A 452,161-nucleotide genomic window follows, 5' to 3' on the forward strand; every position below is an offset into this window, starting at 1 on the left:
AAGCGGCCGGAGGACCGACGGACCGTGTCCCACGTGGCATCCGCTCGGATCCAGGCGTCGCGGGCGCCGCGCACGAGCGGACGGGCGACGAGCTGCAGGTCGTCCTGCCGTCGAGCCAGCAGGCGTGGTGTCACCGGGACGACGGCACGGGCTTCCCACCGGGCCGGGTCGTATGCCTCGCGCTGGCGCAGCTCGATGCCCAGGGCGAGGGCGTCGAACGACGCGCGCTCCGCCCCGGGGATGAGGTCACGCCACGAGCTCATACACCCACTCTGCCTCGAACCCACCCGCCCCGCGAACGCCGCGACGCGACCGCCGACGAGATGTCGGGGCCGCGTCGGCGTTCGTGGGGCGGGATCAGGACGAGCGGGCGATCCGCGCCAGCACGCCGTGCACGAACGAACCGGAGTCGTCGGTGGAGAACTCCTTCGCCAGCTCGACGGCCTCGTCGATCGCGACGGCGGTGGGCACCTCGTCGTTGTAGAGGATCTCCCACGTGCCGATCCGCAGCAGCGCCCGGTCGACGGCCGGCATGCGCTGAAGCGACCAGTCCTTGGCGAACGTGGTGATCTGCTCGTCGATCGCATCGCGGTTGTCGATCACGCCGTCGACGATGTCGCGGGCGTACAGCCACGAGGCCTGACGGTCGGGCTCGGAGGCCGCGCGCTTGGCCTCGGTGGCCAGCATCACGGGCAGCTCCTCGCCGCGCACGTCGGCCTGGAACAGGATGTCGAGGGCGCGCTTGCGCGCCTTGGTACGAGCACTCATTCTGTCGGGATCGAGACGTCAGCTGATGCGGCCGAGGTACTCGCCCGTGCGAGTGTCGACCTTGATCTTGGTGCCGGTCTCGAGGAACAGCGGCACCTGCATCTCGTAACCGGTCTCGACGGTGGCGGGCTTGGTGCCGGCCGACGAGCGGTCGCCCTGCAGACCGGGCTCGGTGTACGTCACCTCGAGGATGACCGACGGCGGCAGCTCGATGTAGAGCGGGTTGCCGTTGTTGAGCGCGATCTGCACCTGCTGGTTCTCGAGCAGGAAGTTGGCCGCGTCGCCGACGGTCGCCGCTCCCACGGTGATCTGGTCGTAGTCGGCGACGTCCATGAAGACGAAGCCTTCGCCGTCGTTGTAGAGGTAGGTGAAGTCGCGACGGTCGACGTTCTCGAGGTCGATCTTGGCGCCGGCGTTGAACGTGCGGTCGACGACCTTGCCGCTCATGACGTTCTTGAGCTTGGTGCGCACAAAGGCGCCGCCCTTGCCGGGCTTGACGTGCTGGAACTCCACGACGCTCCAGAGCTGACCGTCGATGTTCAGGACGACGCCGTTCTTGATGTCTGCGGTGGATGCCATGAGTGCCGATATTCCGTTTCGTGAGTCGAAGTGGGCGAGAGCCCGACGTCAGAGTCTACGTGATGAGCGGGCTCAGCCGTCGGCGCGGCCCGAGATGACCTCCACGAGCAGGTCGACGGCTCGCGCGTACCCGGGCACGCCCTCGCCGATCACGTGCACCGCGGCGACGTCCTCGATGTACGAGAAGTGCCGGAACGCCTCGCGCTCCCTGATGTTCGAGATGTGCACCTCGGCGACGGGGAGATCGACGGATGCCAGGGCGTCGCGCAGCGCGACGGAGGTGTGTGTGTACCCCCCGGCATTGATGACGATGCCCGCGCAGTCGAGCCGGGCGACGTGGATCGCGTCGATGAGGACGCCCTCGTGGTTGCTCTGGATCGCGCGGACCTCGAGGCCGTGCCGGCCGGCGGCCTCGGCCGTCACGCGTTCGACGTCGGCGAGGGTGTCGCGGCCGTAGATCTCGGGCTGACGGGTGCCGAGGAGGTTCAGGTTGGGGCCGTTGACGAGGAGCAGTCGGCGGGGCGTGGTCATGTCCCGCACGCTATCAGCGGCCTCCCGCTGCGCTCGTCCGACGGGAGCGTCGGCCGGCCGGCCCGGGCCGTGTCACAGTGTGCGAAGCGACCGGCTCATCGCGAGCTCGTCGCCGATGGGGCTCGTGAAGGTCTCGCCCGTCGGCACGAAGCCGGCGCGGCGGTAGACGGCCTGGGCCCGTGCGTTGTCCACGTGCACGTCGAGCGCGAGCGTCTCGAATCCCTGGTCGGCGCTCCAGCGCGCCGCGGCGTCGAGCAGGGCGTCGATCGCGCCGGATCCGCGATGTGCGGGATCGACGTAGACCCCCACGACGTCGGCGCGTCCCGTGGTGAGTCGTCGCCCGGTGTGGTCGACGTCGCCCGCGCGCCGGACGAGCACCGTGCACGTGCCGATCCACGTGTCGGCGCTCTCGGCCACGAACATCGCGGCGGAGTCGCCGTCGGCGCCGCCCGCCGCTCGCTCGTCCCAGAACGCCTGATCCCGCTCGAGCTCCTGCTCGTAGGTCGTGAGGAACGCGATGGATGCCGCCGGGTCGCCGACCGCGCGCAGCCGCAGCTCGCGGACGCGTCCGCCCTCCCCCGCGCGCACGCGGCGCACGGCGGTGGTCACGCACCGACCTCCTGGTAGGCCGCGAACAGCAGCGACTCGTCGGGCGCCTGCAGCACGGTGGGCCGCGCCAGGTCGTCGAGCACGATGAAGCGCAGCATGCTCCCGCGGCTCTTCTTGTCGCGCTGCATCGTCGCCTTCAGCGTCTGGAACGCCCCGGCGCGGTAGGTCGTCGGCAGCCCCAGCGACTCGAGCACGGTGCGGTGCCGCTGCGCGACGTCGTCCGACAGGCGCCCGGCGAGGCGCGACAGCTCGGCGGCGAACACCATGCCCACCGAGATCGCCGCCCCGTGACGCCAGCGGTAGCGCTCGGCATGCTCGATGGCGTGGCCGAGGGTGTGCCCGTAGTTCAACACCTCGCGAAGGCCCGCCTCGCGCAGGTCTTCCCCGACGACGCGCGCCTTCATGTCGATCGCGAGCTCGACGCAGCGGCGGAACGCGTCGCCCTTCGGATCGACGATGCCCGTCGGGTCGGCCTCGATGAGGTCGAGGATCTCGGGGTGCCAGATAAAGCCCGCCTTGACCACTTCGGCGAAGCCGGCGGTCGCCTCGTTCTTCGAGAGGGTGTCGAGCAGATCGAGGTCGCAGACCACGGCCACGGGCGGCCAGAACGCACCGACCAGGTTCTTGCCTTCGGCGGTGTTGATGCCGGTCTTCCCGCCCACGGCGGCGTCGACCATGCCCAGAACGGTGGTCGGGACCTGCACGAGGGCGACCCCGCGCAACCAGGTCGCGGCGACGAAGCCCGCGAGGTCGGTCACGGCTCCCCCGCCGAAACCGACCACGACGTCGGTGCGCGTGAAGTCGGCTTGGCCCATGACCTGCCAGCAGAACGCGGCGACCTCGACGCGCTTGCCCTGCTCGGCATCAGGGATCTCGGCCAGCAGCACCTGGCGATCGCCCACCAGCTGCGCGCGCAGAGCCTCGGCCTGCGCGGCGAGGGTGGGCGGGTGCACCACGAGCACCTTCCGGGCGGCGGCGGGCAGCTTCTCGCCCAGTGCGGCCAGCAGGCCCCGGCCGATCGTGATGTCGTAGCCGGGGTCGCCGGCGACGCTGATCGTTGTGGTGTCGCTCATGATGTCTCCTGGGCCGGGACGCTCTGCGCCCAGGCCACGATGTCGTCGACGACGCGGGACAGGGGCCCCGACGACGTGTCGATGGTGATGTCGGCCGTGGCCTCGTAGACGGGACGCCGCTCGTCGTAGATGCGCCGCCAGCGTTCGACGGGGTCTTCGCCCCCGAGGAGGGGCCGATCGTCGCCGTGGATACGGGATGCCACCACGTGCGGCGCCACGGTGAGCAGGACGACGCGATGCGCGGTGAGGCGTTCTCGCGTCGCGGGGTCGAGCACCGCTCCCCCGCCGAGCGCGACGACGCCCCCGCGGCCCAGCGCCTCGACGACCGCGTCGCGTTCGAGCGCGCGGAAGTGCGCCTCGCCGTGGACGAGGAACAGGTCTCGGATCGGTCCGTGCTCGCGCACGACGAGCTTGTCGGTGTCGGTGAAGGGGGTGCCCAGGGCGCGGGCGACGCGGCGCCCCACGCTGGTCTTCCCGGCGCCCATCGGACCGATGAGCACAACGGCCGAACCGGTCCCGGTCACCGGCGTACGGTCGTCGGCTCCGGCGGGAGCCTGCTCAGGCGAGGTCATGCGCGAGAAGCGCGGCGTCCGACGCGTCGGTCGTGCGCAGGGTCTCGGGCAGGTTCGCGAGGTACGACTCGAGGTTGCGGCGGGTCTCGGCGACGTTGTCGCCCCCGAACTTCTCGAGCACGGCATCCGCGAGGGTCACCGCGACCATGGCTTCCGCGACGACGCCCGACGCGGGCACCGCGCAGACGTCCGAGCGCTGGTGGTGCGCGGCGGCGGTGTCGCCGGTGGCGACGTCGACCGTGCGCAGGGCCTTGGGGATCGTCGCGATCGGCTTCATGCCGGCGCGTACGCGCAGCACGGTGCCGGTCGACATGCCGCCCTCGGTGCCGCCGGCACGGTCGGACGATCGGGTGATGCCGTCTTCGGTGGCGAACAGCTCGTCGTGCGCCTGAGAACCGCGGCGCGTCGTGGTGAGGAACCCGTCGCCGACCTCGACGCCCTTGATGGCCTGGATGCTCATGAGCGCCTGGGCGAGGCGGGCGTCCAGACGGCGGTCCCACTGCACGTGCGAGCCGAGCCCCGGGGGCAGGCCGTACGCGAGCACCTCGACGATGCCGCCGAGCGTGTCGCCCGCCTTCTTGGCATCGTCGACCTCGGCGACCATCGCCGCACTGGTGTCGGCGTGGAAGCAGCGCAACGGATCGGCGTCGAGCCGGTCGACGTCGTCGGGAGTGGGCAGCGCGGCGTCGTCGGGCACGCGCACGGGACCGATCGAGAGCGTGTGGCTGACCAGGCGGATGCCGAGCTCGCTGAGGAACGAACGGGCCACGGCGCCCAGGGCGACGCGTGCTGCGGTCTCGCGTGCGGAAGCGCGCTCGAGGATGGGGCGGGCCTCGTCGAAGCCGTACTTCTGCATGCCGACGAGGTCGGCGTGGCCGGGGCGGGGGCGCGTGAGCGCGGCTCCGCGTCCGCGGGAGCGGTCGGACAGCTCGACGGGCTCGGGGCTCATGACCTCGGTCCACTTCGGCCACTCGGTGTTGCCGATGCGCAGGGCGATCGGGCTGCCGATCGTGAAGCCGTGCACGATGCCCGTCGACAGCGTCAGCTCGTCTTCCTCGAACTTCATGCGCGAGCCGCGACCGTACCCGAGTCGACGGCGCGCCAGTTCGGCGCGGATCTGGGCCGAGGAGACCGGGACACCGGCCGGCATCCCCTCCATGAGGGCGATCAGTTCGGGGCCGTGGGACTCGCCGGCGGTGAAGACGCGAAGCATTCGTCTAGTCTCCCACGAGCGCGATGCGCATTGCGGCCAGCACCTCGTCCTCGTGGACGAGGGGCTGCGCGGGGTCACCGGCGATGAAGACGCGCACCTGCAGCAGCGCCTGGTGCAGCAGCATCGCGAGCCCGTCGTGCGCGGCCACCCCGGCGCTCTTCCAGGCCCGCGCCAGAGGTGTGGGCCAGCCGCCGTAGACGACGTCGACGAGGGGCCCGGACGTGGATGCCAACGCCCCCGCGAGCGCGCCGAGGTCGGTGCCGCCGGGCAGGGCGGCGATCGTGGCGTCGACCTGGACGGGATCGGGCGCGTCGAGAGGCGCGGTCCGCACCGCGATGCCCAGGAGCGCCCCCAGTTCGGCGAGGGGGGCCGCCGCTTCGGGGCGCCGAGCCCGCACCTCCACCTCGACCGCTCCGGCGCGGGCCGCCGAGACGAGGGCCGAGGTCGCCGTCGCTCCCGCGCCCAGCACGCGCACGCGCTCGGGTCGGCGCACGCCGACCTCGTCGAGGGCGCGGGCGAGTCCGCCCACGTCGGTGTTGAAGCCGTGGGCTCCCCTGCCGGTCAGCAGGTAGGTGTTGACGGCGCCGGTCAGTCGCGCGTCGTCGTCGAGGGTGGTGGCCCGGGCGGCCGCGACGTGCTTCAACGGCATCGTCAACGACAGGCCGCGCCAGGTGGCATCCAACCCGTCGACCTCCGTGGCGAAGGTCGCCTCGTCGACGCGTCGCCGTCCGTACTCCCAGTCGAGTCCGAGCACGCCGTACGCGGCGGCATGCAGCCGGGGCGACCGCGAATGCGCGATCGGGTCGCCCCAGACGGCGAACCGGGTGGCGTCGGTCAGCATCCGCCGTCGGGGTTCTCGCGACACCACGCACGGAACTGGTCCACGGCCTTCAACTGGTCGGCGTAGGTCGTCGAGAACACCGTCTCGCCGGTGGCGAGGTTGACGGTGGTGAAGTAGTACCACGAGCCGTCCACCGGCTTCATCGCCGCGTCGATCGCGAGATCGCCGGGGTTGGCGATGGGCCCGATCGGCAGACCCGGGCGCACGTAGGTGTTCCATGGGTTGTCGCTGGTGAGCGCGTTCTCGGACGACGACGACGACCCGGCATCCAGTTCTCCCGCTCCGTACTGGGCGGTCGAGTCCATCTGGAGCAGGCCGTGGGTCTCGGTGTTGTCGGGCTGGAGGCGGTTCTCGATCACTCGCGAGACCTTGTAGAAGTCCTCGCTGCTGCGCGCCTCGCGTTCGATGATCGACGCGACGATGAGGATGCGCTCCCGGTCGGACTCCGGGACCCCCGCGGCGTCGAGCGACTGGATCGTGCGCTGCACCATGCGTTCGATGACCTGCTGGGCGGTGACGCCCTCGTCGAAGTCGTAGGTCGCCGGGAAGATCCACCCCTCGAGCGTCGAGGCGGGCACACCGTACACCGACGGGTCGGCGGCGGCGGCGTCGAGATCCGCGCGTGGGATGCTCAGCTGCTCGGAGATGACGTCGAGCGACTGCGTCAGGGTGAGCCCCTCGCGCAGCTGCACGGAGTAGTCCAGACGGCTCGCGGGGTCGCGGAGAGCGGCGAGGACCGCCTCCGACGTCATCTGCTGCTGCAGCTTGTAGACGCCCGGCTGGAAGGTGAAGGCGACGGAGTTGTCGACCATGTACTTGTAGAGCGAATTCGAGGCCTTCGTGATGCCGGCCTCGAACAGCTTCGGCGAGACGGACTCCCCCGTGTCGCCCGAGACGATGGTGACGCGGGCCTCGCCCGTGGCCTGCCCCGCTTCGTAGTCGAGGGGCTCGCCGTTGCCCAGGAACGCCTGGATGCGATCGCCGTAGGTGTTCCAGACGACCATGCCGCCCGCGGCGATGCCGCCGAGCAGCACCAGGACCACGGCGAGGGCGATCCAGCCGCCGACGCGACGGCGCTTCTTGGGGGCGCGGGGCGCGGCGTGGCCGATCTCGTGGGTCGTGGTCTGTCCGGTGAAGAGGTCTTCGAGCGACCCGGAGGCCATGCCGGCGGTACCCGGAGCGGGGCGTCCGGCCGTCGCGGAACCGACCAGCGCCGGCTGCGCCTCGCGGGAGACGTCGTCGATCGTCGCCGGCGCGCTCGTCCGGCGGGGTCCGGGCGCGGATGCTCCGCCGTCGCGTGCGACGTCCGAGGATGAGGCGGATGCCGTGGCTGCGGCCGCGTCGGTGGCTCGCGGCGCGGACGCGGGCTCGGTGGCGCGGGGCGCCGGGGTGGGTGCGGCGGTGCGCGGCGCGGGCTCGGCGGCACGCGGCGCGGGCGTGCGCTCCGCGGCGCGGGTGGGCTCCGGCGCAGAGGTCTCCTCCGGCGCGCGCCGCGCCGCGTCGAACCGGGGTGCCGGCGCGCTGGCGCCGTTCGGGACGGGGGCCGCGGCGACGGCGGGGTTCGTGTCGGTCGGGCCGGTCTGCGCGCGGCGCGCCTCACGAGCAGCGCGGCGCGAGGGCGGAGCGGCGTCGGCCGAATCGTCGGCCGCGCGCGCGCCGCTGCGCGGGTCGGGCAGGCGACCGTACAGGTCGGCGAACGGATCGCTCTGGGGGGGCTGATTCTCGGGCATGTCAGGCGGGCTCCTGTCCCGGTGATACGGCGGGTCCGGCCGGCTCGCCGGACTGTCGCTCCACGTCGAGCGCCTGCTGCAGCAGCACCACAGCGGCGACTTGATCCACAATGCTACGAGAGTCGCGCTGGGAACGACCTGCCTCCCGCAGCACGCCGTGCGCCGACACGGTGCTCAGTCGCTCGTCGACCAGCCGCACCGGCATGGGGAGAGTGGATGCCAGCTGCTCGGCGAACCGACGTGCATCGGTGGTCGACGGGGTGTCCTCGCCGCGGAGGTTGAGCGGCAGACCCACCAGCACCTCGAACGCCTCGTACTCGGTCGCCAGCGCGGCGATCCGGCGCACCGGTTCGCCTTTGCGCGGCACCGTCTCGACGGGGACGGCCAGCACCCCGTCCGGGTCCGAGCGGGCGACCCCCACGCGGGCGCGCCCGACGTCGATCCCCAGACGGATGCCGCGTCGGAACTCCGTCACGCGGTCGTCGCCCGCACGTCGGCGACGATGCCGTCGAGCGCCTGCGGCAGGGCCGCGGCATCCGTTCCGCCTCCCTGCGCGACGTCGGGACGACCGCCGCCGCCGCCGCCGAGCACGGCGGCTGCGGCCTTCGCGAGGGCACCGGCGGCGAGACCGCGCTCGCGTGCCGCGTCGTTCGTGACGACGACGACCGTCGCGCGGCCGCCGGCGACCGAAGCGAGGGCGACGACCGCGGGGTCGCTGCCGAGGCGGTCGCGCACCTGCAGGGCCAGGGAGCGCACGTCGTCGGCCGAGGCGCCCTCGCCGAGGCTCTGCGCCACGACCTTGACGGTTCCGACGGCCACAGCCGACTCCACCAGCTGCGGCAGGCGGCCGGTGAGGGCCTGCGCCTCGAAGGCCGCGATCTTCTTCTCCGCGGCCTTGAGGCTCGCGGCGAGCTCGGCGATGCGGTTGGTCAACTGCTCGCGCGGTGTTTTGAGCGACGTCGACAGCTGCGAGACGATCGCGCGCTCCGCGGCGAGGTCACGGAAGGCGTCGAGGCCGACAAGTGCCTCCACGCGCCGGTTCGAGGCGCCGACCGACTGCTCGCCCACGAGGTTCACGAGGCCGATCTCTGCGCTGCGCGCGACGTGCGTGCCGCCGCAGAGCTCGCGCGACCACGGGCCGCCGATGTCGACCATGCGCACGGTGTCGCCGTACTTCTCGCCGAACAGGGCCATGGCGCCCGCGGCCTTCGCCTCGTCGAGCGACATCACGCGGGTGGTGACCTCGAGGTTGTCGCGGACGGCGTTGTTGGCGATGTCCTCGATCTCGGTGCGGGTCTCGGGCGAGAGCGCCGAGCCCCAGCTGAAGTCGAAGCGCATGTAGCCGGCACGGTTGAGCGACCCGGTCTGCGTCGCGGTCTTGCCGAGAGTGTCGCGGATCGCCGCGTGCACGAGGTGCGTGGCGGTGTGCGCCTGCTGCGCCGCGTGGCGGTTGAGTCCGTCGACGACGGTGGTGGCGGGTGCGCCCACGGCGACCTCACCGGTGGTCACCTCGACCGTGTGGCTGACCAGACCCGGCACGGGACGTTGCACGTCGAGCACCTCGAGCTCGTAACCCGGGCCCACGATGACGCCCTTGTCGGCGACCTGGCCGCCGGATTCTGCGTAGAGGGCGGTCTCGGCCAGGATGACCTCGGCGATCTGACCCTCCGAGGCGCGGTCGGTCCCCTGCCCCTGGACCAGGATGCCGAGGACTTTCGACTCGGTCTGCAGCTCGGTGTATCCGGTGAACACGGTCTCGCCGAGCGCGCGGAACTCGCGGTACGCGCTCTGGTCGGCGATGGCGCCCTTGCGGGCGCGCGCATCGGCCTTGGCGCGTGTGCGCTGCTCCTGCATGAGCTGGTCGAACGCGCCGCGGTCGACCGACAGCCCGGCCTCTTCGGCGATCTCGAGCGTGAGGTCGATCGGGAAGCCGTAGGTGTCGTGCAGCAGGAACGCCTCGGAGCCCGACAGCGTCGTGCCGCCTCCGGTCTTGGCCTCGGCGACCGACTGGTCGAGGATCTCGGAGCCGGCCGCGAGGGTGCGGAGGAACGTCTGCTCCTCGGCGATCGCGTAGGCCGAGAGACGGGCGTAGTCGGCCTCGACCTCGGGGTAGGACTCCTTCATCGCGTCGCGCGAGGCGGCGAACAGCTCGGGGAAGGTGGCTCCCTCGACGCCGAGCAGGCGCATCGAGCGGATCGCGCGACGCATGATGCGGCGCAGGATGTAGCCGCGGCCCTCGTTCGAGGGGGTCACGCCGTCGGCGAGCAGCATGAGCGACGAACGCACGTGGTCGGCGACGATGCGCAGGCGCACGTCGTCCTCGTGCGACTCGGCGCCGTAGGCCTTGCCCGCCAGCTTCGCCGCCAGGTCGAGCACGGGGCGCACCTGGTCGGTCTCGTACATGTTGTCGACGCCCTGCTTGATGAACGCGATGCGCTCGAGGCCCATGCCGGTGTCGATGTTCTTCGCGGGGAGCTCTCCGACGATGTCGAAGTCGTACTTCGAGCGCACGTTCGTGATCTCGTACTGCATGAACACGAGGTTCCAGATCTCCACGTACCGGTCGTCGTCGGTCGCGGGACCGCCGTCGATGCCGTAATCCGGACCGCGGTCGAAGAAGATCTCCGAGCAGGGACCCGCGGGGCCGGGAAGGCCCGTCGACCAGTAGTTCGTGTCCTTCCCGAGGCGCTGGATGCGCTCGTCGGGCAGGCTGCTGAGCTTCAGCCAGAGGTCGCGAGCCTCGTCGTCCTCCTCATAGACGGTGACCCAGAGGTCCTTCGGGTCGAAGGCCAGGCCGCCCTCGGACTCGGGCGCGGTCAGCAGTTCCCAGGCGAAGCGGATCGCGTCTTCCTTGAAGTAGTCGCCGAACGACCAGTTGCCGAGCATCTGGAAGAACGTGCCGTGCCGCGGCGTCTTGCCGACCTCTTCGATGTCGTTGGTGCGGATGCACTTCTGCACGTCCGCCGCACGCGGGTAGGGCGGCGGCACGACGCCGCTGAGATACGGGATGAAGGGCACCATGCCCGCCACGGTGAACAGCAGGGCCGGGTCGTCGGTGACGAGCGAGGCCGAGGGGACGATCGTGTGGTTCTTCTTCTCGAAGAAGTCGAGGAAGCGCTGGGCGATCTCGGCGGTTTTCATGGCGGGTCTTTCCGTGCGCGTGCGATGGCCGACCCCGGGTCATCGGGGGCCGGATGCCGGGGAGGTCAGTCGGTCGAGGTTGCCGCGGTCTTCGCGGAGGCGGCGGCGTCGCCGATCGCCTCGGAGGCCCGGTCGACCGCGGAGGCGGCGACGCCCTTGGCATCGTCGATGATCTCCGACAGGCGGGTCTCCTGCTGGTGGTAGGCGTCGCTCATGTGGTCGGTGAACTCCCCGATCCGCGAATCGAGCTGGGCGAGCAGCTCCTGACCGCGGGGGTCCTTGTTGACGAGATGCGCGGCGACGAATCCGCCGGCGATCCCCAGCGCGAACCAGAAGAGGCTTTTCACGATCACGACTTCTTCCTCGAGGCGACGCCGCGGTCGCGGCATCCTTCATCGTAGGCGACGGCCCCCGTGCCTCGTGCAAGAGACCTGTGGATGCCGACTCCCCGGAGTCCACCGCGTACCGGACGCGACCGCACACCCGCGTGGGCGCCGATCGGGGCAGCAGGACCGGCACCTCTACGTTCGACTGCCGCAGGTGGTCGGTGGCTCGGTGAGGGGCGGCGTTCTGGGGCGAGCGAGCGCGTGGCGTCTTCGTTCGGTTGCCGCGGATGGTCGGTGGGGCCGGGCATGATCAGCCCTCTCGGGCAATCGAACGGTGGCGATCAATGTTCGCCGCACACTGCACCGTCGGCTCTGCAGACCGTCAACGGCCCCAGAAGTGACAAGGGGCCGCGCGAGAGCGCGTCCTGAAAGGACGAAGGGCGCCGGGAGAACCCGACGCCCTTCTCTGCTCGCTGGGATCAGCGGGCGGCGTAGTACTCGACGACGAGCTGCACGTCACACGTGACGGGCACCTCGGCGCGCTTGGGGCGACGCACGAGCTTCGCCTGCAGCGTCGAGAGGTCGACCTCGAGGTAGCCCGGGACGGGGGGCAGCACTTCGGCGTGCCCGCCGGCGGCGGCGACCTGGAAGGGCTCGAGACCCTCGCTCTTGGGCTTGACGTGGATCTGCTGACCCGGCTTCACGCGGAACGACGGGCGGTCCACGAGCTGGCCGTCGACCATGATGTGGCGGTGCACGACGAGCTGACGGGCCTGCGCGGTGGTGCGGGCGAAGCCCGAACGCACGACGAGGGCGTCCAGACGCATCTCGAGCAGCTCGACCAGGTTCTCACCGGTCAGGCCGTCGGTGCGGCGGGCCTCGTTGAACGCGATGCGCAGCTGCTTCTCGCGGATGCCGTACTGCTCGCGCAGACGCTGCTTCTCACGCAGACGGACGGCGTAGTCGCTGTCGGCCTTGCGCTTGGTGCGACCGTGCTCGCCCGGAGCGTAGGGACGCTTCTCGAGGTAGCGGGCGGCCTTGGGGGTGAGTGCGACGCCGAGGGCGCGCGACAGACGCACCTTGCGGCGGTCCTGAGACTTCGTGGTCACGAAGCTCTCCTTCCGATGACGTGGCCGCGCCTTTCACGGCTCACGGGCGTATCGCCCCCTTCCGCCCGATCCGAAGCGCACGCCGGGGCGCGTCGGAAGGTGATCACAGAAAGGAGGGGATGCCCGAAAACCCTGTCTCGAGCCGATTCACCTTATCAGAGCGCCCCGGGAAACCCCTGCGCGCGTCACTTTCCCTCGAGGATGCGTCTGATCTTCTCCAACCGCGCCGATACGTCGCGTTCGGTGCCGTGGGTGGTCGGCTCGTAATACCGGCGCCCGCGGAGTTCGTCGGGCAGGTACTGCTGGGCGACGATGCCGATCTCGCTGTCATGGGCGTACTTGTAGCCCTTGCCGTGTCCGAGCCGCTTGGCGCCCGGGTAGTGGGCGTCGCGCAGGTGCATCGGCACGCGCCCGAACCCGCCGGCTCGCACATCGGCGATCGCGGCGTTGATGGCGTTGTACGCGGCGTTCGACTTGGCCGTGGTCGCGAGGTAGATCGTCGCCTCGGCGAGCGGGATGCGCCCTTCGGGCATTCCGATGAAGGCGACGGCGTCTGCGGCGGCCACGGCGATCTGCAACGCCTGCGGGTCGGCCATGCCGATGTCCTCCGCGGCGGAGATGACCAGTCGGCGCGCGATGAACCGGGGGTCTTCGCCGGCCTCGATCATTCGCGCGAGGTAGTGGATCGCGGCATCCGGGTCGGAGCCGCGCACCGACTTGATGAAGGCGCTGATGACGTCGTAGTGCTCGTCGCCCTGGCGGTCGTAACGCAGCAGAGCGCGATCGACGGCCTGCGCGATGTGGTCGGCCGTGATGACGGGTGGCTCCGTCTCCGCCAGCTCGAACGGGGCCCCGTCGTCGTCATCGTCGTCCTCTGAGCGGATGACGTCGCTCGGGGCTCCCCCGTCGTCGCCCGCGACCGACGCCGCCGCCTCGAGCGCGGTGAGCGCGCGGCGCGCGTCGCCGGACGCCAATCGCACGAGTGCGGCTCGGGCGTCGTCGTCAAGGACGACGCGTCCGGCGAGACCGCGCGGGTCGATGACCGCGCGATCGACGAGCGCGCCCAGGTCGTCGTCGCCGAGCGGGCGCAGGGTCAGCAGCAGCGACCGCGACAGCAGGGGCGAGATGACCGAGAACGACGGGTTCTCGGTGGTCGCCGCGATCAGCACCACCCACCCGTTCTCGACGCCGGGGAGGAGGGCGTCCTGCTGCGCCTTGGTGAAGCGGTGGATCTCGTCGAGGAACAGGATCGTGGACTGTCCGTACAGATCGCGCTGCGTCAGCGCCTCCTGCATGACCTCCCGCACGTCTTTCACCCCTGCGGTGATAGCCGAGAGCTCCACGAACCGTCGCCCCGACGAGCGCGCGATGGCCTGAGCCAGGGTCGTCTTGCCGGTGCCGGGCGGACCCCAGAGGATGACGGAGACCGCAGCCCCGGATGCCGAGGAATCGGTGGTGGCGAGGGTCACGAGCGGCGACCCGGGGCGCAGCAGATGCCCCTGACCCGCCACCTCGTCGAGGCTCACCGGGCGCATCCGTACCGCGAGCGGCGTCTGGCCCTGGAACAGCGCGGAGGAGGGGGTCACCCCTCCAGGCTAACCGCGGCCCCCGACACCGGTTCCGAGCGCGGCGGCCCCGCGGGCGCCTGCTCGCGGGCTTTGTAGGATCGAGGGGCCCAGTGGTGGGCGGAGGAGGTCGATGTGGCGACGCGCGGGAAAGACCGGCAGACGCGGGAGCGACGCGAGCGAGCCCGCGCCTACCAGGTCCGCGTCGCCCTCCACGAGCGTCAGCGCCGCCGTCGCACCCGCGACAACGTGCTCGGCGTCGTGATCGGTCTCGTCGTCATCGCCGGGGCGGTCGGTGCGCAGACAGCGTATTTCGTCGCCGGCCCGGGCGCGCCCGCACCGACGCAGAGCCCGTCTGCACCCGCGACCGAGTCGCCCGCGTCGCCGACCACGGCTCCGACGACGGCTCCCTGACCTGCCGCCTCGTCGGCGGTGAGAAGATCCACGCCTCTCCCCCGCCGTCCACGCACCTGTGGCGGCGCGGCCGCTCGTACTAGGCTCGGAGGGTCCTTCTCCCCCAGGCGGTTCTGCCGCGATGAGGTGCTACCCGTGACTTCCGTTCCCTCCCCCGAGACCTCCGACCCGCGCGACGACGCGAGCATCCCCGAGGTCGATCCCGCCGCGACCGAGATCGCGGCCGACATCACGGATGCCGAGGCGCCCGCGCCTTCGGCCTCCTCCGCGACCGACGAGTCGGCGGATGCCGCGGCCCCCGCCGACGAGTCGACGGACGCCGTCGACGCGACCGAGGCTGCGCCCGAGCCGACGGATGACGCGGTGGGCCCCTCCTCCGATGAGCCCGGCACCGCCGAGGTGGAGACCGCCGACGCCGAGTCCGCCGAACCGGCAGCCGATGCGCCCGAGGCGGCGGACGCCCCCGCCACGCCGCAGCCCGCCGCGCGCCCCGTGCCGGGCGCACGCATCCCCGGTCCCCCGCCCGGCGCCACGGCGTCGAAGACGGCGAGCCAGCCCTGGGGTCGCGTCGACGACGAGGGCACGGTCTCGGTCCGCGAGGCCGACGGCTGGCGCGTCGTGGGTCAGTACCCCGACGGCACCCCCGCGGAGGCCCTCGCCTACTTCCAGCGCAAGTTCGCCGACCTGGCCGGCGAGGTGACGCTGCTCGAGACCCGTCATCGTCGCGGCGGAGCCTCGGCATCCGATCTCCGATCGACCGCGAAGACGCTGCGTGCGAAGCTCGACGGAGCCGCCGCGGTCGGCGACCTCGCCGCCCTCATCGGCCGCGTCGACGCCCTCACGGCCGAGCTCGCCGAGGCGAGCGAGACCGAGGCCGTCGCCAACAAGCAGGCATCCGAGGAGGCGGTGCGCGAGCGCACCGCGATCGTCGAAGAGGCCGAGGCCCTGGCCGCCCGCGATCCGCAGTCGGTGCAGTGGAAGCAGATGACCGCCGACATGGCGGCCCTGTTCGACCGGTGGCAGGCCCATCAGCAGAACGGCCCGCGTCTGTCGAAGTCCACGGCGCAGCAGCTGTGGCGTCGTTTCCGCGACGCCCGTGCGACGGTCGACCGCCACCGGCGCGAGTTCTTCTCGTCGCTCGATGAGACGCACAAGGCCGCCCGCGAGGCGAAGACCCGCCTCGTCGAGCGCGCTGAGGCGCTCGCTCCCCGCGGGGAGGACGGCATCGGGGCGTACCGCGATCTGCTCGATGCGTGGAAGGCCTCGGGCCGCGCGGGCCGCAAGGTCGACGACGCCCTGTGGGCGCGGTTCAAGGCGGCCGGTGACGCGCTGTACGGTGCTCGCATCGAGCGCGAGACGGCTGACGCCGAAGCGTCCAAGGAGAAGATCGAGCAGAAGCGCGCCCTGCTCGAGCAGGCGGCGCCCATCGTCGACGAGAAGAACCTCGCAACGGCCCGTCAGAAGCTCACGGCGATCCAGCGGCAGTGGGACGAGATCGGTCGTATCTTCCCGCGCGACAAGGAGCGCACCCTCGACGACGAGCTCCGCAAGATCGAGCAGTCCGTGCGCACGCGCGAAGACGCTGACTGGAAGCGCAACGATCCGGAGCAGAAGGCGCGTGCGAACGACATGACGCGTCAGCTCACCGACGCGATCGACAAGCTCGAGGCCGAGCTCGCCGAGGCCGAGGCACGCGGCGACAAGCGTGCCGCCGCGCAGGCCTCGGAGGCGCTCGAGGCGCGTCGTACCTGGCTGCGCGCCCTGGGCGGCTGACCAGCTCTCCACAGATCCGACGGTTCGCCGTCAGGGGCGACACCGCTCCGCCACACTGGCGGGATGGTGTCGCCCTTCCTCTTCTTCGCCGACGAAAGACTCTCGCTCGCCGAGCTCACGGCGGCGTGCCTCGACGGGGCGCTTGTTCCTCTGGGCGAGGGCTACATGCCCGCTGACGCGGCGGAGACGAGGTGGATGCGCGCGCGCAGTGTGGCGCCCCTGCTCGGCGATCGGTGGGCAGCCATCCGTCTGACCGCGGCATGGGTGCACGGTGGTATCGCCCGGGAGCCGGCGATCCATCATCTGCAACGCGTCCGCGCCGCCCGTGTCCGCGCGGGATGCGACCTTCGCGCCGTGTTCCACGACGTGCGCCTCCCGGCCGACGACATCATGTCGGTCGCCGGGGTTCCCGTCAGCACCCCCGCGCGGACGCTCGTCGATCTGGCCCGATCCGACGCCCGCGAAGAGATCGCCGCGGCGCGGGCATGGGCGTACCGCGACCCGCTGCTTCGAAGGGATGCCGAGGTCTGGTTCGAGCGGCATCCGCGGTTTCCGCATGTCCACCGCGCCACACGTCTGCTTCGTGCCGTCGCTGACGCGGGTGCCGTCCCTGCGGAAGGGGTCGGGGCGGATGCCGACGACTGACGCGAGGTCGTCGGGTGGCGGATCCCCGGCCTACGACGAAGTGACGCGGTACACGTCGTACACGGCGTCGATGCGCCGCACGGCGTTGAGCACGCGGTCGAGGTGGACGGTGTCGCCCATCTCGAAGACGAACTTGCTCAGCGCGAGTCGGTCGTTCGTCGTGGACACCGTCGCGGACAGGATGTTGACGTGGTGCTCGCTGAGCACGCGCGTCACATCGCTCAGCAGGCCGGAGCGGTCGAGAGCCTCGACCTGGATCTGCACCAGGAACACGCTCTTCGTCGTGGGGGCCCACTCGACGTCGATGAGCCGGTCGGGCTCCTCCTTCAGCGACCGCACGTTGGTGCAGTCGCCCCGGTGCACCGAGACGCCGCTGCCCCGGGTCACGAAGCCGACGATCTCGTCGCCCGGAACCGGCGTGCAGCACTTGGCGAGCTTGACAAGGATGTCGGGCGCCCCACGGACGAGCACACCCGAATCGCCACCGCGCGGTGCGCGGCTGCGGCCCACCGGGATGTCGATTGGTCCGGTGTTGGTCTCCTCGGCGCTGACCAGCGCGGTGACCTTCTCGATCACCGACTGGGTGGAGACGTGCCCCTCGCCCACGGCCGCGTACAGCGCCGAGACGTCCTCGTAGTGGAAACCGCGGGCGACCTCGGTGAAGGAGTCCTGGTTCATCAGGCGCTGAAGCGGCAGGTTCTGTCGCCGCATCGCGCGGGCGATGGAGTCCTTACCCTGCTCGATCGCCTCTTCGCGGCGTTCCTTCGTGAACCAGCCGCGGATCTTGTTACGCGCGCGGGTGCTCTTGACGAATCCGAGCCAGTCCTGGCTGGGGCCGGCGTCGGGGTTCTTCGAGGTGAACACCTCGACGACGTCGCCGCTCTGCAGGGTCGACTCGAGCGGAACGAGGCGGCCGTTGACCTTGGCGCCCATCGTGCGGTGACCGATCTCGGTGTGCACGGCGTAGGCGAAGTCGACCGGAGTCGCCCCGGTCGGAAGGCCGACCACCCGGCCCTTCGGCGTGAAGACGTAGACCTCTTTCGCGCCGATCTCGAAGCGCAGCGAGTCGAGGAACTCCCCCGGGTCGGCGGTTTCGGCCTGCCAGTCGGAGATGTGCGCGATCCACGCCATGTCGGCGTCGACGGCCTTGGCATCCGCCTTGCCGCCCGCCATGCGCTCTTTGTACTTCCAGTGCGCGGCGACACCGAACTCGGCCTGCTGGTGCATCTCGTTCGTGCGGATCTGGATTTCGACGGTACGACCGCCGGGACCGATCACCGTCGTGTGCAGCGACTGATAGAGATTGAATTTGGGCGTGGCGATGTAGTCCTTGAACCGCCCGGGAAGGGGCGTCCATCGCGCGTGGATGGCGCCGAGCACGGCGTAGCAGTCGCGAACCGTGCCGACCAGGATGCGGATGCCGATGAGGTCATAGATGTCGTCGAACTCGCGGCCGCGTACGACCATCTTCTGGTACACGGAGTACAACTGCTTCGGGCGGCCCATGACCCGACCGCGCACACGGAGTTCGCGCAGATCGGCGTCAACCGCCTCGATCACGTTCTGCACGTACTGCTCGCGCTGCGGGGTGCGCTGCTTCACCAGGCTGTCGATCTCGGCGTACAGCTTGGGATGCATGACCGCGAACGAGAGGTCCTCGAGCTCGCTCTTGATGGCCTGGATGCCGAGACGGTGCGCCAGGGGCGCGTAGATCTCCAGCGTCTCGGTGGCCTTCTTCGCGGCTTTGTGCGGGGGCACGAAGCCCCACGTACGCGCGTTGTGCAGACGGTCGGCGAGTTTGATGAGCAGGACGCGGATGTCTTTCGACATCGCCACGATCATCTTGCGCACCGTCTCGGCCTGAGCGCTGTCGCCGTACTTGACCTTGTCGAGCTTGGTGACCCCGTCGACGAGCATGGCGACCTCGTCGCCGAAGTCGGCCGCGAGCTCGTCGAGCGGGTAACCCGTGTCCTCGACCGTGTCGTGCAGGAGGGCGGCGGCGATCGCCTTCGGTCCGAGCCCCAGCTCGGCGAGGATCTGCGCGACCGCGAGCGGGTGCGTGATGTAGGGCTCGCCGCTCTGGCGCTTCTGACCGTCGTGCGCCTTGTCCGCAACGGCGTACGCGCGCTCGATGATCGCGAGGTCGCCCTTGGGGTGATGCGTACGAACAGTTCGCAGCAGTTTGTCGACGTCGTCGCGGCGGGCGGCGCGCGAGAAGATGCGCGGAACCAGGCGTCGCAGCGATGACGGCGGCGGCGCAGAAGAGGCGGTCTCTGTCATCGTCACCCCTTCCTCACGGCCAGTCGATCAAGTCTACGCTCCCCCGACGTGCCGAAGAGGGCACGTCGGGGGAGCTCACGCGCGCACGATGGGCGTACGCGGGGGTGCTGCGGTGATCAGGCCGGAACGCCGGCTTTCTCCCGGGCGGCGCGCACGCGCTGATCGCGCTGGGCGATCGGCTTCTCGCCTTCACGCAGCAGGGCGTACATCGGGACGGCGACGAATAGGGTCGAGTAGGCCGCGACGATGGTGCCGACGAAGATCGACAGCGAGATGTCGCTGAGCGTCCGCGCTCCCAGCGGTACACCGATGAACAGGATCGCGCCGACGGGCAGGATCGCGACCACGGTCGTGTTGATCGAGCGGATCAGCGTCTGGTTCGCCGCGAGGTTGACCGACTCGGCGAACGTGCGGCCGGAGATTTCCCCGTCTTCTCTCGTGTTCTCCCGCACCTTGTCGAAGACGACGGTGGTGTCGTAAAGCGCGTAGGAGAGGATCGTGAGGAAGCCGATCACGGCAGCGGGCGAGATCTCGAAACCGAAGACCGCGTACACGCCGATCGTGATGACGAGAACATCGACGAGGCCGATGATCGCGGCGACCGACATCTTCCACGTGCGGAAGTACAGGGCGAGGATGAGGAACGTCAGCGCGAGGAAGATCGACAGACCCCACAACGACTGACGCGTGACGTCGGCACCCCAGGTGGGGCCGATGAAGGAGTCGGTGACCTCCGACGCGGGAACGTCGTACGCGCTGGCCAGGGCGGCCGAGACGGCCTGCGTCTCGTCGCTGCCGAGCTGGTCGGTCTGCACGCGAACGGCCTGGTCGCTGATCGTCGTGACGCGGGTCGTCGCTCCCGGAACGACCGAGGTGACCGCGTCGGTGGCGAGGGCCTGGTCGAAGGAGGTCGGGTTCGACACGGTGAACTGCGACCCGCCCGTGAACTCGATCGAGAACTGCACGGGCCGGAACAGCGGCACGAGAGCGGCGCCGATCACGAGGACCGCCGCGATGATGAACCACAGGCGACGACGCTGCACGAACGGGAAGGAGGTCTTCCCGGAGTAGAGGTCGTTACCGAGCTGCGACATGGAGCGCATCAGTCGCTTCCCTCCTTCGTGGAGCCGCTATCGCCGCGCGCGGCGGCCGCGAGTTCCGCCTGCTTGCGCTCAGCGATCGTCTGGCGGCGCTGGGCTTCGCCGCGCGACCGCTTGGCGCGACCGGCATCGGCCACCGGGGCGCGGAACTGCGCACGGCCCCGGTACACCGCGCCGAGCGCGTTCGGGTCCATACCCGAGAGCGGGTGGCCGGAGCCGAAGAAACGCGTGCGCGCGAGCAGCTGCATGACCGGGTGCGTGAAGAGGATGAAGATGAGGACGTCGATCGCGGTCGTGAGTCCGAGCGTGAACGCGAAGCCCTTCACCGTGGCATCCGCCAGGATGTACAGCACGACGGCGGCGAGGACGTTGATCGACTTCGAGATGTAGATCGTGCGCTTGGCGCGCGACCAGCCGTCTTCGACGGCCGCGGTGATCGACTTGCCGTCGCGCAGCTCGTCGCGGATGCGTTCGAAGTAGACGATGAACGAGTCTGCCGTGAAGCCGATCGTCACGATCAGGCCCGCGACGCCGGCGAGAGACAGTCGGAAGCCCGCGCGCCAGGCCAGGATGCACAGGGCGAGATACGTCAACACCGCCATCACGGCGAGCGACGCGATGATCACGGTGCCCAGGGCGCGGTACACGATGAGCGAGTAGATCGCCACGAGACCGAGGCCGATGAGACCGGCGATGAAGCCGACCTGGAGCTGCTGGGAGCCGAGGGTGGCCGAGACGGTGTCGGAGCTGACGACGGTGAAGCTCAAGGGCAGGGCACCGTACTTCAGCTGGTCGGCGAGGGCCTTCGACGACTCCTGCGTGAAGCTTCCGGTGATGCTCGGTCGACCGTCGACGATGATGCCGTTCATCGACGGGGCCGACAGCACGCTGCCGTCGAGGACGAACGCGAACTGGTTGAACGGGGCCTGCGCTCCGTACAGACGCTGGCTCACGTCGGCGAACTTCTGGGTGCCCTGGTCGTTGAAGACGAGGTTGACCGCCCACTGGCCCGTGTTCTGCTCCTGGCCGTTGGTGGCGTCGGAGATGTCGTTTCCGTCGAGCTCGACCGGGCCGAGGATGTACTTCGCCTGCCCGTTGACGTCGCAGGTGATCATCGGCTGATCGGCCGGGGCCTGCGCGGGGTTGGACGGCGGGTTGGCGCAGTCGTAGGAGAGGAACTCGGCCTGGAGGGCGGGAGTGATGTACGCGGGGTCGCTCGCGTTGGTCGGCGACGCGGTGGGCGTCGCCGGCAGGGTCGGGTCGGGCGTCGGGTACGGGGTGTTGTTGCCGTCCTCGCCCACGAACGACGTCGCCGGCGAACCCGTGAACAGCACGGGCCGCAGCTGGAGCTGTGCGGAGCTCTGGATGCGCTGGCGCGTGGCGTCGTCGGCCTGACCGGGGATCTGCACGACGATGTTGCGCCCGCCCTCGGTGGCGACGTCCGCCTCACCGACGCCCGAGGCGTCGACGCGCTGACGGATGATCGTGACGGCCTGGGCCAGCTGTTCGCTGTCGGGGGCCGCCCCGTCGGTCGTCTGGGCCTGCAGGATGATCTGCGTCCCGCCCTGGAGGTCGAGTGCGAGCTCGGGCGTCCAGGAACTTGCGTTGAAGACGTACACGCCCAGCGCGTTGATGCCGAAGAGCACGCCGACGATGGCGAGCAATCCGGTCAGTACGCGCCAGGCATGACGGACAGGGGTCGAGGGCGCCACGGAGTCGGCTTTCTGTGCGGCGGGCGGGAACGGCGGAGCGGGCGTCAGGCCTGCGGGCGGTCCTTGTCGGTCTGGTCGGGGTCGGCCGCGTGCTGGCGGGCGGCGCGCTGGTCGTCGCTGATCGAGGTGATGTCGCCGTCGGCGACCCCGGCGACGTACTCGGCCTCGGTCTCCTCCGCCTCGATGAACTCGTCTTCGGTGACGGCGCCCTGAGCGGGGTCGACGATGCGCAGCACGGCCTGGCTGTGCACCTTGATGACCACACCGGGGGCGATCTCGACCAGGGCGGGCTTGTCGAGGTCGACGCCGTCGTACTCGACGACGGTGCCGTAGAGGCCGCCCTGCAGGAGCACCTCAGCGCCGGGAACGGTCTCGCGCGACTTCTTCTCGAGCTCCGCCTTCTGCTTCTGCATGCGGCGCCGCGAGCTGTAGAACATGAAGATCAGCAGGGCGATCAGCAGGATGACGATGCCGTAATCAGCGAAGAACCGGGCGATATCCATCGAGGCGGTGCACCTTTCGAGTCAGGCGCGCCGTGCGGCACTGCCTAGCGTGAGTCAAGCGGGGGTCGGGGAATCCCTCGCCGAGTATAGGTCATGACCCCTGGCTGAACCGGAGCAGGCCGTCGGGGTGAGGGGCGCCGAGGTGGTCGTACGCCTCGGGGGTGGCGACGCGTCCGCGCGGCGTGCGTCCCATGAAACCGATACGGACGAGGTAGGGCTCCACGACCGACTCGATGGTCTCGGGTTCTTCGCCGACGGCCACCGCGAGCGTGCTGAGACCCACCGGTCCGCCGCGGAATCGACGCACGACGGCGTCGAGGACCGCTCGGTCGAGGCGATCGAGCCCGATGGCATCCACGTCGTAGAGATCGAGGGCGGCGCCGACCGTGCGCACGTCCGCATCGCCGTCCTCGGCGCCCGCCGAGGGGCCGTGGACCACCAGGTAGTCGCGCACGCGCCGGAGTAGGCGGTTGGCGATGCGCGGCGTGCCCCGCGAACGTCGGGCGATCTCGGAGCGCGCGGTACCCGGCAGGCCGACGTCGAGCATGGCCGCGGACCGCGAGACCACCTGCTCGAGTTCTTCGGGTTCGTAGTACTCCAGGTGCGCGGTGAAGCCGAAACGGTCCCGCAGGGGGTTGGGAAGCAGGCCCGCGCGCGTGGTCGCTCCGACCAGGGTGAACGGAGACAGGTCGAGGGGAATGCTCGTGGCCCCCGCCCCCTTGCCGACCATGATGTCGATGCGGAAATCCTCCATCGCCAGGTACAGCATTTCTTCGGCGGAGCGCGCCATCCGGTGGATCTCGTCGATGAACAGCACTTCTCCCGGCGTGAGCGACGACAGCAGCGCCGCGAGGTCACCCGCGTGCTGGATCGCCGGCCCGCTGGAGAGGCGCAGAGGACGTCCGCTCTCATGCGCCACGATCATGGCCAGGGTGGTCTTGCCGAGTCCGGGAGGGCCGGACAGCAGGATGTGGTCGGGCGAGCGCTGCTGGATGCGCGCGGCATCGAGCAGGAGTTGCAGCTGCCCGCGCACCTTCTGCTGACCGACGAACTCTGCGAGCGAGGTGGGGCGGAGGGCTCCTTCGATCGCGAGCTCGGTCTCGTCGTCGGGGGTGCCGGCGTCGCGGACGTCAGCCACCCACGTTCTCCTTCCGTGCCGGACCGAGCAGCGCCAGCGTCAGGCGCAGCAGGGCCTGGACGGAGGCGCGGTCGGCCTCGGAGGCGTTCTCGGCGACGGATGCCACGGCCTCGGCCGCGGTGCGCTCGGTCCACCCGAGGCCGATGAGCGCCTGGGTGACCTGGACGGGGATCTGGCCGTGCGGCGCGACGGCGGCGGGCGCGGACGCGGGCGTGACGGCGAGCTTCCCGGCGAGCTGCACGACGATGAGCTTGGCGGTCTTGGGGCCGATCCCCGACACGCGACGGAAGGGAGCATCGTCGTCGTCGGCGACGGCCTGCGCGATCTGCGGCACGGTCAGGGAGGACAACACCCCGAGGGCCGACTTCGGTCCGACGCCGGTCACGCTGATGAGCTGGGTGAAGACCGTGAGCTCTTCCCGCGTCTCGAAGCCGTAGAGCGACAGGGCATCTTCTCGCACGATGAGGTTGGTGTGCAGGTGCACATCGTCGCCGAGGTGAACCGTCCGCGCGAACTGCGCGGTCACGGCGACCGAGAAGCCCACGCCTCCGACGACGACCACGAGCGAATCGTCGGCGACGTGCGCCGCCGACCCATGCAGCGAAGAGATCATGCGATCAGCCTACGCCGGGCGTTCGTACATGTGTTCGAGCGACACGGGGCTGTGGAGAACGTCGCTTCTCGGCATCCCGCCAGGCCCGCTGAGCAGGCGTGAGGGCGGCCTCCGCCGAGGGGGTCGCCGGGCCGCCGCGCCAGGCGTGGCAGAGGGCGATCGCGAGCGCGTCGGCGGCGTCGGCCGGCTGGGGCAGCGTGTCGAGGCGCAGCACGCGCGCGACCATGGTCTGCACCTGCACCTTATCGGCGGCGCCGTACCCCGTGATGGCCGCCTTCACCTCGCTGGGGGTGTGCGTCGCCGCGGTCAGTCCGTGCTCCGCGGCCAGGAGCAGGGCGATGCCGCTGGCCTGTGCGGTTCCCATCACCGAGTGCCGGTTGTTCTGCGCGAAGACGCGTTCGACGGCGACCACGTGCGGCTGGTGGGCGACGAGCACCTCACGGATGCCGGCGGCGATGGCCGCGAGACGTTTCTCGATCGGGTCGCCGGGCGCCGACCGCGCGACGCCGACATGCACGAGCGACGCGGTGCGGTTCGGCGAGACGTCGACGATCCCGATGCCGCAGCGTGTGAGGCCGGGATCGATGCCGAGGACGCGCAGAGAACGGGACACGGCCCCCACGCTAAGCGCAGGGGCCGTGTCGTGGAGAAGGGCGCGCCCTTACTCGTCGTTCTCGAGCTCGGCCTGCACCTCGGGCGTCATGTCGAAGTTCGTGTAGACGTTCTGCACGTCGTCGCTGTCTTCGAGCGCGTCGATGAGGCGGAACACCTTGCGGGCGGTGTCGGCGTCGACCTCCACCTTGAGCGAGGGGACGAACTCGACGTCGGCGGAGTCGTACTCGATCCCGGCGTCCTGCAGGGCGCTGCGCACGGACACGAGGTCGCTCGCCTCGGTGATCACGCCGAAGCCCTCGCCGTGGGGCTCGACCTCCTCGGCGCCGGCCTCGAGGACCGCGAGCATGACGTCGTCCTCGCTGGTGCCCTCGGCGGGGACCACGATGACGCCCTTACGGCTGAAGTTGTACGCGACGCTGCCCGGATCGGCGAGGGTGCCGCCGTTGCGGCTGAGAGCCGTGCGCACCTCGGCGGCCGCACGGTTCTTGTTGTCGGTCAGACACTCGATGAGGAACGCGACGCCGTTGGGACCGTAGCCCTCGTACATGATGGAGGCGTACTCGACGGCCTCGCCGCCGATGCCCGCGCCGCGCTTGATCGCGCGATCGATGTTGTCTTTGGGGACCGAGGTCTTCTTGGCCTTCAGAACGGCGTCGAAGAGGGTCGGGTTGCCCTGCAGGTCGGCGCCGCCGAGCTTGGCCGCGACCTCGATGTTCTTGATGAGCTTGGCCCACGACTTCGCGCGGCGGGCGTCGACGACCGCCTTCTTGTGCTTGGTCGTGGCCCATTTGGAGTGTCCGGACATTGCTCCAGTTTACGGTGCGACACGGCCTGTGCCGCGTCGGTTGCGCACGCGGTGGAGGAACCGTTCGTGGAAGCGGGTCTCCCCCGTCGACTCCGGATGGAACGCCGTTCCGAGCAGCGCCCCCTGCTCGATCGCCACGACGCGCCCATCGGGGAGGGATGCCAGGGGCTCGGCATCCGGGCCCCACTCCACGACCGCGGGCGCGCGGATGAACACCGCGTGCACCGGCGGACTGCCGAGCGCGGGCACCTCGAGGTCGGTCTCGAAGGATTGCGTCTGGGAGCCGAAGGCGTTGCGGGCGACCCGCGCGTCGATTCCGCCGAAGGTGCGCTGGCCGGCGATGGCGCCGTCGATGCGGTCGGCGAGGAGGATGAGCCCGGCGCAGGTGCCGTACATCGGCATCCCGTCGGTGATCGCTTGGCGGATCGGGTCGAACAGGCCGAAGGCGCGCGCGAGCTTGTCGATGACGCTCGACTCGCCACCGGGGAGCACGAGACCCTCCACGGCGGCGAGCTCCCCGGGCCGACGCACGGGCTGCGCGTCGGCTCCGAGGGCGGTCAGCACGGCGAGGTGCTCGCGCACATCGCCTTGCAGGGCGAGGACGCCGACGCGGGGACTGTTACCAGCCACGCTCGGCCAGGCGGTGGGGGGCGGGGAGGTCGGCGACGTTGATGCCGACCATCGCCTCGCCGAGTCCCCGCGACGCCTCCGCCACGATCTTCGGGTCGTCGTGGAACGTGGTCGCCTTGACGATCGCCGCGGCACGCTGGGCGGGGTTGCCCGACTTGAAGATGCCCGAGCCCACGAACACACCGTCGGCGCCGAGCTGCATCATCATGGCGGCGTCGGCGGGAGTCGCGACTCCCCCGGCGGTGAAGAGCACGACGGGCAGCTCGCCGGTCTCCGCGATCTCGGCGACGAGGTCGTACGGGGCCTGCAGCTCCTTTGCCGCGACGTAGAGCTCGTCCTTGGTCTTTGCGCGCAGGGCGTTGATCTCCGCGCGGATCGTGCGGATGTGCTTCGTCGCCTCCGAGACGTCTCCCGTGCCGGCCTCGCCCTTAGAGCGGATCATCGCCGCGCCCTCGGTGATGCGCCGGAGCGCCTCGCCGAGGTTGGTCGCGCCGCACACGAACGGAACGGTGAAGTTCCACTTGTCGATGTGGTTGACGTAGTCGGCGGGCGAGAGCACCTCGGACTCGTCGATGTAGTCGACGCCGAGTTCCTGCAGGATCTGCGCCTCGACGAAGTGGCCGATGCGCGCCTTGGCCATGACGGGGATCGACACGGAGGCGATGATGTCGTCGATCAGGTCGGGGTCGCTCATGCGCGCTACGCCGCCCTGGGCGCGGATGTCGGCGGGCACGCGCTCGAGCGCCATCACGGCGACTGCGCCGGCGTCTTCGGCGATGCGGGCCTGCTCGGCGGTGACGACGTCCATGATGACGCCGCCCTTGAGCATCTCGGCGAGTCCCCGCTTGACGCGGGAGGTTCCGGTGTCGGTCATGACTGCTCCGTTCCGCGCTTCGGGGCGCGATCTATTGGCTTAGGCCAAACCGTAGCATGGCTCAGGACATAGGCTGGACGTCGACTCCGGGGGGCACATGACCATCGACATCACCGGGCGCTCGGCATCCGAGATCGCCGCCGGGCTCCGCACGCGCATCGAACGCGGCGAGCTGCCCCCGGGCACCCTTCTCCCTCCCGTCCGCACGCTCGCGGCCGAGCTGGGCGTGAACCGCAACACCGTCGTGGCGGCGTATCGCCAGCTCGCGCAGGCGGGGCTCGTCGAGGCGCGCGGTCGAGGCGGCACCCGGGTGGCAGACCGCGCCGCCGTGGCCCAGGAGGGCTACGCTCCCGACACCGTGCTGCGCGACGTCGGCACGGGCAATCCCGATCCCGCCCTCATCCCCGACCCGACCGCGGCCCTCGCGCGCTCCGCGCGTCCCGTGCTCTACGGCGAGCCGGTCATCGACCCCGGACTCGAGGCGTGGGCGCGTCAGTGGATGACCGATCAGCTCCCCCACGACGACACGCGCATCACCGTCACCAGCGGCGCGAGTGATGCGATCGAGCGGCTGCTCGCGCAGGCGCTGCAGCGCGACGACGCGGTGGCGCTCGAGGACCCGTGCTTCCTCTCGGCGCTGCACACCGTGCGCACCGGCGGTTATCGCGCGGTACCCGTCCCGGTGGATGCCAAGGGCATGACCGTCGAGGGACTCCGCGCGGCGCTGGCCGCCGGCATCCGCGCGGTCGTCGTCACCCCGCGCGCGCACAACCCCACCGGGGCGAGCCTGACCGCCGACCGGGCGGCGGCGCTGCGCGCCGTGCTCGCCGAGCATCCGTACGTGCTCGTCATCGAGGACGACCACTTCTCCCTGCTGTCGCGCGCGCCGCTGCACACGGTGATCGGCCCCGCCCAGCGGCGGTGGGCGCGCATCCGCTCGATGTCGAAGTTCCTCGGACCCGACACGTGCCTGGCCGTCACGGCGTCCGACGCCGACACCGCCGACGGTCTCGCGGTGCGTCTCACCCCCGGCACGACGTGGGTGAGCCACATCCTCCAGCGGCTGACCCTGGCGCTCGTCACCGATAAGGGGGTGCGCGCCGGGATCGAACGTGCCGCCGTGCATTATGCCGAGCGCAACGCCGCTTTCGCCCGCGCGCTCACCGAGAGAGGGGTCCCCGTCTCCCCCGGCGACGGTCTCAACCTGTGGGTGCCGCTCCCGGTCGCCGCCGCCCGCGTCCGCGAGGACCTCATGCGCCGCGGGTGGCTGGTGCGCGAGGGCGACCCGTTCTTCCTCGGCGACGGCGACCACGGTGCCTTCCTGCGGTTGACCGTGCACGACCTCGACGAGGCCTCGGCGAGCACCCTGGCCGACGATCTCGCGCGTGCGTGCCGGGTGCTCCGCGCGGACGCGGGAAGTGGAAGGATCGAGGCATGAAGGTTCTCTCGATCCAGTCCGCCGTCGCGTACGGGCACGTCGGCAACTCCGCCGCCGTCTTCCCCCTCCAGCGCATCGGCGTCGAGGTGCTGCCCGTGTACACGGTGAACTTCTCGAACCACACCGGTTACGGCGCGTGGCGCGGACCGCTCATCTCGCCCGACGACGTCGCCGCCGTGATCGCCGGCATCGAGGACCGCGGTGTCTTCCCCGAGATCGACGTGGTGCTCTCGGGCTACCAGGGCGGGGAGGGCATCGGAGACGTCATCATCGACGCCGTCTCGCGTGTGAAGAAGGCCAACCCGGATGCCGTCTACGCCTGCGACCCGGTCATGGGCAACGCCAAGTCGGGCTGCTTCGTCGCTCCGGCCATCCCCGAGCTGCTGCGCGAGCGCGTGGTGCCCGTGGCCGACATCATCACGCCCAATCAGTTCGAGCTCGGCTTCCTCACCGGCACCGAGCCCGGGAGCATCGATTCGACCCTGGCATCCGCCGATCTCGTGCGCGAGCGCGGTCCGCGCACGGTCCTGGTCACGAGCGTCGAGCGCCCCGACCGGGAGGCCGACACCATCGAGATGATGGTCATCGACGATTCCGGCGCCTGGATTGTGCAGACCCCCCTCATCCCGATGAAGGCGAACGGCTCGGGCGACGTGACCGCGGCGCTCTTCACCGCGCACTACCGCCGCTCCGGCGACGCGGCCGACGCGTTGGCCCGCACCGCGTCGAGTGTCTTCGACCTGCTGTCGAACACGTACGAGTCGGGCTCGCGCGAGCTGCGTCTCGTCGAGTCGCAAGAGGCCTACGCCCACCCGCGCCTGCAGTTCGCCGTGCGCCAGGTGCGCTAACCGGTAACCGCTCCGAAGACCTCGTTCCACGCCGCGCTCCATGACGCGCCGTCATCCGGGCAGAGATGAACGGTGCCCGATACGAGGGTCGCGGAGAAGTCGGCCTCGGCGGCCCCCCTCTCATCCTCGGTCGCATCGGCATCGATGAGGTAGGCGAACAACTCGGAGAACGCGACGTGGTGACGCAGCAGCTCCGCGTCCACCGCATGCCCGTTCAGGATCGCGACCCCGCACCCCTCGAAGGCCAGACTCAGCGCGATCGTCTGCTCGTCCGCGTTCCACTCCCAGCCCCGCTCGGTGAACATCGCGCGTTGTTCGGCGACGAAAGCCTCCTGGGCCGGAGTGGCCGGCGTCAGGGGGCTCGTCGCATCCTCGGGATAGTTCTGCGCCGCGAAGAACGATTCGTACTCGGCCAGCACGTGCGGGTCCATGGCGTCGATAGCGGCTTGGCCGTCCACGCGCGCCGTCACCGTGGGTTCGGGGGCTTGGGCGTCGGGACCGCTCGATGCGCATCCGGCGAGACCGAGCAGCCCTGCCGAGACGATGCCGAGGGCCGACAGGAACGAGCGCGTCATGGTCACACGTTAGCGTCCGTGCGACGGAGCATCGGAACAGGCCGTCAGCCCCCGTACACCTCGCGGTACGCGGCCACCCACTGCGTACCGTCGTCGGGACAGAGGAACGTCGTCCCGAAGACCATCACGCTCGCGATCGGGGCCTCCGCCTGCGTGCGGGCGTCGCCGTCGAGCTCGGCGGGGATGAGCTGAGCGAACAGCGGCGACGTGGTCACGTGGGCGATGAGCGTCGACGAGTCCACCTGATGACGGCTCAGGATCGCGGTCTCGCACGCGTCGCCCGCGAGGGCGAGGGCGAGATTCTCATCGGATGCCGTCCACTCGAGCCCCTGCTGTTCGACGTACGCGCGCTGCTGCGCGATGAAGTCCTGCTGAGCCGGTGTCACCGCGACCAGCGGTGTGCCGTCCATCGGCAGCTGCTGAGCGCGGAAGAACTCGTCCCGCTCGGCGAAGACGTCGGCGAAGTCGTCGGGATCGGCGGTCGCTTCGTCACCGGGCGTGGACGGCTGCGCCGCGGTGGGGGTCGCTGCGGACACCTCACCGGCTTCTCCGCGGTCGAGCGGGCTCGGAAGCGGAAGACACGCGGTTGTCGCCACGAGGACGGCGGTCAGTGTCAGCGTGAGCACGAAGGGGCGAGTCCGAGCGTTCATCGGAACACCTTAACCAGGCGGCCACCCGCGCCGGGCGGGGTTGTGGATGACGCCGGTTCAGGCGTTCCAGGCCTCCGACACCGCGCGGCGCACGTCGCCGAGCAACTGCGGCAGCGCCTTCGTCTTGGCGATGATGGGGAAGAAATTGGCATCCGACGCCCACCGCGGAACGATGTGCTGGTGCAGGTGAGCGTCCACCCCGGCCCCCGCGATCGCTCCCTGGTTCATCCCCAGGTTGAAACCGTCGCAGTTCGACACCGCCCGCAGGACCCGCATCCCCCGCTGGGTGAGGGCACCGATCTCGGCCACCTCTTCGTCGGTCGCCTGATCGTACGTGGCGATGTGCCGGTACGGGCACACGAGCAGATGGCCCGAGTTGTACGGGAAGAGGTTGAGCAGGACGTACGCGGTTCTCCCACGCGCCACGATCAGCCCGTCTTCGTCGCTCTTGTCGGGTGCGGCGCAGAACGGGCAGTTCTTCTCCATCGGCTCGCGACCGGCGGAGATGTACGCCATGCGGTGCGGAGTCCACAGGCGCTGGAACTCGTCGGGAACGCCGGGCAGGGTCATCGCGTCGATGAGCTCGGCGTCGGTCGTCGGTGATCCGGACCCGCCGACGGGGGCCGTCGCGCCGGTCTCCGACGACGGGCCCGCCGCCACGGCATCCGGATCGTCTGTCACGCCAGGTCCTCAGCGGTGTTGACGAGCGTCCGGCCGGAGATCGCGCCGGTGATCCGCGCCACGGCCTCGTCGACCGGGATGCCGTTGAGCTGCGTGCCGTCGCGGAACCGGAACGACACCGTGCCGTTCGAGCGGTCCTGCTCGCCGGCGATCAGCATGAGCGGCACCTTCTGCGTGGTGTGCGTGCGGATCTTCTTCTGCATGCGGTCGTCGCTGTGGTCGGCCTCGGCGCGCACGCCCTTCGTCTTGAGGTCGGCGACGATGCCCTGCAGGTAGTCGCCGTATTCGGCGGCGACGGGCACGGCCACGACCTGCACGGGCGCGAGCCACACGGGGAAGGCGCCGGCGTAGTGCTCCAGCAGGATGGCGAAGAAGCGCTCGACCGACCCGAACAGCGCGCGGTGGATCATGACCGGACGGTGCTTCTCGCCGTCGGGGCCCGTGTACTCGAGCTCGAAGCGCTCCGGCTGGTTGAAGTCGAGCTGGATCGTCGACATCTGCCACGTGCGGCCGATCGCGTCGCGCGCCTGCACCGAGATCTTCGGTCCGTAGAACGCCGCCCCGCCCGGGTCGGGAACGAGCTCGAGGCCCGAGGCCTCGGCGACCTCGCGGAGGGTCTCGGTCGCCTCGGTCCAGAGGGCGTCGGCGCCGATGAACTTCGGGTTGCCGTCCTCCTTGGTCGACAGCTCGAGGTAGAAGTCGTTGAGACCGTAGTCGCGGAGCGTCTGCAGCACGAAGTCGAGGCTGTGGGTGAGCTCGCCCTTCACCTGGTCGGCCGTGACGTAGATGTGCGTGTCGTCCTGGGTCATGCCGCGCACGCGCGTGAGGCCCGACAGGGTGCCGCTCTTCTCGTAGCGGTAGACCGATCCGAACTCGCTGAGGCGCAGGGGGAGCTCGCGGTAGCTGCGTCCGCGCGAGCGGAAGATCAGATTGTGGAACGGACAGTTCATGGGCTTCAGGTAGTACTCCTGGCCCTCCCGCGAGACGTGCCCGTCGGCATCCACGACCTCGTCGAGGACCATTGGGGGGTACATGCCGTCGGCGTACCACTGCAGGTGCCCGCTGGTCATGAACAGGTCGCCCTTGGTGATGTGCGGGGTGTTGACGACCTCGTACCCGCTCGCGAGCAGGCGCTCGCGCATGTAGCGCTCGATCTCGTAGCGGATGATGCCGCCCTTGGGGTGGAACACCGAGAGCCCCGGGCCGATCTCGTCGGGGAACGAGAAGAGGTCCAGCTCTTTGCCGAGCTTGCGGTGGTCGCGCTTCGCGGCTTCCTCGAGGCGGTGCTGGTAGGCGCGCAGCTCGTCTTTCGTCGGCCACGCGGTGCCGTAGATGCGCTGCAGCTGCGGGTTCTTCTCGCTGCCGCGCCAGTAGGCGCCGGCGATACGCGTGAGGTCCCAGCCGTTGCCGATCAGACGGGTGCCGGGCACGTGGGGTCCGCGGCACAGGTCTTTCCACGCGGTCTCGCCGTCGCGGGTGACGTTGTCATAGATCGTCAGCTCGCCGGCGCCCACCTCGACGGACGCGCCCTCGGCGGCCTCGGCGGACCCGCCCTTCAGCCCGATCAGCTCGAGCTTGAACGGTTCGTCGGCGAGCTCGGTGCGAGCCTCGTCGTCGGAGACGACGCGGCGCACGAACCGCTGGTTCTCGCGGACAATGCGCTCCATCTCCTTCTTGATGACCTTCAGGTCCTCGGGGGTGAAGGGCTCGTCGACCTGGAAGTCGTAGTAGAAGCCGTCGGTGACCGGCGGCCCGATACCGAGGTTGGCCTGGGGCTTGACACGCTGGACGGCCTGCGCGAGCACGTGCGCCGTCGAGTGGCGCAGGATCGAGAGACCGTCGGCGCTGTCGATGGTGACCGGCTCGACCTGGTCGTCGGCCGTCACGGTCGTGGCCAGGTCTTTCAGCTCCCCGTTCACACGCAGGGCGACGACCGAACGGTCGGGGAAGAGGGCGAAGCCATCGGCGGGGAAATCAGTCACAGAACATCTCCTGAAGGGGTCTGTTCCAGGCTACCGGGCGGGCGTGGCCTCGATCGCACCGGACGTGCCCCATAGTGGAGCGGTGACTCTGGCCATCATCGGCGGCGTGCTCTGGATCCTCGGGATCATCGCGCTGCTCACCGGCGCCTTCCCCGCCGCCGACGCCCTCGCCGTCGCCGATCGCGTGTGGCCGATCCTGCTCTTCGTCGTCGCCGTCACGATCGTGGCGGAACTGGCATCCAACGCGGGGCTCTTCGACGTGGTCGCGGCGCGTCTGGCGAAGATCGCGCGAGGACGTACCGCCCTGTTGTGGGCTCTCGTCGTGCTGCTCGCGACCGTGGCGACCGCCTTCCTCTCCCTCGACACGACCGCGGTGCTGCTGACACCCGTCGTGGTGGCGATGGCGGTCGCACGCAGGATGGATCCTCTGCCGTTCGCCTTCGTGACCGTGGTGCTCGCGAACACCGCCTCGCTCGTGCTGCCCGTGTCGAACCTCACCAACCTGTTGGCATCCGAGGCCCTCGGCGGGGGACACGATCCGGTGGCGTTCCTGGCCCTGCTCGGTCCCTCCGCGGTCATCGCGATCGCGGTGTCGGTGGTGGTGCTGACGGTCGTCTTCCTCCGCCGTCTCCCCCGGACCTACCCGGATGCCGCCGCCCCCACCGTCTCCGACCCCGTTCTCCTGCGCGTGGCGGGTATCGTCACGCTCGCGCTGCTGCCGTTGCTGGTCGTCGGTCTCGAGCCGTGGATGCCGGCGGTCGCCGCCGCCGTCGTGCTCGTCGTCGCGTTCGCCCTGCGCGCGCCGAAAAGCCTCGGCATCCGGCTGGTGCCCTGGTCGTTGCTCGTGTTCGCCGGCGGGCTGTTCCTCGCGGTCGGAGCCCTCGAGGCCCTCGGCATCGGACGGGTCACCTCGGTGCTCGCGGGCACGGGCGACGACCTGGGGTCGCTCTGGCAGCTCGCCGGGGTCGGGGCGCTCGTGGCCAACGGCATCAACAACCTGCCCGCGTACCTCGCGCTGGAATCCGTCGCGGGCTCCCCCGTGCGTCTGGCGGCGCTGCTGATCGGCGTCAACGCCGGGCCGATCGTCACGCCATGGGCGTCGCTCGCGACGCTGCTCTGGCACGACCGGCTCGTGGCGGCGGGTGTCGAGGTGCGCTGGACTCGCTTCATCGTGCTGGGCGCCGTCATCGCCCCCCTGATCCTGCTGCTCGGGGTCCTGCCGCTCGCGCTCTGAGGGTCAGTCCTCGTAGGTGCGCGACCACGCCTTGCGCGGCTCGATGAACCACACGGCGAGGCCGTCGCGAAGGCCGTACGGTTCACCCGTATAAAGGGTCGAGATGCGGTCGACGTACGGCAGCGCGTCCTCGCCGTCGATGCGTTCGACCGCTTCGCCGCGCACGAACGCCATGGCGTAGGGGTTGTCCGCGCCGGTCACCGAGACGGCGACGCGGGGATCACGCCGGATGTTGCGGTCTTTGAGCGTGTTCACCTCGGTGAAGATCATGAGACGCTCCCCGTCGACTCCCACCCACAACGGAATGCTGTGGGGCGAGCCGTCCGCCATCAGGGTGGACAGGTGGGCGACGGCGTTCGTCTCGAAGAAGGGCTTCGCATCGGTCCAGGAGGTCATGCGAGTCGTAACCGCCGCGCGACCGCCCAGCATTCCCGTTCTCAGGACCGCGCGGGGGCGGGGGCCTGCTCGTTCGGCACCTCGCGGAAGACCATCTCCTCCCGCTGCAGGCTCTCGCGCGGCGAGAACTCATCGGGTTCCGGGATGACGTAGAGGCCCCGCCCGGAGTTGGCGTTGTAGGTGAGCGCGTGCAGCCACGCCGGGCTCAGCTGGGGCGTCCGGCTTCCGTGGTACTTGAACACCAGGGAGACGTTGGGGTGGATGTACACCGTCGTCCGTCCTCCGCCCGTGCTGATGTCGTCCTTCCAGGTGAACGGGAAGGACTCCCCGCGACGCACCTTGGCCATGATCACGGCTTGGAGGTGCGCGAGGAGGCGATCCTCGAAGTCGACCTTGACGTCGCCGTCGTAGATGAATTTGCCCATCATGATCCCCGGGCGATCGTCGCCCCGGTGTGCGCATCTCCAGGCGAGAAGTCGAACGCTGATGGCCGGGGTTCCATCGCCGTTTCTTCGTTGCACTGTCTCCCACGCGGCCGGCTGCCGCAAACCCCCTTGTCCCTCCGTCGCTACGCGGGTAGTGCGTGGCGCGACGCGTCCACTCGGACGGGGACCGGGACGTCAGCCGGCGCGCGAGATCCGCAGGATCACCCGATCACCGGGCTTGCGCTGGATGCGCCGGACCAGCGCCTCGACGCCGAGGATGATGCGGAACTGCAGGCCGTACTTTCGGCGCAGGGCGCGGTCGGCCCGATCGTCGTCGGTCGCAGGCCCCGCGATGCGCGCATGCGCCTCGACGGTGATGGCATCCGGGTCGATGGACCCCATGCGGCTGCAGGGGCGCAGGACGACCCGCGAATCGTTGCGCAGGCGTTTGACCTTCCCCGTGGAACGCTCGCTGGTGACGACGAGTTCGTCGCCGTCGCGGGCGATCCATACCGGCACCGCCACGAGCGTGCCGTTCTTGCGATAGGTGCCGAGCGAGACGAAGGGCGACGAGGCGAGTTCACGCCAATGGGTGTCGGGGATCGTCATGGTGCCACGCTAGCGGGATCCGACCCGCCCGCTCGAGGGTTGCGCGAGACGTTCAACGGAGGCCGGATTGCGAAGAGTGTGCGTGGGAGCGCTTCCACAAGGATTCCCCACACCCCTACGCTCGCGGTCATGGGGAGCTATGACGTCCCGCAGGTGGGGCCTGTGGTCGTGTCGCTGGAGACATACCGGTTCGGATTGACGAACGAGTCGATGACGACCTTGGCATCCGTCCGCCGGGTGAACGGCCAGCCGCTGGACGTCGTCGACGAGGAGCGCGTGGCGCAGTATCTCGAGAGCCTCGACGTGATCTGATCGACCCGCTGTGCGGCGACTATGCCGAACCTCAACGTCAGCGCAAGGGATGCGCAACGGTGCCGCAAGACCGGTGGGTTTGTGTCCCCCTTTCGGTGGACATGGGTTAGCGTCGTCTCGTTCCCGCCGCCAGGCACTCCGCAGCCCCCCTTACTGGCGGCGGGAACGACCACTCCCCCGGTTCGCCCGGGATGCCATCGCCGGTGGACGAGCTCGTCGGCGATGAGGAACTCGAGGATCGCTTCGGCGCGATAACACCGGTCCGCCCGCCTGTCAGGAGCTCGCGCGGGAGGCGGCGAGCACCTTTCTCGCGCGAAGATCGCGACGACGGCGTCGGCCACGCTCGACCTGATCCGATACGGCGGTCTCTTCGCGCGAACAGGCACCCGGGATGCCGGCCCCTCATCCCCGTGACGCGAACGAAAAAACCCCCGGCGAACCGGGGGTTTCATTCGGTGCGCGATACTGGGATCGAACCAGTGACCTCTTCCGTGTCAGGGAAGCGCGCTACCGCTGCGCCAATCGCGCCTATACAGGCTGTTCTCTTGTGAGTTGAGGTGGCGACGGGATTCGAACCCGTGTAAACGGCTTTGCAGGCCGGTGCCTAGCCGCTCGGCCACGCCACCGTGATGTGGTTCGACCCACGTGTCGTGATCTGTTCATCAGCCGTGCTGACGACAGTTCCCTCCACTCGAGCGGATGACGAGACTCGAACTCGCGACCCCAACCTTGGCAAGGTTGTGCGCTACCAACTGCGCTACATCCGCATTTCGTTCCCGGGGCTTGCCCCGAGCACTCGTAAGACATTACCCGATCTGAGCGCGCGCGCAAAACGAGGTGCGCCCCGCGCGTGTCTCCCGGAATGGTCGGGAGTACCTCTCGGCATCCGGTACGATCGATGAGTCCCGTTCGGGATGCGGGCGATTGGCGCAGTTGGTAGCGCGCTTCCTTCACACGGAAGAGGTCATCAGTTCGAGTCTGGTATCGCCCACCGAAAAGGCCCCCGGTCATCCCGGGGGTCTTCGTCGTTCCCGGGGTGTCGACTCACGCGACCCGCGTCCACGCGGCATCCGGATGATCGCGTCTCCACTCCTGTCGGTCACCGCTCTCGACCACCGCATCAGCGAGCCAGATCGTCGAATCCGGTTCCCATCCCGCGATGACGCTCGCGTACTCGTCGTCGACGGTGATGGCTCGTGTGGCACCGGCGAGGTAGCCGCGGGTGGTCAGGTGCACGGCCTCCCACTCGTTGGCGACGCGGCCCCAGTCGGGCACGAGCCAGCGCCCGTCGCGCCCCGTCGTGCGGAACCAGTCGTGCCGGCGCGAGGCCGTCACCTCGACGGGGTACCGCCGGCAGAGCGCCGCCCAGTCCGCGGCGCCGCGGATCTCGAGCGTGCGGCCGGATCCCACGACCGGGACCACCGTCGCGACCTCCTCGCCGAGGGAGTCCTCGACGAGGTCGAGCGCCGCGTCGACGCTCCCTCGCGTCGACAGCAGCCGCACGGGCACCGACCACCATTCGCCCGATATCCGGGCCGTCGGATGGCGCGGCAACTCCTCACGGGCGCTCTCCTCCTGGGCGCGCACGTCGGCGTCCCATGCCGCGAGCGTGACGGCGGCGTCGCGGGCGAGAGGCCCGGCTGCCTCGCGCAGCCGCCACTGCACGGCCCATTGCTCCTCGCTCCGCTCGCGGCTCCACCGGCCCCCCGCGTGGCGGAGGAGGTCGCGGGCGAGCGGGTTCAGCGCTCCGATGACGCGTGGATCGGAGCAGAGCACGTCGACGGTGTCGGGCTCCTGCCAGTACCGCGCGACATCGACCGTCACGCGCAGCGCGGCCGCCAGGGCGACGTCGTCCACGGGAGCTCCGGATGCCGCGGCCAGCACGTCGGCGATGTCGCCCACGCCGGGGTCGAGGATCGGCGCCGGCTCCCCATCGTCGAACGCGATGACCGTGGACCGCTCGTCCCGATGGTGGAAGGTGTAGAAGCTCACGAGTTCTGCGAGCCGCGGATCACGACACGCGTACTCGAGACACAGCCGTCGTCCCCTCGGTCCATCGAGGAGCATCTCGCTCACGCCCGCGACCACCCGTACCGCTTTTGCAGGGCTGCCGCGACGGCGTCGAAGCGCTTCCGGTCGAGGGCGGCCGCCTCGCGGCGCATGCCCGCGTCGTGCACGAGGTACACCTGCTCCACGTCGACCCACGACGGTCGGCGCTGCGGGTCCCACTCCCCCGTGCCGAGCGACAGATACTGGCGGTCGCCGTCGTGCGGCTTGCTCGTCAGGCGCACGGCGTACGACCGGGTGGCATCCGCTCGACCGAGGACGAGCACAGGGCGGTCCTTGCCGCGGCCGTCGCGCTCCTCGTAGGGCACCCACGTCCAGATGATCTCTCCCCCGTCGGGTGCGTCGTCGCGCTCGGGGGCGTACGACAGCGTCAGGCGCCGCGGAGGATCGATCTCGACGGTATCGGTGCCTGCGGGCGCGGTCGAGGCGGTGGCGGGACGTGGGGGGCTCGCTGGGCGCCGCGTGGGGGCCGTGGCCGGGCGCGGGGGGCGGGCGGGGGTGGCGGGCGCGGATCCGGACCGGAAGAGGCCGAGCAGCGCCGACAGCACGCGAGAAGTCGTTCCCATGGGCCCACCCTAGACACGCGGAACGGGGCGCCGCCGACGAATCGGTGGCGCCCCGCTCGGGGTGAAGCGGACTCAGCCGCGCACGTCGGAGAGCACGTAGCCCTCTTCTCCGTGGACGACGGTGTCGATACCGGCGATCTCGTCCTCGTTCTTCACGCGGAAGCCGATCGTCTTCTCGATCGCGAAGCCGATGACGAAGGCGAGCACGAACGAGTACACGAGCACCGCGAGGGCCGCGATCGCCTGGACGATCAGCTGGTTGAACGAACCGCTGTTGATGAGGCCCGTGCCCGTGGCGAAGATGCCCAGGTACAGGGTTCCGATCAGACCGCCGACGAGGTGGATGCCGACCACGTCGAGCGAGTCGTCGAAGCCGAGCTTGAACTTCAGCTCGATGGCCAGGGCGCAGACGGCACCGGCGAGCAGACCCAGGACGATGGCCCAGAACGGCGTGAGGGCGGCGCAGGCGGGCGTGATGGCGACCAGACCCGCGACGGCACCGGAGGCGGCGCCGACCGAGGTGGGCTTGCCGTCCTTGATCTTCTCGACGATCAGCCAGGCCAGGAGAGCTGCGGCCGGGGCGGCGATGGTGTTGACGAAGGCCAGCGCGGCGGTGCCGTCGGCGGCGAGCTCGGAGCCGGCGTTGAAGCCGAACCAACCGAACCACAGCAGACCGGCGCCCAGCAGCACGAACGGCGGGTTGTGGGGGACGTGGGCGCCCTTCTGGAAGCCGACGCGCTTGCCGAGCACCAGAGCGAGGGCCAGGGCGGCGGCACCGGCGTTGATGTGCACAGCGGTTCCACCGGCGAAGTCGATCGCGCCGACGCCGAAGACGTCCTGCAGACCGTGCGTGATCCAGCCGCCGTACGAGAACGACGCGTCGTCGGCGAGGCCGAAGTTGAACACCCAGCTGGCGACCGGGAAGTACACCACGGTGGCCCAGATGCCGGCGAAGATCATCCACGCGCCGAACTTGGCGCGGTCGGCGATGGCACCCGAGACCAGGGCGACGGTGATGATGGCGAAGGTGGCCTGGAACGCGACGAAGGCGAGCGGCGGGTAGGCCGCGCCCTCGGGCGTCTCGAGGACGCCGGCGAGGCTGAAGTTGCTGGGGTCGATCGCCCACGGGAACTGGGTGGTGCCCTCAGCCGTGGTCGGGAACGCGATCGAGTAGCCGTAGAGCACCCAGAGGACCCCCATGAGGCCCATGGCGCCGAAGCTCATCATCATCATGCTGATGACGCTCTTGGCCTTGACCAAGCCGCCGTAGAAGAACGCGAGTCCTGGCGTCATGAGCAGCACGAGTGCCGCTGCTATCAGGATGAATGCGGTGTTGCCTTGATCCATCTCGGAGGAAACCTCTCTGCAGGGACGCAGGTGTAGCGTCGGGTCCCCTCAGTGTTCCCAGTCGCGGTTACCACCGCCGTCCGCCCCGTGTTTCGCGAAGGTTACAGGCGCGGCCCTCCGGTAAACATCGCGTTTCGCGCCGATGGGAGGCGCCGATGAACCGGGTTCAGGAGTGCGTCAGCGCGACCAGGCGCGACACCGCGCGGAGGTACTTCTTCCGGTAACCCCCGGCGAGCATCTCGTCGCCGAACACCGAGTTGAGCGCGATTCCCGTGGCGCGGATCGGGATCTGGGCGTCGTAGGCGCGGTCGACGAAGGCCACCAGGCGGAGGGCGGCCGACTGGTCGTGCAGCACCTCGACATCGCGCAGACCGATGACGTCGACACCGCCGATCAGGCGGATGAAGCGCGACGGGTGCACCCGAGCCAGGTGCCCGACGAGGTCGGTGAACGCGTCGTCCGAGGCCACCGAGCCGGAGGCCGCGGCATCCAGCGCTGTCCGGTAGTCGTCGTCGGAGAGCACCTTCGCCTCACCGTCGATGGCGCGCTGGCGGAAGTCGGTGCCGTCGATGCGGATCGTGCGGAAGCTGTCGGACATCGACTGGATCTCGCGCAGGAAGTCCTGCGCCGCGAAGCGACCTTCGCCCAACGCGTTCGGCGGGGTGTTGGAGGTCGCGGCGAGTCGGGTTCCGGATGCGACCAGCTCGCCGAGGAGCCGCGTCATGACCATCGTGTCGCCCGGGTCGTCGAGCTCGAACTCGTCGATGCACAGCAGGTCGGAGCCCCGGAACAGCTCCACGGCCTTCGCGTAGCCGAGCACGCCCACGAGGGCGGTGTACTCGATGAAGGAGCCGAAGTACTTCCGGCGGGCGGGCATCGCGTGGTAGATCGACGCGAGGAGGTGCGTCTTGCCGACGCCGAACCCGCCGTCGAGGTAGACGCCGGGCTTGATGGGCGGCGTCTTCTCGGCGCGGCGGAAGAACCCGCCCTTCTTGGCCGGGGCCGACTGCTTGCCCGCGAAGGCCTGAAGCAGCTCCTTGGCCTCCTGCTGCGAGGGGTACGCGTCGTCCGCTCGGTACGACTCGAACGTCGCCCCGTCGAACTGCGGCGGCGGCACCAGTGCGCTCACCATCTCGGCGCCCGTGACCGCGGGCTCGCGATCGATGAGGTGGATGAGGCCGGTCGTCGCGGGCGTAGAGGTCATGGCCGTCCTGTGTCGCAGTCTTACGGGAGGGGTGCGTGCCCCCTGCCGCGGATCTAGGGTCGATGGTGCGGTGTCCACCCTATGCCGCCGTTCCCGCCGCCCTGACAAGAGGAGTTCTCCGTGACCGTCGAGATCGACACCACCTCCCCCAAATTCGCCGAGTACTCCGAGCCCGGCCGACTCGTCACCGGCGAATGGCTGCAGGAGCGTCTCGGGGCGCCGGGGCTCGTCGTGGTGGAGTCCGACGAGGACGTGCTGCTCTACGAGACCGGTCACATCCCCGGGGCGGTGAAGGTCGACTGGCACACCGAGCTCAACGACCCCGTCGTGCGCGACTACGTCGACGGCGAGGGCTTCGCCGAGCTGCTGAGCGCCAAGGGCATCTCCCGCGACGACACCGTCGTGATCTACGGCGACAAGAACAACTGGTGGGCCGCCTACGCCCTCTGGGTGTTCTCGCTGTTCGGCCACGAGGACGTGCGGCTGCTCGACGGCGGCCGCGACAAGTGGATCGCCGAGGGGCGCCCCCTCACCACCGACAAGACCGTCGTCGAGCCCACCGACTACCCGGTCGTCGAGCGCGACGACTCCCTGCTTCGCGCCTACAAGGACGACGTGCTCGCCCACCTCGGCAACCCCCTCATCGATGTGCGCTCCCCCGAGGAGTACTCCGGCGAGCGCACCACGGCCCCCGCCTACCCCGAGGAGGGCGCGCTGCGCGCCGGTCACATCCCGAGCGCGCAGAGCGTGCCGTGGGGCAAGGCCGTCGCCGAGGACGGCGGCTTCAAGTCGCGTGCCGAACTGGATGCCATCTACCGCGACGGTGCGGGCCTGGCCGACGGCGACAAGATCGTGGCGTACTGCCGCATCGGAGAGCGCTCGAGCCACACCTGGTTCGTGCTCAAGCACCTACTCGGCTTCGACGACGTGCGCAACTACGACGGCTCGTGGACCGAGTGGGGCAGCGCGGTGCGCGTGCCGATCGTCGCCGGCGCCGAACCGGGCGAGATCCCGGGTCGCTGACCCCGGCCGCGGTGGGCGTGGGAGGATGACGGTGATGTCCGAAATCGCCCTCCCCGCCCGCCTCGCCGAGATCCGCGAGGAGTTCCTCGAGCTCGACGAGCCCGACCGCCTGCAGCTGCTGCTGGAGTTCTCCCAGGAGCTGCCCGAGGTGCCCGCGGAGTACGCGGGTCACCCGGAGCTCGCGGAACGGGTGGCGGAATGCCAGTCGCCGGTGTTCATCATCGTCACCGTCGATGATGACGACCGTGTCGCGATGCATGCGACGGCGCCCGCCGAGGCGCCGACCACGCGCGGGTTCGCCAGCATCCTCGCGCAGGGGCTGACCGGGTTGAGCGCCGACGAGATGCTCGCCGTGCCCGATGACTTCCCGCAGAGCATCGGTCTCACCCGCGCCGTGAGCCCGCTCCGCATCGCCGGCATGACCGGCATGCTCATGCGTGCCAAGCGCCAGGTGCGCGCCAAGCGCGCCGCCTGAAGCGCTACCCCCTCGGGGTCGAGCCGATCTCGGTGATCCCGCCGGGTTCCGGCATCCGGGATCAGCCCTCTTGGGACAGACCCCGTTCGCGCAGCCATCGCGCGATGGCGTCGGACCAGCGCGTCTCATCGAAGTTCCACAGTTTGGTGTGGCGGGCGGTCGTGAACGTCTCCATCGTGACGAGGTCGGGTCGGGCCGCGGCGAGCGCGTGCGAGGCGTCGGAGGGGACGAAGCCGTCGTCGTCGCTGTGGAGGATGAGCAGGGGATGCCGAAGGCTTCGCGCGCGGGCGACCACGTCGAGCCGATCGAGGGGAATGGGTTCGTCCGCGCCCAGCATTGCCGCGCCCCAGCCGGAGCGGATCGTGGTCTGGGCCAGCGCGATGACCGGCGCGGGCAGACGCATCATGCGTCCCTGGAACGCGAGGACCGTGCGCCAGTCCACGACGGGCGAGTCGAGCACGAGACCGGCGATCACGTCGCCGTGCGGCGACTCGAGGGCGGCCTGCAGGGCGAGGGCACCGCCCATCGACCATCCCATGAGGATGACGCGGCGCGCCCCCTGCCGTCGGGCGTACCCGATCGCGGCATCCAGGTCGCGCCACTCGGTCGCGCCGAGGCCGTAGGTGCCCGAGGGGCTCGTCGGGGCGTCGCCGTCGTTGCGATACGACACGACGAGGCTCGTGATGCCGAGCGCATGGAAGACCGGGACGGCGCGGAGGGTCTCGGCGCGGGTGGTGCCGCGACCGTGCACCTGGATCACCCAGACGTCGGTGGGGGCGGATGCGGGGAACTCCCACGCGGGGCATGGGCCCACTGCGGTCTCGATGTCGACATCGTGGAACGGCAGATGCAGCTGCCCGGGCTGGTCGTAGTACCAGCCGCTGAATGCGGCCTCGGCGGCGAGATCGCCGTCGGCGGCGACGTGGGTGAGCAGCTTGCGGGTGACGCTCGTCTCCTCGCTGCCGACGATGGCGCCGAGGCGCAGGTACTCGGCCGAACCGACGGTGAAGAGTCCGTATCGGCCGGGCAGCGCGGTGTCGGGCGTTCGCGCGAGGGTGATGGTCTGCGCGGCGGCGTCCAGGCGCAGGATGCGGGTGTCGGGGCGACGGCCGGCCGGGCGCACGACGGTGCGGGCGACGCGCAGCGAGACGGCGCTGAGTGCGCCCGCCGAGGCGGCCAGGGCGAGACCCAGGGAGGAGAGGGCGATGCGGAAACCGGTGATGCGGCGCCGCGATGCGCGGGGACCCGCGGCGCGCCTGGGAGCGTTCATCGAGGCCTCACTCTAGTCTGCTGCCGTGAGTGACCATCGCCCGGCGGAGGCCGCCGGACCGTTCGCGCGTGCCGCCGAGGAGGTGCGTGCCACGACGTTCCGTGACGACCTCGTCGTGCGGGAGATCCCCTCCCCGGCGGGTCTGGCGCCCTTCTCGCTCGCCCTCGCCGGTGATGTGCGCCCCGAGGAGCACGCCACCGACTCGCCCTTCGGCACCGGTCGCTTCATCCTCTTGCACGACCCCGAGGAGCCCGAGCCCTGGGGAGGGGCGTGGCGCATCGTCTGCTTCGCCCAGGCGCCGCTCGAGCCGGAGATCGGGGTCGACCCTCTGTTGGCCGACGTCGCCTGGTCGTGGCTCATCGACGCGCTGGACTCGCGCGGAGCCGACCGTCATTCCGAGTCGGGCACCGCCACCAAGACCCTCTCGACCGGGTTCGGCGCTCTCGCCGCCCAGGGTGAGGGGTCGCAGATCGAACTTCGCGCGTCATGGTCGCCGCGCGGTCCCTTCCGCCCGCACCTCGAGGCGTGGGCGGAGCTCGTGTGCATGCTCGCCGGCCTCCCCCCGGGGTCGGAGGGCGTTGCCGTGTTCGGAGCCCGGAGGCCCACGCGTGGTTGAGTACATCGTCATCGAGGATGCTGCGGGCTTCCATGCCGCGTGCGAGGCGCTGGCCGCCGGAACGGGGCCGGTCGCGGTCGACGTCGAGCGGGCCTCGGGCTTCCGCTATTCGCAGCGCGCTTATCTCATCCAGGTGTTCCGCCGGGATGCCGGCGTGTTCCTCTTCGATCCCACGACGATCAACGACTTCTCCCCCCTGCAGGACGCGATCGGCGAGGCGGAGTGGGTCTTCCACGCGGCCAGCCAGGATCTGCCGTCGCTGCGCGAGCGCGGTCTCGAGCCGCCGGTGATCTTCGACACCGAACTCGGTTCGCGCCTGCTCGGCCGCGAGCGGGTGGGTCTCGGCGCCGTCGTCGAGCAGACCCTCGGCATCACGCTCGCCAAGGCGCACTCAGCCGCGGACTGGTCGACGCGCCCCTTGCCGGCATCCTGGCTCGAGTACGCCGGTCTCGACGTCGAGCACCTCATCGACGTGCGGGACGTGCTCGTCGCCGAGCTGGCGGAGCAGGGGAAGACGGAATTCGCGCGGCAGGAGTTCCAGGCCGTGCTCGATCGCGAGCCCAAGCCTCCGCGCGATGATCCGTGGCGCCGGTTGAGCGGCCTGCACACCGTGCGGGGGCGCCGCTCCCTCGCGATCGCCCGGGCATTGTGGCAAGCGCGCGAGGATTACGCCCGCGAGCAGGACGTCGCTCCCGGTCGGCTCGTGCCCGATCGCGCCCTGGTGGCAGCCGTCCTGGCGGATCCTTCGAGCAAGCAGGCGCTCTCGGCGGTCAAGGAGTTCAACGGTCGGGCGAGCCGCACGCAGCTGGACCGCTGGTGGAACGCCATCGTCGCGGGACGCGAGACCACGGACCTCCCCGCCGACCGGATACCCAGCGACACCCTTCCGCCGCCGCGCGCGTGGGCCGACCGCAACCCCGAGGCCGACCGTCGCCTCAAGGCCGCGCGTCCCGCGGTCGAGGCGCGGGCGGAGGAGCTGCGGATGCCGACCGAGAACCTGCTCACCCCCGAGTCGCTGCGCCGTCTGGCATGGGCGCCCCCGGCCGACCTCACGGTCGAGAACGTCGGGGCCGCTCTCGCGGATCTCGGCGCACGCCCGTGGCAGATTGACCAGACTGCACAGGTGATCGTCGATAGCTTTGTAGCTTCCCTCAAACCGGCCGACGAGGCCCCTGGCACGGATTCGTAGGTTCGGACAACCGATTCTGCGCGGTCGAGTGCTCTTCCTAGGCTGGGGTCATCCCAAACTATGGAGGCAGAGTGGCCGAGATGACGGACGTCTTCTTCGTCGACGGAATGCGCACCCCCTTCGGGCGCGCCGGCGAGAAGGGCATGTACTGGAACACCCGCGCCGACGACCTGGTCGTCAAGGCGATCATCGGGTTGATGGAGCGCAACGGCGACGTGCCGAAGGACCGGATCGACGACGTGGCGATCGCCGCGACGTCGCAGACCGGTGACCAGGGGCTGACGCTCGGGCGCACGGCGGCGATCCTCGCGGGTCTGCCCATGACCGTGCCGGGGCTGGCGATCGAGCGTATGTGCGCCGGCGCCATGACGAGCGTGACGACCATGGGCGCCTCGATCGGTGTCGGCATGTACGACCTCGCCCTCGCGGGCGGTGTCGAGCACATGGGACGCCACCCCATCGGCGGCAACGTCGACCCCAACCCCCGCTTCGTGGCCGAGAAGCTCGTCGACCCGGGCGCCCTCAACATGGGCGTCACGGCCGAGCGCATCCACGACCGCTTCCCGCACTTGACCAAGGAGCGCGCCGATCGCTTCGGAGCCGCGAGCCAGCACAAGGTCCAGGCGGCATACGAGGCCGGCAAGATCCAGCCCGATCTCGTGCCGGTGGCGGTGAAGGGTGCCGACGGCGCGTGGGGCCTCGCGACCGAGGACGAGGGGCGTCGCCCCGAGACCACCGTCGAGGGTCTCGCGACGCTGAAGACGCCGTTCCGCCCCCACGGTCGCGTCACGGCGGGAACCTCGTCGCCCCTCACCGACGGGGCGACCATCAGCCTGCTCGCCGGAGCCGACGCGGTGAAGGAGTTCGGCCTCGCGCCCAAGATGCGCATGGTGTCGTTCGCGTTCGCTGGCGTCGAGCCCGAGATCATGGGCATCGGTCCGATCCCCTCGACCGAGAAGGCGCTGAAGAAGGCCGGACTGACGATCGACGACATCGGCCTGTTCGAGCTGAACGAGGCGTTCGCCATCCAGGTGATCTCGCTGCTGGATCACTTCGGCATCGCCGACGACGACCCGCGCGTGAACCCCTGGGGCGGTGCCATCGCCCTGGGCCACCCGCTCGCGGCATCCGGAGTCCGTCTCATGATCCAGCTGGCCGCGCAGTTCGCCGAGCGACCCGACGTGCGCTACGGCCTCACCGCCATGTGCGTGGGGCTGGGCCAGGGCGGCTCGGTCATCTGGGAGAACCCGTTCTTCGACGGAAAGAAGAAGCGCAAGTGACCGACAACATCTCCCGTTCCAACGCAGACATCGACTTCTCGCCCCTCGACGCCCTCGCCGGCGACGAGGTCGTGACCCACTCCCCCGTCCGCGACGTGCGGTTGCCCTCGGGGAACGTGCTCGCGCTGATCACGCTCGACAACGGGCGCGACCACACCCGGCCGAACACGCTGGGTCCGGCGACCCTGGCTGAGCTCGGGCAGACGCTCGAGACGCTGAAGAAGCGCGCCGCCGCCGGCGAGATCCACGCCGTCGCGATCACCGGCAAGCAGTACATCCTCGCCGCCGGTGCCGACCTGTCCGACGTCGCGAAGCTGCCGTCGAAGGAGGTCGCTCGCCTCATCGCGCAGCGCGGACACCAGGTGATCGGCTCGCTGTCGGAGCTGGGCGTGCCCTCGTTCGCGTTCGTGAACGGCCTCGCCCTCGGCGGCGGCCTCGAGATCGCGCTGAACTCGACCTACCGCACGGTCGACGCATCGGCCGCGGCGATCGCGCTGCCCGAGGTGTTCCTCGGGATCATCCCCGGCTGGGGAGGCGCCTACCTGCTGCCGAACCTCATCGGCATCGAGAACGCGCTCGAGGTCGTCATCTCGAACCCGCTCAAGCAGAACCGCATGCTGAAGCCCCAGCAGGCGTTCGACCTCGGGATCATGGATGCCATCTTCCCGGCGGCCAGCTACCTCGAGGACTCGCTGCGATGGGCCGACGGCGTGCTGACCGGCCGCGTGAAAGTCGAGCGCAAGAACGAGCCCGGCAAGCTCGAGCGCCTGACCAAGTGGCCCATCGCGATCAAGATGGCCCGCGGAATGCTCGAGTCGAAGATCGGCACCGTGCCCCGCTCCCCCTACGTCGCGCTCGACCTGCTCGACAAGGCGAAGAGCGGTACGAAGGCCGAGGGCTTCGCCCGCGAGGACGAGGCGCTGGCCGACCTCATCACGGGCGACCAGTTCGCGGCATCCATGTACGCCTTCGACCTCGTCCAGAAGCGCGCGAAGCGTCCGGTCGGGGCCCCCGACAAGGCGCTCGCGAAGAAGGTCACGAAGGTCGGCGTCATCGGCGCGGGTCTCATGGCGTCGCAGTTCGCGCTGCTGTTCGTGCGCAAGCTCCGGGTGCCGGTGATCATCACCGACCTCGATCAGGGACGCGTCGACAAGGGCGTGGCATCCATCCGTGAGGAGATCGGCAAGCTCGAGGCCAAGGGGCGCCTCGACGGCGACACCGCCAACCAGCTGCGCGCGCTCGTGCACGGCACGACCGACCGCAGCGAGTTCGCGGACTGCGACTTCGTGATCGAGGCCGTCTTCGAAGAGGTGGGTGTGAAGCAGGAGGTGTTCTCCGCGATCGAGAAGATCGTCGCAGACGATGCGATCCTCGCCACCAACACCTCGTCGCTCTCGGTCGCCGAGATCGGGTCGGTGCTGCAGAACCCGGAGCGTCTCGTGGGCTTTCACTTCTTCAACCCCGTCGCGGTCATGCCGCTCATCGAGGTCGTGAAGACGGATGCCACCTCCGACGCTGCGCTGTCGACGGCGTTCGTCGTCGCGAAGGGCCTGGGCAAGAACGCGGTGCTGACCGCGGACGCGCCCGGCTTCGTCGTGAACCGACTGCTGGCTAAGGTCATGGGCGAGGCGGCCCGGGCGGTCTACGAGGGAACGCCGATCACGGTCGTCGAGAAGGCGTTCGCGCCGCTCGGCCTGCCGATGGGGCCGTTCCAGCTGATCGACCTCGTCGGCTGGAAGGTCGCCGCGCACGTGCAGGACACCATGGCGCACGCCTTCCCCGACCGGTTCTTCTCGTCGGAGAACTTCCACGAGCTCGCCGCTCTCCCCGAGGTCGTCGAGAAGGACAAGGGCGGTCGCGTGACCGGCTGGACCAAGGCCGCGCAGAAGGTGCTCGTCACCGGGAAGACGCCCGTCGCGCCCGAGACGATCCTCGCCCGCGTGCAGGACGGCCTCGCGCAGGAGATCAAGATCATGCTCGACGAGGGCGTGGTCCCCGAGGTGCAGGACATCGACCTGTGCCTCATCCTCGGCGCCGGCTGGCCGTTCATCGACGGCGGAGCCTCGCCCTACCTCGACCGCGAGGGGGCGTCGGAGCGCGCCTTCGGCGACACGTTCCACCACCCGCCGATCCGCGGCATCGGGGGCTGAGGCTCCCCCTCACGACGGCGTCGTCCCTCGGGGGCGGCGCCGTCGTCGTTCGTGCGGCCGTCACGAAGACAGGCTGAGCGACGAGGACAGTCTGCTGTGGTTTTAGCCTGTCTCCGTCGCCTTCCCTATTCTTGAGGCTGCGCGGGTGTGCGCGGCGCGCCCGCGGTACGACCACGGGAACAGGCTGAGCGGCGAGGACAGCACGTTGGTCGCCGTCTTGGCCTGTTCTTGGTGCATTGCCCTGTTCTCGTGACGGCGAAGATCCCGCCGGCAGACGCGGAACAGGCCGGGATATCGGCATCCCGGCCCATTCGCGGTCGCTCACGCGCCTACGGGCGCGACTTCTCCCACTCCTCGATCGTCGGGATCGAGCCGGTGGGAGTCTGGCGGGCCATGGGAATGCGAGTGCCGAGCACCTGTGCCACGACGTCGTGGGCGATCTTCGACGCCGTGAGACCGGCATCCTCGAGGATCTGCTCGCGCGTGGCGTGATCGATGAATTCATCGGGGATGCCGAGCTCGTCGACCGCCGTGTCGACTCCGGCCTCGCGCAGCACCTGACGGACCCGCGTGCCGACACCGCCCACGCGGATGCCGTCCTCGATGGTGATGACCAGACGGTGCTCCCGCGCCAGGTCGACGATCGACGGCTGCACGGGGATGGCCCAGCGCGGGTCGATCACGGTGGCGCCGATGCCCTGCGCCTTGAGCCGTTCCGCGACCTCGAGGGCCAGGTGCACCATCGGGCCGATGCCGACCAGGAGGACATCTTCACCCGAACCGCGACTGAGCACGTCGACTCCGTCATGCAGGCGCTCGATCGCCTCCACGTCGTCGTTGACCTTGCCCTTGGGGTAACGCACGACAGTGGGGGCGTCCTCGACCGCGGTGGCCTCGCGGAACACCTCGCGCAGACGGGCGGCGTCGCGCGGGGCCGCGATTCGGATACCGGGAACCAGCTGCAGCATCGCGAGATCCCAGATGCCGTGATGGCTGGGGCCGTCGGGGCCGGTCACGCCGGCGCGGTCCAGGACGAAGGTGACGCCGGCCTTGTGCAGCGCGACATCCATCATCACCTGGTCGAACGCGCGGTTCATGAAGGTGGCGTAGATGGCGACGACGGGGTGCAGCCCGCCGAAGGCGAGGCCGGCGGCGGATGCCACGGCGTGCTGTTCGGCGATGCCGACGTCGTACACCCGCTCGGGGAAGCGCTCGGCGAACTTCTGCAGGCCGGTGGGGCGCAGCATCGCCGCCGTCATGGCGATCACGTCATCGCGTTCGGCACCGACCGTGACGAGCTCCTCGGCGAAGACATCGGTCCACTGCACCCCGCCACCGGAACCGAGTGCTTCGCCCGTGATCGGATCGATCTTGCCCACCGCGTGGAACTGGTCGGCCTCGTCGCTCATGGCGGGCGCGTAGCCGCTGCCCTTGTCGGTGATGGCGTGGACGATGACGGGGGCACCGTACGACTTCGCCAGTTCGAGCGTCTCGATGAGCGACTCGAAGTCGTGCCCGTCGATCGGGCCGAGGTATTTGATGTCGAGGTTGCTGTAGAGCGCTTCGTTGTTGGTGAAGCGCGAAAGGAAGCCGTGAGTGCCCCCACGGACGCCGCGATAGACGGCGCGGGCAGCCGGACCCAGTCGGCGGAAGAGCGTATCGGAACCGCGGTGCAGGGTGCGGTACGCCTCGTTCGTGCGGACACGGTTGAGGTAGCGCGCCATCCCGCCGATGGTCGGGGCGTACGAGCGTCCGTTGTCATTGACGACGATGACGAGGTTGCGGTCGTTGTCGTCGCTGATGTTGTTCAGCGCCTCCCACGTCATGCCGCCGGTGAGGGCACCGTCGCCCACGACGGCGATGACGTGGCGATCGCGGCGGCCGGTGCGGCTGAACGCCCGAGAGACGCCGTCGGCCCAGCTCAGCGAACTGGAAGCGTGCGACGACTCCACCACGTCGTGCTCGCTCTCGGAGCGCTGGGGGTAGCCGGCGAGTCCCCCGCGCGAGCGGAGGTTCTCGAAGTCCTGGCGCCCGGTGAGGATCTTGTGCACATAGGACTGGTGTCCGGTGTCGAAGATGATGGGGTCCGCGGGCGAGTCGAACACCTTGTGCAGGGCGATCGTGAGCTCGACGACGCCGAGGTTCGGACCGAGGTGCCCGCCGGTGCGGGCGACGTTCTCGACGAGGAAGGATCGGACCTCGGCGGCGAGCTGACGCAGCTCGTCGGGGTTCAGGCTGTCGAGGTCACGGGGGCCGTGGATGCCGGGTAGGAGAGCCATGTGACTCCTCTCGTGCGGGGCGCGCAGGGGTCTGCGCGTCTGTCGATTCTAGTCTCGGGGGGTGCGGAGGGCCCGGCAACGGCTTGCCGATCGCGCTCCGGTAGTGTCCGCCTACGCGGGCGCAGGGACGACACCGCGAGAGCCGCGGTGTCGCCCCGACGGTCAGTCCATCCACCCCCGCAGCGTGGACTGAAGGCGCCAGATCACGTTGTACAGATTCAGCGGGGCTTCATCGATGGGCCGCCAGGGCTGACCGACGTGGGCGGTCCACTCCGGGATGCGGCCGCAGCAGAGACGGTGGCCCGTCAGGCGGAAGACGGCGTTGGCGAATGATCTGCGCACAGAGGTGTCCCCTCGTTCGTCGCCGGCCCCGGACGGGGCTGGCGTAGGCAGATCGTCATCCGTCGAATCTACCCGAGAGGAAAACGAAGGTGCCCCGGGAGCGCGAGGCTCCCGGGGCACCTGACGGGTGTCGCTCAGACGAGCGAGCGCAGCACGTACTGCAGGATGCCGCCGTTGCGGTAGTAGTCGGCCTCACCGGGGGTGTCGATGCGGACCACGGCGTCGAACGTGACGGTCTGCTTGCCCTCGGGCGAGAACTCGCTCGGTTCGGCGGTGACCTTCACCGTCTTGGGCGTGACGCCCTCGTTGAGCTGCTCGATGCCCTCGATCGAGACGATCTCGGTGCCGTCGAGGCCCAGCGACTTCCAGCTCTCCCCCGCGGGGAACTGCAGCGGCACGACGCCCATGCCGATGAGGTTCGATCGGTGGATCCGCTCGAAGCTCTCGGTGATGACGGCCTTGACGCCGAGCAGGTTCGTGCCCTTGGCCGCCCAGTCGCGCGACGAGCCCGAGCCGTACTCCTTGCCGCCGAAGATCACCAGCGGGGTGCCCTGCGCCTGGTAGTTCTGGCTCGCGTCGTAGATGAACGACTGCGGGCCGCCGGGCTGCGTGAAGTCGCGGGTGTAGCCGCCCTCGATGACCGCGCCGTCGTTGACCGCCGCCGTGAGCTCGTTCTTCAAGCGGATGTTCGCGAACGTGCCGCGGATCATGACCTCGTGGTTTCCGCGGCGCGAGCCGTAGGAGTTGAAGTCCTTCTGTGCGACGCCGTGCTCGGTCAGGTACTGCGCGGCGGGCGTGCCCGCCTTAATGTTGCCGGCCGGGCTGATGTGGTCGGTCGTCACCGAGTCGCCGAGGGTCGCCATGACCCGCGCGCCGGTGATGTCGGCGACCGGCGAGGGCTCCATCGACATGCCGTCGAAGTAGGGGGCCTTGCGCACGTAGGTGGAGTCGGCATCCCATTCGAAGACGGGGCCGGTGGGCGTGGGCAGGTTCTTCCAGCGCTCGTCGCCCTCGAAGACGGTGGCGTACTGCTGGATGAACTGTTCGCGCGAGATCGACGCGTCGATGATGGTCTGCACCTGGTCGGGTGCGGGCCAGATGTCCTTCAGGAAGACGTCGTCGCCGTTCTGGTCCTTGCCGAGGGCGTCGGTCTCGAAGTCGAAGTTCATCGAGCCGGCGAGGGCGTAGGCCACGACCAGCGGCGGAGAGGCCAGGTAGTTCATCTTCACGTCGGGGCTGATGCGACCCTCGAAGTTGCGGTTGCCCGAGAGGACGGCGGTGACGGCGAGGTCGTTCTCGTTGATCGCCTCGGAGACCTCCTCGATGAGGGGGCCCGAGTTGCCGATGCAGATCGTGCATCCGTAGCCGACGGTGTAGAAGTCGAGACCCTCGAGCGCCTTGTCGAGACCGGACTTCTCGTAGTAGTCGGTGACGACCTTCGAGCCGGGGCCGAGCGTCGTCTTGACCCACGGCTTGCGCTTCAGACCCTTGTCGACGGCGTTCTTGGCGAGCAGACCCGCCGCGATCATGACCGAGGGGTTCGAGGTGTTCGTGCACGAGGTGATGGCCGCGAGCGTGACGGCACCGTTGTCGAGCAGGTACGACTGCCCGTCGGGCGTGGTGACCTTGACGGGGTTCGACGCGTTCGCGGGGTGGCCCGACGAGATGAGCACCTCGCTCTCGGTGACCTCCTCGTGCTCCTCACCGGGGACCGAGCCCGGGTCGGATGCCGGGAACGTGCCGTCGACCTCGAGGTCGACGATCGAGTCGGAGACCGACGTGCCGGCGTAGTTGAGGATGTCCTTCTCGAACTGGTTCTTGGCCTCGGAGAGCAGGATGCGGTCCTGGGGACGCTTGGGTCCGGCGATCGAGGGGACGACGGTTCCGAGGTCGAGCTCCATGTACTCGCTGAAGACGAGCTCGCGGGCCGGGTCGTGCCAGAGCTTCTGCTCCTTGGCGTACGCCTCGACGAGGGCGACGGTCTGCTCGTCGCGACCGGTGAGGCGCAGGTAGTCGAGCGTGACGTCGTCGATGGGGAACATCGCCGCGGTCGAGCCGAACTCGGGGCTCATGTTGCCGATGGTGGCACGGTTGGCGAGCGGCACCGAAGCGACGCCCTCGCCGTAGAACTCGACGAACTTGCCGACCACGCCGTGCTGGCGCAGCATGTCGGTGATCGTCAGCACGACGTCGGTCGCGGTGACGCCCGCGGGAATCTCGCCGCTGAGCTTGAAGCCGACGACGCGCGGGATGAGCATGGAGACGGGCTGGCCGAGCATGGCCGCCTCGGCCTCGATGCCGCCGACGCCCCAGCCGAGCACGCCCAGGCCGTTGACCATCGTGGTGTGCGAGTCGGTGCCGACGCAGGTGTCGGGGTAGGCGCGCAGCACGCCGTCGACCGAGCGGTCGTAGATGACCTTGGCCAGGTGCTCGATGTTGACCTGGTGGACGATGCCCGTTCCCGGGGGGACGACCTTGAAGTCGTCGAAGGCCGTCTGGCCCCAGCGGAGGAACTGGTACCGCTCGCCGTTGCGCTCGTACTCGATCTCGACGTTGCGCTCGAGGGCGTTCTCGCTGCCGAAGAGGTCGGCGATGACCGAGTGGTCGATGACCATCTCGGCGGGCGAGAGCGGGTTGATCTTGTTCGGGTCGCCGCCGAGAGCGGTGACGGCCTCGCGCATGGTGGCGAGGTCGACGATGCACGGGACGCCGGTGAAGTCCTGCATCACGACGCGGGCGGGCGTGAACTGGATCTCGGTGTCGGGGTCGGCCGTGGGCACCCACGAGCCGAGCGCCTCGATCTGCTCCTTGGTGACGTTGGCACCGTCCTCCGTGCGGAGCAGGTTCTCCAGCAGCACCTTCAAGCTGAAGGGGAGCTTCTCGTGACCGGCGACCGTGTCGATCCGGAAGATCTCGTAGTCGGTGCTGCCGACCGTCAGGGTGCTCTTTGCACCGAAGCTGTCAACCGTGGACACGATCGTCTCCTTCGTCGGCGAATGCGCAGGCGTCGGCCCGCATTTCTCCATCTTCCCCGCGCTGCGCAGCCGATTCCAGGAAGGTCGGCCTAACCGATCGGGGGGACGGATTTATCTTGATGTCAAGATAATATCAGGACTCGCGGCGTGGCGAGAGAGATCGGACCACGAGCCACGTCACGGCCAGCATCGGCGCGAAGAGCGGTAGGCCCATGACGATCTTCAGCGTCCCGAGCGCGGTCACGTCGCCCGCGAAGTAGAGCGGGAGCTGAACCGCGAGGCGCGCGGCGAAGAGGGCCGCCCACGCCAGCGAGAGCCACGTGTAGGCGCGCTTCTTGCGCCGGTCGGAGCGCCAGCGCGTCCCCTCGCCCAGCAGGTATCCCGCGGCGAGGCCGATGAGCGGCCATCCGACGAGCGCCGAGACGAGGAACGCCGTGCCGTAGGCGCCGTTGGTGAAGAAGCCCAGCACGAAGTTGTCCTGCCCGCGACCGGTGACGAGGGCCAGGACGGCGGCTCCGACGGTGGCGAGCAGTCCGCCGATCGCGGCGCTCGGGGGCGACTTCGCGATCAGCCGGGCGAGGGTGAAGACCACGGCGAGCCCGACGGAGACGCCGAGGCTCAGCCACAGGTTGCCCTGTCGCGTCTCGGGGTCGATCGTGACGGTGAAGAGCACGACGAACGCCAGCGACGGCAGCACCGACTCCAGGATGCCGCGCCACCCGCCCATCGCGGACCACACCGCCGCTCCCGTACTGGCGTGCGCCGCGGGATCGAGGCCGGCGCGCCGCGCGGCGTTGCCGAGGGCTGCTCCCATGCTGTCGGCGGCGGACGGTGGCTGCAGCGGCACGCGGTCGGAGTCCGACGTCGAGCGCGAGGACTCCTCGCTCATGCGGTCGCGGGGCTCGACGGCATCCGCAGGGGGATCAGGTCGCGCGGCGGCATCGGCGACGTTCCCCGGACGACGACGATCGAGCGGAAGAGGTCTTCGACCGCGGCGGCGGCCTCGACGTCGCTCGTCGCTGCTCCCCCGACCACTCCGCGCAGGAACCAGCGCGGGCCGTCGACGCCGACGAAGCGCGCGAGACGCTTCCCCGCGCCGTCCGCTCCCGCCATGACCGGGACCTCGGCGAGCAGTTCGGGACCCAGGGGGCCTTCGCGCTCCTCGACGCGTCCGCCCTGCTGCTTGACCTGCTGGCGGATCTGCTCGCGCGTCTCCTCCCACAGCCCGCTCGAGCGCGGAGCGGCGAAGGGCTGCACCTGCAGGGTCGAGTCGGCGTAGTCGAGCCCCACGGCGACGATGCGCTTGGTCTGCTCCTCCACCTCGAGACGCAGGTTCAGGCCCTCGCGCGGAAGGATCTTGATGCCACCCAGGTCGATGTAGGGGCGGACGGGGTTCGCTTCGGCTTCGTCGAAGGGTCCCGCGCTGTCGCGGTCGACCGGGGCGCTCTTCGCGGGCGGAGCCAGCTCGGTGCCGGGCCCCGTGGTCTCGGACCCTTCGGGCATGGGGGTGGTCTGCGACTCGTCGGTCATCGGGTGCTCCCTTGCAGGCTCTGGTATCCGCTCGATCCGAAACCGCCTTCGCCGCGCACGCTCTCGGGGAGTTCGTCGACGGGGACGAAGCGCACGGGCGGGACGGGCATCACGATGAGCTGGGCGATGCGGTCTCCGACCGCGATGTCGTAGGCCTCGTCGAGGTCGGTGTTCAGCAGCGCGACCTTGATCTCGCCGCGGTATCCGGCGTCGATCGTTCCGGGCGCGTTGACGATGGTGATGCCGTGCTTGGCGGCCAGACCGCTGCGCGGAACCACGAAGGCGGCGTAGCCCTCGGGAAGGGCTATGCGAACACCGGTGCCCACGAGGGCGCGGCGTCCGGGCTCGAGACGAACCGCCTCGGCGGCGGTCAGGTCGGCGCCGGCGTCGCCGGGGTGGGCGAAGACCGGGGGCTCGGATGCGACAATTGGGACGTCCACCGTTTCGGTCACCCCACGAGGGTAATGCAGAAGAGGGGGTGCGGCATCCGCACCGCAGCCGAGTATCGAGAGCGTCTGAGCCCGTCGCTGTGGGCGCTCGTCGCCGCCGCCGTGTGCGGTCCCATGGCCGCCGTCGTCTTCTCGCCGCTCGACACGACTCTGGCGCTGTTCATCGGCCTCATCGTGTCGGTGGCGATCGTGGTCGGTCTCCTCGCGATCTCACCCGTCGTCGAGGTGCGCGACGGCGAGTTGCGCGCCGGCCGCGCGCACATCCCGGTGGAGTTCCTGGGCGTTCCCGCCGGCGTCGTCGCCGAGGAGGCCCGCACGGCCCGTGGGAGTGGTCTCGACCATCGGGCCTGGCATGTCATCCGGGGCGGGATCGACGGCATCGTCACGGTTCCCGTGACCGATCCCGACGACCCGACCCCGTCGTGGGTGGTGTCCACCCGCACGCCGGATCGCCTCGTCGCGGCGATCCAGCGTGCTCAGCTCAGGCTGCGCACTCCAGGCAGATGAAGCCGGGGCCGCTCTCCTCTGCGATCTGAGAGCGGTGCTTCACGAGGAAGCAGTTCATGCAGGTGAACTCGTCCTCCTGCGGGGGCAGGACGACGACATCGAGCTCGATGTCGGAGAGGTCGGCGCCGGGCAGTTCGAAGCCCGAGGGGTTGTCGGCATCCTCGTTGTCGATCGACCCCGACGCCTTGTCGGGCACGCGCTCCTTGAGGGCCTCGATCGACTCGCTGTCGTCCTCGGTCTTGCGCGGTGCGTCGTAATCGGTTGCCATGCGTGCGGGTCTCTACTTCCGGTTTTCGTGGTGCTGTGCCCCATCGGGTGCCCGATCGGGCGGCCATAGTTTGCATGACACGTCTGCGATAAGCAAATGCTCGCGGGCGCGCCTGCGTGTCGGGCGAGACGGGAAACTCGCGGCGCGCCCCGGATATTCCCGGAACCGGGCGACGCGCATGTCAGCATGGGCGCTGACCGCAGATCGGAGGGGTGTTTCGCATGGAACAGCTCAAAGTCATCGGAACCGAAGATGACGTCCTCGTCGTGGCGACGCAATCGGGTGAACGCTTCGCTTTGGCGCTCGACGAGGTGCTGCGCGCCGAGGCTCGCCGCGCGCGCCGGGACCGTGAAGACGACGACCGCGCCCCGCGTCCCAGCCCCCGCGAGATCCAGGCGCACATCCGGGCGGGTCTGTCGGCGCGCGAGGTGGCGACGCTTCTGAACGCCCGCGTCGAGGACGTGGAGCGCTTCGAGGGGCCGGTGCTCGCCGAGCGCGAGCATGTCGTGGCGCAGGCCCTCGCGGTCCCCGTCCTGCTGGGCGGCACCCTCGAGCACGACGCCCCCATCACCTTCGGAGCAGCGGTGCGGGCCAAGCTCGCCGAGGCCGGGGCTTCGGCCGAGCGATGGACCAGCTGGAAGGAGGGCTCCGGCTGGATGGTCAAGCTGGAGTTCACCGCCAACGGGATCGAGCACGACGCGCGGTGGGGCTTCGAGCCGCGCCGCAGTAGCCTTTCCCCGCAGAATGCCGATGCGATCCAGCTGTCCCGCCAGGGGTCCCTGCCGGAAGGCCTCATCCCGCGTCTGCGCGCCCTCGACAACGTGGCGAAGGACGACTCCCGCTTCGACAGCGGCGCATTCGGTCCCCGGCGCCTCGACATCGACGACGAACCCGGCGTCGAAGCGACCGGACCGGTGGCCCCGGCGGTTCAGGCGGCCGCCATCAAACGCGCCCCCGACGCCCCGGTGGCCTCGTCCGAGACCGCCGATCTGCTCGAGGCCCTCCGTCGACGCCGCGGACAGCGCGAGCCTCTGCCCGGGACGTCGGATGTCGAGCCCGAGCCGCGGCCCGCGTCGCCGCCGGTCGCCCTCTTCGATGCCGTCGAGCCGGGCTACGTCGAGGACTCCGTCGACGACACCGTCGAACCGGAACGCCCTCAGCCCGACACGGTACGACGCGCCAAGGGTCGCCCGTCCATGCCGTCGTGGGACGAGATCGTCTTCGGCGCACGCACCGACGAGAGCTGAGGGCGCCGGGCCTCAGGCGAAAGCGCCCAGGCGGAGCAGCGGCACCGTGCGCTCCTCGTCGGTGAGGGAGCCGTGCTGGCCGATCATGCGCTGCGGTCGCTTGTCGACCTCGCGGTCGTCGTAATACGCGAAGCGCCCGCGCGCCGCCACGACGACGTCACCGATGCGCTCGCGCACCTCGTCGTCGACGGGACCGAAGAGACCGGCCGCGATCGCCTCGTCGCGCGTCAGCACCCACGCCCGCGCGGCCTCGTCGCTCTTCCAGCGCGAGGCCATGGCATCCGCCCGTCCATCGTGGGCGTAGAGATGGAGCATTCGCGGCTCGCCGCCGAGCAGGGCGACGTCGTCGAGGAGGGGATCCCCGTCGCGCAGCAGGACGTGCTTGTGAGCGGGCACGTCGACCATCCCGTGATCCGCCGTGACGATGACACCGGTGCGGGGGCCGATCGACTCCGCGAGGTGGCGGGCCGCCGCGTCGACGCGTTCGAGCGCGTCGGTCCACCGCTCGGACTCCCAGCCGTCGCGGTGACCGGCGGTGTCGAGCTCGGGCGCGTACAGGTACGTGATGGACCCCGGATGCCGCGAGGCCAGATCGGCCGCCAGCCGCACGCGCTCGTCGAGGTCGTCGGAGGGGAAGAAGGACGCGCCGCGGAGGGTGGCTTCGGTGAAGCCGGTACCCGTGTAGCTCGTGCGCGACACGACGAAGGCCTCCCGGCCGGCCGCCGCGTGCGTCTCGAACAACGGCGTCCGACGCTGCCACAGATGCGGGTCGAGGCCGTCGGTCTCCCAGCCGTGCAATTGATTCGGCGCCAGGTCGGTCCCGGGGATGCGCACGCGATACCCCACGATCCCGTGGGCGCCGGGGGCGGTTCCGGTCAGCAGGCTCGTCAGCGCGGCGGCGGTGGTCGACGGGAAGACGGTGCGGGCGACGTCGCGGCGCCCGCCCACCGAACCGAGGAACCGCGCGTGACCGCGTCGCGCCGCGAGGTTGTGGGCGCCGAGGCCGTCGATCACGAAGACGATCGCGCTCTGGGCGGGCGCGAACCACTCCGACGAGCCGGACAGTGCGGCGATCGACTGCTCCACCACACCGGTGAGGCTCCGGGAGCGCGGCGGGTCCGCCGGTAGGCTGAGTGACATCGGAGCAAGTCTTCCACACGGCTCCCGACCCCGTCCCGACCGGACGCCCGCCCGACCCGAGGCCGTTGATATGCCCGTTTCCCGTTCTTCCTCGCCCGCGACGGGCTCCCCCGTGACCGAGCGCATCGAAGACGTCGATGTCTCGACCGAGATGCAGGGCTCGTTCCTCGAGTACGCCTACTCGGTCATCTACTCGCGTGCCCTGCCCGACGCCCGCGACGGGCTGAAGCCCGTGCAGCGTCGCATCCTCTACCAGATGGCCGAGATGGGGCTGCGCCCCGACCGCGGCCACGTCAAGAGCGCGCGCGTCGTCGGCGAGGTGATGGGAAAGCTCCACCCGCACGGTGACGCGCCCATCTACGACGCCCTCGTGCGCCTGGCGCAGTACTTCTCGCTGCGCGTCCCCCTGGTCGACGGGCACGGCAACTTCGGCTCGCTCGACGACGGCCCGGCGGCACCCCGCTACACCGAGGCGCGCCTCGCTCCCCCGGCCCTCGCCCTCACCGAGAATCTCGACGAAGACGTCGTCGATTTCATCCCCAACTACGACGGACAGTTCCAGCAGCCCGAGGTGCTCCCGGCGGCCTTCCCCAATCTGCTCGTGAACGGTGCGACGGGCATCGCGGTCGGCATGGCGACCAACATGGCGCCGCACAACCTCATCGAGGTGGTCGCCGCGGCGACCCACCTGCTGCAGAATCCGGATGCCACGGTCGAGGAGCTCATGGAGTTCGTCCCGGGACCCGACCTCCCCTCGGGCGGCATCATCGTCGGTCTCGACGGCATCAAGGACGCCTACACGAACGGCCGCGGCACGTTCCGCACGCGGGCGAAAGCGTCGATCGAGTCGCTGGGGCCGCGCCGCACGGGAATCGTGATCACGGAGCTGCCGTACCTCGTCGGCCCCGAGCGCGTGATCGAGAAGATCAAAGACGCCGTGCAGGCGAAGAAGCTCGCCGGCATCGCCGATGTCACCGACCTGACCGACCGCAACAACGGACTCCGGCTCGTCATCGGCATCAAGACCGGCTTCGACCCCAAGGCCGTCCTCGAGCAGCTCTACCGGCTCACCCCCCTCGAGGACTCGTTCGGCATCAACAACGTCGCGCTCGTCGACGGGCAACCGCAGACGCTCGGCCTTCGCGACATGCTGCGCGTCTACATCGACCACCGCATCCGCGTCGTCACGCGTCGCAGCGAGTATCGCCTCGCGCGCAAGCGCGAACGTCTGCACCTCGTCGAGGGACTGCTCATCGCGATCCTCGACATCGACGAGGTCATCCAGGTCATCCGCTCCTCCGACGACGGCGAGCAGGCCCGTACCAAGCTGCAGGAGGTCTTCGACCTCTCGCATCCGCAGGCCGAGTACATCCTCGAGCTGCGCCTGCGGCGCCTCACGAAGTTCTCGCGCATCGAACTCGAGGCGGAGCGCGACCAGTTGCACGCCGAGATCGCCCAGCTCGTCGAACTGCTCGGAAGCGAGACGCTCCTGCGCCAGCAGGTCGCGAAGGAACTGGATGCCGCGGCCGAGGCGTACGGAACCCCTCGCCGCACCATGCTGCTCAACGGTGGACCGGTGCAGCCCCGATCCGCGCGGGCCGCGGCCGCCGCCGACCTGCAGATCGCCGACGCCCCCTGCCGGGTGTACCTGTCGGCCACCGGGCGCATGGTGCGCGCCGAGCTCGTCGCCGACGCGCCGGGAGGAGGGGTGATCGCTCCGACGCGACGGTCGAAGCACGACGCCGTCCGCTCGGCCGTCGACACCACGACACGCGGTGACATCGGCGCCGTCACCTCGGCCGGCCGCCTCGTGCGGTTCTCCCCCGTCGATCTGCCCTCCGTTCCGGCCAACTCGGTGCACCTCAGCGCCGGCACGAAGGTCGAGCAGTACCTGGCCCTCGCCAAGGGCGAGACCCTCGTCGCCCTCGTGCCCCTCGTCGACGCACCGACGATCGCGCTCGGCACCGCGCAGGGCGTGGTCAAGCGCGTCGCCGCGACCGAGCTCGGCACGAAGGACGAGATCGAGATCATCTCGCTGCGCGACGGCGACCAGGTGGTGGGGGCCGCACCGGCGGGTGACAACGCCGAGCTGGTGTTCGTCGCGAGCGATGCGCAGCTCCTGCGCTTCGATGCCTCCTCCGTACGACCGCAGGGGCGATCCGCGGGCGGGATGGCCGGCATCCGTCTCTCCGATGGCGCGCGCGTGATCGCTTTCGCGGTCGTCGGCGCCTCGGCCTTCGACGCGGTCGTCGTGACGGTCGCAGGGTCGTCGGCGGCCCTGCCCGGGACGGACGCCGGTACGGCCAAGGTGTCGGCGTTCACGGAGTTCCCCGCGAAGGGTCGGGCCACGGGCGGCGTGCGCGCGCAACGCCTGCTGCGCGGAGAAGACGCCCTCACCCTGGCCTGGGTCGGGACGGACCCCCGGGCCGTGGGCTCGGACGGCTCCGTCCGGGCGTTGCCGGAGTGCGGAGCCAAGCGCGACGCGTCGGGTCAGCCTCTCGAGGCCGCCGTCGGCGCGATCGGCACCGTGGTCCGCTGAGTCGGGCCGGGCGCGGGTCGCCCGTGCCGGCACCGCGTGCACGAACGCGAGGGTCTCCGGGGAAACGCCGGGTCCGCTGTCGGATCCCCGGCGCGGCGTCCTGGGTGCCCGCCGTTGTGCACGCCTCGCGGGCCGGCGCCCGCTGGTGTGCGCACCTCGCGCGTCCGCGCCGCGCGGCCTCGAGAGCCGCGGCCGGCCTCTCACCGGAGGTACCGGGACCGCGGGCTCAGCTCCGCGAGTCGGTCTCGACGCGGGCCGGTACAGCTGGTCGACCCGCCACGGACTCAGACGTCGATGCGTTCCCGCGCCAACCGGTCGCTGGAGTCGATGATGAACTCGCGACGCGGCGCGACGTCGCTGCCCATGAGCAGGTCGAACACGGAGGCCGCGGCCTCCATGTCCTGCACGCGCACGCGACGGAGGGTGCGCCCGCCGCGGTCCATGGTGGTCGTGGCGAGCTGGTCGGCATCCATCTCGCCGAGACCCTTGTAGCGCTGCACGGGCTCCTGCCAGCGCTTGTTGGAGCGCTTGAGCCTCGTGAGCAGGGCATGCAGCTCTTGCTCGCTGTAGGTGTAGATGGTCTCGTTCGGCTTGGTCCCGGGATTCATCACCACGACACGGTGCAGCGGCGGGACGGCGGCGAAGACGCGCCCCTCTTCGACGAGCGGTCGCATGTAGCGGAAGAACAGCGTCAGCAGCAGGGTGCGGATGTGGGCCCCGTCGACGTCGGCGTCGCTCATCAGGATGATCTTGCCGTAGCGGGCGGCGTCGAGGTCGAAGGAACGGCCGGAGCCCGCACCGATCACCTGGATGATCGAGGCGCACTCGGCGTTGGACAGCATGTCGCTGATCGACGCCTTCTGCGTGTTGAGGATCTTGCCGCGGATCGGCAGCAGCGCCTGGTATTCGCTGTTGCGGGCGAGCTTGGCGGTCCCGAGCGCGGAATCGCCCTCGACGATGAACAGCTCCGAATCGGTGACGTCGTTGGAACGGCAGTCCACCAGTTTGGCCGGCAGCGACGAGGACTCGAGGGCGTTCTTGCGCCGCTGGGTCTCTTTGTGGGTGCGCGCCGAGATGCGCGCCTTCATCTCGGAGACGATCTTCTCGAGCAGCTGCGCGGTCTGCGCCTTGTCGTCGCGCTTGGTCGAGGCGAACAACGCCGCCAGCTCCTTCTGCACGACGGACGCCACGATCTGGCGCACGGCAGGAGTGCCGAGGACCTCTTTGGTCTGGCCTTCGAATTGCGGCTCCGGCAGCCGAACGGTCAGGACCGCGGAGAGTCCGGCGAGGATGTCGTCCTTCTCGATCTTGTCGTTTCCGACCTTGAGCTTGCGGGCGTTCTGTTCGACCTGCGAGCGCAGGACCTTCATCAGACCCTGCTCGAAGCCCTGCTGATGCGTGCCGCCCTTGGGCGTGGCGATGATGTTGACGAACGACCGGACCGTCGTGTCGTACCCGGTCCCCCACCGCACGGCGATGTCGACCTCGCACTCGCGCTGCACCTCGGTGGGGATCATCGACCCGCCCGGCTGCAGGACGGGCACGGTCTCGGTGAACGTCCCCGTTCCCGTGAGGCGCCAGGTGTCGGTCACGGCCGCGTCGGGGGCGAGGAAGTCGGCGAACTCGGAAATGCCGCCGTCGAAGCGGTAGCTCGTCTCGACGCGCTCCTCGCCACGGTCGTCGAGGACGACGATCTCGAGCCCCGGCACCAGGAACGCCGTCTGACGCACGCGCTGGACGAGCTCGTCGTGGCCGAAGGCGGCATCCTTCGTGAAGATCTGCCGATCCGCCCAGTAGCGGATGCGCGTGCCGGTGACGCCCCGGGCGGCCTTGCCGACCACGCGCAGCTCGCTGCTGCGCTCGAAGGGCGTGAAGGGCGCGTCGGGTCCGTCGCCCGCGAACAGGCCGGGCTCGCCGCGATGGAACGACATGGCGTAGGTCTTGCCCGAGCGGTCGACCTCGACGTCGAGGCGCTCGGAGAGGGCGTTGACGACCGACGCGCCCACGCCGTGCAGACCACCGGATGCCGCGTACGAACCGCCGCCGAACTTGCCACCCGCGTGCAGCTTCGTGAAGACGACCTCGACACCGGTGAGTCCCGTGCGCGGTTCGACGTCGACGGGGATGCCGCGCGCGCGGTCGCGCACCTCGACACTGCCGTCCGCGTGCAGCACGATGTCGATGCGCGTCCCGTGGCCGGCGAGGGCCTCGTCGACGGAGTTGTCGATGATCTCCCACAGGCAGTGCATGAGGCCGCGGGAGTCGGTCGAGCCGATGTACATTCCGGGGCGCTTGCGCACGGCTTCGAGGCCCTCGAGGACCTGCAGGTGGTGGGCGGAGTACTCGGACGTCACGGTTTTCAGCGTAATCGGGGCCACCGACATCGCCTGCCAGACACACAGCGGGGTCGGGCCACCGTACGCGCACAGCGAAATGTGATCAAGCCGCGGCATAGGGGAAACATCCGCGTGGTTATATGTGTGGACTCGCCCACGATCACCTGAGGAGGGCACCCGAGATGACCACCACGACCGCACCCGACGCGTCTGTTCTCGACCACCGCCTGACGGCGGCGGATCGCTGCGACTCCTGCGGCGCTCAGGCCTACATCGCCGCCGAGGTGAACGGCAGCGAACTGTTGTTCTGCGCGCACCACGGCCGCAAGTACGAAGAGAAGCTCCGCAGCGTCGCCACCTCCTGGCACGACGAGACGGCGCGCCTCAACGCCGCCGACTGACACACCGTCCGAACGGGCCTCGTGCCGTCTCCCTCGGGAGCCGGTCCGGGGCCCGTCCCGCGTTCCGGCACGGCGATCTCACGCGCACCGGCGGCCGGCCGTCCGAGCCCCGCGCGACGGCATGCCTACCCGACTCGCGTCCGCTCGCCCGTCCGGTCAGCTCGAGACGTAGCGGCGCGGTACGGCGGGAGACACGCGGAGGGCGATCTCCTCGCCGATCGTGTCGATGAGTTCGGCGAGATCGGTGGCGCTGTTGCGTGATCCCCGTCCGAAGACGATGACCTCGTCTCCCGGGGCCGCCCCGGGCCAGGGCGCGACGGACACGGAGACGGGGGTGATCGCCTCGACACGCCGGGGCCCCGCCGGGGTGTCGACGTCGAACCGCCCCGCGAGGGTACTCGGGAGCCCGTGCAGATAGCCGACATCGAGGTGCACCCCCGCGGCATCCACCTCCGTCACCGTCGCCACGAGAGCCGCGATCGGTTCGATCCCCAGCGAGGCCTCGTCGGGGCCGCCGGCGGGGCGGATGCCGTACGAGAACGCCCCCACGCGCACGAGGTCTTCTCGGAACTCCCCGCGGGCGAACCCGGCCGCGCTGGCGGCGAGGTGCGAGAAGCGAGGATCGAGACCGGCGGCGCGGGCGGACTCGCGCGCGGCGAGGAACACCGCTCGGGCCTCATCGTCGTCGGCGTCGGATGCCTCGGAGATGTGCGACCAGATGCCCTCGAGCTCAGCGCGCCCCCGCGCGACGAGCGCGGCGGTGCGATCGAGCGCCTCGCCCCACCGTTCGGGACGGATGCCGTTGCGGTGCAGGCCCGTGTCGATCTTGAGGTGGATGCGCGCCACGCCGTCCACGGTCAGTCCGGCGAGGTCGTCGAGCAGGGCCTCGTCGCCGACGCCGAGGTCGAGATCGGCCGCGATGCCGGCGGCGAGGTCATCGGCCCCGCCGATGAGCCAGACGAAGATGCGGGCCTCGGGACCGACCACCGCTCGGACGGCCGCGCCGGTGACGACGTCGAACGCGCCGAACCAGCGCACGCCCTGCGCGAACGCGTGGGCGACGAGGCGTTCGAGTCCATGCGCGTAGGCGTCGTCCTTGACCACCAGCATGTGGGCGGCGGGGGCGACGGCCTCGCGCACGCGGTGGAGGTTGCGCGAGAAGGCGTCGAGGTCGACGCGATACGAGGCGGTCACGCGATCACTTCCCGTTCGGCCCGCGCGCCGATCATGGCGACGATCTCGGCTGCCGTGAGGCCCGTGGCATCCGCCCACTCCTCGAGGGAGGGGTGTCCGTCGGCGGGATCGCCGAAGAACACGACCTCTGCTCCGCGAGTGATCGCCGCGTCGCCGACATCGACGACGCAGACGTCCATCGCCACGCGCCCGACGATCCGATGACGCCGCCCGTCGATCGACACCGTCGCGGCATTGCCGAGGGCGCGCACGACGCCCTGTGCGTACCCTCCGGTGACCAGGGCGACGGTCGTGTCGTGGGGGGCACGGTGCGTGTAGCCGTACGACACCCCCTCCCCGCGCAGCAGCGGCTTGGTGCCGAGAGCGCGCCCGCGCAGCGACATCACCGGGCGGGTGTGCGCCCCCGGGAGGCCGTAGAGCGCCATCGGGTCGAGGGTCGCGGCATCCATTCCGAGGTCGGCGAGGACGGATGCCACCCATGCGGCACCGTGGCCCCAGGCGTCGGCGGCGAGGGCGTCCGCGGCGAGGGCGTCGGCGCCGCTCGGCGCCAGGGAGAGCGGGGCGTTGGCGCGCAGAGCAGCGGTGGACAGAGCCGCGACGGGAGCGACTCCCCCGGCCCCGGGCGTGCGGGCAGGGAGCGTGGAGGTCACCCCTTTAGACTAACGGGGTCCTTCGTCCCCGACCCCGGAGCGTGCATGCCTAGCCAGGGCTTCTCCCCCGTCACCCGTCTGCGCTACCTCGCCGGACGCGCCCGTCGCATCGACGTCGGATCCGTCGTGGAGCGCGCCAAGGAGGCCTCCGCCCAGCACGGCAAGTCCCTGCCGCTGGTCGTCGCCGACATGCTCTTTCAGGCCGGCGTGAAGAACGTCGGCTTCCAGGACTACATCGACTACGACTTCGCGATCCTCACGCCCGCCGAGCGCGCGACGTACATGACGCACCCGGTCTCGAACCAGATCTCGCAGAAGTACGACCACCCCGACTACCGCGGTCTGTTCCAGGACAAGGTGGAGTTCGACCGGAAATTCAGCGACTTTCTCCGCCGCGACTGGATGGTGGTGGATGCCGGCAACGCCGACGAGCTGCGCGCCTTCACCGAGCGGCTGGGCACCATCGTCACGAAGGAGCCGGTGGGCCAGGCCGGAACCGGTGTGCACCGTTACCACGCGGCCGAGGTCGAGGACTGGACGCAGTTCCACCGCGGACTCCTCGAGCGCGGAGAGATCCTCGTCGAAGAGGTCATCCGCCAGCACGACGACCTTGCGGCCGTCTGCCCCGGCACCGTGAACACCACGCGCGTGACGGCGTTCTTCGACGGGGAGAAGACCCACATCCTGGCGATGGCGCAGAAGTTCGGCCGCGGTGCGGTGAGCGATCAGATGACGTTCGGCGGCTTCTACACGATGCTCGACGAGAACGGCCACGCGCTCGGCGCTGGCTACGACTCCCATGGTCACGTCCACGAGCTGCACCCCGACTCGGGCGTGCGCATCGCCGACTTCCAGCTGCCGATGATCGACGAGGTCAAGGCGTTCGTCGACCAGGTCGCCCGTGTCGTGCCGCAGGTGCAGTACGTCGGCTGGGACATCGTCGTCGGTCCCGAGGGTCCCGTGCTCGTCGAGGGCAACTGGGGCGCGGGGGTCTATGAGAACAAGCCGAGCGTGACGGGGATCCGTACCGGGCACAAGCCGCGCTACCAGGCAGCCATCGGGTTCTGATCCCGGATGCCGAGTGGCCCGTTCCCCGCGCGGGGGCGGGCCTCACGCGTGCCCGGACGGCGCTGAGGTCGTCAGGGGTTCCGGTGGCTTCGATGGGCTCAGTCACCTGGGTGGGGAGGACCCCGAGCTCGACGAAGGGTCACGGCACGGCACGACGCCCCTCGGCATCCGGACGCAGAAAAGGCCCGCCCCGCGAACGGGACGGGCCTTCCGTGCAACAGGTGTCAGCTGTGGCGGACGATACCCAGCGGAGTCGACTCGTGACCCTGGCCGAGCGGGTTGTCCTTCAGGATCGCGACGAGTCGCTTCTCACCGGCCTTGTCCATGGTGGAGCCGAGGATGTTACCGCCCAGGTCGTTGATGTCGACGACGGCGACGTCGAGGTCGATGCCGAGCAGCGACTTCAGACGGGCCGCAACCTCTCGGGGGCGCTCCGGGCCGAGGACGACGGCCTGGTTGTACGGCGGGATCGTGCCCTTGGTCGGACCGTCGATCGCCCGGGCCTTGTCGCCGGCGATGCGATAGAAGTCGCCCTTGCGGCCGAACGCCTTGGTCACGGCGGAGACCGCCGCGGCGAACAGGATGCGGGGCGTGCCGCACTCGCGCAGCGCCATCTCCATGGTCTCGGGCATGCCGAGACCGATGCCGTAGGGCGTGCGCGTCACGTACTTCGACAGGAACAACGCGAGCTTGCGCGGCTTGATCGAGTCGAGCTTGAACGAGCGGCCCTGCGTGATCGCGACGATCTTCTCGGTGACGAACAGCAGGTCGCCCGGCTGCACGGCATCCTTCGCGTACTCGAGGATGAAGGCGTCGAGGTCGTCGCCCGGCATGACGACCCGCGTGCGGATCGGGATGCGGGCGTACGACGTGCCGTCGACGGTACGGGTGAGCGCCTTGCCGGCGTTGGCCTCCGCGCTCATTCGAGGTAGTCCCGGAGCGACTGCGAGCGGCTGGGGTGACGCAGCTTCGCCATGGTCTTCGACTCGATCTGGCGGATGCGCTCGCGCGTGACGCCGAACGTGTCGCCGATCTGGTCGAGGGTCTTGGGCTGACCGTCGCCGAGGCCGAAGCGCATACGGATCACGCCCGCCTCGCGCTCGCTGAGCGAGTCGAGGAGCGATTCCAGCTGACGCTGCAGCATCGTGAAGCCGACTGCGTCGGCGGGGACCACGGCCTCGGTGTCCTCGATGAGGTCACCGAACTCGCTGTCACCGTCTTCGCCGAGGGGCGTGTGCAGCGAGATGGGCTCGCGGCCGTACTTCTGCACCTCGATGACCTTCTCGGGGGTCATGTCGAGCTCGCGGCTCAGCTCCTCGGGCGTGGGTTCCCGACCCAGGTCCTGCAGCATCTGGCGCTGGACGCGCGCGAGCTTGTTGATGACCTCGACCATGTGCACCGGGATGCGGATGGTGCGGGCCTGGTCGGCCATGGCGCGGGTGATCGCCTGACGGATCCACCAGGTGGCGTAGGTCGAGAACTTGAAGCCCTTGGTGTAGTCGAACTTCTCGACCGCACGGATCAGACCCAGGTTGCCCTCCTGGATGAGATCCAGGAACTGCATGCCGCGACCGGTGTAGCGCTTGGCGAGCGAGACGACGAGGCGGAGGTTGGCGCCGAGCAGGTGGCTCTTCGCGCGCTGGCCGTCGCGGGCGACCCACTGGAGGTCAAGACCGAGCTGGCTGGTCTTCTCGGCGGCCGACATGTTCGACAGCTTCTCTTCGGCGAACAGGCCCGCCTCGATGCGCATCGCGAGCTCGACCTCTTCGGCCGCGTTCAGCAGCGGGACTTTACCGATCTGCTTGAGGTAGTCCTTGACCGGGTCGGCGGTCGCGCCGGTGATCTGCGCGGAGTAGACGGGGACGTCGTCCTCGTCGCTCGACGAGATGACGATCGCGCCGGACGGCAGGGCCTCGGCGGGCGCGGCCGGGGTCTCGTCGTCCTCATCGTCGTCGGACTTCTTGGCGCCGGGCTTGGCCGCGTCGTCGGACTCCTCCGCGTCGTCGCCGTCTTCGACGTCGATCTCGACGTCGCCCTCGTCGTCGACGTCCTCTTCGTCTTCGAGGTCGTCGTCCTTCTTCGCCTTGGTCTTGGCCTTGGCGGGCGTCGCCTTGGCCTTGGCGGGGGCTTTCTTGGCGGGAGCCTTCTTCGCGGTCGTCGTCGTCGACGCCGTCACGGTCTCCTCGGAGTTCTCGAGCTCGGTGTCCTTCGCACCCCGGGAGCGGGTCTTGGTTGTCGTGCCTGCCACGTTTCGCCTTTCACCGGGAACGTACGTTGCACGGCCACCGGTCGTTCTCGGACACTAGTAAGACCCTTGTCAAGTACCGAGCCGAGGAGCGTGGCTCCTTGACCGGATGACAACGGGTCAGGTTCTTCATTGTCTCACATCCCCCGACCGGGACTTGACGCGGACCGGGGATCTATGCGTATACAACGCCCTCCCGGCCCTCCGCATTCCCTCCGGACGCCGTACCTTGCGGCATCCGGTGACGGGGTCGCCGCGCGGTCGCCGCGTCTTGGGCGCGTCGCCGTACTCCGCCAGCTCAGCCGAGCTTGCCGCGCCGGTCGTCGTCGCCGGGGCGGGTGGCGAGGAACCGCTCGAGTTCCGCCGCGAGCTCGTCGGCGCTGGGCAGGTCGCCCGTGTGGATGATGGGGGTCGCGTGCGTGGAGCCGGCCATATAGGAGTCGTAGCGCTCCTCCAGCCCCTCGAGCATGCGAGTGAGCTCTTCGCTTCCCTCGACCTGCTCGGCGACCTTGCCGATGAACTCGCGGTTCTCCTCGCGCAGCACCTCTCCGGAGAACACGAGTCCCGTCGCGACGGTGAGGCTGTCCAGAGCGGCCAGGGCGGCGGCCGGGTATTCCGTGTCGCCGAGGTAGTGCGGAACGAGTAGCGCGAAGCCGGCCACTTTGGCGCCGGCCTCCGCGAAGCGGTATTCGAGCAGATGACCCGCCGTTGAGGGGACCTGCGTGTGCGGGCGCCAGACCGAGTGCGCCTCGGCGAGGTCGGGTCGCGTGCCGCTGACCGTGGTGCCGATGGGCCGCGTGTGCGGCACCGGCATGGGGATCGCGTGCACCCACGTGACCGACGACACCTGCATGCCGGCGGAGAGCTCGAGAACGGTCTCGGCGAAGGCCTCCCACAGGAAGTCGGGCTCGTAGCCGGCCAGCAGCAGGAACGGGTGCCCGAGCGAGTCGTGCGCGAGCGAGAGTTCGAGCCGGGCCGGTCGGTAGTCGGTGAGGTGGTCCTCGACGAAGGTGATGACCGGACGCCGCGCGCGGTAGTCGAGCAGCACGTCGTTGTCGAACACGACGACGGGGTTCGGCTCCAGGTCGTCGCGGAAGTACTCGACCAGTCGGGTGACGGCCCCGCCGGCGTCGGTGAACCCCGTGAGGGCGATCACGAGCGGCAGGCCCGACGGCACGGGCGGCGCCGCGGGGGCGCGGTCGTACAGCGGGGCGGAGGAGGGCATGCATCCACTCTACGAGCGCTCCCGGATGCCCGGTCGCGGTGCGTCCCGCTGCTAGCGAACACGCACGAACCTAGGATGGATGTCATGCCGTTCCCCTCCGTGGCGTACACCGACGCCCCCGTCCTCGAATCCGATGCCGACGCGATCCTGCTGATCGTCCCCACCACTGCGGAGGGAGCGTCCGACCCCGATGGCTGGGACGGACTGGGGGCGGCGCTGTCCGCGATCGGATTCACGGGGGCCGTCGGGTCCTACCAGCGCGTGCACGTGCCCGGTGTCGACAAGCCCGTCGCCGTGGTCGGTGCGGGCTCCGACGCGACCGACGCGTCCGTCCGGGATGCCGCCGGCGTCGGCCTGCGGCAACTCACCGGTTTCGCGCACGTCGCGATCCAGTCGCTGGTGGCGGCGCCGTGGCGTGCGATCGCCGAGGGTGCCGCACTCGGCGGATACCGCTTCGCCGACTACAAGAAGAAGTCCGCGAAGGCGCGAGCCGAGCGCGTGAGCGTGTCGACGAGCGAAGCGCCGGCCGAGACCGACGTCACCGCGGTCGCCGCGATCTCGGGAGCCGTCGCGCTCGTCAAGGACCTCGTGACCACGCCCGCCGAGTGGCTCGGACCCGCGGACTTCGCCGAGGCCGCCGTCGCGGCCGTGAAGGATCTGCCCGTCGAGGTCGAGGTGCTCGACGAGGCTGCGCTGCGCGAGGGCGGCTACGGCGGAATCCTCGGCGTCGGCCAGGGTTCGGACCGCCCGCCCCGCATGGTCCGCCTCGAGTACTCGCCCGCCGGGGCCGAGCGCCACGTGGCCCTCGTCGGTAAGGGCATCACCTTCGACACCGGTGGTCTGTCGCTGAAGCCGCCGGCATCCATGGTCGGGATGAAGTACGACATGTGCGGCGCCGCCACGGTCCTCGCCGTGCTGAAGGCCGCCGCCGAGATGGCTCTGCCCGTCAAGGTCAGCGCGTGGCTCTGCATCGCGGACAACATGCCGTCGGGTCGGGCCACCCGCCCCGGAGACGTGCTGCGCACCCTCGACGGCACGACCGTCGAGGTGCTGAACACCGACGCCGAGGGTCGCCTCGTGCTCGCCGACGGTCTGGCCGCGGCGAGCCGCGAGAACCCCGACCTGATCGTCGACGTCGCCACTCTCACCGGAGCGATCACCGTCGCCCTCGGCAACCGCCACACCGGGGTCATGGGAGACGACGCCGCGGTCGCGTCGTACCTCGAAGCGGCGGGTCGCGTCGCGGAGCTGGCGTGGCAGCTGCCGCTGCCCGACCACATGATCGACGACCTCGACTCCCCCATCGCCGACCTGCAGAACGCGAAGATCGGCGACCCCGCAGGCGGTTCGCTCTTCGCCGGCCTGTTCCTGCGCCACTTCGTCGGCAGGGTGTCCGACGAGGCCGACGCGCCTCGCATCCCCTGGGTGCACCTCGATATCGCGGGGGTCGGTATGAACAAGTCCGCCCCGTTCGGGTACACCGACAAGGGCGTGACCGGCGCGACCGTCCGTTCGCTGGTGGAACTGCTCGTCTCGGACGGCGCACGGTGACCGAGTACACCGCGGACGTCGTCGTCCTCGGTGGCGGCAGCGGCGGATACGCCGCCGCGCTGCGCCTCGCCGAGCTCGGCAAGGACGTCGTCCTGGTCGAGAAGGACAAGCTCGGCGGCACCTGCCTGCACCGAGGTTGCATTCCGACGAAGGCCCTGCTGCACGCCGGTGAGGTCGCCGATGCCGCGCGGGGAGCGTCGGACATCGGTGTGGACGTGACGTTCACCGGAATCGACCCGGCCCGAGTGCGCGCCTATCGCGAGGGGATCGTCGCCAAGAAGTACAAGGGTCTCGAGGGTCTCATCTCGGCCCGCGGCATCCGCGTCGTCTCGGGCGAGGGGATGCTCGAGGCAGGGCCCGCTGTGCGTGTCGGAGACGACCTCTACCGCGGAACGGACGTCATCCTCGCGACGGGTTCGTACAGTCGCAGCCTCCCGGGCCTGGAAATCGGCGGGCGTGTCCTGACCAGCGAGCAGGCTCTCGATCTCGACGTCATCCCCGAGCGCGTCGTCGTGCTCGGCGGCGGGGTCATCGGCGTCGAGTTCGCCAGCGTGTGGCGCTCGTTCGGCGTCGAGGTCACGATCGTCGAAGCCCTCCCCCACCTCCTCCCCGCCGAGGACGTCTCGTCGAGCAAGGCTCTCGAGCGCGCCTTCCGCAAACGCGGCATCGCCTTCCAGCTGGGTCGGCGGTTCACGTCGCTCACCTCGGACGACCGCGGCGTCACAGTGTCCCTCGACGACGGCAGCGAGCTGGTCGCCGACTACGTGCTGGTGGCCGTGGGCCGCGGTCCCGCGACCGCCGGTCTCGGCTTCGAGGAGGCCGGGGTGGTGCTCGAGCGCGGCTTCGTGCAGACCGACTCCCGCCTGCGCACCGCTGCGGCGCACGTGTGGGCCGTGGGCGACATCGTGCCGGGTCTGCAGCTCGCGCATCGCGGCTTCCAGCAGGGCATCTTCGTCGCCGAGGAGATCGCGGGGCTCTCGCCCGTGCTCGTCCCCGACGTCGACGTGCCGCGGGTCGCTTACTCGCACCCCGAGGTGGCGTCGGTCGGGCTCACCGAGGCCCAGGCTCAGGATCGTTACGGATCCGAGGCCGTCCGCGCGTACGAGTACAACCTGGCCGGTAACGGCCGCAGCGAGATCATCGGGACCTCGGGGATCGTCAAGATCGTGCGTCGTGTCGATGGACCCGTCGTCGGGGCCCACCTCGTGGGCGATCGCGTGGGAGAGCTGATCTCCGAAGCCCAGCTCGCCGTCGGCTGGGAAGCGCATCCCGAAGACATCGCGCCGTTCGTCCACGCGCACCCCACCCAGAGCGAGGCGCTCGGCGAGGCCTTCCTGGCGCTCGCGGGCAAGCCGCTGCACGCACTCTGACCGACAACCGGTCACTAAGCTAGATACCGCATCCGGTACGAAGGAGACATATCCATGAGCACATCCGTCGTCCTCCCCGCTCTCGGCGAGAGCGTCACCGAGGGAACGGTCACCCGCTGGCTGAAGCAGGTCGGTGACACCGTCCAGGAGGATGAGGGGCTGTTGGAGATCTCGACCGACAAGGTCGACACCGAGATCCCCTCCCCCGTCTCGGGCGTGATCGAAGAGATCCTCGTCCAGGAGGACGAGACCGTCGAGGTCGGTGCCGTCCTCGCCAAGATCGGTGACGGCTCCGGCGCCTCGTCCAGCGACGACGCCCCCGCCGAGCAGGAGTCCGCTCCCGCCGAGCAGGAGTCCGCTCCCGCCGCTCCGGCCGAGTCGGCCCCCGCCGAGCAGCCCGCTCCGGCTGCGTCGGCTCCCGCTGCCTCCGGCGACGCCACCGAGGTCGTCCTTCCCGAGCTCGGCGAGAGCGTGACCGAGGGAACCGTCACGCGCTGGCTGAAGGCCGTCGGCGACGACGTCGCGGTCGACGAGCCGCTGCTCGAGATCTCCACCGACAAGGTCGACACCGAGATTCCCTCGCCGGTCGCCGGCACGCTGCAGGAGATCCTCGTCCAGGAGGACGAGACGGTCAACGTCGGAGCCGCCCTCGCCCGCATCGGCAGCGGTGCGGCCGCCCCCGCGCAGGAGGAGGCCCCCGCCGCCCCCGCCGCCGCCGAGGAGAAGCCGGCCGAGCAGCCCGCGTCCGCCGCTGCGGAGAAGTCCGCAGAGCAGCCCGCCGCGGAGAAGCCCGCCGCTCCGGCACCCGCCGCTTCGTCGAACGACGACGTCACCTACGTCACCCCCCTGGTGCGTCGCCTGGCGCAGCAGCAGGGCGTCGACCTGACGACGGTGAAGGGCAGCGGCGTCGGCGGTCGCATCCGCAAGGAAGACGTGCTCAAGGCGGCCGAGGCCGCGAAGTCCGCCTCTGCAGCCCCCGCCGCGCAGGCAGCCCCGGCCGCAGCGCCCTCCGCTCCGGTCGAGGTCTCGCCGCTGCGCGGAACGACGCAGAAGATGTCGCGTCTGCGCAAGGTCATCGCCGAGCGTGCCGTCGCGTCGATGCAGGCGACCGCTCAGCTGACCACCGTTGTCGAGGTCGACGTGACCAAGGTCGCGGCGCTGCGCGACCGCTTCAAGGGCGAGTTCCAGCAGAAGACGGGCGACAAGCTGTCGTTCCTCCCCTTCTTCGCGATCGCCGCCATCGAGGCCCTCAAGACGTACCCGATCATCAACTCCACGGTCGAGGGCGACGAGATCGTCTACCCGGCCCAGGAGAACGTCGCGATCGCGGTCGACACCGAGCGTGGCCTCCTCACCCCCGTCGTCAAGGACGCGGGCGAGAAGAACATCGCCCAGCTGGCGCGCGAGATCGCCGACCTGGCCGCTCGCACGCGTGACAACAAGCTGAAGCCCGACGAGCTCGCGGGGGGCACGTTCACGCTGACCAACACCGGTTCGCGCGGCGCGCTCTTCGACACGCCGATCGTGTTCCTGCCCCAGTCCGCGATCCTCGGACTCGGTGCCGTGGTGAAGAAGCCGGGCGTCGTGTCGGTCGACGGCAAGGATGCCATCTCGGTGCGCTCCTACGTCTACCTGGCCCTGTCGTACGATCACCGCATCATCGACGGTGCCGACGCGGCCCGCTTCCTCGGTGCCGTCAAGGCGCGCCTCGAGGCGGCGCAGTTCGAGGGCGACCTCGGCATCTGACACCGCCGACCGCCGGCTCATGATGGCTGGTCCGCGACCGTTTCGACGGCGCGGACCAGCCATCTGTCGTCGTGCCGGACGAGCGTGACGTATTGCGCCCTGTCGGAATCCGCGACGCGGACGACGGCGACACCCCCGAAGTCCTCGAGGAGCGCGATATCGGCGTGCTCGGCATGGGGAAGCAGCGGCTCCCGTGTGAACGTCGACCCCTCGTCGAATGCGCTGCGGCACTCGGGATCGTCTCCGCACCCGGAAATCTCGCCGAAGACGCGTCGTGCGACCTCGACGATGTCGTCGGAGAGCGGAACGCGATCGTCGGCCGGCCAGGGCGACGTGGCCGAGGGTCGGGGAGTGATCGACATGGTCGGCGGCGCGATACGGGACACGTGGGGCGTCGAGGATGCCACCGGCGCGGGTTCCCGCACCTCGGGGAGGAAGACGGATGACACGACGGCGGCGACCGCGAGGACGCCCACCCCGATGACGGCCGCGCGGAAACGAGGCGACGATGCCCATCGCTCGCGGAGGCCCGCCGTGCCGTTCCGTATCGTGCGGAACAGGTCGTCGTCGAGGAGTCCGAGCGGACCGCCCGTCAGCGCGTCGTCGCGATCCTCCGCCCGTTCCTCGACGATCACCGGTGCCAGGGGGCCCAGCACGAGCGGCGCCGGGTCGGCGTGCGCGAAGAGGCGCCTCTCGATGGCATCCCACTCCCGCGGCGGGCGGGTCGCCACCACCTCTCCCGCCCGGTCGACCAGGCCGCGCGTCGTCGGATCGGGGACGAGCGCGGCGAGCCGTCGAAGGCCGTCTGCGGTCGACGCCACGACGTCCGGAGCGCCGTGATCTTCGACGACGACGGGTCGCCCCTCCGCCGTCAACCACCACGCGGCTCCCCCGCCTCGGACGGCCGCGCTCCGGCATCCGCGCAGGAGACCGACGGCGGCGGTGACGACCTCGCCGGGGGTCAACACGGTCGCGCTGGCGCCCCGGCGACGCAGGTACGCGATGAACGGCTCGACGGGGGTCGAAGAGACGGAGGTGCTCATGCCCCGATCGTGCGCCGGCGCGGGAGGTGCGCGCGGGACGGCCGGGGCCGGATGGGGATGGCCGCTGCGACAGCGCCCCTGGGGAGGAACCGCTCGCGGCGAAGATAGAATCGTCCTCATGGCCGCTCGCACCACCACGCCCGAGAAGCGTCCGGGCTTCTTCTCGCAGCTCAAAACGCTCTACACCTTCACGCAGAAGGAGTACCGCTGGCTGCCCTTCCTGCTCGCGGGCATCGTCCTGGTGGGCATCGCCCTCGGTGTGCTCGTCGGCTTCCTCATCCCGCCGCTGGCGGTGTGGAGCATCATCCTGTGGGGTGTCACGGGTCTTCTCGCCGGCATCCTGGCCGCAATGATCACGATGACGCGGCTGTCGACGACGGCGATGTACAAGAAGATCGACGGCATGCCCGGCGCCACCGGCCACGTGCTCTCGTCGTCGCTCGGCCGCAACTGGCAGGCCTCGGAGACGCCCGTCGGCGTCAACCCGCGCACCCAGGAGGCGCTGTACCGCGCGATCGGTCGCGGAGGCGTCGTACTGATCGGCGAGGGCAACCGCAGTCGCCTCACCCGTCTGGTCGGCGAGGAGCGCTCCCGCGTTCTCCGCGTCGCGGCGGGCGTGCCGGTCACCGTCCTCTACGTCGGTCACGGCGACGACGAGGTGCCGATCGCCAAGCTCGCCTCGACCATCAAGGCGCTGCCAAAGAAGGTCGACCGCGCCACGATGGCCGCCGTCATCAAGCGCGTCTCGTCGGTCTCGCAGGGCCTGTCGTCGCTGCCCATCCCGAAGGGCGTCGACCCGACGAAGATGCGAGCTCCGCGCCCGCGCTGATGCCGACGAGGAAGGCCCCCGCTCAGCGGGGGCCTTCCTCGTCGACGCGGGGTTGCGTCAGCTGCGGACCAGGACCGTCCCGACCGCCTTGTCGTGCAGACCGCGCTGATCGGCGTCCCACACGACCGCGGGGATGATGACGGCGAGCAGGAGCGTCCGCACGATGGGGCGCCAGAGCCCCACCCAGCCCCCGGATGCCAATTCGAGGCGCATGCCCATCAGCCGGTGCCCGGGACTTCCGCCGATGAGCGGGATGAAGAGGATCTGCACCGCGAAGAAGATGAGGTTCGTCGCGATGGGGTTGGCGAACGGCACCCCCGTCACCGGGTCGGGGGTGGAGAAGAAGGCGAAGCCGATCAATCCGGCGCTCGCGACGTCGATCAGGAGGGCCGCGATGCGGCGTCCCGGACGGGCGATGGAGCCGCGACCCTCGCGGGGAAGGCCGAGCCGCTGGCCCGGGTATTCGTTCTCGGCGGGGACGCTCACGCCATCCAGCGTAATCGGGCCGTCGTAACATCCCGGAAACATGCGAGATATGACCGGGACACCGGTTCTGGGTAGGGTCGAGGAGGCTGGCCGAGGCCGGCATGATCCCGAATGTTCTACCTCTGGAGTCTTCATGTTCAAAGATTCGTCCGAGGTGCTGAAGTTCATCCAGGACGAGGACGTCAAGTTCCTCGACATCCGTTTCACGGATCTTCCTGGTGTGCAGCAGCACTTCAACATCCCCGCCTCGACCGTCGACGAGGAGTTCTTCACCGTCGGACAGCTGTTCGATGGCTCGTCGATCCGCGGGTTCGCGAACATCCACGAGTCGGACATGCAGCTGATCCCCGACGTGACCACCGCGTACGTCGACCAGTTCCGCGAGGCGAAGACCCTCGTCATGGTCTTCGACATCTACAACCCGCGCAACGGTGAGATCTACGGCAAGGACCCGCGCCAGGTCGCCAAGAAGGCCGAGAAGTACCTCGCCTCCACCGGCATCGCCGACACCGCGTTCTTCGCCCCCGAGGCCGAGTTCTACATCTTCGACGACGTGCGTTACGAAGTGAAGCAGAACTCGAGCTTCTACTCGGTCGACTCCGAGGAAGGCGCCTGGAACACCGGCCGCGAGGAAGAGGGCGGGAACCTCGCCAACAAGACCCCCTACAAGGGCGGCTACTTCCCCGTCTCCCCCGTCGACAAGACGGCGGACCTCCGCGACGACATCACCCTCAAGCTGATCGAGGCGGGCTTCGCGCTCGAGCGCTCGCACCACGAGGTCGGCACCGGTGGTCAGCAGGAGATCAACTACCGCTTCGACACGATGCTGCACGCGGCCGACGACATCCTGAAGTTCAAGTACATCGTCAAGAACACCTGCGAGCAGTGGGGCAAGGTCGCGACCTTCATGCCCAAGCCGCTCTTCGGTGACAACGGCTCGGGTATGCACACCCACCAGTCGCTCTGGAACGACGGCAAGCCGCTCTTCTACGACGAGACCGGCTACGGCGGACTCTCCGACATCGCCCGCTGGTACATCGGCGGTCTGTTGGCGCACGCGCCCGCCGTGCTCGCCTTCACCAACCCGACCCTCAACAGCTACCACCGCCTGGTGAAGGGCTTCGAGGCGCCGGTCAACCTGGTGTACTCGGCCGGTAACCGCTCCGCCGCCATCCGCATCCCGATCACGGGCACCAACCCCAAGGCCAAGCGCATCGAGTTCCGTGCGCCCGACGCCTCGGGCAACCCGTACCTCGCGTTCGCGGCCCAGCTGATGGCCGGTATCGACGGCATCAAGAACCGCATCGAGCCGCACGAGCCCGTCGACAAGGACCTCTACGAGCTCCCCGCAGAAGAGGCCAAGAACATCCCGCAGGTTCCCAACTCGCTGCTCGACTCGCTCGAGGCCCTGCGCGCCGACCACGAGTTCCTGCTCGCCGGTGGCGTGTTCACGCAGGAGCTCATCGACACCTGGATCGAGTACAAGATCGAGAACGAGATCCAGCCGATCGCCCAGCGTCCGCACCCCTTCGAGTACGAGCTGTACTTCGGGGTCTGATCGCCCGATCCTCACGACGACGCCCGTCCCCGCCGTTTCGCGGGGGCGGGCGTCGTCGCGTGCGGGCGGCGACATGCGCGGTTCAGACAACGTAGCGCCGCAGAGTGTCGCGGCTGATGCCCGTCAGCTCGCTGACCGCCCGTTGGCTCAGCAGTCCGTCGCGAAGGAGTGCCTGAGCAGCCGTGCGCCGTCTTCCTGGTGGTGAGCCCGCGAACCTCCCCTGGGTGACCGTGCGGAGGGCGCGGGCCTCGGTGACCTCGGTGGAAGCGGCGAAGCGGCGGGCACGTTCGATCCCGTGCGCGAGCGTGCGGGGCGTTTGACCGAGACTCAGCGCCGCGAGGATCCGCGCCTCGCGCGGGTCGAGCTCCGCGAACTCGGTACGCAGCAACTCCTCGATCGCGTCGACCGAGGGGCATTCCATGGTGATGAGATGGTCGGTCCGAGGAACGGCTTCTGCGACGGTGGTCTCGATGAGGGTCAGGCACTCGCGCGGAACCGCGGCCAGAAGAGCGGCCACGACAGAGGGCCCGCGCGTATGGGCGTTGTGCAGCGCCATGGTCATGCCCGGGGCGACATCTCGTCGCACCCCCTCGGCGAGGCGGTCGACCGCGTCGTCGCAAGCGAGATCGACCGTGGCGAGCGGGCGCGATCGCTCCTGCGCCATCCAGCGGATCAGCGTCGACTTGCCGGAGCCGGCAGCGCCGACGACGGCGATCGTCCCCCTCTCCCGGATCCGCGCATCGGTCGGGGTACCGGTCAGCGGTCGGTTACCCGCGAGCACGGTGCGCTCGATCCGGATGCCGCGGCGCACGGCGTGACCCGAGACCTCGGTCCGCGGGGAGGGGCGCGCGCGGCCGAGGACCCGCGCGATCACCTCGCTCGCGCCGTCGCCATCATGATCGGCGATCTTTTCGAGCACCGCGAGGGTCGAGGGCGCGGGGCTCGCCAGGGCGAGCTCGACGATCTCGGCGAGGTCGTCGGCAGCCAGGCGTACCTGGCGACGACCGCGCGGTGCAGAACGGACGGTGCGGGGCGCCGCGGAAACGGAGGACATGGATCTCTCCCGAAGCTGAGTCGACAGGAAACCGGTCGTCGCAAGACGACCGCCGAGCCGCCGGAAAGGCGGCCGCACGTCGGATCAGGTGCGGGAGACGGAGGAGACGAGAAGCGGATGCCGCGGCGGCGGCGCTCCGGGGACGTCGACGGAACGCGGACCACGCCGCGTGACGAACAGGACCGTGTCCACGGAGGCGATCACCGCGAGGACGAGGACCGCCGTGCCGTCGAAGGCGGCCGCGTACACGGCATCCACCTCGACGGGAGGGACGAGATCGACCGTCGGCTCGCCCTCCGGATCGGTGTGGCCCAGCGACGCGACCGTCACGGCCGCGTGAGTGATGCCCTCGTGATCACCGGCATCGGCGTCGACATGCGTCGTCGCCCACGCGCTGCACACCAGGAACAGTGCGAGCACGAGACGCACCGCGCGCCACACGGCGCGCCGGCCGGGGGGAGGCGGGACGGCGGAGGTCATCACGTCGAGCCTACGGATGGTCCCCCTCGGACCGCGCCGGAGTGGACGAGCGGCAACCGAGCGGACACCTGATCTTCATCTGCGCGAGGGGCTGGGGTGCGCCCGTCCGGATGGGCTGAAGGAGCGGTCGACGACCGCCTCGACAAAACGAAGGACTCCCCCATGGATTCACGCACTTCCACGCGTCTGCGAACAGCCGCCGCCGCGGTCGCGGTGGCGCTGACCGCCTCCACCTCGGTGGCCATGCTCACCGCGCCAGCCTTCGCGGCGACTCCGGGCAGCGTGGCCGAACACGGTGGCGCGGCCCGCAACGACGGCGACATGACCGACGCTCTGCGCGAGTCGATCGTCGACGGTCCCGCCAAGAACGTCATCCTGCTCATCGGTGACGGAATGGGCGATTCCGAGATCACGGTCGCCCGCAACTACGCCGAGGGTGCGGGCGGACGTTTCCCCGGCATCGATGCGCTGCCGCTGACGGGCCAGTACACGACCTACTCGGTGAACGAGCAGGGCCGGCCGAACTACGCCTCCGAGTCGGCTTCGACGGCCAGCGCCTGGTCGACCGGCACCAAGACCGTCAACGGTCGCCTGAGCGTCGACTACCTGAACACGCCGCAGCCCACGCTGCTCGAGATGGCGAAGGCGAACGGCCTCAAGACCGGCAACGTCTCGACCGCCGAGATCCAGGACGCCACCCCGGGCGCCGAGATCGCACATATCTCCGCGCGCGGCTGCTACGGACCCGAGCAGACCACCGAGAAGTGCTCGTCGGAGGCTCTCGAGAACGGCGGACTCGGCTCGATCAGCGAGCAGCTGCTGAACGTGCGACCCGACGTGACCCTGGGTGGCGGGTCGGCGAGCTTCACGCAGACCGCGGCAGCCGGTGCCTGGAAGGGCGAGACGCTCTTCGCGCAGGCCGAGGACCGCGGCTTCACGCTCGTCGACGACGCCGCCGGCCTCGACGCCGTCACCACCGCCGACGCCGACCAGCCGTTGCTCGGGCTCTTCAGCGAGGGCAACTTCCCCGTGCGCTGGAACGGGCCCGAGGCCACCGACCTCACCGCGGGCGGCGACCTGCCCGAGGCGGTGTCGTGCACCGAGAACCCCGAGCGTCTCGCGAGCGGCCTGTCGCTGGCATCCCTCACCTCGAAGGCGATCGACCTGCTCGACGGTGACGAGGGATTCTTCCTGCAGGTCGAGGGCGCGAGCATCGACAAGCAGGATCACGCCGCCAACGCGTGCGGCCAGATCGGTGAGACCGTCGACCTCGACGAGGCCGTGCAGGTGGCGATGGACTTCGCACGCACCCAGGGCGACACCCTCGTCGTCGTGACCGCCGACCACGCCCACACGAGCCAGATCGTCGGTTCGCCCATTCCCGGGCTGAACACGCACCTCCTCACTGCCGACGGTGAGCCCATGATCGTCGCGTACGGCACCTCGCCCGAGGGGGGCTCGCAGCAGCACACCGGCGCGCAGGTACGCATCGCGGGCTACGGTCCGGGCGCGGCGAACGTGGTGGGACTGACCGATCAGACCGACCTGTTCTTCACGGCGTCCAACGGTCTCGCGCTCGATCGGGATCTCACCGCGTTGAGCGCCCAGGCGACCGTGTCCGCCCCTGCTGAGGTGCGCCCCGGCGACACTTTCATCGTGGCCGCCGACGGCTTCGCGGCCGACTGGCAGCTGACGGGCGCGGTGACGGATGCCGCTGACTTCGGACAGCGCGACGCGCTGCGCGGCTCGGCCCGATTCGAGGCGATCGCGCCCGATTCCGAGGGCACGTACGAGGTCACCGTCCGTGGTGCGCAGACCGGCACGATCAAGACCGCTTCGGTGACCGTGACGGCCGCCGCGGTCCCCGCTCCGACCACGGCACCCACGCCCGAGCCCTCGCAGTCAGCGGGTGCCGGCGCCGGTGCCGGGGCGGGCGCCGGTCAGGGCGGCAGCGGATCGCCGCTCGCCACGACGGGCGCGGCTCTGCCGATCGGCGCGGCGGTCCTCGCGGCAGCTCTGCTCGCTCTCGGCGCCTACTTGCGTTCGCGTCGCCGTCGCCACACCGAGTTCGTCTGAGCCCGCCCGACCCGATGCCCGTCCCCGCCGTTGTGCGGGGGCGGGCATCGTCGCTCCGGTCACCCCGCGGTGCGCGCCGCGCGTTTCTGCTCCTGGAACACCCGGATCGCCTCGTATCGCTCGGCGGAGCGGGCCTGCCGCTTGGCAGCCTCGACCTCGCGCACCTTCGGTGGTGCGCTCGTGACGAGGTCGTCGAGGAGATGCCGGACGGATGCCGTGATCTCGGCGACCGCGCGATCGAAGACGTCCTGATTGGCCCGCGACGGCGTCGTCGTGCCCACGATCTTGCGGACGAACTGCAGCGCGGCGTCGTGGCACTCGGCATCCGTCGCCGGGGGCGTGAAGTTGTGCAGGGGAACGATGTTGCGGCACATGCCCGACAGGCTAGGCCCCTCGCGCGCGACGCGCGAGGTCACCGCGTGCGGCGAGCGGGGATGTCGGGCCACCGGCGAACGAGACGCCCCGCCAGGCCGACGCCATAGACGACGAACAGCACGGCCACGGGGCCGCCGATGCCGACCACGAGCATCGCGGGCATGCGGCGTCGGCCGGATCCTACGACGTCGGTCCACTGCAGGTCACCGGCGGCGATCTGCGCGAGAGTGGAGAGGGCGAACGCGGCGATGATCGCACCCATCACGAGAGCCGTGGCGACCAGGAGCAGCGCCCGTCCGCGCCCGAGGCGCAGCAGGCTCGCGTCGAGGCTGTCGGTCCAGCGCTTCCGAAACGGTGTCACGACGACTCCCCCACGGCCCGTCGCATCCGCTCGTCGGGGACGTACAGGGTCCGGTCGGGGCGGGTGAGGCACGGAGGCTGCGGCATCGCTCCATCGAAGCACGCCTGCGGCGGTCTCCGGCACAGGCCCGTCCCCGAGGCGTCGGCTTGCCCGCATCCGCTTCCCGGCATCCGTACAGGTGCCCTTCCACCGCGATGTCAGGGGGGCACGCCAGGATGGAGGGATGCCGGACTCCCCTTACGCCTCGCGTCCGTGGTCGACCTCGTATGCCGAGGGCGTTCCCCTGGAGATAGACGAGCCCTGGCAGACGCTTCCCGACATGCTGTCCGCCTCGGTGGCCCGCTACGGGAAGAAGACGGCGCTCGAGTTCTTCGGCGCATCGACCTCGTACGCGGAGCTCGGCCAGCAGGTCGCCCGTGCGGCTGAGGGACTGCGCCGGCTCGGCGTGCGGGCGGGCGACCGAGTGGCCCTCGTGCTGCCGAACTCGCCGCAGCACGTCGTCGCCTTCTACGCCGCGCTGCGGCTCGGGGCCATCGTGATCGAGCACAACCCGCTCTACACGCCCCGCGAGCTGCGGCACCAATTCGAAGACCACGGCGCGCGCTTCGCGATCGTCTGGGACAAGCTGGCTGACACCGTCGCGGAGTTCCCCTCCGACCTGGCGCTCGAGCACGTGGTGAGCGTCGACATCACCGAGGCGCTCCCTCTCGGAAAGAGGCTCGCGCTGCGTCTGCCGGTGACGAAGGCGCGGGCGGCTCGCGCCCAGCTCACGTCCGCGCCCACGTCGAAGCGGCCGGTCGCGTGGAAGAAGCTCCTGACCCACGGCTCGCTCTCGCGCCGGCACGGCGGTCCCGCGCTCGACGACATCGCGCTCCTGCAGTACACCAGCGGCACCACCGGGAGTCCGAAGGGTGCGGTGCTCACGCACGCGAACCTGCGCGCCAACGCGATGCAAGGACGCGCCTGGGTGCCGGGGCTGAACGACGGCGAGGAGACGTTCTACGGGGTGCTGCCCCTGTTCCACGCCTACGGCCTCACCTTGTGTCTCACCTTCGCGATGAGCATCGGCGCGAAGCTCGTGCTCTTCCCGAAGTACGACCTCGACCTGGTCGTCGCCGCCTCGAAGAAGAGTCCGCCGACCTTCCTCCCGGCCGTGCCGCCCATCTACGACCAGCTCGCCCGCGCGGCGGCACGCGGCACGATCGACCTGAAGAGCGTGCGCTTCGCGATCTCGGGCGCCATGAGTCTGCCCGTGGCCACGGTCGATCGCTGGGAGGCTGCCACCGGCGGCCTTCTCGTCGAGGGCTACGGCATGACCGAGTCGTCGCCGGTGGCGCTCGGCAACCCGATCGGCCCGTCGCGTCGTCCCGGGACGGTGGGCGTGCCGTTCCCCAGCACCGAGATCCGCGTGGTCGACCCCGACGACCCCACCGTCGACCGCCCGCTGGGCGAGCCCGGCGAGCTGCTCCTGCGCGGTCCGCAGGTGTTCCAGGGGTACTGGAACCGGCCCGCCGACACCGCGGCGACCCTGCTCGACGGCGGGTGGCTGCGCACCGGCGACATCGCCTCGGTCTCCCCCGACGGCTTCGTGACCATCGTCGACCGGTTGAAGGAGATCATCATCACCGGCGGCTTCAACGTCTCGCCGAGCGAGGTCGAAGACGTGCTCACCTCGCACCCCGACATCGCGGGCGCGGCCGTCGTCGCCCTGCCGAAGTCGAGCGGGGGCGAAGACGTCGCCGCGGCGATCGTGCTGCGCGAGGGCGTCCAGGTCGAACCCGACGCGATCCGCGACTTCTGCAAGCAGAGGCTCGCGGCGTACAAGGTGCCGCGGCGCGTCGTCGTCGTCGACGACCTCCCGCGTTCGCTCATCGGCAAGGTCCAGCGGCGCGAGGTGCGCGAGCGTCTCGTGTCCTGAGCACGACGGCAGCAACGGATGCCGACCGCCGGCCGGAACGGCATCCCTCGCTGCTGCGCCGGTGGCGGGGCGCTCGATGTCTCGAGCGTTCGAGTAAAGGGATGCCCGGGCGGGCCGGCCGCCCCGCCGCTGCCGCCGACGGGTGATCAGCCGTAGAAGAGCTTGTCGAAGACCCGCCGGGCCCGTCGCGTCGCGCCGAGGTAATCCTCCTCGACCTGCGTCGCGGAGCGGGGCGCGTACTCGAGGATGCGTCCGATGCCGTCGAGGCGGCCACGGTCCACCGGGAGGATGTCACTGGTCTGACCCGACAGCAGGGTGTTGGCGGATCGCAGGCGGGAGGCCAGGTGCCAGGCGGCGGCGAGCTTGTCGCTCGCGTCGCGCTCGACCAGCCCGGCGACGGTCGCCGCCTCGAGGGCTCCGAGCGTCGAGGTCGTGCGCATGTCGGGCACGGCACGCGCATGCTGCAGCTGCAACAACTGCACGAGCCACTCGACGTCGCTCAGCGAGCCCGGACCGAGCTTGAGGTGCCGCGCGGGGTCGGCGCCCTGCGGGAGGCGTTCGTTCTCGACGCGCGCCTTGATGCGGCGGATCTCGCGCAGACCGCTCTGATCGGCCGAGACCGGGTACCGCACCTCGTCGGCGAGCTCCATGAACGCCGCGATCAGCTTGACGCTGCCGGCGACGCCGCGCGCCCGCAGCAGCGCTTGCGCCTCCCACGACAGCGACCACCGGCGGTAATACTCCGTGTAGGCCTCGATCGAGCGGGCCAGCGGGCCGCTGCGTCCCTCCGGGCGCAGCTCCGCGTCGAGGTCGAGCGGGAGACGGTGGTCCTCCGACTGCTCGCGCAGCCCCGCGACGATCTTCAGCGCCAGCTGACTCGCTCGTTGCGGGTCGACACCGTTCGCGCGGTAGACGTACATCACGTCGGCATCCGACCCGAAACCGAGCTCGCGTCCGCCGAAGCGCCCCATGGCGATGACGGCGAAGTCGAGGTCGTCGTCCTCGGGCGGCACCACGACGCGACGCACCGCACGCAGGGTCGCCTGGATCGTCACCTCGGTGATCGTGGTGAGGGCGTCGGAGAGCTCCTCGAGCGAAACGGTGCCCAGGACCGCGGCCATCGCCACACGCAGCATCTCCCGACGGCGCAGCGCGCGCACCGAGCGCATCGCATCGTCGATGTTCTGCCAGCGGGTCTGGATGGCGCGCGCCTCGTCTTCGAGGGCTTTGCCCGAGCGCGGGCGTAGGAGAGCATCGTCGTCGAGCCACGCCACCGACTCCGGGATCCACTCCATCAATTCGCCGATGTATCGCGAACCCGAGAGCACGCGCGTGAGGCTCTCGGCAGCGCCGGCGGAATCGCGGAGCATCCGCAGGAACCACGGGGTGTTGCCCAGCCGCTCGCTGATGCGACGGAAGACCAGCAGGCCGTAGTCGGGGTCGACGCCGTCGGCGAACCACCGGATCATGATCGGCATGAGGTGCCGCTGGATGGTCGCCTTCCGGCTCAGGCCGCTCGTGAGCGCGGCGATGTGCCGGAGTGCTCCGGCGGGGTCGCGGAATCCGATGGCCGCCAAGCGATCGCGCGCCTGTTCGGTCGACAGCGTGCGCTCGCCCTCGGGCAGCGCCGCGACGGCGGAGAGCAGCGGGCGGTAGAACAGGCGCACGTGGATGTCGCGCACCTCGCGCTTGATGCCCTCCCACACCGCCTGCACTCCGGATGCCGACTCGGCCAGCCGCGACGCGCGCGCGAGCACCCGCAGATCGTCGTCCTTCTCGGGCAGCAGTGCCGTGCGACGGAGCCCGCGCAGCTGCAGACGATGCTCGAGCAGACGGAGGAGCCGGTAGTCGCGACCGAAGGCCTCGGCTTCGCTTCGGCCGATGTAGCCCTCGGCCACCAGGGCGTCCAGCGCCTCGAGCGTCCCGCGCTGCCGGATGCGCTCGTCGGTGAGGCCGTGCACGAGCTGCAGCAGCTGCACGGTGAACTCCACATCGCGGATGCCACCGGGGCCGAGCTTCAGCTGCCGATTCACCTCCGCGGCGGGGATGTGGTCGGTCACGCGCTCGCGCATGCGCTGCACGCCCTCGACGAAGTTCTCGCGCGCCGCGCTGTGCCACACCAGAGGCTGCACCGCGGCCACGTACTCCGCGCCGAGCGAGGCGTCACCCGCGATCGCGCGCGCCTTGAGCAGCGCCTGGAACTCCCAACTCTTCGCCCAGCGCGCGTAGTACTGCTGGTGCGAGGCGAGACTGCGCACCAACGCGCCCTGCTTGCCCTCCGGGCGCAGGTTGGGGTCGACCTCCCAGAGCGGCGGTTCGATCTCGGGCCCGGCGATGCCTCGCATCGTCTGCACCGCGAGTCGCGTGCCGATGTCGATCGCACGCGCCTCGCTCACGACCTCCTCGTCGGCCGAGCCGCCCACGAAGATGACGTCGACGTCGCTGACGTAGTTGAGCTCGCGCGCGCCGGTCTTGCCCATGGCGATGATGGCGAACCGGGTCGCCTCGACCTGCGCGCGGGGGAAAGCGCCGGGTCCGGCTCCCGAGACCCGCGAGCGTGCGACGCTCAGCGAGGCTTCGAGCGCTGCACCCGCGAGGTCGGCGAGGGACGACGAGACGACGTCGATCGCCCCCGCCGGGTCGTCCTGACCCAGGTCGTAGGCGGCGATGCGGGCGAGCAGCCGCCGGTACCTGACGCGCAGGGCGACCCAGGCGGCATCCGTCGCGTCCGCCGCGAAACCCTCGTCGTCCCGCACGGATGCCAACAGTTCACTGCGCATCGTGGGCTCGTCGGGCAGGGTGAGGCCGGCGCCCGAGAGGTGCACGAGCTCATCGGGATGCCGGAGGTAGAACTCGGCGAAGCCGTCGGACGCCCCGACGATGTCCCACAGGGCACGCCAGGCGCCGGCGTCGGCGGCCGCGGCGCGGACCGCGGCGACGTCGCGCCGCGCCACTTGGAGGATCGCCCGCAGCGCGCGGTCGGGGTCGGCCACGCGCTGCGCGAGCCGCATGGCATCCGCCCGGTCGACGCCCACCGACTCCTCGAGCTCGCCGAGCAGGGTGTCTGCTTCGGTGAGCTGCGAGAAGCCGGTGCGGGCGAGGGCGGTGAGCGCGGTGGTGCGATCGCCCGAGGTCATCGGCGGTCCGTCAGAGCGCTTCGAGGTTGCTCGCGAGCTCGAACGGCGTCACCTGCGCGCGGTACTGGTTCCACTCGCGACGCTTGTTGAGCAGGACGTACTTGAAAACGGTCTCGCCCAGCGTCTCGGCGACGAGCTCGGACTCCTCGAGGTATTCGAGGGCATGGTCGAGACTCGACGGAAGCGGTGCGTAGCCGAGGGCACGGCGCTCGGTGTCGCTGAGCGACCAGACGTTGTCCTCGGCTTCGGCGGGGAGTTCGTACTCCTCCTCGATGCCCTTGAGGCCGGCCGCGAGCATGAGCGCGTACGACAGGTAGGGGTTCGCCGCGGAGTCGAGGGCGCGGTACTCGACGCGCGTCGACTGGCCCTTGTTCGGCTTGTACAGCGGCACGCGCACGAGCGCCGAGCGGTTGTTGTGGCCCCAGCAGATGAAGCTGGGGGCCTCGTCGCCGCCCCACAGTCGCTTGTAGGAGTTGACGAACTGGTTGGTGACCGCCGAGATCTCGTTCGCGTGGCGCAGCAGACCCGCGATGAAGTGACGGCCGACCTTGGACAGCTGGTACTGCGCACCCTCTTCGTAGAACGCATTCATGTCGCCCTCGAAGAGCGACAGGTGGGTGTGCATGCCGCTGCCGGGCTGCCCGCTGATGGGCTTCGGCATGAAGGTGGCGTAGACGCCCTGTTCGATCGCGACCTCCTTCACCACCGTACGGAACGTCATGATGTTGTCGGCGGTGGTGAGCGCGTCGGCGTAGCGCAGGTCGATCTCGTTCTGACCCGGGCCGCCCTCGTGGTGGCTGAACTCGACCGAGATGCCGAGGTCTTCCAGCATGCGCACCGAGCGTCGACGGAAGTCGTGGGCCGTGCCGCCCGGGACGTTGTCGAAGTAGCCCGCCGAATCGACCGGCTGCGGCTTACCGTCGGCGCCGAGCTGCGACGACTTCAGCAGGTAGAACTCGATCTCGGGGTGCGTGTAGAACGTGAAGCCCGCGTCGGCCGCCTTGGCGAGGGTGCGCTTGAGCACGTGGCGGGGGTCGGCGACCGCCGGCTGACCGTCGGGCGTGGTGATGTCGCAGAACATGCGCGCCGTCGGGTCGATCTCGCCGCGCCACGGCAGGATCTGGAACGTCGTGGGGTCGGGGTGGGCGAGCAGGTCGGACTCGTAGGAGCGGGTGAGGCCCTCGATCGCCGATCCGTCGAAGCCCAGGCCCTCGGTGAAGGCGCCCTCGACCTCGGCGGGCGCGATCGCCACCGACTTGAGCGTGCCGACCACGTCGGTGAACCACAGGCGCACGAACTTGACGCCGCGCTCCTCGATCGTGCGCAGGACGAAATCACGCTGCTTGTCCATCGTCATCCTTCGTTTCGGGGGCGGTCGGTCCGTCGGATCCGAGCCTCAGTCGTTCTCGGCCTCTTCGTCGGCCCACTGCTTGGCGCGCTGCTTCAGCAGCTGCGGCGCGTTCGCCGCTTCTTCGGCGGTGTCGAAGGGACCGGCGCGGTCGATCGCGGGCGACTCGTACCCCTTCTCGACCTGGCCGGTCTCGAGGTTGTACCAGTACTTCTCGTTGTCGTCGCTCACGATGGCTCCTCACGTGGGTCTCGCGGATCGGCGCGGTCCCGCCGGTGCTCTCCCGATCCTACTGATGCCGACCCCGCGGCTGGATAGGCTGAGGGGCATGGCAACGAATGCGTCTCGTGCGGTCGGAGTGGACATCGGCGGAACCGGCATCAAGGCGGGGATCGTCGACCTGGATGCCGGCGAGCTCGTCAGCGACCGGGTGAAGGTCGCCACCCCCGCGGGTGCGGAGCCCGCCGACGTGCTGGAGGCCGTGAAGAAGGTCCTCAAGATGCTGGAGGCTCCCGCGGACCTTCCGCTCGGCGTGGCCTTCCCCGCGATCGTCAAGGGTGGACGCACGCTGTCGGCGGCGAACGTGTCGAAGTCGTGGATCGGATTCGAAGCCGAGAAGTTCTTCGAGCACGGACTCTCGCGCGACATCCACTTCGCCAACGACGCCGACGTGGCGGGCATCGCCGAGGTGCGGTACGGCGCGGCGAAGGGTGTCGACGGTCTCGTCATCCTCACCACGCTCGGCACCGGCATCGGGTCGGCCATGATCTACGACGGCGTCCTCGTCCCCAACAGCGAGCTCGGTCACCTCCAGCGCGCCGGGCACAAGAAGGATGCCGAGCACTTCGCCGCCTACTCCGCGATGGAGCGCGAGGAACTGTCGTGGGACAAGTGGGCCAAGCGCCTGCAGTGGTACTACGACTACGTCGAGTTCCTCTTCAGCCCCGACCTCATCGTCGTCGGCGGCGGCGTGTCGAAGCACTCCGAGAACTTCCTGCCGCTGCTGAAGCTGCGCGCGCCGATCGTCCCGGCCAAGCACCGCAACAACGCCGGCATCATCGGTGCCGCCTCCCTCGCCGTGCCGGTTCCCGAGGCGCTGCCCGCCGTCAAGTGACGTCCTCGCCGCGGCCTGGGGATACTGCGTGGATCACACGGACCTGAGCCCGGGCGAGCCGATCGTCATCACCGTCGGAGGTCGGCTGCTCACGGACGGTGACGAGATCGGTGCCGTCGTGCGGGCCGCCCGCACATCGCTCTGTTGAGCACGCTCACGGAGCCGCGTCACGCACGCTGACGGCGTTGCGCCACACCACGGGTGCCCAGTGGCCGCCCTCGCAGGGCACCTCGAGCATGACGACGCGGTCGTTGCCCCCGGTCGCCCAGGCCGCCTCGCGCGTCGATGCCCGGTTGGGCCAGGTGACCCACGCCCACACCGGGCGCTTCTGCGCGTACCACTCGATGGGACGGACGCCCCAGGTCTCGGGCTGCAGCGTGCAGGGGGCGATGGACGCCAGCACCCGCGCGACCATCTCGTCGCTGACTCTCGTCGACCCCATGCACCGGACCCCTTCCCCGGCCGTGGTCGAGTCTAGAACATATGTCCGACACTCGACCGGGCCAGGATGCGAGGTGCCTCATCCGAGGAGGAGATGCACGCGGTTCCGGAGAACGTCCACCGCCTCCTCCCGCGTGCGCCCGGCGCTCGGACCCTGCAGCAGCTCGGCCGCGATCTCGACGAGGATCGCGGTGCCGAGGAAGAGGTCGGCAGCGCCGATCGTCCGCGTGTCGCCGTCGGCGGTCGCCGTGGTCTGCAGCGCTGCGGTCGGTGTTCCGAAACGCGCGCGGACGAGCGCGCGTTCGTCGGGCGATGCGTCCCAGAACGGTCGGCCGGTCGCATCCGCACGGTCGATGAGGTTGATCAGGAAGTCGCGGGCATCACGCTGGGTCACGACTCCTCTTCGGAGCGTGGAGGCGAACAGATCCCCCGTGCGACTACTGGTTTCGTCCGTCGCGGGTGGTGGCATCCGGAGTCCGAGAGCGCGGCTTCGACTCGATCGGGACCGGGGCGCGAATGGGCCGGCCTGTGCGCCAGGTTCTGTCCGGGGGTCCCGGGGGACCCCGTGGACGGTCATCTCTCTCGGCGACACAGCGCCGTCGGGATCATCTTCGTTCCACAGACCGTCGGCAATCCTCTGCGGGAGCAAGCCTCGTCCGATCGCTCAGGGCATCTGGAGACTGACGACGCCGTCGTCGCCCCTCCGTCCTGAGAGCGCTTGAGTCTCGTGCGCTTCTCGGATGGGGACGGCTACTCCCCACCGAACCCACTCGTCTGTGGTCATGGCGAGATCGTCGTACAGATCCCAGAGCCGGTCGTGCAGACGCCGTGGCAGCGGAATATGAAGGCGAAATCTTCCAGGAAAGAGCTCACGTGCCGTGAATTCGATCGTGACGCCGATACTACCAAATGTCATCTGATCGAGAGAGAGTGCCCTTAGCATTCCGCTCTCAAATTCCCGCGCGATGGGTCCAGCAAAATCGAGCGTGGTCACCCTGCGACCTGCCTCACCCAGGTCGGACAGACTTGAGGCCCCACGCAGTATGCCGTGATGATCCCGCGAGGTGCGCCATCAGCCAGGCGAGTGGGGTTCGCGACGACCTTCGCATCCATAGTCCGATCGATTCTGCAGGACGCGAGCCACCAGGTGTACTGGTTAGCGGGCGTGACATAGATGAGGCTTCCGTTTTCCAGGTAGCGGTTGCGCGGGAACTTCGTCGTCTTCTGGAGCATCGTCAGGCTGACGTTGTGCTTCTGCAGATGCTGCCATCCCCACGTGCTGTTTCCGTTTCGGACTGCGACTTTGATGTGTTTGTTGTCCCAACACTGCGAGTAAATCGAGTAGGCAGGATCCGCCGCCGCCCTGATCCCGAAGGGGGCGCCGTGGAAACTCACCGCGGAAGCCACACAAGGACCATTCAGCGAGGCGGCATCCTGCGCGTCATCCCCCGCGAGGAGCTCGTCCTCGATGTCCTGTCCCACCTCTTCCGAACGCTCGATGAGTTCCGTGACGGGGATGGTTTCACCCACCTGATCCTCGTCGAGGCCCAAGACGGTTACCGACGTCGGCTGCTCGACGACGACGTCGTCGGGGGCCGGATCAGCTGCATCGCTGGATGCGACGTCGAGCGGGTTGATGAACATGAGGAGAGCGAGAAGAGAAGAACCAGCAAGAGCGTGCAGAGTCACGGCGACCGTTCCTGTCCGCGAACCACGGACGGGCTCGAATCGGTCAGACGTTATCGACCACTCGATCTCCTTCGAGCCACGGTGAACGCGGGTGAAATCCGTCCCCAGAGCTGAGTGGGTCCACGCTCGACCGGCGCCGACTGCGCAGACGCAGCGAAGCATCGGATGGTGCGAATGGGCCGGCCTGTACGCCGGGTTCTGTCCGGGGGTCCCGGGGGACCCCGTGGACGGTCATCTCTCTCGGCGACACGTTGCCGTGCCGCTCCAGCGGCCTACCCGGGGACTCGGCGAGCCGCGTCGTCATCCCCTGTCTGGCCTTGCTCCGGACGAGGTTTACCTCGCGGGTCGTGTCACCACGACCCCGGTGGTCTCTTACACCACCCTTTCACCCTTACCCCGGTCCTGACGGACCGCGGCGGTCTGCTCTCTGTGGCACTGTCTCGCGGATTGCTCCGGGTGGGCGTTACCCACCGTCCTGCCCTGTGGAGCCCGGACGTTCCTCGGCACGGGCGAACCCGTGACGCGACCGTCCAGCCGACCCATTCGCAGGGTCGAGTCTACGCGGGCCGCTCAGCCCTTCTCGGCCGTCTCGCCGATCCGCAGGTCGAGGGGGAAGTCGATGGGGAACGTCCCGAACAGCAGACGGCCCGCGGATGCCGCGGACTCCCGCACCGCATCCGCGACGGCGTCGGCGTGTTCGAGCGGGGTGTGCACGACGATCTCGTCGTGCAGGAAGAACGCCAGGTGGGGCACCCGCGCGAACACCGGACCCGAGGCGGGCGCCGCGTGGGCGGCATCCACCGCGGGGAGGACGGCGAGACGCGCGCGCAGGTCGGCGAGCCACGCGAGGGCCCACTCGGCGGCCGTGCCCTGCACGATGAAGTTGCGGGTGAAGCGGCCCCGGTCGCGAGCGGATCGACGCGCGCGGCTCTCGTCGACTCCGGATGCCGCGGCGTCGCTCGCGCGCGACTGCAGGTGCTGCCACGCCTCTCCCGCGGCGGGTGAGGTGCGCCCGAGCCACGTGCGGACCACTCCCCCGTTCTCACCCGTGCGCGCGGCATCGTCGACGAGCTGCATCGCCCGCGGGAAGGTGCGGCGCAGACGTGGGAGCAGGCGCCCGCTCTCCCCGGTGGTGGCGCCGTACATCGCACCCAGCATGGCGAGCTTCGCCTCGGCGCGGCTGGCGACGGCCCCGCGTTCGACGATGCCGGCGTAGAGGTCGCGACCGGATGCCGCCTCCGCCAGCGCCGTGTCACGCGCCATCGCCGCGAGCACCCGCGGTTCGAGCTGGGCCACATCGGCGGTGACGAGGGTCCAGCCCGGATCGGCGCGGACGGCGGTGCGGAGCGAGCGCGGGATCTGCAGCGCTCCGCCGCCCGACGACGCCCATCGGCCCGTCACAACTCCGGCGGGAACGTACACGGGGCGGAAGCGGTCGTCGTGCACCCACTCCTGCATCCAGGCCCACCCGTTGGCCGTGTACAGGCGCATGAGCTTCTTGTAGGCGATCAGCGGGGCGACGACGGGGTGGTCGTGCTCGGCGAGCTCCCACCGGCTTGTGGAGGTCACCTGGAGCCCCGCTCGGTGCAGCGAGCGCAGCAAGCGAGGCTGCGAGTCCAGGGAGGCCGTCGGATCCTCGAGAGCGGCCCGGACGATCGCCGCGGTGCGCTCGATGCGCTCCGGCAGACCTCCGCCCCGACGCGAGCCGAGTTCGCGTTCGAGCATCTCCTCGTGCGCGCGCCGGCTCCACGGCACCCCGGCCGCGTGGAGTTCGGCGGCGATCAACCCGCCGGCCGATTCGGCGGCGCACAGCAGGCGCAGGGTGCCGGGGGACGTCGCCGAGTCGATGGCGGCGAGCTGCCGTCGAAACTCGGCGACAGCGTCGTCGAGCGAGTCGGGCAGGACGGTCGAGGGATCGCCGAGGTCGAAGAGCGTGTCGCCCGCCGCGGGCGCGGCGCTGCCGGCATCCCACTCCCGATGGGAACGGAGTCCGTGATCGTCGACCACGCCCTCGGCGTCGCGCAGGATGCCGTGCACCAGTCGCAGATCCCAGGCGCGGGCCACACGCACCCCCGCCGAGAGCAGAGCGGGATACGTGCTCGCCGTATCGGCCCACACCCACCGGACGTCGCCGCGCTCTTCACGATCGAAGACGGCTTCGGCGAGCCGGTCGGCGGGGACGTCGGTGGGGGCTGCGTCGACGTCGGGCGACTGGAGGGCGAAGCGGCCGGGGCCGGTGCGCCCGACGACGACCGTGTCAGACGGCACGGGCGCCCGGAGGGGTCATCGCGATTCTTCGGTGCGGACGAGAATCGCGCCGCACTCGGGGCAGAACACGACCTCGTCGGTCTGCGCCCGGCGGACCGTGGCCAGGTCGCTCGGCGGCAGCACCATGCGGCAGGCCTCGCAGGCACCGGCGCGCAGCAGACCCGCCCCGTTGCCGCGGGAGGCGAGACGCTCGTAGAGCCCCAGCAGGTCGGCGGGGACGGACGCGGCCACGGCGTCACGATCGCGGCGCGCACCGTCGAGGCGCGTCGTCGCGTCGGACACGGTGGTCTTGGCCTCGGCGCTGAGCTGCGCGCCCTGAGCGTTGGTGTCGGCGATCAGTGCCTCTTGCTCGGCGACCGCGGCGTCGGCGGCCTCGAGGCGCTCCATGAGCGCGATCTCCATGTCTTCGAGGTCGCCCTTGCGGCGCTTCAACGACACGAGCTCGTTCTCGAAGCCCTGCGCCTGCTTGGGATTGGACGAGGCGGCGAGACGCTCGGTGTCGCGTGCGATGCGGGCGTCGACGACGGCGACGTCGGATTCGAGGCGCTTCAGTTCGGCGGTGATGTCGTCGCGCGCGTTGGCCCGGGTACCGAGCTCTTGCGCGAGCGTCGCCCGCTGGGCGATGAGCTCGCGCACGCGCTCGGCCTGCGGCGGGTTCGCCGCGACGCGCTCATCACGACGGATGCGGGCGTCGAGGTCGGCGAGATCGAGCAGTTTGCGCTGGTCGGCGGGATCGGCATTCACGCATGCAACGCTACCCCGGGGGTCGGACATCGGCGGTACGCGCCGGCGTCCCCGCCCGCCCAGCCCCCAGTCGGCCGCGAGGTCATACGGTCCCGTCGAGATGACCGGTGATTCGCTGCGACGGCGGGTCACCTCGGCGAAGACACGTGATCTCGCCGTCGCGGCGCCCGCATCCGCGCCACCGGCGCCACGGGCGCGGCGGGCGCCGCGTTAGACTCGTGGCATCCCGGGCCTTTAGCTCAGCTGGTAGAGCGCCACGTTTACACCGTGGATGTCGTCGGTTCGATCCCGGCAGGGCCCACCATTCCAGTTTCCAGCCACTGAACGGGCGCGCCCGTGCGCGCCGCCCACTCGCGGATCTGCAGGCGCGACGGTCGTGTGCGCCCGGAGGTGTAGTTCCCGATGGTGTTGCGAGACACGTCGAGGGTGTCCGCCATTTCGGCGGTGCTGACTCCGGCGACGCGGAGTGCTTTGTCGAGGCGGTCTCCGAGGTCGAAAGCCCAGGGGAAGGTCTCGTTGTCGGATCGTTGTGCGTTCGGCATGCACTGATCATTGCACAAGATAGTGCGTCTTCACAACGAGTTTTCCTAGACAAATACTGGCCTCGTGACCTGTTCATGGTCGCTGCGACGCATTTTGGTGTTGCCAAACGTTGTTCAATCACCAACACTGGCCCCATGCCCAACGACAAACTCCTCAGCACGGCGAAGGCGGCGGCAGCGCTCAATGTAGACCGCTCGACCCTGACGCGCATGGTGCAGTCCGGCAAGGTCAAGCCCGCGGTCCGTGGGGATGGGCTGCGCGGCGCGCTGTTCTTCTACCCCTCAGAGATTCGGCGCGCTTTCGAGCGCATGCGGGCCGAGAAGACCACCGCCGACGAGGTGACCCCGTGAGCGCCTCGCGTTTCCTTGCCGCCGTCGCCGTCGTGATCGTCGCGCTGCTGGTCGCCCCGTCCGCGATCGCCCCCGGGTTCAACGGTGCCGACCTGGTCGTCGTGCTCGCGCCCTTCGCGCTGCTGCGCATCTGTCTGCCGCGTGCGCGTCCCGAGACTCCCGCCGGGGGCGCGAATGCCCCCATCGACGTCCCCCACGTCTCCGAGCCCCCGGCGGGCAACCACACCTGAGCACTGCTCCCCCGCCCGCCCCGGGCGCACCGTTCCCTGTTCTCGAAGTCCCTCTGGCAGGAGTCCCTGATGTCTCGCGTCCTGATTCGCCCCCCGAAGCCCCTCACGCGTCGTCCGTATCGTGCGCGCCGTGCACCTCAGCACGAGAACGCGGTCACCGCGGTGCTCGAGGTGACGCCCGTCCCCCGCGGCATCGTCACCCTCGTCGGCGTCATGGGCGCCGCCGTCGTCGTCGAGCTGATCGTCGGCCTGGCGGTGATCTGGTGATCGCCGTCGGCCTGGACCCGTCGCTGACCTGCACGGGCCTCGCGATCTTCGACACCGAGGGCGGCGTCATCACCCGCCGTGTGCGGACGCCGAACATCGGCACGAGTTTGCTCGCACGTCGGCAGCGGATGCGCCGCGCGCTCGACGGTGTCCTGACGAACGTCCCCGCCCGCGTCGACGTGACGCTCATCGAGGTGCCGAACGCGGCGAAGCAGCACGGCGCGCACGGCGAGCGCATGGCCCTGTACTGGTGGCTCGTCGACCAGATGTTCGCCCGCGGGCGCGTGGTCGAGGTCGCGCCGAAGTCCCGCGCGAAGCTCGCCACCGGCAACGGCAACGCGGGCAAGGACGACGTCGTCGCGTTCACCCGTGCCGCGTTCCCCGACGTGCGGATCCCGGACGACAACGTCGCTGACGCCGTCGGCCTCGCCTGGGCCGGCGCCCGGTGGGCGGGCATCCCGACGCCGGAGTACTCCCCCATGCAACAGCAGGCGTTCGACCGCCTCGCCTGGCCCGCCCGCACCGCCCCGATCGTCTGAGAGGACACCCCACCATGGTCAAGCTCGCATCGTCGCTCCCGAAGGAGTACGACGACAACGGCATCGAGCCGAACGGCCGGCACCTGCTAGCCGCGTACCCGACGCAGGACTACCTGCCCGTCGTCGCGCTTGTGCGCACGAAGGAGATCACGCAGAACGACGCGTTCGAGAAGATCCCGAAGATCGAGATCGTCGCGATCGAGCTCGCCGTCGACGCAGACGATCAGGAAGCGGCCCGCGCGCTGCTGCAGCGTCTGCACGACGGCCGTGTGCGGCACGTGAAGCAGCCCCTCGACCTGCCCGACGCGGATGCCGAGCCGGAGCCGGTCGCGCCGCTCGAGCTCGAAGCGTCGACCGGTCAGTACACGCTGACCGTCGTCGACCAGCCCGCCGGGAAGTTCGGCGTCGAGCTGCGCGCCCCGTCCGGCGCCGTCGCCCTCACCCGCAGTGCGCTCCCCGCCGATGACTACGAAGCCCCGTTCCCGGGCACGTATCAGATGGGGCAGCTCGGCGGCCCGCTGGGCGAGCTCGCGGGCCTGCTGGTGCAGGAGTTCGAGCAGGGCTTCACCACCGACTCCGAAGACGTCGTCGACGCCGAGCTCGTCGACGAGACCACCCCCACCACCGACGCCGAGGAGGCATAAGAGCATGAGCACGCCCGCTCCCATCACCCCCATCCGCCAGGCCGAGCAGAAGCACCAGTCGACCGAGGATCTTGTCGGCGAGCGCGCCTCGCTCAAGGCCGACGCCGAGCACATCGCCGACCGCATCGCGCAGATCGACGCGCAACTGGTCGAACGGCTGCCCGTCGGGACGCACGACATCGATGGCACGAAGGTGCAGGTGCGGGAGTACTCGCGCCTCGACACCGACTGGGTCGCCGCGCAGTACCCGCAGGCGGACTACCCCCAGCTGTACAAGACCACGACCGGTGTCGACCTGGCCGCGGTGAAGAAGCAGTTCGCGCCGGCCGTGCTCGAGGAGCACCAGGTGCGCGGCGCGAAGTCCGTCGTCGTCAAGTAAGCGCGACCGCCGCGATGGCATACACGCCGGGTTCGAGTCCCGGGGCGGCACCACCCACCAACGTCCAACGATCAAGGAGAACCCCATGGGCAGCACTCGCATCTACCTGGCGTCCAGCTGGCGAAACGCCCAGCAGCCCGTCATAGTCAACGCGCTTCGCCGCGCCGGTCACGAGGTCTACGACTTCCGCAATCCGCGCGATGACCGCCGCATTGCGGTGCGGGGAAACGACGAAGACGGTTTCCGGTGGTCCGACATCGACCCCGCATGGGAGGACTGGTCACCCTGGGCATTCACTCAGGCGCTGCAGACGGACACCGCGGCTCTCGGCTTCGGTAACGACTGGCGGGGCATGGAGTGGGCCGAAACGGGCGTTCTGCTGCTGCCCTCCGGACGCAGCGCTCACATCGAAGCTGGATACTTCGCGGGCCACCCGGACAAGTCGCTTCACATCCTCGTACCCGAGCTTCCCGAGCCCGAGCTCATGTACAAGATGGCCGACGGCGTGCACCTCAGCGTCGAAGCCCTGATCCAGGCACTGCGCGGATGACCACCGTCGAGGACCTGTACCTCGGGGTCATCCGGGACAGCATCACGCGGCACCCGCGGTCACTGCAGAAGCGCATCGGCCCGTCGGAAATCGGCAAGCCCTGCGACCGCTGGATCCTGCACAAGCTCAACGGTGACGGCGAGCCCGACCGCGGACCCGCGTGGAAGCCCGCGATCGGCACCGCGGTGCACGATCAGCTCGAGCGCTGGTTCGATGCCGCGAACCGTCACGGCGGCGAGGTCGAACACGCCGAGTGGATTACCGAGTGGCAGGTCACCGTCGGCACCATCGGCGGGACGAGCATCACCGGTCACTCCGACCTGTTCCACGTCCCCACGGGCACCGTCATCGACCACAAGATCGTCGGGCCGAAGCAGCTCACGAAGTACCGCATCCACGGCCCCAGCCAGCAGTACCGGGTGCAGGCGCACCTCTACGGCAAGGGCTTCACCGACGACGGCGGGTGGGGCACGTGCCGCACCGTCGCGATCGCGTTCCTCCCCCGCGACGGTGAGCTGCAGAACGCCGTTTTTTGGTCCGAGCCGTACAACCCGCATCTCGCGGGCGAGGCGATGCTTCGCGCGAACCGCCTCAACCTGCTGCTGCAGGTCGCGGGGCTCGACGGGGCGCTCGCGGCGTCGCCGCTGTGTGACGACGAGTGGTGTACCTGGTGTCGCACGGAGAAGCGTGCGCAGCACCGCGCTGCTGGCGGGTCACTGTTCGACGTGCCGCCCGCCGAGCCGACCCCGGCCGCGGGGAACGCGATACCGCCGCTCGCCGTGCTCCCCATCCCGGAGCGGACCTGCGAGCACTGCGGATGGCAGAGCCACGAGAGGCGCGAGAACACGGCCGAGTGGGAACGGTCGTGGCAGGTGCACGAGCAGCTGCTGTGCCCGGCGCGCCCCGCCGCTCCCGTCACTCCGCTGCGCCCGGCCGCGCCGCCCGCCACGATCGCGCAGCTCTGCGACGACTGCGGCCTGCCGCTGCACCCCGCGGCCGCGGCGGACGGCAGCACCGTCCACCCGACGTGCATTGCGCCGTTCCCGCCCGCCCCGAGACCCATCCCGTCGACGCCGCAGCCAGCGGCGGCGGCACCCGCCCCCATCCGCAACCTGTTCGACCGCTGACAAGACCAACCACCAAGGAGAACCCCATGTCCCTCTTCGAATCCTCGAGCAAGGGCGTCAAGTTCGACGCCGTCGGCGCCACCGTCACCGGCGTCGTGCAGTCCGCCCCGCGGGAGCGGCAGCAGACGAAGTTCGGCACCCAGGAGCCCGACTTCTGGCCCAACGGCGACCCGAAGATGCAGATCCTCGTCGATCTCAAGACTGACCAGCGCGTCGACGCGAGCGACGACGGCGAGCGCACCCTGTACGTCGCGTCGAAGAATATGAAGCGCGCGATCGGGGAGGCGATCCGCGCGGCTGGCGCGTCGGACATCGCGCCGGGCGGGACGCTGACGGTGCAGTATCTCGGGAACGACCCGGCGTCGAAGAACCCGGCGAACCCGGCGAAGATGTACGCCGCGACGTACACGGCGCCGACGTCGGCGTTCGCGCAGCAGCCGGCCGCCGCGGCAGCCGCCCCCGTCGCCGCGCCTCAGCAGCCCGTCGCCGCGCAGCCCGCCCCCGCGCAGCAGCAGTACGTGCAGCCCGTCGCGCCCGCCGCCGTGGCGCAGCCGCAGGCGCCCGTGCAGCAGTCGGTGGCTGTGCCCGCGCCGCACCCGAGTGGGCTCACCGATCAGCAGGTTTCGCAGGTGCAGCAGCTCCGCGGCGCCGGCATCCCGGACGCCCAGATCGCTGCTGCGATCAACGCGACGCAGCAGCAGCTGGATCTCGTCGCGTCCTGAGCACGGCCGCCCGGATGGTCGCAGGCGCGGTTCGACTCCGCGCTCGGGCACATGAGCACTGACACGACCACTCCCCTGACGATCTACGTTGCGGGCCCGATGACCGGGATCCCCGACTTCAACTACCCCGCGTTCCGCTCCGCCGCCGAACGCCTGCGCGAGCTCGGCCACCTCGTCGAAGACCCCTCGACTAACGTCAACCCGACGCCCGACGACTACCACGGGTGGCTGCGCGCCGGGCTGGCTCAGCTCATCCGCTGCGACGGCGTCGCGCTCCTCGACGGGTGGGAGGCATCCGGCGGCGCCCGCCTCGAGGTGAACGTCGCCGCCACCCTCGGCCTTCGCGTCGCGCCCCTCACCGCATGGCTCGCCGAGACGGTCGCCGTTCGATGAGCGCGGGCAAGACGCTCAATGTCGGGTCGACGTCAGCCCGCGGCGACGCGTTCGCGGACGACCTGTACGCGTTCCGCAACGACCGGTGGCTGACACCCCTGCCGTTGGTGCAGTCGCTCGGAGGCTTCGACCTCGATCCCTGCGGCGCTCCCGGCCACGCAACGGCGGCAGAGGTGTGGACGCCTGAGACCATGGGCGACGGCCTTTCGATGCCCTGGTCTGGCCGCGTCTGGTTGAACCCTCCGTACGGGCGCACGATGGGCGCCTGGATGCGCGCTCTCGCCGTCCACGGATCCGGCACGGCGCTCATCTTTGCTCGGACGGAAACTGCCCTCTTCCACGAATGGGTCTGGCCGACGGCCACGGCGCTGCTCTTCCTCAAGGGACGCATCACTTTCCTCACCCCCGACGGCTCGCCTTCGAAGGCGAACAGTGGTGCCCCAAGCGTCCTCATCGCTTACGGCGAGCGCGACGCGGACGCTCTCCGCGTATCCGGCATCCCGGGTGCGTTCGTTCGGAACGCCGAGGTCCTGCGATGAGCACGGCGACGGTCGCGCAGCATCCCGCGCGGTGCCCCGACTGCGGCGCTCCGATCCGCGTCGGCGACCGCGTCGCGCGGGCGAACGCGTTCGCCGAGTGGCAGCACGCCGCCTGCCCGCCCACGAAGTTCGACGTCGACCCCGCCACCGTCTGCCCGGACTGCTTCACCGTCCGCGCCACCACCGGAGCCTGTGCCTGCCCATGACCCTCCTCGCCACCGCCCTCGACCTGCACGCCGCAGGCCTCTCGGTCGTGCCCGTCGCCACCGACGGGACCAAGCGCCCCCGCATCGCGTGGAAGCAGTACACCGACGTCGCCGCCGATGACGCGCAGCTGCGCGCCTGGTTCGACAACGACCTCGAGCAGGGCATCGGCATCGTCACCGGCCACGGCGACGTCGAGCTTCTCGAAGTCGAAGGCGCCGCGATGGGCCAGATGGGCGATGTGCTCGAGCTACTCGACGGCACCGGCCTCCGCCCCGTCTACGACCGTCTCATCGCCGGATGGTCAGAGCAGTCCCCCTCCGGCGGCCTGCACCTCCTGTACCGCGTCGAGGGTGGCGCGGTGCCCGGTAACACGAAGGTCGCGCAGCGACCCACCGACGGCGCGACCGGGCGCGAGACCCTCGCGGAGACCCGCGGCACCGGCGGGTTCGTCGTGCTCGCCCCCTCCGCGGGGGCCGTGCACCCGACCGGCCGCGCGTGGGTGCGGCTCGTCGGCGGGCCCGCCACCATCCCGACCGTCACCCGCGAGGAGCGCGACCAGCTCCACACGATCGTGCACGCCGCGCTGGACACCATGCCGGACGAGACCCCGGTCAGCGCGGGCGGCCCGGTCGACGCGAAATGGTCGACCACGTTCCACGCCGCCGAGGGCGACATCACCCCCGGCGACGACTACGAAGCCCGCACCGACTGGGCCGACATCCTCGTCGGCTGGGTGCACGTGTTCACCCGCGGCGCGACGAAGTACTGGCGCCGCCCCGGCAAGAACGACGGCATCAGCGCCACCACCGGCCACGCCGGCGACCGCGACCGCCTCTACGTCTTCACCTCGTCGACCGACTTCGAACCCGAGGTGCCGTACACGAAGTTCGGCGCGTACGCCCTCCTCCACCACCGCGGCGACCACGCCGCCGCCGCGAAGGCCCTCGCCGACGCCGACTACGGGCACCGCGCGCCCCGTGCGCTCGCCCCCGCCGCCGCGGCGTCGCGCACGACGTCGACGGGCACGCAGATCAGCGCCGTCGGCGCGTCCGCCACGGCCACGGCGCCCGCCGCGACCATCGGCGGCGACAGTGCGGACCTCACCGACGACGGGAACGCGCGTCTCCTCGTCGCGGAGTACTCCGGCACCATGCGGTACGTGCCTGACGCGGGCCGGTGGGTCACGTGGGACGGCACCCGGTGGGCGTGGCACCCTGACGACGGGCCCGCCATCGAAGCCGCGCGCGACGTCATCCGCCGTATCCCTACCGACAACACCGCCCTCAAGGCGTGGCGGCTCAAGTCGATGCGGGCCCGCGCGATCGCCGACGCCGTCCGCCTCGCCCGCGCAGCTCCCGCCATGCGTGTCGCCGCGGCGGAGTTCGACCGGCACCCGTGGCAGCTCAACACCCCCGGCGGCGTCGTCGACCTCCGCAGCGGCGCGATCGCCGCGGCCACCGCCGCCCTGTTCCACTCGAAGCAGACGACCGTCACCCCCGACGCGACCATGCCGACCCCGCTGTGGGACAGGTTCCTCGCGACGACGTTCCAGTCGAACGCCGACGTCGAACGGTACATGCAGCGTCTCGCCGGGCTCATGTTCATCGGCGAGGTGCGCGAGCACATCCTCCCCTTCGCGCACGGCGCCGGCGGCAACGGCAAGGGCGTCTTCGCCGAGGTGCTGTCCGCGATCGCCGGTGACTACGCCACCTCCGCACCGCAGGGATTCCTCGTCGTCGGCCGGGAGAAGCACCCCACCGAGCTCGCCATGCTGCAGGGCCGCCGCCTCGTCATCACGTCCGAGATCAACGAGGACACGAAGTTCGACGAGGCCAAGATGAAGGCCCTCACCGGTGGCGACACGATCACCGCCCGCTTCATGGGCAAGGACTTCTTCGACTTCGCCCCGTCGCACACGTTCCTCCTGCTCGGCAACAGCCAACCGAAGGTCGAGACCGGCGGTGACAGCGTGTGGCGCCGCATGCGCCTCATCCCCTTCACCCACTCGGTGCCCGAGGACGAGCGGATCGAGAACCTGCAGCAGCGGCTCGTCGAGGAGGAAGGCCCCGGCATCCTCGCCTGGATCGTTAAGGGCGCCGTCGAGTACGCCCGCGACGGCCTCGCCACCCCCGACGAGGTGCTCGCCGCGACCGACGCGTACCGCGCCGAGGAAGACCACCTCGGCCGTTTCGTCGAGGACCGGTGCGAGCTCGGCGGCGGGTCTGTCGTCGTCGTCGACACGAGCGAGCTGCGCAAGGCGTATGACGCGTGGTGTCGCGAGCAGCATCAGGAGGCGCTGTCGGCGACCGCCTTCGGCCGTCAGCTCAAGCAGCGGTTCGACGTCGGCGACAAGCGTTCCAACGGGCGACGGTTCTACACGAACATCCGCCTCGCGGTCGAGGAGACTCCCGACTCCGAAGACCCGCGCGACACGCCCTGGCACGAACGATGAGCGCCACAGCCCCGCTCGCCGCCCGCTGCGCACGCTGCCGACGCGGCGTGCTCGAGGTACGCCGCGACTTTCAGCTCGGCGTGCTCGTCGGCGCGCCGCGCCTCGACCCCGTCCGCCTCGACCGTGACCAGGTCCTCGCGTGCGTGCTCGTCGGGATCCGTCTCTGGCAGATCCGAGAGCACGCCGGCTCGACGACGACGAGCAGCCGGTCGCGGTGGTGGCCGCGGCAGCCCGTCGACGGGCACACAGCCCCCGAGCACGCCTGCACCCGCGTCTGGGACGCCCCCGCTCTCGACCTCGCGCCCGACGAGGTCACCTACCCCGAACAGCCCCCCTTCTGAGAGGAACCGCCATGACCGAGATCACCCGCACCGTCGAGCAGCTCGTCGCTGACATCGACGTCGACGACGATGGCCTCGTCCGCATCCACGTCGCCCACCCGCTCACCCCCGACGAGGCGCGCGACGCCGCCGCCGCGATCATCGTCGCCGCGAAGGCTGGCGAGGAGTACGCCGCCGAGCAAGAGCGCATCCGCGACGAAGGCGCCCGCCTCGCCTCCCTCACTCCGCCAGCTCGCTGCCTGCGCTGCAACACCGAGATCGAACGCGATGCGCACAGCAGCACGGGATGGCGACACACTGTCGCGGCATTCCACACCGCGGTCGTCGAGGAGGCCCGAGCATGATGCGCACCGCAGACATCATCAGCGACACCATCCCGCATGGCACCCCCGACGGGCATCGCGCCGGATGCCGCACCAGCGCCTGCCCCGCCGCGCTCCCCTGCCGCGATGTGTACCGCCGGTACGCCGGCGACTACTCGTTCCGTCGACTCTTCGACGCGGGCGTGCCCCTCGCCGACATCGTCGCCGCCGACGACGCCGCACGCGAGGACGTCGCGAAGCGAGACCGCGCGGCGAACCGGTCCGCCCGGAAGCGTGCGGCGCAGGGCCCTGCTCCTGCGCCGGCGCGACCGCCCCGCTCCGCTCCGGCACCGACGCCCGCCGCGCCCGCGCCTGCACCCGCCGCACCTCAGCCCGCAGCACCAGCGCCCACGGTCACGCCGGCCGACATCGAGCGCGCTGCCGCCTCCTGGCGGGTGCAGAAGCTCGCGCTCGACCTCGCGCTGCGCAACGCCGAGCGCGCCGTCGACGAGGCGATCGCCGCTCGCGACCGCGCGTCCGCCGCGTTCGACGCACACGTCGCCACCGGCGAACCCACCGCGCCCGCCGAGGGTCCGCGCAATGGTCGCCGCCGACGCCGCGACGAGATCGAAGCCGGAGTGCGGGCACTGCACGCCGCCGGCAAGTCGGACGCCGCGATGGGTGTCGCGCTGAAGATCACTCGCGCGTACGTCGGCATGGTGCGCCGCGACCTCGGGCTCGCGTCTAACGTGCCTGCCGGTGGTCAGAAGGTGGTGGCCTGATGCGCATTCTGACCGTTCGTCAGCCGTGGGCGTGGGCGATCATCCACGGCGGGAAGGACGTAGAGAACCGCGTCCGCAACATCGCCGGAGACTACCGCGGGCCCGTCGCCATACACGCCGGACTCGCGCGTGCGGCCGCGGGCGATGCCCAGGTGGTCGCGCATCGCGTGCTAACTAGGTGTCGCGCGTCGTTGGTGGACTGGTCCACGGGTCAGGCGCACGGCGTGATCCTCGGCGTCGTCGACCTCGTAGGAGCGCACCGTGCGTTCGGCGACAACCCGGGCGGCCACAACCTCTGTGGCTACGGCGAGCAGTGCTCGGAGTGGGGCGAGCCCCGAGGGTGGCACCTCGAGCTGGCCCGACCACACGCTCTGGCCGATCCGATTCCGTACCGCGGTGCGCTCGGTCTCCGCCGCCTCGACGACGACACGACGGCGCGCATCCTCGCGCAGATCGACCGCCCCCTCTGCCCCGAGTGCCGCGACGGGAAGCACCGCAACTGCACCGGCTGGGCGCTCGATGCCGCCGACGAGATGATCCCCTGCCACTGCGACCACGGAGACCTGCCATGAGCGCGCTAATCCCGGCCGACGCGATCGACCCGACCGTCGCACGCGAGCAGTGGGTCGCCGAGTACCTCTGGCACGTCGACCAGCTGCCCTACGTCGTCGAAACCACCGGGACCATCGTCGTCGCCGCGCGCGGCGTCCGTGCCGCTCCGCTCAGTGAGCGTGTGTCCGGCGGCGGGTACGTCGACAATGTGCCCCTCGTCGATGGTCCCGAGGCGCGGAACGCGCGCGCCGTGTGGGACGCGATGCGCGGCTACCTCGTCGTCGCGGCGTCCCGCCTGGGCGTCGAAGCACCGCAACTCCCCGCTGGGCTGCCGGACGACGTCGAGCTCGCCCGCGAGTGGGCGTACGCGGCGAACGCTTGGCTGTCCGACGCCGTCGAGCACATCGAGTCGTGGGAGGACCTCGACGCGCTGCAGGACCAGCTGTTCCGCCTCGTGCGCCGCGCCATGCACCGCCTCGAGCTGACCGCCACCCGCCGCGCCCGCCCCGAGCTGTGCCTGCGGTGCGGCCAGCACGGCGTCCTCGTCGACTGGATCGACGGGCCCGACGGCGAGTCAGTGCTCTCGAAGGTGTGCATCGTCTGCCGCACCGACTACTCACCCACCCCCGTCAAGGAGTCCTGATGGCCCCCGCCACCCTCGCGTACTCCGGCGAGTTGTTCGCTGGCACCGGGATGCTGGGCCGCGCGGTCAGCGTCGTCTTCGGCACCCGCCCCCGGTGGTTCTGCGAGTTCGACGCAGCGCCGTCGAAGGTGCTCGCCCACCACTACCCTGACGTCCCGAATTACGGCGACGTCACCAAGGTCGACTTCACCACCGTCCCGCACACGCACGTCCGCGCCGGCGGTTTCCCGTGCCAGGACGTGTCCGTCTCTGGCGCCCGCGCAGGACTCCGCAGCGGAACACGCTCCGGCCTCTGGTCCGAGTTCGCCCGATCCATCGCAGAGGACAGGCCCGACTGGGTCGTCATCGAGAACGTAGGAGGTCTCCTCAGTGCCGAAGCAGCAAGCGGAGATGGAACTGCATTGGAACCCTGCCCGTGGTGTGTGGGAGACGACGACGACGAACCTCGCTTGCGGGCACTCGGAGCGGTTCTCGCTGACCTGGCCGCGCTCGGGTTCGATGCGGAGTGGACGAGCATTCGAGCTTCGGACGTCGGCGCGCCCCATGGCCGGCTCCGGGTCTTCATCCTCGCGTGGCCGAAAGAGCGAACCCGCACAGGAGACCCTGTTCGACCTCGGGTGAGCGCGCCAGGTCAGGGTGTCGTGACGCTACTGCCAACGCCGACTGTCGTGATGAACGATGGTGAGTCAGTCGAGTCATGGTCCGCGCGACGTGAACGGGTGAAGGCGACCGGCGCGAATGGCAACGGAATGGGGATGCCACTCCCCATCGCAGTGCAGCTGCTGCCGACGCCGACGGTCGGGTCTTCCTCGCCGGCCGCCCACGGGCAAATATCGGGCGACTTCCGCGCTCGGATGGACGCGGTGATCGGCGAGGTGACGATGATGCCGGCGCCGCGCACGTCCCGCGGCGGCTCGTCCACCGAGACCATGTACGGCCTCGGCGCCGAGCGTGACGACGAAGGAGACCGTCAGGGAAACGTCACAGGCGAGGTTTCGTCGTGGGGCCCTTACGCCGCCGCGATTGCGCGCTGGGAGTTCGTGATGGGCCGCCCTGCGCCGGCGCCGATGCGGATGGACGGCAAGGGCGGAAAGGGCCGGCTGAACCCGGAGCTCACCGAGTGGATGATGGGCTGGCCCGCCGGATGGGTCACAGACGCAGCGGTCGGTCTGTCCCGCGCGGAGCAGCTGAAGGCGTGTGGAAACGGCGTGGTCCTCCAGCAAGCCATCGCCGCACTGCGGATGCTCCTGGAGCGCCCCGGCGTGCCGCGCATCGAATGGGAGGTGGCGGCGTGACGGCGCTCATCAGCACCGCAGCCATGACCGGCACCGAGTTCTGGCGAGCGTCGCGGGACGGTAACCCTGTGGGCCTCGCCCTCTACCGCCGGCACTACTCGCGACACGTGTATCGCGACGGTCGCGACCCCGCGCTGTTTGTCGGGCCTGGCGAGAAAACCGTACTGCTCTCCCATGACGACGACGCGCTCTTCGTGTGGCGTCGCTTCATCGACGCGTCGGGGCAGGACGGCATCAACTGCGCGGTGTTCCGCAACGAGTCACCGCACCTGGCCTCGGCCATGATCCTCGACGCCGAGACGTGGGCGCACGCTCGCTGGCCTGGCGAGCGTCTCTACACCTACGTCAACGCGCGGCGCGTGCAGTCCCCGAACCCCGGCTACTGCTTCAAGCGCGCCGGGTGGCGGCACGCCGGTCACACGCGCGGAGGTCTCGTCATACTCGCCAAGGTCGGCGGTTGACTGGTGGCCACCCTGACGTACCGCGAGGCGGCGCGCACGGTGCGCCGCTCCGTGCGCACGATCAAGCGGTGGCGACGCGCGGGCATGACCATGACCTGGGAGCAGCGCGACGGGCAACGCGTCCGCGTCGTCGACGAGGACCTGCTGTTCGCGACCCTCCGCGACCGCCTCGACGCATGGCCCTCACACCAGTACCGACTGCGCCGCCTGCAAGCCACCGCCGCGACAGACCCGCCCGCGAGGTGAGCGCCCCCCCCCACACACACGAGAACGCCCCTCCCGCACTCACGGTGCGGGAGGGGCGTTCTCGTTGTCGGTGGGGTGACGTAGCCTGATCCCTGGCCGGGGAAGGGGACCGGTCTGTGGGTTCGACGAAGGTCAGCGACGAGATGCTGTCGCGCACGCTGGCATCCGTGCATCCGATCACACTCCCGCTGCAGGCGTACGGGCCGCAGCCGGTCGAGTGGTTCGACCCGAAACGCCCCGTGTGGGCGTGGGTGCAATGGCCCAACCGCGCCGCCGAACGCGTCGAGGCGTGGGCGATGGGAGCGAACGACCGCATCGTCGTGCTCGAGGTCCCCTGCGACGGCGGCCACTGGCAGCCCGTCGTCTGGCGCAACGCGGTGACCGTCCGCCGCCTAGGCTGACCTCGTGCACATCGAACACGCCGGCGGCGCGACCACGCGCGGATACATGCCCGACTGGGTCGCATTGATCCTCATCAACGCCGGCAGCTTCGCGATCGTCGCGACGCTCGTGCTGCTCAGCATGGCCTTCGACGCCTTCGTCTTCGACCTACGCTGACATCGTGCTCATCGGAACCATCCGCCCCATCGAAACCCGCACCATCGAGGTCGAGGCGCACTCGCTCGCCGAAGCGCACGAGCTCCTCAAGGCGCAGTGCCCGCCCGGGTTCGAGCTCGCGAACACCCCCGTCACGATGGGCAAGGGCACCACACTGCTGACCGCAGTGGGTACGTTCGTGCGTCGCGACGGCGCCCGCGACATCGAAGCCGCCGACCGGGCCGCGCTCGACGCGCAGATCCCCGACGGGTGGGCACTCATCACCGTGCGCGGCTCGTGAGTAGGCTCGGCGGCATGCTGAAACGAACGCGGGAGCGCATCGAAGTAGAGGGTCTCGAGACGGTCGTCTCCAGCAAGCCAAAGCACGTGGGCAAGCACATCATCCCCGCGATCGAGCTGACGTTCGTGACCGAGGACCGAGAGGTCATCGTCATCACCCTCCCCGCCGCCGTAGCCGCGAAGATGACCGACGAGATGATCACGTCCCTCCGCACCGCCCTGCCGAAGATCCCACGGCGTGGGCCGCACTACACCTGAGCCTTCGCACTGTCACGGAACGGTAACGGACGAGGCTCGAAACGCGGCCGGCTGTAACCATCTGGCCACGGAAGACCCGGCGTGATCTCGCCGTCGCTACTGTTCAGCGCATGACTCTCACTTTCCGCCTCGAAGCCAACGCTTCCGGTAAGGGCTCGCTTGCCGGTCAGCTCCACAGCATCGGCACCGACCACGTGCCCGCTCACGTTGGACACCACCTCAACGCCTCCGACGTCGAGAAGTACCACCACGAAGTCCCCGAAACCGGCGACACCGAGACCGACGACGAGGGTCACGCCGTGCTCCGCTATGTCAGCACCGATGTCGTGGACCCCAAGCTCGAGCCCAGCAAGGAATTCGGCTACCCCCTCGTCGGTCCCGACACTCGTGTTCGCTAAAGCAGGCGCGGAGATCGCCGCGCTATCCATCACCCTCCTCGGCACTTTGGCGGGCATCATCGCCTTGAACGCCCTCCCGCAGGAATTCCGCTGGACAGCCCCTGTTCTCTTCGTGGCGGCCGGTGTCGCTTTCGTCATCGGAGTGATCTTGATCATCGTGCGCGTTCGCCGTGATCACCGACAGGATCAACTCGAGAAGGAAGAGCCATCTGCGTTCGCCGTCGGCGACATTGGCACAGCCGTTTTCCGCAACAACAGTTCGACCGCAGACAACTTCTTCCGGGGGCGGGCCAAAGACGCGACATTCGAGAACAACACCCACGAACCGGACAAGAAGTGACGCCGGGCTACGTGTGCGGGCACTGCTACGAACGTGTGTACGTCCCGGTAACGACGCCGATCGCGCGGTGCCCCGTTTGCAAGATCGGCACGATGTCCGCTGTGGACGACCTGGACATACCACTCTGGCCGTGGGAGAAGATCGACGGCCCGCCACCCTCGATATTGGCGGTCAGCTCGATCGGTACCCAGATCATCGGCGGCAACATCGGCTCAGTGGCTGTCTACGGCGGCAGCGCGACCATCACGAACAACAGGTTCCGCGACCCCACTGCCCTTCATCTTGGGTGGGGAGTCAACGTCAACGCCTCCTCCAACGATCACACTCCACCTCGCCCGCAGCAGGATGAGCCCCCGCCCGAGCGGAACCGGGCTCAACGTCGCGCCGCCGAGAAGAAAGCAAGGCGGAAGCGCGATGACTGATTGCTCTCAGGAGAGACCTTTCTCAGTCGCTTCGCTCTTTGTCCGCTGAGTCATCCCCCGCGCTGGCCGCCGGTGCCCCATCGCCCCCGAATACTGGTAAACGGAGAAACGCCCCCGGCGTCACCTCGGAGGAGGGGCGCCGGGGGCGTAGTCGCTTGAAGCCGGGTTGTGTAGGGTGTCCGCCATGGCGACGAAAACCCGGGGCGGTAGTGACGGCCAAGTCACGTACTGGAACGCGCCCACCGTCGAGCGCGACGGGCGCACCTTCGTCGACCATGAGGCGGGTCTTGAGTTGGCGCGCCAGATCATTCGTGAGGACGCAGACTTGATGCGTCGTCTAGCTGACGGCTGATTCCGAATGAGGGAGATCGACTACGACTTGGTGGTCGCGATTAACGAGGAAGTTGCCGGCGATAGCGCTGGTGTAACGAATGAAGCGGGCATCCGGGGTGCACTTGGTCGGGTCCGCTCTGGGTTTGAGGGTGTCGAGACGTTTCCGACCATTCTCGAAAAGGCCGCAGCGCTGCTGCACGGACTCTCGAGCACGCAGTACTTCCTGGATGGGAACAAGCGCACAGCGTGGGCCGTTGCGAAGCTATTTCTCGGTCTGAACGGGGTCTATTTGAGGCCGGTGGACGGCATCCAGGCGGAGTCCATGGTCACTGCCGTAGCCGTGAAGGCGTTCGAACGAGAGCACGAGCAACTCCGCGGCATAGAGAAGGCAGCCGAATGGTTTGAGCACGCGCGTTTCCGCATGGTCGACCGCGTCGAGTTCGTGTTCCTCGCGAACGAAGCGGACAGTCGTGGCGATGGCGAGGTCTTCGACGCAAAGACCGGTGGCCTGGACAAGCTCCACATCCCATCGGTGCCCGCTATCCACTGCGTACCGGTAGTCCTCAGCCTCATTCCTCACCCCAGCGACGCCGGCCGCGAGCACCGCTTGCAAGCTCGAGTGATGGGTGGCGCGTCCGCGTTCTCATCTCCGCTCCGCATCATCAGAGACGAAGAATGCGTCATCCCGCCTGAGTACGTGAACCCTCGTGTGGATGGCCGAGCCGGTTTCTACCCCATCCGAGTCGTTTGGCAGCTCTGGCTCGAGGTTCGCGACTTCGTCGAAGGCTCTATCGAGCTGAGCCTCGACGGCGAAACGGTCGGGCGACTTCCTCTATGGTTTGTTCCCCGGACTGAGGCACCCGACGACCTATCGTCATTGTGACCGCGGGGTACGCCACACCATAGGCTTGCGCGGATCCGCGCCGGCCAAATAGACCTTTCTGTAGGCACCGGGGGAAGCTCCCCGACCGGGCCGAGCGCGTCACGACGTCGCGCCGTCCCGGTAGATGGCTGGGTCTTCGGTGCTGGGCGGTTCGATGTCGGGGAAGTCCTGCTCGAACGGCTCGGGTGCATCCGTGCCGTCGACACCCTCTTCCGTCTCCTCGGCCTCCGCCGGGATCTCTGTGTCGTCGTCCATGCTCATTCCTTTCGCGGTCAGGACGGGTCGAAGGACAGCTTCGACAGCGACTCGGTCCGGGTTGTCGCCGAGTTGACCAGGAGCACACCGTGCCGGGTGGCGGTGGTGTGCTCGGTGATCGTCTGCGGGCCGCCCAGGAGCTGGTACCCGTTGACCCAGACCTCCACCGACGTGCCGTTGAGGAACACGTCAAGGATGTCGCCCGTGTTCAGCGCGAGCGAGGGCTGGAAGGCGACCTCGGTGATGGTCCCGGCGACGCGCTTGGACAGGCGCACGGTGTGCGTGTCCGCGTTGCGTCCGAAGTCGATGCCGATGAAGTTGCCGGCGTCGGTCACGCGGGCGGCGAGACTCATCCAGAACTGCCCGACATCACCGACGACAGCACGGAGGCGTCCGTTGGCGCCGCCACCCTCCCATGACCATACGGTGCGGGGTGCATTGCCGCCGGTGCCATAGGTGAGCAATCCGCTCTTGACGACGAGCGGGATGGCGGTGCCCGAGCTCACCGCGGATGCCGCGCCGGTGGGGGCGGGGCCGTCCTGATATGCGGCGAAGTCGAACGAGAAGCCCCGGACGATCTGCGACTGCGGGACGGTGTACGTCGACGTGGAGGAGCCGGCGGTGCCGTCCCATGCGCACCCGCTCTGGGTGCCGTCGATGTACTGCCAGTAGGTGCCGCCGCGGGTGGCGTTCGCGCGGGTCACGCGGGCGACCTTGGTCGGTCCCCACGTGTAGTCCGCGTTCGCGCCGGGCGCGCCGATCATGCCGACGGCGAGGACCGTCTGCCCGATCGGGACGTCGAAGCACAGGTGGATGCGCTGCTTCGATCCGGTGCCGCGGACGATCGGTCCGGGCTCCCACATCGCGGTGCCGCCGGTGCCGAACCGGCCGGCCGCCTGCATCGACATGCCCTTGGGGATGATGACCTCGACCGATCCGGTCCACACCTGTCCCTCGGTCACCGGGATACCTGTGGCCACCGCTCGAGGACTCCCGCTCGTGCCGGTGGGGGTGATGACCAGGTGCGGTCCGAGGTCGACACCGTTCAGGCCGACGAACGACGCGGCGTACGCCATCGTCGCGGACTGGGTCGTCCACCCCGCCAGCGACGCATCCGGCACCGGCCGGGTCACGTACTGCTTCACCGACGTCGGCAGGCCAAACGCGTTGATCTTCGACGTGTCGTCGACCTTGTGCTCAATGCGGTATCCGCGGCGAGCACCGCTGATGTCAAGGTTGATGATCGGCGCTTCGCTCTCCTTCTTGCCGATGAGCGACAGCGGGCGACCCACCGAGCCGGACGCGCGTCCGCGGATGTTGGCGCGGAACAGCGCGCCCATGAAGCGGAAGTCGTCGCCCCCGTTCCCGCCGACGTTGCCGGCGAAGTCGAGGCCGATGATGGGCTTCGTGGTCTCACCGAAGACACCGTGGCCGCCGTTGCCCTGCACGTTCGTCTGGGTGAAGCTCGTGTAGGGCGCGGGCCACGCGGCGGCGGTGTCGGGCCAGTAGATGCCGTGTCCGACGTTGTCGAGGATGTCCGCCTGGGCGAAGGAGCTGCTGCCTTCGGCGGCGCCTTCGATGACGACGCCGTGCCCATTGAGCGCGCTGGTGAGGTTGGTGAACTTCGCGTTCACCGCGCCCTGCTCGGAGGCATTCGACTTGCCGATGCGCACGCCGGCGTACCCGTTCCGCTTCGCGTGGACGTTGGTGTACTGCGACCCGCGGGTGCCGGTGTCGTTGAGGCCGATGGCGTTGTCCTCGAGGATCGCCCCGGTGACGATCAGCGCGAACGCCTTGAACATCGCCTCGGGCTGGCCGAGCTGCTCAGCGAACAGGCCGGCGGAGCCATTGAAGCGGCTGACGATGTTCTGCAGCATGACCAGCTCGTCGGACTTTTGCCCGAAACCGAGGCCGATACCGGCACCCGATCCGAGGTTGGTCGTCGGGTCGGGGTTGTGCGTCTTGCGCGCGCGGCCGCAGTACTCCGCGATGAGGTTCCATCCGCGCCACGACGCGTAGTCGATGCCGCATCCGGTGGCGTGGGTGTTGAAGAACCGCACGTCGTGGATGATGAGCTCGCGGATGTTGTGCAGGATGAGCGCCTTCAGCCCCGCGACGTAGCTCGAGCCGACGGGCTGGAGCGTGCCGTCGATGGTGAAGTCCGACAGCTCGACCTTCTCCGCAATCCAGTCCGGGTCACCGACCTGATGCTGGTCGAGGCCGAGCCAGGAGAAGTTCGGGGGCGTCAGGAATACCGTGCGGTACATTCCCTCGCCCTTGATGCCGTACCCGCCGCGCATGCCGCCGGCGCCGGGGATGACGGGCGGGGTGAGGCGCTGCTCGAACCCGTACCGGCCGGCGGTGGTGAGCAGCTTCGAGATCTGCCCCGACGCCGCGTACGCATTGGCGAGATCCTGCTGCGCCTGCGTGAACAGCGGTGATGCGTTGCCGTTCTCCCGGTTGGGCAGGTTGTTGTTCTCGACCCATTCCCGGATCGACACGTCGCCGAGCGCGCGCGGGACAGCTATGTACGCACCCGCGCGGGTGGCGGACAGCGGATCACGCAGTAGCGCGCCGCCTGCTTCGTCGTTGGTGACAGCGTTCACGCCGGGCAGGCCGCGGGGGCCTTGCGGGCCGGTACCGGCGGGTCCTTCCGGGCCGCGAGCACCCTCGGAACCGACTGGCCCCTCGGGTCCGCGGGGGCCGTCAGGTCCCTGTAGACCCTTTTCGCCGCGCTCACCGGGGACGCCCTTGAGGAACCCCATCGGTGTGCCGCCGAAGGGGAGGGTCGCAATGTCAGCCATGTGCGTGTCCTTTCAGGGCTCGTATCGAAACCAGGGCATCTGCCCTTCACGGTTCAGGTAGAAGGCGCCAATGACGGGCGTGGCTGGCCACGGCGGGCCGATGAACCAGGTCGACACCGGCGCGGTGACCATGTCGCGGATGGGTCCGCCGCCGGCGACGGCGGTGAAGGTCCACTCCGCCCATCCGGCGGGGACCTTCTGCTCGTTCACGTCGAATGCGAACCAGGTGCAGCGCAGTGTGTAGGGCCGCGACGGTGAGAAGTCCGTCGACGCGGTGAGCTGGACGCTGAAGCTGCCGTCCGGCTGGATGGGGACGGGCACCTCACGGAGTGCGCCTGCGACGAGCCCTTTCGGGCCGAATCCGTCTTGAGCGATGGCAACGAGTTCGGGTGCAGCACCGGCGGGGAACGGGTTCTCGCCGAGGTCGGTGAGAAACCCGGTGTAGGTGTATGTCGCCACGAGGCGCTCCTCTCAGCCCTCACCCGATGGGGTGACGGCGGCAGGGTGATGAGGGGGTGATAACCGGGTGACGCCGGGGTGAGAAGGGGATGATGAGCGCCGTGTAGGCGGCGGCCAACACGAGGCAGACCGCCGCCAGGGCGCGCATCAGTCGTCGCGCCGGTCGCGCCGCGTCGTGGGCTGAGACGCGTTCGCGGGCTGCACGATGTTCTCGATGCGGTACTCGCCGACCTGCATGGTGACCGTCTGTCGCGACGGATCAGCGGGGAGCGTGGCCAGGATGAGTCGAACCAGCGAGCCGAGAGCGGCGATGAGTGCGGCCTGCAGCACGAACGCCCAGTCGACATCGGTGATCAGCGTCGCGCCGACGAAACCGGCGGCCAGGGACTGCGCGACCGTCTTCACGACGCGCTCGACGGCGGCGAGCCACCAGGGCAGGTTCACGCCCTCGACCTCGGGGAGGCCGGCGAGGCTGGTGACGATCGACGCGAGGAACGCGAGTGCCGCGGTGAGCAGCACGGTGATCCAAGGGACGTCGGCGAGCAGCGACGCGCCGAGGTAGGGCACGGCGACGGCGAGGGCGGTGTACGCGGCGCGCTTGCCCGCGTCCTTCCACCATGCGGCGTTGAACAGGAGAGAGAGCTTCATGGGGTGTCCTTTCGGGGACGTCAGCGGGTGAGGCCCTCGGGCCAGGGCGGCGGCGGGGGCGGCTTGCGCATGTCGATGTGGTCGCGCAGCTCGTGGATGTAGTTGTCACGGATCCGCTCACGACGCAGGGACTGATCGACCCGCTCGTTCACGGTGCCGAGCTGCTCCTGAGCCGACTTCACCTGCTCCTGCAGTTGGTCGATGAGCGCGTTCTCGCGGTTGCCGCGGCGGTTGAGGATCGCGACGACGATGCCGGCGACAGCGGCAATCAGCGCGACGAGGACGGTGGGTACTGCGGAGGCGAACTCAGGGGGCATCGGCGGGCACCTTCCGTGCCCGCGGGATCGAGAGGATCGCGATGATGATCGCCGGGCCGAGATACGTGGACATGTTCAGCCACTCGCGCGACGGCTGCCCGCTCGCGAGCGCCATCCCCCACCCGAGCGCGTACGCAGCACCCCAGGCGGTCATGATGCCCGTGAGGAGCCCCCACGCGACGGCGTCAGCGGTCGAAAACGCCCGGAGGCAGCACCCGATCCCGACGATCATCCAGATCCCCGCCCACACCTCGATTGAGATGACCGCGGAGATCAGCTCAAGACCGGCCGGAAGGGAGGTAGGGACATCGCCCACGATGGGGAGGTAGGCGATGCCCCGCGCGAAGCAGTAGGCTCCCGCGACGAGTAACGCTGCGCCGCGGGAGCCGTTCAGGCGTGGGACGCGCATCCTGCGGCGCTTACTTCAGCCCGCGGATGATGTCCTGCAGTCGACCGATCTGCCCTTCGTCGCTGAGCTCGACGAGGTTGTTCGGCCCGGCGTTGCCGACGAACTCGGCGACGTAGGTTCCGTCGCTCGCGGCGAACACGGCGTACGTGCCTCCCCGTCGTGCGCCTTCCTTGCCGGTGATGCGGATGTAATTCATGGGTGCTCTCCGTTTCGGGATGGGTGTTGCGTTCTGGGATGCGGTCGCCCCGTCGGGGTCGAAGTACGGCTCGGGGTCGAGGGTCCCGTTCGCGCCGAAGACGTACCAGTGGAGGGGCCACAGGGTCATGTGGACGTGGGCGCCGCCCGTTTCGGCGACGTTCCACGACCAGTCCTCTTCGCCGTAGCCGGTCGCGCCGGAGTAGCCGACGATTTGACCGCGGCGGACCCGGTCTCCGATGCCGACCGCACGGCGGGACAGGTGCAGGTAACGGACACGACGGCCGTCGTCGAGATCGATGGTGACGAACCGACCGGTCGCGGGACCGATCGAGTCGCCGACGTCCACCACCCGCCCCGACTCGGCCGCCAGCACGGGCGTCCCAATCGGACAGAACATGTCGATCCCCGGCTCACTCGACGGCGGGTTGCGACGCCGATGCGCCGCCCACGACGTGGAACGCGAGTAGGGAACGGGTCGCTGATACCCCATGGGGCACCGCCTTTCCAGTAGTCCCGGGCGTAGGCCGCGGGCACGCGAATGAGTAGGGTGAAGCGCATGGAACGTGGACTCGTCGCCGCCGGCGCCGCCGCCCTGCTGCTGCTGACTGGGTGCACGGGCACCGTCACGTCGGAGACAGTCACCGTCACGCCGGGCGCGTCTGGCACGTTCAGCGACGGGAACACGACCGTGGTCGTGGAACCGACCGAGACAGCCGCGTCGGCGGCGCCGGTCGAGGTCTCGGCTACACCCGCCGCGCCGACGAAGGCGACGTCCGTCCTCACGGCGATCCAGCTGACCGTGGCCAGCTACGGAGTCGATGTGGACGCAGCTCAAATCAAGTCGGCGTCCGATTACGCATGCGATCAGCTAGCGGCCGGGTTCGATGCGGGGAGTATTCAGGCACTCACCGGCGATATCCCGGAAGGCGCGAACAGCGACCTGGTTCTGCTCGCCGAGAGCGACTACTGCTCGACCCGTTAGGCGCCGTGCGCAGCCATCCACGGCTCTGGGTCGACGGGCGTCCCGTCTAGCCGCACCTCAAAGTGCAGGTGATCGCCGAAGCTGTTGCCGGTATCGCCAACAGGCCCCAGCGGCGCACCCTTCGCGACGGTCTGACCGACGGACACGGTCGGCGGAGTCGCCATATGACCGTAGAGCGTCTCGACGCTGACGCCGTCGATGGTGCCGTGGTTGACGATCACGTAGAACCCGTATCCGGTGTCGGCGTTGCCGCCCGCGAAGGTGACGACGCCGCGCCCCGCGGAGGGGATAACGTGGCCGGTCACGTCCGGACCAGCCAGGTCGACGCCGTCGTGTGTCGGCCGGTCAGGTGGGCGGAAGCCGTAGGTCTTGGTGGACAGAGCGAACGGCCAGTCGAAGCCGCCGTCGCCAGGCCCTCCAATGCCGGGCGCCACCCGTCGCAGGCGGCCCGTCGCCACCTCGATCGCGAGCCAGCCGAGGCCGTCGCTGCTGGGCGCCGGGGGAATTGCCGCCGTGCTAATTCGAACGCCGTCGCCGTCGATCTGGACGACGTTTCCGCCGTGCTGGATCTTGGCGTAGTCGTTGCTGATCTGCGCGACGCTGTTGCCCTTGAACACCTGAATTGTCTCGTCGTCGGTGAAGACCTGCGCGCCGTTCGGAAACGTGATCGCGCCGCCGTGCTCCTCGGGGTTCAGCTCCATCCCCCCGACACGGATGCGGCCGGTCTCGTCGACCTCGATGCGACCTTTCACCTTCATCACGCCGGTGAGGTCGATGTCACCGGAGATGGTCACCTTGCCGGTGATCTCGCCGTCGCCGATGAGCTTCCAGGGTCCCTCGACGTCGAACTGTCCGAAGACGCGCACGTTGCCGGAGATCTCTCCGTCACCCTCGAAGGCCCACGGGCCGACGAGGTTGAATCGTCCGGTGACGGTGGACTCGCCGTCGACCTGCAGGGTTCCGACGATCTCCACCCGGCCGCCGGAGTCGACGCGGAGCAGCCCGCCGATGAACCGCATCCGTCCGTTGCTGATGGACGAGTTCTCGAGGAAGGCGCCCGACTTCAGCCGGGCGAGCTCGCGGTAGATGTCCTTGATCCAGCCGACGACGTCATTCAGGTTGGGAGCCGGCATACTGCACCTCCGGCTTCATCTGGCGTCCGTTGCCGCCCGAGACGGCCATGACGCGAAGGGTGTGGACACCGTCGGGGATGACGGGGTTCCCGTGCACCTCGATGTTGAAGACGCGCCCGGGCGCGGACAGCTCGGGCGGGTAGTCGGCTCCGATGACGAACGATCCGATGTCCCACTGGGCGATCGGCTGCCGACCGGTCGCAAAGGACTGACTGACTGCCCGATGCAGAGCGTCGCCTTCCATGTCGTCGAAAGACTTCTTCGTGTCGCGGATGGGAATGGCGAACGGTCCCCCGCCCGCCCACGCAGTTTTCTGGTCTTCGCCGGTGCCGTTGCCTATCCCTCGGACGCCGGTGACCTGCCTGCTGCCGTCGATGCGGTACTTCACACCTGAGATGGGAGTCTCCGCGGCGCCGAGGTAGAACTTCGCCCCGCCGATAGTGACGGGAGCGCCCACGCGGGTCTGGAAGCGGATGCCGCCCGACTGCGTCGCGTAGGGGCGCAAATAGATCTCGACGCCTTCGCTCTTGCGGATCTCATCCAGAATCTCCTCAATCGAGAAGCCTTTCCAGAACGGATACGTTCCGGAAAAGTCGCCCGGCCCGTCGGCGGGGAGGTCGATCGGGTAAACCCACTCGGGTCCCCACTGCATCATCCGAGCGAGCGTCTGACGCACCGCGCCTGCGGCGCTGCGTCCGCTGATCGTGAGAGTCACGTCCTTCTCCGCGGCGACGCCGCCGACGAGCCGCCATGCGGCCTCCCCGATGAGGTCGACCGCGGTGACGGCGACCGTGCCCTTGTCGTCGTCGTAGTCCCAGGACTCGATCTTGTGCGCGACGAGCGGGTCGTCAAGCGGGTGTGCTCCGCCGTTCACGCCCCACCAGCGCACCAGGAAACGCAGATTCGGTGCAAACAGAGAGGCGATGCGTCCGTTCTCCTGCCCGGGCGCCGCGTCCGGGTTGAGGAGGCTGGACGCGTAGACCAGGATGCTGCTTTGCCCGTCTCCGGCGATGCTCGCGCTGAAGGGCCCGTCGCTGCCCTCCGCCCAGTCGACGCGCTCGATCGGCTCGCCGGTGACGGAGTCGTGCACCCACAGGGACCAGTCCGGCTCCACGCGGCACCTCCCCTCACACGTACGCGTCGCGCAGAATCACCCGGCCAGGTGCGGACAGGAAGTGCTGCCACTGGGTGCCGTTCGGCACCGCCCAGAGGCGGCCGCTGCCAGCCCCCGGCATCCAGGCACCGTCGCGGGTCACGCGGCCGGTGCGCATGTCGATGCGGTGCGTTCCGCCGGCGTCGACCCCGGAGACCGTGAACATCCCGCCGGGGGAGGAGACCGAATAGCTGCTCGGCGCGTTCGGGAACTCGATCACCGGGTGGGAGGGGAAATTGCCCTTCGACTTCACCCAAACCGACCCGCCCGCAGCATCAACGACGAAGGTCCGCGGCGCGGCGTACTTGCGTGGGTCCGCAGCGACGAACTGCACCGAGAACGACCCCCGGAGCAGACGCCCCGAGCGCCGCTGGCTGTCGACGGCCTCGGCCTGGATGACGCGCACCGTCGCCGTCAGCACCTGTCCCAGATGACCGACGGTCAGATCGAAACTCCCCGAGGCCGCGCCCCACCCGTTCACCTGGTCACACCACTGCCGCAGATCATCCTCCGACTCGGCGAGAATCACGCCGGGGTCGATCGTCATGACGCGCTCCGGGAGCCGGACAGGTACGTCGTGCCCGCCGTCGCCGAGCGATCGCAGCATCGCCTCGCGACGTCGGGCCGGCAGCCCCTGCCAGCCCTGCCACCCATCCCGGCCGACGAACAGTCCCTTCTGGACCGTCGGGGAGGGCGCGCCGTAGACGACACGGTCCTCCCCTCGGATCTCGAGCATGCTCATGCGGGCCTGACCCTTCTCGCCACGGCCGCCAGGCTCTGTGTCGCAGCGTCGACAGCGACTCGCGGATCCATCTCCGCGAAGTTGTTGTTCTGCACGACGGACGGTGCCGCCGCGGGCGCTGCGGAACCGACGCTGCCTGGCGCCTCGGCCGCGATGGTCGAGGAGACACCGCCGATCATCGACTGCACACGCGCGGCCTCCGCCTGCGCGGCAGCCGCCATCGCCGCCGACGCCCGACTGACATCGCCTTCCCCGTCGCCGATGCCGCCGGCCATCTGACCGGCGATCGCGACGCCGCCAGAGCGGAGCGCGCGCCATCCCGACCCCGACAGGGGGCCGCGCTTGGCGGGCGAATGGGGGAAGAAGTCGCCGACGAAGTCCATGAGACCGCCGACGGCGTCCCCGACGAGCGGGATCGCATCGGAGATGCCCTGGATGAACGCGCCGATGATGGCTCCGCCGGCTTCGAGGAGCGAAGGTCCCAGCGCCATGAGCGCGTCGACCATCGCCGGCCCCATCGAGGTCAGCGTGTCCTTCAGCTGCGGGAGGATCTGCGGGATCGCGGTGATCAGCGACTTGAAAAGCTCGATGCCCGCCGTCAGCAGCGTCGGGATCAGGCTGATCAGAGTGGTGATGATCTGCGGCAGCATCCCGACGATCGCGACGAGCAGCTGCGGGATGACGGTCAGCAGGCCGATCACGAGCTGCAGGAACAGGTCGATGATCGTTCCCAGCAGCGTCGGGATCATCCCAATGATGGTCGTCAGCAGCGTCGGCAGCAGGCCCACGAGGGTGGTGAGCAGCTGCGGGATGACCTGGACAAGCCCGAGCACCAGCTGCAGGAACAGCTGGATCGCGGTCGTCAGGAGCACGGGGAGCATCTCGAGCAGCGCGGACAGGATGCCCGGCAGCGCCCCGATGATCGTGGTCAACAGGACCGGGATGACCTGGATGACGGCCTGCACAAGCCCGAGGAACAGCTGCATCGCCCCGGTGACGAGGGTCGGCAGCATCCCCACGAGCGCGGTGATCAGTCCCGTGACGAGCGACACGATGCCGGTAACCACGACGGGCAGCGCGGCGATGAGGCCGGCCGCGAGGGCGGAGACCAACTGCAGCCCGCCCGCCACGATCATCGGGAGGTTCGAGACGATCGCGTCGATCAGGCCCTGCACCAGCTGCAGAGCGCCCGTCACGAGGACGGGCACGGCGCTGACAATGCCGAGGACGAGCAGCTGCACGAGCTGCACCGCGGCGGTGAACAGCGCTGGCGCCTGGGAGAGGATGCCCTGCACCAACTGCGGGACGAACGTGACGATCTGCGCCACGAGTCCCGGGAGGGCGTTGACGACCGACATCACGATGCTCGTGAGCGAGGTGACCAGGTTGGCCGCGTCGCCGCCGGTGAGCGCGAAACCCGCCAGCGCTGCGGCAACGATCCCGATCGGACCGCCGAGCACGCCGAGCGCGCCCGTGAGGCCTGGCAGCAGCGTCGTCAGCAGCGGAATGCGGGACAGGAGTGTCCCCAGCCCGCCGGCTCCGAGCGCGACGAATGCTCCTGCGAGCGGACCGACGATGCCCTGCATCCCCGCGAACGCGCCCGAGAAGATCGAGGCGCCATCACCGATGCGGGTGAGGAACCCTGTGATGCCGTCGAGCGCCGGGCCGAGGACCTTCAGCAGCACGTCGCCGAAGGCCTTTGCGCGCTCCTCGATGGGGCCGAGGGCGGAGGTGGCGGCCTGGATCAGCGGGCCGATCTTGCCGTAGATGGGCTGCAGCGCATTCGCGCCGATTCGACCGAGCGAGGCGAGGAAGTTCTTCGCCGCCCCGGGCACGGTCTTGCCCATCTCGTCCGCGACGGTGCCCGCGGCCTTGGTGGCGGCCTTCGAGAACGTCTCGAAGTCGACCTTCCCCTCGGAGGCCATCTTGAACACTTCGCCGGCCGTGACGCCCATCTGGTCGGCCAGAGCCTGATAGATGGGGATGCCCTTGTCGGCGAGCTGCGAGATGACGTCGTTCTGGACACCGTTGGCCTGGGTGGCGGCCTTGTTGAAGACCGACCCCATCTCCTCCATCGAGATGCCCGCGGCCGAGGCGTTGTTCGCGATCGACTTCAGGTGGCCCTGCAGCGCCTCACCCGGCTTGATGCCGGCGGCGACGGCGGATGCCGCGACGGTGGCGGCCTCGCCGAGACCGAATGACGTGCCCTTCACAGAGGCGAGGGCGTCGCCCATGATCGTCTGGACGGTGGTCGCGTCGTTACCGAGGCCGGTGAGCTTCGCCCGCGCGGTGTCGATCGCGTTCAGCCGGGCGAAGCCCTTGCCGAAGGCGATGCCGATTCCGGCGGCCGCGACGGTGACGCCGGCGGTGGCCGCCGACTGGATGCCTGAGCCGAGTGCGGACCCCGCAGCGCGGGAGGCGCTGGAAGCTGCGGAGACGACAGCGCCGAAGGCCGAGGACGCGGCCGATCCGAGCCCCGAAAGTCCCGACCGGAACGTACTGACCAGCTGCTGCGCGGCGGGCCCCGCAGTGGCGGCAGCCTTCGACAGGGCCGCGCGCACCTGAGTGGTGACAGGGCTGAGGTAGGACGACACCCGGGAGCCGAGCTTCACGAACGGCGAAGCGAGGATTGTGCCAGCGGCGGCCGCGTACTGCGTGTACGGCGCCAGTGCGCCGCGCACGGTCGACCCGACGCTCGAGACCCATCCCCGGGTGATGGCGGATGCCTTGGCGAGCTGGCCGCCGATCATCGTCGCGAGCGAGGTGAACGCGGACGACACCTGCTGCGCACCAGCGCGTGCCAGACGCCCGAGGTACGTGAACCCGGTCACGTCCAGCAGTGCGCGCGTGAGGCCGCCCAGCGAGCCGGAGAGGCCGCTGAACGCGGACCGCGCGGCGTTGGCGTCCGAAAAGCCGGATCGGAAGTTCGCCAGCATCTGACGGACGCCGCCGGATGCCGCGATCGACGACGCTTCGACCGTGGACTGCGCGCGCCGGAGGTTCTCCTGTGCTGCGGCGAGACGTGCGGTCGCGGCGCTTACGACGTCGGCGGTTCCTGCGGCCGCACGGCGAGCCGATGCGAGACGTTCCTCGGCGGCGACCGCCTGGGACGACTCGGCGCCCGACTTCGCCACGGCCTCCTGCAGACGCGCCTCGGCAACGCGAACGCGCCCAGCGTCGTCCTGCTGCTTCAGGCGGGCCTTCGCGAGCGCGCTGGCCGCCGTGGCGACCTCGCCGGTGAACTTCGACATCTCGACTGCGCCGAGATCGGTGGCCGACTGTGACAGCGCGCTCTTCAGGTCGCGTCCGAGCGTGCGGCCGGCGGCGGCACCGGCGCCCTTGAACCCGCGTTCGAAGGTCTTCGCGCCTGCGGCGCCGGCCTCTTGGGTGCCGCGGGTGACGCGGGACTTGAACCCCGTCATGACGGGGAAGATGCTGATGTGGCCGGATCCAACTTCGGACGACATGGCACCTCCCCCGGTCAGTTCGCGAAGACGATCCCGTCCTCGAGAGACGCCTGCGCCGCGGCCACCTCATCGGGGCTCGCCTGATCTTCAGCGCGTGGCGTTTTCAGAGCCCATGGCATGACTTTTTTCGAGGCCTTGCCGGTCTGCGCGACGAGCATGAGCAGCTGGGGGATGGACGCCGGATAGGCCCACCCCGCGAGCTTCGCGCCCAGCTGGGTGCCGGGATCGGCGGCGGCCTCGTTGATGAGGTCGCGCGCTTCTCCCCAGGAGACGGCGCCGCCCAGGTCCGAGATTCCGACGCCGAACGTCTCCCGCAGCGTGCGGGTCACGACGGCTCGGTACTCTCGGATGACCCGGACGACGCTCAGGATTCCGGGACGGTGGCGCCCGCGATGCGCGCGAAGATCGCGAAGAACTTCTGCGCGAGAGCGATCGCGTCGGCCATGTTCTGCCGCGTGAACTCCTTGGCGGCGTCCTCGCCGCCGATCTGCGTGAGCAGCGCCTTGATCTGGTCGACGGGGTTGTCGTACTTCTCGGTGAGCACGTCGATGTCGTCGAGGCTGATGTCGAGCGGCAGCTTGATGATCGTGCCGTCTCGGAACCGGCCGACGAAGGAGCGCTCGACGATGATGTGCTTGATGTCGGGGGCGAGGGCGACGAGGGCCTTGGTTTCGTCGTCCTCGGTCCAGGAGTCGAAGTCGTACTCTTCGACCTGCGCGGGGGCGGGCTTGGTCGTGGTGGTGGCGCGTGCGGCCATGGTGGGTTCTCCAATCGGGTTGTCGGGTCAGGTGTCGGGTGGGAGATGAGACTGGCCGGGGCGACCCGACGACACCCCGGCCAGTCAGCTGTGTCAGGCGGCGGCGCCCGGGATGGCCGGGCCCCACTGCCAGAACGGGGCGTCGTTGAACAGCTCGTGCTCGTGCCAGGTGAAGGTCACGTTCGCGCCCTCGACCGATCCGCGCTCGGACTGGTCGGGCTCGACGGCCGTGATCGATGCGACGCCGACCTGTCGCTTCTCGGCGCCGTTGCGGTACTTCGTGACGACGAGCAGGATGAAGCGGTTGTTCGGCAGCGAGGCCAACACCTCGATGACGCCGTTCGCGTCGGGCTCGACGCCCTCGATGAGGGACTGGACGACGGCGTTCTGCTCGGCGAGGCCGATGACGACGGAGCGGGTGCCGTCGCCGGCGATCGTGTAGCCCTTCTGGAAGAACTCGATCGCGTCCTCGGTGTCGCGCGACGGGGCGGGGCCGCCGTCCTGCTTGTACAGGCCGAGGCGCTTGAACGCCTCCGGGAGCACGAGCGGGCTCGCGCCGAGGTCGGCCTTCTCGATGACGTTGGCCAGCAGCAGCGGCGCGAACGCCGCGAGGCCGGTGATGGGGACCTGAACGGCGTCGAGGTCGTTTCCCTGAGAGTCCGCGGTCACGGTCCTCTCCTCTCTCCCGCGACGCGGGCTCATGGGTGGTGGGGGTGGCTCACCAGGAGCCGGCAGCGACGTACTGCGCGGTGAGGTACCGGCGGGCGACGTCGAGCGAATCGGGGACCGCGTAGGGTCCGTTGCAGCCGCCCCAGTCGACGGCGGCGATCGGGCAGCCCTCGGCGAGCGGCAGCGCGTCGTCGAAGACGATCGCGGCTAACCATCGGGCGAGGTCGTTCGCGGGCTGGTCGTTCTGTCGGGTGCCGGCGAGGACGCTGAATCCGATGGACCGGTCGAAGGTGACGTGCGAGAGGCGCGTGCCGGAGTCGTCGCGTACGACGATGAGCGCCCGTGTGAGCGGCGTTCGCAGGTCGGACGGCTCCTTGTTCGAAACGGCGACGTTGTGCCCTGCAATCTCCGCCTGTGCCCGCACGTAGCCGGTTAGCCACAGTTCAAGGTCCGGCGGTGTGACGTTCACTTACGAGCCGCCTTGAGCGCGCGTGCGAGGTTGCCCGTCTTCGACTCGATGAGCAGGGTCTTCGCGTCGTCGCCCTCGATGCGCAGCACGCGCCGGTAGCGAGACTGTCGGCGGGAGATGTGCAGCCCTTCCCTGTAGTCGCCCGTGTCGACGGGGGCGGTCGACTTGGCGATCGTCAGTACCTTCTGCGCGGACTCCTCGGTGAGGCGTTCGACACCAGCCGACTGCATGATGTTGTCGAAGAAGACGGGGTTGAACTCGACGATGGTCTGACCTGCGCGGGGCATCAGCCAGTCACCTCCTCGACGTTGATGACGAGCGTGGGCCGCCACCCGGTGAACGGGTTCTGATCGCGCGCCGGTCGTCCGGTGACTGTGTACCGGGCGCCGTCGGCGGCGAGGACCCGGTCGCCCTCGCGGATGTCGGCGTCGGGGTCGAACACGACGAGGCGTTTCCCTGTCGTGAGCTGCTCCCGGACGACGTCGGCGCCGTAGGAGGAGCCGGTGGAGTCCCACGACCCGCTGAACGCGGCTTCGTCGGGGGTCGTCCAGTCGTCGACGGTGGCGTCCGGGTTATACGGGTCAGGGATCTGCTGTGCCCGCTGGCGGGTGAATGGCTCGAGGTGCTGCGGCCCGTCGTCGGCGATCCAGTCGAGGACGGTGCTCACCGGGAACCCCATTCGATGCAGTACGGCGCGAGGGTCTCGCGTTCGGGCATCAGCAGGGGGATGGAGATCGGGGCGCCGCGGTCCAGGGCAGCGCCTCGCGAGGATCCGTTTGCGGCCTCCGAGGCTTCGACGCGTCCGGAGTTGGGTCCGCGCTTCGCGACGCCGGCGATGACAGCGGCGACTTCGGGGACCTCGTCGAGGTCGTACCCGTGGCGCAGGGTGACGGTGACGCGACCGAGGCGGTCGGTCCACGTGCCGGTGGTGAGGCGCAGGATGCCGGCGCGGGAGGTGTCGACGGAGGCAGTGACGTTCTGCCCGTCGTTGGTGACGGTGAGGAGGTCGACGACGCGCAGCGACGGCAGGAAAATGTCCCTGCCGCCGCTGCCGTCGAGGATCATCGTTTCGTCGATGATCGGGGCCACATGCCAGCCGCAGAAGCGCCGGACGGCGCCGTGCGCTGCCTTCAGCCAGAAGTCCGCGTTGATGACGGTCTGGCCGCCCACGATGGGCGGGATGGTCGGCGGCATGTGGCCCTCCTCGTTACTGCTTGGCCGGGGCGCGCCCGCCCCGGGTCTTGGTGACCTCGGGCTCGACGACCTTGGTCACCTCGGGCTCGACGACCTTCGTCGCCGGGTCGCCCTCGGTGGGCGCCGACTTGTCACCCTCGGTCGAGGACGCGGCAGCGACCGTGGCGGCGCGGAGGGTCTCGATCTCGGCCTCGGCGTCCTTCCGCCGCTGCGCGAGCTCGGCGTCGAACTCGGCGCGCTTGGCGTCCAGTTCGGCGTGCAGTTCGGCGCGTGCCGCGTCGTCCTGCTCGCGGCGCCAGGCGTCGGTGTCCGCGATGGGCGTCTTCACCGCGACGGCGTCGCCGGCGGTGACGACGTCGATGCGGGCGGCGTCCTTCTTCGTGTAGCGAACGTTGTCCTTCACGACGATCTCGGCCATCAGACGCCCGCCTCGATGTCGATGACGGCGAGCTTGGCGGGCTGCCGGAACATCTGCAGCGCGCGCAGCTCGGCGCGGACGTACACGAGGTTGCGCTGCGCGTAGTCCTTGTGCTGGTTGAACGCGAGGATCGATAGGGCCTCGAAGATCAGCAGCTGGAACGCGCGGAAGTCGCCCATGAGCGCCTGGCCCTTCGGCATGGCGGCCGACGCGATGCGGGGGACGGCCCACGCGGTCGAGGGGCCGGTGCCGAACGGGCCGTTGCCGAGGTAGCGGTCGTTGCCGTCCTTGAGGAGGTCGAACGCCTCGTCGTCCTCGGGGTTGAGGAGGACGGCCTGCGGGATGGTGTTCGAGGTCTCGCGCAGCAGGGTCTTGCCCTTGCGGATCGAGGTGACCATGTCGGTCGAGAACGCCTGCTGCAGCACGCCCGTGGTGTTCAGGATGCCGTTCGGCTCGCCGTTCGCGTCGTCACCGGAGAGGACGATGCGCTCGATCTCGTCGCGGAGGTTCTGCGACAGGATCCCGTCGATGAGCGACGTCATCGCGCCGTCGTCGTTGAGCTCCTGCGTGGTGGCCTCGATGCCGTCGGCGTAGGTGTGTGCCTTCGCGTCGGCGGTGCGGGTGCTCAGGCCCGAGATGGGCTTGAGGTTCGCGGCCGAGTTGGTGGTCTGCGCCTCGGGGACGATCGACGCGTTGTTGGTGGTCGAGACCAGCTGGCGGTACTCGAGCCACGCGGCGTCGGTCGTGCCGACGGTGATGAGGTCGAGCAGCGTGTTCGGGCGCCGGTAGGTGACGTCCTCGATGCCCGGCAGGCGGGTCGGGGTGGTGTCGCCGTTGTCGATGGTGTTCAGCGGCGCCTTGACCGCGCGCACCGAGTCGCCCTTGCTCGCGAAGCGGCGGGCCTCGATGTTGATCGGGTTGCCCTTCGAGACGCCGTTCGGGTGGTTCTCGCGGAACGCCTTCATGGCTTCCGAGCCGACGAACCCGGCACCGAGGGTGCGGGGCGCTTCGCCGCGGGCCTTCGTGCGGCCGGCGGGGACCTCGGGGGTCTCCTGGTGCTGGTCTTCGGCGACGGCCGACTTGAGCGCTTCGGCCGCAGCCTCCTGCGCGTCGATCTTCGACTTCGTGTCGGCGATCTCCGCGGTGAGCGCGGGGATGCGGGCGACGTCGTCCTCGGTGAGGTCGTCGGCCTTCTTCGCCTGCAGCTCGGCGGCCTCCTTGAGCAGGGCCTTGAGCTTCTCCTTGAGATTCACAGGGAATCTCCCTTCTCGGCCTGCGTGGCCGTCGTGGTGAGGTTGAGCAGCGCGCGGTCGCGCGCCACACGGTCGGCCGCCGAGGTGTCGACGTCCTGGTCTTCTGTCGGGTGGTCTTTGTCCGCGGCGGTCTTTTCCGCGGCCGCGGTGTCTTCGACGGCGGCGACGAGTTCGGCCGCCGACTTGACGTCGATGAGGCGGGTGTCGGGGTTCGCGCCGCGGAGCACGAGGGACACCTCGATGAGCTCGAACTCGTAGATGGCCCAGACGTCGCGCCCGTCTTTCTCGACGCGCTTGATCGCATCGACGGGCTCGAACCCGCCGATCGAGAACTCCTTGATCCGCTTCGACTTGAGCAGCCGGAACGCCTTCGCCGACGTCGGGTCGCTCATGTCGAACTGCATGGTCACGACGAGGCCCTCGTCGGTGATCTCGCCCTTCGCCTCGGCGAGGTGCGCGTCCATGACGCCCCACTGGTGGTTCCAGAGGATCGGGATCGGGTCGTCGCCGAACTGCTCGAGCGACTTGTCGAATGCGCCGGGCATGATCATCTCGTCGTAGGAGTCGACGACCTCGAACGCCGACACCAGCGCGGTCGCCGTGCCCTCGTCCTCGTTCGCCGCCTTCAGCGACACATGGAAGCTCTTCTTCGCCTCACGGGCCGTCGTGGTCATGTCTGCTGCTCCTCGTCTGCGGCGATGCCTCGCTCGTCGGTCTGCGCGCCGGTGACGCCGTCCTGCGGCGACGCCTGCCCGCCCTCGGTGACGTTCAGCGGGACGATCAGCTCCTCAGAGCCGTCGATCTTCGGAAGGTTCTGCATGGCGCGCGCCTCGGCACGCGTCATCCAGGGCCCGCCGACCGCGGTGGACAGGACACGGGACTGCTCGATCAGCGACCCGTTGATAGCGGTCTGCCGATCCATCTCGGCGTAGAACTGATCGCCGGCGAGCGTCGGGACGAGCTCAGAGTTGAACGCCTGCTCGAACTCCTCGAAGTGCGGGCCCAGTGCAGGGCCGAACAGCATCTGCCGGAATGCGGAGATGTTCGAGAAGGTGCCCTCGCGGGCGCCGACGAGCTCGGGCGGGATGTAGAACGCGGACGCGACCTCAGCATCGGTGAGCCGGCGGCCCTCGATGTCCATCGCGTCCTTCGGGCTGTAGCCCGAGGTCCAGTCCTCCCACTCCATGCCGTCTTCGAAGATCGGCGCGCCGCCGGCCTGGCCGGCGCGGAACTCGCGGAACGACTGCACCCAGCGGGTGCGCTGCGTCTCCGACCACTTCGGTGCGTTCAGCGGGCGTTTCACGATGCCGGAGAACTTCGGGCGCTCGTCCCACAGCTTTGCGCGCCACTCGACCGCGTTCGCCTGTTCCCGCAGGATCGCGTCGAGCGTGGTGAGCGGCGAAATCCCGTCACCCGACCAGGCGTCCCAGCCGGTGCCGAGCGCGAGCGGCAGGTCGGTGACGTCGACCGTGCGGCCAGCGACGTTCACGCCGACGAACTGGATCTCGTCCATGGCGTTCGACTCGATGACGAGCGCGCGCGGCGGGATCCGGTGTGGTACCCCGTCAGGGGTGAGGAGGACCGCCCACCGGTCATACAGGCATTTGTCGATGGTGAGGCGTTCCATGAGCTTGAACCCGCTCAGGAACCGTTGCGGCTGCCGCAGTGTCCGCTCGGCGAGCGACCCGGACGCGCGCGCCCGGTCATTGTCGTCGAGGCGCTCGTACACCTTCCACGGCACGGAAGCGACGTTGCGGGCGATGAACCCGACGACCTTGCGCAGCGACGGCTGCGTCTTCCACGCCTTCTCGGGAGTGAGCTTCGGCGCGTTCGTCGCCATGCGGAGCGGGACGCCCGGATCGGGTGTGAGGAACGGAACGCCCGCGCGTCCGCTTAGGCCGGTGAGCGGGTCGATCTTGACGAGCTCGCCGGATGCGTAGGTGAGACCGACCATCAGCTGATCACCTGAACGGTGACGACGTGGCGTGCGCTGATCAGCACGGTGCCGGGCACCTCGCCCTCGGCCGTCTCGACGTCGACGAGGCGGATGCGTCCGGGCCAGGTGGTGCGAGTGCGACCGGTGAGGACCGACCCGTCGGTGAGCGAGACGGTCACTCGGTGCCCGGCGCGGACTGTGCGCGCGGAGACGGCGCCGACCGCGCCGGCAGCGATGATGAGTGCGCCGAGGGCACCGAAGATCATCGCGACGAGGAAGTCGAGCATGGGGTCTCCCTTCAGGCGACGAGCAGACCGTGGTCCTCGTACGCCGATGACTGCAGCTCGGGCATCGCCTCGAGCCCGTAGGCCGCGTTGGACACGGCGATGAGCGGGGCGATGTCGACCGGAGAGGCCTCGCGGTCCCACACCCGGACATCGTTGAGCTTCTTCGTGACCGCGTGCTTCACGGCCTGGGTGAGCGCTTCCTGTTCGCGGTGGCGCATGGTGCCGTCGTCGACGCGGTCGTGCATCTTGCCGACGCCGGCGCCCAGCGCGGGCCCCGACACCTCGATGACGGTCAGGCCGAGCTTCTCGAGGGGCTCCTTGAACTCCGCCGACCACGACCCGCGGGCCTGCAGAGCGACGAACTCGATGCCCCACTCGTCGCAGATCGCCTTGATCCGATCGGGCACGCGCGTCATGCGGGTGAGGACATCGATTACCTCGAGGTGCTGCAGACCGTCGTCGCGCCACCCGGCGACACCGATCCAGGTGCGCTTGCGATCCGCGGACGTGTCGACGCCGAGGATGACCGGCGAGGACGGCGAGATCTCCGACCCCGGCGAGGTGATGGTGCCGTCGTAGTCCGCCTGCGGCGGGTCGGCGAGCGCCGGCCACGCCTCGACGTTCAGCGACGGGGTGATCTGCGCGGTGACCCACTCGCACAGGACCTCGGTGCGGGTGACGTGCTCGGGCTCACCGGATGCGAGGTCGGACAGCAGCGCGTCCACCTCGTACCCGTACCCGATGGATGGGTTCGCCTGCAGGTACCCCTCGGGGTCGTCGAGCTTGCCACCCTCGACCGCCGACCACTCGAACAGACCGATCGACACGTCGTGCGTGTTGGCGTACTCCTCCGCGGAGACGATGCCGCCGCCGACGTACTCGTCCCACTCCGCCGCCGACACGATCGCCGAGTCGCGCAGATCCTTCAGCACGACCGAGCGCGCGTCGCCGGCGGACGAGATCGCCCACAGCTGCGAGTTGAACGTGCCGTTGAGGGTCTTCGACAGCGCTGCCCAGCCCTCCCAGTTCCGTTGCTCACGCAGCTCGTCGAGCACCGCGCGGGAGATCGAGTCACCACGGGCACCGCCGGATGTCGACGCGGCGATCTGATACTGCGCGCCGTTCTTGTGGACGATCGCCTCGGACCCGTTCGTCGTCGACGGCCGTGCGGCCTCGGCGACCAACGCCGGGACCAGGGCAGCGTGCGCCGCCGGCGAGAACCGCGACGGCCACTTCAGCACGTCCGGATTGCAGCGGCGCAGAACCCGCTTCCACACCTTCTTCGCAGTGTCGCGGTCCTGCGCGGTGCCGAGCACCAGGAACTCATCCGCGGGAACGTGCTCGGGGAAGCTGTCCGAGTCGACGAACAGCCACCACAGGGCGAGCACCTCGATGAGCTTCGTCTTGCCGTTCTGCCGGCCGACGATGATCACGACCTTGCGGAACCGGTACCGACCATCGGGCATCAGCTCGAGCGCGTGGATCAGCAGCCACTTCTGCCACGGCCGCAGGGTGATGCCGAGGTAGGTCAGCGCGAACTCGATGACATGGAACCCGTGGGACGTCTCCGGCGTCAGCTCGCGCAGCGGCTTCGTCCACAGACGCGGGGTCGTCTTGCCCTTACCCCGCCGCAGCGCCCCCCTTAGCTCGCTTGAAACTCGCAAAGCTCGCCACCTCCGGGGACTCCACCGGCTCGGCCGGTGCGCTCTCGGCCGCAGCCGAGGTCGCGGGCTTCTCTCGATCGTCACCGTCGCCGGCAGCGCCGGGCGCGGCGGCCAGCACGCGGCGTACGTCCTTCAGCGCCGACAGGTAGTCCGCGCGCGTGCGCGCCCCTCCCCCGGCATCCATCTCCGCGGCGAGATCCTTCAGCAGCTCCACCAGCGGAGCTTCCTCCGCCACGCGCAACAGCCCCGACGCACGCAGCATCCGCGTCACCGCGTTCCGGTGCCGTCGCGTCGCAGCCATCAGCGCCTCCCAGGGTGGTGAAAATCGGCGCCCCACATCCGGGGAGAGAGGAAGCTCGCCGCGCGGGAGGTGGGCCGCGTCGCGCGCCTGGGAGGCATGAACGCCCCTCCCCTCACTCGGTGGGGACCCATTGGCGGGAGGGGATGCCAAGGCCGCCGACGGCCATGCTGTTGCCGCGTGCTTCGTTGCATTCGGCGCAGGAGGGTCGCCAGTTGTCGGGGTCGTAGTAGAGGTCGGGGTGGGTGGAGGCGGGGAAGAAGTGGTCGCGTTGGAAGCGGCGTGGGTTGTCGAAGTCGTTCCAGGGCGCGTTGTAGTCGATGGTGCAGCCGGAGAGCCAGCAGGGTAGGCCGGCTGCGGCGCATTCGTCCTTGAATTTCTTCTTGGCGATGCGGTCGGCGCGGGTGCTGTTGTGGTGTTGGCTCATGTGTTGTCGAGCTCGGTGTCGCAGCAGAGGGCGGCGGCGAGGTGGCTGGGGTAGCGGGAGCCGCAGGTGGTGCATTCGGGCATTTCGGAGGGAAGCACGATGCACCTCCTGGGCGGGTGGCAGTGACAGGTTTTGCTTGTTCGGTAGCTGGTGCTGCCCTGCGCGCGTATAACTAGGTCCCTTAGTAACTATTCATAGAGCTGTGACGATCCCCATTACTTGTCACTACTTGTCACTGTTGGGCGAGAAGCCGCGGAATTATGCGTCTAGATGCAGTGACGGGTTGCTTTTTGAACTTGTCACGAACCTGTCACTGTCGCCGAAACTTGTCACTGGTGGCGTGTGGGGGCAGTGACAGGTTTCTCGAGAGGCGCCGGCGCGGGTGTGGCGGGGCGCCTCTCGAGGCGGTGCAGGTGCTCCTCGCCGGTGAAGTCCGTGGCGGCGATTGCGTGTGCGGGAGCCCTTCGCGGCCATGGGCAGGTTCCGCGTTGACACCGGTCTGGGGGCCGGTGGTGGTGAGCACGAGACCCCCGGGGCACGTGTGCTCGTCCGGGGGTCTCGACGCCTGGTGCCGTGTGCGACACCGTTCCAACCATCAAGGTAGGGGGTGACAGAACTGGGGTGTCAACTGCTGTGTTTTTTCGGCGTGTCAGGCTGCGCGCGGTGTCGATCGTCCGGAGCGGATGGGGACGACGCGGCCGGGGAGGGCGGCGACGGCTGCGCGCTTTCGGCGTTCGCTGACTCCGGTGTAGATCTGCGTTGTGGCGAGGGACTCGTGCATCATGAGCTCCTGGACGACGCGGATGTCGACCTCCGCCTCTACGAGGTCTGTCCCGAACGCGTGGCGGAGTGAGTGCGGCGTGAGTTTCGGGTCGGTGATCCCGGCGCGGATCTTCGCTTTCGTCACGAGGTCGGTCACCGAGGCGCCGCGGACGTGTCCGGTGCGGGTGCCGCGCGCGGGAAACCACCACCCGTCGGCCGGCATCTCATCTGCGAGCGCGCCGATGACCGGGTGCAGCGGGAGGCGCCGTTCCTTCTGGCCTTTCCCGACGGTGCGGATGGTGCTCGTGAGACGGTCGACGTCTCCCCCGTGCACCGCGGCGATTTGCGAGACGCGGAACCCCTGGTAGTAGCCGAGGAGGATCATCGCGCGGGTCTTCCGGTACGCGCCCGACTCCAGCATCGCGTCGACCTGCTCGCGGGTGAACGGGCGCGGTGTTCCCTTCGGCGCGGTCACCGGGGCGAGGCGCACGGTCGGGTCGTCGCCGCGGAGCTCGTCCTCGAGCAGAAATCGGAAGAACGCGACGAGCGCGCCCCGCTCGGTGCGGCGGGTGCCGGCCGAGATGTCGGGGCGGCCGAGGTGGCGGCGGAGGTCGGCGAGGGTGACGTCCTCGTAGGACTTCCCGCAGCGTCGCCGCAGTGTACGCACGAACGACGCACGGTTGCGGATGGTCGTGTCGGCGAGCCCGGCGGAGCGCTGGAAGTCGGCGAAGTAGGTCAGGGCTATGTCCCACTCATCCTGGCTGGACACCAGCCGGAGTTGTGGTCTCTGCTGCGTCGTGCTCATGTTCTCGTCCCCCTCGTCATCGGCCCGATGGCCCCCTGCTGTTTCGGGTGAGCGACGCTAGCCATTGCTCGCGGCGTGTCCCCAAGATGGTGCGCGGGCGGAACGGTTCCCCGTAGTCGCCTCGGTAGTCGCTCCGCGGAATGTCGGCGGTTCGTGCTCGGATGGTGTGGCACGCATGCACCGCACCCGAAGCGGCGCCCGCCCATGCGTTCCCCCCAGGAGCGTTCCCCATCACGATGTGGAGACAGTGGCTCGATCACGCCACCCGACAGGACTCAGACCGCGAGATAGCCCGGAAGGCAGGCCTCACGCACAGCACCGTCAGCCGATGGCGCAACGCCGGCACAGCGCCCGCTGAGGGCATCATTCGCATCGCCCGTGCGTACGCCGCAGACCCGATCGACGCTCTCGTCTCCGCGGGCATCATCACCGAAGACGACCTCATGAACGGCGGTCTCCGCAACGCCGTCCGCCACGCCCCCACCGCGTACCTCACCGAGGAACTGCACGAACGTGTGACGACAGGGCGGCTGCATGGTGGGTTCGGCGAGCTGCGGCGCATGTTCCGCGCGTGGTCGACTCGGTGAGGCGTGGTGGTTCAGGCCGCTTCGCCGCCGGTGCGACGTGAGGCGAGGTCGACGACGGGGGCCATCAAGCGCCGCACTTCCACCGTGGATGTCGTCGGTTCGATCCCGGCAGGGCCCACCACCCCCGCGGTGCCGTACACCGTCCGCTCACGTCGCGCATCATGGAGCGATGGAGCACCGCACCCCCATCGACCTCGACTCGTGGCCGCGTCGGCAGCACTTCGATCACTACCTGCACGCGTCGCCGTGCACGTACGCCCTGACCGTCGAGGTCGACGTCACCGACTTCGTCGCGGCCGTGCGGGCGTCTAAGCGTCGCACGTACGTCGCGCAGATCTGGGCCCTCTCGGCGATCGTCGATCGGCATCCCGAGTTCCGCCTCAGCCTCGACGAGACGGGCGCGCCGGCCGTGTGGGATCGCGTGCACCCGGCCTTCACGGTCTTCCACGCCGAGAGCGAGACCTTCTCGTGCCTGTGGGTTCCCTTCGACCCGGACTTCGCCGCGTTCCACGACGCCGCCGTGCGCACGATCGCCGCGCACGCGGCATCCGAGGAGTTCTTCCCGCAGGGCGAACCGCCGCGCAACACCTTCGACGTCTCGAGCCTGCCGTGGACGGACTTCACCGGCTTCACGCTGAACACCCAGAAGGGCTGGGCGCATCTCGCGCCGATCGTCACGCTCGGCCGGTACGTCGACCGCGACGGCCGCGTGCTGCTGCCCGTCGCCCTGCAGATCCACCACGCCGCGGCCGACGGCTTCCACGCCGCGCGCTTCGTGAACGAGCTGCGCGAGCTTCTGGCCGACGGTTCGTGGGTGACGGCCCCCGCGTCCGCCGAGCGCTAATTCAGGATGTTCACGCTCCGCGCGATCACCAGCGCCAGCAGGATGAACCCCGACACCGCCTGCACCATCATGAACAGCTTCGCCCGACTCGACAGCGGCATGACGTCGGTGGGGCTGAAGGCCATGGCGTTGGATGCCGAGAAGTACAGGTAGTCGACGTACCCGGGCGCCCAGTCCTCGACGTCGGACGAGCGTCGCCGCACTTCGTTGACGGCGTCGCGGTCGCTGTCCTGCGGGAACTGGAAATCGGCGGCCGGGAGCTCGTCTCGGGGGTCCCGGCGGCGGGCGATCGGTCCGCCCCGGTCCATCTCCCAGTAGACGACGGCATAGCCGATCACGTTGATCGCCCACACCTGCGCGGCGCCGAGCAGCGTTCCCGCCCCGTCGCCCTGCCCCTGCAGCAGCTGGTGGACGAGCAGCACCAGCGCCACCTGGTTCGCGAGGAGCAGCACGGCGGTGAACGCCAGCGCGAAGCCGCGCCCCCATCGCGACTCGCGCGTGAGTCGCGAGGGATTCGTCACGACCATGGGAACGGCGCACAGCGCGCCGGCGCCCACGACGACGTACTTCAGGATGCCGGCGGCCTCCGTGGGCAGGAAGGCGTACAGTCCCGCCCCCACGGCGAGGGCGATCAGCACCGGCCAGCGGTGCTCGGGCCGCGTGCGGAACGCGGAGGGATCCTGCGGGCTCACGCGCTCAGGCTAGACCCGTCCCGCCTTCGGGCCCGGGCTCCGGCGTCCTTCATCGCTTCTCCACAGCCGGGACGGGACTCCTCGACGTCGAAGGGTCGTGACGGTCGGAGCAGGACCGCGGGCTCCCCGCGCACCCGATGGTGCGCCGACTCGCTAGGCTGGACGCTGGTTGATTGTGCGGAGCGAACAAGGGTTGCCGCACTCGTATGGCGATTCTCTGGCATGACCTGCCAGACGACGAAAGGTCTTCCGTGACTGTTCACGACCAGGATCCGTATTCGCAGGGGCCGCAGGACAGCGACCCGGAAGAGACCGGGGAGTGGCAGGAATCCCTGCGACAGCTGGTCCAGGCGAAGGGTCCGGCTCGCGCTCGCGAGATCATGCTGAGCCTGCTCAAGGGCTCGAAGGAACTGCACCTCAACGTGCCGATGGTTCCGACCACCGATTACATCAACACGATCGCTCAGAAGAACGAGCCCGAGTTCCCGGGCGACGAAGAGCTCGAGCGTCGTTACCGCAAGTGGATCCGCTGGAACGCGGCGGTCACCGTGCACCGCGCGCAGCGTCCCGGCATCGGCGTCGGCGGCCACATCTCGACCTACGCGTCGTCGGCGGCCCTGTACGAAGTGGGCTTCAACCACTTCTTCCGCGGCCTCGACGACCCGTCCGGCGGCGACCAGATCTTCATCCAGGGGCACGCCTCGCCCGGCGCGTACGCGCGCGCCTTCCTCGAGGGTCGCCTCACGGAGGCGCAGCTCGACGGCTTCCGTCAGGAGAAGTCGGCGGCGCCGAACGGCATCCCCTCCTACCCCCACCCCCGTCTCATGCCGGAGTTCTGGCAGTTCCCGACGGTGTCGATGGGTCTCGGGCCGATCAACGCCATCTACCAGGCGATGTCGAACAAGTACCTCGCCAACCGCGGCATCAAGGACGTCGGCGGCTCGCAGGTGTGGGCCTACCTCGGCGACGGCGAGATGGACGAGGTCGAGAGCCGCGGTCAGCTGCAGGTCGCGGCGAACGAGGGCCTCGACAACCTCAACTTCATCATCAACTGCAACCTGCAGCGCCTCGACGGCCCCGTCCGCGGCAACGGCAAGATCATCCAGGAGCTCGAGAGCTTCTTCCGCGGCGCCGGCTGGAACGTCATCAAGGTCGTCTGGGGTCGCGAGTGGGACGACCTGCTCGCCCGCGACACCGAGGGCGCCCTGCTCAACCTCATGAACACCACGCCCGACGGCGACTACCAGACCTACAAGGCCGAGAACGGCGCGTACGTCCGTGAGAACTTCTTCGGTCGCGACCCCCGTGCGCTCGAACTCGTCAAGGACTACACCGACGACCAGGTCTGGGGCCTCAAGCGCGGCGGCCACGACTACCGCAAGGTCTACGCGGCGTTCAAGGCGGCGGCCGAGCACAAGGGGCAGCCCACCGTCATCCTCGCCAAGACCATCAAGGGCTACGGCCTCGGTCCCCACTTCGAGGGCCGCAACGCCACGCACCAGATGAAGAAGCTGACGCTGGACGACCTCAAGTCGTTCCGCGACGCGATGGACATCCCCGTCACCGATGCGCAGCTCGAAGAGAACCCCTACCAGCCGCCGTACTACAACCCCGGTGAGAAGGACGAGACGATCCAGTACATGCTGGAGCGTCGTCGCTCGCTCGGCGGCTTCCTGCCCGAGCGTCGCACGACCCACGTGGGTCTGGAACTGCCCGGGGATGCCGCGTACGCGCTGCCCAAGAAGGGCTCCGGCACCCAGGACGTGGCGACCACGATGGCGTTCGTGCGTCTGCTGAAGGACCTGCTGCGCGTCAAGGGCTTCGGCCACCGCATCGTGCCGATCATCCCCGACGAGGCGCGCACGTTCGGTATGGACGCGTACTTCCCGACGGCGAAGATCTACAACCCCAAGGGCCAGCACTACACCTCCGTCGACCGCGAGCTGCTGCTGGCGTACAAGGAGAGCCCCGAGGGCCAGATCATCCACGTCGGCATCAACGAGGCGGGGGCCCTCGCGGCGTTCACCGCGGCCGGCACGGCGTACGCGACCCACGGCGAGCCGCTGATCCCGGTCTACGTCTTCTACTCGATGTTCGGCTTCCAGCGCACGGGCGACGCCCAGTGGGCCGCGGGTGACCAGATGGCGCGCGGCTTCATCATCGGCGCCACCGCCGGCCGCACCACGCTGACGGGTGAGGGTCTGCAGCACGCCGACGGTCACTCGCAGCTGCTGGCCTCGACCAACCCCGCCACCGTGTCGTACGACCCGGCCTACGGCTACGAGATCGCCCACATCGTGCGCAGCGGTATCGAGCGCATGTACGGCGGCGAGCACTCCGACCCGAACGTCATGTACTACATGACGGTCTACAACGAGCCGTACGTGCAGCCCGCCGAGCCCGAGGGCGTCGACGTGGACGGCATCGTCCGCGGCATCCACCACATCTCCACCGGTGAGGGCGACGGTCCCCGCACCCAGCTGCTCGCGTCGGGCGTCGGTGTGCCGTGGGCCCTCGAGGCGCAGCGTCTGCTGAAGGACGACTGGGGTGTGAAGGCCGATGTGTGGTCGGTGACCTCGTGGTCGGAGCTGCGTCGCGACGGTCTCGCCGCCGACGAGCATAACTTCCTGCACCCCGATGAGGAGCCGCGCGTGGCCTATCTCACCGACAAGCTGAAGGAGGCCGAGGGTCCCGTCGTGGCCGTCAGCGACTGGATGCACGCGGTGCAGGACCAGATCCGCCAGTGGGTTCCGCAGAACTACTGGACGCTCGGCGCCGACGGCTTCGGCTTCTCCGACACGCGTGCCGCGGCCCGTCGCTTCTTCAAGATCGACGGCCCCTCGCTCGCCGTGCGCGCCCTGCAGGCCCTGGCCGAAGAGGGCAAGGTCGACCGCGCCGTCGTCGGTCAGGCGATCGAGAAGTACCGCCTGCACGACGTCAACGCCGGCACCAGCGGCAACGCGGGCGGCGAGGCCTGAGTCCGGTGACGGACTCCACCGTCGGACCCGGTTCCCCCCGCACCGCGGGCGGGGCCGGGTCCGACCGGTCTCCGGCGGGCGACGCCGCGGTCGAGAAGGCCGAGACCCTCACGTGGCTGCGGCGCATCTCCGGCGATCTCGCCACCGCGACGATCCAGCGCCTCGAAGAGACGCTCCCGTGGTACGCCGAGATGCCGCCCGCGCGGCGATCGGCGGTGGGGCTGGTCGCGCAGGCCGGCATCACCTCGTTCCTGCAGTGGTTCGAGGAACCGGCATCCACCCCCGCGATCGCGGCCGACATCTTCGCCGCGGCGCCGCGTGAACTGCTGCGCAGTGTGAGCCTGACGCAGACGCTGCAGCTGGTACGCGTCACCGTCGAGGTCATGGAGGAACGCGTCGCCGGGCGGAGCGAGAAGGTGCGCGAGGCGATGCTGTCGTACTCGCGCGAGGTCGCCTTCGCCGCCGCCGACGTCTATGCCCGGGCGGCCGAGGCCCGGGGCCTGTGGGACGCGCGTCTCGAGGCGCTCGTGGTGGACTCGATCCTCACGGGCGAGGCCGACGACGAGCTCCCCAGCCGCATCGCCGCCCTCGGGTGGCACGGTCATGGCGAGGTCGCGGTGCTCGTGGGCACCACTCCCCCGCAGCTCGACGTCGATCAGGTGCGGCGCACGGCGCGCAAGCTCGGCGTGGATGTGCTCATCGGGGTGCAGGGGTCGAGGCTCGTGCTGGTGGTCGGCCGTGCGGATCTGCCCGCACGCTCGAGCGGAGAAGACGCCGCCGAACTGCCCTTCCCCGAGATCGCGAAGCGCCTCGAGCCCGGCTTCGGGTCGGGGCACCTCGTGCTGGGCCCGGCCGTTCCGGCGCTGGTCGACGCAGGACAGAGCGCCCGCGCCGCGCTGGCGGGTTTCGCCGTCGCGCGGGCGTGGCGCCACGCCCCGCGTCCGGTCGAGGCCGACGACCTGCTCCCGGAGCGCGCCCTCGCGGGAGACGCGGTGGCCAAGCAGACCCTCGTCGACCGCGTCTACCGCCCCCTGCAGGCGCACAGCGCCGATCTCGTCGCGACCCTGTGGAGCTACCTCGACAACGGCCGGTCGCTCGAGGCGACAGCCCGCGAACTCTACGTGCACCCCAACACGGTGCGCTATCGCCTGAAGCGCGTCTCCGAGGTGATCGGCTGGGATGCCACGGGCCCCCGCGAAGCGCTGATCCTGCAGACGGCGCTGATCCTGGGCTCGATCGGCACGGATGCCACCCGCCGGCGCGGTCTCGCCAGTCGGCGACCGCTCGCGTCCCGTTGACGCGCCCCTCGGCTTCCTCTCGTCGAGTGTCCCCGACACGCCGTTCCGAGCACCGGCGTGCGGCGTGTCGTGGACACTCGACGGAGGGGTGACGGCCGTGCTGATGCACGGCGCGCACAAAGACACGCCGCATATCTGTGCCGATATCTCCATAAGCACCGGCCCGATCCTTGGCAGGATGGGACGGTGATCATCGCCGTCTTCCCCGGACAGGGCTCGCAGACCCCCGGGTTCCTCTCGCCGTGGCTCGAGATCGACGGGGCGCGTGAGCGCCTCGCCGCCTTCTCCGATCAGGCCGGAGTCGACCTCATCGCCGCCGGTACCGAATGGGATGCCGACCGGATTCGCGACACCGCGGTCGCCCAGCCGCTCATCGTCGCCGCGTCCCTGCTGTCGTGGGCGGCACTGAACGAGCGCACGGGCACACCCGTCGCCGGTGTCGCGGGGCACTCCGTCGGTGAGATCGCCGCCTTGGCGGCATCCGGGGTCCTGAGCGACGCCGACGCGCTGCGCCTGGTCGGTCTGCGCGGTCGCGCGATGGCCGAGGCGGCCTCGGCGGTCGACACCGGAATGAGCGCCGTCGTCGGCGGAGACGAACAGGCCGTTCTCGAACGCCTCGCGGCGCTGGACATCACCCCCGCCAACTACAACGGCGGCGGGCAGATCGTCGCCGCCGGAGAGCTGCCGGCCCTGGCCGAGCTCACCGCGGAGGCTCCCCGCGGTGCGCGGGTCATCCCGCTGCAGGTCGCCGGTGCATTCCACACCCGCTTCATGGAGCCGGCGGTCGAGACGCTGCGATCCGCCGCGGCCGACGTCGAGGTCGCCGACCCGAACCTGACGCTGTGGACCAACTCCGACGGCTCCGTCGTCTCCGACGGTCGCCGCGCGCTCGACCTCGTCGTCGCGCAGGTGGCCTCGCCCGTCCGCTGGGACCGCTGCATGGCCTCGTTCGCGGAGCACGGCGTCACCGGCATCATCGAACTCTCGCCCGCGGGGGCGCTCACCGGGCTCGCCAAGCGCGCCCTGCGCGGCACCCCGACCGTGGCGGTCAAGACCCCCGACGACCTCGACGCGGCCGTCTCACTGCTGAAGGAAGACCAGGCATGAGCACCCCCACCCTCCGCCAGACCCAGGGCGCGGCCCACACCCGCATCTACTCGTACGGCGCGGCCCGCGGCGAGAACTTCGTCCCCAACGACGACCTCGTGGGTCCGATCGACTCGAGCGACGAGTGGATCCGCCAGCGCACCGGCATCGTCACGCGCGTCCGCGCCAACAAGGAGACGGATGCCATCGACCTGGCCGCCGAGGCCGCACGCGAAGCCGTGGAGAAGTCCGGCGTCTCCCCCTCCGACATCGACGCCGTGATCGTCGCCACCATCAGCAACCCGAAGCAGACGCCCTCGGCCTCCGCGATCGTCGCCGACCGGATCGGCGCGAACCCCGCCGCCGCCTACGACGTCAACGCCGCGTGCGCAGGCTTCGCCTACGGCGTCGGCCAGGCCGACGCCCTCGTGCGCGCGGGTCTCGCGACGCACGTCGTCGTCGTGGGAGCCGAGAAGCTCAGCGACATCGTCGACCCCACCGACCGCAGCATCTCGTTCCTCCTCGGCGACGGCGCGGGCGCCGTGGTCGTCGGACCGAGCGACACCCCCGGCATCGGCCCGACCGTCTGGGGATCCGACGGCTCCAAGGCGGATGCCGTGGGCATGAACGCCACGCTGAACGAGTTCCGAGACGGCACGGCGCCGTGGCCCACCCTCCGCCAGGAGGGCCCCACGGTCTTCCGCTGGGCCGTGTGGGAGATGGTGAAGGTCGCGCGTCAGGCGATCGAGGCCGCGGGCATCGAGCCCGGCGACCTCGCGGCGTTCGTGCCGCACCAGGCCAACATGCGCATCATCGACGAGTTCGCCAAGCAGCTGGGCCTGCCCGAGACCGTCGTCATCGGCCGCGACATCGAGACCACGGGCAACACCTCCGCGGCATCCATCCCGCTCGCCACCCACCGTCTGCTCGAGGAGCACCCCGAGCTCAGCGGCGGTCTCGCGCTGCAGATCGGCTTCGGCGCCGGGCTCGTGTTCGGCGCGCAGGTCGTCGTGCTTCCCTGACGCGAGAGCGTCGAACCCTAGACTGATCGGGGCCTGTCAGGCCCGCCCCCAAGAAACAGGAGACATCATGGCATTCACCAACGACGAGGTTCTCGCCGGCCTTGCCGAGCTCATCACCGACGAGACCGGTATCTCGGCCGACGAGGTCGCCCTCGAGAAGTCGTTCACCGACGACCTCGACATCGACTCCATCTCGATGATGACGATCGTCGTCAACGCCGAGGAGAAGTTCGGCGTCACCATCCCCGACGACGAGGTCAAGAACCTCAAGACCGTCGGCGACGCCGTGACGTTCATCACGTCGAACCAGTCCTGACACCTCCCGGTGGGGGCTCCGGCCCCCACCGGTCACGACCTGTCGGCCGCACCAAGGATCTCTCGCTCATGAGCACACCCCGCATCGTCGTCACCGGCATCGGAGCCACCTCGCCCATCGGCGGAACGGCACCCGAGAGCTGGTCCGCCCTGCTCGCCGGAACCTCCGGCGCCCGATCCCTCGAGCACGAATGGGTCGAGCAGTACAACCTGCCCGTCACCTTCGCCGCCGAGGCGCTCGTGCGTCCCGAAACCGTGCTCGAGCGACCCGTCGCCAAGCGGCTCGACCCCTCGTCGCAGCTCGCCATGGTCGCGGCCAAGGAAGCATGGGAAGACGCCGGCAGCCCCGACATCGACCCCGACCGTCTCGGCGTCGACTTCGCCACCGGCATCGGCGGTGTCTGGACGCTGCTCGACGCCTGGGACACCCTGCGCGAGAAGGGCCCGCGTCGCGTCATGCCGATGACGGTGCCCATGCTCATGCCCAACGCCGCGGCGGGCAACCTCTCGCTGCACTTCAACGCACGCGCCTTCGCACGCACGGTCGCCTCCGCCTGCGCCTCGAGCACGGAGTCGATCGTCAACGCCGTGCAGCACATCCGCGACGGCCTCGCCGATGTGGTGATCGCGGGGGGGACCGAATCGGCCATCCACCCGATCACGATCGCCTCGTTCGCGTCGATGCAGGCGCTGTCCAAGCGCAACGACTCCCCCGAGACCGCCTCGCGCCCGGCGAGCATCGACCGCGACGGCTTCGTCATGGGCGAGGGCGCCGGCGTCCTCATCCTCGAGACCGAGGAGCACGCCAAGGCCCGCGGCGCCAAGATCTACGCCTCGATCGTGGGCGGCGGCGTGACCGCGGACTCGTACCACATCACCGCCAACGATCCCGAGGGCCACGGAGCCGCCCGCGCGGTGCACATGGCGCTGGAGATGGCCGGAGCGTCGGTCGACGACGTGACCCACATCAACGCGCACGCCACCTCGACGCCCGTCGGCGACCCGAACGAGTACAAGGCACTGCGCTCCGTCTTCGGCGACCGCGTCGACGAGATCCCCGTCTCGGCGACCAAGGCCTCCACCGGCCACCTGCTCGGTGGCACGGGTGCCCTCGAGGCGATCTTCACCGTGCTGGCTCTGCAGAACCGCGTCGCGCCGCCGACGATCAACCTCACCGAGCAGGACCCCGAGGTCCCGTTCGCCCTCTCCGGCGCTCCCGTCGAGCTGGGGGCGGGCGACCAGCTCGCCATCAGCAACTCGTTCGGCTTCGGCGGGCACAACGCCGTCGTCGCGATCGCCTCGGTCTGACCGCAGAAGAACGCCCCCTGGCATCCCCCCGACTGCGATCGGGGATGCCAGGGGGCGTTCTCTTTCATCCGGGTGGGGATACGCGGTCCCGGTGCCGGGTATGGACACCGGCCTCCGGTAGTGGCGCCTCCCCGCCCGGGGGTCTCAGCCGACCTTGTGCAGCCAGACGATCTGCTGATCATCGCCCGCGTGGCGGAACGGCTCGAGCTCTTCGTCCCACGCGGAGCCGAGGGCGACGTCGAGTTCGCGCTGCAACTCGAAGGGATCGCCGGCGGCGACCTCCATGGCGTAGCGCACGCGGTCCTCGCCGATGACGACATTGCCCGAGGCGTCGGTCTGCGCGTAGTGGATGCCGAGCCCCGGCGTGTGCATCCAGCGACCGCCGTCGCTGCGCGGCGTGGGGTCTTCACTCACCTCGAAGCGCAGGTGCTCCCATCCGCGGATCGCGCTCGCGAGCGCGGCGCCGGAGCCGACCGGGCCCTCCCAGTAGAACTCCGCACGGCGGCTGCCCATCAGCACGGGCTGGTCGGCCCAGTCGAAGTTGACGGCACGGCCGAGAGCGCGTCCCACCGCCCACTCGAGGTGGGGGCACAACGCGCGGGGCGCGGAGTGGATCAGGATCACTCCGCGCGAAGACGTGATCGCCATGGTCTCTCCTTCGTCAGGTACGTCTTCCCCTACGACCTGTGATGGAGCACGGCGGCTGTTCGTTTGTCCCGGCAATTATCGCCCGTGCATAACGAAATCACAACACTGTGATTCGGCCGCCCGTCACGGAGGTTCGGTCAGGCGAACCAGAGTGCCCAGTACAACGCGAAGTTGCGGTTGCCGTAGGCCGAGCAGGCGTCGCCCGTGCCCCACCGCGCGGCGAGGGCCGCCGGGTTCGGCTGGTAGGGCGTGTAGTTGTACAGCGCCGCGGTGGCGCGGTTCGTGATCGTCACGTCGGTGCCGCCGCAGGCCGGGTCGGGCGAGTAGGCGATGTAGTGCGTTCCGGGCTGGCGCATGAAGCCCGAGGCGCTGTACGACTTCAGATCGGTCGTTCCCTGGGCGACCTGCTCGGCGAAGCCGGCCGCGCCCGGGTCGCACGCGGCGTCGTCGGGGCAGCGCGCCCCCATCGCGGCTCCCAGCTGCTCGGCGCGGGGGGCGCGGGCCGATCGACCGGCGACGAGGCTCTGCTCCTTCTGCAGCATCACCAGGATGACCTTCGCCGAGATACCGCACGCGCGCTGGACGCGGTCGATGACCTGCGCCGCGGACAGCTCTCCCCCGTCCCATCCGTCGCAGACCGTCTCGCCCGTGGCATCCGAGACGATCGGTTCACGCGCGGGGAAGTCCACGCGCAGATCGGCGAGGCACGTGTCGCCCGTGCACGCGCCCACCTGGTCGTCGAGGAACGCCTGGATCTGATCGGCGGTCAGCGCGTCACCGTCGTAGAAGTCGTCGTCGCCGATCAGGGTGCCGGGGTCGAAGGATGCCAGGTCGACCGCGTCGCGTCGGGTCTCGGCGTTCCACGCGGCGTTCCACGCCCGCGTGAGCGACACCAGCGGCACGAGGGCGACCACGATCAGGGCGACGAGCACGACGGCCGTGACGCCGACGGTGATCCGGCGACGGCGGAGCACGCGCGCGCGGGCCGCGGAAGGCCGTCGTCTGCGTCTCTTCGCCACCCCTCGATCGTGCCGCACCGCGCTGACCGCTCGCTGCACGCACGGGGATGGCGTGGCGAGGCGGTCAGCGCGGTGAGGGGGTCGGCGCGACCCCGACTCAGCTGCCGGCCGGAGCCGACGGCGTGGGTGCCGAGCCCTCCGCGGGCGGTGCGGGCGGGGTGGGCGCGGTACCGTCGGCGGGAGGGGTGGGAGCGGATCCCTCGGCGGGAGGAGCGGGCGGCGTCGGGGCGGTGCCGTCGGTCGGCGGGGCGGGCTTCTCTCCGCCGCCCTCGGGGCCGTGGGCTCCGGGACCGTTCGCGCCCGGGCCGCCGCCGGGGCCGCACTCACCGGGGCCGGTGCCGTCGGGAGCGGTGGGGCCCGCGGGCGCGGTGCCGTCGGTCGGAGCCGGGGCGGGCGTGGGCGCGGTGCCGTCGGCGGGGGCTCCGCTCGGCGTGGACCCCGGCGTCGGCGCGGTGCCGGGGCCGGTCGCGCCCCCGTCGGCGCTCGGAGCCGAGGTCGCCGCGGTGAGCGTCGCTCCCCCGGTCTGCGCGGCCAGGGCGGCGCTGCCGCCGGTGAGCCCCGCCGCCACGATCACGGCGCCCGCGATGAGGGCGGGTCGCCGCCAGGAGCGGCGGCGCGGCTCGGCGGTCTCCTCGAGGCGCGGGAGCGGCTGGGTGGGGTATTCGTCGTCGTTCATGATGTCCTCCTGCGCCGGTGGCTGTCACCGGCTCTGAGACCAGACTTCGAGCCGGGACTGAAGCGAACCTGAAGCCGGTGCCCGAGAGGTGAGCGCATACGCAAGCCATATCTCTCGTTCAGGGGGCGGCCCTATCGTCACTCGGATGTCCGCTCCCGCCCGTGTGCTCGTCCTCGACGACGACGAGACGATCCGCGTGTCCGTGCAGACCGCGCTGCGGGCGGAGGGCTTCGTCACCGAGGCCGCCCCCGACGGGAGCGACCTGAGCGCCCGCCTCGATCGATTCCGTCCCGACCTCGTCATCCTCGACTGGATGATGCCGGGACCGAGCGGCATCCGGTTGCTGCCCCTCGTCCGCGCGACGGGCGACATCCCGGTGATCATGCTGACCGCGCGCGATGAGGTCGACGACCGTCTGCGCGGCTTCGCGGAGGGCGCCGACGACTACGTCGTCAAGCCGTTCACGATGGCCGAGCTCGTCGCGCGCGCCGGTGTCGTGCTCCGTCGGCGCGGGCGCCTTCCGCAGACCATCGCGGTCGGCGACCTGCTGGTGGATCCCGATGCCGCGACCGCCCACCGCGCGGGAGCGCCGCTCGAACTGACGGCGACGGAGTTCCGCCTGCTGCAGCTGTTCGCGGAGAGTCGCGGACGCACGCTGTCGAAGGCGCAGATCCTCACCCAGGTGTGGGGCTACGACGATTACGACCCCAACCTCGTCGAGGTGCACCTCAGCGCCCTGCGTCGCAAGATGGAGCAGCACGGGCCTCGACTGATCCATACCGTGCGCGGGTTGGGCTACCGCTTGAGCGCGGCCGCGTGAGCTCCGCGGTCCTGCGCTCGGGGTCGCTGCGACGCCGCACGATCGTCGCCGTCGTGGCTCTCGTGGCGCTGCTGCTCGTGGTGCTGGCGGTCGTGGTGGACCTGGCGCTCGGCGCACGACTGCGTGGACAGATCGAGGAGCGCCTGCGTGATCGCGCCGCCGCGACCGCGTCACTGGTCGGCATCGTCGACGACTCCGACCTGGCGGAGCGTCTGTCGGACCAGGGCCTCGCCGTCCGCATCGACTCCGCAGGCGGCGGGTCGGTGGTGGCGGGCCCGAGCCCCGAGCAGCTGCGCGAGGCGCCGGGCGGGCCGGGAGGACCGGGGGGCGGGGCGCCCGGGGAGCGTTCGGTACCGCAGCCCACGCCCTCCAGCGGCGTGGATGTCGTGGCATCCGAGGTGTCGGGCGACGATCAATTGATCACCCTGCGCTCGACGCTCAGCGACGGATCGACTCTGACGCTCACCGCTTCGGCCGTCGGTGTCGGCGAGACCCTGGGGCAAGTGCGGTGGATCATGGCCGTGTCGTCGATCGGCGTGCTCGTCCTCGCGGCGGGCGCCGTGACACTCGTCGTCCGGCGGAGCCTGCGCCCCCTCGACCGGGTCTCGGAGGTCGCCCGAGCGATCGGCGCGGGCGAACGGGAGCGGAGACTGCACCCGACGCGCACCGACACCGAGATCGGTCGAGTGGCGACGGCGCTCGACGACATGCTCGACGATGTCGTGGGCGCGGAGAAGACGGCCCGCGAGGCCGAGCAGCGGCTGCGGGCGTTCCTCTCGGATGCCGCTCACGAGCTGCGCACGCCCGTCGCCGGCATCCGGGCGGCCGCCGACACCCTCGTGCGTGCCGACCTGGACGGGCCCGAACGCGAGATGCTCGCCGCGCACGTGGCACGGGAGGCCACGCGCGCGTCGCGCCTCGTCGACGATCTGCTGACGATGGCGCGGGTGGATCGTGGACTCGATCTGCAACGCGTCGACATCGATCTGCGCACCCTCGTGGATGCCGAGGCGCGCCGCGTGCCGCTCGTGCACCCCTCGGTGCGGCTGCGCACGGCGGTTCCCGATCAGCCGGTCCGGGCGACCGTGGATGTCGATCGCATCGCCCAGGTCGTGGCGAACCTGATCGAGAACGCCGCCCGTGCGACGGGCGGGACGGGGGAGATCGAACTCGCCCTGCGGATGGACGACCGACGCGCCGTGATCTCGGTGACCGACGACGGCCCGGGGGTGCCCGCCGCCGACCGGGAGCGGATCTTCGACCGGCTGGTGCGCCTGGATGACGCGCGGGCCTCGGCCGCGGGCGTCGGACTGGGATTGCCGATCGCCCGCGGGATCGCCCGCGCGCACGGCGGCGACGTCCGGTACGTCGCGTCGCCGACGGGGGCGCGTTTCGAGGTCGAGCTGCCGTTCACCATCGCCTGAATGCGGCGCGATCAGCGTGTCGCGCGTGAGGCGAGACGATGAGCGCGCGCCGGGCGCGGGCGACGTCCGTGCGGCGGGCGGAGCGTGAACGGCGCCCGCGCCGTCAGCCCGGGGCGGGGATGCGTCAGTTCGCCGTGCGACCCACCGGGCGGCGGGGCGGGGCGGGCGGCGGGGCGATTCCCGCGGCCGTGAGTGTGAGACCGTCGGCGCCGCTGGCGTCGTGCATCATCTGATCGATGAGCTCGCGGTCGATCGCGGGCTCCCGACCGCCGTAGAACTGCATGACCAACGCGTTCGAGGCGTGGATCCACAGGCTCGCCTGGCGCACGCCCTCGTTGACGGGCAGCTGGAGCATGAACCCCTCGTTGCGTCGCAGCTTGTTCATGACGACGATGCGGAGGTGAGCGAGGATGCGGTCGTCGATGTCGAACGATGCGCGGTCTCGGTAGATGAGTCTTCCCACGACAGGTCCTTTTCTGGCGCGCCGAAACGTACCGGTAGAGCAAGGGCGGGACCACGCCGGGAAGCGAGGCAATGCGGGGACTATCAGTATCCCACTCCGCACGCCGCGGGGGTACCGCGGGAGCGATATATCGCTCACCGGGTGTGTCGCGCTCCAGGGCCCGTTCCGGAGGTCGCGGCGAACGCCCAGGCTGTCCGACGACAGGGTCGCTACATTGGATCACGATCTGCGATCATCCGACCCACGAGAGAGAAACCCGTGAGCCATCACCGCACCTCCCCCGACCAGGAGGGCCGATCTTCGAGCCCCCTCTTCTCGAGAGGGGGTGAGATCTGATGCTGGCCGCGGCCCTGACGCTTCTGTTGGGGATCATCGTGACCTTGGCGATCATCGTCGCCTGCGGATTCTTCGTCGCGCAGGAGTTCGCCTACATGTCCGTCGACCGGGCGCGGCTGACCGCGCGGGCCGAGAAGGGCGACGCGCAAGCGAAACGTGTTCTCGCGATCACCAAGCGCACCTCGTTCATGCTGTCGGGCGCCCAGCTCGGCATCACGGTGACCGGACTGCTCATCGGGTACGTCGCCGAGCCACTGATCGGCGAGTCGATCGGCACGCTGCTCGGCGGCGTCGGCGTCGACCCGGCCGTGTCCGTGCTGATCGGAACCGTCGGCGCGCTGCTGCTCGCGACCGTGGTCACGATGATCTTCGGCGAGCTCTACCCGAAGAACCTGGCGATCGCGAACCCGGAGCCGCTCGCGCGCGCCCTCGCCGTGCCGACGCGCATCTACCTGCTGCTCTTCGGCTGGCTCATCACGGTGTTCGACGTCGCGGCCAACGCGCTTCTGCGCCTCCTGCGCATCGAGCCCCTCGAGGACGTCGACGAGAGCGCCACGGCGCGCGACCTCGAAGCGATCATCGAGGAGTCGCGCCAGAGCGGCGACCTGCCCGACGACCTGTCGATCATCATCGACCGCATCCTCGACTTCCCCCAGCGCGACGTCGAGCATGCGATGGTGCCGCGATCGCAGGTGGGATCGGTGACGCCCGAGACCACCGTCGGTGAGGTGCGCGCTCTCATGGCCACCGGCCACACGCGCTACCCCGTGATCGGCGCGGAGGACTCCCCCGTCGGCGTGGTCGAGCTCATCGACATCCTCCGAGAGGATCCCGCGGATGCCGCGCCGGTGGCATCCGTCATGCGGTCGGCGGTCGTCATCCCGACATCGATGCTGCTCCCGGTGGCGCTGGAGCGCATGCGGCAGACGCGCAACGAGTTGGCGTGCGTCGTGGACGAGTACGGCAACTTCGACGGGATCCTGACCATCGAGGACCTGACCGAAGAGGTCATCGGCGAGCTCTCGGACGAGCACGACGCCGAGGTGGCCGAGGTGGCCGCTGTCGGCGACGACGCGTGGAGCGTACCGGGCGACCTGCACCTCGACGAACTCGAGAGGCTCATCGGCCACGACCTCGCCCACAGCGATGTCGAGACCGTCGCGGGTCTCGTGATCGAGACGCACGGCGACCTCCCGCCCGTCGGCGGGGTCGTACGGATCGACCTGCCCGAGCGGGCGTCCGAGACCGTGCAGGGACTCGATTACGAGCGCTGGCTCGCGGTCGAGGTCGTCGAGGTCGACCGTCACGTGCCGTCGCAGGTGCGCGTGCAGCTGCACGAGGTGGACCGGGACGCCGCCGCCGTCGACGGCCCGGCCCACGGCGAGGAGGTGGCCCGATGAACGGCTGGACCGTCGCGCTCATCACGGCCGCGCTGATCATCGCGAGCGCCTTCTTCGTCATCGTCGAGTTCGCCCTCCTCGCGGCCCGTCGTCACCGGCTCGAGGAGGAGGCCGCCAGGAGCGCGTCCGCCCGCGCGGCCCTGCGCGGGGTCAACGAGCTCACCGTCATGCTCGCCTTCGCGCAGCTCGGCATCACCGCCTGCACCTTCCTGCTCGGCGCGATCACGAAGCCGGCGATCGACTACGCGCTGGCCCCGGTGTTCGAGGCGTGGGGCCTGCCCTACGTCCTCGCCGACATCATCGCGTTCATGCTCGCGCTGATCGTCGTGACCTTCCTGCACCTGGTCATCGGCGAGATGGCGCCGAAGTCGTGGGCGATCGCGCACCCCGAGACCGCGGCGAAGGCCACCGGCATCCTGGCCCGTGCCCTCACCTGGCCGCTGCGTCCGTTCCTGCTGTGGATCAACCACATCGCGAACCGCCTCGTGAAGGCCTCGGGCGTCGAGCCCGTCGACAAGGCCGCGGCGGGTGGGCAGGACGCCGACACGATCCGCGAACTGGTCGCGCACTCGCGTCAGGCGGGCACGCTCGAGCAGCAGTACTCCGAACCCATCGCCCAGGCGATCGCGCTCGGCACGCTCACCGTGGGCGACATCGTACGCACCGACCGCTCCCCCACGGCCGTTGCGATGGATGCCACGGTCGCCGACGTCCAGGCCGTCGCGGCGTCGTCCACGCACCTGCGCATCCTGGTGGGCTCGGGTGCGGCGTCTCGCGTGATCCACGTGCGCGACACGCTCGCGATCGATCCGTCGACGCCGGCGCGCGACATCGCCCGCGATCCGCTGCTGCTCGAGCCCTCGGCATCCGCCTACGACGCCCTCGCCCGCATGCGCCGCGGACGGGTGCAGCTCGCGACCGTGGTCGAGGGCGAGAGGCTCGTCGGCGTCGTCACGCTCGACGACCTGCTGCGCGAGATCCTGCCCGGGCCGGGCGAGCGCGAGGTCGTCGCCGCGGGATGACGCGGTTCGGGGCGGATCCTTCCGTTCGGGGCGAGAATCGCGCGCCCCGAGGCGAGGATTCCGCCCCGAGCCGGTCGGGTGATGCCGGAGCGCGAGAGTCCGGTCGGGCTGTCAAGCCGTCCGGAGGGATGAGGAACGCGGCGTACCGTCGCCCGCATTCACCCCCTCATCTCTTCGGAGGACATCCATGAGCAAGACCTGGTTCATCACCGGCGCATCCAAGGGCTTCGGCCGCGAATGGGCCGAAGCGGCGCTGGAGCGCGGCGACAACGTCGCCGGAACGGCCCGCAACCTCGACGACGTGCAGGAGCTCGTCGACTCCCACCCCGACACGTTCCTGCCCCTGCAGCTCGACGTCACCGACCGCCCGGCGGACATCGACGCCGTGCGGAAGGCGCACGAGAAGTTCGGCGTGCTCGACGTGGTCGTCAACAACGCCGGCTTCGGGCATTTCGGCATGGTCGAGGAGCTCACCGAAGACGAGGTGCGCGCTCAGCTCGAGACGAACTTCTTCGGCGCGCTGTGGGTCACGCAAGCGGCTCTTCCGATCATGCGGGAGCAGGGCTCGGGCCACATCATCCAGGTCTCGAGCATCGGCGGCATCAGCGCGTTCCCGACCGTCGGCGCCTACCACGCGTCGAAGTGGGCGCTCGAGGGACTGTCGCAGTCGCTCTCGCAGGAGGTCGCGGGCTTCGGCATCCATGTCACCCTCATCGAGCCCGGCGGGTACTCCACGGACTGGTCGGGTCCGTCGGCCAAGCGCAGCGACGAGATCGACGCGTACTCCGCCGTGCGCGAGGAGGCGGCCAAGCGTCCGTCGGCCAACGACCCCGGAAAGCCCGAAGCCACACGCTCCGCGATCCTGAAGGTGGTGGATGCCGAGAACCCGCCGCTGCGTATCTTCTTCGGCAAGGCGCCCCTCGGCATCGCCGAGCGCGACTACGAGTCGCGTCTGCAGACGTGGCGCGAATGGCAGTCGGTGTCGGAAGAGGCGCACGGCTCGTAATCGCGAGTTCGGCGCCTTCCGCGGCGCCGTCCGTGCGCCGGGGCGTCCGGCGACCGCCCCGGCGCACGGGATGCGCCCCGGTACACGTGAACCGCCCCGCGGGCAGGCACCCGCGGGGCGATCTCGCGCCGCTCTACTTCGCCACCACCACCCTCAACGGAGCGCTCGTGGTCGCTCCTCCGGCGTTCGCGAACTCGATGGTGTAGGTGTACGTGCCGACCGCGCGGCCGGTGACGGGAACGACCACTTTCTGCGCGGCGGGGGTCGCCGCGGTGAGCGCGCCCGACGCGATCTCGACGTCGTTCTCGAGCAGGCGGTACGAGGTCGCGTTCGTGCCCCACCAGAGGTTCGCCGTCAGGGAGTACGCGCCGTCGCGGTCGCTGTTGTCGGAGGAGAGTACGGGCGCTCCCGGAGCGGCATCCGTCACCTTCACCGTGAGCGGTTTGGTCGCCGTCGTCCCCTTCGAGTTCACCAGCTCACCCGTGAACTGATAGGTGCCGTTGCCGAGCCCGGCGATGTCGACGACGCTCTTCTGCGCATTCGGCGTCGCCATCGTCAGGGGCATTGCCGCGACCAGTTCCCCGTCGCGGTACAGCTTGAACAGCGAGCCGTTCGAGCCCCACCACAGGTTCATCGTGAGCTGGAAGGTGCCGTCCTTCAGGCCGGTGTCCCAGCCGTCGTTCGACGAGAGCACGCCCGTGCCCGGGGCGGCGGTGGCCCCGTCGTTCGAAGGGACCTCGGGCAGGGTGATCGTCGACGTCGGGGCCGAGCGGTCTCCCTCGCCGACGGCGTTGACGGCCGCCACCTCGAAGGCGTGCGCCGAACCCGGCGCGAGGTCGGGCAGCGTGCAAGTGGTCTCGGCCACCTCGCACACGGGCTCGGTGCCGCCGGCCTCGTAGACCCGGTAGCCCGAGAGCTCGGCGCCGATCTGCGCCGGTGCCTCCCACGCGACAGTGATCGAGGCGTCGGATGCCGCGGTGCCGGTGACCTTCTGCGGTGCCGTCGCGCGGGTGGTGTCCCTCACGGCGAGCCACGAGATGACGGGCTTCTCGCTGCCCGCGCCCTCGTTGGTGATCACGTAGTCGACCGTCGCCGCCTCGGTCAGGGTGAACGTCAGATCGCCCGTCAGCGGTCCGCTCACCCCGGTCAGTGGCACATTGCCCTTGGCGAGCTCGGTCCCGCCGACCGCCACGGTGTGATTCATCGTGCGGTTCAGACCCCACCACTCGGTGAACCCGCCGGTCAGTATGTACTGCCCCGCGGGCAGCGGCAGGCGGTAGGTGAGCCGCGTGGTGTCCTGGTACAGCCCGGTCGAGAACTTGTCGGTGATGTCGGTCGAGCCCTTCACCTTCATGCCGTCGGCGACGTATCCCCACTGGTCCGCCGAGGTCGAGACCTGATCGACTTCGTCATTGCGCAGCGTCGGTACGGCCTTCTGGACCGCGGTGAATTGCGGCGACGGCGTCGTGCCGGTTCCGGAGTCGATGTAGTAGACGAGCCCCGAGGGGATCACCTCGTAGGCGGCGACCACCTTCTCACCGCCCTCGGTAAAGCGCCCGGTCAGCACCAGCTTCTGCAGGTCGGTGCGCTTTTGGGCGGCCGAGTCGGCATCCCAGGTCACGGCCGTGTCGGTCCCATCGACCGGGACCGTCGTGGGCAGTTCGTCGTCGGCCTTCAGCGTGCCGACCACGCCGAGGTCGCGCGGCAGCGCCTGTACGTAGACGAGGGCGAGCCGGGCGTTGTAGCCCGACGTGCCCGTGGTGCCGAACTCCATGCGCACGACACCATCCGCCGCGAGGGTGACGCGCTGGGCGACCGGCGTCGCGGCGCCGTTCGAGATCGCGGACTGCGTGGTCTCAGCGGCACCCGGCGCCCGCACCTTGCTGTAGACGTTGGTCGTCAGCCCCGCCCGCGGAGCCTGCACGGCGACCACGTTGTAGGAGCCGGCGGGCAGGGTGAGGCTGTAGACGATCGGCTTGTTGTAGTCGGCGCCGAGGTACGACGAGCCCCAATCGGTCGGTGAACCCGCCGCGACGGTCGTCGCGGTGGTCGCGTAGCCCCAGGTCGCCGCGGAGCTGGTGCCGTCCCACTTCTGGTCGGCGCTGCCGTTGCGCAGGTCGGGGAACGCCGCTTTCGCCGTAGCGAACACCGAGCCGGCGGCCGCGCCCGACGAACCGGAGTCGATCAAGTACGTCAGATCGGCCGGCAGGGTCAGCACCGACGCGGTGATGCGCTGGTACACGCCGGCGGCGGTCTTCTCCAACGTGCGGCCGGTGGCCGTGAACGAGCTCAGCTCGGCGGCGGAGCCCGCAGCGCTCACCGAACCCGCGGTCCAGGTGATCGCGGCATCCGTGCCCTCGACCGACACCGTCGCGGGGAGGGTGCGAGCGGGGAGGGTCATCGAGAGCGTGCCGACGTCTTTCACGTCGTCGCTGACGTCGCGCGGGGTGAGCTGATCGACGGCGACGGCCAGACGCGCCTCCAGAGCGCGGGCGCCCTCGGCGTCGAGTCCGTACGCACCCGGATCGGCGACCGCGTCGCGAGCGGCGTCGCGCGCCGACTGAAGCCGCGCCCACGAGTCGACGCTGTACTCGTCTTCGTCGAGGGCGGATGCCGTGTCCACGCGCGCGGCCAGAGCCGAGGTGTCGACCTTGCTCGCGTCGGCGTTCGCGGTCACGACCCCCACCGCGTCGACGTTCAGCGCGTCGGCGTTCGCGGTGCGGATCTCGACCGTGTGGGTTCCGTTACGGAGCCCCCGCAGCATGTACGCGGTGCGTTCGCTGCCCGCGGCCAGCGTCGGCGCGGCGGCGACGAGCTGCTCGCCGTCGACGATCACGTCGAGGGTCGGAGCTCCGGAGTTGGTGCCGACGATGTCGAGACCGGTCCCCGCGAACGTGTACGCCATGGTCGCACCCTGTCGGGTGCTCTTCGAGGCGGTGCGCTGCCACTCGTACATGCCCTGGCCGTTGACATGGCTCCACCCGTCGTCGAAACGCAGGACGGATGCCGAGGTGTCGCTCCAGCTGGTCTGGTGCATGCCGTCGATGATCTGGGTGTAGTACGGCGTGTAGCCGGGCACCGTCTCGACGGTGAGGTTGTCGAAGCGCACGAAGCTGAAGCTCGATCCGAGCTGGATGCGTCCGGTCGCCTGGGGGGCGGCATCCGTGTACGAGGCCACGTCGACCCCGTTGATCTGCGCGGTGTAGACCTCTCCCGCCACCTTCACGGCGATGCGGTTCCACACGCCCGAGCCGGTGCGGAAGGCGACGCCCGCCGTCGTCGAGGTGTTGCCGGTGGCGATCACCGTGCCGTAGCGCTGCAGGGCCCACGCCCCGGTGGGCTCGACGCGCAGCTCGGCGGCCGAGACCGCCTGGCCGTTCGCCGTTCCGCCCTGCTCGCGCGCGCCGATGGTGGCGTACTGAGCCCCGTCGGCCTCGAACATCACGTCGGCGCCGACCACGTAGTTCGCCCACCGCGCGTCGCCGATGGTCGTCTTGGGGTCACCGCCGTTCCATGCGCCGCCGACCATGCCCGAACCGATCTGCTGGCGCAGCACGCGCCCGTGCGCGGCGTCGGAGGTCGCGACGGATTCGAAGGCGCCGTTCGTGTCGTTGGTGTAGCGCGGGGTCGCACCCTGGTCTTCGGCCTGCACGCTCGGGGTGCCCGACGGCTTGTCGGCCGCTCCCCTGCTGGAAAGGTAGCCCTCGCCGCTGTCGACGAGGGTGCGCGTGTCAGGGTCGTAGCCCTGCACGTCGCCCGTGCCGCGATAGTCGAAGTCGTCGGCGTACAGGTAGCCGTCGTCGACCACACCGTTGACGTCGCCGGTCGAATCGGTATCGAGCACGTCGCGGCGGCCGTCGGTGGCGGTGTACTCCGTCGTCGCGGGGGCGGTGCGTCCGAAGCCCTCGCGCGGCGCGATCTCGCCATCGCGTGTCTCGGCGCGATCGAGCGTCGTGGCCGTTACCGTCGACCACGGCTTCACGGTGACGGTGTAGCTCCCGTCAGCGGCGGGCGCCATCTCGGCGAGGGGGCGGACGTAGTTGGCATCCGCCGCCTGCCCGGCGTCGGCCGCGCGCGTCTCCCACACCTCCAGCGTCCTGTCGTCGCCGAGGGGCATCCCGTCGACGGCGACGCGGTAGGTCTTGGTGAACGAGCTGTCGTTGACGATGACGGTGGAGAAGTCCGCACCGTCGGGGTCGGCGAGGGTCGTGTACGACGCCCCGCCCGAACGGGCGCCGCTCGGCGGGTTGCCCGTGCCGAGCTCACTGCCCGAGGCCTGCGGGATCGCGCGCCAGATGCCCGCGGTGTTGTCGTCGTTCTCCCACCCGAGCGTGGCGAACTGCGTGAACTGCTCGAGCACCGCGAGGCCGCCGTCGTACGAGATCCAGCCCGACCAGGGTTCACGGGCGTTCACGAGCTCCTTCGAGGAGTACTGGAAGCCGTCGTAGAACGATCCGATCGCCGGCTGGAAGATGTTGAGCGTGCGGCGCGACGCCGAGAAGCCGGTGGTGACCCAGTTGCCCATCTCGAGCGCGCTGCCGGGGCCGCCCATCGAGGTGCCCACCCCGCCCTGCTCGTTGCTGTTGGTGTTGTTCGGGCGGTCGGCGGAGTTCGAGAACGTCGACTGGCCCTCGGAGTTCCACACCTCACGATCGAGCTGCTCGGCGATCTTCTTCATGTTGCCGTTGCGGTCGTCGGCGCTGCTGTAGTGGAAGCCGACGATATCGACGGCGTCACGCAACGAGGAGTCGCTTCCGGTCATCGCATCGCCCAGGGCGACCGGCGGGGTGCCGACGGTGTCGCCGGCGATCGTGCGGATCGAGGTGTAGAGCTCGCGCTCAGTCGGCGAGGCGAAGCCGTTGTTCGGGTCGCCCGCGGTGGCGCCCTCGTAGCCCTTCGTGTCGTTGCGCAGCCACCCGGAGAAGTCCTTGTACAGCTGCAGGTCGGGGTTCGAGGTCTCGTTCGCGTCGGGGTTGATCGAGTCGATCATGTAGCCGAACTGCCGGTAGGCAGCCAGGGTGGTGTTCTTGAACCAGACGTACTGGTCCTGGTGGTTCGTCACCCACGTCGGGCGGTTCCAGCGGAGGATGCTGACGTGCACCGGACCGTGCGCGACGGTCTTCGCATCGGCGGCGAGCTGGAATCCGGGCTCGCGGAGCACGTTGGGGTACTCGTCGCGCGAGCGCATGGTCGAGGCGTTCGGTCCGGTCGAGGTGTTGCGGTCGTTGCCCATCTCGATTTTTACGGTGTTCATGATCGGATGGTCGCCACCGAAGAGCGTCTCGATGAGTTCCCAGTACTTCTCGGGGTGCTGCGACTTGTAGTCCAGCAGCAGGGCGCTCGTCGAGTTCGCGCTGAGCACCCCGAAGCCTTTGAAGGTCAGACCGCTGACGTTCTTCGCCGCCGCGGCGACGTCACTGCCGCGCACCGTCACGGTGACGGGATCGGCGCCGGCCGCCTGTGCCGCGGTCGGAACGAGAAGGGCGCCGATCATCGTCGCCGTGACGAGTGCGGCCGCCGCCGCAGCGCGGACCGTAGGACGGGGATGAGGTCGAACCGGGGGGATCGGTGCCGTGACCATGGGGAGTCTCCTTCGACGGGGGCGCAGCGTCGGTCCGTTCCGATCACCGCAGGGCACGCCCGTGTGCCCGCCCACATCGTCGGTCACCAGGTATGTCGCGGGGAAGCAAAACGAACACGTTCGATCACTCTTGAATTGATACGTACATCGCCCTACGCTGGCCGATCATGAGCGCAGGTTCTCCGCCCTTCGGACTGTCGCGCCGTGAACGCATCCTCGACGAGCTTCGCCGCACCGGATCCGTGAGGGTCGCCGACCTCGCCCGCGATCTCGGCGTCGCCGAGCTGACCATCCGGCGCGACATCGGCCATCTCGCCGACCGTGGACTGCTGACCCGGGTGCACGGCGGAGCGACGCTGCGCAGCCGGCTCGACACCAGCGTTCCCGCCGAGGCTCGGACGTCGGCGCCCATCCGCTTCCGGGTCGGAATGGTCACCCCGTCGCTCACGTACTACTGGCCGCACATCATCGTCGGCGCCCGCGCCGCCGCCACCGAGCTCGGTGTGCAGCTCGTGCTGCGCGGCGCCAGCTACTCGGTCGCCGATCAGCGGCGGCAGATCGCCTCGCTCGTCGACTCGGGGAGCCTCCACGGCCTGATCGTCGCCCCCGAGACCACCGGCGCCGACGGGCGGGCTTTCCTGCACTGGCTCGAGTCGCTCCCGCTCCCCGTCGTGCTCGCCGAACGCCGGGCGGCATCCGCCCTCGCCCTCACGAAGCTCGAATGGGTCACGACGGATCACGTCTTCGGCGGGTCGCTCGCGGCCGATCACCTCGCGGCGCGCGGACACACCCGCGTGGGGATCCTCACCTCGGCGGGATCGCCCACCTCGTCGCAGCTGCGGCGCGGATGGGAACGCTCGCTCGCCGAACTCGGGCTCGACTGCCCCGTCGACGTCGACGCCTCGCTCGACGCCCTCGACGGCACCGCCCGCGAGGCGGTCGTGGCCGACCTGCTCGCCCAGTGCCGCGCCACCGGCACCACAGCGCTGCTCGTGCACTCCGACCCGCAGGCGGTGCTCGTGCAGCAGTACGCGCGCGACCACGGCTGGCACGTTCCCCAAGACCTCGCGATACTCGCCTACGACGACGAGGTCGCGGAGAGCGCCGAACCGCCGATCACGGCCCTGCGCCCCTCGAAGCAGCACGTCGGACGTCTCGCTGTCGAGACCATGGTCGGACGCCTGAGCGAGGGAGCGAGCCGGCCGGTCCAGCGGACGTACGTCCTCCCCGTGCTGCACACGCGCGAGTCGACCTGAGCGATCGGCGCTCGTCTCGCCACGTGCGCCTCGACGGACGCTCCATCGAACGGCGTCGCGCCGCGGGTGGATCAGCGCACGTAAGCGTCGACGAGAAGAGCCCCCCGGATGCCGCGGAATGTTTCAACCAATCGATCGAGCGCCGCGCGGTTCCAGCTCGCGAGCTGCAGATCGTGGGCGCCGAGTGGCTCGAGCCTGCCGGTGCGCAGCCGCACGACCTCCCAGCCCGCCCCGCGGAGCGCGCGGTCCTTGCGCCGATCGGCGTCTTCGCGACGACCGACGTGCTCGAGGCCGTGCCGGCCGATCGAGTCGTACTCGACGGCGATGCGCAGCTCGGGGAAGACGAAGTCGGGCCACACCTCCAGATGATCGAAGAACGGCCGCGCCACGCGGACCGCGTTCAGCTCCCCGCTCAGGTTCAGCCGTTCACGCAGGTCAGCGCGCACCCGCCCTTCGACGGCGGAGGCGGGCTTCGGAGCGCACACCGAGACGAACGCCTCCCCCACGGCCACGGCGGGCGTCTTACTGCACAGGCGCTGCGGGCGCGGGGCGCGTCGTGCCCGCAAGACCGCGTTGGCGGTCACCGCGGGCTGCGTGACGTCGTCGCGCAGGGGCAGCGCCACCGCGCGGGTGGGATTCGCCCGCTCGCTGCAGTCGGGGCACCACGCGCTGCGACGACGCTCCCGCCCTGGGCGGAGGCGCTGCTCGGCCGGGGTGGCGGCGAACCGGTGTCCGGCGTCGCACTGCCAGAGCAGTAGGACGTCGGCGGCGGGAGGGACCTGGCTCAGCGCGATCCCGTCGTTGAGGTCGGGATGATACTGCCGCACGAGAGCCGGGAACGCGGCCCAGGCCTCGCGATACGCCCCCAGGGGGTAGGGCACCTCGAGACCCTTCGACCACTGCCTGCGGGCCCACCACGCTTGCACTCTCTCCGGCACGCGCCCGACGGTAGCGCCGACCTCCGACACCGACGGAAGAGCCGCGGAACCGCCGGCGCGCGGGAGCTAACTCCCCCGCGGGACGGAGGCGAGGCCGGGTGAAGGCGCCTAGCGTCGAGTGATGACGACTCCCCCGCGCCGATCCGTCCCGCTGTCGATGTGGCTGTGCACCGCCGCGGTGATCGCCTTCGCCGCGGTCGCGCTGTTCGACACCGACGGGCTGTGGCGGTGGAACATCATGGCTCTCGGGCTCGCCCTGGTGATCGCCGGTGGCGTGCGGCTCGGTGTCGAGCTCCTTCGCGCGCACGCCCCGAAGGGGCGGGACCCGCGTGAGCCCCGAGGGGAAGAGTAGGGCGGGTGGGACTTGAACCCACGATCGTCGGGTTATGAGCCCGCTGCCTTGACCAGCTTGGCCACCGCCCCCAGCGGAAACGAGCCTACCGGCATCCGGATGCCGATCTCGAAAGCGGTCGCGGCCGGTGCCCTCCGTGACGCGCGCGGCTAGCGCCGAGAGCCCACCGGCGTCAGGCGGGGGATCCAGCACCGCACGTCGCGCGCGTAGGAGAGGTAGTCGTCGCCGAAGGCGCGGACCAGGTCGGACTCCTCGTGGGGGCGGATCGCGTAGTTCCAGACGAGCGAGCCCGCGAGAGCGTAGACGACCACCATCCACGATGACATCAGCAGTCCGACCCCCACGCCCTGCGCGATGCCCGCGAGCGCCATCGGGTTGCGGACGAAACGGTACGGCCCCGCCACCACCAGACGGTTCGGCATGGCGGAGGGCAGGGGCGTGCCGTCCCCCTTGACGGTCATGGCCGCCGCCGACCACAGCCCGAGGGCGCTGGCGGCGACCACGACCGCGACGCCCGTGATGACCACGCCGTGGGGCAGCGGCAGCACGAGCCGCCACCGCTCCTCGAGGAAACGGATGACGAGGGGGCACACGACCAGGAAGAGTCCCCAGAACACGACGATCTGCGCGGCCGTCGCGATGACGTGGGCCAGGGGCGTCGCGCGCGAGCGAGCCGGTCGGAAGGCGAACGGACCGACCAGCAGCAGCGAGGTCGGGATGCGGCCGAAGACGAGCAGCAGCCACGCGCCCACGGAGGCGACGCTCGCCGCGATCATGAGGATCCCCCCCACCCCGGCGAGGGTCGTCATCGTCGCGTACAGCGCGAGGAGGGCCGTCACCACCAGGGTCCAGGCGGTCGCCGCTCCCGCCGCCACCCGTGACGCCCGGCCCGGCAGCACGGCGGCCAGGGCGGACGACACGACGAACAGCGGGATGTCGACCACGGCCACGACGACCGGTTCGAGCCCGCCGAGGGTCGCTTCTCGGACGACCGGCACGGTGAACACCGACACCCACCAGGCGGCGCCGGCCACCGCCTGCAGTGCGAAGTAGAGGCGACCGATCGTGCGGGCGGTCGGAGGGAACGACACGGCCGGACTCCGTCGGCTCGTCAGTGCACGCGGGGCTTGGCGGGCTTACCGTCGGCGGCGATCTGCGGGTGGTGCTTCGTCAGCTGGATGACGCCCCAGGTGGCGATCGCCCCCGCGATGACGAACCCGATGAGCGCCCAGGCCGGGGCCGTGGAGGCCTCACCGAGCACGAGCAGGCCGATGAGCACGGCGACGATGGGGTCGATGACGGTCAGCCCCGCAATGACCAGGTCGGGCGGACCGACCGAGTAGGCCGTCTGCACGAAGTACGCGCCGACCGCGACCGCGGCGAGCAGCGCCACGAGGCAGAGAAGCGTCAGCCACTCGAAGTTGCCGGCCTGGGCGCGGCTGATGACGACCTTCGCGAGCGTCGCGACGAACCCATAGATCACGCCCGCGGCCATGATGTAGAACAGCGCCTGCGCGCGACGACGAACGAGCACCCAGAACACGCCGAACACGATGACGACCACGGCGAGGATGCCGAGGATGATCAGCAGTTCGCGCTCGGTGATGACGTGCTCGGTGGCGAAGAACGCGGCGATCGTCACGAAGATGAAGATGCCGCCGACGCAGAGCGCGATCGCGAACAGCGACTGTTTGGTCGGCTTGTGGCGCGACACGCGCGCGTTCAGCACGGTCGTGATGACCAGGGCGATCGCGCCGAGGGGCTGCACGAGGATGAGCGGCGCCACCGAGAGCGCGGAGAGCTGGCAGACGATCGCGAGGCCCAGCATGAGCGTGCCCGCCACCCACGACGGGCGCGTCAGCAACGAGGTGAGTTGCGAGCGCGAGAGCCCCCCGGTGGTCTTGCCCGACAGGCGCTCCACCTTCTGCACCCCGCGGTGCTGGTACTGCGCCCCGAACGACATGAACACCGCACCCAGCAGGGCGAGCGGGATGCCGAGCAGGATGCGCGGATCGCGGAACACGCCGACGAGCTGGTCGATTCCGTCGCTGAGGGTTGCATCGAGCGGGATCACCCCTCGACGATAGCCGTCCGCCCGCTGGATAGGCTGGTGACGTGGCCGTACTCCCGATCCGCATCATGGGCGATCCCGTGTTGCACGCTCCCGCCTCCCGCGTCGACGAGATCACCGACGAGGTGCGTCAGCTCGTCGCCGACATGTTCGAGACGATGGATGCCGCCCCCGGCGTCGGCCTCGCCGCCCCCCAGGTGGGCGTGGGTCTGCGGATCTTCACGTACACGTACGAGGACGACGAGGGCCTCCCGTGGCGCGGCGTCGTGATCAACCCGGAGCTGTGGATCCGTCCGCTCGAGCCGGGCTACCCCGACCCCGACGACGAGAGCGAAGGGTGCCTGTCGTTCCCCGGCGAGCGTTTCCCGCTGCGCCGATCGGAGGCAGCGGTGCTTACGGGCACCGACCTCGACGGCCACGCGGTGCGCATCGAGGTGTCGGGGTGGCGCGCACGCATCCTGCAGCACGAATTCGATCACCTCGACGGCATCCTGTACATCGACCGTCTCGATGACGAGGACGCGCGCGTGATCGCCAAGATCGCGAAGAAGCGCAAGTGGGGGAAGCCGGGCGCCTCGTGGATGCCGGGCGTCGACGACATCGACGCCTGACCGTCCCCGCCGGTCCCGGCATCCGGGGGACGCGGCGATCCGGACCATACGAGCGGCCGACCGACGGCCTCGTTTGCTGTCGTGCGCCCGGGACCGCCCCGCACCTCACCCGCCGAAGGCGTGCAGCCCGAGGTCCTCACTGAGGAGCTCGCTCGCCACGTGTCCTCGCACACTCGTGCCCTGAGCGTCCAGCGGTGGGCTGATGATCGCGGCTCCGAGGCCCCCGCGTGCGGCGAGGACGATCCCGCCCGACACGCTCGACTTGGCCGGGACACCGACCGCCCGCATCCATCGTCCCGATCCGTCGTACATCCCGCAGGTCGCCATCACCGATACGACGTCTCGAGCGACGCGCGCGGGGATCACGCGGTCTCCCGTGCGCGGATTGACGCCGCCTCCCGCCAGCGTCGCGCCCATCACGGCGAGGGTCTCGGCATCCACCAGCGTCGCGCACGCCCGCGCGTAGACGGCGACGGCGTCGTCGGCCGACGCGTCGAGCACGCCCTCCGCGCGCAGGAGGTGGGCGAGGGCGTGATTGCGGTCGCCCCGCAGGTGCTCGTCGTGGGCGACCTCGTCGTCGACGTCGAGCTCGCGGCCGGCGAAAGCCGCCAGCCCGGCCGCGATCCGTTGCATCCGCCCCTCCGGGCCCGTGCCGTCGACGAGGGATGCCGTGAGCAGCGCACCCGCGTTGACCATCGGGTTCGGCGGACGACCCGTGCCGGTCTCGAGCGTGATGGCGTCGAAGGACTCTCCCGTCGGTTCGATGCCGACGCGCTCCAGGGCACCGCCATCGGTGTCGAGCAGGGCGAGAGCGAACAGGAACGGCTTGACCGCCGACTGCACGCTGACGCGAACACCGGCCTCGGCACTGCCGCGGACGCTGCCGTCCGGCAGGGCCAGGGCGATGGCGCACAGGTCGGGGTCGGCGGCGGCGAGCGCCGGGATGCTGTCGTCGACTCGACCATCGCGGTGGGGGCGCAGGCGCGCGCGCAGCGCCTCGACGTCGTAACGGGAGGGGTCGGCAGGAGACGGCGATGCGGGAGGGGCCACTCCCCCACCCTCGCAGCCCTCCCCTGCGCAGGCGCGGGCGATTGCGCTTTCCGGCGGTCAGTACAGGCCGCGCGCCGCCAGTTCGCCGCGCAGGATCGGGGTCAGGCGCTCGGCGAAAGCCGGCGTCACGTGCGTGTCGTCGTAGCGCACGGGGGTGTCGCCGGCGAAGGCGGGACAGACCCCCTGCCAGCAGGTGAAGGGCAGCGCGCTGATCGCGGCGTCGCCGGTCGCCGCGGCCTGCTTCTCGCTCGCCTCCTCCATGGCGGTCCAGACGTCGTCGACGGCGGACAGGCACGATGCCGGTCCCGTGATGGGCGAGAAGCACCGGCCGAGGTCGGCACCGTGCGGCGGCGGCGCCAGATACACGGTGCGTCCCGGCGGAGCCCAGCCGGTGACCTCCCGGGCGGTGGAGGATGCCAGTTCGCCCGCGTTCAGGTCCCGGCCGTCGATCGTTCGCGCGAGGGTGAACGCGTTCGACACCACGAGCAGATCCGCGGGGTCGGACGCGACCATCGCCGCCACCTCGCTCTTGCGTGCGCCGCAGCCGGCGGTGACCGCGGGGTCACGGCTCTCGATCAGGACGTCGGTGAAACGGCATCCGTACATGCCGACGGTCGTCACCCGCCAGGCGCCGCCGCTCTCGTCGGCCAGACGCGCGAACGCGGGCGCGTAGGCCATCGCGCTGGAGTCGCCCACGAGGTAGAGGTGGTGCGCGGCGCCGGGATCGCCCCACGTGCAACCGCGGGGATCGGGGGCCCGATCGGGGGTGAAGCAATCGTGCGCACGGTTGGCGGCCGACGAGTCGCGCATGGCGTCGTCGAGCGACGGATGCAGGGTGGGCCAGGTGCTCGCCGTCGTCGCGGCCGCGAGGTCGCTCTGCAGCGTGGCGAGCGCGTCTCCGGCCACGGCGTCAACCTCGGCCGGGGCCGGCGCGGCGACGGGCATGCCCGGAAGGGTGGGGGCGCCGTAGGTCGCGAAGACGGCGAGGAGGGTCGCGCCGGCGCCGATGACGAGGGTGGCGAGGGCCATTCCGACGCGCGGGGCGAAGCGAGAGCGCCACGACGCCCACGCCTCGGCGGTGGACGGGACCGTGGTCGTCGTGGCGCCCATCGCGGGCGAGAGTGTCGCGGCGGGGGTGGGCACGGGCGAGGCGGTCGCACGACCCGGCTCAGCGGGGGCGGTCGGGGGTGTCTGCGCCGCGGAGGCGGGGCGCTCGGCAGCGGCTGCCTCGACGGACGCGGGAAGAGCGGCGTCGATCGCGGGGCGGGCGGGTCGCGCGCCCGGGTAGTACCGCTGACCGGGCACCCAGCCCGCGGGACGCGACGCGAGGGCGCCGACACGGGCCGGAGGCGCGGCGGTCGAGGGCGGCGCGGCGGGGGTGGGTCGCGCGGCGGTCGAGGGCGGCGCGGCGGGGGTGGTGCGCGCCGAGGCCGGGGCATCCACGGCGACATGTCGACCGCGCGGCCACGGCAGGCGATGCAGCGGTTGCTCGACGCCCAGGAAGGTCGCGACCGAGAGGACGACGATCACGAGAGCGGTGATCGCGAGGGCCGCCGGCCCCGGCGTCAGCACCACGCCGGCGAAGACGATGACCGGGAGGTGCCAGAGGTACAACGAGTACGACATATCGCCGACGGCGACGGAGAGGGGATTGGTCAACACGAAGAGATGGCGGTGACGCGGGTCGCCGGCCACTCCGCCCGCGATCACCAGAGCAGCCCCGGCCACGGGCAGCGCCGCCCAGGGCGCGGGGAAGGGAGCGGCGGGGTCCACCACGAAGAACGCCGCGACGATGACCGCCACACCGATCCAGGCCCCTGCCCCACCTATCGGGGCCGGGACGCGGGAGAGCGGGCCGGCGCTCGCGGCGAGCACCGCGCCCACGGCGAGCTCCCCCACCCGCGTGACGGTCGAGAAGTACGCCACCGAGGGGTCGCTCGGCGTGAGGGTCACCGCGGCGGCACCGGATGCCACCACGACCGCGAGTGCGAGGACCGCGATCGTCGCGCGGGCGGTGCGTCCGCGACGGGCCGCTGCCGGTAGGAGCGTCACCGTCAGCAGCACCAGGAGGGGCCAAGCGAGCGAGAACTGCTCTTCGACCGAGAGCGACCAGAAGTGCTGAAGGGGTGAGACGTCGCCGGTGGCGAAGTAGTCGCGGCCCTCGAGCCCGAAGCGCCAGTTCGACACCAAGCCCATCGCTGCCACGGCGTCGCCGAGGGTGCGGTCGACCCGGGTGGAGGAGAAGAGCACGGATGCCGCGGCCACGACCACGCCGATGACGAGCAGGGCGGCGGGGACCAGTCGTTTCACGCGCCGCGCGAAGAAGGCTGCCAGGCGAACGGTCCCCTCGGCGCGCAGATCGGCGAGAAGGATGCCGGTCACGAGGAACCCCGACAAGACGAAGAACACGTCCACCCCGACGAACCCTCCGCGCGGCCACCCCGTCAGATGCGTCGCGACGACGGCGAGAACGGCCACCGCTCGAAGCCCCTGGAGGTCGCGGCGCATGCGCGGGACACCAGCGGTCATGGGAGTCCCTTCCGACCGGTGGGGACGGCCGGAACGAGCTTAGTGGAAGCGCTCCCATGGCGGCTGCGCGAGCGGTGTGGTCGAGCGACAGCGGCGGCAACTGATCGGCCCGTCATTATGCGCGCCCCCCGCGCCCGCCGCTACCCCCGCCGCGCGAGCGGCGGAGGCCCGTAGCGTTCGGATCGGTGGATGTCGCCCGACGCCCGCTCGCTGCCCGCCCTCGCGGCACCCGTGTGAAGGAACCGATGAGCCACGCTCCCGACCTGACGATGCCCCACGCCGGCGACATCCTCGGCGGGCGCTACGTGCTCGCCGAGCGCATCGGCGCCGGAGGGATGGGACGGGTGTTCCGCGCCCGCGACGAGGTGCTCCGCCGTGACGTCGCGGTGAAGATCTTCTTCACCGACCGTACCGACGAGGCCGAGTCCCTGCGGCGGATGGCGGAGGCGCGCGCGCTGGCCGCCCTCGACCACCCGGCGCTCGTGACGCTCTACGACGCCCGCCTCGACACCGACGATCACGTCTACCTCGTGATGGAGCTCATCGACGGTCCGTCGCTCCAGCGGCGTATCGAGCAGGGGGTGCTCGCCCCCGCCGAGGTCGCCGGCATCATGGCCGACCTCGCCGAGGCGCTCGCCGTCGTCCACGAGGCGGGGATCGTGCACCGCGACATCAAGCCCTCCAACGTCTTGTTGCGACCCGTGCGAGGTAGCGACCGCGCCGTCGAAGCGGTACTGGCCGACTTCGGTGTCGCCCACCTCGTGGATGCCACGCGACTGACGACACCCGGGACGGTCATCGGTACCGCTGCGTACCTCGCCCCCGAGCAGGTGCGCGGTGAGGCGCCCCAGCCGGCCTCGGACGTCTACGCGCTCGGCCTTCTGGCGATCGAAGCCCTCACCCGCCTCCACCCGTTCGGCGGCGGTTCCGTGCAGGAGACCCTGTTGGCGCGGCTCGCGCGGCAGCCCGACGTTCCGTCGACGCTCGGCTACGAGTGGAGATCCCTGCTGTCGGCGATGACCGCCCACGACCCGTCGGCCCGCCCCCGCGCGTCCGCGGTGGCCGAGCGAGCGGCGGCGCTCGCGGTCGGGCAGCAGGCGATCGCGGCCGACACGGGTCCGATGACCGTGGCGGCCGGTACCGCGTGGGCCGACCCCGGCCTGGGCGGTCCGACGCCGGATGACGACTCCCCCACCGCGCGGGTGACGGCACCCGTTCCGGCGGGGGCTGCCGCCCGGCCCGCCGGGCGGGTGTCAGCTCCTGCATTCCTCGACGCAGCATCCTCCACGGCGAGGTCGGCCGCGCTGGGCGAGGATCAGCCCTCGCCTGCGGCATCCGACGCGGCAGAGCGAGGGACGGTTCCCGTTGCGGCGCGCTCACGCCGACGCCGGTGGGCGTGGGCCGGGGTCGGGACGGCCGCCGCCGTCGTGGTCGGGGGCCACCTCGTCGCGTTCTCGTTCGCGGGAGCGGGCGGCGTCCCCGCCACCGGGGGCGTCCCCTCCCCCGCGCCGTCGCTCGTGGCGGAGACCCCGGAGTCGACTCCCTCTGCACCGGTCTCCGATACGCTCGTCGATCCGGTCGTGAACACCGACCAGCGAACGACCGAGACGTCACCGGTCGATCAGACTCCCGTCGAGGTCGTGCCGCTCGAGCCCGCGCCCGCCGACCCGCCCGTTTCGGACCCGGGAACGGACCCCGGTCAGGGGTCAGGAGCCGAGCCGGGGAAGGATGCCGGCGGGGGGCCCGGATCGGGCCGAGGCAACGCGAACGGCGCAGGAAACGGGAACGGGAACGCCAAGGGCGCAGAGAACGGAAACGGCGCGGGCGCCGGTAACGCGAACGGCGGCCCCGGAAAGCGGTGATGCGACGGTCGTGCGGATCGGCGCGGCGGGTCTTGCGTGTCAACGGTCGTGACACCGGATGCGGCAGCATGATGCGCTGCCGGCATGAGTGATCCCGACCGTCTCCCCGTCCCCGACCCCGCCGCGCAGAAGACCGACCGCGACGACACCTCCATCGTCCCCGACATGGACGCCGACCCCGACGAGGAGGAGGCCCGACGCACCGAAGGCCTCGACGACCCGGCCTGACCCGCCGATCTCGCTCTGGCGCGTATGCCTGCTCCGCGGCGCGAAGCCGCCTCCCGCGTTCACGGCCGTGGCATCCGGAGCGGGCCGGCCGCAACCCCTCGCGTGCGGGCGCGGATCGCGCTTCACTGTGCGCGGGGGGAAGAATGTCGCCGAGGAGAGCCGCGATCGTCGTCGCCGTCGTCGCACTGCCTGTGGTGGTGGCATCCCTCGTCTCGCTCCCCTCGGGCGGCGTCGTCAGCCTGGTGTCGGCCCTCGGGCTCGCCGCGGGCCTGACGGGCGTCGGCGTCGCGCTGGTCTGGGCGACCCGCTCGTCGTGGGATCCGGAGCCCGCCGCCTCCCCGCGCGCCCCCGACCGCGCCGCGGCGCACCGCCGCGCACGGCGTCTGCTGGGGATGCAGGGGTGGGTCGGTGCGGCCGGAGGGCTCGGCATCCTGGTGCTCTCGCAAGGGATGGATGACGGCGAACGCGCGACGGTGCGGCTCAGCGCTCTGGGGGTCGGCCTGCTGATCCTCGGCGCCGTGAGCATCGTCATCGCGCGCGCGACGGGGCGGGGTCGGAAAGAAGAGGATGCCGCACCTGACGACGGTCCGCTCCCCTCGGGGTGGGTCCTCGTCTCGCGGCGGGATCGCGGCTCGCTGCTCATCTTCGCCGTACCCGCCCTCGTCGCCGGGGTGTGGGGCGTATGGCAGTTCGTGCCGCTCGTGCTGCTGACCGTTCGCGAGGCGCCGGTGGGGATCCTCGTCGCCCTCGGGGTCGGCGTGGTGGCCGCTGTCGCGGGCGGCGTCGCGTGGGCGCGGCGCCAGGTCCCCGACGTCTGGGTCGACGTCGAGGCGGGACGCGCGCGGGTCGGGTCGCGGGTCGTCGCGGGGAGCGAGTTGACCTCGGCGCGCCTGAGCGCCACCGCGATGATCATCGGCGGGACGCGATCGCTGTTCCTCATCCTGGAGGGGCCGGAGAAGCTCCGCGTCCCCCTGCTGCTGCGTCGCCACGGCGCGCTCGCGATGACTCCGGTGCAGCGACGAGCCGCACTCGCCCTGGTGGACGCCGCGGCGATCGAGCTGCCCCGCGCGAAGGAGGATCCGACGGGGAAGTTCTCGCGCACGCTGTTCCCCACGCACCTCGACGCCGCGCAAGCGCGCGACCTCGTCGCGCACCCGCCGCGTTCCGACGAAGACCTGCCCGTCGCCGCCGGGTGAGACGACGAAGGCCCGACGCGGACGTCGGGCCTTCTGTGGCTCCCCGGCTTGGACTCGAACCAAGAACCTATCGGTTAACAGCCGATTGCTCTGCCAATTGAGCTACCGAGGATCATGCTCACCTCGCGGCGGGCAACCCCACGATACTAACAGCACGCGGGGGCGGCGGAAAAATCAGCGGGCCGAAATCCGTCGCTCGGGCGTGCCGTCGGGTGTCCACTGCAGCGTCTGGTCGCCGTGTCCCAGGGCGACGGCGTGGCCGGCGTGCAGCACGAGCACGTCGGCGTCCAGGTCGCGCGGGGCGTCCGCGTCGTTCGTGACAATGAGCGAGGCCATCCCTCGCTCGTCGCGGCGGCGGATGATCGATGCGCGCGCGGCGGACCGCACCTCGACGTCGAGGTTGGCGTAGAGGTCGTCGGCCACGAAGAGGCGCGGCTCGAGAACGAGGGCGCGCGCGAGGGCGACGCGTTGGCGCATGCCGGCGCTCAGTTCGTAGGGGTACTTGGGCGCGGTGCCCAGCGGCAGTTCCATCTCATCGAGCAGCGTCGCCACGCGCACGGCGAGCGCCCGGGTGTTGACCCGGCGGTCGCGGCTCGTGATGGGCTCGGCGATGACATCCTGCACGGTGAGGCGGGACGGCAGTCCGGCACCGGCTCCCTGCGGCAGATAGCCGGTGTGGAAGGTCCACTCACGACGGGCGCGGCCGGGACGCCGTGCCGAGATGCCGTGCACGCGCGCGTCTCCGCCGACGACCGTGAGGCCGTCGTCGGGGTGACCGGCCAGCAGTGACACGAGCGAGGTCTTGCCCGCCCCGGTCGCTCCGCGCACCACGAGCGTGCGCCCGGCGGGCAGGGTGAGGGTGATGCCGTCGATCACGCGCACGCCGCTGCGCGCGAGCGAGAGGTCGTCGGTGCGGAGGGCGACGTCGGTGTCGAGTGACCGGGGCATGCCCCCCATCCTCGCCGAGGATCCGCCTCCCCGTCGCGGGGCTTCCTCGCGACACGCCGGTGCGGTAGCGCGGGGCGGTCTCAGCCGGCGACGAGACGCTGGCGATCGGCATCCAGTTCGCGCAGGCGCAGGCGGAGGCGGCGCCCCTCCTCGGACTCCGCGGGAACACGCTGGATCCCGCGCAGCAGCTCGTCCTTCTCGCGCTGCAGTTCGCGCACGAGCAGGCCGCGGGCGAGGTCGTTCGCCGACGCCACCGCGCCCTCCTCGGTGCGCGCCGGGAACTCGGCCGTCAGCAGCTCGGCGGCGAGCGAGCGGAACGGCTCGCGCACCGCCTCGACGGCCGTCACGGCCCAGCCCGGTTGCGACAGATCGGTGGATGCCAGAGAGCTGCGGACCGCTTCGAGAGCGGGGTGGCCGAACGGCGTCTGCAGCGCGCGCAGGAACAGGTCGGGATCGATCCGGTGCCCGTACTGCAGGAACGCCATCATGGCCCCGCGCTCGAGCGCGACGTCGCGGGTGTGCGGGAGCGAAGCCATCGTGACCGACACGGCGACCGGGGCGGGCTCGGCGGTGCGCTGCGCGTCGCGCTTCTCGGCGCGGTCGGCGCCGCGGGCGGCGCGTTCGACGGCGGCCTGCACCTCGGGGATGTCGAGTCCGAGTCGTCGCGCCAGCACGCGGACGTAACCCGGCCGCAGCGCGGGGTCGCGGATGTCGGCCACGATGGGCGCCGCCGCGTGGAGGGCACCGGCGCGCCCCTCGACGCTGGAGAGGTTGAAGTCCTTGAGACGCTGGTCGATGACGAACTCGAACATGGGGGCCTTGGTCTCCATGAGCGAGCGGACGGCGCCGTCTCCGCGCTGGAGGCGCAGGTCGCACGGGTCGAGACCCTCGGGAGCCACGGCGACGTACGTCTGGGCCGCGAATCGCTTCTCGTCGGCGAAGGCGCGCAGCGCCGCCTTCTGCCCCGCGGCATCCGGATCGAAGGTGAACACGACCTCGCCGGAGCTGCTGTCGTCGCCCATCACGCGGCGGAGCACGGTGATGTGGTCGCTGCCGAAGGCCGTGCCGCACGAGGCGATGGCGGTGGTCACTCCCGCGAGGTGGCAGGCCATGACGTCGGTGTAGCCCTCGACGACCACCACGCGGTGCGATCGCGAGATGTCGCGTTTGGCCAGGTCGAGCCCGTAGAGCACCTGGGTCTTCTTGTAGAGCGGGGTCTCGGGGGTGTTGAGGTATTTCGGGCCCTGGTCGTCGTCGTAGAGCTTGCGCGCCCCGAAGCCGATCACCTGGCCGGTGATGTCGCGGATGGGCCACACCAGGCGCCCGCGGAACCGGTCGTAGACCCCGCGCTGCCCTTGGGAGACGAGCCCGGCCTGCAGCAGCTCGTCGCGCGTGAACTTCTGCGCATTCAGGTGGTCGAGCAGGTGCGACCAGCCCTTGGGGGCGTATCCGACACCGAAGTGCGCCGCCGCCCCCGCGTCGAACCCGCGATCGCCGAGGAAACGGCGGCCGGTCTCGGCCTCGGGGGTCATCAGCTGCGCGCGGAAGTACTCCGCCGCGGCCGCGTTCGCGGCGTACAGGCGCGATCGCCCCGACGTCTCGGGGGCTGCTCCCCCGTCTTCGTAGTGCAGGGTGTAGCCGACGCGGGCCGCCATGCGCTCGACCGCCTCGGTGAACGAGACGTGGTCCATCGCGCGCAGGAACGAGTAGACGTCACCCGATTCGCCGCAGCCGAAGCAGTGGTAGTAGCCGACCTGCGGCCTTACGTTGAAGCTCGGGCTGCGCTCGTCGTGGAAGGGGCACAGTCCCTTCATCGACCCGACGCCGGCGGGCTTGAGCGCGACCCGTTCGCCGATCACGTCGGCGATGTTCACCCGCGCTTTGACCTCGTCGACGTCGGCCTGACGGATGCGTCCGGCCATCAGGCATCCGCTCCGCGCGACGCCCGCGCGCCGGGGGCCCAGACACCGAGCTCGGCGGCGTCGACCTCGCCCACGAGACGTCCGTGCCACGAGATGGCGAGCTGATCGGTGAGGCTCGCGACCTGGTCGACGACGACGCGGCGGCGCGCGGCGTCGTCGGTCGCGGCGGCGAAGTCGGGAGCGTGCAGGGCGTCGAGCGCACCGGGGTTCTCCCACAGCGCGGAGGCCAGGCGCTTGAGCACGTGGCGCTGTTCGCGGTACAGCACCTTGCGGCCGTCGATCGAGACGACGGTCGCGCCGATGATGCCCTTCAGCACCGCCATCTCGACCTCGACCTCGGCCGGGACGATGACATGCGCGCGGTAGCGGGTGAGCTCGTCGGCGGGGTACGCCTCGCGCGTGGCCGCTGTGGCCGCGCGGGCGAACCGACCGATCAGGTCGGAGGTGAGGTTCTTCAGCCGCGCGAGCGCGGGCCGGGTGCCGTCGAAGGAGTGGATCCACTCCGGCATGGCCATGAGCCGCTCGAGCCCTGCGGCCAGGTCGTCGCGCACGAAGTCGTACCCGACCCAGCGCTGGATGGCGTCGAGGAGCCCCTCGCGACCGACCCGTGAGGCCAGTCGCGCAGGATCGACGTAGCGGTTGACGACGGCGTCCTCGAAGTCGTGCACCGAATAGGCGATGTCGTCGGAGAGGTCCATGACCTCGGCTTCGATGCAGCGCTGTCGCGCCGGGGCGCCCCCGCGCATCCAGTGGAACACCGGCTCGTCGTCGGGGTAGACGCCGAACTTCAGCCGACCGCCCGGGTCGGGCACCGGCTCGTCGACGGTCCACGGGTACTTGCACGTGGCGTCGAGGCTGGCGCGGGTGAGGTTCAGACCGAACGGTTCGCCGTCGGCGCCGAACACCTTGGGCTCGAGGCGCGTGAGGATCCGCAGGGTCTGCGCGTTGCCCTCGAACCCGCCGATGGCGTCGGCCCATTCATTGAGCGCCCGCTCGCCGTTGTGCCCGAAGGGCGGGTGACCGAGATCGTGGCTGAGGCACGCGGTGTCGACGACGTCGGGCGACAGCTGCAGCGCGGTCGCGAGCTCGCGGCCCACCTGAGCGACCTCGAGCGAGTGCGTGAGGCGGTTGCGGGCGAAGTCGGCGGGGCTCGCGGGGCTCAGCACCTGCGTCTTGGCGGCGAGGCGGCGCAGGGCGGCCGAGTGCAGCACGCGGGCGCGATCACGCGCGAAGTCGTCGCGCTGCGAGCGGTGCCGTTCGACGTGGAAGCGGCCGGCGTCGTCATCGTCGTAGCCGGCCGGACGGGCGGCCGTGGCCGACGCCTCAACCACCACTGTGGTGCAGCTCCGCATCGGCGAGGGCGCGGCCGGCGTCGTGGCCGATCTCGCGGGAGTCGAGCCAGCCGTCGGGAAGGGCCGGGCGCTTGGGAGTGCCGGCGCGACCGCGCTGCCCCTCCGCCGCGGCGCCCGGGTAGGGCGCGTCGAGCTCCATCGTGGCCAGCAGCTCGTCGATCTCCTCCAGCGTCGACGCGGTCGCGAGGCTCGCACGAAGCTCGCCGCCGACGGGATAGCCCTTGAAGTACCAGGCGACGTGCTTGCGGATGTCGCGGCATCCGCGGCCCTCGTCGTCGAAGAACTCCACGAGCAGCTCGGCGTGGCGGCGGAAGGCCTTCGCCACGAATCCGAGCGTGGCGTCGACGGGCTCTCCGTGCGCGGCACCAGGGCCGCCGAGGGCGCGGGCGAGGTCGCCGAACAACCATGGGCGACCGAGACAGCCGCGACCGACGACGACGCCGTCGCAGCCGGTCTCGTCCATCATGCGCACGGCGTCGTCGGCCGACCAGATGTCGCCGTTGCCGAGGACCGGCACGCTCGTGACGGTCTCCTTCAGCTTCGTGATCGCCGCCCAGTCGGCGTGGCCCGAGTAGAACTCGCTCGCGGTGCGGGCGTGCAGGGCGATGGATGCCACTCCGGCCCCTTCGGCGATGCGACCGGCCTCGAGGTAGGTCAGGTGGTCGGCGTCGATGCCCTTGCGCATCTTCACCGTCAGCGGCTTGTCGCCCGCGGCCGCGACCGCGCGCTCGACGATCTCGCGGAACAGCGAGGTCTTCCAGGGCAGCGCGGCACCCCCGCCGCGACGGGTGACCTTCGGGACGGGGCAGCCGAAGTTCAGGTCGATGTGATCGGCGTGGTCTTCGTCGACGATCATGCGCACCGCCGCCTCGACCGTGGCGGGGTCGACGCCGTAGAGCTGGATCGAACGCGGCGTCTCGGACTCGTGGTGCCGGATGAGCCGCATCGTGGTGTCGTTGCGCTCCACGAGGGCGCGCGTCGTGATCATCTCGCTCACATAGAGCCCGGCACCGTATTCGCGACACAGGCGACGGAACGCCGTGTTCGTGATGCCGGCCATGGGGGCGAGCACGACGGGAGCGTCGAGTTCGATGTTGCCGATGCGGAGCGTCCGCGCCGGGGCCAGTGCCGTGTTCACCATGTCATTCTCCCAGACGTGCGCTCATGACGGTGCCCGCCCCCGACGGATGCGGGGACGGGCACCGGGTGGGGAGGAGCCTCACGCGTCGGCGGTCTCCGCGACCCCACGACGCTCGCCCCACACCTGACGGGCGATCTGCGAGAACGCCTCGACCGGCTGTGCACCGCTCACGCCGTACTTGCCGTCGATCACGAAGAAGGGAACGCCGGTGATGCCGAACTGGCGGGCCTGCTCCTGGTCGGCGCGCACGGCGGCGCGGTAGCGCTGGGAGGACAGGGCCTCGCGGGCTTCGGCCTCGTCGAGACCGACCTCGACCGCGAGGGCGACGAGGTCGTCGTCGCGACCCACGTGCTTGCCCTCGAGGAAGTACGCCGACATGAGCAGCTCGGCGAGCTCCAGCTGCTTGCCGTTCTCCTTCGCGAAGTGCAGCAGCTCGTGCGCCTTCACGGTGTTGGTGTGCTGCAGGATGTCGAAGCGGTACGCCAGCCCCGCGTCGGCGGCGACGCCCGTGACGCGGTCGAGCATCTCGCGGGCCTGCTCGGGAGAGATGCCCTTGTGCTGCGAGAGGTAGTCGACCTCGCCGCCGTGGAAGTCCTCGGGGGTGTCGGGCGAGAGCTCGAACGAGTGGTACTCGATCTCGACGACCGGCGCGTCGTCGTCCGCGGCCGTAGCGGCCAGGCCGTTCTCGAGGTTCCGCTTGCCGATGTAGCACCAGGGGCAGGCGATGTCGCTCCACACGTCGATCTTGATGGCATCCGTCATATCGCATGCAACCGCTCGACCCGTCGGTCTATTCCCCGCGCGGCATCCTTCTTCCGGACCACCCGCCGTTCATCCTCGGCGGGTCATCGCTCCGGCACCGCCGGCCCCGTGTAATCCGCGAGCAGCGGAGGAGGCAGCGGACCCTTGATGCGCCGACCCGAGCGGCTCTCCTCCCACGCATGGGCGAGGATCCCGACGGACCGCGCGAGGACGAAGAGTCCGCGCGCGAGCTCCGGCTCGACCCCGAGCTCGCCGTACACGATCGCCGAGATGCCGTCGATGTTCATCGGCACTCCGCGTGAGGCGAGCGCCCGCTCGATCGCGAGGCCGGCACGGAGATGGTCGCCGACGACGTCTCCCGACGCCGCGGCCTGCTCGACCAGCGCGAGCAGCGGATCGCGGCGCGGATCGACGGGGTGGAAGCGATGCCCGAAGCCCGGCACGAACGCGCCGCGCGCGCGGTGCTGCGCGATCTCGTCGGTGGCGAGGTCGTCCCAGTTCCCGGCGCCCTCGCGGTGCGCGTCCACCATGCGGCCGAGCATCGCGACGCACTGCTGGCCGGCGCCGCCATGGGTGTCGCCGAGCACGTTGATGCCGTTCGCCATCGCCGAGTTGATGCCGACGCCGCACGTGGCCGCCATGCGTGCGCTCGCGATCGACGGCGCCTGCGGTCCGTGATCGACACTGGCGACCAGGGTCGCCTCGAGCAGGTGCCGGCGCGCCGGCGCGAGGTCGCCACCGGTCACGAGCAGCCAGATCGTGTCGACGAAGCCCGTCGTGCCGATGAGGTCCTGCACCGGGCGACCGCGGAAGGCGATTTCCCCGGGCTGGATGCGGGTGATGGCGGTAGCCCACCAGGCGGTGACGGGGGCGAGCTGGTCGTCGGTCATACGGCGCCTTCCTCGCGCAGGGCGGCGATGTCGTCGGCGGAGTAGCCGAGCGCCGCCAGGATCTCGTCGGTGTGCTCGCCGAGCACCGGGGGCGGGGTGCGCGGGGTGGAGGGAGCCCCGTCGATGCGGATGCCGTTGCCGAGCACCCGCAACGGATCACCGCCGCCGCCCGGGAACGGCAGTTCGTGCACGAGCCCGCGATCGCGGATCTGCGGGCTCGCGAGCATCTGGTCCACGCGCAGGACGGCCGCGGCCGGGACCCCGGCCGAGCTCAGGAGGTCCTCCCACTCGGCCGCGGGCCGGGTCGCGAGGGCGCGTTCCAGTTCTGCGGTGAGCGCCGCCCGGTGGGTCTTGCGACTCTCGCGTTCGGCGAACCGCGGGTCGGTGCTGAGCTCCGCCCGATCGACGAGCGCGCACAGCGTCTCGAACTGCTCCTGCTTGTTCGCGGCGATGTTGAGCAGCCCGTCGCCGGTGGCGAAGGCGCCCGAGGGTGCCGCGGTGCCGTTGTCGTTGCCGAGCGGTCGCGGCTCGTGACCGTCGACGAGCAGGTTCGACACCACCCAGCCCATCGCGGTCACGGCGGTCTCGAGCATCGACACGTCGATGACGCTGCCGACCCCCGTGCGGGCCCGGCCGGCGAGAGCGCTCGACACGGCGAAGGCCGCGGCGAGCCCGCCGATGGTGTCGGCGAGGGGGAAGCCGGCGCGCAGCGGGCCGGTCTCCTCGGTCCCCGTGACGCTCATCATCCCCGAGTAGCCCTGGATGATCTGGTCGTACGCCGGCTTCGTCCGCATCGGTCCGGTCTGGCCGAACCCGGAGATCTGGCACAGGATGAGGCGGGAGTTGAGGGCCCGCAGCTGCTCCCAGCCGAACCCGAGTCGCTCCAGCACCCCCGGCCGGAAGTTCTCCACCAGCACGTCGGCGGTCGCGACCAGCCGGCGCAGCGCCTGCGCGCCGCCCTCCGTCTTGAGGTCGAGTGTGATCGACCGTTTCTGCGCGTTCTGGGCGAGGAAGGAGATGCCGAGGTGGCGCGCGTTCAGCCTGGCCGAGGTGCCGAGTCGTCGGGCCAGGTCGCCGCCGTGCGGGGTCTCGACCTTGATGACGTCGGCGCCCATCAGCGCGAGCTGGTACGCGGCGTAGGGGCCCGCGAGCACGTTCGTCAGATCGAGGACCGTCACTCCGGCGAGCGGCCCCGACGTCGTGGCATCCGTCATGCCGTCACCTTCGAACGGCGAGCTGAGCGGACGCGGGTGAAGACGACCCCGACGATCGCGATCGCGAGCACCGCGTAGAGGGTGATCGAGATGGGACTCGACACCAGGATGCCGGCATCCCCCTCGCTGACGGCCATCGCGCGGCGGTACTCGGTCTCGGCGAGCGGTCCGAGGATGATCGCGATCAGCATCGGCGCGACCGGCAGTCCGTAGCGGCGCATGAGGAAGCCGAGCAGGCCCACCACGAGCACGAGCACGAGGTCGAGGATCTTGCTGCTGGTGGCGTAGACGCCCAGCATCGCGAAGACCGTGATGCCGGCGTAGAGGTAGTGACGCGGCACCTTGAGCAGCTTCGCCCACAACGGCGCGAACGGGAGGTTGAGGATGAGCAGCACGACCATGCCGACGAAGAAGCTCGCCAGCAGAGCCCACACGAGGTCGGGCGCGCGGTCGAACAGCAGGGGCCCCGGCTGCAGTCCGTACTGCCGGAAGGCCGCGAGCAGGATCGCCGCGGTAGCCGAGGTCGGAAGGCCCAGCGCGAGCAGGGCGCCCATCGCCGTTCCGGCGGTGGCGTTGCCGGCCGCCTCGGGACCGGCGACACCCTGGATCGCTCCGCGTCCGAACATCGGCTTCTTGCGGCGACCGTCGAGCTTGCGCTCGGCGCCGTACGACAGGAACGTGGGCACCTCGGAGCCGCCGACGGGGATGATGCCGAACGGGATGCCGATCGCCGTGCCGCGCAGCCACGCGGGAAGCGCCTGCCGCAGCTCGCGGAACGACAGCCAGAGCCGGCCGGTCGAGGGCAGCAGCTTCGTCTCGTCGGGCGTGCCGCGTCGTGCGGCGACGCTGAACACCTCGCCCAGTGCCAGGAGCCCGACCGTGATCACGACGATGTCGATGCCGTCGAACAGTTCCGGCAGGCCGAAGGTGAAGCGCGAGGTGCCGGAGGCGCCGTCGATGCCGACGACCGAGATCGCCAGACCGATCACCAGGGCCGCGAGACCGCGCACCACCGACTCGGTCACCACGGCGGAGATCGCCACGAACGCGAACACGGCGAGCGCGAGGTACTCGGCGGGGCCGAAGAGGGTCGCCAGCTCCGCCAGGCGCGGCGCGAAGAACACAACGAGGATGGATGCCACGATCCCGCCGATGAAGGCACCGATCGCCGAGGTGGCGAGCGCCTGCGCGGCGCGGCCGCTCTTGGCCATGCGGTGACCCTCGATCGAGCCCGCGATCGCGGTGCTGTTGCCGGGGGTGTTCATGAGGATGCCGGCGATCGAGTCGCCGAAGAGGCCGCCGAAGAGCACGCCGGCGAACATGATGAACGCACCGATGGGGTCGAGCGAGAAGGTGACGGGCAGCAGCAGCGCGACGGCCATCGCCGAGCCGAGGCCCGGCAGCACGCCGACCGCGGTCCCCAGAACGGCGCCGATGAGCACCCACAGCATGTTGATGGGGGTGAGGACGACGGCGAAGCCCTCCCCCAGGTTGACGAGAGCATCCATCAGAAGAGTCCTTCCAGGATTCCGGGCGGAAGATTGAGTCCGAGGCCGCCCGAGAAGGCGATCTGCACGAGGGCGGAGATCGCCAGCGACAGGAAGATGTCGAAGACCGGCCGGCGGCTGCCGAGCGCGCGGGCGATTCCCCAGAACAGGAATGCTCCCGAGAGCAGCCACCCCAGCGGGGTGAGTGCCGCGATGAAGACGACGACCGTGCCGACGGCGCCGAGCATGGCCCACAGGTTGCTGCGGGGCCGCACGGCGGGCGCGTCGGGTTCACGGCCCTCCACGGCGGCGATGAGCGCCTCGTCGTCGACGTCGGCGTCACTGTCGGTGGGGCCGGCGTCGGCCACGTCGACCGGTTCCGGCCGGCGCAGGATGTCGACCGCGAGCAGCACCGCGAGCACGATCACGGCGACCGCGATGATCGACGGGAACAGCTGCGGGCCCGGGGGTGCGGTGTTGGCCGGCACGGTCATCGTGATCGTGCCGATGATGAGAGCGATGCCGATGGCGAGCATCACCGCCGGGACGACGAGTCCGGAGCGGCGGCGCCAGAACCCGTCGGAGGTGCGGACGCGGTGGGTTCGCGGGATGGTGGGGATGACGCCGCTCACAGGCCCAGCTCCTCGATGATGGCGTTCACACGCGCTTGGTCCTGCTCGATGAAGTCGGCGAAGTCGGAGCCGGTCAGCAGTGCGTCGCGCCAGCGGTTGCGCTCCATCACCTCGGTCCACTCGGGGGTCGCGGCCATCTCCTCGACAATGGCGACGAGTTCGTCGCGCTGCGCGTCGGTGATGCCGGGGGGCGCCACGAGTCCTCGCCAGTTCGGCAGGTTCACGTCGACGCCCTGCTCGATGAAGGTGGGGATGTCGATGCCGGGCACCGGCTCCTCGGCCGAGACGGCGAGGGCCCGGAGGCGTCCGGCCTCGATCTGATCGCTGAAGTCGTTGTAGCCGCTGACGCCGACCGCCACCGTGTTCGACAGCAGGGCGGTCAGCACTTCGCCGCCGCCCGCGTACGAGACGTAGTTGATCGCGCCGGGGTCGATGCCGGCGGCCTGCGCCGTCAGACCGGTCAGCAGATGGTCGGTGCCGCCGATGCCGCCGCCGCCGACGGCCTGGCCGTGCGGGTCGGCGCGCCAGGCCTGGATGAAGTCGTCGAGGTTCTGGAAGGGCGAGTTCGCGGGCACGATGAAGACGATGTAGTCCTCGGCGAGCCGGGCGATCGGAGTCGTGTCGCCCAGGGTCGCCTCCGATCCGTTGACCGTGATCGCGCCCTCCATGACCGTGCCGGTCATCATGAGGTTCGTCGGATCGTCGCCGAGCTGCGTGAACTGGCCGAGACCGATCGTGCCGCCGGCTCCGGGGACGTTCACCACCTGCACGTTGTTCACGACCGAGGTCGAGCGCAGGACCTGCTGCGACTCGCGGGAGGCGAGGTCCCACCCCCCGCCGGGTGCGGCCGGGGCCATGATGGTCAGCTTGGCGCGGGGGTCCACTCCGGCGGTCGAGCCGCTGGCATTCACTGCGGCCACGCCGACGAGCGCCGCGGTGGCGGCGATCCCGAGGGCGTTCCACAGGACGCGTCTGGTTCTCACGTCGTCACTCCTTCGTGAAGATGTCAGGTGTCCATCTAGTGGACTCCGGTGTCCACCAGACGGTACACTCGGGACCGAGCAGGTGCAACCGGGGCACCGCGGAGGGGAGCGACCGTGTCCACCGTGACCGAGGCATCCGAGCGTTCTGCTTCCGAGGGAGGGGGCGTGCGCGCCGTCACCCGCGCGTTCGAGGTGCTGCAGTGCTTCACCGCGGCCCGGCCCGTGCTCTCGCTCGCCGAGATCGTCCGCGAGAGCGGGCTCCCGCGCACCACGGTGCTGCGCCTGATCGACACCCTCGTCGGCGAGCGGATGCTGCGGCACGCCGCCGACGGACGCATCACGGTGGGGGCGCGCCTGATCCGTCTGGCGGCGTTCGCCGAGGCCGCGTGGGCCGTCCCCGACGAGACCGCCGACCGCATGACGCGGCTCGCCCAGGAGACCGGCGAGACCGCGAGCCTGTACGCGCGCAGCGGCCTGCGGCGCGTAGCCGTCGGGCAGTCGCCCAGCCCCTACTCGCTCCGCCACGTCGTCCAGGTCGGCGACGAGATGCCGCTCGTGCTCGGAGCCGCCTCGACGCTCCTCGTGGCGGCGAGCGGGCCCGACGCCGCCGAGCACGTCCTTGCGGCCCTTCCCGCGGCCGAGCGGTCCGCCGTCGACGTCGACGCCTTCCGTGCAGCGGTGGACGACGCCCGTCGCGACGGGTACGCCGTGTCGCACGGCGCGCGAGAGCCCGGCAACAGCGGCGTCGCGGTCATCGTGCGCGAGGGTGACGAGCGCCGACCGGCGGTCGTGCTCGGGCTCGGCGGACCCACCGCGCGCTTCACCGAGGAACGGGTGCCCGTGTTCCTCGACGCGTTGACGGCGGCGGCCGCCGACATCCGGCGCACCGGCCTGCCCGCCGCCCTGGACTGATCCCTTCCCCCGATCGAGAGGACCGCCCGATGACGAGCACGATCCCCGACAGCACGACCTACCCGCCGCCCGGCGCCTACGCCGCCGCGACCGTCGGCGACGCGATGGAGCGCTTCGGCGTGGCCCGCGGCGTCTCCCCCCTCTGGGAGGGGGCGGTCGTGTCCGGACCCGCAGCCACGCTCCTCACCCGCCCCGGTGACAACAAGGGCGTGCACGCGGCGTTCGAGCAGATCCGCGCGGGAGAGGTCCTCGTCGTCGACGGCGGGGCGGATGAGACGCGCGCGCTCATCGGCGAGCTCGTCGCCGAGAAGGCGAGAGCGCTCGAGGTCGCCGGCATCGTGCTCGACGGAGCCGCCCGCGATGTTGTCGAGCTGCGCGAGGTGGGCGTGCCGGTCTTCGCCCGCACCGTGACGCCCGCGGGGCCGTGGAAGACCGGCCCCTACCGCCTCGGCGCCGTCGTCACCGTGGGCGGGGTTCCCGTGGCGCCGGGCGACTGGGTCGTCGGCGACGCCGACGGGGTCACGATCGTCCCTCGCGAGCGCATCGCCGAGGTCATGTCCGCCGCCGACGCCCTGGTGCTCGGAGAGGCCGACCGCCGCAGCGCCAACCGCGCCCTGGTGCCGCGTGTCTGAGGTGGCGACCGACCGCCCACTCATCTGGATCCCCCGCGCGGTGCACCCCGACGCGATCGGCGAGCTCGAGACGTGGGCGGAGGTCCGCCGGGGCTGGGGGGAGGAGGCCGCGACCGAGGCCGAGATCGCGCCGCTCGCCCAGGGCGTGCTCCTGCGCACCGCCCGGATGGATGCCGACCAGCTGAGCCGCATGCCACGGCTGCGCATCATCGCGCGGCACGGCGTCGGAACCGACACCGTGGACACCGCCTTCGCCCGGGAGCACGGCATCCGGGTCACGACCACACCCGAAGCGAACGTGCTCTCGGTCGCCGAGCACGCGATCGCCCTGCTCATGGCGGTGCGGCGCGGCATCGGGGCCGCGGCGTCCGGGATCGCCGACCGTGACGCCCTGGTCGGGGGCGAACTGAGCGGCTCGACGCTCGGGCTCATCGGCTACGGCCGGATCGCACGCCGCGTCGCACGGATCGCCCGCGGAGGCTTCGGCATGCGCATCCTCGCGTTCGATCCCGCCGTGCCCGACGACGTCGTCCGCGCTGACGGCTCCGATCCGCGTCCCCTCGATGAACTGCTCGCTGAGTCCGACGCGGTCAGCGTGCACGTGCCCCTCGTCCCCGGAACGCGAGGACTGCTCAGCACCCCGCAGTTCCGCCTCATGCGTCCGAACGCGGTCGTGGTGAACACGTCGCGCGGAGGGGTCGTCGACGAGGAGGCGCTGGCCCTGGCACTCGACGCCGGCGAGGTCGGCGGGGCGGGGCTCGACGTCTCCGAGGTCGAGCCGATGCCCGCGGACCACCCGCTGCGCGGTCGGGCGAACGTGGTGGTGACCCCTCACATCGGCGGGCAGACGCGCGAGGCGATGCGACGCGTGGCCATGGAGGCCGCCGCCTCCCTCCGGGCCGAGCTGGCGCCCTAGGCGGTCATGCTGTCGGCGCGTCGACGGCCCCGCCGAAGCGGCGATCGCGCGAGAGGTACAGCCCGATGGCATCCCACAGGTGCGTGCGGCGGAAGTCGGGCCAGAGCGTGTCGAGGAACACCATCTCGGCGTACGCGGACTCCCACAGCAGGAAGTTCGAGGTCCGCTGCTCGCCACTGGAGCGCACGAACAGATCCACGTCGGGCATGTCGGGCTGGTAGAGGTTCTTGCGGATCAGCTTCTCGGTCACGGCCGACGGCTTGAGCTTCCCGGCCGCGATGTCCTCGCCGATCCGGCGCATGGCATCCACGATCTCCACCCGCCCGCCGTAGTTGACGCACATCGTCAACGTGAGGGTGGAGTTGCCCTCGGTGAGGCGCTCCGCGTGCTGGAGCTCCTTGATGACCGAGCCCCACAGCCGCGGCTTGCGACCCGACCAGCGGATGCGCACGCCCCACTCGTTCAGCTGGTCGCGGCGACGATGCAGGACTTCGCGGTTGAAGCCCATGAGGAAGCGCACCTCATCGGGAGAACGCGACCAGTTCTCGGTCGAGAAGGCGTACACCGACAGGTGCTTCACCCCGGCCTGGATGGCTCCCGCGACCACGTCGAGCAGCGCGGCCTCTCCCGCGCGGTGACCCTCGACGCGCGTGAGCCCCTGGCGGTTGGCCCAGCGACCGTTGCCGTCCATGACGATCGCGACGTGCTCGGGCACGGCCCCCTTGGGGTAGCTGGGAGGGTACTCGCCCGTCCAGTCGAGGGGGCGGTACGGCACGGCGTCGCGGTGCGTGAACGGCTTCGGTGTCATCGATGCGACTCCAGGTGCGAGAGGGAACGGATGCCGCGCTCCAGGTGGAACTGCGCGTACGCGGCCACGAGGCCCGAGGCGGCGGCCACCGTGCGGCCGGGGGCGGTGTCGATGGTCTCCCACTCCCCCGCCATGAGCGCGCGGAGCATGTCGACGGTGTCGCGCGCGACGCGCGGCGAGCCCGCGGGCGCGCACGTCGAGCAGACCACGCCGCCGAGCTGGGCGAGGAAGTAATCGTGGTCGCCGACCGTGCCGCACCGCGCGCACTCCGTGAGCCCCGGCGCCCAGCCCGAGAGGGCCATGGCGCGCAGGAGATAGGAGTCGAGCACGCTCCGCTCAGAGTGATCGCCGCGGGCGAGGGAACGAAGGCCTCCGACGAGGAGGAGGTACTGCTGCGGGGTCGCTTCGGCCTCGTTCAGGCGGTCGGCGGTCTCGACCATCGCGCTCGCGGTGGTGTACCGGTCGTAGTTGACGACGATGTCCGCCCCGTACGAGCCGAGCGACTCGGCCTGCTGGACGATGTCGAGGTTGCGGCCCTTGAACAGCTGCACGTCGGCGACCATGAAGGGCTCGAGGCGCGAGCCGAACTTCGACGACGTCCGCCGCACGCCCTTCGCGACCGCGCGGATCTTTCCGTTGCGGCGGCTGAGGAGGGTGAGGATGCGGTCCGCCTCCCCGAGCTTGTGGGTACGCAGGACCACGACCTCGTCGCGGTAGGTGGGCACAGTCCATTATCCGTCCGCGCACCCGTGAGCGGCCTGCGCGACGCGCCTCCCCCACCCGCCCGCGCACGGGCCGGAGAATGGATGCCGTGGACTCCCCGACCTTCGTCATCCCCCTGTGGGCCGACCTGACCGCCGTCGCGCTCGGCGGCGTCCAGGGAGCCCTGTTCGCCTCGGGGTTCCAGGGCCAGCGCCGGCTCGATCTGCTCGGGGTGGCGATCATCGGCATCCTGCTCGGGATGGGCGGGGGTCTCATCCGCGACCTACTGCTGGGTCTCACGCCGGCCACGCTGCAGAGCAACTGGTACCTCATCACCGCGACGCTCGCCTCGATCGTGGGCATGCTGCTGTCGGGGATCTTCCAGCGGCTGAACCGTGCGATCGTGATGCTCGACGCCGTCGTGATCGGACTCTTCGGCGCCTTCGGCACCTCGAAGGCCCTCGCGCTCGGCATGCCCGCGGTGCCCGCCATCTTCGTGGGGGTGGTCGCCGCGGCCGGCGGCAGCGTGCTCCGCGACGTGCTGATGGGGCTGCCGGTCGCGATCATGCACGTGGGCTCGCTCTACGCCGTCGCCGCCGGTGCCGGGTGCGTGGTGCTCGCGATCTCCGCGGGTTTCGGCGTCCCGCTGCCGCTCGCCGCGGTGATCGGGGTGGTGGTGACGACGGTGCTCCGCGTGTTCGCCGTGCTGTTCGACCTGTCGCTGCCCGAGCAGCGCAAGCTCTACCGCCGCAAGGTCGCGGTCGAGACCACCGGCATCCCGATCATCCGCACCGACGAGTGAACGGGCGAGTCGCCACGATTCGTCGCTTCGGGCAGGCGCGCGGCGACGAATCCCGGCGACTCACGCGTCGAGGACGACCTCGTCGCCGACGCGGATCGTTCCGCCCGCCGCGACGGGGAGCAACAGGATGCCGAGGGTCGGCTCGTCCTGACCGAACTCGTCGGTCAGCACGCGGAGCAGGCGCGCGTCGCGCACGCCGGTGTCGGGGTTCGCGGTGATCGCCGCGCACCGCTCGATCGGCTTCTGCACCTCGAACTCCACCTCGCCGATCCGCACGCGACCGCGCCACGCGAGCTCTTCCCACGGGGCCGCGCCCGAGACGACGATGTTCGAGCGGAACCGGCGGTCATCGACGGGCGCCGGCACCGCGGCATCCAGGTTGGAAACCGACGGCGCTCCATGCAGCGAGACGTACCCGCGGGGCCGGTCCTGGAAGCGTGCCGTCATTCCGTCGCCGAGCAGCCCCAGGGGCAGGATGCCGTCGGCCTCGAGCAGCTTCGCATCGCTCGTCGAGCGCAGGTAGGCCGTGACCGCCTCGCTGAGCCGCGCACGGCCCTCGTCGCTCAGGTCGGCGGTCACGTCGATGTCGTCGACGCGCAGTCGCAGCGTCCGCGCCCCATCGTCGAAGGTGAGCTCCACGCGCGCCAGCGTGGGGAACGTCATGAGCGCGAGTCCGCGGCTCTTCGGGAAGGTGGCATCCGCCGGCTCGAGGGCATCGGCGAAGCGGAACACGAGCGAGCGATCGCCCTGCACGCGACCATCGTCCTGGACGACGAGACTGTCGCGCTTCTCGGGCGTGAAGCCCTTGACGGGGTAGCGGTAGAGGGCGTCGACGCGGATCACATCGCTCATCCTCGCATCCACGCCCTCCACCGCCGTCACCACCGGGCGAGCACCTCGCCGTGCGGCAGCAGGATCCACCCGTCGGGGTGCGCGGCCCACTCCCGCCACGCGTCGGAGATGCGCTGCAGGGTCGCCTCATCCGCGAGGCCCAGTCGCCTGGCGTGCGCCGCGAACGCCGAGGCGAGCACACGGTCGGCCCACATGCCGCCCCACCAGGCGCGCTTGTCCGGCGTGTCGAACACCCACACGCTCGCGCTCGCGTCGATGCGCGAGAACCCGGCTTCGCGCGCCCACGCCTTCAGCACGCGCCCCGCGTCGGGTTCTCCCGACGACCCGCGGTGCACGCCGTGGTAGATGTCGAGCCATTCGTCGAGGGCGGGGATGAGCGGGTGCCAGATCACCCCGCCGTAGTCGACGTCGCGCACCGCCACCAGGCCGTCCGGTCCCGCGACGCGGCGGAACTCCCGCAGGGCGTCGACGGGCCGCTCGAGATGCTGGAGCACCTGATGGGCGTGGACGATGTCGAACGAGGCGTCGGGCACGTCGAGGGCGTAGGCGTCGCCGGTGCGGAACGTCACGTTCGAGCGCTCGCCGGCGGCGGCGCGGGCGATCTCGACGACGTCGGAGGCGGCATCCACCCCGACGACCTCACCCGGGAAGACCCGGTCGGCGAGGTCGACGGTGATGGTGCCGGGGCCGGCGCCCACATCGAGGATGCGGGTGCCGGCCGACAGCGAAGACACCAGGTACGCCGCCGAGTCGGCGACGGTGCGCGCGGCGTGGGAACGCAGCACGCTCTCGTGGTGTCCGTGGGCGTAGGCCACGGCCGGAGGCTCCGGTCGGGTCAGACGCCCGCGAGGGCGCCGGCGGCCTGACGCGTGCGGATCGCGCGGTTGACGCCCGACACGATCGCCTTCAGCGACGCCGTCGAGATGTCGCCGTCGATCCCCACGCCCCACAGGCGCTGGTCGTCGACCTGCAGCTCGACGTAGGCCGCGGCCTGCGCGTCGCCGCCGGAGCTGAGGGCGTGCTCGACGTAGTCGTACAGCGTCACGTCGAACCCCTGCGAACGGACGATCTCGAGGAACGCGGCGACCGGACCGTTGCCCACGGCCGAGGCCGGGTGCGTGGTGTCGCCGTCGCGCAGCGAGACGTCGAGGTGCACATCACCCGACATGTCGCTCGAGGAGCGGGTCGAGAGCAGCTCGAAGCGGCCCCAGCGCTGGTCGTCGTCGGTCGCGGGCAGGTACTCGTCGGTGAAGATGTCCCAGATCTGGGCGCTCGAGACCTCGCCGCCCTCGGCGTCGGTGCGCGCCTGCACGACGCCCGAGAACTCGATCTGGAGCTTGCGCGGCAGGTCGATCGCGTGGTCGGCCTTCAGCAGGTAGGCGACGCCGCCCTTGCCCGACTGCGAGTTGACGCGGATGACGGCCTCGTACGAGCGGCCCAGGTCCTTCGGATCGATCGGCAGGTACGGCACCGCCCACTCGATCTCGTCGATCGTCTTGCCCTCGGCCGTCGCGCGGGCCTCCATCGCCTCGAAGCCCTTCTTGATGGCATCCTGATGCGAACCGCTGAACGCGGTGAAGACCAGGTCGCCGGCCCAGGGGCTGCGCTCGGGGACGGGCAGCTGGTTGCAGTACTCGACGGTGCGCTTGACCTGGTCGATGTCACTGAAATCGATCTGCGGGTCGATGCCCTGCGTCAGCAGGTTGATGCCCAGGGCCACCAGGTCGACATTGCCGGTGCGCTCGCCGTTGCCGAACAGGCACCCCTCGATGCGGTCGGCACCGGCCATGTAGCCCAGCTCGGCGGCGGCCACCGCCGTGCCGCGGTCGTTGTGCGGGTGCAGCGACAAGATGACGTTCTCGCGGTGGTTGAGGTTCCGCGACATCCACTCGATGGAATCCGCGTAGACGTTGGGCGTGGCCATCTCGACGGTGGCGGGGAGGTTCAGGATGACCTTGCGCTCGGCCGTCGGCTGGAAGACCTCGAGCACCTCGTTGCAGATGCGCAGCGCGAACTCCAGCTCGGTACCGGTGTAGCTCTCGGGCGAATACTCGTAGTAGACCTCGGTCTGCGGGATCGTCGCCTCGTACTTCTTGCACAGGCGCGCGCCCTCGAGGGCGATGTCGACGATGCCCTGCTCATCGGTGCGGAACACGACCTCGCGCTGCAGCACGCTTGTAGAGTTGTACAGGTGCACGATGGCCTGCTTCGCGCCGGCGATCGCCTCGTACGTGCGGGCGATGAGGTGCTCACGCGCCTGCGTCAGTACCTGGATCGTGACGTCGTCGGGGATGAGATCTTCTTCGATCAGCTGGCGGACGAAGTCGAAGTCGGTCTGGCTGGCGCTCGGGAAACCGACCTCGATCTCCTTGTAGCCCATCTTCACCAGCAGGTCGAACATGACCCGCTTGCGCTCGGGGCTCATCGGATCGATCAGGGCCTGGTTGCCGTCGCGCAGATCCACGGCGCACCAGCGCGGTGCGACCTCGATGCGCTTGCTCGGCCACGTGCGGTCGGGCAGGTCGACCCGGATCTGCTCGTGGAAGGGACGGTACTTGTGCACCGGAGCGGACGTGGGCTTCTGGGTGTTCTTCATGATGTGTCGCTTCTTTAGATTCGTTCGGTGGGGCCGACGACGATCTCCGCGACGAGGAAGGCCCTTAGAACGAGGACTCGTCGCGGCAGCTAAGAAGAAGAAGGCCACCGAAGCGCATGGAGCGATCGTAGCAGCCCCGCACCGCGGCCTCCGCCGCGTCCGCGTCGCGAGCCGCCGACGTCAGGCCGCGGGCGCTGCCCACTCGCGCGCCAGCACGGCGTACACGAGCAGGTCGCCCCAGCGCCCCTTGGACCATCCCTTCTCGACGAAATGCGCCTCCCGGCGCATGCCGAGGCGTTCGGCGAGCGCGACCGAGCGGGCGTTGTCGGGATCGATCCGGGCCTCCACCCGGCGCAGACCGTAGACGCCGAAGGCGGTGTCGATGAGAGCGCGCACCGCGTCGGTGGCGAGCCCCCGGCCGGATGCCCCCGGGCTCACGACCCAGCCGATCTCGGCGGATCCCGCGTCCGTGTCGAGGTGAAACAGCACGAGGTCGCCGATGACGGCGCCCTCGCTCTCGATGACCAGGACGACACCGCCGCGCTCGCCCTCCAGGCTCGTCCCGCCGAACAGATGCCCGATGCGGCGCCGGATGTCGTCGGGCGACTGCGGGTCGAACGGGAGGAATCGGCACACCTCGGCGTCGCCGCGGTAGCCGGCCATGGCCTCGAGGTCGCGCTCCTCGAACGGGCGCAGGCGCACGCGCTCCCCCGTCACCTCGAGGGTCTCGGGCGCGGGCGGCAGGGCGAACGGCGACGAGCTCACGGCAGGAGGGCGACCTTGCCGCCGGGGTGCCCGGTCATGACGAAGCGCACGGCCTCGACCGCCTCGGCGAGCGGGTACGTGCGGGCGAGGGGAACCTCCAGGGCCCCGGATGCCGCGAGCTCCAGCACCCGAGCGCGGGCGATGTCGCGGAAACGGGCGCTCTCCGGGCGGGCTCCGGCGATCCACAGGATGCCGTCGGCCTTCGCGCGATCGGGCGAGACGATGGTGACGATGCGGTCGCGGTCCGAGACCAGCTCGAGCGAGACGTCGATGGCCTCGTCGGTCCCCGCCGCGTCCCAGGCGGCGACGATCGCCGCTCCGTCGGCCGCGACCTCGACGCGCTCGCGCAGTCCGTCGCCGTAGGCCACCGGGATCCCGCCGTAGCGACGAACGCGCTCGGCCGAGTCGTCGGCATCCGCCCCGACCGTGCCGATCACACGGACGCCGAGTTCGCGCGCCTGCTGGAGCAGGCTCACGCCGACGGCGCCGGAGGCGCCGTGGAGCAGCACCGTCTCGCCCTCGACGACCCGGGTGACCTGGATCATCTCGGCGGCCGTGGTTCCGGCGAGCAGCAGGTTGGCCGCCTCGGGATGCGACAGGCTCGCGGGCTTCGCGAAGACGTCGCGGGCGGGCACGGTGAGGTCGGTCGCGTAGGCGCCCTGCACCCGGAACGCCACGACCTCGTCGCCGACCGCGAGCTCTCCCGAGCCGCCGACCGCGCCATCGCCGACCGCGGTGATCTCACCCGACAGCTCGTACCCGATCGGCACCGGGAACGTCGCGCCGGGGCGCTGCGTCGCGACGTGCTTCGCGTCGGCGGGGTTGATGCCGGCCGCGCGCACGCGGATCGTCACCTCGCCCGGTCCGGGGGCGGCGACGTCGACCTCGTCGAAGCTCCACGTCTCGATGGGCCCCGGAGCCGGAGCCGTCCACCTCTTCGCCATGCCTGCACCTTTCGTTGCGACCGCGCGTTCGGCACGGTCGGGGTCACGCGGTCGGGGACCGAGCGGGTGTCGCGCGGTCTCCGGGGCTCAGAAGCCGAGTCGTCCGAGCTGCTTCGGGTCGCGCTGCCATTCTTTCGCCACCCGCACGTGCAGCGACAGATAGACGCGGCCGCCCACGAGAGGCTCGATGCCCGCGCGCGCTCGCGCGCCCACATCCGCCAGGCGCGAGCCCTTCTTGCCGATGATGATGGCCTTCTGGCTGTCGCGCTCGACGACGATGTTCGCGTACACGTCGGTCAGGTCGCTGTCCTCGCGCGGTGCGACGTCGTCGACCGTCACGGCGATCGAGTGCGGGAGCTCGTCGCGCACGCCGTGCAGGGCCGCCTCGCGGATGATCTCGGCGATGCGGTCTTCGAGCGTCTCGTCGGTCACCACGTCGTCGGCGTACAGCGCGGGGCCCTCGGGCATGAGGGCGAGCAGCTCGTCGCTCAGCACGTCGAGCTGATCGTTGGTCACCGCCGACAGCGGGATGACCGCCGCCCAGTCCTCGCGCAGGGAATCGACCTCGACGAGACGCTCGGTGATCTGGTCGCGGGTCGCGGCGTCGGTCTTGGTCACGAGGGCGACCTTCTTCGCGCGCGGGTAGCCCGACAGCGACTCCGCGATGCGGCGATCGCCGGGACCGACCTTCTCGGTCGCCGGTGCGCAGAAGGCGATGACGTCGACGTCGCCGAGCACCTGCTCGACGAGGTCGTTCAGGCGCTGACCGAGCAGGGTGCGCGGGCGGTGGATGCCGGGGGTGTCCACCACCACGAGCTGACCGCCGGGGCGGTTGACGATGCCGCGGATCGCGCGGCGCGTCGTCTGCGGCTTCTCACTGGTGATGGCGACCTTCTCGCCCACGAGCGCGTTGGTCAGGGTGGATTTGCCGACGTTGGGTCGCCCCACGAAGGTCACGAACCCGGAGCGGGTGTCGGTCATCTGTCGTTCCTTTCACGCGCCGACAGCTCTGCGTCGGCGTCGTCGTCGGCGGAGATCTCGCTGCGCTCGACGATCACGGTGGCGATGCCCCGGTTCCGGCCGCGCGACGCGCCTCCGGTCATCACGAGGCCCGAGTGCTCGGCGGTGGCGCCGGGCTGAGGGATGCGGCCGAGCGCCTTGCCGAGCAGACCGCCGATCGAGTCGACGTCCTCGTCGTCGAGCTCGAGACCGAACAGGTCGCCGACCTCGTCGAGCCCGAGGCGGGCGTTGATGCGGTAGCGGCCCTCGCCGAGCTCGACGATCTCGGTGTTGGGAGCGTCGTATTCGTCGGCGATCTCGCCCACCAGCTCCTCGATGAGGTCCTCAAGGGTCACGAGACCCGCGACGCCGCCGTACTCGTCGACGACCAGGCAGACGTGGACGGCATCTTTCTTCATCTGCTGCAGCAGCGTCTCGGCCTTCATCGACTCGGGGACGAAGACGGCCGGCCGGGCGATGCGGCGGATGGGGGCGTCGCGCCAGCCGGCCTCGTCGCGGAAGCCGAACTGCACGAGATCCTTCAGGTACAGCACGCCCACGACGTCGTCGGCGTCGTCATCGGCGAGGGGCACCCGGGAGACGCCCTTCTCGAGGAACAGCGCGAGGGCCTCGCGGGAGGTGGCCGCGGCATCCACACTGACCATGTCGGTGCGCGGCACCATGACCTCGCGGACGTAGCGATCGGTGAAGTCGAAGACCGAGTGGATGAGCTCGCGATCGTCTTCCTCGATCAACTCGTTCTCGGCCGCCTCGTCGATGATGCTGAGCAGCTGCTCCTCCGACGCGAACGAGGTGGAGTGCGACACCCCCGGCGTCACGCGGTTGCCGACGGCGACGAGACCATGCGCGAGCGGGCCGAGCAGGATGCGCATGCCCCGGATGACGGGGGCGACGCCGCGCAGCAGACCGCGCGCGTGCTGGCGACCGACGGAGCGCGGACTCGCCCCCACCGCGACGAACGAGATGCCCGTCATGAGCACGGCCGCGGCGATCACGGCCCACCAGATGTCGTCGAAGATCAGCATGAACGCGGCGGCGACGAGCACGGCGGCGGTCGTCTCGGCGAGCACGCGGATGAACACCACCGCGGTGTTGTGCGCGCTCGTGTCGTCGGCGATCCGCCGGAGCGATCGGGCGTTGCGGCCTGAAGCGCCGAGCTCGAGGAGGTCGGTGCGCGAGGTCACGCCGAGCGCCGCCTCGGAGGCCGCCATCAGGCCGCCGAACGCGACGAGGAGGAAGGCGGCGACGAGGAGGAGCGCTTCGGTCATGCCCGACGCTGGCGCTCGACGGCCTGGAACCCGGTGATCAGCTCCCGCTGGAGCCCGAACATCTCGCGCTCCTCGTCGGGTTCGGCGTGATCGAATCCGAGGAGGTGCAGCAACCCGTGCGTGGTGAGGAGGATGAGCTCGTCCTGCGTCGAGTGCTTCGCGGCGACCGCCTGCGTCTCGGCCACGGCGGGGCACAGCACGATGTCGCCCAGCAGTCCCGCGGGGGTGGGGGCGTCCTCGGAGCCGGGACGCAGTTCGTCCATCGGGAAGCTCAGCACGTCGGTGGGCCCGGGCTCGTCCATCCACTGCACGTGGAGCGACTCCATGGCCCCCTCGTCGACGAGCACGATCGCCACGTCGGCGTCGGCGCTGACGTGCAGCTCCGCAAGGTTGTACTCCATCAGGCGCAGCAGGACCTGCTCGTCGACCTCGTGGCCGGATTCGTTGTTGATCTCGATCGTCATGAGCGGTTTCGTCTCGGGAGGTGATCGCGGGGTCCGGCGGCACCGGGGCCGCGTCGCTCCGCACGGTTGGCGAACTCGGAGGCCTCGTCGCGTTCGCGACGCGCGGCCAGGCGCTTCTCGTCGTACTCGCTGTACGCGTCGACGATACGGCCGACCAGGGAGTGACGCACGACGTCGTCGCTGGTCAGGCGCGAGAAGTGGATGTCGTCGATGTCGCCGAGCACACGGGTGACCAGACGCAGACCCGAGGCGCCCTGCGGGAGGTCGACCTGCGTGATGTCGCCGGTGACCACCATGCGGGTGCCGAAACCGAGGCGCGTGAGGAACATCTTCATCTGCTCGGGGGTGGTGTTCTGCGCCTCGTCGAGCACGACGAACGAGTCGTTCAGCGTGCGACCGCGCATGTACGCCAGAGGGGCGACCTCGATCGTGCCCGTCGCCATGAGCTTGGGCACGATGTCGGGGTCCATCATCTCGTTGAGCGCGTCGTACAGCGGGCGCAGGTACGGGTCGATCTTGTCGGTCAGTGTTCCGGGGAGGAACCCGAGGCGCTCGCCCGCCTCGACGGCGGGTCGGGTCAGGATGATGCGGTTGACCTCTTTGCGCTGGAGCGCCTGCACGGCCTTGGCCATCGCGAGGTACGTCTTGCCCGTACCGGCGGGGCCGATGCCGAACACGATCGTGTTCTCGTCGATCGCGTCGACGTACTCCTTCTGACCGGCCGTCTTGGGGCGGATCACCTTTCCACGCGACGACAGGATCGCCTCGCCCATCACCTCGGACGGGCGAGGCCCGCCGTCGGTGCGGAGCATACGGTTGGAACTCGAAACGTCGGCCGGGTCGAGGCCCTGACCGGAGCGGGTCATGGCGACCAGCTCGTCGACCAGGCCGCGAGCGGCTCGCACCGCGGCGGGAGAGCCCGACAGCGTGATCTCGTTGCCGCGCACGTGCACGTCGACGTCGGGATGCTCCTTCTCGACGACGCGCAGGAGACGGTCCTGCGGACCGAGCAGCTGCACCATGGCCACGCCGTCGACGGCGATCTGATCGGAGACGGTCTCTTCGGGGGAATCAGCCACCCAGGCTCTTTTCGTTCAGGCCGCCCGCGAGAACGTGGGCGTGCACATGGAAGACGGTCTGTCCGGCGCCCTCGCCGGTGTTGAAGATCAGACGGAAATCGCCGTCGGCGTGCTCGGCGGCGACGCTGTTCGCGAGACCGATCACTTCGGTCAGAAGCTCCGGGTCGCCGGCCGCGAGCTCGACGACGTTGCGATACTGCTGCGTCTTGGGGATGACGAGCAGGTGCACCGGCGCCTGAGGGGCGATGTCGCGGATCGCGAAGGCGTTCTCGGTCTCGGCCACGATCTCGGCAGGGATCTCGCCCTGCAGGATGCGCGTGAAGATCGACGGTTCGCTCATGGCATCCAGTCTAGTGAGGGCCTCCGACACCGGGGCTCGGCCGTTTCGCCGACGCCCTCTCGGCGCTCACCGACCCGGGTCGGGGCGCATCCCGTCGCTCGGAGCGGAGAACCGACGCCCCGAGTTCTGCCATATCCGCCCCGGATGCGACAAGCGCCCGGCACGGCCCGGCTCACCAGCGCCCGTGCGCCGCCGACAGCACCGAGATGGCCGCGGCCCCCGCGGTGGAGGTCCGCAGCACGGTGTCGCCCAGCCGCACGAGGCGGGCGCCGGCCTCTTCGAGCGCCGACAGCTCCTCCGGGGCGATCCCGCCCTCCGGACCTACCACGAGCACCACGTCGCGACCGTCCGACGCCTCCGCGGCCACCTCGGTGAGGCGGACGGATGCCGTCGGCTCGAGCACGAGGACGAGAGAGGCACCGGCACGGGCGACGAGGTCGGCCGTCCGCACCACGCCCTCGACCTCGGGCACCCACGCGCGGTGCGCCTGCTTCGCGGCCTCGCGGACGATCGTCCGCCAGCGCGCGAGCCCCTTGTCCGCCTTGGCATCCCAGCGCGAGACGCTGCGCGCCGCCTGCCACGGGACGATCTCATCGACGCCGAGCTCGGTCGCCGCCTGGACGGCCAGCTCGTCGCGGTCGCCTTTCGCCAATGCCTGCACGAGCACGAACCGCGGGACGGGCGCCGCGGTCTCCTGGCGGCCCGTGACGCGCACGTCGACCTGCTTGGGGCCGACGGCGGTCACGACCCCCGAGAGCCACACGCCGCGTCCGTCGCCGAGCGTGACCGCCTCGTCGACCCGCACGCGCCGCACGCTCGCCGCGTGATGCGCCTCCGACCCGGTGAGGGTCACGGCATCCCCCGGCTGTGCGTCGGTGGCGTCGTCGGTGACGAAGTGCAGCGCCATGCTCAGTGGCGGAAGCGGTCGCGGAATTTGCTGAACATGCCCTGCTGGTGCTCGGCCAGGCGCGGCCCCGGAGCCTTGGTGCGCTTGGCGAACTCCTCGATGAGAGCCCGCTCCTTGTGGTCGAGGCGCGTGGGAGTCACCACGTGCACACCGACCTTCAGGTCGCCGCGCTGGCTGCCCCGCAGGGGCGTGATGCCGCGGCCCTTGATCGTCAGCACGTCACCCGACTGCACGCCCGGGCGCACCTCGAGGTCGACGGAGCCGTCGAGCGACTCGATCGTCGTGGTGGCGCCGAGGATGGCGTCGGGCATCGACACCTCGAGGGTGGCGACGAGGTCGTCGCCCTCGCGGCTGAACGCGTCGTGCGCCTCCACAGTGATCTCCAGGTACAGGTCGCCGTTGGGACCTCCGGCCGGGCCGACCTCGCCCGAGCCGGGGAGCTGCAGGCGCAGGCCCGACTCGACGCCGGCGGGGATGTCGACCGACACCGTGCGGCGCGCGCGCACCCGGCCCTGACCCTGGCAGGTGCCGCAGGGGTAGGGAATGGTCGTGCCGTGACCGTGGCACACGGTGCAGGGCTGGCTGGTGACGACGTTGCCGAGGAGGCTCCGCACGGTGCGCTGCACGTGACCGGAACCGTGGCAGATGTCGCACGTGACCTCGCTGGTACCGGGCTGCGTGCACGCTCCCTGGCACGTCTCGCAGAGGACCGCCGTGTCGACCTCGAGGTCGCGGTGCGTACCGAAGACGACGTCGCCGAGCTGCAGCGTGACGCGTACGAGGGCGTCCTGGCCGCGCTCCCGGCGTGACCGCGGTCGCGGGCCGCGGCCTCCGCCGCCGCCCTGCGCGCCGCCGAAGAACGTCTCGAAGATGTCGCTGAAACCGCCGAACCCGGCCGCTCCCCCGCCCCCGAACGGGCTCTGGTCGCCGCCCATGTCGTAGCGGCGGCGCTGCTCGGGATCGCTCAGCACGTCGTAGGCGTGTGTCACGAGTTTGAACTTCTCGGACGCGTCCTCACCGGGATTCACATCGGGGTGCAGCTGGCGCGCGAGACGCCGGTAGGCCTTCTTGATGTCTTCCGGGCTGGCGTCGCGTTCGACGCCCAGGACCTCGTAGTGGTCAGCCACAATCGCCTTCCTGCCCGCTCGCGCGGGGTCGTTCTCGTGGGGAGTGCTCGCGGCGCGAGACGTCAGCGCGAGCTGTCGTCGTCTTCGAGCATCCGGGTCAGATAGTGCGCGACGGCGCGGACCGCCGCGAGGTTGGAGGAGTAGTCCATGCGGGTCGGCCCGAGCAGACCCACGCGGGCCCCGCCGGTGGAGCCGTCGTACCGGCTCGCGAGCACGGAGGCCTCGACGAGGCCGAAAGGCTCGTTCTCGCGCCCGATACTCGCCGACAGTCCCTTCTCGTCGGCGACCATCTCGCTCATCAGGCGCAGCAGGGTCACCTGCTCCTCGATCGCTTCGAGGAGCGGGTAGATGCTGCCGCGGAAGTCCTGCTCGCGCTTGGCGAGGGTCGCGGCCCCGGCCATGACGAGACGGTCCTGACGGAAGGCCTCGAGTTCCTCCCCGACCACGCGCAGGACCGCGTCGGCGATCGCGTCGAGCACGACCCCGGGACGCGGGCCGGCAGTGAGGGCCTCGGAGACGCGCTGGGAGCTCTCGGCGACGCTGTGTCCGACGAGCACGGCGCCGACGCGCGCGCGCAGCAGGGCGATGTCGCTCTCGCCGGGCTCGGCGGGCACGAGCGCGATGCGCTGCGACACCCGGCCGGTGTCGGTGACCAGGATGACGAGAACCCGGGGCCCGCCGAGGGCGACGAGTTCGACGTGCGTGACGTTGGCGCGGGCGAACGAGGGGTACTGCACGATCGCGACCTGGCCGGTCAGCTGCGTCAGCGCCCGTACCGTGCGTGCGAGGAGGTCGTCGAGGTCGCCCGCCTCATCGAGGAAGGAGGTGACGGCGCTGCGCTGGGCACTCGACAGCGGGCGGAGCTCGGCGAGGTGGTCGACGAAGACGCGGTAGCCCTTGTCGGTCGGGACGCGTCCCGACGACGTGTGCGGCGCGACGATGAGGTCTTCGTCCTCGAGAAGGGCCATGTCGTTGCGGATGGTCGCCGCCGACACCCCGAAGGCATGGCGGTCGACGATGGCCTTGCTGCCGACGGGCTCGCGCGTGTCGACGTAGTCCTGGACGATCGCGCGCAAGACCTGGAGGCCGCGTTCCGACACCATGGCTGCTCCTCCCGTTTGGCACTCGACTCGACTGAGTGCCAATTCTACGACGATCGCCCCGCCCGTGCGTCGAGCGGCTCGCGGGCGCCGGCACGACCGACGATTCAGCCCGTGGACAGCGGAGAGGCGCCCCCGGGTCAGGCCGTCAGCGCGCGCACCACGGCATCCGCCAGCAGGCGCCCGCGACGGGTCAGCACGATGCGCCCGCGCACGGCATCCGGGCCCTCGATGAGCCCGTCGGCGATGAGGGATGCCACGGCCTTGCGCCCCTCGCCGAGGATCTCCGACACCGCGAGCCCCTCGCGGATGCGGCTGCGCAGGAGCACCGATTCGAGCCGACGCGCCGTCTCGTCGGGACGCTCTCGCGCCGCGGCGGGCGATTCGGCGGCGGCGAGACGCTGGGCGTACGCGGCGGGATGCTTCACGTTCCACCAGCGCAGCCCCGCGACATGGCTGTGCGCGCCCGGACCGAAGCCCCACCAGTCGGTGCCGCGCCAGTACGCGAGGTTGTGGCGCGAACGGTGCGCGACGCCCCGCGACCAGTTCGACACCTCGTACCAGTCGTAGCCCGCGGCGGCGAGCAGATCGTCGGCGAGCTCGTACATGTCGGCCTGCAGGTCGTCGTCCGGCGTCGCGACAGCGCCGGAGCGGATCTGCCGCGCGAGCTTCGTGCCGTCCTCGACGATGAGCGCGTACGCCGACACGTGGTCGGGTTCGAGAGCGGTCGCCGCCTCGAGCGAGGCGCGCCAGTCGTCGAGCGACTCGCCCGGCGCGCCGTAGATCAGGTCGACGGAGACGTCGAGACCGGCGCGGCGCGCGGCCGAGACCGCGGTGGCGACGTTCAGCGGATCGTGGGTGCGGTCGAGCGCCGCGAGCACGTGCGGCCGGGCCGACTGCATGCCGATCGACAGGCGTGTCATCCCGGCGGCGGCGAGGGTGTCGGCGACCGCGTCGTCCACGGTATCGGGGTTCGCCTCCACGGTCACCTCGGCGCCCGGCGCGATACCGAACTCGTCGCGGACCGCGTCGAGCATGCGGGCGAGGTCGCCCGGCGGCAGCAGCGTCGGCGTCCCGCCCCCGAAGAACACCGTGGATGCCGCGCGCCGACCGCCCGCGGCATCCATCACTGCGCCCGCCAGGCGCACCTCGGTGGCCAGGGTGTCGGCGAAGTCGTCCTGCCGCGCTCCGCGGAGCTCGCTCGCCGTGTAGGTGTTGAAGTCGCAGTAGCCGCAGCGCACGCGGCAGAACGGCACGTGCAGGTAGACGCCGAAATCGGCGCCGGGATCGATGACGAGGTCGTCGGGGAGGCGTCCGTCGACCGGCGCGGGGTCTCCGAGCGGGAGGGGCCCGCCCATCAGGAGGAGTACAGCGGCGAGATCGCGCGCAGGTAGCGCGCGAACAACGCCTTGCGCCGACGCCGGACGCGGCTGGTGAAGAGGCGGTACGACGGGGCGGTGGGCCGATCGAAGGCGCGTACGACGAACCAGACCTCGTCGTTCTCGCGCCACTCGAGGCTGAAGAGCTCCTCGCCGCTCACGATCGAGTGCCCCACGGTGCCCAGGATGAAGCCGACACGACGAGGCTCCTCGAAGACCGAGATGACGCGCAGCTCGGCGTCGGCGCGGTGTCCGTCGACCTTGCCGTGCAGGCGCACGCCGGTGCCGGGGCGGACGAACGGCGTGCCGTCGGCGGCGAACCGCTGCTCTGCTTCGAGCCGGCTCGGCGCGACGGGCGCACCCTCGGCGTCGAAGCCGACGCCCGCGTAGCCCTCCCCGGATGCCGGGCGCACGTCGGTGATGCTGAGTTCCTCGCCGCGCAACGGTGCCCACGACAGCAGCAGCTCGCTCGCGGCGGCGAAACGCTCCTCGCCGCTGCCGATGCGCCAGGCGTCTTCGGCGGGCACGGAGTGCTCCGGCGGATACTGCATCAGGTCGGGCGCCTGGGTGGCGCCGACCGCCGCGTAGTCGACCGTGTCATCGGTGAAGTTCTGCCTGCGCATGATCCACCCCTCTCGGTTGCGTGCGTTCTACTTCTTGGCCTCGACGTCGCCGGAGAGCGCGGCGATGAACGCCTCCTGGGGGACCTCGACGCGACCGACCATCTTCATGCGCTTCTTGCCCTCCTTCTGCTTCTCGAGGAGCTTGCGCTTACGAGTGATGTCACCGCCGTAGCACTTGGCGAGGACGTCCTTGCGGATCGCGCGGATCGTCTCGCGCGCGATGATGCGCGCACCGATCGCGGCCTGGATGGGCACTTCGAACTGCTGGCGCGGGATGAGCTTGCGCAGCCGCTCGGCCATCATCGTGCCGTAGCTGTAGGCCTTCTCGCGGTGCACGATCGAACTGAACGCGTCGACCTTGTCGCCCTGCAGCAGGATGTCGACCTTCACCAGATCGGCGGTCTGTGACCCGGCCGGTTCGTAGTCGAGGCTCGCGTAGCCTTGCGTCCGCGACTTCAGGTGGTCGAAGAAGTCGAAGACGATCTCGCCGAGCGGCATGTTGTAGCGCAGCTCGACCCGGTCTTCGCTGAGGTAGTCCATGCCGAGAAGCGTGCCGCGGCGTGACTGGCACAGCTCCATGACGGTACCGACGTAGTCCTTCGGGAGCAGGATGCCGACCTTGACGATCGGCTCCGAGACCGAGGCCACGCGGCCGTCGGGGTATTCGCTCGGGTTCGTGACCGACACGGTCTCGCCGGTGTCGGTGGTGACCTCGTAGGTCACCGACGGAGCGGTGGTGATCAGATCGAGACCGAACTCGCGTGAGAGGCGCTCGGTGATGATCTCGAGGTGCAGCAGGCCGAGGAAGCCGCAACGGAACCCGAAGCCGAGCGCGACGGAGGTCTCGGGCTCGTACTGCAGCGAGGCGTCGGAGAGCTTGAGCTTGTCGAGGGCCTCGCGCAGCTCGGCGTAATCGCTGCCGTCGATCGGGTAGATACCCGAGAAGACCATGGGCTTGGGGTCGGTGTACCCCGCGAGAGCCTCGGTGGCGGGTTTGCGGTGCGTCGTGATCGTGTCGCCGACCTTCGACTGGCGCACGTCCTTCACGCCGGTGATGAGGTAGCCGACCTCGCCGACGCCGAGCCCCTGGGTGGGGATCGGCTCGGGGCTGGAGACGCCGATCTCGAGCGCCTCGTGGGTCGCGCCGGTCGACATCATCTGCAGACGCTCGCGCGGCTGCAGTGCCCCGTCGATCATGCGGACGTAGGTCACCACGCCGCGATAGGCGTCGTAGACCGAGTCGAAGATCATCGCTCGCGCGGGCGCGTCCGCCACGCCGACGGGAGCGGGGATCTTCTCGACGATGAGGTCGAGCAGCTCCTCGACGCCCATCCCCGTCTTGCCGCTGACGCGCAGCACGTCGGCGGGGTCGCCGCCGATGAGACCCGCCAGCTCGGCCGCGTACTTGTCGGGGTCGGCGGCGGGGAGGTCGATCTTGTTCAGCACCGGGATGATCGTCAGATCGTTCTCGAGCGCCAGGTAGAGGTTGGCGAGGGTCTGCGCCTCGATGCCTTGAGCGGCGTCGACGAGCAGGATCGCGCCCTCGCATGCGGCCAGCGAACGGCTCACCTCGTAGGTGAAGTCGACGTGACCGGGGGTGTCGATCATGTTGAGGGCGAACGTGCCGTCGGCCGTGGACCACGGCATCCGGACCGCTTGCGACTTGATGGTGATGCCGCGCTCGCGCTCGATGTCCATGCGGTCGAGGTACTGCGCGCGCATGTCGCGGTCGGCGACGACGCCGGTGATCTGCAGCATGCGGTCGGCCAACGTCGACTTGCCGTGGTCGATGTGGGCGATGATGCAGAAGTTGCGGATCTGCGCCGGCGGGGTGGCGGACGGCTCGAGGGGCTTCAGGGCGCGCGGTGACATGTTCCGTCGATTGTACGGTGGCGCGCCGACATCGCCGTCCGCGGACGCTCAGGCTGCGCCTCGACGGCGCTTCTAAGGTGGATGCCATGGCGGTCCAGGTCGTGCTCGTGCACGGCATCCGCACGTCGGCGACCATGTGGCGCGCGCAGGTCGCCCACCTCGAGCAGCGCGGCACCCCGGTGACCGCCGTCGACCTGCCCGGGCACGGCACGCGTCGGGGCGAGGAGTTCACCCTCGACGAGGCGTTCGCGACGATCGATCGGGCGGTCCGGGATGCCGCGACCCGCGGTCCCGTGCTGCTCGTGGGCCATTCGATGGGCGGTCTGCTGTCGATCGAATACGTCGGGCGCGAAGACCCGCCGCCGGTCGCGGCGTTCATCGCGGCGTCCTGCACCTCGATCCCGCGCGGGGTGGGGCTCGCCGCGTATCGGTTCCTCGCGCGTCGATTCGACAGCCTGCCCGACCGCGGCCTGGGTCTGACCAACCGGGTGCTCGATCGCACGCTCCCGGCCGAGACGCGGCCGGACTTCGGCGCGGGCGGCTACGCATTCGACGCGCAGGACACCGCTCTCGCGTCGCTGTCGGTGCTCGACCTGCTCGCGGCGCTGCGGCGCATCGAGGTGCCGCTGTGGTTCGTGAACGGGCAGTGGGACCAGCTGCGCGTGAACGAGAAGCTCTTCACGTCGATCGCGAAGGATGCCGAGCTGATCGTGGTCCCGCGCACGACCCACCTCGTTACGGCGATGCGGCCCCGCGTGTTCAACGCGCTGCTCGAGGTGGCGCTCACCACGGTCGAGACCTCGACCTGTTAGACTCGTCTCTTGGCTTGCGTGTGGGGTTTTTCCCGACCTCCACGACCGCCGGTACAGCGCCCCTCTACCGCTCGACCGGCACTTCCAACACTCACTCAAACGAAAGACCGTCGACGTGGCGAACATCAAGTCGCAGATCAAGCGCAACAAGACCAACGAGAAGGCGCGCGAGCGCAACAAGGCCGTCAAGAGCGAGCTGAAGACGCACGTGCGTCGCACCCGCGAGGCCGTTCTGGCCGGTGACAAGGAAGCCGCCGAGAAGGCGCTCGTCCTCGCCGGCAAGAAGCTCGACAAGGCCGTGAGCAAGGGTGTCATCCACCAGAACCAGGCCGCGAACCGCAAGTCGGCCATCGCGAAGCAGGTCAACGCTCTCTGAGCCGCAGCCGTTTCGACAGCCCGTCCCGCTTCAGCGGGGCGGGCTTCGTCGTTTCCGGAGTGAGAGGTTCGGTGCAGCGCATTCGGGGGTCTCGTCGCGTCCGGGATGTCCGCGGCATATCGAGGCCGGTGCGTGCGCGATCTCCTCCTTGCGGCGGAGGCACCCGCGCACCGGCGTTCGTAGCGTGGATGCCGGGAGGTGCAGCATGCAGAGCGAACGAGCGGCGAAGGTCTTCGGCGACCGGGAGGATCCACGGTCCCGGCTCGTGCAGTTGTTCGGCGGTGAGATGCCGGCGGGTGGGCAGCCTCCGGAACCGGCGCTCCGGTGGGCGCGGGCGGTGTCCTCACCGGATGACGAGGAGGTGGTCGTGGTTCGCGACTTGCGGCGAGCGGAGCCGCGACTCACGCTCCGGGCGGCGACGTTCCTGGCGCGGCACATCGCGCGGGCGTGATCGGGTGCCGACGCGCCTCGCACTCGAGGACAGGAGATCGGTCCGTGACAGGGGCACCCCGGCCGGATCGGACCTGTCTCCGAACGATGCGCTGTCGTCGCCCGTGTCTGAGGCGCTTGCTCACGGGAGCCTCGACGCCGGGCGCCGCCTCAGTCGCCGTACGGCGCGCGCGTGGCGATGACGGTGATCATCCGCTCGAGCGCGAACACGGGGTCGCGCGAGGCGCCCTTGACCTCGGCATCGGCACGCGCCGTGGCGTGGATCGCCATGCCGAGGGTGTTGCCGGTCCAGCCGACGAGGTCGCGGCGCGCGCGGTCGACCTGCCAGTCCTTCATGCCGAGGCGTTGCGCGGTGGCCGACGACGACTCGCGCGTCCCCGCGACCCGCGCCATGGTGCGCAGCTTCATCGCAACAGCGGCGACGAGCGGCACGGGGTCGGCTCCGGATGCCAGGGCGTGCCGCAGCGCGAGCATCGCCGGGCCGTACTGCCCGGCGATGGCCGTGTCGGCGACGGTGAACGCCGAGGTCTCGACGCGCCCGCCGTAATAGCGCTCGACGATGCGCTCGTCGATGTCGCCCGGCACATCGGCGATGAGCTGCTGGCATGCGGCGGCGAGCTCGGTGAGGTCATCGGCGAAAGCGGACACGAGCGAGCGGAGCGCGACGGGGGCGATGCGCTTCTGGGCCGCCTTGAACTCGCCGACCGCGAAGTCGAAGCGATCGGAGTCGCGCTTGACGGCGGGGCAGGCGATCTCGATGCCGCTCCCCTGACCCGCGCGGATGCCGTCGAGCAGCTTCTTCCCGCGGACGCTCGCGCCGGTGTGGCGCAGGACGACCGTGGCGCCCTCCTGCGTCTGCGACAAGTACGACACGGCCTCGGTGAGGAACGTGTCGCTGCACTTCTCGACCCCGCTGACGCGGACGAGACGCGGCTCGCCGAAGAGCGACGGTGACGTGACGGAGAGCAGGGTGCCGGCGGCGTAGTCGTCGGCACGGATGTCGGTGACCTCGAGGCTCGGGTCTTCGCTCTTCAACAAGGAGCGGATGCCGGCGATGGCACGCTCGGCGCAGACCTCTTCGGGGCCGGAGACCAGCACGATGGGCGCCGGCTGCGGGGCACGCCAGGACACCTGCGGGATGGCCGATTTGGCCTTGGCGGGCGCTGCACGTCGAGGGGCCGGGGTCACTCCCCCAGCCTATCGATCGCCTCGGACACCGTGATCGGTCAGCGTCTCGGCGCGTGTCGGGCCCGGGTCGAACGCCGAAGGGGCGCCGGTCCGGTCATGCCTCGCGCTGGCGCCATAGCGCGAGTCGTCCGTCATCGTCATGCCAGACGGCGAGCATTCCGCCGGTGTCCGTCCGTGCCGCGATTGTGCCCTCCTTCTGCAGGATGTCGAGCAGACGCGCGGTCGGGTGTCCGTAGGTGTTGCGGGCTCCGACGCCGATAAGCCCGACGGCAGCGTGCAACCGGTGGTAGAGCTCGGCGTCCTGGTCGGCACTACCGTGGTGGGACACCTTCACGATCTCCACCTGCGGCAGCTCGATGCGGCGCAGCAACGCCGCCTGCGGCTCGGCGCCGAGGTCGCCGAGCAGAACGGTACGCGGAAAGTTCTCGCCGGCGACGTCGATCGCGACGCTCGCGGCGTTTCCCGGCTCCATTGCGGGCAGGGGCCCGAGCGCCTGCCACCGCGTGTCGCCCACCTCGCCCGTCATCCCCATCGTGGCGGCGAGGAGCCGCGCCCCACCGGCAGAGAAGCGGTCGAGCAGCTTCTGATCGGTCGACTCTCCCAGGGGGCCGTGGAGCACCAGCGAGGTTCGGCCCACGACCGCTGCCGACCCGCCCACGTGGTCCTTGTCGAAATGCGTCAGCACGACCAGGTCGAGGCGCGCGATGCCGAGGGTCTGCAGACAGTCCGCGAGCGGTTGCGGGTCCGGCCCCGTGTCGACGAGCGCGACCGCTGTACCGGACCGCCACAACGTGGCATCGCCCTGCCCGACGTCGCACATGGCCACCTGCCAATCCACCGGGACGGTGAGCGGCCCGGCCACGGAGCGCACGGTTCCCGTGGCGCCGGCCACCCCCACCAGGACCGCGACCATCGCCGTCGCAACGGCGGTCAGGCGCGGCACCCGTTGAGGGCGGACGATCGCCACGATGATCGCGGCACCGACGACGGCCAGAAGCGCGGCACCCGTGGTCCCGTCCGGCCACGGCAGGTTCTGCGCGGGCACACCGGCGGTCGTGTGCGCGACCGCGGCGATCCAGGCGGCCGGGATCCAGGCCAGCGCCGTCAGACCATCGCGCAACCAGGGGATGGGGGCGATGCATGCGAGCGCCCCCGCGATCGTCGCCGGCGCCGCGGCCGGATCGGCGAGCATGTTCGCCACCACCCCGAGCAGCGGAACGTGGGGGTCGATCAGCACGATCAGCGGGCCGCACACGACCTGAGCCGACGAGGGCACCGCCAGCGCCAGAGCGAGGGGTACCGGCATCCATCGCCCGAGACCGTCGGCGAGCGGGCGCGCCAACACGAGCAGGGCCGCGGTCGCCGCGGCCGACAGGGCGAAGCCGAGCGATCGGCACAGCCACGGGTCCGCGATCAGCAGCGCGGTCGTCGCCCCCGCCAGCACGGCGATGCCGACGGCCGGTCGCCCCAGGGCGACCGCCAGCAGCGCGATCGCACTCATCACCGCGGCTCGGACGACGCTGGGCTCGGGTGTGACCAGGATGACGAACGCGGCCAGGACGGTGAGCGCGCCGACCACCCGGATGCCGCGGCCGACCCCGCACAGGGAGAGGAGACCGAACGCGGACCCCACGACCAAGGCGCAGTTCGCACCCGACACCGCCGTCAGATGGGAAAGGGAGGCGGCGTTCATCGCGGTTTCGGTGGCGCTGTCGAGGCTGGAGGTGTCTCCGACGGCAAGTCCCGGGATCAGGCCCGCCCCCGGTTGCGGCAGGCCGCGAGTCGAGTCGACCAGCCCGTCTCGCAGCTGTTCGAATGTCGCCCAGAGACCCTCGGGCGCGGCCGCCCGCTCGACCTCGGTCACCCGCAGCGCCAGGATCGCGCGGTCGGCGGGATCCGTGGGGATACCCGTTCCCGCGACGACGAGCTCGCTGCCGGGCCCGAGTGCAGCGGCGTCGTCCAGGGTCTCGGGGTCAAGGCCGATCCGGGCCGGGATCAGCCCGCGCACCGCGGTGTCGCCCGCAGTGACGAGCGAGACCGTCGCATCCGCCCACGCCCCGCCCTCGGAAGTGCGGGCGAGATGTCCCGTCACGGTCGCCGTGACGCGCAGATGCCGCCCGCCCTCCACCTGCAGATGCGCGACGGCCTCGCGCGTGGGGACGAGGGACGCCACCGTGCCGGCCGACGCGCCCGCGCAGCCGAGCGCGACCGCGGCGACGACCATGATCGGATGCCGCACCCGGGTGAGAAGCGCCACCGCTCCGGCCGCGGCCGCAGCAAGGCCCGCCGCGAGAAGGCCGGGATCGGTCAGGACGGTCGCCGCCGCGGCCGCCGCCCACGTGGCCCCCGCCACGGCGACCGGCCGCAGGGACCGCCGCAGCAGTGCCCGCCTCACGTTCACACGTGCACCAGGTCGCGGATGGCGGCCAGCATCTTGTCGCCGATGCCCGGCACCGACAGAAGGTCGTCGACGCTGGTGAACCGTCCGTTCTCCGTCCGCCAGGCGATGATGCGGTCGGCCATCGCGGGCCCCACCCGCGGCAGGGTGTCGAGCTGCTCGGCCGTGGCCGTGTTGAGGTCGATGAGGGTGTTCGCGCCTCCCGCGGTCGCCGGCGCGCCCGTCTCCGGAGCGGCACCCGCCACCGGAACGACGATCTGCTCCCCGTCGGTCACCGTACGGGCGAGATTGACGCCGTCACGGTCCGCGTCGTCGGCGAACCCGCCGGCCAGCGCGACGGCGTCAGCCACCCGGCCACCGGCATCGAGCCGATAGAGCCCCGCCCGGCGGACGGCACCGGCGACATGGACGTACATGCCGGACGGGACGGGCGCGACCGCGCTGCGCGACGGCGACGGGCCGGGCGTGATGGTCTCGGCCCCGGTCGCTGCGCGGAACATCCCGATCCCGATGGTGATGGCGAAGGCCGCCAGCACGAGCACGATGACCGCACCGACGCCGAGCTTCCGGCGCGCACCGGACGAGTCGGCATCCGGGGTCTGCACGGGACGGGCGGTCATGCGCTCACGGTAGGCAGGAGCACCGTTCCCGAGTGGGCACGCCGACGGCATCCGTGGACGAGCCCGCCATCCCGCCCCGTGGGGAGGAACCGCCTGAGGGGGAGTTCCCCGATGGCGTCGCCGCTACTGTATCGACGCCGGCCCGCTCACCCGCTCACGAAGCGCCACGGCTCATGCCCCCACCCCGAGAGCACCGGATGCCACGCCCCCACGCTCCGCGGAGCGTCAGGACGTGGCATCCGGAGGCGACGATCACTTCGTCGAGAAGCTGACCACCTTCGGCGGGCGCACAACCGCGCGAACGATCTCGCGGTCGCCCAGGGCGCGCAGCACCTTCTCGTCGGCGCGGGCGAGCTTCTCCAGCTCGTCGGCGCCGATCTTGGCCGAGACCTGCAGCGTGCCGCGCACCTTGCCGTCGATCTGCACGACGGCGGTGACGGTGTCTTCGACCAGCAGCGTCGGGTCGGCCTGGCGCCAGGTGACGAGGCCCACGAAGCCCTCGTAGCCGAGCGTCTGCCACATCTCCTCCGCGGTGTGCGGGGCGAAGAGGTCGAGGGTCATCGCGATGACCTCGGCGGCCTCGCGGACAGCGGGGTCGCTCGCGCCGGCGGAGCCGTCGATCGCCTTGCGCGTGGCGTTGACCAGCTCCATGAGGCGCGCGACGACGACGTTGAACTTCGTCTGCTCGATGAGGTTCGGCGCCTCGGCCAGCAGGCGGTGGGTCACGCGGCGCAGCGACGCGTCTCCCTCGGCCCAGACGACGTCCGTCTCGCTGTCGACGTCGTGCGCGATGCGCAGGGCGCGGGCGAGGAATTTCGCCGCACCGGTGGTCGAGACGTCGTTCCAGTCCTTGTCGTCCTCGACCGGGCCGGCGAAGGCGAGCGCGACGCGCAGCGCGTCGGCGCCGTGGGCGTCGAGCTCCTCCTGGAACAGCACCAGGTTGCCCTTGCTCTTCGACATCTTCGCGCCGTCGAGGATGACCATGCCCTGGTTGATGAGGCTCGAGAAGGGCTCGGTGAACTCCACCAGGCCCATGTCGAACAGCGCCTTGGTGATGAAACGCGCGTACAGCAGGTGCAGGATCGCGTGCTCGACGCCACCGATGTAGAAGTCGACCGGACCCCACTTCGACGCCTCGCGGGTCGGGAACGCCTCGGTCTCGTTGTTCGGCGACAGGAAGCGCAGGTAGTACCAGGAGCTGTCGACGAAGGTGTCCATCGTGTCGGGGTCGCGCAGTAGCGTCTGCCCCGTCTCGGGATCGGTGACCTGCACCCACTCGGTCGCCGCCCCCAGGGGCGAGGTGCCCTTGGGCTTGAGGTCGAGACCCTCGACCGACGGCAGGCGCACCGGCAGCTGGTCGGCGGGGACCGGGGTGATCGAGCCGTCCTCACCGTGCAGCATCGGGATCGGCGTGCCCCAGTAGCGCTGGCGAGAGATCAGCCAGTCACGGAGGCGGTACGTCTTGGCCGCGCGGCCGACGCCCTTCGCCTCGAGCTCCTCGATCATGCGGGCGATCGCGTTGCGCTTGCTCAGGCCGTCTAGCGAACCCGAGTTCATCATGCGACCGTCACCGGTCAGCGCGACCCCGGTCTTGACCGGGTCGAGGTCATCGACGTCGCCGAGCGGATCGATCGGCACGCCGTCGGCATCCAGCTCGATGACCGGGATCGCCCCGGTGACGGGCGCGTTGGTGTCGACGACCACCTTGACGGGCAGGTCGAAGGCGCGCGCGAAGTCGAGGTCGCGCTGGTCGTGCGCGGGCACGGCCATGACCGCTCCGTGGCCGTAGTCGGCCAGCACGTAGTCGGCGGCCCAGATCGGCAGCTTCTCGCCGTTGACCGGGTTGACGGCGTAGTGCCCCAGGAACACGCCCGTCTTGGGCCGGTCGGTCGACTGACGCTCGATGTCGGTCGCGCGCTGCACCTGCTCCAGATAGGCGCGGAACGTCTCCTGCACCCCCTGATCAGCGGATGCCGCGAGCTCGGCCGCGAGATCGGATTCCGGCGCCACGACGAAGAACGTCGCGCCGTGCAGCGTGTCGGGGCGCGTGGAGAAGACCGTGATCTTGTCGGCGCGACCCTCGATCTCGAACTCGATGTCGGCACCGACCGAGCGACCGATCCAGTTGCGCTGCATCTGGATGACCTTGCTCGGCCAGAAGCCCTCGAGCTGGTTCAGGTCGTCGAGCAGACGGTCGGCGTAGTCGGTGATGCGCAGGAACCACTGCGTCAGCTTCTTCTTCACCACGACGGCGCCGCTGCGCTCGCTCGTGCCGTCGGGCAGCACCTGCTCGTTGGCGAGCACGGTCTGATCCACCGGGTCCCAGTTGACGAGGGCGTCCTTGCGGTAGGCCAGGCCCTTCTCGTACAGCTTCTGGAACAGCCACTGGTTCCAGCGGTAGTACTCGGGGTCGCTCGTGTGCAGCACCCGGCTCCAGTCGAACGAGACGCCGTAGTCCTTCAGGCTCGCCTTCTGCTGGTCGATGTTCGCGTACGTCCACTCGACGGGGTCGGCGCCGCGCTTGATCGCGGCGTTCTCGGCCGGCAGGCCGAAGGAGTCCCACCCGATGGGGTTGAGCACGTTGTAGCCGCGGTGGCGCCAGAAGCGCGCCACGATGTCGGAGTAGAGGTAGTTCTCGGCGTGACCCATGTGCAGGTCGCCCGAGGGGTAGGGGAACATCGCGAGCACGTACTTGCGCGGGCGCGTGTCGTCGTCGCCACCGGCGCGGAAGGGGTCTTTCTCGGCCCAAGCCTGCTGCCACTTCGCCTGGATGGCGTGGGTGTCGAAGCCCCCCTCGCGGGGGTCTGCTGCGGAATTCTGAGACACGGGTGAAGCCAATCGTGAAGGTCGGGAGGCCACGAGGGCCGGCTCCCAGGCTATCGGAGTCCCGGTCACCACCCGGGCGGGACGTCGGCCCCGAGCGCGGCGAGCGGACTGCGGGCCTTGAGCCCCACTTCGGCCACCTCGGATGCCGCGACCGAACGCCACGTGATGCCGCCGCCGGCGCCGACCCAGGCGGCATCCGGTTCCACGACGACGCTGCGGATGACCATGGCGAGGTCGGCGGAACCGTCGTCGCCGACCCAGCCGAAGGCGCCGGAGTACACACCGCGGGGCGCTCCCTCGAGCCCGGCCAGGATGTCCATCGCCGACTGCTTGGGGGCGCCCGTCATGCTCCCGGCCGGGAAGGTCGCGGACAGCAGCTCCCCGATCGTCGTTCCGGGCAGCAACCTCCCCGACACCTCGCTCACGAGCTGGTGCACGCTCGGGTAGGTCTCCACCTCGAGCAGGCGATCGACGCCGACCGTCGACGGCTCGCACACGCGCGACAGGTCGTTGCGCATCAGGTCGACGATCATGACGTTCTCGGCGCGCTCCTTGGCATCCGTCCGCAGCTCCTCGGCCAGCGCCCGGTCGGTCTCGGCATCGGCGGCGCGGCGCCGCGTGCCCTTGATCGGGTGCGTGTGCACGTCTCCGTCGTGCACGGTGAGGAAGCGCTCGGGTGACACGCTGGCGAGGGCGGTACCGCCCTGCCGCAGGAATCCCGCGTGATGCGACCCCGACGCCCGGCGCAGACGGCGGAACACGTCGAGGGCATCGACCGCTCCCGGCACGGTGAACCGGGTGGTGAGGCACAGCTGGTACGCGTCGCCCTCGCGGATCCGCTCGCGGCACGCGTGGATGAGTTCGACGTACCGGTCGGGCGAGACACGCGCGGATGCCACCGCCCGGGCCGACGCGTCCGGAACGGGGTCGGCGGGGGGAACGGAGGCGAGCCGCTCCGCAGCCGCCGCGTCGCCGAAGACGAAGAGGCGGCGGGAGGCGTGGTCGAACGCGAGGAACGCGTCCACGCGCAGCCACGCCCCGTCGCCCTCGTACGTGCGCCAGCCGACCCATCCCCCGCGGAAGGCGCCGGCCCCGTCATCGTCGGGTGCGCTCGCCCGCGCCGCATCGACGCCGGAGGGGCCGGCCTCCCCCGCCGGGCTCCCGGCCCCCATCCAGCTCCATCCCGTCTCGGCATCGACTCCGGCGTCGAGCCAGAACGCGTGAGCGGCCGTGGCGAAGAGGTGGAGGAACACCGCTTCGGGGTCGATCCATGCGTGCCGGGTGAATGGAGAGGCGGAGTGGGGCACGCTCCCAGGCTAGGCGTGCCGGGCGGCTCTAGGCTGAGGGAGGTGAACGAGATCCTCACGTGGCTGCTCGACGTCGTCCAGAACGTCGACCCCGTGTTGCGTACGGTCATCGCCGGTCTGGCGGTCATGCTCGAGACGAGCGTGCTGGTCGGCCTCATCGTCCCCGGCGACACGATGGTCATCGTCGCCGGCACGGCTGTCGCCTCTCCGCTGGAGGGCGTCGTGCTGGCCGCCGCGATCGTGGTGGGGGCGCTCATCGGCGAGAGCTTCGGCTTCTGGCTCGGGCGGTACTTCGGCCCGCGCATCCGTGCGTCGCGCCTGGGGCAGAAGCTGGGCGAGCGCAACTGGGACCGCGCCGACCGCTACCTGCGCAGGCGCGGGGGGCCGGCCATCTTCCTCTCGAGATTCCTCCCCGTACTGCACTCCCTCGTCCCCCTCACGGTGGGGATGAGCGGGTACAGCTACCGCCGGTTCCTCGCGTGGACCACGCCCGCGTGCGTCGTCTGGGCGAGCCTCTACGTCACGGTGGCCGCGGGGGCGGCGGGCACCTACCGCGAGCTCAGCGACCGCATCCATTACGCCGGTTACGTCTTCGTCGGCATCCTCGTCGTCTTCCTCGTACTGGTCTTCGTGGGCAAGAAGGTCATCGAACGGATGGAACATCGTCACCTGACCGATGACGGGCACGTCCTGGAATCCGCGGACGGCGACGTGAAAGACTGAGGCGGATGCCTCGCAACCCTCGCGCCAAAGTGCTCTGGTTCGCCCGACTGGAGCGCCGCTTCCACCGCTGGCGCGAACGACGCGCACGCGCCCGCGGCCTCCGTCCCGCCGTCACGGGCTTCCCCGGCTACGGCACCGAGGAATGGGTGCGCGTCCTGGGCCGCGTCCTGATCGCCCCGCCGACCAAGCGCACCCCCACGGGTGAACTCGAGAGCCTCCGCGGGTGGCGCAGCTTCGCGGCTGTTCCGGTGGGCTTCGCGCACGTGACCGTCGTGATCGACGGGGTGACGCACCAGGTCGCCGCCGATCGCGGGGGCGTCATCGACGCGAAGCTCCCCGCCGCGCTCAAGCCCGGCTGGCAGACGGTCACGATGTCGGTCGAGGGCAGCACCCCGGCGGAGGTCCGCGTCTTCATCGTGGGCTCCGACGTGCGCTTCGGCGTAGTCAGCGACATCGACGACACCGTCATGGTGACGGCTCTCCCCCGCCCCCTCCTGGCGGCGTGGAACTCCTTCGTCGTCGACGAGCACGCGCGACAGCCCGTCCCCGGCATGGCGGTCATGCTCGAGCGTCTCACCCGCGAGCACCCGGGTACGCCCGTGGTGTACCTCTCGACGGGCGCGTGGAACGTCGCCCCGACGCTCACCCGGTTCATGCGCCGTCACCTGTTCCCGGCGGGTTCGTTCCTGCTCACGGACTGGGGTCCGACGCACGATCGCTGGTTCCGCAGCGGCCGCGACCACAAGGAGCTCAACCTGCGCCGCCTCGCCGCCGAGTTCCCGCACGTGAAGTGGCTGCTGGTCGGAGACGACGGCCAGCACGACGACGCCATCTACACCGGCTTCGCCATCGAGCACCCGCAAAACGTCGAAGCCGTCGCGATCCGCCGCCTCCTGCCCGCCGAGGCCGTGCTGGCCGGTGGTCGCACCGTCGTCGACGATCACTCCGCGGCCGAGGTGCCGTGGGTCACCGGCTCCGACGGGGCCGCTCTGCTCGACCGCCTGGAGGACGTCGGCGTCATCTCCCGCGACGCCTGATCCCGGATGCCGCGGCGCCCCGCGCCCTGTGGAACCTCGAGGAGTCGCGCAGCCTCGGCGGCGTCCCGGGGGTGGTCACGGCGATCCGGTGGTGTGCCGAGAACCCGCACGTCGCGAGATCGTCGGATGCGCGCGGCTCTGCGCTCCGCCGAGAGCGCGGGAAGGGTGAGGGTCGCGCCGATGTCGGAGGGTCCGCGTACGGTGGAGGTATGTGCGGTCGATTCGTCGTGGCCAATGTCGCCAGTGAACTCGTGGGGGTGCTGCGCGTCGACGTCGAGGCCGACGACCTGCCTCGGCCGTCGTACAACATCGCCCCCACCTCGCCGGTGGCCATCGTGCTCGATTCGCTCAAGAGCGAGCCGCCGGTGCGCCGCCTCGAAGTGGCCCGCTGGGGTCTCGTGCCGGGCTGGGCGAAGGACCTGAAGATCGGCGCGCGGGCCTTCAACGCCCGCAGCGAAGAGGTCGAAGACAAGCCGATGTTCCGCAACGCGCTCATCAAGCGGCGCGCGATCATCCCGGCATCCGGGTACTACGAGTGGAAGACCACCGAGGCCGGCAAGACGCCGCACTACATCCACCCCGCCGACGGGTCGCCGCTGTTCTTCGCGGGACTCTACGAGTGGTGGAAAGACCCCGCCCGCGCCGAGGACGATCCGGCACGGTGGGTGCTGAGCTGCACGATCCTCACGCGCGACTCCATCGGCCGCCTCGGCTCGATCCACGACCGCATGCCGCTGTTCATGGACCCCGATGTCGCCGATGCGTGGCTCGACCCGACCACCGAGAACGTCGGCGACATCCTCGACGCCGCGATCGATGCGGCCCCCGACGTGGCCGAGACGCTCGACGACCACGTCGTGTCGTCGGCGGTCGGCAACGTGCGCAACGACTCCCCCGAGCTCATCGCCCCCGTCGAATGACCGTGACCATCGACACCGACGCGGTCCTCACCCGCGACGAGTGGATGCCGTTGGCCTCCGCCCACGCTGAGCGCGCGGACGCGATGACCGCCGCGCACCGCGCTCGCGCGAGCCGCGGCGAGAAGCACCCCGTCGAGGACTTCCTGTTCACGTACTACTCGTACAAGCCCGCGATCCTGCGGCGGTGGCATCCGGGACCGGGCGTGATCCTGCGAGACGCGACCGAACGCACTTCCTGGCGCTGGTACCGCGCCGACGGCGACGACGTGCGCGTGGATGCCGCCGGCTTCCGCGCCGACAGGGGCTCGATGTACCGCGGCATCGTGAACCTCCTGCGCGCGACGCACGATCGCGCCCCGCAGTTCGGGTGCTTCGGTCTGCACGAGTGGGCGATGGCCTACCGTGCCGACGAGGTGCGCCATGCCGTTCCGCTGCGGTTGGGCCGTGCCGGCACCGACGCGGTGGTCGACGCGCATGACCTCACGTGCACCCACTTCGACGCGTTCCGGTTCTTCACCCCCGACGCCGTGCCGCTCAACCGCCGTACGCTGCGGCGCGACGATCAGGCGGAGTGGGAGCAGCCGGGCTGCCTGCACGCCGGCATGGACGTCTACAAGTGGGCGGTCAAGCTCGGCCCTCTCGTCCCCGGCTCCGTGCTCCTCGACGCGTTCGCACTCGCCCGCGACATCCGCACCCTCGACATGGAAGCGTCGCCGTACGACCTCACCGACTGGGGCTACGACGCGGTGGCCATCGAAACGCCGAAGGGAAAAGCCGCGTACGTCGCGCGACAGCGCGCACTCAGCGCCCGTGGTCAGGAGCTGCGACAGCGACTGCTGGCTGCCGTGACGTCATCCGACGACACGCCCGGCGGCGCCGATTTTCCTCGTCTGCGATCCGTGTTGTAAGCTCATGGAGTTGCCTCAAACGGGGCGGAAAACAAAAAATACGGGCCTGTGGCGCAGCTGGTAGCGCACCTGCATGGCATGCAGGGGGTCAGGGGTTCGAGTCCCCTCAGGTCCACCCGGTAGAGAAAGCCCCCGCTTCGGCGGGGGCTTTCGTCGTTGCGGCGGCGTTCCCGCCGATCGCCTTCTCCCCGCCGCACAGATTCCCGGGACGCCTCGGGAATCGGGGCGATCCGGATCCCGGCATCCGATCTCGATGCCGGGATCCGGATGCCGATCCGGGGCGTTTCGGAGGCCACCGCCCCGGCCACACGAAAACGCCCCCTGCCGATCGGCAGAGGGCGATGTTCGCGGCGTGGTCACTCGGACGCGGTCGCGGGGGTGGGCAGCTCGATCGGGATGACCGGGCAGTCCTTCCACAGACGCTCGAGACCGTAGTAGACGCGCTCCTCCTCGTGGAACACGTGCACGACCAGATCACCGAAGTCGAGCAGGACCCAGCGGGACTCCTGGCGTCCCTCGCGGCGCAGGCGCTTGTGGCCGGCCTCGAGCAGCTTCTCCTCGACCTCGTCGGCGATCGCCGCGACGTTGCGCTCGTTGCGGCCCGTGACGAGCAGGAAGACGTCGACGAGGGGAAGGGGCTCGGACACGTCGAGGGCGACGATGTCGTCGCCGCTCTTGGAGTCGGCGGCGAGAGCGGCGATCTGCGCCATCTCCCGCCCGTTGTCGGTGGCTGTCATCGGAAGACTCCTGTCGTGAAGGCGAGCACGAGAGTGACGGCCACCGCCAGCGCGAGGGCGCCGGTCGTGATGATGAGGCCGACGAGGAGCTTGCTCCCCTTCTCGGGCGCCGGGGGGCGAATGATCTCGCCCGGTTGCTTGACGGTGCTGATCGCGGCGCTGGCGGCGATCGGCGTGGGGGACGAGGCGGGCGGGAGCTCGCCGTCGAGGAGCACCGCGTCGGCGTCACGGCCGTCGGTGGTGCCGGGTGCGTGGCCGACGGATCCGAGCCCCTCGGGGAGCGCGAAGGTGCCGGTGATCATGATCTCGCCCGTGCCGTTGATGGGGCCGACCAGCGGCACGCCGGTCGGGGTCTGCGACAGGATCAGTGCGTTCGGGGTGGAGACGGTGCCCGTGGCGCCGGTGTTGCGCGAGATGAGCTGATCGAACGACGCCGGCAGGCTGATGTCGGGCGTCTGCCCGTCGAGCAGGTCGGAGCCCAGTGCCGGATTGACCACAGACGGCGCGGGCGCCTCCTCGGTCGCCGCGACCGGGTTCTCATCCGTCTCGGAGGCGGCGGGACGGAAGATCGCGGGAAGCGCGGTCTCCTCGGCGGCCGGGGCCTGCGGGGCGGCCTGGCGGGGCTGCGCGGGCTCGAGGTCGGAACTGATGATCGGAACGGCCGCCGTGCGGATCTTCTCCTGCGCGCGCGCTTGGCGTCGAGTCAGACCCGACACGCCGAACTCGGCGCCCGCGTCGGCGAAGGGCGAGTCGAAGACGGCGGGCCGCAGGGCGGGGGTTGCCGGCTCTTCGGCGGCTGCCGGGATGGAGGCCTCGTCCTCGACGGGGGCCTCCTCGACCGGCGTGTTCTCGACGGCGGGCTCCTCGGCGGGCGCGCCCACGGCGCCGTCGCCCACGACATCATCCGCGGAACCGGCGGTCGGCTCGTCGCCCGCGGCGGCGGGCACTGCGTCGATGACCTCGGCGGGTGCGGAGGTCTCGGCATCCGGAGCCTGTTCGCCCTCGGGCTGCGGCGGGATGATCGGGGTCGCGCCGGTTTGACGCAGCTCGCGCAGCTGACGACGGGTCAGGGCGGGCGTCTCTGGGGTCTCGGAAGAGCTCATGCCTTACTCCGGTAGAGGTGATGCTTCGCGATGTACTGCACGACGCCGTCGGGCACGAGGTACCACACCGGGTGTCCTCGGCGCACACGCGCGCGGCAGTCTGTGGACGAGATCGACAACGCCGGGATCTCCAGCTGGCTCACGTTCTCGGAGGGGAGTCCCTCCGTGGTGAGCACATGACCCGGACGCGAGACGGCGACGAAGTGCGCCAGGTCCCACAGCTCCTGGTGATTGCGCCAGCTGAGGATCTGCGCGACCGCGTCGGCTCCGGTGATGAAGAAGAGCTCGGCGCCGGGGCGTTGCTCCTGCAGGTCGCGCAAGGTGTCGATCGTATAGGTGGGGCCCGCGCGGTCGATGTCGACGCGGCTCACGGTGAACTGCGGATTGGATGCCGTCGCGATCACCGTCATGAGATAGCGATGCTCGCTCTCGGTGACGTCGTCTTTCTGCCAGGGGCGACCCGTGGGCACGAAGACGACCTCGTCGAGATCGAACGATTGCGCGACCTCACTGGCCGCGACGAGGTGACCGTGATGGATGGGATCGAACGTCCCACCCATGACCCCGATACGAGGGGCGCGCGTCACCGACATACGGTGGCCCTCAGTGGCCGTGGGCCTCGGGCGTGGGCGTGCCGTGCTTCTGCGTGTAGGCCGCGGCCTTGTGCGCGTGACGGTTGGACACGTTGCGGTACGACAGCGTGACCAGGCTCAGCGAGACGAAGACGACGAAGGCCACCACGCCGTACCAGAAGGTCGAGGCCTGGACGTTGCCCCCGTGGTGGGCGCCCTCTTCAGCGGCCTGGGCGAGAAGTGACACGAAAGTCATCAGTGCTCCGTTCGAAAGATCCGCGCATCGTGACGCGCGTTGCCATTTTAGGCGGTCAGGCGCGCACCTGGCCGTCGCCGCGCCCGAGCCACTTGGTGCTCGTGAGCTCGGCGAGACCCATGGGTCCGCGGGCGTGCAGTTTCTGGGTGGAGATGCCGACCTCGGCGCCGAAGCCGAACTCGCCTCCGTCGGTGAAACGCGTGGACGCGTTCACGAGCACCACGGCGGAGTCGACCTCCGCCAGGAACCGGTCGGCGGCGGCCTGGTCGGCCGTGACGATGGACTCCGTGTGCTGGGTCGAATAGCGACGGATATGCGCGAGAGCCTCGTCGAGGTCGTCGACCACGCGCACCGCGAGGTCGAGCGTCCCGTACTCGCGCGCCCAGTCGTCGTCGGTGGCGGCCACGACTCGGTCGTCGTGCGCGCGGGTGGCGTCGTCGCCGTGCACGGTCACCCCGGCGTCGGAGAGGGATGCCAGCAGCTCGGGCAGCAGACGGTCGGCGGCGTCGCGATGCACGAGGACCGTCTCGACCGCGTTGCACACGCTCGGCCGCTGCACCTTGGCGTTCAGGACGATGTCGCGCGCCCAGTCGTCTCGCGCCGTGGCGTCGAGGAAGACGTGCACCACGCCCGCGCCGGTCTCGATCACGGGGACGGTGGACTCGGTGACCACGGTCTCGATGAGCGATGCGCTCCCCCGCGGCACGAGGACGTCGACGAGACCGCGAGCATTCATGAGCGCACGCGCACCGTCTCGCCCGAAGTCGTCGACACTCTGGATCGCCTCGGGGTCGACGCCCTGGGCGCTCAGTGCTTCGCGCATGACCCGGACGAGCGTGGCGTTGCTGCTCTGCGCCGCCGAACCGCCCCGCAGGACGACGGCGTTGCCCGAACGCAGCGCGAGCGACGCGATGTCGACGGTCACGTTCGGGCGCGCCTCGTAGATCGAGCCGACGACGCCGAACGGCACGGCGACCTTCTGCAGCGCGAGACCGTTGGGGAGCGTGCGCGTGTCGAGCACGCGACCCACCGGGTCGGGGAGCTCGGCGACCGCGCGGACGGCGGCGGCCAGCGCCGCGACGCGCCCCGCGTCGAGGCGTAGACGGTCGAGCAGCGACTCGCCGATGGCATCCGTCCGACCGCGCTCGAGATCGTCGGCGTTGGCCGCGACGATCTCGGCGGAGGCCTCGTCGATGGCGTCCGCGACGGCGACGAGCAGCGCGCTCTTGCGCGCCGAGTCGAGCAGCGCGATCTCGCGCGCGGCGTCTTTGGCCAGACGCAGGCGCTCGTCGACGGAGGCGGCGATCACGGTCATGGGCTCAGTGTACCGGCGCGCTCACAGCGCCCACGGGGCCCGTGGCCAGGGTGACGGGATCGGGGTTCGGAGCGAACCAGGTGCCCACCGCGTCTCCCGCGAGGGCGGACGCCACGAGGTCGGCGCTCGTGACGAGCACGCCGACGCCGGCGGTCGACGCGAGCTTCGCCGCGGACGCCTTCGTGGCCGCTCCCCCGGTGCCGACACCGTTGACGACCCCGGCGCCGAACTCGAAGTCGGACAGATCGTCGCCCCAGGCCACATCGGTGATCGGGCGGGCGCCCGGCTCGCTCGGCGGGCGGGTGAAGAGCGTCTCGATGTCGCTCAGCAGCACGAGGGCGTCGGCACCGATGAGCTGGGCCACGAGGGCTGCGAGCCGATCGTTGTCGCCGAAGCGGATCTCGTGAGTGGCGACGGTGTCGTTCTCGTTGACGATGGGCAGGATACCGAGACCGAGCAGACGCTCCATGGCACGCCGAGCGTTGGAGCGGTGCGTGGCGTTCTCGAGGTCGCCGGCGGTCAGCAGCACCTGCCCGGCCAGCAGTCCGAACCGGTCGAGCGAGGTCTGATAGCGCCACATGAGCACGTTCTGGCCCACGGCGGCGGCCGCCTGCTGCGTCGCGAGGTCGTTCGGCCGCCCCTCCAGGTCAAGCAGGGGCAGGGCGGTGGCGATCGCGCCCGACGAGACGAGGACCACCTCGGTGCCGGATCCGTGGGCGCGGGACAGCGCGTCGACGATCGCGTCGATGCGGTGAGCGCCGTCGCCGCTGATCGACGACGACCCGACCTTGACCACGACGCGGGATGCGCCGGGGATGTCGGCGCGGGTGGTCGCGGTCACCGCTCCTCGTCCTCGAACGTCAGGGCGGACGAGTCGCCGTCGGGCGAGATCCCCGCGGCACGCGCCGCGCGGCGCTCGGCCTCGAGCTCGGCGCGGGCGTCGGCCTTGGCATCCATGCGCTCGTGATACTGCTCGCGACGCTCCGAGGAGGTGCGGCGGTTGTTCTGCACGAGGCGGGGGTCGGTTCCGCGCGGCGCGGTCATGAGCTCCGCGGCGGAGGTGAGCGTGGGCTCCCAGTCGAAGACGATGCCGTCGCCGGGGCCGATGACCACCGTCGCACCGGCAACCGCGCCGGCGCGGAACAGGCCGTCCTCGACGCCCAGACGGGCGAGGCGGTCGGCAAGGTAGCCCACCGCCTCCTCGTTCTGGAAGTCGGTCTGCTGCACCCACTTGACCGGCTTGTCTCCGAGGATGCGGTAGACGGGGCCGTACGTGCCGCCCTCGACCTTGATCTCGAAGTCCTTCTCCGCGCCCTTCGGACGGATGACGACCCGCTCGGCGGGAGCGTCGTCGATGGTGGCGAGGCGGTGCTGCTCCACGATGTCGCCGAGGGCGAACGTGAGCTCGCGCAGACCCGAGCGGCTGACGGTGGAGATCTCGAAGACCCGGAAGCCGCGCGCCTCGATGTCGGGACGGACGAAGTCCGCGAGCTCGTGCGCCTCGGGCACGTCGATCTTGTTGAGCACGACGATCTGCGGACGCTCGAGCAGCGGCACCTGGCCCTCCGGCACCGGGTAGGCCGCGAGCTCCGCGAGGATGATGTCGAGGTCGCTCAGCGGATCGCGACCCGGGTCGAGCGTCGCGCAGTCGAGCACGTGAACCAGCGCCGTGCACCTCTCGACGTGACGCAGGAACTCGAGCCCCAGACCTTTGCCCTCGCTCGCGCCCTCGATGAGGCCGGGTACGTCGGCGATCGTGTACCGCGCGTCGCCCGCCTGCACCACGCCCAGGTTGGGGTGGAGGGTGGTGAAGGGATAGTCGGCGATCTTGGGCCGCGCGGCGGAGACCGCGGCGATGAGGCTCGACTTGCCGGCGGACGGGAAGCCGACCAGCGCCACGTCGGCCACGGTCTTCAGCTCGAGGACGACATCGCCCTCCCAGCCGGGGGTACCGAGCAGGGCGAAGCCGGGGGCCTTTCGCTTCGGCGAGGCCAGGGCCGCATTGCCGAGACCGCCCAGGCCGCCGGGCGCGGCGACGAAGCGCATGCCGGGAGTGAGCATGTCGACCAGCACGTTGCCGTCGGGGTCTTTCACCACGGTGCCGAGCGGGACGGGGAGTTCCTGGTCTTCGCCCAGGGCGCCCGAGCGGTGATCGCCCATACCGAAACCGCCGTTGCCCGCGGAGCGGTGCGGCGAGTGGTGATACGACAGCAGGGTCGTCACCTGCGGGTCGGCGACGAGCACGACGTCGCCGCCGCTGCCGCCGTTCCCGCCGTCGGGACCGGCCAGCGGCTTGAACTTCTCACGGCGCACCGAGACGCAGCCGTTGCCGCCCTTGCCCGCACGCAGGTGCAGGGTCACGCGGTCGACGAAGGTGACCATGGCGGGTCCTTCCGGGTGGGCGGCGGCGGGGCCGACGCGGCGGAGACGGGGATGCCGTCGGTGCAGGCGGGGTTCGGGTCAGCCGTGCACGGGAAAAAAGACGAGGGGGCGGGCAGTGCCCACCCCCTCGGAAGCGCCGGAGCGCTGAGGATTACTCCGCAGCAGCGACGATGTTGACGACCTTCCGGCCGCCCTTGTTGCCGAACTCGACCGCACCGGCGGCCAGAGCGAACAGCGTGTCGTCGCCACCACGACCGACGTTGGCGCCGGGGTGGAAGTGCGTGCCGCGCTGGCGGACGAGGATCTCGCCGGCGTTGACGGCCTGGCCGCCGAAGCGCTTCACGCCGAGGCGCTGTGCGTTGGAGTCACGACCGTTGCGGGTGGAGCTTGCGCCCTTTTTGTGTGCCATCTCTGCGTCTCCTGGCTCTTACTTGATGCCGGTGATCTTGACGCGCGTGAGGTCCTGACGGTGGCCCTGGCGCTTCTTGTAGCCGGTCTTGTTCTTGAACTTCTGGATCACGATCTTCGGACCGCGCTCCTCGCCGAGCACCTCGGCCGTGACCGAGACCTTCGCGAGCTTGTCGGCGTCGGTCGTGACCGCGTCGCCGTCGACGAACAGGACGGCGGGCAGCTGGATGCTCTCGCCGACCTTCGCCTTCTGGCGGTCGAGCACGACGACCGTGCCGACCTGGACCTTCTCCTGGCGGCCGCCGGCGCGCACAACTGCGTAAACCACTTCACACCTGTTTTCGTTCGGGAGCGCACGGCTCCGGTTGTCTGATGACGTCGGGAGGGTCTGACGACCCAAGTCTCGGTGCGATCCGGCCGACGAAAGTCAGCGGGGTCACGCTCCGATGAGAGCGGACGCGACGCACCAAGGGTCGAGTTTAGCTCACCCGGGAGGATCCGGCAAAAGCATCCGCCCCGCGTGTCGACCGTAGGATCGCGGGATGGCGATCCTCATCGACGACCCGCAGTGGCCCGCGCACGGACGGCTGTGGGCGCACCTGGTGAGCGACAGCGACCTCGACGAGCTGCACGCCTTCGCCGCCGCCGCCGGCATCCCTCCGCGCGCCTTCGATCTCGACCACTACGACGTGCCCGATGAACGGCACGCCGACCTCGTCGCCGCGGGTGCCCAGCACGTGGGCGGCAAGGAGCTCGTGCGCCGCCTGCGCGCCTCGGGGCTGCGCATCACCGCGCGCGAGCGGCGTCGCCCCCACGAGTGAGGCGCCGGACGCGCCCTCCGCACACGAGCGGGGGTGACACGTCCGACACCTCGATGACGGATGCCGCGAGCTCAGGCGTCGGCGGGCGGCTGCGCGTTCACCGGGGTGCCGGTGAGGGCGGCCGTGGTCACGCGCCGACGTGAACGACCCTGTCCCGGAGCCTTGGGCTCGGGAAGCGCCTCGAGCACGGACTCGAGGAGGGCGTCCTTCTCGGTGCGGGGGGCCTTGGGCTCGCGCTTCTTGCGCGGACGCTTCTCGCGCACCGGTGCCGCGGGGGCATCGGACTCCGACTTGGCCTCGAGAACGGCCTCCACCGAGGCGACGACCGCGGCTTCGACGACCGCCGGGTCGTCGATGGTGGGCTTCACGGTGGATGCCGCGATCTGCGCGAGCGCGGACTTCACCCCTTCGGTGATGACGTGCGTTCCGCCGGCCTGCGTAGCGACTGCCCCGGTGTTGCCGCCGTTGCCGCCGTTCTGCGACGAGCCGTTTCCGTTGCCGCCGTTCTGGCCGTTGCCGTTCTGCCCGTTTCCGCCGCGACCGCGTCGGTTCGACGAACCGCCGTTGCCGTTACCGCCGCCGTTGCCGCCCGCCGATCCCGTCGCGCGGTGGCGCACCACGGGATCGTGGTGCACGATGACGCCACGGCCGGCGCACACGTCGCACGCCTCGCTGAAGGTCTCGAGCAGGCCGAGGCCGAGCTTCTTGCGCGTCATCTGCACCAGGCCGAGCGAGGTGACCTCGGCGACCTGGTGCTTCGTCCGGTCACGGCTCAGGCACTCGATGAGGCGTCGGAGCACGAGGTCGCGGTTGGACTCCAGGACCATGTCGATGAAGTCGACGACGATGATGCCGCCGATGTCGCGCAGGCGGAGCTGACGGACGATCTCCTCGGCGGCCTCGAGGTTGTTCTTGGTGACGGTCTCTTCGAGGTTGCCGCCCGAACCGACGAACTTGCCGGTGTTGACGTCGACGACCGTCATCGCCTCGGTGCGGTCGATGACGAGCGAACCGCCCGAGGGCAGCCACACCTTGCGGTCGAGGGCCTTCTCGATCTGCTCCGTGACGCGGAACGCGTCGAACGGGTCCTGCTCGCCCTCGTACTTCTCGACCCGCTCGAGCAGGTCGGGGGCGACGCCCTGGAGATACGACGAGATCGTCTGCAGTGCCTCGTCGCCCTGGATGAGCATGCGCGTGAAGTCCTCGTTGAAGACGTCGCGCACGATCTTGACGAGCAGATCGGGCTCGGAGTGCAGCAGGGCCGGGGCCTGGATCGTCTTGACCTGGCTCGACACGTGCTCCCACTGCGAGGTGAGGCGCTGCACGTCGAGGGTGAGCTGCTCCTCGGTGGCGCCTTCGGCGGCGGTGCGCACGATCACGCCCGAGGACTCGGGGAGCACCTCCTTCAGGATCTTCTTCAGACGGGCGCGCTCGGTGTCGGGGAGCTTCCGCGAGATGCCGTTCATCGTGCCGTTCGGCACGTAGACCAGGTAGCGGCCGGGCAGCGAGATCTGGCTCGTCAGGCGTGCACCCTTGTGGCCCACGGGATCCTTCGTGACCTGCACGAGCACGCGGTCGCCCGACTTGAGCGCCAGCTCGATGCGGCGGGGCTGGTTGTTGGTCTCGACGCCATCCCAGTCGACCTCGCCGGAGTACAGCACCGCGTTGCGGCCACGGCCGATGTCGACGAACGCCGCCTCCATGCTCGGGAGCACGTTCTGCACGCGACCGAGGTAGACGTTGCCGATGAGCGAGGCGTCCTGGTTGCGGGCGACGTAGTGCTCGACGAGCACGTTGTCCTCGAGCACGGCGATCTGGATGCGACCCGCCTTCGAGCGCACGACCATGACGCGGTCGACGGCCTCGCGGCGCGCGAGGAACTCCGCCTCGGTCACCACGGGCCGGCGGCGGCCGGCCTCGCGTCCGTCGCGGCGACGCTGCTTCTTGGCCTCGAGACGCGTGGAGCCCTTGATGCGCTGCGGCTCGGTGATGACCTCGACCGCGCGCTGGCGGACGGGGGCGGCGGGAGCCTCAGGGGCGTCATCGGCGGCGCCGGTGCCCGCTCCCCCGCGGCGGCGGTTGCGTCGACGGGCGTTGGACGAACCGCGCTCGGCGGGACCCTCGTCGTCGCGGTCGTCGCGATCCCACGACTCCTCGCGGGCGGGCAGCGGCGGGAGCGCGGGAGCGTAGAAGTGCAGAGCCGTCGACACGGCCGATACGAAGTTCTCGGGCAGCAGGCCGAGCGACACCGCCGTCGGGCGCGCGGGCTTCTCGGGCTCGGCGGGCTTCTCCGTCTCCACCGCGACGGGCTCCTCGGCCTTCGCGAGCTTCTCGGAGGCGGGCTCCGCGGCGGCGGGCTCCTCGGCCTTCGCGAGCTTCTCGGGGGCCGGCCCCGCGGCGGCGGGCTCCTCGGCGGAGGGCTTCTCGGCGGCGGGCTCCTCGAGGGCGGCAGTCGCCTCGGCGATCGAAGAGGTGCCGCTCCGCTCGACGAGCGCGTCGGCGGGGGCGTCGGAGTCGCCGCCGATGGCGGCGTCGTCTGCCGAGACGGCGGACGGGTCGACCGGTGCCTCCGCGTCGGCCTCGCCCTCGGGCCGCTCGCCCGTGGCGGCGTCGCCCGTGGCGGTGTCGCCCGTGGCGGCCTCGCCCTCGAGCACGGCCGGCGCCCGGGTGTCCTCGGCGGCGGCATGCGCGGCATCCTGGACCGCAGCCTCTTCCTCGTCGACACCGGAGGTCTCGGCAGGCGTGGTGTCGGCGGGGTCGGACGTGGCGACCGCCTCGGTCTCGCGGGTCTCGGTCTCGGGGTTCTCGATCGGCGCCTGCTCGGCGGGGTTCTGATCGTCGGTCACTTCGGCCATTCGGGGTTCTCCCTGGCGGGCGACACCGCGCGTCGCCCGACGAAATCTCATGCAGCGCCGCACCCGGCGGGGCTGCGAACTCACTCGGTCTGCAGCAGGCCTGCGGCTCGTGCTGCGAAGGGCGGTCATCGCCCGAAGTCTTCTGGGTGATGTTCCTGCGGCGCGGCCGCGGTCACATCAGCTTTCATTATCGCACGGACCGGCGAAACAGCCAGCGGACGGTCCCGTCGAGCGGCCCGATCGACGGCGACGGGCGACACGCGGCGGCATCCACCCCTCCCGTGGGGCGCCTCCCGCGTTCGCTCGACGCCGAGAGGCCCACAGCGGGCCGATATGCCGACGGTGGCAGAATCGCCCCATGAGCGAAAGCGTCACCCCCCGTCGTCCGATCGGCGTCGCGATCTGGTTGATCCTCGCGGGCGCGGTCGGATGGTGGGCGGCGTTCTCGCTCACCATGGAACGCTTCCATCAGCTCATGAACCCGGGCGCCGCCGCCTCGTGCGACTTCAGCGTCCTCGTGCAGTGCTCGACCAATCTGCAGTCGTCGCAAGGGAGCGTCTTCGGTTTCCCCAACCCGATCATCGGCCTCGCCGCGTGGATCGCGCCGATCGTGGTCGGAATGGCGCTGCTGGCGGGTGCCCGGTTCGCCCGGTGGTTCTGGGTGCTGTTCTGGCTCGGGTTCGTCTTCGCCATCGGCTTCGTCGTCTGGCTCATCGCGCAGAGCCTCTTCGTCCTCGCGACCCTGTGCCCGTGGTGCATGGTCACGTGGTCGGTGGTCATCCCATCGTTCTTCGTGGTGACGTTGCACGTGCTGCGCGAGGGCGTGATCCCGGGCGCGCCGAAGGTGCGCGAGGTCGCCGACCGACTGATGGTGTGGGTGCCCCTCATGAGCTTCGCGTGCTACGTCGTCGTCGCCGTGCTGGCGCAGGTGCGCCTGGACGTGCTGTCGCAGCTCTGACACGACCGCGGTAGCGTTCGGGACATGGATGCCGTGAACCCCCTGATGCCCGCGACGAGCGACCTCGTGTGGTCGGGTGGCGCCGTCGTGGCGCTGGGGCTCGCGATCTGGGGGCTGGTCAGTCTCTCGCGCGCGGCCGGTTCGGCGTCGTCACCGGCGGTGGCACTGTGGGCGGCGCTCATTCTGCTGGTGCCCGTGCTGGGTCCGGTGGCCTGGCTCACGGTGGGTCGCCGGAGCGCGGTGAGTCGTCCGCACGTCTGAAACGCGGGGCCCGAGCGCGCCCGGCGGCACAGAGTCCCGGGGGCGGTGGCGTCGACAGGCTCAGCCACCCGGGTCGCGAGCGGAGGTCCCTGACCCCGTCGAAGGGGCCGGGATCCGCCGGGGCGGTGGCGTCGACAGGCTCAGCCACCTCACGCCGCGACAGGCCGGCGGTGCGTCACGACAGGCCCGCGGGAGTGACGAAGGCCGCCACCCTCTCGGGCGGCGGCCTTCTCGGCATTCGGGCTCAGGCGAACCAGATCGCGAGCTCGCGCTCCGCGGATTCCACGCTGTCGCTGCCGTGCACGAGGTTCTGCTGCACCTTCAGGCCCCAGTCGCGGCCGAAGTCGCCGCGGATGGTGCCGGGAGCCGCGGTGGTGGGGTCGGTCGTGCCGGCGAGGGAGCGGAAGCCCTCGATGACGCGGTTGCCCGCGAGGCGGATCGCGACCGAGGGGCCCGACATCATGAACTCGAGCAGCGGCTCGTAGAAGGGCTTGCCCTCGTGCTCGGCGTAGTGCCGGGCGAGGGTCTCACGGTCGGGCTCGACCAGGCGGATGTCGACGAGGGCGTAGCCCTTCGCCTCGATGCGGGCGAGGATCGCGCCGGTCAGGCCGCGAGCCACGCCATCGGGCTTGACCAGGACGAGGGTCTCTTCGGTGGCCATGGGTCATTCTCCGTTCGAGAGGTCGGGGTCGGCGGCCCGCCGCGCGTTGGCACGATCGAGGGCCGCTCCCTTGATCGTCGCATACGCCCACATGCCGCCGAAAATGAGAGCGACCACGGCGAGGGCCGGGACCAGGAACCCCCCGAGCAGGAGGAGCACCTGCAGCCCCCACCCGGCGAACAGCGCCCAGCGATGCCGCAACGAGCCCGAGACCGCGACCATGGCGACGGCGAGGACGACACCGCCGACGATCCCCCACCACGGCTCGATGCCGAACGGGAGCACCTTGAGGCCGTAGACCACGAGACCGCCGAGGAAGACGATGATCGACTCGAAGCCCAGGACCACCGCACCGAGGGACTCCTGCGCGCCGCGCTGACGACGGGGCCGCGGGGCACGCGGTTCGCGCGGGCTCAACCCTGCCACCCGGCCTTCCAGTCCTCGAGTTCCGACAGGCGCAGGGCCTCGCCCGCGAGAACGACGGACCCGGCGATCACGACAGCCCGTCGGTCGGACTCGACGGCCCAGGAGCGCGCCGCGTCGGCAGCGTCCTCGAGCGTCGGGTGCACCGTCACAGGCAGGTCGGCGGCCTCGGCGACATCGGCGATCGCATCGGGATCGGTCGCGCGATCGCTGTCGGGCGCGGTGGCGAAGACCCGGGCGACGGCCGGGGCGAGCGTCGTCATGATGCCCGCGGCATCCTTCCCCTCCAGGATGCCGACCACGGCGCCCCATTCGTCGATGTCGAACGACTCCTTCAATGCCGCGACCAGGGCGCGGGCGCCGTGCGGGTTGTGGGCGGCGTCGACGAACACGGTCGGCGCGGTACCGAGGAGCTGCAGGCGGCCCGGCGAGGTCGCGTTGCCGAGGCCGTCGGCCACGACGTCGGCGTTGAGCGGCTGCTCTCCCCCGCCGATGAGCGACTCGACCGCTGCGACGGCGAGGGCGGCGTTGGCGCCCTGGTGCGCGCCGTAGAGCGGGAGGTAGACCTCGCGGTAGCTCCCGGCCACTCCGCGGATCGACACCTGCTGCCCGCCGACGGCCAGCGTCTGGTCTTCGAGGGCGAAGCCGTCGCCCGCCACGGAGACGGTGGCGCCCTCCTTCTCGGCGCGCGCGCGGATGGCCCGCAGCGCCTCGAGCGGTTGGGCGGCCGTGACGACCGCCGCACCGGGCTTGATGATCCCGGCCTTGACGGTCGCGATCTCGGCGATCGTCGACCCGAGGCGGTCCGCGTGGTCGATGTCGATCGGGGTGAACACCGCCACGTCTCCGTCGGCGGTGTTGGTGGAATCCCACTCGCCGCCCATGCCGACCTCGAGCACGAGAACGTCGATCGGGGCGTCCGCGGCGACCACGAACGCGAGCACGGTGAGGAGCTCGAAGAAGGTCAGCGGAGCGTCGTCGGATGCCGAGAGCTCGGCATCCACCATGTCGATGAACGGCTGGATCTCGTCCCACGCGTCGGCGATCGCGGCATCCGCCACGGGTTCGCCGTCGATGAGGATGCGCTCGGTGAAACGCTCGAGGTGAGGGCTGGTGAACAGTCCCGTCCGCAGGCCCATCGCGCGCAGCAGGCTCTCGATCATGCGACTGGTCGATGTCTTGCCGTTGGTGCCGGTGACGTGGATCACGCGGTACGTGCGCTGCGGGTCGGCGAGCAGCTCGAGCACGCGGCGCGTGCGTTCGACGCGCGGCTGGACCCACTGCTCGCCCTGGCGCTCGAGGAGCGCGCTGTAGACGGCGTCGGCGCGGGTGCGATCGCTCATGCGGGGGCTCCGATCCGCGCGACGGCGACCGTGACGGCACCGACGTTCGCGTAGGTCTTGGCGGCGAGCTGCGTCTCGTACTCGGCGGGCAGGGCGGAACCGCGCTCGATGAGCCGGCCCTCGGGACCGGCCAGCACGACCGCCTCGGCGAGCGTCTCGGAGGCCACCCCGGCGACGTCGAACGCCTGGGCGACCGCCTGAGCGTCCGCGTCATCGACGAAGGTGAGCGAGAGGAAGATGCGGTCGCTTACCTTGAAGCCGGCGGCCTTTCGGGTGTCCTGGATGCCACGGATCATGTCGCGTGCCAGGCCTTCGGCTTCGAGCTCGGGGGTGAGGGTTGTGTCTAGCACCACGACTCCATCGCCGCTCAGCAGAGCGACCGCGGCGTCGGGGTCAGCGGCCTCAAGCACGACCTCGAACTCGCCCGGCATCAACTGGATGTCATCCACAACTATGCCGTCGCCGGAGTACCGCCACTTACCGGCTCGAGCGGCGACAATCGCCCTTTGCACGTCGCGTCCAAGGCGCGGACCCGCGACCCGTGCATTCACGGATACTCGCTGGGTCAGTGCGATCTCGGCCCCGTCGCGACCGCTACCGGTCTCGATCACGTTCCGGACATTCAGCTCGGACTTGATGACGTCATAAAACTCGGTGAGCTTGGGGAGATGTGTGGCATCAATCTGAAGCTGCCGCAGAGGCTGACGAAGCCGAATACCCTTCTTCTTTCGCAGCCCTTGAGAGACTGAAACAACGTCTCGAAGAACCCCCATCCGCCAGACCAGATCCTCCTCGACCGGGAAGGCGGCGGCGTCCGGCCAGTCCTCAAGGTGCACGCTGCGCCCACCTGTCAGGCCTTGCCAAACGCGCTCTGTCACGAGCGGAAGAAGCGGGGCCGCGACGCGAGTAAGCGTCTCGAGCACCGTGTACAGCGTGTCGAAGGCTTCGCGCGTTCGGTCATCCCCCGGAATCACCCCAACCCAAAACCGCTCCCGAGACCTGCGGATATACCAATTGGTGAGCACCTCGGCGAAGTCGCGCAATCGACTGGAGGCGGTCGTTGAGTCAAGACCCTCAAGGTCTGAGGCGACTTCGCGAACGAGGGCTCCCGTCAGCGCCAGGATGTAGCGGTCGAGGACGTTGGTCGAGTCTGTTCGCCAGACCGCTGCGTAACCGGCGTCGGGATCCGCGGCATTCGCGGAGCTTGCAGCGTTGGCGTACGTCGCGAAGAAGTACCACGCGTTCCACAGCGGCAGCAGGAACTCGCGCACGCCCGAGCGGATGCCCTCCTCGGTCACGACGAGGTTCCCCCCGCGCAGCACGCTCGACGACATGAGGAACCACCGCATGGCATCCGAGCCGTCACGGTCGAAGACCTCGCGGACGTCGGGGTAGTTGCGCAGCGACTTCGACATCTTCTGCCCGTCGTTGCCGAGCACGATGCCATGGCATGACACGCCCGTGTAGGCCGGGCGGTCGAAGAGCGCGGTCGACAGCACGTGCATGACGTAGAACCAGCCGCGGGTCTGTCCGATGTACTCGACGATGAAGTCGGCGGGGGCGTGCTCGTCGAACCACTCGTGGTTCTCGAAGGGGTAGTGCACCTGCGCGAACGGCATCGAGCCGGAGTCGAACCACACGTCGAGCACGTCCTCGATGCGGCGCATCGTCGACTGTCCCGTCGGGTCGTCGGGGTTGGGGCGCGTGAGGTCGTCGATATACGGGCGGTGCAGGTCGACCTCGCCCTCGGAGTTCACCGGCAGGCGACCGAAATCGGCCTCCATGTCGGCGAGCGAGCCGTACACGTCCACGCGCGGATAGCTGGGGTCGTCGCTCTTCCACACCGGGATCGGCGAACCCCAGTAGCGGTTGCGGCTGATCGACCAGTCGCGCGCGCCCTCGAGCCACTTGCCGAACTGGCCCTCCTTGACGTTCTCGGGCACCCAGGTGATCTGCTGGTTGTTCGCCAGCAGGTCGTCCTTGATGTCGGTCACGCGCACGAACCAGCTCGACACGGCCTTGTAGATCAGGGGGTTCCGGCAGCGCCAGCAGTGCGGGTACGAGTGCTCGTACGACGCCTCGCGCAGCAGCCGGCCGGCCTGCGTGAGCAGACGGATGAGGGGCCGGTTGGCCTCCATCCAGAGCTCGCCCGCGACGTCGGTGACGGCCGAGAGGAACCGGCCGCCGTCGTCGAGCGAGATGATGGTCGGCAGGCCCGCGGCATCCGCGAGACGCTTGTCGTCCTCGCCGTAGGCCGGAGCCTGGTGCACGATGCCGGTGCCGTCGGAGACGGTGACGTAGTCGTCGACGAGGATCTTCCACGCGTTCTGCGTGCCCCACGTCTCGGCGTCGGCGTAGTAGTCGAAGAGGCGGTCGTACGACACGCCCTCGAGCTCCGCGCCCAGGACCGTGGTCTGCACGGCCGCGCGGGCGGCATCCGGGCTCTCGTAGCCCAGGTCTTTGGCGTAGTTCGGCAGCAGGTCCTCGGCCAGCAGGTAGCGGTGCGCGACGGCTTCGAAGGCTTCGTCGGCGGTGCCGTCGGGAGCCCGGTGCACGTCGGCGGCGCCGTGGGGTCCGCCCTCGATGACCGCGTACCGGATGCCGGGACCCACCGCGAGCGCGAGGTTCGTCGGCAGCGTCCACGGCGTCGTCGTCCACGCGAGCGCGCGCACGCCGGTCAGGCCCAGCGCCTCGGCCTTCGCCCCGACGAGCGGGAACGTCACGGTGACCGACGGGTCCTGACGCATCTTGTAGACGTCGTCGTCCATGCGCAGCTCGTGCGTCGACAGCGGCGTCTCGTCGCGCCAGCAGTACGGCAGCACGCGGTAGCCCTCGTACGCGAGGCCCTTGTCGTGCAGGGTCTTGAAGGCCCAGAGGACGCTTTCCATGTAGGTCGTGTCGAGCGTCTTGTACCCGCGCTCGAAGTCGACCCAGCGCGCCTGGCGCGTGACATAGTCCTGCCACTCGCGCGTGTACTCGAGCACCGAGTCGCGGGCCTTGGCGTTGAAGGTCGCCACGCCCATCGCCTCGATCTCGTCCTTCTCGGTGATGCCGAGCTGCTTCATCGCCTCGAGCTCGGCGGGCAGGCCGTGGGTGTCCCACCCGAACACGCGGTCGACCTTCTTGCCGCGCATGGTCTGGAAGCGCGGGAAGACGTCCTTCGCGTAGCCGGTGAGCAAATGACCGTAGTGCGGCAGGCCGTTGGCGAAGGGCGGGCCGTCGTAGAACACCCACTCCTCGGCGCCCTCGCGGTTCGCGATCGACGCACGGAAGGTGTCATCGCTCTCCCAGAACGCGAGCGTGTCCTGCTCGATGGCCGGGAAGCGGGGGCTGGGGACGACGGATGCCGTCTCCGCGGCGCTGAGGTCAGCGGCGGGGCCGAAGGATGAGGGGCGAGGGTAGGTCATGTCTCTCCGCGGGTCGAGGTCTGCTCGCCGGGACGATCCTGTGGGGACCGCGGTACCACCCTGCATTGCGCCCCGCGACGGAGCGCCACTCTCACTGCGGCTGTGACGGGCCTGCCCCGCGCGGTTCTAGTCCGGGCCTGGACCCGTTTCTTCCACGAGCTCCCCGGTGATGGCCGGATCGACGCCGTTCCCCCCATTCTACGCGAGCCGGGCGTCTTACGCGGCGGTTGTCAGGAGGTACCGGACGCCGCTCAGGTCGAGTGTCCACGACACGCCGCACGGCACGGAGCGATGCGGCGTTTCGTGGACGCTCAACGCTCAACGCTCAACGCTCGACGGGGGCGGGCCCGGGCGCCGGGCGCGGCGTGCGGAGGGCGTGCGGCCGCGGGGCGGGCGCGGGGGAAGGGATGCGGCTGCGGGGGCCGGCGACCCGGAGCGGGCTCAGGATGCCGCGGGGCCCAGGCCGGCGGCGGCGAGCAGCTCGCGCGTGAAGGGGTGCCCGGGGTCGGCGAAGACGCACGAGACGGCGCCCGAGTCGACCACTCGACCGTCCTTCATCACGATGACGTCGTCGGCGATCGCGGCGACCACGTCGAGGTCGTGCGTGATGAACACCATCGCGAGGTCGCGCTCGGCCTGCAGCGCGAGGAGGCGGTCGAGGATGCGCGCCCGCACCGAGGCGTCGAGGGCCGACACGGGCTCGTCGAGCACGAGAAGATCGGGCGATACCGCCAGGGCGCGAGCGATCGCCACGCGCTGCCGTTGCCCGCCGGAAAGCTGTGCGGGACGACGGCGCACGAACCCCGGGGAGAGCCCGACCTCGTCCAGCAGCGCGGCGACGGCGGCGCGGCGCCCCCTGCGCGGCACCCCTCCGGCGGCGACGGCCTCGGTCAGGGTTCGTCCGACCGTCCATCGCGGGTCGAGCGCGCCCCACGGATTTTGCTGCACCAGCTGCACGCGCGTGCGCGCGGCGCCGACGGCGACCCGCGATGACCAGGGACGGGCGTCGAAGCGCAGCGACCCGGCATCCGGATCCGTCACCCCCACGATCATGCGGGCGAGGGTCGTCTTGCCCGAGCCCGACTCCCCCACCACCGCGAGGGTGCGCCCGCGGCGCACCGCGAGCGAGACGCCGTCGACCGCCACGCGATCGTCGAAACGCTTGACGAGGCCCTCGGCGCTCATCAGGGGCTCGTCGGTGCGCGGGGCCCGGCCGAGCGGCTCGTGCGAGACCGCCGCCACGAGCGCTCGCGTGTGCGGATCGCGAGGGGATGCCAGCACCTCGGCCGTCGCACCGGTCTCGATGACGCGTCCCTCGTGCATGACGACGATGCGATCGGCGACCCGGGCGACCGCACCGAGATCGTGGCTGATGAACACGACCGCCACGCCGTCGTCGGCGATGCGGCGGAGCAGGCCCAGCACGCGGGCCTGCACGGTGGCATCCAGTGCCGTCGTGGGTTCGTCGGCGACCAGCACCGCGGGGTGCGCCGCCAGCGCGGAGGCGATGAGCGCGCGCTGACGAAGGCCCCCCGACAGCTCGTGCGGGTAGTGCCGCGCACGCTCGTCGGGCTCCGGCATCGCCACGCGCTCGAGGCTGTCGCGCACCCGGGTGGCGAGAGCGGCACCGCGCACCGCGGGCTCGTGGATGCGGACCGGCTCGGCGACCTCGGCACCGATGCGGCGCAGAGGATCGAGCGAGACGAGGGCGTCCTGCGACACCAGCGCGATGCGACGACCGCGGAGCCCTCTCCACTGCCTCTCGCCGAAGCCGCGCGCGTCGACGCCATCGATCTCGAGCTCGTCGGCCGTGCTTCGCAGGTTCGTCGGCGTGAGCCCCAGCAGCGCCCGGGCGCTCACCGATTTGCCGGTGCCCGATTCGCCGACGATCGCGACGCATTCCCCCGGCGCGACGTCGAGGTCGAGACCGCTGACGATCGCGCCCGACGGACCCTCGATCCGTAAGCCCCGCACCCGTACGCCGCTCATGCGCCCCGCTCCTCGACCCGTGCGCGGAGGATGCGGCCGATGACGCTGACGCTCACCACGGTCGCGGTGATCGCCACCCCCGGGAACAGCGCCACCCACGGGGCCTGCAGCAGGAGGTTGCGCCCCGCGGAGAGCATGAGGCCCCACTCCGGCGTCGGCTCGGTGGGACCGAGTCCCAGGAAGCTGAGCCCCGCGGCGGCGAGGATGCTCGTTCCGATCCCGATGGTCGCGAGCACGCTGACGGCACCGAGCACCCCCGGCAGCACGTGGCGCACGTGCACCACGGGGGCGGGAACGCCGATGAGGCGCGCCGCTTCGACGTGCTCGGCCGCCGCGAGCGAGCGCGTCTGCGCGCGCGCGAGTCGCACGTACACCGGAACCGCCGCGATCGTCACCGCGATCGCGACGTTGACCGCGCCGGGACCGAGCACCGCCACCACGAGCAGCGCCACGAGGAACTCGGGGAAGGCCAGCAGCACGTCGACCACACGCATCACGGCCGCGTCGACGAAGCGCGGCGCCACGGCCGACAACGAGCCCGCCACGACGCCGACCGCGAGCGCCAGGGTGGTGGCGAGCAGGCCGATGCCGACCGAGCGCCCTGCCCCGTGCACGACGCGCGAGTAGACGTCGCGGCCGCTCTGATCGGTGCCGAACCAGTGCGCCGCGCTGGGCGGCTGCAGCGCGGAGCGCACGTCGGTGAGCAGCGGGTCATGGGTCGCCAGCAGCGTCGGCGCGACGGCGGCGAGGGCGATGGCCGCGAGCACCACGCCCGCGGCGCCCAGCGCCGCCGTTCGTCCGGCGCGGCTCGTCGCGCGCCCGCTCACGACGGCACCGCCGTCCGCGTGCCGAGGGCAGGTCCCGCGGAACGCAGCCGCGGGTCGATGAGGGGCACGACGAGGTCGACGATCGTGTTGACCACGACGAAGACGAGCGCGCTGAGCAGGATCACCCCGGTGATCACGGGCAGGTCGCGGTCGGTGATGGCGGTGAGCGTCACGCGGCCGATGCCCGGTCGGGCGAACACGGTCTCGACCAGCACCGCCCCGCCCAGCAGGGATCCGACGAGGTAGGCCGCGAGGGTGAGTCCCCCGACGCCCGCGTGCCGCAGCGTGTGGTGCACGCTCTCGCGCACCGCCCCCGCGCCGCGGGCCCGCACGGTCAGCAGGAACGGTTCGCGCTCGGCCGCCTCGACGCCGTCGCGCAGCACCTGCGACAGCAGGGCCGCGACGGGCAGGGCCAGCGTCACCGCGGGGAGCACGATCGCTGCGCCGTCCCGCGCCCCCGACACCGGGAACCACCCCAGCTGGAACGAGAACACGCTGAGCAGCACGAGCCCCGTCCAGAACACCGGCGACGACAGCACCACGAGCTCGATTCCGGATGCCACGGCCCGGCCCGTCCGCCCGCGCACGAGCAGAGCGGATGCCAGGGCCAGCACCAGCGCGATCACCAGAGCGAGCGCCGAGAGCTGCAGGGTCGGTCCGAGCTGCCGGCCGATCACCTCGGTCACGGGCAGGCGCAGCTGGTACGACTCGCCCAGGTCGCCGCGGGCGAGGCGACCGAGGAACGCCGCATATTGCTCGAGCACCGGGCGGTCGAGGCCGAGATCGCTGCGCATCGCCGCCTTGACCGCATCGCTCACCTGCGCCTGCGGCCCGAGCATCACCTCGACGGGATCGCCCGGGATGACGCGGAAGGCCACGAACGCCAGGGTCGCCGCCCCCCACAGGACCAGGATCACGGATGCCACGAGCCCGCCGATGCGCGTGAGGATCGCGCGCGGGCGAGAGCGTGGCATCCGGTATCCGTCGTCGGAGGGGCGCTCAGCCGACCGTGGCGGTGGCGAAGAGCGGACGACCGTAGAGGTCGAAGCTCAGCCCGGTGACGTCGGGGCGCACGGCGCTGATCAGCGTGGGGCTGTACAGGGGCACGATTGCGGCGTGCTCGGCGTTCCACTGCTGCACCTGGGCGTACACGTCGTTGCGCGCGGCCGTGTCGGTGGTCGAGGCGCCCTGCTCGAGGAGGGCGTCGATCGCCGGGTCGCTCACCTGCGAGGCGTTCTGGAACCCGTCGGTCGCGAGGTGGCTGCGCAGCAGGTCGGGGTCGACGCCGGAGAAGCCCCAGTCGGTGACGTCGTAGGTCTTCGGGCCGTACTGCTCGTTGTACGCGCCCGGCTCGAGCACCTCGCGCTGCAGGTCGAAGCCCACGGCCTTCAGGTCGCTCTGCACGGCGTTGGCCAGCGCGGCGCGGTCGTCGGGCACGGGGGTCCAGGCGATCCAGCGGGCCGTGAGGCGCTGGCCGTCCTTGGTGCGGATGCCGTCGGCATCCCGTCCGGTCCAGCCGGCCTCGTCGAGCAGGGCGTTCGCGGCGGCCGGATCGAAGGGCCACGAGTTCTCGAGGCTCGCGTCGTAGCCGGGGGTGGTGGCGCCGAGGATGCTCCACGCGCGAGGGTATTGGCCGAAGAAGATCTCGCTCACGGCGGTGTCGACGTCGATCGCACGGGTGAACGCCTGGCGCACCTTCTGGTCGGCGAAGACACCGTACTTCTCGTTGAGGAAGAGCGAGTAGGGCAGGCCCGGGTAGGCGATCGACTGGACGGTGTCGTCGGCCGGCACCTGCGACACGAGGTTCGGCGGCAGGTTGGTCACGACGTCCGCCTGGCCGCTGGAGAGCGCCCCCACGCGCACCGAGGCCTCGGGGAGGATGTCGACGCGCAGCGTCTTGAAGGTCGGCGCGCCGGCGCCGTCGGGACCCCAGGTGTAGTCGTCGTTGCGGGTGTAGACGATGTCCTGGTCGGGCGTGTACTCGGTCAGCTCGAAGGGGCCCGTGCCGACGGTGACGTCGGGACCGCCCGCGGCGAGCTGGTCGGCCTTGGTTTCGAGCACCTTCGGAGAGTAGAAGCCGAGCAGCGCCGTGCTCGCGGCCTGCAGGAACGGCGCGTACGGCTGCGTGAACCGCACGCGCACGGTGTGCTCGTCGACGACGTCGGTGCCCGCGTACAGCTCGCCGCCGAGCATGCTCGCGGCCTGGGCGGATGCGGTGTCGGGGTCGACGATGCGGTCGAAGTTCGCCTTGACCGCGGCCGCGTCGAAGGGCGTGCCGTCGTGGAAGGTCACGTCGTCGCGCAGGCGGAAGAGGTAGCTCGCGCCGCCGTCCTCGATGTCCCACGACTCGGCGAGCCAGGGCGAGAACGATCCGTCGGCCTCTTGGAACACGAGCGAGTCGAGCACGGCACGCTGCACCATCGCGGTGACGTCGAGCTGGCTGGTCTGCGGGTCCATCTTGCCGGCCGAGAGGTTCGCGCCCTCGATGGCCCAGACGATCTCGCCGTCACCGGATGCCGCCGGGTCGGACCCGGCGCAGGCGGAGAGGGAAAGAGCGGCGACCGCGCCGACGGCCACGGCCGAAAGGACGCGGCGGGAAAGCTGAGAGGGCATGACGAAACCTCGAGGTATCGGGTGGGGAACCTCCAGCCTACCGATGTTCCTGGACCGGGTGCGGAAAGTGGCGGCTGCGGCGCCGCGCGATCTGCCCGTGCGGGGCGATCGGCCGTTGTGCGGTCGTCGGCCCTGGGTCAGTGATCGGCCTCCGATCAGTCGCCTCCCCGCCACCGCACTTACCCGGAGCAGATCACTGAGCCGGCAGAGGCACCGAGCGTCAACCCCGGCCCCCCCTGAGCGATCCGCCCGGGGTCAGTGATCGGCGCACGATCAGTCGCCTCCTTGGACGGCACCCGCCTCAGGGCAGATCGTTGACCCTGCGACGGCACCGGGCCTCGACCCTCGCCAGGACGGCGCCCACCTCTCCCGGTCGGCCGTGCGTCAGGCCTTGTGCAGGCCTTGCGCGACGGCACGCATGATCCGCTCCTGCACGTCCTCCCACTGGTGCATGACCTGGGCGTATCCGACTCGGATGACGTGATAGCCCATCAGCATGAGCTGCGCGTCGTGATCGATGTCGGAAGTCCGCTGTGCGCCGACGTGGTGCGCGCCGTCGATCTGACCACGAGACGCTCGCCGATCAGCACGTCGACGCGATGACCCGCGATCCAGATCTGCAGGCGGACGGGGAGATGCAACCACCGCAACCGAACGATGAAGATGGTCTCGAGCCCGGAGTCGGCCCACGGCGACGCCTCGTCGGCGAGGCGCCGCGCCGCTCCCGTCCACGGCAGCCGCCGCAAAACCTCCACGTCGATGAGTCGCTGGTTGAGCGCCGAGTCCCACACCGTTCGCGCCCGTTCGTCGGGCTGACACGCTGCGACCGTCATGAGCACGTTCTCCACCCCGTCTTCGAGGGCGTCAGGATGCCTCGGGACGACGGGGCGCTGCCAATGGACGACGGCTGCGGGCCCACGCACCCGACCCGACCCGCGGTAGGCGACATGCGGGAGCTCCGGCGAATCTGCGACCCAAAGCTTCAGACGCTGAGCCGCGGTGACGCAAGAAAGAACGACGCCCGTACGGGCCGCTGCGACGAGAAGTGGATCCGCACCGGGAACGGCCACCCAGTTGCGTTGCACGCGGAAGAGCAGTCCCTTCTCCACCGCGCGGGCCAGGTGATGCTTGCTGTGTCCCTCGTCGAGGAGCCGTGTCGAGCGGGCGACGCCGCCGAGCAGCGCCACACGATCGGCGATTTGAAGAGTCGGCGGAGGGTGCATACCGTCCATCGTGTCCGCTCGCGGAGAGCCACCGGGGCCGATAGGACGATCCGTGGAAGCACGGAGCCCTGGGGAGGAAGGGTCGCCGAGCGTCTGTCGAACCCGATCTCCCGTCCACTCCGCGGGCATTGACACTGTCCGCCCTCTCCTATCACCGCTCCCCGTTCGCAATCCGCCTCCGCTCCGTCACCGAACCTCGAACACGACTGACGCTGGGCAGATCGCGAACGCTAGGGCGGCGGTCGGAGCACCCTCGCCCTGTCTCGTTCACGACCAGCTCCCGCCACACCCTCCGCAGACCCACGTGCCGCCCGCGACCCCGGTATCCTGGACCCCACACCCATCAGGCACGCTCACACAGTGCCGCCCATATCGCTCGAGGAGTACCCCATGGCTGCCACCATCCCCGACAAGCCCGCGCTGGAAGGCCTCGAGCAGAAGTGGGATGCCGCGTGGAACGAGCGCGGCACGTACGTCTTCGACCGCCTGCGCGCAGCCGAAGCGGGCCGTCAGGGCGTGTACTCGGTCGACACCCCGCCGCCGACGGCATCCGGAAGCCTTCACATCGGCCACGTGTTCTCGTTCACGCACACGGACGTGAAGGTGCGCTTCGAGCGCATGCGCGGCAAGACGGTGTTCTACCCGATGGGCTGGGACGACAACGGCCTGCCGACCGAGCGCCGCGTGCAGAACTACTACGGCGTGCGCTGCGACCCCTCGCTCCCCTACGACGCCGACTTCACCCCGCCGTTCGCGGGCGGCGACAACAAGAGCAGCAAGGCCGCCGACCAGGTGCCCATCAGCCGCCGCAACTTCATCGAGCTGTGCGAGCAGCTCACCATCGAGGACGAGAAGCAGTTCGAGGAGCTGTTCCGCGAGCTGGGCCTCAGCGTCGACTGGACACAGACCTACCGCACCATCTCCGACGACTCGATCCGCACGAGTCAGCTGGCGTTCCTGCGCAACATCGAGCGCGGCGAGGCCTACCAGGCGCTCGCCCCCACGCTGTGGGACGTGGACTTCCGCTCCGCGATCGCCCAGGCCGAGCTCGAGGACCGCGACCAGCCCGCCGCCTACCACCGCGTCGGCTTCGCCAAGACCGACGGCTCGGGCGACGTGTTCATCGAGACCACCCGCCCCGAGCTGCTGCCGGCGTGCGTGGCGCTCGTGGCGAACCCGGATGACGAGCGCTACCAGCCGCTGTTCGGCACCACGGTGCGCACCCCGCTGTTCGACGTCGAGGTGCCCGTGCTCGCGCACCCCCTCGCGCAGAAGGACAAGGGATCGGGCATCGCCATGATCTGCACCTTCGGCGACGTGACCGACATCATCTGGTGGCGCGAGCTCGACCTGCCGAACCGCACGATCATCGGCAAGGACGGTCGCATCGTCGCCGAGGCCCCCGATGTGATCGTGACGGATGCCGCGAAGACGGCGTACGCGGAACTCGCGGGCAAGACGGTGTTCAGCGCCAAGAAGCGCATCGTCGAGCTCCTGCAGGAGTCCGGCGCCATGGAGGGCGCCCCCAAGCCCTTCACCCACCCCGTGAAGTTCTTCGAGAAGGGCGACCGCCCGCTGGAGATCGTGTCGACGCGCCAGTGGTACATCCGCAACGGCGCTCGGGATGCCGAGTTGCGCGAGCGTCTGGTGGCCCTCGGCCGGGAGATGTCCTGGCATCCGGACTTCATGCGCGTGCGCTTCGAGAACTGGACCAACGGCCTCACCGGCGACTGGCTCGTGTCGCGCCAGCGCTTCTTCGGTGTGCCGATCCCCGTCTGGTACGGCCTCGACGAGAACGGCGAGCGGGACTACGCGCGCGTGCTGACGCCCGATCTCGCCTCGCTCCCCGTCGACCCGACGACCGACGTGCCTCCGGGGTACACCGAGGACCAGCGGGGCGTCGCCGGCGGCTTCGACGCCGAGCGCGACATCCTCGACACGTGGGCGACGTCCTCGCTCACCCCGCAGCTCGCCGGTGGCTGGCAGCGCGACGAGGAGCTGTGGAACCTCGTCTCGCCGTTCGACCTGCGCCCGCAGGGACAGGACATCATCCGCACCTGGCTCTTCTCCACGATGCTGCGCAGCGCACTCGAGGACGACCGGAGCCCCTGGTCGGATGCCGCGATCTCGGGCTTCATCGTCGACCCCGACCGCAAGAAGATGTCGAAGTCGAAGGGCAATGTCGTGACGCCCGCCGACATCCTCAAGCAGCACGGCTCCGACGCCGTGCGCTACTGGTCGGCGTCGAGCCGCCTCGGCACCGACGCGGCGTTCGACCCGCAGAACCCGACGCAGGTGAAGATCGGCCGCCGCCTCGCGATCAAGCTGCTGAACGCCGCGAAGTTCGTGCTGTCGTTCCCGGTGCCCGAGGGAGCCCAGGTCACGCACGCGCTGGACGCGTCGATGCTCGCGACACTGGATGCCGTCGTGCGCGACGCCACCGCCGCCTTCGAGGCGTACGACCACGCGCGGGCTCTCGAGGTCACCGAGTCGTTCTTCTGGACGTTCTGCGACGACTACCTCGAGCTCGTGAAGGAGCGCGCCTACGACCAGGCCGACGTGGGTCAGGCCTCGGCCGCCCTTGCCCTGCGGACGGCCCTGTCGACGCTCGTGCGCCTGTTCGCCCCCGTCCTCTCGTTCGCGTCCGAAGAGGTGTGGTCGTGGTTCGAAGAGGGATCGGTGCACACCGCCTCCTGGCCCGAGCCGCTCGGCATCGAGGGTGACCCCGCGGTGCTGACCGCGGTGAGCGCCGCACTCATCGGCATCCGTCGCGCCAAGACCGAAGCCAAGGCCTCGCAGAAGACGCCGGTCACCTCGCTGATCGTGTCGGGTCCGAACGTCGAGGCCCTGCGTCTCGCCGAGGGTGACCTGCGCGCGGTCGGGCGCATCGAGACGATCTCGTTCGCCGAGGCCGACACCACCACCGTCACCGACATCGTGTTCGCACCCCAGGAGGCCTGATGCAGCTCGGAACCCGCTGGACCGCCCGTGAGCAGCCGCCGAAGGCCGTTCCCGAGGTGTTGCACGCTCAGATCGCCGCGGTCGAGGCCGCGCTCAACCCCGACGGTCTGAGCGCCCCCGCGCCGCGGTGGACGCTGACCTTCCTCGAAGGACGCCCCGTGGCCGAGCTCGACACGGGGGTCATCGTGTCGCAGGAGGCCTCGGGCGAGGTCGTCGTGCGGTACGACGACGACGCCGAGTTCGCCTGAGCCGTCGTCGCCGGCGAGAGCCCGCCGCCGCCTCCGGGCGGACGGCGGGCTCTCTCGTTCGACGTCGAGAGGGCCCGGTCCCTTCGACAGGCTCAGGACCCTCCGCCCCGGGTGGCTGAGCGCGTCATGCCGTCGCCGCGGAGGAGCCGCGGCCGTGACCGCGGACGGCACGCCGCCTAGGCTGGACCGATGACGGATGCCCCCAATCCCCTCCTCGCGCCGCCCTCGCTCCCCTACGATCTGCCGCCGTACGGCAGCATCCGCGTCGAGCACTACCTGCCCGCGTTCCAGGCAGGCTTCGCCGCACAGCGCGACGAGATCGACACGATCACCGCGCAGTCCGATGCGCCGACCTTCGAGAACACGCTCGTCGCGCTCGAGCGCAGCGGCGAACTGCTCGGTCGTGTGAGCCGCACGTTCTACACCGTCACCGGTGCTGACGGCACCGCGGAGATCCAGGCCGTCGAAGAGGAGCTCGCTCCGCTCATGTCGGCACACCGCGACGCCATCCAGCTCGACTCCGCGCTGTTCGCCCGCATCGCCGCCGTGCACGCGCAGCTCGACGACCTCGATCTCGACGCCGAGAGCCGCTACCTCGTCGAGCGGTACCACCGCGAGATGTCGCTCGCGGGAGCCGGCCTCGACGACGCCGAGAAGCAGCGCTTGACCGAGCTCAATCAGAGACTCTCGGTGCTCACGAACACCTTCGAGAAGAACCTCCTCGCCGACACGAACGACCTCGCCGTGGTGTTCGACACCGCCGCCGAACTCGACGGGCTCAGCGACGGCGAGCTGTCCGCCGCTGCTCAGGCAGCGACCAGCCGCGGACTCGACGGCCGCTACGTCGTCACCCTCACCCTGTACACGGGGCACCCGCTCCTCGCCTCGCTGACGAATCGAGAGAGCCGCCGCCGCCTGCTCGAGGCGTCGCGCTCCCGCGCCGCACGCGGCAATGACAACGACAACCGCGGGGTCCTCCGCGAGATCGTGCGCCTGCGCGCCGAGCGCGCCGCCGTTCTCGGCTACCCCTCGCACGCGGCGGCCGTCCTCGCGGATCAGACGGCGGGGTCTCCGGATGCCGCGCGCGACCTGCTGCGACGGCTCGCCGCCCCCGCAGCGGCCAACGCCCGCTCCGAGCAGGACGCCCTGCAGGAGATCGCGGATGCCGACGGCATCCGGATCGACGCCCACGACTGGGCGTTCTACACCGAGAAGGTGCGCGCCGAACGGTACGACCTCGATCGCGCGGCCCTTCGGCCGTGGTTCGAGGCCGAGCGCGTGCTGCGCGACGGCGTGTTCTTCGCCGCCGAGCAGCTCTACGGCATCCGCATGACCGAGCGCCACGACCTGCAGGGGTACCACCCCGACGTGCGCGTGTTCGAGGTGCACAATGCCGACGGCAGCGAGCTCGGGCTGTTCCTGCTCGACCTGTATACGCGCGACACCAAGCGCGGGGGCGCGTGGATGAACTCGATCGTGACGCAGTCCCGGCTCCGCGGCACGGCCCCGGTGGTGGTCAACAACCTCAACGTCAACAAGCCCGCTCCCGGAACCCCGACGCTGCTGACGCTCGACGAGGTCACCACCCTCTTCCACGAGTTCGGCCACGCCCTGCACGGGCTCTTCGCGACCGTGACCTATCCGCATTTCGGCGGCACGGCCGTCTACCGCGACTTCGTCGAGTTCCCCAGCCAGGTGAACGAGATGTGGATCCTCTGGCCCGAGATCCTCACGAATTACGCCCGCCACATCGAAACCGACGAGCCGCTCCCCGCCGATGTCGTCGAGCGACTGCACGCCTCCGAGGCGTTCAACCAGGGCTTCGCGACGAGCGAGTACCTCGCGGCGTCCTGGATCGACCAGGCGTGGCACGGCCTCTCGGTCGACCAGGCCTCGGCGGACATCGATGTGGCGGAGTTCGAGGCGCGAGCCCTCGCCGACATCGGCCTCGACAACCCCGCCATTCCCACCCGCTACGCGTCGACGTATTTCGCGCACGTGTTCTCGGGCGGGTACAGCGCCGGGTACTACTCCTACATCTGGAGCGAGGTGCTCGACGCCGACACCGTGGAGTGGTTCCGTGAGAACGGCGGACTCACGCGCGAGAACGGCGACCGCTTCCGCCGGAGGCTGCTGGGGGTCGGTGGGTCCGGCGATCCTCTCGCCGCGTACCGCGACTTCCGGGGTCGGGATGCCGAGATCCAGCCGCTCCTCGAGCGACGCGGTCTCGCCGGCTGAGGAATCCGCCGGTTCAGCTTCCGACGGAGTACTTGAACCCGATGTGCGAGTCCGCGAAGCCCAGCCGCGTGTAGAACCGATGCGCGTCGACGCGTGCCGCATCGGAGGTCAGTTGCACGAGGGTCGCCCCGGTCGCCGGGGCGGCCTCGTGCATGACCCAGCGCATTACGGCGCTGCCGATACCGCCGGAGCGCGCGCTCGACGACACGCGCACCGCCTCGACGAGCAGACGCGTGGCGCCTCGGCGCGCCATACCGGGAATGAGGGTCAGCTGGAGCGTCCCGACGACGGCCGCGTCAGCGGCATCCACGACGAGGAGGTCGTTCAGCGGGGCGTCGAGGACCCCCGTCAAGGCGCCGGCGTAGGCCTCGAGGTCGAGATCATCGCCGCGGTCGCCGCGCGCAGCGCTGATCGGATCGTCCGAGAGCAAGGCCACGAGAGCGGAGAGGTCGTCCGTTGTCGCGCGACGCACGCTGACGTGGCCGGCGCGGATGGGCAGGACGACGGGAAGCTGCAGGTCGGGGAGCATGTCCCCATCCTGCCGCGGGCGACGGGGCGCGCCGGGCCCGACGCCCCGCGGGATCGCTCAGGCGCTGCGGCGCTTCTGCGCCAGCACGATCGTCGGCTGGGCTCCGTCTTCGACGGCCGCGCGGGTGATGACGACCTTCGCGATGTCGTCGGCCGAGGGCACGTCGAACATGATGGGGCCGAGCACGTCCTCGAGGATCGCGCGCAGACCGCGCGCACCCGTCTTGCGGGCCACCGCGAGGTCGGCGATCGCGCGCAGCGCGTCGTCGTCGAACTCGAGCTGCACGCCGTCGAGCTCGAACATGCGCTGGTACTGCTTGACGAGGGCGTTGCGGGGCGCGGTGAGGATCTCCATCAGCGCCTCCTGATCCAGCGGCGAGACGGATGCCACGACGGGCAGACGACCGATGAACTCGGGGATCAGACCGAACTTGTGCAGGTCTTCGGGCAGCGCCTCGCTGAAGAGATCGGGCGCGTCCTCCTTGCGCTGCAGCGGAGCGCCGAAACCGACGCCGTGCTTGCCGACGCGGGCGGAGATGATCTCCTCGAGCCCCGCGAAGGCACCGGCCACGATGAACAGCACGTTCGTCGTGTCGATCTGGATGAATTCCTGATGCGGGTGCTTGCGGCCCCCCTGCGGCGGAACCGAGGCGACGGTGCCCTCGAGGATCTTCAGGAGCGCCTGCTGCACGCCCTCACCCGACACGTCGCGCGTGATCGAGGGGTTCTCGGCCTTGCGGGCGATCTTGTCGACCTCGTCGATGTAGATGATGCCCTGCTCGGCGCGCTTGACGTCGAAGTCGGCGGCCTGGAGGAGCTTGAGCAGGATGTTCTCGACGTCTTCTCCGACGTAGCCGGCCTCGGTGAGGGCCGTGGCATCCGCCACCGCGAACGGCACGTTGAGGCGCTTCGCGAGCGTCTGGGCGAGGTAGGTCTTGCCGCAGCCCGTGGGGCCCAGCAGCAGGATGTTGCTCTTGGCGATGTCGATCTCTTCGGCGCGCGCCTCGGCGGGCTGCAGCGTGCCGTGCGCGCGGACGCGCTTGTAGTGGTTGTAGACGGCGACGGCCAGGGCGCGCTTGGCGGGCTCCTGACCGACGACGTACTCCTCGAGGAAGGAGAAGATCTCGCGCGGCTTGGGCAGGTCGAATTCGGCGACCTCACCGGCCGAGGACTCGGCCATGCGCTCTTCGATGATCTCGTTGCAGAGCTCCACGCACTCGTCGCAGATGTACACGCCGGGACCGGCGATCAGCTGCTGCACCTGCTTCTGGCTCTTGCCGCAGAAGGAGCACTTGAACAGGTCGGCGCTCTCACCGATGCGTGCCATGCCGGTTCCTCCCGTCACCCGGCCCCCGCCGGTGTGTACCCGAGCCTAACCCGAGCCCGCGACATCCGAGGGCATTTGCGCGCCCGGCGGTGTCGTGATCGCCGACGGCGGACGCCCGGCATCCCGCCGCTCCCCCGCGTGAGTCGCCGGGATCTGTCGCTCCCGCATCGCCGGAGGCGGCGAATTCCGGCGACTCACGCCGAGCGCCCCGCGCACGACGAAGCCCCGCAGACCGAAACGGATCTGCGGGGCTTCGTCGTGTCGCGAGCGTGTCAGGCGGTGAGGGCCGCGGGCTGACGCTTGCGGGTCGTGAGCACCTGGTCGACGATGCCGTACTCCATCGCCTCGGCGGCGGAGAGGATCTTGTCGCGGTCGATGTCCTTGTTGACCTTCGAGACGTCCTGACCGGTGTGGCGGGCCATCGTCTCCTCGAGCCAGGTGCGCATGCGGAGGATCTCCTGCGCCTGGATCTCGATGTCGGACGCCTGCCCGTGACCGGCCTCGCCCATGGCGGGCTGGTGGATCAGGATGCGGGCGTTCGGCAGGGCGAGACGCTTGCCGGGCGCGCCGGCGGCCAGGAGCACGGATGCCGCGGACGCGGCCTGACCGAGAACCACGGTCTGGATCTGCGGCGAGACGTACTGCATGGTGTCGTAGATCGCCGTCATGGCCGTGAACGAGCCGCCGGGCGAGTTGATGTACATGATGATGTCGCGGTCGGGGTCTTGCGACTCGAGCACGAGCAGCTGGGCCATGACGTCGTCGGCCGAGGCGTCGTCGACCTGGACGCCCAGGAAGATGACGCGGTCCTCGAACAGCTTGTTGTAGGGGTCCTGGCGCTTGTAGCCGTAGGCCGTGCGCTCCTCGAACTGAGGAAGGACGTAGCGGCTCGAGGGCATGTGGGCCGCTGCGCCGCCGAAGGTGGGGATGTTCATGTCGGTGTCCTTTTCCTCTCGACTCAGGCCGCGGTTCCGCCGCCGCCGGTGACGTCGGTGGCGTGCTCGCGCATGTGGTCGACGAAGCCGTACTCGAGGGCCTCCTGAGCGGTGAACCAGCGGTCGCGGTCACCGTCGGCGTTGATCTGCTCGACGCTCTTGCCGGTCTGGTTCGCCGTGATCTCGGCGAGGCGGCGCTTCATGTCGAGGATGAGCTGCGCCTGCGTCTGGATGTCGCTCGACGTGCCGCCGAAGCCGCCGTGGGGCTGGTGCAGCAGCACGCGCGCGTTGGGCGTGATGTAGCGCTTGCCCTTGGTGCCGCTGGTCAGCAGCAGCTGGCCCATCGACGCCGCCATGCCGATGCCGACGGTGACGATGTCGTTCGGCACGAACTGCATCGTGTCGTAGATCGCCATGCCGGCCGTGATCGAGCCGCCGGGCGAGTTGATGTAGAGGTAGATGTCCTTCTGCGGGTCCTCTGCCGCGAGCAGCAGGATCTTGGCGCAGATCTCGTTCGCGTTCTCGTCGCGCACCTCCGAACCGAGCCAGATGATGCGGTCCTTCAGCAGCCTGTCGAAGACGCTCGTTGCCATAAGGGGTTCGGGCATGTGTGCTCCTCTTCCGGTGATCTGCAACGAATCTACCGGCGGGTCCGGGGGCGGGATGCCGTGTTCGCCGCGGGCGGATCAGCGCGGATCGTCGGCGATTTCTCGCGCGTATCCGGCCACGGAACGGGTATAGCGCGGCAGGTGCGGCGCGAGGGCCTGGAGAGCGACGGATGCCGCCCGCTCCGGCTCCCCGCTCGACACCAGCGCGAGGGCGTAGAAGGCGGCAGCCGCGTCGTGCAGCTCCCCGCGCGGCTCGCGCTCGTACTCCGCCCGGAGCATCTCGAGCGCCTCCTCCGTCTTGCCGAGGTTGCGGATGGTGCTGGCGAGCTGGATCGTCGCGCAGGTGCGGCGCTCGTCGTCGAGGCCGATCTCGAGCGCGCGACGGTACAACACCTCGGCCTCGCCCTCGACGCCCGCGGAGTCGCGTGCTCCCGCCCGCTCGAAGAGCGCCACGGCATCGTCGTCGGGTCGCTCGGCGGCAAGCTCGTCGATCCGCGAGATCACCTCGGTGGGGCTGAGCGCCTCATCAGCCCAGACGGCATCCACTCTGCTCTGCCAGTCGTCCATCTCTCGCATCCATCTCTCGTCAGGTATGTCGAGCGTCCAGGACACGCCGCTGACCGTCGGGACGCGCGGCGTGTTCTGGACGCTCAACAGGGGTCGGGGACCCGGATGTCGAGCGTCGACACGACGCGCGAGCGGGGCGCGGGAGGGCGTGTCGTGGACGCTCACCGGAATCCGGGAACGAAGAAGGGGGCGGATGCCGTGGCATCCGCCCCCTCCGTCGTGACTTACTCGCTGTCGGCGGCGTCGGCCTTCTTCTTGGCCGGGGCGCGCTTCTTGGCCGGAGCCTTCGCGGGGGCCTCCTCAGCGGCGGCCTCCTCGGCGGGAGCCGCGTCAGCGTCGGCCTTCTTCTTCGCGGGGGCGCGCTTCTTGGCCGGAGCCTTCGCGGGGGCCTCCTCAGCGGCGGCCTCCTCGGCCGGCGCCTCGTCCGCGGCGTCGTCACCCTCGACGGGCTCTTCGCCCTCGACGGCGACGAAACCGGTCAGGTCGACGGGCTTGCCGTCGGTGTCGACGACGGTGACCTTGCCGAGCGCGATCGCGAGGGCCTTGTTGCGGGCCACCTCGCCGACGAGCGCGGGGAGCTGGTTGCCCTGCTGCAGCGCGTTGACGAAGTCCTGCGGCGCCATGTTGTACTGCGCAGCCGACTGGATGAGGTACTGCGTCAGCTCGTCCTGCGACACCTGGACGTTGGCGTCCTCGGCGATCTTGTCGAGCACCATCTGCGTGCGGAACTGCTTCTCGCTCGCCTCGGTGACCTCGGCGCGGTGCTCGTCGTCTTCGAGGCGGTTCTCGCCCTCGAGGTGGTTGTGCACCTCGTCCTCGATGAGCTGCGGGGGCACGGGGATCTCGACGGCCTCGAGGAGGGCGTCGATGAACTTGTCGCGCGCGGCCGAACCCTGCGTGAACACGGCCTGCTGCGACACGCGCTCGCTGAGCGACTCGCGGAGCTCGGCGATGGTGTCGAACTCGGACGCCATCTGGGCGAAGTCGTCGTCGGCGTCGGGGAGCTCGCGCTCCTTGACGGCCTTGATGGTGACGGCGACCTCGGCCTCTTCGCCGGCGTGCTCGCCACCGACGAGCTTCGAGCGGAAGGTGGTCTGCTCGTCGGCGGTGAGCGACTCGATCGCCTCGTCGATGCCCTCGAGCAGCTCGCCGGAGCCGATCTCGTACGACACGCCCTCGGCGCGGTCGATCTCGTTGCCGTCGATCGTGGCGACGAGGTCGAGCTCGACGAAGTCGCCGCTGGTGGCCGGACGGTCGACCGTGACGAGCGTGCCGAAGCGGGCGCGCAGGCGGTCGAGCTCGGCGTCGATGCCGGCCTCGTCGGCGGATGCCGCGTCGACGGTCACCGTGATGGTGTCGTACGCGGGCAGCTCGAACTCGGGGCGCACGTCGACCTCGACATCGACGACGAGGTCGCCGGAGAAGTCCTTCAGCTCGGGGAGCTCGACGATCTCGGCGCTCGGGCGGCCGATGACGCGGAGGTCCTGCGCCTCGACGGCCTGACGGTAGAACCCGTCGAGACCCTCGTTGACGGCGTGCTCGATGACGGCGCCGCGGCCCATGCGCTGGTCGATGATCGGCGCGGGGACCTTGCCCTTGCGGAAGCCGGGGATCTGCACGTCGCGGGCGATGTGCTCGTAGGCGTGGGCGATGCTCGGCTTGAGCTCGTCGGGCGAGACCGTGATGTGGAGCTTGACCCGGGTGGGGCTGAGCTGCTCGACGGTGCTGTTGACCATGCGGTGTGTTCTCCTCGTGTGGCCCGCGCGCACGCGGGGGCCGTGTGGGCCTGTGGTCTGTGGGGCCGTTGCGTCGGGGCGACAGGATTTGAACCTGCGGCCTCCCGCTCCCAAAGCGGGCGCTCTACCAAGCTGAGCTACGCCCCGGGGCGACGCGCGCGAACGCGTTCGACGAAACGACCTCGGAAAGTCTAGTCGATCGACCCGGGACCGCCGGTTTTCTCGCGGTGCGGGGCGAAATCGGCATCCGCGTCGACCGGGTGCGTTCGCGACCGCCTGCGCCGTGTCGTAGAATAGTCGAGTCCGACTCCGCGGCTCGTCATGAGCGGCGGAATTCGGGGCTGTAGCTTAGTGGTAAAGCCTCTGTCTTCCAAACAGATGATGCGAGTTCGATTCTCGTCAGCCCCTCCACTCCCCCGTCGATGCGACAATCACGGCTCCTTCCGATCAGCGCCCGGTATCGGCATCCATCCGTTCCACCGCCCGCCGGGCCACGACCGCGGCGACGAGAAGCCACACGACCGCCCACGCGCAGCCGGCCATCGCGGCCCATACGGCCGCGTCCTCGCCCGCGACGATCGCCGCGGCTCCCGCCGCGATGAGACCGGCGCCGGACACGGCCATCGGCACGACGGCCGCGGTGTGTCCGACCCGCCACGCCTCGTCGCTGCGCATCGTGGAGGTCGTGCGGATGCCCATCCAGAGGTTGCGGGTCAGCGTGCCGCGGGAGGACCGGTAGGCCAGCCACGCGATGAGCGCCCCGGCAATCAGCAGAGGGACGGCGGTGCTGAGGGCGACGATCACGGGACCTCTCCCTCGGCAGCGGTGGCACGGCGGGCCAGGACGCGGCGGAACGACGCGGGCAGTTCGACGTTGCGACCGGCCCCCGCGAAAAACGGCGCCACCTGCTCGGGGCGGTATCCGGCGATCCCGCAGCCCACCTCGGTGAGGAGGAAGCGCAGTTCCGGGTGCTCGGCGGCGAACGCGACGAATCGGCGCGCCTGCTCCTCGAAGACGGTCGGCCCCGACATCGTGTCGATCGCGTAAGACCGACCCTGCAGCCCCTCGCCCTGTCCCCACACGGCCCCGAAACGATCGAGGGCGAACCGGGCCGCTCCCCCGCCGTGCGCGCCGGCCGCGTTCGACCCGAAGACGAAGACCTCACCGGGCTCGAGGGTGGTGATGGTCATCGCCCCACCCTATGCACGCCTCGCTCGCGACGCACACCCATGGCGGGTGGCGGACGGCGAGCGAAGACATCGGGCCGCGCACACTGCGCACCGCGTCCCGCGCACCGACGGTCCCGCGCGCTGGATCAGACGTGTTGCGCGTGGATGTGGCGCACCGTGTGCCTGAGGTAGGTTTCCGCGTTGCGGACGATTCCTTCGCGCTCCGCCGCCGTGAGCTCGCGGCGCACCTTCGCCGGAACACCCGCCACCAGCGACCCCGGCGGCACGATCGTCCCCTCCAGCACTACCGCGCCCCCGGCCACGAGCGATCCCGCGCCGATGTGCGCACCGGAGAGCACCACGCTTCCCATGCCGATCAGCGACCCGTCGTCGATCGTGCATCCGTGCACGACGGCATTGTGGCCGACCGATACGTCGGCGCCGATGACGACCCCGTGGCCGGAATCGACGTGCACCGAGACGTTGTCCTGCAGGTTACTGCGCGGCCCGACCATGATCGGGGCGCTGTCGGCGCGAAGGACGGCGTTGTACCAGACGCTCGCCCCCTCGGAGAGGGTCACCGCACCCACGACACGTGCCCCGGATGCCACGAACACACTGCCGTGCAGGGAGGGCGTCGCACCGTCGAGGGTCAGGACGGAGGCATCGGGGGCGATCGTCATGGGCCGAGGCTAGCCGTCGCGGGGCACTACTCACGACTACCGAGGGACGAGCGAAACGGTACCCGGCGACCCTGAACCGGTAGTGGCGGCCGGCCGGAGCCCTCGTAGGTTCGGAGCCACCTCAGCCGCACCCGCTCTTGGAGTCGTCATGTCATCGTCGACAGCACCCGCCCCCACCCCCACCGCCCGGCCCGTCCGACGGCCCCGGCGCACCACCGCCATCCTCGCGATCGCCGTCGGTGCTGCTCTGCTGTCGGCGGGCGGTGGGACGTACGCCTACTGGTCGACCCAGACCGCGCTCACCGCAGGTCCCGTGAGCGCGGGTGATCTCAACCTGTCGCTCGGCACGGGCACGTGGAGCCTGAAAGGCGTGCTGGGCTCGGCGCAATCGGTGAGCAACCTGACCACCGTCAAGATCGTCCCCGGAGACGTCCTCACCCTGACCCAGCCCTTGGACGTGACGCTGGTGGGCACCACCATCGCCGCCGACCTCAAGGCCGAGGTGGGGTCGACGTTCACGTCGGGAGCCCTGGGCAGCAACCTCGACGTGGTCCTCACGGTGAGCAGCTACGGCACGCCGACCGGCACGAACACCTACCGCCTCACCTCGGCCAACAGCGGCGCCGCCACGGCGACCCTCACCATCACCTTCAAGCCCGGGACGACGGGCCGTGCCGGAGCCACCCAGAGCGTCAACCTCAACGACATCGCCTTCACGCTCACGCAGGCGTCCAGCTGACCCGGTGCCTCGATGTCGACGCGTGATGCGTCCCCCCGCGGACGACTGCGCGCAGCGGCGGTGCTCGCGGCGGCCCTGGTGCTCGGTACCGGGACCGCTGCCGCCCAGGCTTCCTGGCGCGCTCAGGCGTCGCTGACGGCGGGACCCGTGGCATCCGGGTCGTTCGACCTCGCCACCCAGTGGGTCGGGAACTGGTCGACGTGGACGCCGCTGTATCCCGACCGCTCCAGCGACACCCCCCTGCTGCGGGTCACCGAGACCGGCGCCGGCGGAACGACGCTGCGCTGGCGTCTGACGCCCACCGTCACCGCCCCGGCGTACGTGACGACGCGGGTCTACCTCGGCTCGTGCGGAAGCGCGACGGTCATCGCCTCCGGAACGTCCTACGCTCCGGCCGGCGGCTTCAGCCCGGGACAGTCGGTCGACCTGTGCGTGCGCGCCACCCTCGCGGCGGATGCACCCGCCTCCCTCCAGGGCACGGCGCTCACGCCGACCGTCGTCGTCACCGCCGACCAGGTCGTGCAGTGACGACGCGGCGGCGACACGCGCGGACCACGGTCGCGGTGACCGCGCTGATCCTGGCCCTGGCGGGCGCGAGCCCGGCATCCGCCGCGTGGCAGGTGAGCGCGCCCGTCCCGCTGCCCGCCCTGAACGCGGGCACACTCGGTGCGCCGACGCTGCTGTCGTGCACGCCGACGACCGTCAACGGGCTCGCCGCCGCCCGCCTCACCTGGGCGCGGGTGACGGGGGCGAACGAGTACTCCGTGATCGCCACCAACGTGCGGACGGGTCAGCCCCCCGAGCTCGCGCGCGTGCAGGACGCCACCCTGACCGGAGACACGTTCTCGGTCACCGTGCAGGGCGGACTGCTCGGCGGCGTGGTGACCCTGCTGACCGGGAACCCCACCGTCGCGGCCGTGTCGATCAACGGCCTCTGGCGGTCGTCGCCGAGCGCTGCGCAGACCGTCGTCCCCGGGAACGGCCTCGGTTTCATCCTCGGGGGTGCGGCGTGTCCGTGAACGTCGGGCTCCGGCGCGATCGCCGTCCCGCGCCGCCCTCCCCCGGACGCATGGCCCGGGTGCGCGGCATCCTGTCGACGATCCTTCTGATCGCCGTCTCGGCGTTCGCCCTCCTGACCGTCGTCGTGCCCGCCGTCCTCGGCGCGCAGACCTACACGGTGCTCACCGGCAGCATGAATCCCGGGATGCCGCCGGGGAGCCTCATCGCGGTGCGCGCGACGCCGTTCGACGCCGTGCGTGTGGGCGATGTCGTGACCTACCAGATCCGGTCGGGCGAGCCGGCCGTGGTGACGCACCGCGTCGTGGGGACGACCTCGAGCACGAGCGGGGACCGACTTCTCATCACCCGTGGTGACGCGAACGACCTCGACGACCCTCCCGTGCAACGCGAGCAGCTCCGCGGCACGGTCGTGCTCGCGCTCCCGCTGCTCGGCTACCCTTCGGCCATCTTCGGCGGCCAGGAGCGCGGGGCGGCGATCGCCGTCGTCGGTGTCGCGGTGATCGCGTGGGGCGCGGTGCTGTTCGCTCTCGACCTGCGTCGTCCTCGACGCCGCTCGCGCACCCCGATGGTGGTCGTCGCGGCGATCCTGGCCGCGTCGTGCTCAGTGGCGGTCCCGGCGCCCGCGAGGGCCGACCCCGTCGGATCCTCTCCACCGCGACTCCTCGTGAGCGACGACGGCGAGCACTTCGTCGCCGACGGCTCCATCCGCCTCTTCGCACCGGATGGACCGCTCGTCCCCGGGGCGAGCAGCGTCGCCACTCTCTGGATCCGCAACGGCAGTGCCGACCCCGCTCGCGCGGGACTGCGCCTCGAGACCACCGACGACGGCGACCCTGCCAGCCGGGCGCTGGCGGACGCTCTGCGGTTGGTCGTGGCGTCGGTCCCGGTGCCGCCAGACGGCGCGTGGGTGAGCGAGATCATTCCGGCCGGGCGCACGGTGCGCCTCGACATGGCACTGCATCTCGACGCGGAGGCGCAGAACGACTCGCGCCGGGGACGGGCCACGGTGACCCCGGTGGTGCAGCTGACCGAGGCGACCGCGGATGCGGAGCTCCCCGGGCGGCCCACGCCCGCAGAGCTCCCCCGGACGGGTGCGCCCGCGGCTCCGGTCGGGGTCGTCATCGTTGCTGCCGCCGCCCTCATCGCCGGCGCCGCGGCAGGACGTCGGCGAGGGGCGGAAGGAAGGTAAGGATTGCCTCCTCACCGGGGATTTAGCCGAGCCTCATCTTGCTTGCGGAATGCTCGGGCGTGAGTAGCGTTGCATCCATCAGACTTCGTTCACTGCGACAAGGAGCAGACATGAGCACCGTTCAGACCCCCGCCGCCACCACCGTCGACCCCACGATGGCCGCCGGCACGGCCCAGTTCCTCTCCCCCGTCGTGATCGGCCTCGAGGCCCTCGTTGTCAACGGCAAGCAGGCGCACTGGCACGTTCGCGGCTCGAACTTCATCGGCGTCCACGAGCTGCTCGACACCGTGGTCGCCCACGCGCAGGACTGGGCCGACCTCGCGGCCGAGCGCATCGTCGCCCTGGGCCTGCCGATCGACTCGCGCCTGTCCACCGTCGCCGCCAAGGCGAAGGCGACCGAGGTGCCTGCCGGATTCGCGCAGTCCGACGTCGTGATCCGTGCGGTGATCGCCGACATCGACGCGGTGCTCGTCGACATCGAGGCCGCCATCGAGGGCCTCGACGAGATCGACATGTCGAGCCAGGACGTCGCGATCGAGATCAAGCGCGGCCTCGACAAGGACCGCTGGTTCCTCTTCGCGCACCTCGCCGCGTAAGACGATTCGAAGGGGGCGGTGCGTGAGCATCGCCCCCTTCGTCATGCCCGGGCGCCCTCGGTCATCCGAGCGGTCCGGGAGATGCCGGACGGTCGCTCCACGCGGGGGAACGCCGTCAGACCCCGTGCGTCACCCGCCCGGCCACCAGTGTCGTGCGCACGGGCATCGACCGCAGCGCGCGCTCGTCGGCGGTCAGCGGATCGACGCCGACGATCACGAGGTCGGCGACCGCCCCCGGCGCGATCTCGGCCGGTGTCGTGGATCCCCCGGCGGTGGATGCCGCGATCGCGGTGCCGATCTCCACCCTCTGATGCGCCTGCCAGGGCTCGCGCCCATCGCGGGTGCGGAACACCGCGGAGGCCATCGCCGCCCACGGATCCAGCGGCGCCACCGGAGCATCGGATCCGAAGCGGAGGTTGGCGCCGCTGTCGGCCAGTGCCCGCAGGGGGTAGGGCTGCGCCGACTGCCCGGCCCAGATGGCATCCGTCATGTCGCGGTCGTCGAGCGCGTGCTCGGGCTGCACGCTGGCCGCCACGCCGAGGCGGGCGAAACGCGGGATGTCGGCGTGCGCCACGAGCTGCGCGTGCTCGATCGTCCCGACCGCACCCGTCACCGCGTAGGCGTCGAGCGCGTGACTGTTGGCGACGTCGCCGATCGCGTGGATCGCGCACTCCAGGCCGGCGGCGGTCGCTCGCGTCATCATCTCGACGAGGTCGTCGGGCGCAACCGTGAGCAGACCGTGGTTGCCCGGGTCGCCGGGGTAGGGGTGAGCGCACGCGGCGGTGCGGGTGCCGAGCGAGCCGTCCGTGATGGCCTTGAGCGGCCCGACGCGGACGAGGTCGTTCCGCCCACCGCGCACGCGGTCACCCGTCCGCAGGCCCTCGGCGATCGCCCGGTCGAGGTGCTGAGGGTAGGTGCCGTACGACACCCGCAGGGCGTCGAAGCCCCGCGCCGCGCGACGCTGCCACGGTTCGTCGTTCCACGTCATGTCGAGGTCGACGAGCCCGACGAGACCCCGGGCCGCCGCGGCGCGCGCCATGCGCTCGACGGCGTCGTCGGCGACGTCGGCCTCCACGGCGTTCAGGCGACGGGAGATCTCGAACGCGTCCTCCTCGACCAGCATCCCGGATGCCACGGGAGCGAACCGCTCGCGACGGAATGCCGCGGAGTTCATCCAGACGCTGTGCACGTCGGCATTGATGAGATAGGTCGGGACGTCGCCGGTCGTGGCATCCAGCAGGTCGAGGCGCGGCGCGTCGGCCCACAACCCGTCGCGGAAGCCGGAACCGATCCGTCGCCCGTCGCTGAGGGGCGCGAGCGCCATGACGGCCGCCGCATCGTGCGCGGAGGAGACCTCGCCCAGCGGGACGCGATCCGCCGCGAGGGCCCACTGGAGCACGTGCACGTGGTGGTCCCACAGGCCCGGGAGGAGCCACCCGCCCTCGCCCTCGACGACGACACCGGCGGGGCGCAGGTTGCCGGTCGGCGCGATGTCGGCGATGACCCCGTCGACGAGGACGAGGTCGACCGGTTCGTCGGTGGGCAGCAGCTCGCGTCCGGGGCCGGCCACGCGCACGGCGCGGACGAAGCCGACGCTCTCCCCAATCACGGGCGCACCCGTGCGTCGGCGGCGCGCCGCATCTCCGCCGCGAGCCCCGGGTTGTCAGACCCGAGTCCCGCGATGATCGTGTCGACCACCTCGGGGCTGCGATTCTGGCTGAGCTTGCGCTTCGCCGTCACGCGCGTCGGCGTCAGGCGGAAGCCGACCGTGCCGCGCTCGAGGCGCTCGACGAAGGCGGCGTCGTTCGGGAGCGTGTACAGCCCGCGCGCATCGGCGCCGTCACCCTCGAAGCGGTCGACGAGTCGGTCGAGCACGCGGAGGTTCTCCTCCGCCGACAGCAGTTCCGGGATGCCGGACAGGTGCGCCGAGACGAAGTTCCAGGTCGGCACGGCGGGAACGTCGCCGTACCAGCGCGGGGTGATGTAGCCGTGCGGGCCCTGGACGACCACGAGCAGCTCGCGATCGCCGAGACCGAGGATGACGTCGTCGGGCTTGCCCACGTGCCCCACGATCGTGAGGTCGTCGCGGGTGTCGTCGAGCATGACGGCGTAGTGCGAGGCGACGAGGCCGTCATCGGTCTGGCTCACGAGGGTCACCCACGGATGGAGGTCGATGAGACGGCGGATCTCGCCGACGTCGGTCATCGCGAAGCTCGGATTCTGGCGCACCGGATCAGCCTAGAACGCAGGACGTGTCGACGTGCTCAGCCTCCCCCGCCGTCGCAGTCCCCGAGCCCGTCGCAGGGACCGCAGGCTCCGACACGCTCAACCTCCACGGGACGCCGTCACGCCTGGCAGTTGGGGCACCAGTAGAGCTTCCGCCCCGCGGCCTCCTCCATCAGCACCGTCGTACCGCAGATCCGGCACGGGAGACCCGCGCGGTGGTACACCCAGTGCCGGTCGTCGCGGTGCGCCATCGCGCGGCGGTACGCCTCGGGATCGAGATCGTCCATCGTCATCATCTGGCCGGTCTCGACGCCGATGGGCAGGAGCCGCGCCCAGTCGCGCCACAGATCGCGCACCACCTTCTCGGGCACCTCGCGACCGGGGGTGTGCGGGTTCTGCCGGGCGCGGAACAGCAGCTCGGCGCGGTAGACGTTGCCGATGCCGCTGACGACGGACTGGTCCATGAGCAGCAGCCCGATGGGGGTGGGCTTCTTCCTCACCGTCGCGGTGAAGCGCTCTTCGCCCTCGGCGAGGTCGTCGACCAGCGGGTCGGGCCCGAGCTTGTCGATCGTCGCCTGCACCTCGTCGGGCGTCTGCAGGGCGCACGCGGTCGGGCCGCGCAGGTCGGCGCACGTGGTCTCGGTGAGAAGACGCAGACGCACCGCTCCCACGGGTGGCGGCGGCCACTCCGTCTCCTCATCGAGGCCGGTGGTCTGCTCCGACATCCGCACGCGGGAACGTCGCGGGGCGCCGATCGAGCTCAGGGAGTTCTCGCCCGCGGCATCCATGATCGCCTCGTCGACGACGGTCCCCCGCTGGTTCGTCTGGCCCATGCGCCCGTTGGACGACGCGATGGTGGCGTCGACCGAGACCTCGCCTGAGAAGTCCCACGCGCCGTACATGCCCAGGTGCACCCGCAGCCAGACGTCGCCGTCGAAGCGGAGGAACATCTGCTTCGCGACCGCTCGCGCCTCCAGCGCCTCGCGTCCGTCGAGCACAGCGGCACCCTCGGCGAATCGGCCCTGCGGGCTGGATGCCGAGACCGTGCGTCCGACGATGTTGCGCTCGAACTGCCGAGCGATCCGATGGACGGAATGCCCTTCGGGCATCAGCCTGCCTCGGGGTCGAACGAATCGCTCGCGTCGGTCATGGTGTTCTCCGATCGGCCGGCGCGCGGGTCGGGAAGAAGCACACCGTCCTGCTCGAACGCGGCGAGCTGGCCGATGCGGCGCGTGTGGCGCTCCTCTCCCGAGAACGGCGTCGCGATGAAGCGGTCGATGAACGACGCGGCCTCGTCGAAGGTGTGCTGGCGCGCGCCGATGGAGATGACGTTGGCGTCGTTGTGCTCGCGGGCGAGCTCGGCGGTGGAGATGTTCCACACGAGCGCGGCGCGCACGCCCAGCACCTTGTTCGCCGCGATCTGCTCGCCGTTGCCCGAGCCGCCGAAGACCACACCGAGGGCCTCGACGCCCGCCGCCTGGTCGCGCACGACGGCTTGCGCGGCGCGGATGCAGAACGCCGGGTAGTCGTCGAGCGGGTCGTACTCGACCGGCCCGTGGTCGATGACCTCGTGTCCCTGGGCGGCGAGGTGATGCTGGATCTGGGTGGAGAACTCGAGACCGGCGTGATCGGTGCCGATGTGGATGCGCATGGGGCCAATCCTATTGAGGGCCGCGGGCGACGCGGGCGGGGATGACGATGCCGCCCGCCCCCTCGCGAGGGACGGGCGGCATCGGGGGCGTCAGGGGCGAAGACCCGCCGCGACGGGCTTGAAGCCGGCGCGGATGTTCTCGCAGCAACCGGGACGGCAGACGTCGTACCAGGGCCCGAGGTCGGTCAGGTGCGGACGGTCGGCCTTCGGCGTGCCCGTGAGTCGCTCCTCGACCAGATCCACCAGGCCGGACACGTAGGCGGGGTCGATGCCGGGGGTCGGCGTGCGCACGGCGCGGATGCCGGCCTCTTCGGCGGCCTCCATCGCCTCGGTGTCGAGGTCCCACAGCACTTCCATGTGGTCGCTGACGAAGCCGAGCGGCACGATCACCACGGCCTCCGCCCCGCGCGAGGGGAGCTCGGCGATGACGTCGTTGACGTCGGGCTCGAGCCAGGGCTGCGTGGGCGGGCCCGAGCGGGACTGGTAGACGAGCTCCCACTCGACGTCGGCGACGGCGGCGGCGACCTCGGCCATGACGAAGGCGGCGACGGCCTTGTGCTGGGCCTCGTAGGCCCCGCCCTCGCCGAAGTCCACGTCGCGCGGGCCGGAGCGCTGGGCATCGGCGGTGGGGATGGAGTGGGTGGAGAAGAGCACGCGGATCTTCTCCGGGGCGATGCCCTCGGCCACGAATGCCGACACGGCGTCGGAGACGCCCGTCACGAAGGTCGAGACGAAGCCGGGGTGGTCGAAGAACTGGCGCACCTTGTCGATGGTCACTGTCTCGCCGAGGCCGGTGGCCTCGAGGACCCGCGCGTAGTCCTCGCGGTACTGGCGGCAGCTCGAGAAGGAGCTGTACGCGCTGGTCGCGATGGCCAGGAGGGTGGTGTCGCCGGCCTCGGCCGCCTCGGTCACGGCCTCTTCGAGGTACGGCGACCAGTTGCGGTTGCCCCAGTAGACCGGAAGCCCCAGCCCGCGCTTGGCGATCTCCGCCTCGAGGGCGGCCTTGAGCTCGCGGTTGTGCTGGTTGATCGGGCTCACCCCGCCGAAGTGGCGGTAGTGGTGGGCGACCTCTTCGAGGCGCTCGTCGGGGATGCCGCGCCCGCGCGTGACGTTGCGCAGGAACGGGATGACGTCGTCCTGGCCCTCCGGTCCGCCGAAGCCGGCGAGGAGGATGCCGTCGTACGCCACGGGCGTCTCGACCCACTTGGGTCCGGATGACGCGGCGGGCGACGCGTAGAGGACGGTCTCAGGGCTGGTGTCCGTGTCGGTCGTGCTCACGCAGTCATCTTCCCATCCACCCGATGGGCCTGGACGCGAGTTATCTCGCGACTAGGCTATTACGGTTGTCGTCGTCGCCGACGGCGTCCGTCGTCACCCACGCCGGCGCGTCATCCGCGACGATCCCACCCTCATCCCCGGGAGAACGCCAGTGCCAGGAGAGAACCTGACCCGCATCGAAGCGCAGGAGCGCCGCGCGATCGTCGACACGCACGAGTACCACGTGCAGCTCGACCTGACCCGCGGAGACGAGGTGTTCTCCTCCCGCACCGCGGTGACCTTCGCCGCGACCGAGGGAGCGTCGACCTTCATCGACCTCATCGCCCGCACCGTGCATTCGGTGACGCTCAACGGTCGCTCGCTCGACCCGGCGACCGTCTTCGCCGACTCGCGCATCGCGCTTGACGGTCTCGAAGCCTCGAACGAGCTCGTCGTCGAGGCCGACTGCGAATACACGAACACGGGCGAGGGCCTGCACCGCTTCGTCGACCCCGTCGACGGCGAGGTCTACCTCTACTCGCAGTTCGAGGTGCCCGACTCGCGTCGCATGTACACGGTGTTCGAGCAGCCCGACCTGAAGGCGGAGTTCACCTTCTCGGTCACGGCGCCCGCACGCTGGAAGGTCGTCTCCAACTCCCCCACGCCCGAGCCGGTCGCCGTCTCCGACGACGCCGCCCGCTGGGACTTCCCCGCGACCCCGCGCATCTCCTCGTACATCACCGCGCTCGTCGCCGGCCCCTACGAGGCCACCTACAGCGAGCTGACGAGCGCCGACGGCCGTGTCATCCCGCTCGGGGTCTTCGCCCGCAAGAGCCTGTGGCAGTACCTGGATGCCGACTACGTCTTCGACAAGACCCGCCAGGGCTTCGCGTACTTCGAGGAGAAGTTCGGCTTCCCCTACCCCTTCGCCAAGTACGACCAGCTCTTCGTGCCCGAGTTCAACGCGGGCGCGATGGAGAACGCCGGCGCGGTCACCTTCACCGAGACCTACGTCTTCCGCTCCAAGGTGACGGATGCCGTGAAGGAGCGCCGCGTCGTCACGATCCTGCACGAGCTCGCGCACATGTGGTTCGGCGACCTCGTCACCATGAAGTGGTGGAACGACCTGTGGCTGAACGAGTCGTTCGCCGAGTGGGCGTCGACGATCGCCACCGCCGAGGCCACCGAGTGGGAGGCCGCCTGGACGACCTTCAACGCGATGGAGAAGACCTGGGCGTACCGCCAGGACCAGCTCCCCTCGACCCACCCCGTCGTCGCCGAGATCAACGATCTCGAAGACGTGCAGGTCAACTTCGACGGCATCACCTACGCCAAGGGCGGGTCGGTGCTCAAGCAGCTGGCCGCCTGGGTCGGTATCGAGCAGTTCTTCGCCGGGGTCGCCGCCTACTTCCAGAAGCACCAGTGGTCCAACACCGAGGTCGGCGACCTGCTCACCGAGCTCGAGACCACGAGCGGCCGCGACCTGGGCGACTGGGCCAAGAAGTGGCTCGAGACGGCCGGTGTCAACACGCTGACCCCGCTCATCGAGGAGGGCGCCGACGGCACCATCTCGCGCTTCGCGATCGTGCAGACCGCGCCGAGCGACTACCCCACCATCCGCCCGCACCGCCTCGGCATCGGCTTCTACTCGCTGAACGACGCGGGAGCGCTCGAGCGCGTGCACCAGATCGAGCTCGACGTCGACGGCGACCGCACGGAGGTGGCCGAGCTGCGCGGCATCCGTCGTCCCGACCTCGTGCTGCTCAACGACGACGACCTCGCTTACGCGAAGATCCGTCTCGACGAGCGCTCGCTGGCCACGGCGATCGCCCACCTCAAGGACATCTCCGACCCGCTCGCCCGCTCGCTCGTCTGGGGTGCGGCCTGGGATCAGACCCGGGATGCCGAGGCCTCGGCGACCGATTACCTCGATCTGGTGCTGCAGAACATCGGCTCCGAGACCGAGTCCACCACGGTGCGCACGACCCTCGCCCAGCTGCAGCTCGCCGCGAACTCCTACGTCGCTCCGGCGAGCCGCGACGCCGCGCGCGAGCGCGTGGCCGACGGGCTGTGGACGCTCGCGCAGGAGGCGGAGGCCGGGAGCGACAGCCAGCTCCAGTTCGTCACGGCGTTCGCGTCGGCGGCATCCACCCCGGCCCACGCCGAGACGGTGAAGGCCCTGCGTGACGGCTCGACGACCCTCGAGGGTCTCGAGATCGACACCGACCTCTCGTGGCAGCTGCTCGTCTCGCTCGCCGCGGCCGGCGCCGTCACCGCCGCCGACATCGACGAGGCCCGCGCCGCCGACAACACCGCCAAGGGCGGCGAATTCGCCGCGATGGCGAAGGCGTCGCTGCCCTCGCACGAGGCGAAGCAGGAGGCCTGGGACTCGCTCATCGCGCGCTCCGACGCCCCCAACACGATCGTGCGGTCCACCGCGGCCGGGTTCACGAACCCGACCACGGTCGACGTGCTCGCCGACTTCGTCGAGCCCTACTTCGCGATGCTGCTGCCGATCTGGGAATCGCGCAGCTACCAGATCGCGCAGTACCTCATCGTGGGTCTGTACCCCGCGGCCCTCGCGAACACGGCGCTGCGCGACGCGACGCGGACGTGGCTCTCGCAGCACGCCGACGCCGCTCCCGCGCTGCGTCGTCTGGTCGGCGAGAACCTCGCCGGTGTCGAGCGCGCGCTGGCCGTGCAGGAGCGCGACGCGCAGTAAGTCGCGCCCCCGATGGATGCCCTCTCCCACCCCGGGAGGGGGCATCCGTCGTCTCCGGTCATCCTCGCGGCGACGCGGGATCATCCCCGCGGACGATGACCGGTCCGGGGGCCGGTCCGTAGCGTCGAACGCATGATCGTTGCAGACAACCTCACCAAGCGCTACGGCGCGAAGACCGCCGTCGACGGCGTCTCGTTCACCGTCGCCCCGGGCCGGGTGACCGGCTTCCTCGGCCCCAACGGCGCGGGCAAGTCCACGACCATGCGCATGATCGTGGGACTGGACCGTCCCACCGCCGGACGGGTCACGGTCGCGGGCCAGGAGTACCGCCAGTTGCGCTCGCCGCTCACCGAGGTCGGGGTGCTGCTCGACGCGAAGGCCGTGCACACCGGCCGCTCGGCCAGGAACCATCTGCGCGCCCTGGCCGCGACGCACGGCATCGGCCGCGATCGCGTCGACGAGGTCATCGAGCTCACCGGCATCGGCGCGGTCGCCGGCAAGCGCGCGGGCGGGTTCTCGCTCGGGATGGGACAGCGCCTCGGCATCGCGGCGGCCCTCCTCGGCGACCCGCACACGCTGATCCTCGACGAGCCCGTGAACGGCCTCGACCCCGAGGGCGTGCGCTGGGTGCGCCAGTTCGTGCGGCACCTGGCCGCGGAGGGTCGCACGGTGCTGCTGTCGAGCCACCTCATGAGCGAGATGGCCCAGACCGCCGACCACGTGATCGTCCTCGGGCGCGGCCGCGTCCTCGCCGACGCCCCTCTCGCCGACCTCGTGGGGGCGTGGACCACCACCACCCTCGTCGTGCGCTCGCCCCGGCTCGACGACCTCGTCACCGCGCTGCAGACCCCGGATGCCACGGTCACGGCCATCGAGCCGGGCGCGGCCCAGATCACCGGGGTCACGGCCCGGACGGTCGGCGACATCGCCGCCGCCCGCGGCATCCCCCTGTACGAACTCAGTCCGCGCGTGGGATCCCTCGAGGACGCCTACCTCGCCCTGACCGATGACTCGGTCGAGTACAAGACCAAGGAGATCGCATGACCACGCTCGCCGCCGGACCCCGCAGGTCCACGCACACTCCGGCTCACCGTCTGACCTTCGCCCACCTGCTGCGCAGCGAGGCCGTCAAGGTCCTCAGCCTCCGATCGACGTGGTGGTCGCTCGGAGTGACCGCGGCGATGTCCGTCGGCATGTCGCTCCTCATCGCCCTGGCCACGAGCGACACCGGCGGGGCGATGGCGCCGACCAACGTCATCCTGGCTCCCACCCAATTCACCATGCTCGTGGCGGGGATCCTCGGCGCGATCGTCGTCACCGGCGAATACTCCACCGGCATGATCCGCTCGACCCTGACCGCCGAACCGCGTCGCGGCGCCGTGCTGCTGGCCAAGGCGATCGTCGTGGCCGCGACCATGATGGTCACCACGGTCGTGATCTACGCCGTCGCCATGGCCGTCACCGCACCGATGATGCAGGCCCCTGTCGATTGGGCGACCCCGGCGGACTCGGTCGTCCCGCTCGGCTTCGGGGTGCTGTCGATGGCGTGCTTCACCCTGATGGGCGTCGGCTTCGGCTTCCTCCTGCGCAGCGGCGCGGGGGCCATCGCGGTCACGGTGGGCGTGCTGTTCGTGCTGCCCATCGTCCTGAGCCTTTTCTCGATCGCGGGGCCGGAGTGGATGTGGATCGTCGAGTCGGCGAAGTACCTTCCCGTCAACGCGGCGGGGGCGCTGACGCAACCCGGAGCGCAGGACCTGCTCGAGCCCGCGCTCACGCTGGCGGGGTGGGTCGTCGGTCCGCTCGCGCTCGGATGGATCGCGCTGCGCACACGCGACGCCTGATCGCTCCTCCCCACCCTTCGCACCCTCCACGGATGCCTCGACGCTCAGCCGGCGCCGAGGCATCCGTCGTTAGTCTGAATCCCGATGTTCGTTCTCGCCGATACCCCCAGTCCGAGCCCGTCACCCACGATCACGTCGCCGGGAGATTTCGCGAATCTCGACACCTGGACGTGGATCGGCGGTCAGCTGCTCGACTTCGGCGGCGTGCTCCTGCGCATCCTCGGCATCATCGTGGGTGTGGCGGTCGCCGCATGGATCCTGCGCGTGGTCATCCGCCGCGTGGTCGACCGCATCGTCAACGGCGCCAAGGTCAAGGCGCGGGTCGACGACACGCAGGCCCTCGACCGATCTCCCCTGAGCGCCGTCCGCCTCGTGCAGCGGACGCGCACCCTGGGGACGATCCTGCAGAACATCGTCAACGTCGTGCTCGTGATCGTCGCCCTCGTGTGGATCGCCGGCATCGTCGCGCCCGACGCCCTCGCATCCCTCACCCTGCTCACCGCGGCGATCGGCGCCGGCCTCGGCTTCGGCGCGCAGAACATCGTCAAAGACGTCCTCAACGGCATCTTCATCGTCGCCGAAGACCAGATCGGCATCGGCGACGTCGTCGACCTCGGCCTGGCGACGGGCATCGTGGAGTTCGTGAGCGTCCGCATCACGCACGTGCGCGACGTCAACGGCACGCTCTGGTACGTGCGCAACGGCGAGATCACGCGCATCGGCAACATGTCGCAGGGCTGGTCGCGCGTCATCATCGATCTCGCCGTGCCGGTGGATGCCGACATCGACGACGTCGAGAAGGCCATGCTCGCCGCGGCGAAGACGATGTCGAAGGAGCAGAAGTGGCGCTCGCGCATCATCGAGCAGCCCGAGATCTGGGGCCTGGAGTCCATCAGCGGTGACGCCCTCGTCATCCGCCTGGTGATGAAGACGCGCTCGAGCGCGAAGGACGACGTGGCCCGCGAGCTGCGCGCGCGTCTCAAGCGCGCCATCGATGCGATGGGGATCGCGCTGCCGCAGCTGAACTCCATCGTGCTCACCGGAGCAGAGGGCGCGCAGAGCGTGCGCGGCGCCCACCCGCCGAAGACGAAGGAGACGCCCGTCGCCGTCGTGAACGACCGTCCCCGGTGGAAGCCGCGCGGGCGTCGCATCGACGTCTCCGAGACCGTGGAGGATCACACCGAGCACGACGACGCACCGGCGCCGAAGACGAAGAAGACCAAGACGCTGCGCGACGACACCCCCACCTCGGTCGTGGATCTGCCCGCCGCGCCGGGCGCCGACACGGCGAAGCCGACTCCCCCGGCCGTGCGCGCCGACGAAGAGAGCACGTCATGACCGAACCCGTCACTTTCTACGACCAGGTCGGCGGTATGGATACCTTCCGCCGACTCGTCGACGCCTTCTATCGCGGCGTCGCCTCCGACGAGGTGCTCAAGCCCATGTACCCCGAAGAGGACCTCGGCCCGGCCGCCGAGCGGCTGACGCTCTTCCTCGCGCAGTACTGGGGTGGACCGACGACCTACGGCGAGACGCGCGGGCACCCGCGGCTGCGCATGCGGCACATGCCGTTCCACGTCGATCCCGACGCGCGCGACCGCTGGCTGCGACACATGCGCGCCGCCGTCGACGAGATCGCCCTGCCGCCGGCCTTCGAGGCCCCCCTGTGGGACTACCTCGAACGCGCCGCCTACGCCATGGTCAACACGTTCGAGGCGCACGGGATCGGCCCGCAGCAGAACGGACGCCCCGATACGGGGCTGCCGGTCCGGTCAGCGGACTGACGGTCGTCCGCCCCGCCGGCCCGCGCCGCTCAGCGAGCGCGGGTGGCCTCGCCGAGCAACTGCGGGGTCGGAGCGCCCCGTCCGCGGGTGCCGCTCCGCCCGTCGCCCGGGCTCAGCGGCCGAGGAAGTCGCCGAAGCCCGGGAGGTCGAGGTTCGACAGGCCCTCGCCGAACCCGCTGATCTGCTCGCCCGCTCCCGATACGGCATCCTGCGCCCCTCCGGCCCATTCGCCGATGCCCGATCCTTCCGCGAGCGAGGTGAGATCGACTCCGGATGCCATGGCCTCCAGGTCCACCCCCTCGGCGAGTCCCGCGAAGTCGACCCCGGACTGCACCGCCTGAGCGAGCAGGGGTGCGGCGACCGCGCTGACGATCGCGCCTCCGGCGACCGCGGCGAGCAGGCCGCCGGCCCCGACGACACCGGCGCCGATGAGTCCGCCCTTCCCGGCCTTCGCGAGCAGCGACGACATGCGACCCGGTCTCGCCGCCTCCGCCCGCGCCGCGGTGCGGGCGAGGTCGTCGGGAGCGTCGGACCGGGGCCGCTCGTGCGGCGCCAGCTCGGCATCCATCCGCTCGCGCACGTGCGCGCGTTGCGCCGGGGTGAGCCGGGCGAAGGCCTCGCGGTGCGTCTGCTCGACGCGGTCGGGGTCGGCCGTGCGCAGCAGGTAGTCGTATCGCGCGATGGCGGCGCGATCGTCGGCCGAGACAGCGCTCCCGGATGCCGGGCGGCGGCCCGCCGCGGGCGGGGCGTACCGATCGGCGGGGGCGGCGGCCGGCACCCCCGGGGTGCGCGGGCGAGAATCGCCGGTCACGGCGTCGGCGGCCGAACGCACCATGTCGCGCCAGTCGCGGTCCCGGAAGACGGGGACCCGCTCTTCGCGGTCGAGGCCTTGCCGGCGGCCTTCGAGGCGAGGTCGAACAGACGGGAGAATGACACCACGGGGATACCTCTCGACGGGCGGCATGCTGCCGCGACGTCAAGGTCTCCTCCGCCCCTCGGGGCCGACGTACCCGGAATCCAACCGTGGATTCGTGATGACGGATGCGCCGCGTCGGGAGTACTCCCCTTGCTGCCTTCACCGTAGAGCGGTCACCTTTGTGCTTCCTGGATGACGCTCGGCCGCCGTGCGGTCAGCTTCCGGTGGCGCGCACCGCCGTCAGCCCCGAGCGCACCGGCCCGCGCACGAGCACGTGCCCGCGGGTGAGGCTCAGCCGCGTCCACGCTCCGCTGCGGCGCACGGGCGCTTCTTCGCCGCCGGCGATGAACCCGAGCGCGAACGCCGCGAAGGCCACCCCGAGCGGCAGTCCGCCCAAAGCCTCGTCGGCCTGTCCCCACACCTGTGCCCGGATCACTCGCACCACGTCCTCGCCCGCGTCGGCCGGGAGGGCGTCGGCGACGGCGGCGACACCGTACTGTGCACGCGCGGCGAGGACGGCCGCGTCGACGGCATCCGTCTGCTCCCAGCCGCCCTGCGGCGGCGAGATGCCCGCCCATGCCGGAGAGGTCGCCGTCTCGGGCAGGACGACCGCGTTCGCGTCGTCGGGGGCGGGCAGAAGCGCGGACGCCTCGACGACGAGGTCGCATTCCAGCTCGGGGTCGATCGCCGAGGCTCGCAGCCCGAGCACGGTGGGCGTCGCGTCCATCAGGCCGCGCGGCGCGAGGGGCGCGGCCGTCGTGACGAGCACTCCGCCGCGGGCGCGCAGGCGCACGGTTCCGTCGCCGAGACGGATCGTTCGACGGGAGAAGGTCAGCAGGTCGGCTGCCGCCTGGGGGTCGGGGAACAACAGGCGCGCGGACACCCGCTCTAAACTAGCAAGCGGTGCGCACCTCGCCGCACCGGAACGGGAGTCAGCGTGACCGACGCCATCGATCCCGTGGCGTCGTTGCTCGCGGTCCTCGACCTCCGCGATGCCGGCGCCCGGACGACCGAAGACATCTTCACGGGTGTGTCGCAGGCCATGCCGACCGGCCGTGTCTACGGCGGCCAGGTGCTCGCGCAGACGATCGTCGCCGCCTCGCGTACCCTCCCGGCCGACCGCACCGTGCACTCGATGCACGGGTACTTCCTGCGCCCCGGCGATCCGGCCGACGGCATCACGTTCTCGGTCGACCGGATCCACGACGGCCGGTCGTTCTCGACCCGGCGCACGCAGGCGTTCCAGTCGGGCGTTCCGATCTTTTCGATGATCGCGTCGTTCCAGGACGATGACCCCGGACTCGAGCACTTCGAGCCCATGCCCGACGGAATCGCCCCGCCCGAGGACACGGCGCCCGTCGACATCGAGACGCTGCACCCCATCAGCCGGCGGATGCTGTCGGCGAGCCCTGTCGACGTGCGTCACGTGTCGTCACCGGTGTACGCCTCGGTCGAGGGGCCGCGGGTGCCGCGGCAGGCCGTGTGGATGAAGCTGCGCCGTCCCATCACCGATGACCCGGCCGTGCACCGGGCCGCCCTCGCGTACCTCAGCGATCTGACGATCCAGGAGACGATCCTGCGCGCCCACGGCGTGCCCTGGAACGCACCGGGCTTGCGCGTGGCGAGCCTCGACCACGCGATGTGGTGGCACCGTCCCGGACGCGTGGACGAGTGGCTGCTCTACGTGCAGGAGTCGCCGAACGCCCGCGGCGGTCGCGGGCTGTCGACGGGCCGCGTCTACACGCGTGACGGTGCGCTGCTGGCGAGCGTCGCGCAGGAGGTCATGGTGCGGGTCCCGCGCGAGTGACCGCGATCATGGATGCCGCCGCCCGGCGGCATCCATCCCGCGCCGTGTCGACGCACGGCGGCGTCGAGGCGCAGACCTCGTGTCTCGACCGGAGTCAGCCCTTCGCGGCTCGGCGACGGTACTCGATCGGGTCGCCGACGTAGGGCCCCCACGCAGCCCGCTCGGCCGCACTCCAGCGGATAGGACGGCCGCTCGCGGTGTCGACGAGGACCACGACGGCCGTGGCGCGCGCGTAGAGCACCTGCTCGGCGTCGCCGATCGGGCTGAACACCTCGAAGCAGATGTCGGCGCTCGAGCCCCCCATCGCACCGATCCACATGCGCACGTCCAGCGGACGCTGGCTGTAGGGCACGGGACGGAGGTACTCGATCTCCTGACGAGCGATCAGCGTCGCGCGTTCTCCGCCGCTCTCGAGCACGCTCATGTCGAAGACGGCCGTCGGCAGGGCCTCGCCCTCGTCGTCTCCGCGCCAGAAAGCGCGCAGACGCGCCTCTTCGAGCAGCTTGAGCATCGAGGTGTTGTTGACGTGTCCGAGCGCGTCGAGGTCGCCCCAGCGCAGGGGGATCGGCACGTGAAGCCGCTCGGGCCCCGCGGTGGCGGGGCCCGAGTCGGGGAATGCGTCTGCGTCAGTCACGCGTGAGCTTGCGGTAGGTCGACCGCGACGGGTTGGCGGCATCCGCACCGAGACGCTCGATCTTGTTCGCCTCGTACGCCTCGAAGTTGCCCTCGAACCAGTGCCACTGGTCGGGGTTCTCCTCGGTGCCCTCGTAGGCGAGGATGTGCGTCGCGATGCGGTCGAGGAACCACCGGTCGTGAGTGATGACGACGGCGCAGCCGGGGAACTCGAGCAGGGCGTTCTCGAGCGAGCTCAGCGTCTCGACGTCGAGGTCGTTGGTCGGCTCGTCGAGGAGCAGCAGGTTCCCGCCCTCCTTCAACGTGAGGGCGAGGTTGAGGCGGTTGCGCTCACCACCGGAGAGCACCCCGGCCTTCTTCTGCTGGTCGGGGCCCTTGAAACCGAACTTCGACACGTAGGCGCGCGACGGGATCTCGGTCTTGCCCACGGTGATGATGTCGAGGCCGTCGGAGACGACCTCCCACAGCGTCTTCTCGGGGTCGATGTTCGCGCGCGACTGGTCGACGTAGCTGATCTTGACGGTCTCGCCGATCTTCAGCGTCCCGCCGTCGAGGGGCTCGAGGCCGACGATCGTCTTGAACAGCGTCGTCTTTCCCACCCCGTTCGGACCGATCACGCCGACGATGCCGTTCGGCGGGAGGTTGAAGCTCAGGTTGCTGATGAGCGAGCGGTCTCCGAAGCTCTTCTCGAGCTTCTTCGCGTCGATGACGATGCTGCCCAGGCGCGGACCCGCGGGGATCTGGATCTCGTCGAAGTCCAACTTGCGCGTGCGCTCGGCCTCGGCGGCCATCTCCTCGTAGCGCGCCAGGCGGGCCTTCGACTTGACCTGACGACCCTTGGCGTTCGAGCGGACCCACTCGAGCTCGTCCTTCAGGCGCTTGGCCAGCTTCGCGTCCTTCTTGCCCTGGACGTCGAGGCGCTGCGCCTTCTTGTCGAGGTAGGTCGAGTAGTTGCCCTCGTAGGGGTACAGGTGACCGCGGTCGACCTCGGCGATCCACTCCGCGACGTTGTCGAGGAAGTACCGGTCGTGGGTGATGGCGATGACCGCACCCTTGTAGGCCTTGAGGTGCTGCTCGAGCCACAGCACGCTCTCGGCGTCGAGGTGGTTGGTGGGCTCGTCGAGGAGCAGCAGGTCGGGCTTCTGCAGCAGCAGTTTCGCCAGCGCGACGCGGCGACGCTCTCCACCGGAGAGCGGGACGACGCTCGCATCAGCGGGCGGGGTGCGCAGGGCGTCCATCGCCTGTTCGAGCTGCGAGTCGAGGTCCCAGCCGTCGGCGGCGTCGATCTCTTCCTGCAGCGTGCCCATCTCGGCCAGCAGCGCGTCGAAGTCGGCGTCGGGGTCGGCCATGAGGGCGGAGATCTCGTTGAAGCGGTCGAGCTTGGGCTTGATCGCCACGCCGTCCTGGATGTTCTCCAGCACGGTCTTGCTGTCGTCGAGCTCAGGCTCCTGCATCAGGATGCCGACGGTGAAGCCGGGGCTGAGGCGCGCCTCACCGTTGGAGGGCGTGTCGAGGCCGGCCATGATCTTGAGGATCGTGGACTTTCCCGCACCGTTCGGACCGACCATGCCGATCTTGGCGCCGGGGAGGAACGACATCGTGACGTCGTCGAGGATGAGTTTGTCGCCGACCGCCTTGCGGGCACGGACCATGGAGTAGATGTATTCGGCCATAACCGTTCCAGTCTAGGGGCGGCTCCCCCGCGCACCGACGTGACGAGCGCACAGCGGCCGCCGCGGGTCCGTCACCAATCGATCGCGCGCGTCTGCCCGATCAGGCACCCACCGGAGCTGAGCCCCGGGAGCACCGTCGTCACAGGGTCGCCGATCGACGGGCCCACCTGCCCGACGAGGCACTCGTCGCTCAGCCGCACCGCGAATTCGATGCTTTCCGCCGCATTGCCGATGGTGGACTCATCGGCGGTGACCTGCATCGCCGCCTTGTCGAAGCCCGCCGCGGTCAGGGCGTCGATGTACGCGCGTCCCGACACCGGGTTCGGCCCGGCCCATACCGAGGCCACGGTCTGCGAGAACAGCGGAAGGCGCTGCGCGCCCTCGCTCGCGGTCGAGGCCGCCGGGGTCGACGACGCATCGCCCGCGGACGAGGGAGTCGTCGCCTCCGCGCCGGGCGTCTCCCCTGCCGTCGACGTCGCCCCGTCGCCGGCAACCGGCCCCGGTGCGGACGAACTCCCCGTGCAGCCCGCGAGCCCGAACACGGCCACGAGGGTCAGAGCGGCGAAGAGTCGTCCGGGGAAGCGAGGCACGATCACGAGTCTACGGACCCGTCCACGCACCACCGGAGGGCGACCCGCCCCGGATCAGAACGGGGTGGCGTCGGCGGGCGTCTCGACCCGACCGGTTTCCCCCGCCGCGACGCCGACCTCAGCCCGAGCGCGTTCGACCCCTTCACCCGAACCCCCGGCGTCCGTCTCGAGCGAGGCGCCCGGCAGGCTCCATCCGTCGCCGTCCGTTTCGGCACGCGGTGCGGGTTCAGCGGGAGACGGGCTTATGGCAGGCTGCGGCTTCGCGGCGCGGCGGAACACCGACACCCCCCAGCGCAGGTCGTGGCCGATGGCATCCGCCACGACGTCGGCACTGACGCCGCGCTTGCTCTCGGTCTCCCACTCGCGCAGACGCAGGCGGCCGCTCAGGATCACGCGCTCGCCCTTCTGAAACGAGCGGAGGACGTTGGCGCCGAGGTCGCCGAAGACCGAGATGGCGTAGAAGTTCGTATGCCCGTCCACCCACTCGCCCTTCTCGCGGTCGAACCGCCTCTCGCCCACGGCGAGTCGGAACGCCGCGACCGGCCCGCCCCCGCGGGTGGTGCGCTGCTCGAGGTCGCCGACGATGTTGCCGACCAGGGTGATGTGATCGCTCATGATGTGTCCTCTCGATGTGTTGTGACGCTCCGGCATCCGCGTGCCCGACGGATGCCGGAGCCATGTCAGCGTCGCGCGACTCGCCCGGGCGGCGGAGGCGGTTCCGCCGGTTCCGTGGACGGATGGGGCAGCCGAGGCGGTGGGGAGGAGGAGTGGGATGGGCACGGCGACGGCGATGTCGGAGGTCGGTCGTACGGTGTCCGCATGAGCACCGCACTGTGGAACGACCTCGCTCCGGCACCGCGCCCGGCCGGGTGGGGTGCGGCGACGCATGTCGCCGCCGGTCTGTGGCGCATCGCCGACCCGCGCGGCGTCATGGTCGGCCACATCCGTGCCATCGCGTCCGATGGAGGATGGCGGTACGCGGCCGAACGCTTTCACGCCGCCTCGGGCAGCTTCCGACGCCTCGGCGAGTTCTGGTCGTCGAGCGACGCCGTCGAATGTCTGCGCTACGCCCGATGACGGCGCCTCGACACGCGGGCGCATCGACGTGCGCAGACGCATCCGCACCCGGGTGAGCCCCGACCGAGCGCGACGGCGACCGACTCAGACGACCGTGGCGAAGTCCTCCCGCGCGGGCACCGTGCGTCCACCACGCACGTCGTCCCACGCCGCACGGAGGATCCCCACCGCGCGCTCGAGCGTGGCAGGCGGAGCGGTGAAGGGCACGCGAAGGCGCCGGTCGTGGCCGCCTTCCACCGCGAACCGCGAGCCGGCGGAGAGAGCGAGACCGCGTGAGCGCGCGTTCATGACGAGCGGAGTGCTGAGTGGCTCTCCGATGCCGACCCACATCGACACGCCGCCACTCACCCGTGGGACGTCCCACTCCGGGAACGCGTCGATCAACGCGCTGCGCAGGGCGTCGCGTCCCGCCCGCAGCAGCTCTCCCCGCTGCCGCGCGATCTCGTCGAGCCGCGGCACCAGCCGCGTCGCGATGGCCTGCTCGAGTTCCGGCGTTCCCAGGTCGTGCACGGGGCGCCCGCTGGCGAGGCGGCGGATGATGTCGGGAGCGGCGCGCACCCATCCCACCCGCAGGCCGCCCCAGACGGTCTTGCCCAACGAAGCGACGCGGATGATGCGATCGTCGTCCGGGAAGGGCGCGGCATCCCCCCGGCGGTCGATGTCGAGCTGCCCTGTCGTCTCGTCCAGGACGAGGAGCGTTCCGGCGCCGCGGGCCCCCGACAGGAACGCGTCGACCTCGCGCTGGTTCATCGTGCGGCCGGTCGGGTTGTGGAAGTCGGGCATGAGGTACGCCAGTGACGGAAGGGCGCGCGCGAAACTCTGCTCGGCGCGTTCGATGTCCCACCCGGTCTCCGCGTCGACGGGCACGCCGATCAGGCGGGCACCCACCCGGCGGAAGGCGTCGGCCGCGTGCGGATAGGTCGGCGTCTCGAGCATGACCCGGTCGGCGCGGCCGATGAGCACCGACGCGATCAGATGGATCGCGCTCTGCGCCCCCGTCGTGACGAGGATCTGATCGGGGGCGGTCGACAGCCCGCGCGCCGTGTAGTGATCCGCGATGGTCGACCGCAGCGTCGGGTCGCCGACGACGTCGTATCCGATCCGGGCGACGAGCGCCGGAGCCTGGGCCGCCGCCTCGGCGATGACGGCGGGGAGCCCCGGCCACGCCGCCGGACTGGCCTGCTGCAGGTCGATGCTGTCGGCGTCAGCCTCCAGGCGGCCGGGGTCGCTCCGCCGCAGCGGGAGCGTCACGCTGCCGCTGCCTCTCAGGCTCTCGATGTGCCCCGTCTCCCGCAGACTGCGATAGGCCGCTGCGACGGTCGTCCGACTGAGCGACAGCGCGGCGGCGAGCTCGCGCTCGGCGGGGAGAGCGGTCGACGGCGCGAGGCGGTTGTCGAGGCAGAGCAGACGCACCCCGTCGGCGAGCGCCTCGTACGCCGGGCCGCTCCCCCGCCAGCCGCCGAGGGCTGCGGCGAGGGCGCGCGCGGAGATCCGTGAGTCCATGCGGCCACACTATCTCGATTGGCATCTACGCAACGGTCCAATCGGCTGATTGGATTGCCTCATGTTCTCCCGCGTCACCCGCCTCCTCGTCGGCCTCGTCCTCTACGGCGCCGGCTGCGCCCTCACCGTCGCCGCCGGGCTCGGCGTGGACCCGTGGACCGTCTTCGCGCAGGGCATCGCCCGCGTGACGGGCGTCGGCATCGGGTGGGTCACCAACATCATCGGCCTCGGCGTCCTGCTCCTGTGGATCCCCCTGCGTCAGAAGCCGGGCGTCGGCACGATCGCGAACATCCTCCTGGTCGGTACCAGCCTGCAACTCGCCCTCGGCATCCTGCCGCATCCCGACGTCTTCTGGCTCCAGGCCCTCATGCTCGTCGCCGGCGTGGTGCTCGTGGCGGTCGCATCCGGGCTCTACATCGGAGCGAACTTCGGCCCCGGCCCCCGCGACGGGCTCATGACCGGCCTGCACGGACGCTTCGGCTGGCCCATCTGGGCGTGCCGGCTCACCGTCGAAGGGTCGGTGCTCGTGCTCGGGTGGCTCCTGGGCGGCACCGTGGGAATCGGCACCGTCGTCTTCGCCCTCGGCATCGGACCCCTCGTGCACATCGCGATGCCGCTGCTCGCGACTCCCCGGTCGGCGCCGCGCCCGCGGTCGGCGGCACGGGTCTGACACGAGCGCCCCGCCCCCGACGGATACCGCCGGGGGCGGGGCGCTTCGCGCTCAGTGCTCCCGGAATTCCGGTCGGTCGCTGCCGGGCTTGAGGTGCGCGTGCAACGCGCTCTTGGCGATGTCCATCGACGGGTAGACGCCCAGCCTCTCGTCCTTGCCCGTCATGTGGACGCTGTACCCCTCGGCATCCTTCTGGATGGTGCCGACGACCCCCACCGGGCCGTAAGCCACCCAGAGTCGTCGTGTCGCGGTGTCTGACATGAGTGCTCCTTTGCTCTCCTTCGCCCGGAGATTACGCCCGCGCGGGGGCCGGCGCCAGGGGCTGGTGCCGCGCCGAGAGTGCGACCGATATCCTGGACCGACGACCCCCAGTAGCTCAGTGGATAGAGCAGCGGCCTTCTAATCCGCCGGTCACACGTTCGAATCGTGTCTGGGGGACCAGAACCGGTGTCGCACCCCCTCAGTAGGATGTGGGGATGGTAAACGCCTCCGAGAACGACCGGCTCGTCTGGATCGACTGCGAGATGACCGGCCTCGACCTCGGCGTCGATGAGCTCGTCGAGATCGCCGTCGTCGTCACCGATTTCGAGCTGAACGTGCTCGATCCGGGCTTCCAGATCGTCATCAAGCCCGACGACTCCGCCCTGGCCAACATGGGTGAGTTCGTCACCGAGATGCACCGGTCGTCGGGACTGCTCGACGAGATCCCGAACGGCGTCAGCCTCGCGGATGCCGAGTTCCAGACGCTCGAGTACATCCAGCGCTTCGCGCCGGTCGAAGGCAAGGCACCGCTCGCCGGCAACACCATCGGCACCGACCGCATGTTCCTCGCGAAGTACATGCCGCGCGTCGACCGCTGGCTGCACTACCGCAACGTGGATGTGTCGAGCATCAAGGAGCTCTCGCGCCGGTGGTACCCGCGAGCCTACTTCCAGGCCCCCGCGAAGAACGGCGGCCACCGCGCCCTCGCCGACATCCGCGAGTCCGTCCGCGAGCTCGCCTACTACCGTGCCGCCGTGTTCGTGCCCCAGCCCGGCCCCACGAGCGACGAGGCGAAGGCCGTGTCAGCGTCGGCCGTGTCGTCGTTCGCCCTCGACGTGTGACATAATCTTTCAGTTGTCTTCTTCCGAAGACACATGGTGGCTATAGCTCAGTTGGTAGAGCACCGCGTTGTGGTCGCGGGGGCCGCGGGTTCAAGTCCCGTTAGCCACCCCACTCGTAGAAGCCCGGCCGAGATCGCGCCGGGCTTCTGCATTTTCGGATGCCGCCTCCCCCACGCCCGTAGAATCGTTCGGTGGACGCCGCCCGCACGGATGCGGCATCCGCCCCTCGCTTCGACACCCGGGAGGCCACGTGAACGACGACGTCGACGCGCGCCCCGCGATGGTCATGTCGCCGGAGGCGTTCGAGCAGCTCGTCGTCGACGAACTCGACCGCCTCCCCGACGACATGGTCGAGGGTCTCGACAACGTCGTGTTCGTCGTCGAGGACCGTCCCGAGGACGGCTCGCTCGATCTCCTCGGGCTCTACGACGGATGGGCGCTCACCGAGCGCGACCGCTACGGCGTCGGCGAGCTGCCCGACCGCATCATCGTCTACCGCGAACCGCACCTCGCCGCCTGTGCCGACGAGGACGACCTGCGCGACGAGATCCACACCACCCTCGTGCACGAGATCGCGCACTTCTACGGCATCGACGACGACCGCCTGCACGAACTCGGGTGGGCGTGATGGCCGGCCTCGCCTCGCCCGACCTGGATTCCGACGTCGAACGCGACCTCGACGCCCAGCCGCCGTCGTCGTGGCAGACGGTCGTCTGGAACGACCCCGTGAACCTCATGAGCTACGTGAGCCACGTCTTCCGCACCTACTTCGGCTTCGACGCCGCGACGGCCCACCGCCTCATGTTGGCTGTGCACCACGACGGTCACGCCGTCGTCGCACGCGGTCCGCGCGAGGTCATGGAAGCCCACACCCAGGCCATGCACGACTTCGGCCTCTGGGCCACCGTCAGGAAGGACCCTTCGTGAGCGAGCGGATCGTCGTCCTCGAGATCAGCGGTCTCGAAGCCCTCCACCTCGCCGGCATCGTCGGGCAGTTCCGCGATCTCCTGGCCGGCTCCCGCACCGACGACGACCCGGCCGTGGCGCGACTGATGCCCGACGCCTACCCCGACGACGAAGCCGCCAGTCGCGAGTTCCGTCGGCTCACCGGAGGCGACCTGATCGAGCGGCGCTCCCAGGATGCCGCAACCGTCCTTCAGACGCTGGGCGGCGACGGCGGTGAGCCCACCCCCGCGGGCGACCCGGATGCGACCATCGCGGTCGCCCTGGGCGAAGGGGAAGCCCTCGCGTGGATGCGCACGCTGTCGGCGGTCCGCCTCGTGCTCGCCACGAGACTCGGCATCCAGGACGAGGACGATCACCAGCCCGACGATCCGCGCTTCGGGGTCTACGACTGGATCGGCTATCGCCTCGACGGCCTCATGGCCGCTCTCGAACGCCCCTGAGCCCGGGTCGGGTCGGCCTCTGCGGAGGTGTCAGGGGATGCGTACGCGCACGTCGGCACGCTCAGCCAGGCTGTGGGCGTCGAGGTGGGCGTCCTCTTGGAGCGCCCAGCGCCGCCAGTGCGGGCGATAGGTGTCGCCGTCGCGCGCGAGCGCGCGGTGCCGGCGCGAGTCGGTCGGCGCCTCCACCCAGACCGAGACGTCCGCCAGCCGCGCGACCTCGGGGGTGAGGATGCCCGCCCCCTCGACGACCAGCGGAAGCGAGGGGTCCACCGCGTACGCCTCGGCGCGCGTCCCGGCCTCCCAATCCCACCGTTCCCAGACGCCGAGCAGTCCACGGGCATGGGGCAGCAGGATCACCTCCCGGGCGTAGTCCACGCCCTCGGCGAGTCCGTCCCACCCCGGATAGACGTCGTCGAGCGCGACGAGCTGCACGCGCCCGCGACCGGGCCACGCCGACACCAGCCGCCGTGCGAGCGAGCTCTTGCCGGCGCCGCTGCGTCCGTCGATGACGACGGCCGGGTTCGGTGCGCCGACCGCCGTGATGCGCGCCGAGACCGCGGCCACCGCCGCGGCGAGGGCCTCGTCGACCGGGTCCGTGTTACTTCTTGAGGGCGCGGATGACACGGCTGAGCGCGCGACCGGCGACCCACACGAACGGGATGCCGACGGCGAGCAGCGACACGAGGTTCGGGTCGAACCGCAGGTCGTCGCCGCGGCGGATGTAGGCGCCGAGCGGGAGGGTGTAGCCGCCTCCCCCGCCTCCACCGTTGCCCTGCTCGTCCGAGCCGCCGCCGTACCCCGCCCAGGTGAGTGCGACGGGGACGATGCGAACGCCGTCCACGTCCTGCTGCTCCCCGTACGCGGAGGTGACGCCGAAGCTGGTGGCCTGCTTGCCGAGTTCCAATGCGATGTTGGGCATGCCCCCACCGTAGCGGCCCGCCTCGCCGGGCCACAGGGCGTTGCGCGCCGTCACGGCTCGTGCGAGGGTCTCGCTCGTCGTCAGTGGTCGTACGACGGCCGCGGGTTCGTCGGCAGGGCGCCGCCCCCTCGCGACGGTCCCAGCAACGACCCACGGGTGACGGCTCCGCGGCCGAACCGCGCAGCCGCGCCGTCGAGGGCGCCCTCGACCCGTCGCCATTCGGCGTCGTCGTCCCAGAGCGTCGCGGCCATGGCCGCCGGCTTGAGCTTCTCGCCACGCACCCCCACCAGCCGGACGGCCTGGCGGCGGTCGATCGAGTCGAACAGGTCGATCGCCGCGTCGCCGATGCGTTGTCCGACCGAGGTGGGCTCGGGCAGCGTGCGCGAGCGGCTCAACGTGGTGAAGTCGGAGAAGCGGACTTTGATCGAGATCGTCGCGGCTTCGTACTGCTGCATCCGCAGGCGCGCTCCGACCCGGTCGGCGAGGCGGCGCAGCTCCACGTGGAGCGTGCGCGTGTCGGAGATGTCGGTGTGGAACGTCTCTTCGTGGCCGACGCTCTTCTCGGACCGACCCGTGTGCACTTCGCGTGCGTCGATCCCGCGCGACAGGTGCCAGATGCGCTCCCCCATCGCCGCCCCCAGAACCTGATCGAGCGCGTGCCGCGGTGTGTCGAGGATGTCGGAGATGAGACGGATGCCGCGGGCCTCCAGAGCCTCGGCGGCCTTGGGCCCCACTCCCCAGAGGGCGCGGACGGACCGCGGCCGCAGGAACGCCTCCGTGTCGGCGGCCGCCACGACGAGCAGGCCGTCGGGCTTGGAGATGGTGGAGGCCATCTTGGCGACGTGCTTGGTGGCCGCGACGCCGATGCTGCACGTGAGACCGGTCTCCGCGAGCACGCGGGCTCGCAGGTCGCGCGCGATCGTGCCCGGACTCCCCCACAGCCGACGCGCCCCGCGCACGTCGAGGAACGCCTCGTCGATCGAGAGCGGTTCGACCAGCGGAGTGACGTCGTGGAAGATCGCCATCACCTGCCGCGACATCTCTGTGTAGCGGTGGTACGGCGGGTTGACCACGATCGCGGTGGGGCACAGGCGCAGTGCGATCGCCACCGGCATGGCGGACTTCACGCCGTAGCGGCGTGCCTCGTACGAGGCGCTCGAGACGACGCCGCGCCCCTCGGAACCGCCGATGATCAGGGGCTTGCCCGCGAGCGACGGATCGTCGAGCACGGCCACCGACGCGAAGAAGGCATCCATGTCGACGTGCAGGATGCCCGTGCCCGTGTCGTCGGCGTCGGGTCGCGAGACGATGCGCCCCGTGCCGTCTCCGCGTCCCATGGGATCCATTGTCCCCCGGACCTCCGACATCGAGGTCGGCGCGGGCGACGACCCCTTGAGTCAGCGATCCGCCTACGGCGATCTGCCCCTGCTCCGTCGCGTTTCCGCGGCTCGGCTGACCGAGGGCGGGTGGACGATCCCCCGTCGGCACCCCGCGGACCGCCCCCGCGAACGACGGATGCCACGGCCCCACCCGAGCGAGGGTGAGCCGTGGCATCCGGTGTCTTACTGCGCGGCGCGCTCCAGCACGAGCTCGCGCACGCGCGCGGCATCGGCCTGGCCCTTCATGGCCTTCATGACCGCCCCGATGACGGCGCCGGCGGCCTGCACCTTGCCGTCGCGGATCTTCGCGAGCACGTCCGGCTGGGCGGCGAGGGCGTCGTCGATCGCGGCGATGAGCGCCCCGTCGTCGGAGACCACGGCGAGGCCTCGGGCGTCGACGACCTCCTGCGGGGTGCCCTCTCCGGCGATGACGCCCTCGAGCACCCCACGCGCGAGCTTGTCGGTGAGCGTTCCCTGATCGACGAGCTTCTGCAGCGCGGCGACGTTCGCGGGCGACACGAGGTCGGCGGCGTCGCGCTCCTGTGCATTGGCGACGCGCGTGATCTCGCCCGTCCACCATTTGCGCGCCGAGGCGGGGGCGGCGCCCGCGGCGATCGTGTCGGCGACCGCGTCGAGCAGCCCGCCGTTCGCGACGTCCTGGAACTCCAGGTCAGTGAAGCCCCACTCGGCCTTGAGGCGACGACGGCGAGCGGCCGGGGGCTCCGGCAGCGCGGCGCGCAGTTCCTCGATCAGCTCGGGCGCGGGCACGACCGGCAGCAGGTCGGGCTCGGGGAAGTAGCGGTAGTCGTCGGCATCCGACTTGGGGCGACCGGGAGAGGTGCGACCGGTGTCTTCGTGCCAGTGGCGCGTCTCCTGCGTGATCGTCCCGCCCTTGGCGAGGATCGCGGCCTGACGCTGGATCTCGTACCGCACCGCGCGCTCGACCGAGCGCATGGAGTTGACGTTCTTCGTCTCGGTGCGTGTGCCCAGCTTCTCCTGCCCGCGGGGGCGCAGCGAGACGTTCGCGTCGCAGCGGAGGTTTCCGCGCTCCAGCCGCGCCTCCGAGATGCCGAGACCGCGGACGATGTCGCGGATCGTCGCGACGTACGCCTTGGCGAGGGCCGGAGCGGAGTGCTCCGCGCCGAAGATCGGCTTCGTGACGATCTCGACGAGCGGCACACCCGCGCGGTTGTAGTCGACGAGCGAGTACTCGGCGCCCTGGATGCGACCGGTCGCGCCACCCATGTGGGTGAGCTTGCCGGCATCCTCTTCCATGTGGGCTCGCTCGATCGGCACGGTGACGAGGGTGCCGTCTTCGAGCTCGACCTCGACCGAGCCTTCGAAGGCGATCGGCTCGTCGTACTGCGAGATCTGATAGTTCTTGCCGAGGTCGGGGTAGAAGTAGTTCTTCCGCGCGAACCGGCTCGAGGGCGCGATCGAGCAGCCGAGGGCGAGACCCAGGCTGATCGAGGAGCGGATCGCCTCGGCGTTGACCACGGGCAGTGCACCCGGCAGGCCCATGTCGACCGGGGCGACGAGCGTGTTGGGCTCGGCTCCGTGGTGGGCCTCGTTCGCCGGGTTCGGCGCCGCCGAGAACATCTTGGTCGCCGTGTTCAGCTCGACGTGCACCTCGAAGCCGAGGACGGGCTCGAACAGCTCGAGCGCCTCGTCGAAGTCCATGAGTGCGTCTTTGGCCATCAGAGGGACGCTCCGTTCGTGAGAGAAGGGGCTTTGTCGAGCAGCGGTCCGCCCCACTGATCGACCAGCAGCGCCTCGAGCGCGGCACCGACGCGGTATAGACGCGCGTCCTCGCGGGCGGGGGCGAGGAACTGGATGCCGACGGGCAGCCCGTCGTCGTCCGCCAGGCCGCTCGGGATCGAGATGCCCGGGACGCCGGCGAGGTTCGCCGGGATCGTGGTCACGTCGTTGAGGTACATCTGCAGCGGGTCGTCGAGCTTCTCTCCCAGGCGGAACGCCGTGGTGGGAGCCGACGGAGTCGCGATGACGTCGACCTGTGCGAAGGCGGCGTCGAAGTCCTGCTGGATGAGCGTGCGCACCTTCTGGGCGCTGCCGTAGTACGCGTCGTAGTAACCCGCCGACAGCGCGTACGTGCCGAGGATGATGCGGCGCTTGACCTCAGGACCGAACCCGGCATCGCGCGTCGCGGCCATGACGTTCTCGACCGTGGGGGTGCCCTGCGGCGTGACTCGCAGACCGAAGCGCACCGAGTCGAACTTGGCGAGGTTGCTCGACGCCTCCGCGGGGAGGATCAGGTAGTACGCCGCGACGCCGTACTCGAAGTGCGGGGCGCTGATCTCGACGATCTCGGCCCCCTGGGCCTGCATGGCCGCCAGCGACGCGCGGAACGAGTCCGACACGCCCTTCTGGAAGCCACGGTCGTCGAGCTCGCGGATGACGCCGACCTTCAGGCCCTTGAGAACCTCCCCCGTCGCGCCTTCACGCGCCGCGGCGGCGAACGACGGCCAGGCGTCGGAGAGCGAGGTCGAGTCGTTCGGGTCGTGCCCGCCGATGACGTCGTGCAGCAGGCCCGCATCGAGGACGGTGCGCGTGACCGGACCCACCTGGTCGAGGCTGGATGCCAGGGCGATCGCGCCGTAGCGGCTGACCCCGCCGTACGTGGGCTTGACGCCCACCGTGCCGGTGACGTGCGCGGGCTGACGGATCGAGCCGCCGGTGTCGGAGCCGAGGGCCAGGGGCGCCTCGAACGCGGCGACGGCCGCCGCCGACCCGCCGCCGGAGCCTCCGGGGATGCGATCGAGGTCCCAGGGGTTGCGGGTGGGACCGTAGGCCGAGAACTCCGTCGAGGAGCCCATCGCGAATTCATCCATGTTCGTCTTGCCGAGGGGCACGAGGCCGGCCGCACGGGAGCGCGCGACGACCGTGGCGTCGTAGGGCGACATGTAGCCCTCGAGGATCTTCGATCCGCTCGTGGAGGGCATGTCGGTGGTGACGAGCACGTCCTTGACGGCGAGCGGCACACCGGCGAGCTCGTGGAGCTGCTCGCCCGCGGCGCGGCGGCGATCGATGTCGGCGGCGACCTCGAGCGCGTGATCGCTCACGTGCAGGAAGGCGTGGACGTCGCCGTCGACGGCGGCGATGCGGTCGAGGTGCGCCTGCGTGGCTTCGACGCTCGACACCTCGGACGAGGCGAGTTTGGCGGCCAGGTCGGCCGCGGTCAGGCGAGTGAGGTCGGTCACTGCTCTTCTCCCAGGATCGCGGTCACACGGAAACGGCCGTCGGCCTGGTCGGGGGCGTTCTGGAGCACCTGCTCGCGCGTGAGCTGCTGCTGCACGACGTCGGGGCGGAAGACGTTCTCGAGCGGGATCGGGTGGCTCGTCGCGACGACCTCGGGGGTCGCCACCTCGGACACCTTCGCGATGTTGTCGACGATGGCATCCAGCTGGCCGGTGAGGCTCTGGACCTCCTCGTCGCTCAACTGGATCCGGGCGAGCACACCGAGATGGCGCACGAGATCAGGAGTGATTTCAGACACCCCCCGAGTCTAGTTCGCAGACGGTCTCCTCCCCGTCGCGCGCCGCCTGGCTCCCACCGCAATGCCGCCCTAGGCTGGCCGGGTGACGAGCTTCGATCCGCCGCGACCCTGGACCTCGAGCTATGCCGCGGGGGTGCCCGAAGACCTGGAAGCGCAGACGGGGTCGCTCCTCGACATCGTCGACGCCTCCACGCGCGACTACCCCGACGCCCCGGCCCTGCAGTTCTTCGGACGCGAGACCACCTACGCCGAGATGTCGGAGCAGATCGCGCGCGCCGCGGCGGCCCTCGCCGCGCACGGTGTGCGTGCGGGGGACCCGGTGGCGCTCGTACTGCCCAACTGCCCGCAGCACATCGTCGCGTTCTACGCCGTGCTGCGGCTCGGAGCGGTCGTGGTCGAGCACAATCCGCTCTACACCGCCCGGGAGCTGCGCAAGCAGTTCGAGGACCACGGGGCGAAGCACGCGATCGTGTGGAGCAAGGTCGTGGCGACCGTGCAGGAGTTCCCGGCCGATCTGCGCCTGGACACCCTCATCTCGGTGGACGTGACCCGGGCGATGCCATGGACGACGCGTCTCGCGCTGCGTCTGCCGGTCGCGAGGGCCCGCGAATCCCGCGCAGCTCTGCACGCCGCCACCAAAGGCGCAGTGGACTGGGACGACGTCGTGCGCCACGCACCTCTGCCCGCCTCGCATCCGCGCCCGGTCACGTCCGACCTCGCCATCATCCAGTACACGAGCGGCACCACGGGCACGCCCAAGGGCGCCATGCTCACCCACGCCAACCTGCTGGCCAATGCCGCGCAGGCGCGGGCCTGGGTCCCGCAGATCGTACGGGGAGAGGGATGCGTCGTCTACGCGGTGCTGCCGATGTTCCACGCCTACGGCCTCACTCTCTGCCTCACCTTCGCGATGTCGATGGGCGCCCGGCTCGTGCTCTTCCCGAAGTTCGAGGCCGACCTCGTGCTCGCCGTGACGAAGAAGCATCCGGCGACCTTTCTGCCGCTCGTTCCCCCCATCGCCGAGCGGTTGATGGCCGCGGCCCGGGAGCGGGGCGTGTCGCTCGCCGGCACCGACGTGGCCATCTCCGGCGCCATGGCGCTGCCGCACGAGCTGGTCGTCCCCTTCGAGGAGGCCACGGGCGGATACCTGGTCGAGGGGTACGGGCTGAGCGAGTGCTCCCCCGTGCTCATGGCCAACCCCGTCGCCGACAACCGTGTCGCGGGGACGGTCGGACTCCCGCTGCCGGGAACCGAGTGCCGGGTCGTCGACCCCGACGACCCGCGGACCGACGTCGAGCGCGGCGAGCTCCTCGTGCGCGGACCGCAGGTGTTCTCGGGCTACTACGGCAAGCCGGAGGAGACCGACGCGGTGTTCGTCGACGGCTGGTTCCGCACCGGCGACATCGTCACGATCGACGAGGGCGGCTTCGTCCGCATCGTCGACCGCATCAAGGAGCTCATCATCACCGGCGGGTTCAACGTCGCTCCCACCGAGGTCGAGAACGTGCTGCGTCAGCACCCCGGCGTCGCCGACGTCGCCGTCGTGGGCCTGCCGAGCGAGCACTCGGGCGAGGAGGTCGTCGCGGCCGTCGTGCCGACCGTCGCCGGCGAACTCGACGTCGAAGCGGTCCGGGCGTTCGCGCGCGGCATCCTGACGCCGTACAAGGTGCCCCGTCGCATCGTGATCGTCGACGACCTGCCGCGCTCGCTCATCGGCAAAGTCCTGCGCCGTCAGGTGCGGGAGACGCTGCTGGCGGACTGAGGGGGCGCCGCGGGGCTGCCCGGCGACCGGCTTCGGCGCGCTACCGTCCGAGGGGATGCGACCCGCTCCGCGCAAGGGGGTAGCCGGATCCGTGCCGATGATCGCGGCTTCGCTACCGTGGGGCGACGGGCCGATCCCTGACCCGGCCGTGACCTTTGGGGGGACTCACATGATCATCAAACGTGCCTCGTTCGCCGCCGTCGCCGCGACCGCTCTGCTTCTGGCGGGGTGTTCCGGGGGCGGATCCTCGGATGCCGACTCCACCGCGCAGGAGAGCTCGGCGCCGAGCAGCGTCGCCTCGAGCTCCGCCCCGACGCCGTCGCAGGCATCGGTCGCGCCGGCCGGAGACCAGTCGAAGCAGGACGCCTGCCAGATCATCATCACGTCGTTCAACGACGTCACCTCCGCCAGTGGCGACATCGACACGTCGGATCCCCAGGCTGCGGTCACCCGCTTCAAGGAGCTCGCGAGCAAGGTGAAGGGCGACTTCTCGCAGATCACGAACGCGGAGATCGCCCCCGCGGCACAGAACGCCACTCAGACCCTCGACCAGTACGTCGCGTTCCTCGAGGGGGTCATGGCCGACCCGAGCAAAGCGAGTGGGCTGGGTGAGCAGATCACCGCACTGCAGGAGAGCTTCACACAGGCCGGCACGGCCTGCGCCGGCTGACGGGCAGCAACCGGAAGGGCGGGGCTGCGGTCCCGCGAGCCGGAAGGGCGGGGCTGCGGTCCCGCGAGCCGGAAGGGCGGGGCCGCGGTCCCGCGAGCCGGAAGGGCGGGGCTGCGGTCCCGCAAAGGGTAAGGGCGGGGCTTCGGCCCCGCCCTTACCCGTCATTCGGTCGGCGCCTCCGCGTCACCCTCCGACCCCGCGCCGTCGAGCGCGGCGGGCCCCTGCTCGACCAGGATCTTGAACTGCGCCGCGTCGAGGATGCGCAGCCCCAACTCCTCGGCCTTGGCGAGCTTGGATCCGGCACCCGGGCCGGCGGCGACGAAGTCCGTCTTCTTCGACACGCTCGACGCGGCCTTGCCACCCGCCGAGATGATCGCTTCTTGAGCTCCTTCGCGCGTGTAGCCGTCGAGAGAACCGGTCGCGACCACGGTGACGCCCGCGAGCACGCCCCCCGCCGCGGCGGCGGCCCCAGGGCCCGGGTGGCCGGGGATCGAGAAGCGCACGCCGGCCGCCTGCCAGCGCTCGACGATCTCGCGATGCCAGTCGACCTCGAACCAATCGATCACCGCGTCGGCGATGATGCCGCCGACCCCCTCGACGGCGGCGAGCTCTTCCCGCGTGGCCGCGCGGATGGCGTCCAGCGATCCGAACCACTGCGCGAGGGCGCGAGCGGCGACCGGACCCACGTGACGGATGTTCAGGGAGACGAGCAGGCGCCACAGGTCTTTGGTCTTGGCCTTCTCCAGCTCGGCGAGCAGCTTGGTCGCCTGCTCCGAGGGGCGCACCTCGCGGTAGTCCTTCCGGATGCCACGTCGGCGGCGCTCCGCCGGGTCGAGGTCTTCGGACCCGGGCGGGTAGGTCGCGGGGCCGAGCTTCTGGAACGGTGCGCGTCGCACCAGCTCGCCCGTGTCGGCGTCGACTTTGCGCTCCCCCGTCTCGGAGTCGCGCACGACGACCTCGATGGGCACCAGCTCGTCGACGGTGAGGTCGAACAGCCCGGCCTCGGTGTCGAGCGGCGGGCGCTCGGGAACCTCGGGTTGCGTGAGGGCGGCGGCCGTCACCTCGCCGAGCGCCTCGATGTCGAGGGCACCGCGCGAGCCGATGTGCTCGACGCGACCGCGCACCTGCGCGGGGCACGAACGCGCGTTCGGGCACCGCAGGTCGATGTCGCCCTCTTTCGCCGGCCGCAGCGGCGTGCCGCATTCCGGGCAGTCGGCGGGCATGACGAAGGCCCGCTCGGTGCCGTCGCGCAGCTCGACGACGGGACCGAGCACCTCGGGGATGACGTCGCCCGCCTTGCGCAGCACGACGGTGTCGCCGATGAGCACGCCCTTGACCTTCACGACGTCCTGGTTGTGAAGCGTCGCCTGGCGCACGACGCTGCCGGCCACCTTGGCGGGCTCCATCACGGCGAACGGCGTGGCGCGCCCGGTGCGGCCGACCGACACGACGATGTCGAGCAGCTTCGTGTTGACCTGCTCGGGCGGGTACTTGTACGCGATCGCCCAGCGGGGCGCACGGCTCGTGGCGCCGAGCTCGTCGTGGAGGGCCAGCTCGTCGACCTTGACGACGACACCGTCGATCTCGTGCTCGACGTCATGCCGATGCTCACCGTGATGGGCGACGAAGTCGAGGACGCCGTCGATCGAGGCCTCGACCTTGCTGTACGGCGAGGTCGGCAGGCCCCATCCCTTCAGCAGATCGTAGATCTCGCTCTGCGCCGCCACCGGCGGATCGGGCCAGGCGCCGATTCCGTGCACGTACAGGGCCAGCGAGGCGATACGGGCGAGCCCGGCCTCGAGCTCGAGACCGCTCTTCTTCTCGATCTGCTGCCGCAGCCCGCCGCTCGCCGCGTTGCGCGGATTCGCGAAGGCCGGGAAGCGGCGCGCCGCGGCGAGCTCCGCCTTCTCTTCGTCGAACGCCCGCCCTCCGCGTCGTCCCGCGGAGCGCTCGCGCGCCTCGGCGATCGCGCGCTCCCGGTACTCGCCCTGCAGACGGTTGAGGTTCTCGAACGCGGCGACGGGGATGAACACCTCGCCGCGCACCTCGACGAGGGCCGGATGCCCCTCGCCCGACAGCTCCTGAGGGATGCCGGCCACGCGCAGGGCGTTCTCGGTCACGATCTCGCCGACGCGGCCGTCTCCGCGCGTCGCCGCCGAAGTCAGGACGCCGTTCTCGTAGCGGAGGTTGATCGCGAGCCCGTCGATCTTCAACTCGCTGAGCCACTGCACGGGCCGGCCCGCCGACGCTTGCGTCTTGACCGCCCAATCGCGCAGTTCGTCGGGTGAGAACACGTTGTCGAGACTCAGCATGCGCTCGGCGTGTTCGATCGTCACGAGGTCGGTCGCCTCGGCGGCTCCGACGGACTGCGTCGGACTGTCCTGCCCCTGCAGCTCGGGATAGCGGCGCTCCAGCGCCTCGAGCCGATGCATCCATCCGTCGTACGTCGCATCGTCGACGAGTTCGGCGTCGCGCCCGTAGTACGCGTCGCGCGCGTCGAGCACGCGCTGGGCCAGGTCGGTCCATTCGTCGCGCGCCGCGTCGAGGGGGATGTCGGGGAGCTCAGTCACGGCATCCAGCTTAGGGAGGGCCTCCGACATCGCCGCGGCCCTTGCCGCGCGCCGTTCCACCCTGGGCGCGCACCACCTTGCGACGTCGAACGCGTCAGACCTCGACCGGAACCGCCGACACCGTCCGGTCGATCGTGAACTGACCGATCACGCGCGTCCCGTCGTACAGCACGGCGGTCTGCCCGGGTGCGACACCGTCGAACGGCGTCTCGGGTCGCACGGTCACGACCCCGTCCTCGAGCACGGCGACGGCCGGCACCGGGTCGGCGTGAGCCCGGATCTGCACGTGACAGGCGAAGGTCGACGCCGACGGCGCGCGGCCCGCCCAGGTGAAGCGCTCCCCGGCGATCTCGCTGCAGGCCAGGGCTTCCTTCGGTCCCACCACGACGGTGTTGTTCACCGGGCGCACCTCGAGCACGAACCGGGGCTTCCCATCGGATGCCGGAACCCCCAGCTGCAGTCCGCGTCGCTGCCCCACGGTGAAGGCGTGCGCCCCTTCGTGGGTGCCCACGACGGCGCCCGTGCGGTCGAGGATGTCACCGCGCTCGGCGCCGACCTTGTCGGCGAGCCAGCCGCGCGTGTCGCCGTCGGGGATGAAGCAGATGTCGTGGCTGTCGGGCTTGTGCGCGACGGTGAGTCCCCGGGCCTGGGCCTCCGCACGCACGACCGCCTTCGAGGGGGTCGACCCGAGCGGGAAGTAGGTGTGCGCGAGCTGCTCGGCCGTCAGCACGCCGAGCACGTAGGACTGGTCCTTCGCGGCATCCGAGGCCCGGTGCAGTTCGCGACCCGCCGGAGTGTCGACGAGGGTGGCGTAATGCCCGGTGCACACGGCGTCGAAGCCGAGCTCGATCGCCCGCTCCAGAAGGGCGGCGAACTTGATCTTCTCGTTGCACCGCATGCACGGGTTCGGGGTGCGTCCCGCGCGGTACTCCGACACGAAGTCGTCGATCACGTCGTCGCGGAAGCGCTCCGAGAAGTCCCAGACGTAGAACGGCATCCCTAGCTTGTCGGCCGCGCGACGCGCGTCCATGGCGTCCTCGATCGTGCAGCAGCCGCGGCTCCCGGCGCGAAGAGTCCCGCCGGCCCGCGAGAGCGCCAAGTGCACACCGACCACGTCATGACCGGCCTCCACGGCGCGGGCCGCCGCCACCGCGGAGTCCACGCCTCCGCTCATCGCCGCCAGAACTCGCATCGTCCCAGTCTACGAACGGCCCGCTGAACGGGCGCCGGATGCGCCGGATGCCACGGCCCGCGCGTACGCGTCGGGGAGCCGGGCGAGAACGGACTCGACGTCATCGGCCGTGGAGGTGTGCCCGAGGGTGAAGCGCAGCACCGATCGCGCCGCGCGGTCGTCGTAGCCCAGGGCGAGCACCACGTGCGAGGGCTCGGCCACCCCGGCCTGGCAGGCGGACCCTGTCGAGACCGCGACCCCCGCCATGTCGAGCAGGAACAACAGCGTCTCGCCGGCGGCATCCGGGAACAGCACGTGCGCGTTGCCGGGAAGACGGTCGTGGGGGTCGCCCAGCAGCCGCGCGGCGGGGATGGACTGCAGGATGCCGCTCACCAGACGGTCGCGCAGGGCCGCCAGACGCGCGCTCTCCTGCTCGCGCTCCGCCTCGGCCGCTCGTGCGGCGGCGGCGAAGGCGGCCGCACCCGCGACGTCCTGCGTCCCGGCGCGGAGCCCGCGCTGCTGACCGCCGCCGTGCAGGAGCGGCGTCATCGTGGCGTGCCGCGACACGACGGCGGCGCCCACGCCGACGGGTCCGCCGACCTTGTGCGCCGACGCCGACATCGCGACCAGTCCCCCGCGCGCCGAGCCGGCCCCGCGCCACGCGGAGAAGTCGACCGGGATCTGCCCGAGCGCCGACACCGCGTCGAGGTGCAGGGGAATTCCGGCACCGGATGCCGCTGCCGCCAGGCCCGCGGCATCCTGGATCGTCCCGACCTCGTTGTTGGCCACGAGCGCCGTCGCGAGAGCGGCCCCGGGCAGGGCGGCCGCGAAGGAGTCGCCGTCGATGCGCCCGACCGGGTCGAGCGGCACGGAGCGGACCTCGGCCTCCTGCGACGCCGCGAGCCAGCCGACGACGTCGAGGGTCGCGTGGTGCTCGCCGTCGGGCAGCACCAGGGCACGGGCGCCGGGCTCGCGCGCCCACCAGAGCCCCTTCAGGGCGAGATTCGCCGCTTCCGTGCCACCCGAGGTCAGCACGACCTCGATGCTCTGGCATCCCAGGACCTCGGCGAGACCGTCACGGGCGTCTTCGAGCAGGCGCCGCGCATCCTGACCCGCCCCATGGATCGACGAGGGGTTGCCGAGCACCTCGTGCGCGGCGAGCCAGGCCTCCCGCGCCTCTGCGCGAAGAGGCGTCGTCGCTGCGTGATCGAGGTAGACCCGCATCCGCCACCCTCCCGGCTCCGCCGTCCGTCTTCACTACCCTAAGACGCATGGTCCGACCCGAGACTGCCCTCCCCGCCCGCTCCTCCACCCGACCGAGCCTGCTGACCCCCGCGCTCGACGACCTCGGGGTGCGTCTCGGTCCCGACGGCGGGACGCTGCGCGTGTGGTCGGGCGCCGCCGACGCGATGCAGTTGCTCGTCTTCGACGATGTCGACCTCGACTGGGCCACCGAGACGATCACGATGACTCCCGTGGGCGGGGGCGTGTTCGAGGCGTCGACGCCGCTCCTGCGGCCCGGGGCACGGTACGCGATCCGCGTGGGCGGACCGCACGGACCGGGACACACCTTCAACCCGCAGTCGCTGCTGATCGAGCCGTACTCGCGCGGACTCGTGTCGGGCAGCTTCGGCGATTGGCGCTCGGTCGTGGTCGACGGCTCGTTCGATTGGGGCTCGTCGGCCAAGCCCCGTGTGCCCCTGGACCGCACGGTGATCTACGAGGGGCACGTGAAGGGCCTGACCAAGCGGCATCCCTTCATCCCCCCGGCATTGCACGGCACGTACGCGGGCCTCGCGCACCCCGCGATGATCGACCATCTGCTCTCGCTCGGGGTCACCAGCGTCGAACTGCTGCCCGTGCACGCCTTCGCCACCGAACCGCGCCTGCTGCAGCTCGGACTGTCGAACTACTGGGGCTACAACTCCCTCAACTTCTTCACCCCGCACGCGCCCTACGCCACGGCCGCCAGCCGCGCCGAGGGCCCCGACGCGGTGCTGCGCGAGTTCAAGGGGATGGTCAAGCTCCTGCACGAGGCGGGGCTCGAGGTGCTGCTCGACGTGGTCTACAACCACACCGCCGAAGAGGGCATCGGCGGTCCCCGCACGAGCCTGCGCGGGATCGACAACCGCGCCTACTACCGGCAGACGGCCGAGGGCGTCTACATCGACGAGACCGGATGCGGCAACGCGGTGAACACCTCGACGGATGCCGCGGCCCGGCTCGTCCTGGACTCGCTCCGCTACTGGTCGGAAGACGTGCAGATCGACGGCTTCCGCTTCGACCTGGCGGTGACGCTCGGGCGGGACGCGCATCACTCCTTCACCCCCGATCACCCGCTGCTCACGGCCATCCGCGACGACGAGCGGCTCGCGGACACGAAGCTCATCGCGGAGCCGTGGGACGTCGGCATGGGCGGATGGCAGACCGGCAACTTCGGCCCCGGGTGGCTGGAGTGGAACGACCGGTACCGCGACCGCGTGCGCAACTTCTGGTTGAGCGACATCGACTACGCGCGCCGCGCCGACACCGCCCCGGTCGGCGTGGGCGGGTTCGCCACCCGGCTCGCGGGTTCGTCGAACACGTTCAGCGAGGAGCGCGGCCCGCTCGCGAGCGTCAACTTCGTCACGGCCCATGACGGCTTCACGCTGCGCGATCTCGTGTCGTACGACGTCAAGCACAACCTGGGCAACGGCGAGCAGAACCGCGACGGTGCCGACACCAACCGCTCGTTCAACCACGGTGCCGAGGGCCGCACCGACGACGAGCGCGTCCTCGCCACGCGACGCAAGGCCATGCGCAACCTGATGGGCACCCTGCTGCTGTCCGCCGGGGTCCCCATGATCACGGCCGGAGACGAGATGGGGCGCACGCAGCGCGGCAACAACAACGCCTACTGCCACGACTCCGCCCTGACGTGGTTGTCGTGGGACCTCGCGCCCTGGCAGCGCGACCTGTTCGCCCACACCCAGCGCCTGCTGCAGGTGCGGCGGGAGAACCCCGCCCTGCGCCCCCGCCGCTTCGCCCGGCTCGGGGAGCGGATCCCCTCGGCATCCGTCATGGAGTGGTTCGACGAGCGCGGCGACACGATGTCGAGCGACCGGTGGAACGACCCCGCCCACCGCACGCTGCAGTACCTCGCGACCTCGACGCCCGAGGACGAGGACCCGAATCGCGTGCTCCTCGTGGTGCACGGCACCGAGGCGGACACCGAGATCGTGCTGCCGCGCATCGACGGAGAGCCCGACCTCGCCTACCTCGCCCTGTGGTCCAGTGCCGACGAGACGCCCACGTCCGCCCCGGCGCGGTTCGCCGCGGGAGACGTCGTGCCGGTGACGGGCGCGTCGATGATGCTGTTCCGCGTCGAGTAACCGCAGCGCCCTGTCAAGGCCGCGCGAAACGATGCGGCAACGTCGGTGGCCCGCGGTAGGTTCGGACCGTGGCCACCACGACGACTCCTTCGCCCGAGCTGCCCTGGCGCAGCGCCGCCTCGATTCCCGTGCGTCCGGTCAAGCCGACGCCGACCTCGCGCAGCGTCGTCACGCCGCGCATCCCGATGGCGCTGCCGCACCCGAGCGTCCCGGGTGGGCGGTTCCGCCCCTCCGCGTACGTGGGCGAAGCCGTTCCCTTCACGGTCACCGCATTCCGCGAGGGACACGACCGCATCGGCGTGCAGGTGCGACTGTTCTCGCCCTCGGGCGACGAGTCGTTGCATCGACTCAGCCCCCTCAACGACGGCTTCGATCGCTGGTCGACCCTCGTGGCCCCGCTCGAGCAGGGTGTGTGGCGCTTCCGGTTCGAGTCGTTCGCCGACGACTTCGCGACGTGGGAGCACGCGGCCGAACTGAAGATCGCCGCAGGTGTCGACACCGCGCTCATGCGCGAGATGGGCGCCCAGCTGTTCGACCGCGCCCGAGGCGAGAAGAAGCGCCCCGGCAGCGATAAGGACCGCCTGTACGACGCCGCCCGCGCGCTGCGCGACCCGGAGGTGCACGACGACACCGCCCGGCAGATCGTGCGCGACCCCGCGATCGCCGCGCTGTTCGAGGTCCGGCCGATGATGGGACTCGTCTCGGTCGGTAAGGACGCCGAGCTGGTCGTCGAGCGCGAGCGCGCCGGCGTGGGCGCCTGGTACGAGTTCTTCCCGCGCTCGGAGGGCGCCACGCGCCGCGACGACGGATCCGTGATCAGCGGCACGTTCCGCACCGCCGTCGATCGCCTCCCCGGCGTGGCCGACATGGGCTTCGACGTGCTCTACCTCCCGCCGATCCATCCCATCGGCGTGACCAACCGCAAGGGTCCGAACAACACGCTCGTCACGCAGCCGGGCGACCCGGGCTCGCCGTGGGCCATCGGCGCCGCGGAGGGCGGGCACGACACGGTGCACCCCGACCTCGGCACGCTCGAGGACTTCCGCGCCTTCGTCGCCGCCGCGCGCCGGAACGGCATCGAGGTGGCCCTCGACCTCGCTGTGCAGGCCTCGCCCGACCACCCGTGGGTCGCAGACCACCCCGAGTGGTTCACGACGCTCCCCGACGGCTCGATCGCGTTCGCCGAGAACCCGCCCAAGAAGTACCAGGACATCTACCCGGTCAACTTCGACAACGACCCCGAAGGCATCCGCGCCGAGGTGCTGCGCATCGTGCGCCACTGGATCGCGCAGGGCGTCACCATCTTCCGCGTCGACAACCCCCACACCAAGCCGCTGCAGTTCTGGGAGTGGCTCATCGCCACGGTGAGCGCGGAAGAACCCGATGCCGTCTTCCTGGCGGAGGCGTTCACGCGTCCGGCACCCCTGCAGGGTCTGGCGATGGCCGGGTTCCAGCAGAGCTACACGTACTTCACCTGGCGCAACACGAAGGAAGAGCTCGAGGAGTTCCTCGGCGGCCTCGCCCACGAGACCGACGACTTCCTGCGGCCGAACCTCTTCGTCAACACTCCCGACATCCTCACGGAGTACCTGCAGTTCGGCGGGCGCCCGGCCTACAAGATCCGCGCTGCGATCGCCGCGACGGCCGCCCCCACCTACGGCGTCTACGCCGGGTACGAGCTGTACGAGAACATCGCGCGCCCGGGCTCCGAAGAGAACATCGACAACGAGAAGTACGAGTACAAGTTCCGCGACTGGGCGGGCGCCGAGGCGGCGGGCGACTCTCTCGCCCCCTACCTGCGCATGCTCAACGCCGCGCGCCGCGCCCATCCGGCCCTCCGTCAGCTGCGCAACCTGCAGGTGCACTGGAGCGACGACGACGCCATCCTCGTGTACTCCAAGCACCTGGATGCCGCCCTCAGCCCCACCGGCACCTCCGACACGGTGATCGTCGTCGCCAACGTCGACCCGCACTCGGCGCGCGAGACCACCGTCCACCTCGACACGACCGCGTTCGGCGTCGAACCCGGCGCGTCGTACGACGTCGAAGACCTCGTGACCGGCCAGGTCTGGACCTGGGCCGACCACAACTTCGTCCGCCTCGACGCCTTCAGCGAGCCCGTGCACATCCTGCACGTCAAGGAGAACCGATGACCTCCCTCTCCCCCGAGATCCTGGATGCCGTGGCCCACGGCTCCCACCACGACCCGCACAGCGTGCTGGGCGTGCACGAGACCGGCGACGGGTGGGTCATCCGCTCGCGGCGCCCCCTCGCCGCGACCGTCGTCGCCGAGCTCGCCGACGGCACCCCGGTTCCGCTCGAGCACGTGCGCGGGGGCATCTGGGAGGCCGCGGTCGACGCCTTCCCCGGGGCCTACCTGGTACGCGCGTCGTACGACGGGTCGGAGCATGCGGCCGATGACGGCTATCGCCACGCCCCCTCCATCGGCGAGCTCGACCTGCACCTCATCACCGAGGGACGTCACGAGGAGCTGTGGCGCGTGCTCGGAGCGCACGTCCGCGAACTCGACGGGTCCTCGGGCACCGCCTTCACCGTGTGGGCGCCCGACGCCCGTGCGTTGCGCGTAATCGGCGACTTCAACGGCTGGGACGGGTCGGGCAGCGCGATGCGCTCGATGGGCGGAAGCGGCGTCTGGGAGCTCTTCATCCCCGGCGTCGGGATCGGCGCCCGCTACAAATTCGAGATCCTCACCCGCGGTGGCCAGTGGATCGAGAAGGCCGACCCGATGGCGCGCCTCGCCGAGGTCCCCCCGGCCACCGCGTCGGTCGTCACCGACTCCGCCTACGCCTGGGCCGACGACGACTGGATCGATGAGCGCTCCCGCACCGCGCCGATCGACCGCCCGATGTCGATCTACGAGCTGCACCTCGGCTCGTGGAAGCAGGGACTCTCGTACCGCGACGCGGCCGACGAGATCATCGCCTACGTCGGCGCTCAGGGCTTCACCCACGTCGAGTTCCTTCCGCTCGCCGAGCACCCCTTCGGTGGGTCGTGGGGCTACCAGGTGTCGGGCTACTACGCCCCCACGAGCCGCTTCGGCTCCCCCGACGACCTGCGCTACCTCATCGACCGTCTTCACCAGGCCGGCATCGGCGTCATCATGGACTGGGTCCCCGGGCACTTCCCGAAAGACGACTTCGCCCTGGCCCGCTTCGACGGCGAGGCCCTCTACGAGCACCCCGATCCCCGCCGCGGCGAGCACAAGGACTGGGGCACGCTCATCTTCGACTACGGCCGCAACGAGGTGCGCAACTTCCTCGTCGCGAACGCGCTGTACTGGTTCGAGGAGTTCCACGTCGACGGTCTGCGCGTGGATGCCGTGGCATCCATGCTCTATCTCGACTACTCGCGCAACGACGGCGAATGGGCACCGAACCAGTTCGGCGGTCGCGAGAACCTCGAGGCGATCCGCTTCCTGCAGGAAGTCAACGCGACGTCCTACAAGCGCTACCCCGGCATCGCTCTCATCGCCGAGGAGTCGACGAGCTTCCCCGGCGTCACCGCCCCGACGTCGCACGCCGGACTCGGTTTCGGCTTCAAGTGGAACATGGGGTGGATGAACGACTCGCTGCAGTACATCGGTCGCGATCCGATGTACCGGTCGCACCACGAGGGCGAGCTGTCGTTCTCGTTCGTCTACTCCTTCAGCGAGAACTTCGTCCTGCCCATCAGCCACGACGAGGTCGTGCACGGCAAGGGGAGCCTTTTCGGCCGCATGCCGGGAGACCACTGGCAGAAGCTCGCCAACATGCGCGCCTTCCTGGCGTACATGTGGGGCCACCCGGGCAAGCAGTTGCTCTTCATGGGCCAGGAGTTCGGCCAGATGTCGGAGTGGTCCGAGTCCCGATCGATCGACTGGTGGATGCTCGACCAGCCCTCCCACAAGCAGTTGCACGAATTCGTCGCCGAGCTGAACCGCGTGTACAAGGACCAGGCGGCGCTGTGGTCGCGCGACCACGACGGAGCGGCCTTCTCGCGTCTCGGCGCGCCCGCGTGGAACCCGAACGTGCTCGCTTTCGCCCGTCGCGACCACCACGGCAACACGATCGCGGTCGTGTGCAACTTCTCCGGCGTCCCGCTCACCGACTTCCCGCTCGACCTGCCCGAATCCGGATCGTGGACCGAGGTGCTCAACAGCGACGCCGAGGTGTTCGGCGGTTCCGGCCAGGGCAACCTCGGCACGGTCACGACCGACGGCCGCGGGAGCGCCACTCTCACCCTCCCGCCGCTCGGGGTGCTCTGGCTGCACCACCGCGCCGGGTCCTGACCCGCGGAGTCCGACGCCCCGTCCCGATCACCGGGGCGGGGCGTTCGCGTGCCCGGGGTACGTGACCGGCTCCCGGTGAGACGGGACGCCCGCGTGTTCATCCACGGTCGCATCTCGCGCCGGCCCCGACGAACGACGGCCCGGACCCCCCAGAGGGACCGGGCCGCGTCGTCGGTCGTGTCAGAAGAGCAGGGATGCCAGCCGCGCGCGCGCCCGTACGACGCGGGCGTCGTCGTCGCCGACGATCCCGAACAGCTCCAGCAGGCGCTCGCGGACCGGGGCGCGCTCGTCGGCAGGAAGCGCCGCGAAGAGATCGAGCAGACGCCCGAATGCGTCATCGATGTGTCCGCCGACGACATCGAGGTCGGCGACGACGAACTGGGCGTCGACGCCCGTGGGATCGGCCGCGGCCGCGGCACGCGCCGCCTGCAGGTCGGCGCCCTGCACGCGGTCGAGCAGGCGCACCTGACCGAGACCCGCACGGGCGTCGGAGTCACGCGGGTTCTCGGCGAGAGCCTTCTCGTACGCCGTGATCGCGCGGGCGTAGTCGCCCTCCTCGATTGCGGCGAACGCCTCGGCGTGCAGCGGCGGCAGCGGGGGCTCCTCCGCCGGAGCCGCATCGGCCGCCCCGGCGACGGGAACGGTGCCGGTGACGCCGTGCTGGGCGGCGAGCTGCAGCAGCTGAGCGAAGACGTCGCGCACCTGCTGCTCCGGCACCGCGCCGGTGAACAGCGGAACGGGCTGACCCGCGACGAGCGCGAGGACCATCGGAATGGACTGCGCGCGGAAGCCCTGCGCCAGCTGCGGGTTGGCGTCGACGTCGACCTTCGCCAGTACGAGGCGGCCGGCCAGTTCGGTGACGACCCTCTCGAGCACCGGGCTGAGCTGCTTGCACGGCCCGCACCACTCGGCCCACAGGTCGATGACGACGGGCACCGTGCGCGAGAGCTCGAGCACCTCGCCGAAGGTCGCGTCGGTCACATCGAAGACCAGGGGCAGGGCACCGGCCGGGGCGGCGCCGTCGGCGGGAGGGGTCGCGGGGGCCGCGGGGGCGGCGGGACGGTTGCGCAGCGACGAGAGGTCGACGGCACCGCGCATGACGGAGCCGGGGGCGGGAGTGCTCACGGGGACACCTTCGCTTCGAGGAGGCTGGAACGGTAGCCGAGCAGGCGGATCTTGTCGTCGGAGCCCTGGCTGGGCACGTAGAAGAACACCTGGTCGGAGTAGGTCGTGGTGAAGCCTGTCGCGGACTGGTCGACACCGGTCAGGGCCTTGACCGCCGGATTGTTGTCGAGCTTGATGACCGCGTCGGCGTTCGTGGGCTTCGCCGTGTCGCTCTCGTAGACATTCACGGCGACGATCGCGCCGGTGTCGAGCGTCGCGAGGGCGATGGGGGTGGCGGGCCCCGCCGAGGCAGCGAAGCTGATCTCCGCCGTTCCGGCGCCGGTCTGGTTGAGCTCGTCGGTGCGCTTCGTCTTGTTGTCCTGGATGGCGGAGAGCAACAGGTCGTTCGCGGTGTCGAAGAGCGCGGCCGAGGTGCTGTTCTCGCCGTTGTTGATGATGTCGGCGTAGGCGGCGGCGACCTTCTCGGGGGCGAGGGTGAGGAACGAGGAGTCCGGCGGCACCTGCGTCGCGCCCACGTACGGGGCGGCGAGCTCCGGCAGGTTGGTGGAGGCCTCGAGGTTCCCGACGTACGACGCCTTGTATTCGTCCCACGGCGTCTCTTGCGTCATCATCATGATCGTCGTGGTCGGTGTCGCGGCATCCGCCGACTCCACCACGGTCATGAGCGTGCGCGGCCAGGTGCCCGTCGTCTGCGGCAGCACGATCTGAACCGGCTCCGCGGGAATGGCCGGGAGCGCCGGGCGGTCGGGCAGAGCCGCACGCAGCGTGTAGTTGGTGGCGCGCTCGGCGAGCGCCGGTCCGGACAGGCGTTGGGCGGCGGCGTTCTGATCGAGCGCCGCGTCGGCCGAGGAGACGGTGCTCGACACGCGCGCGACGATCCGCTTCGCCTGCGCCTCTGTCACGGCGGGCGGGAATTGCCCCTCGGGAACGACGACCGTGGGGGTCGGGCTCGGAGTCTCGGATGCCGCCAACTGCGGCCAGGCGTCCGCCGAGCAGCCGGCGAGAAGCGCGACGGAGACGCCGAGGGCCGGGACCGCGACGAGTGCGCGCCGGCCGCGCGAGCCCGTCCCGCGGCGCGCGGGGCTCTCGCTCACGACCCCCTTGGACGCGGACGCGTCGCGAGCTGCGGCATCCGACTCGGCGATGGAAATGGGCTCCGTGACCGGCAGGGGCAATCCCTTCCGGCGCGGGCGCCGCGAACGGCGCACGTGCCGGATGCCGAGCAGGTAGAGCACGAGGCCCGCGAGCAGGGCGATACCGCCGCCGACGATGAGCGGACCCGCCCAGGGCGTCGAGTCGTCGATGGGCCACGTGACGCTGATGTTCGACGGCGCGGGAGCCGTGCCGTCGGATGCCACGAGCACGCTCATGTCGTTCGGCAGCTGCAGGATGGTGGACAGCGACCCGGTCTGCTCCCACTCGTCCAGCCACAGGTCGTTGTCGATCGGGCTCCGCCCCGCGGCGGCGCCGGAGGTGGGTGTCACGGTCGGGGCCTGATCGGCGGTCTGCACCGTCCCCTCACCGTCCACGGTCACCGCGGTGTAGTCGACGTCGGCGAGCCACGCCTTGAGGTCGGCCGTACGCCCGTAGGAGACGAACACCGCGCCATCGCCCTCGACGCGCAGCGTCTGGGCGCCCGGCACGCTCGTGAGCACGGAGCCGTCGATCAGCGTGTACGCCGCCGACCCCTCCGTCTGCACCGACGTGGTGGTCTCGGATGGACCTTGGAAGACCGTGCGCTGAGCGATCCCGGCACCGATCATGGCGGCGGCGATGACGAACGCCACCACGGCCCAGACGAATCTCACGCTTCACACCATCCCCACCGGCAGCTCGGGCGCCACCGAAGAATCGACGTTTCAGACTATCGGAGGGCGGCTGAAAGTTCGCGGCGAGGCTCGCGCCTCGCCGATCCCGCCCCGCACGGTCACTATCCTGACGAGACGGGCGCGTGCCCGGCTGAGGCGGGAGTCGTTCGGCATGAAGATCCACAACCCCTTCCGGGTCGCACTCCTGGCGACTCTCGGAGTCGGCGTCGGCCTGTTGCTCATCGGGAGCGTGCAGAACCTCTCGACGATCCTGCTGTACGTCGGGACGGCCCTGTTCCTGTCGTTGGGCCTCGACCCCGTGGTGTCTTTTCTGGAGCGGCGCGGTCTGCCCCGCTGGGCGGCCGTCCTCGTGACGATCCTCGCGGTGCTCGGCGTCTTCGCCGGCATCATCTTCATGGTCGTGCCGATCATCGTCAGCCAGATCGCCCAGCTGATCTCCCAGGTCGAGCAGCTGCTGCAGCCGGGACGCTGGAACGAGATCGTCACGCAGGTGCAGCAGTGGGTGTCCGACTCCCTTCCCTGGCTCAAGATCGACGACGTCTGGGCCGGCATCCAGCACTGGTTCACGACCCTCGACGTCGGCTCGATCTCCACGGTCATCGGCAACAGCCTGCTCACGGGTGCCGGCGCCGTGGCAGCAGGCCTCGGCGGCGCGTTCATCGTGCTGATCCTGACCATCTACTTCACGGCATCCACTCCCTCGCTCAAGTCGGCGGTGTATCAGCTGGTCCCGGCGTCCAAGCGCGCGCGCTTCATCGAGCTCGCCGAGAAGATCACCGACTCCGTGGGTTACTACGTCATGGGGCAGGTGAGCCTGGGCGTCATCAACGGCGTGCTCAGCGCCATCTTCCTCACCATCATCAACGCGCCGTTCCCGGCCGTGCTCGCCGTGATCGCGTTCTTCTTCTCGCTCATCCCCTTGGTGGGAACGCTGACGGGCTCGACGATCATCGTGCTCACCTGCCTCATTCCGGGCCTCGGAACGCCGGGGTGGGCGATCATCGCGGCGGCGATCTACTACCTCGTCTACATGCAGATCGAGGCGTACGTCATCTCCCCGCGCATCATGAACCGCGCGGTGTCGGTGCCGGGCTCGGTCGTCGTGATCTCGGCGCTGGCCGGCGGCGCACTGCTCAACCTCCTGGGCGCCCTCATCGCGATCCCCGTGGCCGCGAGCATCCTCATCATCTACCGCGAGGTCATCATCCCGCGGCAGAACGAGCGCTGAGCTCAGCCGACGACGTCGCCATCCCACTCGGTGGGGAGCGGAAGGGCGTCGGGGGCGACCGCGGCGACGATCTCGGTGAGCACGCGGCGCGTCTGCGTCTCGCCGACCCACAGATGCTTCCCGCCTTCGACGGCGATGAGCGTGGCATCCGGGATCGACGCGAAGCGCTCGCGGGCCTCGTCGGGTCGCAGGTAGTCGTCGAACTCCGGAACCAGCACGACCACCCGGCGCTCGTCTCCCGCCCACGCCGCGACCTCGTCGGCGGTCGCCCGATGCAGCGGGGGCGACAGCAGGATGACGCCCTCGATGTCGTGGTCGCGGCCGTACTTCAGCGCGAGCTCGGTGCCGAACGACCACCCCACCAGCCAGGGGCGGGGCAGACCGCGCTCGCGAACGAGATCCATCGCCGCCGCCACGTCGAAGCACTCGTTCGCTCCCCCGTCGAAGGCGCCGTCGCTCGTGCCGCGGGGAGACGTCGTGCCCCGGGTGTTGAACCGCAGCACCGCGAGATCGGCGAGGGCCGGCAGGCGGCCGGCCGCCTTGCGCAGGATGTGCGAGTCCATGAACCCGCCCGCCGTGGGCAGCGGGTGCAACGTCACGAGGGTCGCCACCGGCTCGCGGTCGAGGGGCAGGGCGAGCTCGCCGACGAGGGTGAGCTCATCGACCGTGTGCAGGGCGACGTCTTCCCGGCGTGCGGGCAGAAGGACGGGTCCGCGAATCTCCATCAGGCGATCCTCCAACAGTGGGTGTGCCAGTGCCGACGTGCGGCGAGATCCGCCGCGTCGCCGAGCACGCCGTCGGCGCGCCAGACGACGAGGTGGGGGGTGCCGGAAGCGACCGTGCGTCCGCATCCGGGGCAGATGTAGTCCTTGACCGCCTGCGGCCCCGAGAGCGGCTGCACGGTCCATTCCGATCCGCGCTTGACCTCGGTGCGCTTCCACCCGGCGATCAGACGATCGAGCGAGTCGTCGCCGCGACCCGGATCGGGGCGGCGCTTACGGGAGCGGGGCATGGATGCCGCTCACCACCAGTGGTTGCTCGTCCAGAACGCGTACGCGCCCGCCCAGCTGCCGTATCGGCCCGTGGCGTACCCGGTCGCCCAGCGCAGGTTGTCGACCGGGTCGTACCCGTTGCCGGGGACCTTGCTGCACGGCAGGGCCTGCACGAGACCGCACGCTCCCGAGGAGCGGTTGGTGGCGTTCGGATTCCATCCGCTTTCGCGGCTGACGATGTAGTCGACGTAGCCCATGTCGGCATCCGAGATGCCGGCGGCAGCCATCCATTCCGCGGGTGCTCCCCCGCCGGAGTAGTACAGCGGCCCTCCGCCACCGCCTTCGCCGCCGGCCGACGAGCCCGAGTCGCTGCTGCGCGTCTGCGTGGGCGTCGGGGTGGGGGTCGGCTTCGGCTTGACGTACACGTTGTAGCTCGAACGCTGGAGGTCGGGGGCCTGCTTCTCGCCCGAGGTCGACACCGCCTGCGTGTCGCCGAGGCCTTCCGCGTAGAGGGTGACCGTGCGGGGCTCCTCGGCCTGCGCCGGCGAGAACGCGGCGCTCATGGGGCCGACGTAGGCGGCGGCGAAGAGGACCGCCGCGCACGCGCCGAACACGCCGACGACGCCGCGACGACGGGACCAGCGTGGCGCTGAGCGGCGCGGAAGGGCGGGTGGTACCACGTCGACCGACCCGACGCCTCGACGGGCGACGCGGTCCGATGATCTACGCGAGAGTTCCGAGCCAGAAGTCACAGTGCCGCCGAGTCTACCGACGAGTCGGAGCGGGTGTCATCCCGATGCCTCATCCGACGGCGAGCATGACCTCGACGACGGCGTCGAGCACCGCATCGACCTGGGTCTCGCGGTATCCACCGCGCTGCAGGCGGAAGGCGACGGCGCGTACCTGGTCGGGCGTCACGGGGTCGCCCGCCGCGAGGTAGCGCGCGACGCGGTCGGCGACGACGTCGACTTCGTCGACCCGATATCCGTAATGCAGCAGCGACACGCGCTCGAAGCGCTGTCCGCGGGGCCGACCGAGACGGTCGAGCACGACCTGGGCGGTGTCGCGCGTCTCTGCGACCCAGGCCCGCGCCCCGAGCCGGGAGAGAGCGTGCTCGCGCTCTCGTGCGGCGAAGGCGTCTTCGACCCGACCCAGGGCCGCGTCGACGGATGCCACGGCATAGCCGCCCTTGACCAGCGGGAACGACACCGCGCGAACCTCCGACGAGCGCAGGACGCCGGGGTCGTCGGCTTCGAACGCGTCGCGCGCGCGGGCGAGGAATGTGTCGACGGCGCGCTTCTCGTAGCCCTTGGTGCGTCCCGTCGTCTCGGGGAAAGGGGTCGCGGCGACCTTGTCGTGGATCGGGGTCTCGGTCATGACACTCCCAACGGGGCGAGCAGATAGAACATCACCAGAGCGGCCGTCGCCGAGGGCAGGATCGAGTCGAGGCGGTCGAGTACTCCCCCGTGTCCGGGGAGCCACGAGCTCATGTCCTTGATGCCGAGGTCGCGCTTGACCATCGACTCGCCGAGGTCGCCGACGGTCGCCGTGGCCAGCACGGTCGCGCCGAAGATGAGCCCGGCCCACCACGGGACCTGGAGCATGAACACGGCCAGAAGCGCCCCGGCGACCAGAGCCGCCACGCACGCACCCGCGAAACCCTCCCAGGTCTTCTTCGGGCTGATGCGCGGAGCCATCGGATGCCGACCGCCCCGACCGAACGTGAGGCCCGAGATGTACGCACCCGTGTCGGCCGCGACGGCGAGGATGAGGAACGCGAGAACCCACCACTCCCCGCGCGGCTGAGCGAGCAGGATCATGGCGACGCTGGTGAGGAACGGGACGTACAGCTGCACGAACCCCGCGACGAGCACATCGCCGATGACGTCGATGCGCAGCCGTCCGTCGGCGGCGAAGAGCTGCGCCACCAGCCGCCACACGACGACCACGACGACCGCGACGAGGGTGGCGATCCAGTGCACCCAGGCGCCGAGGAAGAACCCGCTGAGCAGCAGCACGAACCCCATGACCAGCTGCGGGACGACGTCGACGCGCCGCCCGGCGACCTGCAGGGCTCGGCTGAACTCGACGACCCCCAGCACCATCGCGGCCGCGGCGAAGAGGACGAAGGCCCACTTCACGAAGATCAGCGAGGCGATCACGATCGCACCGATCCCCACACCGATGAGCGTGGCGACGATCAGATCGCGCCCCGTGCGCTGCTTCAGACGCTCGTTCGCCTGGTCGAACTCGGCGCGCGCGTGCGCGATGTGCTGCTCGGCATCCGATCGCATGGCACGCAGCTGCGACTCGATCGCCGTGACCCCCTCGCCCGTCGTCGGACGGCGCGTCGGATCGGCACGACGGACGTCGAGCGGGTCGACCGGCTCGGCGTCACCGGTCACAGGGGCGTCGGGCATGCGGGTCAGACCTCGAGGAGCTCGGCCTCTTTGCGCTTGAGCGCGTCGTCGATCAGGTCGACGTGCGTGCGCGTGACGGCGTCGAGCTCCTTCTCGGCCCGAACGAGCTCGTCCTCGCCGACGTCGCTCTTCAGGGCGTCGAGGTCGTCCTTCGCCTTGCGGCGCAGGTTGCGCACCTGCACCTTCGCGTCTTCTCCCTTACCGCGCACGATCTTGACGTACTCCTTGCGGCGGTCCTGCGTGAGTTCCGGCATGGTGACGCGGACGATGGTGCCGTCGTTGGTGGGGTTGACGCCGAGGTTCGGCATGTCGCGGATGGCCTGCTCGATGGCCTTCAACGCGGACTTGTCGTAGGGGTTGATCACGAGGGTGCGCGCCTCGGGGTTGTTCAGCGACGCGAGCTGCGCGAGAGGGGTGGGCGACCCGTAGTAGTCGACCAGGACCTTCTGGAACATCTGGGGGTTCGCGCGTCCGGTGCGGACGGTCGCGAAGTCCTCCTTCGCGGCCTCGACGGCGCGATCCATTCGCGCTCCGGCATCGGCGAGGACATCGGCGATCACGGTGACTCCATTCGTTGGAACTGAGGTGCCAGTCTAGTCGCGCGCGGGCCCGGCTCCCCGGGCCCGCGCGGCGCGTCACGCGGTGACGAGGGTTCCCATCTCGTCGCCCAGCAGCGCACGGGTGACGTTGCCGGCCGGCTCCATGCCGAACACGCGCATGTCGATGCCGTTGTCCATGCAGAGGCTGAACGCCGTCGAGTCCACGACCTTGAGGCCCTTCTGCAGCGCGTCGCTGTAGGTGAGGTGGTCGAGCTTGGTGGCACTGGGGTCCACGCGCGGGTCGGCCGTGTACACGCCGTCGACGCCGTTCTTGGCGACCAGCACCTCGGTCGCACCGATCTCGAGCGCGCGCTGGGCGGCGACGGTGTCGGTGGAGAAGTACGGCAGGCCGGCGCCGGCGCCGAAGATCACGACGCGCCCCTTCTCGAGGTGACGCACGGCCCGTCGCGGGATGTAGGGCTCGGCCACCTGCGTCATCGAGATCGCCGACTGCACGCGCGTGGCGGCTCCCGCCTGCTCGAGGAAGTCCTGCAGGGCCAGGGAGTTCATCACGGTGCCGAGCATGCCCATGTAGTCGGCGCGGCCGCGATCCATGCCGCGCTGGCTGAGCTCGGCGCCGCGGAAGAAGTTGCCGCCGCCGACCACGATCGCGATCTCGACCCGGTCCACCGCCTCGGCGATCTCGCGTGCGATCTGGCTGACGACGTCGGGATTGACACCCAGTTGGCCTCCGCCGAACGCCTCCCCCGACAGCTTCAGCAGAACGCGGCGGCGCTTGGTGGCTTCATCGATCACGTGTGGTGTCCTCTCGTCTTGAACAAACTATCCCCCCGCCGACGCCGACCGATACCGGCCGCGGGCAGGGAAAAGGCCCGGGATGCCATGGCATCCCGGGCCTCATGACGGGCCCTGAGCCTGTCGAAGGGTTACGCGCCGACCTTGAAGCGGGCGAAGTCGGTCAGGGTGAGACCGGCGTCGGACGCGACCTTGGCGACGGACAGCTTGTTGTCCTTCGCGTAGTCCTGGTCGAGCAGGGCGACCTGCTTGAAGAACGCGTTCACGCGTCCCTCGACGATCTTCGGCAGGGCGGCCTCGGGCTTGCCCTCGTTGCGGGAGATCTCGGTGACGATCTCGCGCTCCTTCTCGACGTCGGCCTCGGGCACGGCGTCGCGGGTGAGGTACGACGGGTTGGCGAACGAGATGTGCTGCGCGATGGAGCGAGCGGTCTCGGCGTCGTCACCGGTGTAGGCGAGGACCACGCCGACCTGCGGGGGCAGGTCCTTGCTGGTCTTGTGCAGGTAGACCTCGAACGTGGAGCCCGAGATGGTGCGCACGCGGCGCAGTTCGACCTTCTCGCCGATGATCGCGGCCTCGTCGGAGATGAGCTGCTCGACGGTCTTGCCCTCGGCGTCGGCGGCCAGAGCGGCCTCGACCGAGTCTGCACCGGCGGCGGCCGCCGCGTCGACGACCTTGTCGGCCAGAGCGATGAAGCGCTCGTTCTTGGCGACGAAGTCGGTCTCGCAGGCGAGCTCGAGCAGCGTGACCGAGCCGGCGTTCTCGCGAGCGACCACGAGGCCCTCGCTCGTCGAACGGTCGGCGCGCTTCGCGTTGCCCTTGGCGCCCTTGAGGCGCAGGATCTCGACGGCCTTCTCGACGTCGCCGTCGGCCTCTTCGAGCGCCTTCTTGGTGTCGACCATGCCGGTGCCGAGCTGCTCGCGCAGCGCCTTGATGTCGGCGATCGTGAAGTTTGCCATGGTGTGGCGGTCTCCTTGTCGTTTGCGTTCTAGATGTGGGCCCGGCGGGGCCGTGCCGCCGCCCTCACGAGGAGGGCGGCTGTCACGACCCCGCCGGATCGTAGCCTGTGCGGGTGACGCGCCGTGCACGCGAGGGTGACGGCGGCGTCGCGCGGCTTACTTGCTGTCGGTGGCCTCGGCGTCCGCGACCTCGGTCGCGGTCTCGCCCGACTCGGCGGCGACGGCCTCGTCGTGAGCCTCGGCGCCGGCGGCGTCGTCAGCCGACTCGGTCGCGGCCTCGGTGGTCTCGGCGTTGGTCTCGAGCAGCTCGCGCTCCCACTCGGCGAGGGGCTCGGCGGCCTCGTCCTCACCGGCGGGCTGGTGGCGCTGGATCAGGCCCTCGGCGGCGGCGTCGGCGATGATGCGCGTGAGCAGGCTCACCGAGCGGATCGCGTCGTCGTTACCGGGGATCGGGTACTGGAACTCGTCGGGGTCGGCGTTCGTGTCGAGGATGCCGATCACGGGGATGCCGAGCTTCTTGGCCTCGTCGACCGCGAGGTGCTCGCGCTTGGCGTCGACGACCCAGATGGCCGACGGGGTCTTCTGCAGGTTGCGGATACCACCGAGCGACTTGTGCAGCTTGTCGAGCTCGCGCTTCTTGAGCAGGAGCTCCTTCTTGGTAAAGCCGCTCTCGGCCGGGTTCTCGTAGTCGAGCTCCTCGAGCTCCTTCATGCGGGCGAGGCGCTTCGACACCGTCTGGAAGTTGGTGAGGAGGCCACCGAGCCAGCGCTGGTTGACGTAGGGCTGGCCCACGCGGGTCGCCTGCTCGGCGAGGACTTCCTGCGCCTGCTTCTTGGTGCCGACGAAGAGGATGGTGCCGCCGTGCGCGACGGTCTCCTTGACGAACTCGTACGCCTTGTCGATGTAGCCGAGCGACTGCTGCAGGTCGATGATGTGGATGCCGGAGCGCTCGGTCAGGATGAAGCGCTTGACCTTCGGGTTCCACCGGCGGGTCTGGTGTCCGAAGTGAACGCCGCTGTCGAGCAGCTGGCGGATGGTGACGACGGCCATGGTCGTACTCCTGTTTCTGGGCGCGTTCGCGCCGTGGTTGCGGTTGTTCGCGCCGGACGGACCGTCCGGCGAGCCTGGTGCCCGGCGCACACCCGCCACCCGCCGGAGCGGAGGACCATGGGGTGTGGATGCCGCGCGGTGCGGCTTCTGGGAAGAAGACGCGATGCGCTGTGGGCACGCGGAGTCATCCCGACGTGCGGGATGCATCCCCCAGCATACAGGACGCCTCCTCCCCACCGCGTGCGCGCACGGGTCCGTCCCGATTCACGTCGCCGCCGCCACGTGGAGGAGACGGGGAGGGGCAGAATCCCCGCCATGGCTCCTCCTCCCGCGCGCCGACGCCTCGCTGTGATCGTCGTGATCCTGACCCTGTGCGCGGCGGTCGTCGGCATGAACGCCCCGGCTCGCGGGGACGTCGCGGACCCCCTCGCCGAACGCGATTGGGTGTGGCCGGTCTCTCCGGTGAGGATCGTGCGCGGGTGGGAAGCTCCCGCGCACCCCTACGGTCCGGGCCATCGGGGTGTCGACCTCGCCGGCACGGAGGTGCGCGCTCCCGCCGACGGGGTCGTCGCCTTCGTCGGCGCGGTCGCGGGGCGCGGGGTGCTCACGATCGACCACGGCGGGGGCCTGGTGAGCTCGTTCGAGCCGGTCGTCTCGGACCTGGCGGTCGGTGAGCACGTGGCGCGGGGCCGGCCGCTCGCGACGGTTGCCGAGGGCGGACACACCGCGCCCGCGACGGTGCACCTGGGGGTCCGCCTCGACGGCGAGTACGTCAATCCGCTCCGCCTCCTCGGCGGCGTGCCACGCGCTGTGCTCCTGCCATGCTGCTGAGCGACGGAGGATGGCGCGCGGCGTCGTTACGGGGCGCTCCTCCCCGTGCCGGCGCCACCCCGGGCCTCTGCCTCGAGTCCCCGTCCTGCTCCCCGTGTCAGGCGAGGATCGGCCTCACCGACGCCCCGTCGCAGGGTGCAACCTCGGGCCCCGACGTGCTCCCCCGTGTCGGGCGAAGATCGGCCTCACCGCTCCCGTTCGCGCGGCGCCGCCTCGGGCCCCGTCGTGCTCCCCCGTGTGGGGCGAAGATCGGCCTCACCGGCGCCCGGTCGAGGGGCGCCGTCACCCGATCTGATTGCCGCGACCCTCGATCGTCGTCGTTCCGATGCCCCCACCGGCGCGCACCATGTTGTCCTGCCCGCGAACGGTCACCGCCGCGATGGCACCCGCCGCCTGCACCGACGTACGGTCGCCGCTGAGGTCGACGCTCCCGATCCCCCCTGAGGACTCGACCGAGCCGTCGTTTCCCTGCACCACGACCATGTCGATTCCGGCGGCGATGACACGCGCCCGGTCGCCCGAGATCCGGAGCGTGCCGATGGACGCCCCGGAGGCGTCGACGGTGAGGGCCGACCCCGACACGTTCACTTCCGAACACGTGCCCGTGACACGCACGGATCTCTCAGCGCCCGAGATGCTCTGGCTGCCGCCGTCGCCGCACGAGAGCGCGCCGGGGTCGGCGGCGGGGCTCGACGGCTGCGGAGTGACGGTGACCACCGGCGCGGAGGTCGCATCGGCGTCCGGCGCTGGCGAGAGCGTCACGACCGAGGGCGACGGGACGGGTGCCGTGGGGACGGATGCCGTCGGCGAAGCGTCCGAGGCCCCGTAACCGGGCGGGAGTCGCGTCTCGACCGGTTGAGGCTGTATCGCACACGCGGTGAGCGCGCCGCAGGCGATCAGCGCACCTGCGACAGCGGCGACGACTCGACGGGACGGCACGGTTCCCACGCTACGGGGTGCGGGGTCGCGCACGCCAGCCGGGGGCCGCCGGGCTCAGGCTCGGAGGTGGGCGGTTGCCCACGCCGGCCGACGGGGCCGGCGTGGGCGCGCTCGCGCCCGAGGGTCAGCGATTGCACACACCGGCCGACGGGGCTGGGCCAGCGCGCTCAGGCTCGGGGGTGGGCGAGACGGTACGCCTCCCGGAGCCTCTCCGCCGAGACGTGCGTGTAGATCTGAGTGGTCCCCAGACTGGCGTGGCCCAGGATCTCCTGAACGGCCCTCAGATCGGCGCCGCCGTCGAGGAGGTGTGTGGCGGCGGAGTGCCGGAGCGCGTGCGGGCCCAGCACGTCGGTCCCCAGCCGCGGACCGACGGTGCGCGACACGAGCGCATGGACGGCACGCGGTCCCAGGCGCGCCCCCTTCGCTCCGAGGAACACGGCCCGCGCGTCGCGGTCCGTGCCGTGTGCGGCGCCGCCCGAGCTGGAGCGGGCCGCCCGACCGCCATCGCCACGGGCTGCATCGGGGCGCCCCCGGTCGCTGCGGGGGAGATCGTCGGACGCCTGCGCTTCCCTCCGGGCGCGGAGGACCGGCCGAGCCCGGACGAGGTAGGCCTGGAGGGCGCGCTCGGCCGGCAGGCCGAACGGCACGACTCGCTCCTTGTCGCCCTTTCCGCGTAGCCGGAGGGTCCGCCGTTCGTGGTCGATGTCGTCGAGGTCGAGCCCGCATGCCTCGGAGACCCGCGCCCCGGAGCCATAGAGCAGTTCGAGGAGGGCGTGATCGCGCAGAGCGATGGCATCGCCGTGCGTCGCCGACTCGGCCGCCGCGGCGAGCACCTCCGAGAGCGCGTCCTGCGTGGCCACGGCGGGGAGCGTCCGCCCGCGCTTCGGGGAGACGAGCCGTTGAGACGGATCGACGGTGACGAGGCCGGCGTCGCCCGCCCAGGCGAACATCCCGCGCACCGTCGAGGTGCGTCGAGCCGCGGTGGCTCTGCTTTTGCCCGCTTGCGAGGCGCGCCACTGCCATTCGCGAAGGTCGTCGACCCCGATCTCCTCGATCGGCGGATCGTTCAGGACGCGCACCAGGTCGTCGAGATCCGACCGATACGCGCGGACCGTCGCGGCCGAGAGGCGGCGCACCTCCGCCAGGTGGGACAGATAGCCCTCGACCACCGCGGATGTACGCACCCTCCCACTTTGACTCCCCCCGTCCCCGAGCCGCGGGGGACGCGCGGGAAGCGCGCGAGCCGGCGCCCCGGCGCTCAGCCCGTGGTCGATGGTGCGCTCCGGGCGGGACCGTCGCGCTGCAGCCGGACGCGGCGTCGCCCCCTCTCATGACCGAGTACTCCCCCGCGTCGCCGAACGCCACGCGCCGTCGTCATCGCGGACGGCACGACCCTCCAACTCCGCGAAGCCGAGCAGGACGGCGGCATCGTCACGGGCGAGTCCACTCCGTCGTGCCACATCGTCGACCGACCTCGCCGATCGAGGCGACAGCGCGTCGAACAGCCTCGTGGTGTCATCGGTCCTGCCGGCATCGGCGGCGCGCCCACTGTCGCCCGCGGGAGGGCCGCCCGCGCCCAGCATTTCGAGGACGTCCGCCGCCGACGTCACGCACACGCCGTCGAATTCGCGCAGCACCCGATGGCATCCGGCCGACGCGGCACTCGTGATCGGACCGGGCACCGCCCCGAGCCGTCTGCCGAGCATCGCGGCGTGGCCGGCCGTGTTCAGGGATCCGCTTCGCCAGCCGGCCTCGATGACGACGACCGCGTCGGCCATCGCCGCGATGAGGCGGTTTCGACTGAGGAACCGCCACTTCGTCGGCGCCGCTCCGCACGGGGTCTCGCTCCACACGGCCCCTGTCGCCGCGATCCGCTCCAGAAGACCCTCGTGTCCGCGGGGGTACGGGCGGTCGACCCCTCCGGCGAGGAAGGCCACCGTCGTGCCGCCCGTCGACAGCGCACCCCGGTGGCACGCGCCGTCGATGCCGTAGGCGGCGCCGGAGATCACCACCGCACCTGCCGCCGCGAGCTCGGCGGCGAGATCGGCCGCGACACCTTCGCCGTACGCGGTCGCGGCACGCGCGCCCACGAGAGCGACAGCAGGCGCATCCGACGGCGTCCCTCTCCCCCGTCGCCAGAGGGCGACCGGGGCGTGCGCCTCGAGATCGTCGAAGCGCGCTGGCCACGCCGCATCTCCGGGAACCACGAGGCGGGCGCCGCATCGCCGAGCCGCGTCGAGAGCGGTATCGACCGCCGAAGGCCGGAGTCTCGGCATCCATCGCGCTCGTGCCCGGTCGAGGGCGTCACCGCGGCCCTCCATCACCACACGGAGCGCCGCGGCGGCGCCGACGGCCGCGATCAGCACGCCCGCCTCGCTGTCTCCCGGCTCGACGAGCACGCTCCACACCGCGCGCGCATAGACCTCCGCCGGGTCGAGCGGTTCGTCGCCGAGGTCGACGCCCTCGCGAAGCCCGCCGAGCGCGCGGCGCGCCGACGCCTCGGACAGTTCGATGGGGATCATGAGGCGTTCGCTCCGCGCCGCAGGAAGAGCGCTCGACCGACGTCGGCTGCCTCCAAGCGGTCGTGGCCGGCGATGTCGGCGACCGTCCAGGCGACGCGCATGAGGCGGTCGTATCCGCGCAGCGTCAGGGCGCCTCGTCGCAGCGCGACGTCGAGCGGCGCGAGCACCTCGGAGCTCGGCGCAGCGGGTCCGCGCAGCCAGGTTCCGGGGACATCGGCGTTCCGCCGCCACGGCGTCTCGTCCCACCGTCGCGCGGCACGGGCGCGTGCCTCCGCCACCAGCGACCGGGCATGCGCCGTCGTCATCGTCGCGCCTGCGAAGTCGCGGCGCACCGACGAGACGCGTTGCAGGCGAAGGTCGATGTCGATGCGGTCCAGCAGCGGTCCCGACAGGCGCCGGGTGTAGCGGCGGATCGCTTGCGGGGCGCATTCGCACGTGGCTCCCGGGACGCCGTACTGCCCGCACGGACACGGATTGGTGGCCACCACCAGCTGGAACCGCGCCGGATAGGTCGCCGCCACGCCGGAGCGATGCACCTGGATCACCCCGCTCTCGAGCGGTTGCCGCAGGGCGTCCAGGACCGAGGCCGGGAATTCCCCGCCCTCGTCGAGGAACAGAACGCCCTCGCTCGCCCGCGCGATCGCGCCCGGGCGGATCACTCCGGAGCCGCCCCCGATGAGCGCGGCCGCCGTCGCCCCGTGATGGGGACTCTCGAACGGCGGTACGCGCGTCAGACGGGTCACGGTCTCGCCGGAGAGTGAGCGCACCGACGCGACGGATAGGGCCGCCTCGTCGTCGAGCGGCGGCAGGATGCCGGGCAGTCGGCGGGCCAGCATGGTCTTACCGGCCCCCGGTGGTCCGCTCATGAGGACGTGATGCCCGCCCGCGGCCGCCACCACGAGGGCGTCGACCGCCTCGCGCTGGCCCACCACGTCAGCCAGATCGAGCACGGCGTCGGCCGGTTCGGCAGATTCGGGCAGCTCGACGGCGGCCAGGTCGGGCGCCTCGCTGCTGCCCCCGTGCCAGCGCACCACGTCGGCGAGGCAGACGGCCGGGTACACCTCCATGCCGTCGACCAGTGCCGCCTCCGCCGCGTTCGCCTTCGGTACGGCGACCCGGGTCAGCCCCGCGGCGCGAGCCGCGACGACCGCGGGGAGGACCCCGGCCACGGGCCGTAGCCGACCGTCGAGTCCGAGCTCGCCGATATGCACCGTGTCGGCGACGTGAGTGGCATCCATCCGCACGGAGGTCGCGAGGGCCGCGACGGCGATGGCGACGTCGAAGCCCGAGCCGCGCTTGGGCAGACTCGCCGGGGAGAGGTTGACGGTGATCCGCCGCTTGGGGAGGTCCAGGCCACGGTTGGCGCACGCATTGCGCACCCGTCGGCCCGCTTCGCCCAGGGCCTTGTCGGCCAGGCCGATGATCGCGAACTCGGGAGTCTGCGACGACACGTCGGCCTCGACCTCGACCAGGTCGCCGCGCAGTCCCGTCAACGCCACCGCCCACGTGCGCGCAACCGTCACAGGGCGTCCTCGAGGTGCTCGAGGCGGGCGTCGGCGGGATCGTCGCCGATCAGGCCGATGACGTCGACCCGCAGACGACGCCCGCGCGCGTACTGCGGATGCTCGGCGAGCCAGGCCATCGACAGCCGCCAGAGGCGCTCGGCCTTCCGTCGGTCGACCGCCTCGAACGGGTGACCGTAGTCCTCGCTGCGTCGGGTCTTGACCTCGACGACGACGAGCGTGCCGCCGCGCTCGGCCACGACGTCGATCTCCCCCTGCGGACATCGCCAATTGCGCGCCAGGATGCGGTAGCCGTCGCCGATCAGATAGGCGACCGCGCGGTCTTCTCCGGCTCTGCCGAGGTCGTCTTTCGCTGCCATGCCGGAGAGCGTGGCAGCTGGCTCATCCTGCCCGTGGAGCTCGGAGCCCTGTCTGTGGATGGATCGAGGCAGGGCCGGGGTGGGGAGGAGGCGTCAGTTGTCGAGCGACAGTTCGTCGGGCAGCTGGAAGTCGTGGCGCGAGAGCTCCTCGACGTTGACGTCCTTGAACGTCAGCACGCGCACGGACTTCACGAAGCGGTCGGCGCGGTAGATGTCCCACACCCACACGTCGGTCATCGAGATCTCGAAGTAGAAGTCGTGCTCGGTGTCGCGGCGGACGACGTTGACGTCGTTCGCGAGGTAGAACCGGCGCTCGGTCTCGATCACGTAGGTGAACTGGCGCACGACATCGCGGTACTCGCGGTACAGGGCCAGTTCGAGTTCGCGGTCGTAATCCTCGAAGACGTCGTCATCCATGGTCATCCCATCCTAGGCGCGCGGCGCGACCGCAGCCGCACGGGAGCACCCGCCCGGGCGCGTCCGCCCCGGTGTCAGAACAGCGTCGGCGCGGCCGCGATGGCCCACGAATGGCGATGGTGCGTGCTCATCCCGTGCAGGGAGATGGCCTCGCGGTGATCGAGGCTCGCGTAGCCCTTGTTCCGCGCCCACCCGTACACGGGCAGGTCGTCGTGCAGCCCGGTCATAAGCGTGTCGCGCGCGACCTTCGCGATGACGGATGCCGCGGCCGCACTCGCGCAGTCGCGGTCGGCCTTGATGATCGGACGGACGGTCAGACCCGACTCCCCCGCCGGAGTGATGTAGTCGTGGTTGCCGTCGAGGATCACGACCGCCTCCTCCGGGACCACGCCCTGCGCGCGCAGGTCGGCGATCGCGCGCACCGCGGCGAGCCCGAGCGCGCGGATGATGCCGATCTCATCGACCTCGACCGAGCTCGCCCACCCGACCGCGCTGTGCTGCACGAACGCCGCCGCGCGGGAGGCGACCTCCGGCCGACGCGCCTCGGGAACGAGCTTCGAGTCGCGCAGACCCGCCGGCACGCGCTTGCGCGAGCGGGCCGGATCGATCACGGCGGCGCCGACGGCGACCGGGCCCGCGAGGGCCCCTCGGCCGACCTCGTCGCAGGCGATGACGATCGCGTGCTGCTTGAGCAGTCGGCGTTCCAGGGTGAGGGTCGGCTCGATCACTGCTGCCCCGGCGCGGGGACCCCCGCGAACACCTCGTGGTGGAAGTCGATCAGCCCGAACCGGTCGAAGGGCCAGGTGATGACGAACGCACGGCCGACGACGTTGTCGATCGGAACGAAGCCCTGCCCCGGCTGCGCCTGGTTGAAGCGCGAGTCGCGCGAGCTGTTGCGGTTGTCGCCGAGGACCCAGAGGGAACCGTCGGGCACGGTGACGTCGTAGGGAACGGGCTCGGGAGCCGTGGCTCCCGGCGCCAGGCGCACGTAGCTCTCGTCGAGCGGCACGCCGTTGACGGTGGTCTGCCCCAGGGCGTTGCAGCAGACGACGTGGTCGCCCGGCGTGCCGATGACGCGCTTGATGAGGTGGTCGTCGCTGTCGGGGGCCGACAGACCGAAGAGGGACAGCACCCAGTCCACGCCCTCCACGAACGCCGACCGCTCCGGGGCCGGGGCCGTGTCGAGCCATCCACCCGGATCGCGGAACACCACGACGTCCCCCCGGGAGTACTCGCCGAAGCGCGGGGTGAGCTCGTCGACGAGGATCCGATCCTTGATCATCAGCGTGTTCTCCATCGACGCCGACGGGATGTAGAACGATCGCACCACGAACGTCTTGACCAGGAACGACACCAGCAGCGCGATGACCACGATCACGACGAGGTCGCGCAGGAACGACCCCCAGCCTCGACGACGGACGGTGGAACGGGATGCCGGGGACACGGCATCCGGGGTCGAGGCGGTCTGGTCGCTCATGTTTCCTTCACCGGGTTCCCGCACACCGGAGAACCGCAGCAACAAGGGTCGCACACCCGCGTGCCGCCCCGTGACCGCGTCGCCGCGAAAACGCCGAACGCCCCGTGGGGAAACCCACGGGGCGTTCGAGAGAGTCGACTCAGCGGTCGCGCTTCTCCTTGATCTTGGCCTTCTTGCCACGCAGGCTGCGCAGGTAGTAGAGCTTCGCGCGACGCACGTCACCACGGGTGACGACCTCGATGTGGTCGATCACGGGGCTGTGGACCGGGAAGGTGCGCTCGACGCCGACCTGGAAGCTGACCTTGCGGACGCAGAAGGTCTCGCGCACGCCGTCGCCCGAGCGGCCGATGACGACGCCCTGGAACACCTGGATACGCGAGCGGTTGCCTTCGGTGATGTTGACGTGCACCTTGACGGTGTCGCCGGGGGCGAAGACGGGGATGTCGGAGCGGAGCGAAGCCGCGTCGACGGAGTCGAGGATCTGCATGATCGTCACTTCCTGCGACCGCCACAGGTCGATCGCACGATGAAAAGGGAAAAGGTGAGGCGTGCCCGAGCCGCGGATGCGGCGGACTCCCCTGAGGCAGAGCCGGTCAGGGCACAAAGGATTATTCTGCCATGTTCCGGCGTCGCGACCAAAACGTGCGTGCGCCCGCGGCGGCGCGGCGATCACTCCGCGCGTCGCGACTCCGACACGACGATGACGTCACCGTCGACCCTCTGCTGCGGACGCTCCCGCGGCACCGGGATGTAGGCGGTGCCATCGGTCGCGTGCAGCACGGTCACTGCGCCGCGGGCCTCGTTCCACACCTGAGCGAGCGATGACCAGAACAGCACGAGCGCTCCCACGACCGACAGCACGAGGAGCGGGAAGAACACCCGCGAGTCGAACAGTCCGAGCGCGACGATGACGAGGTGCCAGAGCCCGATGCCGACCGCGTCGCGCCAGGACACCGCGCGGGATTCGCGGACGCTCCCGCGTGCGCGGACCAGCAGCGACAGCAGCAGCTGCGAGACGAAGACGGCGGGCATGGCGACGAACAGCCAGAGCAGCGCCCACCCGCTCCCGCCCGAGAAGACGATCCAGCCGACGAACAGCCACAGCGGCAGCACGACGGCGGCCGGGGACATCCAGCGGAAGAACAGACGGCGCAGCACCATGAGCCGATGCTAGGGCGCGACCATGTGCGGCACCTTTGAGAAGTCCATGGCCGCGCCCGAGCCCACGGCATCCGCGTCGATCGGGGAGAATGGAAGCTCGACGAAAGGGAACCACCATGATCGAACTGCGTACGCCGGCCGAGATCGACGCGATGCGCCCCGCGGGTCGCTTCGTCGCGGAGGTGTTGGCCACGCTGCGCGACGAGACCAAGGTGGGCACCAACCTCCTGCACCTCGATCGTCGCGCGCACGACATGATCCGTTCGGCCGGGGCGGAGTCCTGCTACATCGACTACCACCCGTCGTTCGGCGCGAGCCCGTTCGGCAAGGTGCTGTGCACCTCGATCAACGACGCCGTCCTGCACGGGCTCCCCCACGACTACGTCCTGCGCGACGGCGACCTCGTCTCGCTCGACTTCGCCGCCTCCGTCGACGGGTGGGTCGCCGACTCCGCCGTATCGTTCGTGGTCGGCACGCCCCGCGACGAGGACCTCGCCCTCATCGACACCACGCAGCGCGCCCTCGCCGCAGCTATCGACGCCGCGACGGTCGGTCACAAGATCGGCGACATCTCCGCCGCCGTCGCCGCAGTGGCGCACGCCGAGGGCCTGAGCATCAACACCGACTTCGGCGGCCACGGCGTGGGGCGCACGATGCACGGCGACCCGCACGTCGCGAACGACGGCAAGGCGGGTCGCGGGTATCCCCTCCGTGACGGCCTGGTCGTCGCCCTCGAGCCGTGGTTCCTCCAGACGACCGACGAGCTCGTGACCGACCCCGACGGCTGGACGCTGCGCAGCGCCGACGGCTCCCGCGGCGCGCACTCCGAGCACACGGTCGCGATCACCGCCGCCGGCCCGATCGTGCTCACCGACCGGTCGTTCCTCGGCGTCGACTGAGTTCGTGTTCCGGATGCCGCGGCCCCGGGGTCGCGGCATCCGTCGCGTTCGGGCCGCGCAGCACCGCACGGCAATCGCGGCGTGCGCCCCCGCCGGTCGCGGAACGCGCCGACGTCGGGCGCGGCGAAGACGAGGTGGCGGCCGGACGCCGCCGAAGCCGGAACGCGGACGCTCAGTCGGCGAGCAGATCGGGGCGACGCGTCCGCGTGCGCTCGAGCTGCTGCTCACGGCGCCAGCGCGCGACGGCACCGTGGTTGCCGCTCAGGAGGACCGGGGGTACCTCGCGCTCGCGCCACGTCGCGGGTTTCGTGAAGGACGGGTACTCGAGCAGGCCGTCCTCGTGCGACTCCTCGACGAGGCTCTCGGGGTTGCCGACGACGCCGGGCACCAGCCGGCCGATGGCCTCGATCATCGCCATGACGGCGACTTCGCCGCCATTGAGGACGTAGTCGCCGAGCGAGAGAAGCCGTACGTCGCCGAGCTCGGACGCGTAGTCGAAAACGCGCTCGTCGATGCCCTCGTACCGGCCGCATCCGAAGACCAGGTGCGGGGCCGTGGACAGCTCGCGGGCTATCGACTGGGTGAAACGCTCGCCCGCCGGAGAGGGGAAGACGATCACGGGGCGCGGATCGGCCTCGCCGACGATGGCGTCGAGGGCCTCGCCCCACGGCTCCGGCTTCATCACCATTCCGGCGCCGCCGCCGTACGGGGTGTCGTCGACCGTGCGGTGTCGATCGTGCGTGAACGCACGGAGATCGTGCACCTGCACGTCGAGGAGACCGCTCTGCCGGGCCTTGCCGAGGAGGGAGACCTCGAGCGCGTCGAAGATCGTCGGGAAGATCGACACGACGTCGATGCGCACGTCAGTCCTCGGAGTGGGTGGGAGCGTCGTCGTCTGGTGCGTCGGCGGCGGAAGCCTGCTCGGACGTCGGCTCCTGCTCGTCGTCCGGCTCCGGGGGAAGCTCTTCGAACAGCCCCGCCGGGGGCGTGACCACGACGCGGCCGCCCGCGATGTCGACCTCGGGCACGATCGCGCTCACGAAGGGGACGAGCACCTCGCGGTCGTCGCCGGACTGCTTGACGATCAGCAGGTCCTGCGCGGGGAAGTGGTCGACGCGCGCGACGCGGCCGATGACCGCCCCGTCACGGACCACGTCGAGGCCGACGAGCTGGTGGTCGTACCACGCGTCGTCCTCGGCGGGCGCCTCGGAGGTGTCCTGATCGATCCAGAGGATCGCCTTGACGAGCTCCTCCGCCGCGGTGCGGTCGTCGACGCCCTCGAAGAAGGCCACCGGGTGCGAGTTCATCCAGCGGAACTCGCGGACCGTCAGCTCGCGGCCGTGCCACGGCGAGGACTCCGGAACCTGGAGGGTGAACGTGCTCCCCGGCGCGAAGCGTCCATCGGGGTCGTCGGTGTAGAGCTCGAGCTTGAACGCGCCCTTGAGGCCGTGGGCCTTCACGAGGCGTCCGACGCGGAGCTGGGTCTTGGCGGGCTGGGCGCCCGCGGTCTCGCCGTTCGTCATCAGTCGTCGGCGACGTCGACGCGCACGCGGCGGCCGTCGGCGAGAGCCGACACCACCGTGCGCAGTGCTTTGGCGGTGCGTCCGCCGCGCCCGATCACGCGGCCCCGGTCATCGGGGTGCACGCGAACCTCCAGCACATCGCCGCGGGGCGAGGTGCTGGAACGGATGGTGACGGCATCCGGGTGATCGACGATCCCCTTGACGACGTGTTCGAGCGCGGCAGACAGCACGGGGATTACTCGGCCGAGGTCTCGGCGGCGTCCTCAGCGGGCGCCTCGGCGGGAGCGTCGGCCTTCTTCTCGGCCTTGGGCTTGACGACCGACTTCTTCGAGGCGTCGGCCTCGAACGCGGCCTTGGGCTCGCGGACCTTGACGGTCGAAACGGCGTCCTTGTCGCCCTTGAACTTGCCCCAGTCGCCCGTGAGCTTGAGGATGGCGGCGACCTGCTCGGTGGGCTGGGCGCCGACCGACAGCCAGTACTGCGCGCGGTCCGAGTCGACCTCGATGAACGAGGGCTCCTCGGTCGGGTGGTACTTGCCGATCTCCTCGATGACGCGACCGTCGCGCTTGGTGCGCGAGTCGGCGACGACGATGCGGTAGTAGGGCGCGCGGATCTTTCCGAGGCGCTTGAGACGGATCTTGACAGCCACGATGACTCCAAATGATGAAAACGAACGAACCGAACGCCTGGAGAGTGGGGTGCACACCCGGCGGAAGCTCAAAAGGGTGGACCGACACTGGATAGAGGGTCGAGTGGCGGGTCCAGCCCTCTATTCTGCCAGACGCGCGGACCTCGCGGTGACAGGCGACACGCCGCGACACGGAGGGTAGCGGAGGATCCGCGCGTCGGGGCCCCGTGCCAGACTGACCGCATGAGGCTCCCGTTCGCTGCATCGACGCGTTCGTCCGTGGGTCTGGAGTGGGAGCTCATGCTCGCCGACCGCGAGACCGGCGACCTGGTCCCGCGCGCCCCCGAGGTCCTCGAGGAACTCGAGGAGAAGTCGGCGCTCGAGCGCTTCACGGTCACCGGGGAGCTGCTCACCAACACCGTCGAGGTGACCAGCGGCGTCGGCCACACCGTCGCCGAGGCCGTCGACGACATCGGCGACGCGATCTGCGCGCTGCGCGAGGAGACCGAGCCGCGCGGCGTCGAGCTGCTCTGCGCCGGCAGCCACCCGTTCGCGCAGTGGTACGACCAGCAGGTGACCGACAAGACGCGGTATCACACGCTCATCGAGCGGACCCAGTGGTGGGGCCGCAACATGATGATCTGGGGCATCCACGTGCACATCGGCGTCGACGACGTCGACAAGGTCATCCCCATCGTCAACGCCCTGACCGTGTTCCTCCCCCACCTGCAGGCGCTGTCGGCCTCGAGTCCCTTCTGGGCCGGCGAACGCACGGGGTACGCCTCGAACCGCGCCCTCGTCTTCCAGCAGCTCCCGACCGCGGGACTCCCCTGGCAGCTGCAGACCTGGGACGACTTCGAGGGCTACCTCGACGACATGGTGCGCACCGGCGTCATGGCGGATGCCAGCGAGGTGCGGTGGGACATCCGTCCGGCGCCGAAGTGGGGAACGGTGGAGATTCGCGCGTGCGACGGGATGTCGACGCTGCCGGAGCTCGCCGCCGTCGCGGCCCTCGCGCAGACACTGGTCGAGCACTTCTCGCGCCTGCTCGACGAGGGGCGCGAGCTGCCCGGCATCCCGCCCTGGTACGCGCGCGAGAACAAGTGGCGTGCCGCTCGCTACGGGCTCGACGCCCGGGTGATCGTCGACCGCGAGGGCACGCAGCGCCCGGTGGTGGAGCACCTGCGCGAGACCATGGAGGAGCTCGCCGAGGTGGCGCTGGAGCTGAAGTGCGCGCGCGAGTTCGCGAGCCTCGAGACCATCCTCGCCACCGGGGGCAGCTCCGCTCGACAGGTCGCGGTGGCCGACGCGGCCGACGGCGACCTGCGCGAGGTCGTGCAGCATCTCATCCGCGAGTTCCGGGGCGGCCCCACGCTGCGGGAGCACCTCGCCGCGCTGCGCGTCTAGAGGGCGGTCTCCGCGCAGGTTCATAGGCGCGCACTCGTACGATCGCGTCATGCATTCTGCGCGCCGCGTCCGGGCGACCTCGCTCGTGGCCCTCTGCGCGGGAGCGGTGGCCCTGCTCGCCGGGTGCGCGGCCGAACCGGTCGGTGCAGCCCCCACGCCGTCCTTCGCGGCCCCGCAGCTGCCGGCGCCGAAGGCCACCGCCTCCGTCACGCCGAGTCCCGCGATCACCCCCGCGCCGGTGCGCACCGTCGCCCTGGGCGACTCGCTCATGTCGGGTTTCGGTCTCGATCCCGCCGAGGCGTGGCCGGTCATGCTGGCCGCGCGCGGCGAGGTGGCCATGACGAACCTCGCCTGTGCCGGGATGGGCTTCGTCGTGCAGGGCGACTGCGGAACCACCTACGCGGGCTTCGTCCCCGCGGTCGCCGCTCTGCAGCCTCAGCTGCTCATCGTCGAATCCTCGAGCAACGACTTCTGGGAGGATGCCGACCAGATCCGCGCCGACACCCAGGACACGGTGGCCGAACTGCACGACGCCGCCCCCGATGCGCGCATCGTCGGGCTCAGCACCATCTGGAACGACGAGGACGACGTCCCCGACGACACGGCCGTCACCTCCGACGCGTTGCGCGAGGCCGTCGACGCCGTGGGCGGGACCTATCTCGACATCGGCCAGCCGCTGCGAGGTCACCCCGAGTGGATGCAGGAGGACGACGTCCACCCCACCCCCCGCGGGCAGCGGGCGATCGAGCAGACCGTCATGTCGGCGTTGCAGGACGCCGGCATCCTGCCCTAGGGCCTCGGATCGCGCCGGTCAGCCCCGGCCGAGCATCTTCTGCAGCTCGGCGAGGTCGGCCTCGCTCGGTGCGTTCTGCCCGCCGAGACCGAACCCCGAACCCGTGGGGGCGGTGGTCGCCGCGATCCCGGCGTTCTCGGCCGCCCGCTTGGCGGGGTTGCCCGAGCGCGACCCCTTGGCCTTCTGCTGCTTGCCGCGCTTCGACGAGGCGCCGGGCTTGCCGCCCACCGGCCCCATGCCGGGGATGTTGGGCACGCCGCCGCGCGCGACGGTCTTCATCATCTTCGCGGCCTGGTCGAATCGCTGGACGAGCTGGTTGACGTCGGTGACGGTCATGCCCGAACCGCGCGCGATGCGCAGGCGGCGCGAACCGTTGAGGATCTTGGGGTTGCGACGCTCGGCGAGCGTCATCGAGCGGATGATGGCCTCGGTGCGGTCGATCTCGCGCTCGTCGAAGTCCTCGAGCTGCTGCTTCATGTTCCCCATGCCCGGGAGCATCCCGAGCATCTTCTTCATGGAGCCCATCTTCTTCATTTGCTGCATCTGGTCGAGGAAGTCCTCGAGCGTGAAGGTCTCCGTCGCGAGCTTCTCGGCGACCTTCATCGCCTCGGCCTCGTCGAAGGCCGACTGCGCCTGCTCGATCAGGGTGAGGATGTCACCGAGGTCGAGGATGCGGGACGCCATGCGGTCGGGGTGGAAGGGCTCGACGTCGTCGAGACCCTCACCGGTCGACGCGAAGATGATCGGGCGTCCGGTCACCGAGGCGACCGAGAGGGCGGCGCCACCACGGGCGTCACCGTCGAGCTTCGACAGCACCACGCCGGTGAAGTCGACGCCGTCCTGGAAGGCCTTGGCCGTGTTCACGGCATCCTGACCGATCATCGCGTCGATGACGAAGAGCACCTCGTCGGGCTGGGTGGCCGTGCGGATGTCGGCGGCCTGCTTCATCAGCTCGGCGTCGACGCCCAGACGTCCGGCGGTGTCGATGATGACGATGTCGTGCTGCTGACGCGTCGCGTAGGCGACGCCGTCGCGGGCGACCTTGACCGGGTCGCCGACGCCGTTACCCGGCTCGGGGGCGTAGATGGTGGCACCGGCGCGCTCGGCGACGACCTGCAGCTGGTTGACGGCGTTGGGACGCTGGAGGTCGCACGCCACGAGGAGGGGCGTGTGGCCGTCCTTCTCGAGCATCTTGGCGAGCTTGCCGGCGAAGGTCGTCTTTCCGGAGCCCTGGAGGCCGGCGAGCATGATGACCGTCGGCGGGTTCTTGGCGAACTGCAGACGCCGCTGCTGTCCGCCCAGGATGCCGATGAGCTCGTCGTTGACGATCTGCACGACCTGCTGCGCGGGGTTCAGCGCGCGGTTGACCTCGTCGCCGAGGGCGCGCTCGCGCACCGCGGCGGTGAACTCCTTGACCACGGGCAGCGCGACGTCGGCGTCGAGGAGGGCGCGGCGGATCTCCCGCACCGTCCCGTCTACATCGGCGGGCGTGAGCTGGCCCTTCTTCCGGAGGTTGCGGAAGGTCTCTGTGAGCCGGTCGGAGAGGGTGCCGAAAGTCGCCATGATGAGTCGAGTTTACGCGGCGACGGCCCGGACCGCCGCCCGGAACGGCCCGACACCGGATGCCGGCCCCTCACGTCGCGGCCAGAGCCTCCGACATCGCGTCGGTCAGCGAGCGGCCGGCCGTGTGATCGGCCCATGCCCAGACGGCGGCGAGGACGGCCGCCGACAGAGCGCCCGCGCGCACCTGCGCGGCCAGGGGCGCGGCGCCCTCGCGGACCAGCCGCGCGGCGGCCTCGCGCTGCAGCCGGAACTGGCGGATCGCACGATCGCGATCCAGCTCGGCGGCGATACCCATGGCATCCGCGTTGACGATGGCGAGTGCGAGGGCGTCCGGGGCGAGCCCGTCGCCGATCGCGGCGAGGACCTCGAGAGGGGCGCCCCCGTCGCGCAGGTCGGCGACCGCCGCGTCGACCCGTTCGTCGAAGCCCGACCACAGCACGTCGCTCTTGGCGGAGAAGTAGTTGAAGAAGCTCGAGCGGCTCACGCCGGCACGGCGGGTGATGTCCGAGACGGAGGTCGCGTCGTACCCCTGCTCGAGGAACAGCTCGCACGCGGCCTCCGACAGCACTTCGCGCGAGGAGGCACGCGGTCTGCCGCTGCGGGGCTCGGGGGTCACCGCTCCAGACTATGTCGCGACCCGGGATGTATTGTTGGACCCAATCCAACATCGGAGGGTCGATGATCGACATCCACGACGCCGGCCTCGCGCCGCACTACGTCCCGTATCTCGACGGCTGGGCCCACCAGCGTCGCATCCACGCGGACGTCGTGGCCGGCACCCGCGCCGACACCCTGCTCCTGCTCGAGCACGAGGCCGTCTACACGGCGGGGAAGCGCACCGAGGCGCACGAGCGCCCCGACGACGGCACCCCCGTGGTCGACGTCGACCGCGGAGGCAAGATCACCTGGCACGGGCCGGGGCAGCTCGTGGGATACCCGATCGTTCGCCTGCCCGAGCCGATCGATGTCGTCGCGCACGTCCGGCGCCTCGAGGCGCTGCTGATCGACGCCCTCGGTGCGAACGGCGTCGACGGGTTCCGCGTGGAGGGACGCAGCGGCGTCTGGGTCCGACGCCCCCTCGGCGTCGACAAGATCGCGGCGATCGGTGTCCGCGTCGAAAAAGGAGTGACGATGCACGGCTTCGCCGTCAACTGCGACAATACCCTCGCGGGGTTCCGGCACATCGTGCCGTGCGGGATCTCGGATGCCGGGGTCACCACCGTCAGCGAGGTGCTCGGGGCCGACGTCTCCCCCGCCGACCTCGTGCCCGCCATCGAACGCGTCTTCCGCGCCGAGTACGCGGCGGTCGCCGCATGACCGCCTGCGGGACCGGCGGCGCCGGGGCTCCGGCATCCACCGCCCCGAACGGGCGGAAGCTGCTGCGGCTCGAGGTGCGCAACGCCGAGACACCGATCGAGCGCAAGCCCGAGTGGATCAAGACGAAGGCCAAGATGGGCCCCGAGTACACCGCGCTGCAGAACCTCGTGAAGACCGAGGAGCTGCACACCGTGTGCCAGGAGGCCGGGTGCCCCAACATCTTCGAGTGCTGGGAGGATCGCGAGGCCACCTTCCTCATCGGCGGCTCGCAGTGCACGCGCCGCTGCGACTTCTGCCAGATCGACACCGGCAAGCCCGCCGACTACGACCGCGACGAGCCCCGCCGCGTCGCCGAGAGCGTGACGCGCATGCAGCTGCGCTACGCCACCGTGACCGGTGTCGCCCGCGACGACCTCCCCGACGAGGGCGCCTGGCTGCACGCCGAGACGGTGCGTCGCATCCACGCCGAGAACCCCGGCACGGGAGTGGAGATCCTCGCGACCGACTTCTCGGGCAACCCCGCCCACCTCGAGGAGGTCTTCTCGTCGCGTCCTGAGGTGTTCGCGCACAACGTCGAGACCGTGCCGCGGATCTTCAAGCGCATCCGCCCGGCCTTCCGTTACGACCGGTCGCTCGGCGTGCTCAGCGCCGCGCGCGATGCGGGGCTCATCACGAAGTCGAACCTCATCCTCGGCATGGGCGAGGAGCCCGAGGAGGTCGTGCGGGCGCTCGAAGACCTGCACGCGGCGGGTACCGACATCATCACGATCACGCAGTACCTGCGCCCCACCCCGCGCCACCTCCCCGTCCAGCGCTGGGTGAAGCCCGCGGAGTTCGTGGAGTTCAAGGAGGAGGCGGAACGCATCGGCTTCCTCGGCGTCCTGGCGGGCCCGCTGGTGCGCTCGTCGTACCGCGCGGGGCGCCTGTGGGCGCAGTCGATGGTGTCGAAGGGCCGCGAGATCCCGCCGCATCTCGCGCATCTGGCGAAGGACATCGCCGCCGCCGACGCCGGCTTCGCACAGGCGGTCTGAGCCGCCGGGCGCAGAGTAGACCCCTCTGCGCCCTCGGGGGAAGGGCACCGTCCGGTCACCCGGGCGGCCTACCGTGTCGCCGGGCCATCCGACCCGCGAACCGAACCCCTCGCGAAGGGAGCTGCGGTGGATCTCACCGTGCTCGTCCCCGTCCTGCTCGTCATCGCCCTCTCGATCTTCTTCGACTTCACAAACGGCTTCCACGACACCGCCAACGCGATGGCGACGTCGGTCGCGACGGGAGCGCTCAGACCCAAAGTCGCGGTGCTCATCTCCGCGGTTCTCAACCTCGTCGGCGCCTTCCTGTCGACGGCCGTCGCGAAGACCGTGTCCGAGGGCATCCTCGCCCAGGACGACCGCGGTCTTCCCGCGATCACCGTGCCCATGATCTTCGCCGGGCTCATGGGGGCCGTCGTGTGGAACCTCCTCACGTGGTGGCTCGGCCTGCCCTCGAGCTCGACGCACGCGCTCTTCGGCGGGCTCATCGGCGCGGCGGTCATCGGCGTCGGCGTCCAGGCCGTGGAATGGGGCGGCGTGGTCTCGAAGATCGTGCTGCCGGCCCTTCTCTCGCCGCTCATCGCGGGAGTGGTGGCACTCGCGGCGACCTACCTCGTCTACCGGATCACGAAGATGGCGACGGTCGCCGGTTCGGCGACGGCGTTCCGACACGGCCAGACGGTCTCCGCCTCACTGGTGTCACTGGCGCATGGCACCAACGACGCCCAGAAGACCATGGGCGTCATCACCCTCACCCTCATCGTCGCCGGTTTTCAGCAGGCCGGCACCGCCCCGCAGCTCTGGGTGATCCTGTCGGCCGGTCTCGCGATCGCCCTCGGCACCTATCTCGGCGGGTGGCGGATCATGCGCACCGTGGGCAAGCGCATCACCGACGTGAAACCGCCCCAGGGCTTCGCCGCCGAGACGAGCGCGGCCTCGACGATCCTCATCTCGTCGTCACTCGGCTTCCCCCTGTCGACCACCCAGGTGACCTCGGGCGCCGTGATCGGCTCGGGACTCGGCAAGCGCCTGGCATCCGTTCATTGGAACGTCGTGACGCGCATCGCCTTCGCCTGGGTGGTCACCCTTCCCGCGGCGGCCCTGGTCGGCGGTCTCGCCGCGTGGGCCACCAGCGGCGGAATCGTGGGCTTGGTGGTCGTCCTCGTGCTGGGGCTCGGCACCTGCATCGCCCTGTTCGCGCTCGCGCGGCGCAAGCCCGTCTCCGCCGACACCGTCAACGACGACTCCCTGGATGCCGACCACGTCGGCCGCCCCGAAACCCGTGAGCCCGAAGGAGAACGCGCATGACGACCCTCGTCCGCAGCGCCGCCGCCGGCGGTTCGTGGCTCGACACCGAGGGGGGCTCCATCTCGCTCGTTCTCCTCGTCGGTCTCGCGGCCACCCTGGTCATCGTGGGGCTCTACGCCCTCGGCATCCGGTTCTTCGCCGTCGGAGCACCCGATGTGCGGGTCCCGGTCGGCGACGACCCCGAAGGCCCCACGGCGGTCGTCGCGGAGCGCGAGCATCCGCGACCGGTGCCGGCAACGCTGGCGGGCCTCGCGTGCTTCGCGGGGGTCGCCGCCGCGGTGGTCTACGGGATCTACCTGGTGATCCCGCTTTTCCACGGATCGTGACGGGTCAGACCGGCCACACGTACGGCAGGTCGTCGGCGACCGCGCCGAAGCGGGGGACGTAGAATTTCGGGTCCTTGCGAATCAGGTTGGAGCGGTGCGCGAGGTGGAACGCCTCGTCGCCGATCCACCGCGGGAGGTCGAGGCGGTCCTGTGCGACACCGTCGACCTCGGGAGCGAACGCGAGGATCTTCTCACGCACCGTGTCGGCGTGACCCTGGGCGATCCACTCGTCGGACATCACGAGACCGTAGGCGACCAAGGCCGGCAGGTGGCCGTCCCACATCTTCGCGGCCGGGTGGTGGCGCCAGCCGTGACCGGGCACGGTGAGCGCTCGGAGCAGCTGGAACGTCTCGACGCGCTGCTTGCCGAGGCGCTTCGGGTCGAGGGCGGCGGCGGAGTCGCGGAACGACGGGTACGGCAGGAAGGTCTGCACGATCAGTCGGCGCTGGTGACCGACTGCACCCGCCCGTCGGAGGCGAGGTTGACCAGCAGCACGTCGTCGGTGGCGTCGGGATCGAGCGCGTACTCGAGCACCGCGAACGGGTCGGCGCCGCCGTGCTCGTCGGCGAGGATCGTCATGCTCATCAACTGCAGGGCCTTGATGACGTCGATATGGGTGTCGCCGGACGCGTCGACGAGCAGGTCGTCGAGCTCGTCGCCGAGCGTCGCCTGCTGCTGCAGGATGTACTCGGTCACCTCGCTCGTGCGCGAGTCGAGCTCGTTGACCATGGCATTACGGGCGGCGAGATCGACGGCCTCGAGCGACGAGATGAGCGAGGCCGCGACGTCGAGGGCCTCGGTCGACACGTCGTCCTGGTCGGGCGCGGTGAGGTCGACCGTCACGCTCTGGTCGCCGAACTCGACGTTCTCGCTCCAGAAGATCGACCCGTCGGGGCCCGACTCGAGGAGTCCGAAGAAGTCGTGCTCGATCGCCATGAGTCCCATGTAAGCATCACGCGCGGGCTTCGGGAAGGAGACCCGCCCGGAGCCGACGGTACGGTATGGGCGCTCAGTCGACGAGCGACGCGGCGAACACGTGCGGGGTGAAACCGGTGAGATCGCCGATGCCCTCGCCCTGGCCGAGCAGCTTCACGGGGATGCCGGTGCGCTCCTGCACCGCGAGGACGAACCCGCCTCTCGCGGAGCCGTCGAGCTTGGTGAGCACGAGCCCGGTGACGCCCGCGCTGTCGAGGAACGCCTGTGCCTGCATGAGCCCGTTCTGGCCCGTCGTGGCATCGAGAACCAGCAGCACCTCGCTGATGGGGGCCTGCTTCTCGACGACGCGCTTGATCTTGCCGAGCTCGTCCATGAGTCCGCCCTTGGTGTGCAGGCGCCCGGCCGTGTCGATGAGCACGATCTCGGTGGCGGTCTCCTTGGCGTGGGCGACGGTCTGGAAGGCGACGGATGCCGGATCCTGACCCTCGTGCTGCGGGCGCACGATCGTGGCGCCCCCGCGCTCGGCCCACGTCGCGAGCTGGTCGACGGCGGCGGCGCGGAACGTGTCGGCGGCTCCGACCACCACGGTGCGGCCGTAACGCTGAAGGAATTTGGCGAACTTGCCGATCGTCGTCGTCTTGCCGACGCCGTTCACGCCGACCACGAGCACGACGGCGGGACGCTCGGTGAGGCGCAGCGTGGTGTCGAACTTCGCGAAGTGCTCCTCGAGCGTCTCGCGCAGCATGCGCTGCAGATCGCGGGGATCGGTGGTGCGATAGCGCTCGACCTTCTCGCGCAGTTCGTCGATGAGGCGCTCGGTGACGTCGGGACCGAAGTCCGCGGTCAGCAGCGCCGTCTCGAGGTCGTCCCAGGTCGTCTCGTCGATGGTGGGTTTGACGAACAACCCGCGCAGCGCGCGGCCTAGCGACCAGGAGTTCTCAGCCATTGCTTCAGCTTACGGGGGCGGCCTCGTCGCGGGCGGCGGCCGGGGCGGCCGGTCGCGACGCCGCGCGGTCGCCCACGCGCTGCCCCACCACCGCCGACACCCCGTCCTGCCGCATCGAGACCCCGTACAGCGCGTCGGCGATCTCCATCGTGCGCTTCTGGTGGGTGATGACGATGAGCTGGCTGCTGGCGCGCAGCTTCTCGAACACGCCGAGGAGCCGGCCGAGGTTCGCGTCGTCGAGGGCCGCCTCGACCTCGTCGAGGATGTAGAAGGGGCTCGGGCGCGCCGTGAAGATCGAGGTCAGGAACGCCACCGCCGCGAGAGAACGCTCCCCGCCCGAGAGGAGGGACAGTCGCTCGATCTTCTTGCCGACGGGCCGCACGGCCACCTCGATGCCCGTGGTCAGCGGGGAATCGGGATCGGTGAGCGAGATGCTGCCGGAACCGCCGGGGAAGAGGATCGGGAAGATGTCGGTGAACGCCGCCCGGGTGTCCTCGAACGCGGCGACGAAGATCGTCTGCATCCGCTCGTCGAGCTCGGCGATGATCGTCTGCAGATCGGCGCGCGTCTGCTGCAGGTCGGCGAGCTGCTCGGTGAGGAAGGCGTGCCGCTGCTCCAGCGCCGCGAACTCCTCGAGCGCGAGCGGATTCACCCGGCCGAGCTGCCCGAGTTTGCGCTCCGCATCCTGGAGGCGGCGCTTCTGAGCTGCACGGTCGAAGGCGGTCGGCTGCGGACCGTCGTCTGCGGGGACGCCCTGGTCGGGACTGTATTCCGAAACGAGAATGTTCTCCTCGAGCGCCAGTTCCGATCGCACGCGCTCGAGCAGGCTCGTGACGTGGAGCTTCTTCTCGTGCATCTGGAGCTCGAGACCGTGCACGTTCTCGGTCAGGCGCGCGAGGCGATCGCGCACGGCGGCCTCCTCCGCACGGGCGCGGGTCAGCTCGTCGGTGACCGCGGCGCGCGCGGTCTCGGCCGCCGCGAGCTCCACGCGGGCCTGGCTGACCGAGCGGTCGACCGAGTCCAGGAGGGCCGGGAGCGCCCCGGCGACCTCGGCCGCCACCTCGCGCTGGGCGCGGCGGATCACGGCACGGCGGGCGGCTTCGTCGGCGGCGGCGCGTTCGCGTTCGCGCTGCTGCTCGAGCTGCACGATGCGCAGCTCACCGGCACGCACTCGCTCCCTGAGCGTTTCGATGTCGAGGCGCGCGCGCATCTCGCGCTCGCGCGCCGTCTCGACCTCGGCGGCCAGGGGCTCCCTCGCCGATGCGTCCAGCAGCGGCCGTGGTGCGTCCAGCGCACGGGCGAGGGCGTCGTCGGCCCGTCGCGCCGCCGCCTCGGCCTCGGCCACGGCCGTCTCCGCTTGAGCGACACCGGCCGCGAGCCGGTCGCACTCCGCCATCGCCGCCTCGTGACGAACGGTGACGCGGTTCACCTTTTCGGCGTGGGCCGCCAGGGCGGCATCGTGCGCGCGCAGTGTCGACAGCGTCTCCTTGGTGCGCTGCCGCGCGTCGGCCAGCGCCCGCTGCTCGTCGGTGAGGGCTTCGCGGAGCGAGTCGGCGACCACCACGATCTCGTCGAGCCGTTCGGCCGCGGCGTCGCGCTCGGCCGCGAGCTCGAGACGCGAGCGCCCCGAATCCGATCCGGCCCGGAGCGTGTGCGCGGTCATCACCTCACCCGTACGCGTGACGACGGTCACGTCGTGCGGGATCCGCTCGCGCAGCTCGTGCGCGGCGGCGAGGTCGTCGACGATCACGGTCCGGCTCAGGATGCCGCGCACCCCGTCGGACGCCGTGATCACGTCCGTCGCCGGGGTCGCGCCGAGGTCGGGAGGCGACACCGCGTCCGCATCCCCGGCGATGGCGATCTCGACCAGGCCGAGGTCGGACGCCGACGCCTCGCGCGCAGCGGCGAAGGCGGATGCCGCGTCGTCGACCAGCAGGCCCTCCGCGAGCGAGCCGAGCGCCGCCGCGATGGCGGCCTCGAAGCCGGCGGTGACCTTGACGTCATCGCCCACGAGCCCGCGCACGCCGGGCCCGCCCGCCGCGAGGAGGTCGGCAGCCGCGTTGCGCACGTCGAGGGCCCGGCCGAGGGCCGTCGTCTGCGCGGCCAGGGCGTCGCGCTCGCGCTCGGCCGCGTGCAGGCGCTCGCGGAGTCCGGCCACGGTCGTCTCCACCTCGTTGGTGTCGCGCTGCGCGCGCTCGTACGCGGCCGCGTGCTCCGCCGTCGACGCCTCGGGGACGACATCGGGATCCAACTCGGCCCGGGCCTCCTCCGCTTCCGCTCGACGCGCGAGCGCGGCGTCCAGAGCCCTCTGTTGCCGCTCCAGACCGCCGCGCACGGCGGTGAGAGCCGAGTTCGCGGCATCCGCCGTTCCCCGGAGAGCCTGGATCCTGAGGTCGTGCTCCGACACGAGGGCGCTCTGGGCGGCGATGTCGACGTCGAGGGCATCGAGGTCGGCCCGCACACGGACGACAGCGCGTGCCGCATCGGCCGCGGCATCCTGGGCGTCGCCCAGACCGGATGCGATGTCGTCGATCTCGGAGCGGACGTCATCGATCGTGCGCTGCGACACGGTCGGCGTGAACCCGGACCCGTCGCTGTCGTCATCGCTCAGCAGGGTGAGGCGCTGCCCGGCGAGGGTGTAGAGGCCGCGCAGACGCTCCTGCACCTGCTGAAGGGCGAAGGCGACGCTGCGGGCCCGATCGACGGCCTCGGAACGCTGATCGTTCTCGAGGCGCTCCACGCGCCGACGCAGTCCGTCGGCCTGCTCCTGGAGCCCGAGTCGCTCGGTGTGGCGCTCGCTCTCGGCGCGGGCCGCGTCGGCCAGCTCCCTACGCAGGCGCACGAGGTCGTCGGCGTACAGGCGCGCCTTGGCGTCGCGCACCACCGCCGCGATCGTCGCCGCCTCTCGTGCGATCTCGGCCTGCTTGCCGAGGGGCTTGAGCTGACGACGCAGTTCGCCCGCCAGGTCGCTCAGGCGCGTGAGGTTCGTCTCCATCGCCTCGAGCTTGCGGACGGTCTTCTCTTTGCGGCGACGGTGCTTGAGGATGCCGGCGGCTTCTTCGATGAAGCCTCGTCGGTCTTCGGCGGTGGCCTGGAGGACGGTGTCGAGGCGCCCCTGGCCGATGATGACGTGCATCTCGCGTCCGAGGCCGGAATCGCTCAACAGCTCCTGCACGTCGAGCAGTCGGCAGGTCTGTCCGTTGATGGCGTACTCGCTCGCCCCGTTGCGGAACAGCGTGCGACTGATCGTCACCTCGCTGTAGTCGATGGGCAGGGCGCCGTCGCCGTTGTCGATCGTCAGCTGCACCTCGGCACGGCCCAGCGGGCCGCGCGTCGACGTGCCGGCGAAGATGACGTCCTCCATCTTGCCGCCGCGCAGCGTCTTCGCCCCCTGCTCCCCCATCACCCACGCGAGTGCGTCGACGACGTTGGACTTGCCGGAGCCGTTCGGGCCGACGATGCAGGTGACGCCCGGCTCGAGGGCGAAGGTGGTCGACTGGGCGAAGGACTTGAAGCCTTTGAGCGTGACGCTCTTCAGATGCACGTCACCCTCCCTCGATCGTCCGGCGATCCACGCTATCCGAACACCCCCGGAATTCCGCGGCGGCGGGCCGATCTCGACACGCAGACGCGCCCGGGGAGCGACCGTTTCTGAAGATGAGCTTGACATTCGCTGAAAGCGTTCGCTAGCGTCGGGGGTCGCAACCGACGTCGAAAGGAGGTTCCTTCCATGATTCGCATCACCACCGGCTTCACCGCCCCCGGCTTCATCGCCGTCCCCGTGCTCTCCGCATCCGTGTCCGAAGGGGCTTCCGCCGTCGGCATGCCCTCCCGACTCGGATAACCCCGTCGCGTCGAGACGTTCCCCGTCTCCGCGTCCGCGAGCCTCTCGTGCTCGCCGGACCTTCCCGGTCCCTCCACGCGCTCGTCGCGTCATCCGCTCGATTTCATCCTCACGGAGTATCCGCATGAACGCCCTGTTCACGCGCGCGCCGCAGCACGCCTCGGCCGCGCCCACCCCTACACCCACCCCGTCGACCGTCACGTTCGACACCACCGCCTACCGCCCGCTCGGCCTGCTCGACCGGCTGTCGCTGCGCCTCGGCCTCTGGCTGCTGACGCGGCACGCCGATCGAGCCCGAGCGCTCGACCACCAGGCGGTCAGCGCGTACCGCGCCCGCACGGTCCAGGCCGAGCGCGAGAAGCGCGAACGCGCCTGGCGAAGCGCTGCGGCCTTCAGCCGCCCGCCCTTCTGAACGGTGGGGCCGACGGATGACGTCGGCCCCACCGGCATCCCCCTTCGAACCGAAAGCTGTGACATGACCACCCTTCCGGCCGGCCTCGAGCTGCGCCCCCTCCACATCCCGACCTCCCTCGACGGCCCCGATGCCGCGGACTTCCTCGACATGGTGCGTTTGCGCAACCTCGTCTACGCCGAGGTCTCCGGCCACGACGACTCCTCGATGCCCGCCGACGAACTGCTCCCCCTCTATCAGCCCCGACCCGAAATGAAACGGTTCTCCTGGATCGCGGTCTTCCACGGAGAGGTCGTGGGCCGGGTGGGTCTCGACTTCCCGCAGGAGGACGGCGCCCGCACCGGGTTCTGGCTGATCGAACTGCGGCGCTCCGCCTGGGGCCACGGCATCGGCCGCGCCGCCTTCGCCGAGATCGAGCGCATCGCCCGCGACGAAGGCCGCACCATTCTGCAGGCGTGGGCGGAGCACCCCGCCGCAGACGGCCCCCGTCTCGCGGCACCCACGGGTTTCGGGGCGATACCCGAAGACCACGCGGCGCGCTTCCTGCTGGCATCCGGGTGCACCCTCGAGCAGATCGTGCGGGTGAGTCAACTCGATCTGGCCGGCGCGCGCCCGCACCTCGGAACCCTGCTGGCCGAGGCGGAGGAAGCGGCCTCGGGCTACCGCGTCGTGCAGTGGACGCTGCCCACCCCCGACGAGTTCGTCGACGGTTTCGCGTGGATGAAGTCGCGCATGGTCACCGACGCGCCCTCGGCCGACCTCGAATTCGACGAGGAGGTGTGGGATGCCGACCGCCTCCGCCGCTACGAAGCCGGGTACCTCGACGCGGGGCGGCACATGCTCGTCACCGCCGCCCAGCACATCGACAGCGGCGAGCTCGCGGCGTTCAACGAGCTCGTGATCGGGAAGGACCGAACCACGGTGACCAGCCAGGAGGACACCCTGGTCGTCGCCGCCCACCGCGGCCACCGCCTCGGCATGCTCGTCAAGTGCGCCGGGCTTCTCGCGTGGCACGACGTCGCGCCGCTGTCCCCGCGCGTCATGACGTACAACGCGGAGGAGAACCGCCCGATGCTCTCGATCAACGAACGCATCGGCTTCGCCCCCATCTCGTACGAGGGCGTGTGGAAGAAGGTCCTCGCCTGATCGTGCGAGTCGCCAGAAATCGTCGCCGGGGAGCAGCCCGGAGCGACGATTCCTGGCGACTCGCGCGAGTCGTGGTCAGCGCAGGCGCTGGCAGTGCGGACAGAAGTGGCTCGAGCGGTTCATGAACGACACGCGCACGATCGGTCGACCGCATCGCGGGCACGGCTGGCCGGTGCGCCCGTAGGCGTTGAGCGAGTGGGCGAAGTACCCCGCCTGCCCGTTGACGTTGACGTATTGCGCGTCGAAGCTCGTTCCCCCCTCGGCCAGAGCCTTCTCGAGGACCGCCTGCACCTCGCCGAGCAGGCGGTTGACCGCCCGCGTCGACAGGGCGGATGCCGGGGTCTCGGGGTGGATGCGCGCGGCCCACAGCGACTCGTCGGCGTAGATGTTGCCGATGCCACTGGCCACCGTCTGATCGAGCAGCACGCGCTTGACGCCGGACGACGTGCGCCCCAGCCGTGCGCGGAAGCGCGCGGCGTCGAAGGCCGGGTCGAGGGGATCGCGCCCGATGTGCGCGACCTGCGTGGGGACCCGAGCGAGTCCGGAACCGCGCCCCCCTGCGGCGCCGTCGGGCGTGTCGACGAGCTCGTCGATCGCGAGCGAGCCGAAGGTGCGCTGGTCGGCGAAGACGACCGACAGCGGACCGTGCACGGGGTGCTCGAGCTCGATCCGGATGCGCTCGTGCCGCTCCTCGGGAGCCCCGGGAACGCGCAGGAGCATCTGACCGCTCATGCCGAGATGCGTGACGATCGTCTCGTCGTCGGACACCGGCATCCACAGGAACTTGCCGCGTCGCACGGCCGCGTCGATGCGTCGACCGGTGAGCTCGCCTTCGAAGTGGGCCGCTCCCCCGGTGTGGCGGGTCAGGGCGCGGTCGTCGCGCACGTCGACCGATGTGATGAGCGCCCCGCGGACGGCGGGCTCGAGGCCCGCCCGTACGACCTCGACCTCGGGAAGCTCAGGCACGCGCGTCGAGTTCACGCCAGGCGGTGAGCGCGGCGGCCATCTCCGCCTGCTTCTTGCTGGAGCCCTGGCCCGTGGTCACGACGTCGCCCACCGTGACGGTCGCGGTGAAACGACGGTCATGGTCGGGGCCCGTGGCTTCGACGCCGTAGACGGGGGCGGTCAGGCCGAGACGGGCCGCGATCTCCTGCAGGCTCGTCTTCGGGTCCATCGCGGCGCCGTAACGCTCGGGGTCGGCGAGGAGCGGCTCGACCAGGCGCAGCACCATCGCGGTCGCGGCGTCGGGTCCGGCCGAGAGGAAGGTCGCGCCGATGATCGCTTCCATGGTGTCGGCGAGGATCGAGTCCTTGTCGCGCCCGCCGGTGAGGATCTCGCCCCGGCCGAGACGCACGTGATCACCGAGCGCGATGCCGCGGGCCACCTCGGCCAGGGCGACCGTGGAGACGACGCTCGCGCGACGCTTGGCCAGGCTGCCCTCGTCGAGGTCGGGGTGCCCGGTGAACAGACGCACGGTCACGGCCTGGCCCAGCACCGAATCGCCGAGGAACTCCAGGCGCTCGTTGTGGGCGATGCCACCGTTCTCGTAGGCGAACGAGCGGTGCGTCAGAGCAAGAGAAAGAAGCTCGGGGTCGATGTCGACCCCGAGCTTCTCGGTGAGCGCATCGCGCTCGACGTTGTTACGCGTCACGAAGTGCCGATCAGACGTCGGCGACCTTGCGGCCCTTGTACTCGAGGAAGAGCTCGGTGCCCTGCGAGTCGGTGACGACCTTCGCCTGGTGAGGGCGGCTGTAGACGACCTTGCCGTTCTCGATGGTCTTGACCAGGGCGGGGGCTTCAGCCTTCCACTGGGCGCGACGCGAACGGGTGTTGGAGCGGGAGACCTTCCGCTTCGGGGGGTTACCTGCCATGTCTAGCTCTTCTCTGTCTTGGGGGCGGCGCGGAGCGCATCGCCGTGGTCTGGGGTGTACTGCTGGAGCGCAGCCCATCGTGAATCGACGGGCGACTGCTCCGGTTCGCCGGGGCTTTCCGTCAGCCTCTCGCCCGTGTTCGGGTCGAGCCCGGGGCAATCCGGCTGACACACCGGCTGGAACGGAAGCGACAGGACAATGGCATCCCGGACCAGATTTTCAAGATCCACGTGGTCGTCTTGAACGTCGAAGTCACTCGCTTCTCCCCCAGGATACGTGAAAAGTTCCTGGAACTCGACTTCGACAGGCTCGGTGATGTCGATGAGGCAGCGTCCGCACACGCCCGTGGCGGTGGTGTCGACGGTTCCCGACACGAGGATGCCCTCGTGCACGGACTCCAGACGCACCTCGAGTTCGAGGACCTCGGCCTCGGGGACCGAGACGAGACCCTCGCCCCATTTCTCGGGGGCGGGGATGTCGAGCGAGTGCTCGCGCATCTCTCCGGGCTTGCGCTCGATGTCGCGCACGGGGAGCTGGAAAGGTCCGGGACGGTGGGTTCTCACGGTCGACAATGCTACCCGCGCGCCCCTGGACGCGGGCCGGGCGCCGCGCGGCGAGCCCGCCTCCTGCGGTCTCGCCCGCCTCGCGCACGTGTCACGGACGCGCGTCGCGACGTCAGAGGTCGCGCGCGCCCGTGTCGAGGAACCGCGCCACGGCCGCCGGAACGTACGGCGACACGTCGCCCCCGAGTCCCGCGACCTGCCGCACGAGGGAACTCGACACGAGGGCGTGCGAGGGGTCGGGCAGCAGGAAGACGGTCTCGACGTGCGCGAGGTCGCGATTGACGATGGCCATGGGGGTCTCGTACGCCACGTCGACCTGCGAACGGATGCCTTTGACGAGCACCTTTGCGCCCACGTCGGTCGCGTAGTCGACCAGCAGGCCCATGCTCCAGGCCGCCACGATCACGTCGCCCTCGATGCCCGCCTCGCGGATGGATTGCTCGAGCAGACTCTGCCGCTGCGCGATGGGCAGCATGGCCTCTTTGCCGGGGTTGTGCACCACCAGCACGTGGAGCTGGTCGAACAGACCGGCCGCGCGTCGGATGACGTCGAGATGGCCGAGCGTGGGCGGGTCGAACGAGCCGGGGACGACGGCGATCCGGGGGTCCATTCGGCCAGCCTAGCGAGGAGCTTCCGCTGCGGGGCCGACCACTCAGGACTTCGCCAGCGCGGCGCGCTCCTCGACGCCGACGCGCCGCTCCAGGGCGGCGGCGAGGCCCGGATGCCGGGTGAGCGCCGGGTCGTCGGCGAGGACGCGCTCGCCCTCGGCGCGGGCCTCGGTGATGAGCGCGGCATCCGTGACCACGCGCAGCAGTCGCAGCGAAGACCGCACCCCCGACTGCGCGCCGCCGAGCACGTCTCCCTCGCCGCGCAGCTCGAGGTCGACCTCGGCGAGGGCGAATCCGTCGAGGGTCGCGGCAACGGCCTCGACCCGCGACCGGGCGGAGGTGCCCGGAGCAGCCTCCGTCACGAGCAGGCAGAGACCCGGCAGACCGCCGCGACCGACCCGCCCGCGCAGCTGATGCAGTTGCGAGACGCCGAAGCGATCGGCTTCGAGGATCACCATCGTCGATGCGTTGGGCACGTCGACGCCGACCTCGATCACCGTGGTGGCGACCAGCACGTCGATGTCGCCGCGCGAGAAGGCCTGCATGACGGCATCCTTCTCGTCGGAGGCCATCTTGCCGTGCAGGATCTGCACGCGGATGTCGGCGAACCACGGCAGCTGTGCGAGGAGCGCGTCGACCTGCACCACGCCCCAGCGGGTGCGATTGCCCTCGCCCGCGGCAGCGGCGTCCGGGGCGTCGGCGGGCTCGTCGCTCTTGCCGTCGGCGGAGACCTGCTCCGCGTCGATCGCGGGGCACACCACGAACGCCTGTCGACCGAGCGCCACCTCTTCGGCCACGCGGTCCCACACCCGGGCGAACCAGCCCGGCTTCTCGGCGAGCGGAGCCACGAACGACTGGATGCCGGCACGCCCGGCCGGCATGGTGCGGATGGTCGAGACGTCGAGGTCGCCGAAGACCGTCATCGCCACGGTGCGCGGAATGGGCGTCGCCGTGAGGACGAGGGTGTGCGGCGAGTCGCCCTTGGAGCGCAGCGCCTCGCGCTGGTCGACACCGAAGCGGTGCTGCTCGTCGACCACGACGAAGCCGAGGTCGGCGAAAGTGGTGGTCGCGCTCAGCAGCGCGTGGGTGCCGACGACGATGCGCGCCTGACCGGAGGCCACCCGCAGCGCTGCCTTCCGACGCTCGGCCGCCGGCATCTGCCCGGTGAGGAGAGTGGGCATGAGCTCGGGGGCCAGCTCCGGTCCCAGCATGCGGGCGATCGAGCGCAGGTGCTGGCCCGCGAGCACCTCGGTGGGCGCGATGAGCGCGGACTGGCCGCCGGACTCGGCGACCTGGAGCATGGCGCGCAGGGCGACCAGGGTCTTGCCCGACCCGACCTCGCCCTGCACGAGCCTGTTCATCGGCCAGTCGCCGACGAGGTCGGCCGCCAGCTGCGCGCCGACGCTCTGCTGGTCGGGAGTGAGGTCGAACGGGAGGATGGCGTCGAAGCGTTCGAGAAGCCCTCCTGCGGCGGCGGGACGTCGGGCGGCGGAGAGCGCCCGCACGAACTGCCGCTGCTGCAGCAGAGCGGTCTGCAGCACGAAGGCCTCCTGCATGCGCAGCGTCTCGACCGCGGGCGGGATGTCGTCGTCGCTCTCGGGGCGATGGATGCGCTCGAGCGCGGCGCGGGCGTCGAGGAGGCCGCGGCGCGCGCGCAGATCGTCGGGCAGGGGATCGTCGATCTCGCCCAGCCCGTCGAGGACGAGCGCGATCGTCTTCTGCACGAGCGTGCTCGGGACGGAGCTCGTGGCCGGATAGATCGGAATGGGTCGCTTGGCGGTGACCTCCGCTTCGGCGCGCGCTTCGGCGATGTCGTCGAACAGCTCGTAGTCGGGGTTCGTCAGCTGCGTCTGCCGCCGATACTCGCCCACCTTCCCCGAGAAGATCCCCCGTCGACCGGGGGTGAGGTCTTTCAGCCGCCAGGGCTGGTTGAAGAACGTCAGCGACATACGGCCGTCGCCGTCGCTGATCACGACCTCCAGCAGCGACCCACGGCGGTTCTGCATGCGCCGCTCGTTCGCGGTGACCACCTCGGCGACGATGGTCACCGGCTCGCCCAGCGGCAACGTCGCGATGGGCGTGAGCTCGCCCCGCCGCGCGTACCGACGCGGGTAGTGCTCGAGGAGCTCGCCGACCGTCTTGACGCCGAACGCCTTGTCGAACGCCGTCGCCGTCTTCCCGCCGACGGCGCCGTCGAGGCGGGACGCGAGCGAGAGTCCGGGCATGCTCCGAGTCTAGGCAGACCCTCCGACACCACCCGCCCGCACCCCGGGTCCGCCCGGAGCGGGCCCCTGGTCGCGGGGCCGATCCACGGCATCGGGAAACCGTAGGCTGGAGCGGTGACGCGCATCATCTCGGGCCGCGCCGGCGGCACCGTCCTCGACGTCCCCCCGAAGGGCACGCGCCCCACCAGCGACCGGGTGCGCGAGTCCCTCTTCGGCGCTCTCGAGTCCGCGGGGGTCCTCGACGACGCCCGCGTCGCCGACCTGTACGCGGGGTCCGGCGCTCTGGGTCTCGAGAGCCTCAGTCGCGGCGCCGCGTCCGCCGACCTCGTCGAGCTCTCCGCCCCGGCGGCGGCGCTCATCCGCAAGAACGCCGACCGTCTGCGCACGGCGGGTGTCTCCGCGCCCGCGCGCGTGCACCGCGCGAACGTCACGACCTACCTCGCGGCATCCGCGCAGGTCTGGGACCTGGTGTTCATCGACCCGCCCTACGACGTCTCGGAGGCCGAGGTCGCGAGCGTGCTCGTCGCGCTCGCGCCGCGGCTCAGCCCGGACGCGACCGTGATCGTCGAACGTGCGAAGCGCTCCCCCGCGCCCGATTGGGCCGCCGCCGGCCTCGAGGCCGACCGCGACCGGGCGTACGGCGACACGACGATGTGGTGGGGACGCCCCGCGGCCTGACGAGCGCCTCGTCCCGCGGTCGACGGGAGGGCCGGGGAACGCGCGCCCCACGCCGTTGGAGCGACAGGAGCGCGCACGGAGGTCACGCCCCCGGCGACGGGGACCGCGGCCTCAGCCGCGCCCCGCATCCCAATCGCGGTACGGGTCCCACCCTCCCGGGCCCTCCCACGCCCGCCCGTCGACCCGCACAGCGTCGTCGCCTCGGGCGACGACAGTGCCGATGCGACGGCCGTGGGGCTCGGCATCCGGGGGGAACACGACGAGGAACCCGTGGTCCTCTCCCCCGTCCAGGGCGCGCGCCGGCTCATCGCCGAGCGTGGCGCTGTCGATCTCGATCGTGACGTCGGAAGCGTCGGCCAGGCGCGTGGCGTCGAGGACGAGACCGTCGGAGACGTCCATCATGGCCGTCGCCCCGGATGCCGCGGCCGCCAGCGCCGCGGCCAGAGGCGGGCGCGGGGCGAGCTGGCGCGACACGGCCCGCGCGTCGGCGGGGTCGAGCGCCTCGCGGGCATCCGGCGTCAGCGCGACGGGGGCGCCGTCGGCGTCGGTGAAGCGCCGGAACAGCACCTCGAGCCCCCTCGCCGCCTCGCCGAGCTCGCCGATCACGTAGACGCCGTCGCCCACGCGGGCACCTGAACGGCGAACGGGGTCGCGTCCCTCGAGGCTGCCGAGCGCCGTCACGGCGATGGTGAGGGTGTCCGAGACGGTGAGGTCCCCACCCTCGACCGCGCAGCCGGGGGCCAGCTCGGCGCACGCGGCCGCGAGACCGTCGGCGAGGCCCTGCACGAACGACACGGGCGTCGCGTCGGGCATCGCCAGCGCGACCAGGAGAGCCACGGGGCGGGCGCCCATGGCCGCCACGTCGGCGAGGTTGACCGCTGCCGCCTTGAAACCGAGCTCGACCGGCGACGACCAGGCCAGGCGGAAGTCGGGGCCGTGCACGAGCGTGTCGGTCGTGGCGACCACGCGCCCGTCGGGCACCGAGAGCACGGCGGCGTCGTCGCCCGGGCCCACGGGCGCGGTCGAGGGCGGGAGGCGATCGAGGATGCCGCGGAGGACCTGCCCCTCGGACAGCTCGCCCACAGTCGTCTCGGGGGTGGTCTCGGCGTCGGTCACCCTCCCACGCTATTAGCCTGGAGGGGTGCCCCGCTCTCCCCGTACCCTCGCGCTGCTGACCGCCCTCGCCCTGCTCCCGGGGCTCGCGGCGTGCAGCACGACGGTGGCGATGGAACCCGCGAAGGATTCGAACGACCCGGCGTGCGCCGACATCGTCTCGCGCCTACCGCAGACCATCTCGGGCCAGGAGCGTCGGTGGACCGATGCCCAGGCCACCGGAGCGTGGGGCGACCCCGCCGCGATCCTGATGACCTGCGGGCTCGAGACGCCCGGCCCCTCGACCCTGCCGTGCCGGTCCTTCGACGGCGTCGACTGGCTCGTCGACGAGTCGCAGGCCGCCGACAACCGCTACACGCTCACGACGTTCGGTCGCACCCCCGCCCTGCAGGTCTACCTCGACTACGAGGCGGCGAGCAGCGGCGACGTCGCCCAGGCGCTCGGACCGCTGATCCGCACCTACCTGCAGCCCACGGGCTCGGTGTGCACCTCGGCGTCCGACGCCACGGCGACCCCCAGCCCCGCGCCGTAGCCCGCCCCTTCCGACAGCGGCCCCGCACGGGGGCCGCGACGCACCCATGAGCGCCGCGGCGGTGGAACACGGCGACACGCCGCTCACCGGCATCCGCCCCGCCGGTTCGGGTCGTCGACCCGCCGTCGTACACTGCCGCGGGACGCCGCGACGGTGTCAGACCTTCTCGAGCGCAGCGTCGAGCAGGTCGCTGATGAGGTCCGGGTACGACAGGCCCGAGGCGATCCAGCACGTGGGGAACATCGAGATCGGGGTGAACCCGGGCATCGTGTTGACCTCGTTCACGTAGAACTCGGTGCCGGTGTAGAAGAAGTCCACGCGGGCCAGCCCCTGACCGCCGATCGCCTCGAAGGCCTGGGCGGCGATGCGCTGCATCTCGGCGAGCTCGCCGTCGCGAAGGTCCGCGGGGCAGACCAGCTCGACGCCGGGGGCGTCGAGGTACTTCGCCTCGAAGTCGTAGAACTCGCGGCCCGTGACGACGATCTCCCCCGCCACCGAGACCCGCACCGGCCCGCCGTCGCGCCCGGGCAGCACGCCGCACTCGACCTCGCGCCCGACGATGGCCTTCTCGACCAGCACCAGGCCGTCTTCGGCGAAGGCGGTGTCGAGGGCGGCGTCCAGGTCCTCCCAGCGCGAGACCTTCGTCACACCGACGCTGGAACCCGCCTCGTTGGGCTTGACGAACACGGGCAGGTCGAGCGCCCGCATCCGCCGCTCCCACAGCCCGCGGTCGCGGGCGAGGTCTGCGCGCGTGACGGCCACCCACGGCACGACGGGCACGTTGGCCGCGCGGAGCACCTGCTTGGTGACGTGCTTGTTCATGCCGATCGCCGACATCAGCACGCCGCCACCGGCGTACGGGATGCCGAGGAGCTCGAGCAGGCCCTGCACCGTGCCGTCTTCGCCGAACCGTCCGTGCAGGATCGGGAGCACCACATCGACCTCGCCCAGCGAGCGGGTGCCGTCGGCATCCGTCACCGTCCACTCGCGCGACAGCGTCGAGTCGGGCAGGCGTACCCGCGTGCCGTTGTCGCGGACTACGGGCAGCGCGTCGGGGATCAGCGCGAACTTGTCGGGGTCGTCGTCCTCGAGCACGAAGGCGCCGTCGCGGGTGATGCCGACCGGGATCACCCGGAAGCGCTCACGGTCGATCGCCCGCAGCACCCCGCCCGCCGTGGCGGAACTGATCGAATGCTCGCTGGAGCGCCCGCCGAAGAGCACCACCACCACCGGATTGCTCATTCTGCGTCCTCTCGCCCTGCGGCTGGTCGTCGTCTGTGGTCAGGTGCGGGGCGATGTCGCGGGGATCCATCGTCCCGTCGAGCACCATCTTCACCTGCTGCACGATCGGCATGTCGACGCCGACCTGCTTCGCGAGTTGCAGCACGGGCGCGACGGATGCCAACCCCTCGGCGGTCTGCTGCATCTGCGTGACCACTTCTTTGTAGCCGTAGCCCTGGCCGAGCAGCCGCCCCGCGGTGTTGTTGCGGCTGAGCGGCGACTGGCACGTCGCGATCAGGTCGCCGAGGCCCGCGAGGCCCTGCAGGGTCTCGGGCTGCGCGCCCTGGGCGACTGCGAAGTCGGTCATCTCGACGAGCCCGCGGGTGATGATCGAGGCCTTCGTGTTCTCGCCGTAGCCCACGCCGTCGACGATGCCGATCGCGACCGCGATGAGGTTCTTCAGCACGCCGCCGAACTCGGTGCCGATGACGTCGGTGTTCACGAACGAGCGGAAGTACCGGTTGCGGGCGCGCCGGGCGACGGCCTCGGCCGTCTCGGGGCTCAGCGAGCTGATGACCGCGGCCGTCGGCTGCTCGCGCGCGATCTCGAGAGCGAGATTCGGACCGGATGCCACGGCGATGCGCGCCGGGTCGCACTCGAGCACCTGCTCGATGACCTGGCTCATGCGCAGGCCGGTCGACTTCTCGACACCCTTCATGAGCGACACGAGCGGGACGTCGGTGCGCTCCACGAGCGGGCGGATCGCGGCGAGGTTCTCGCGCAGCGACTGGCTCGGCACCGACAGGTAGATCTGCTCGGCTCCGGTCAACGCCTCCGCCAGGTCGGTCGTCGCCGTCATGGTGCGAGGCAGGTTGATGCCCGAGAGGTAGCGGCTGTTGCGCTTGGACTCGGTGATCTCGGCCGCGAGCTCCGGGCGCCGCGCCCACATGACGACCGAGGCTCCACCGTCGGCGAGGATCTTGCCGAACGTCGTGCCCCAGCTGCCGGCACCGACGACGGCGACCTTCGGACCCGCGGCCGGCTGCAGGTTCTTACGAGTCAAGGCGGCCCGTTTCGTTCTGTCCGTGCTGAGACGGGTTCCACCGCTCGGTGGGCGCCGGGATGCCGCGGATGCCGGAGAGCATCTCCGTGATGCGGTTCATCAACGCGTCCGTCGCCCGGGTCAGCGTCGCCGGTTGGGTGGGCGCGGCGGCGTAGTCCGACATGTCCATCGCCGGTCCGAACTCCACGACCACCCGCGAACGGCGCGGGAACCGCAGCTTGCCGTAGCGCGGAAGGATCTGCTGCACACCCCACTGCGCCATCGGGATGAGGGGCAGGTCGCCCGCGAGAGCAAGCCGCACCGCGCCCGTCTTGCCGCGCATCGGCCACAGCTCGGGGTCGCGCGTGAGCGTGCCCTCGGCATAGACGATGACGCCGCGTCCGTCGCGGGCGATCTGCTCGGCGGCCTTCATCGACTGGTTGGCGCTCGTCGAGGTGCGGGGAACGGGCACCATGCCCGTCGCCTTGAGCGCCGCACCGAGGACGGGGGCGCGGAAGAGGCTCTCCTTCGCCAGGAAGCGGGGGGCCCGACCGACCCGCCACACCGCGACGGCGACCACGAGGGGATCGAACTCCGAGTTGTGGTTGGGGGCGAGTACGAACGCCCCCTCCCGCGGGAGGTTCTCGGCACCACGGATCTCGATGCGGGCGAAGAGCCCGGTGAGGGGCACCACGATCGCCGCGAGCGGCCAGAAGGCGCTCGGGCGGCTCTTCTCGGGGTTCGAGGCCACCGGCGTCAGCCCACGACGTCGAAGTCGGCGTGCAGAGCCGTGAGCTTCTCGAGGAACTTCTCGTACCCACGGCGGATGATGCCGATGTTGCGCACCGTCGACTCGCCCTCGGCCGCCAGCGCGGCGATGACGTAGCTGTACCCGCCGCGCAGGTCGGGGACCTCGACGTCGGCGGCGTGCAGCGGCGTGGGGCCGTTGATCACGGCCGCCTGCTCGAGGTCGCGACGCGGGACCCGACGGTCGGGGCTGTCGATGCCCTTGGGGTGCACGACGATGTCGGCGCCCATCTTGTTCAGCGCAGCGGTGAACCCGAGACGGTTCTCGTAGACGGTCTCGTGCACGGTCGAGGTGCCCGCCGCCTGCGTGAGGGCGACGATGAGCGGCTGCTGCCAGTCGGTCATGAAGCCGGGGTGCACGTCGGTCTCGACCATCACGGGCTTGAGTTCGTCGCCACGACGGAACAGGATGCCGTCTTCGCGCACGTCGAACCATCCACCGGCCTTGCGGAAGACGTTGAGGAACGTGAGCATGTCCTGCTGACGCGCGCCCTTGGCGAAGATCTCACCGTCGGTCGCGAGGGCCGCGCAGGCCCAGGATGCGGCCTCGTTGCGGTCGAAGATCGCGCGGTGGTCGTAGCCGACGAGCTTGTCGACGCCCTCGATGAAGATGACGCGGTTGGGCTCGTACGAGATGATCGCGCCCATCTTCTGCAGCACCGCGATGAGATCCATGATCTCGGGCTCGATCGCGGCGTTGCGCAGTTCCGTGACGCCCTTCGCGCGCACGGCGGTGAGGAGCACCTGCTCCGTGGCGCCGACGCTCGGGTACGGCAGCGTGATGTTCGCGCCGTGCAGGCCGTTGGGCGCCGTGATGCGGATGCCCTCGTAGCTCTTGTCGACGACCGCGCCGAAGGCGCGGAGCGCGTCCATGTGGAAGTTGATCGGACGGTCGCCGATGCGGCATCCACCGAGATCGGGGATGAGCGCCTCACCGAGCAGGTGCAGCAGCGGGCCGCAGAAGAGGATCGGGATGCGAGATGCCCCCGCGTGCGCGTCGATCTCCTCGAAGTGCGCGGCGACGGCGCCCGAGGGGTCGAGGTGGAGTGTGCCCTCCTCGTCGCCCTCGGTGACCGTGACGCCGTGCACCTCGAGGAGCGAGCGGACGACCTTGACGTCGCTGATCATCGGCACGTCGCGCAGGGTGCTCGCGGTCTCGCCCAGGAGGGCCGCCACCATCGCCTTGGTCACGAGGTTCTTCGCGCCCTTGACCTCGACCGTCCCCCGCAGCGGACGCCCGCCGCGGATGGCCAGGGTCTCCGCGGATTCCCAGTCCGGCTGTCCGGGGGTGCGGTCTCCGGAATCGGTGACGAGTGTGCTCATAGGGGGGTGGACCTCACTTCGTGGACGAGGGGCGGCGAATCGATCCGATCGGGTCGATCGGATTCAGCGGACCGGGAGGGTCCGCGGCCGCCATGCCTCGCGGCGCGCCTCGAACTGCGTGATCTTGTCTTCATCGCGCAGCGTGAGCCCGATGTCGTCGAGCCCTTCGAGAAGCCGCCACCTAGTGTAATCGTCGATGTCGAAGGAGACCGTGAGGTCGCCGATCATCGCCTTCTTGGCCTGCAGGTCGACGGTCATCTCGATGCCCGGCTGCGCCTCGATGGCGGCCCAGACGCGCTCCAGATCGTCTTCGGTGATCACGCCCGTGACCAGGCCCTGCTTGCCGGAGTTGCCGCGGAAGATGTCGGCGAACTTCGGGCTCAGCACGACCTGGAAACCGTAGTCGCGCAGCGCCCACACGGCGTGTTCGCGGCTGGAGCCCGTTCCGAAGTCGGGGCCCGCCACCAGGATGGATGCCGAGCGGTAGGCGTCCTGGTTCAGGATGAAATCGGGGTCCTGCCGCCAGTTGGCGAACAGCGCGTCGTCGAAGCCGGTCTTGGTGACCCGCTTGAGGAACACCGCGGGGATGATCTGGTCGGTGTCGACGGCCGAGCGCTTCAGCGGGGCGGCGACACCGGTGTGCGTCGTGAACTTCTCCATGTCAGGCCTCCGCCCCGGTCGAAACGGTCTCCGCGGGGAGCGGGTCGAGATCGGCGGGGCTCGACAGCGTCCCCCGCACGGCGGTGGCCGCGGCCACGAGCGGCGACACGAGGTGGGTGCGCCCGCCCTTGCCCTGGCGTCCCTCGAAGTTGCGGTTCGAGGTGGATGCGCAGCGCTCCCCCGGCGCCAGCTGGTCGGGGTTCATGCCCAGGCACATCGAGCACCCGGCGAAGCGCCACTCGGCGCCGAACGCGATGAAGACCTTGTCGAGGCCCTCGGCCTCGGCCTCCAGACGAACCCGCGCCGACCCCGGCACGACCATCACGCGGACGTTCTCGGCCTTCGACCGGCCCTCGATGACGGAGGCGAAGGCCCGCAGGTCTTCGATGCGGCTGTTGGTGCACGAGCCCATGAAGACGGCATCCACCGGGATGTCTTTCATCGGCGTGCCCGCGGCGAGGTCCATGTATTCCAGGGCCCGTTCGGCGGCGGCGCGCTCGTTGGGATCGGCGAGGTCGGCGGGGGTCGGGACCACGTCCGACAGCGACACGCCCTGACCGGGGTTGGTGCCCCACGTGACGAAGGGCTCGAGCTCGTTCGCGTCGAGGAACACCTCCGCGTCGTAGACGGCGCCCTCGTCGCTCGGCAGCGTCCGCCAGTAGGCGACCGCGTCGTCCCAGTCCTGCCCCTGCGGGGCGTGCGGCTTGTCCTTGACGTAGGCGAAGGTCGTCTCGTCGGGGGCGATCATGCCGGCGCGGGCGCCCGCCTCGATCGACATGTTGCACATCGTCATGCGCCCCTCCATCGAGAGGGAGCGGATCGCGCTGCCGCGGAACTCGAGCACGTAGCCCTGGCCGCCGTTCGCGCCGATTTCGGCGATGATCGCGAGGATGATGTCCTTCGCGGTGACGCCGGGCTTCAGCTCGCCCTCGACGGTGATCGCCATCGTCTTGAAGGGCTTCAGCGGCAGGGTCTGCGTGGCGAGCACGTGCTCGACCTCGCTCGTGCCGATGCCGAACGCCATCGCACCGAAGGCGCCGTGGGTCGAGGTGTGCGAGTCGCCGCAGACCACGGTAATCCCGGGCATGGTCAGGCCGAGCTGCGGGCCGACGACGTGGACGATCCCTTGCTCCTTGTCGCCCAGCGAGTGGATGCGCACGCCGAACTCGTCGGCGTTGCGACGGAGGGTGTCGATCTGGGTGCGACTGGTGAGGTCGGCGATCGGCTTGTCGATGTCGAGGGTCGGGGTGTTGTGGTCCTCGGTGGCGATCGTCAGGTCGAGACGGCGCACCGGGCGCCCCTCGGCGCGGAGACCGTCGAACGCCTGTGGGCTCGTGACCTCGTGCACGAGGTGCAGGTCGATGTAGATGAGATCGGGCTGGCCGTTCTCACCCTTGACCACGAGGTGGTCGTCCCAGACCTTCTCGGCCAGGGTGCGGGGGCGCTCCGGAACGTGGATGCCGTCGATCGATGTGCTGCTCATGGTGGCGTTTCTCCTCGGAAGGGGTGTGAGGCCCGCGACGAACTCCGCGACGAGAGAGGCCTAGGACAAGGTCTCGTCGCGGCCGCTAAGGAGGAGGCGAGCGATCCGCACCCGGTCACGATACCACCGGCCGCGACACCCCCTTCCGCGTAACACGGCGCCGCACGTTTCGTCCATCCGCGTCGAGGCGTGCGAATCTGACCCGATCCCGAAGGAAGGAGCGCGCCCCATGACCGCAGGTGCCGACACCGGATTCTCGACCCGCCAGGTGCACGCGGGCTCGGCCACCGCGCCCGCCACGCCGCGGGCCACACCGATCTACCTGACCGCGGGGTTCACCTTCAGCGACCTCGACGAATCGGCCGAGCACTTCGGGACCGGCGCCGGCTTCGGGTACAGCCGCACCGGCAACCCCACCGTGCAGGCCGTCGAGGAGCGCCTGGCCTCGCTCGAGGGCGGGGATCAGGCCGTCCTTGTCTCCAGCGGTCAGGCCGCGGTGACCGTGGCCTTGCTCGCCCTCGCCGGCGCGGGCGACCATGTCGTCGTCTCGGAGCACATCTACGAGGGCACGCGCGGACTCCTGCTCGACAACCTCGCGCGGCTGGGGGTCGAGACGACCTTCGTCGACGTGTCCGACCTGGATGCCATCCGCGCGGCCGTCACGCCCCGCACGAAGGCCCTCTTCGCCGAGACCCTCTCCAACGCCCGCAACGACGTGCTCGATGTCGCCGCCGTCGCCGCGGTCGGTGCCGAGCGCGGCATCCCCCTCGTCGTCGACAGCACCTTCACCACGCCGTACCTGCTGCGCCCGATCGAGCACGGCGCGGCCGTCGTGGTGCACTCGGCGAGCAAGTTCCTGGCCGGGCAGGGGGCGGTGCTCGGCGGTGTCATCGTCGACGACGGACGCTTCGACGCCGCGGCATCCGGACACCTCTTCCCCCACCTCGTGCAGACGGACCGGCTGGGCGGCGCGAGCTACGCCGAGAAGCACGGGCCCCGCGCGCGCGGGCAGTACATCCGCGAGAGCGTGGCGCCGCGCTTCGGCCCTTCCCCGTCGCCCCTCAACGCCTTCCTCATCGGCCAGGGCATCGAGACGTTGAGCCTGCGCGTCGAGCGCCAGTCCGCGAACGCACTGGTGGTGGCGCGATGGCTCGAGGGGCGCCCCGAAGTGGAGCGCGTCGATTACGTCGGGCTCGAATCGCACCCCCACCACGCTCTCGGCGAGCGGTATCTCCGAGCCGGGCACGGCTCGGTCTTCACCGTGACCCTGCGCGGCGGGCTCGACGCCGCGCGTCATCTCGTGCAGTCGGTACGCCTGATCACGCACATGACGCATCTCGGTGACGTGCGATCGCTCATCCTGCACCCGCAGAGCACCTCCCACTCCGCACGCACGGTCGCCGAGCGCGAGCGGGCCGGCGTGTTCCCGGGCACGGTGCGGCTGTCGATCGGCATCGAAGACGTCGACGACATCATCGCCGACCTCGAGCAGGCGCTCGTCGGTGTGCCCTCCCTCGAGCGGAAGACGGTCGTCCTGTGAGCCGCCTGCAGCATTTCGGCTGGTTCCTCGCGCGCGGCTTCGGCCCGCACGGCTGGGGGCACCCCTACCTGCGGTGGAACCACCGATGGACCGAGCCCGGGCTCTACCAGGATTCCGCGCGCACCCTCGAGCAGGCGGGCTTCGACCTGCTCATCATCGAGGACGCGCCCTCGCTCGGCAGCGCCGACACGATCGACCTGCGCGTGCGCCACGCCTTCGGCGGCCCCAAGCACGACCCGCTGCTGCTCGCACCGTACCTCTTCGCGGCGACGCAGCACCTCGGCGTCGTGCCGACCGTCAATCCCGCGGCCTCCCTGCCCTACACCGCCGCCCGACAGTTCGCGACGCTCCAGCACCTCAGCGGGCACCGCCTGGGCCTGAACGTCGTCACCGACACCGGCAGCGCCCGCCACTTCTCCACGGCTCCGCAGCTCGGGCACGATGCGGCGTACGACCGTGCCGAGGAGTGGCTCGACGGCATCCGGCAGCTCTGGCGCAGCTGGGGCGAGGGCGCTCTCGTCGTCGATGAGGAATCCGGCGTCTACGCCGACGGCACCAGACTGGATGCCACGCATCACCGCGGCGAGTACTTCAGGTTCGACGGGCCGCTGAACGCCATCCCCTTCACCGACGGCGAGCCCGCCATCGTCTCCCCCGGCGGCTCAGGCCGCGGTCTGTCGTTCGCCGGGCACAACTCGGACGTGCAGCTCGCGCTGGCGCCGCTCGACGAAGCGAGCATCCGCGCGTATCGCGGCCGCATCCACGCCGCTGCCGAGGCGGCCGGGCGCTCCGCCACCGACATCAAGATCCTCTTCGCGATCCAACCCGTTCTCGTGTCGTCGCCGGAGGAAGCCGACCGGCTGGTGGCGGCATCCGCGGATCCCTCCGACGACGCCCTGATCGCGATCGCGCGCAAGCAGTCGAGCGACCTGGAGACCGACCTGACGGGTCTGGATCTCGACCGTCCTCTCGATCGCTCGATCTTCGGCGAGCACGTGTCGGAGGGCAGCATCCGGCGCCTCGTCGGGAAGCACGACGCCGACACCCCGCTGCGCACACTCCTCGCTGCGCACGCACGCCTCGGCCGCCTGAACGACGGCTCCGGCTTCGTGGGCACGGCCGACGAGTTCGCCGACCGCATCGAGGAGCTCGGCGAGTGGGGCAACGACGGCGTGCTGCTGTGGGGCGACCTGCACCCGGTCACGGTGCACCGGCTGCTGGACGACCTGGTGCCGATCCTCCGGCGCCGCGGCATCCTCCGCGAGGAGTACGTCGACGGCGGTCTGCAGGCGAACCTGCGCGCGTTCTAGGTCCCGGATGCCGGGGCTCCGACGTCCGTCGTGCTGGCGGCGCCGCGCGTCCCACATCTGCCGTCGCAGGTGGGACGCGGTCGCAGGTGGGAGCAGCAACCACCGATGTCCCACTTATGGTCACTCACGGCGCCGTCAATCGACCATATTCGGGACATCCACCCCCGTAGGGCGCCGACGCACGGGCGCCGGCAGGAGTCGCAGGCGCCCCGGCCGGACTGGCCGGGACGCTGACAGGGGTCAATCGCGCTCGGGACGCTCCACCGTCGAGGGGGTGCCCTTCTCGTCGGCGACTGCCGCTGCGGCATCCTGACGTCCATCGGCATCCGGTTCCCGACGCGCCGCGATCAGGCTCGCGACCGTGGCCACCGCCATCGACAGGATGATCACCGCGAGCGAGACCCACGTCGAGATCTCGGGCGCCCACTCGATCGGCTCGCCGCCGTTCAGGAACGGCAGCTCATTGACGTGCATCGCGTGCAGGATGAGCTTCACGCCGATGAAGGCGAGGATGAACGCGATGCCGTAGTGCAGGTACTTCAGACGGTCGAGCAGGTCACCGAGCAGGAAGTACAGCTGGCGCAGACCCATGAGGGCGAAGAGGTTCGCGGTGAACACGATGAACGGGCTCTGCGTGATGCCGAAGATCGCGGGGATGGAGTCGATCGCGAAGAGCAGGTCGGTCACACCGATCGCCACGAACACGATGATTATCGGCGTGAACAGCTTCTTGCCGTTCACGCGGGTGATGACCTTCTTGCCGTCGTAGGAGTCGCTCATGGGCAGCACGCGACGCAGCGTCCGCACGATGAGGTTCTCTTTCTGCGCATCGTCGTCGTCGTCGCCCGGGAACGCCTGCCGGATCGCGGTGTAGATCAGGAACAGGCCGAAGAGGTAGAAGATCGGGCTGAAGTTCTCGATGATCGTCGCGCCGACCAGGATGAATGCCCCGCGCAGGACGAGCGCGATGATGATGCCCACCATCAGCACTTCCTGCTGATAGCGACGCGGTACCGAGAACTGGCCCATGATCAGCACGAAGACGAAGAGGTTGTCGATCGACAGGCTGTATTCGGTGAGCCAGCCGGCGACGAACTGGCCCGCGACCTCGCCCCCGGCGACGATCCACAGGACGCCCGCGAAGATCAGCGCGAGAGTGACGTAGAAGACGACCCACAGCGTCGACTCCTTGGGCGCCGGGATGTGCGGACGCTTGAGGATGATCAGCAGGTCGGCGATCAGGATGACGACCAGCACCACCAGCGTGATCGTCTGGAAGAGCGGGTCGAGCTGCAGCTCCATCGCGTGGCCTTTCTCCGGGGGAAACGCTCGAGTCTATCGAGCGCCCTTCGTCGGCCCGCGGGTTATGCAAGTACTTCTCATTGCGCGCGTAGTTGTGCGAGACGATCCGCCGCGCGCGGACACCTCTCAATGAGAGAGTGCTCGAAGAGCCTCGCCCGACCGGGAAGGGATGCCGATGACCGACGCCGTGATCGACGACAGAGCCCTCGTCGCGCGCGCCGCCGCCGGGTCGGACGCGGCCTTCCGGGAGCTGTATCGCGCCTACGTGCGGCCCGTCTACTGGGTCGCGTTCGGGCTGGTCGGCCAGGCCGCGGACGCGGAGGACGTCACCCAGGAGACCTTCGTCGTCGCGTGGCGGAAGATCCCGACGCTGCGCCTGGAGGGCGATTCGCTCCTCCCCTGGCTCGCGACGATCTGCCGCCTGCAGGCGCAGAATCGCCTGCGGGCGCGTCGGCGGCACGGCAGTCACGCCGAACTCGACGCGGACATCCCCTCCATCGTCGACGTCGAAGCGCAGGTCGTGCAGGTGCAGACCGTCGCCGCCATCCTGGCCGCCGTCGACCGGTTGAGCGAGCTCGACCGCGAGATCTTCCGGCTGTGCGCGGCGGAGGGCTACGGGTACGAGGCCGCCGCCGCCTCGCTGGGCGTGTCGCACGGCACGGTGCGCAACCGCCTCTCCCGCATCCGCTCACGGATGCGCGCCACCGCGATGGAGACGGAGACACCATGAGCAGCCCCACCCTCCCCACCCTTCCCGCCGATCGTGTGGATGCCATCGAGACGGCCGTCTTCGGGCGGATCGCCGATGAGCGCGACCGTCGTCGCCGTCGTCGCCACGGCGTGTGGACGGGCGTCGGCGCTGCCGCGGCCGTCGTCGTGGTGGCCGCCGTCGTGGGTCCTTCGCTCGGCACGACCTCGGGCGTCAGTGGTTCGTCGACCGCCGTGGGAGCAGCCGATAGGGCGCCGGAGAGCGGGACGACCGATGAGTCCGCCCAGGACTTCGCCGGCGCGGGGGCGGGTTCCGCCCCGGTCGCCCCCGACCAGAGCGGCGAGGGAGTCCGGTCCGAAGCCTCCGCGTCGACGGCCACCGCCGGGCGGGAGATCGTCGCCACGGGGTCCAGCACCGTGGCCGTCGACGACATCGGCACCGCCATCGAGGCGATCGGCGACGCCGCCACCGCCGCCGGCGGCTACGTCGAATCCTCGCAACTCGGTGACGGCGGTGTCGCGATGCCCCTCGAAGGTGCCACGACCGGCGCGACGCTCTCGTCCGGCTGGATCACCGTCCGAGTGCCCGCCGACTCGCTCACCGGCGTGATGGACGGCCTCGGCGACGTGGGCGAGGTCACCGCGACCAGTGTGACCCGGTCCGACGTCACCGACCAGGCGATCGATCTGCGCGCGCGGGTAGCCGCCGGCGAGGCCTCGGTCGCCCGACTGACCGAACTGATGGCCCAGGCCGGCTCGGTGTCCGACCTCATCGCCGCCGAGTCCGCCCTCGCCGAGCGGCAGGCTCAGCTCGACAGCGATCGGCAGGTCCTGCAGTCGCTGTCCTCCCAGGTGGCGATGTCGTCGCTGAGCGTGCAGCTGACCGCCCGCACGGCATCCGTCGCCGCCGACCCGGCCGGCTTCGGCGACGGCCTCTCCGCCGGGTGGAACGGGCTCGTCGCGACGCTGAACGGGGCGGTCATCGGTCTCGGGTTCCTGCTGCCGTGGATCGCCGTGGCCGCGATCGCCGCGGCGGTGGTGTGGGGCGCGCGCCGGATCGTCCGCCGCCGCCGCGCCGCACGCGAGAGCTGAAGGGATGCCGCGGAGCCTCCGGGCGGTGGGGCCCAACCCGCGCATGCGGCTCCTCGTCCTACCGAGGTCGCCGACAACGAAAAGGAGCTCCGACCAATCGGTCGAGGCTCTTCGTCGTGTTGGTGACCCCAGCGGGATTCTCCCTCCGCCCCCTCCACGCGCCGCTTCACGGCGCGCGGAGCCTCCGGGCGGTGGGGCCCAACCCGCGCATGCGGCTCCTCGTCCTACCGAGGTCGCCGACAACGACGAAGAGCCCCGACCATTCGGTCGAGGCTCTTCGTCGTGTTGGTGACCCCAGCGGGATTCGAACCCGCGTTACCGCCGTGAGAGGGCGGCGTACTAGGCCGCTATACGATGGGGCCGCGTCGCAACGTGTTCAAGTATGCACCACGAATGACGCGCACGCAAAATCGGGGCCGAGCCACCGATATCCCGGGCGTGTCCGGCCACGGTACCGCGATCCGGCGGTCAACGGAAGAGGCGTTAGACGCTGTTCACCTCACGCGCCAGCGCTTGCCGCCCCCTGGCATCCGGGAGTTGGATCGGAGTATGCGCCTCACCAAACACGAACACGCCGCTCTCGTCGTCGTCGAGTCCGGGCACACGCTCGTCATCGATCCCGGGAGCTTCACCTCGCCCCTCGAAGACCTGGTGGGTCTCGTCGGCGTGGTCATCACGCACGAGCACCCCGACCACTGGACCCCGGAGCACCTGACGCGACTGCAGAAGGCCCACCCCGACGTGCCGATCTACGGCCCCGAGGGCGTTCGCGACGCCGCTGCCGGGTTCGAGATCACGGTCGTGAAACCCGGCGACCGGCTCGATCTCGGGCCGTTCCACCTCGAGTTCTTCGGCGGACGTCACGAGGTGATCCACGAGTCGATCCCCGTGGTCGACAACGTCGGCGTCCTCGTCAACGACACGCTCTACTACCCCGGCGATTCCTACGCGGTGCCGAAGCACAAGAAGGTCTCGCTCCTCGCCGCGCCGGTCGGGGCCCCCTGGCTCAAGATCGGCGACGCGATCGACTACGTCCTCGCGGTCAAGCCCGAGCGGGTGTTCGCCACCCACGACATGACCCTGTCGGTCGCCGGCAAGCAGATGGGCGACGCCCGCCTGACGTGGGCGGTCGAGCAGAACGGCGGCTCCTTCGTCGATCTGAAGCCCGGCGACACGGTCGAGGTCTAGCCGAGATCATGGTCGACGGTCCCCGCGCTGTCATGGAGCACGCACACCGCGGCCTCGCGCCGCTGCTGCTCGCCGTCGTCATCGCGCTCGGCGGGTGCGCCGCACCGGCCGCGGACAGCGGGGACGAGGGGGAAGCACGCTCCACCGTCGAATCGTTCCTGCGGGCCGTCGCCGAGGGGCGGTTCTCGGAGGCGCTTCCGCTGACGACGCTCGGCGCCGACGGTCTGATCTGCCCCGCCCTCGCCGAGGACTCGACGACATCGAGGCCCATCGCCGCACCGGAGGTGACAGCTCTTCAGGTGAACGGGGACACCGCGACAGCGCAGGTCAGCTACCGCGCTCCCTCGGACAGCACGGTCGCCCTCGCTCTGACGCGTGAATCGGGTTCCTGGCTCATCGCCTTCCCCGACGACTGGCGCCTCGCGGTCGGCTTCGACGGCCCGACGGTCGCCGACGTGTCGATAGACGGTTCGTGCAAGATGCCGCTGTCGGACGGCCGCGCCGATGCGCACGCCTGGCCAGGCCGCTATCAGCTGGAGGTCTCCGACCCCACGGGAGTCCTCGAGCGCTCGGAGTCGTTCCTCCTCGCGGTACCGGACGGGACGACGACAGGCCTGAACGGCGATCCCCTCTCGCTTCCGGCTGTTCCGGACGACGAGCTGGCTCTCGTGCAGTCGGAGGCCACTCCCCTGCTCCGGGCCGCGTTCGGGAGATGCGCCGAGGCCGGCTTCTCCGGACCCTCGTGTCCCCCGGAACTGCGGGGAGTCGCGTCCATCGAGGCCGCCCCGAGCGACGGATACCTCACGATCGATCGTCTCCTCTCGGAGGACGGGGCGTCCTGGCGGTTCGAATCGGGAACGGGTTCCTTTGCAGCGACGGTGGACGGGTCGCCTGCGACCGTCGAGTTCCGCTACACCGGGACCGTCTTGCGCGAGGCAGACGGGTCCCTCTCCCTCACCTTCGACTGACCGATCGCCGCCCAACACAGAACACCGGATGCCACGACCCCTCGGGGCCGTGGCATCCGGTGTTCTGGTGCGACGTGCTTACTGCGCGTCGAGGTCGGTCTCGAGGAGCGCGACGAGCTCGTCGAGCGCCTGCTCGGCGCCCTCACCCTCGGCCTTGAGCGTCACGACCGTGCCGTGGCCGGCGCCGAGACCCATCAGCGACAGGATGCTGCCCGCGTTGAGGTCGGGACCGCCCTGGGCAGCGATGGTGACGGGGACGTTCTTCTCCTGCACCGCCTGCACGAAGAGCTTCGCGGGGCGGGCGTGGAGGCCCGAGGCGCTGGCGATGGTGGCCTGACGTTCTGCCATGGTGAATCCTTCCGATTCGACGGGGTGTTACGCGGCGACCGTGGCTGCGGGAGCAGCCTCGGCGACGGCGGCGTCCTTGGTGCTGCGGCCGATGCCCTTGAGGGCGACGACGATCAGCGCCGTCACGACGGTACCCGCCACGATCGCGAGGGCGAAACCCCAGAAGGGGTTGATCGCGAAGAAGACGAAGATGCCGCCGTGCGGGGCGAACGACTGCACACCGAACAGCATGCTCAGTCCACCCGTGATCGCACCGCCCACCATCGACGCGGGGATGACGCGCAGCGGGTCGGCCGCGGCGAACGGGATCGCCCCCTCCGAGATGAACGAGGCGCCGAGCAGCCACGCGGCCGCGCCGTTCTCGCGCTCGACCGGCGTGAACTTCTTGCGGGCGAGGAGCGTCGAGGCCAGGGCCATCGCGAGCGGCGGGACCATGCCGGCGGCCATGACCGCGGCCATGATCAGGTACGGGGCCGTGTTGGTCTGCGTGGCGGCGGCGAGGCCCGTGGTGGCGAAGACGTAGGCGACCTTGTTGACCGGTCCACCGAGGTCGAAGCACATCATGAGGCCGAGGATCACGCCGAGCAGGATCGCACCGGCGCCCGAGGCGGCGAGCGAGGTGAGACCGTCGGTGAGGGCGGCCATGAGGGCGGCGATCGGGCGGCCCAGGAAGAGGATCATCAAACCCGAGGCGAAGATCGATCCGAGGAATGGCACGATGACGACGGGCATGAGGCCCCGCAACCAGCGCGGCGCGTCGAAGCGGCCGAGCCACCAGGCGATGAAGCCGGCGAGCAGACCACCGATGATGCCGCCGATGAAGCCCGCGTTCATGAGCACGGCGACGGCACCGGCCACGAAGCCGGGCGCGATACCGGGGCGATCGGCGATCGCGTAGGCGATGAAGCCCGCGAGCACGGCGACGATGAAGCCCATCGACGTCGCACCGATCATGAAGGCCACCGAGCCGAGGTATTGGCCGATCGGGCCGAGCGGCGAGGTGATGCCGTCGGTCGGGAGGTCCCACAGCGAGTTCTGGATGATGACGTTCGCGGCGTTCTGCGTCACCTGGTAGCCGCCGAGCAGGAAGCCCAGGGCGATCAGCAGACCGCCGCCGGCGACGAACGGGATCATGTAGCTCACACCGGTGAGCAGCCACCGCTGGATGCGACGGCCGACCGACTGCTGGGCCGCCGGAGCGTCGGAGGCGGATGCCGTGGCGGCGCCGCCCTGCACGCGTGCGGCGTTCGGGTTGTCGGAGGCGGCGAGGGCCTCGGCGATGAGCTGCTTCGGCTGTTCGATACCGCGCTTGACGCCGGCGCGGACGACCGGCTTGCCCGCGAAGCGCTGCGGCTCGCGGACGTCGACGTCGACCGCGAAGATCACGGCGTCGGCGTCGTCGATCACGCTCTGCGGGAGCGCCTTGTAGCCGCTCGAGCCCTGCGGCTCGACGACGAGCTCCACGCCGTCGGTCTCGGCACCGGCCGCGGTGAGCGCGTCGGCGGCCATGAAGGTGTGGGCGATGCCGGTGGCGCACGCGGTGACCGCGACGATCTTCTTCGTCTTGGTGGCCGTGGCGGTGCGCGCCTCGGCGCGGGTCGCGGCGGGGGCCTCGGCGGCCGGGGCGGACGCCGGCGCGGGGTTCACGGCATCCGTGATGATGCGCACGGCGTCGGACGGCGTCGTCGCTGCACGAAGACCCGACATGAAGCCGTCGTTCATGAGGCTGCGGGCGAGCTGCGACAGCACCGCGAGGTGGGCCTCGTCGGCGCCCGCCGGCGCGGCGATGAGGAACACGATGTCGGCGGGACCGTCCGGGGCGCCGAAGTCGACGCCCGGCGTGAGGCGGGCGAAGGCGAGGGTCGGTTCGGTGACCGACGCGCTCCGCGCGTGCGGGATGCCGATGCCGCCGGGCAGGCCGGTCTCGTCCTTCTGCTCGCGGGCCCACGCGTCGTCGAAGAGCTCTTGAGCGCTCGTCGCGCGGCCCTGCGCGACGACGCGCTCGGCCAGGGCGCGGATCACCGACTGCTTGTCGGTGCCCAGGGGCACGTCGAGAGTGACGAGCTCCGGAGTGATGATGTCGGACATTGTCGTGACCTCCGTGGTCAGGATGTGGCGATGGGGGTGGCGAAATCGGATACGGCGATCGGGCCCGCGGGCAGATCGGCCGGTGTCGGGGGCTGCGTCCCCGGCAGGGTCGCGGCAGCGGCGCCGTAGGCGATGCTGCGTGCGAGACGGTCGGGGGCCGAGGCCCCGTCGAGATCGGCCAGCAGATAGCCGGCGAGCGAGCTGTCGCCCGCGCCGACCGTGCTGGCGACCTGGATCTTGGGGGCGCGTCCGCGCCAGGCTCCCTCGGCCGTGAACAGCAGAGCGCCATCGGCGCCGAGGGTCACGAGAGCGGATGCCACACGGCCGGGCACGAGGGCCGTGGCACGACGCACCGCCTCGGCGAGCACGTCGACGTCGTCCGCGGCATCCTCGCCCACCAGCTCGGCGAGCTCCTCGTGGTTGGGCTTGATGAGGTCGGGGCGAGCGCTCTCGACCACTGCCGCGAGGGCCTCACCCGAGGCATCGACGGCGATGCGCGGAGCGTCGACACCCCACCGCGTGCGGACCGCGGACACGAGATCGGCGTAGAACGACGCGGGGACCCCGGGAGGCAGCGACCCGGCGAGCACGAGCCAGGTCGCCCCTTCGGCCGCCGCGACGACACCCGCCGTGAGGGCTTCGGCCTCGGCGGCGCTCAGCTCGGCGCCGGGGAGGTTGAGCTTGGTCGTCTCGCCCGCGGGGTCGGTGATGGTGAGGTTCGCGCGGGCACGACCGGCCACCTCGACGATGTCGAGGCCGATGCCGGTGTCTTCGAGCAGGACGCGATAGGGGTCGTGGGCGCCGACCGGCACGACCGCGCGGGCCGGGGCGCCGGCAGCCGTCACGACGCGCGCGACGTTGACGCCCTTGCCCCCGGCATCCTCCCGCGACGACACGGCGCGCTGGACCTCGCCCGGGACGAGGGCGTCGGACAGCACGACGGCGCGGTCGGCCGAGGGGTTGGCGGTCAGGGTGACGATCATGCGACACGCACCTCGACGTCGGCGTCGGCGAGGGCGTCGGCGAGATCGGCGGGCGGGGTCGCATCGGTGACGAGGACGTCGATCTCGTCGAGCTGGGCGAAACGCACGAGCAGTTCCTCTCCGAACTTGGCCGCATCCGCGACGAGCACGACGCGGCGGGCCGACTGGATGATGGCGGCCTTCACCGCGGCCTCGTCGGGGTCGGGCGTGCTGAGGCCGAAGCCCGCACTGAGGCCGTTCGTGCCGACGAAGGCGATGTCGGGTCGCAGCTGACCGATCGTGCGGACCGTGTGCGCGCCGACCGCAGCGGCGGTGACCCCGCGGACGCGGCCCCCGATGGTGGTCAGCGACAGGCGGTCATCGCCGGAGAGCACGTGCGCCGCTTCGAGCGAGTGCGTGACGACCTCGACGGCGCCGGCACCCGCGCCGAGAGCCTCGGGCAGCAGAGCGGCCACCGCGGCGGGCGTCGTCCCCGCGTCGAGGAAGACCGAGCCGCGGAAGTCCGGACCCAGCAGCGAGACCGCGGCCGCGGCGATTGCGCGCTTCGCATCGCCGTGACGTTCGCGGCGCTCGGTGAGCGGGGACTCCGCCGTGCTGGCCCGACCGGCGTCGACCGCTCCGCCGTGGACGCGACGGAGGGAGCCGAGGCTCTCCAGACGGTCGAGGTCGCGACGCACGGTCTCCGTCGTCACGTCGAAGCGGCGGGCGAGATCGACGACGCTGACGCGTCCGACTTCGCGCAGTTCGCGCTCGATGAGCTGCTGGCGCTCCATTGCGTACACGGGATCTCCTTCGAAGATTCCCACACAGTACAACATGAACCCACACAAGGCAACAGAATGATCGGATCCCGCGAAGATGCGCGGCGCACCGACACGGCGCCACGCGTCCTCACGGGAAAGGCGCGGCACAGCGGCGCGCGGGCGCGCGGACCTCCACCGCTCGCCGCACGCGACGAACGGGCGAGCCTCGACGACCCGCGCTCGACACGAGATGACGAGCGGTCGGCGCTTAGGGCGCCACCACGGAGATCGTGAAGTCGACCTGTTTCCCGTCAGGGCCGGTGACGGTCGCAGCCGTCGTCCCGAGCGCGCGGGCGATGAACCCGGGGCGGAACACCGCGCCCTCCGAGGGCCCGCCGGCGGAGAACTCAGCGATCGTCACGTCGGCGGTGGTGCCGGTCCACTCCGCCTCGGTGCCGTCGGGGACGGCGACGACGAGCGCGCTCCCGATCGCGACGCTGACCTCGGTCCCCGCGAGATCGTCAGGCGACGCGATGGCGGGCGCCAGCGCCTGCTCCCCCGGCGACGCCGACGGTGAGGGCGTGGGGGCGCTCCCGGCCGGAACGACGGGGGAGGATGCCGTGGGCGCGCAGCCCGCGATGACGAGCGGCAGCACGAACGCCACCGCGGCGACGACGCGCGGCCTCCCCCGTTCGGCGCGCGACGGCGGAGTCGCGGCGCGACGCATGATCACGCGCTCAGTCCCTCGCGCCCTCGGCGGGCGGGACCGGGATCTCGATCGAGGCGATGGGCGCGTCGACGAGCCCCAGCAGACCGGCCGGGGAGGCTTCGGGGTGCTCATCGTCGGGGAGCATCTCGGCGCGCGTCCGCTGCCGCACCGGCTCACCGGGCAACCCGGCCCACTCGCTCGGTTCCTCGGGTCGCTGTACGAAGAGTCCCATCGCACCAGTGTGGGCCCGCCGCTTCGGCGTCGGCTGGGAGAAACGGAAAAGTCCCGACGATCTCTCGATCATCGGGACTTTTCTCGAAGCTGGGGTACCTGGACTCGAACCAAGAACAACTGACGGGCTCGGACCAGGTGACGCCAGAGCGCCGATCCGGCGAGAATCTGCGTGATTCCGCGGTTCTCATGACGACGACACTACCGGCAACCACCGGCTGATGCCGGCCGATCTGGCGGTTTCTGGTCACCAATCTGGTCACCAGTTCTCGGCGTCGTCGAGCCGCCGGACGGGGACGAACTCAGCCAGCGGCTTTGGGTCTCTGGTGAGGTCGTACTCGCGCAGCAGCGCGATGTACGCCTTCTTGTCGATGCGCCAGTCATACGTCTCCGCGATCGCCTCGGCGTCTTGCGCCGCGAGCAAGACGAGGTCAGCGAGCAGACGCGTGCTCCGCCCGTTCCCGTCGACGAAGCCGTGGATGCGGACGGACTCGGCGTGCACCGCGATGCCGAGCTCGCGCGGGGTCCAGTCGTCGGTGTGTTCCCACCGGTAGCGGATGTTGTCGAGCGATCCGCGGAGTTCGACGGCGATGCGCGCAGGGTCGACGCCGAGGTTGAGGTCGCGTGTTCGGTACCGGCCTGCCCACGTCCACAGATCGCCGTAGAGCTTCTGATGCAGATCGCGGAGGAACGCGTCCGTGAGGATGTCGGCAAGCACGAGCCGCCCCTCGGCGATGTCGTCGAGGAGCGCGATGCTGACCTCGTCGTTGATCGCCTGCTCGGCCTCATACAGGTCGTTCTTCTTCGGTTGGTCACCGAGGATCTCGCGAGCCTGCGGGGTGAGAGCATCCGCTTCTTCTGGCTCCAGCGGTGTCTCACCGTAGCGGGGCTCGAGGTCCCTCAAGCGCGCTGTGCGCGCACGGCGAGGAACCGTTCGACCCTCTCGGAACGAACAGCACCGACGGGGACCGACCTGTTCTCCAACGCCGCAGATGCCCGCGTGGAGCGCATGGCCGCACGACGAAGCGCCTCATGTGTGACGTTCTTGCGCTTCATCAATGCTCACCTCCGCCAGGTCGTCGGCAGTCCGATTCTACCGGGTGAGCTTCAATCTGGCGATGCGTTGGCCTTGACTCACGTCACTCGCGAACCGGTCGTCGAAGCGGGCGCCGTCAGGTCACTCGACTGTGCAGGTCCGGCGGCCGGCGACGCAGCACGGCGGCGTCGGGCGACCGGTGTGTCACCCCGTTGTGGCGCAGCCGAGAAACGGGCCGACTCGTTACGTTTGAAGTGTCATCTTGCAGGATCGAGTAAGGATGGAGGGGTACGAGTCGATATGGACCTGCTCAGTCGCATTGACCAACGTCTGAACGACACCCGATACCGCCTGCAACAATCTGACTTCGAGGATTGCGCGGCAGCGCTCGTCGCCCACGACTACCCAGGACTTGTTCCCGTCGCAGGCGGAACCGACCACGGACTTGACGCAGAGCTCGTGAAGGGAAACGGCCAGGTTCTCGGCCTCATCATCACCTCATCGCGCACCTGGGAAGGCGCTAAGAAGAGTCTCCGCGGGAGCCTCAAGTCTGCCAGAGACCATAAGAAGCGCGTCGACCAAGTCGTCGTCGCGAACCTTGCCGAGATCAACCGGCAGAAGCGCATCAAACTGGCCGCCATCGCCAAGGAGTTCAGTTGCGAACTCATCCAGGTCTACGATCGCCCTTGGTTCGCCAACGCGTTCCGCGATGACCCCGACTGGCGCCGCAAGATCCTGCACATCGAAGGGGGTGCGTTCAGCCTCTCCCGCTCGCCCCGCGGAGCACGACCGGACGAGCATCAGCTCCCCACCATCGGCCGCGACCAACTCCTCGATCGAGCCGCGAACTCCGAGCGGGACCTCATCCTATGGGGTGTCCCCGGAGCCGGCAAGAGCCACGTCGCCGGTCGGCTGCCTGGCGCACTGTTCCTCGAACGGAACGCGGCACCCGAGCGGCTACTCGACGACCTCCTTACCGCGAATCCGAAGCTAGTTGTCGTAGACGACGCCGGCGGCCGAACCGACGACATCGAACACCTCCTACATGCTCGGCACGCGGAGAACCTCAAGTTCCGCGTCGTGGTCACCTGCTGGCCTCACGAGGCGGAGAGCGTCGCCGACCATCTTCCGAATGCACTCGACATCGAGGTAGACCTCCTCACCGTGGAGGAGATCGGGACCCTCCTTCGCGAGCGAGGCATCACGCGGATCTCGGTCATCGCTCATCTGCTCCAGCAAGCCCAAGGGCGCCCCGCGTGGGCGCTGAACCTTGCAGACCTTCTCGTCCAGCAAGGTGCCTGGCAAGCCGTATGGACCGGGCAAGCGCTCAGAGACCAGATCCGGGCATTCCTTCGCCGGTCCAAAGCACCAGCCGAGGCCATCCAACTGCTCGCATCCATCGCCCTTGTGGGCGACGCCAACGAGGACCAGACCCGAATCATCGCGAAGCTATTTGAACTCAGTCCTACGCAGTTCGAGGAGCTCATCCGCTCGGTCGCAATCGCCGGACTCGTAGATGTTCGCCGTAACCGACTATGGAACTCCGCCGACGGGCGAATGTTCGAGAACTCCTACCGCGTAGTTCCCCGCACTATCGCAGCGAGCATCGTGGCCGATGTCTACTTCTCCGGTCACGCAACCGCCGTACGCATCAGCGATATCAAGGCCGCGTTGCCTGAGCTTCTCCCCGGCATCCTGCAAACGCAGATCTACGCTGCGCTGCTCGGTGCCGAAGAACCGATAGTGCCCCCTGCCGCTGAGCTTCGCTCGGTCCTGCCCGACCTCGGATTCGGGCCCGAGGGTGACGAGCTCACGCGCACCTACGCACTCATCAACCCTGAGTGCACCCGTTTCGTCTTCGAATACCTAAAGCAGGCAGTAAATGACGCAGCCGAGAGGGACGATGAACAGACTGCTGTCACCGCGACCAAAGTCCTCGCCGCGCGCGTCGCAGAGTCTCTTCAAGCTGAACAGGCCGAACGTGTCGCCCTCTTCTTCGACTCACTAACCCAGCTGGCAGCACACGGGTGGGACTACGCGACACCCATCAAGACGGTCGTTGAGGATGTCCAGGACGCCAAGACTGGCGATCGCCCGACCTCAACGGCGATTGTGCACCTGTGCGCTGCAATGGGGAGCGACCAAGCCAAAGGTCTGCCTGACAACGTCTGGCTCAAACTCGCCGGTCATGTCCTCCAACCGACCTTCGACGGCAACTATATGAGCCCCGAGAAGATGAACTCGTTCGTCATGCAATCCTTCACCTGGAGCGAAGAAGACATCCGTGCCATGCTCGACGCGCTCGAACCAGAGCTGGTGAAGCGAATCGCCCTAACATCGGATGAGGAGCTCGTAGGCCTCATCGAGGTCATGAGCAACTGGACCCACGTTGCTGGCGGCTACTCCTTGCCATTCGGTGGCTTCCCAAGCTCAGGCCAGCAGACCGCGGCACGACGGGTAGCGGTCTCGATCTCCAAGGCCATCGCCCCGCTGGTAACCACCCCAGGCCTACGCGCAGTCTTCAACCGAGAAGCCTCCAGCCTCGACATCAAGCTCGCCGAGCCGGATGAGCTCTTCCTGGCATTGGCCACCGAGCGCGACTTCACCGAAGACTGGGAAGAGGACCGCCGTATCCGAAACGCGGAACTTGACCGGGCACTTGCGGCCTACATCGAGCAACCACACGGCGTCATCATGACGTGGCTCGTGAACCACGACGCCGACCTCGCGATGATCAAGCACGGCTCAGCCGCGTGGAGCATCATGGCTCGTCTCTCCTTGCGTCCCGACCCCGACCTCTGGCTCCGCGCGGCGCTGGATTATGGACTGGGTCGCGCAGCAGGCCCCCTCATCAGCAGGTGCGTCGATAACGGCGTCATGACTGTTCCGCTTGCCACGGAGCTCCTCGGCAACGCTGCCGGGCGAGGTTCGCTCATTAGCTCGGTCATCAGCGAGTGCAACGATGCCGAACTCGCGAGGCTCGTCATAGACGCGCTCCAGGCCGAAGACATCCAAGACCTCGACTCGTCCTACGCGATTCGTCATGCATCTGAGTCCACTCGCCATGCGCTGTTCACCCACCCCGACCCCGGGGTTCGAAGCAGTGCGGCCGCGCTGTGGGCTGCGGAGATGTCATACTCCTCCGAAGAGATGCCAGATGACCCGACCTGGGCTCCGGCCATGAGCGACCTTGTCGTCCCGTCCGACGCTATGCGCGACAACATGCAGTCCCAGGCGCTCGAAGTCCTCGCGAAGACGAAGCCGAAGGCGTACATCGATCTGTTCGTCAAGCATGTCGAAGCGCTTGTGGGTCACGATGACTTCGACGAGTGGGATAAGAGCGCGCGTGAACTGAGCAGGACGCATCGCTTCGAGCTCTGGAACCGGGTGCGGGAGAGCCCGATGGCCAAGAACCTGTTCTGGGTCATCTCATCCGCCGACGTCGAGTGGATAACCACCGCCGTATCCGACCCCGCCTTCCCGGTGTCGCTCAGCAACCTGCTGCACGCGACACGGTTCCAGCACGGCAAGCGGTACCCGCTGAAGGTCCTCGCTGTCATGCTCCGACCGCTCCGGTGGCAGCCCGACGATCTGCTCTGGACCCTCGAAGTCGGAACGCACTGGGGCGAGGAGCACGAACGACTCGAACGACACCTCAAGGTGTGCCGTGAGCTGGGTGAATCGCCCGAGTCGGACCTAGCACGTCTCGGGGAGCGAGGGATTGAGATCTTCGAACCGCGTTTGGCTGAGGCGAGAGCTGCTGCACGGCGGGCTGCGGTTCGCGGAACACTCGGCTAGAGAACCAACGTCGTTCAGGATCACAGCTGAACTCGAACCAAGAAGAAGTGACGGGCTCGGACCAGGTGACGCCAGAGCGCCGATCCGGCGAGAATCCGCATGTTTCCGCGGTTCTTATGACCATGACACTACCGGCAAGCACCGGCCGATGCCGGCCAATCTGAGGGTTTCTGGTCAGTAATCCGGTCACCCGTTCTCGGCGTCATCGAGGCGCCGGACCGGCACGAACTCAGCGAGCGGCCTCCAGTCTCTGGTGAGGTCGTACTCGCGCAGCAGCGCGATTTACGCCTGCTTGTCGATACGCCGGTCCACGCCGGGATCTCGTCACCCCGTCTCGGCAAGGCCGAGCGACGTCCGACATCGTCGGCGCCTTCCGCTCGTGCGCAAGCTGATGCACGCACCTAGACATGCGCGCATAAGGTGCGAAGCGGCGTCCACTCCCCCTGGCAAAATCGTACGCATGCGCAGTTCCTTTGGAGGCTCCGAGTGAGCGACGGTGCGGTTCGTTCCGCAGATCTCTCTCGCGCCTCTCAGGAATGGAAAAGCGCGCTGATCGACGTCAGCGGCACGAACCGACTGCTGCATTTCAAGGCCACCAGTACGACCCTGGACCTCTCTACAGCATCCGAGACCGCTGTGGCCAAGCTTCTACGAGGGAGTTCCGTCTCCCTCCGCGATCTATTCGCGCCCGGGGTAGATCTCGAACGAGCGACGAAGGCCGCCGCAGCGTTGCACCGCAAGGAGCGCGAGGCGACGGAGGAATACGGCGTCTCGGTTACATACCTTGCGCTGGGCTTCGCTACATGGGATCCGGACAACAACCGCGCGCTTGCTGATGCAGAGGCTGCGGAGACAGGCGATGGCTCGAAGGCACGCGTGCGTCGTGGTCCCGCACCAAACGCTCCCGTCTTGCTGCGACCAGTGGAGATCACTCGGCGCCGTGGGATCTCCGACGAATGGCAGTTGCAGCTTGGCGACGACTTCCAAGTCAACGGGGTCTTGCTCCATGTCCTGAACTTCGGCCTCGACCGGATCGACGGGCAGGCCATCCTCGATGCCGCTGAGGACCTCGAGACAGCCACAGATCTCTCCGCCGCGCGCTCGACGCTTGAGAATGTGCTCGATGAGCTTGGCCGGGACTGCCATGACGTGGCTGCATTCCTCACGAAGCCAGATCTGCTGATCGGAACGTTCTCGTATCAGAAGCAGCCGATGGTGAATGACGTTGCCAACGCGGCGGCGTTGGAGGGCTCCGATTTGGCTGCGGCGTTGGCCGGAGACGCCGCGGCAGCGGCGCGCGTTCGTGCTGCCGCGTCCGACGTCAGTGTGCAGGAGTCTGATCCGGACTACACCCCAGTTGATTCGGAGTTCTTGGTACTCGACGCTGACGCCAGCCAGTCCTACGTGGTCAATGCGGCGCTTGCTGGTCGGAATATGGTGGTGCAGGGCCCTCCGGGAACTGGCAAGAGCCAGACCATCGCGAACGTCATCGCGGCGTTAGTGGCAAGCGGTAAGCACGTTCTCTTCGTGGCGCAGAAACGTGCGGCCATCACAGCTGTGCTCGATCGGCTGGACGGCGCCGACCTGTCACACCTCTTACTCGATCTGTTCGCAGCCGACGGTTCGCGGCGATTCATTGCCGAGCAACTGCGCACCGTCCTGGATCGACAGCAGCAGATCGGCGCGCCGGACACGGTTCAGCTTCACGCTCAGCTCAGTGCGTCGCGGGCACGCCTCGTCGGGCACAACGATGCGCTGTTCCGTCCCGACCATGCGTGGGGGGTCAGCATCCACGAGTTGCGCGTGGGATCGCTTGGCTTCTCGCCTGACGCCCGCACGACGCTTCGCCTCAACCCCAACATCTTCAAGGCGTGGGATAAGACAACGCTCCGCACTCTTGAGACTGCGCTTGACGAGTTGCACCGGCTCGGCGCCTTGTCTCCGACCTGGACGACGATGACAGGATGGCGTCCTGGCGCTATGACCAGCGGTGCGGAGGCCGAGAGGCTACGCCAGCTGGCTCTCGACCTGCGTTGGACAACTCTTCCGGCGCTCGAGCATCACTTCACTCAACAGGCAAATGCGAGCGGGCACAGCGCCCCGCGCGGTCTTTTCGATGCCGATCCGTTGACTCAGCTCCACCGCGACGCGCTCCTCGTGTCCCAGGCCTCTCCGCACCTTCTCTCCGAGACCGACCTGGACGGCATGATCGCGGCAATGTCGAAGCCGCACCGCCGCGAGATGACTGGCATGACTTGGGGACGTCGCCGAGAAGGCAAGAAGGCCGCGACCCTTTTGCTCGCAGGCATTGCCGCGGAGCAGCGCTTGGAGCTTCTCCTTAAAGCGAAGGCCGTGCGCGGAGCATGGGCAACGGGACCGCACCCGCTCCCGTATGAATCGGCCGAACAAGCCGCCGCTCTGCTCGCTTCCGCGCGCGGAAGCACCGCGGCGCTGATCCAAGCAACGCAAGGCACCTCACTCGATGGTGCGACCTTCACTGATCTTGCCGCCACACTCGATGAGCTCCTAGCCGACGTCCGACCGTCCCAAATGGTGCGTGCGTATGGCCTGGAACAGGAACTTCGTTCGCGGAGCGTCGGCCCAGTGGTGGACATGCTGCGGGCTCACTTCGGAGCCGGGAACACAATGCAGTCCAGCCCGAGCGATGTTCTTCGCTGGGTGGTGATCCGGTCGGTACTCGAGCCCGCGGAACTCGCGAGCCCCGCGATCGCGGGCATTCGTGGAAGCGAGCTCACAGCCGCGGCGGAAGCGTTCCAGCGGCTCGACTCAAGCCATCTCGATGCCAACGCGGCGCGGGTGCGTCGCCAGGCAGCGATGTACCTCAAACAGGCGTTCGACGCCCACCCCGACCAGCACAGCGCGCTCAAGATGGAAGTGACGCGCAAGAGAAACTTCCGGCCCGTACGCCGTCTCTTCGAAGAGGCCCCCGAGGTACTGCTCGCGGCGAAGCCGGTGTGGGCAATGAGCCCGCTACAGGTGTCACGGATCCTGCCTGCGGCGCAGTGTTTCGACGTCGTCATCTTCGACGAGGCCAGCCAGGTCAAGCCGGCCGATGCCATCCCAGCTCTTATCCGTGGGCGCCAAATGATTGTGGCCGGGGACTCTCGTCAGCTGCCACCCACCGAGTTCTTCTCGAAGGTTCTCGAAGACGAGGAGGAAGAACCGGAGGAAGCCGTTGCGCTGGAGACGGAACCCAGTGAGCAACAGTCGGCGCAGCCCGCACGAGCACGGTCGTCGTATACCCGGGACGCGGAGAGCATTCTGTTCGCGGCTGACCGACTGCTGGCGGGACAGAGCCGAAGCCTCCAGTGGCACTACCGGTCGTACGACGAGAGACTCATCGCTGTCTCCAACGAGCACGTCTACAGCGGCAGTCTCACAACATTCCCGGCACCGGACACGATGGAATCGATCCACCACGAAGTCGTGCCTTACAGCCCTGGCATCGCTGGTGGCACCAATAGTCCCGAGCTCGAGGTGCAGCGCGTCGTGGAGCTCGTGAAAGAGCAGGTCAAGGCGCACCCGGAGGAAAGCGTCGGCATCATCGCCTTCGGCATCAAGCATGAGGCGCGAATCGAACGAGCCCTGGAGCTCGCGGCACAAGCAGACCCGGAGTTCGAACGCGCGCTCACCGCACACGCGGACGAGCCCTGGTTCGTCAAGGCAATCGAAAGAGTGCAGGGCGATGAACGCGATGCCATCTTCCTAACGGTGGGCTACGGCAAGAATGCCGACGGCAAGCTCCGCTACTTCTGGGGGCCGCTGCTTCGCGAGGGAGGTGAGCGACGCCTGAACGTGGCCATCTCGCGCGCCAAGAAGCGCATGACACTCGTGACCAGCTTCTCGAAGGACGACGTACCACCAGATGGACACTCTTCCGCGGGCTACCGCCTGATGTACAACTTCGTACGATTCATGGGGTCTGGTGGACGCGACCTCACCGACGGAACCCCGCGGGCCATAGCGCTCAACCCGTTCGAGATCGACATCAAGCGACGCCTCGAAGACGCCGGCCTGACGCTCGACGCCCAGGTCGGGGTTGGTGGATATCGTCTGGACTTCGCAGCTCGTCACCCGGACTTCCCGGGTCGCCACGTGCTGGCTGTCGAGGCTGACGGCGCGGCCTATCACTCCGGGCATATCGCCCGTGAGCGCGATCGCCTTCGCCAAGAGCTCCTCGAACGACGCGGCTGGACGTTCCACCGCATCTGGAGCACCGACTGGTTCAACGACGCTGACGGCGAGGTTAGACGAGCGGTCGCCGCGTTTAAGGAGGCCCTCAGACGCGCAGAGCATCTCACTGTCGAGCCGGTTATCGCCGACCCGTCAACGCAAGATTGGGGCGAGGGCACCACTGAGCGAAAGCGACCTCGTCCGGACTTCGTTCGTCAAGAGCAGATCACCGACTACTCGATGTCAACGCTGATCGACCTTGTGCGGTACGTACGTTCCGACGACGTGCTTCGGTCCCATGAGGAAGAGCAACGCTTGCTCATGTCCGAGCTTGGCTACACGCGACGAGGGGCGCGGATTCAGTCCACTTTGAGCCGTGCCCAGGAGCTCGCATAGGCAGGCACCTCAAGCGCAACCCAGACGGCCAAAGACAACCGGCTCGACCTCGCCGGCTTGATGTAGAGGTCCGCGGTCGGTAGTCGACGCACCGCGGACTGGTATGACGTGCGCATCTATCGAAGGCCTGCGGCGGCACGGCGGTCAGTCGTGCGCGGCGCCGGGCTGGCGAGGACGCCGCACCTGACCCCCAGGTAGACGGTTCCACTGGATTCCTTGATTTTCCGGGCATCTCCGCCCCTCAGAAGGCCCGATTTCACGTCATGGATTGCATGGTTTGCATGCGTCAGGTCCCGGCCAGGTCCCGGCTCTTGATAGCCGGTCGCCTCTTCGGACGGTGTACGCGAGGGCATGCACCGCTGACCGTCTTGTCCCGATCGTCAGGTGTGACCGTCCGTCGGATTTAGACACACGGGGCATGTAGTCGGATCTAACAAAGCAGGATCCGCATGAGGACCAGACTTCGAAAGGTTGCGCGACGCGACGCCCCTCACATCGCGACAACTACCCTCGGGTCTCGCGCTGAAGCGGGTGGAACACACGGCGATCCGGGTCGCGAACCATGGGGAGATGTTCGATCCACTCGGCGGCATCGTCTGCTGTACGCAGAAGACGCGCACCGAAAGTGCGGAGTTCCTTGGACCCGGCGAGCGCGGCTCGCGCTTGCTTGTCGGTCAGGATTGCATCGGTGTAGGCGTATGCGACGGAGAGGGCGTCTATGTCGGCGACGTCGTTTGTGCGCCACTCCCGTGCTGAGTCTCGGTGGTAGACGGTTTTCATACTGATGGCGACCTGAACCTGGGGCATCGCCGCCCAGAAGGACACCAGGTCAGCAGCGTCCGGCAGGTCGTGCGAAAAGCCGTCCTCTTCGCGTTGCTTGAGGTGGCGGACGAAGGGGGTCATCCACTCGTGTGCGATTTCGCGACCGGACACCAGATCACGCAGACGACTCCGCCGCCAGTTCGGATCGTTCTGGAGGATGGTTGAGGTCTGCCGTTCGAAGTCCAGGCGACTTTGAATGCCGGTGTCGTAGGTTTCTGGGGCGTATCCAAGTGCGCGGAGGTCATCGATCTCCTGGTCCTGTGGACCTTCGAGAAGCTTGCGTTCGCGCATGTGGTTCATCTTGGCCAGTTGCGCCTCGTACGCGGCGTCGCCGAGATCCCTGCGGATCTGGGGTCCGAGGTCGTTGCCGGCTTTGTCGATGAATCTGAACCCGCCCTGTTGACCGAATGCCCACAGCGCGGAGCCCTGGAGAAGTGTGGTTGGAGCGTAACTCGGCTCGGTCCCGTACATCTTGTCCAGCCCCGCCGCAATCTCCATCTGCACCAACCAGGGACGGCCCAGGAGGTACGTGAAGTCGGAGAGCTCCTCCATGATGTCGGCTACGTGGCTACGTTGCCGTGGGCTCGGGACACGGTGCGCGACCTCCATGAAGTGGGTCCCGGATAGCGGAAACTGCGCTCGCTTCTCCTCTTTTGCGCGACGGGCAGCGGCCAGAAGGTTTGCGTATCCGGGGAGCACGACGACGGGACGCCCGTTCCCGCTCACGTGGCCAGCTTCGGCGAGCCTCGCCTTTGCGAGCTGAATGTAGTGATTCAAGTCGAGGTAGACGAGCGGAACCGGCGAGCGCGTGACACTCGCCCATACCATCTCGTCAGCAACTGGCGCCTTCAGCATCACAGGTCTAACCGTACGTCCGTGTCCCTCGATTCTCCGCAAACCCCGTTGACGAGGGGGCCTCGCATCGGGATGCACGCCCACACGAATGCAATCCCTTCGTGGGCGTCATAAAGTGCGATAATGCATCGAGTCGGGTGTCGACCGGAGCGCGGGCAACGCTTGTAACTCACCGGTGGGCGGCACCTCGGGTATCAGTGGATAGCGCGGCACAGGGCCCCACTGATTCCACTGTGTGCGGAGTCGAGACATGGACGGCTGCCCATCGGCCATTGCGGCTTGAAGCGGCGCGTCGTTTGTGATCCACCGTCGGAGTTCAGCTACCGAGTGCTGCACGCTCCCCAGTCTCGTATTCGGTGCGCCGATCCGTTGCCTTGTGGATGCGACGGCGATTTCTACGACTTGAAGACGAGTGTCGATCAGTTGTCTGGTGTCGTCGTCCCAGCGTTCGGGGCTTCCGTCGATTACTCCGACCGCGTCATCGACGGCGATCCATGCAGCCGACCGCAACGCGAGAGGTTCCGGCTCCAGTCTCATGCGCGCGTCAAGGTTCGCGGGCAGGAAAGTCGAGAGCGGCATCTGATCGAGGTGAGATACGGCGAAATCCCAGGAAGGCATCGTCGCATCGAGCGCGCTCGCGTCGACCACGATCAGTGAGCCATTGCTCTCGATCGTGCTGACTTCGGAGCTCTCCGTCCGTGGCAGGAGCCGTCGAGCGAGTACAAGCGCCTGCAAACAAGGGTTGATATCGCGGTGTTCGATCCGCTGAACGCGGAAGTGGGCGTGCGGCGTGTTGACTCTTGCCTCGATGAGAATGATCCGATTGGTGCCGAAGAACGCACGCACACGATCCCAGGTCGGCATCCTGCCTTCCTCCTCCGCAGACGGCAGAGTCCTGGCGTCAGCTCTGATGTGGAGAGCGCGGATGGCTGCGAGCCCCGCTTCCGAACCCTGCACGAACGAGATGGCAAGGCTCAAAGCTGCCGCGACGTGCACGACGTCTACGCGGCCGCTTTCGGTGACGAACTGGTCGGTGAATCCATCCCAGACGAGGGTCTCGTGGGTCTCGCTGTTGCGCATGTCAGGCAATACGACGCCATTTACGAGTGCCCCCAGCGCGCCGCCTTCACTAACCAGCCGCTCTCTCAGGTTCGCGAGCATTGGAGGCGTGCTCCACTCCCCTACTCGGAGACAGTGGGCTGCCCAGCTGTACTGACGAAAGGGGCCCTCAATCGTCCTCTTGTACGCATCGGCAAGCGCGAGAGCTCGCGCTTCCGAGTCGTCCGTCTGGGTGAGCACGGCCTCATAAGCGCGGGCGGCGGCCGAGCGAGCTCGGTGCAGTGCGGGTTCCGCCGACCGCAGATGCTCTCGGAACTGATCAGCAATCGTCGGCTCGGCCGCGAGGTATCGGTTGGTCAGCGTGTTTGTCGCAATGTACGCGGCGACTGGGTCGTCGCAGTCGACGACTTGACCGACTGCGTAGACGCCGGCGAGCACGTCCGTCACGTGCGGTATTCCTATCGAGACGAGGTGCGGGATCAGCAGGGCGAGCAGGTCTGAGCCTCGATACGCATAATGCTGCAGGACCCATTCTGCTCGAAAGGAGCCCTGAGTTCCGCTTGGCGGGATATCCATGCCGAACGCTCGTGACAAGCCTTGACCGTCACTCGCGGAGCTGCGTGTAGACCACCAGTCGGCCGCGTCAGCAAGCGCTCTTCCGACATCTGTGCTGACCGAGGCGTCGGCTTCGACCGCCGTGATGAGATGCGCCGGGAGTTCGTCTAGGAGGTCCAACAGCTCATCCGCCTGGCGCGGATCGTATGGCTCGAACGGTTCGAGCGAGAAGAGGAGGCTGACAGCACGGTCGCGTTGTCGCAACAGCTGATCGATCCAGCCTTCCAGTTCCTTGAACCCGTCGCCAGGAGAGACAAGGCTTTGGCTCAGCGATCTGACGACGTCCGCGAGCACATCCGCATGCCACCGCCAGGGCGCTTCATCAACGGGTACGGTGTGATGATCGCGGGCGGAGTGAGGCAGAGCCGACACGCTACGTACCGGCAACAGGAGTCTCTCGATGGCATGTGGCGGCAGCGTCATGAGGGCCTCCGGGCTGGCGAATGACGTTCCACACTCTCGACGATGCGATCGCAGATGTCCGGTGCACTTTCGTGTTCCCAGAACCGAAGCACCGCCCACCCCGCCGCGCTGATGCTTGCCGTCGTCTCAGTATCTCGCGTCATGTTGGACCGCACTTTGTCCGCCCAGAACTCGCCGTTGCGAACTGGGGCCGTGTAGTGGTCCGGGCAGCCGTGCCAGAAGCATCCGTCTATGAAGATGGCGATGCGCTGACGTGTGAAGACGATGTCGGCTCGTCTCCGCCCTCCGAGCGGTGCGAAGTCGACGCGGTACCGCAGACCTTTCGCGTGGAGAATCCGTCGGACTGCGAGTTCGGGGCCTGTGTCTCGTCCGCGGTTGGCGACCATTGAGCGCCGTACGCCTTCGGATGAGGCCCACGAGGTTTCGACCATGGCGGCCCGCTTCACTTCTTCTTCGGGACGTCAACGATCGGGATGTTGCCTTCCTGTCGAACGCGGAAGCCGAGTCTGCCTTCGGGCGCCGACGCGTATGGCAGCACCATCGAGAACAGCGTTGCGACATCAGCGGACGCCACGTCCTCTGGCCACTTCCTGTGATCGGCGCGTTCTCGTTTCTCTAGTGGGGTGAGCCCGGCCGGTTGGATCGGGTCCGCGGCGAAAGTGAGTAGGACGGCTCCACGCGTTCCGGGCTTGGAGAGTTCGTCGGCAACGGGCCCGCCGTATCGGAATCGAGGGTGTCCCGCGATGTGTTGCAGCGCGTGACGTTGCCGGAAGGAGCTTCCGGAGAATCCGGCGCGATCTCCGCGCCGGGTGCGGTTCACCATGGCGACGGAGACACCATCGACATTCCGGTGTTGATTTCCAAACAGTTCGGGGATGAGTACAGCCCAGTCGGTCAAGGTTCCGGCTTCGATCGCCTGGTCCATGAATCGGAGGTGGGGCTCGAGGTTGAAGCCGGGCGTCCATTGGAAGCCGGCGAGACGCTCGCGGACTTCGGCTGCTGAGACGAGGGCGTACCGTGCGAGGAAGGAGCGTTCGGTGGAGTTCGCGTCGTCGAGATGGTCGTTGTCGAACGCTTCGAGACCGTTGGACAGTTCCCGGTAGGTGAACTGCATAGGCTCCGAGATCCGATCCACCCAGTCGCGGACGAGGGCGAAATGTATCGGGTTCGCGTTCGCGTCCCTGTCGGGTTGCCGAGGGAAGTCCTGGACGATCCCGCCCTGCCCCTGTACGTCGAGCTCCGCGTTGTACATCTTGTTTCGTGCTGTTGGCTTGAGCCACGGGAGTTCCTGGAACACCAGGGGCGGGACGTCGATGGGGCGGATCACGGGGTGCCCGTCGTTGGTCATCTGGGCGAACGTTCGTAGCTGAGCCCGGAAGTCCTCCTCATCGCGGAGGATGCTCTCGAACGCGCCGTAGAGGTCGTACTCTCGTCCGCGGTTGTCGGTTGCCCTGCGGGCGATGTAGAGACGCACCAGATCGCGGTATCCCTTGCGGTAACCGAACCATCGGCCCATCTGCATGAGGCTGTCGGCGGCGAGAGCACGCCGACGGTAGTAGGTAATGGTGAGTTCTTCGACGGTGAACCCTCGGCTGAGCTTGGCACCGCCCACAAGGATGCGCCACACCCGCTCACCTTGGAAGTCCAGCTGCTCATAGTCGGCGTTCTTATCTCCGTTGACGACGACCACGGGAGAGCGCTTCACGGTCATCCGGTCGACTGCCTGTCCGACGTACGTCCAGACGGCGTCGAAGTCGTCCGGGAGCGTGGCGCCCCATTCGGCCGTGTCGCGGCTCGCCCAGACCGTGTGGAAGTCGTTCTCGTATAGTTCACGTAGCCGCTCCTTCGTCGTCGGAGAGCTGTATGAGTTTCTGAGCCAGAGTGCGTCGATGCGCTCCCGGAGTTCCCTGTGTTCCTCGGTTCGCACCGACTCGTGGACGAGCATCGTGTGGTGATAGAAGGTGCCCTGTCCGTTGGCTTCGCGCCAGAGCTTGATGGCGCCCGTGACGACGAACGCGTCCAGTGCCTCCGCGAGTTCTTCGTCCTCGTCCCTGTCGTCGAGGTCCCGCACGAACGCGGCACGGTTCGAAATGGCGGGATCGTCCTCGCTGCCCTCCGGTAGGGCGCGGAGGTCGTGGAAGGACACACCACCCATGTACTGCGGCGGCGGCTGGAGAGAGAGGATGAAGTCTCGGGGGAAGATGTCTTCAGCGTCGGTGGGGTCCACGAATACGTTGGCGAACGGGGTCGCGGTATAGCCGACGTACTGCGCTCTCTTGAGCAACGCGAGCAGCTCGGAGAGCTTCTTGTTGATTGCCGTACGGGCCTGTCGGCCCTCCGCGTCGATCTTGCCGGGCATCGTGGTATTGACGGACGCGAGATCGGCCTCGTCGTCGATGATCAGCGTGGGGATGTCACCCAGATTGATATGAAGCTTGGTCAGGTCCGAGACGAGCTTCTCGAGGACACCCTTGTTCTTCTTGACCACGGCCAGTCGCACGTCGGTGCCGAAGAGGTTGTCGGCGTGCCACAGCGGCTTGGCGCGATGCTGTATCTCATGCCCTTGCTGGAAGTCGAGGGCTGGCAGGCCCGCGGCGAGCGCCTTGTAGTCGCCGGAGGAGGTCGTCAGTCGGCGGATGGATGGCACGTCGGGCACGTCGATGGGGCGGACGCCGTGGCGGAGGAACTTGTCTTCGAGCCAGTCGCGGTCTTCGGTGTTCGCGTAGTCGACCTTGATGATGGCGGCGGTGTCCTTCTCGTCGACGCCGCCGAGGATGTTCTCCCGGCCAATGAGTTCCTTGTCGAGTCGTCGCTGGGTCTGATTGCGGAGGATGTCGTAGGTGCCGGTGAGGACGATGATGAGCCGGTAGCCGGCGTCGATGGCTTTGGCGATCACACCGGTGAAGTTCGCGGTCTTTCCGCTCTGGACGTGCCCGACGACGAGCCCTTTGCTCTGGTAGGGGGATGCGGACGTTGGGTCGTTGAGTCGTGTCACGATGGCTGTTGTCGCGGCATCGAGTTCCTTGATCGACTCAGCGGGGATTGTCAACGTGCTCTTGTACGCGTTCCAGTAGAACTGGTGACGGGTGGCTCGTTCGGTTGTGTACCAGGGTTGCCATTCCGGGTTGGCGATCAGCACGGCGCCGAGTCCTCGCACGGGGAAGGTCTCATCGATATGTGTTCGTGCGGTCTGGCTCAGACCGAGGCGATCGAAGATCAGCGAGCGGCGCTCGACGGTGTCCTTGGCGGTCTCGCCGGTCCAGATCGTGGCCTCTGCCGCGTCCCATTGGAGTAGCTGCAGGTGGAAGGTGGTGGACTCCGGTGCCCCTTCCGCCAGGATCCGTTCGAGCAGAGCGTCTTCGTCGAGCGCGGTCTGGAAGGGTTCCAGGTTGCGGTTCACGTCCGCCAGGAGTGCCCGCGGGCCGAGCGGTGCCATGCCGGCGAGCGCGCCCTCGATCGCGGGTCTGAGTGCTTCGTCGCTCATGGTTGTGGCTCCTTGCAGAACTCGTCGAGGAGCTCGGGGACTGCGGTCGCGGCTTCAAACTGGGTGAGGTCCAGACGGTATTGCACACCGACGACATGGGATGGTTGAGGCACGATGTCGGCGATGCGCTTCGGGGTGAGCGCGGGGAAGTCGTCGTCGACGAGGAACGTGCGCGGGACCGAACGCAGGGACCAGCGTCGTTGGTACAGCTCGGTGTCGTCATGCCGCCAGCCGACGTCCTCGAGCTTCATGTCGAAAAGCTGCCTGCTCCGCTCCGAGAGATCGTCTCGGATGCTGGCGACGACGTCGCCGAGCGCTCTCCCCTGCGATGCGGCACCTGCAGCGGTGACCTGGACGGACAAGAGGTACAGAGGACGCTCCGGCGAGGGTTGCAGCTGTGACGCCGATGCGATGAGGTGGATTCTGCTCTCGCTTCGGGTGCACTTCACTTCGACGCTGAACCCGTCGAACAGGAAGTCGTGTTCTTCCCGGTCGGCGCCGGCCCATGCATTGACGACATTGGGCGCGGCGACGTGCGTGATGGCGTGCTCGAGGAAGAGCAGTTCGCCGAAGAGGCCAATCTGTTGTTCGTCCGTCAGCCGTCGCTTGCGGAGCAGCAGTTCCTGGAACGAACGGAGACCGTCTGCGACGGCGTCGGTGAATGAGGTCCCGTTGACGACGAGATCGACGATCGCGGCGATCACCAGGTACGCCTCGTGATGATTCTCCGTGGCGTCGATGGTGAGCTCGAACCATTCATCGTCCTCACCGAGCTCCTGGACGACGTCGAACGTGATCCGATCGAAAGCAGTCACGTCGGGAGCTCCGGACTCCGGCGGGACTCTGAGTCGGATCCGTTCAGTGGCGGGGTCGATCAGCAGGTAGGTGGGTGGCTGTGCGGACAGCCTGCGAACCGCCGGAAGGGGTTGGTGGAAGTACTTCTCGATGTCATCGGCGTTGAGGTGGCCGACCTCGTCTCCACCGATCATCTGCTCCACCTCGTTCGTCGCGGTCTCCATCGCACTCTGACCCCGCCGAGGGCTGCAGTCGGAGCGACCCGGGAGGTAAGGCGCGGGCGTCGTCGCCCACACCATCCAGAGTAGAGGGCCGGCACCAGTGTGGAGCGGGGCGGACAGGGCATGTCGCCGGTGGGCGGTACCATGACGAAGCATGCTGGGGGAACGAAGCACGACCCGCGCAGACGACGTGTCGCGCGTGGTCGAGCTGCCCCCTGAGAAGGGCGTGCTGACAGCGATCGGCCGTGATCACACCCTCACCACAGCGCTCGCGGACCTCATCGACAACAGTATCGACGCCCATGCGGACACGGTCACGATCCGTATGGTGACGACCGACTCGCTACTGCACACCGTTCGAGTGCGGGACAACGGCGACGGGATGTCCGGCGATGAGCTTCAGCTCGCGATGCGTCTCGGTGAACGCAGAGAGTACGCCGCCACCGACCACGGTCATTTCGGGATGGGTTTGAAGGCCGCTTCCCTCAGTCAATCGAGAACACTGACCGTGTTCACATTGGGCGAAGGTGACGTACCGCGCGCGATACGCATCGGACGGCAAGGCTTCCACGGCGAGGTGCTGACGGACCAGGCGGCATGGAACGGGTTCGAGGACGACCCCGGATCGCTCGACAGCACCGGAACGGTCGTCGAGTGGAGCGGCGTGGAGAACGTGTCCCGGGCGTCGAGTCCGACCGAACGGCAGATGTGGCTCGAACGGCTCGTGGGTTCGCTGCGCACCGAACTCGGGCTCACGTTCCACCGGCTCTTGTCCTCTGGTCGTCTGCGGATCGGTGTGGAGGTGTTCGACGATGCCGTCGCACTCGTCGGCGTGCGACGGAATGTGGAACCGGTCGATCCGTTCGGCTTCCAGACATCGGGCCACGCCGACTACCCGGTCTCTGTGACCGGGGTGACGGACGACGGATGTGAGCTCATAGCGGCCCTGAACATACTTCCGCCGAACTCGAAGTCGGCCTCGGCCGAGTTGCTCGGGCGTCCTCGGCGGGAATGGCAGGGCTTCTACATCTACCGGAACGATCGTCTCCTCCACGCCGCGGGATGGTTGGAGCAGGCCCACTCCGATCGCCGACTCCAACTCGCGCGCGTAGCAATCGACCTCACCCCCGCCCTCGAGACCCACCTCCGCATCAACCACGAGAAGCACGGCGTGAGGCCTCTCGAGGGATTCGGACTCGCCCTCCAACGGGCACGATCGACCAACGGGATCGGCTTCGAACGGTTCCTCGAGGATGCGCGAGACACGTTCCAACGCGCGAACAAGCGAAGGACCGGCATCAAGCCCCTCATCCCGATGAGCGAAGGACTCTCCGAGAGCCTGACGGAGAACGTTCGAGAGCGCATCGGCGAGCGCGAAGACGTCCAGCCCATCGCGATGCGATGGCGTCAGCTCGAAGAGGGACGGGTGTTCCTCTTCGACCCGGACGCCCGCACGATCTGGCTGAACGACGGCTACCGGACCGCGATCGGCGGTGTCACCGGTGACGCGCCGCTGCTGAAGACGTTGACCTACCTCCTGCTCCAGGACCGCTTCGCCAGCAAGCATGTGAGAAGAGGCACGAAGGAGGAGATCGAAGCCTGGCAGTCCGTCCTGATGGACGCTCTGCTCGAGCAGATCGGTGCGGACGGCTACAGAAGCACCCCATCAGTGGATGACGATGCCTCGCCGTCACCGCTTCGCGGACTCGACAAAGTCGGGCATCTCACCCCCGCCGCATCGGATGGTGTCCCCGTCTCGGCAGAGCCAGGCGATTACGCCGTACCGGCGGTCCTGCCGGAACAAGTCGACGAGACAACGGAGAGCTCTCCCGAAGTCACGAGAGCTGACCCTTCGGTCATCGCGGAGCTCTACAGCAAGGGTGCGACGATCGCCGAGACAGCGCAGCAACTCGCCGTGGATGGCCGCGCGGTCGCCCGTGTCCTGTGTCTGCACGTACTCGGTCTGGACGAGCCGCTGGATGACGAGTCCCTGTCTCCTCGGCACGGTTTGGTCTACACGCCCGGGGAACGGGACCGGATAGTCGCCGCGTACCGATCAGGAACCCCGATCGTGCGGATCGCTCAGGACACGGGCAGAACACCGCTCGCTGTGGCCTGGCAGCTCCTCGACCACCCGAGCCGACCCGTCCTCGTCAAACGGTCTCTGATCCGGCGTCTGCGCCGCGCCACGCCGGATGGAGACCATGATGTCTGAGGCCCGGGTCGAGCCGGCTAAACTCACTAAGATGAGCACCCCTCTGGCGTATGATGCCGCCGTTTCGAATGGCGACACCACCGTGCCCGAGAACGCCCCGAGCGAAGGCGCGATCCGCGTGCTCGATCTGTTCGCCGGCGCGGGAGGACTCACGGCTGGGTTCCATCAGGCGTCCACACGGTTCCGTTCGGTTCGAGCGGTCGAGTGGGACCTGGCTGCCGCAGCCTCGTACGAGGCCACATTCGGCGAAGGCATCGTATACGCGGGTTCGATCCAGGACTGGCTCGCGACAGGCGAGTCACCGGAGATCGATGTGATCGTCGGCGGTCCTCCGTGCCAAGGGTTCTCCACACTGGGCAAACGCGAGATTGAGGACGAACGCAACCACTTGTGGCGCGAGTACGCCACTACGATCGTTCGCACGCAGCCCAAGTACTTCATCGTCGAGAACGTCGCCGAATTCGCACGGTCACCACAATTCCAGCGATTCAAGCGGGCAACATACGGCCAGGGGAAACTGCGCGACTACAGCTTCCGCCACGCAATCTTCAACTCCGCAGACTTCGGCGCCCCCCAAGCGCGCAAACGCGCCGTCCTGATCGGCTACAGACGCGACCTGGGCTTTCCCGGATTCCCCACGCCCAGCCACAGTGCCTCACCGGAGACGGACGGCAAGCTCCCGTACCGAACCGTCGCCGATGCCCTGGCAGGCGTTCCCCTCGTGCCGGACCGGGACGATGAGTTCGACACCTACAGGACGACATTCTCGGGCAAGACCTTCGCCGGCTCGTTCCATCCGCGACAGTTGCATTGGAGCCGCAACTACGCCGACATCTCCCGCCGGCGGTTCGCCGCGATCCCTGAGGGCGGGAACCGCTTCAACCTGCCAGAAGACCTATTGGCACCGTGCTGGGTAAACCATAAGACGGGATCGGCGGATGTCATGGGACGGCTGCGTTGGGAGCGACCCTCCGTGACGATCAGGACCGAGTTCTTCAAGCCCGAGAAGGGCCGGTACCTCCATCCGACGGAGGACCGGGCGATCACCCACTACGAGGCGGCTCTGTTGCAGGGCTTCCCCGCTGATCACCGCTTTGTCGGCTCACGCACAGCCATAGCCCGCCAAATCGGTAACGCCGTTCCCATTGCGCTGGGAGCCGCCGTAGCTGACGTTCTTGCGCACGCGCTCTGAGTGTCTTCCTCGAGGACCGTGTCGGCTGCAGCGGGAATCTGACTGTGCCTTATGACTCAAGAATCAGCTCCGAAGTCGTTGTCCTGCGGTCCTATCCCTTCTCGGCGTTCTGAGCGCTGACGGTAGGAAGTGCCCTGCTGAAGGACTTCCCGAGTCATCGCGACCTCACGAGCACGTCTTGAGAACGAGTCGGCGGAAAGATCACCCTCGAGGATGGCCTGGTAGTTCTCGTAGTGCTTCGCGGTGCGAGCGTGGACATCGCCCCAAGTGAGCAGCTCGATGTCGGTGCGCCGTTGCCAGGTTTCGAGCGTGGTCGGTGTCATGGCGTAGTGCTTGCCCGTGATGAAGGCTCCCCGAACATCGGAGCGAGCTTGTCCGAGCTTGTTGACGTAGCGCTCGAGTTGCTGAAGGTCCTCGAGTGTTGCGGGGTGTTCGCTTCGCTTGATTTCGATCACCACGGTTTGACCGTCTCCCGAGAGAGCGAGGAAGTCGTACCTTGTGTCATCCCGCGCGGGCGAATCCTCAGCTCCCCACTCGCGGAGCTGCTTGCTGATCGTTGTCTCCTCCGACAGGACCTGCCAGTCTGGATTGAGAAGCCATGGGTATCGAGCCACGAGGTCATGCATGTTGTCTTGACCGGTGATATGCGCCGTCTCTGCGGCGTTGTTCACGATCATCCCGAAGAACTTCTGAACGATTTCGATTCGTCCCTTGATCACCTCGAGGAGGGCGCGACTTTCAAGCATGCGCCACCCATGAATGTACGAGACGGCTTTTGCGAACTGTTCGGGGTCTTCCGAAGCGTCATCGAGCTCAGAAATGTAGTCGTGGAACTGGCGGTACTCGAACGCTTGGATGATCGTGTCGGCGAGGGGAAGGATCTTCTCCGGAGGCGTATCGGAGCTTCCGAGGGAGTGTATGAACTTCTTCGCCTTGTCCCGCGACGGCTTATCGAGTTGGCTCAGGCGAAGGGCGAGTGCCTCGTCGCTCAGCACCGCTTTCTCAGCTTGCTCCCCTCGGGCTTTGGTTCGCTCGCGGAGGAGTCGACGTGTGAGTGCTTCTCCCCACGCCTTGAAGGCGACCGTGCTCTCGTCATCCCAGTCGATCTCTTGACGATCCGTGGAGATGCGATCCGAGTCGTCATCCACTCCCTCGTCGAGGAAGTCGGCTTCGATGACACCGGTGAGGTACTTCGTACCGTGCTGTCCGCTTGCGGTGCCCTCGACCCCGAAGAAGTATGGCGGAGCCTGCGCGGTCTTGCCGTTCACAAGAACCGTGAAGCCTTGAAGCTCAGTGGCCAGAACCGTGGACGAAAACCCTGCCCACCAGGTGACCTTATTGCCGTCGTCGAGGGTGACCTCCTGCTCGCCACTGATCGGCTCACGAAGGGTGAGGCTCAAAGTGGGCTGGCGGAGATTTTCGCCGTTGATCGCGATACGCATCTTGCCGACAACGGTTCTGCTGAATCTACGAGCGAGCGCTTGATGGAGACCTACGACATCAGGAGGAGTCTTGTGCTTCAGTGCCTTCATCGAAATCCGCGTACCGCTGCTATACGGCAGATCCGATGGTACGTCGCCGACCGTTCCCAAGAGTTCGAGTTTCTTGCTCTGACCCCCCTCAGCTTTCAGCTTCTTGCCGTCCAGGTCGACCGAAGTCGCGACACCGTCGCGCCAAGTAAGAATGCTCGATGCCGGCGTCGTCGCGTGCCCGCGCACGGGCACGGTAGGTGCCGTTCGCGAGCCTCGTGATCTGCACGGTTCCGACCTCGCCCGCGCCGATCCGAGGCTTAGCCATGACGGCGCTCCCGGATCCAGGCGAGCAGCTCGTCGCGGTCATAGCGGATGTGCCGGCCGAGCTTCACATACGGCGGCCCGGAGCGGGTCAGCCGCCAATCCTCGACTGTCCGCAGCGGCAGCCGCAGCATGTCGGCGACCTCACGCGCCGTGAGGAACACCGGCACCGTGGCGTGCGAGTCATCCATGACCGGCAGGTACGCGACGCGCTCCCGTGCCGGCCGGGAACGTCCGGCACTCCCCCGCACATCCCGGCGGAGAATCGCCAGATCAGCGGGTGTTTGCGGGTTTCTGGTCACCAATGTGGTCACCATGCCCGAAACGGGGCGAAGAAGAGGGTGGACGAGTGGGCTGTTTAGCCGCGGAATCTCGCCGAAGCTATTGCTGGGGTACCTGGACTCGAACCAAGAACAACGGAACCAGAAACCGCCGTGTTGCCAATTACACCATACCCCAAGGCGCTGAGCCGGAACTCGTGCCGAGGATCAAGCTTACGTGAGAGCCGCTCCCCTGCCAAATCCCGCCCCGCCCGCGCGCGTCGCGCCGACGAGGACGCTCAGCCCAGGTGCTGCACCAGAGCGTTCAGGCGCCGGAGCGTCTCGTCCTTCCCGAGCAGCTCCATCGACTCGAACAGCGGCGGCGACACCCGCCGGCCCGTCAGGGCGACGCGCGGCGGACCGTAGGCCACGCGCGGCTTGAGCCCCAGTTCGTCGACGAGCGCCGTCGACAGCGCCGCCTGCACACCGGCGGCGGTGAAGTCGTCGACGCCCTCGAGGGCGCGGGCGGATGCCGTGAGCACCTCCGCCGCGTTCGCGGGAAGACCCTTCAGCGCGTCCTCGGCGTACGACACGTCGGAGACGAAGAGGAAGCCGAGCATGCCCGGGACCTCGCCGAGCAGCTGCACGCGCTCCTGCACGAGGGGAGCTGCGGCGGCGATGATGGCGCGGTGCTCCTCCGACGGCTCCTCCGCGACATACCCCGCGTCCGCGAGGTAGGGGACGATCCGCGCGGCGAAGTCGTCGGCATCCAGCATGCGGATGTGGTCGCCGTTGATCGCCTCGGCCTTCTTCTGGTCGAAGCGCGCGGGGTTCGGGTTGACGTCCGCGATGTCGAAGGCGGCGATCATCTCGTCGAGCGAGAAGACGTCTCGATCACTCGCGAGCGACCAGCCCAGCAACGAGAGGTAGTTGAGCAGGCCCTCGTGGATGAAGCCCTTCTCGCGCTGCAGGAACAGATCGGCCTGCGGGTCGCGCTTCGACAGCTTCTTGTTGCCCGTCTCGCCCAGCACGAGGGGCATGTGGCCGAAGCGCGGGATGAACGTCGTGACCCCGGCATCCACCAGGGCCGCGTACAGCGCGAGCTGGCGCGCCGTCGACGGCATGAGGTCTTCACCGCGGATGACGTGGGTGATGCCCATGAGCGCGTCGTCGACCGGGTTCACGAACGGGTAAAGAGGCACACCACCGGCGCGCACGAGCACGAAGTCGGGGAACGACCCCGCCGGGAACGTCACCTCGCCGCGGATGAGGTCGACGTAGCTGAGGTCGTGATCGGGGACGCGCAGACGCCACGCGGGCTGACGCCCCTCGGCGCGGAAGGCCGCACGCTGCTCGTCGGTCAGGTCGCGGTCGAAGTTGTCGTAGCCGAGCTGCTTCGCGCGGCCGTTGGCCTCGTTACGGGCGTCGATCTCCTCCGCCGTCGAGTAGCTCTCGTACACCGCGCCGGCCGCGACGAGCTTGTCGAGCACCTCGCGATAGATCTCGTGACGCTGCGACTGCCGGTACGGCGCGTGCGGGCCGCCGACCTCGACGCCCTCGTCCCAGTCGATGTTCATCCACCGCAGCGCGTCGAGGAGCTGCCGGTAGCTCTCCTCGCTGTCGCGCGCGGCGTCGGTGTCTTCGATACGGAAGACCAGCTTGCCGCCGTTGTGCCGGGCGTAGGCCCAGTTGAACAGGACGGTGCGGATGAGACCGACGTGGGGCAGGCCCGTCGGGGACGGGCAGAAGCGGACGCGAACGTCGGCGCCGGTGGCGGTCGTGGTGCGGGGATCGGGCGTGGCAGACATCCCCTCGATCCTACCGGCGGGCGTTACCGGGCCGATGGTCGGCCAGCACCTCCGCCACGACCTCGAGGGCCGCACCGACCGCGGGGACGCTCTCGGCGCCGCGGGCGGTGACGACGTGCAGGGTGCGCGCCTCGGCGACGGGCAGGCGCGGTACGGCGATCCCGGCGGGGAGGGGAAGGGATGCCACCGCCATGCGCGGGAGGATGGCCATGCCGACGCCGAGCGCGACGAGGTTCTCGACGGCGATGTAGTTGTCGGTCTCGAACGCGATGTCGGGGGTGAACCCCGCCCGCCCGCACGCCTCGAGCAGGTGCCCGCGGCACTGGGGGCAGCCCGCGATCCATCGCTCCCCCGCGAGCTGCGAGAGGTCGATCGGGTCGTCGGTGGCGGCCGGGTGCTCGGCGGGGACGACCACGACGGTGTCGTCGTCGCCGAGACGGCGCACCGAGAGCCCGGCGGCGGCCTGGGCGAGCTGCTCCCGGCGGTCGCCGGGGTAGCTGTAGATGAGCGCGATGTCGGCGCGATCCTCGCGCACCGCCGAGATGGCCTCGGGCGGCTCCGCCTCGACGAAGCTGATCGAGACGCCGGGGCGGCGGGCCGTGACCGCGGCGATGACGCGGGGCACGACGGTCGACGAGGCGGAGGGGAACGCCGCGATCCGTACGCGTCCGGCGCGCAGCCCCCTCAGCTCCGCGAGGTCGCCCGCGGCGGCATCGAGGGCGGTCGTCACCGTGGCCGCGTGCCGGGCGAGCACCCAGCCGGCCTCGGTGAGGCGCACCCCACGCCCGACGCGCTCGACGATGGGCATGCCCGCGCGCTGCTCGAGGCGCCGCAACTGCTGACTGACCGCGGGCTGGCTGTAGCCGAGGGCACGCGCCGCGGCGGTGATCGATCCGGTGTCGGCGATCGCTTTGACGACCCGCAGGCCGTGGGCGTCGAGGCCCTCGTCGATGTCGCTCATCCGAACACATAAGCAGGATGAATGCTTCTCATGCAACACCTGCCCTAGTGCAATAGGCGCCGACGGACGAATCTGGTTCCATGAGCAGCCTCGCCTCGCACTTCGCCGGCGGCCGCGACTACCTCGCCGCCTGCACCCTCGGCCTTCCGTCGCGCGAGACGGTGCGCGCCGTCCGCGCGGATCTCGACGCCGCGGCATCCGGTCGCCCCGACGTCGTCGCGGCCTCGCAGGCAGTGGAGGACGCCCGCGCGTCGTACGCCCGCCTCGTGAGCGCGCCGCGGGGCGACGTCGCGATCGGCTCGCAGACGTCGGTGCAGGTCGCGCTCATCGCCGCCTCGGTCCCCGACGGCGCCGAGGTGCTCTGCGCCGAGGGCGATTTCTCCTCGCTCGTCGCGCCCTTCGCCCACGCGGGTCGAGGCATCCGGTTGCGTACCGCTCCCCTCTCGGAGCTCGCGGCCGCTGTATCCGCCGACACCTGGCTCGTGGCCTTCTCGCTCGTTCAGTCGGCCACCGGCGACGTGGCGGATGCCGTGGGCATCGCCGCCGCCGCCGCACGCGCGGGTGCGCGGACGCTCTGCGACCTCACGCAGGCCGCCGGGTGGCTGCCCGTCGACGCGACGATGTTCGACGCGACCGTGTGCCACGCCTACAAGTGGCTGTGCTGCCCCCGCGGCGTCTCGTTCCTCACCATCTCACCCGCGCTCGCCCACGAGATCCGATCGGTGCAGGCCGGCTGGTACTCCGGCGACGACCCGTGGTCGTCGTGTTACGGAACGGGCGGCGTGCTCGCCCCCGACGCGCGCCGCTTCGACGTCTCGCCGGCGTGGCAGGCCTTCGTCGGCGCCGCTCCCGCCCTGGCTCTGTTCGCCGATGCCGACATCACCGCGACGTACGCGCACACCACGGGCCTCGCCGCGCGCTTCCGCGACGGCCTGGGCCTGGCTCACCCCGAGCGCCCCTCGGCCATCGTCACCTGGCCGGATGCCACCGGCGAAGCCCTCGCGCAGCTCACCGCCCACGGCATCACAGCGTCGGGTCGCGCGGGTCGCGCCCGGGTGGCCTTCCACGTCTTCAACGACGAGCGCGACGTCGACCGCGCCCTGCACGCGCTCGGCGTGCGCGGGATCGAGAACCTCTCGGCCTTCGACGGCCTGGTCTACGCGATCTGACCCACTCCCCCGCGTGAGATGCCGAGAATTGTCGCTCGGTGGGGCCCGAAAGCGACGATTCTCGGCGACTCACGCGCGGGTGCGGAGCGCCACGACGGCCGTGATGCAGACCACGGTCACCGGAACGAGCGCCCAGAGCGCGAGACCGCCGTACCCGACGAGGCCGAGGATCACGCCCGCGAGTACGGAGCCCGCAGCCGCGCACGCCGTCATCAGCGTGTCGCTGCGTCCCTGACGACGCGGCCGCAGCGCCACCGGCGTCGCCTCGGTGAGCAGGGCGGAGCCGGCCACCGTCGCCGCGCTCCATCCGAGGCCGAGCAGCACCAGCGCCACCAGGACGCCGGCCTGGGAGCCACCGAAAGCCGACGCGGTGGCGAGCGAGGCCGCGAGCAACACCTGCCCGAGCACGATGACGGGGATCCGCCCCCGGCGATCGGCCAGGATGCCGAACACCGGCGACAGCCCGTACATCCCGAACACGTGGAGGGCGATCGTCACGCCGACGGCCAGGGTGACGGCGTCCGGGGCGACGATGTGGGACAGATGCACGGGCGTCATCGCCATGACCGACGCCATCGTCACATGCGAGGCGGCGACCGCGAGCATCGCGAAGCGCGCGAGCGCGGGACGGTCGGCCTGCGGCACGGCGGGGGCGGATGCCGTGCTCTCACGATCGAGGCGTTGGGCGAGCAGCAGCGGATCCGGGCGCAGGACGAGCACGTAGAGCGCGAAGGCGCACGCCTGGGCCGCGAACGAGAAGAGGTACGCCCCGGTCAGGCGCGGCATCCCGATGCTCGCCCCGAGGAGTTCGCCGGGAGCGAGCAGGAGCGGACCGACCACTCCACCGACCGTGGTCGCCCAGACGACCGTGGCGAGGTCGCGGCCCCGCCGGGCGGTGGGCGCGAGGTCGGTCGCGGCGAAACGCGACTGCAGGGTCGCGGCGTTGCCGGCTCCGATCAACGCGATCCCCACGAGCAGCAGGGGGAAGGCGCGCGACGCCGCCGCGGCGATGACCACCGCGATGCCCGTCAGCGCGGCGATGTTGCCGGTGGTCAGCGCGAGGCGCCTCCCCCGGCGCGCGGCGAGACGCGCGAGAGGGATCGCCGTCAACGCGGCCCCCAGCGTCACCGAGGCAGTCGCGAAGCCCGACAGCGCCTCCTGGCCCGACAGGTCGGCGGCGAGGAGGGCGCCGAGCGAGAGCGTCGCCCCGAAGGCCACGCCGGTGAGCACCTGCCCCGCCGCGAGCACGCGCACCGTACGGCGCTGCGTGGCGACGAGATCGACACCCGCCGGCGCGGCGGTGTCAGGCATCGCGGGCGGTGTTGCGCAGCACCCCGATGCCGCCGATCTCGACCTCGACGACGTCGCCCGCACCGAAGGAGCCGATCCCGGCCGGCGTTCCGGTCAGGATCAGGTCGCCCGGAAGCAGTGTGAACACCGCGGAGGCGTAGGCGACGAGGGTCGGGATGTCGTGGATCATGTCGGAGACCGGGCCGTCCTGACGGACCTCGCCGTTCACGCGGGTCACGATCGTGGCCGATGAGACGTCGAGGTCGGTCTCGATGACCGGGCCGACGGGGCAGAAGGTGTCGAACCCCTTCGCGCGCGACCACTGGCCGTCGCTGCGCTGCAGATCGCGCGCGGTGACGTCGTTGGCGACGGTGTAGCCGAAGATGTACTCCCCCGCCCGCTCGGCCGGGACGTTCTTGGCGATACGGCCGATGACGACGGCGAGTTCGCCCTCGTAGTCGGTCTGCGAGCTGAGGGCCGTCGGGCGCACGATGACGTCGTTCGGGCCGATGACGGAGGTGTTCGGCTTGAGGAACATCAGGGGCTCGGCAGGCGCCTCACCCCCCATCTCAGCGGCGTGGTCGTGATAGTTCTTACCGATGCACACGACCTTCGAGCGCGGGATGACGGGCGCCAGCAGCGTCACGTCGGAGAGGGGGATGCGCTCACCCGTGGTGTCGAACCCGGCGAACATGGGGTCGCCCTCGAGCACGACGACGTGGTCGTCGTCGACGATGCCGTAGCGAAGGGCGTCCTGGTGGCTGAATCGAGCGATCTTCACCGGGCCAGCCTATCCGCGGGGTCCGACACCGCCATCCGCTTCCCGGTCCCTTCGACACGCTCAGGGACCTCGGTTCCGTAAGAGTCATGACGTCAGGGGCTGAGCCTGTCGAAGCCCCGGTGCACGCGACGAAGGGGCCCCCGGCATCCGGGAACCCCTCCATCCGACGACGCGGATCAGGCGTCGAGGCGGTACAACCAGCCGTGCTTGTCTTCGGCGCGGCCGTACTGGATGTTCGTCAATTCCTCGCGCAGTTCGAGGGCGAGCGTGCCCGAGGGCTGCTCGTCGATGAAGTCGCGTCCCTTGAGGATGCCGATCGGCGTGACGACCGCGGCAGTGCCGCACGCGAACACCTCGACGATGTCACCGGATGCCACACCCTCGCGCCACTCGGTCAGCGAGACGTTGCGTCCCTCGACGTGGTGGCCGCGGTCGCGCGCGAGCTGCAGAAGCGAGTCGCGCGTGATGCCCTCGAGGATCGAGTCGGACTGCGGAGTGACGATCGTGCCGTCCTTGTAGACGAAGACGACGTTCATGCCGCCGAGCTCTTCGACATTGCGATCCTGGTCGAGGAAGACGACCTGGTCGCACTCGTTCTCGTAGGCCTCGGACTGGGGAAGGAGGCTCGCGGCGTAGTTGCCGCCGGTCTTGGCCGCCCCCGTGCCGCCCTTGCCGGCGCGCGAGTAATCCTCGCTGAGCCAGATCGAGACCGGCTGGACGCCGCCCTTGAAGTAGGCACCGGCCGGACTGGCGATCAGGTAGTACGCGACCTTGTGGGCGGGGCGCACCCCGAGGAACGCCTCCTTCGCGAACATGAAGGGCCGCAGGTAGAGGCTCTGGTCTTCGCCGGAGGGCACCCAGGCGCCGTCGACGGCGATGAGCTCGCGCAGCGACTGGAGGAAGTAGGGAACCGGCAGTTCGGGCAGGGCGAGACGGCGGGCCGAGCGCTGCAGCCGTCGCCCGTTCTGATCGGGCCGGAAGGTGTGGACCGATCCATCGGCGTGACGGTAGGCCTTGATGCCCTCGAAGATCTCCTGGCCGTAGTGCAGCACGGCGGCCGCGGGGTCGAGCGAGATCGGGCCGTACGGGGACACTCGGGGGCGGTGCCAGCCGCCGCGGACCGACCAGCAGATGTCGACCATGTGGTCGGTGAAGCTCTGCCCGAAGCCGGGGCTGGCGAGGATCGCGTCGCGGTCGGCGGTGCTCTTGGCCGCGAGGTTGCGCGTGACGGAGAACTCGAGCGGGTCGAGTCCGGTGTCGGGGTCGGTGTCGATCGTGGTCATCTTGATCCAAAACTCTTCGTATGCCGAGGGGCGAAGCGGGCCGGTCGGTCCAGGTTACGCCTGGACGCGCGCGGCGATCGCGTCGCCGATCTGAGCGGTGGTGCGCGAGCCCTCGCGGCGGGCGATGTCGTCCTCCACCGCGCGGGTGACGCGGGCGGATTCGTCGGTGAGCCCGAGATGATCGAGCAGCAGCGCGACGGAGAGGATCGCAGCCGTGGGGTCGGCTTTCTGGCTTCCCGCGATGTCGGGCGCCGATCCGTGCACGGGCTCGAACATCGAGGGGAACGCGCCGTCGGGGTTGATGTTGCCCGAAGCGGCGAGGCCGATGCCACCGGTGACGGCGCCGGCCAGGTCGGTCAGGATGTCGCCGAAGAGGTTGTCGGTGACGATCACGTCGAAGCGGCCCGGGTTCGTGACCAGGAAGATCGTCGCCGCGTCGACGTGCAGGTAGTCCACGTCGACCCCCGGGAACTCGGATGCCACGGCGTCCACGATCCGCTTCCACATGCCGCCCGCGTGCACGAGCACGTTGGTCTTGTGCACGAGCGTGAGCTTCTGGCGGCGCCGCGCGGCAAGGGCGAAGGCGTACCGCACGACGCGCTCGACGCCGTAGGCCGTGTTGACCGAGGTCTCGTTGGCGACCTCGTGCGGGGTTCCGCGGCGGATGGCACCGCCGTTGCCGACGTACGGCCCCTCGGTTCCCTCGCGCACGACGACGAAGTCGATGTCGCCCGGGTCTGCCAGGGGGCCCGCGGCGCCGGGGTAGAGCTTCGACGGTCGCAGGTTGACGTAGTGGTCGAGCTCGAAGCGGAGCTTCAGCAACAGGCCGCGCTCGATGTTCGCGTCCTTCAGGCGCGGGTCGCCCGGCACGCCGCCGACGGCGCCGAGCAGAATCGCGTCGTGGGCCGCGATCGCGGCCAGGTCGTCGTCGGTGAGGGTGTCCCCGGTCTCGAGATAGCGCCCGGCGCCCAGCGAGAACGGCGTCTTCTGGAACGTGACGTCCGACGCGGCGGTGACGGCGTCGAGCACCTTCACGGCCTCGGTGACGACTTCGGGACCGATGCCGTCACCGGGGATGACGGCCAGCTTCACGACACGCGACATCGCTCTCCTCAGAGCTCGGGGCGCGTCACTTCGTCGACGCGCCGCGGGTTCCTCCCAGGGTAATGGCAGCGATGACCGCCGCCACGACGATGAGCCCCGCGCCGATCAGGGCCGTGATGACCACACCGGAGTCGAACGCCTGAGCGGCGGCGAGTCGCAGGGCGTCGGCCAGGGCCGGATCCTCGAGGGTCTGCGACACCGCGACGGCCCCCGCCAGGGTCTCGCGGGCACCCCGGGCCGCGGCCTCCGGCAGGCCTTCGGGAAGCGCCAGCTGCGCCCGGTAGAAGGCCGCGAGGATGCCGCCGAGCACGGCGGTGCCGAGGACGGCGCCCACCTCGTAGGCCGTCTCGGACACCGCGCTCGCGGCGCCGGCCTTGGCCGACGGCGCGCTGGAGAGGATGAGCTCGTTCGACACCGTCTCGGCGGCGCCGATACCGATCCCCAGCAGACCGAAAGCCACGATGAGCTGAAGGAGGTCGGCGGTCGAGAGCGCGACCAGGACGTAGGCGACCACGGAGAACGTCAGAGCGACCGGCACGACCACGCGCGGAGCGAAGCGTTTGGCGACCGGGACCACGGCGAGTCCCGAGACGATCATGAGCACGAGCCCGGGCAGGAGCGCGAAGCCGGCGACCATGGGCGAGAGTCCCACAACGAGCTGCAGGTGCTGCGCGACGAAGTACAGGAAGCCGACGAGGCCGACAACGCTGAGGAGGTTGACCAGGATCGCTCCGGAGAAGGTGCCGCGCCGGAACAACGACATGTCGAGCATGGGGGTCGGGAGCGACCGCTGACGGCGCACGAACAGCCAACCGAAGACGATGCCGACGACGAAGAGCGCCGGGGCGAGAGAGAGCGGGCCGTCGACGGCGAGTTTCTTGATGCCGTAGACGATCGGCACCATCGTCGCGAGCGAGAGCAGCACGCTGACGGGGTCGAAGCGGCCGGGGTGCGGGTCGCGACTCTCGGGTACGAAGAACGGAGCGAGGATCAGGAGGGGGACGAGCACGGGCACCGCCATGAGGAACACCGACCCCCAGGAGAAGTGCTCGAGGAGGAAGCCCCCGACGATCGGTCCGAGGGCGGCACCCGCCGAGAAACCCGACGCCCAGATGGCGATGGCGAAGCGCCGCTGATCGCGGTCGCGGAAGATGCTGCGCAGGAGCGACAGCGTCGACGGCATCAGCATGGCGCCGAAGACACCCATGAGCGCGCGGCCGGCGATGAGCAGGGCCGCCGTGGGCGCGAAGGCCGACAGCGCGGAGACGGCGGCGAAGCCGGTCGCTCCGATGAGCAGGAGGCGGCGGCGGCCGAACCGGTCACCGAGCGTGCCCATGGTCACGAGGAGGCCCGCGAGCACGAGCGGGTAGACGTCGATGATCCACAACTGCTCGATGCTCGAGGGCTGCAGCGACAGCGCGATCTCGGGCAGCGCGAAGCTCAGCACGGTGTTGTCGACCGAGACGAGCAGCACCGGCAGCATCAGAACCGCCAGCGCGAACCATCCACGCCATCCGGCGCGGGTCACGGTGATCTCCGAGGTGGGCAACGACGAGGTGAGCATTGTTCCGATCCGTTTCTTAACCGTCCAGCCGGTATAGTATCAGAGGCAGCTTCCCACCGCCATTACGATCGAGGAGTCATGAGTCGCCCCCCACTCGCCCGCGAAGCCGTGCTCGACGCCTTCACACGGATCCTCGTCGATGAGGGTGAACGCGCGGCGACCATGGATGCGACCGCGCGCGGCGCCGGAGTGTCGAAGGGCGGCCTGCTCTACCACTTCAACTCGAAGAGCGCCCTCGAGGCCGCGCTCGTCGACCGCCTCGAGCGCCTGGCCCAAGAAGACGTCGACGAGATCGAGAAATCCGCCGAGGGCGTCGTCGCGGCGCACCTGCGCTCGTCACAGAACACCGGGTCTCCGCTCGACGTGACGATCCTCGCGGTCTCCCGCCTCGCTCAGAACGGCAACGACGCCGCCTCCGCGTCGCTTCGCCGCGTGCGCGAGCTGTGGGAGGAGAGTCTGCGCGCCCACACGCGTGACGAGACGGCGCTGCAGATGGTGCTGCTGGTCAGCGACGGGCTCTACTTCAACGCGGTCCTCGACCTCAATGCGGTTCCCGGCCCGACCCTCGAGGGACCGGAGCTCGACAAGCTCATCGACGCCGTGGTGGCTGCCACCACCTGAGGCAGTCGGTCCGCAACGCGACGCGGCACCGCCCTTCGAAGGAGAAAGGGGGCCGCCGCAGCGACCCCCCGCCCCGTGATGCGTCCGGGACTCAGCCCTCGATGATCTCGATCTGCCGGAACAGATCGGCGCCGACGGACTCGCGCATCGCACCGAGGATCTCGTCGGGAACCGGCGAGTCCACCGTGAGCACCGACAGCGCGCGGCCCGTGGCATCCTGGGCCGCCACCTGGAGACCCGCGATGTTGATGCCGGCCTCGCCGAGTTTCTGGCCGTAGATCGCGACGATGCCGGGGCGGTCGGCGTAGCGCATGACGATGTGGTGCTGCTCGATCGGCACCTCGATGTCGTAGCCGTTGATCGCGACGACCTTGGGCACCATGCGAGTGCCGGCGAGCGTACCGGCCACCGTGAGGGTCGAGCCGTCCGCGAGGGTGCCGCGGAGGATCGTGATGTTGCGGTACAGCGGGCTCTCGGCCTCGACGACCAAGCGCGCCTCGACGCCGCGCTGCTCGGCGAAGAGCGGGGCGTTCACGTAGGACACCGTTTCACTGACGATGCGGCTGAAGTAGCCCTTCAGCGCCGCGAGGCGGTAGACGCTCACGTCGTACTGCGCGAGCTCGCCGCGCACCTCGATGTCGAGGCTCGTGAGCGCGCTGTCGGCGAGACCGCTGAAGAACTGTCCGAGCATCTCGACGAGGGCGATACCGGGACGCACGAACGGGTCGATCGCTCCCCCGGCGACGTTCACGGCATCCGGGACGAGGTCGCCCTCGAGGGCGAGCTTGACCGAACGGGCGACGGAGACGCCGGCCTTCTCCTGCGCCTCCTCCGTGCTGGCACCGAGATGCGGGGTGACCACGACGTTCGGAAGGTCGAGGAGCTTGCGGGCGGGGCCGCCCTCGGCGGGGGGCTCGGTCGAGAAGACGTCGAGGCCGGCCCCCGCGATCTCGCCTTCGGTGAGGGCGTCGAACAGCGCCTCTTCGTCGATGAGGCCGCCGCGCGCGACGTTGATGACGTACGCGGAGTTCTTCATGCGGCGCAGCTGCTCGGCGCCGATCATGCCGGTCGTCTCGGGCGTCTTCGGCATGTGGATCGTGACGAAGTCGCTCTGCTCGAGGAGTTCGTCGAGGGAGACCAGCTGCACGCCGAGCTGCTGCGCGCGGGCGGCCGTGACGTAGGGGTCGTACGCGATGACGCGCATGTCGAATCCCTGAAGGCGCGCGGCGATGAGGGCGCCGATGCGTCCGAGGCCGATGATGCCGATCGTCTTCTCGAAGAGCTCGGTGCCGGTGAGGGAGCTGCGCTTCCACAGGCCCTGCGCGAGAGAGGCGTGCGCGACGGGGATGCGGCGCGCCAGGCTCAGCACATGACCCACGGTCAGCTCGGCGGCCGAGATGATGTTGGAGGTCGGGGCGTTCACGACCATGACACCCGCGGCGGTGGCCGACTTGATGTCGACGTTGTCGAGGCCGACACCGGCGCGGGCGACCACCTTGAGCGACGGCGCCGCCGCGAGGGCCTCCGCGTCGATCTGGGTGGCCGAGCGCACGAGCACCGCGTGCGCGTCGGCAAGGGCCGAGAGCAGCGCGGGGCGGTCGGTCCCGTCGACGTTGCGCACGTCGAAGTCGGGGCCGAGCGCGTCGATCGTGGCGGGAGAGAGTTCTTCGGCGATGAGCACGACGGGCTTCGTCACGGATGCGTCCTTCGAAACGGTGCTGGGGACCGGCGCGCACCGCCGCGCACCGCCGGCGCGAACCGGGCGCACGACCCGTGCGGGCCGTGTGCCAGCCTAGCGCGGCCCCGCGAAGGCTCCCGACCGTATGACGCCGGACGCCTCGGCCCGTCGACGACGGCGACGCACGGGCTCGCGCGGCCCCTCGGTCACGCCGCGACGCGGCATCTCTCGGCGGCTCGGCTTCGGCCCACGGTTCGGGATGCCGGCACGACGACGTCACGCCGCGGGCGCGCGAACGGATGCCGGCACGACGTCGTCACGCCGCGGGGCGCCCGATGGGACGCCGGCACGACACCGCTTCGCCGCGGGGCGCACGGCCGGAGGCCGGAACCGCCCGCCTCAGCCCCCGTAGAGCCCGTACGACGTCGCTCCGTAGCCGACGATCGCGAGCCAGAACGCCGCCGCGAGGGTGAGACCCGCGAGCATCGCCAGGGCGAACTCCCCCGCCGCGCGGCGCGCACCGATCGCGAAGGCGACGGCGAACGCGAGCAGGGGGAAGACGATCGGGAGGATGTAGACCACCCACCCGAGGGTGTTGAGACCCAGCGGACCGGTCGCCTGCGTGATGAGCAGCGCGACCGCGCTCCAGACGACATAGGCGTAGAACAGCCCGAAGAGGCCGGCGATGGCCACGACGACCCATGCGGGCAGGACGCGCGTGCGCGTGGCGGTGCTCATGCGAGTGCTCCCACCGACAGGAACGGCCAGGGGACGAGCAGCACGATCCCCACGATCAGCAGCAGGAATCGCTGCCATGTCCGCCATGCGCGGGTGAGCACCAGGACCGCCACGAACCACACGAGCGGGGCCAGCACGGCTCCCGCGGTGAGGGCGATCACCGTGACGTCGGGGATCGGCAGCCCCAGGCTGCGCAGTCGCAGACCGGCGAGGAGCCAGCCGAGGGCGAAGAGCAGGAACGTCGCGGCGACCATGCCGATGCCCACGAGACCGACGTTGCCCAGCGGCGCCGAGGAGTCGGCATCCGCGTCGTGGTCGTCATCGGCCGGCCCGGCGTCGGCGGGGTCGTCGTGCACCGCGGATGCCGCGACCTGCGGAGTCCGCGACGCCGACGTCGCGGCGGGCTGCAGCGGCTCCGGCTCGGCCGCCGGCTGCAGCGGCTCGGGCTCGCTCGACACGGGCTGCACGGGATCCGACGGTCGCACCTCAGGCGCACGCTTCTCGCCGACGTCGAGGGTCGGGTCGTCGTCACCGCCCCACGAGAGGGCGTCGTCATCGCGCGGAGTGCTCACGGTTCCACGGTAGCGGGCTCCCCCGCGGCCGGGCCGCGCCCCGCCGATCACGCCGGGTGCGCGGCATCCGGAACCGAAGACGCCCGGGGGAACGGCGAACGCCCCGCGGCCGGAGCCACGGGGCGTTCGAGACGATCGGGAGGTCAGCGCGCAGCCGAGCCCTCGACGTAGTCGCTGTCCTGCTGCTTCCACGCGAAGAGGCCGCGGAGCTCCTTGCCGGTGGCCTCGATGGGGTGACCCTGCTCCTTCTCGCGGAGCTCGAGGAACTCGGGGGCGCCCTTGTCCTGGTCGGCGATGAAGCGCTCGGCGAACGCGCCCGACTGGATGTCGGCGAGGACGGCCTTCATGCTCTCCTTGACGTCGGGCGAGATGACGCGCGGGCCCGAGACGTAGTCGCCGTACTCGGCGGTGTCGGAGATCGACCAGCGCTGCTTGGCGATGCCGCCCTCCCACATGAGGTCGACGATGAGCTTGAGCTCGTGCAGCACCTCGAAGTACGCGATCTGCGGCTGGTAGCCCGCCTCGGTGAGGGTCTCGAAACCGGCCTGCACGAGGTGGCTCATGCCACCGCAGAGCACGGCCTGCTCGCCGAAGAGGTCGGTCTCGGTCTCTTCGGTGAAGGTCGTCTTGATGACGCCGGCGCGGGTGCCGCCGATGGCCTTCGCGTACGAGAGGGCGGTGTCCCAGGCCGAGCCCGAGGCGTCGCGCTCGACGGCGATGATGTCGGGGATGCCGCGGCCGGCGACGTACTCGCGACGCACGGTGTGGCCGGGGGCCTTGGGGGCGACGAGGATGACGTCCACGCCCTCGGGGGCGTCGATGTAGCCGAAGCGGATGTTGAAGCCGTGCGCGAAGGCGAGCGTCTTGCCCTCGGTGAGCTTGTCCTTGATCGAGTCGGCGAAGATCGAGCGCTGGTGCTGGTCGGGCGCGAGGATCATGATGAGGTCGGCCCACTCGGCCGCGTCGGCGACGTTCTTGACCTCGAAGCCGTCCTCCTGCGCCTTCGCGGCCGACTTGGAGCCGTCCTTGAGGGCGATGACGACCTCGACGCCCGAGTCGCGCAGGTTCTGCGCGTGGGCGTGACCCTGCGAGCCGTAGCCGACGATCGCGACCTTCTTGCCCTGGATGATCGAGAGGTCGGCGTCGTCGTCGTAGAAGATCTCTGCCATGAGGATGTTTCTCCTTGAGTCAGGTCCCTGAGCTTGTCGAAGGGACCGGGGGTTGTGGGACGTATGAGGTTCGGATGTCGGACCCCTCGACAGAGTCGAGGACCGACGGGATTCGGAGAGTCGGACCCTTCGACAGGCTCAGGACCGCCCGGCTCGGGGACCGACGGGGTCAGCCGCGGAGGACGCGCTCGGTGATGCTCTTGCCGCCACGACCGACGGCGAGAAGGCCCGACTGTGCGAGCTCCTTCACACCGAAGGGCTCGATGGCCTTGAGGAACGCACCGACCTTGCCCGAGTCGCCCGTGATCTCGATCACGATGGCATCCGGGGCGTAGTCGACCACCGAGGCGCGGAAGAGGTTCACGACCTCGAGCACGTTGGAGCGGCTGGCGTTGTCGGCGCGCACCTTGACGAGGACGTGCTCGCGCTGGACGGATGCCGCGGGGTCGAGCTCCACGATCTTGATGACGTTGATCAGCTTGTTGAGCTGCTTCGTCACCTGCTCGAGCGGCAGGCCCTCGACGTCGACCACGACCGTGATGCGCGAGAGACCCGGCACCTCGGTCACGCCGACGGCGAGCGATTCGATGTTGAAGCCGCGGCGGGCGAAGAGCCCGGCGACGCGGGTCAGCAGACCCGGCTTGTCCTCGACGAGGAGGCTCAGAACGTGACGAGACATCTCAGTCCTCCTGCTCGTTGAAGGCGGGCGAGTGATCGCGCGCGTACTGGACGTAGCTGTTGCTGACGCCCTGCGGGACCATCGGCCACACCATGGCATCCGCACTCACGACGAAGTCGATCACGACGGGGCGGTCGTTCGTGTCCAGCGCGAGCTGGATCGCGGCGTCGATCTCGTCTTCCTTCTCGACGCGGATCGCGAGGCACCCGTACGCCTCGGCGAGCTTCACGAAGTCGGGGATGCGACGCGTGCCGTGGCCCGTGTTCAGGTCGGTGTTGGAGTGGCGGCCGTCGAAGAACAGCGTCTGCCACTGGCGCACCATGCCGAGGGAGGAGTTGTTGATGATCGCGACCTTGATCGGGATGTCGTTGATGACGCAGGTCGCGAGCTCCTGGTTGGTCATCTGGAAGCAGCCGTCACCGTCGATCGCCCACACGGCGCGCTCGGGCTGGGCCACCTTGGCGCCCATGGCCGCGGGAACCGCGTAGCCCATGGTGCCGGCGCCGCCGGAGTTGAGCCACGCGTTCGGACGCTCGTACTTGATGAACTGCGCCGCCCACATCTGGTGCTGGCCGACGCCCGAGGCGTAGACGCCCTCGGGTCCGGTCATCTCGCCGATGCGCTGGATGACATGCTGCGGCGACAGGAGGCCGTCGGTGGTGGGCGTGTAGCCCAGCGGGAACTCCTCGCGGAGGCCGTTCAGGTAGGTCCACCACTCGCTGTAGTCGTGCGGGTGCTCGGCGTCGGCGGCGCGGAACGCGGCATCCAGGTCGACGAGGACCTCTTTCAGGTCGCCCACGATCGGCACGTCGGCCGTGCGGATCTTGGAGATCTCGGCGGGGTCGATGTCGACGTGCACCACCTGGGCGTTCGGCGCGAACAGCGACGCCTTGCCCGTGACGCGGTCGTCGAAGCGGGCGCCGAGCGAGACGATGAGGTCGCTCTCCTGCAGGGCGAGGACGGCGGGGACGGTGCCGTGCATGCCGGGCATGCCCAGATGCTGCTCGTGGGAGTCGGGGAACGCGCCGCGCGCCATGAGCGTGGTGACGACGGGGGCGCCCGTCGCCTCGGCGAGAACCTTCAGCTCCGCCGCCGCGTTGGCGCGGATCGCACCGCCGCCCACGTACAGCACGGGCTTCTGCGCGGTGGCGAGCAGGTGGGCCGCAGCCTGGATCTGCTTGCCGTGCGCCTTGGTGACCGGGCGGTAGCCGGGCAGGTCGATCTTGGGCGGCCAGACGAACGGCGCCTCGGCCTGCTGGGCGTCCTTCGTGATGTCGACGAGCACCGGACCGGGACGACCCGTCGAGGCGATCTCGAAGGCCGCCGCGATCGCGCCGGGGATCTCCTCGGCGGTCTTCACCAGGAACGAGTGCTTCGTGATCGGCATCGTGATGCCCACGATGTCGGCCTCCTGGAAGGCATCCGTACCCATGAGGGTGGAGAACACCTGCCCGGTGATGCACACGAGCGGCACCGAGTCCATGTAGGCGTCGGCGATCGCGGTGACGAGGTTGGTCGCGCCGGGGCCCGACGTCGCGATCGCGACGCCGACCTTGCCCGAGGCCGCGGCGTAGCCCTCGGCCGCGTGACCGGCGCCCTGCTCGTGACGGACGAGGATGTGGCGGACGCGCTCGTCGTCCATGAGCGGGTCGTAGACGGGCATGATCGCTCCGCCCGGCAGACCGAACACATCGGTGACGCCGAGCAGGTCGAGCGAGCGGACGACCGCCTGTGCACCCGTCATCACGGGCGCCGGGGCGGTGCGGGCGGGGGGCCGGGGCACGGCCGCCGTAGGGGAATCGATGGACATGGGAGTACCTCGAGAACCGGAAGAAGGTGAGAAGGGGACGGCCGTCAGCCCGTGACCGCGCCCTCCGCGGCGGAGTGCACGAGCTTGGAGTACTTGGCCAGAACGCCACGGGTATAGCGCGGGGGAAGCGGTTCCCAGCCATCACGGCGGGAACTCAGCTCGGCGTCATCGACGATCAAGTCGAGAGTGCGAGCGGCGATATCGACCCGTATCAGATCACCATCGCGCACGAAGGCGATGGGACCTGCGTCCACCGCTTCGGGAGCTATGTGGCCGATGCACAGTCCGGTTGTGCCGCCTGAGAATCGACCGTCCGTCAAGAGTAGTACATCTTTTCCGAGCCCCGCGCCCTTGATGGCCGCCGTGATGGCGAGCATCTCGCGCATGCCCGGGCCGCCCTTGGGGCCCTCGTAGCGGATGACGACCACGTCGCCGGCGGCGATCTCTCCGGCCTCGAGGGCGTCCATCGCGCCGCGCTCGCGCTCGAACACGCGGGCGGGACCCTCGAACACGTTGCCGTCGAAGCCGGCGGACTTCACGACGGCACCCTCGGGCGCCATCGAGCCGTGCAGGATCGTGATCCCGCCGGTGGCGTGGATCGGATCGCTGAAGCTGTGGATGACCTTGCCGTCGACCGGGTCGGGGTTCAGGTCGGCGAGGTTCTCGGCGAGCGTCTTGCCCGTGACGGTGAGCGCGTCGCCGTGCAGCAGCCCCTCGTCGAGCATCGCCTTCATGATCACGGGGATGCCGCCGTGGCGGTCGACGTCGTTCATGACGTACTGGCCGAACGGCTTCATGTCGGCCACGTGCGGGGTGCGGTCGCCGATGCGGTTGAAGTCGTGGAGGTTGAGCTCGACCTCGGCCTCGTTCGCGATCGCGAGCAGGTGCAGCACGACGTTGGTCGAACCGCCGAGCGCCATGGCGAGGGCGATGGCGTTCTCGAACGCCTCCTTGGTGAGGATGTCGCGCGTGGTGATCCCCTGACGGAGCAGGTTGACCACGGCCTCGCCCGAGCGGTGGGCGAAGTAGTCGCGGCGACGGTCGGCGGAGGGCGGGGCGGCCGAACCGGGGAGGCTCAGTCCGAGCGCCTCGGCGACGGAGGCCATCGTGTTGGCGGTGTACATGCCGCCGCACGCGCCCTCGCCCGGGGCGATCGCGCACTCGATGCGCTTGAGGTCGGCCTCGCTCATCTTGCCCGCGAGACACGCGCCCACGGCCTCGAACGAGTCGATGATCGTGACGTCCTTCTCGGTGCCGTCGCTGAGCTTCACCCAGCCCGGGGCGATGGAGCCGGCGTAGAGGAAGACGCTCGACAGGTCGAGACGGGCGGATGCCATGAGCATGCCCGGGATCGACTTGTCGCAGCCCGCGAGGAGCACGGAGCCGTCGAGGCGCTCGGCCATCATGACGGTCTCGACGCTGTCGGCGATGACCTCTCGCGAGACGAGCGAGAAGTGCATGCCCTCGTGGCCCATGGAGATGCCGTCGGAGACGGAGATGGTGCCGAACTGCAGGGGGTAACCGCCGCCGGCGTGGACGCCTTCTTTGGCGCCCTGCGCGAGCCGGTCGAGGCTGAGGTTGCAGGGGGTGATCTCGTTCCAGCTCGACGCGATGCCGATCTGGGGCTTGTCCCAGTCCTCGTCGCCCATGCCGACCGCGCGGAGCATTCCGCGCGACGTGGTGGCTTCGATGCCGTCGGTGACGACGCGACTGCGGGGCTTGATGTCGAACTCGCCGGTGTTCGGATTCTGCGGTGCGGGCATTCTCGAAGTCTATTGCGAGCGGCACGCGCGCGACGCCGCCCGGGCGGTGAACGGTGGATTCATCGTCGAGGGCCGCTGCCCCCGGCGCTCACCCCGCGTGCGCGCTCCGCAATCGGGCGATCCGCTCGAGGACCGCCACGAAGGCCGCGATGTCGTCGACCCGCAGCGTCGCCGCCGTCTCTCCCCCGCCGACGCGCACGCCGAGGTCGCCCGCCCCCAGCGATCGCAGGGCGTCCTCGTCGGTGACGTCGTCGCCGGCGAAGAGCACCGCCGTGGCGCTCACGCGCTCGCGTAGGTGCGCGACGGCGGAGTCCTTGCCCTCGTGCCGGAACGAGAACTCGAGGATGTCGTGTCCCGTGCGCCGTCGCCACGACGGCGCTCCGGCGGACAAGACGGCGTCGGTGGCCTCTCGCGCGGCGCGGGCGGCATCGGCATCCGCCGTCCGGGTGTGCAGTCCGAGCCCGAACTGCTTGGGCTCGACCCGTGCTCCGGGGAACGCGGCGACGGCGTCGCGGACCTCGGCGGTGAGGCGGTCGCGCAGCGCGCGGTCGTCGGCGTCGTCGTCCGCTTCGACGGCACCGGAGCCCGGCTCCCAGGCCTCGGCCCCGTGCGAGCCCATCAGCCACCACGGAGAGGAGTCGTCGTGCTCCGCGATGACGCGAAGATCGGCGAGCGTGCGGCCGGAGACGAGGGCCACGGTCGTCGCCGGGAGGCCCGCGAGCTCCTCGAGCACCGCGCGGGCGTCCGGCGTCATGCGCGCCGACATCGGCTCGTCGACCAACGGCGACAGTGTGCCGTCGAAATCGAGGGCGATCAGCAGCGTCGCGGTCGTCGCGACGGCCTCGACGGAGGCGTCGGCGGCGGTCATCCGGCATCCATCCCTTCATCGACGCGGATCGGGTCGAGCTGCGACCCCGTCATCCGGCATCCGTCTCGTCGATGGGCTCGAGCTCGGGAGCGGAGCCGTCGTCGTCGCGGGTGACCTCGGCGGCGGCCGCGGCGCTGGAGGCCTTCTCGTGGAACACCGACAGCGCCTCGAGGAAGTCCTGCGACCAGTCCTCGACGTCGTGGTCGCGCACGCGTTTGCGCAACGCCCGCATGCGGCGGCCCTGTTCGGCGGCGGGCATCTCGAGCGCGCGGACGATGGCATCCTTCATGCCGTCGATGTCGTGCGGGTTGATGAGCAGTGCGCTGCCCATCTCGTCGGCGGCGCCGGCGAACTCGCTGAGCAGGAGCACGCCGCGGTTGTCGACGCGGCTGGCCACGTACTCCTTCGCGACGAGGTTCATGCCGTCGCGTAGCGCCGTGACGAGCATGATGTCGGCGGCGAGGAACAGCGCCACCATCTCCTCCCGCGGGTACGACTGGTGGAGGTAGCGGATCGCCGTGTGCGTGGTGGTGTCGTGGTCGCCGTTGATGCGGCCGACGGTCATCTCGATCTCGTCGCGCAGCTGCACGTAGGCGTCGACGCGCTCGCGACTGGGGCTCGCGACCTGCACGAGGGTGGCGTCCTCGACCGTCGCGCGACCGTCTTCGAGCAGCTCGCCCCACGCCTTGAGACGGTGGCGGATGCCCTTGGTGTAGTCGAGGCGGTCGACGCCCAGGAGGATCTTGCGCGGATTGCCGAGACCCTCGCGGATCTCCTTGGCGCGCTGCTGGATCTCGGGCTTCTGCGCCAGCTCGATGTAGGAGTCGGCATCGATCGAGATGGGGAACGCCTTGGCGAGCGCGACGCGCGTCGTCTCGCCCTCGGGGACCAGGATGCCGCTGGCCTTGGTCTCGTACCGCAGCTGTCGGCGCACGGCGCGGGCGAAGTTGCCCGCGTCGGCCACGCGCTGGAAACCGATGACATCGGCGCCGAGGAGACCCTCGAGCACCTGCTTGCGCCACGGGAGCTGAGCGTAGAGGCCGTAGGCGGGGAACGGGATGTGGTGGAAGTAGCCGATGGTGAGGTCGGGGCGCAGCTCGCGCAGCATCTTCGGCACGAGCTGCAGCTGGTAGTCCTGCACCCACACGATGCCGCCGTCGGCGGCGACCTCGGCCGCGGCCTCGGCGAAGCGCCGGTTGACCTTGACGTAGGCGTCCCACCAGGCCCGCTTGTAGGTCGGCGCCGCGATGACGTCGTGGTAGAGCGGCCAGATGGTGTCGTTCGAGAAGCCCTCGTAGTAGAGCTCGACGTCGGAGGCCGACAGGGTCACGGGGACGAGGTGCGTGCCCTCGAAGTCGAACGGCTCCACGGTGGCGTCGGCCTGACCCGCCCACCCCACCCAGGCACCCTCGGCGCGGCGCATGACGGGTTCGAGAGCGGTGACGAGCCCGCCGGGCGATCGGCGCCAGCCCTCTCCGTCGGGGGTGCGGTCGACGGGCAAGCGGTTGGCGACGACGACGAAATCGGCCTGGGTCACAGGTCCTCCTCGGGGATCGTCCTCAGGCTAACAGCGGGCTCCGCCCGCGCACGGGGGTGGACGCGATGCGATAAGCGGTGCTCAGCGCGCCCCCGGGTCGAGCGCTGTCAAGGCGCGGCATCCGATCGCCCTCCTCGATAAGTTGGGCGCATGCGGCAGTACATCTTCGGAACCGGTCTCCTCAGCGCCATCACCGGTGGCGTCACGCTCCTGCGCGGCCTCAAGAACGACGAGCCGTTCACCTGGCGCACGGCGCTGGCGTGGCTCAGCTGGGGCATCACCCTGGCGCTGGCGATCGGCGCCGTCGTCGACACCCGCCGTGCGCGCCGCGGCCGCGTCATCGCGGGCGACTCCCCCGTCTCGAAGAAGCAGGACAAGCTGTTCAAGAAGCGCCTGGGTCGCTGACCCCCTGACACCGACGGATGCCACGGCCGGAGGGTCGTGGCATCCGTCTTCGCGTCTGCGGGTCAGCGGGTGAGGATCAGTGCGTCGCCCTGGCCTCCGCCGCCGCAGAGGGCGACCGCCGCCGTGCCGCCCCCGCGGCGGACGAGCTCGTGGACGGCGTGAACGACGAGGCGGTTGCCCGAGGCGCCGATCGGGTGACCGATCGCGATGCCCCCGCCGTGCGGGTTGACGACGTCGTCGGAGAGCCCGAGTTCGGCCTGCGACCGCGCAACGACCGCGCCGAACGCCTCGTTGATCTCGACGAGGTCGAGATCGGAGGCCGAGAGTCCCTGCTTGTGCAGCGCCTTCTCGATCGCCCGCGCGGGCTGGGCGTGGAGGGAGTTGTCGGGGCCGGCGACCTGCCCCGCGGCGCCGACGACCGCGAGCACGTCCCAGCCGTGTTCCGCGGCGACAGCGCGCGTGGTGACGACGACCGCCGAGGCGCCGTCGGAGATCTGCGAGGCGTTGCCGGCGGTGATCGATCCCCCCTCGGCGAACGCCGGGCGCAGCTTCGCGAGCGTCTCGACCGTGGTGTCGGGGCGGATCCCCTCGTCAGCCGTGACGACGACCGGGTCTCCCTTGCGCTGCGGGATCGAGACGGGCACGATCTCGGCCTCGAACACCCCGTCGGCCTGGGCTGCGGCTGCCCGCTGGTGCGACCGCGCCGAGACGGCGTCCTGCGCTTCGCGCGTGACCTCGTAGCGGGCGTTCGCGCGCTCGGTGGACGCGCCCATGCTCTCGCTGTCGTACGCGTCGGTCAGCCCGTCGTGAGCCATGTGGTCGAGGACTTCAACCGAGCCGTAGGAGTAGCCGTCGCGGGAGTTCATCAGCAGGTGCGGGGCGCGCGTCATCGATTCCATGCCGGCGGCGACCACGACGCTCGCGTCTCCGAGGCGGAGCATGCGCGCGGCGTCGATGACCGCGGTGAGCCCCGAGAGGCACACCTTGTTGATCGTGGCGCTGTGCACATCCCAGCCGATGCCCGCTGCGATCGCGGCCTGACGCGCCGCGTTCTGCCCCGCCCCGGCCTGCAGCACCTGCCCGACGAGCACCGTGTCGACGGCGTCGGCGGGGATGCCGCCGCGCTCGAGTGCCCCGCGGATCGCCGCGGCGCCGAGCTGCACAGCCGTGAGCGGCGCAAGCTGCCCCTTCAGACGACCCTGCGGGGTGCGCGCGGCGGCGACGATGACGACGTCGTTTTCGGTGGTCATGCGTTCTGCTCCTCTGTGAGCTTCTCTGTGCGCTTCTCGGTGAGTTCCACGGTGAGCGGGGGCTGGGTGGCATCCCGCACCTCGTCGACGCTCACCCCGGGGGCGAGCTCGACGAGCACGAGTCCATCCTCCGTCACGTCGATGACGGCGAGGTCGGTGATGATCCGGTCGACCACGCCGCGACCGGTCAGCGGAAGCGAGCAGGAGTCGACGATCTTGGGCGAGCCGTCCTTCGCGACGTGCTCCATCAGCACGATCACGCGGGCGGCGCCGTGCACGAGGTCCATCGCGCCGCCGGGACCCTTGACCATCTTTCCGGGGATCATCCAGTTCGCCAGGTCTCCGGATGCCGAGACCTGCATCGCCCCGAGGATCGCGGCATCGATCTTGCCCCCGCGGATCATGCCGAAGCTCAGGGCGGAGTCGAAGAACGCGGCTCCCGGCAACGTGGTCACCGTCTCCTTGCCGGCGTTGATGAGGTCGGCGTCCACGGCGTCCTCGGTCGGGTAGGGACCCACGCCCAGGATGCCGTTCTCGGACTGCAGCACGACGGTGACGCCGTCGGGCACGTGGTTGGGGACGAGCGTGGGAAGCCCGATGCCGAGGTTGACGTAGGCGCCGTCGGCGAGCTCCCGAGCGGCGCGGGCCGCCATCTCAATGCGGGACAGGGGCATCAGCGGGTCTCCTCTCGGACGGTGCGCTTCTCGATGCGCTTGGGGATGTCTTGCCCGACCTCGACGATCCGATGCACGTAGACGCCGGGCAGATGCACGGCATCCGGATCGAGCTCGCCGGGTTCGACGAGGTGCTCGACCTGCACGATGCAGGTACGGCCGGCCATGGCGGCGAGGGGGTTGAAGGCCCGCGCGGCCTTGCGGAAGACGAGGTTGCCGTGGCGGTCGCCCTGGTAGGCGTGCACGAGTGAGAAATCGGTGGTGATCGCCTCTTCGAGCACGAACTCGCGCTGCTCGCCGTCCACGTCGAAGGTGCGCACGTCCTTGACCGGGGAGGCCACAGCGATACCGCCGGCCGCGTCGTAGCGGCGGGGCAGGCCGCCCTCGGCGACCTGGGTACCCACTCCGGTCTGCGTGTAGAAGGCCGCGATGCCCGAGCCGCCGGCCCGCAGCTTCTCGGCGAGCGTGCCCTGCGGAGTGAGCTCGAGTTCGAGCTCGCCCGAGAGGAACTGCCGCTCGAACTCCTTGTTCTCGCCGACGTACGACGAGGTCATCTTGCGGATGCGACCGGCGCCCAGCAAGATGCCGAGCCCCCAGTCGTCGACGCCGCAGTTGTTCGACACGACCGACAGGTCGCGGGTTCCCTGGGCGAGCAGAGCCTCGATCAGGGCGATGGGATTGCCCGAGAGGCCGAAGCCGCCGACAGCGAGAGATGCTCCGTCGGGGATGTCGGCGACGGCCTCGGCAGCCGAGGCGACGGTCTTGTCGATCACGCGAACTCCTTCGTAGCGGCGTCCCTCCACCCTGCGGCGGGGGCCGGCACCGCGGCGAGCCCGTTCTTGCCATGTGGATGCCGCCGGGCGTAGCGTCCACATCGTGGACATCGGATCGCTCAAGCCACTCCAGGAAGTCACTCCGAGTGGACCGCGACCACATCGTGCCGCGGCGCGGGAGACCCCGGCCACCGTCCCCGGAGCCCAGGCCATCGCCCGCGCAGCGCACCTCCTGCGTCTGGTCACAGCCGCCGGCGATGTCGGTGCCGCGGCGGGCGACCTCGCGCGCGACGCCGATCTGACCCGTCCGACGACTCACCGACTGCTGAGTGCCCTGCGAGCCGAAGGTCTCGTCGACCGCGACGACGCGACTGGGCACTGGCTCCCGGGACCCGAGCTCTACCTGATGGGCAGCGTCGCGGCATCCCGCTTCGACATCACGGCGACCGCGCGCGACATCGTGCGCTCGCTGGCGGTCCGCACCGAGGAGAGCGCGTTCCTCTCGGTTCGGCGCGGCGACGAGACCGTCTGCCTCGTCCGCGAGGACGGGAGCTTCCCCATCCGCTCCTTCGTGCTGTCGGAGGGGGTGCGCTTCCCCCTGGGCGTCGCGTCGGCGGGGCTCGCGATCCTCGCGTTCCTGCCGCCCCAGGATGTGGACGCCTACCTCGAACGGCATCCGGAGCTCGTCGAACGCTGGGGAGCCTCGCACTCCCCCGCGCGGCTCCGCGCGCGCATCGCCGACACACAGGCGCGGGGCTACGCGGTCAACCCCGGCTTGATCGTCGAGGGCAGCTGGGGTGTGGGCGCCGCGGTCTTCACGCGGGCCGGCGACCCGCAATGGGCGCTGAGCCTGACAGGAGTCGAGTTTCGGTTCGGCGGCGAGCGACTCGCCGAACTCGGGCGGATCCTGTTGGCGCACGCGCACCAGTTGTCGACGCGGATCGCCGCACGATGACAGGGGCGCGCGCAGCCACCGCTCGGCGCTTGTGTCACGACGTGTGGCGTCGGCCGTGCGCGGAGTCCGCTATAAATACCTACGGTATATAACTGGGGTATACTTTTGCGTATGACCCGTGACGACGACCTCCAGCGCCTACTGCTCGCCGTGCATGCGCTCACGCGTGTGGCCGCCCTCGACACGAATTCCGACGCTCCCGCGGCGCAGTGGCGCACCCTGACGCTGCTGCGCGACCACGGCCCGCAGCGCCTCGGCGACCTTGCGACGCTCAGCCGCGTCACGCAGCCCGGTATGACGCGGCTGATCCGACAGATGGCTGCCGCTGGACTCGTGTCGCGTCGCAGTCACCCCGATGACTCCCGCGTGAGCGTGGTGGCAGCCACCGAGGACGGCCTCGACGCCCTCGAGCGCTGGTACGAGCTCTTCCGCGCTGCCCTCGCGCCGCACGTGGCCGACTTGTCCCCCGCGGAGTGGGAGGCCGTCAGCACGGCGGCCTCGGCTCTCTCGCGCCAGGTCGGGATGGCGCCCGTCGGGTCGAACGAACACACCGAGAAACCGAGCGACCAGGTACGCGCCTCGCGCGGCGCCGCACGTCGCTTCGAAGAAGAAAGGGAGGTGGTCCGGTGAGCGCCGGTACCGCAGCTGACCCGGTCGATAAGGCCCCGAGCGTCTGGAAACAGCCCGCACAAGTCTGGGCAGTCGCCTTCGCGTCGGTCGTGGCGTTCATGGGTATCGGGCTCGTCGATCCGATCCTTCCCGCGATCGCCGAGTCGTTGAAGGCGAGCCCGGTGCAGACCGAGCTGCTCTTCACGAGCTACCTCGTGGTGACCGGTCTCGCGATGCTCGTCACCAGCTGGATCTCCAGCCGCATCGGCGCCAAGGCCACCCTGCTGGTGGGTCTCGGGCTGATCGTGGTGTTCGCATTGTTCTGCGCTCTGAGCGGCAGCGTCGACGCCGTCATCGGCTTCCGCGCCGGGTGGGGCCTGGGCAACGCGCTCTTTATCTCCACCGCTCTCGCGACGATCGTCGGGGCCGCATCGGGCGGCACGTCGTCGGCGATCATCCTGTACGAGGCGGCACTCGGCCTCGGCATCGCCGTCGGTCCGCTGCTGGGCGGCGTCCTCGGCGAGGTCAGCTGGCGCGGACCGTTCTTCGGCGTCGTCGCCCTGATGGCGATCGCGTTCATCGCGGTGGCGGTCCTTCTTCGCGGACCGAAGCCCGCGCGTACGCCCCTTCCCTTCAGCGCCCCGTTCCGCGCGCTGGGTCGCCCGGCGCTCGCGATCCTCGCGGCGACCGCCCTGTTCTACAACATCGGCTTCTTCACCCTGCTGGCGTTCTCGCCGTTCCCCCTCGGATTCGGTGCCACGGGCATCGGCCTCACCTTCTTCGGCTGGGGAGTGGGCCTCGCGATCACGAGCGTCTGGGTCGCTCCGCTGCTGCTGCGCAGGCTGCGCCTGACAAGCGTGCTGCTGATCGCGCTGCCCCTGCTGGCGATCGACCTGGTGGTCGCGGCCTTCACCGTGGCGTCGTCGACCGCCCTCGTCGTGTGCATCATCGTGGGTGGCCTCGTGCTGGGTGTGGTCAACACCGCGCTGACCGAGGCCGTGATGGAGGCCACCGACCTGCCGCGTTCGGTCGCCTCGTCGGCGTACTCCGCCGTCCGCTTCCTCGGCGGCGCTGTCGCTCCTCCGCTCGCGGCGTGGCTCTGGCACGCCTACGGCGCCGATGTGCCGTACTTCATGGCCGCAGCCTCCGTGTTCATCGCCGCTGCGTGCATCCTGTTCGGCCGTCGCCTGCTGGCACACGTCGACGGCTCGCACCCCGACGCCGCCGATGAAGGCGCCGCCGTGCTGGTCGGAGACGCTGCGTAACCCCATCACTCCCCCGCAAGGACCTCCTGCACCACAGCCCGCGCGCCGGGTGTCGACATGACGATCGAATAGTGATCGACGGCCGGCACCCGGCGCGTCGCCGCAAGCCGGGGGAATCGGCTGCGGATGCCGTCGAGGTCGGGGTACAGCGGCGGAACCTCGCCGAGCAATCCCCGCTCAGCCGCGTCGGGCGGCGCAGGCGTTCGAGCGCTCCCGCGATGGCCTCGCCGGCGTTCTGGTCGATGGAGTCGGCTTCGACCGTGGCGAACGTCGTCGCCGGCCGCAGCGCGGGTGATTCACCGACCAGGTCGTAGGCGAACTAGGCGTCGAGCAGCGGGTCTTCGCGTCCTGTGAACGCGGGGTGCGCCCGCCAGAAATCACGGTACGCGCCCTCGCTCGGGAAGCGCATGTCGAGCCGCGCCGCGGTCGGTCCGAGCACGTGGCGCACCGCCTCGCGCGGTTCCATTCCACGCGGCAGGGTCAGGGGCAGCCCGCCGTCGACGAGGACGATCCGCTCGACCCGGTCGGGGTGCCGTTCGCCGAACACCAACGAGATGAACGCGCCCATCGAGTGCCCGACCACGATCGCCCGCTCGACCTCGAGGCCGTCGAGCACCTCTGCCAGGTCATCGGCGTGCTGCGCCAGGCCGATTCGCCGCGCCGATGCCGTGCTGCGCCCGCGCCCGCGCAGATCGGGGGCGATCAGCCGCGCCGAACTCTGTGCCGCGACCCACGCCCACGCCACGTGTGATGCGGTGACCCCGTGCACGAGCAGCCACGGGGTGCCCTCGGCATCCGGATGCCACTCACCGACGCGCAGGTCTCCCTCCGCGACCGCGAGGTCATGGGTGACGTACGTGGCTGGCGAGGCGCTCTCGTTCGGCATGGCGACATCGTGGCACGGGGGCCCGACACCGCGACCCGCGGCACCGGCAGTGCATGCGATGCCCGCAGCTGCCGACCGCGGACGGGCCGGTGACGACCTCGCGACCGGCGAGCAGTTTGCATAGGGGTCGACATATGGGGGCCCAACGTGAAGTCGACTTCTGAGGTCCTCACCTCGAGCGCGCGGCCCGCGTGGCCGAAGCCGGCGTTCGCCGCATGAGTACCCCGTCCCCCGTCGAACCGGGATGGTACGTCGTCGCGCCCCGCACCCAGCGATCGTGGGACGGCACCCGGTGGACGGACGACGTCATCCATCACGGTCGTCCGATGACGGCGACCGCCCTCAGACAACGCACTACGCGGATGATGTGGGCGTGGGTGGCGATCGGGGTGGTGGCGTGGGTGACGTTCCTGGTGATGCTGGTCGCCTTCGGCCCCAGCGCCGCCGTCCCGCTCGCGGTACTGCCGCTGGCCGGGACCGCGGCCGTCGTCGCCGTGTCGATATCCGGCTCGCGATTGATCGCAGCTCTCCCCCCGGCGTAGCCGCTGCATTCGGATCAGCGAGCGATCTCCGCCCCCATATCCGCCACGCGCTCCTGGAGCGTGTCCCACAGCTGGTCGAACCGCACGTTCCACGGCGTCGCGAACAGGCCCTCCTCCCACCGACGGCGCACCACGTCGAGGCCGACCCACTCCGACTCGAGCACTTCTTCCGGATCCGGCACGGGCACGGGCTCGCCGTCGACGCGCGCGACCCACAGGTCGAAGAGCGCTCGCTCCTCGATCACCCGCTCGACCAACACGAGGTCGTCGCCGGCGACCCTCATCCCGGTCTCCTCGGCGAGCTCGCGCACCGCACCGGTGCGGCTCGTCTCGCCGCGCAGCGCGCTCCCGGCCGGGAACTCCCACGCGAGGGGGTAGTCCTTTCCCTCGGCGCGGCGGCTCATCAGCACGCGGCCGGACGATGACACGAGGCAGACGGATGCCACGATATGGAATGACCCGGCCGGCACCGGGCCGTCACCGCGTCGGTGGAGGCTGCCCGTGGGCGTGCCCTGAATGTCGGTCACGTCCCACATCTCGTCGTCGGCCATGTGTCCTCCCGCCTTCGCGCCGCTGCGCAGCGGCCAGGATCCCATCATGCCGAGAGCACTCCATCGCGCAACGGGATTGCGACCGAACCTGACCTGACCTCCCCCGCAGACGCCGAAATCCCCTCCGCAACCGCGAGGCTGCGAAGGGGATTCCGGTGGTGGTGCACCCCCTGGGACTCGAACCCAGAACCCACTGATTAAGAGTCAGTTGCTCTGCCGATTGAGCTAGAGGTGCGTTCCGTTCGGCGGGGGATTCGCTCTCCGCGCCGAGGAATGACATTACCAGGGGTGACGCGACCACGCCAAATCGAGCCAGGAGCGCCGGTTATCCTGGAGCCGTGTCCCGCATCGAAGAGCCCGCCGCGACCCTCGCGGACCTGACCGACGATCTCGCACTCGCCCTCCGACTGGCCGACGCCGCCGACGTGGTCGCGATGCAGCGTTTCGACGCCGCCGACCTGCGCATCGACACCAAGCCCGACCGCACGCACGTCACCGAGGCCGACCTCGCCACCGAGCGCGCCATCCGGGAGATCCTGGATGCCGAACGCCCCGCCGACGCGATCCTGGGCGAGGAGTACGGCAGCTCCGGCGACACCTCGCGGCGCTGGGTGATCGATCCGATCGACGGCACCCACAACTACATGCGCGGCATCCCCGTGTGGGCCACGCTGATCGCCCTCACGGTCGACGGCGTCCCGACCGTCGGCGTCGTCAGCCAGCCCGCGATCGGGCGCCGCTGGTGGGCGGCTACCGGCCAGGGCGCGTGGACGACCACCGCCACCGAAGAGACCCGCCGCATCCACGTCTCCGGTATCGACGACATCGCGGCCTCGAGCATCAGCTTTCAGAGCATCGAGCAGTGGGATGACGTCGACCTCGTGCCGACGCTCGAGCGCCTCGCCCGTGCCGTGTGGCGCGACCGCGCCTACGGCGACGCCTTGCCGTACATGTGGCTCGCCGAGGGGCGGCTCGAGCTCGTCGCCGAGTTCGGCGTCAAGGAGTACGACATCGCCGCGATCGCGCCCATCGTGCGCGAGGCCGGCGGTCGGTTCACGGCGTTCGACGGAACCGACCGGCTCGACGCGGAGTCGTCGCTCGCGACGAACGGCGTGCTGCACGACGCCTTCCTCGACCTCCTGCACGAGGGGGAGGATTCTCGATGATGCGCGCGACCACGCTCGTCCGAACGCGCTCGGCCCGCGCCCGCGTCTCCGCGTTCGCGGCGGGCGGCGCCTTCGCGGCCCTCGTCCTCGCCGGGTGCTCCGCCCCCGCTCCCGAGCCCGCACCGGCCGCGGACGCCCCCTCGTCGGCGGCGCCCGCCGCGGGTGTCGAGACGCCCGCGCCGGCCGCATCGCCGTCCGGTTCGGCGACCCCGCCCGCAGACCCCACGTGCGAGAACATCATCCCCCAGGCCACCGCCGACGACTTCAAGAGCCTCGGCTGGACGTCGCAGGAGGACCAGTTCCGCATCGGCGCCACGGCTCTCGACGACGGCATCCAGTGCAAATGGGGCGACACGAAGATCGCCTCCGACCGTGTGCAGATCTTCGGCTGGGCACCCATCGACGACGACACCGCGAAGACGGCGCAGAAAGACCTCGTCGCCGCGGGATGGAAGGTCGAGAAAGATGCCGACGGCGTCTACGTGACCGAGAACCCCGACTGGCTGAACGGACGCGGTGCCGACGGCTACGGCCTGACCTACTTCTTCGGCGACGGCTTCGTGAAGCTCGCCGACACCCGACAGAGCCTGATCCTCGTCCAGAGCCCCCGGTAGTCGACGGCGCCGACGGTCGCCGGCTCGGCGTCGCCCGTCACCGGTACGGGTTGCGCGCCTCCACGTCGCGAGCCGCCGAGAACCCCTCGTCCCACGCGTCGCCCCGCGCCTCGACATCGCGCCACAGGGCATCGGCCTGCAGCACCCGCTGCGCGAACGCGACCCAGTCGGTCCACCCGGCCGTGATCCGTCCCGCGTCCGTCCCGTCGGCGTCGATCCCGGATGCCGCGCCGCGTCCGCCGCGCTCCTGCTCGGCGGTCCACGTGGACGCGTCGGGCGTCGGGGCGAAATGGAACGGACCGACGTCGATGCGGAGGGCGCGGGGATCTGGCATCCCTCGACGCTAGGCGGCACGGAGCCATCCGGGCAACGTCCCTCCGCGGTCGGAGTCCGGAGGCACGAGGATCCCCCCTCCTCACGTAGGCTCGATCCTCGTGGCTATCGGCGCGACCATTCACACGTTCACCGTGCAGCTCTCCGATGTCGACCGCGGCGTCTACGACGAGCTGCAGCTGCGCGTCGCGCGGCATCCGTCCGAGACCGCGCCCTACATGCTCACCCGCGTGCTCGCCTACTGCCTCGAGTTCGAAGAGGGCATCGCCTTCAGCGAGGGAGTCGCCGCGACCGACGAACCCGCCGTCATGGTGCGCGACCTCACCGGCGCACTCGTCGCCTGGGTGGAGGTGGGAGCCCCGGATGCCGCCCGCCTGCACACCGGGAGCATGAAGGCCGAACGCGTCGCGGTCTACACCCACCGCGACCCCGAGAAGGTCGCCGCCGCGTGGGCGGGCAAGCGCATCCACCGCGGTGACGAGGTGCTGCTGCACAGTTTCGACCCCGGGTTCGTCGAGCGTCTCGCGGAGGCGATCGAGCGACGGAACACGGCCACCCTGACGCGCACCGAGGGACGCATCTACCTCGAGCTGAACGGCGCCTCGGGCGAGAGCGACATCCACACGCGCAGCGCGAGCTGAGCGGCGCCGGCAGGCGGGCCGAGCGCACGGCCGGGTACGTCGCGCCCCGACGCCGCCCGCGCCGCGCTGAGTGGGAGCTGAAAGCGAAAGCCCACGCCCCACCGAAACGGGTGGGAGCGAGGGCTTTCCGACGACTCATCGTGACAACGGCTCGTGGAGCTGGGGGGAATCGAACCCCCGTCCAACGCTGGGTCTCCGCGTTTTCTCCGGGCGCAGTCTGTGCAGACGTTCTGCTCGGCTCCGACCTTTGTCACAGACACCTAAGTCGACGAGCCCAGCCTGGGAAAAGTCCCGCGTGACGTCCAGGCGCCGTCACGCAGCAAGACCCCTAAATGACGCCAGGATCCGTGGCGGGGTCACACACGGTCTGACGGACTATCGGGCTCGCTTACGCAGCGAGGGCGAAGTCAGTGCGCTTAGCATTGGCACTTATTGTTTTGCAGGGAGCGTTTACGAGATAACCCCACATCCTCGGCCCGCTTCTCGCGGGTTCGCAGGCGCTGTCGAAACCGATCAGCCCCGGGAACTCCGTGAAGGAGCGGCCGTTGTCACGCTGTTGAGTTGCCATGCCGGGAGCGGGAAGCACCCGAGCATCACAGTCTACAACGCATCGGGGGCTCGTGAATTCCCGGTGTCGGCGACTCCCGTATCAGACCGTCCCGCGCCCGTTTCCCCGTCGCGTGGGCCCGCGAGTCCCCCGCGTCGACGACTCGCGCATCGGACCGTCCCGCGCCCGTCACCCCGTCGACGCCGTCGCGTAGGCTCACCGCATGAGCGACGTCGTCATCACCGTCCGAGGCGAGAGCAACGCCCGCGTCCGCGCCGAAGAAGCGGCGGTCCGTGTCACGGTCTCGGTCGACGGGCCGTCTCGCGGCCCCGTCGTGGAGCAGGCGCAGGAGCGTGCCTCGTCGGTGCAGGACGGCCTCGTCGCCCACCTGCGTTCGGGCGAGGTCTCGGAATGGTCGAGCGCCCGTGTCTCGGTCTGGTCGGACCGGCCGTGGAACGCCGAGGGGGCGCAACTCCCCCTCGTCCACCACGCGAGCGTCGAGCTCTCGGCCACGTTCATCGACGCCGGCGCCCTGTCGTGGTGGCTCGGCGACGTCACCGAGTCCGACGACGTGCAGGTCACCGCCGTCGACTGGCGCCTCTCCCCCGACACGCGCGCACGCACCGAACGCGAGGTCGCCGCCGAGGCCGTGCACGTGGCCGTGGAGCGCGCGACCGCCTACGCCGACGCCCTGGGGCTGGCATCCGTCTCCGCCGTCGAGGTGGCGGATGCCGGGCTGCTCGCGACCCGCCCCGAGTCCCCCGCGCCGATGGGCGCCCGCATGATGGCGGCTGCGTCGGCCGGAGGGTCGTCGTTCACCCTGCAGCCGCCGGAGATCGTCGTGACCTCGGTCGTCGAGGGGCGCTTCCGCGCCGAGTGACGGGTCTTACTCGCCCAGGCGGTTCTTCGTGCGCATGGCGCGCTCGGCCTCGCGCTTGTCCTCGCGCTCGCGGATGGTCTGACGCTTCTCGAACTCGCGCTTGCCCTTCGCGACCGCGATCTCGACCTTCGCGCGCCCGTCGAGGAAGTACAGGCGCAGCGGGACGAGGGTGTAGCCGCCCGCGGCGACCGCGTGCGAGAGCTTGACGATCTCCTCCTTGTGCAGCAGCAGCTTGCGCGTGCGCTTGGCGGAGTGGTTCGTCCAGTGTCCCTGCGAGTACTCGGGGATGTGCACGGCGTCGAGGAACGCCTGACCGCCGTCGATGTACGCGTAGCCGTCGGTGAGGTTCGCCCGCCCCTGGCGCAGCGATTTCACCTCGGTGCCGGTCAGGACGAGACCGGCCTCGTAGGTCTTCTCGATGGCGTAGTCGTGACGCGCCTTCTTGTTCGACGCGATGAGCTTCTCACCCTGCTCACGAGGCATGGTGCCACCTCCTCATGATCGTGGGCACACAGAGCCCCTCAGCCTACAGGACGCCGGAGCCCGCCGTCGCGAACGGTCAGGCGCGCAACCAGCGACGGATCGCGAAGCTCGCGCTGAGGGCGGCGAGGATCACGCCGATCACCACGATGACCGGGATGACGAACGCGACGTCGCCGATGCCCACCCACGACGTGATGAAGCCGATGCGGTCGCGCAGGTACTGGTTGACACCCACGCCCACGATCGCCCACACCGCCACGCTCGCCAGCGCCGAGCCGATCAGCGCCGCCAGCACGCCCTCGACGATGAACGGCGTCTGGATGAAGCGGTTCGAGGCGCCGACGAGACGCATGATCCCGAGCTCGCGGCGTCGTGCGAAGGCCGAGAGACGGATCGTCGTCGCGATCAGCAGCACCGCCGCGATCAGCATGAGCCCGGCGATGCCGACCGCGACGTAGGTCGCGACCGTGAGCGCCTGGAACAGGGGCTCGAGGTACTGCATCTGGTTCGTGACTTCTTCGACGCCCGCCTGACCGCTGAAGGCCTCGATGATGACGTCGGACTGGTTCTGGTCGACGAGATTGATGCTGAAGGTTGCATTGAACTGATCCGCGGTGACGACACCGATGATGTCGTCGGGCAGCAGGCCCTTGGCGTTCTCGAACACCTGCTCGCTGGTGGCGTAGGTGTAGTCGCGGATGAGCGGGGCGAGGGCGTCGCCGTCGAGCTTCGCCGTCACCGCGTCGATCTGCTCCTGCGTGGCGGCCTGACCGGTGGTGCAGGTGTCGACGTCCGACACGGTCGCGCACATCGACACCGCCACCTGGGCGCGATCGGCCCAGTACGACTGCATCTTGCCGATCTGCATCTGCATGAGCATCGCCGCGCCGACGAAGGTGAGCGACACGAAGGTCACGAGGATGACCGAGATCACCATCGAGGCGTTGCGTCGCAGGCCCGTGAAGGCCTCCGAGAGGATGAGCCCGAACCTCATGACGTGGGTCCCACTTCGTCGTTGCGATCCGTCTTCGCGCCCAGACCGAGGCGGTCGGCGACGCCGAGGGCCTCGACGTCGGGGGTCGTGACGGGGATGGAGCGCGTGTTGGTGCCCGGCTCGCGCGTCTGCTCGGCGGCGGGCGTGGTCACCGCGGGGGCGGGGGTCGTGGCATCCGGGTCGGATGCGACCGCGGGGCGGACGACGGGTGCCGACGGCAGCGGCTCCACGGGGCCGGTCACGCTCGTCACCTCGCGCTGGACCTCGAGCACCGCGGTGAGGGCGGCCACCGCGGCGGCGCCCTTCTCGACCTCGGGCGCGAGTCGCGGGAGGCTGGAGGTGTCGCCGTAGCCGCCGTGGCGTTCGTCGCGCACCATCTCGCCGCCGCGCAGTTCGATCACGCGGCGCTGCATCTGGTCGACGAAACCGGCCTCGTGCGTGGCCATCACGACGGTCGTCCCGCCGGCGTTGATGCGCGCGAGAAGGCGCATGATGTCGATCGAGGTGCCGGGGTCGAGGTTTCCGGTCGGCTCGTCGGCGAGGAGCACCTGCGGGCGGTTGACCAACGCTCGCGCGATCGCGACGCGCTGCTGCTCGCCACCCGACAGCTCGTGCGGCAGGCGCTTCTCCTTGCCGTCGAGGCCGACGAGCGCGAGCACCTCCGGCACGGCTTGCTGGATGAACCCGCGCGAGGCGCCCGTGACCTGCAGCGTGAAAGCGACGTTCTGGTGCACGGTCTTGTTCGGCAGCAGGCGGAAGTCCTGGAACACCGACCCGATGTGGCGGCGGAAGTAGGGGACCTTGCGATTCGACAGGGTGCGCAGGTCGCGGCCGAGCACGACGACGCGCCCCTCGGTGGGGGTCTCCGCCCTCAGGATGAGCTGCAGGCACGATGACTTGCCCGAACCCGAGGCTCCGACGAGGAAGACGAACTCCCCGCGCTGCACCTCGAAGTCGACGGCGTTGAGGGCGGGCTTCGCGGTGCCGCGATACCTCTTGGTGACGTTCTCGAACCGGATCATGGCTCGACGAGCCTAAGCGCGGGCGCGAAACAGCCCGTCAGGACGCGCCGTGTCGCCAAACCGAGAGAGTCCTATGGATGCCGGGGGTACCGGCATCCATAGGACTCTCGTCGAAAGGGGATGATCAGTCGTCGTCTTTGCGCTTGCGCCAGCGGATGCCGGCGGCGATCAGACCGTCGAGATCGCCGTCGAAGACCACGGCGGGGTTGCCGACCTCGTAGCCGGTGCGCAGGTCTTTCACGAGCTGCTGGCCGTAGAGGAAGTAGGAGCGCATCTGGTCGCCCCAGCTCGCGGTGATCGTGCCGGCGAGCTCCTTCTTCTTGGCGGCCTCCTCTTCGCGCTTGAGCAGGAGCAGGCGCGTCTGCAGCACGCGCATGGCGGCGGCGCGGTTCTGGATCTGCGACTTCTCGTTCTGCATCGACACGACGAGGCCGGTCGGGAGGTGCGTGATGCGCACGGCGGAGTCGGTGGTGTTGACCGACTGCCCGCCGGGGCCGGAGGAACGGAAGACGTCGACGCGGATGTCGCCCTCGGGGACCTCGACCTCGACGGCCTCTTCCATCACGGGGATGACCTCGACCGCGGCGAAACTCGTCTGACGCTTGTCGGCGCCACCGAACGGGCTGATGCGCGCGAGGCGGTGGGTGCCGGCCTCGACCGACAGCGTGCCGTAGGCGTAGGGGACGTCGACCTCGAACGTGGCCGACTTGATGCCGGCACCCTCGGCGTAGGAGGTGTCCATGACCTTGACGGGGTACTTGTGGCGCTCGGCCCAGCGCAGGTACATGCGCAGGAGCATCTCGGCGAAGTCGGTCGCGTCGTCGCCGCCCGCTCCCGAACGGATCGTGACGACCGCGGAGCGCGGGTCGTACTCCCCGTCGAGGAGCGTCTGCACCTCGAGCTGGCCGATCAGGTCTTTCAGTGCCGCGAGCTCGCGACGGGCCTCGTCGGCGCTGTCTTCGTCGTCCATTTCGATCGCGAGCTCGACGAGCACCTCCAGGTCGTCGAGACGCTGCTCGATCTCCGAGACCCGCTTGAGTTCGGCCTGACGGTGGCTCAGACGGCTGGTGACCTTCTGGGCGTTCTCGACGTCGTCCCACAGGTCGGGGGCACCGGCCTCTTCGCTGAGGCGATCGATGTCGGCTTTGAGTGCGTCGACGTCGACCACGGCCTGGATATCGGCGAAGGTCGAGCGCAGCGCCTGGATGTCGGCGGTCAAATCGAGTTCGAGCATGAGACATCAAGCCTATCGTGGAGACAGTGACAGCCGACTCTCCCCGGAACGTGCTGGTGCGCTTCGCACCGATGATCTACGGCCCCACCCTTCTGTTCGCGCTCGGCGAGGGCGCGGTGATCCCCCTCATCCCCGTGATCGCCAATCGCCTCGGCGCCGACGTCGCCGTGGCCGCCCTCGTCGCCGCCGCCCTCGTCGTGGGCCAGCTGTGCGGCAACATCCCGGCGGGATGGGCCGTCGCCCGCTTCGGCGAGCGCCTCACGATGGGCGTGGCCGGGATGATCGTGCTCGCGGGCCTGACCGGGATCGTGTTCGCGCAGTCGCTGGCGTTCTTCGCCGCGGCCGTCTTCCTCATCGGGTTCTGCGCCGCGTCGTTCGCGCTCGCGCGCCACTCGTTCATGACGACCCGCGTGCCGCTGCACTTCCGGGCGCGAGCCCTGTCGCTGCTCGGCGGGACGTTCCGCCTCGGGATGTTCGTCGGCCCCTTCATCTCGGCGGCACTGCTGGGGATCTTCGGCGACGAGACGGCATCCGTGGTCTTCTTCGCGGTGTGCCAGGTCGCCACCGTCCTCCTCGTGTTCTTCGGCCCCGATCCCGAGAAGGCGGTGCCGGTGGGCGCGGGGGCGCGCCGCGTCGACGGCGACTCGCGCGACGCGGAGGACACCGGAGAACCCGTGACGGGAGCGATCCCGACGGTCGAGCGCGCCGGGGTGTTCCGCACGATGTGGCGGTTCCGCGGCGTGCTCGCGCGGCTGGGGCTCGCCGCCGCCTCGCTGTCGGCGGTGCGGTCGGCGCGGCAGGTCGTGCTTCCCCTGTGGGGCGTGTCGCTCGGACTGGATGCCGGGACGATCGCGGTGGTCGTCGGGGTGTCGGGCGCGATCGACTTCGCCCTGTTCTACGCCAGCGGCCAGGTCATGGACCGCTTCGGACGCCTGTGGGCGGCACTGCCCGCGATGATCCTGATGGGAGCGGGGTTCTTCGCCCTGTCGTTCACGCACGACCTGGACTCGGCGGCCATGTGGTACGCCATGTTCGCCGCGGTGCTCGGGGTCGGCAACGGTCTGTCCAGCGGCATCCTGCTCACCCTCGGGGCCGACATCGCACCGCCGAACGAGCCCGCGGCGTTCCTCGGCTCGTGGCGGACGCTCACGGATGCCGGCGGCGCCGTCGCCCCGCTGATCGTGTCGGCGCTCACCGCGGTGGCGACGCTGTCGGTCGGCGTGGGGGCCATGGGCGTCATCGCGGTCCTCGGCGCAGCGGGGTTCATCCGCTGGGTGCCGCGATACGTGCCCCGCGTGCGCTGACGGCGGGGCCCGCAACCCGGGGCGGCGGTGGATGCCGCAGATGAACGGATTTGCCGGGTGCGCCGCCGCTGCGACGATGCTCGTGGCAGCGGCGATCGTCGGGCGGAATCCGCGGCGCGGCTGATCGCGCCGCCGGTCGCTCGGGGTCCTCGGCCGTGTGACCCCCAGGTTTCAACCCTGTGAAGAATGCGGCCACCATTGCGTTTTTTACGAATCCCCTATGAGAATCGTCTCGCGATCGCCTTCTCTGGGCGTCGCGTCATTCCCCCTGGATGATGCGGGCATCGATGCCCGCGGAGAGGCGCATTCATCGTGCTCCGAAACACCCTGCATTCCCCTCCCTCTCGCGCTCGACGGGCGTCGGCGTTGCTGGCGACCAGCGCCCTGGTGGGCGGCGGCCTGCTGATCGCCCCGGCCGCGTTCGCCGCCCCGACCACCCCGCCCGATGACCTCGGGGTCACGGGCGCCGACGTCATGACGCACCTGACCGAGCTGTCGGACATCAGCGAGTCGTTCGCTGCCGACGGCTACCGCGTCTGGAACGGACCCGGGTACGAGGCCGCCGCCCGCTACGCCGAGCAGGTCCTCGAGGGAACGGGCGCCTTCACCGTCTCGCGTCAGACGTTCGAGGTCCCCACCCCGGAGTTCGGCGAGGCCTCGCTCACGGTGGACGGCACCGCCTACACCGGGTCGCACTTCGACCTCAGCGAGGGCATTGAGGGCGACTACACCGCGCAGCTGTCCCTACCCTCCGACGCCGACGGCGCGCACCTCGGCTGCGAGCCCGGTGACTTCGCCGCCGTCCCGGCGGGCGCGATCGTGCTGATCCAGCGCGGCATCTGCACCTTCGAGGCGAAGATCGACAACGCCACCGCGGCCGGGGCGGGAGCGGTGTTCGTCTACAACAACGAGCGTCCCGCCGAGGAGGGCGTTTCCCCGGACGACCAGCTGACCAACGTCGCCTCGGGACCGCGCAACGAAGACGACTCCCCCGCCGCCACGCTGCCCCAGGCCAGCGGTGACGCCATCGCGGCGCTCGTCGCCGCGGCCCCTGCCGACGTTCCCGTCGAGGGGACGGCGGTCATCGAGAAGCAGTTCCTCGTGACGGAGTCCTTCAACGTCATCGCCGACAGCATCGCGGGCGACCCCGACGACACCGTCGTGATCGGCGCGCACCTCGACGGTGTGGCCGAGGGCCCCGGGGTCAACGACAACGCCTCGGGTTCGGCGGCCATCCTCGCCCTGGCCGAGAGGATCGCGGCATCCGAGACGCTCAACGACAAGCGGATCCGCCTCGCGCTCTGGAGCGCCGAGGAGGTCGGCCTGGTCGGCTCGACCGCGTACGTCGACGATCTGATCGCCAACGACCCCGCCGAGCTCGAGCGCATCTCGTCCTACCTCAACTACGACATGATCGGGTCGGAGAACTTCACCGTCGGCGTCTACGACGCGAACGAATCGACGTACGAGGCGCCCGTCGAGATCCCCGCGGGCTCGGCGGAGATCGAGCAGATCTACACCGATTACTTCGACGCGATCGATCAGCCGTGGATCGACACCGAGTACTCGGGCCGCAGCGATTACCAGGCCTTCATCGACAACGGCATCCCCGCGGGCGGTCTGTTCTCGGGTGCCGACGACATCAAGACCGAGGAGCAGGTGCGCCTGTTCGGCGGAACGGCCGGGGTGTTCATGGATCGCAACTACCACACGATCGACGACACGCTGGCGAACGTCAATCGCGACGCGATCGACATCTTCGCGCCCGCGATCGGCCACGCCGCGTTCGCCCTCGCGTGGGACGCCGCGGTGGAGCCCTCTCCCGAGCCCACGCCGGGTGAGCCGTCGCCCGAGCCGACCACCGAGCCCACCGTCGCCCCGACGGCTGAGCCCACCGCAGCGCCGACCACGGCTCCGAGCCCCGCGCCCAGCGCCACCGGGGGCCCGGCCGGAAGCGGCCCGCGCGGCGGCGACCTGGCGAACACCGGAAGCGACCTCGACGGCTCGCCGCTGCCGGCGATCGGCGCCGGGATGCTCGCCCTGGGGCTCGTCGTCGCGGCCGGCACCGTGATCGCCCGCCGTCGCACTCAGCAGTAAGCAGGCGAACGCGAACCGCCGGGGCCCGAACGGGCCCCGGCGGTTCGTCGATGACGGGAGCTCACTCCCCGTCGGCCACCCGGATGAGGACCTTGCCCGTGGCGCCTCCCGCGACGGCGTCATGGGCGGCGGCGGTGTCGGACAGGTCGAACCACGTCAGCGGCAGACCGTGCGCCTCGCCCACCGGGAGGGCACCGTCGGCCACCGCGGCCGCGACGTCCTCGGCCGCTGCGGCCAGCGCGCGCTCCCCCACGGTGTAGAGCAGCAGTCCCTGCCAGCGCACGTTCTTCGCGAAGCTGGGGCGGACGGGGGCGGTGAAGGTGTCACCGCCGTTGTCGGCGTAGTAGCCGATCGTGCCGTGGTTGGCGACGACCTCGACGTCGAGGGCGGCGTTGTCGGCGATGGCGACCTCGACGATGTGCTCGACCCCGTCGGGGGCGATCTCGCGGATGCCGTCGGCCAGCGACGCGCTCGGGTACTGCAGCACGTGGTGCGCGCCGGCCGTGCGGGCGAGCTCCGCCTTCTCGTCGCTGCTGACGGTGGCGATGACCGTCGCGCCGGCCCAGGCGGCGAGCTGGATCGCCGCGTGCCCCACGGCCCCGGCACCGCCCTGGACGAGCACGGTACGGCCGGTGAGTGCACCGGGCGCGAGGCGCGAGGGACCGTCCTCGTGCACGGTGAGGGCGCGATGGGCGGTCATCGCGGGCACACCGAGGCTCGCGCCGAGCTCGAACGACGCTCCGTCGGCCAGGGGCACCGCCCGCTCGGCCGGGAGGATCGTGTACTCGGCGGCGGTGCCGGTGGGACGCTGGTGGGCGGCCAGGTAGACCCAGACCCGCTGGCCCGTCGAGAGGGTCGAGACACCGGGGCCGACGGCATCCACGATGCCCGCTCCGTCCTGGTTCGGGATGATCTCGTCGAACGGGAGGGGGCGGCCGGCGCTCTCACGCGCCTTCCAGTCGGTGGGGTTCACCCCCGACACCGTGATGCGCACGCGCACCTCGCCGGGGCCCGGCTCGGGCAGTGGTCGCTCGACGAGCGACAGGACGGAGGAGTCACCGGGCTGGGTATACGTGATCGCCTTCATACCGGAGTCAAACCGCCTCGGCGCAGGGGCATTCCCGTTGGCGTGTCGGCGGGCTCCCGCCCCCGCGGCGGCCGCGGGTGAGATCGCGGGGGTTTGACGGCTCGTTCACATCGAGCGCGCGCGTGCGCACGCTTAGACTGATCCCACTCGCGGGAGTGGTGAAATCGGCAGACACGCAGGATTTAGGTTCCTGTGCCTTCGGGCGTGGGGGTTCAAGTCCCCCCTTCCGCACGTTCATCGTTTCGCCAGCACCGCCTCTCCGACCCGAACGGGACCGATGTGATCCACACCACCGCCTCACTGCTCCCGTGGCTCGACCCCGCGACGATCATCGACTCGGCCGGCCCGTGGGCCCTGGCCATCGTCTGCCTCATCATCTTCGCCGAGACGGGCCTGCTCATCGGCTTCCTTCTTCCCGGCGACACGCTGCTGGTGATGGCCGGCATCCTGTCGAACCCGGTCACGCACCCCCCGCACGGCGTCTTCGGCGTCAACGTGTGGGTCACCGGGCTGCTCATCGGTCTCGCCGCGTTCCTCGGCGGTGAGGTGGGCTACGTCATCGGCCACAAGGCCGGTCCCGCGATCTTCGAGCGCAAGGACTCCGGCCTGTTCAGCCGCAAGAACGTCGAGCGCACCAACGCGTTCTTCGTGCGCTTCGGTGGTCTGACCGTCATCCTGGCGCGCTTCGTGCCGATCGTGCGTACCTTCGCCCCCATCGCCGCGGGCGTCGGCCACATGAACAAGTGGAAGTACACCCTCTACAACTTCATCGGAGCCGTGCTGTGGGGCTTCGGCCTGACGGTGTTCGGCTACGTGCTGAGCCTCATCCCCGGCGTGGGCGAGTTCGTCGCCGAATACATCGACGTCATCCTCCTCGCGGTCGTCGTCGGCACGGTGGGCTTCGTCGTCGTCCACTACTTCCGTGAGCGCGCCGCCGCGAAGCGCGAGGGCGGGGTCACCCCCGCTGAGGCAGAGTCGCTCTCCCTCGACCCGAAGACCCTCGAAGACGGAGACCAGCCGACGCGCTGAAGCCGTGGGCGCCGCCGGCGCTCTGCTGCCGCCGACGCCTCGGGCACCCGACCCCGTCACGACGCCTTCGACGTCTTCTTCTTCGCCGGAGCCTTCTTCGCGGGCGCATCCTTCTCGCCCCGCGCGGCGCGTGACCGCTCGACGCTCGCCCGCAGCGCCTCCATGAGGTCGATCACCTCGCCGCCGTCGTCGTCCTCGGCCTTGCCGAAGGTGGCATCCGTGTCGAGGGCGTCGCCCTGCTCGAGCTTGGCGTCGATGAGGGTGCGCAGCTCCTCCTGGTACTCGTCGGTGAACTCCTCGGGGTCGAAGTCCTTCGAGAAGCTGTCGACCAGGGATGCCGACATCTCGAGCTCCTTCGCCGAGATGCGCACGCTCTCCTCCAGCGCCGGGAACGCGGCCTCGCGCACCTCGTCGGCCCACAGGAGCGTCTGCAGCACCAGCACATCGCCACGGACGCGCAGGGCGGCGAGCCGCGTCTTCTGCCGCAGGGAGAACCGGACGATCGCCGTGCGGTCGGTCTGCTCGAGCGTCTTGCGCAGCAGAACGTACGCCTTCGGCGACGAGGAATCGGGCTCGAGGTAGTAGGCCTTGTCGAGGGTGAGCAGGTCGACCTGCTCGCTGGGCACGAACTCGACCACCTCGATCTCGCGGCTGCGCTCGCTCGGCAGCGACGCCAGATCGTCCTTGGTGAGGACGACCGTCTGCTCGCCGTCGTCGTACGCCTTGTCGATGTCGCTGTAGGGCACGACCTCGCCGTCGATCTCGCAGATGCGCTGGTACCGGATGCGTCCGCCGTCGGCGTTGTGCACCTGGTGCAGCGAGACGTCGTGGTCTTCGGTGGCCGAGTACACCTTCACGGGCACGTTGACGAGGCCGAACGTCAGGGCGCCCTTCCAGATCGATCGCATGGGAACAGTGAACACCGAAAGGACCGCGGATGCCGAGGCCCTTGCGCCGGAGGGAGGGTCCCGGTCCCTTCGACAGGCTCAGGGACCTCCCCGCGGAGGTGGCTGAGCCCGTCGACGCCATCGGGAGGGGCGACGGGGCGCAACCCCCTCGGCATCCAAAGCCTCCCCCGCCCTACGCTGGGGCGATGACGGAGCAGACGGTGCGGATCGACGGTCGACGTCTGCGCCTCTCCAACCTCGACAAGGTGCTCTACCCCGAGACCGGGACCACCAAGGGCGAGGTGATCGACTACTACTCCCGCATCGCCCCGCTCCTGCTGCCCCACGTGGCCGATCGGCCTCTCACCCGCAAGCGCTGGCCGGACGGTGTCGGCACGGCGTCCGCACCGGGCGAGCCGTTCTTCGCCAAGGCCCTCGAGCCCGGGGCGCCGGCGTGGGTGCGGCGCTTCCCGATCGACCACTCCTCGGGCGCCAAGGACTACCCGCTGGTCGACGACCTCCCCACCCTCGTCTACCTGGCGCAGGTGGCGAGCCTCGAGCTGCACGTGCCGCAGTGGCGCTTCTCGAGCGAGGGAGAGCGTCAGAACCCCGACCGGCTGGTGCTCGATCTCGACCCGGGTCCGGGCACAGGGCTCGCGGAGTGCGCCGAGGTCGCACGGTGGGCGCGCGCCATCCTGAACGACATGGGACTGGATCCCCTGCCGGTCACGAGCGGAAGCAAGGGCATCCACCTGTACGCGCGCCTCGACGGGCGGCAGTCGAGCGACGCGGCGAGTGCGGTGGCGAAGGAGCTCGCGCGCGCGATCGAGGCGGATCACCCGGAGCTCGTGGTCAGCCAGATGTCCAAGGCCGCGCGGCCCGGGAAGGTGTTCATCGACTGGAGCCAGAACAACGGCTCGAAGACGACGATCGCTCCGTACTCGCTGCGCGGTCGCACGCAGCCGTTCGTCGCGGCTCCCCGCACGTGGGCCGAGCTCGACGATCCCGAGCTGCGGCACCTGCTGTTCACCGAGGTGCTCGACAGACCCGACGATCCCCTGGCCCCGGTCGACGAGGTTCATGGACCCCTCCGCGCGTACATCGCGAAACGATCCGCCGATCGGACGCCCGAGCCGGTGCCCGAGCAGCCTCACGGCGCTCCCCGTGGCGAAGGAGCGCCCCGCTTCGTCATCCAGGAGCATCACGCCTCGCGGCTGCACTGGGACCTCCGGCTCGAACGCGACGGCGTGCTCGTCAGCTGGGCGGTGCCGAAAGGCGTCCCGCCGACGACGGCGAAGAACAGCCTCGCCGTGATGACCGAGGACCACCCGATGCAATACCTCGACTTCGCGGGCGAGATCCCGCGCGGAGAGTACGGCGCCGGAACCATGACGGTGTGGGACACCGGCACCTACGCCCTCGAGAAGTGGCGCGACGACGAGGTGATCGCCACCCTCACCGGTCGAGACGGCGGTCCGCTGGGGCGCGTGCGCCTCGCGCTGATCCGCACCGAGGGGCGGGGCGAGAAGTCGCAGTGGCTGCTGCACCGCATGAAGACGGATGCCGACGGCCACCCGCAGAGCGAGGGCGACCCGGTGGTGGCGCGCGACCGGGCGGCGCCCGCGCCTCCCCACGCCGCCGCGGCCGCCGCAGTCGGCCGGTCGGCGAGCGACATCCCCGTCGCCGCGGACCTTCGACCCATGCTCGCCACCTCCGCCACGCCGGGAATCGCGCGCGCGGCGGCGGCGCGCTGGGGTGGCACCCCGTGGGTGGAGATGAAGTGGGACGGCATCCGGGGTCTGGGGGTCTGGGACGGCGAACGCTTGCGACTGCGCTCGCGCAACGGCAACGACCTCACCGCCGCCTACCCGGAGCTGAGCGCCGTCGATCTGCACCTCGGCCCCCAGCACGCCGTGTTCGACGGCGAGATCGTGGCCCTCGACGACACGGGAAGACCCAGCTTCCCGCTCCTGCAGAAGCGCATGAACCTGGCGCAGCCCCGCGAGATCGAGCGGGAAGCGGCCCGGACGCCCGTGCACCTCTACCTCTTCGACGTGCTGTCGGTGGGAGCGCGCGATGTGGCATCCCTCCCCCTCGCTCAGCGTCGTGAGGTGCTCGAGGACCTCGCCGCAGCGGCCGGTGCGCCGATCGTCGTGCCGCCCGTTTTCGACGACGTGGATGCCGCCGTGTCCACCAGCGAGCGGTTCGGCCTCGAAGGGGTCGTGGTCAAGGACCCGGGCTCGACCTATCGCCGAGGGGCGAGGTCGGAGCAGTGGCTCAAGGTCAAGCACTCGCGGACGCAGGAGGTGGTGATCGGGGGGATCCGTCCGGGCAAGGGGAACCGCGCGGGCACGATCGGCTCGTTGTTGGTGGGTGTCCCGTCGACGGACGGGCTGCGGTACGCGGGACGCGTGGGGTCGGGGTTCAGCGAGCAGACGCTCGCCCGCCTCCGCGGTCTTCTCGAGCCGCTCCGGTCCGAGACCGACCCGTTCGCCGGGGTCCCGGCGGCAGACGCCCGCGACGCGCTGTGGGTACGGCCGGAGCTCGTGGGAGAGGTGGAGTTCGCGGAGTTCACGCCCGGCGGCATCCTGCGCCAGGCGCGGTGGCGCGGCCTGCGGCCGGACAAAAGCCCCGACGAGGTCGTGCGGGAGGTCTAGCCCCCGGCCCGCGGGCGCGAGGTGGCTGAGCCCGTCGACGCCACCGGGTCCGGCGACCTAGGCGTGGCGCGAATCGTGCTCGACGTGACCGGCGGGTTCGAGCTGGAACGTCGAGTGCTCCACATCGAAGTGATCTGCCAGACACGTCTGCAGCGACGCGAGGATGGCCGCGGCGCGACCGTCTGCGAGAGCCGCGTCCTCGACGATGACGTGCGCGCTGAACACGGGCGCGCCGCGGGTGAGCTGCCACACGTGCACGTCGTGCACGTCGACCACTCCGTCCGCTCCGCGCAGGTGCTCGCGGATCTCGGCGACGTGCATCCCGACCGGCGCCGACTCGGTCAGCACCACGACGACCTCGCGCAGTAGCCCGATGGCCCGCGGCACGATGAGCACCGCGATCAGCAGGGAGGCGATGGCATCCGCCTGCACGAAACCCGTCGTGACGATCACGATCGCGGCGATGATCACCGCGATCGACCCCACCAGGTCGCCCAGCACCTCGAGGTAGGCGCCGCGGACGTTGATGCTGCGCTTCTGCGCGCGGCTGAGCAGCCACATCGACACCGCATTCGCGACCATGCCGACCACGGCGACGACGAGCATGAGCCCGCCCTGCACCTCCGCCTCGGCGGGAGCGAGCAGCCTCTGCACGGCCTCGACCCCCACCCAGGCGCACAGGACGATCAGGATGACGCCGTTGACCAGTGCTCCGAGCACCTCGGCGCGCTGGTACCCGAACGTGCGGCGGTCGTCGGCGGGGCGCGCGGCGATCGCGGTCGCCACGAGCGCGACGACGAGCGCCGCCGCGTCGGTGAACATGTGTGCCGCGTCGGCCAGCAGCGCCAGGGAGCCCGACAGGATCGCCCCGACGATCTGCACGAGCATCACCGTCGCGGTGAGCGCAAGGGCGGTGGCGAGCAGGCGCCGGTTGCCGGCATCGCGGATGCCACCGGACGGGGCGTGGTCGTGCATCGCTCCAGGCTAGGCGCGGCGAGGCGACATCCGCGTGGTTCCGGGGAAGTCGGGAATGAGAACCGGTGTCAGCGCGGCACGATCACAGCGCCGCGAGCAGCGGCACCAGCTCGACGAACGCCCGGGCGCGGTGCGAGGCGGCGTTCTTCTCCTCGGCGGTCCACTCCCCCACCGTGCGCTCTGCGCCCTCGGGCTGACCGTCGGGGATGAAGATCGGGTCGTACCCGAAACCGCCCGGGCCGGCGGGCGCGGTCGCCAGGCGCCCGGGCCACCGCCCCTCGACCACGTTCTCCGTCCCGCCAGGACGCACGAGCGCGATCACCGACACGAACTGCGCCGCGCGGTGCGGGTCGGCGACGTCGGACAGCTGATCGAGCAGCAGCTCGAGGTTGGCCGTGGCGTCCTTCCGATGGCCGGCCCAGTACGCGGAGAACACGCCGGGAGACCCGCCGAGCACGTCGACCGCGACGCCGGAGTCATCCGCCAACGCCGGCAGTCCCGTGTGGGCCGCCGCCGCCCGCGCCTTGATCAGCGCGTTCGCCGCGAAGGTGACGCCGTCCTCGACCGGCTCGGGCCCGTCGTATCCGACGACCTCGAGGTCGGGGCGGACGACGGCGACGATCGCCTGGAACTCCTCGACCTTGTGCGGGTTGTGCGTGGCGAGGACGACGCGCGCCATCTCAGGCCTCGAGAGCCGCGGACTGGATGCCGCGCAGGTCGGCGCAGCCGTTCACCGCCAGGTCGAGCAGCCGGTCCAGCTCCGCCTTGTCGAAAGGCGCCCCCTCGGCGGTGCCCTGCACCTCGACGAAGAGGCCGCGCCCGGTGACGACGACGTTCATGTCGGTCTCGGCCCGCACATCCTCGACGTAGGCGAGGTCGAGCATCGGCTCACCGTCGATGATGCCCACCGACACCGCGGCGACGGAGTCGCGGAGCACCTCGGAGCGCTGCGCGATGAACTTCTTCTCGCGGCCCCAGGCGATGGCATCCGCCAGGGCCACATAGGCGCCCGTGATCGCCGCGGTGCGCGTGCCGCCGTCGGCCTGCAGCACGTCGCAGTCGATGACGATGGTGTTCTCGCCCAGCGCTTTCGTGTCGACCACGGCGCGGAGAGCGCGACCGATCAGGCGCGAGATCTCGTGCGTGCGCCCGCCGACCTTGCCCTTGATGCTCTCGCGGTCGTTGCGGCTGTTCGTGGCGCGCGGGAGCATCGCGTATTCGGCGGTGACCCAGCCCTTGCCCTTGCCGGTCAGCCAACGCGGGACGCCGTTGGTTAACGACGCGGTGCACAGCACCTTCGTGCCGCCGACGGTGATGAGCGCGGAGCCCTCGGCGTGCGCCGACCATCCGCGCTCGATGGTCACAGGACGGAGCTGGTCGTTCTCGCGACCGTCTTTGCGGGTCATGGGGTCCTCCTCAGGACGAAGATGGATGCCACGCCTCAGCGCGGCAGGTCGATGGCACCGGTCTGCACGAGCTGCACCTCGCGCACCTCCCGGCCCATGAGGCGGTGCGCCAGGCGCAGGAAATCGTCGGCCGACGAGCCGGTGGCCTCGTAACGGTGGTGGGGAACGGCATCCGGGCTCGCGAGCAGGTCACGCGAGACGAGCTGACGGAACACGTCCTTCGCGGTCTCGCTGTCGCTCGAGACGAGGCTCACGTCGGGACCCATCACGTAGCTGATGGCGCCCTCGAGGAACGGGTAGTGCGTGCAGCCGAGCACGAGGGTGTCGACGCCCGCGTGCCGGAGCGGCGCCAGATACTGCTCGGCCGTGGCGAGCACCTCGGGCGAGTCGGTGACGCCCGCCTCGACGAACTCCACGAACCGCGGGCAGGCTTCCGCGAACACCGTGAGGCGCTCGTTGACCTCGAGCATGTCCTGGTACGCGCGGGAGCCGATCGTGCCGGTCGTGCCGATGACGCCGATGCGGCCGTTGCGCGTAGTCGACATCGCCGTGCGCACCGCGGGGCCGATGACCTCGACCACGGGGACGTCGTAGCGCTCGCGCGCATCGCGCAGCATGGCGGCGGATGCCGTGTTGCACGCGATCACGAGCATCTTCACGCCCTGCTCGACCAGGGTGTCGAGCACCTCGAGCGAGTACTTGCGGACGTCGGCGATGGGCTTGGGGCCGTAGGGCGAGCGGGCGGTGTCGCCGATGTAGAGGATCGACTCGCGCGGCAGCTGCGCCGACACGGCCCGGGCGACGGTGAGACCGCCGACTCCCGAGTCGAAGATCCCGATCGGCGCGTCATCCATAGGGGTCCAGCCTAACGGGCCGGGGTGCGCCGGATGGCGGGTGCAGCGCACGTGAACGGCACCGGGTGTGTGCCAGACGGCGGGTGCACGCCGGACTGCTGTGGAGGCTGCACGCGAGCACAACTCCTGCAGGACGCGGGTGGAGCGCCGTATCCGGCCAGGAAGGACCGGATCTGCAGGAGTTATGTCGTCGCGGGGATGTCAAGTGGCGCGGCAACACCCGAATCCGCCGAGGGTGCCGCAATAGGCTGGCGCGATGAGCCGCAGCACCGCCCTGCACACCGACCGCTACGAACTGACGATGCTGGACGCGGCCCTCCGCGACGGCACGGCGCAGCGCCGATGCGTCTTCGAGGTGTTCGGGCGGCGACTGTCGGGCGGACGCCGCTTCGGCGTGGTCGCCGGCACGGGCCGCCTGCTCCATGCCATCCAGGACTTCCGCTTCGGCGACGACGAGCTGCGCTATCTGCGTGATGAGGAGGTCGTGGATGCCGCGACCCTCGACTTCCTCGCGGACTACCGTTTCACGGGATCCGTGACCGGCTACCGCGAGGGCGAGGTGTACTTCCCCGGTTCTCCCCTTCTCACCATCGAGGGCACGTTCGCCGAGGCCGTGATCCTGGAGACGCTGGCGCTCAGCATCCTGAACTACGACTCGGCGGTCGCGACCGCTGCCGCGCGCATGAGCGTCGCCGCCGGCGACCGCCCCCTCGCCGAGATGGGCTCGCGTCGCGCGAGCGAAGAGGCGGCGGTCGCCGCGGCCCGCGCGGCCTACATCGCCGGGTTCTCGGCGACCAGCAACCTCGAGGCCGGCCGACGCTGGGGCGTGCCGACGATGGGCACCGCCGCGCACGCGTGGACGCTCCTGCACGACAGCGAGGAGGACGCGTTCCGCTCGCAGGTCGACGCGCTCGGCAGCGGCACGACCCTGCTCGTCGACACCTACGACATCACCGAGGGCGTGCGCACCGCTGTGCGCGTCGCCGGCACGGGGCTCGGGGGCGTGCGCATCGACTCCGGCGATCTGCCCATCGTGGCGGGCGAGGTGCGGGCGCAGCTGGACGAGCTCGGCGCCACCGGCACCCGCATCACCGTGACGAGCGATTTGGACGAGTACGCCCTCGCCGCGCTGGCGGCATCCCCGGTGGACTCCTATGGCGTGGGCACGTCGGTCGCGACCGGGTCGGGCGTTCCCACGGCGGGGCTGGTCTTCAAGCTCGTGGCGCGCGAGGCGGCCGACGGCTCGTGGGTCGGCGTGGCGAAGGCCTCGGCGCAGAAGGCGTCGCACGGCGGCCGCAAGGCGGCGTTCCGCACGCTCGACGCGGGCACCGCCACCTCGGAGCTCGTCGTCGTCAGCGACGGCTTCGAGGAGCTGTCGACGGCGGCCGAGCACCCCGATGCCCGCCCCCTGCAGACGACCCTCATGCACCACGGCGAAGCGGATGCCGCGGCCCTCGGTGCCGCGGGCGTGCAGGCCGCACGGGCCCACCACGCGCGCGTGCGGGAGGAGCTCCCCGTGCGGGCGCTCGCGCTGAGCAAGGCCGACCCCGCGCTGCCCACGGAGTATCGCGAGGCGCAGTGAGGTACGGGCGCTGCCGATGCACGTGAGGGGTCAGGAAGTGTCGCCGTGCGGACGCGCAGGCGACACATCCTGACCCCTCACGCGGAGAGTCCTCAGTTGACGAGCGACTCGTAGATCTCTTTGCACTGGGGGCAGACGGGGAACTTCTCGGGGTCGCGCCCGGGTGTCCACTTCTTGCCGCAGAGGGCGCGCACGGGCTTGCCGGTGATCGCCGACTCGAGGATCTTGTCCTTCTTCACGTAATGCGAGAAGCGCTCATGATCGCCGGGCTCGATGTTCTCTTCGCGGATGAGCTCTTCGAGCTCGCGATCGAGGGTCGCGAGACCCCCGCTGTCCGGACTGTCGAGAGGCGTGCTCATGGAGAGCCAGTGTAGCCGCGACCCCGGCCCCGGGCTCGGTCGGGTTCGCGCTCAGGTCGCCTCGGCGAACTCCATGAGTCGCGTCGCCCGCTGCTCGAAGAGCACCGCGCCGACGGCGACGCCGACGATCAGGACGATGCCTCCGGCTCCGATACCGACCCACATCGCGAACATCGCGTCGATGGTGTCTCCCCCGACGGCTCGCCAGGTCAGCAGGATCGACGGCAGGGCCGCGGCGATGGCTCCCACCATCACGAGGCCCTGCGCGATGACACCGCCCGAGCCGGTGCGCTGCGGCTGCTGGAACGGGCTGTCGCCCGGGCGCGACACCGCGTAGGGGGCGAGCACCGACGACACGCTGGACAGCCCCAGACCGGCGAGGAACAGAGCCGCGCAGACGCCGATCATGGCGGGCAGGATCGCCCACCGCCCGTGGGCGACGACGGCGAGCGGAAGAGTGACGGCGAGCACCGGGATGCCGATGAGCAGCACCGGCACGAGACGCCCGATGCGGTCGGGGGCGCCGCGCATGCCGCTGGCGATGTGCATCCACAGGGCGGTCGAGTCGTACGCGAGATCGTTGTGCGGGAGCCAGCCGAAGAACAGCGCCATGATCGGCACCGGCAGCAGCACCGCGAGCTCGAAGGGCACACCCGCCACGAGCAGGGGCACGGTCGACACCACGGCCGCGATCGGCACGACGACCACGTTGACGATGTACCGACGGTCGCGCAGCCAGTACGACAGGCTGCGGGCGGCGACAGCTCCCCCGGGCGTGCCCGGGAGGATCGCGAACCACCCCAGCCCCCCGCGCTCGCGCGCCGCCGCCGGACGGCGCGTGGTCGTCAGGAGAAGAGTCACGAGAGCGAACCACGCCAGCCCGAGCACGGCGATGGTCACGAGGGCCACGACGAGACTGCCGATGGCGGCGCCCGCGGTCGGTGCCAGCGCGATGCCCCACGCGGCACCGATCGGCGTCCACGCCAGGATCTCGGCCGCCGAGGCCAACTGCGAGGGGACGGCGCCGCGCCACTCGAGCGAGCCGAGGAACACCCCGACGGGCACGACGACCACCAGCACGGCGACGAGATACACGCCCATCAGCTCGCGGGACTGCCGCGGTCGCTGCACGAGCGCGCCGAGGGCCATGCTGACGCGGGCGAGCAGCACGCACGTGGTGAGCCCGAGGATGACGGATGCCACGGTCGCCACCGCCGGAGCACCGTGGGCGCTCCAGGCGACGGCGAGGCTGATGCCGAGCACGAGGACGACGAGGACCGGGACGCTGAGGAAACCGGCGAGCAGGAGGGCACCCGCCAGCGGACGCGGCTCGGGTCCGACGACGGCGAAGCGGCGCGGGTCGAGCGGGTCGACCGAGGCGGTCACCGGGGGCCCCACCGCGAAGCCGAGAGTGACGGCGGACCCCGCGAGAACCGTCACGACGGCCGTGGTCAGACGGTCGGCGTCGGCGAGGCCGGCGGCGCTGACCGCGGCGACTCCCGTCGCGGCGATCAGCAGCACCACGCCGATCGCGCGGCGCACCACCTGGCGCGGGTCGCCCCGGAGGGCGCCCACCATCATCGCCAGTCTCAGGCGGAGAACGTGTGCAACCACTCGAGGCCCTCCACGTCGCCGAGGCCGCCGGCCAGCTCGAGGTAGCGCTCTTCCAGGCTCGCCTCGCCGCGCACCTCGTCGACGGTGCCCTCGGCGAGCACCTGACCCGACACGATCACGGCCACCCGCGAGCAGACGCGTTCGACGAGCTCCATGCCGTGGCTGGAGAGGATCACCGTTCCGCCGTGATCGACGTACGACCCGAGGATGTCGAGGATGACGCCGCTCGACACGGGATCGACGGCCTCGAAGGGCTCGTCGAGCACGAGCAGGCGCGGCGAATGGATCATCGCTCCGGCCAGCATGACCTTCTTGGTCATACCGGCCGAGTAGTCCGACACGGGACGGGCCAGCGCGTCGACGAGGTCGAACGCACGGGCCAGATCGGTCGTGCGGCTCTCGACGAGGGGGGCGGGCAGCCCGCGGAGGGCACCGTAGTACGACAGCAGCTGGCGCCCCGTGAGACGGTCGAAGGTGCGCAGACGATCGGGCAGGACCCCGATGAGCTTCTTCGCCTCGCGCGAGCGCTTCGTCGCGTCGACGCCGTTGATCGAGACCGCGCCGGAGTCGGCGCGCAGGAGTCCGGCGATGATCGACAGCGTGGTGGTCTTCCCCGCGCCGTTGGGGCCGACCAGGCCGTAGAACGAGCCGGCGGGCACCGTCAGGTCGATGGCGTCGACCGCGCGGAGCTCCCCGAACGACTTCGTCACGTTGCGCAGGCTCAACACGGGAACGGCATCGGGGTCGACCTCGGCGGCCGGGCGGTCGGCGATCACGGCGGTGTCGGCGGCGAGCGCGAGGTCGGGGTCGTCCGTCGCGGAGACGTCGGCGGCGGAGACGTCCGTCGCGGAGACGTCCGTCGCGGAGACGTCCGTCGCGGAGACGTCGGTCCCCGAAACGTCCGGCGCGGGGCCGTGGGTCGCCGCGTCGTCGGCGCCCTGGTCGTCGGTCGCGGGCTCGTCGGCTCCGGGCCGGGCGTCTCCGGACTCGTCGACGCCGGGCTCGTCCGCGTCGAGGATCCGCTCCTCGGCACTCGGGGCGTGCACGGGGGCGTCCGGCGTCTCGTCGACGGTCAGCTCCTCGACACGGACCTCGGGAGGCGTGGGATCCTCGCCCTCGGCGGCCTCTCCCGCGGGAACCTGCGGGGTGTCGAGGAGGCGGGTGGGCGCGTCGGTCGAGGCGGTGTCGTCCTCCTCCCCGGGCGTGTCGACATTGTTGAGCTCATCGGCGGCGCCTGTGCCGTCGCCGGATGACGTCGGCACAGCGGGGCCGGCGGGCGGTTCTGCCCCACCCGGCTCCGCGCCGCCGAGATCGGCGTCGACGGCTTCGTCACCGGCGTGCTCGCCGTCGACGGCCTCCGTCGCGGCGGGCTCAGCGCTGATGGGTTCCGCATCGACCGGCTGCTCGACGACGGGCTCCTCCGCGGCGACGTCGGCAGGGGTGGGGTCGACGGGCGCGGCGGCATCCGCGGCGACATCCGCGTCCGTGGACGCGGCCTCTCCGGTGTCGGCGGCGGCGGATGCGTCCGCCGGCGCCGCGTCTTCGGAGTTCGGTGCGGGATCAGCGCCCGCAGGTGCCGACGAGTCGGCGTCCGCCGAACCCTCCGCGGGCATCGACGCACCGGCATCCGAGTCCGCCGACGGTTCCGCGTCGGCGGACTCGTCGACGGGGGCCGCCGGGTCGGCGATCGTGTCAGAGGAGACGGTGCTCGCGGCAGGAGCGGGCAGCGGCGGACGCGGGGGCACCACGATGTCAGCGGGGAAGGCGACCGGCGTCACGGTCTCGCTCGCGGCGGCCGGGGCGGCGACACCCTCTCCCGGCGTTTGCAGAGCGGCATCCGCCGCCGTGTTCGGCTGCTCGGTCGGATGGGTGGACGCGGACGTCGGCGCGGCGGAGGCCGATGCTCGAGGCGTGGCGGGCTTCTTCGCCGCCGGACGCTTCGCCGCGGGCTTCGCGGCGGGGGGCTTGGCCGCGGTGGTCTTCGCGGTGGTGGTCTTCGCTGCGGTGGTCTTGGACACGGTGGTCTTCGCCGCGGCGGTCTTGGACGCGGCGGGCTTCTTCGCGGCGGGCGTGCGCGGCGACGAAGCGGTCGTCGCGGAACCGCTTGCGCGCGGGGCCCGCGGCGTGCGCGGCTTCGGCGCGGGGGACGCGGACTCGTCGGCGCTCTCGACGGCGTCGCCCGCCGTCGCGGACGCGGCGGAGCCCGGCGCCCGCCGGGGCGTCCGCGGCGTCGTGGTCCGAGGCGTGGTCGTGCGCGGGGTGGAGGTGCGCGGAGCCCGCGGCGTGCGCGGCTTCGCCGGCGTCGACGCAGAAGGTTCGACGCTCTCCGAACCACCCTCGGCGGAGGAAGAGGACGGTTCAGGCGATTCCGGCAGCGAGGCTGTCATCGCACCAAACTATCAACGTCCTCCGACACCGCCCGCAGGCTGGTCGCGCGGCGCAGCGATCCACCGGCATCACGAAACCACAACGACCGGCGCGAATCATGCCACCTTCGAGGCCCCCCTCGCTACTGTTGATGGAACACGAAGGCGTGACATTCCGGTGAACCGGACATGACGACTCATCCCCCCAGGAGCCAGCCTTGACAGTCCAGATCGTGATCCTCGCCGCGGGCATGGGCTCGCGCCTCGGCCGCAGCCTGCCGAAACCGCTGACGCCCCTCGCGGACGGCCGCAGCATCATGCAGCAGCAGCACGACAACATCCACGCGGCCTTCGGCGCCGACGCGCGCATCACCACGGTGGTCGGATACCGCGCAGAGACCATCGTCGATGCCTTCCCCCGGGTCGACTACGTCTACAACGACCGCTACGACCAGACCAACACGTCGAAGAGCCTGCTCCGCGCCCTCGCCAAGACGGGCCGCGGCGGCGTTCTCTGGATGAACGGCGACGTCGTGTTCGACCCCCTCGTCCTCCGTCGCGCCGCGCGCCTGGTCGCCGACGACCGCTCGTTCGTCACGGTCGACACCGCCAAGGTGAGCGACGAAGAGGTCAAGTACACGGTGGATGCCGAGGGCTTCATCCACCAGCTGTCGAAGGTCGTCGTCGGCGGCATCGGCGAGGCCGTGGGCATCAACTACATCTCCTCGCGCGACAAGAAGACGCTGCAGCGCCACCTGCAGCGGGTCGACGACCAGGATTACTTCGAGCGCGGCCTCGAACTGGCCATCGCCGAGGACGGCGTGCGCGTGGAACCCCTCGACATCTCCGACCTGTATGCGGTCGAGGTCGACTTCGCCGAGGATCTCGAGCGCGCGAACCTCTTCGTCTGAACCCGCCGCGAGCCGAGCGCCCCGCAGGTCGGCCCCGATCTCCCCGGCGCACGCGAGAGCTCTCGCCCACCGCTCAGCCCAGCGGGAGAGGATGAGCGCATGGCCGAGAAGGTGCACCGCATCCACTCCCTCCCGTCGGACGCCCCCTGGCAGGGGGGACTGCCTCCCGCGGGGTCGGAGGAGCACCCGCAGGTCATCCGCCTGCTCGACCGCGTGCTGTCGGTGCAGCGACCCGTCGTGCTCGCGCACCTGCGGAGCATCCGCTTGCGGCATCCGGATGCCGCGGTGGGCGAGATCCTGAGGATCCTCGAGCGTCGCTACCTGGCCGCGGTCACGACGGGCGGCGCAGCGGTGGGGGCGACCGCTGTCGTCCCGGGTATCGGAACCGGGGTGACCCTCGCCCTCAGCGGCGTGGAGACCCTCGGGTTCCTGGAAGCGACGGCGCTCTACGCGCAGTCGGTCGCCGAGGTGCACGGCGTCGCCGTCGACGACCCCGACCGCGCCCGCGCCCTCGTGCTCGCCCTCCTGCTCGGCAAGGAGGGCGTCGACCTCGTCGCGCAGCTCGCCCGGCAGGGTGACGGTCGCGGAACGACACGCTCCGGCTCGTGGGGCGAGACGCTCACGAAGACCCTGCCGCGCGCGGCCGTCGGACCGCTCGTCGACCGGCTCAAGACCATGTTCGTCCGCCAGTTCGCCACTCGCGGCGGCGCGTCCTGGGTCGGCAAGGCCCTCCCCTTCGGCGTGGGCGCCGTCGTCGGCGGAGCCGGCAACCACGTCCTCGGACGCCGGGTTCTCGTCACCGCCCGCCGCGCGTTCGGCGCCCCGCCGCTCGTCCTCCCGACCGACCTCGAACCGCGCCCGGGAACCGAGTGCCCCGAGAGGACCGCGGTCGGAGGCGTGCGCCGCGTGGGGGATGCGCTCGCCGCCGCGGTCGCCGGCGCCGGACGCAGGACCGGATCCGCCGCTCGCGGGGCGCTCCCGCGGCGCCGGAGAGCCGCAACAGCCGAGACCCACGCCGACGCCGGTGGCGATACAGCGCTCGACTGACGGCATCGCCGCCCGACCGCCACCGGATGCCCCTCTCATCTCATCGACACCCGCACCGGCGCAAGGCCCGCGTGTCGCGGCGGCGGGCGCGTTAGCCTCGCCGCATGGGCGACCTCCTCGATCTCCTCGCGGTCTGGATGCCGCGTCAGCGCTGGTACGGCACGAAGGGCCGCGATCCTCGGCTCACCGTCGTCGCCGACTGGACGCTCGACGCCGACACGCGACTCCTCCTCGTCCGCGACGAGGCGGTGCAGCCCGCGATCGTCTACCAGGTACCGGTCGCGCGGCGCCCCGAGGGATCCGTGCCTCCCGGCAGCCTGATCGGCCCCGCCTCCGATGACGACGTGTGGGCCGATGCCACCACCGACCCCGGCTTCACCGATCAGCTGTACTCCTGGGTGACCGTCGGCGGGGAGGTCGGAACACCCGAGAACGGATTCCTCGGCATCGCCCTCGCCTCCCCCGGCCCCCGGGTCCCGGCCCCGCGCGCGACGGCGAAGGTCCTCAGCGGGGAGCAGTCGAACACGTCGCTCATCTTCCGTCCCGCCACGGCGGACGGCGCGGAAGCGGACGCGCAGGACGCCGGCATCCCGGTCATCTGCAAGCTCTTCCGCCAGGTGAACCCCGGCATCAACCCCGACGTGGAGCTGCAGTCGGCGCTGGCCGCGGGCGGTGCGGCCTTCGTCCCCGCCGCGATCGGCGAAGTCCGCGGATCGTGGGTGACGCCCGAGGGCGTGCCCGTCAGCGGATCGCTGGCGTTCGCGCAGGAGTTCTTCGCCGGCGTCGAGGACGCGTGGCGGGTGGCGCTGGACGCCGCGGCCGCCGATGAGGACTTCGCCGCTCGGGCGCACGCGCTCGGCGCGAGCGTCGCCGGGATGCACGTGGCCCTCGCCGCGCAGTTCCCGACGCGGGAGCCCGACGACGCCGACCGAGCGGCCGTGGCCGGCGCATGGGAGCGACGGCTGTCGATCGCCCTCGCCGAGGTCCCCGCGCTTGACCCCTACGCCGACCGCATCCGGGAGGTCTACGCCGTGGCGGCGGCCGCCCCCTGGCCCGCGCTGCAGCGCGTGCACGGTGACCTGCACCTCGGGCAGGTGCTCGACACGGCCGCGAACGGGTGGGTGCTGCTCGACTTCGAGGGCGAGCCGTTACGGCCCATCGCCGAGCGCCTGCAGCCCGACGTCGCCGTCCGCGACGTCGCGGGAATGCTGCGCTCATTCGACTACGTCTCGGGCGCGGTCGCCGACGACGACGGTGCCGCGGTGCGCGCGTGGGTCATCGCCGCCCAGCAGGCGTTCCTCGCGGGATACGCCGAGACGGCGGGACCCGACCGCGCGGTCGACGACGCCCTGCTCGCGGCGTTCGAACTCGACAAGGCCGTGTACGAGGCGATCTACGAGACGCGGAACCGCCCCGACTGGGTGGGCATCCCGCTCGCCGCGATCGGACGCCTGGCTCCCCTCACCTGACGGTGTCGCGAGGGGGCTGAGCCCGTAGACGCAGCGGGTCCCGGACCCTTCGACAGGCTCAGGGACCTCCGGTGCGCCGCGGGTCTCGGGCCCTTCGACGGGCTCAGCGACATTCGCCGCGCGCGCTCAGCCGGTCGAGTCGGCGTGCCACTGCTCCCACCGCTGCATCAGCTCGCCGATCGCGGCCTCGAAGCGGGCGGTGGCGGCTCCGGGGGTGGTGTCGCCGAAGTAGTGACGCACCCAGTGCTCGAGCCGCCCGACCGCGTCGGGGTCCCCCAGCACCCGGTCGGCCTCGGCCACGATCGACCCGGATGCCGGGGCATCCAACCACTCGCAGTCCGACAGGTAACCGCTGTCGTCGACGAGGGCCTCGGGGTCGAGGGGCCGCGTGATCATCAGGGGCCTGCCGACCGCGAGCCGGTCGTAGACCATCGCCGAGATGTCGACGATCGCCAAGTCGGCCGCGGCGAGCTGCCAGCCGAGCTCGGCGCCCGTGTCGTGGACGTGGCGCGCGCCGGGATCGGCGGCGTTGGCCGCCGCGAGCGCGGACACGATCCGCGCGTTCGCCGCGCCGTAGGCGGCATCCACCACTCCCGAGCGGGGGTGCGGGCGATAGATGACGCGGTGGCGCCCCGTGGCGAGCAGGGCCTTCACGAGGGTCTCTCCGTGCGTGACGATCGAGCCGTAGTGCGCGGAGG

General features: G+C 70.2%; 443 protein-coding genes, 16 tRNA genes and 2 other RNA genes (2 of these 461 cut by a window edge). 165 read left to right on the forward strand and 296 right to left on the reverse strand.

Going from position 1 to position 452,161, the window contains the following annotated elements:
- The 15 genes from ACFZA2_RS09685 to ACFZA2_RS09755 all read right to left on the reverse strand — a co-directional run.
- On the reverse strand, nt 1-263 hold the 5' portion of the coding sequence (locus ACFZA2_RS09685) for an SNF2-related protein (RefSeq protein ID WP_391403802.1). It extends 2,734 nt beyond the left edge of the window; 263 of the gene's 2,997 nt are visible here — the first part of the coding sequence; it begins with the start codon at nt 261-263; its stop codon lies beyond the left edge, outside the window.
- Between the two features lie 94 nt (nt 264-357).
- Entirely contained in the window at nt 358-768 is a 411-nt protein-coding gene (nusB, locus tag ACFZA2_RS09690) for a transcription antitermination factor NusB (protein WP_298872920.1), read from the reverse strand.
- An 18-nt stretch (nt 769-786) separates the two neighbouring features.
- On the reverse strand, nt 787-1,347 hold the full coding sequence (gene efp / locus ACFZA2_RS09695; protein ID WP_315995754.1) for an elongation factor P: 561 nt from the start codon (nt 1,345-1,347) through the stop codon (nt 787-789).
- Nucleotides 1,348-1,419: 72 nt separating this feature from the next.
- Nucleotides 1,420-1,878: a type II 3-dehydroquinate dehydratase gene (locus ACFZA2_RS09700; RefSeq protein WP_391403807.1), complete on the reverse strand. Its 459-nt coding sequence runs from the start codon at nt 1,876-1,878 to the stop codon at nt 1,420-1,422.
- 72 nt (nt 1,879-1,950) lie between these two features.
- Nucleotides 1,951-2,487 carry a GNAT family N-acetyltransferase gene (locus ACFZA2_RS09705; RefSeq protein ID WP_391403810.1) on the reverse strand — a complete coding sequence of 179 codons (537 nt, stop codon included), beginning with the start codon at nt 2,485-2,487 and terminating at the stop codon, nt 1,951-1,953.
- Nucleotides 2,484-3,560 (reverse strand): 3-dehydroquinate synthase, encoded by a 1,077-nt coding sequence (gene aroB, locus ACFZA2_RS09710; RefSeq protein ID WP_315995751.1) that lies wholly within the window; start codon nt 3,558-3,560, stop codon nt 2,484-2,486. Before aroB ends, ACFZA2_RS09705 begins: the two co-directional genes overlap by 4 nt.
- The gene (locus ACFZA2_RS09715; protein ID WP_391403813.1) at nt 3,557-4,132 is read right to left on the reverse strand and encodes a shikimate kinase; all 576 of its coding nucleotides are present in this window, start codon (nt 4,130-4,132) and stop codon (nt 3,557-3,559) included. The genes aroB and ACFZA2_RS09715 overlap by 4 nt, the downstream gene beginning before the upstream one ends.
- Complete coding sequence (aroC, locus tag ACFZA2_RS09720; protein WP_315995750.1) at nt 4,119-5,345, reverse strand: chorismate synthase; 1,227 nt, start codon at nt 5,343-5,345, stop codon at nt 4,119-4,121. Before aroC ends, ACFZA2_RS09715 begins: the two co-directional genes overlap by 14 nt.
- A gap of 4 nt (nt 5,346-5,349) precedes the next feature.
- A complete protein-coding gene (locus tag ACFZA2_RS09725) occupies nt 5,350-6,186 on the reverse strand; it encodes a shikimate dehydrogenase (protein WP_391403817.1) in 837 nt (278 codons plus the stop codon).
- Nucleotides 6,180-7,916, reverse strand: coding sequence for an endolytic transglycosylase MltG (gene mltG, locus ACFZA2_RS09730; RefSeq protein WP_391403820.1), 1,737 nt, complete (start codon nt 7,914-7,916; stop codon nt 6,180-6,182). The genes ACFZA2_RS09725 and mltG overlap by 7 nt, the downstream gene beginning before the upstream one ends.
- 1 nt (nt 7,917) lies before the next feature.
- Complete coding sequence (gene ruvX / locus ACFZA2_RS09735) at nt 7,918-8,391, reverse strand: Holliday junction resolvase RuvX (RefSeq protein ID WP_391403823.1); 474 nt, start codon at nt 8,389-8,391, stop codon at nt 7,918-7,920.
- A complete protein-coding gene (gene alaS / locus ACFZA2_RS09740) occupies nt 8,388-11,057 on the reverse strand; it encodes an alanine--tRNA ligase (protein WP_391403826.1) in 2,670 nt (889 codons plus the stop codon). The genes ruvX and alaS overlap by 4 nt, the downstream gene beginning before the upstream one ends.
- A 65-nt stretch (nt 11,058-11,122) precedes the next feature.
- Entirely contained in the window at nt 11,123-11,410 is a 288-nt protein-coding gene (locus ACFZA2_RS09745) for an ATPase (RefSeq protein ID WP_391403829.1), read from the reverse strand.
- 452 nt (nt 11,411-11,862) lie between these two features.
- Nucleotides 11,863-12,492 (reverse strand): 30S ribosomal protein S4, encoded by a 630-nt coding sequence (rpsD, locus tag ACFZA2_RS09750; RefSeq protein ID WP_076675537.1) that lies wholly within the window; start codon nt 12,490-12,492, stop codon nt 11,863-11,865.
- A gap of 185 nt (nt 12,493-12,677) precedes the next feature.
- Nucleotides 12,678-14,078 carry a replication-associated recombination protein A gene (locus ACFZA2_RS09755; protein ID WP_391403832.1) on the reverse strand — a complete coding sequence of 467 codons (1,401 nt, stop codon included), beginning with the start codon at nt 14,076-14,078 and terminating at the stop codon, nt 12,678-12,680.
- Nucleotides 14,079-14,192: 114 nt separating this feature from the next.
- On the opposite strand from ACFZA2_RS09755, the gene ACFZA2_RS09760 reads away from it, so the two are divergent.
- From ACFZA2_RS09760 to ACFZA2_RS09770, 3 genes are all read left to right on the forward strand, one after another.
- Complete coding sequence (locus ACFZA2_RS09760) at nt 14,193-14,471, forward strand: dioxygenase (RefSeq protein WP_391403835.1); 279 nt, start codon at nt 14,193-14,195, stop codon at nt 14,469-14,471.
- Nucleotides 14,472-14,978: 507 nt separating this feature from the next.
- Nucleotides 14,979-16,244, forward strand: a complete 1,266-nt coding sequence (locus ACFZA2_RS09765) for a DUF349 domain-containing protein (RefSeq protein WP_391405270.1) — start codon at nt 14,979-14,981, stop codon at nt 16,242-16,244.
- Between the two features lie 63 nt (nt 16,245-16,307).
- Nucleotides 16,308-16,889, forward strand: coding sequence for a type IV toxin-antitoxin system AbiEi family antitoxin (locus ACFZA2_RS09770; RefSeq protein WP_391403838.1), 582 nt, complete (start codon nt 16,308-16,310; stop codon nt 16,887-16,889).
- Nucleotides 16,890-16,919: 30 nt separating this feature from the next.
- On the opposite strand, the gene ACFZA2_RS09775 is transcribed toward ACFZA2_RS09770, so the two are convergent.
- The 10 genes from ACFZA2_RS09775 to pdxS all read right to left on the reverse strand — a co-directional run bounded on the left by ACFZA2_RS09775 (nt 16,920) and on the right by pdxS (nt 27,159).
- Nucleotides 16,920-19,169, reverse strand: coding sequence for a RelA/SpoT family protein (locus ACFZA2_RS09775; protein ID WP_391403842.1), 2,250 nt, complete (start codon nt 19,167-19,169; stop codon nt 16,920-16,922).
- A gap of 116 nt (nt 19,170-19,285) precedes the next feature.
- Entirely contained in the window at nt 19,286-20,272 is a 987-nt protein-coding gene (gene secF, locus ACFZA2_RS09780; protein ID WP_391403845.1) for a protein translocase subunit SecF, read from the reverse strand.
- Nucleotides 20,272-21,981, reverse strand: a complete 1,710-nt coding sequence (secD, locus tag ACFZA2_RS09785; RefSeq protein ID WP_391403848.1) for a protein translocase subunit SecD — start codon at nt 21,979-21,981, stop codon at nt 20,272-20,274. Before secD ends, secF begins: the two co-directional genes overlap by 1 nt.
- A gap of 44 nt (nt 21,982-22,025) precedes the next feature.
- A complete protein-coding gene (yajC, locus tag ACFZA2_RS09790) occupies nt 22,026-22,484 on the reverse strand; it encodes a preprotein translocase subunit YajC (RefSeq protein ID WP_298872885.1) in 459 nt (152 codons plus the stop codon).
- 91 nt (nt 22,485-22,575) lie between these two features.
- The gene (gene ruvB / locus ACFZA2_RS09795) at nt 22,576-23,622 is read right to left on the reverse strand and encodes a Holliday junction branch migration DNA helicase RuvB (protein ID WP_315995737.1); all 1,047 of its coding nucleotides are present in this window, start codon (nt 23,620-23,622) and stop codon (nt 22,576-22,578) included.
- The gene (gene ruvA, locus ACFZA2_RS09800; protein WP_315995736.1) at nt 23,615-24,235 is read right to left on the reverse strand and encodes a Holliday junction branch migration protein RuvA; all 621 of its coding nucleotides are present in this window, start codon (nt 24,233-24,235) and stop codon (nt 23,615-23,617) included. Before ruvA ends, ruvB begins: the two co-directional genes overlap by 8 nt.
- A 4-nt stretch (nt 24,236-24,239) precedes the next feature.
- Nucleotides 24,240-24,848 carry a crossover junction endodeoxyribonuclease RuvC gene (gene ruvC / locus ACFZA2_RS09805; RefSeq protein WP_363391569.1) on the reverse strand — a complete coding sequence of 203 codons (609 nt, stop codon included), beginning with the start codon at nt 24,846-24,848 and terminating at the stop codon, nt 24,240-24,242.
- Between the two features lie 48 nt (nt 24,849-24,896).
- The gene (locus ACFZA2_RS09810; protein WP_315995734.1) at nt 24,897-25,655 is read right to left on the reverse strand and encodes a YebC/PmpR family DNA-binding transcriptional regulator; all 759 of its coding nucleotides are present in this window, start codon (nt 25,653-25,655) and stop codon (nt 24,897-24,899) included.
- Between the two features lie 9 nt (nt 25,656-25,664).
- On the reverse strand, nt 25,665-26,285 hold the full coding sequence (pdxT, locus tag ACFZA2_RS09815) for a pyridoxal 5'-phosphate synthase glutaminase subunit PdxT (RefSeq protein WP_391403855.1): 621 nt from the start codon (nt 26,283-26,285) through the stop codon (nt 25,665-25,667).
- Entirely contained in the window at nt 26,275-27,159 is an 885-nt protein-coding gene (pdxS, locus tag ACFZA2_RS09820; RefSeq protein WP_391403858.1) for a pyridoxal 5'-phosphate synthase lyase subunit PdxS, read from the reverse strand. Before pdxS ends, pdxT begins: the two co-directional genes overlap by 11 nt.
- Before the next feature lie 97 nt (nt 27,160-27,256).
- Here pdxS and ACFZA2_RS09825 point away from each other — a divergent pair, with 97 nt between their 5' ends.
- Both ACFZA2_RS09825 and pdxY read left to right on the forward strand, forming a co-directional pair.
- The gene (locus ACFZA2_RS09825) at nt 27,257-28,597 is read left to right on the forward strand and encodes an aminotransferase class I/II-fold pyridoxal phosphate-dependent enzyme (RefSeq protein WP_391403862.1); all 1,341 of its coding nucleotides are present in this window, start codon (nt 27,257-27,259) and stop codon (nt 28,595-28,597) included.
- The gene (gene pdxY, locus ACFZA2_RS09830) at nt 28,594-29,445 is read left to right on the forward strand and encodes a pyridoxal kinase PdxY (protein WP_391403865.1); all 852 of its coding nucleotides are present in this window, start codon (nt 28,594-28,596) and stop codon (nt 29,443-29,445) included. The genes ACFZA2_RS09825 and pdxY overlap by 4 nt, the downstream gene beginning before the upstream one ends.
- On the opposite strand, the gene ACFZA2_RS09835 is transcribed toward pdxY, so the two are convergent.
- From ACFZA2_RS09835 to thrS, 4 genes are all read right to left on the reverse strand, one after another.
- Nucleotides 29,442-30,020 carry a hypothetical protein gene (locus ACFZA2_RS09835; RefSeq protein ID WP_391403868.1) on the reverse strand — a complete coding sequence of 193 codons (579 nt, stop codon included), beginning with the start codon at nt 30,018-30,020 and terminating at the stop codon, nt 29,442-29,444. The two genes, pdxY and ACFZA2_RS09835, sit on opposite strands and share 4 nt — an antisense overlap.
- Nucleotides 30,021-30,064: 44 nt before the next feature.
- Complete coding sequence (locus tag ACFZA2_RS09840; RefSeq protein WP_391403871.1) at nt 30,065-30,670, reverse strand: hypothetical protein; 606 nt, start codon at nt 30,668-30,670, stop codon at nt 30,065-30,067.
- 57 nt (nt 30,671-30,727) lie between these two features.
- Nucleotides 30,728-31,240 carry an HIT family protein gene (locus ACFZA2_RS09845; RefSeq protein WP_391405273.1) on the reverse strand — a complete coding sequence of 171 codons (513 nt, stop codon included), beginning with the start codon at nt 31,238-31,240 and terminating at the stop codon, nt 30,728-30,730.
- Between the two features lie 107 nt (nt 31,241-31,347).
- Nucleotides 31,348-33,333 (reverse strand): threonine--tRNA ligase, encoded by a 1,986-nt coding sequence (thrS, locus tag ACFZA2_RS09850; protein WP_391403875.1) that lies wholly within the window; start codon nt 33,331-33,333, stop codon nt 31,348-31,350.
- An 82-nt stretch (nt 33,334-33,415) separates the two neighbouring features.
- Here thrS and ACFZA2_RS09855 point away from each other — a divergent pair, with 82 nt between their 5' ends.
- Nucleotides 33,416-34,567: an SLC13 family permease gene (locus ACFZA2_RS09855; protein ID WP_391403879.1), complete on the forward strand. Its 1,152-nt coding sequence runs from the start codon at nt 33,416-33,418 to the stop codon at nt 34,565-34,567.
- A gap of 3 nt (nt 34,568-34,570) precedes the next feature.
- On the opposite strand, the gene ACFZA2_RS09860 is transcribed toward ACFZA2_RS09855, so the two are convergent.
- The 3 genes from ACFZA2_RS09860 to ACFZA2_RS09870 all read right to left on the reverse strand — a co-directional run bounded on the left by ACFZA2_RS09860 (nt 34,571) and on the right by ACFZA2_RS09870 (nt 35,997).
- Nucleotides 34,571-34,963, reverse strand: coding sequence for a TIGR03618 family F420-dependent PPOX class oxidoreductase (locus ACFZA2_RS09860; protein WP_391403882.1), 393 nt, complete (start codon nt 34,961-34,963; stop codon nt 34,571-34,573).
- 41 nt (nt 34,964-35,004) lie between these two features.
- Nucleotides 35,005-35,391 carry an ATP-dependent DNA ligase gene (locus tag ACFZA2_RS09865; RefSeq protein WP_391403885.1) on the reverse strand — a complete coding sequence of 129 codons (387 nt, stop codon included), beginning with the start codon at nt 35,389-35,391 and terminating at the stop codon, nt 35,005-35,007.
- Nucleotides 35,392-35,583: 192 nt separating this feature from the next.
- Nucleotides 35,584-35,997 carry a PPOX class F420-dependent oxidoreductase gene (locus ACFZA2_RS09870; RefSeq protein ID WP_391403888.1) on the reverse strand — a complete coding sequence of 138 codons (414 nt, stop codon included), beginning with the start codon at nt 35,995-35,997 and terminating at the stop codon, nt 35,584-35,586.
- Nucleotides 35,998-36,126: 129 nt separating this feature from the next.
- Here ACFZA2_RS09870 and ACFZA2_RS09875 point away from each other — a divergent pair, with 129 nt between their 5' ends.
- Nucleotides 36,127-36,309 (forward strand): hypothetical protein, encoded by a 183-nt coding sequence (locus tag ACFZA2_RS09875; protein ID WP_363391592.1) that lies wholly within the window; start codon nt 36,127-36,129, stop codon nt 36,307-36,309.
- A gap of 456 nt (nt 36,310-36,765) precedes the next feature.
- On the opposite strand, the gene ACFZA2_RS09880 is transcribed toward ACFZA2_RS09875, so the two are convergent.
- The 3 genes from ACFZA2_RS09880 to ACFZA2_RS09890 form a co-directional block, all read right to left on the reverse strand.
- Nucleotides 36,766-36,837, reverse strand: a tRNA-Val gene (locus ACFZA2_RS09880).
- Nucleotides 36,838-36,864: 27 nt separating this feature from the next.
- Nucleotides 36,865-36,935, reverse strand: a tRNA-Cys gene (locus tag ACFZA2_RS09885).
- 68 nt (nt 36,936-37,003) lie between these two features.
- Nucleotides 37,004-37,076: transfer RNA gene (locus ACFZA2_RS09890), tRNA-Gly, on the reverse strand.
- 151 nt (nt 37,077-37,227) lie between these two features.
- On the opposite strand from ACFZA2_RS09890, the gene ACFZA2_RS09895 reads away from it, so the two are divergent.
- Nucleotides 37,228-37,300, forward strand: a tRNA-Val gene (locus tag ACFZA2_RS09895).
- 53 nt (nt 37,301-37,353) lie between these two features.
- On the opposite strand, the gene ACFZA2_RS09900 is transcribed toward ACFZA2_RS09895, so the two are convergent.
- From ACFZA2_RS09900 to zapE, 4 genes are all read right to left on the reverse strand, one after another.
- Entirely contained in the window at nt 37,354-38,301 is a 948-nt protein-coding gene (locus ACFZA2_RS09900) for a hypothetical protein (protein ID WP_391403892.1), read from the reverse strand.
- Between the two features lie 80 nt (nt 38,302-38,381).
- The gene (locus ACFZA2_RS09905) at nt 38,382-38,942 is read right to left on the reverse strand and encodes a type II toxin-antitoxin system PemK/MazF family toxin (RefSeq protein ID WP_391403896.1); all 561 of its coding nucleotides are present in this window, start codon (nt 38,940-38,942) and stop codon (nt 38,382-38,384) included.
- 72 nt (nt 38,943-39,014) lie between these two features.
- Nucleotides 39,015-40,289 carry an ammonium transporter gene (locus ACFZA2_RS09910; RefSeq protein WP_315995720.1) on the reverse strand — a complete coding sequence of 425 codons (1,275 nt, stop codon included), beginning with the start codon at nt 40,287-40,289 and terminating at the stop codon, nt 39,015-39,017.
- A gap of 166 nt (nt 40,290-40,455) precedes the next feature.
- Nucleotides 40,456-41,493, reverse strand: a complete 1,038-nt coding sequence (gene zapE, locus ACFZA2_RS09915; protein WP_391403901.1) for a cell division protein ZapE — start codon at nt 41,491-41,493, stop codon at nt 40,456-40,458.
- Nucleotides 41,494-41,613: 120 nt separating this feature from the next.
- On the opposite strand from zapE, the gene ACFZA2_RS09920 reads away from it, so the two are divergent.
- Together ACFZA2_RS09920 and ACFZA2_RS09925 are read left to right on the forward strand one after the other, a co-directional pair.
- Nucleotides 41,614-42,516: a sulfurtransferase gene (locus ACFZA2_RS09920; protein ID WP_391403904.1), complete on the forward strand. Its 903-nt coding sequence runs from the start codon at nt 41,614-41,616 to the stop codon at nt 42,514-42,516.
- A 34-nt stretch (nt 42,517-42,550) separates the two neighbouring features.
- Nucleotides 42,551-42,991 carry a SufE family protein gene (locus tag ACFZA2_RS09925; protein WP_391403907.1) on the forward strand — a complete coding sequence of 147 codons (441 nt, stop codon included), beginning with the start codon at nt 42,551-42,553 and terminating at the stop codon, nt 42,989-42,991.
- Between the two features lie 61 nt (nt 42,992-43,052).
- Here ACFZA2_RS09925 and ACFZA2_RS09930 read toward each other — a convergent pair whose 3' ends face one another.
- A complete protein-coding gene (locus ACFZA2_RS09930; protein WP_391403910.1) occupies nt 43,053-44,261 on the reverse strand; it encodes an alpha/beta hydrolase family protein in 1,209 nt (402 codons plus the stop codon).
- 25 nt (nt 44,262-44,286) lie between these two features.
- On the opposite strand from ACFZA2_RS09930, the gene ACFZA2_RS09935 reads away from it, so the two are divergent.
- The 4 genes from ACFZA2_RS09935 (at nt 44,287) to ACFZA2_RS09950 (ending at nt 49,496) form a co-directional block, all read left to right on the forward strand.
- On the forward strand, nt 44,287-44,877 hold the full coding sequence (locus tag ACFZA2_RS09935; protein WP_315995715.1) for a DUF3000 domain-containing protein: 591 nt from the start codon (nt 44,287-44,289) through the stop codon (nt 44,875-44,877).
- Entirely contained in the window at nt 44,870-46,066 is a 1,197-nt protein-coding gene (locus tag ACFZA2_RS09940; RefSeq protein WP_391403914.1) for a ribonuclease D, read from the forward strand. The genes ACFZA2_RS09935 and ACFZA2_RS09940 overlap by 8 nt, the downstream gene beginning before the upstream one ends.
- A gap of 71 nt (nt 46,067-46,137) precedes the next feature.
- The gene (locus tag ACFZA2_RS09945) at nt 46,138-47,346 is read left to right on the forward strand and encodes a thiolase family protein (RefSeq protein ID WP_391403917.1); all 1,209 of its coding nucleotides are present in this window, start codon (nt 46,138-46,140) and stop codon (nt 47,344-47,346) included.
- Nucleotides 47,343-49,496: a 3-hydroxyacyl-CoA dehydrogenase NAD-binding domain-containing protein gene (locus ACFZA2_RS09950; RefSeq protein ID WP_391403920.1), complete on the forward strand. Its 2,154-nt coding sequence runs from the start codon at nt 47,343-47,345 to the stop codon at nt 49,494-49,496. The genes ACFZA2_RS09945 and ACFZA2_RS09950 overlap by 4 nt, the downstream gene beginning before the upstream one ends.
- A 102-nt stretch (nt 49,497-49,598) precedes the next feature.
- Here ACFZA2_RS09950 and ACFZA2_RS09955 read toward each other — a convergent pair whose 3' ends face one another.
- The 7 genes from ACFZA2_RS09955 to dut all read right to left on the reverse strand — a co-directional run bounded on the left by ACFZA2_RS09955 (nt 49,599) and on the right by dut (nt 57,074).
- Nucleotides 49,599-49,733 (reverse strand): hypothetical protein, encoded by a 135-nt coding sequence (locus tag ACFZA2_RS09955; RefSeq protein ID WP_391403923.1) that lies wholly within the window; start codon nt 49,731-49,733, stop codon nt 49,599-49,601.
- Nucleotides 49,734-49,825: 92 nt separating this feature from the next.
- Nucleotides 49,826-51,775: a 1-deoxy-D-xylulose-5-phosphate synthase gene (gene dxs / locus ACFZA2_RS09960; protein ID WP_315995711.1), complete on the reverse strand. Its 1,950-nt coding sequence runs from the start codon at nt 51,773-51,775 to the stop codon at nt 49,826-49,828.
- A gap of 162 nt (nt 51,776-51,937) precedes the next feature.
- Nucleotides 51,938-52,117 carry a hypothetical protein gene (locus tag ACFZA2_RS09965; protein WP_391403927.1) on the reverse strand — a complete coding sequence of 60 codons (180 nt, stop codon included), beginning with the start codon at nt 52,115-52,117 and terminating at the stop codon, nt 51,938-51,940.
- Between the two features lie 134 nt (nt 52,118-52,251).
- A complete protein-coding gene (gene acnA, locus ACFZA2_RS09970; RefSeq protein WP_391403930.1) occupies nt 52,252-55,092 on the reverse strand; it encodes an aconitate hydratase AcnA in 2,841 nt (946 codons plus the stop codon).
- Nucleotides 55,093-55,225: 133 nt separating this feature from the next.
- Nucleotides 55,226-55,981: a DUF3159 domain-containing protein gene (locus ACFZA2_RS09975; RefSeq protein WP_315995708.1), complete on the reverse strand. Its 756-nt coding sequence runs from the start codon at nt 55,979-55,981 to the stop codon at nt 55,226-55,228.
- A complete protein-coding gene (locus ACFZA2_RS09980) occupies nt 55,978-56,595 on the reverse strand; it encodes a DUF3710 domain-containing protein (RefSeq protein ID WP_391405276.1) in 618 nt (205 codons plus the stop codon). The genes ACFZA2_RS09975 and ACFZA2_RS09980 overlap by 4 nt, the downstream gene beginning before the upstream one ends.
- A gap of 23 nt (nt 56,596-56,618) precedes the next feature.
- Nucleotides 56,619-57,074 (reverse strand): dUTP diphosphatase, encoded by a 456-nt coding sequence (gene dut / locus ACFZA2_RS09985; RefSeq protein WP_391403934.1) that lies wholly within the window; start codon nt 57,072-57,074, stop codon nt 56,619-56,621.
- Between the two features lie 12 nt (nt 57,075-57,086).
- Between dut and ACFZA2_RS09990 the strand changes: the two genes are divergently transcribed.
- Nucleotides 57,087-57,578, forward strand: a complete 492-nt coding sequence (locus ACFZA2_RS09990; protein ID WP_391403937.1) for a DUF3093 domain-containing protein — start codon at nt 57,087-57,089, stop codon at nt 57,576-57,578.
- On the opposite strand, the gene ACFZA2_RS09995 is transcribed toward ACFZA2_RS09990, so the two are convergent.
- Nucleotides 57,553-57,846: a DUF4193 domain-containing protein gene (locus ACFZA2_RS09995; protein WP_056231545.1), complete on the reverse strand. Its 294-nt coding sequence runs from the start codon at nt 57,844-57,846 to the stop codon at nt 57,553-57,555. The two genes, ACFZA2_RS09990 and ACFZA2_RS09995, sit on opposite strands and share 26 nt — an antisense overlap.
- Nucleotides 57,847-58,067: 221 nt before the next feature.
- Between ACFZA2_RS09995 and sepH the strand changes: the two genes are divergently transcribed.
- Nucleotides 58,068-59,093, forward strand: coding sequence for a septation protein SepH (gene sepH, locus ACFZA2_RS10000; protein ID WP_315995704.1), 1,026 nt, complete (start codon nt 58,068-58,070; stop codon nt 59,091-59,093).
- Nucleotides 59,094-59,105: 12 nt separating this feature from the next.
- On the opposite strand, the gene ACFZA2_RS10005 is transcribed toward sepH, so the two are convergent.
- Nucleotides 59,106-60,233, reverse strand: a complete 1,128-nt coding sequence (locus ACFZA2_RS10005) for an alkaline phosphatase family protein (protein ID WP_391403942.1) — start codon at nt 60,231-60,233, stop codon at nt 59,106-59,108.
- Nucleotides 60,234-60,303: 70 nt separating this feature from the next.
- Here ACFZA2_RS10005 and ACFZA2_RS10010 point away from each other — a divergent pair, with 70 nt between their 5' ends.
- A complete protein-coding gene (locus ACFZA2_RS10010) occupies nt 60,304-62,772 on the forward strand; it encodes a DNA topoisomerase (ATP-hydrolyzing) subunit A (protein ID WP_391403945.1) in 2,469 nt (822 codons plus the stop codon).
- A 284-nt stretch (nt 62,773-63,056) separates the two neighbouring features.
- Here the strand turns inward: ACFZA2_RS10010 and ACFZA2_RS10015 are convergent, their stop codons facing one another.
- Nucleotides 63,057-65,156: a type IIA DNA topoisomerase subunit B gene (locus tag ACFZA2_RS10015; protein ID WP_391403947.1), complete on the reverse strand. Its 2,100-nt coding sequence runs from the start codon at nt 65,154-65,156 to the stop codon at nt 63,057-63,059.
- Between the two features lie 134 nt (nt 65,157-65,290).
- Between ACFZA2_RS10015 and ACFZA2_RS10020 the strand changes: the two genes are divergently transcribed.
- Nucleotides 65,291-65,509, forward strand: a complete 219-nt coding sequence (locus ACFZA2_RS10020; RefSeq protein ID WP_076675603.1) for a hypothetical protein — start codon at nt 65,291-65,293, stop codon at nt 65,507-65,509.
- Between the two features lie 156 nt (nt 65,510-65,665).
- On the opposite strand, the gene ACFZA2_RS10025 is transcribed toward ACFZA2_RS10020, so the two are convergent.
- Together ACFZA2_RS10025 and ACFZA2_RS10030 are read right to left on the reverse strand one after the other, a co-directional pair.
- On the reverse strand, nt 65,666-66,703 hold the full coding sequence (locus ACFZA2_RS10025) for an alanine racemase (protein WP_391403951.1): 1,038 nt from the start codon (nt 66,701-66,703) through the stop codon (nt 65,666-65,668).
- Nucleotides 66,700-67,353 (reverse strand): alanine racemase C-terminal domain-containing protein, encoded by a 654-nt coding sequence (locus ACFZA2_RS10030; protein ID WP_391403953.1) that lies wholly within the window; start codon nt 67,351-67,353, stop codon nt 66,700-66,702. The genes ACFZA2_RS10025 and ACFZA2_RS10030 overlap by 4 nt, the downstream gene beginning before the upstream one ends.
- Nucleotides 67,354-67,398: 45 nt before the next feature.
- On the opposite strand from ACFZA2_RS10030, the gene ACFZA2_RS10035 reads away from it, so the two are divergent.
- On the forward strand, nt 67,399-68,421 hold the full coding sequence (locus tag ACFZA2_RS10035) for a sugar-transfer associated ATP-grasp domain-containing protein (RefSeq protein WP_366376021.1): 1,023 nt from the start codon (nt 67,399-67,401) through the stop codon (nt 68,419-68,421).
- A 224-nt stretch (nt 68,422-68,645) separates the two neighbouring features.
- On the opposite strand, the gene ACFZA2_RS10040 is transcribed toward ACFZA2_RS10035, so the two are convergent.
- From ACFZA2_RS10040 to ACFZA2_RS10050, 3 genes are all read right to left on the reverse strand, one after another.
- Nucleotides 68,646-69,344: a coenzyme F420-0:L-glutamate ligase gene (locus ACFZA2_RS10040; RefSeq protein WP_391403958.1), complete on the reverse strand. Its 699-nt coding sequence runs from the start codon at nt 69,342-69,344 to the stop codon at nt 68,646-68,648.
- Nucleotides 69,341-70,669, reverse strand: coding sequence for an RNA polymerase sigma factor (locus ACFZA2_RS10045; RefSeq protein ID WP_391403961.1), 1,329 nt, complete (start codon nt 70,667-70,669; stop codon nt 69,341-69,343). The genes ACFZA2_RS10040 and ACFZA2_RS10045 overlap by 4 nt, the downstream gene beginning before the upstream one ends.
- A gap of 295 nt (nt 70,670-70,964) precedes the next feature.
- The gene (locus tag ACFZA2_RS10050; RefSeq protein ID WP_315995695.1) at nt 70,965-71,891 is read right to left on the reverse strand and encodes a PAC2 family protein; all 927 of its coding nucleotides are present in this window, start codon (nt 71,889-71,891) and stop codon (nt 70,965-70,967) included.
- Nucleotides 71,892-71,975: 84 nt separating this feature from the next.
- Here ACFZA2_RS10050 and ACFZA2_RS10055 point away from each other — a divergent pair, with 84 nt between their 5' ends.
- Genes ACFZA2_RS10055 through sucB form a run of 3 tightly spaced genes read left to right on the forward strand, consistent with a single transcriptional unit; the run spans nt 71,976 to nt 76,558 of the window.
- Nucleotides 71,976-73,442: a leucyl aminopeptidase gene (locus ACFZA2_RS10055; protein WP_391403964.1), complete on the forward strand. Its 1,467-nt coding sequence runs from the start codon at nt 71,976-71,978 to the stop codon at nt 73,440-73,442.
- Nucleotides 73,439-74,812 carry a dihydrolipoyl dehydrogenase gene (gene lpdA, locus ACFZA2_RS10060; protein WP_391403967.1) on the forward strand — a complete coding sequence of 458 codons (1,374 nt, stop codon included), beginning with the start codon at nt 73,439-73,441 and terminating at the stop codon, nt 74,810-74,812. Before ACFZA2_RS10055 ends, lpdA begins: the two co-directional genes overlap by 4 nt.
- 54 nt (nt 74,813-74,866) lie before the next feature.
- Nucleotides 74,867-76,558: a 2-oxoglutarate dehydrogenase, E2 component, dihydrolipoamide succinyltransferase gene (sucB, locus tag ACFZA2_RS10065; RefSeq protein ID WP_391403970.1), complete on the forward strand. Its 1,692-nt coding sequence runs from the start codon at nt 74,867-74,869 to the stop codon at nt 76,556-76,558.
- Between the two features lie 17 nt (nt 76,559-76,575).
- Here sucB and ACFZA2_RS10070 read toward each other — a convergent pair whose 3' ends face one another.
- Nucleotides 76,576-77,601 (reverse strand): hypothetical protein, encoded by a 1,026-nt coding sequence (locus ACFZA2_RS10070; RefSeq protein WP_391403973.1) that lies wholly within the window; start codon nt 77,599-77,601, stop codon nt 76,576-76,578.
- A 118-nt stretch (nt 77,602-77,719) separates the two neighbouring features.
- Here ACFZA2_RS10070 and ACFZA2_RS10075 point away from each other — a divergent pair, with 118 nt between their 5' ends.
- Nucleotides 77,720-78,430, forward strand: coding sequence for a DUF4191 domain-containing protein (locus ACFZA2_RS10075; protein WP_391403976.1), 711 nt, complete (start codon nt 77,720-77,722; stop codon nt 78,428-78,430).
- 57 nt (nt 78,431-78,487) lie between these two features.
- On the opposite strand, the gene ACFZA2_RS10080 is transcribed toward ACFZA2_RS10075, so the two are convergent.
- Complete coding sequence (locus ACFZA2_RS10080) at nt 78,488-78,916, reverse strand: RDD family protein (protein ID WP_315995689.1); 429 nt, start codon at nt 78,914-78,916, stop codon at nt 78,488-78,490.
- 133 nt (nt 78,917-79,049) lie between these two features.
- On the opposite strand from ACFZA2_RS10080, the gene glnA (ACFZA2_RS10085) reads away from it, so the two are divergent.
- The gene (glnA, locus tag ACFZA2_RS10085) at nt 79,050-80,474 is read left to right on the forward strand and encodes a type I glutamate--ammonia ligase (RefSeq protein WP_094734498.1); all 1,425 of its coding nucleotides are present in this window, start codon (nt 79,050-79,052) and stop codon (nt 80,472-80,474) included.
- Between the two features lie 82 nt (nt 80,475-80,556).
- On the opposite strand, the gene ACFZA2_RS10090 is transcribed toward glnA (ACFZA2_RS10085), so the two are convergent.
- Together ACFZA2_RS10090 and ACFZA2_RS10095 are read right to left on the reverse strand one after the other, a co-directional pair.
- Nucleotides 80,557-81,528, reverse strand: coding sequence for a hypothetical protein (locus ACFZA2_RS10090; protein WP_391403980.1), 972 nt, complete (start codon nt 81,526-81,528; stop codon nt 80,557-80,559).
- 84 nt (nt 81,529-81,612) lie between these two features.
- On the reverse strand, nt 81,613-82,008 hold the full coding sequence (locus ACFZA2_RS10095; protein ID WP_391403983.1) for a hypothetical protein: 396 nt from the start codon (nt 82,006-82,008) through the stop codon (nt 81,613-81,615).
- Between the two features lie 162 nt (nt 82,009-82,170).
- Between ACFZA2_RS10095 and phoA the strand changes: the two genes are divergently transcribed.
- Nucleotides 82,171-84,084 (forward strand): alkaline phosphatase, encoded by a 1,914-nt coding sequence (gene phoA, locus ACFZA2_RS10100; protein ID WP_391403985.1) that lies wholly within the window; start codon nt 82,171-82,173, stop codon nt 84,082-84,084.
- A gap of 59 nt (nt 84,085-84,143) precedes the next feature.
- Here the strand turns inward: phoA and ACFZA2_RS10105 are convergent, their stop codons facing one another.
- On the reverse strand, nt 84,144-84,458 hold the full coding sequence (locus ACFZA2_RS10105) for a DUF2277 domain-containing protein (RefSeq protein WP_391403988.1): 315 nt from the start codon (nt 84,456-84,458) through the stop codon (nt 84,144-84,146).
- Between the two features lie 38 nt (nt 84,459-84,496).
- Nucleotides 84,497-84,820, reverse strand: a complete 324-nt coding sequence (locus ACFZA2_RS10110) for a hypothetical protein (protein WP_391403991.1) — start codon at nt 84,818-84,820, stop codon at nt 84,497-84,499.
- A 223-nt stretch (nt 84,821-85,043) separates the two neighbouring features.
- Between ACFZA2_RS10110 and ACFZA2_RS10115 the strand changes: the two genes are divergently transcribed.
- Nucleotides 85,044-86,738 carry a long-chain-fatty-acid--CoA ligase gene (locus ACFZA2_RS10115; protein ID WP_391403994.1) on the forward strand — a complete coding sequence of 565 codons (1,695 nt, stop codon included), beginning with the start codon at nt 85,044-85,046 and terminating at the stop codon, nt 86,736-86,738.
- A 146-nt stretch (nt 86,739-86,884) separates the two neighbouring features.
- On the opposite strand, the gene ACFZA2_RS10120 is transcribed toward ACFZA2_RS10115, so the two are convergent.
- Genes ACFZA2_RS10120 through ACFZA2_RS10130 form a run of 3 tightly spaced genes read right to left on the reverse strand, consistent with a single transcriptional unit; the run spans nt 86,885 to nt 91,454 of the window.
- On the reverse strand, nt 86,885-89,875 hold the full coding sequence (locus tag ACFZA2_RS10120; protein ID WP_391403997.1) for a bifunctional [glutamine synthetase] adenylyltransferase/[glutamine synthetase]-adenylyl-L-tyrosine phosphorylase: 2,991 nt from the start codon (nt 89,873-89,875) through the stop codon (nt 86,885-86,887).
- 10 nt (nt 89,876-89,885) lie between these two features.
- Complete coding sequence (gene glnA, locus ACFZA2_RS10125; protein WP_391404000.1) at nt 89,886-91,226, reverse strand: type I glutamate--ammonia ligase; 1,341 nt, start codon at nt 91,224-91,226, stop codon at nt 89,886-89,888.
- 45 nt (nt 91,227-91,271) lie between these two features.
- On the reverse strand, nt 91,272-91,454 hold the full coding sequence (locus ACFZA2_RS10130; protein ID WP_315995684.1) for an SPOR domain-containing protein: 183 nt from the start codon (nt 91,452-91,454) through the stop codon (nt 91,272-91,274).
- A gap of 97 nt (nt 91,455-91,551) precedes the next feature.
- Here ACFZA2_RS10130 and ppgK point away from each other — a divergent pair, with 97 nt between their 5' ends.
- A complete protein-coding gene (gene ppgK, locus ACFZA2_RS10135) occupies nt 91,552-92,337 on the forward strand; it encodes a polyphosphate--glucose phosphotransferase (RefSeq protein ID WP_391404004.1) in 786 nt (261 codons plus the stop codon).
- A 154-nt stretch (nt 92,338-92,491) separates the two neighbouring features.
- Here the strand turns inward: ppgK and ACFZA2_RS10140 are convergent, their stop codons facing one another.
- The 7 genes from ACFZA2_RS10140 to ACFZA2_RS10170 form a co-directional block, all read right to left on the reverse strand.
- A complete protein-coding gene (locus ACFZA2_RS10140) occupies nt 92,492-92,779 on the reverse strand; it encodes a hypothetical protein (protein WP_315995680.1) in 288 nt (95 codons plus the stop codon).
- A gap of 78 nt (nt 92,780-92,857) precedes the next feature.
- Nucleotides 92,858-93,172, reverse strand: coding sequence for a hypothetical protein (locus ACFZA2_RS10145; RefSeq protein WP_391404009.1), 315 nt, complete (start codon nt 93,170-93,172; stop codon nt 92,858-92,860).
- A 270-nt stretch (nt 93,173-93,442) separates the two neighbouring features.
- Nucleotides 93,443-93,772: a hypothetical protein gene (locus tag ACFZA2_RS10150; protein WP_391404012.1), complete on the reverse strand. Its 330-nt coding sequence runs from the start codon at nt 93,770-93,772 to the stop codon at nt 93,443-93,445.
- Nucleotides 93,769-94,467 carry a hypothetical protein gene (locus ACFZA2_RS10155; RefSeq protein ID WP_391404015.1) on the reverse strand — a complete coding sequence of 233 codons (699 nt, stop codon included), beginning with the start codon at nt 94,465-94,467 and terminating at the stop codon, nt 93,769-93,771. Before ACFZA2_RS10155 ends, ACFZA2_RS10150 begins: the two co-directional genes overlap by 4 nt.
- 171 nt (nt 94,468-94,638) lie before the next feature.
- Nucleotides 94,639-95,009, reverse strand: an RNA gene (rnpB, locus tag ACFZA2_RS10160) — RNase P RNA component class A.
- A 28-nt stretch (nt 95,010-95,037) separates the two neighbouring features.
- Nucleotides 95,038-96,735, reverse strand: coding sequence for a bifunctional 3'-5' exonuclease/DNA polymerase (locus ACFZA2_RS10165; RefSeq protein WP_391404018.1), 1,698 nt, complete (start codon nt 96,733-96,735; stop codon nt 95,038-95,040).
- Nucleotides 96,736-96,750: 15 nt separating this feature from the next.
- Nucleotides 96,751-97,479 carry a zinc ribbon domain-containing protein gene (locus tag ACFZA2_RS10170; RefSeq protein WP_391404020.1) on the reverse strand — a complete coding sequence of 243 codons (729 nt, stop codon included), beginning with the start codon at nt 97,477-97,479 and terminating at the stop codon, nt 96,751-96,753.
- Between the two features lie 228 nt (nt 97,480-97,707).
- Between ACFZA2_RS10170 and ACFZA2_RS10175 the strand changes: the two genes are divergently transcribed.
- Nucleotides 97,708-97,783 (forward strand) — tRNA-Val (locus ACFZA2_RS10175).
- Here the strand turns inward: ACFZA2_RS10175 and ACFZA2_RS10180 are convergent.
- Complete coding sequence (locus tag ACFZA2_RS10180) at nt 97,740-98,021, reverse strand: helix-turn-helix domain-containing protein (RefSeq protein ID WP_391405279.1); 282 nt, start codon at nt 98,019-98,021, stop codon at nt 97,740-97,742. The two genes, ACFZA2_RS10175 and ACFZA2_RS10180, sit on opposite strands and share 44 nt — an antisense overlap.
- Nucleotides 98,022-98,156: 135 nt before the next feature.
- Between ACFZA2_RS10180 and ACFZA2_RS10185 the strand changes: the two genes are divergently transcribed.
- The 30 genes from ACFZA2_RS10185 to ACFZA2_RS10330 all read left to right on the forward strand — a co-directional run bounded on the left by ACFZA2_RS10185 (nt 98,157) and on the right by ACFZA2_RS10330 (nt 114,514).
- On the forward strand, nt 98,157-98,372 hold the full coding sequence (locus ACFZA2_RS10185; RefSeq protein WP_391404022.1) for a helix-turn-helix domain-containing protein: 216 nt from the start codon (nt 98,157-98,159) through the stop codon (nt 98,370-98,372).
- Nucleotides 98,369-98,602, forward strand: coding sequence for a hypothetical protein (locus ACFZA2_RS10190; protein WP_391404025.1), 234 nt, complete (start codon nt 98,369-98,371; stop codon nt 98,600-98,602). The genes ACFZA2_RS10185 and ACFZA2_RS10190 overlap by 4 nt, the downstream gene beginning before the upstream one ends.
- Nucleotides 98,603-98,671: 69 nt before the next feature.
- A complete protein-coding gene (locus ACFZA2_RS10195) occupies nt 98,672-98,869 on the forward strand; it encodes a hypothetical protein (protein WP_391404028.1) in 198 nt (65 codons plus the stop codon).
- Nucleotides 98,866-99,408: a hypothetical protein gene (locus tag ACFZA2_RS10200; RefSeq protein ID WP_391404031.1), complete on the forward strand. Its 543-nt coding sequence runs from the start codon at nt 98,866-98,868 to the stop codon at nt 99,406-99,408. The genes ACFZA2_RS10195 and ACFZA2_RS10200 overlap by 4 nt, the downstream gene beginning before the upstream one ends.
- A 14-nt stretch (nt 99,409-99,422) precedes the next feature.
- Entirely contained in the window at nt 99,423-100,052 is a 630-nt protein-coding gene (locus ACFZA2_RS10205; RefSeq protein WP_391404034.1) for a hypothetical protein, read from the forward strand.
- A gap of 4 nt (nt 100,053-100,056) precedes the next feature.
- Nucleotides 100,057-100,431 carry a hypothetical protein gene (locus ACFZA2_RS10210; RefSeq protein ID WP_391404036.1) on the forward strand — a complete coding sequence of 125 codons (375 nt, stop codon included), beginning with the start codon at nt 100,057-100,059 and terminating at the stop codon, nt 100,429-100,431.
- Nucleotides 100,432-100,516: 85 nt separating this feature from the next.
- Nucleotides 100,517-100,981 (forward strand): hypothetical protein, encoded by a 465-nt coding sequence (locus ACFZA2_RS10215; RefSeq protein ID WP_391404039.1) that lies wholly within the window; start codon nt 100,517-100,519, stop codon nt 100,979-100,981.
- A complete protein-coding gene (locus ACFZA2_RS10220; protein WP_391404042.1) occupies nt 100,978-102,108 on the forward strand; it encodes a hypothetical protein in 1,131 nt (376 codons plus the stop codon). The genes ACFZA2_RS10215 and ACFZA2_RS10220 overlap by 4 nt, the downstream gene beginning before the upstream one ends.
- Before the next feature lie 26 nt (nt 102,109-102,134).
- Nucleotides 102,135-102,830, forward strand: a complete 696-nt coding sequence (locus tag ACFZA2_RS10225; RefSeq protein ID WP_391404045.1) for a hypothetical protein — start codon at nt 102,135-102,137, stop codon at nt 102,828-102,830.
- 51 nt (nt 102,831-102,881) lie between these two features.
- Entirely contained in the window at nt 102,882-103,223 is a 342-nt protein-coding gene (locus ACFZA2_RS10230) for a DUF4406 domain-containing protein (protein WP_391404048.1), read from the forward strand.
- The gene (locus ACFZA2_RS10235; protein WP_391404051.1) at nt 103,220-103,762 is read left to right on the forward strand and encodes a DNA N-6-adenine-methyltransferase; all 543 of its coding nucleotides are present in this window, start codon (nt 103,220-103,222) and stop codon (nt 103,760-103,762) included. Before ACFZA2_RS10230 ends, ACFZA2_RS10235 begins: the two co-directional genes overlap by 4 nt.
- Entirely contained in the window at nt 103,759-103,968 is a 210-nt protein-coding gene (locus tag ACFZA2_RS10240) for a hypothetical protein (RefSeq protein ID WP_391404054.1), read from the forward strand. Before ACFZA2_RS10235 ends, ACFZA2_RS10240 begins: the two co-directional genes overlap by 4 nt.
- Nucleotides 103,965-106,421 (forward strand): phage/plasmid primase, P4 family, encoded by a 2,457-nt coding sequence (locus tag ACFZA2_RS10245; RefSeq protein WP_391404057.1) that lies wholly within the window; start codon nt 103,965-103,967, stop codon nt 106,419-106,421. The genes ACFZA2_RS10240 and ACFZA2_RS10245 overlap by 4 nt, the downstream gene beginning before the upstream one ends.
- On the forward strand, nt 106,418-106,762 hold the full coding sequence (locus ACFZA2_RS10250; protein ID WP_391404060.1) for a hypothetical protein: 345 nt from the start codon (nt 106,418-106,420) through the stop codon (nt 106,760-106,762). Before ACFZA2_RS10245 ends, ACFZA2_RS10250 begins: the two co-directional genes overlap by 4 nt.
- Before the next feature lie 11 nt (nt 106,763-106,773).
- A complete protein-coding gene (locus ACFZA2_RS10255) occupies nt 106,774-107,106 on the forward strand; it encodes a hypothetical protein (RefSeq protein ID WP_391404063.1) in 333 nt (110 codons plus the stop codon).
- Entirely contained in the window at nt 107,103-107,846 is a 744-nt protein-coding gene (locus ACFZA2_RS10260) for a hypothetical protein (RefSeq protein ID WP_391404066.1), read from the forward strand. Before ACFZA2_RS10255 ends, ACFZA2_RS10260 begins: the two co-directional genes overlap by 4 nt.
- Complete coding sequence (locus ACFZA2_RS10265) at nt 107,846-108,418, forward strand: hypothetical protein (RefSeq protein ID WP_391404069.1); 573 nt, start codon at nt 107,846-107,848, stop codon at nt 108,416-108,418. Before ACFZA2_RS10260 ends, ACFZA2_RS10265 begins: the two co-directional genes overlap by 1 nt.
- A complete protein-coding gene (locus tag ACFZA2_RS10270) occupies nt 108,415-109,041 on the forward strand; it encodes a hypothetical protein (protein WP_391404072.1) in 627 nt (208 codons plus the stop codon). Before ACFZA2_RS10265 ends, ACFZA2_RS10270 begins: the two co-directional genes overlap by 4 nt.
- On the forward strand, nt 109,041-110,336 hold the full coding sequence (locus tag ACFZA2_RS10275; protein ID WP_391404075.1) for a DNA cytosine methyltransferase: 1,296 nt from the start codon (nt 109,041-109,043) through the stop codon (nt 110,334-110,336). Before ACFZA2_RS10270 ends, ACFZA2_RS10275 begins: the two co-directional genes overlap by 1 nt.
- Nucleotides 110,333-110,797, forward strand: coding sequence for a hypothetical protein (locus tag ACFZA2_RS10280; protein ID WP_391404078.1), 465 nt, complete (start codon nt 110,333-110,335; stop codon nt 110,795-110,797). Before ACFZA2_RS10275 ends, ACFZA2_RS10280 begins: the two co-directional genes overlap by 4 nt.
- A 3-nt stretch (nt 110,798-110,800) precedes the next feature.
- Complete coding sequence (locus tag ACFZA2_RS10285) at nt 110,801-111,043, forward strand: hypothetical protein (protein ID WP_391404081.1); 243 nt, start codon at nt 110,801-110,803, stop codon at nt 111,041-111,043.
- A 116-nt stretch (nt 111,044-111,159) separates the two neighbouring features.
- On the forward strand, nt 111,160-111,444 hold the full coding sequence (locus tag ACFZA2_RS10290; protein WP_391404084.1) for a hypothetical protein: 285 nt from the start codon (nt 111,160-111,162) through the stop codon (nt 111,442-111,444).
- 4 nt (nt 111,445-111,448) lie between these two features.
- Nucleotides 111,449-111,601: a hypothetical protein gene (locus ACFZA2_RS10295; RefSeq protein ID WP_391404087.1), complete on the forward strand. Its 153-nt coding sequence runs from the start codon at nt 111,449-111,451 to the stop codon at nt 111,599-111,601.
- Between the two features lie 4 nt (nt 111,602-111,605).
- Nucleotides 111,606-111,881 carry a hypothetical protein gene (locus tag ACFZA2_RS10300; RefSeq protein ID WP_391404090.1) on the forward strand — a complete coding sequence of 92 codons (276 nt, stop codon included), beginning with the start codon at nt 111,606-111,608 and terminating at the stop codon, nt 111,879-111,881.
- A 14-nt stretch (nt 111,882-111,895) separates the two neighbouring features.
- Entirely contained in the window at nt 111,896-112,138 is a 243-nt protein-coding gene (locus ACFZA2_RS10305; RefSeq protein WP_391404093.1) for a hypothetical protein, read from the forward strand.
- 110 nt (nt 112,139-112,248) lie between these two features.
- On the forward strand, nt 112,249-112,536 hold the full coding sequence (locus ACFZA2_RS10310) for a hypothetical protein (RefSeq protein ID WP_391404096.1): 288 nt from the start codon (nt 112,249-112,251) through the stop codon (nt 112,534-112,536).
- Nucleotides 112,526-112,876, forward strand: coding sequence for a hypothetical protein (locus tag ACFZA2_RS10315; protein ID WP_391404099.1), 351 nt, complete (start codon nt 112,526-112,528; stop codon nt 112,874-112,876). The genes ACFZA2_RS10310 and ACFZA2_RS10315 overlap by 11 nt, the downstream gene beginning before the upstream one ends.
- Nucleotides 112,877-112,977: 101 nt before the next feature.
- Entirely contained in the window at nt 112,978-113,298 is a 321-nt protein-coding gene (locus tag ACFZA2_RS10320; protein WP_391404102.1) for a hypothetical protein, read from the forward strand.
- Nucleotides 113,299-113,482: 184 nt separating this feature from the next.
- Entirely contained in the window at nt 113,483-113,650 is a 168-nt protein-coding gene (locus ACFZA2_RS10325; protein ID WP_391404105.1) for a hypothetical protein, read from the forward strand.
- Between the two features lie 6 nt (nt 113,651-113,656).
- A complete protein-coding gene (locus ACFZA2_RS10330; RefSeq protein WP_391404108.1) occupies nt 113,657-114,514 on the forward strand; it encodes a type II toxin-antitoxin system death-on-curing family toxin in 858 nt (285 codons plus the stop codon).
- A 99-nt stretch (nt 114,515-114,613) separates the two neighbouring features.
- On the opposite strand, the gene ACFZA2_RS10335 is transcribed toward ACFZA2_RS10330, so the two are convergent.
- From ACFZA2_RS10335 to ACFZA2_RS10365, 7 genes are all read right to left on the reverse strand, one after another.
- Complete coding sequence (locus ACFZA2_RS10335) at nt 114,614-114,769, reverse strand: hypothetical protein (protein ID WP_391404111.1); 156 nt, start codon at nt 114,767-114,769, stop codon at nt 114,614-114,616.
- A gap of 17 nt (nt 114,770-114,786) precedes the next feature.
- Nucleotides 114,787-117,375: a hypothetical protein gene (locus tag ACFZA2_RS10340; RefSeq protein WP_391404113.1), complete on the reverse strand. Its 2,589-nt coding sequence runs from the start codon at nt 117,373-117,375 to the stop codon at nt 114,787-114,789.
- Between the two features lie 210 nt (nt 117,376-117,585).
- Entirely contained in the window at nt 117,586-118,032 is a 447-nt protein-coding gene (locus ACFZA2_RS10345; RefSeq protein WP_391404116.1) for a hypothetical protein, read from the reverse strand.
- A gap of 147 nt (nt 118,033-118,179) precedes the next feature.
- On the reverse strand, nt 118,180-118,680 hold the full coding sequence (locus ACFZA2_RS10350) for a holin (RefSeq protein WP_391404119.1): 501 nt from the start codon (nt 118,678-118,680) through the stop codon (nt 118,180-118,182).
- Between the two features lie 20 nt (nt 118,681-118,700).
- A complete protein-coding gene (locus ACFZA2_RS10355) occupies nt 118,701-118,997 on the reverse strand; it encodes a hypothetical protein (RefSeq protein ID WP_391404121.1) in 297 nt (98 codons plus the stop codon).
- On the reverse strand, nt 118,987-119,406 hold the full coding sequence (locus ACFZA2_RS10360; RefSeq protein WP_391404124.1) for a hypothetical protein: 420 nt from the start codon (nt 119,404-119,406) through the stop codon (nt 118,987-118,989). The genes ACFZA2_RS10355 and ACFZA2_RS10360 overlap by 11 nt, the downstream gene beginning before the upstream one ends.
- A gap of 10 nt (nt 119,407-119,416) precedes the next feature.
- A complete protein-coding gene (locus ACFZA2_RS10365; protein ID WP_391404126.1) occupies nt 119,417-120,094 on the reverse strand; it encodes a M23 family metallopeptidase in 678 nt (225 codons plus the stop codon).
- Between the two features lie 66 nt (nt 120,095-120,160).
- On the opposite strand from ACFZA2_RS10365, the gene ACFZA2_RS10370 reads away from it, so the two are divergent.
- Nucleotides 120,161-120,586 (forward strand): hypothetical protein, encoded by a 426-nt coding sequence (locus ACFZA2_RS10370; RefSeq protein ID WP_391404129.1) that lies wholly within the window; start codon nt 120,161-120,163, stop codon nt 120,584-120,586.
- On the opposite strand, the gene ACFZA2_RS10375 is transcribed toward ACFZA2_RS10370, so the two are convergent.
- The 20 genes from ACFZA2_RS10375 to ACFZA2_RS10470 form a co-directional block, all read right to left on the reverse strand.
- Nucleotides 120,583-121,719 (reverse strand): M23 family metallopeptidase, encoded by a 1,137-nt coding sequence (locus ACFZA2_RS10375; protein ID WP_391404132.1) that lies wholly within the window; start codon nt 121,717-121,719, stop codon nt 120,583-120,585. The genes ACFZA2_RS10370 and ACFZA2_RS10375 overlap by 4 nt on opposite strands.
- Nucleotides 121,697-122,833, reverse strand: a complete 1,137-nt coding sequence (locus ACFZA2_RS10380; protein WP_391404135.1) for a hypothetical protein — start codon at nt 122,831-122,833, stop codon at nt 121,697-121,699. The genes ACFZA2_RS10375 and ACFZA2_RS10380 overlap by 23 nt, the downstream gene beginning before the upstream one ends.
- Before the next feature lie 13 nt (nt 122,834-122,846).
- Complete coding sequence (locus ACFZA2_RS10385) at nt 122,847-123,419, reverse strand: hypothetical protein (RefSeq protein ID WP_391404138.1); 573 nt, start codon at nt 123,417-123,419, stop codon at nt 122,847-122,849.
- Between the two features lie 191 nt (nt 123,420-123,610).
- Nucleotides 123,611-127,081: a tape measure protein gene (locus ACFZA2_RS10390; RefSeq protein WP_391404141.1), complete on the reverse strand. Its 3,471-nt coding sequence runs from the start codon at nt 127,079-127,081 to the stop codon at nt 123,611-123,613.
- 14 nt (nt 127,082-127,095) lie between these two features.
- Nucleotides 127,096-127,410: a hypothetical protein gene (locus tag ACFZA2_RS10395; RefSeq protein WP_391404144.1), complete on the reverse strand. Its 315-nt coding sequence runs from the start codon at nt 127,408-127,410 to the stop codon at nt 127,096-127,098.
- Nucleotides 127,411-127,445: 35 nt separating this feature from the next.
- Entirely contained in the window at nt 127,446-127,838 is a 393-nt protein-coding gene (locus tag ACFZA2_RS10400; protein WP_391404147.1) for a hypothetical protein, read from the reverse strand.
- A 93-nt stretch (nt 127,839-127,931) separates the two neighbouring features.
- Complete coding sequence (locus ACFZA2_RS10405; protein WP_391404150.1) at nt 127,932-128,507, reverse strand: hypothetical protein; 576 nt, start codon at nt 128,505-128,507, stop codon at nt 127,932-127,934.
- Between the two features lie 49 nt (nt 128,508-128,556).
- On the reverse strand, nt 128,557-128,976 hold the full coding sequence (locus ACFZA2_RS10410) for a hypothetical protein (protein ID WP_391404153.1): 420 nt from the start codon (nt 128,974-128,976) through the stop codon (nt 128,557-128,559).
- The gene (locus ACFZA2_RS10415) at nt 128,973-129,263 is read right to left on the reverse strand and encodes an HK97 gp10 family phage protein (protein ID WP_391404156.1); all 291 of its coding nucleotides are present in this window, start codon (nt 129,261-129,263) and stop codon (nt 128,973-128,975) included. Before ACFZA2_RS10415 ends, ACFZA2_RS10410 begins: the two co-directional genes overlap by 4 nt.
- A complete protein-coding gene (locus ACFZA2_RS10420; protein WP_391404160.1) occupies nt 129,263-129,643 on the reverse strand; it encodes a hypothetical protein in 381 nt (126 codons plus the stop codon). Before ACFZA2_RS10420 ends, ACFZA2_RS10415 begins: the two co-directional genes overlap by 1 nt.
- Nucleotides 129,640-130,170, reverse strand: a complete 531-nt coding sequence (locus ACFZA2_RS10425; protein WP_391404163.1) for a hypothetical protein — start codon at nt 130,168-130,170, stop codon at nt 129,640-129,642. Before ACFZA2_RS10425 ends, ACFZA2_RS10420 begins: the two co-directional genes overlap by 4 nt.
- Nucleotides 130,171-130,183: 13 nt before the next feature.
- Nucleotides 130,184-130,588, reverse strand: a complete 405-nt coding sequence (locus ACFZA2_RS10430) for a hypothetical protein (RefSeq protein WP_391404166.1) — start codon at nt 130,586-130,588, stop codon at nt 130,184-130,186.
- On the reverse strand, nt 130,588-131,841 hold the full coding sequence (locus ACFZA2_RS10435) for a phage major capsid protein (RefSeq protein WP_391404169.1): 1,254 nt from the start codon (nt 131,839-131,841) through the stop codon (nt 130,588-130,590). Before ACFZA2_RS10435 ends, ACFZA2_RS10430 begins: the two co-directional genes overlap by 1 nt.
- Nucleotides 131,838-132,515: an HK97 family phage prohead protease gene (locus ACFZA2_RS10440; RefSeq protein WP_391404172.1), complete on the reverse strand. Its 678-nt coding sequence runs from the start codon at nt 132,513-132,515 to the stop codon at nt 131,838-131,840. The genes ACFZA2_RS10435 and ACFZA2_RS10440 overlap by 4 nt, the downstream gene beginning before the upstream one ends.
- Complete coding sequence (locus tag ACFZA2_RS10445) at nt 132,512-133,795, reverse strand: phage portal protein (RefSeq protein WP_391404175.1); 1,284 nt, start codon at nt 133,793-133,795, stop codon at nt 132,512-132,514. The genes ACFZA2_RS10440 and ACFZA2_RS10445 overlap by 4 nt, the downstream gene beginning before the upstream one ends.
- Nucleotides 133,795-134,064 carry a hypothetical protein gene (locus tag ACFZA2_RS10450; protein WP_391404178.1) on the reverse strand — a complete coding sequence of 90 codons (270 nt, stop codon included), beginning with the start codon at nt 134,062-134,064 and terminating at the stop codon, nt 133,795-133,797. The genes ACFZA2_RS10445 and ACFZA2_RS10450 overlap by 1 nt, the downstream gene beginning before the upstream one ends.
- An 11-nt stretch (nt 134,065-134,075) precedes the next feature.
- Nucleotides 134,076-135,728 carry a hypothetical protein gene (locus ACFZA2_RS10455; RefSeq protein WP_391404181.1) on the reverse strand — a complete coding sequence of 551 codons (1,653 nt, stop codon included), beginning with the start codon at nt 135,726-135,728 and terminating at the stop codon, nt 134,076-134,078.
- Nucleotides 135,685-136,029 (reverse strand): hypothetical protein, encoded by a 345-nt coding sequence (locus ACFZA2_RS10460; RefSeq protein WP_391404184.1) that lies wholly within the window; start codon nt 136,027-136,029, stop codon nt 135,685-135,687. Before ACFZA2_RS10460 ends, ACFZA2_RS10455 begins: the two co-directional genes overlap by 44 nt.
- A gap of 112 nt (nt 136,030-136,141) precedes the next feature.
- Nucleotides 136,142-136,453: an HNH endonuclease gene (locus ACFZA2_RS10465; protein WP_391404187.1), complete on the reverse strand. Its 312-nt coding sequence runs from the start codon at nt 136,451-136,453 to the stop codon at nt 136,142-136,144.
- Nucleotides 136,454-137,102: 649 nt separating this feature from the next.
- Nucleotides 137,103-138,020 carry a tyrosine-type recombinase/integrase gene (locus tag ACFZA2_RS10470; protein ID WP_391404190.1) on the reverse strand — a complete coding sequence of 306 codons (918 nt, stop codon included), beginning with the start codon at nt 138,018-138,020 and terminating at the stop codon, nt 137,103-137,105.
- A 236-nt stretch (nt 138,021-138,256) separates the two neighbouring features.
- On the opposite strand from ACFZA2_RS10470, the gene ACFZA2_RS10475 reads away from it, so the two are divergent.
- Nucleotides 138,257-138,607, forward strand: a complete 351-nt coding sequence (locus tag ACFZA2_RS10475) for a helix-turn-helix domain-containing protein (RefSeq protein WP_391404193.1) — start codon at nt 138,257-138,259, stop codon at nt 138,605-138,607.
- A gap of 169 nt (nt 138,608-138,776) precedes the next feature.
- Nucleotides 138,777-139,451: a CatA-like O-acetyltransferase gene (locus ACFZA2_RS10480; protein WP_391404196.1), complete on the forward strand. Its 675-nt coding sequence runs from the start codon at nt 138,777-138,779 to the stop codon at nt 139,449-139,451.
- On the opposite strand, the gene ACFZA2_RS10485 is transcribed toward ACFZA2_RS10480, so the two are convergent.
- A complete protein-coding gene (locus ACFZA2_RS10485; protein WP_391404199.1) occupies nt 139,448-140,143 on the reverse strand; it encodes a hypothetical protein in 696 nt (231 codons plus the stop codon). The two genes, ACFZA2_RS10480 and ACFZA2_RS10485, sit on opposite strands and share 4 nt — an antisense overlap.
- Nucleotides 140,144-140,394: 251 nt before the next feature.
- Here ACFZA2_RS10485 and aceE point away from each other — a divergent pair, with 251 nt between their 5' ends.
- The 6 genes from aceE (at nt 140,395) to ACFZA2_RS10515 (ending at nt 148,150) form a co-directional block, all read left to right on the forward strand.
- Entirely contained in the window at nt 140,395-143,121 is a 2,727-nt protein-coding gene (aceE, locus tag ACFZA2_RS10490) for a pyruvate dehydrogenase (acetyl-transferring), homodimeric type (RefSeq protein ID WP_391404202.1), read from the forward strand.
- 116 nt (nt 143,122-143,237) lie between these two features.
- On the forward strand, nt 143,238-144,419 hold the full coding sequence (locus ACFZA2_RS10495; protein WP_391405282.1) for a PucR family transcriptional regulator: 1,182 nt from the start codon (nt 143,238-143,240) through the stop codon (nt 144,417-144,419).
- 186 nt (nt 144,420-144,605) lie between these two features.
- A complete protein-coding gene (locus ACFZA2_RS10500; protein ID WP_391404204.1) occupies nt 144,606-145,526 on the forward strand; it encodes an ACP S-malonyltransferase in 921 nt (306 codons plus the stop codon).
- A complete protein-coding gene (locus tag ACFZA2_RS10505; RefSeq protein ID WP_391404207.1) occupies nt 145,523-146,527 on the forward strand; it encodes a beta-ketoacyl-ACP synthase III in 1,005 nt (334 codons plus the stop codon). Before ACFZA2_RS10500 ends, ACFZA2_RS10505 begins: the two co-directional genes overlap by 4 nt.
- 67 nt (nt 146,528-146,594) lie before the next feature.
- A complete protein-coding gene (locus ACFZA2_RS10510; protein ID WP_022880558.1) occupies nt 146,595-146,843 on the forward strand; it encodes an acyl carrier protein in 249 nt (82 codons plus the stop codon).
- 68 nt (nt 146,844-146,911) lie between these two features.
- Entirely contained in the window at nt 146,912-148,150 is a 1,239-nt protein-coding gene (locus ACFZA2_RS10515; protein ID WP_391404212.1) for a beta-ketoacyl-[acyl-carrier-protein] synthase family protein, read from the forward strand.
- A 144-nt stretch (nt 148,151-148,294) separates the two neighbouring features.
- Here the strand turns inward: ACFZA2_RS10515 and ACFZA2_RS10520 are convergent, their stop codons facing one another.
- The 3 genes from ACFZA2_RS10520 to ACFZA2_RS10530 form a co-directional block, all read right to left on the reverse strand.
- Nucleotides 148,295-148,798 carry a DUF3145 domain-containing protein gene (locus tag ACFZA2_RS10520; protein WP_076675660.1) on the reverse strand — a complete coding sequence of 168 codons (504 nt, stop codon included), beginning with the start codon at nt 148,796-148,798 and terminating at the stop codon, nt 148,295-148,297.
- Between the two features lie 137 nt (nt 148,799-148,935).
- On the reverse strand, nt 148,936-149,817 hold the full coding sequence (locus tag ACFZA2_RS10525; RefSeq protein ID WP_391404216.1) for a hypothetical protein: 882 nt from the start codon (nt 149,815-149,817) through the stop codon (nt 148,936-148,938).
- Nucleotides 149,818-149,914: 97 nt separating this feature from the next.
- On the reverse strand, nt 149,915-150,493 hold the full coding sequence (locus tag ACFZA2_RS10530) for a hypothetical protein (protein ID WP_391404220.1): 579 nt from the start codon (nt 150,491-150,493) through the stop codon (nt 149,915-149,917).
- A gap of 145 nt (nt 150,494-150,638) precedes the next feature.
- Here ACFZA2_RS10530 and ACFZA2_RS10535 point away from each other — a divergent pair, with 145 nt between their 5' ends.
- A complete protein-coding gene (locus ACFZA2_RS10535; protein WP_391404223.1) occupies nt 150,639-151,313 on the forward strand; it encodes a response regulator transcription factor in 675 nt (224 codons plus the stop codon).
- A complete protein-coding gene (locus ACFZA2_RS10540) occupies nt 151,310-152,737 on the forward strand; it encodes an ATP-binding protein (protein WP_391404226.1) in 1,428 nt (475 codons plus the stop codon). Before ACFZA2_RS10535 ends, ACFZA2_RS10540 begins: the two co-directional genes overlap by 4 nt.
- A gap of 124 nt (nt 152,738-152,861) precedes the next feature.
- Here the strand turns inward: ACFZA2_RS10540 and ACFZA2_RS10545 are convergent, their stop codons facing one another.
- Complete coding sequence (locus ACFZA2_RS10545; protein ID WP_298872682.1) at nt 152,862-153,200, reverse strand: ATP-dependent DNA ligase; 339 nt, start codon at nt 153,198-153,200, stop codon at nt 152,862-152,864.
- 335 nt (nt 153,201-153,535) lie between these two features.
- Here ACFZA2_RS10545 and ACFZA2_RS10550 point away from each other — a divergent pair, with 335 nt between their 5' ends.
- The 3 genes from ACFZA2_RS10550 to ACFZA2_RS10560 all read left to right on the forward strand — a co-directional run bounded on the left by ACFZA2_RS10550 (nt 153,536) and on the right by ACFZA2_RS10560 (nt 156,964).
- A complete protein-coding gene (locus tag ACFZA2_RS10550; protein ID WP_391404230.1) occupies nt 153,536-154,936 on the forward strand; it encodes a hemolysin family protein in 1,401 nt (466 codons plus the stop codon).
- Nucleotides 154,933-155,958 carry a CNNM domain-containing protein gene (locus tag ACFZA2_RS10555; RefSeq protein ID WP_391404233.1) on the forward strand — a complete coding sequence of 342 codons (1,026 nt, stop codon included), beginning with the start codon at nt 154,933-154,935 and terminating at the stop codon, nt 155,956-155,958. Before ACFZA2_RS10550 ends, ACFZA2_RS10555 begins: the two co-directional genes overlap by 4 nt.
- A 187-nt stretch (nt 155,959-156,145) precedes the next feature.
- On the forward strand, nt 156,146-156,964 hold the full coding sequence (locus tag ACFZA2_RS10560) for an SDR family oxidoreductase (protein ID WP_391404237.1): 819 nt from the start codon (nt 156,146-156,148) through the stop codon (nt 156,962-156,964).
- A gap of 133 nt (nt 156,965-157,097) precedes the next feature.
- On the opposite strand, the gene ACFZA2_RS10565 is transcribed toward ACFZA2_RS10560, so the two are convergent.
- A complete protein-coding gene (locus tag ACFZA2_RS10565; protein ID WP_391404240.1) occupies nt 157,098-162,545 on the reverse strand; it encodes a fibronectin type III domain-containing protein in 5,448 nt (1,815 codons plus the stop codon).
- 167 nt (nt 162,546-162,712) lie between these two features.
- On the opposite strand from ACFZA2_RS10565, the gene ACFZA2_RS10570 reads away from it, so the two are divergent.
- Nucleotides 162,713-163,801, forward strand: a complete 1,089-nt coding sequence (locus ACFZA2_RS10570) for a substrate-binding domain-containing protein (protein WP_391404243.1) — start codon at nt 162,713-162,715, stop codon at nt 163,799-163,801.
- A 71-nt stretch (nt 163,802-163,872) separates the two neighbouring features.
- Here ACFZA2_RS10570 and ACFZA2_RS10575 read toward each other — a convergent pair whose 3' ends face one another.
- Nucleotides 163,873-164,739, reverse strand: coding sequence for a zinc-ribbon domain-containing protein (locus ACFZA2_RS10575; RefSeq protein ID WP_391404246.1), 867 nt, complete (start codon nt 164,737-164,739; stop codon nt 163,873-163,875).
- A 121-nt stretch (nt 164,740-164,860) separates the two neighbouring features.
- Here ACFZA2_RS10575 and ACFZA2_RS10580 point away from each other — a divergent pair, with 121 nt between their 5' ends.
- On the forward strand, nt 164,861-165,091 hold the full coding sequence (locus ACFZA2_RS10580; RefSeq protein WP_391404248.1) for a hypothetical protein: 231 nt from the start codon (nt 164,861-164,863) through the stop codon (nt 165,089-165,091).
- Here ACFZA2_RS10580 and ACFZA2_RS10585 read toward each other — a convergent pair.
- From ACFZA2_RS10585 to ACFZA2_RS10595, 3 genes are all read right to left on the reverse strand, one after another.
- A tRNA-Ile gene (locus ACFZA2_RS10585) sits at nt 165,089-165,162 on the reverse strand. The genes ACFZA2_RS10580 and ACFZA2_RS10585 overlap by 3 nt on opposite strands.
- A 78-nt stretch (nt 165,163-165,240) precedes the next feature.
- A complete protein-coding gene (locus tag ACFZA2_RS10590) occupies nt 165,241-166,182 on the reverse strand; it encodes a methyltransferase family protein (RefSeq protein ID WP_391404251.1) in 942 nt (313 codons plus the stop codon).
- A 20-nt stretch (nt 166,183-166,202) separates the two neighbouring features.
- Entirely contained in the window at nt 166,203-167,165 is a 963-nt protein-coding gene (locus ACFZA2_RS10595; RefSeq protein ID WP_391404253.1) for a DMT family transporter, read from the reverse strand.
- Nucleotides 167,166-167,206: 41 nt separating this feature from the next.
- Between ACFZA2_RS10595 and def the strand changes: the two genes are divergently transcribed.
- Nucleotides 167,207-167,773 carry a peptide deformylase gene (gene def, locus ACFZA2_RS10600; RefSeq protein ID WP_391404256.1) on the forward strand — a complete coding sequence of 189 codons (567 nt, stop codon included), beginning with the start codon at nt 167,207-167,209 and terminating at the stop codon, nt 167,771-167,773.
- Nucleotides 167,774-167,878: 105 nt separating this feature from the next.
- Here def and glsA read toward each other — a convergent pair whose 3' ends face one another.
- Entirely contained in the window at nt 167,879-168,823 is a 945-nt protein-coding gene (gene glsA, locus ACFZA2_RS10605) for a glutaminase A (protein WP_391404259.1), read from the reverse strand.
- 57 nt (nt 168,824-168,880) lie between these two features.
- On the reverse strand, nt 168,881-171,352 hold the full coding sequence (locus ACFZA2_RS10610; RefSeq protein ID WP_391404262.1) for an acyltransferase family protein: 2,472 nt from the start codon (nt 171,350-171,352) through the stop codon (nt 168,881-168,883).
- Nucleotides 171,353-171,597: 245 nt separating this feature from the next.
- Here ACFZA2_RS10610 and ACFZA2_RS10615 point away from each other — a divergent pair, with 245 nt between their 5' ends.
- From ACFZA2_RS10615 to ACFZA2_RS10625, 3 genes are all read left to right on the forward strand, one after another.
- Nucleotides 171,598-173,214, forward strand: a complete 1,617-nt coding sequence (locus ACFZA2_RS10615) for a protein kinase (protein ID WP_391404265.1) — start codon at nt 171,598-171,600, stop codon at nt 173,212-173,214.
- 84 nt (nt 173,215-173,298) lie between these two features.
- The gene (locus tag ACFZA2_RS10620; RefSeq protein ID WP_391404268.1) at nt 173,299-173,442 is read left to right on the forward strand and encodes a hypothetical protein; all 144 of its coding nucleotides are present in this window, start codon (nt 173,299-173,301) and stop codon (nt 173,440-173,442) included.
- 143 nt (nt 173,443-173,585) lie between these two features.
- Entirely contained in the window at nt 173,586-174,638 is a 1,053-nt protein-coding gene (locus ACFZA2_RS10625; protein ID WP_391404271.1) for a hypothetical protein, read from the forward strand.
- A gap of 36 nt (nt 174,639-174,674) precedes the next feature.
- Here the strand turns inward: ACFZA2_RS10625 and ACFZA2_RS10630 are convergent.
- The 11 genes from ACFZA2_RS10630 to ACFZA2_RS10680 form a co-directional block, all read right to left on the reverse strand.
- Nucleotides 174,675-174,750: transfer RNA gene (locus ACFZA2_RS10630), tRNA-Asn, on the reverse strand.
- Nucleotides 174,751-174,812: 62 nt separating this feature from the next.
- A complete protein-coding gene (locus ACFZA2_RS10635; protein ID WP_391404274.1) occupies nt 174,813-175,586 on the reverse strand; it encodes an ATP-binding cassette domain-containing protein in 774 nt (257 codons plus the stop codon).
- An 80-nt stretch (nt 175,587-175,666) separates the two neighbouring features.
- Nucleotides 175,667-177,508, reverse strand: a complete 1,842-nt coding sequence (gene dnaG, locus ACFZA2_RS10640) for a DNA primase (protein ID WP_363391765.1) — start codon at nt 177,506-177,508, stop codon at nt 175,667-175,669.
- Complete coding sequence (locus ACFZA2_RS10645; protein ID WP_391404278.1) at nt 177,508-178,860, reverse strand: deoxyguanosinetriphosphate triphosphohydrolase; 1,353 nt, start codon at nt 178,858-178,860, stop codon at nt 177,508-177,510. The genes dnaG and ACFZA2_RS10645 overlap by 1 nt, the downstream gene beginning before the upstream one ends.
- Entirely contained in the window at nt 178,832-180,001 is a 1,170-nt protein-coding gene (gene dusB / locus ACFZA2_RS10650) for a tRNA dihydrouridine synthase DusB (RefSeq protein ID WP_391404281.1), read from the reverse strand. Before dusB ends, ACFZA2_RS10645 begins: the two co-directional genes overlap by 29 nt.
- A gap of 78 nt (nt 180,002-180,079) precedes the next feature.
- Complete coding sequence (locus ACFZA2_RS10655) at nt 180,080-180,763, reverse strand: DsbA family protein (protein WP_391404284.1); 684 nt, start codon at nt 180,761-180,763, stop codon at nt 180,080-180,082.
- A gap of 83 nt (nt 180,764-180,846) precedes the next feature.
- A complete protein-coding gene (locus tag ACFZA2_RS10660; protein ID WP_315995646.1) occupies nt 180,847-181,653 on the reverse strand; it encodes a citryl-CoA lyase in 807 nt (268 codons plus the stop codon).
- Nucleotides 181,650-182,867: a CaiB/BaiF CoA transferase family protein gene (locus ACFZA2_RS10665; protein WP_391404288.1), complete on the reverse strand. Its 1,218-nt coding sequence runs from the start codon at nt 182,865-182,867 to the stop codon at nt 181,650-181,652. Before ACFZA2_RS10665 ends, ACFZA2_RS10660 begins: the two co-directional genes overlap by 4 nt.
- Nucleotides 182,864-184,375, reverse strand: coding sequence for a tripartite tricarboxylate transporter permease (locus ACFZA2_RS10670; protein WP_391404291.1), 1,512 nt, complete (start codon nt 184,373-184,375; stop codon nt 182,864-182,866). The genes ACFZA2_RS10665 and ACFZA2_RS10670 overlap by 4 nt, the downstream gene beginning before the upstream one ends.
- Entirely contained in the window at nt 184,375-184,986 is a 612-nt protein-coding gene (locus ACFZA2_RS10675; protein WP_391404294.1) for a tripartite tricarboxylate transporter TctB family protein, read from the reverse strand. The genes ACFZA2_RS10670 and ACFZA2_RS10675 overlap by 1 nt, the downstream gene beginning before the upstream one ends.
- Nucleotides 184,983-185,969, reverse strand: a complete 987-nt coding sequence (locus ACFZA2_RS10680; RefSeq protein WP_391404297.1) for a Bug family tripartite tricarboxylate transporter substrate binding protein — start codon at nt 185,967-185,969, stop codon at nt 184,983-184,985. Before ACFZA2_RS10680 ends, ACFZA2_RS10675 begins: the two co-directional genes overlap by 4 nt.
- Nucleotides 185,970-186,083: 114 nt before the next feature.
- Between ACFZA2_RS10680 and ACFZA2_RS10685 the strand changes: the two genes are divergently transcribed.
- Genes ACFZA2_RS10685 through ACFZA2_RS10695 form a run of 3 tightly spaced genes read left to right on the forward strand, consistent with a single transcriptional unit; the run spans nt 186,084 to nt 188,429 of the window.
- Nucleotides 186,084-186,881, forward strand: coding sequence for an IclR family transcriptional regulator (locus ACFZA2_RS10685; protein WP_391404300.1), 798 nt, complete (start codon nt 186,084-186,086; stop codon nt 186,879-186,881).
- Nucleotides 186,882-186,910: 29 nt separating this feature from the next.
- Nucleotides 186,911-187,513 (forward strand): RraA family protein, encoded by a 603-nt coding sequence (locus tag ACFZA2_RS10690; protein WP_391404303.1) that lies wholly within the window; start codon nt 186,911-186,913, stop codon nt 187,511-187,513.
- Nucleotides 187,506-188,429 (forward strand): hydroxyacid dehydrogenase, encoded by a 924-nt coding sequence (locus ACFZA2_RS10695; RefSeq protein WP_391404306.1) that lies wholly within the window; start codon nt 187,506-187,508, stop codon nt 188,427-188,429. Before ACFZA2_RS10690 ends, ACFZA2_RS10695 begins: the two co-directional genes overlap by 8 nt.
- Nucleotides 188,430-188,433: 4 nt before the next feature.
- Here ACFZA2_RS10695 and ACFZA2_RS10700 read toward each other — a convergent pair whose 3' ends face one another.
- Together ACFZA2_RS10700 and recO are read right to left on the reverse strand one after the other, a co-directional pair.
- Nucleotides 188,434-189,237: an isoprenyl transferase gene (locus ACFZA2_RS10700; protein ID WP_391404309.1), complete on the reverse strand. Its 804-nt coding sequence runs from the start codon at nt 189,235-189,237 to the stop codon at nt 188,434-188,436.
- A complete protein-coding gene (gene recO, locus ACFZA2_RS10705; protein WP_391404312.1) occupies nt 189,234-189,962 on the reverse strand; it encodes a DNA repair protein RecO in 729 nt (242 codons plus the stop codon). Before recO ends, ACFZA2_RS10700 begins: the two co-directional genes overlap by 4 nt.
- Nucleotides 189,963-190,048: 86 nt before the next feature.
- Here recO and ACFZA2_RS10710 point away from each other — a divergent pair, with 86 nt between their 5' ends.
- Complete coding sequence (locus ACFZA2_RS10710) at nt 190,049-190,741, forward strand: trimeric intracellular cation channel family protein (protein ID WP_391404315.1); 693 nt, start codon at nt 190,049-190,051, stop codon at nt 190,739-190,741.
- Between the two features lie 60 nt (nt 190,742-190,801).
- On the opposite strand, the gene ACFZA2_RS10715 is transcribed toward ACFZA2_RS10710, so the two are convergent.
- From ACFZA2_RS10715 to lepA, 16 genes are all read right to left on the reverse strand, one after another.
- A complete protein-coding gene (locus ACFZA2_RS10715) occupies nt 190,802-191,593 on the reverse strand; it encodes an MOSC domain-containing protein (protein ID WP_391404318.1) in 792 nt (263 codons plus the stop codon).
- Nucleotides 191,594-191,619: 26 nt separating this feature from the next.
- Nucleotides 191,620-192,408: a methyltransferase domain-containing protein gene (locus ACFZA2_RS10720; protein WP_391404321.1), complete on the reverse strand. Its 789-nt coding sequence runs from the start codon at nt 192,406-192,408 to the stop codon at nt 191,620-191,622.
- 20 nt (nt 192,409-192,428) lie between these two features.
- Nucleotides 192,429-194,189 carry a 2-isopropylmalate synthase gene (gene leuA, locus ACFZA2_RS10725; RefSeq protein WP_391404324.1) on the reverse strand — a complete coding sequence of 587 codons (1,761 nt, stop codon included), beginning with the start codon at nt 194,187-194,189 and terminating at the stop codon, nt 192,429-192,431.
- 180 nt (nt 194,190-194,369) lie between these two features.
- Nucleotides 194,370-194,954 (reverse strand): GNAT family N-acetyltransferase, encoded by a 585-nt coding sequence (locus ACFZA2_RS10730; RefSeq protein WP_391404327.1) that lies wholly within the window; start codon nt 194,952-194,954, stop codon nt 194,370-194,372.
- Entirely contained in the window at nt 194,951-195,898 is a 948-nt protein-coding gene (locus ACFZA2_RS10735; RefSeq protein ID WP_391404330.1) for a zinc-binding alcohol dehydrogenase family protein, read from the reverse strand. The genes ACFZA2_RS10730 and ACFZA2_RS10735 overlap by 4 nt, the downstream gene beginning before the upstream one ends.
- A gap of 87 nt (nt 195,899-195,985) precedes the next feature.
- Nucleotides 195,986-196,879, reverse strand: coding sequence for a GTPase Era (gene era / locus ACFZA2_RS10740; protein WP_391404332.1), 894 nt, complete (start codon nt 196,877-196,879; stop codon nt 195,986-195,988).
- Nucleotides 196,876-198,186 carry a hemolysin family protein gene (locus tag ACFZA2_RS10745; protein ID WP_391404335.1) on the reverse strand — a complete coding sequence of 437 codons (1,311 nt, stop codon included), beginning with the start codon at nt 198,184-198,186 and terminating at the stop codon, nt 196,876-196,878. Before ACFZA2_RS10745 ends, era begins: the two co-directional genes overlap by 4 nt.
- Nucleotides 198,183-198,650, reverse strand: a complete 468-nt coding sequence (gene ybeY / locus ACFZA2_RS10750; protein ID WP_076675771.1) for an rRNA maturation RNase YbeY — start codon at nt 198,648-198,650, stop codon at nt 198,183-198,185. The genes ACFZA2_RS10745 and ybeY overlap by 4 nt, the downstream gene beginning before the upstream one ends.
- Nucleotides 198,647-199,672, reverse strand: coding sequence for a PhoH family protein (locus ACFZA2_RS10755; RefSeq protein ID WP_391405285.1), 1,026 nt, complete (start codon nt 199,670-199,672; stop codon nt 198,647-198,649). Before ACFZA2_RS10755 ends, ybeY begins: the two co-directional genes overlap by 4 nt.
- A 49-nt stretch (nt 199,673-199,721) precedes the next feature.
- Nucleotides 199,722-200,069: an HIT domain-containing protein gene (locus tag ACFZA2_RS10760; protein WP_363391793.1), complete on the reverse strand. Its 348-nt coding sequence runs from the start codon at nt 200,067-200,069 to the stop codon at nt 199,722-199,724.
- Nucleotides 200,070-200,241: 172 nt separating this feature from the next.
- Nucleotides 200,242-200,976 (reverse strand): 16S rRNA (uracil(1498)-N(3))-methyltransferase, encoded by a 735-nt coding sequence (locus ACFZA2_RS10765; protein ID WP_391404340.1) that lies wholly within the window; start codon nt 200,974-200,976, stop codon nt 200,242-200,244.
- 2 nt (nt 200,977-200,978) lie between these two features.
- On the reverse strand, nt 200,979-202,103 hold the full coding sequence (gene dnaJ, locus ACFZA2_RS10770; RefSeq protein WP_363391797.1) for a molecular chaperone DnaJ: 1,125 nt from the start codon (nt 202,101-202,103) through the stop codon (nt 200,979-200,981).
- Nucleotides 202,104-202,165: 62 nt separating this feature from the next.
- Nucleotides 202,166-203,206: a heat-inducible transcriptional repressor HrcA gene (hrcA, locus tag ACFZA2_RS10775; RefSeq protein WP_391404343.1), complete on the reverse strand. Its 1,041-nt coding sequence runs from the start codon at nt 203,204-203,206 to the stop codon at nt 202,166-202,168.
- 137 nt (nt 203,207-203,343) lie between these two features.
- Nucleotides 203,344-204,561 carry a radical SAM family heme chaperone HemW gene (hemW, locus tag ACFZA2_RS10780; RefSeq protein WP_391404346.1) on the reverse strand — a complete coding sequence of 406 codons (1,218 nt, stop codon included), beginning with the start codon at nt 204,559-204,561 and terminating at the stop codon, nt 203,344-203,346.
- Nucleotides 204,561-205,205, reverse strand: coding sequence for a DUF1990 family protein (locus tag ACFZA2_RS10785; RefSeq protein ID WP_315995623.1), 645 nt, complete (start codon nt 205,203-205,205; stop codon nt 204,561-204,563). The genes hemW and ACFZA2_RS10785 overlap by 1 nt, the downstream gene beginning before the upstream one ends.
- 27 nt (nt 205,206-205,232) lie before the next feature.
- Nucleotides 205,233-207,077, reverse strand: coding sequence for a translation elongation factor 4 (lepA, locus tag ACFZA2_RS10790; protein WP_136585551.1), 1,845 nt, complete (start codon nt 207,075-207,077; stop codon nt 205,233-205,235).
- 86 nt (nt 207,078-207,163) lie between these two features.
- On the opposite strand from lepA, the gene ACFZA2_RS10795 reads away from it, so the two are divergent.
- Complete coding sequence (locus ACFZA2_RS10795; protein ID WP_391404354.1) at nt 207,164-207,889, forward strand: alpha/beta fold hydrolase; 726 nt, start codon at nt 207,164-207,166, stop codon at nt 207,887-207,889.
- A 115-nt stretch (nt 207,890-208,004) separates the two neighbouring features.
- On the forward strand, nt 208,005-208,265 hold the full coding sequence (rpsT, locus tag ACFZA2_RS10800; RefSeq protein ID WP_136585549.1) for a 30S ribosomal protein S20: 261 nt from the start codon (nt 208,005-208,007) through the stop codon (nt 208,263-208,265).
- 600 nt (nt 208,266-208,865) lie between these two features.
- Here rpsT and holA read toward each other — a convergent pair.
- From holA to ACFZA2_RS10825, 5 genes are all read right to left on the reverse strand, one after another.
- The gene (gene holA, locus ACFZA2_RS10805; protein ID WP_391404358.1) at nt 208,866-209,903 is read right to left on the reverse strand and encodes a DNA polymerase III subunit delta; all 1,038 of its coding nucleotides are present in this window, start codon (nt 209,901-209,903) and stop codon (nt 208,866-208,868) included.
- Nucleotides 209,904-209,997: 94 nt separating this feature from the next.
- On the reverse strand, nt 209,998-212,298 hold the full coding sequence (locus tag ACFZA2_RS10810; protein ID WP_391404361.1) for a ComEC/Rec2 family competence protein: 2,301 nt from the start codon (nt 212,296-212,298) through the stop codon (nt 209,998-210,000).
- Between the two features lie 2 nt (nt 212,299-212,300).
- A complete protein-coding gene (locus ACFZA2_RS10815; protein WP_391404364.1) occupies nt 212,301-212,921 on the reverse strand; it encodes a helix-hairpin-helix domain-containing protein in 621 nt (206 codons plus the stop codon).
- A gap of 252 nt (nt 212,922-213,173) precedes the next feature.
- A complete protein-coding gene (gene leuS, locus ACFZA2_RS10820; RefSeq protein ID WP_391404367.1) occupies nt 213,174-215,747 on the reverse strand; it encodes a leucine--tRNA ligase in 2,574 nt (857 codons plus the stop codon).
- A 65-nt stretch (nt 215,748-215,812) separates the two neighbouring features.
- Nucleotides 215,813-217,054: an anthranilate synthase component I family protein gene (locus ACFZA2_RS10825; RefSeq protein WP_391404369.1), complete on the reverse strand. Its 1,242-nt coding sequence runs from the start codon at nt 217,052-217,054 to the stop codon at nt 215,813-215,815.
- Between the two features lie 42 nt (nt 217,055-217,096).
- On the opposite strand from ACFZA2_RS10825, the gene ACFZA2_RS10830 reads away from it, so the two are divergent.
- From ACFZA2_RS10830 to ACFZA2_RS10850, 5 genes are all read left to right on the forward strand, one after another.
- Nucleotides 217,097-217,777, forward strand: coding sequence for a DedA family protein (locus tag ACFZA2_RS10830; RefSeq protein WP_391404372.1), 681 nt, complete (start codon nt 217,097-217,099; stop codon nt 217,775-217,777).
- Between the two features lie 5 nt (nt 217,778-217,782).
- Nucleotides 217,783-218,814: an App1 family protein gene (locus ACFZA2_RS10835; RefSeq protein WP_391404375.1), complete on the forward strand. Its 1,032-nt coding sequence runs from the start codon at nt 217,783-217,785 to the stop codon at nt 218,812-218,814.
- Between the two features lie 209 nt (nt 218,815-219,023).
- Nucleotides 219,024-219,734: an SOS response-associated peptidase gene (locus tag ACFZA2_RS10840; protein ID WP_391404378.1), complete on the forward strand. Its 711-nt coding sequence runs from the start codon at nt 219,024-219,026 to the stop codon at nt 219,732-219,734.
- Nucleotides 219,731-220,642: a 3-methyladenine DNA glycosylase gene (locus ACFZA2_RS10845; RefSeq protein ID WP_391404380.1), complete on the forward strand. Its 912-nt coding sequence runs from the start codon at nt 219,731-219,733 to the stop codon at nt 220,640-220,642. The genes ACFZA2_RS10840 and ACFZA2_RS10845 overlap by 4 nt, the downstream gene beginning before the upstream one ends.
- A 42-nt stretch (nt 220,643-220,684) precedes the next feature.
- Nucleotides 220,685-220,757: transfer RNA gene (locus tag ACFZA2_RS10850), tRNA-Ala, on the forward strand.
- A gap of 241 nt (nt 220,758-220,998) precedes the next feature.
- Here the strand turns inward: ACFZA2_RS10850 and rsfS are convergent.
- From rsfS to rplU, 9 genes are all read right to left on the reverse strand, one after another.
- A complete protein-coding gene (rsfS, locus tag ACFZA2_RS10855; RefSeq protein ID WP_391404383.1) occupies nt 220,999-221,379 on the reverse strand; it encodes a ribosome silencing factor in 381 nt (126 codons plus the stop codon).
- Nucleotides 221,376-222,482, reverse strand: coding sequence for a hypothetical protein (locus ACFZA2_RS10860; protein ID WP_391404386.1), 1,107 nt, complete (start codon nt 222,480-222,482; stop codon nt 221,376-221,378). The genes rsfS and ACFZA2_RS10860 overlap by 4 nt, the downstream gene beginning before the upstream one ends.
- Nucleotides 222,479-223,075: a nicotinate-nucleotide adenylyltransferase gene (gene nadD / locus ACFZA2_RS10865; protein WP_136585537.1), complete on the reverse strand. Its 597-nt coding sequence runs from the start codon at nt 223,073-223,075 to the stop codon at nt 222,479-222,481. The genes ACFZA2_RS10860 and nadD overlap by 4 nt, the downstream gene beginning before the upstream one ends.
- 10 nt (nt 223,076-223,085) lie before the next feature.
- Nucleotides 223,086-223,310 (reverse strand): hypothetical protein, encoded by a 225-nt coding sequence (locus ACFZA2_RS10870; RefSeq protein WP_315995610.1) that lies wholly within the window; start codon nt 223,308-223,310, stop codon nt 223,086-223,088.
- Nucleotides 223,311-223,365: 55 nt separating this feature from the next.
- Nucleotides 223,366-224,625 carry a glutamate-5-semialdehyde dehydrogenase gene (locus ACFZA2_RS10875; protein WP_391404390.1) on the reverse strand — a complete coding sequence of 420 codons (1,260 nt, stop codon included), beginning with the start codon at nt 224,623-224,625 and terminating at the stop codon, nt 223,366-223,368.
- A 4-nt stretch (nt 224,626-224,629) separates the two neighbouring features.
- Nucleotides 224,630-225,466, reverse strand: coding sequence for a glutamate 5-kinase (gene proB, locus ACFZA2_RS10880; RefSeq protein WP_391404393.1), 837 nt, complete (start codon nt 225,464-225,466; stop codon nt 224,630-224,632).
- Nucleotides 225,463-227,007: a GTPase ObgE gene (gene obgE / locus ACFZA2_RS10885; protein WP_391404396.1), complete on the reverse strand. Its 1,545-nt coding sequence runs from the start codon at nt 227,005-227,007 to the stop codon at nt 225,463-225,465. The genes proB and obgE overlap by 4 nt, the downstream gene beginning before the upstream one ends.
- A 151-nt stretch (nt 227,008-227,158) precedes the next feature.
- A complete protein-coding gene (gene rpmA / locus ACFZA2_RS10890; protein ID WP_058596273.1) occupies nt 227,159-227,416 on the reverse strand; it encodes a 50S ribosomal protein L27 in 258 nt (85 codons plus the stop codon).
- An 18-nt stretch (nt 227,417-227,434) separates the two neighbouring features.
- Nucleotides 227,435-227,743, reverse strand: a complete 309-nt coding sequence (gene rplU, locus ACFZA2_RS10895; protein ID WP_076675829.1) for a 50S ribosomal protein L21 — start codon at nt 227,741-227,743, stop codon at nt 227,435-227,437.
- 214 nt (nt 227,744-227,957) lie between these two features.
- On the opposite strand from rplU, the gene ACFZA2_RS10900 reads away from it, so the two are divergent.
- A complete protein-coding gene (locus ACFZA2_RS10900) occupies nt 227,958-228,236 on the forward strand; it encodes a DUF4031 domain-containing protein (RefSeq protein WP_315995606.1) in 279 nt (92 codons plus the stop codon).
- A gap of 71 nt (nt 228,237-228,307) precedes the next feature.
- Here the strand turns inward: ACFZA2_RS10900 and ACFZA2_RS10905 are convergent, their stop codons facing one another.
- Nucleotides 228,308-231,091: an Rne/Rng family ribonuclease gene (locus ACFZA2_RS10905; protein WP_391404400.1), complete on the reverse strand. Its 2,784-nt coding sequence runs from the start codon at nt 231,089-231,091 to the stop codon at nt 228,308-228,310.
- Between the two features lie 358 nt (nt 231,092-231,449).
- Between ACFZA2_RS10905 and ACFZA2_RS10910 the strand changes: the two genes are divergently transcribed.
- Nucleotides 231,450-232,049, forward strand: a complete 600-nt coding sequence (locus ACFZA2_RS10910; protein WP_391404403.1) for a vitamin K epoxide reductase family protein — start codon at nt 231,450-231,452, stop codon at nt 232,047-232,049.
- Nucleotides 232,050-232,073: 24 nt separating this feature from the next.
- The gene (locus ACFZA2_RS10915) at nt 232,074-232,310 is read left to right on the forward strand and encodes a PLDc N-terminal domain-containing protein (protein ID WP_391404405.1); all 237 of its coding nucleotides are present in this window, start codon (nt 232,074-232,076) and stop codon (nt 232,308-232,310) included.
- Between the two features lie 244 nt (nt 232,311-232,554).
- Here the strand turns inward: ACFZA2_RS10915 and ndk are convergent, their stop codons facing one another.
- From ndk to ACFZA2_RS10965, 10 genes are all read right to left on the reverse strand, one after another.
- A complete protein-coding gene (gene ndk, locus ACFZA2_RS10920; protein WP_103209139.1) occupies nt 232,555-232,971 on the reverse strand; it encodes a nucleoside-diphosphate kinase in 417 nt (138 codons plus the stop codon).
- 3 nt (nt 232,972-232,974) lie between these two features.
- A complete protein-coding gene (locus ACFZA2_RS10925; RefSeq protein ID WP_391404408.1) occupies nt 232,975-233,397 on the reverse strand; it encodes a DUF4233 domain-containing protein in 423 nt (140 codons plus the stop codon).
- A complete protein-coding gene (locus ACFZA2_RS10930; RefSeq protein WP_391404411.1) occupies nt 233,385-234,737 on the reverse strand; it encodes a bifunctional folylpolyglutamate synthase/dihydrofolate synthase in 1,353 nt (450 codons plus the stop codon). The genes ACFZA2_RS10925 and ACFZA2_RS10930 overlap by 13 nt, the downstream gene beginning before the upstream one ends.
- A complete protein-coding gene (gene ileS / locus ACFZA2_RS10935; protein ID WP_391404414.1) occupies nt 234,734-238,144 on the reverse strand; it encodes an isoleucine--tRNA ligase in 3,411 nt (1,136 codons plus the stop codon). Before ileS ends, ACFZA2_RS10930 begins: the two co-directional genes overlap by 4 nt.
- 441 nt (nt 238,145-238,585) lie before the next feature.
- Nucleotides 238,586-240,133: a dipeptide ABC transporter ATP-binding protein gene (locus ACFZA2_RS10940; RefSeq protein ID WP_391404417.1), complete on the reverse strand. Its 1,548-nt coding sequence runs from the start codon at nt 240,131-240,133 to the stop codon at nt 238,586-238,588.
- Complete coding sequence (locus tag ACFZA2_RS10945) at nt 240,130-240,960, reverse strand: ABC transporter permease (protein ID WP_391404420.1); 831 nt, start codon at nt 240,958-240,960, stop codon at nt 240,130-240,132. Before ACFZA2_RS10945 ends, ACFZA2_RS10940 begins: the two co-directional genes overlap by 4 nt.
- Complete coding sequence (locus ACFZA2_RS10950) at nt 240,957-241,934, reverse strand: ABC transporter permease (RefSeq protein ID WP_391404423.1); 978 nt, start codon at nt 241,932-241,934, stop codon at nt 240,957-240,959. Before ACFZA2_RS10950 ends, ACFZA2_RS10945 begins: the two co-directional genes overlap by 4 nt.
- Nucleotides 241,935-241,959: 25 nt before the next feature.
- Nucleotides 241,960-243,573 carry an ABC transporter substrate-binding protein gene (locus ACFZA2_RS10955; RefSeq protein ID WP_391404426.1) on the reverse strand — a complete coding sequence of 538 codons (1,614 nt, stop codon included), beginning with the start codon at nt 243,571-243,573 and terminating at the stop codon, nt 241,960-241,962.
- Between the two features lie 384 nt (nt 243,574-243,957).
- Nucleotides 243,958-244,134: a DUF559 domain-containing protein gene (locus ACFZA2_RS10960; RefSeq protein ID WP_391405288.1), complete on the reverse strand. Its 177-nt coding sequence runs from the start codon at nt 244,132-244,134 to the stop codon at nt 243,958-243,960.
- Complete coding sequence (locus ACFZA2_RS10965; protein WP_391405336.1) at nt 244,065-244,796, reverse strand: DNA/RNA helicase; 732 nt, start codon at nt 244,794-244,796, stop codon at nt 244,065-244,067. The genes ACFZA2_RS10960 and ACFZA2_RS10965 overlap by 70 nt, the downstream gene beginning before the upstream one ends.
- A gap of 390 nt (nt 244,797-245,186) precedes the next feature.
- On the opposite strand from ACFZA2_RS10965, the gene valS reads away from it, so the two are divergent.
- The 3 genes from valS to ACFZA2_RS10980 all read left to right on the forward strand — a co-directional run bounded on the left by valS (nt 245,187) and on the right by ACFZA2_RS10980 (nt 250,243).
- A complete protein-coding gene (valS, locus tag ACFZA2_RS10970; protein ID WP_391404429.1) occupies nt 245,187-247,757 on the forward strand; it encodes a valine--tRNA ligase in 2,571 nt (856 codons plus the stop codon).
- Nucleotides 247,757-248,005, forward strand: coding sequence for a hypothetical protein (locus ACFZA2_RS10975; protein ID WP_391404432.1), 249 nt, complete (start codon nt 247,757-247,759; stop codon nt 248,003-248,005). Before valS ends, ACFZA2_RS10975 begins: the two co-directional genes overlap by 1 nt.
- Before the next feature lie 189 nt (nt 248,006-248,194).
- Nucleotides 248,195-250,243 (forward strand): M3 family metallopeptidase, encoded by a 2,049-nt coding sequence (locus ACFZA2_RS10980; protein WP_391404435.1) that lies wholly within the window; start codon nt 248,195-248,197, stop codon nt 250,241-250,243.
- Between the two features lie 13 nt (nt 250,244-250,256).
- Here ACFZA2_RS10980 and ACFZA2_RS10985 read toward each other — a convergent pair whose 3' ends face one another.
- The 7 genes from ACFZA2_RS10985 to ACFZA2_RS11015 form a co-directional block, all read right to left on the reverse strand.
- Entirely contained in the window at nt 250,257-250,772 is a 516-nt protein-coding gene (locus tag ACFZA2_RS10985) for a GNAT family N-acetyltransferase (RefSeq protein WP_391404438.1), read from the reverse strand.
- 57 nt (nt 250,773-250,829) lie between these two features.
- Nucleotides 250,830-252,098 carry an ATP-dependent Clp protease ATP-binding subunit ClpX gene (gene clpX, locus ACFZA2_RS10990; protein ID WP_391404441.1) on the reverse strand — a complete coding sequence of 423 codons (1,269 nt, stop codon included), beginning with the start codon at nt 252,096-252,098 and terminating at the stop codon, nt 250,830-250,832.
- A gap of 272 nt (nt 252,099-252,370) precedes the next feature.
- Nucleotides 252,371-253,033, reverse strand: a complete 663-nt coding sequence (locus ACFZA2_RS10995; protein ID WP_315995588.1) for an ATP-dependent Clp protease proteolytic subunit — start codon at nt 253,031-253,033, stop codon at nt 252,371-252,373.
- 23 nt (nt 253,034-253,056) lie between these two features.
- A complete protein-coding gene (locus ACFZA2_RS11000) occupies nt 253,057-253,641 on the reverse strand; it encodes an ATP-dependent Clp protease proteolytic subunit (protein ID WP_058231493.1) in 585 nt (194 codons plus the stop codon).
- Nucleotides 253,642-253,719: 78 nt separating this feature from the next.
- Nucleotides 253,720-254,253, reverse strand: coding sequence for a tetratricopeptide repeat protein (locus tag ACFZA2_RS11005; protein WP_391404446.1), 534 nt, complete (start codon nt 254,251-254,253; stop codon nt 253,720-253,722).
- A 179-nt stretch (nt 254,254-254,432) separates the two neighbouring features.
- The gene (gene tig / locus ACFZA2_RS11010; RefSeq protein ID WP_391404449.1) at nt 254,433-255,944 is read right to left on the reverse strand and encodes a trigger factor; all 1,512 of its coding nucleotides are present in this window, start codon (nt 255,942-255,944) and stop codon (nt 254,433-254,435) included.
- Between the two features lie 73 nt (nt 255,945-256,017).
- Nucleotides 256,018-256,091, reverse strand: a tRNA-Pro gene (locus ACFZA2_RS11015).
- A gap of 190 nt (nt 256,092-256,281) precedes the next feature.
- Between ACFZA2_RS11015 and ACFZA2_RS11020 the strand changes: the two genes are divergently transcribed.
- Nucleotides 256,282-256,355: transfer RNA gene (locus ACFZA2_RS11020), tRNA-Gly, on the forward strand.
- 36 nt (nt 256,356-256,391) lie between these two features.
- Here ACFZA2_RS11020 and ACFZA2_RS11025 read toward each other — a convergent pair.
- The 3 genes from ACFZA2_RS11025 to ACFZA2_RS11035 form a co-directional block, all read right to left on the reverse strand.
- Entirely contained in the window at nt 256,392-256,748 is a 357-nt protein-coding gene (locus ACFZA2_RS11025) for an SdpI family protein (protein WP_391404452.1), read from the reverse strand.
- Nucleotides 256,745-257,134 carry a hypothetical protein gene (locus ACFZA2_RS11030; RefSeq protein WP_391404455.1) on the reverse strand — a complete coding sequence of 130 codons (390 nt, stop codon included), beginning with the start codon at nt 257,132-257,134 and terminating at the stop codon, nt 256,745-256,747. The genes ACFZA2_RS11025 and ACFZA2_RS11030 overlap by 4 nt, the downstream gene beginning before the upstream one ends.
- Nucleotides 257,135-257,259: 125 nt before the next feature.
- Entirely contained in the window at nt 257,260-257,796 is a 537-nt protein-coding gene (locus ACFZA2_RS11035; protein ID WP_391404458.1) for a gamma carbonic anhydrase family protein, read from the reverse strand.
- A 148-nt stretch (nt 257,797-257,944) separates the two neighbouring features.
- Here ACFZA2_RS11035 and ACFZA2_RS11040 point away from each other — a divergent pair, with 148 nt between their 5' ends.
- The 5 genes from ACFZA2_RS11040 (at nt 257,945) to ACFZA2_RS11060 (ending at nt 261,340) form a co-directional block, all read left to right on the forward strand.
- Nucleotides 257,945-258,535 (forward strand): alternate-type signal peptide domain-containing protein, encoded by a 591-nt coding sequence (locus ACFZA2_RS11040; RefSeq protein WP_391404461.1) that lies wholly within the window; start codon nt 257,945-257,947, stop codon nt 258,533-258,535.
- A 12-nt stretch (nt 258,536-258,547) separates the two neighbouring features.
- Nucleotides 258,548-259,063 carry a hypothetical protein gene (locus tag ACFZA2_RS11045; protein ID WP_391404464.1) on the forward strand — a complete coding sequence of 172 codons (516 nt, stop codon included), beginning with the start codon at nt 258,548-258,550 and terminating at the stop codon, nt 259,061-259,063.
- Nucleotides 259,064-259,098: 35 nt separating this feature from the next.
- Nucleotides 259,099-259,554 (forward strand): hypothetical protein, encoded by a 456-nt coding sequence (locus ACFZA2_RS11050; protein WP_391404467.1) that lies wholly within the window; start codon nt 259,099-259,101, stop codon nt 259,552-259,554.
- Nucleotides 259,545-260,744, forward strand: a complete 1,200-nt coding sequence (locus ACFZA2_RS11055) for a signal peptidase I (protein ID WP_391404470.1) — start codon at nt 259,545-259,547, stop codon at nt 260,742-260,744. Before ACFZA2_RS11050 ends, ACFZA2_RS11055 begins: the two co-directional genes overlap by 10 nt.
- 110 nt (nt 260,745-260,854) lie before the next feature.
- Nucleotides 260,855-261,340, forward strand: a complete 486-nt coding sequence (locus ACFZA2_RS11060; RefSeq protein ID WP_076675873.1) for a Dps family protein — start codon at nt 260,855-260,857, stop codon at nt 261,338-261,340.
- Between the two features lie 115 nt (nt 261,341-261,455).
- Here ACFZA2_RS11060 and ACFZA2_RS11065 read toward each other — a convergent pair whose 3' ends face one another.
- The 5 genes from ACFZA2_RS11065 to ACFZA2_RS11085 all read right to left on the reverse strand — a co-directional run bounded on the left by ACFZA2_RS11065 (nt 261,456) and on the right by ACFZA2_RS11085 (nt 266,495).
- Nucleotides 261,456-262,949 carry an amidohydrolase gene (locus tag ACFZA2_RS11065; protein WP_391404473.1) on the reverse strand — a complete coding sequence of 498 codons (1,494 nt, stop codon included), beginning with the start codon at nt 262,947-262,949 and terminating at the stop codon, nt 261,456-261,458.
- Nucleotides 262,946-263,569 (reverse strand): FMN-binding negative transcriptional regulator, encoded by a 624-nt coding sequence (locus tag ACFZA2_RS11070; RefSeq protein WP_391404476.1) that lies wholly within the window; start codon nt 263,567-263,569, stop codon nt 262,946-262,948. The genes ACFZA2_RS11065 and ACFZA2_RS11070 overlap by 4 nt, the downstream gene beginning before the upstream one ends.
- Before the next feature lie 116 nt (nt 263,570-263,685).
- Complete coding sequence (locus ACFZA2_RS11075) at nt 263,686-264,675, reverse strand: Fpg/Nei family DNA glycosylase (protein ID WP_391404479.1); 990 nt, start codon at nt 264,673-264,675, stop codon at nt 263,686-263,688.
- Nucleotides 264,675-265,217, reverse strand: a complete 543-nt coding sequence (locus tag ACFZA2_RS11080) for a ribose-5-phosphate isomerase (RefSeq protein ID WP_391404482.1) — start codon at nt 265,215-265,217, stop codon at nt 264,675-264,677. The genes ACFZA2_RS11075 and ACFZA2_RS11080 overlap by 1 nt, the downstream gene beginning before the upstream one ends.
- A gap of 90 nt (nt 265,218-265,307) precedes the next feature.
- A complete protein-coding gene (locus ACFZA2_RS11085) occupies nt 265,308-266,495 on the reverse strand; it encodes a ferrochelatase (protein WP_391404484.1) in 1,188 nt (395 codons plus the stop codon).
- 151 nt (nt 266,496-266,646) lie between these two features.
- On the opposite strand from ACFZA2_RS11085, the gene pepN reads away from it, so the two are divergent.
- The 5 genes from pepN (at nt 266,647) to ACFZA2_RS11110 (ending at nt 272,821) form a co-directional block, all read left to right on the forward strand.
- Entirely contained in the window at nt 266,647-269,196 is a 2,550-nt protein-coding gene (gene pepN / locus ACFZA2_RS11090) for an aminopeptidase N (protein WP_391404487.1), read from the forward strand.
- Nucleotides 269,197-269,328: 132 nt separating this feature from the next.
- Nucleotides 269,329-270,240: an ATP-binding cassette domain-containing protein gene (locus ACFZA2_RS11095; RefSeq protein ID WP_363391877.1), complete on the forward strand. Its 912-nt coding sequence runs from the start codon at nt 269,329-269,331 to the stop codon at nt 270,238-270,240.
- Nucleotides 270,237-271,037 (forward strand): ABC transporter permease subunit, encoded by an 801-nt coding sequence (locus ACFZA2_RS11100; protein ID WP_391404490.1) that lies wholly within the window; start codon nt 270,237-270,239, stop codon nt 271,035-271,037. Before ACFZA2_RS11095 ends, ACFZA2_RS11100 begins: the two co-directional genes overlap by 4 nt.
- Nucleotides 271,038-271,121: 84 nt before the next feature.
- Complete coding sequence (locus ACFZA2_RS11105) at nt 271,122-272,375, forward strand: mechanosensitive ion channel family protein (protein ID WP_391404493.1); 1,254 nt, start codon at nt 271,122-271,124, stop codon at nt 272,373-272,375.
- Nucleotides 272,372-272,821: a globin gene (locus tag ACFZA2_RS11110; protein ID WP_391404496.1), complete on the forward strand. Its 450-nt coding sequence runs from the start codon at nt 272,372-272,374 to the stop codon at nt 272,819-272,821. The genes ACFZA2_RS11105 and ACFZA2_RS11110 overlap by 4 nt, the downstream gene beginning before the upstream one ends.
- 112 nt (nt 272,822-272,933) lie before the next feature.
- On the opposite strand, the gene ACFZA2_RS11115 is transcribed toward ACFZA2_RS11110, so the two are convergent.
- Together ACFZA2_RS11115 and ACFZA2_RS11120 are read right to left on the reverse strand one after the other, a co-directional pair.
- Nucleotides 272,934-273,656, reverse strand: coding sequence for a cation-transporting ATPase (locus tag ACFZA2_RS11115; protein ID WP_391404499.1), 723 nt, complete (start codon nt 273,654-273,656; stop codon nt 272,934-272,936).
- Nucleotides 273,657-273,951: 295 nt separating this feature from the next.
- Nucleotides 273,952-274,620 (reverse strand): hypothetical protein, encoded by a 669-nt coding sequence (locus tag ACFZA2_RS11120; protein ID WP_391404502.1) that lies wholly within the window; start codon nt 274,618-274,620, stop codon nt 273,952-273,954.
- Between the two features lie 54 nt (nt 274,621-274,674).
- Here ACFZA2_RS11120 and ACFZA2_RS11125 point away from each other — a divergent pair, with 54 nt between their 5' ends.
- Nucleotides 274,675-275,544 (forward strand): acyl-CoA thioesterase, encoded by an 870-nt coding sequence (locus ACFZA2_RS11125; RefSeq protein WP_391404505.1) that lies wholly within the window; start codon nt 274,675-274,677, stop codon nt 275,542-275,544.
- A gap of 94 nt (nt 275,545-275,638) precedes the next feature.
- Here ACFZA2_RS11125 and ACFZA2_RS11130 read toward each other — a convergent pair whose 3' ends face one another.
- From ACFZA2_RS11130 to ACFZA2_RS11145, 4 genes are all read right to left on the reverse strand, one after another.
- Nucleotides 275,639-276,178 (reverse strand): acyl-CoA thioesterase, encoded by a 540-nt coding sequence (locus ACFZA2_RS11130; protein ID WP_391404507.1) that lies wholly within the window; start codon nt 276,176-276,178, stop codon nt 275,639-275,641.
- The gene (gene ettA / locus ACFZA2_RS11135) at nt 276,171-277,850 is read right to left on the reverse strand and encodes an energy-dependent translational throttle protein EttA (RefSeq protein ID WP_315995564.1); all 1,680 of its coding nucleotides are present in this window, start codon (nt 277,848-277,850) and stop codon (nt 276,171-276,173) included. Before ettA ends, ACFZA2_RS11130 begins: the two co-directional genes overlap by 8 nt.
- A gap of 71 nt (nt 277,851-277,921) precedes the next feature.
- Nucleotides 277,922-278,440, reverse strand: coding sequence for a DUF6993 domain-containing protein (locus ACFZA2_RS11140; protein WP_391404511.1), 519 nt, complete (start codon nt 278,438-278,440; stop codon nt 277,922-277,924).
- A 54-nt stretch (nt 278,441-278,494) separates the two neighbouring features.
- On the reverse strand, nt 278,495-279,055 hold the full coding sequence (locus tag ACFZA2_RS11145; protein WP_391404514.1) for a single-stranded DNA-binding protein: 561 nt from the start codon (nt 279,053-279,055) through the stop codon (nt 278,495-278,497).
- Between the two features lie 204 nt (nt 279,056-279,259).
- Between ACFZA2_RS11145 and ACFZA2_RS11150 the strand changes: the two genes are divergently transcribed.
- Complete coding sequence (locus ACFZA2_RS11150) at nt 279,260-279,517, forward strand: hypothetical protein (protein WP_363391893.1); 258 nt, start codon at nt 279,260-279,262, stop codon at nt 279,515-279,517.
- A gap of 84 nt (nt 279,518-279,601) precedes the next feature.
- On the opposite strand, the gene ACFZA2_RS11155 is transcribed toward ACFZA2_RS11150, so the two are convergent.
- The gene (locus tag ACFZA2_RS11155; RefSeq protein ID WP_391404518.1) at nt 279,602-281,020 is read right to left on the reverse strand and encodes a PLP-dependent aminotransferase family protein; all 1,419 of its coding nucleotides are present in this window, start codon (nt 281,018-281,020) and stop codon (nt 279,602-279,604) included.
- Nucleotides 281,021-281,081: 61 nt separating this feature from the next.
- On the opposite strand from ACFZA2_RS11155, the gene ACFZA2_RS11160 reads away from it, so the two are divergent.
- Nucleotides 281,082-281,690, forward strand: coding sequence for a hypothetical protein (locus ACFZA2_RS11160; protein ID WP_315995559.1), 609 nt, complete (start codon nt 281,082-281,084; stop codon nt 281,688-281,690).
- Between the two features lie 51 nt (nt 281,691-281,741).
- Here ACFZA2_RS11160 and ACFZA2_RS11165 read toward each other — a convergent pair whose 3' ends face one another.
- On the reverse strand, nt 281,742-281,951 hold the full coding sequence (locus ACFZA2_RS11165; protein WP_315995558.1) for a methyltransferase: 210 nt from the start codon (nt 281,949-281,951) through the stop codon (nt 281,742-281,744).
- 104 nt (nt 281,952-282,055) lie between these two features.
- On the opposite strand from ACFZA2_RS11165, the gene ACFZA2_RS11170 reads away from it, so the two are divergent.
- From ACFZA2_RS11170 to ACFZA2_RS11195, 6 genes are all read left to right on the forward strand, one after another.
- Nucleotides 282,056-282,131: transfer RNA gene (locus ACFZA2_RS11170), tRNA-Arg, on the forward strand.
- A gap of 35 nt (nt 282,132-282,166) precedes the next feature.
- A complete protein-coding gene (gene orn, locus ACFZA2_RS11175; RefSeq protein ID WP_315995557.1) occupies nt 282,167-282,793 on the forward strand; it encodes an oligoribonuclease in 627 nt (208 codons plus the stop codon).
- 36 nt (nt 282,794-282,829) lie between these two features.
- Nucleotides 282,830-282,905: transfer RNA gene (locus tag ACFZA2_RS11180), tRNA-His, on the forward strand.
- A gap of 168 nt (nt 282,906-283,073) precedes the next feature.
- Nucleotides 283,074-283,421, forward strand: coding sequence for a metallopeptidase family protein (locus ACFZA2_RS11185; protein WP_391405291.1), 348 nt, complete (start codon nt 283,074-283,076; stop codon nt 283,419-283,421).
- Nucleotides 283,421-283,720 (forward strand): ATP-dependent Clp protease adapter ClpS, encoded by a 300-nt coding sequence (gene clpS / locus ACFZA2_RS11190; protein ID WP_391404522.1) that lies wholly within the window; start codon nt 283,421-283,423, stop codon nt 283,718-283,720. Before ACFZA2_RS11185 ends, clpS begins: the two co-directional genes overlap by 1 nt.
- Nucleotides 283,717-284,199, forward strand: a complete 483-nt coding sequence (locus ACFZA2_RS11195; RefSeq protein WP_391404525.1) for a DUF2017 family protein — start codon at nt 283,717-283,719, stop codon at nt 284,197-284,199. The genes clpS and ACFZA2_RS11195 overlap by 4 nt, the downstream gene beginning before the upstream one ends.
- Before the next feature lie 30 nt (nt 284,200-284,229).
- Here ACFZA2_RS11195 and ACFZA2_RS11200 read toward each other — a convergent pair whose 3' ends face one another.
- The 6 genes from ACFZA2_RS11200 to gatC form a co-directional block, all read right to left on the reverse strand.
- On the reverse strand, nt 284,230-284,823 hold the full coding sequence (locus tag ACFZA2_RS11200; protein WP_391404528.1) for a hypothetical protein: 594 nt from the start codon (nt 284,821-284,823) through the stop codon (nt 284,230-284,232).
- Nucleotides 284,798-285,118 carry a hypothetical protein gene (locus ACFZA2_RS11205; RefSeq protein WP_076675934.1) on the reverse strand — a complete coding sequence of 107 codons (321 nt, stop codon included), beginning with the start codon at nt 285,116-285,118 and terminating at the stop codon, nt 284,798-284,800. The genes ACFZA2_RS11200 and ACFZA2_RS11205 overlap by 26 nt, the downstream gene beginning before the upstream one ends.
- An 80-nt stretch (nt 285,119-285,198) precedes the next feature.
- Nucleotides 285,199-286,455, reverse strand: coding sequence for a DNA polymerase IV (locus ACFZA2_RS11210; protein WP_391404531.1), 1,257 nt, complete (start codon nt 286,453-286,455; stop codon nt 285,199-285,201).
- 225 nt (nt 286,456-286,680) lie between these two features.
- A complete protein-coding gene (gene gatB / locus ACFZA2_RS11215) occupies nt 286,681-288,195 on the reverse strand; it encodes an Asp-tRNA(Asn)/Glu-tRNA(Gln) amidotransferase subunit GatB (RefSeq protein WP_391404534.1) in 1,515 nt (504 codons plus the stop codon).
- Nucleotides 288,195-289,715, reverse strand: coding sequence for an Asp-tRNA(Asn)/Glu-tRNA(Gln) amidotransferase subunit GatA (gatA, locus tag ACFZA2_RS11220; protein WP_391404537.1), 1,521 nt, complete (start codon nt 289,713-289,715; stop codon nt 288,195-288,197). The genes gatB and gatA overlap by 1 nt, the downstream gene beginning before the upstream one ends.
- Nucleotides 289,712-290,011, reverse strand: coding sequence for an Asp-tRNA(Asn)/Glu-tRNA(Gln) amidotransferase subunit GatC (gene gatC, locus ACFZA2_RS11225; protein ID WP_056230955.1), 300 nt, complete (start codon nt 290,009-290,011; stop codon nt 289,712-289,714). The genes gatA and gatC overlap by 4 nt, the downstream gene beginning before the upstream one ends.
- Before the next feature lie 82 nt (nt 290,012-290,093).
- On the opposite strand from gatC, the gene ACFZA2_RS11230 reads away from it, so the two are divergent.
- Nucleotides 290,094-291,773 (forward strand): long-chain-fatty-acid--CoA ligase, encoded by a 1,680-nt coding sequence (locus ACFZA2_RS11230; protein WP_391404540.1) that lies wholly within the window; start codon nt 290,094-290,096, stop codon nt 291,771-291,773.
- A 169-nt stretch (nt 291,774-291,942) separates the two neighbouring features.
- Nucleotides 291,943-292,443: a hypothetical protein gene (locus ACFZA2_RS11235; protein WP_391404541.1), complete on the forward strand. Its 501-nt coding sequence runs from the start codon at nt 291,943-291,945 to the stop codon at nt 292,441-292,443.
- Between the two features lie 161 nt (nt 292,444-292,604).
- Here the strand turns inward: ACFZA2_RS11235 and ligA are convergent, their stop codons facing one another.
- The 3 genes from ligA to ACFZA2_RS11250 all read right to left on the reverse strand — a co-directional run bounded on the left by ligA (nt 292,605) and on the right by ACFZA2_RS11250 (nt 297,408).
- Nucleotides 292,605-295,043: an NAD-dependent DNA ligase LigA gene (gene ligA, locus ACFZA2_RS11240; RefSeq protein WP_391404545.1), complete on the reverse strand. Its 2,439-nt coding sequence runs from the start codon at nt 295,041-295,043 to the stop codon at nt 292,605-292,607.
- 64 nt (nt 295,044-295,107) lie between these two features.
- Entirely contained in the window at nt 295,108-296,205 is a 1,098-nt protein-coding gene (gene mnmA, locus ACFZA2_RS11245; protein ID WP_391404548.1) for a tRNA 2-thiouridine(34) synthase MnmA, read from the reverse strand.
- Between the two features lie 9 nt (nt 296,206-296,214).
- Complete coding sequence (locus ACFZA2_RS11250; RefSeq protein WP_391404551.1) at nt 296,215-297,408, reverse strand: cysteine desulfurase family protein; 1,194 nt, start codon at nt 297,406-297,408, stop codon at nt 296,215-296,217.
- Between the two features lie 47 nt (nt 297,409-297,455).
- Between ACFZA2_RS11250 and glgX the strand changes: the two genes are divergently transcribed.
- The 3 genes from glgX to glgB all read left to right on the forward strand — a co-directional run bounded on the left by glgX (nt 297,456) and on the right by glgB (nt 303,843).
- Nucleotides 297,456-299,555 (forward strand): glycogen debranching protein GlgX, encoded by a 2,100-nt coding sequence (gene glgX / locus ACFZA2_RS11255; protein WP_391404554.1) that lies wholly within the window; start codon nt 297,456-297,458, stop codon nt 299,553-299,555.
- Between the two features lie 185 nt (nt 299,556-299,740).
- Nucleotides 299,741-301,708 (forward strand): maltotransferase domain-containing protein, encoded by a 1,968-nt coding sequence (locus ACFZA2_RS11260; protein WP_391405294.1) that lies wholly within the window; start codon nt 299,741-299,743, stop codon nt 301,706-301,708.
- Nucleotides 301,705-303,843: a 1,4-alpha-glucan branching protein GlgB gene (glgB, locus tag ACFZA2_RS11265; RefSeq protein ID WP_391404557.1), complete on the forward strand. Its 2,139-nt coding sequence runs from the start codon at nt 301,705-301,707 to the stop codon at nt 303,841-303,843. The genes ACFZA2_RS11260 and glgB overlap by 4 nt, the downstream gene beginning before the upstream one ends.
- A gap of 180 nt (nt 303,844-304,023) precedes the next feature.
- Here glgB and ACFZA2_RS11270 read toward each other — a convergent pair whose 3' ends face one another.
- The gene (locus tag ACFZA2_RS11270) at nt 304,024-304,968 is read right to left on the reverse strand and encodes a tetratricopeptide repeat protein (protein WP_391404561.1); all 945 of its coding nucleotides are present in this window, start codon (nt 304,966-304,968) and stop codon (nt 304,024-304,026) included.
- Entirely contained in the window at nt 304,965-306,776 is a 1,812-nt protein-coding gene (locus ACFZA2_RS11275) for a glycosyl transferase (protein ID WP_391404564.1), read from the reverse strand. Before ACFZA2_RS11275 ends, ACFZA2_RS11270 begins: the two co-directional genes overlap by 4 nt.
- Before the next feature lie 172 nt (nt 306,777-306,948).
- Here ACFZA2_RS11275 and ACFZA2_RS11280 point away from each other — a divergent pair, with 172 nt between their 5' ends.
- The gene (locus ACFZA2_RS11280) at nt 306,949-308,025 is read left to right on the forward strand and encodes an AI-2E family transporter (RefSeq protein WP_315995539.1); all 1,077 of its coding nucleotides are present in this window, start codon (nt 306,949-306,951) and stop codon (nt 308,023-308,025) included.
- 2 nt (nt 308,026-308,027) lie between these two features.
- Here ACFZA2_RS11280 and ACFZA2_RS11285 read toward each other — a convergent pair whose 3' ends face one another.
- The 9 genes from ACFZA2_RS11285 to rpsB all read right to left on the reverse strand — a co-directional run bounded on the left by ACFZA2_RS11285 (nt 308,028) and on the right by rpsB (nt 314,801).
- Complete coding sequence (locus ACFZA2_RS11285) at nt 308,028-308,750, reverse strand: alpha/beta hydrolase (RefSeq protein WP_391404568.1); 723 nt, start codon at nt 308,748-308,750, stop codon at nt 308,028-308,030.
- Nucleotides 308,750-309,037, reverse strand: coding sequence for a hypothetical protein (locus tag ACFZA2_RS11290; RefSeq protein ID WP_315995537.1), 288 nt, complete (start codon nt 309,035-309,037; stop codon nt 308,750-308,752). The genes ACFZA2_RS11285 and ACFZA2_RS11290 overlap by 1 nt, the downstream gene beginning before the upstream one ends.
- A 9-nt stretch (nt 309,038-309,046) precedes the next feature.
- Entirely contained in the window at nt 309,047-309,580 is a 534-nt protein-coding gene (locus ACFZA2_RS11295; RefSeq protein WP_391404572.1) for a transglycosylase SLT domain-containing protein, read from the reverse strand.
- Between the two features lie 238 nt (nt 309,581-309,818).
- The gene (locus tag ACFZA2_RS11300; protein WP_391404575.1) at nt 309,819-310,394 is read right to left on the reverse strand and encodes a DivIVA domain-containing protein; all 576 of its coding nucleotides are present in this window, start codon (nt 310,392-310,394) and stop codon (nt 309,819-309,821) included.
- Nucleotides 310,391-311,437, reverse strand: coding sequence for a phosphatidate cytidylyltransferase (locus ACFZA2_RS11305; protein ID WP_391404578.1), 1,047 nt, complete (start codon nt 311,435-311,437; stop codon nt 310,391-310,393). The genes ACFZA2_RS11300 and ACFZA2_RS11305 overlap by 4 nt, the downstream gene beginning before the upstream one ends.
- A 5-nt stretch (nt 311,438-311,442) precedes the next feature.
- A complete protein-coding gene (gene frr / locus ACFZA2_RS11310; RefSeq protein ID WP_315995533.1) occupies nt 311,443-311,997 on the reverse strand; it encodes a ribosome recycling factor in 555 nt (184 codons plus the stop codon).
- A 75-nt stretch (nt 311,998-312,072) separates the two neighbouring features.
- Nucleotides 312,073-312,792 carry a UMP kinase gene (pyrH, locus tag ACFZA2_RS11315; RefSeq protein WP_315995532.1) on the reverse strand — a complete coding sequence of 240 codons (720 nt, stop codon included), beginning with the start codon at nt 312,790-312,792 and terminating at the stop codon, nt 312,073-312,075.
- 131 nt (nt 312,793-312,923) lie between these two features.
- Entirely contained in the window at nt 312,924-313,751 is an 828-nt protein-coding gene (tsf, locus tag ACFZA2_RS11320; RefSeq protein WP_391404583.1) for a translation elongation factor Ts, read from the reverse strand.
- Nucleotides 313,752-313,907: 156 nt separating this feature from the next.
- The gene (gene rpsB, locus ACFZA2_RS11325; RefSeq protein WP_391404586.1) at nt 313,908-314,801 is read right to left on the reverse strand and encodes a 30S ribosomal protein S2; all 894 of its coding nucleotides are present in this window, start codon (nt 314,799-314,801) and stop codon (nt 313,908-313,910) included.
- A gap of 315 nt (nt 314,802-315,116) precedes the next feature.
- On the opposite strand from rpsB, the gene ACFZA2_RS11330 reads away from it, so the two are divergent.
- A complete protein-coding gene (locus ACFZA2_RS11330; RefSeq protein ID WP_391404590.1) occupies nt 315,117-315,632 on the forward strand; it encodes a murein hydrolase activator EnvC family protein in 516 nt (171 codons plus the stop codon).
- 282 nt (nt 315,633-315,914) lie between these two features.
- Here the strand turns inward: ACFZA2_RS11330 and ACFZA2_RS11335 are convergent, their stop codons facing one another.
- Complete coding sequence (locus tag ACFZA2_RS11335; protein ID WP_391404593.1) at nt 315,915-316,214, reverse strand: hypothetical protein; 300 nt, start codon at nt 316,212-316,214, stop codon at nt 315,915-315,917.
- A 22-nt stretch (nt 316,215-316,236) separates the two neighbouring features.
- On the opposite strand from ACFZA2_RS11335, the gene ACFZA2_RS11340 reads away from it, so the two are divergent.
- Entirely contained in the window at nt 316,237-316,461 is a 225-nt protein-coding gene (locus ACFZA2_RS11340; RefSeq protein WP_391404596.1) for a hypothetical protein, read from the forward strand.
- Between the two features lie 277 nt (nt 316,462-316,738).
- Here ACFZA2_RS11340 and ACFZA2_RS11345 read toward each other — a convergent pair whose 3' ends face one another.
- The 9 genes from ACFZA2_RS11345 to ACFZA2_RS11385 all read right to left on the reverse strand — a co-directional run bounded on the left by ACFZA2_RS11345 (nt 316,739) and on the right by ACFZA2_RS11385 (nt 324,030).
- Nucleotides 316,739-317,755, reverse strand: a complete 1,017-nt coding sequence (locus ACFZA2_RS11345; RefSeq protein WP_391404599.1) for a tyrosine recombinase XerC — start codon at nt 317,753-317,755, stop codon at nt 316,739-316,741.
- A 144-nt stretch (nt 317,756-317,899) separates the two neighbouring features.
- Nucleotides 317,900-319,093, reverse strand: coding sequence for a DNA-processing protein DprA (dprA, locus tag ACFZA2_RS11350; RefSeq protein ID WP_391404602.1), 1,194 nt, complete (start codon nt 319,091-319,093; stop codon nt 317,900-317,902).
- A complete protein-coding gene (locus ACFZA2_RS11355) occupies nt 319,090-320,616 on the reverse strand; it encodes a YifB family Mg chelatase-like AAA ATPase (protein WP_391404605.1) in 1,527 nt (508 codons plus the stop codon). Before ACFZA2_RS11355 ends, dprA begins: the two co-directional genes overlap by 4 nt.
- Complete coding sequence (locus ACFZA2_RS11360) at nt 320,613-320,975, reverse strand: YraN family protein (protein ID WP_391404608.1); 363 nt, start codon at nt 320,973-320,975, stop codon at nt 320,613-320,615. The genes ACFZA2_RS11355 and ACFZA2_RS11360 overlap by 4 nt, the downstream gene beginning before the upstream one ends.
- Before the next feature lie 93 nt (nt 320,976-321,068).
- Complete coding sequence (locus tag ACFZA2_RS11365) at nt 321,069-321,392, reverse strand: DUF2469 family protein (protein WP_055836674.1); 324 nt, start codon at nt 321,390-321,392, stop codon at nt 321,069-321,071.
- A gap of 74 nt (nt 321,393-321,466) precedes the next feature.
- Nucleotides 321,467-322,120 (reverse strand): ribonuclease HII, encoded by a 654-nt coding sequence (locus tag ACFZA2_RS11370; RefSeq protein WP_391404612.1) that lies wholly within the window; start codon nt 322,118-322,120, stop codon nt 321,467-321,469.
- Complete coding sequence (gene lepB, locus ACFZA2_RS11375) at nt 322,117-322,869, reverse strand: signal peptidase I (protein WP_315995522.1); 753 nt, start codon at nt 322,867-322,869, stop codon at nt 322,117-322,119. The genes ACFZA2_RS11370 and lepB overlap by 4 nt, the downstream gene beginning before the upstream one ends.
- Before the next feature lie 139 nt (nt 322,870-323,008).
- Complete coding sequence (rplS, locus tag ACFZA2_RS11380) at nt 323,009-323,356, reverse strand: 50S ribosomal protein L19 (RefSeq protein WP_094736597.1); 348 nt, start codon at nt 323,354-323,356, stop codon at nt 323,009-323,011.
- A gap of 182 nt (nt 323,357-323,538) precedes the next feature.
- Nucleotides 323,539-324,030, reverse strand: coding sequence for an MFS transporter permease (locus ACFZA2_RS11385; RefSeq protein WP_391404615.1), 492 nt, complete (start codon nt 324,028-324,030; stop codon nt 323,539-323,541).
- A 116-nt stretch (nt 324,031-324,146) separates the two neighbouring features.
- Between ACFZA2_RS11385 and map the strand changes: the two genes are divergently transcribed.
- Nucleotides 324,147-324,929: a type I methionyl aminopeptidase gene (gene map / locus ACFZA2_RS11390; RefSeq protein ID WP_315995520.1), complete on the forward strand. Its 783-nt coding sequence runs from the start codon at nt 324,147-324,149 to the stop codon at nt 324,927-324,929.
- Between the two features lie 172 nt (nt 324,930-325,101).
- Here the strand turns inward: map and trmD are convergent, their stop codons facing one another.
- Genes trmD through rpsP form a run of 4 tightly spaced genes read right to left on the reverse strand, consistent with a single transcriptional unit; the run spans nt 325,102 to nt 327,101 of the window.
- Nucleotides 325,102-325,791, reverse strand: coding sequence for a tRNA (guanosine(37)-N1)-methyltransferase TrmD (gene trmD, locus ACFZA2_RS11395; protein ID WP_315995519.1), 690 nt, complete (start codon nt 325,789-325,791; stop codon nt 325,102-325,104).
- Nucleotide 325,792: 1 nt separating this feature from the next.
- Nucleotides 325,793-326,452: a ribosome maturation factor RimM gene (gene rimM, locus ACFZA2_RS11400; protein ID WP_391404619.1), complete on the reverse strand. Its 660-nt coding sequence runs from the start codon at nt 326,450-326,452 to the stop codon at nt 325,793-325,795.
- Complete coding sequence (locus ACFZA2_RS11405; RefSeq protein WP_315995517.1) at nt 326,452-326,682, reverse strand: RNA-binding protein; 231 nt, start codon at nt 326,680-326,682, stop codon at nt 326,452-326,454. The genes rimM and ACFZA2_RS11405 overlap by 1 nt, the downstream gene beginning before the upstream one ends.
- Before the next feature lie 5 nt (nt 326,683-326,687).
- Complete coding sequence (gene rpsP, locus ACFZA2_RS11410) at nt 326,688-327,101, reverse strand: 30S ribosomal protein S16 (protein ID WP_315995516.1); 414 nt, start codon at nt 327,099-327,101, stop codon at nt 326,688-326,690.
- Nucleotides 327,102-327,323: 222 nt separating this feature from the next.
- Between rpsP and ACFZA2_RS11415 the strand changes: the two genes are divergently transcribed.
- Both ACFZA2_RS11415 and ACFZA2_RS11420 read left to right on the forward strand, forming a co-directional pair.
- Nucleotides 327,324-328,487, forward strand: coding sequence for a glutamate--cysteine ligase (locus ACFZA2_RS11415; RefSeq protein ID WP_315995515.1), 1,164 nt, complete (start codon nt 327,324-327,326; stop codon nt 328,485-328,487).
- A gap of 49 nt (nt 328,488-328,536) precedes the next feature.
- The gene (locus ACFZA2_RS11420) at nt 328,537-329,280 is read left to right on the forward strand and encodes an SGNH/GDSL hydrolase family protein (RefSeq protein ID WP_391404625.1); all 744 of its coding nucleotides are present in this window, start codon (nt 328,537-328,539) and stop codon (nt 329,278-329,280) included.
- An 18-nt stretch (nt 329,281-329,298) separates the two neighbouring features.
- On the opposite strand, the gene ffh is transcribed toward ACFZA2_RS11420, so the two are convergent.
- Both ffh and ACFZA2_RS11430 read right to left on the reverse strand, forming a co-directional pair.
- Nucleotides 329,299-330,843 carry a signal recognition particle protein gene (gene ffh, locus ACFZA2_RS11425; RefSeq protein ID WP_391404628.1) on the reverse strand — a complete coding sequence of 515 codons (1,545 nt, stop codon included), beginning with the start codon at nt 330,841-330,843 and terminating at the stop codon, nt 329,299-329,301.
- A gap of 70 nt (nt 330,844-330,913) precedes the next feature.
- Nucleotides 330,914-331,459, reverse strand: a complete 546-nt coding sequence (locus ACFZA2_RS11430) for a TetR/AcrR family transcriptional regulator (RefSeq protein WP_391404631.1) — start codon at nt 331,457-331,459, stop codon at nt 330,914-330,916.
- Nucleotides 331,460-331,521: 62 nt separating this feature from the next.
- Between ACFZA2_RS11430 and lipB the strand changes: the two genes are divergently transcribed.
- The 4 genes from lipB (at nt 331,522) to ACFZA2_RS11450 (ending at nt 334,822) form a co-directional block, all read left to right on the forward strand.
- Nucleotides 331,522-332,160: a lipoyl(octanoyl) transferase LipB gene (gene lipB, locus ACFZA2_RS11435; RefSeq protein ID WP_315995511.1), complete on the forward strand. Its 639-nt coding sequence runs from the start codon at nt 331,522-331,524 to the stop codon at nt 332,158-332,160.
- Nucleotides 332,157-333,191 carry a lipoyl synthase gene (lipA, locus tag ACFZA2_RS11440; RefSeq protein ID WP_391404635.1) on the forward strand — a complete coding sequence of 345 codons (1,035 nt, stop codon included), beginning with the start codon at nt 332,157-332,159 and terminating at the stop codon, nt 333,189-333,191. The genes lipB and lipA overlap by 4 nt, the downstream gene beginning before the upstream one ends.
- Nucleotides 333,192-333,317: 126 nt before the next feature.
- Entirely contained in the window at nt 333,318-334,496 is a 1,179-nt protein-coding gene (locus ACFZA2_RS11445) for an anion permease (protein ID WP_391404638.1), read from the forward strand.
- Nucleotides 334,493-334,822: a hypothetical protein gene (locus ACFZA2_RS11450; RefSeq protein WP_391404641.1), complete on the forward strand. Its 330-nt coding sequence runs from the start codon at nt 334,493-334,495 to the stop codon at nt 334,820-334,822. The genes ACFZA2_RS11445 and ACFZA2_RS11450 overlap by 4 nt, the downstream gene beginning before the upstream one ends.
- 4 nt (nt 334,823-334,826) lie before the next feature.
- On the opposite strand, the gene ACFZA2_RS11455 is transcribed toward ACFZA2_RS11450, so the two are convergent.
- The 4 genes from ACFZA2_RS11455 to smc form a co-directional block, all read right to left on the reverse strand.
- Entirely contained in the window at nt 334,827-335,255 is a 429-nt protein-coding gene (locus ACFZA2_RS11455) for an MSMEG_6728 family protein (protein ID WP_391404644.1), read from the reverse strand.
- Between the two features lie 2 nt (nt 335,256-335,257).
- Complete coding sequence (locus ACFZA2_RS11460) at nt 335,258-335,758, reverse strand: DUF2004 domain-containing protein (protein ID WP_363392286.1); 501 nt, start codon at nt 335,756-335,758, stop codon at nt 335,258-335,260.
- Nucleotides 335,759-335,831: 73 nt separating this feature from the next.
- Nucleotides 335,832-336,704, reverse strand: coding sequence for a signal recognition particle-docking protein FtsY (gene ftsY / locus ACFZA2_RS11465; RefSeq protein ID WP_366375782.1), 873 nt, complete (start codon nt 336,702-336,704; stop codon nt 335,832-335,834).
- A gap of 4 nt (nt 336,705-336,708) precedes the next feature.
- Nucleotides 336,709-340,248: a chromosome segregation protein SMC gene (smc, locus tag ACFZA2_RS11470; RefSeq protein ID WP_391404648.1), complete on the reverse strand. Its 3,540-nt coding sequence runs from the start codon at nt 340,246-340,248 to the stop codon at nt 336,709-336,711.
- A gap of 424 nt (nt 340,249-340,672) precedes the next feature.
- Here smc and ACFZA2_RS11475 point away from each other — a divergent pair, with 424 nt between their 5' ends.
- Nucleotides 340,673-340,960: a hypothetical protein gene (locus ACFZA2_RS11475; protein WP_315995505.1), complete on the forward strand. Its 288-nt coding sequence runs from the start codon at nt 340,673-340,675 to the stop codon at nt 340,958-340,960.
- A 63-nt stretch (nt 340,961-341,023) separates the two neighbouring features.
- On the forward strand, nt 341,024-342,106 hold the full coding sequence (locus ACFZA2_RS11480; RefSeq protein WP_391404652.1) for a GNAT family N-acetyltransferase: 1,083 nt from the start codon (nt 341,024-341,026) through the stop codon (nt 342,104-342,106).
- A gap of 75 nt (nt 342,107-342,181) precedes the next feature.
- Here ACFZA2_RS11480 and mutM read toward each other — a convergent pair whose 3' ends face one another.
- The 6 genes from mutM to ACFZA2_RS11510 form a co-directional block, all read right to left on the reverse strand.
- The gene (gene mutM, locus ACFZA2_RS11485; RefSeq protein ID WP_315995503.1) at nt 342,182-343,072 is read right to left on the reverse strand and encodes a bifunctional DNA-formamidopyrimidine glycosylase/DNA-(apurinic or apyrimidinic site) lyase; all 891 of its coding nucleotides are present in this window, start codon (nt 343,070-343,072) and stop codon (nt 342,182-342,184) included.
- Complete coding sequence (rnc, locus tag ACFZA2_RS11490) at nt 343,065-343,757, reverse strand: ribonuclease III (RefSeq protein WP_391404656.1); 693 nt, start codon at nt 343,755-343,757, stop codon at nt 343,065-343,067. Before rnc ends, mutM begins: the two co-directional genes overlap by 8 nt.
- Before the next feature lie 10 nt (nt 343,758-343,767).
- The gene (gene rpmF, locus ACFZA2_RS11495) at nt 343,768-343,977 is read right to left on the reverse strand and encodes a 50S ribosomal protein L32 (protein WP_013586329.1); all 210 of its coding nucleotides are present in this window, start codon (nt 343,975-343,977) and stop codon (nt 343,768-343,770) included.
- 2 nt (nt 343,978-343,979) lie between these two features.
- Complete coding sequence (locus ACFZA2_RS11500) at nt 343,980-344,474, reverse strand: YceD family protein (protein WP_391405298.1); 495 nt, start codon at nt 344,472-344,474, stop codon at nt 343,980-343,982.
- A gap of 178 nt (nt 344,475-344,652) precedes the next feature.
- On the reverse strand, nt 344,653-345,150 hold the full coding sequence (gene coaD, locus ACFZA2_RS11505) for a pantetheine-phosphate adenylyltransferase (protein WP_298872270.1): 498 nt from the start codon (nt 345,148-345,150) through the stop codon (nt 344,653-344,655).
- A gap of 42 nt (nt 345,151-345,192) precedes the next feature.
- Complete coding sequence (locus ACFZA2_RS11510) at nt 345,193-347,373, reverse strand: ATP-dependent DNA helicase RecG (RefSeq protein ID WP_391404662.1); 2,181 nt, start codon at nt 347,371-347,373, stop codon at nt 345,193-345,195.
- Nucleotides 347,374-347,487: 114 nt separating this feature from the next.
- Between ACFZA2_RS11510 and rsmD the strand changes: the two genes are divergently transcribed.
- Complete coding sequence (gene rsmD / locus ACFZA2_RS11515; protein WP_391404665.1) at nt 347,488-348,051, forward strand: 16S rRNA (guanine(966)-N(2))-methyltransferase RsmD; 564 nt, start codon at nt 347,488-347,490, stop codon at nt 348,049-348,051.
- A 111-nt stretch (nt 348,052-348,162) separates the two neighbouring features.
- Here rsmD and thiL read toward each other — a convergent pair whose 3' ends face one another.
- Nucleotides 348,163-349,167, reverse strand: coding sequence for a thiamine-phosphate kinase (gene thiL / locus ACFZA2_RS11520; RefSeq protein WP_391404668.1), 1,005 nt, complete (start codon nt 349,165-349,167; stop codon nt 348,163-348,165).
- A 25-nt stretch (nt 349,168-349,192) separates the two neighbouring features.
- Here thiL and ACFZA2_RS11525 point away from each other — a divergent pair, with 25 nt between their 5' ends.
- A complete protein-coding gene (locus tag ACFZA2_RS11525) occupies nt 349,193-349,696 on the forward strand; it encodes a DUF3515 family protein (RefSeq protein WP_391404671.1) in 504 nt (167 codons plus the stop codon).
- A 156-nt stretch (nt 349,697-349,852) separates the two neighbouring features.
- Here ACFZA2_RS11525 and ACFZA2_RS11530 read toward each other — a convergent pair whose 3' ends face one another.
- The 6 genes from ACFZA2_RS11530 to leuC all read right to left on the reverse strand — a co-directional run bounded on the left by ACFZA2_RS11530 (nt 349,853) and on the right by leuC (nt 356,232).
- On the reverse strand, nt 349,853-350,938 hold the full coding sequence (locus ACFZA2_RS11530; protein ID WP_391404674.1) for a D-alanine--D-alanine ligase family protein: 1,086 nt from the start codon (nt 350,936-350,938) through the stop codon (nt 349,853-349,855).
- Entirely contained in the window at nt 350,838-351,980 is a 1,143-nt protein-coding gene (locus ACFZA2_RS11535; RefSeq protein ID WP_391404677.1) for an NAD(P)H-dependent glycerol-3-phosphate dehydrogenase, read from the reverse strand. Before ACFZA2_RS11535 ends, ACFZA2_RS11530 begins: the two co-directional genes overlap by 101 nt.
- The gene (locus tag ACFZA2_RS11540; protein ID WP_391404679.1) at nt 351,970-352,710 is read right to left on the reverse strand and encodes a lysophospholipid acyltransferase family protein; all 741 of its coding nucleotides are present in this window, start codon (nt 352,708-352,710) and stop codon (nt 351,970-351,972) included. The genes ACFZA2_RS11535 and ACFZA2_RS11540 overlap by 11 nt, the downstream gene beginning before the upstream one ends.
- Before the next feature lie 5 nt (nt 352,711-352,715).
- Complete coding sequence (gene murA, locus ACFZA2_RS11545) at nt 352,716-354,089, reverse strand: UDP-N-acetylglucosamine 1-carboxyvinyltransferase (RefSeq protein ID WP_363391969.1); 1,374 nt, start codon at nt 354,087-354,089, stop codon at nt 352,716-352,718.
- A gap of 63 nt (nt 354,090-354,152) precedes the next feature.
- Nucleotides 354,153-354,749: a 3-isopropylmalate dehydratase small subunit gene (leuD, locus tag ACFZA2_RS11550; RefSeq protein ID WP_391404683.1), complete on the reverse strand. Its 597-nt coding sequence runs from the start codon at nt 354,747-354,749 to the stop codon at nt 354,153-354,155.
- A gap of 1 nt (nt 354,750) precedes the next feature.
- Complete coding sequence (gene leuC / locus ACFZA2_RS11555; protein WP_391404686.1) at nt 354,751-356,232, reverse strand: 3-isopropylmalate dehydratase large subunit; 1,482 nt, start codon at nt 356,230-356,232, stop codon at nt 354,751-354,753.
- A gap of 229 nt (nt 356,233-356,461) precedes the next feature.
- Here leuC and ACFZA2_RS11560 point away from each other — a divergent pair, with 229 nt between their 5' ends.
- Nucleotides 356,462-357,772, forward strand: a complete 1,311-nt coding sequence (locus tag ACFZA2_RS11560) for an O-acetylhomoserine aminocarboxypropyltransferase/cysteine synthase family protein (protein WP_391404689.1) — start codon at nt 356,462-356,464, stop codon at nt 357,770-357,772.
- Nucleotides 357,769-359,082: an LLM class flavin-dependent oxidoreductase gene (locus tag ACFZA2_RS11565; RefSeq protein ID WP_391404692.1), complete on the forward strand. Its 1,314-nt coding sequence runs from the start codon at nt 357,769-357,771 to the stop codon at nt 359,080-359,082. The genes ACFZA2_RS11560 and ACFZA2_RS11565 overlap by 4 nt, the downstream gene beginning before the upstream one ends.
- Before the next feature lie 240 nt (nt 359,083-359,322).
- Here ACFZA2_RS11565 and ACFZA2_RS11570 read toward each other — a convergent pair whose 3' ends face one another.
- Entirely contained in the window at nt 359,323-360,384 is a 1,062-nt protein-coding gene (locus ACFZA2_RS11570) for a TerC family protein (protein WP_391404695.1), read from the reverse strand.
- A gap of 175 nt (nt 360,385-360,559) precedes the next feature.
- Here ACFZA2_RS11570 and ACFZA2_RS11575 point away from each other — a divergent pair, with 175 nt between their 5' ends.
- Both ACFZA2_RS11575 and ACFZA2_RS11580 read left to right on the forward strand, forming a co-directional pair.
- Nucleotides 360,560-361,114 carry a sigma-70 family RNA polymerase sigma factor gene (locus ACFZA2_RS11575; protein ID WP_363391979.1) on the forward strand — a complete coding sequence of 185 codons (555 nt, stop codon included), beginning with the start codon at nt 360,560-360,562 and terminating at the stop codon, nt 361,112-361,114.
- Entirely contained in the window at nt 361,111-362,184 is a 1,074-nt protein-coding gene (locus ACFZA2_RS11580; RefSeq protein WP_391404699.1) for a DUF4349 domain-containing protein, read from the forward strand. The genes ACFZA2_RS11575 and ACFZA2_RS11580 overlap by 4 nt, the downstream gene beginning before the upstream one ends.
- 286 nt (nt 362,185-362,470) lie before the next feature.
- Here ACFZA2_RS11580 and ACFZA2_RS11585 read toward each other — a convergent pair.
- Nucleotides 362,471-362,546, reverse strand: a tRNA-Glu gene (locus ACFZA2_RS11585).
- A 187-nt stretch (nt 362,547-362,733) separates the two neighbouring features.
- Between ACFZA2_RS11585 and ACFZA2_RS11590 the strand changes: the two genes are divergently transcribed.
- Together ACFZA2_RS11590 and ACFZA2_RS11595 are read left to right on the forward strand one after the other, a co-directional pair.
- Nucleotides 362,734-363,372, forward strand: a complete 639-nt coding sequence (locus tag ACFZA2_RS11590) for an MBL fold metallo-hydrolase (protein WP_391404701.1) — start codon at nt 362,734-362,736, stop codon at nt 363,370-363,372.
- 32 nt (nt 363,373-363,404) lie between these two features.
- Nucleotides 363,405-364,340: a hypothetical protein gene (locus tag ACFZA2_RS11595; RefSeq protein ID WP_391404704.1), complete on the forward strand. Its 936-nt coding sequence runs from the start codon at nt 363,405-363,407 to the stop codon at nt 364,338-364,340.
- Between the two features lie 78 nt (nt 364,341-364,418).
- Here ACFZA2_RS11595 and ACFZA2_RS11600 read toward each other — a convergent pair whose 3' ends face one another.
- The 7 genes from ACFZA2_RS11600 to ACFZA2_RS11630 form a co-directional block, all read right to left on the reverse strand.
- Nucleotides 364,419-364,688, reverse strand: a complete 270-nt coding sequence (locus ACFZA2_RS11600; protein ID WP_076676061.1) for an HPr family phosphocarrier protein — start codon at nt 364,686-364,688, stop codon at nt 364,419-364,421.
- A 27-nt stretch (nt 364,689-364,715) separates the two neighbouring features.
- On the reverse strand, nt 364,716-366,776 hold the full coding sequence (locus ACFZA2_RS11605) for a fructose-specific PTS transporter subunit EIIC (RefSeq protein ID WP_391404708.1): 2,061 nt from the start codon (nt 366,774-366,776) through the stop codon (nt 364,716-364,718).
- Between the two features lie 17 nt (nt 366,777-366,793).
- Nucleotides 366,794-367,759 carry a 1-phosphofructokinase family hexose kinase gene (locus tag ACFZA2_RS11610; RefSeq protein ID WP_391404711.1) on the reverse strand — a complete coding sequence of 322 codons (966 nt, stop codon included), beginning with the start codon at nt 367,757-367,759 and terminating at the stop codon, nt 366,794-366,796.
- Nucleotides 367,756-368,541 carry a DeoR/GlpR family DNA-binding transcription regulator gene (locus tag ACFZA2_RS11615; protein ID WP_391404714.1) on the reverse strand — a complete coding sequence of 262 codons (786 nt, stop codon included), beginning with the start codon at nt 368,539-368,541 and terminating at the stop codon, nt 367,756-367,758. The genes ACFZA2_RS11610 and ACFZA2_RS11615 overlap by 4 nt, the downstream gene beginning before the upstream one ends.
- A gap of 229 nt (nt 368,542-368,770) precedes the next feature.
- Nucleotides 368,771-369,235: a hypothetical protein gene (locus ACFZA2_RS11620; RefSeq protein WP_391404717.1), complete on the reverse strand. Its 465-nt coding sequence runs from the start codon at nt 369,233-369,235 to the stop codon at nt 368,771-368,773.
- Between the two features lie 4 nt (nt 369,236-369,239).
- Nucleotides 369,240-369,443, reverse strand: a complete 204-nt coding sequence (locus tag ACFZA2_RS11625) for a hypothetical protein (RefSeq protein ID WP_366375750.1) — start codon at nt 369,441-369,443, stop codon at nt 369,240-369,242.
- A 258-nt stretch (nt 369,444-369,701) separates the two neighbouring features.
- On the reverse strand, nt 369,702-370,346 hold the full coding sequence (locus tag ACFZA2_RS11630) for a Fic family protein (RefSeq protein ID WP_391404721.1): 645 nt from the start codon (nt 370,344-370,346) through the stop codon (nt 369,702-369,704).
- A gap of 432 nt (nt 370,347-370,778) precedes the next feature.
- On the opposite strand from ACFZA2_RS11630, the gene ACFZA2_RS11635 reads away from it, so the two are divergent.
- Both ACFZA2_RS11635 and ACFZA2_RS11640 read left to right on the forward strand, forming a co-directional pair.
- Nucleotides 370,779-374,276 (forward strand): hypothetical protein, encoded by a 3,498-nt coding sequence (locus ACFZA2_RS11635; RefSeq protein ID WP_391404724.1) that lies wholly within the window; start codon nt 370,779-370,781, stop codon nt 374,274-374,276.
- 486 nt (nt 374,277-374,762) lie between these two features.
- Nucleotides 374,763-378,866, forward strand: a complete 4,104-nt coding sequence (locus tag ACFZA2_RS11640; RefSeq protein WP_391404727.1) for an AAA domain-containing protein — start codon at nt 374,763-374,765, stop codon at nt 378,864-378,866.
- Between the two features lie 504 nt (nt 378,867-379,370).
- On the opposite strand, the gene ACFZA2_RS11645 is transcribed toward ACFZA2_RS11640, so the two are convergent.
- From ACFZA2_RS11645 to ACFZA2_RS11665, 5 genes are all read right to left on the reverse strand, one after another.
- Nucleotides 379,371-380,546: a hypothetical protein gene (locus ACFZA2_RS11645; RefSeq protein WP_391404729.1), complete on the reverse strand. Its 1,176-nt coding sequence runs from the start codon at nt 380,544-380,546 to the stop codon at nt 379,371-379,373.
- A gap of 105 nt (nt 380,547-380,651) precedes the next feature.
- Nucleotides 380,652-382,640, reverse strand: coding sequence for a hypothetical protein (locus ACFZA2_RS11650; protein WP_391404731.1), 1,989 nt, complete (start codon nt 382,638-382,640; stop codon nt 380,652-380,654).
- A complete protein-coding gene (locus ACFZA2_RS11655; protein WP_391404734.1) occupies nt 382,637-383,071 on the reverse strand; it encodes a very short patch repair endonuclease in 435 nt (144 codons plus the stop codon). The genes ACFZA2_RS11650 and ACFZA2_RS11655 overlap by 4 nt, the downstream gene beginning before the upstream one ends.
- An 11-nt stretch (nt 383,072-383,082) precedes the next feature.
- A complete protein-coding gene (locus ACFZA2_RS11660) occupies nt 383,083-386,124 on the reverse strand; it encodes a Z1 domain-containing protein (RefSeq protein ID WP_391404737.1) in 3,042 nt (1,013 codons plus the stop codon).
- On the reverse strand, nt 386,121-387,143 hold the full coding sequence (locus ACFZA2_RS11665; RefSeq protein ID WP_391404740.1) for a PD-(D/E)XK motif protein: 1,023 nt from the start codon (nt 387,141-387,143) through the stop codon (nt 386,121-386,123). Before ACFZA2_RS11665 ends, ACFZA2_RS11660 begins: the two co-directional genes overlap by 4 nt.
- A gap of 196 nt (nt 387,144-387,339) precedes the next feature.
- On the opposite strand from ACFZA2_RS11665, the gene ACFZA2_RS11670 reads away from it, so the two are divergent.
- A complete protein-coding gene (locus ACFZA2_RS11670; RefSeq protein ID WP_391404743.1) occupies nt 387,340-389,355 on the forward strand; it encodes an ATP-binding protein in 2,016 nt (671 codons plus the stop codon).
- A 31-nt stretch (nt 389,356-389,386) separates the two neighbouring features.
- Entirely contained in the window at nt 389,387-390,547 is a 1,161-nt protein-coding gene (locus tag ACFZA2_RS11675; protein WP_391404746.1) for a DNA cytosine methyltransferase, read from the forward strand.
- A 56-nt stretch (nt 390,548-390,603) separates the two neighbouring features.
- On the opposite strand, the gene ACFZA2_RS11680 is transcribed toward ACFZA2_RS11675, so the two are convergent.
- The 5 genes from ACFZA2_RS11680 to ACFZA2_RS11700 all read right to left on the reverse strand — a co-directional run bounded on the left by ACFZA2_RS11680 (nt 390,604) and on the right by ACFZA2_RS11700 (nt 395,369).
- Nucleotides 390,604-392,265 carry a hypothetical protein gene (locus ACFZA2_RS11680; protein ID WP_391404749.1) on the reverse strand — a complete coding sequence of 554 codons (1,662 nt, stop codon included), beginning with the start codon at nt 392,263-392,265 and terminating at the stop codon, nt 390,604-390,606.
- Between the two features lie 71 nt (nt 392,266-392,336).
- Nucleotides 392,337-392,657, reverse strand: coding sequence for a helix-turn-helix domain-containing protein (locus tag ACFZA2_RS11685; RefSeq protein ID WP_391404752.1), 321 nt, complete (start codon nt 392,655-392,657; stop codon nt 392,337-392,339).
- A 70-nt stretch (nt 392,658-392,727) separates the two neighbouring features.
- Nucleotides 392,728-392,799: transfer RNA gene (locus tag ACFZA2_RS11690), tRNA-Gln, on the reverse strand.
- Nucleotides 392,800-392,899: 100 nt separating this feature from the next.
- Nucleotides 392,900-394,408, reverse strand: a complete 1,509-nt coding sequence (gltX, locus tag ACFZA2_RS11695) for a glutamate--tRNA ligase (RefSeq protein WP_391404755.1) — start codon at nt 394,406-394,408, stop codon at nt 392,900-392,902.
- Between the two features lie 10 nt (nt 394,409-394,418).
- Nucleotides 394,419-395,369, reverse strand: coding sequence for a LysR family transcriptional regulator (locus tag ACFZA2_RS11700; RefSeq protein ID WP_391404758.1), 951 nt, complete (start codon nt 395,367-395,369; stop codon nt 394,419-394,421).
- Nucleotides 395,370-395,449: 80 nt separating this feature from the next.
- Here ACFZA2_RS11700 and ACFZA2_RS11705 point away from each other — a divergent pair, with 80 nt between their 5' ends.
- A complete protein-coding gene (locus tag ACFZA2_RS11705) occupies nt 395,450-396,538 on the forward strand; it encodes an aminotransferase class V-fold PLP-dependent enzyme (RefSeq protein WP_391404761.1) in 1,089 nt (362 codons plus the stop codon).
- A 69-nt stretch (nt 396,539-396,607) separates the two neighbouring features.
- Here ACFZA2_RS11705 and ACFZA2_RS11710 read toward each other — a convergent pair whose 3' ends face one another.
- From ACFZA2_RS11710 to ACFZA2_RS11730, 5 genes are all read right to left on the reverse strand, one after another.
- Nucleotides 396,608-397,849: an MFS transporter gene (locus ACFZA2_RS11710; protein WP_391404764.1), complete on the reverse strand. Its 1,242-nt coding sequence runs from the start codon at nt 397,847-397,849 to the stop codon at nt 396,608-396,610.
- Entirely contained in the window at nt 397,842-398,609 is a 768-nt protein-coding gene (locus tag ACFZA2_RS11715; RefSeq protein ID WP_391404767.1) for a fumarylacetoacetate hydrolase family protein, read from the reverse strand. Before ACFZA2_RS11715 ends, ACFZA2_RS11710 begins: the two co-directional genes overlap by 8 nt.
- Nucleotides 398,610-398,785: 176 nt before the next feature.
- Nucleotides 398,786-399,892 (reverse strand): branched-chain amino acid aminotransferase, encoded by a 1,107-nt coding sequence (locus ACFZA2_RS11720; protein ID WP_363392004.1) that lies wholly within the window; start codon nt 399,890-399,892, stop codon nt 398,786-398,788.
- 54 nt (nt 399,893-399,946) lie between these two features.
- Nucleotides 399,947-400,996: a 3-isopropylmalate dehydrogenase gene (locus ACFZA2_RS11725; RefSeq protein ID WP_391404770.1), complete on the reverse strand. Its 1,050-nt coding sequence runs from the start codon at nt 400,994-400,996 to the stop codon at nt 399,947-399,949.
- Nucleotides 400,997-401,021: 25 nt separating this feature from the next.
- Entirely contained in the window at nt 401,022-402,560 is a 1,539-nt protein-coding gene (locus ACFZA2_RS11730) for an MFS transporter (protein WP_391404773.1), read from the reverse strand.
- Between the two features lie 78 nt (nt 402,561-402,638).
- Between ACFZA2_RS11730 and ACFZA2_RS11735 the strand changes: the two genes are divergently transcribed.
- Nucleotides 402,639-403,181: a TetR/AcrR family transcriptional regulator gene (locus ACFZA2_RS11735; protein ID WP_315995469.1), complete on the forward strand. Its 543-nt coding sequence runs from the start codon at nt 402,639-402,641 to the stop codon at nt 403,179-403,181.
- 91 nt (nt 403,182-403,272) lie between these two features.
- Here the strand turns inward: ACFZA2_RS11735 and serA are convergent, their stop codons facing one another.
- From serA to otsA, 9 genes are all read right to left on the reverse strand, one after another.
- Nucleotides 403,273-404,877, reverse strand: a complete 1,605-nt coding sequence (serA, locus tag ACFZA2_RS11740) for a phosphoglycerate dehydrogenase (protein ID WP_391404777.1) — start codon at nt 404,875-404,877, stop codon at nt 403,273-403,275.
- A gap of 381 nt (nt 404,878-405,258) precedes the next feature.
- Nucleotides 405,259-405,597 (reverse strand): bacitracin resistance protein, encoded by a 339-nt coding sequence (locus ACFZA2_RS11745; RefSeq protein WP_391404780.1) that lies wholly within the window; start codon nt 405,595-405,597, stop codon nt 405,259-405,261.
- Nucleotides 405,594-406,169, reverse strand: a complete 576-nt coding sequence (locus ACFZA2_RS11750; protein WP_391404782.1) for a DNA polymerase III subunit gamma/tau — start codon at nt 406,167-406,169, stop codon at nt 405,594-405,596. Before ACFZA2_RS11750 ends, ACFZA2_RS11745 begins: the two co-directional genes overlap by 4 nt.
- 143 nt (nt 406,170-406,312) lie before the next feature.
- Nucleotides 406,313-407,338, reverse strand: coding sequence for a ketol-acid reductoisomerase (gene ilvC, locus ACFZA2_RS11755; RefSeq protein WP_315995465.1), 1,026 nt, complete (start codon nt 407,336-407,338; stop codon nt 406,313-406,315).
- 169 nt (nt 407,339-407,507) lie between these two features.
- The gene (ilvN, locus tag ACFZA2_RS11760; protein ID WP_315995464.1) at nt 407,508-408,017 is read right to left on the reverse strand and encodes an acetolactate synthase small subunit; all 510 of its coding nucleotides are present in this window, start codon (nt 408,015-408,017) and stop codon (nt 407,508-407,510) included.
- Between the two features lies 1 nt (nt 408,018).
- Complete coding sequence (locus ACFZA2_RS11765) at nt 408,019-409,827, reverse strand: acetolactate synthase large subunit (protein ID WP_391404787.1); 1,809 nt, start codon at nt 409,825-409,827, stop codon at nt 408,019-408,021.
- Nucleotides 409,828-409,871: 44 nt separating this feature from the next.
- Nucleotides 409,872-411,590 (reverse strand): dihydroxy-acid dehydratase, encoded by a 1,719-nt coding sequence (ilvD, locus tag ACFZA2_RS11770; RefSeq protein WP_391404790.1) that lies wholly within the window; start codon nt 411,588-411,590, stop codon nt 409,872-409,874.
- A gap of 88 nt (nt 411,591-411,678) precedes the next feature.
- Nucleotides 411,679-412,458, reverse strand: coding sequence for a trehalose-phosphatase (gene otsB, locus ACFZA2_RS11775; RefSeq protein WP_391404793.1), 780 nt, complete (start codon nt 412,456-412,458; stop codon nt 411,679-411,681).
- 49 nt (nt 412,459-412,507) lie between these two features.
- Nucleotides 412,508-413,995 carry an alpha,alpha-trehalose-phosphate synthase (UDP-forming) gene (gene otsA / locus ACFZA2_RS11780; protein ID WP_391404797.1) on the reverse strand — a complete coding sequence of 496 codons (1,488 nt, stop codon included), beginning with the start codon at nt 413,993-413,995 and terminating at the stop codon, nt 412,508-412,510.
- Between the two features lie 150 nt (nt 413,996-414,145).
- Between otsA and ACFZA2_RS11785 the strand changes: the two genes are divergently transcribed.
- Complete coding sequence (locus ACFZA2_RS11785) at nt 414,146-414,400, forward strand: hypothetical protein (RefSeq protein ID WP_315995459.1); 255 nt, start codon at nt 414,146-414,148, stop codon at nt 414,398-414,400.
- A 62-nt stretch (nt 414,401-414,462) separates the two neighbouring features.
- On the opposite strand, the gene ACFZA2_RS11790 is transcribed toward ACFZA2_RS11785, so the two are convergent.
- From ACFZA2_RS11790 to ACFZA2_RS11800, 3 genes are read right to left on the reverse strand one after another with little or no spacing between them, the layout of a single operon-like run.
- Nucleotides 414,463-415,650 carry an acetyl-CoA C-acetyltransferase gene (locus tag ACFZA2_RS11790; protein WP_391404800.1) on the reverse strand — a complete coding sequence of 396 codons (1,188 nt, stop codon included), beginning with the start codon at nt 415,648-415,650 and terminating at the stop codon, nt 414,463-414,465.
- Nucleotides 415,647-416,324, reverse strand: a complete 678-nt coding sequence (locus ACFZA2_RS11795; protein ID WP_391404803.1) for a CoA transferase subunit B — start codon at nt 416,322-416,324, stop codon at nt 415,647-415,649. The genes ACFZA2_RS11790 and ACFZA2_RS11795 overlap by 4 nt, the downstream gene beginning before the upstream one ends.
- Nucleotides 416,324-417,097, reverse strand: a complete 774-nt coding sequence (locus tag ACFZA2_RS11800; RefSeq protein WP_391404806.1) for a CoA transferase subunit A — start codon at nt 417,095-417,097, stop codon at nt 416,324-416,326. Before ACFZA2_RS11800 ends, ACFZA2_RS11795 begins: the two co-directional genes overlap by 1 nt.
- A 211-nt stretch (nt 417,098-417,308) precedes the next feature.
- On the opposite strand from ACFZA2_RS11800, the gene ACFZA2_RS11805 reads away from it, so the two are divergent.
- From ACFZA2_RS11805 to ACFZA2_RS11815, 3 genes are all read left to right on the forward strand, one after another.
- The gene (locus tag ACFZA2_RS11805; protein ID WP_391405301.1) at nt 417,309-418,052 is read left to right on the forward strand and encodes an IclR family transcriptional regulator; all 744 of its coding nucleotides are present in this window, start codon (nt 417,309-417,311) and stop codon (nt 418,050-418,052) included.
- 111 nt (nt 418,053-418,163) lie between these two features.
- Nucleotides 418,164-418,682 carry a MarR family winged helix-turn-helix transcriptional regulator gene (locus ACFZA2_RS11810; RefSeq protein ID WP_391404809.1) on the forward strand — a complete coding sequence of 173 codons (519 nt, stop codon included), beginning with the start codon at nt 418,164-418,166 and terminating at the stop codon, nt 418,680-418,682.
- Nucleotides 418,679-419,926, forward strand: a complete 1,248-nt coding sequence (locus ACFZA2_RS11815) for an MFS transporter (protein WP_391404812.1) — start codon at nt 418,679-418,681, stop codon at nt 419,924-419,926. Before ACFZA2_RS11810 ends, ACFZA2_RS11815 begins: the two co-directional genes overlap by 4 nt.
- A gap of 319 nt (nt 419,927-420,245) precedes the next feature.
- On the opposite strand, the gene ACFZA2_RS11820 is transcribed toward ACFZA2_RS11815, so the two are convergent.
- Complete coding sequence (locus tag ACFZA2_RS11820) at nt 420,246-420,812, reverse strand: alpha/beta fold hydrolase (protein WP_391404816.1); 567 nt, start codon at nt 420,810-420,812, stop codon at nt 420,246-420,248.
- 215 nt (nt 420,813-421,027) lie between these two features.
- On the opposite strand from ACFZA2_RS11820, the gene ACFZA2_RS11825 reads away from it, so the two are divergent.
- Nucleotides 421,028-421,354 (forward strand): hypothetical protein, encoded by a 327-nt coding sequence (locus tag ACFZA2_RS11825; protein WP_391404819.1) that lies wholly within the window; start codon nt 421,028-421,030, stop codon nt 421,352-421,354.
- A 14-nt stretch (nt 421,355-421,368) separates the two neighbouring features.
- Here the strand turns inward: ACFZA2_RS11825 and ACFZA2_RS11830 are convergent, their stop codons facing one another.
- Both ACFZA2_RS11830 and ACFZA2_RS11835 read right to left on the reverse strand, forming a co-directional pair.
- On the reverse strand, nt 421,369-421,953 hold the full coding sequence (locus ACFZA2_RS11830) for an NUDIX domain-containing protein (protein WP_391404822.1): 585 nt from the start codon (nt 421,951-421,953) through the stop codon (nt 421,369-421,371).
- Between the two features lie 111 nt (nt 421,954-422,064).
- Nucleotides 422,065-422,140 (reverse strand) — tRNA-Lys (locus ACFZA2_RS11835).
- Between the two features lie 103 nt (nt 422,141-422,243).
- On the opposite strand from ACFZA2_RS11835, the gene ACFZA2_RS11840 reads away from it, so the two are divergent.
- Together ACFZA2_RS11840 and ACFZA2_RS11845 are read left to right on the forward strand one after the other, a co-directional pair.
- Entirely contained in the window at nt 422,244-423,071 is an 828-nt protein-coding gene (locus ACFZA2_RS11840) for an inositol monophosphatase family protein (RefSeq protein WP_391404826.1), read from the forward strand.
- Nucleotides 423,068-423,685 (forward strand): hypothetical protein, encoded by a 618-nt coding sequence (locus tag ACFZA2_RS11845; RefSeq protein WP_391404829.1) that lies wholly within the window; start codon nt 423,068-423,070, stop codon nt 423,683-423,685. Before ACFZA2_RS11840 ends, ACFZA2_RS11845 begins: the two co-directional genes overlap by 4 nt.
- A 37-nt stretch (nt 423,686-423,722) precedes the next feature.
- Here the strand turns inward: ACFZA2_RS11845 and ACFZA2_RS11850 are convergent, their stop codons facing one another.
- Nucleotides 423,723-424,019, reverse strand: a complete 297-nt coding sequence (locus tag ACFZA2_RS11850; protein ID WP_391404832.1) for a hypothetical protein — start codon at nt 424,017-424,019, stop codon at nt 423,723-423,725.
- Between the two features lie 100 nt (nt 424,020-424,119).
- On the opposite strand from ACFZA2_RS11850, the gene ACFZA2_RS11855 reads away from it, so the two are divergent.
- Nucleotides 424,120-424,659 carry a YaeQ family protein gene (locus tag ACFZA2_RS11855; protein WP_391404835.1) on the forward strand — a complete coding sequence of 180 codons (540 nt, stop codon included), beginning with the start codon at nt 424,120-424,122 and terminating at the stop codon, nt 424,657-424,659.
- 151 nt (nt 424,660-424,810) lie between these two features.
- Here the strand turns inward: ACFZA2_RS11855 and ssrA are convergent.
- Nucleotides 424,811-425,180: a transfer-messenger RNA gene (ssrA, locus tag ACFZA2_RS11860) on the reverse strand.
- A gap of 249 nt (nt 425,181-425,429) precedes the next feature.
- Between ssrA and ACFZA2_RS11865 the strand changes: the two genes are divergently transcribed.
- Nucleotides 425,430-426,086 (forward strand): SIMPL domain-containing protein, encoded by a 657-nt coding sequence (locus ACFZA2_RS11865; RefSeq protein WP_391404838.1) that lies wholly within the window; start codon nt 425,430-425,432, stop codon nt 426,084-426,086.
- Between the two features lie 6 nt (nt 426,087-426,092).
- Here the strand turns inward: ACFZA2_RS11865 and smpB are convergent, their stop codons facing one another.
- From smpB to prfB, 4 genes are all read right to left on the reverse strand, one after another.
- Nucleotides 426,093-426,569: an SsrA-binding protein SmpB gene (gene smpB / locus ACFZA2_RS11870; protein WP_076676126.1), complete on the reverse strand. Its 477-nt coding sequence runs from the start codon at nt 426,567-426,569 to the stop codon at nt 426,093-426,095.
- Between the two features lie 76 nt (nt 426,570-426,645).
- Nucleotides 426,646-427,563 (reverse strand): permease-like cell division protein FtsX, encoded by a 918-nt coding sequence (gene ftsX, locus ACFZA2_RS11875; protein WP_315995445.1) that lies wholly within the window; start codon nt 427,561-427,563, stop codon nt 426,646-426,648.
- Nucleotides 427,560-428,585 carry a cell division ATP-binding protein FtsE gene (ftsE, locus tag ACFZA2_RS11880; RefSeq protein ID WP_391404843.1) on the reverse strand — a complete coding sequence of 342 codons (1,026 nt, stop codon included), beginning with the start codon at nt 428,583-428,585 and terminating at the stop codon, nt 427,560-427,562. Before ftsE ends, ftsX begins: the two co-directional genes overlap by 4 nt.
- Nucleotides 428,586-428,709: 124 nt before the next feature.
- Entirely contained in the window at nt 428,710-429,819 is a 1,110-nt protein-coding gene (gene prfB, locus ACFZA2_RS11885) for a peptide chain release factor 2 (protein WP_391404846.1), read from the reverse strand.
- A 71-nt stretch (nt 429,820-429,890) separates the two neighbouring features.
- Between prfB and ACFZA2_RS11890 the strand changes: the two genes are divergently transcribed.
- Together ACFZA2_RS11890 and ACFZA2_RS11895 are read left to right on the forward strand one after the other, a co-directional pair.
- Nucleotides 429,891-431,123: an MFS transporter gene (locus ACFZA2_RS11890; protein WP_391405304.1), complete on the forward strand. Its 1,233-nt coding sequence runs from the start codon at nt 429,891-429,893 to the stop codon at nt 431,121-431,123.
- A gap of 312 nt (nt 431,124-431,435) precedes the next feature.
- Entirely contained in the window at nt 431,436-433,220 is a 1,785-nt protein-coding gene (locus ACFZA2_RS11895; protein WP_391404849.1) for a M20/M25/M40 family metallo-hydrolase, read from the forward strand.
- A 61-nt stretch (nt 433,221-433,281) separates the two neighbouring features.
- Here ACFZA2_RS11895 and ACFZA2_RS11900 read toward each other — a convergent pair whose 3' ends face one another.
- Entirely contained in the window at nt 433,282-434,307 is a 1,026-nt protein-coding gene (locus ACFZA2_RS11900) for an NADPH:quinone reductase (protein WP_391404852.1), read from the reverse strand.
- Between the two features lie 149 nt (nt 434,308-434,456).
- Here ACFZA2_RS11900 and ACFZA2_RS11905 point away from each other — a divergent pair.
- Nucleotides 434,457-434,538 (forward strand) — tRNA-Leu (locus ACFZA2_RS11905).
- Between the two features lie 51 nt (nt 434,539-434,589).
- Nucleotides 434,590-435,336: a DedA family protein gene (locus ACFZA2_RS11910; protein ID WP_391405307.1), complete on the forward strand. Its 747-nt coding sequence runs from the start codon at nt 434,590-434,592 to the stop codon at nt 435,334-435,336.
- A 56-nt stretch (nt 435,337-435,392) separates the two neighbouring features.
- On the opposite strand, the gene ACFZA2_RS11915 is transcribed toward ACFZA2_RS11910, so the two are convergent.
- Nucleotides 435,393-436,244 carry a Ku protein gene (locus ACFZA2_RS11915; RefSeq protein WP_315995440.1) on the reverse strand — a complete coding sequence of 284 codons (852 nt, stop codon included), beginning with the start codon at nt 436,242-436,244 and terminating at the stop codon, nt 435,393-435,395.
- A 185-nt stretch (nt 436,245-436,429) separates the two neighbouring features.
- Here ACFZA2_RS11915 and ACFZA2_RS11920 point away from each other — a divergent pair, with 185 nt between their 5' ends.
- Nucleotides 436,430-438,880: an ATP-dependent DNA ligase gene (locus ACFZA2_RS11920; protein ID WP_391404855.1), complete on the forward strand. Its 2,451-nt coding sequence runs from the start codon at nt 436,430-436,432 to the stop codon at nt 438,878-438,880.
- Between the two features lie 57 nt (nt 438,881-438,937).
- Here the strand turns inward: ACFZA2_RS11920 and ACFZA2_RS11925 are convergent, their stop codons facing one another.
- The 4 genes from ACFZA2_RS11925 to murI all read right to left on the reverse strand — a co-directional run bounded on the left by ACFZA2_RS11925 (nt 438,938) and on the right by murI (nt 442,115).
- A complete protein-coding gene (locus ACFZA2_RS11925) occupies nt 438,938-439,855 on the reverse strand; it encodes a cation diffusion facilitator family transporter (RefSeq protein ID WP_391404859.1) in 918 nt (305 codons plus the stop codon).
- Nucleotides 439,856-439,937: 82 nt separating this feature from the next.
- Entirely contained in the window at nt 439,938-440,534 is a 597-nt protein-coding gene (rdgB, locus tag ACFZA2_RS11930; protein WP_391404863.1) for an RdgB/HAM1 family non-canonical purine NTP pyrophosphatase, read from the reverse strand.
- A 1-nt stretch (nt 440,535) separates the two neighbouring features.
- Nucleotides 440,536-441,261, reverse strand: coding sequence for a ribonuclease PH (gene rph, locus ACFZA2_RS11935; protein WP_391404866.1), 726 nt, complete (start codon nt 441,259-441,261; stop codon nt 440,536-440,538).
- Between the two features lie 35 nt (nt 441,262-441,296).
- Nucleotides 441,297-442,115, reverse strand: a complete 819-nt coding sequence (murI, locus tag ACFZA2_RS11940; RefSeq protein ID WP_363392059.1) for a glutamate racemase — start codon at nt 442,113-442,115, stop codon at nt 441,297-441,299.
- Nucleotides 442,116-442,371: 256 nt separating this feature from the next.
- Between murI and ACFZA2_RS11945 the strand changes: the two genes are divergently transcribed.
- The gene (locus tag ACFZA2_RS11945) at nt 442,372-443,697 is read left to right on the forward strand and encodes a nicotinate phosphoribosyltransferase (protein ID WP_391404870.1); all 1,326 of its coding nucleotides are present in this window, start codon (nt 442,372-442,374) and stop codon (nt 443,695-443,697) included.
- Between the two features lie 92 nt (nt 443,698-443,789).
- On the opposite strand, the gene ACFZA2_RS11950 is transcribed toward ACFZA2_RS11945, so the two are convergent.
- The 3 genes from ACFZA2_RS11950 to ACFZA2_RS11960 are packed head-to-tail and all read right to left on the reverse strand — an operon-like array spanning nt 443,790 to nt 447,688.
- Nucleotides 443,790-444,056 (reverse strand): DUF3039 domain-containing protein, encoded by a 267-nt coding sequence (locus ACFZA2_RS11950; protein ID WP_136585370.1) that lies wholly within the window; start codon nt 444,054-444,056, stop codon nt 443,790-443,792.
- Nucleotides 444,057-444,107: 51 nt separating this feature from the next.
- Nucleotides 444,108-445,634, reverse strand: coding sequence for a hypothetical protein (locus ACFZA2_RS11955; protein ID WP_391404874.1), 1,527 nt, complete (start codon nt 445,632-445,634; stop codon nt 444,108-444,110).
- Nucleotides 445,635-445,645: 11 nt separating this feature from the next.
- Nucleotides 445,646-447,688 carry an ATP-binding cassette domain-containing protein gene (locus ACFZA2_RS11960; RefSeq protein WP_391404876.1) on the reverse strand — a complete coding sequence of 681 codons (2,043 nt, stop codon included), beginning with the start codon at nt 447,686-447,688 and terminating at the stop codon, nt 445,646-445,648.
- On the opposite strand from ACFZA2_RS11960, the gene ACFZA2_RS11965 reads away from it, so the two are divergent.
- The 4 genes from ACFZA2_RS11965 (at nt 447,657) to ACFZA2_RS11980 (ending at nt 451,463) form a co-directional block, all read left to right on the forward strand.
- Nucleotides 447,657-448,229 (forward strand): hypothetical protein, encoded by a 573-nt coding sequence (locus ACFZA2_RS11965; protein ID WP_391404879.1) that lies wholly within the window; start codon nt 447,657-447,659, stop codon nt 448,227-448,229. The two genes, ACFZA2_RS11960 and ACFZA2_RS11965, sit on opposite strands and share 32 nt — an antisense overlap.
- A gap of 25 nt (nt 448,230-448,254) precedes the next feature.
- A complete protein-coding gene (locus ACFZA2_RS11970; RefSeq protein ID WP_363392067.1) occupies nt 448,255-448,947 on the forward strand; it encodes a phosphocholine cytidylyltransferase family protein in 693 nt (230 codons plus the stop codon).
- Nucleotides 448,948-449,046: 99 nt separating this feature from the next.
- A complete protein-coding gene (locus ACFZA2_RS11975) occupies nt 449,047-449,994 on the forward strand; it encodes a hypothetical protein (RefSeq protein WP_391404882.1) in 948 nt (315 codons plus the stop codon).
- 104 nt (nt 449,995-450,098) lie between these two features.
- Complete coding sequence (locus tag ACFZA2_RS11980; RefSeq protein WP_391404885.1) at nt 450,099-451,463, forward strand: aminoglycoside phosphotransferase; 1,365 nt, start codon at nt 450,099-450,101, stop codon at nt 451,461-451,463.
- A 126-nt stretch (nt 451,464-451,589) separates the two neighbouring features.
- On the opposite strand, the gene ACFZA2_RS11985 is transcribed toward ACFZA2_RS11980, so the two are convergent.
- Nucleotides 451,590-452,161 carry the 3' end of a CDP-glycerol glycerophosphotransferase family protein gene (locus ACFZA2_RS11985; RefSeq protein ID WP_391404888.1) on the reverse strand. Its footprint extends 658 nt past the window's final position, so only the last 572 of its 1,230 coding nucleotides appear in the window; the start codon falls outside the window, past its right edge; its stop codon occupies nt 451,590-451,592.

Origin of the sequence: Microbacterium sp. NPDC007973 (assembly GCF_042958465.1) — a bacterium.
Classification (GTDB): Bacteria; Actinomycetota; Actinomycetes; order Actinomycetales; family Microbacteriaceae; genus Microbacterium; species Microbacterium galbum.

Coding starts and splice junctions, on each gene's coding strand:
- ACFZA2_RS11155 (WP_391404518.1), bottom strand. CDS start 281,020: ATGGACTCACGGATCTCCGCGCGCGCCCTCGCCGCAGCCCTCGGCGGC.
- ACFZA2_RS09955 (WP_391403923.1), bottom strand. CDS start 49,733: ATGCACCAAGAACAGGCCAAGACGGCGACCAACGTGCTGTCCTCGCCG.
- ACFZA2_RS10660 (WP_315995646.1), bottom strand. CDS start 181,653: ATGACCGACGACCAGCTCGCCCCCGTCACCGCCTGGTGGGCTACCGCC.
- ACFZA2_RS10950 (WP_391404423.1), bottom strand. CDS start 241,934: ATGCCACGCTCTCGCCCGCGCGCGATCCTCACGCGCATCGGCGGGCTC.
- clpX (WP_391404441.1), bottom strand. CDS start 252,098: ATGGCACGCATCGGTGAGAGCGCCGACCTGTTCAAGTGCTCCTTCTGC.
- ACFZA2_RS10625 (WP_391404271.1), top strand. CDS start 173,586: ATGTCGCCGAGGAGAGCCGCGATCGTCGTCGCCGTCGTCGCACTGCCT.
- efp (WP_315995754.1), bottom strand. CDS start 1,347: ATGGCATCCACCGCAGACATCAAGAACGGCGTCGTCCTGAACATCGAC.
- ACFZA2_RS10115 (WP_391403994.1), top strand. CDS start 85,044: ATGCCGGACTCCCCTTACGCCTCGCGTCCGTGGTCGACCTCGTATGCC.
- rpsB (WP_391404586.1), bottom strand. CDS start 314,801: ATGGCCGTCGTCACCATCCGCCAGCTGCTCGACAGCGGCGTTCACTTC.
- ACFZA2_RS11210 (WP_391404531.1), bottom strand. CDS start 286,455: ATGGGACGCGGAGACGGCACGGGGCGCATCGTCTCGCGACCCGACGCC.
- ACFZA2_RS11280 (WP_315995539.1), top strand. CDS start 306,949: ATGAAGATCCACAACCCCTTCCGGGTCGCACTCCTGGCGACTCTCGGA.
- ACFZA2_RS10035 (WP_366376021.1), top strand. CDS start 67,399: ATGCCTAGCCAGGGCTTCTCCCCCGTCACCCGTCTGCGCTACCTCGCC.
- ACFZA2_RS09975 (WP_315995708.1), bottom strand. CDS start 55,981: ATGAGCGAGGAGTCCTCGCGCTCGACGTCGGACTCCGACCGCGTGCCG.
- ACFZA2_RS09775 (WP_391403842.1), bottom strand. CDS start 19,169: ATGACAGAGACCGCCTCTTCTGCGCCGCCGCCGTCATCGCTGCGACGC.
- ACFZA2_RS10325 (WP_391404105.1), top strand. CDS start 113,483: ATGGCGACGAAAACCCGGGGCGGTAGTGACGGCCAAGTCACGTACTGG.
- ACFZA2_RS10005 (WP_391403942.1), bottom strand. CDS start 60,233: ATGTCACTCAGCCTACCGGCGGACCCGCCGCGCTCCCGGAGCCTCACC.
- ACFZA2_RS10475 (WP_391404193.1), top strand. CDS start 138,257: ATGTGGAGACAGTGGCTCGATCACGCCACCCGACAGGACTCAGACCGC.
- ACFZA2_RS10390 (WP_391404141.1), bottom strand. CDS start 127,081: ATGTCGTCCGAAGTTGGATCCGGCCACATCAGCATCTTCCCCGTCATG.
- orn (WP_315995557.1), top strand. CDS start 282,167: ATGGTAAACGCCTCCGAGAACGACCGGCTCGTCTGGATCGACTGCGAG.
- ettA (WP_315995564.1), bottom strand. CDS start 277,850: ATGGCCGAATACATCTACTCCATGGTCCGTGCCCGCAAGGCGGTCGGC.
- leuA (WP_391404324.1), bottom strand. CDS start 194,189: ATGAAGAACACCCAGAAGCCCACGTCCGCTCCGGTGCACAAGTACCGT.
- ACFZA2_RS10440 (WP_391404172.1), bottom strand. CDS start 132,515: ATGACCACGACGGCCCGTGAGGCGAAGAAGAGCTTCCATGTGTCGCTG.
- map (WP_315995520.1), top strand. CDS start 324,147: ATGATCGAACTGCGTACGCCGGCCGAGATCGACGCGATGCGCCCCGCG.
- ACFZA2_RS11785 (WP_315995459.1), top strand. CDS start 414,146: ATGCGGCAGTACATCTTCGGAACCGGTCTCCTCAGCGCCATCACCGGT.
- ACFZA2_RS10255 (WP_391404063.1), top strand. CDS start 106,774: ATGACCGAGATCACCCGCACCGTCGAGCAGCTCGTCGCTGACATCGAC.
- ACFZA2_RS10400 (WP_391404147.1), bottom strand. CDS start 127,838: ATGGCCGCACGCGCCACCACCACGACCAAGCCCGCCCCCGCGCAGGTC.
- ACFZA2_RS09865 (WP_391403885.1), bottom strand. CDS start 35,391: ATGATGGGCAAATTCATCTACGACGGCGACGTCAAGGTCGACTTCGAG.
- rsfS (WP_391404383.1), bottom strand. CDS start 221,379: ATGACAGCCACCGACAACGGGCGGGAGATGGCGCAGATCGCCGCTCTC.
- ACFZA2_RS11920 (WP_391404855.1), top strand. CDS start 436,430: ATGACGGAGCAGACGGTGCGGATCGACGGTCGACGTCTGCGCCTCTCC.
- ACFZA2_RS11675 (WP_391404746.1), top strand. CDS start 389,387: ATGAGCACCCCTCTGGCGTATGATGCCGCCGTTTCGAATGGCGACACC.
- ACFZA2_RS10055 (WP_391403964.1), top strand. CDS start 71,976: ATGCCGTTCCCCTCCGTGGCGTACACCGACGCCCCCGTCCTCGAATCC.
- ACFZA2_RS10665 (WP_391404288.1), bottom strand. CDS start 182,867: ATGACGGATGCCACGACGTCGGGGCCGCTCGCCGGAGTGACGGTCCTC.
- ACFZA2_RS10560 (WP_391404237.1), top strand. CDS start 156,146: ATGAGCAAGACCTGGTTCATCACCGGCGCATCCAAGGGCTTCGGCCGC.
- ACFZA2_RS10840 (WP_391404378.1), top strand. CDS start 219,024: ATGTGCGGTCGATTCGTCGTGGCCAATGTCGCCAGTGAACTCGTGGGG.
- ACFZA2_RS11115 (WP_391404499.1), bottom strand. CDS start 273,656: ATGGTGCGTTCGGCCGCCGACGCCGTGACCGGCGATTCTCGCCCGCGC.
- ACFZA2_RS10350 (WP_391404119.1), bottom strand. CDS start 118,680: ATGAAGCTCTCTCTCCTGTTCAACGCCGCATGGTGGAAGGACGCGGGC.
- glnA (WP_391404000.1), bottom strand. CDS start 91,226: ATGGACAAGCAGCGTGATTTCGTCCTGCGCACGATCGAGGAGCGCGGC.
- ACFZA2_RS10565 (WP_391404240.1), bottom strand. CDS start 162,545: ATGGTCACGGCACCGATCCCCCCGGTTCGACCTCATCCCCGTCCTACG.
- ACFZA2_RS11075 (WP_391404479.1), bottom strand. CDS start 264,675: ATGCCCGAAGGGCATTCCGTCCATCGGATCGCTCGGCAGTTCGAGCGC.
- ACFZA2_RS10375 (WP_391404132.1), bottom strand. CDS start 121,719: ATGCCGGCTCCCAACCTGAATGACGTCGTCGGCTGGATCAAGGACATC.
- dusB (WP_391404281.1), bottom strand. CDS start 180,001: ATGGTGAACACGGCACTGGCCCCGGCGCGGACGCTCCGCATCGGCAAC.
- ACFZA2_RS10985 (WP_391404438.1), bottom strand. CDS start 250,772: ATGCTCCCCGACCTGCAGCTTCCCGTCGTCCTGCCCATCCGCGCCGGC.
- ACFZA2_RS11530 (WP_391404674.1), bottom strand. CDS start 350,938: ATGAGCAATCCGGTGGTGGTGGTGCTCTTCGGCGGGCGCTCCAGCGAG.
- ACFZA2_RS11385 (WP_391404615.1), bottom strand. CDS start 324,030: ATGGTGCTGCGCCGTCTGTTCTTCCGCTGGATGTCCCCGGCCGCCGTC.
- ACFZA2_RS10470 (WP_391404190.1), bottom strand. CDS start 138,020: ATGAGCACGACGCAGCAGAGACCACAACTCCGGCTGGTGTCCAGCCAG.
- ACFZA2_RS11460 (WP_363392286.1), bottom strand. CDS start 335,758: ATGGCGATCGAGCACGACTTCTTCGGACTCCTCGAGTCGGGCCCCGAC.
- ACFZA2_RS09700 (WP_391403807.1), bottom strand. CDS start 1,878: ATGACCACGCCCCGCCGACTGCTCCTCGTCAACGGCCCCAACCTGAAC.
- ACFZA2_RS10365 (WP_391404126.1), bottom strand. CDS start 120,094: ATGGGGTATCAGCGACCCGTTCCCTACTCGCGTTCCACGTCGTGGGCG.
- ACFZA2_RS11980 (WP_391404885.1), top strand. CDS start 450,099: ATGGGCGACCTCCTCGATCTCCTCGCGGTCTGGATGCCGCGTCAGCGC.
- ACFZA2_RS10845 (WP_391404380.1), top strand. CDS start 219,731: ATGACCGTGACCATCGACACCGACGCGGTCCTCACCCGCGACGAGTGG.
- ACFZA2_RS10815 (WP_391404364.1), bottom strand. CDS start 212,921: ATGACCGCCCGTCCCGTGCAGACCCCGGATGCCGACTCGTCCGGTGCG.
- ACFZA2_RS11720 (WP_363392004.1), bottom strand. CDS start 399,892: ATGACCACGATCGACACCGACCCCGACACCGGACTCGACCCGCTCGAG.
- ACFZA2_RS10050 (WP_315995695.1), bottom strand. CDS start 71,891: ATGCCCTCCTCCGCCCCGCTGTACGACCGCGCCCCCGCGGCGCCGCCC.
- ACFZA2_RS11500 (WP_391405298.1), bottom strand. CDS start 344,474: ATGCGCGAGCACTCGCTCGACATCCCCGCCCCCGAGAAATGGGGCGAG.
- hemW (WP_391404346.1), bottom strand. CDS start 204,561: ATGGGCGGGCCCCTCCCGCTCGGAGACCCCGCGCCGGTCGACGGACGC.
- ACFZA2_RS10250 (WP_391404060.1), top strand. CDS start 106,418: ATGAGCGCCACAGCCCCGCTCGCCGCCCGCTGCGCACGCTGCCGACGC.
- ACFZA2_RS11165 (WP_315995558.1), bottom strand. CDS start 281,951: ATGTCAGACACCGCGACACGACGACTCTGGGTGGCTTACGGCCCGGTG.
- ACFZA2_RS11590 (WP_391404701.1), top strand. CDS start 362,734: ATGCGCCTCACCAAACACGAACACGCCGCTCTCGTCGTCGTCGAGTCC.
- ACFZA2_RS11945 (WP_391404870.1), top strand. CDS start 442,372: ATGAGCCGCAGCACCGCCCTGCACACCGACCGCTACGAACTGACGATG.
- nusB (WP_298872920.1), bottom strand. CDS start 768: ATGAGTGCTCGTACCAAGGCGCGCAAGCGCGCCCTCGACATCCTGTTC.
- ACFZA2_RS10370 (WP_391404129.1), top strand. CDS start 120,161: ATGGAACGTGGACTCGTCGCCGCCGGCGCCGCCGCCCTGCTGCTGCTG.
- ACFZA2_RS11560 (WP_391404689.1), top strand. CDS start 356,462: ATGACCGCAGGTGCCGACACCGGATTCTCGACCCGCCAGGTGCACGCG.
- ACFZA2_RS10040 (WP_391403958.1), bottom strand. CDS start 69,344: ATGAGCGCGGAGGCCAACGCCGGCAAGGCGCTCACCCGTACCGTCGAC.
- gatB (WP_391404534.1), bottom strand. CDS start 288,195: ATGGCCAAAGACGCACTCATGGACTTCGACGAGGCGCTCGAGCTGTTC.
- ACFZA2_RS10210 (WP_391404036.1), top strand. CDS start 100,057: ATGAGCACGCCCGCTCCCATCACCCCCATCCGCCAGGCCGAGCAGAAG.
- ACFZA2_RS10505 (WP_391404207.1), top strand. CDS start 145,523: ATGAGCACCCCCACCCTCCGCCAGACCCAGGGCGCGGCCCACACCCGC.
- hrcA (WP_391404343.1), bottom strand. CDS start 203,206: ATGGTGTCGGAACGCGGCCTCCAGGTCTTGCGCGCGATCGTCCAGGAC.
- ACFZA2_RS10245 (WP_391404057.1), top strand. CDS start 103,965: ATGACCCTCCTCGCCACCGCCCTCGACCTGCACGCCGCAGGCCTCTCG.
- ACFZA2_RS11570 (WP_391404695.1), bottom strand. CDS start 360,384: ATGGAGCTGCAGCTCGACCCGCTCTTCCAGACGATCACGCTGGTGGTG.
- dprA (WP_391404602.1), bottom strand. CDS start 319,093: ATGATCCCCATCGAACTGTCCGAGGCGTCGGCGCGCCGCGCGCTCGGC.
- ACFZA2_RS11745 (WP_391404780.1), bottom strand. CDS start 405,597: ATGAGCACCGCCACGCGCACGCGCGTCCTGCCCGCATGGGTCGTCGTG.
- ACFZA2_RS11735 (WP_315995469.1), top strand. CDS start 402,639: ATGAGTCGCCCCCCACTCGCCCGCGAAGCCGTGCTCGACGCCTTCACA.
- ACFZA2_RS09990 (WP_391403937.1), top strand. CDS start 57,087: ATGCAGAAGAGGGGGTGCGGCATCCGCACCGCAGCCGAGTATCGAGAG.
- nadD (WP_136585537.1), bottom strand. CDS start 223,075: ATGTCGGTGACGCGCGCCCCTCGTATCGGGGTCATGGGTGGGACGTTC.
- ACFZA2_RS09870 (WP_391403888.1), bottom strand. CDS start 35,997: ATGACGATCCCCGACACCCATTGGCGTGAACTCGCCTCGTCGCCCTTC.
- ACFZA2_RS10235 (WP_391404051.1), top strand. CDS start 103,220: ATGAGCGCGGGCAAGACGCTCAATGTCGGGTCGACGTCAGCCCGCGGC.
- ACFZA2_RS11295 (WP_391404572.1), bottom strand. CDS start 309,580: ATGAGCGCCGCGTTCTCGCCGGCGCAGGCCGAGGAGCCCCGCACGGTC.
- aroC (WP_315995750.1), bottom strand. CDS start 5,345: ATGCTTCGCGTCTTCACCGCCGGCGAGTCCCACGGCCCCGAACTGATC.
- ACFZA2_RS10360 (WP_391404124.1), bottom strand. CDS start 119,406: ATGCGCGTCCCACGCCTGAACGGCTCCCGCGGCGCAGCGTTACTCGTC.
- ACFZA2_RS09925 (WP_391403907.1), top strand. CDS start 42,551: ATGTCCGAAATCGCCCTCCCCGCCCGCCTCGCCGAGATCCGCGAGGAG.
- ACFZA2_RS10385 (WP_391404138.1), bottom strand. CDS start 123,419: ATGACGATCGACCCCGGCGTGATTCTCGCCGAGTCGGAGGATGATCTG.
- ACFZA2_RS11845 (WP_391404829.1), top strand. CDS start 423,068: ATGATGCGCGCGACCACGCTCGTCCGAACGCGCTCGGCCCGCGCCCGC.
- ACFZA2_RS11450 (WP_391404641.1), top strand. CDS start 334,493: ATGACGACCCTCGTCCGCAGCGCCGCCGCCGGCGGTTCGTGGCTCGAC.
- ACFZA2_RS10755 (WP_391405285.1), bottom strand. CDS start 199,672: ATGGTGCAGCTGCTCGGTCCGCAGGACCGTCTCCTGCGCGTCGTCGAG.
- ACFZA2_RS11575 (WP_363391979.1), top strand. CDS start 360,560: ATGACCGACGCCGTGATCGACGACAGAGCCCTCGTCGCGCGCGCCGCC.
- yajC (WP_298872885.1), bottom strand. CDS start 22,484: ATGGATATCGCCCGGTTCTTCGCTGATTACGGCATCGTCATCCTGCTG.
- ACFZA2_RS09840 (WP_391403871.1), bottom strand. CDS start 30,670: ATGAACGCTCGGACTCGCCCCTTCGTGCTCACGCTGACACTGACCGCC.
- ACFZA2_RS10265 (WP_391404069.1), top strand. CDS start 107,846: ATGCGCATTCTGACCGTTCGTCAGCCGTGGGCGTGGGCGATCATCCAC.
- ACFZA2_RS11580 (WP_391404699.1), top strand. CDS start 361,111: ATGAGCAGCCCCACCCTCCCCACCCTTCCCGCCGATCGTGTGGATGCC.
- ACFZA2_RS10330 (WP_391404108.1), top strand. CDS start 113,657: ATGAGGGAGATCGACTACGACTTGGTGGTCGCGATTAACGAGGAAGTT.
- ACFZA2_RS11205 (WP_076675934.1), bottom strand. CDS start 285,118: ATGCCCAACATCGCATTGGAACTCGGCAAGCAGGCCACCAGCTTCGGC.
- ACFZA2_RS10240 (WP_391404054.1), top strand. CDS start 103,759: ATGAGCACGGCGACGGTCGCGCAGCATCCCGCGCGGTGCCCCGACTGC.
- mnmA (WP_391404548.1), bottom strand. CDS start 296,205: ATGCGAGTTCTGGCGGCGATGAGCGGAGGCGTGGACTCCGCGGTGGCG.
- ACFZA2_RS11820 (WP_391404816.1), bottom strand. CDS start 420,812: ATGCCGAACGAGAGCGCCTCGCCAGCCACGTACGTCACCCATGACCTC.
- ACFZA2_RS11825 (WP_391404819.1), top strand. CDS start 421,028: ATGAGTACCCCGTCCCCCGTCGAACCGGGATGGTACGTCGTCGCGCCC.
- ACFZA2_RS11365 (WP_055836674.1), bottom strand. CDS start 321,392: ATGGATGACGACGTCTTCGAGGATTACGACCGCGAACTCGAACTGGCC.
- ACFZA2_RS11290 (WP_315995537.1), bottom strand. CDS start 309,037: ATGCCCCGCTCCCGTAAGCGCCGCCCCGATCCGGGTCGCGGCGACGAC.
- ndk (WP_103209139.1), bottom strand. CDS start 232,971: ATGGCCACCGAAGAGACCCTCGTCCTGGTCAAGCCCGATGGCGTGGCT.
- ACFZA2_RS11975 (WP_391404882.1), top strand. CDS start 449,047: ATGGCCGAGAAGGTGCACCGCATCCACTCCCTCCCGTCGGACGCCCCC.
- ACFZA2_RS10090 (WP_391403980.1), bottom strand. CDS start 81,528: ATGTCCTCCGTTTCCGCGGCGCCCCGCACCGTCCGTTCTGCACCGCGC.
- ACFZA2_RS11950 (WP_136585370.1), bottom strand. CDS start 444,056: ATGAGCACGCCTCTCGACAGTCCGGACAGCGGGGGTCTCGCGACCCTC.
- ACFZA2_RS10550 (WP_391404230.1), top strand. CDS start 153,536: ATGCTGGCCGCGGCCCTGACGCTTCTGTTGGGGATCATCGTGACCTTG.
- ACFZA2_RS10275 (WP_391404075.1), top strand. CDS start 109,041: ATGGCCCCCGCCACCCTCGCGTACTCCGGCGAGTTGTTCGCTGGCACC.
- ACFZA2_RS10860 (WP_391404386.1), bottom strand. CDS start 222,482: ATGAGCTCTTCCGAGACCCCAGAGACGCCCGCCCTGACCCGTCGTCAG.
- ACFZA2_RS11955 (WP_391404874.1), bottom strand. CDS start 445,634: ATGGTGGGCGCCCTCCGGGGCGACCCGCGCCAGGTGGTGCGCCGCGCG.
- ACFZA2_RS10510 (WP_022880558.1), top strand. CDS start 146,595: ATGGCATTCACCAACGACGAGGTTCTCGCCGGCCTTGCCGAGCTCATC.
- ACFZA2_RS11705 (WP_391404761.1), top strand. CDS start 395,450: ATGAGCAGCCTCGCCTCGCACTTCGCCGGCGGCCGCGACTACCTCGCC.
- glgB (WP_391404557.1), top strand. CDS start 301,705: ATGACCTCCCTCTCCCCCGAGATCCTGGATGCCGTGGCCCACGGCTCC.
- ACFZA2_RS10570 (WP_391404243.1), top strand. CDS start 162,713: ATGAGCGCAGGTTCTCCGCCCTTCGGACTGTCGCGCCGTGAACGCATC.
- ACFZA2_RS11305 (WP_391404578.1), bottom strand. CDS start 311,437: ATGCCCGACGCCCCTGTGACCGGTGACGCCGAGCCGGTCGACCCGCTC.
- ftsE (WP_391404843.1), bottom strand. CDS start 428,585: ATGATCCGGTTCGAGAACGTCACCAAGAGGTATCGCGGCACCGCGAAG.
- ACFZA2_RS11475 (WP_315995505.1), top strand. CDS start 340,673: ATGAACGCCCTGTTCACGCGCGCGCCGCAGCACGCCTCGGCCGCGCCC.
- ACFZA2_RS11795 (WP_391404803.1), bottom strand. CDS start 416,324: ATGCCCCTGTCCCGCATTGAGATGGCGGCCCGCGCCGCTCGGGAGCTC.
- ACFZA2_RS10965 (WP_391405336.1), bottom strand. CDS start 244,796: ATGCACCCTCCGCCGACTCTTCAAATCGCCGATCGTGTGGCGCTGCTC.
- ACFZA2_RS11890 (WP_391405304.1), top strand. CDS start 429,891: ATGATCTACGGCCCCACCCTTCTGTTCGCGCTCGGCGAGGGCGCGGTG.
- ACFZA2_RS10195 (WP_391404028.1), top strand. CDS start 98,672: ATGTCTCGCGTCCTGATTCGCCCCCCGAAGCCCCTCACGCGTCGTCCG.
- ACFZA2_RS10185 (WP_391404022.1), top strand. CDS start 98,157: ATGCCCAACGACAAACTCCTCAGCACGGCGAAGGCGGCGGCAGCGCTC.
- ACFZA2_RS10335 (WP_391404111.1), bottom strand. CDS start 114,769: ATGGACGACGACACAGAGATCCCGGCGGAGGCCGAGGAGACGGAAGAG.
- ACFZA2_RS10480 (WP_391404196.1), top strand. CDS start 138,777: ATGGAGCACCGCACCCCCATCGACCTCGACTCGTGGCCGCGTCGGCAG.
- ACFZA2_RS10515 (WP_391404212.1), top strand. CDS start 146,912: ATGAGCACACCCCGCATCGTCGTCACCGGCATCGGAGCCACCTCGCCC.
- ACFZA2_RS11160 (WP_315995559.1), top strand. CDS start 281,082: ATGTTCTCCCGCGTCACCCGCCTCCTCGTCGGCCTCGTCCTCTACGGC.
- ACFZA2_RS11110 (WP_391404496.1), top strand. CDS start 272,372: ATGACCGAACCCGTCACTTTCTACGACCAGGTCGGCGGTATGGATACC.
- ACFZA2_RS10745 (WP_391404335.1), bottom strand. CDS start 198,186: ATGACCGAAGCGCTCCTCCTCGTCGCCGCCTTCCTCCTCGTCGCGTTC.
- ACFZA2_RS10180 (WP_391405279.1), bottom strand. CDS start 98,021: ATGCCGAACGCACAACGATCCGACAACGAGACCTTCCCCTGGGCTTTC.
- sucB (WP_391403970.1), top strand. CDS start 74,867: ATGAGCACATCCGTCGTCCTCCCCGCTCTCGGCGAGAGCGTCACCGAG.
- lipA (WP_391404635.1), top strand. CDS start 332,157: ATGACCGCCTGCGGGACCGGCGGCGCCGGGGCTCCGGCATCCACCGCC.
- ACFZA2_RS11300 (WP_391404575.1), bottom strand. CDS start 310,394: ATGACCGAGACCCCGATCCACGACAAGGTCGCCGCGACCCCTTTCCCC.
- ACFZA2_RS11480 (WP_391404652.1), top strand. CDS start 341,024: ATGACCACCCTTCCGGCCGGCCTCGAGCTGCGCCCCCTCCACATCCCG.
- leuD (WP_391404683.1), bottom strand. CDS start 354,749: ATGGAGAAGTTCACGACGCACACCGGTGTCGCCGCCCCGCTGAAGCGC.
- rph (WP_391404866.1), bottom strand. CDS start 441,261: ATGACCCGCAAAGACGGTCGCGAGAACGACCAGCTCCGTCCTGTGACC.
- ACFZA2_RS11000 (WP_058231493.1), bottom strand. CDS start 253,641: ATGCCCGAACCCCTTATGGCAACGAGCGTCTTCGACAGGCTGCTGAAG.
- ACFZA2_RS11700 (WP_391404758.1), bottom strand. CDS start 395,369: ATGAGCGACATCGACGAGGGCCTCGACGCCCACGGCCTGCGGGTCGTC.
- ACFZA2_RS10835 (WP_391404375.1), top strand. CDS start 217,783: ATGCCTCGCAACCCTCGCGCCAAAGTGCTCTGGTTCGCCCGACTGGAG.
- ACFZA2_RS09770 (WP_391403838.1), top strand. CDS start 16,308: ATGGTGTCGCCCTTCCTCTTCTTCGCCGACGAAAGACTCTCGCTCGCC.
- ilvN (WP_315995464.1), bottom strand. CDS start 408,017: ATGTCTCGTCACGTTCTGAGCCTCCTCGTCGAGGACAAGCCGGGTCTG.
- ACFZA2_RS11635 (WP_391404724.1), top strand. CDS start 370,779: ATGGACCTGCTCAGTCGCATTGACCAACGTCTGAACGACACCCGATAC.
- ACFZA2_RS11080 (WP_391404482.1), bottom strand. CDS start 265,217: ATGCGCATCCACATCGGCACCGATCACGCCGGTCTCGAGTTCTCCACC.
- ACFZA2_RS11100 (WP_391404490.1), top strand. CDS start 270,237: ATGACCACGCTCGCCGCCGGACCCCGCAGGTCCACGCACACTCCGGCT.
- ACFZA2_RS11650 (WP_391404731.1), bottom strand. CDS start 382,640: ATGACGCTGCCGCCACATGCCATCGAGAGACTCCTGTTGCCGGTACGT.
- ACFZA2_RS10915 (WP_391404405.1), top strand. CDS start 232,074: ATGGATGCCGTGAACCCCCTGATGCCCGCGACGAGCGACCTCGTGTGG.
- ACFZA2_RS10460 (WP_391404184.1), bottom strand. CDS start 136,029: ATGGCTGCGACGCGACGGCACCGGAACGCGGTGACGCGGATGCTGCGT.
- ACFZA2_RS10070 (WP_391403973.1), bottom strand. CDS start 77,601: ATGAGCACCTCCGTCTCTTCGACCCCCGTCGAGCCGTTCATCGCGTAC.
- ffh (WP_391404628.1), bottom strand. CDS start 330,843: ATGGCGACTTTCGGCACCCTCTCCGACCGGCTCACAGAGACCTTCCGC.
- ACFZA2_RS11665 (WP_391404740.1), bottom strand. CDS start 387,143: ATGGAGACCGCGACGAACGAGGTGGAGCAGATGATCGGTGGAGACGAG.
- lepB (WP_315995522.1), bottom strand. CDS start 322,869: ATGAGCGACCAGACCGCCTCGACCCCGGATGCCGTGTCCCCGGCATCC.
- ACFZA2_RS10580 (WP_391404248.1), top strand. CDS start 164,861: ATGACGACTCCCCCGCGCCGATCCGTCCCGCTGTCGATGTGGCTGTGC.
- ACFZA2_RS11925 (WP_391404859.1), bottom strand. CDS start 439,855: ATGCACGACCACGCCCCGTCCGGTGGCATCCGCGATGCCGGCAACCGG.
- ACFZA2_RS10530 (WP_391404220.1), bottom strand. CDS start 150,493: ATGAACGACGACGAATACCCCACCCAGCCGCTCCCGCGCCTCGAGGAG.
- ACFZA2_RS10620 (WP_391404268.1), top strand. CDS start 173,299: ATGAGTGATCCCGACCGTCTCCCCGTCCCCGACCCCGCCGCGCAGAAG.
- rplS (WP_094736597.1), bottom strand. CDS start 323,356: ATGCAGATCCTCGACTCCGTCGACGCGGCTTCGCTCCGCTCCGACATC.
- ACFZA2_RS10765 (WP_391404340.1), bottom strand. CDS start 200,976: ATGGCGCTGCACTTCGTCACCGACGACGCCACCGACGCACAGCCGGGG.
- ACFZA2_RS10220 (WP_391404042.1), top strand. CDS start 100,978: ATGACCACCGTCGAGGACCTGTACCTCGGGGTCATCCGGGACAGCATC.
- ACFZA2_RS10670 (WP_391404291.1), bottom strand. CDS start 184,375: ATGGATGCTCTCGTCAACCTGGGGGAGGGCTTCGCCGTCGTCCTCACC.
- ACFZA2_RS11900 (WP_391404852.1), bottom strand. CDS start 434,307: ATGAAGGCGATCACGTATACCCAGCCCGGTGACTCCTCCGTCCTGTCG.
- ACFZA2_RS10105 (WP_391403988.1), bottom strand. CDS start 84,458: ATGTGCCGCAACATCGTTCCCCTGCACAACTTCACGCCCCCGGCGACG.
- dxs (WP_315995711.1), bottom strand. CDS start 51,775: ATGGCTCTCCTACCCGGCATCCACGGCCCCCGTGACCTCGACAGCCTG.
- ACFZA2_RS10870 (WP_315995610.1), bottom strand. CDS start 223,310: ATGACTTTCGTGTCACTTCTCGCCCAGGCCGCTGAAGAGGGCGCCCAC.
- ACFZA2_RS10875 (WP_391404390.1), bottom strand. CDS start 224,625: ATGACCGTGATCGCCGCCTCCGTCGACGAGCGCCTGCGTCTGGCCAAA.
- ACFZA2_RS10655 (WP_391404284.1), bottom strand. CDS start 180,763: ATGACGGATGCCATCAAGATCGACGTGTGGAGCGACATCGCCTGCCCC.
- murI (WP_363392059.1), bottom strand. CDS start 442,115: ATGGATGACGCGCCGATCGGGATCTTCGACTCGGGAGTCGGCGGTCTC.
- ACFZA2_RS10225 (WP_391404045.1), top strand. CDS start 102,135: ATGTCCCTCTTCGAATCCTCGAGCAAGGGCGTCAAGTTCGACGCCGTC.
- murA (WP_363391969.1), bottom strand. CDS start 354,089: ATGAGCACACTCGTCACCGATTCCGGAGACCGCACCCCCGGACAGCCG.
- ACFZA2_RS11725 (WP_391404770.1), bottom strand. CDS start 400,996: ATGTCGCGTGTCGTGAAGCTGGCCGTCATCCCCGGTGACGGCATCGGT.
- ACFZA2_RS11655 (WP_391404734.1), bottom strand. CDS start 383,071: ATGGTCGAAACCTCGTGGGCCTCATCCGAAGGCGTACGGCGCTCAATG.
- gltX (WP_391404755.1), bottom strand. CDS start 394,408: ATGTCTGCCACGCCCGATCCCCGCACCACGACCGCCACCGGCGCCGAC.
- ftsX (WP_315995445.1), bottom strand. CDS start 427,563: ATGAGGTTCGGGCTCATCCTCTCGGAGGCCTTCACGGGCCTGCGACGC.
- ACFZA2_RS11030 (WP_391404455.1), bottom strand. CDS start 257,134: ATGACCATCACCACCCTCGAGCCCGGTGAGGTCTTCGTCTTCGGGTCG.
- valS (WP_391404429.1), top strand. CDS start 245,187: ATGGCTGCCACCATCCCCGACAAGCCCGCGCTGGAAGGCCTCGAGCAG.
- ACFZA2_RS10930 (WP_391404411.1), bottom strand. CDS start 234,737: ATGAGCGATCGCACCCGCGCCGACGCCGTCTACAGCGCGCTCCTCGAG.
- ACFZA2_RS11285 (WP_391404568.1), bottom strand. CDS start 308,750: ATGGAGATTCGCGGACCCGTCCTTCTGCCCGCACGCCGGGAAGACGTC.
- ACFZA2_RS10120 (WP_391403997.1), bottom strand. CDS start 89,875: ATGACCTCGGGCGATCGCACCACCGCGCTCACCGCCCTCGCCCGCACC.
- ACFZA2_RS10900 (WP_315995606.1), top strand. CDS start 227,958: ATGGCGATCCTCATCGACGACCCGCAGTGGCCCGCGCACGGACGGCTG.
- secF (WP_391403845.1), bottom strand. CDS start 20,272: ATGCGCTCCATGTCGCAGCTCGGTAACGACCTCTACTCCGGGAAGACC.
- ACFZA2_RS11105 (WP_391404493.1), top strand. CDS start 271,122: ATGTTCGTTCTCGCCGATACCCCCAGTCCGAGCCCGTCACCCACGATC.
- prfB (WP_391404846.1), bottom strand. CDS start 429,819: ATGCTCGAACTCGATTTGACCGCCGACATCCAGGCGCTGCGCTCGACC.
- glgX (WP_391404554.1), top strand. CDS start 297,456: ATGGTCCGACCCGAGACTGCCCTCCCCGCCCGCTCCTCCACCCGACCG.
- ACFZA2_RS10230 (WP_391404048.1), top strand. CDS start 102,882: ATGAGCACTGACACGACCACTCCCCTGACGATCTACGTTGCGGGCCCG.
- leuC (WP_391404686.1), bottom strand. CDS start 356,232: ATGAGCAGCACATCGATCGACGGCATCCACGTTCCGGAGCGCCCCCGC.
- ACFZA2_RS10445 (WP_391404175.1), bottom strand. CDS start 133,795: ATGGTCGGTCTCACCTACGCATCCGGCGAGCTCGTCAAGATCGACCCG.
- ACFZA2_RS10465 (WP_391404187.1), bottom strand. CDS start 136,453: ATGAGCCAACACCACAACAGCACCCGCGCCGACCGCATCGCCAAGAAG.
- ACFZA2_RS10305 (WP_391404093.1), top strand. CDS start 111,896: ATGCTGAAACGAACGCGGGAGCGCATCGAAGTAGAGGGTCTCGAGACG.
- alaS (WP_391403826.1), bottom strand. CDS start 11,057: ATGAAAACCGCCGAGATCGCCCAGCGCTTCCTCGACTTCTTCGAGAAG.
- ACFZA2_RS10020 (WP_076675603.1), top strand. CDS start 65,291: ATGACCACCACGACCGCACCCGACGCGTCTGTTCTCGACCACCGCCTG.
- ACFZA2_RS10425 (WP_391404163.1), bottom strand. CDS start 130,170: ATGCCGCCGACCATCCCGCCCATCGTGGGCGGCCAGACCGTCATCAAC.
- tsf (WP_391404583.1), bottom strand. CDS start 313,751: ATGGCAAACTTCACGATCGCCGACATCAAGGCGCTGCGCGAGCAGCTC.
- ACFZA2_RS11185 (WP_391405291.1), top strand. CDS start 283,074: ATGGTCATGTCGCCGGAGGCGTTCGAGCAGCTCGTCGTCGACGAACTC.
- ACFZA2_RS10140 (WP_315995680.1), bottom strand. CDS start 92,779: ATGGGGTCGACGAGAGTCAGCGACGAGATGGTCGCGCGGGTGCTGGCG.
- rdgB (WP_391404863.1), bottom strand. CDS start 440,534: ATGGCGCGCGTCGTCCTCGCCACGCACAACCCGCACAAGGTCGAGGAG.
- ACFZA2_RS10095 (WP_391403983.1), bottom strand. CDS start 82,008: ATGACCTCCGCCGTCCCGCCTCCCCCCGGCCGGCGCGCCGTGTGGCGC.
- ACFZA2_RS09875 (WP_363391592.1), top strand. CDS start 36,127: ATGGGGAGCTATGACGTCCCGCAGGTGGGGCCTGTGGTCGTGTCGCTG.
- ACFZA2_RS09725 (WP_391403817.1), bottom strand. CDS start 6,186: ATGCTGACCGACGCCACCCGGTTCGCCGTCTGGGGCGACCCGATCGCG.
- ACFZA2_RS10795 (WP_391404354.1), top strand. CDS start 207,164: ATGGCGGTCCAGGTCGTGCTCGTGCACGGCATCCGCACGTCGGCGACC.
- sepH (WP_315995704.1), top strand. CDS start 58,068: ATGGAACAGCTCAAAGTCATCGGAACCGAAGATGACGTCCTCGTCGTG.
- ACFZA2_RS10905 (WP_391404400.1), bottom strand. CDS start 231,091: ATGGCCGAAGTGACCGACGATCAGAACCCCGCCGAGCAGGCGCCGATC.
- ACFZA2_RS11850 (WP_391404832.1), bottom strand. CDS start 424,019: ATGCCAGATCCCCGCGCCCTCCGCATCGACGTCGGTCCGTTCCATTTC.
- rpmF (WP_013586329.1), bottom strand. CDS start 343,977: ATGGCAGGTAACCCCCCGAAGCGGAAGGTCTCCCGCTCCAACACCCGT.
- ACFZA2_RS11250 (WP_391404551.1), bottom strand. CDS start 297,408: ATGCGGGTCTACCTCGATCACGCAGCGACGACGCCTCTTCGCGCAGAG.
- ACFZA2_RS10260 (WP_391404066.1), top strand. CDS start 107,103: ATGATGCGCACCGCAGACATCATCAGCGACACCATCCCGCATGGCACC.
- ACFZA2_RS11510 (WP_391404662.1), bottom strand. CDS start 347,373: ATGCCCGGACTCTCGCTCGCGTCCCGCCTCGACGGCGCCGTCGGCGGG.
- ACFZA2_RS11600 (WP_076676061.1), bottom strand. CDS start 364,688: ATGGCAGAACGTCAGGCCACCATCGCCAGCGCCTCGGGCCTCCACGCC.
- glnA (WP_094734498.1), top strand. CDS start 79,050: ATGTTCAAAGATTCGTCCGAGGTGCTGAAGTTCATCCAGGACGAGGAC.
- clpS (WP_391404522.1), top strand. CDS start 283,421: ATGGCCGGCCTCGCCTCGCCCGACCTGGATTCCGACGTCGAACGCGAC.
- ACFZA2_RS09995 (WP_056231545.1), bottom strand. CDS start 57,846: ATGGCAACCGATTACGACGCACCGCGCAAGACCGAGGACGACAGCGAG.
- ACFZA2_RS11730 (WP_391404773.1), bottom strand. CDS start 402,560: ATGCTCACCTCGTCGTTGCCCACCTCGGAGATCACCGTGACCCGCGCC.
- ACFZA2_RS10520 (WP_076675660.1), bottom strand. CDS start 148,798: ATGGCGATCACGTCTTCGCGCGGAGTGATCCTGATCCACTCCGCGCCC.
- ACFZA2_RS09845 (WP_391405273.1), bottom strand. CDS start 31,240: ATGACCCTGCCCGGCGTTCCCGACGAGTTCCAGCGCCTGTGGACTCCG.
- ACFZA2_RS10015 (WP_391403947.1), bottom strand. CDS start 65,156: ATGTCGGTGGCCCCGATTACGCTGAAAACCGTGACGTCCGAGTACTCC.
- ACFZA2_RS10075 (WP_391403976.1), top strand. CDS start 77,720: ATGGCCGCTCGCACCACCACGCCCGAGAAGCGTCCGGGCTTCTTCTCG.
- ACFZA2_RS11150 (WP_363391893.1), top strand. CDS start 279,260: ATGAGCACCGCACTGTGGAACGACCTCGCTCCGGCACCGCGCCCGGCC.
- ACFZA2_RS10430 (WP_391404166.1), bottom strand. CDS start 130,588: ATGGCCGAGATCGTCGTGAAGGACAACGTTCGCTACACGAAGAAGGAC.
- ACFZA2_RS10940 (WP_391404417.1), bottom strand. CDS start 240,133: ATGAGCGGCGTACGGGTGCGGGGCTTACGGATCGAGGGTCCGTCGGGC.
- ACFZA2_RS10700 (WP_391404309.1), bottom strand. CDS start 189,237: ATGACACCGAAGCCGTTCACGCACCGCGACGCCGTGCCGTACCGCCCC.
- ACFZA2_RS10415 (WP_391404156.1), bottom strand. CDS start 129,263: ATGCCCCGCGCAGGTCAGACCATCGTCGAGTTCAACCCCGTCTTCTTC.
- ACFZA2_RS11830 (WP_391404822.1), bottom strand. CDS start 421,953: ATGATGGGATCCTGGCCGCTGCGCAGCGGCGCGAAGGCGGGAGGACAC.
- smpB (WP_076676126.1), bottom strand. CDS start 426,569: ATGCCTCGTGAGCAGGGTGAGAAGCTCATCGCGTCGAACAAGAAGGCG.
- pdxY (WP_391403865.1), top strand. CDS start 28,594: ATGAAGGTTCTCTCGATCCAGTCCGCCGTCGCGTACGGGCACGTCGGC.
- ACFZA2_RS10615 (WP_391404265.1), top strand. CDS start 171,598: ATGAGCCACGCTCCCGACCTGACGATGCCCCACGCCGGCGACATCCTC.
- lipB (WP_315995511.1), top strand. CDS start 331,522: ATGATCGACATCCACGACGCCGGCCTCGCGCCGCACTACGTCCCGTAT.
- ACFZA2_RS10955 (WP_391404426.1), bottom strand. CDS start 243,573: ATGCCCTCTCAGCTTTCCCGCCGCGTCCTTTCGGCCGTGGCCGTCGGC.
- ACFZA2_RS09810 (WP_315995734.1), bottom strand. CDS start 25,655: ATGTCCGGACACTCCAAATGGGCCACGACCAAGCACAAGAAGGCGGTC.
- otsB (WP_391404793.1), bottom strand. CDS start 412,458: ATGACCGCCGCCGACGCCTCCGTCGAGGCCGTCGCGACGACCGCGACG.
- ACFZA2_RS10555 (WP_391404233.1), top strand. CDS start 154,933: ATGAACGGCTGGACCGTCGCGCTCATCACGGCCGCGCTGATCATCGCG.
- ACFZA2_RS11660 (WP_391404737.1), bottom strand. CDS start 386,124: ATGAGCGACGAAGCACTCAGACCCGCGATCGAGGGCGCGCTCGCCGGC.
- ACFZA2_RS11235 (WP_391404541.1), top strand. CDS start 291,943: ATGATCATCAAACGTGCCTCGTTCGCCGCCGTCGCCGCGACCGCTCTG.
- ppgK (WP_391404004.1), top strand. CDS start 91,552: ATGGCAACGAATGCGTCTCGTGCGGTCGGAGTGGACATCGGCGGAACC.
- ilvD (WP_391404790.1), bottom strand. CDS start 411,590: ATGCCCGCACCGCAGAATCCGAACACCGGCGAGTTCGACATCAAGCCC.
- ruvA (WP_315995736.1), bottom strand. CDS start 24,235: ATGATCTCTTCGCTGCATGGGTCGGCGGCGCACGTCGCCGACGATTCG.
- ACFZA2_RS10995 (WP_315995588.1), bottom strand. CDS start 253,033: ATGAACATCCCCACCTTCGGCGGCGCAGCGGCCCACATGCCCTCGAGC.
- phoA (WP_391403985.1), top strand. CDS start 82,171: ATGGATTCACGCACTTCCACGCGTCTGCGAACAGCCGCCGCCGCGGTC.
- ACFZA2_RS09835 (WP_391403868.1), bottom strand. CDS start 30,020: ATGACGCGCTCGTTCCTGTCGGCCCTCGGCATCGTCTCGGCAGGGCTG.
- ACFZA2_RS10310 (WP_391404096.1), top strand. CDS start 112,249: ATGACTCTCACTTTCCGCCTCGAAGCCAACGCTTCCGGTAAGGGCTCG.
- ACFZA2_RS11260 (WP_391405294.1), top strand. CDS start 299,741: ATGGCGCTGCCGCACCCGAGCGTCCCGGGTGGGCGGTTCCGCCCCTCC.
- era (WP_391404332.1), bottom strand. CDS start 196,879: ATGACCGACACCCGCTCCGGGTTCGTGACCTTCGTGGGGCGACCCAAC.
- ACFZA2_RS11865 (WP_391404838.1), top strand. CDS start 425,430: ATGAGCGACGTCGTCATCACCGTCCGAGGCGAGAGCAACGCCCGCGTC.
- ligA (WP_391404545.1), bottom strand. CDS start 295,043: ATGTCGGAGGCCCTCCCTAAGCTGGATGCCGTGACTGAGCTCCCCGAC.
- ACFZA2_RS11610 (WP_391404711.1), bottom strand. CDS start 367,759: ATGATCGTCACCCTGACCGCCAACCCCTCGGCCGACCGCGCCGTCGTG.
- ACFZA2_RS11915 (WP_315995440.1), bottom strand. CDS start 436,244: ATGCGATCGATCTGGAAGGGCGCCCTGACGTTCGGCCTCGTCAACGTG.
- ACFZA2_RS10010 (WP_391403945.1), top strand. CDS start 60,304: ATGCCCGTTTCCCGTTCTTCCTCGCCCGCGACGGGCTCCCCCGTGACC.
- tig (WP_391404449.1), bottom strand. CDS start 255,944: ATGGTCAACAGCACCGTCGAGCAGCTCAGCCCCACCCGGGTCAAGCTC.
- ACFZA2_RS10785 (WP_315995623.1), bottom strand. CDS start 205,205: ATGCGCAGGCAGAACTTCACCGATGACACGGTCGACTACGCGGCGGTC.
- dnaG (WP_363391765.1), bottom strand. CDS start 177,508: ATGGCCGGACGCATCCGTCAGGCCGACGTCGACGAGGTCAAAGCGCGG.
- ACFZA2_RS10535 (WP_391404223.1), top strand. CDS start 150,639: ATGTCCGCTCCCGCCCGTGTGCTCGTCCTCGACGACGACGAGACGATC.
- pdxS (WP_391403858.1), bottom strand. CDS start 27,159: ATGACCGACACCGGAACCTCCCGCGTCAAGCGGGGACTCGCCGAGATG.
- lepA (WP_136585551.1), bottom strand. CDS start 207,077: ATGTCACCGCGCGCCCTGAAGCCCCTCGAGCCGTCCGCCACCCCGCCG.
- ACFZA2_RS11330 (WP_391404590.1), top strand. CDS start 315,117: ATGGCTCCTCCTCCCGCGCGCCGACGCCTCGCTGTGATCGTCGTGATC.
- ACFZA2_RS10910 (WP_391404403.1), top strand. CDS start 231,450: ATGAGCGAAAGCGTCACCCCCCGTCGTCCGATCGGCGTCGCGATCTGG.
- ACFZA2_RS11685 (WP_391404752.1), bottom strand. CDS start 392,657: ATGGTGACCACATTGGTGACCAGAAACCCGCAAACACCCGCTGATCTG.
- ACFZA2_RS11810 (WP_391404809.1), top strand. CDS start 418,164: ATGACCCGTGACGACGACCTCCAGCGCCTACTGCTCGCCGTGCATGCG.
- ilvC (WP_315995465.1), bottom strand. CDS start 407,338: ATGGCAGAGATCTTCTACGACGACGACGCCGACCTCTCGATCATCCAG.
- ybeY (WP_076675771.1), bottom strand. CDS start 198,650: ATGACGATCGAGATCAACAACGAATCCGGCCACGAGGTCGACGAGCAG.
- ACFZA2_RS11625 (WP_366375750.1), bottom strand. CDS start 369,443: ATGGGACTCTTCGTACAGCGACCCGAGGAACCGAGCGAGTGGGCCGGG.
- rimM (WP_391404619.1), bottom strand. CDS start 326,452: ATGACGAACGGCGAGACCGCGGGCGCCCAGCCCGCCAAGACCCAGCTC.
- obgE (WP_391404396.1), bottom strand. CDS start 227,007: ATGGTCACCTTCGTCGACCGCGTGACCCTGCACCTGCGTGCGGGCAAG.
- ileS (WP_391404414.1), bottom strand. CDS start 238,144: ATGACCTACCCTCGCCCCTCATCCTTCGGCCCCGCCGCTGACCTCAGC.
- mltG (WP_391403820.1), bottom strand. CDS start 7,916: ATGCCCGAGAATCAGCCCCCCCAGAGCGATCCGTTCGCCGACCTGTAC.
- ACFZA2_RS10760 (WP_363391793.1), bottom strand. CDS start 200,069: ATGAGCGAACCGTCGATCTTCACGCGCATCCTGCAGGGCGAGATCCCT.
- ACFZA2_RS10450 (WP_391404178.1), bottom strand. CDS start 134,064: ATGCTCGACTTCCTCGTCGCGATGATCTTCGGTGCCCTCGGCGCACTC.
- ACFZA2_RS09930 (WP_391403910.1), bottom strand. CDS start 44,261: ATGAACGCTCCCAGGCGCGCCGCGGGTCCCCGCGCATCGCGGCGCCGC.
- ACFZA2_RS09860 (WP_391403882.1), bottom strand. CDS start 34,963: ATGACCTCCTGGACCGATGCGAAGCCCTTCTTCGAGACGAACGCCGTC.
- ACFZA2_RS10645 (WP_391404278.1), bottom strand. CDS start 178,860: ATGCGGAGCTGCACCACAGTGGTGGTTGAGGCGTCGGCCACGGCCGCC.
- ACFZA2_RS11765 (WP_391404787.1), bottom strand. CDS start 409,827: ATGTCCATCGATTCCCCTACGGCGGCCGTGCCCCGGCCCCCCGCCCGC.
- ACFZA2_RS10610 (WP_391404262.1), bottom strand. CDS start 171,352: ATGACCGCTGGTGTCCCGCGCATGCGCCGCGACCTCCAGGGGCTTCGA.
- ACFZA2_RS11415 (WP_315995515.1), top strand. CDS start 327,324: ATGAGGCTCCCGTTCGCTGCATCGACGCGTTCGTCCGTGGGTCTGGAG.
- ACFZA2_RS11595 (WP_391404704.1), top strand. CDS start 363,405: ATGGAGCACGCACACCGCGGCCTCGCGCCGCTGCTGCTCGCCGTCGTC.
- ACFZA2_RS11145 (WP_391404514.1), bottom strand. CDS start 279,055: ATGAGCGATCACATCACCCTGGTCGGCAACATCGTCGGCGACCTCGAG.
- ACFZA2_RS09910 (WP_315995720.1), bottom strand. CDS start 40,289: ATGGATCAAGGCAACACCGCATTCATCCTGATAGCAGCGGCACTCGTG.
- ACFZA2_RS11040 (WP_391404461.1), top strand. CDS start 257,945: ATGTCATCGTCGACAGCACCCGCCCCCACCCCCACCGCCCGGCCCGTC.
- ACFZA2_RS11790 (WP_391404800.1), bottom strand. CDS start 415,650: ATGACCACCGAAAACGACGTCGTCATCGTCGCCGCCGCGCGCACCCCG.
- ACFZA2_RS11360 (WP_391404608.1), bottom strand. CDS start 320,975: ATGGCAGCGAAAGACGACCTCGGCAGAGCCGGAGAAGACCGCGCGGTC.
- coaD (WP_298872270.1), bottom strand. CDS start 345,150: ATGGACCCCCGGATCGCCGTCGTCCCCGGCTCGTTCGACCCGCCCACG.
- zapE (WP_391403901.1), bottom strand. CDS start 41,493: ATGACCTCTACGCCCGCGACGACCGGCCTCATCCACCTCATCGATCGC.
- ACFZA2_RS10205 (WP_391404034.1), top strand. CDS start 99,423: ATGGTCAAGCTCGCATCGTCGCTCCCGAAGGAGTACGACGACAACGGC.
- ACFZA2_RS10270 (WP_391404072.1), top strand. CDS start 108,415: ATGAGCGCGCTAATCCCGGCCGACGCGATCGACCCGACCGTCGCACGC.
- ACFZA2_RS09905 (WP_391403896.1), bottom strand. CDS start 38,942: ATGGGAACGACTTCTCGCGTGCTGTCGGCGCTGCTCGGCCTCTTCCGG.
- ACFZA2_RS10980 (WP_391404435.1), top strand. CDS start 248,195: ATGACGGATGCCCCCAATCCCCTCCTCGCGCCGCCCTCGCTCCCCTAC.
- ACFZA2_RS11605 (WP_391404708.1), bottom strand. CDS start 366,776: ATGTCCGACATCATCACTCCGGAGCTCGTCACTCTCGACGTGCCCCTG.
- ACFZA2_RS10355 (WP_391404121.1), bottom strand. CDS start 118,997: ATGCCCCCTGAGTTCGCCTCCGCAGTACCCACCGTCCTCGTCGCGCTG.
- ftsY (WP_366375782.1), bottom strand. CDS start 336,704: ATGGCTGAGAACTCCTGGTCGCTAGGCCGCGCGCTGCGCGGGTTGTTC.
- ACFZA2_RS11710 (WP_391404764.1), bottom strand. CDS start 397,849: ATGCCTGACACCGCCGCGCCGGCGGGTGTCGATCTCGTCGCCACGCAG.
- ACFZA2_RS10975 (WP_391404432.1), top strand. CDS start 247,757: ATGCAGCTCGGAACCCGCTGGACCGCCCGTGAGCAGCCGCCGAAGGCC.
- ACFZA2_RS10690 (WP_391404303.1), top strand. CDS start 186,911: ATGACGAGCACGATCCCCGACAGCACGACCTACCCGCCGCCCGGCGCC.
- ACFZA2_RS11420 (WP_391404625.1), top strand. CDS start 328,537: ATGCATTCTGCGCGCCGCGTCCGGGCGACCTCGCTCGTGGCCCTCTGC.
- aroB (WP_315995751.1), bottom strand. CDS start 3,560: ATGAGCGACACCACAACGATCAGCGTCGCCGGCGACCCCGGCTACGAC.
- ACFZA2_RS11045 (WP_391404464.1), top strand. CDS start 258,548: ATGTCGACGCGTGATGCGTCCCCCCGCGGACGACTGCGCGCAGCGGCG.
- ACFZA2_RS11035 (WP_391404458.1), bottom strand. CDS start 257,796: ATGACGATCGCCCCCGATGCCTCCGTCCTGACCCTCGACGGTGCGACG.
- ACFZA2_RS10715 (WP_391404318.1), bottom strand. CDS start 191,593: ATGAGCGATGTGATCCGCGTCGACGCCCTCTACCGCTACCCCGTCAAG.
- ACFZA2_RS10215 (WP_391404039.1), top strand. CDS start 100,517: ATGGGCAGCACTCGCATCTACCTGGCGTCCAGCTGGCGAAACGCCCAG.
- ACFZA2_RS11060 (WP_076675873.1), top strand. CDS start 260,855: ATGAGCACCGTTCAGACCCCCGCCGCCACCACCGTCGACCCCACGATG.
- ACFZA2_RS10635 (WP_391404274.1), bottom strand. CDS start 175,586: ATGCCCCGGTCACTCGACACCGACGTCGCCCTCCGCACCGACGACCTC.
- ACFZA2_RS09715 (WP_391403813.1), bottom strand. CDS start 4,132: ATGACCTCGCCTGAGCAGGCTCCCGCCGGAGCCGACGACCGTACGCCG.
- ACFZA2_RS09980 (WP_391405276.1), bottom strand. CDS start 56,595: ATGCCCGAAGGGTCCGAGACCACGGGGCCCGGCACCGAGCTGGCTCCG.
- ACFZA2_RS10735 (WP_391404330.1), bottom strand. CDS start 195,898: ATGGCGAAGAGGTGGACGGCTCCGGCTCCGGGGCCCATCGAGACGTGG.
- ACFZA2_RS09825 (WP_391403862.1), top strand. CDS start 27,257: ATGACCATCGACATCACCGGGCGCTCGGCATCCGAGATCGCCGCCGGG.
- rpmA (WP_058596273.1), bottom strand. CDS start 227,416: ATGGCACACAAAAAGGGCGCAAGCTCCACCCGCAACGGTCGTGACTCC.
- ACFZA2_RS11095 (WP_363391877.1), top strand. CDS start 269,329: ATGATCGTTGCAGACAACCTCACCAAGCGCTACGGCGCGAAGACCGCC.